Below are 461373 nucleotides of genomic sequence, written 5' to 3'. Positions count from 1 at the left end.
ATCTTATTGTAGGCGATATGGACAGTGTGACGGATCGAGCACTTTCGTGCGGCGCGGAGATCATTGTCCATGCTTACCCGAATGGAACGGCACCGGGAATGGCTCGAATAACTGCATTAGGGTTATTCGCGCATGTACTGCCTTGCTTCGGAACCAGTGAAGATGTTGCGCTTTTACTTGCTTTTGAGCAGCGGGGGGAGTGGCTAGTTACGGTTGGCGCGCATACCCATATGATTGATTTTCTGGAAAAAGGGAGGGAAGGCATGGGAAGCACGCTTCTTGTTCGGATGAAGGTAGGGGCGCGTTTGGTCGATATCAAAAGTATAGGCGCTCTGTATAAGCAGCCATTTCTATGGACGAAAGAGGTAGGCACCACTGTTCTTCTTTCCCTTTTCTTTATTGCTTTAGGGCTTTTTCAGCTTCACTGGATTTTGAAACGAGTTTCTCATGTTGTTTGGAAGCTTGGAGGTGAAGGATGAAGCCATATCTATCCATCATTATTCCAGCTTGGAATGAAGCAAGCAGGATTCCCAGTACACTTCAACATCTGTTGAATCAGGCCGACTTTATTAGGGGAGCGGGGATGAGATTCGAAATTATTGTGGTCGACGATGGCAGCGTCGATAATACCTACGAGGCTGCTTGGCCTTGGGTGGACAAGCTGGTCAAGCATGATCGCCGCCGCGGCAAAGGAGCGGCCATGCAATCTGGTGTCGCCAAGGCGAGCGGAGATCTGCTGCTCTTCCTTGACGCCGACCTTCAGGATACTGCCGGGGAGGCGCTCGTCCTCATCGAACCGCTGCTGCGGTGCGAAGCGGATATGGCGATAGCGAAGCTGCCGCCGTCCAGCGCCAAAGCAGGCTTCGGCTTGGTCAAGGGCTTGGCCCGCCGCGGTATTCACCGGCTCAGCGGCTATAAGACCGAAGCTCCCTTGTCGGGACAGCGCGCGGTGCGTGCTGATCGGCTGCGGGAGCTTGGAGGGTTCGCGCGCGGCTTCGGCGTGGAAGTCGCGCTAACAATCGATGCGGTGCGGCATGGCCTGCGCATCGTGGAGCTGGACGTGCCGATTACGCACCGTGAGACGGGACGGGATTGGCACGGATGTGTGCACCGCGGCAAGCAATTCGTCGCGGTTGGTTTGACGCTGCTGACTCGCTGGAAGGAGAGGAAGCGGGTATGGTTCTCATCGGATCGATCCTCGATCTGATTGTGCTTGGAGCGGCAGGGTGGCGGATGCTGCCGCACGTAAGGCGCTTTCTGGAGGCCCATGGGCAGGTGGGGCCGAACTATCTTGGCCATACCATCCCTCGCGGGATGGGGGTCGTTCTTTGGCTGCTCTTATGGCTTCAGGAGCTGATTCTTCAAGGTGCCGTAAGTTTAGAATCTTCCGGCTTGATGGGCGAAACTACATTGCTGAAAGAACTGAGTTCGCTTGAAGAGAATAATCGGGTATTCACCTTTGCCGCAACATTCATTTTCTTATTAGGTTGGACAGATGATTTAATAGGCAGCAAAGCCGTAAAAGGTTTAAAGGGACACTTCCGGTATTGGATGGAGTCAAAGACTTTGTCGATGGGAGCCGTTAAGGCGTTAGGCACATTAACGATTGCCGTATGGCTTGTTTTAACGGTCGGAAACGATCAAACCCCCATCTGGCAGATGGGGGTTGAGCTGATACTGATAATACTCATGACGAATACCTTGAATTTGCTTGACGTTCGTCCAGGTCGTTCATTAAAAGCATTTTTGGGTAGTTCTTGTGCGGTTTTGCTTGTGGGACTGTATGTTTTGGGCTTGGAAACGAGTGTGTTTTTTCCAATGATCCCGGTATGCATGGGTGGATTGATCCTATATAGCCTTGATATTCGTGGCTTCGGGATGCTTGGAGATGCCGGATCAAATCTACTTGGTTTTACATTAGGTTATGGAATCATCATGATCTTACCTTGGGAGGCACAATGTGTGATTGTTTCAATAATCGGCTTCCTACACAAAAAAGCGGAGGTGAGTTCCATAACGCAAATGATTGAACAGAACCGATTCCTTCATTGGTTAGATCGTTTAGGCCGGACTTGAAGTTCGGTCTATTTGCGGCGGTTAGCTTTAAATCTTGGTGCCACATAATTTCGTTTACGATCACGGAAAAACGTCCATCCCCCAATAAAAGCAACACCTAGAAGAAACAAAATTAACCCTAGGATGAACTTTCCCCACAGGATATGACCGTCTGTATCGAATTGAGCGAAAAAGGCGTCCTTCATGGCAAGGAATCCATAGGTGGCTGTCAAACCGGGAATAACGAGAAGAAGAATAGCAATAAATCGATAAAATGGTGCTCTCATAGCTGCTCCTTACTTTGCATGATACATGTTTTTCTATCATCATACTCTGAATCTGTTAGTGTGTCTAATTCACAAATAAGACTATGATTTGGTGACCAAAAAAGGGTAATATAATAGAGAGAAGTGTATACATATGAGGTAGTAATCGTTTAATAGGGAGGAAATACATAATGAGTGAACATAGATATGATGTCGTAGTTCTAGGTGGTGGTATTGGAGGTTACACCGCGGCTATACGGGCTGCACAATTAGGGAAAACGGTGGCTGTCGTGGAAAGGGACAAGCTTGGGGGTACTTGTTTACACCAAGGCTGTATCCCAAGTAAATCTCTCCTTCGGAGTGCTGAAGTATACGCAACAATGAAGAAAAGTGAGGATTATGGCATTACTGCGGAGTCTATTGAACTGAAGTTTGACAGTGTGCTTAATCGTAAGCAACGTATTGTTGATCAACTGCATCAAGGACTGCAATTCCTGATGAAGAAAAATAAAATCACCGTCCATTACGGCAATGGCCGTATTATTGGACCTTCTATCTTTTCACCACGCAGCGGTGCCGTTTCTGTAGAGAAGGAAGACGGGGATATCGAAACGCTTCTATCGAGTAATTTGATCATTGCTACAGGTTCCAGACCGCGTAGTTTGCCAGGTTTAGAGATCGATGGTACACATATTTTAACGAGTGAAGACGCTTTGCGTATGGAGAATCTTCCGAAGTCAATCATTATTGTCGGTGGCGGTGTGATCGGTGTAGAATGGGCTTCGATGCTGAGCGATTTCGGCGTAGCAGTTACCATAGTTGAGCTGGATAAACGATTAGTGAGCTTAGAAGATGCGGATATTTCCAAAGAACTGGAGCGCTTGTTTAAGAAACGCGGCATTAACCTCGTTACTGGAGCAAAAGTGCTTCCTGATTCCGTGAAGGTGTCGGAAGGCAGTGTTACTTTACAAGCGGACAAGCAAGGGGAGATCGTTGAATTAACAGCAGATAAGGTGCTTGTTTCTGTTGGCCGAGTGGCCAATATTGAGGGAATTGGGCTTGAAAATACCGATATTAAAATAGATAAAGGTATCATTCGTGTGAATCGGTTCATGCAAACAACAGAATCACATATCTATGCGGTTGGCGACGTTATTGGAGGACTTATGCTGGCGCATATGGCTGGTCATGAAGGGATTTTGGCAGCTGAACACCTAGCTGGTCAAACTCCGCATGAGCTGCAAGCGCATCTCGTTTCAAAATGTACGTATACAAGACCTGAGATAGCTAGTGTTGGTTGGACCGAACAACAGGCAGTCGACCAAGGACACAAAGTGAAAATTGGCAAATTTAGCTTCAAAGGGATTGGAAAAGCACTTGTATATGGAGATACAGATGGCTTTGTAAAGGTTATAGCAGATAGCGAAACGAATGACATTCTGGGTGTACACATGATTGGACCGCATGTGACTAACAGCATATCCGAAGCAGCGCTTGCCCAGGTACTGAATGCGACGCCTTGGGAAGTGGGCCAAACCATTCATCCACATCCAACTTTGTCGGAAGCATTAGGAGAAGCGATGCTGGCTGTCGATGGGATTGCAATCAGCGGATAAAAATTGTAATCATAAACATTTGCGTTTATAATAAGCATATAGAGTCAAGTACTAGGACCAGGTAATAAATTTATGTGGTACTAAAATTTCTAAAGGAGGCAACCTCCATGTCTATTGGTCAACTATATAAACATAGAAGTTTAGGTTTGTCTGACGACGAAGCCGTTCGTATGTATACAGTTATGAGTCTTGCTGCTAAATATGATGAGCGAGCTTTCATGCTTCAACGCGCAGGTAAAATACCTTTTCACGTATCTGGAATGGGACAATATGCCGGTCAGGTAGGGATGGCTTTTGCGATGAAAGCGCAAAAAGATTATTTCTTGCCCTATTATCGTGACTATGCGTTTGTACTATCTGTAGGCATGACTGTGAGGGATTTAATGCTTGCGGTTTTTTGCAAAGCAGAAGACGTCAACAGCGGCGGCAGACAAATGGCTGGTCACTTTGGCGATAAGAAAAATCATATAGTCACGGGGTCGTCCCCTGTTACGACCCAAGTACCGCATGCAGCTGGTATCGCGCTTGCAGCCAAAATGAAAAAGCAAGACTTCGTCACATTTGTTTCCTTCGGTGAAGGCTCAAGCAATCAAGGGGATTTCCACGAAGGCTGTAATTTCGCGGGTGTACATAAGCTTCCTGTTATTTTCGTTTGTGAAAATAATCAATACGCGATTTCCGTTCCTCTTCATAAACAAGTGGCTGGAAAAATCGCGGATCGTGCGCTGGGGTATGGGTTCCCAGGTATTCAAGTAGACGGCAGCGATGTATTAGAAATGTATCGGGTTACGAAGGAAGCAAGAGAAAGAGCAGCTCGTGGTGAAGGTCCAACGCTCATCGAAATGATTTCCTATCGACTTATGCCTCATTCAACGTCGGATGATGACATGCTGTACCGGACAAAAGAAGAAGTAGAACAGAACCGTCAAAAAGACGGCATCCTTAAATTCAAAGAATATTTAATGGAATGCGGACTATGGAGTGAAGATCAGGATCGTGACCTTCAGGAACGGCAAAAGCAAGAGATTAATGAAGCTACAAAGTATGCGGATCTCGCGCCTTATCCGAAACCGGAAGATACTCTCCTTCATGTTTACGCGGAAGGAGATGACAACTAAATTATGGCTGTAATTACATATTTGGAAGCAATCCGATCTGCCATGCAAGAGGAAATGCAGCAGGATGATAACGTCTTCGTACTCGGTGAAGATGTTGGTAAAGGTGGTGTCTTGAACACGACCAAAGGGCTGCGTGATTTGTTTGGTGAAGAGCGTGTTCTGGACACGCCTCTAGCGGAGTCTGCTATCGTAGGTGTGGCTATTGGTGCGGCGATGTATGGGATGAAACCGATCGCCGAAATTCAGTTCGCTGATTTCATCTTCCCAGCAACGAATCAAATTCTTAGTGAAGCGGCTAAGATTCGCTATCGTTCTAATAATGACTGGACATGCCCGATCGTCATTCGTGCTCCCTATGGTGCGACCGGAGCAGGTGCCTTATACCATTCCCAATGTCCGGAATCTGTTTTCTTCGGCACGCCGGGTGTTAAGATCGTAGCGCCTTCGAATCCATATGACGCTAAGGGGCTGCTGAAGGCAGCAATCCGAGATGCAGATCCTGTGTTATTCTTCGAGCACAAGAAGTGCTATCTGGCGTTATCTGCGGACGTGCCAGATGACGATTATATCGTGCCAATCGGCAAGGCTGACATCAAGCGTCAGGGTACGGACATTACGGTCATCGCCTACGGCATGGTTGTAAATTATGCATTACAAGCAGCTGAAGAGCTTGCGAAGGAAGGCATTTCCGCACATGTACTCGACCTGCGCTCCCTACAACCACTAGACAAAGAGGCTATTTTGGAAGCTGCTAGGAAAACGGGCAAAGTGCTAATCGCACATGAAGACAACAAAACAGGTGGCGTTGGCGCAGAAGTGTCGGCGATTATCGCCGAAGAAATGCTGTTCGAGCTTGATGCGCCTATCGCAAGACTTTGCGGACCGGATGTTCCGGCTGTGGGCAGCAATCCACCCATGGAGAAATTTTTCCTGCTCAATCCAGATAAGCTGAAGGATGCCATGCACAAGCTTGCTATGTTCTAATTTACATCTCATTTCCTTTAATTGATCAGTTCCTGAACTTAGGAGGTACACCCATGAACCAAACGAACAGCCGACTAACCGAGGTTACGGTACCGCATCTAGCGGAGAGCCTCGTTTCGGCTACAATAGGCAAATGGCTCAAGAAGCCTGGCGATTATATCGAACAATACGATGTGCTTTGTGAGCTTTTCACAGAGAAAGTGAATACGGAAATGCCTTCACCAATTGAAGGTACACTGGTAAAAATTATTGTCGGCGATGGCGAAACAGCTGCTGTTGGCGAAGCCATTTGTTTGATTGAAGAACCGGGTACAGTGTTAGCTAACGGACCAACCGCAGGAACTGCAGTTGCTAGTCATGCTGGAGCCGCGCTAGCGGAAGACTCAGACCAAAGCATGCGGGGTCGTTATTCACCAGCTGTGCACAGGCTTGCGCAAGACAATCGTGTAGATTTGTCTCGTGTTGCAGGGACGGGACTTGGCGGAAGGATTACGCGTAAGGACGTTGAGCAATTCATCGCTTCCGGTGGAGCAAAAGCAGCTCCTGCCGCCGTGCAAACGATTCAACCGGCAGCTGCTTTTGCTCCTCAAACCGCAGCACAAGTGGATTCGCAGCAAGACCACCAGCCTGTTCGCAGCTCCGGCATCCATTTATCCGCCAATCCGCAAACGCCGTTGATTGAAGCGGAAGGACATTCATTAGACGCTGGAAATGAGCATTTCATTGACGTTACGCCAATTCGTAATGCCATTGCTTCTCGTATGAAACAAAGTGTCACTGAAATTCCACATGCGTGGACAATGATAGAGGTGGATGTTACCAATCTCGTTGTGCTGCGGAATAAAGTGAAGGATGAATTTATGCGCAGCGAAGGGATTAACTTGACGTATTTAGCCTTCATGTTGAAGGCTGTTGTTAATGCGATTAAAGATTACCCGATCATTAATTCGGTTTGGGCTGTAGATAAAATTATCGTGAAACGCGATATTAATATCTCATTGTCGGTTGGTACCGAAGATTCGGTTATGACGCCGGTTATCAAAAAAGCGGATCAAAAAAATATCGCAGGACTAGCCAGAGAAATTGATGAATTGACGAAGAAAACACGTGCGGGGAAATTATCGCTGAATGATATGGTTGGCGGGACATTTACTGTAAATAATACAGGCTCCTTCGGTTCGATTCTGTCATATCCGATCATCAATTACCCGCAAGCAGCCATTGTGACCTTCGAATCGATTGTGAAGAAGCCTGTTGTTATTCAAGATATGATTGCGGTTCGTTCAATGGTTAACCTTTGTTTGTCCCTAGATCACCGTATTCTTGATGGTGTCATCTGTGGCAGGTTCCTACAGCGTGTGAAAGAAAATTTAGAAAGTTATAACGCGGATACAAAGATTTATTAGACTATGAATCAAAAAATAATCCCGCAGTAAACAATATGCTTGAGAGCAGCATCGTGATTAGCATTAGGTAAATCACGAGTTTAAACCAACGCTTATTCTGTAACAATGAAGATTCACTCCTTTTCGTCAAAAAGCTTGTTCGGTTTTATTGTAACTCATAGTGTGTATCGGAGGAAAGTGCATGATTCAGCAAAATCGTTTGGTGGAAGAGTTCATCTCCCTTGTGCAAGTAGACAGCGAGACGCGATTTGAGCAAGAGATTTGTGTCGTTCTTAAAGAAAAGTTCAGTCGTTTAGGGTTGCATGTCTTGGAAGATAATTCGATGGCGAAAAGCGGCCACGGATCAGGGAATTTGATCTGTACACTTGAAGCAACAGACAGCAATGCAGCTATTCCGACCATTTTCTTCACTTCTCATATGGATACGGTAGCTCCTGGGAAAGGTATCAAGCCGCAAATTGGTGATGATGGCTATATCCGCAGCGACGGAACGACGATCCTTGGCAGCGACGACAAAGCCGGTATCGCGGCGATGATCGAAGGCATACAAGTGTTAAAAGAGCAAAATATCCCACATGGTCGCATTCAATTCGTTATTACGGCAGGGGAAGAGAGTGGTCTGAAAGGCGCACGCGCCATGGACCGCAGCGTTATGGAAGCTGAGTTCGGCTTCGCACTTGATTCGAACGGAAGCATTGGCGATATCGCAACAGCAGCACCTGGACGTGCAGAAATAGAAATTATTTTCCACGGAAAGTCAGCTCATGCCGGGGTTAATCCTGAAGATGGTATCAGTGCCATCCAAGTAGCGAGTAAAGCGGTTTCGCGTATGTCGCTCGGTCGAATTGACAGCGAAACTACTGCGAATATTGGCAGTTTCTCAGGTGTAGGTCCTTTGAACGTGGTATGCGATAAAGTGAAGATGGAAGCGGAAGCACGCAGTATCGTTCAGCATAAGCTGGAATCGCAAATCGCCGCGATGAAAGAAGCATGCGAATCAGCAGCAGCTGATGCTGGCACCTCTTGTGAGTTTAATGCAGATATTGTGTATGCTTCCTATATGCATGATGACTCTGCTCCGATTGTACAATTGACCTCTAGAGCACTCTCAACACTGGGATTGACGGCTCGAACCTTCCACTCCGGTGGCGGCAGTGATGCGAATATCTTTAACGGAATGGGCATACCGACGGTTAATCTCGCTATTGGTTATCATGAAATTCATACAACAAAAGAACATATTGCCATCAGTGATTTAGTCAAAACAGCTGAATTACTCGTTGCTCTTGTGAAGGAAGCTGCGAGAGTTTAATTCACCTCTTTTCTAGAGAACCGATTAGTCTGCCAATGTCCTGGCATAGCTGGTCGGTTCTTTTTCATTTAATCACCGATAAAATGGGGTAGAACTAAATCAATCCACATATGCTTCGAGTAAGACACGTCCAGAAAGGGGAAACTGGCTTGATGATACGGGATGAGGGTATAGTTGCGGATATTATTTCGGTCAGAGAGGGACTTCAGATTGTTACGATATGGATGCGGAGCGGTGAGCTTGAGCGCGCTGTGCACTATACCGATACTTTGCCTTTGTTAAGTCCAGGGGACGTGGTTGATTTAAATGTAACAGCCATGAAGCTGAGGTTAGGTTCAGGGGGATTTCATATTGTAATATCCATTCGTGACCGAGGTTTGGATCATCATTCAGCATCTACATCATCAAGTGGACATATCATGAAGCTCAAATATACCCCGGTACAGCGAAGGGTGCTGGCTATTGAAGAGCCTGCCAGCTCGTTTCATTCTTCGTTTCAAGGTGACATGAATATAGAGGGGATGCCCGTCTTGCTAGGAGAATTGCACAGTATGCTGCCTGTCGTAATATGCTGGCTCAGATATCGGCATCTACAAAGAAAATCATCTGATCGTGCCTTGGAGGTGGCCTATATCATGACAGATGGGGGGGCTCTTCCACTTGCATGGAGTGAACATGTGGCCATGCTCGAGGAGATGGAATGGCTTAAAACAACCATTACTTATGGTCAAGCTTACGGAGGTAAGGTGGAGGCGGTTAACAAATTTAGCGCATTAGTTGCAGCGAAGCATGTAGTCAAAGCAGATATCTGCCTTGTAACCATGGGGCCAGGCATCGTGGGAACGAATACCCGATACGGTTTTTCAGGTCTTGAGGTTGGTGAACTCGTAAATGCCGTATATGCCCTTGGTGGGATTCCAGTGGTCATTCCGAGAATTTCTTTTGCTGATCCGAGGACTCGCCATCAGGGAATTAGTCATCATACACTTACTGCGCTGCAGCTGGCAGCGAGATGTCCGGCTGTAGTGCCTCTACCACTTTTGGAGGCAAAAGAAAGGGCTATTGTACAGAAACAAGCGCAGAATCTGCAGGTGCACCGAATTGTAGGCATGCCGAGCCCATCGATTGCGGAAATCGCAGAAGCTTTTTCTATGTATCCACAGCCCATTACCTCGATGGGAAGGGGATTATCGCAGGACCCCGCTTATTTCCAAGCGATTTGTGCGGCTGCGGATTGTGCAAGCCAGTTACATAATCCAATAGCGTAATGGTATTACCACCTTGCTGCAGCATGAGCTGTAATTGTCGTTTGATTTCCCAGGCCTTCCCTACAAGTCGAATTTGACGGTCGGTTACATAGCTCTTCATATCCATTTTCCTCTTTTCAGGTAAAATTTTGATATAATGAACGATATGCGTGAATGGGACAAGTTAGACCAACTTTAACAAGGGTGAGGTGTTTGTATGACATTACATAAAAAATTCGAAGAAATAACCATCAAGACCGAACCTATTTTCAAAGGTAAAATCATTTCACTTCAGGTGGATCATGTCCTACTCCCTAATGGGGAATCCGCAACACGAGAAATCGTAAAACACCCTGGAGCTGTAGCAGTGATTCCGCTGCTTGGAGATAAAATGATTGTTGTGGAACAGTATCGGAAACCGCTCGAGAAAAGTCAGGTCGAGATCCCGGCTGGTAAGCTGGATGCAGGTGAAGAGCCGCTTAAGGCAGCTTTACGCGAATTAGAGGAAGAAACAGGCTTTCGGACAGAAAATATCAAGCTGATCAGTTCCTTCTATACCTCGCCAGGTTTCGCGGATGAAATCATTCATCTTTATCTCGCAGAAGATTTGGTGAAGGGCGCTGCGAATCCGGATGAGGATGAATTCCTGGAATGTGAAGCGATTACTTTGGAACAAGCTCAGCAGTACATACGTGAAGGGCGAATTAGCGATGCTAAGACGATTATGGCTGTTTACGCCTGGCAGTTGTACCTTTTGACGGGTCAAATCTAAATGAATGCTTATTATGTTGATCTCCACATTCATATAGGTCGAACAGAGAAGGGACAAGCGGTGAAGATCAGCGCAGCGAATGACCTGACTTTCTTCAATATTGCACAGGAAGCTGCCGTCAGAAAAGGAATGGAGATCATCGGTATTATCGATTGTCACTCGCCTTCCGTCCAGGATGACATCATGACGTACTTGGATCGGGGAGAGATGCTGGAGCTGGAAGGCGGCGGTATCCGGTATCAGGACACGACGATTATGCTGGGCAGTGAAATAGAGGTGCGCGATCCAGGCATGGGCCCGGCCCATTTGCTTGCCTATATGCCTAATCTTACGGCGATGCAGGGGTTCACTCAATGGATGAAGGGTCACATGAAAAATGTGGAGCTAAGCTCTCAGCGCATCTATGTACCTGCTCGCGTACTTCAAGATGAGGTACTTGGCAGGGGGGGCATCCTTATACCCGCGCATATTTTCACTCCGCACAAAAGTGTATACGGAAGTGCGTCTTCTAAAATGGAGTACCTTCTTGATCTTAAGGGCATCTCTGCGGTTGAGCTTGGTCTAAGTGCTGATTCCGATATGGCCGGTTTAATTTCGGAGCTTGATCCGTTCACATTCGTTACCAACTCAGATGCGCATTCCCTTGGTAAAATCGGACGTGAGTACAACGAGATGAAGCTGGCTGCCCCTACGTATGAGGAGCTCGTTAAAGCGCTGCACCGTCAAGAGGAACGCGGTATAATAGCCAACTACGGCCTTAACCCTCGTCTAGGTAAATACCACCGAACCTACTGCAGCTTATGCGAATCCGTTCTGAATGAAAGTGAAACGTCCGCCGGGCGCTGTGCCGACTGTGGCAGCAATAAAATCATCAGAGGAGTCATGGATCGGATTCTGAACTTAGCGGACCGTGAAATGGCTTACCTCCCGCCTTATCGACCTCCGTATCATTTTCAAGTTCCACTAGAATTTATCCCAGGTTTAGGGCCTAAAAAGCTTGATCAACTTCTTCGCCGCTTCGGAACGGAAATGAATGTACTGCATCGCTCGACACCAGATGAGCTTGCAAGTGAAATTGGTGAAGAAATTGCTGCTTATATTGTAAAAGCGCGAGAAGGCACCTTACAGCTTGAAGTTGGTGGCGGGGGTAGGTACGGCAAAGTTAAAAATCGTTCATAGTTTCCAGCACTCACTCATAAGCTTGTCTTTGTAGAGGTTGACACAAGGAAGGAGCTGCGAGATGAATAGGAACCTAACGATGAAACAATATATGAAGGATAATTTACCGCTATTTATATTCGTCTCCGTACTTTTCATCATAGGGGTCGTGTTCGGCGCCGTGATGGTGAATGCACTTTCTTTGGAACAAAAGCAAGAAATGACTCGTCATTTGGGTAGTTTCTTTCATGAAATTAATGAAGGCGCTGAGTTTGACAGCAGGCAATCGTTCGTTCAAGCTTTCGGCATGCATATGAAGTGGATTTTATTGATATGGCTCTTTGGATTGTCTATTGTCGGGCTGCCATTGATTCTCGTTCTGGACTTTCTCAAAGGTGTGCTAATTGGGTTTACGGTTGGATATCTTGTCGGACAAATGTCATGGAAGGGCATGTTATTTGCACTTGTTTCCGTTGCGCCGCAGAATCTGATTGTTATTCCGGCTATCCTATTCTGCAGTGTAGCAGCTATGGCATTCTCGATCTATATGATCAAAAATCGCTTTATGAGCCGTAATGGAAACATATACCAGCCCTTTATGCGTTATACTACGCTTACCCTTCTGATGGGGGTATTCCTTCTTGGAGCAGCGCTTTGGGAAGGATATATGTCGCAATTGATGATGAGATGGGTAACGCCTATGCTTGTTGGTCTATATGGATAACAGATCCACTTATGTTTCTGTTTGACTTTGTCAGTCAGCTCCCCCTATAATAAAAAGAGTGGCTAAAACTGGGCTTGGATGCCCACCTTTCTGAGGGGGAGGCATATGGAAGCAAGGATCGAGAAGATTAAGCAGCAATTGCAATCCCAAGGGTACAAACTAACCCCTCAACGGGAAGCGACAGTACGCGTACTTTTAGAGAATGAACAAGATCATTTAAGTGCTGAAGATGTGTTTATGCTTGTGAAGGACAAGGCCCCAGAGATCGGACTGGCAACAGTTTACCGAACTTTAGAGCTCCTGAGTGAGCTGCATGTCTTGGAAAAAATGAATTTTGGCGACGGTGTCGCTCGTTACGATTTACGTGACGACAGTACACGTCATCATCACCATCACTTAATCTGCGTGCAATGCGGAGCCGTGGATGAAATTATGGAAGATTGGCTCGGACCATTAGAAGAACGGTTAGAGCAAGATTTTCATTTTCAAGTGCTAGATCATCGACTTGATTTTCAAGGTATATGCTATCGCTGTAACGATCGAGGAAAACCGGACTCATTGGACAAATCTAAAATAACAGTTTCTGAATAGAAGCTGTTTATACAATGAAAATGCCTGTAAGCACACCTTGTGCATACAGGCATTTTTGTGTTCTTTTCATATACTAGGTAATAAGAAAGTCGGATATTTACTCACATAATTAGCATTGAAGCATGGCACATTATGTTTAGGATAATAAGGAAGAAGGTAGCAACTATGGCTCAGCAAACGATTGTAGTCGGAGTTCCTAAAGAAATCAAAAACAATGAAAACAGAGTAGCTTTAACCCCTGGAGGAGCGGGTATGCTCTTGACGTCAGGACATCAAGTGCTTGTTGAATCTGGAGCTGGTGTTGGCAGCGGCTTCGGGGATGAGGACTATGTTCGTGAGGGCGCCGTTATTGTCGCGGAAGCTGCAGAGGTATGGTCTCTCAGCGATATGATTATGAAAGTTAAGGAACCATTACCAGCAGAGTATGGTTATTTCCGGGAAGGGCAGATGCTGTTCACTTATTTGCATTTGGCTGCAGCAGGAGATTTGGCTGAACATTTGCTTAGCAAGAAAGTGACGGGGATTGCCTACGAAACGATTCAACTTCCGAATGGCTCACTGCCGCTTTTGACACCGATGAGTGAAGTCGCGGGCCGGATGTCGGTGCAAATCGGCGCCCACTTTCTGGAAAAGTTCTATGGGGGACGCGGAATTTTATTGGGTGGTGTACCTGGTGTGCCGCCAGCTGATGTTATTATTTTAGGCGGAGGAATTGTTGGAACGAATGCGGCCAAAATGGCGCTAGGTCTTGGAGCTAATGTTGTCATTATTGAACGGAGTGCCGATCGGATGAGAGCTCTGGACGATATATTCGGGGGAAGACTGCGAACATTGATGTCTAATCCTCATAATATTGCGAGTGCTGTACAGAAGTCGGATTTATTAATTGGCGCTGTTCTTATTCCGGGAGCCAGAGCTCCAAGATTAGTAACAGAAGCTATGGTTCAAAGCATGAAGCCAGGCGCTGTAATTGTGGATGTTGCCGTGGACCAAGGCGGATCGATTGAAACGATTGACCGTGTGACAACACATAGCAATCCCACCTACGAGAAACATGGTGTTGTTCATTATGCTGTTGCCAATATGCCTGGTGCTGTTCCGAGAACTTCAACACTTGGGTTAACCAATGTAACGATACCTTATGCAATGGAGCTAGCCAATAAAGGTTTTACAGAGGCCGTAGCCTCTAATTACGCTCTACAATTAGGCGTGAATACGTACAAAGGGAGCGTAACGCATCCAGCAGTGGCTGAAGCTTTAGGAGTACCGTATGTGAAGTTGTCCGATCTGTCATAATCAGTGCCCAAGCCTCATATCTTGATCATAAAAAGGGGATAGAAATGAGGACTGGCTATGATATTTTCATATCGAAAACTCGTTGTTCGCTTACGCTTTATTTTACTTTTTATGACTTTGACTGTGATTCTATATCAAGTTATGCTTGTACTAACCGGTTGGATTCAACCTGTGAACAAGTACAGAGCACCAACGGGAAAGTCTGTTAAGGTGTTTGGCCAACATGAGCATGCTTCGGTTTCGGATACAGGTAAAATGAGTGACCGTTTACGTTTATTTTATTGGTATGGGGAATAAAGAAAGCGTAAAATAGAGGAGTTCTCACTGGAATCGTTGAATGCTATTCGGTATAAAGATATGGCATGATAACGAAGGAGTATATCGGCATGATGACGAATGACCTGCAATCCTTCATCCGATTTTTGACAGTTGAACGGGGACTATCACGGAATACACTGGAATCCTATGAAAGAGACCTACAACAATTTGTTGATTATCTACAACAGCAAGGTATCACAGCTTGGAGAGATTCAGGCAAAACTCACATTACAGGATACTTATCGCAGTTGAAAATGCTCGGACGAGCATCAGCAACCTTGTCTCGCAATATGGTTTCCATTCGAGCACTTTATCAATATTTAGTGAAAGAACGGGTAATGGATTCAGATCCAAGTATTTATGTAGATGCCCCCAAGCTGGAAAAAAAGCTTCCAAAAGTGCTGTCGATAAGTGAGGTAGAGAAGCTCCTCGAAGCACCACAACCCGAGCTTGTAAGCGGCGCACGTGATAAGGCTATGCTGGAATTGCTCTATGCGACAGGGATTCGAGTATCAGAGCTCATTTCTCTGAATGTAACGGATATCAATTTGCAGATGGGCTTCATCCGTTGTATGGGGAAAGCGGATAAAGAACGTAATATTCCTATAAGCTCAATCGCCATTCGGTGTTTAACGACCTATATACATAATTATCGGATGAAGTTGTTAAAAAAAACGATGGATGAAGAAGCCTTATTTATCGGCCATTTGGGAACCAGGATGACAAGGCAAGGGTTTTGGAAGATTTTGAAAAAATATGCAAACGAGATGAATATCGCGAATGAGATAACCCCTCATGCCTTGAGGCATTCCTTCGCTGCCCATTTAATTGAAAATGGGGCAGATCTGAGATCGGTTCAAGAAATGCTGGGGCATTCCGATATTTCCTCGACACAAATGTATGTTCAAGTCACCAAGCTCAAAATGAAAGATGTATACAACCTTGCACACCCAAGAGCGAAATTATAACCTCACAGCGGCATTTCCCCTAGGGGGAGGCTGCTGTTTTGCATTCATAGAGTGGAAGTGAGATAATCGAGGGTGGATGACATTAGGAATTGATTTGGAGGGACAAGAGTGCGCTTTGAACGTATATGTTTAATTGTATTGGATAGCGTAGGCATCGGCGAATTACCGGATGCCAAGCAGTTTGGCGACAGTGGCGCTCACACACTAGGACATATTGCAGAGAAAGTAAGCGGATTTGCACTGCCTAATTTACAACGAATGGGACTAGGGAGTATAGCTGATATTAAAGGGATTCCTGCGACAGATTCACCAGAAGGATATTATGGAAAAATGGCTGAGGTGTCTGTTGGAAAAGACACGATGACTGGTCACTGGGAATTGATGGGGCTTCGAATCACTACACCATTCAATGTATTCCCCGATGGATTTCCTGAAAAATTGATTTCTCAATTTGAGCAGGAGACAGGTCGTAAGGTCATTGGAAATAAGCCGGCCTCAGGCACTGAAATTTTAGATGAGCTCGGAGAAGAGCAGATGAAAACAGGGGCTTGGATCGTTTATACATCTGCCGATAGTGTATTTCAATTAGCTGCGCATGAAGACATCATTCCGCTAGAAGAGCTGTATCGGGCATGTAAGATTGCCAGAAGGTTAACCATGCAGGATGAGTTTGCGGTGGGCAGAGTAATTGCAAGACCGTACCTCGGGGAGCCGGGTGCGTTCAAACGTACTCCGAATCGCCATGATTATGCTGTGAAGCCGCCAGCGCCTACGGTGATGAATCATTTGAAGGATGCTGGATTAGATGTGATTGCGATTGGGAAAATCAATGATATTTTTGATGGTGAAGGCGTTACAAAAGCCACATCAACAAAAAGCAATTTAGATGGCATTCAGAAGACAATAGAGGTACTAGGCTCTTCGTTCAAAGGACTGGCTTTTACGAATCTTGTTGATTTTGACTCGCTGTTTGGGCACCGTCGTGATCCTGAGGGCTATGGAAGATCACTGGAAGAATTTGATGCTTATGTGCCTCAGCTCAAAGCCGGTCTAGGACCGAAGGACCTATTAATCCTTACAGCGGACCATGGCAACGATCCCGTGCATCCGGGAACTGACCATACGCGCGAATACGTGCCTATTTTGCTATACAGCCCAAGCTTTCAGTCACCTGCTTCGCTTGGTATCCGTGGAACCTTCGCTGATCTGGGAGCGACCATCGCAGATAATTTTGGCGTAAGTGCAACCGATCAAGGCGAGAGCTTTTTACATCTTTTAAAATAATTCATGAAATATTCACTTTATGTGAACTGAAATCGCTTAGGAGGAATCAATCCATGTCCGATACGTCCATGATTCAAAAGATTCAAGAAGCAGCAGCATTTATTAGCAAGGAAACGAATATTAAACCCAAAATTGGACTGATTCTAGGTTCAGGTCTAGGCGTTCTTGCTGATCTTATTGAGCAACCTATCGTTGTAGACTACTCGAGAATCCCTCATTTCCCTGTATCTACCGTGGAAGGGCATGCCGGAGAACTAGTCGTTGGTACTATCCAAGGCAAGCAAGTACTGGTAATGAAAGGCCGCTTTCATGCTTACGAAGGCTATGGCGCGGAGACGGTTTCTTTTCCAGTAAGAGTCATGAAAGAACTAGGTGTAGATACGTTGATAGTGACGAATGCAGCTGGTGGAATTAATGAATCCTATCAAGTTGGCGATCTTATGGTCATAAGTGATCATCTGAATTTGACATACCGCAATCCGCTTATCGGTCCGAATGATTCTGCTTTAGGTGTTCGCTTTCCGGATATGTCGGAAGCTTACAGCAAACGTCTACGTAAATTAGCGCACGAAGTGGCGGCTTCACAGAACTTCCACTTACAAGAAGGCGTCTATGTGGGACTCCTTGGTCCTAACTATGAAACGCCTGCAGAGATTCGCATGCTCCGCACACTGGGTGGCGATTCCGTTGGTATGTCGACGGTACCTGAAGTGATTGTAGCACGTCATGCAGGAATCGAAGTGCTTGGTTTCTCCTGTATTTCGAATATGGCATCAGGTATATTGGACCAGCCACTCTCCCATGCAGAAGTCATGGAAACGACGGAGAAAGTAAAGCCTAAGTTTTTGAAATTAGTCCTAGGCATTATTGAAGCACTTTAACTAGAAGAGGAGAACAAAATGGAACTGACTTACATAGAGAAAATCAAAGAAGCAGCAAGTTTTATTGAGCAGCGTTTAGGCAGTGTTAAGCCTGTTATCGGATTAGTTTTGGGATCAGGCTTAGGAGATATGGCAAATCAGGTTGAGCAGCCCATAGCCATCGATTACAGCGAGGTTCCTCACTTTCCCGTTTCAACCGTTGAAGGTCATGAAGGTCGCTTTGTTGTAGGTACACTAGAAGGTAAGCAAGTCATCGTTATGCAGGGACGTTTTCATTATTACGAAGGCTACGATATGAAAAAGGTTGTATTTCCTGTTTATGTCATGAAAGCGATTGGCGTTCAGACGGTTGTAATGACGAACGCGGCAGGCGGCATGAATCGAGATTTCAAAGCCGGAGATCTTATGGTCATTAGCGACCATTTGAATATGACAGGAGATAACCCGCTTATCGGACCTAACCATTCTGATCTCGGTGTTCGTTTCCCAGACATGTCGGAAGCTTACAACCGCGAATACCGTAAGCTGGCTCATGAATTGGCACAAACAGTCGTTGGAGAAGATGGCGTGCCGCTGAAGCTGCAAGAAGGGGTCTATGCGGGGATTACAGGACCAACCTACTGTACTCCAGCTGAACTTACGATGTTAGCTCGTATCGGTGGTGACGCGATTGGCATGTCCACGGTGGGAGAAGTTATTGCAGCACGTCATGCAGGTCTTAAGGTTTTAGGGATTTCTTGTATTACTGATATGGCGATAGGTGAAGAACTGGAACCATTGACGCATGAGCAGGTTGTGGCTGTAGCCAATAGGACGAAACCGAAGTTCATTGCACTTGTTAAGGCATTTGTTCGTGAGGTCTGCCTGGGATAATTTGGCTATATTTTTTATAAACTTTTAATGAAAATAAGCTTCTGGGGACCTATGAATTCGGATAAAGTCATGCTAATATATAGTTAATTAGAACTATATTACTGGGTCCCGTAGATACGAATACCCATTCCAGAACAAGGATGTGATGGAGTATGCCAGTCCAACAATTAATGGTCGCTAACTGTCCTAGATGCGGGAAAGTGTTCCAGAAGAATTTGCGAAATCAATGTACAGATTGCAGTAGCAGCATGGATTCCATGCTCACGAGCAGTCTTGAATTTCTACGTAAAAATCATCGCTCAACGAATATACAATTCAGCGAAGCTACAGGTGTTTCACAAGAGCAGGTGCATACTTGGATCAAAGAGGGAAAGCTGCTGCTTTCGGATTATCCGAATTTGAACTATCCCTGCGCTTCATGCTCGAAACCGATTCGTGGGCAAAAGTTATGCCCGGATTGCGCGTACCGAATTAATCGGGATATTAGAGAACTGAAAGAGAAAGACCGATCTTTTCAACCGCTTCTTAGAGAAAAACAAACCGTATCAGCTGGCGGATTCCAAATACGTGGAAGACTTAGTGGTGTGTAATTTATCACAAAATGGGCAATAGTAAAGATGATATCCCCCGCTAAGGGGGATGTTTTTTCGAAAGTCACATTCACAATTTTGTCACAAAATATTCAAGGATTTGCCACTGACCATGTATGGGATTGTCTGAAAATGTTAGGTAGAATAGATGAAGTGAACACATTATGAGGGGGATATGCATGCAAAAGTGGATTTTCTTTGTGTTATTTATACTTGCGGGCGCATTGGGGCTGGGAGTCCTCTTTCAAGATATTTCTGACCGCCAAGTGGCTAAGGAAGCTGAGGCTGCCGCTGGCAAAAGTCAACAGCTTAAAATTGTAGCTTCTAACTGGCAGTTCGATGCAGCAGATTATACGATTAAAAGTGGAGAGCCTACGAAAGTTTCCTTGTCATTAAAAGAAGGCGTTCATTCGATTGAAATTCAAGGGTTGGATATCAAGCTTGATAAAGAAAACCCGTCGAAACAAGTAACTTTTGACAAACCAGGTACATATGAAATTATTTGTACGCTTCCTTGTGGTGAAGGCCATGCAACAATGAAATCCAAATTAGTTGTTTCTTAACCAATAATGGTAGTATCAGAGGGGGCTCTAGCAGCTCCCTTTTTTCGATTTTGAAGTTATGCTTACGATACAAGTTTTCTAACGGAAACTCTTAGGTAATCTTAAGGAGGAATGCACATGAGAATGGTTGATTTAATCCATAAGAAACGTTCTGGTGAAGTGCTTAGTGAGCAAGAAATTACGTATATTGTTAGCGGATATACACGCGGTGATATTCCGGATTATCAAATGTCGGCTTTACTGATGGCTATTTTCTTCAATGGGATGATAAGTGAAGAGATCTCTGCACTGACGTTAGCCATGGCAGGATCAGGAGAAAATGATCGATTTATCGCAGATTGCTGGGATTAAAGTGGATAAACACTCAACAGGCGGGGTTGGGGACAAAATAAGCCTAATCGTTGGACCTATTGTAGCTTCCCTTGGAATCCCTGTTGCCAAAATGTCTGGCAGAGGATTAGGACATACGGGGGGTACGGTAGATAAGCTGGAGTCGATTCCAGGCTTTCAGATTGAATTGACGAAAGAAGATTTTATTCATGCGGTGAATACGAATAAAATTGCCATCGTTGGTCAGAGTGGTAACCTAGCTCCTGCTGACAAAAAGATGTATGCACTTCGCGACGTAACAGCAACGGTAGATTCGATTCCCTTAATCGCGAGTTCAATTATGAGCAAGAAGATTGCTTCCGGAGCAGATGCCATTGTGCTGGACGTGAAAATCGGTTCAGGCGCTTTCATGAAAACAGTGGACGATGCAAGAGCCCTTGCTCGTACGATGGTCGATATCGGAACGCAATTGAAGCGGAATACCATTGCCATGATTACGGACATGGAGCAGCCGCTCGGACGTGAAATCGGAAACGCAAATGAGATTCGTGAATCCATTGAAGTGCTCCGCGGAACCGGCGATAAGGAGTTAACTGAGGTAGCGATCTCCGTTGCTGCCTACATGTCGCTGCTGGGGAAAGTGTTTGAGAGCTTCGAGGAGGCTCAGGTGGCTGTCCGCGATATTGTCATGAATGGAAGGGCGTTAGAGACATTCAAACGCTTCATAGCCAGCCAGGGCGGCGATCCCAATGTGGTAGACCAACCAGAGCTCCTTCCGACGGCCGCTTATCATTTCGAAGTGCTAGCTGAGAAAGATGGCTTTATCAATCAGATCAATGCGGAACAAATTGGTATTGCTGCGATGCTGCTTGGTGCTGGTCGTGCCAAGAAGGAAGATCAGATTGATTATGCAGTAGGTCTTACTTTGAATAAGAAAATCGGTGACGAGGTAAAGGTTGGCGAATCCATTTGTACCATTCATGCGAATCAACAGGATGTGAAGGCAGTCGAGACCATGATTCAAGGAGCCTATCGCATCGAGAACAGCAAGCCTGCTCCCGTTCAATTAATTTATGATGTCATTGTTTAATAGCAAATGTTTGCTCAAGCACTTTCCACATGGAAAGTGCCTTTTTTATTTTCTTCCTGTTGGAATATTTTGTGCGGAAATCGTCAAGACTGATTAGCAGTCATTCAAGCTGCAAGTGTCAGACTTTCACTTCATACATCACAGGAGGGGTACAATTGCTATGCGAAAAAAAGGGCTAATAAGTTTTATCTGTTTACAGCTATGTTTGATGCTGCTCATACCGGCCGCGTTTGCGGAAGAGAAGAAAGCACCTTCGGTTGATTTGACACCGAATGCACAGTCCGCAGTGTTAATGGATGCAGACACGGGCACGGTCATTGCCGAAAAGAATAAGGATGCAAAGCTGCCTCCAGCCAGCATTACGAAAATCATGACGATGCTGCTCATTATGGAAGCTATCGACAAAGGCAACATTAAAATGGATGAGAAGGTCAAGGTCAGTGAGTATGCGGCTTCCATGGGTGGATCGCAAATTTTTCTTGAGCCTGGCGAAGAGATGACAGTTGAGGAAATGCTGAAGGGGATTGCCATGGCTTCCGGTAACGATGCATCTGTAGCAATGGCCGAGAAAATCGCTGGCTCGGAAGAGAATTTTGTACAAATGATGAATGAACGTGCACAGCAGTTAGGTATGAATAACACCCATTTCTCTAACTGCAACGGACTGCCTGTAGCCAATCATTATACAACAGCGAATGATATTGCCGTCATGTCGAGAGAATTGCTCAAGCATGAGGGGATAACTAAATTTACAGGAGCCTATCAAGACTATCTACGAAAAGAAACGGCATCTCCGTTCTGGCTCGTGAATACGAACAAGTTAGTGCGCTTCTACAGCGGTGCGGATGGTCTAAAAACAGGATATACAAGTGAAGCGAAATTTTGCTTATCTGCAACGGCCAAAACGTGAAAATTTACGCGTTGTTGCTGTGGTACTTGGTGAACCGAATACAAAAACTCGAAATGCTGAAGTAACGAAGCTGTTTGATTACGCTTTTGCGCAATATACGAACTATCCTTTGTTTAAGTCAGGCGACAGTCTTGGAAATTTTACGATTAATAAAGGCCAGGTTTCGACAGTGCCGTTAGTCGCGAAGCAAAATTATAGTATTTTAATGAAAAAGGGCACCGTGACTGGGGAGATTCGACATGAACTGAAACTCGATCCAAACATAAAAGCACCGATTTCAATGGGGCAACCTATCGGAAGAATTGTTGTTTACAATGGCGATAGTTTGCTTGCTGAATACCCACTCGAGTCTCCTATTGCCGTAGATAAAGCGTCCTGGTGGAAGCTATTAAAGCGAACCACATCGCATTTGTTCCATACGGATTAATGGTGAGAATTCGCGAATAAGCGCAGTTTTCTTCTAGTTTTAGCAGTTTTCTTCTAGTTTTGTCGGGGTGCAGGAGATTCCATCTCAGCTGTAGAAACTTAAGTTTCATGACTTAATATAGGGACCTTTGAGTGTAACTCAAAGTCTCTCCGCTTTAGGGAACTTTGAGTGTAACTCATAGTTCGCTAAAGGGATCATTGAGCTTTGCTCAAGATCCACGGTAGGGACCTAAGTAAGCTCAAAGTCTCTCAGCTGAGAGGAGTGAACATGTTGAGCCTGCAAATTGAATTCGAGCAAGGCCGAAGAGCGCTGATTGTTAGATTGAAAGGCGAGTTGGATCATCACACAGCCGATGTAGTGAAGGCGAGGATGGAGGAAGCGATTGCCAAAGAGCATACGCGCCATCTAATCCTTAGCCTGAAGGATCTTTCCTTCATGGACAGCTCGGGTCTTGGCGTCATTCTTGGCCGCTATAAGCAGATTACGAGTAAAGGCGGCAAAATGGTCGTTTGTGACGTTGCTCCTGCAGTCTACCGCTTGTTCGAGCTTTCTGGAATGTTCAAGATTGTATCTATACAGGACAACGAACGCAATGCAATGTCCAGTTTGGAGGTTGCATTATGAGTGAACATAACTTTATGACACTTGAGTTTGCCAGTCGCTCGGAGAATGAAGCTTTTGCTCGTGTAGCCGTTGCTGCTTTCGTCTCTCAATTGGATCCTACGCTGAATGAATTGACTGATATTAAGACGGTTGTTTCTGAAGCAGTAACGAATTCGATTATTCATGGCTATAACAATAGAACGGATGGCGTTATCATCATTTCGACGCAAATTGACGACGACGTGGTTCGGATTACGATCGAAGACAAGGGTTCAGGTATTGCGGATTTAGAACAGGCGAAACAGCCGTTATATACATCCAAACCAGAGTTGGAACGCTCTGGCATGGGTTTCACGATTATGGAAAATTTCATGGACGAAGTAGAAGTTGTGACGGCCGTCGGAATCGGAACCAAAATAAACATGTTGAAGCGAATTGAATCTAAAAAAGCTTTATACAATTAGGGGTTTGATCTATGGATGTCGATCTGAAACATGCTTCTCATAGTTATTTAGACGATTCGGAAGTCAAACGGTTAATCGCCCTCAGCCAATCCGGAGATGGACTCGCCAGAGAAACACTTGTCAGCTGCAATATCCGCTTGGTTTGGTCTGTGGTTCAACGTTTTTTGAACCGAGGATACGAAGCCGAAGACTTGTTCCAGATCGGTTGTATCGGACTGCTGAAGTCCGTAGACAAATTCGATCTATCTTATGATGTTAAGTTTTCAACCTATGCAGTACCGATGATTATCGGTGAAATTCAACGTTTCCTTCGCGATGACGGAACACTCAAAGTAAGCCGTTCCCTCAAAGAGTTGGCAAATAAGATTCGCAAGACGAAGGACGAACTTTCGAAGCGGCTTGGCAGATTGCCTACGATCAAAGAGGTCGCAGAGGAGCTTATGATAACGGCAGAGGAAGTTGTTTTCGCGCAAGAGGCGAATAAACCTCTCTCTTCCATCCATGAGACCGTCTTTGAGAACGACGGTGACCCCATTACGCTAATGGATCAAATCTCGGATGAGTCCGGCGAGAAGTGGTTCGAGAAGCTTGCTCTTAATGAAGCCATTGGAACGCTTTCGGAGCGAGAAAGACTCATTGTTTATCTCCGCTATTTTCGGGATCAAACGCAATCCGAGGTCGCAAGTAGGTTAGGAATTTCCCAAGTGCAGGTGTCACGATTGGAAAAGAAAATTTTGCAATCGATTAAAGATCAGATTGCTCAATAACAATTATTTGAGATAAATAACCGTTCCTCCTAGGAGGAACGGTTATTTATCTATGTAGAGACTTAGGCTCGATTTGTGTATAATAAAAACTGCAAATAACGGCCCCGACTTTTCTGAGAGTGAAAAGTCAAAAAAAATTAACTTAGGAGTGTGTACTTTTTGATTTATAGTAAATGGAAGGATTCATGGTTTTTTAATATTCGTAAGGATGTTTTGTCCGGTATAACGGTGGCCTTAGCTTTAATTCCCGAAGCTATCGCGTTCTCCATTCTAGCAGGTGTAGACCCTATGGTTGGCTTGTATGCTTCTTTCATTATTGCCATAGTGATATCATTCACAGGTGGTCGGATGGGAATGATTTCAGCGGCTACAGGTGCGATGGCCTCTCTAATGGGACCTTTAGTTGCAAAATATGGGATTGAATATTTGTTTGCGGCCAGCATTTTGACAGGTGTTATTCAATATGTGATGGGTGTTTTGAAATTTGGCAAATTTATTACGTTTATTCCGAACTCTGTCATTGTTGGGTTTGTTAATGCACTCGCCATTATTATTTTCATGGCTCAACTTACTAATTTCAACGGGGCAAGCTGGCAGATGTATGCCATGGTTGTAGGTACTTTGGCTATTATTTATTTGCTTCCTTTGATTACGAAAGCCATACCTTCTGCGTTGGTTGCCATTATCGTGATGACGATTCTATCTATGAACTTCCACCTAGATTTGCGAACAGTTGGTGATATGGGTGAAATTACACAAACCTTGCCGTTCTTCCATATTCCTGACTTAACGCTATCTCTTCAAGCAATTGGATATATATTTCCTATTTCCTTGGCATTAGCTGTTGTAGGTATGACCGAATCCTTGATGACAGCTACGATTGTAGATGAGATGACCGAAACGAAAAGTGATAAAAATAAAGAGGTGAGAGGGCAGGGCATAGCCAATATGGTGTCTGGCTTTTTCGGTGGGATGGCAGGGTGTGCCATGATTGGTCAAACCGTCATAAACGTGAAATCGGGTGGTCGATCCCGACTATCTACCTTTGTTTCGGGGGTTTTCCTACTGTTCTTAATCATGGTATTAGGCAATGTAGTCAAGCAAATTCCGATGGCTGCGCTAGTTGGTGTAATGTTCATGGTATCTGTAGGGACATTCGATTGGCAGTCGCTTAAAACCTTAGTTAAAATTCCGCGGAGTGACGCGCTAGTCATGATCATTACAGTAGCCATCGTTGTAGCAACTTCCAATTTAGCGATTGGCGTTTTATCAGGCGTTACATTAAGTGCGGTGATATTTGGCTGGAGATCGGCCAAAATTAAGGCACAAATTTCCAATGACAAGAATGGCTCAATCATATATCGCATTTCCGGCCAGCTGTTTTTTGGAACAATGGCACATTTTATTGATTTATTTGATTATAGAAACGACCCAGATACGATTACGATTGATTTTAGCTCGTCACATGTTTGGGATCATTCCGCTGTGACGGCTATTACCAAAACCATTTCGAGATATGAGCAATTGGGTAAAAAAGTCATCTGTATAGGTTTAAACGAGGAAAGTAAATTAATGGTTGAACAAGTCAGATAAGTTCGCACCGCATCAAAAAGAGCCGCTGGTTACCCTAATTCTACACGGGGTAGTTTGCGGCTTTTTCGTTCACGAACATGTTTATCGGGCAGAGTGCCTGTCGTCTGAATAAAATCTCACGCAGTAAATTCCGCATAAGCCCACAATCGTATAAACGATGCGGCTAAGACCGGAAGATTCACGATGAGAATCTCCTCCCAATAAAGCAGAAACTAAATCCCACTCGAAAAGCCCAACCAAGAGCCAATTCAGCGCACCAATAATGACTAGTGTTAACGCGAATTTTGCCATGTTATCACCTTCTTTATATGGAATAAGTTATCGTTATTCAATCTTACTATGCCATATCGGAGATCACTTTATTCCTGGAGAATTTACCATCTTATCAGGTGTTTATGGGAAGGAAAGATTTTGCATACTACTCCTATACATGGATGATTCACCGTAAAGCTTTGAGGGGAGTGAGACCATGGTCCAGGAAGGAAAACCATATCTATACATCCGCCTTCGTCGAAAAGCTAGTGTTCGCAAAGGGAATGTTGTGTGTTTACGTCATATCGCTCAGATTTTCGTGGAGCCTGAATATGAGCAAGCTCTGAACGAATTGATCATTCATCAACCGCAACAAGAGGATGGCAATCGCGTTCTCATTGACATGATGCTGATCGTTCGTAAAGTGAAAGATCTTTATCCACAGCTGCAAATTGAGCATTTCGGAGAACCACATGTGCTTCTCGAGATTATTTCCGATCCTAGAAAGCCTAGTCCCATACTTATCGGTTTGGTTTGGTTGCTTTTGTTCATCGGTTCAGGACTGGCCATCATGAATTTTCATGCGGATGTTTCCATGTTGGAAGTTCACCAACGCATTTATGAATTAATGACAGGGAAAAAGGTGGATCATCCACTCATTTTACAAATCCCTTATTCACTAGGGATTGGTGTTGGAATGGTCATTTTTTTCAACCATCTGTTCAAGAAGAAATTCAATGAAGAACCAAGCCCGCTGGAAGTGGAAATGTTCATGTACCAGGAAAACATAAACCATTATGTGATAACAGAAGAATATATCAAAATTCATGAGGAAGGAGACCGTGCGTGATTACCCAATTTGGGGAAGCCCTCTTGGCGGCTTTTATCGGGTTAGCTGGTGGAATCGCTGTTGGCAGCGGCATGGTCGCTTTTCTCGTGGTGTTGGATATTATTCCAAGACTTGCCCAGATCACACGTTCGTTCTCAAAAATACATGCTTATGAAGCGGCTGTTGTGATGGGTTCACTCTTATTTACATGGGTTGATTTCAGCGATGTTAAGATGCATCTCTTTCCGATGGGAACAGCAGTGGTAGGTATATTTGCCGGTTGTTTTGTTGGCATGCTAGCAGCTGCGCTAACGGAAATCATCAACGTGCTGCCTATCCTCGCCAAGCGTGTTGGCATGGGATCCTATATGATTTTGCTTCTAATGGCGATGATATTCGGTAAAGTATTTGGATCCTTGTTTGAATGGTTGTTTTATTAACGTGTGTTGAAGGAGGCGCGCAAGTGAAGTTTATTGTGAAACAGGGAAATGAGAGCGATAAGAATGACTCTAACGAATCGAAGGAATCACAGGAACAGTCGGAGAAACTGGCGATAGATGAGGAAGGGAATTTATCAGCTTACAATCCAATAACGGACATGACATCTGAGGAGAAGGCACTCAAAATTCAGGAAGATATCCCCAGAAGCATTCGAGAAGTTCAAAGAGTGCTTGAGGAACGCGTAGGACTCAATCGAAGCTTCGATCTCGTACTCAGAGAAATGGTGTTTGGAGCTAAGCGTGTAGGCATCTTCTATTGCAATGGATTTGCCAAAGATACGGTGTTAACCGATATCATTACACGTCTAACTTATGCGGACGAAGAAACAGTCTCACATCATACACTGGAAGCTTTCATTGAGAAACTAATTCCGCACATCCAAGTGAAGTCCTACAAGAAAATGTCTGAAATCGTAGGACAAGTGTTGATGGGCGGGACGGCATTTTTCATTGAAGGAGAGACAGCAGCGATTGCGATCGATGTCAAAAGCTATCCCGTTCGATCGATCGCTGAACCTGACTTGGAGCGGGTTGTCCGAGGTTCACGAGACGGCTTCGTTGAAACCCTTTTATTGAATGTGACATTGGTCAGACGAAGAATCCGTGATGAGAGATTTAAGCTGGAAATTATGCAAATCGGCAAGCGAACCAAGACGGACGTCTGTATAGGCTATATCAATGATATTGCTGACGCGGACTTAGTCCAAGCCGTGAAAGATAAAATAAAGAATGTTGAAATCGACGGCCTTCCTCTTGCTGAAAAACAGCTGGAAGAAGCGATTGTTAATAAGGGTTGGAACCCATATCCGATGGTTCGGTATTCGGAACGGCCGGATGTTGTCTCCGCTCATTTACTTGAAGGTCATGTATGTGTTTTTGTGGACACATCACCGAGCGTCATGATCCTGCCGACAACGTTTTTCCATCATGTGCAGCATGCTGAGGAATATCGGCAAACGCCATTCATCGGCACTTACTTAAGGTGGGTGCGCTTTGTTGGCATTATGGCTTCGATTTTCTTGCTCCCACTTTGGTTTATGATGGTTATGGATCCTTCCTTAAAGCCGGCGGGACTAGAATTCCTCGGTCCGCAGAAGGAAGGAACTCTGCCACTATTAGTTCAGTTCTTACTAGCGGATATAGGGATTGATCTCATGCGAATGGCTGCTGTGCATACACCTACACCGCTTGCAACCGCAATGGGTTTGGTGGCAGCCATTCTGGTTGGAGATATCGCGGTAAAGACAGGGCTCTTTATCAATGAGGTTATCCTGTATTTGGCGCTCGCCTCTATTGGGATGTTTGCGACACCAAGCTATGAGTTGGGTCTAGCTAATCGTATTGTAAGGCTTGCTCTCTTAATCATCGTGGCGATCTTCCAGGTACCTGGTTTTGTCGTTGGTTCAACGTTATGGTTAATTCTGTTAGCCACAAGGAAATCCTTTAATGCACCCTATATGTGGCCCTTTATTCCATTTAACGCCAAAGGTTTCTTTGCCATCTTGGTTCGTCGTCCGGTGTTAGCTGGCAAAACGCGGCTAAGTATTACAAAGCCGATCGACGGCACGCGTCAACCAAAATCCAAGTAACAAAAAAAAGGGCAGGGAATTCTCCTGTCCTTTTTGATTTTATGTCGTAGCGTGTATTGTCAAAAGCGCATGCCATATGGTACTTTTAATAGTAATGTACATTAACCTCTTTGGCGGCATATAGCAAGAAGATGGTTCAGGGAGAGGGGAAAATAAAGCTATGTATTTACATGGTACTAGTAAAATAAACGACCAAGGCCACCTCGAAATCGGCGGTGTCGATGCAACGAAATTGGTTGCAGAATACGGCACTCCTTTATATGTATTTGACGAAGCACTAGTACGTGGACGCTGCCGTGAATTCGTAGAAGCTTTCAAAGCGTCGGGTCTGAAATTCCAAGTGGCTTATGCCAGCAAAGCATTCTGCGTAATGGCGATGTGCCGAATTGTAGATGAAGAGGGAATGTCACTTGACGTTGTTTCCGATGGTGAGCTTTATACAGCGCTGCAAGCAGGTTTCCCAGCGGACCGAATTCATTTCCATGGCAATAACAAAACAATCGCTGAATTGGAAATGGCAATTGATGCCGAAATCGGCTGTTTTGTCGTAGATAACTTTATCGAACTTCAAATGTTGAATGCGATTGCTGAAGAGAAACGCCAAAAGGTGAAGATCTTACTGCGTATTACGCCAGGCGTTGAGGCACATACGCATGAATATATTTCTACAGGCCAGACGGATTCCAAATTCGGTTTCGACATGGGCAATGGCTCGGCATTCCGGGCGGTTCAAGAAGCTTCGCAATTAAGCAACGTAGAGCTATTGGGCGTTCATTCCCATATTGGCTCCCAAATTTTTGAAGTAGAAGGCTTCCGCATGGCAGCTGAGAAAGTGGCTGGCTTCGCGGTTCAAGTTCGTAAAGAAATCGGCGTGACGTTCAAGGTCATTAACCTTGGCGGCGGTTTCGGAATTCGTTATGTGAGCGAAGATAGCCCGCTTCCGGTTGCTGTTTATGTTAAAGCTATAACAGACGCGATTAAAGAGAACTTCGGCAGCAATGATTTTCCAATGCCTGAAATTTGGGTTGAACCAGGCCGCAGCATCGTTGGTGACGCGGGAACAACGCTGTACACTGTAGGTACAACAAAGGATATTCCTGGGGTGCGTAAATATGTAGCTGTAGATGGCGGCATGACGGATAACCCACGTCCTGCTTTGTATGAGGCTGTGTATGAGGCGATGTTGGCTAACCGTGCTACAGAGCAACCGACAGAGGTTGTATCTATTGCAGGGAAATGCTGTGAGAGCGGCGATATGCTGATCTGGGATCTGAACCTGCCAAAAGTTAGTTCAGGAGACGTTCTCGCTGTATCTTGTACAGGTGCATACAATTATGCCATGGCAAGCAATTATAACCGTATCCGCCGTCCTGGCGTTGTCTTCGTGAAAGATGGTCAAAGTGATCTCGTCGTAAAACGCGAAACGTTCGATAACATCGTTGGTAATGACCTCATTCCTGCAAGAATGAAACAAATGAGCGAGACGGTTTAGGTTGTTTTAAATAAAAAGAAGGAAACCTCAAGCTTATACGGGGTTTCCTTCTTTGTGTTTTTTCCATCTCGAGATGGACTGCTCGTCCACTTTAAGCAGCGCAGGAAGCACATTTTCGCAGTCAAACAGGATATGGTCGGGGTAAAATGGTGTTAGAAATATAGCGCAGTTTGTGAAATGGAAGTTTTCATAGTAGAATAAGATATTATTTCCTAAAGGAGTGGACCACAAATGGCCAAACAAGCAAAAATTAAACTAGCAGGTGGCGGCGAAGTTGTCATCGATCTTTTCGAAAACGATGCACCGAATACCGTTGCTAACTTTGAAAAATTAGCAAACTCCGGTTTCTACAACGGACTTGTTTTTCATCGTGTTATTCCAGGATTCGTAGCACAAGGTGGTTGTCCTACAGGAACAGGAACTGGTGGCCCTGGTTACCAAATCAACTGTGAAATCAACCCGAACAAACATGAGCGCGGCTCTTTGGCTATGGCTCATGCAGGCAGAAATACAGGTGGAAGCCAGTTCTATATTGCTTACCAACCGCAACCGCATTTGGATGGACAACATACCGTATTTGGTAAAGTATCCAAAGGCATGGAATTAGTCGATGCTTTCAAAGGTAAAGATTTGATGGAGAAAGTTGAAGTTGTAGAAGTATAATTTGCCTTAATCGAAAAGAAGCCCGTTGATTAATTTCAATGGGTTCTTCCTTAATTTAATTCCGAGTTAATTCATAGAAAAAGTGAGAAATTAATGTGAAAAGGAAAAAAGCACTTGCTTTTTGTAAGTGTGAGTGATAAATTTTTCATTACCAAAGTAATTTTTAGCTAGTTCTTAGTTGTAAGTTACTTTTATATGTATGCAAACCTTCGGGGCGTGGTGAAATTCCACACCGGCGGTGATTCGATAGCATGTACCCGTTACATGATTTCGATAAGTCCGTGACCCGTTTTGAAGCTAGCGGTACCTGTACACAGCTTCGCTACGGTTGATCCGGTGAAATTCCGGAACCGACAGTATAGTCTGGATGGGAGAAGGAAAACGCGAACATTTGATTCGCTATGCATGCTTGTACATTTTTTCACGTAAACAAAAATTCGGCAGGTCTGTCTTTTGAAGCAGATACGTCGTTGTTGTTTGATTTGATCAAAAATGCAGCAAGTATGGATGGATGAAGCTTCTTCGTGTTATCTAGAAAATCTCTGGCCCCTATCCGATACACGGAGGGGCCTTTTTGCATTCAAAATTTGGAATGGACCTGAAAGGCGGTGAACTTCGTGCATGTACTGAATGACGAAGCTTACATGAGACTAGCTCTGCAAATGGCTGAAAGTGCTCTTGGTCAGACGGGAATTAATCCTGTGGTAGGGTGTGTTCTTGTTAAAAATGGGCGCATTGTTGGCATGGGAGCGCACTTAAAGCGCGGACATGGCCATGCCGAGGTTCTCGCCTTGCAAATGGCAGGCGAGGAAGCAAAGGGAAGCACGGCTTATGTGACATTAGAGCCATGCAGTCACTTTGGCAAAACGCCACCCTGCAGCGACCGACTCATTGAGGCCGGTGTGTCACGGGTTGTCGTCGCTGGAACTGATCCGAACCCGCAGGTTGGTGGGACAGGCATCGCTAAACTGCGTGAGCATGGTCTCGACGTAACCGTTGGGCTGCTTGCAGAGGAGGCCGCGGCAATGAACGAGGCCTTCAACAAATACATCGTCACCCGCATGCCTTATGTGACGATGAAGACTGCGAGCACGCTCGACGGCCGCATTGCCTCGAAGACCGGCGACAGCAAATGGATCACGTCGCCAGCGTCTCGTGCCTTCGTTCATACCCTGCGCCATCGGCACCAGGGTATCATGGTCGGCGCCAGCACCATTATCGCCGACGACCCGCTGCTGAGCGCGCGCGGCGACGTACCGGCTGTCCAGCCGGTACGGATCGTCGCGGACTCGCTCCTGCGAGTCCCGCTGGGCGCCCGGGTGCTCACGGAGCAGGATCGTCAGCCGACGATCCTGCTCGCGAGCTCGCAGGCGCCCGCAGAGCGTCGTGCCGCGCTGGAAGCGCGCGGCATCACGATCCTCACCTGCGGGGACGGCCCGCAGGTGGACCTGACGCTCGCCATGCGGAAGCTCGGCGAGCGCGAGATCGGCTCCATCCTCCTAGAGGGTGGAGGGAAGCTCAACGGCGCTATGCTGGAGCAGCGCCTGATCGACAAGCTGGTGCTGATGTTTGCGCCGAAAATCATCGGCGGAGGCTCTGCAGCACCTGTAAACATCAACTTCGATGGAATCGCGAAGATGGATGATGCGATTACGCTCGACCGACTCAAGGTCGAGCAGTTCGGACCGGATATTTGCATAACCGGCTATCCGAATTATAAGAGCTAACGAATGGAGGACTTGCATGTTTACCGGAATTATCGAAGAAATCGGCCACATGCGCCGCATTCATAGTCAAGGGCAAGCCATGGTGTTGACCATTGCTGCCAAGAAAGTGCTTGAAGATGTCCACCTGGGTGACAGTATATCTGTAAATGGCGTCTGTTTGACAGTCATTTCCTTTGATAACGACTCATTTTCAGTGGATGTTATGCCAGAAACATACCGTAAGACGAATCTTCGCAAACTACAAACAGGCACCCGCGTGAATTTGGAGCGAGCGATGGCAGCGAATGGCCGATTCGGGGGGCACATTGTTCAAGGGCATGTGGATGCAACCGCAACGATCCTTTCACGAATACCCGAGGAAAATGCGGTCGTTTACCGGTTCGAACCGGAGAATAAGCACATTTTCCGATATATCATTACTGGGGGTTCCATCACAATTGACGGCATAAGCCTTACCGTTGTTGATGTTAATGATCGTGAAGTGGCGGTTTCCATCATTCCGCATACCCTTGCTCAAACGGTCCTACATGATAAAAAGGCTGGGGATACGGTCAACATAGAATGTGACGTGCTAGGCAAATATATGGAGCGTCTACTAAAGTTCGGTCCATCTGAAACTTCGGATGGAAGCGGGAAAAACCAAAGTACGCTTACTGCGAGCTTTCTTGCCGATAACGGCTTTATGTAGAAACAACGAAGTCAGCTTTGCTAAAGCAAAACTCAGGCTTATGCTTACGAAGATAGTTTTGCTAAAGCAAAACTCTTAGGAGAGGTGAATATGACAAAAATAATCTTCAACACCATAGAAGAAGCGCTAAACGATCTCAAACTCGGTAAAGTCATTATTGCTGTGGACGATGAAGATCGTGAGAATGAGGGCGATTTTATCGCACTTGCCGATAAAACAACGCCAGAGGTCATTAATTTCATGATCAAAGAAGGACGTGGACTTGTTTGTGCACCAATAACGGAAGAACGTGCACAAGAACTTGAACTGCCTCCCATGGTCGCACGGAATACGGATTATCACGGAACAGCGTTTACTGTTTCTGTTGATCATATGGATACTAGCACAGGGATATCTGCGCATGAGCGATCTAGAACGATTATGGGCTTGATTGATCCGACAGCAAAACCTCAGGATTTCCGAAGACCAGGTCACATTTTCCCTTTAATTGCCAAAAAGGGCGGCGTGCTCCGCAGAACTGGGCATACAGAAGCGGCAGTTGATTTGGCTATCATGTGTGAATCTTATCCAGCAGCGGTCATTTGTGAAGTCATCAAGGAAGACGGGACGATGGCGCGTGTACCGGATCTAATGGAAATTGCAGCGAAACATGATCTGTGTATTATCACGATACAGGACTTAATCCAATATCGAAATCAGCAGGAGAAATTGGTTCAACGTGAGGTTGAAATTAAGCTTCCAACCGATTTCGGTATATTCAAGGCTATTGCTTATACGAACCTGCTTGATAACAAAGAGCACGTGGCCCTTGTCAAAGGGACAATTGACTCTTCGAAACCAACGTTGGTACGCGTGCATTCCGAGTGCTTGACTGGGGATGTCTTCCATTCTCATCGCTGCGACTGCGGTCCACAATTGGATGCTGCATTAAAACAGATTGATGAAGAAGGCAATGGTGTATTATTATATATGCGACAGGAAGGTCGGGGAATCGGTTTAATCAACAAATTGAAGGCTTATGCCTTGCAAGAGCAGGGATTAGACACCGTAGAAGCGAATATTAAGCTAGGCTTTGCTCCAGATCTTCGGGATTATGGGATTGGGGCGCAAATTTTGAAAGATCTTGGCATCACGAAGCTTCGACTATTAACGAATAATCCACGCAAAATTAAAGGTTTGGAAGGTTACGGCCTAGAAGTGGTTGAGCGGGTTCCGATTCAAATGGATAGTAAGGCTGATAATCTCAATTATTTACAAACGAAGAAAAACAAGCTAGGCCATATGCTGAGTTTCCATGACTCTGGCAGCGGCATATAAATTAATCTAATCCAAATAACTTGTTCAAATAAGAAAGGGAGAATCTCACTATGGCTAACATTTTTGAAGGGCATTTAATTTCGCAAAACTTGAAATATGGTATCGTTGTAGGTCGTTTTAATGAATTTATTACATCCAAATTGTTGGGTGGCGCACAGGACGCTCTGAAACGTCATGGCGTAAGTGAAGATGAAGTAGATATCGCTTGGGTACCAGGCGCATTTGAACTTCCGCTAATTGCTCAAAAAATGGCTGAAAGCGGAAAGTACGATGCTGTTATTACACTAGGTGCGGTAATTCGAGGATCAACTCCGCATTTTGATTATGTGTGCAGCGAAGTAGCGAAGGGTGTAGCTGCTATTAATCTGAAAACAGGCGTTCCTACAATTTTCGGTGTTTTAACAACAGATTCCATTGAGCAAGCGGTAGAACGTGCGGGTACCAAAGCTGGAAATAAAGGCTGGGAAGCTGCTGTAACAGCGATTGAAATGGCGAATTTGACGAAGCAATTCACTTCGTAATGCTTTCTTATTATCATCTGGAAACACTGCTGCCTAGGTTGCTCGCTTTTCTGATCGCAATGACGCTGCACGACGCAGCTCATGCGGGGGCGGCTTGGCTGCTCGGAGATCGTACAGCCCGAGAAAGCAAACGGTTATCGCTAAACCCCTTGGCACATTTAGATGCCTTGGGGCTAGCTATGATCATCTTCGGACCCTATGGCTGGTCGAAGAAATTACCAGTAGATGAATCACGTTTTAAGAAAAGACCCAGGCTATCCCACACACTTGTTTATTTAGCGGGTCCTTTTACGAATTTGCTGCTCGTTTTGTTCTTCTGGTGGCTCTATTTCTTTCTTCCGGCTATGGTAGGAGGAGGGACTGAGTCCATAACCGTTGAACAGTGGCGAGTCTATTTGCAGTACTGCGTCATCGTCAATTTAATGATTTGTCTTATACATATGCTGCCTCTTTATCCGCTCGACGGATGGTATGTTTTGAAAGGACTTGTTACTTCCCAGAAGCAAGGATGGTTTACACGTAATCAACGCTATGCACTTATTCTAGTTATTGTTTTACTGATTACACCGGTTGGACAATGGGCGCTCGGACATATTTATCCGTTTGCCGCGCAGTTTGTTATGAATCTATTTTCAATATGACAAGGGGGAGAACAAAATGAAAGTAACCTATAAGTTAGAAGCATTTGAAGGCCCCCTTGATCTATTGCTTCATCTTATCGATAAAAATGAACTTGACATTTATAATATTCCGATCAAAGAAATTACAGACCAGTACTTGGGTTATGTTCAAGCAATGCATGAATTGGAGCTGGATATTACGAGTGAATTTCTTGTGATGGCAGCAACACTTCTCTCTATCAAGAGCAAAATGCTATTACCTAAGCCGCCTGTTATTGAATTTGATGAATATTTTGATGATATGGACGACTCTCTAGATCCTCGCGCAGAGCTTGTTGCGAAGCTGATTGAATACCGGAAGTATAAATCGATTGCCGATATGCTTAGGGATAAAGAAGTAGAACGCAGTCTGGTGTATACACGTGAACCTGAGGATTTAACGCCATACCTGCCTGATATCCAGGAGAATCCTGTTGAGGGGCTTGATGTCGCTGACCTCTTATTTGCCTTTCAACGGACTTTACGGAAGCTGGCTAACCGCAATGTCGTTACAAGAATTCGAAGAGATGAAATATCCGTCAAAGACCGCATTAGAGAGGTTGTCGACTTACTAAAAGTTAAAGGTGGCAAGCTGCTTTTCTCGAAGCTATTCGATTACGAAATGACACGTGAAGAAATCGTTGTGACTTTCTTAGCGATACTCGAATTAATGAAAATGAAAAAAGTTATTTGTTATCAGTACAAGCTATTTGAAGACATCGTCATCCAAGCGAAAGAGGAGGTTTCTGACATTGACACTCAATTTTCCACAGATGAAATCAATTATTGAAGGACTGCTCTTTGCCTCTGGCGACGAAGGCTTGGATGCCAAGCAATTAGCTGAAGTCATGGAGCTTGATCTTTATTTGATTCGTGATCTGCTCAAAGATATGAGAACGGAGTTCAAACGAAAGGGGCGTGGCGTTCAGATTGTGGAAGTAGCTGGGGCCTATCAGTTAACAACCTTAGCTGAGCATGCGCCCTATTTTGAACGACTAGCTTATTCACCTTCACGATCATCCCTATCACAAGCCGCGTTAGAGACTTTATCCATCGTTGCTTATAAACAACCAATTACAAGAGTCGAAATTGAGGAGATCCGCGGCGTGAAATGTGATCGGGCCTTAGCAACCTTAACCGGCAAAGACTTGATAACGGAAGTCGGACGCGCCGACGCGGTTGGTAGACCGATATTGTACGGAACCTCCAAGCAATTTCTAGAATATTTCGGGCTTAGTTCGATTACGGAGCTCCCGGATTCGGCAAGCTTCCAAGGGAATTTTGATCTGGAAGAAGAGACGCGTCTATTATTTGACCGATTAGGCGGAGATCAGAAGCAGATTACTCTTGAAGATGTAAGTGATGAAACTGAATGAGTACCCGCCCACATGCATTTCATTTCCTTTTTAGGGTCATACTAACTCCACCTACGAGAAGACTTTTTCTTGCAGGTGGAGTTTTTTGCTAAACGGAGAGACTTTGAGCTACGCTCAAAGATCCCAATGCGGAGAGACTTTGAGCTATGCTCAAAGATCCCAATGCGGAGAGACTTTGAGCTATGCTCAAAGATCCCTATATTAGGAGGGATTCTAAGTTGTTGTGGCTGGGGATTGTTATTCTTTTTATCATTTTTGTGATCATCGTTTTATTATTCAGTTTCATTCATGGCGAATTCAACTTCTCCAGAGTGAAAGACAACGATACGTTATCAGTGGAAATGCGAGCGTTATTCGGGCTTATACGATATCGTTATGTCATTCCAATCATACAATTCAAAGGCCTTACCAAGGGGATTTTGATTAAATCGGAAATCATAACCAAATCCAGTTCCAAACTTAAAGATGAAAGCAAGGGTCAAATCACGAAAGAAAAAATACTCTACGCTTACAATCAAGCAAAGGAAGCAATTGTATATACATTAAATCTTTATGATTGGATGAAGCAAACATTAGCGAAAGTCGAGTGTACCGATTTGAAATGGATAACTCGCATAGGCGTAGGTGATGCACCTGAAACAGCGATAACAACAGGGGCTATTTGGGGAATCAAGTCCTCACTGCTTGGCTTTTCCATTCGCTATGTGAACTTAACGGCGAAACCGCACATCGATGTTATTCCGCAATATAATGAGAAGCAATTTTCTACCGATTTTCGTTTTGCAGGACGGATCCGCGTATGGTTTGTAGTATTTGCAGGAGTACGTTTGATTAGTAGAGCGGCTAAAGTAAAGGGTGGTATTCGTACATGGATTCAAATAGCTCTGAAGACAAGGGCAAGAGTTAAAACGGCTTCTTGAAGTGTACATAACGATATTCCACTCAGGGCACTCTACAAATGAACCATTTTTGCTTTTTGACGTTTGTGCTTCCGATGCCAGTTTATCTGGCTAAAAACTCTAAGGAGGATTACGATCATGTCCGAACACCCGATTCAAGGCCTCATGAAAGTCGCCATGGAAAATATTAAAGAAATGGTCGACGTTAACACGATTGTTGGTGATCCTGTTGAAACACCGGATGGTAGTGTTATTATGCCGATATCCAAAGTAGGTTTTGGTTTTGCCGCAGGCGGCAGCGAATTCGTGACAGATTCCGAAATTGAAATTGAAGGCGGCTCTGCAGGTAAAAGCGATGCGCTGAATGCAAAGGTTGCTCTTCCTTTCGGTGGTGGTAGCGGCGGCGGGGTATCCATTACACCTATTGCTTTCCTCGTCGTAGGCAAGAATGGCGTGAAGGTTGTTCCACTGGACAACCAAACACATATTCTAGAACGTCTCATTGACTCCGCTCCGCAAGTGGTGGACAAAATCCAAAGCATGATCAAAGGCTTAGGAGCTAAGACACCTGCCAGTACTGTCGGCGCGAACGGAACAAATGTAACCAATATCGAGAATCAAAATTTCATTGTGTAGTAGATTGGCCTTCGTCTGAGCTGTCCTTTGTGGGCAGCTTTTTTCATGTCGTAACCCCTTATAACAGATAACGGATGTAGATATAAACATGGGCTAATGCCAGAGACACAAGGGTTATAGGTGCACCCACCTTCATAAATTCCAAATAACTAGCCTTTACCTTCTTTGGCGTCGAGTCCGGCAACGATAACATTAGGCGAAGCGCCAATAATTGTACCATTTCCTCCTAAACAAGCCCCTAAAGCAAGCGACCACCATATGATATTGCTAAGCTCCGAATCAACGGCAAGTCCAGGCCCCCCCTCAGCCATGTCTTTAATTAAGGGGATCATTGTAGCAACGAATGGTATATTATCAATGGTTGCTGATGCAAGACCAGCCCCAGAGAATCAACAATGAAGCGATGGTCATGTCTCTTTCCGTCACATCCAGAGCTTTCATGGCTAGAGCTCTAATCAATCCTACCTTTTCGATATCGTGTTCCTTGAGACCGAAAAGCATGAGCAAAGTTATAATGAGCGTATAAAATTACTATAAAAAAAGTAAGGCAACCCAAGTTAGCATGTTTCCTCCTCGCAGTAAGCTTTAGCTTGACCGACATTTTTGGTGAAAAATAGTTCATTTACCAGAAGAACCAAAAAAACGCAAAAAGAAGCCTGCAGTGGCAGGCTCCTCCGGTGATCTCCATATGAAAGTATTTCTCATTATATGGACTGATTTCTGTTTTGTAAATAAGAAGACTTGGACATATCCCCATTCCATAAGCATATACTTGTACAAAGTTTTGTCTAGTCAAAAAGGTACAAGTTCTTTTGTTTAGGGGGAAAACGATGAAGATAAGAGTCAGGTTGATCCTAGTATGGAGTGCAATCATTAGTTTACTGTGGGCACCATTTGGACAAGTGGAGGCAGCACCGCCTGGCATCCATACGAATGCTGTGGGTGCTTCCCTTATTGATGTGGAGTCAGGCCGTATCCTTTATAGTGAAAAAGGGGACACGCCTATGCGAATAGCCAGCTTGACCAAAATTATGACCGCTATTATTGCGATTGAAGAAGGTAAATTGACGGATAAAGTCAAGGTTAGTAAAAATGCGTTTGGCAAAGAAGGTTCTTCCATTTATCTGAAGCTTGGCGAAGAAATGCGTCTACACGACATGCTGTATGGTCTGATGATGCGCTCCGGAAATGATGCAGCAACCGCGATCGCCGAGCATATAGGAGGAAGTGTAGAAGGCTTCGTCTATTTGATGAATGAGAAGGCGAAGATGCTCGGTATGGAGCATTCGCATTTCACGAATCCCTCGGGCCTCGATGAGGGAGAAGGTCATCGCTCCAGTCCGAACGATATGGCTAAGCTGACGGCTTATGCGCTCAAAAATTCCGTATTTCAAGACATTGTTTCCACGAAAATCAAGAAAGTGCCGAACCCGAATGAAGCTTGGGATTATTCATGGCTTAACAAGAATAAGATGCTGTCTCTCTTTGAAGGTGCTGACGGTGTGAAAACGGGGTATACGAAGCTTGCCAAGCGCTGCTTGGTCTCATCAGCCACCAGAGACGGCCAGCATCTCGCGGTTGTTACGCTCAATGATCCGGATGATTGGGGGGATCATGCTCGGTTGCTTCAATATGGTTTTAAATATTATCCGTTACAAACAATTGTCAAGAAGGGGGATGCCGTGGAGGGCACTCCTTGGGTCGTGGGGAGGACGTTCTCCTATCCATTAGCTGAAGGTGAAGCTGCGCAACTGACTCGGAAAGTAACACTAGTCGATCCTGCATCTATGGAATACCGGTTAGCAGAACGAGGGACGCTGCAGTTTTCACTCAACCAGAAGTCAATTCAAACAGTACCTATCTATGATTCAACAAGTCCGTTACTGCAAACCACCAGTCAATCCACATTCTCCTTTAAAGAAGGTAATGCGTATCAGGAAACATGGCTTTCACACTACGGATACATCTGCAGATTGCTAGTACAGAGCCTGTTTACAGTCTCGGAATCACAATGGGCGGATTAAAATAAACTTATGCTTACGATGCCAGTTTTGCTAAAGCAAAACTCTTAGGAGGCCATTCGAATATGGTGAATTGGATTTGGCTGTTTTTTATTGTCGCTGGGTTCGGCGTGGCGGCATTTAATGGGAATGTGGAAACTGTCACACAAGCAGCTTTCGACGGTGCTAAGAGCGGAGTAACAGTCTGCTTTGGATTAATTAGTGTGCTGGTCTTTTGGATGGGAATGATGCGGATAGCTGAAGACGCTGGTATTCTTAGCAAACTTGCGAGATTATTGCAGCCGGCAGTTCGTTTCTTATTCCCTAGTGTTCCTAAGAATCATCCAGCCATCGGCTACATCATGTCCAACATGAGTGCCAATATCCTTGGTCTTGGGAACGCGGCTACACCAATGGGAATTAAGGCGATGCAAGAGCTGCAGAAGTTGAATCCCGATAAAGACACTGCTAGCACCGCTATGTGTACCCTTTTAGCCCTTAACACATCAAGCATTACACTTATTCCGACGACGTTAATCGCCATTCGTATGAATTACAATTCTTTAAATCCTGCGGAAATCGTTGGCACAACGCTAATTGCCACTGTCATTTCGACGGCCGCGGCTATTTTTGTGGATCGATGGTATCGAAGGTCGCGCTCACCCATCCCTCCTTTGAAAGGATGATTACGAATGTATGCCTTCGTTTCGCTGATTTCTGCATGGGCTATCCCTATCATGATCGTCTTCATTCCTTTATTCGCGGCGTATCGAAAGGTGCCCGTTTACGAATCGTTTGTTGACGGAGCTAAAGAAGGCTTTGATACAGCTATCAAAATCATCCCCCATCTCGTAGGTATGATGGTAGCCATATCTGTCTTCCGTGCCTCCGGTGCGATGGATTTAGTAATCGGCTGGATGCGACCATTCTTTGAAAGTATAGGGGTTCCAACCGAAGTACTGCCATTGGCCATTTTACGTCCGATTACTGGAGCGGGTTCGCTTGCTTTTACCACGGATCTTATCGAGCAGTTTGGCCCAGATTCTATGATTGGCCGCATTGCTTCGACGGTTCAAGGGAGTACGGATACGACTTTATATGTGATTACGGTTTATTTCGGTGCTATCGGCATACGGAAGGCTGGTTATGCGTTAAAAGTTGGGCTTATCTCTGACTTAGTCGGCTTTGTTGCATCCATCATTATCTGCTTTTTGGTATTTGCATAGAATGTCTATTCTATCGTGCCTACATGTCTAAGACGTTATCAAAATGCCTTCGCTCTTGAGATTTACATGGAACTCCGTTATCATTAGCTTGAGGTGAAAGCGGATCATGGAAAGACTGCAAAAAGTATTAGCCGAAGCGGGGATCGCATCCCGTCGGAAATGTGAAGAAATTATCACAGCGGGACGTGTTCAAGTGAACGGTGAAGTCGTCACCACGCTTGGCGTGAAAGTAAACACGGAAGAAGATGAAATTAGAGTTGATGGACGTGCGATTGGTCAACAAAAGAAGATCTATGTGATTTTGAATAAGCCCAAGGGTGTTATTACAAGTGCTACGGACCCAGAGGGACGTAAAGTAGTAACGGACTTCTTACCTGGGATTAGAGAACGCGTTTATCCGGTCGGACGATTGGATTATGATACGGAAGGGTTGCTCCTTCTGACGAACGACGGTGAATTTGCACATTTACTCACGCATCCCAAACATCACGTGCCCAAAACCTATCAAGCCACTGTCAAAGGGGTACCGCACGGAACGTTATTAGACAAGCTAAAAACGGGCATACAGTTAGAGGATGGCATGACGGCCCCGGCCGAGGTTGAATATGCGGATGTGAATATGGATAAGAATGAGTCCATCATTCAAATTACGATCTATGAGGGCAGGAATCGACAAGTTAGACGTATGTTTGAGGCAATCTCCTTTCCAGTGATCAAATTAAAACGAATTAAATTCGGTCCAATCTTTTTAACTGGCCTGCCAAGAGCCAAGTATCGTCACTTGACGCCAAAAGAGGTTGAGGAGCTTAGGAACGAGGCTCTCAAGACACATAACGTTCAAAAAGGCCAATAAGAATTGGCCTTCTTTTCGTTATAATATAAGGTATAAACCTATGTGAAAAAACTAACATTGTCAAAAAGCGAAGGTGATTATACGTGGGTCCAAATAAGAAATGGGTACAGATTGGGATTTTTGCGGTCGTGCTTATTATTGGTGTGTTTACCATTATTACGAATTTGTCAGCTTCTGACAACAAGAAGTACCCCCAGCAAGGAGATAAGGCGACGAATTTCTCCTTAGTCGGATTAGATGGTAAAACGCATGAATTATCGGATTATAAAGGAAAACCGGTTTTGATTAATTTTTGGGGAACCTTTTGTCCGCCGTGCAAAGAAGAAATGCCTGCTCTCCAAAGGCAATATGATAAATGGAGCAAAGAAGGCGTGGTTTTCTTAGAGGTTAACGTTGATAAGAATAAAGTAACGGTTCAAAGCTTCATGGATCAGTATAAGCTGAATATGCCTGTGCTACTGGATGCCAAAGAAGTCGTACGTAAGCAGTATGGCGTCATGGATTATCCGACAACCTACTTTATTGGAGCAGACGGCAAAGTGAGTGTCAAAAAAATCGGTCAGATGACAGAGTCTTTTATCGATGAATCGATCGCTAAGTTGGTTGACAAATCTTAAAATGAACGAATGCTTAAAGTTTTCAGGAGGTCATCATGTTCTACAACACCAAATGCGATTGCGGGCACCAGAATCCCACAGGTACAACGCTTTGTGAATCTTGTGGTAATCCGCTGATTGACACGGAGGGCAGAGATATACTGGAAATGCGATACGATGGTATGGCCCGTCGATCTCAGAAATCGGACCCTTCTTTGCTGGATAAAGTCTGGAATTTCTTTTCCTCGGTTAAAATAGCGGTATGGATCATTATTTGGACGGTCGTCGCATCTGCTGTAGGCACTATTTTTCCACAAGAGAATACGTTCTTAGATATGGATCCTGCCCAGTATTATTCTCAAAACTATGGTACACTGGGAACCATTTATCACTTTCTGGGCTTCTCACACACGTTTAGTTCATGGTGGTTCATCACGCTGCTATTCATGATAGGAACATCTCTAGTCATTTGCAGTTTGGATCGGGTGCTGCCATTATATCGCGCACTATCTAAGCAGCAAATACGAAAGCACTTGAATTTTCTCACGAGACAGAAAGTGACGCTTGTCGCTGAATTGCCTCCGGGAACTGATGAGGAAGCATGGACAAATAAGCTTGGCGATCTTTTGCGTAAAAAAAATTACCGTGTACATACAGATGGAACAGCGCTTCTAGCTGAGAAATACCGTTTTAGCCGCTGGGGTCCCTATATCAATCATATTGGTCTCATTATTTTTCTGATCGGTGTGTTAATGAGAAGCATACCAGGCTGGCATATGGATGAGTACATGGGTATTCTGGAAGGGGAAACCAAGGCAATTCCTCATACTTCCTATTTCATCAAAAATGAAAAGTTCACCTTGGAGCTGTATGACGAGAAAGATGTGCCAGAAAGTATTAAGGCTAAGGGACAAATTGTCCCGAAAACCTATGAAACTCAGGCAGTTTTGTATCATTGTTCTGCGAATTGTGATGATTCATCCAAAGAACCTGTACTTACAGAAGTTCATAAAGATAACATCATCGTGAATCATCCACTTGATTACAAAGGCCTTCAAGCTTATCAATTCGATTATAAATCTACACCAATGCTCATCTCCGTAAAGCCTACACTTAGCAATCCTACAACAGGTGAGTCTTATGGAAGCTTTGATTTGCCGATGAATAATCCTAAGGATGAATATCAAGTAGGTCCTTACAAGCTGACGCTGAAAGGGTATTTCCCTGAGTTTGGTCTTGAAAAGGGACAGCCCATCAGCAAGTCGAATGAGCCCAAGGCACCTGCATTTATATTTAGCATCACAGGTCCCGATCTAGCCGCTAACGGTGTACCTTACCTGTACTTCCCAAGACAAATTGATAAAGAAACCTTCTCGCAAGATACAATTAACGGCCCAATAAGCCAAAAGCTGAAGCTTGCTGTCGGGTCCATGGAAGGTGTTCAATTTGCCAATTATACAACCTATCTGAACATTCGCGTAGACAAGGCTATGCCGTATATCTGGGTAGGATCTGCGATATTCATGATTGGTGTGATTATGGGCTTCTATTGGCAGCATCGCCGCATCTGGATTCGAATTGATAGCGGGAAGCTAACTTTAGGCGGTCATACGAATAAGAACTGGTTTGGACTCCGTAATGAAGTGGCAGCAGCACTCAAGAAGAACAATATGGAAGTTTCAGCGAAATCATTAGATATTGGAGGGGACCAGGGGTGAATGTTAACTCACTGAGCAGCACCTTTTTACTTATAGCTTTTTTCGTTTACCTTGCTGCATTTTTATTGTTTGTCCTCTCGATAACCGGAAGGAAATGGAGCAATAGGGACCCTGAACAACATACGAAGCGATGGGGCTTTGTTGCTTTCCTTGCTTCACTAGTTGGATTTGCGTGTCACGTGACTTTCTTTTTTACCAGATGGGCGGAAGGTAATCATATCCCAACATCGAATATGTACGAATTCATGACCTTTCTAGGTATGATGATCATGTTTGCCTTCTTGATTGTGTATCTCATTTATCGCACACCTGTCCTTGGTGTATTCGCATTGCCCATTGGCTTTATCATCATTGCGTATGCTTCTGTTTTCCCTAGTGAAATACAACCCTTAATTCCTGCGTTGCAAAGTTACTGGCTCAAGATTCATGTAACAACCGCAGCTGCAGGAGAAGCTTTCTTCGGAGTCGGCTTTGCCGGCGGACTGATGTATCTGCTGCGTGCTGTCGATTACAAAGGAACATCCAAAGTGGATAAGCGTGAACAAAGAGGCGTGGAGCTTACACTTTTTTTCATCCTGATGTTAATCGCCTTCATTGCTTCGATCTTTACATTTAATGGTTCTGGCTATAAAGCCGTTTTCTCCAAAGAAGTCATCGTGACCAATACACAAGGTCAACAAGAAACGAGCATTCATAACGAAACTTATGTATTACCTCCAATTGTTAAGCCATATGATACACAGGTTGTGGAGATGAAGCCATTCTTGGGTATGTCAGAGCCTTTATTCACAGCTCCCTCCTGGATGGAAGGTGCAAGCGCAGGTCGTAAGTTGAATACGGTCATTTGGTCGATACTTGGAGGTCTTCTGCTCTATGGACTCGCACGTGTAGTTGCGCGTAAGCCATTAGGAGCAGCGATTGGACCCATCGTCAAAGGAATGGACCCAGAAGATCTGGATGAAATCAGCTATCGTGCCATTGCGATCGGCTATCCGATTTTCACCTTAGGCGCATTGATTTTTGCGATGATATGGGCTCAAGAAGCATGGGGCCGTTTCTGGGGTTGGGATCCCAAAGAAGTTTGGGCTTTAATTACTTGGTTATTTTATGCGGTGTTTTTACATCTTCGTCTCTCCAAGGGCTGGCAAGGTAAGAAATCAGCTTGGTTGACTGTTATTGGATTTATTGTTGTTATGTTTACGTTAGTTGGTGTGAACCTTGTCATTGCAGGTCTTCACTCCTATGCAGGTGTATAAATCATTCGAACATTATTAGATAAGGATGTGAAGCTCCATGGAAATGAAAGCTAGCATACTCGTTGTTGATGATGAGGAACGTATTCGTCGACTACTTAGAATGTATTTGGAAAAAGAGGGCTATATCATTGAAGAAGCAGAAGACGGTGAGACAGCGCTGCGGATGGCAACAGAAACGGACTATGATTTAGTGCTGCTAGATGTGATGCTGCCAGGAATTGATGGGATTGAAGTTTGCGCACGGCTTCGTCAAGTGAAGTCCACGCCTGTTATTATGCTGACAGCCAAAGGCGAAGAGACGAACCGAGTTAGCGGCTTTGAAGTTGGTGCAGATGACTATGTCGTCAAACCTTTTTCACCGCGCGAAGTCATCTACCGGGTTAAAGCGATTCTACGTCGTTCCTCTGCAACAGCCTACTTGTCCAAGGATGCGAGTTCGAGCAACAATATTGTCTTTCCTAACCTAATCATCGAACATGATGCGCATCGGGTAACTGCTGGAGGACAGGAAGTAGCTTTGACTCCGAAAGAGTATGAGCTGCTGCACTATTTGGCCGTATCTCCGGATAAAGTGTTCTCTCGTGAGGAACTGCTTAAGGATGTTTGGAATTATGAATTTTTTGGAGATCTACGTACCGTAGATACCCATGTAAAAAGACTTCGTGAAAAATTAAACAAAGTATCCCCGGATGCGGCGGCAATGATCACGACCGTATGGGGAGTAGGCTATAAGCTAGAGGTGCCCAAATAACGTGTTTATTTTCAGAAGTGTCGTAGGTAAGCTCTGGTTAACAATTATTGGCCTAGTTGGGGTTGTACTGCTCATACTGGGTCTTTTTCTTGTCAATTACATGGAAAATTATTTCGCTCAAGCGAATGATCAGACGAAAAATATGAAGAATATGGCCGTCAAATTCTCGGCAGAAGCTTCGCATCACATGTATGATGAGCAGTTTTATCAATTGAGCAATGAACTGCTAAGCTTCCAAGATGCTAAAATGCTGGTGATCTCCACCGATATGAAGGAAATGGTTATTCCTTCGACACAGGGGAGTGAATTAGCCAGTTTCCATGTAACCGATTTTTTCACGGAAGCGGAGCTCCGACAAGTATTCGTAGGTCAGACAAAAGACAAACATGTCAATAAGTCCGGTACAGGGCGGATTAAAACAGGGACTGAGTACCTCGTTGTTGCCGTACCGTTAAGAAATCTTCAAGGCACCATCGTTGGTGCAACGCTGCTGTATCAATCTCTGCAGTCGTTAGAAGCAACTCAGGCCTACATGTTGAGATTGTTTATCTATGTGTCCATAGTTGGCTTTCTTATGACTACTTTCTTCGCATTTTTCTTGTTCTCTCGAATTACTAGACCGCTTCAGCAATTGAAGAAAGCAGCTGATTTCATCACCATGGGGGAATATGGTACCCGTGTTCCTATTCAATCCAAGGATGAAATTGGCGAGCTGGCCAAAACGTTTAATCACATGGGGGAGAAGATGCAGGAAAGCATCCGAGCCCTCAGTCAGGAAAAAGAGCATTTATCCAGTATTTTACGAAGTATGACTGATGCGGTCATCACGCTCGATGCAAATGGATCTGTCATGCTGACCAATCCGCAAGGTGAGAAGATTGTGCAAGAGTGGAGCAAAATTGAGTGGTCAGAGGATGATGAGGAGACGAGACGTTTCCGCAAACCGGATACGGCGCTCGGAGATTGGGGATTAATGAGCTATAGCAATCCCTACTCGAGTCCGATCCCTGTGCCGCTGATTCCGCTATTTGAAGCGGTCGTGGATGAATCGTCGGAAGCAGCTACGAAGCTTCACGTGCAAAATGGCGTGTGGTCCGTCGCAATGACACCGTTATACACGAGCGATCAAGTACGCGGCGCCGTAGCCGTACTCCGTGATGTCACGGAGGAGGAGCGCCTCGATAAGCTGCGCAAGGATTTTGTGGCGAACGTGTCGCACGAGCTGCGCACGCCGATCTCGATGCTGCAGGGCTACAGCGAAGCCCTGCTGGATGATATCCCCTCCACGCCGGAAGAGCGCGTGGAGCTGGTTCAGGTCATCCACGACGAGTCGCTCCGTATGGGGCGCCTCGTCCGTGACCTGCTCGATCTGGCGCGGATGGAAGCCGGCCATCTCGAACTGGTCTTCAGGGAGGTCGAATTCGACTCCCTGGTCAGACGCATGCACCGCAAATTCGCGGTGATGGCCAAAGAGCGCGGCATCACGCTGAGCGCTACGCTGCCTGAGGAGCCCCTCATCCTTGGACGGGGGGATGAGGACCGGCTTGAGCAGGTGTTAACGAACCTGCTTGACAATGCTTTTCGGCATACGGCCTCTGGGGCATGTATTGCCATTAAGGCAGAGACCGCCGTCTACAAGGATCGGCCGGCGATCCGCATTGAGGTCTCCGACGAGGGGCAGGGGATTCCAGCCGACGACCTGCCGTTCATATTTGAACGCTTCTACAAGGCCGATAAAGCCCGAACACGCGGTTCTTCGGGGGGGACAGGGCTTGGACTTGCCATCGTGAAAAATATCGTAGACGCACATCACGGCAGTGTGACTGTACAAAGTGCTTTGGGACAGGGAACAACCTTTACTTTACTTTTGCCTTGTGAGCTTAAATAAGTGTAAAATAACGAAATTCGACATAAGAAGAGGCGTTTGCTGAGAAAACTCACAGCAAACGCCTTTAATTTTGTAGAATATTCAGACAAAATCTTGTTGTTCGTGAAACACTTTGTTACCTAATCGCTAAAAGTTATACCGTAAGGGCACGAACATTCACGATTTCGGCTTGTGTTGTAAGGTCAGCCAGTACTTCAGCAGGAGCGGATTTATCAATGGTTAGGACCATGATCGCTGAGCCGCCAATGACTTTACGGCCTACTTGCATCGTTGCAATGTTCACATTATTGCTTCCTAGAAGCGTACCAACACGTCCGATAATACCTGGTTTGTCGTTATGAGAAATCAACAACAGGTTACCTTCAGCAGCGAAATCAACTGGATATTGATCGATACGAACGATACGTTCTCCGTAGCCAGCCAGTAAAGTACCAGCAAGTGTTTTCTCTTCTTGCTTCGTTTTTACAGTAACGGTAACTAGATTTGTAAAGCTGCTGGATGTGTTTGACGTTTGAACAACGATATTCACATCACGTGATTTAGCCAAGTGCATGGCATTCACAATATTAATGGATTCTAGTTGGTTCTCAAACACACCTTTTACGATGTAACGTGTTAATGGACTTGTATCTACATCAATCAAATCCCCCGCATAGTTTACGACGATTTCATAAACAGCGCCTTGTGCGATTTGACCAAGAATGGAGCCGATTTTTTCACCGAGTCCAAAGTATGGTTGAAGTTTGTTCAATACATTGGCTGGTACAGGCGGTAAGTTAACGGCATTTTTGAACGGTTCATTACGCAGGATATGAAGAACTTCTTCAGAAACGTCAATCGCTACGTTTTCTTGAGCTTCAATAGTAGATGCGCCAAGATGAGGGGTTACAATGACTTTAGGGTTGTTCAAGAAAGGGTGATCCTTTTGAGGTGGCTCTACTTCGAATACGTCGAAAGCCGCTCCGGCTACAATTCCTTGATCAATTGCTTCAACCATTGCCATTTCATCAATAATACCGCCGCGTGCGCAGTTGATAAGGCGCATACCTTTTTTCATAATTTCGAATTGCGGTTTGGAGATCAGGTGGCGCGTTTCTGGCGTAAGTGGTGTATGAACCGTGATAAAATCTGCTTTTGCAACAATTTCATTGACAGTACCAAGCTTAACGCCAATTTTCTCAGCGCGTTCTTCCGTCAAGAAAGGGTCATACCCGATAACTTCCATGCCGAACACCTTAGCCCGTTTGGCTACTTCGCTTCCGATACGACCCATCCCGAGAATACCGAGCGTTTTGTTACGAAGCTCAACACCGATAAATTTCCGATCCCATTCACCGCCAACTGTTTTCTTGTATGCTTGCGGGATCATACGTGCTGTTGACATCATCATGGCAAATGTAAGCTCACAAGTTGCAATTGTATTTCCGTCCGGTGCGTTGATGACGATAATACCGCGTTTAGTTGCTGCTTCCAAATCAATATTATCTACACCAACACCAGCGCGGCCAATAACCTTAAGCTTCGTTGCGGCATTCATGATTTTCTCTGTAACTTTGGTTTGGCTGCGAACTAGAAGCGCGTCATAATCGCCAATGATGGAAATGAGCTCATCCTCGGATAAACCAGATTGCTTAACCACTTCAACATCGGCTGCATCGTAAAGCATTTGAATTCCCATGTCACTAATTGGATCGGATACTAGAACTTTGTACATCATTCGAACCCTCCTTAGAATATGAACATAAAAAAAACTCCCAACCCTCAGGTACAGACACGTATGTCTGTAGCCAAAGGGACGAGAGATTGCTTTCGTGGTACCACCCTAGTTCGCTGCCCATTCGCACGGGAAGCCTCAATTGGTCTTGCGACCTGGAACTGTAACGTGTTCCTATCCCGATTGCATCTACTTCATTCAATGCAATAACTCTGGAGTGCTCCGCAAAATGTTCGCTACCGATTCGCACCTACCATCGGTTCTCTGAAAGCTACTTTACTTGCTTGGCTCCGTCAACGCTGTACTGTGATATAGAATTTTCATTAGATTAACATGCGTTTGAAATCGTGTCAATACATGTCGAATCAATTTCACATGAAAGTCATAAATGATAGTTGAACGACTGATTTTCCAAAGCTTTTCGTTTATTTTATAGCAAGGACGCTTAGAAAGCAATGCTATTTTACTTGTATTTTAGCCTGATTTTCGCTATTGTACTCGTAAATAGATATTGCTCTTGCAGCAAGTGAGGAAGGAAGTGCCGACATCGACATAACGAGTATTCATCCCAATAAATTCCTAGAAGCATTGAATCAACAGGAACTGAAAGATAGCATCATCATCGACGTAAGGGAACTTCATGAGTGGGAGTATTATCATCTGGAAGAAGCACAGCTTATACCGATGCAGCAAATCCCTCATCGGTTAGGTGAACTGCCAGAGGATCGGGATATTTATCTCGTATGTGCACATGGTGTGCGCAGCTATCGCGTTGCTGAGTATTTGATTGATAACGGATTTGACCGGGTCATTAATGTAGATGGAGGGATGGCAGCGGTCGCCATGCTTCGCGGTTTCCAATATGACTAAATGAAAAGCCGAGCGCATCTGCGCCCGGCTTTTCATTTAATTCACATCTGAGAAAAATGGAAGCTGTGGAAGCAGCTCGTTGGCATACCACTTTGATTTCCCTTTGACAAAGTCTCCTGGACGAACAGCATTTGTACTTAGCAGCAGATCCATCGTTTGATTGACATCATTCACGTTCATTTTCTTAGCTTGACCTGAGGCAATGAATTCATCAATACGTATCGTCAAATCCTGTGGGTAAAAAGGAGCAAATGCTTTATTTTTAAGTAATTTTGCTGTTATGTAATGATTTTTGACGTTAATGTTCATCGCACGCCATTGATCCAAATTAGCATTATTGTTTGGGTCGAAATTTTCAATATCGTTATCGATCGTTCCGTTCCAAGCAACGATGGAATCGAAATAATTTTTCTGAGCCGTCAACGCTTGTGTTTTCGCTTCCAGGAAGTAGGCATCCTTCTGAATGCCATCGAGCAGTTGTGGGCTAGTAAGTCCGTTGGCCTTGTTCTGATAACTTTTTAACGTGTCGGCAAAAAGCTTCAGGCTTTTGAGATAACCTTGGTGAGACTGCACAAGCAGCGGCGATGAAGCCGGCATGCTCTTCTGTTGCAGCTCATTGTACTTCTCATCAGCGAGCTTGTACAACTCTTTAAGAACGGCAGAGGCATCGACTGTAGAATTGCCTAGTTCGATTTGACTCATCAACTCAAACCATTTATTCTGAAATTCCCTAAAGGGTAAAAAGATGGTATGGTAATAAGATACGAGTACTTGTTGGTCGTAGGCTCCAATTTCCTGAACGACAGCCTTGTCGGCGTGTAAGATTTTATCGTATTTTTGATCTGATTTCTCCTGGCCGACTCTTAATCCGTAGAAAAAGGCGCCAAGTATACAAACAAGCATAAAGATAAACATGAGGGCGAATAAATAATCAGTGCGAGTTAGACGTTTATCCATAATTAAAGCTCCTTATTCTCTCTTTTTCTTTTAACTTAGTATAGGGGAAATAGCTATAAAAGGGAATATGTGAGGAAATGAGGCTGCTTCCTTGAAAAAATTCGATTTTAAGAACATTCGCTTAGGAAAAGTTGATGTGAATGAATTGAATGACTGGACATTATTGCTTAATCTTTACATAACCCAACTGCTTACGCTTATTATCGGTATTATCATCTTATTTTTTCAGAGCAATCATAAGATTCTTTCCATGTTCACCATTCATGGGGGCTGGAAGATAATCATATGGGGAAGTTTGTTTGCTCTACTTGTCCTCGGGATCGATGTTTTGATTTCTAGATGGGTGCCCAAGGAAGTGTCAGACGACGGTGGAATTAATCAAATGTTATTCGGTAATCGACCAGTATGGCATATCGCTTTAATTTCTCTCATCGTTGCGATTTGTGAAGAAGTCCTGTTTCGAGGTGCGATTCAGCATGCATGGGGTCCTTATTGGACTAGTATCTTGTTCGCAGCGATCCATATTCGGTATTTGCAGCATTGGTTAATGACAGGTATGGTTTTCAGCATTAGCTATGGTCTGGGATGGATTTACATTCAAACCGGGAGTTTATGGACTCCGATAATCGCTCATTTTATCATTGATTTTGTAATGGGCTGCATACTTCGATATAGCAAGGAGGAAGAACAGGGCACATGAGTGTTGGGGAAAGATCACCTTTACGGTCTGATCGGAGGCCAATAGAGGTACAGGAAGACGATACGTATTTACCGCCGCGTAATGCAGTGCATCCCTCTGAACGAGGAAAGTGGACGCGTATATTCTATCTAACTTTACTGTGGTTATTCATTATTCTTGTGGTTAGTTTAACGGTTTGGGGAATTAAATACTACTCGTAGACGAATAAATATACCAATCAACCTAAGTTGTGTAAAAGAAGTGGAGAAGCTATGATAGATTCATAGTTTCTTTCATTTTTTACCACATAAGAAAGTATAGGTTTTTGGTTCCCGAAAACTGCTTTCTTATTGGCGATAAAACCTACATCTAAACGGGTCGTTCATCTTTGAATGGCCTCGATAGAGGTTTTCTCATCACAGTTTCTTTTTATCAGGAGGGTGCAGCGATTATGTTGGCGAACCACACATCAAGTTGGATTTTTAATGTAAAATTAATTGCTATTATAGTTGTATTATTTTCAAGTATCTTTTGGTCAGCGAAACCGTCATATGCTCTGTCTTATGGAACTTTATCTTATCCGCAAGGCGATGTTGGACTCTTGCGACCAGACATTGGAGTAACGCTTGAGCTTAGTGAAGGAATAACGCCAGAGAGCTATCATTTTTATTTAAACGATAACGAATTAAATGTTAGCTACGATCCTGTTTCCGTTAAATTTGTATATCGTCCTACGGCTGATTTACTGCCTGGGAACTATAATGCTCGTTTAGTACTGTCTTTCAGTGGCTATCAACCTATTACAATTAGTTGGAAATTTACTGTTATTAAAGGTGCGGTTTCGTTAACGTCTGAAACGAGCAAAGAGCAAGAGGATGGACTTCAGGCGATCAATGATTATCGGGCTAAATTGGGGCTGTCGAAAGTCAAATTCAATGATGCTTTGAATACAGCGGCCCAGAAGCATGCGGAGTATTTATCCCGAAATAAAATCGACCCTATTCGGACGTCTGTTTCTTTGCATGATGAGGACCCAGATCTGCCTGGTTATATCGGCAAGTCATTAAGAGAGCGGGTACAATTTATCGGCTACTCGCGTTCAAGCAGTGAGGATGTAGCTTATAATCGGGTTACCTTAGTTGAAGCTATTGATAGTCTGTTTGATGCTCCCTATCATCGTTCACCATTCATGGTGCCAGGACTCGTTGAAATCGGTGTATTTAGAGATGGCGATTATCATGTGATCGAATTTGGTTTTTCGGACGGAATTGCACCAGAACTAGTCGTTTCTCCTGGAAGTAATGATGTGTATGTTCCAACTCTTTTTGATGGTCATGAGACCCCGGATCCTGTCCGCTTACATGCAGGGACTGTATATCCGGTTGGTTATCCGATCATGGCTTCCTTAAACGGGTCTGGAGTCAAGAAGGTGAGCTTGGATGAGACGGAGCTAAAAGACGAGAAAGGTAACTCCGTACCACTACTGAAGAACGAGCCGGGAAATGATGATCATTTGGAAACTGAAGTCATCGTGATGCCTTCTAAACCACTGGAATTAGACACAACCTATAAAGCCAAAATCAAATTGACAGCAATCATGGAAGATGGAAGTACAAGACCTTATTCGAAAGAATGGACATTCCGCACGGAACCTCGGGTTGGTGTTGGTGTCCTTAAACTTCATAAGGATGCTGTTGCTTACACGCTGCAAATGGCTAATTTCGGACTAAACCGCAATCACTTGGTTTCATTTGGATTAAGTGAGGACAAGTATCTACTTGATTCAATCCCGTATCCAATGAAGCAAAAGCCATACATTCAAGAGGGGACTTCGTATCTTTACATTAGAGACCTGGCCGCGGCACTAGGTGCAGCAGTTGAATGGGACGATAACCAGAAAGCTGCTATTTACAAAAAGAAAGACAAAACGATTATCTTTTATACGAGCCGAAATGCGTATAGTTTGAATGGTGTAGAGCATACGACAGAATCCGCTGCTAAACTCATTCATGAAACAACGATGATTCCGGTGCGGCTGCTTTCTGAGACTCTTGGAGCGAAAGTGACCTATGAGGAAAGTACAAGAACAGTGAATATTAGTTATTAAAAAACTAGAGCCCTGCAGCACCGACACCTGAAGTGTGGTAATGCAAGGCTCTTTTATCATTTCATTTCAAGTTCAATGGCATTCGGATCTACGAAAGAATATCCTTGTTCCTCAAGTTGGGTAAGCAGTGTGTCTAAGGCTTTCACTGTCCAAGGCAACTCGTGCATCAAAATATTACTACCGCTATGCAATTGCTTCATCACATTTTCGATCACTTTACCAGAATCGTTGTTTTTATTGGTCATATCCCAATCTAACGAACCGTTGGACCATGTCATATAAAGCATTTTATTGTCTTTCACTTTAGCTTTCAAATAATCATTGCCCGAACCAAAAGGAGGTCGGAAAAATTGAGGCGATTGTCCTGTTAGTTCTTTTACAATTTTTTGGACATCATCAACTTGTTGGTCTATCTTTTCATTCGTCATGCTTTTCAAGTTTTCGTGATCCCAGGCATGGTTACCAATGGGATTACCGCTGTTATGAATGAGTTTGACAAGTTCGGGCTTTTGTTTGATTCGATATCCATTCAAGAAGAAGATTGCCTTGGCATTATGTTTTTTTAGAATGTCGATTAATGCCTGATTCATGGCTTGTTCCTTAGGACCGTCATCAAAGGTTAAAAGAACGATTTTTTTATTTCCATTTGGATCGTTTGGTACAATATCATAGTTTTTGTTCATATGATATTCTTTTTTGACGACTTCTGGAGCTGGTGTTGACGCTGTTGGTACGGAAGTCGGAACGGGTGTTGCTGAAGGTGCAGGACTCGGTGTAATTGAAGCGACAGTTACCGGTGTAGAGCTCGTTGTTGCGATTGGACTTACTTTGGTTTGGTTCGCACTGCAGGCAGCTAATAAGATCATGACACTCATCATTAGTACACTGGCTTTTTTGTTCATTATCCTTCGTTCTCCTCAGGTCTTTATACTTTAGGTCATTTCCTATAGTACCACAATTCTCAAATAACATATCTCCTTTGTTTTCCTCTTGTCTTAACGTATGTCCTCTTAGAAACTCGCACAACCTATGAAGGATTCATACTACTTTACATGGAGGGAGACCCAATGAAGATAGGTACATTTATGCTCGGCGGTATTGCCGGTGCGGCGGCGGTTATATATCTTAATCGTAAAAGTAAATCAATGTTGTTCTCAGCATTCAGCTCGTCCAGTGAATCGATGGGTAAAGTGGTTGATAAAGCAAAGGACTCGTTTGTGAACAAATCATTTCAAGATTCAACAGCCAAAAGTTTCTCGACTTCGAACTCGAATAGCCTGAATCAAGTTGAGAAAATTGTGAAAGAAGATCCTCATTTGAAAGCAACTGTCAATGAAATCATGCGTGAAAATAAAGAAAGTACATCGACTATCCAATGAACATAAGTATTAAGCACAGTCTGGCCTACCCAAGGTGCCGGCTGTGCTTTTCTTTTTATACATAACTTGCGCGTGCAATTGCACGCAATTAATGTTAACATGATAGGTGAAAACGAAAGCAAGATGCATGTCCATTTTCGTTCTCAAGGTTCACCTTTTTCTTTTTTTATCATATTCTGTTTTAATAAGATGACCATGCTTTCGATGCAAGCTTTCCAGTCGGAAGGCTCAAAGGAGGATCCTATCATGAAAATAGAACGCTTAAGTCAGGATAAGATACGGATTTTCCTAACATTCGATGACTTAACTGAACGCGGTATTCAAAAGGACGACATGTGGAGAGAAATTCCCAAAGTACACGAATTATTTAGTGAAATGATGGATCAAGCCTATTCGGAGCTCGGATTTGACCCGTCCGGCCCGCTTGCTGTTGAGGTGTTTGCACTTCCGGCACAAGGAATGGTTGTTATTGTAACCAGAGGCAAGCTTGATTTGTATGCAAACTCAGATGCATATGACGATCACGAAGCTGAAGAAGTGTATGAAATGGAAGTCACGCTTGAACAAAGCGATTTAGTCTCCTATGCTTTCCGTGATTTTGAAGACCTGGTGCGTGTATCCAAAGTAATTAATCCCCTTCTCATGGAAGGCGGTACCCTTTATTCATACAAAGGGAAATATATTTTACAACTCGAGCCTGTTGACCTCGAAGAAACGAAATACCAGGCGTTAATTGCTGTCTTATCTGAATTCGGCGAAGCCGCTTCCGTTACACAAGCTGTGCTTGAAGAGTATGGGAAGACAATCATTGCAGATGATGCAGTTAAGGTACTCTGCCGTCATTTCAAATAAGGTCATCTTCCTTACTTTTTGATGTAGAATGAAACAAGCATTTTCAAAAACGTTTGTTTTTGTGGATGCTTGTTTTGTTAGTTAATCGTGATCATTTATTAACGTAGCGAAGAGATAATGGGGGAAACCTAGATGACTAGCATAGATCGCAAACGACTGGCGCCTACTCTGGCTGCTGTTGATTTGGACGGGTTATTGGCCTATTACCAAAAACAGCTCCGCGAGGAGGCTTATTTTTATTTGCAAAAAAGAGGGATAACGGAAGAAACGGTTATACAGTATTGTATCGGCTTTGAAATTGGCAAGATAGGATTCTATGTTAATCAGAATCAGCTAGGTGATTACTTCGAGCATAGAGTTATTGTTCCTATTCGGAACTACGACGGCGAAATTGTTGACTTAATCGGACGTTCGATAGACAATAGAGAACCGAAATATAAACCCTTGTATGGTTTAGATCAGTATCTATTTAATTATTCAGCACTTGTAGATTCAGATGAAGTTGTTCTTTGCAATGGAATTTTCGATGTCCTAACGTTAACTCAGGCCAAGATGCCAGCTGTTTGTGTACCTGATAACGGTATGTTTAAAGAACAACATATGTCATTATTTGCTGGTAAAAGGGTTTATATTTGCATGGGGAATGATGAGGCCGGAAGAAGGGATTCTACACGTATAGAAGCCTTATTAAGGGAACAGGGTAATGAGACATTTATCATTAATTTGCCCGAAACCATTCGGGATATTAACGATTTGTTCATTAGAGCTCAGAATCCGGTTGAGACTTTTCTTGCACTTGTGAATCAAACCGTAGAGGAAACAAGAATAGCTCCTGTAGCTCCAGATGTCAAAAATAGCACCGTTTATTTAGAAGAATATATGAAACGGTTCCGCGGTCAAGTCGCTAGTATCCGCACTGGCTTTGCTAAGCTGGATCATTTACTTTTCGGCGGGTTTGGAAATGGCTTGTATTTACTTGCAGGTTCAGGCTCCATTGGCAAGAGCATGCTGCTTAAACAAATAGCTGATGAACTTGCTTTTCAGCAGAATCCGGTCATTTTTGTGTCATGGGATATGACGAATTTCGAACTATGGGCACGCAGCATTGCAAGGATTATTGGAATAGCTCCACAGAAAGTACTCGGGGGTAAAGTTGAGCCTGAACAGGTAGCTGAAGCTAACAAGCAGTACGTAAAAATAAGTAAAATGCTTTGGATGCTTGAGTGTACGATGGATACAACGCTCGATCAAGTAGCCGCTTCCATTGAACGGATTGCGGTTGTTGTTGGAAAAGAGCCCGTGATTTTCATTGATCATTTGCAGCGAATTCCTGCTGCTAAAGGAGTAACACCGCTAACTTGGGAGCAACAGCAGGCTGCTATCGCTTATACTCTTAAACAATGGTCTAGAGAATGGAATTGCCCTATTATCGCTGCTACTGCTTTAGAGCTTGGCCAGGATAACGTGCCTGATAATGTGCAAGCTTCAGCGGATGTGGTTATGATTATGCAGCCTAATGAAACAGAAGAGGATCAACAGCAGTCTATATCGCTTGTTTTGAAGAAGAATCGAAATGGTACAACAGGGAATATCCCACTCATTTTCCATAATGATCGTGCGTTGTTCACCGAATAAGACATAGAAAAGTCATTTGAAAATGCTATAATGTTCATATTACGCATGGAATTGCTTCGGGGTTCTACATGGTATTGAACGAAAAGGGGGAGCTGCATTTGCAAATTCTGCCGATTATTATGGCAGCCATAGCACCAGGTCTCTCATTGCTAACGTACTTTTATTTGAAGGACCGATACGAAACGGAACCGATTCATTTAGTTATTCGAATGTTCTTGTTCGGTGTTCTGCTTGTATACCCTACGATGGTACTGCAGAATGCGTTGATTGAAGAGTTTGGAAAGGGAACGTTTATCTCGGCCTTTTTCCTATCTGGTGGCATTGAAGAGTTTCTGAAATGGTTCATCCTTTATCATTTGATCTTTAGGCATGAAGCCTTTGATGAACCGTATGACGGAATTGTGTATGCAGTGGCCGTAAGCTTAGGTTATGCGACATTGGAAAATATTATCTATGCTTTCCTTAATGCGTCGTCTTTCTCTGCGCTGATGATGCGCGCTCTGCTGCCTGTTTCAGCGCATGCTTTGTTTGGTGTCATGATGGGTTACTATTTGGGAAAAGCGAAATTCATTCCACACAAAGCGCAGAGGTATCTATGGATATCTTTGCTGCTGCCTATTTTGTGGCATGGATTGTTTGATTATATTTTGCTTTTGTTCAAAACGAACTGGGTTTGGATCATGATTCCAGTCATGACTTTTCTCTGGATTCGCACGATTTGGCGAGTTGATCATGCCAATGCTCATTCCCCACTACGCATCGCGACAGCAGATGAGAAGATTAAAATGAGTTAAAATAGGTCATAATGGACTGTATAGATGGCGATTCCTGGCTGTAAGCCCGGAACTACCGGGAGGGTGTACATGTCCACGACAAGAGTCAAAGTAAAGATCCGCTGCCGGTTATGCGGTGAAAAGTTTGTGCTGAAAGGCAAGAAAGAAAAAGGGAAAATTGAAACGGGATTCCGTCAGTGCATTTGCAGCAATGAGCAAGACTTTGAAGTAGAGACCGAAGATTAGCGTGAGGCCATTCTTTTAAGAATTGGCCTCTTTTTGTTGTCAATCTTGTATAAACCTGTCTCCCCACGTAAAAACTAAGCGCAAGTTTGGGTACGAAAGGAGCAGTCGCGTGTATAAAAGACTAAGTATAGTCATGTTTCCATTCCTCTTGATTGCCTTGATTGGTGCTTCAGTGTGGGGATACTTGGAACACCAGGAGAAGAATACGATTTTGATCAAAGCAGAGAATCAATATCAACGTGCGTTCCATGATCTTTCTTTCCATGTGGATAAGCTTCATACAGAGCTAGGGAATACGTTGGCTGTTAACGCAACTTCAGAGCCATCTTACCGAAAAGGTCTGGTGAATGTATGGCGGCTAACGAGCCAAGCGCAAAGCGATATTACGCAGCTCCCGCTAACACTGCTGCCATTCAACAAAACGGAAGATTTCTTAGCTAATATGGCTAATTTCTCATACCGAATGTCCGTACGTGACATGACGAAGCAGCCTCTAAATGAGCAAGAAATAAAAACGTTGAACGCTCTTTACGATCATTCCTCCGAGATAACGAAGGAAATACGCAGTGTTCAGGAGAAGGTTTTGTCCAAAAACTTGCGATGGATGGACGTCGAGGTCGCCCTAGCTTCTGAAAAGGAAACACATGATAATGCGATCATTGATGGCTTTTCTACCGTTGACAAAAAAGTTGGAGCCTATGAGGAGCTAAACTGGGGACCTGGAAATTTAAGCATTTTTTCTAAAAATGATGTTAGCGTTTTGTCCGGGAATGACATGACGGCTGATCAAATTAAGCAAAAAGCTGCGCAATTTCTGGGACAGAGTGATACAACCACTATGAAAGTAGTTGAGAATGGTAGCAGTGCGACAGAATATCAAAGCTTTAGCGTTGTGGTTCCAGGCGGAAAAGACAGTGAAAATGATATTCAGATGGATTTCACAAAAAAAGGCGGTCAGCTCATTTATTTTATGAAGCCACGAACCGTAAAGGAATCTAAGTTTGATCTTAGACACGCGCGAGATATTGCTAATGAGTTTTTAGATCAACATGAATATAAAGATATGAGCGCAGTTAGCTATGATCAATATCAAAATATCGCTAACATTATTTTCGCTAAGCGAGAAAAGGATGTTACGATTTATCCTCAGCAAGTGAGTGTTAAAGTAGCTTTAGACACTCTTGAAGTCATTGGCGTACAGGCAACAGACTATATATTTGGTCAGAAACAGCGGACGGTTGGTCAGCCCAAAATGACGGCAGCCGAAGCACGTAAGCAGCTTAGCCCGAAAATGGAATTGACTGGCGAGTCTTTGGCGATTATCAAAAATGAATTAGACGAAGAAGTGCTTTGCCATGAATTTATCGGGAAGATGAACAATAATATTTATCGTATTTATATGAATAGTGAAAATGGGATGGAAGAGAAAATAGAGACCATTCGCCCTGAACAGGCAGAAGCAGCAGCTGAAGCAAAGAAATAATCATAGAGAAGAAGCGGGTTCAATCCTAGCTTCTTTTTTTTGCTATCATAATTAATAGGTCATTGGTATAATTAAGACATATTACGTCTCGGAGGTGCAGAAATTGCTTCCTAAAGTCAACCAGATATTACATATGCAAGTGAATAGCATCGACGATGAAGAGTCCAAAATTGAGTACAAATCGAGAATAGCTGACGTAACGGATAGCGTGATTGCCGTGGAGATCCCGCTGAATGAGAAAACAGGCCGACTCAAGAAGCTTTATCAAGGTGATGAATTAAGCACATTCTATTTAGGTCAAGGTGGCGTAAAGCACTATTTCACAACTTCGGTTACAGGTTTCAGAGAAGATGTGATTCGCTTAGTGGAACTGCGTAAACCAGAGACCGAAGCCATTACGCAAGTTCAACGCAGAAGTTTTCTAAGGGTTTTGGCTGAACTTGAAATTGCCGTTAAATTGTCAGATCAAATTCAATTCATTGGCGTGACAGAAGATGTCGGCGGTGGTGGGATTTCATTTATCTGTGACGGACATATCCCAATCGGAATGAATGCCAATATTTCATGTTGGGTACTTGCGCCCTACAAGAATGGAAATATTGAACATATTCCTTTTACTGGCGAGGTTGTTCGCGTTAAACAGCTCGAGACTGGCAAACAATTGGCAATGATTAGATTTATTGATATATCCGATCGTGAACGTCAGAAATTAATTCGCTTTTGCTTTGAGCGACAAATGGATTTCCGTAAAAGATAATATAGGGATCTTTTGACATAGTCAAAAGTCTCTCTGCAAGTAAGCATGAGATTTCACCTGCATGGGCATACTACCAAGCAATATGTCAATGTGAGCAGGTGGGGCATCTCATGTCAAGGGATCAGGAGCAAAAGTCATACGAGCAGCTGTTTGTCCTCTTTTCTGCGAAGGTAGAAAAGGTGATCATTCGGACAACGCTCGTATTTTTCGTTTTACTTATATGTGTTCAAGCGATGCTTCAAATTCCCTACATACGTAAGCATTTTACCCGTGTTGAACCACTAGAGGGAAAGCCCTATGTATGGCCGCAAAATGGGAAGGGAGAGCGCTCTTAGGCATATCTAAACGTAATCCAATATGCGTCTAAGTTTTGCATATGCCTTTTTAATGTGCTATAATTTCAATTAATTAGCAGGCAGTGCCTGCTTTTTTGTTCGTAAGGTACTGTGAGGTATTGTTAGGAGGAACAGCAGCTTGGAAAAGTTCAATATTGCCATAGATGGTCCTGCTGGAGCCGGTAAAAGTACCATTGCGCGGCTAGTTGCTGGGGCACTTGGTTTCGTTTATGTGGACACAGGAGCCATGTATCGGGCAGTAACGTGGAAAGTACAGCAAGAAGGGCTGCTACCTGATCAAGAACAAGAAGTGGCTGCCTTGGCGAATCGCATGCAGATTGAGCTCATTCCTCGCGAAGAAGGACAACAGGTTATCGTAGATGGCGTCGATGTGACCAAAGAAATCCGTACGACAGCCATAACGGATCATGTCTCCCAAATCGCTAGCTATGGAGCTATACGCCAGCTCCTGGTCACACTTCAGAAGCAAATGGCTATATCCAAAGGCGTAGTCATGGATGGCCGCGACATCGGTACTCATGTTATGCCAGACGCTGAAATCAAAGTTTTTCTGACAGCTAGCGTAAAGGAAAGAGCAGAGCGTCGATTCAAAGAGATGCAAAACAGCGGGACTTGCACCCTAACACTCTCCGAACTGGAGCAGGACATCGCTCGTCGCGATCAACTGGATCAGGATAGAGAGATTTCACCGCTTAGACGAGCTCATGATGCTGTTTTAATGGACAGTACTTCAATGACCATCGAGGAAGTTGTGGACGAAATCCTTGGGCTTTGCAAAGACAAAGTCGGAGGTGGCAAATAAGATGCTTTATCGCATCGGCAGGGCCTTATTTCGTTTTATGTTTACTTTGTTTTTCCGCCTTCGGGCCTTAGGTATGGAGAATGTCCCTACACATGGAGCGGTTGTGCTTTGTGGTAATCATACCAGTCTGTTGGATCCGCCATTGTTAGGAACTCCGCTTAAACGTATGGTTCATTTCATGGCGAAGGCCGAGCTGTTTGATATCCCTGTGTTGGGTTCCATCATTTCTAAAGTCGGTGCTTTCCCTGTCAAACGCGGTGGCGTGAGCAGAGAATCGATCCGACTTGCGGTACAATTGCTTCGCGATGGTAACATGTTGGGTGTTTTCCCAGAAGGATCGCGGAACAACGCCGGGGGGATGGGCAAGAAGGGCGCAGCCAGTCTTGCACTGAAATCTGGAGCTGCCGTCGTTCCTGTGGCTATTATAGGCAATTATTCCTTATTCCGCCGCATGACGATTGTGTATGGAAAACCGATTGACCTAAGTGCATATGCAGGTGCAAGCTCCGAGGATTTGGAGCAGGCAACGGAAGCTATTATGCAAGAAATTCGCCGATTACATACTGCTAATAGCAAAGCTTAACAAGAATGTATGGAATCGAAAGCTTGGAATTATACTATCTTTAAAGCGAATGGTAGTTATTGTTTTGTTTGAAACAGAGTAGAAGCTTACAATACTGCTTTGTGACTTATAAATTATTTTTTGTTGGTTGTAATTAGAGGAGGGTAATCCCATGTCAGATGAAGTAAAAGTTGAAGATCAAACGCAAGAAGTACAAGAAACACAAGAAACAGCCGTATCGCAAGCAGAAGCTGAGCACGCGCTTAACAACGTTGCTGTGCTGAAGAAAGGCGCTACCGTTAAAGGCAAAATCGTTAAGGTAGACGCAGATCAAGCCTTCGTGGATATCGGTTACAAATACGATGGTGTTATCCCAGTTCGTGAACTTTCTACCGATGCAGAAGCAACACTGCTTGGACAAGAAGTTGAATTGAAAGTTGTTTCAATCAATGATGCGAAAGAAACATTGGTTCTTTCCAAACGTGTTGTTGACAACAGCAAAGTATGGGAGTCACTGCAAGGTCAGTTGGATAGCAAAGAAATCATTGAAGCTACTGTATCTGAAGTTGTAAAAGGCGGACTAGTTGTGGATATCGGCGTACGTGGATTCGTACCGGCTTCCATGGTTGAGCGTCAATTCGTTGAAGATTTCTCTTCTTACAAAGGCCGCACATTGCGTCTTCGTGTAAAAGAAATCGACCGCGAGAAAAACAAAGTGATCCTGTCTCAAAAAGATGTTCTAGATGAAGAATTCGAAGCTAACAAAAAGAAAATCATCGAAGGCCTTCAAGTGGGTCAAGTACTAGAGGGTACTGTTCAACGCTTGACTCAATTCGGTGCGTTTATTGATATCGGTGGCATCGACGGTCTTGTGCATATCTCTGAGCTAGCTTGGCACCATGTAGAACAAGCATCCGATGTAGTCAAAGAAGGCGACAAAGTGAAGGTGCAAATCCTTAAGCTTGATCCTTCCAACGATAAAATCAGCTTGAGCATCAAAGCAACTCAAGAAGGCCCTTGGTCCAATGTTGAACGTGAGTTCAAAGCTGGCGATATCGTAACAGGTACAGTAAAACGTCTTGCAGCTTTCGGCGCATTCGTTGAAGTGGCTCCTGGTGTTGAAGGACTTGTGCATATTTCCCAAATTGCTCACCGTCACATCGGTACTCCGCATGAAGTATTGAAAGAAGGCCAAGAAGTTCAAGTGAAAATCTTAGAAATCAATACGGCTGAGAAACGCGTTAGCTTAAGCATTAAAGATACAGAGGAAGCTCCAGAAGCTCCGGCTGGTGCAGCGGCTCCATCTGCTTCTAAACCAGACAGAGAAAGACAACCAAGAGGCGATCGTGACCGCGGAAACAGCGCAAGTCACCAAAAAGAGATTGCTGGTAATGAGAACGTGTCCTTGAGCAATCAAGGTCTGTCCATGACACTTGGCGAGCGTTTTGGCGATAAACTTTCCAAATTCAAAAAGTAAATGATACGACGTTTAGGGGGACCATAAGAATGCGCATCTCACGCAAAATGGAGCATGTCCATTACGCGCTGGAGCTTGGCCAATCTCGGCAGCAAGGGCTGTCGGATATCAAGCTTGTGCATAACTGTCTACCTGAGACTTCGACGGATCAAATAGCATTAACTACGGAAATCGGCGATCTCATTATGAGTTCGCCGATTTTAATTAATGCCATGACGGGCGGCGCTCAGGAGACGGAAAGCATTAATCGCGAATTGGCCATATTGGCAAGGGAAAAGGGCATGGCAATGGCCGTTGGTTCCCAGATGTCAGCAATTAAAAACAGTGAAGTTGCCTCGAGCTATCAAGTCGTTCGCCGCGAAAATCCCAAAGGGATCGTGTTCGCGAATTTGGGCAGCGAGGCAACCACCGAACAAGCGATCCGCGCCATCGATATGATTGAAGCGAATGCGCTTCAAATTCATTTGAATGTTATGCAGGAGCTCATTATGCCGGAAGGAGATCGCAGCTTTGTGGGCATGTTGGGCCGCATTGAGGCTATTGTTCGGCAAGTACAGGTACCCGTCATTGTGAAGGAAGTTGGCTTTGGAATCCTGAAGGATAACGCCAAGCAGCTGCAGGACATCGGCGTCCGCTTTTTGGATGTCGGCGGCTCTGGCGGCACGAATTTTGCTGCCATTGAGAATGCCAGACGTTCAGCGGCTTTGGAGTGGTTGAACGATTGGGGTACTCCAACCAGCATCGCTTTGTTAGAGGCACTCTCGGTTTATCCGCGAGGCGGGGTTATTGCCTCTGGCGGTATTACGAACGCTTTGGAAGCTGCCAAAGCGTTAACCCTTGGTGCTTCAGCGGTAGGCATGGCTGGCGCATTCTTGAGGGTTTTGCGCAGCGAGGGAGTCGATGCGCTGCATCATTTTGCTGATGAGCTTCATCAAGGTCTTATTCTTATTATGACAGCGCTAGGCGCTAATACGATTCAGGCATTGGGAAATTGTCCAGTTGTTATTATGGGCGAAACGGCAGAATGGTGCCGGGCTAGAGGTATTCACTTAACTTCATATGCAGAAAGAGCCAGTCGGAGTAAATAATTGAAATATTGCCATACTAAAGATCAGGCAGTGCTTCCCTCGTCAAGTTGGAGTGGAAGCCCTGAAGATCCGCAGGCAGGTTGGTGGCATTTTGTCACTTGATCGTCTTGCATGGTAGGGTGGTCCGATTATGAACTCCGGTTATTTGTCTTTAATTCTCCTTTGTATCACGTTGATCTTATTCGCTAGTGGATGGAAAGAACTGTACATCAGAAGTATATCGCACAAGGGCATGCTTCTTTTTTTTGTCTCGTGGATTGTCTTTTCCAGGATAACCGTAACAATCCAGCATGTTCAAGTGGGGCTCGTTTATGTCTGGGTTCTGCTCATCGTTCTGGGTATTCTCTATAAGACAAAAGGATTCATACATAAGCTTCATTTACTTTCCATCGGCCTCTTATTAGGTTCCCTTCATTTCTTGTTGCAGCAGCTGCTTGAGATGGACCCCATACTTATCATTCGTAACTCGGAATGGGATACGGCTTTATTACTTGCCGTTGTAGCTCTCGTTTTACAGCGCAGTGCATGGGAGCAGATCGCAGCACTATCGATTGGCTACTTACTAGGAGATATGTATCAAGCGGGAATTCATCCAGTAGATGGCTACCATCATGTCGGTAAGGCGACTTTTCAAGACCAATGGTGGCTATCTGTTTTTGCGGCAAGGACGATGACCATCATCCTTCAATCCGCTTATAACGGCTGCCGAAGTCTCATTCGCAGCTGGATGGACCGAAGAGGAGGCTGGAAGAAGTAATGGATTGGTTCTATTCGCACCGTTATACGATAGGTATCATCGTGGGGGTTATTTTTGGCATTCTGGCACGTCTGAATATGCTAAGAACGGACTACAGGCAATATCCGACTTATCCTCATGGTAAGATTATTCATATTTCCCTTGGTGTTATCGCAGCAGGACTAGGTGCCGTGGCTGTCCCTGCTTTACTGGACAAAAATTATACGGCCGTCACCTTCTTATCGCTAGCCGCTCAACAGTTTCGCGATGTGCGCAATATGGAAAGACAAAGTCTATCCAAGGTTGATGAATTAGAGTTAGTTCCAAGAGGAGCGGCATATATTGAAGGGATAGCGATGGTGTTCGAGGGAAGAAATTATCTTGTTATTTTCTCTGCATTTCTTGCTTCTTTTTTCAGTATCTTGTTTGCATGGTATTGGGGGATCCTTGCAGGGGTTTTGTCCATCTGGATTGCTAACTTTTTTAAATCAGGTAACAAACTTGCGAAAATTGCAGACATCGAACCTGTCGATATTCGTATGGATGGACCGGATCTGTTCGTCGGCTCAGTTTATATGATGAACGTTGGACTCGCAGACAGCCGTGACAAAATACTTGAACACGGGCTAGGATTCTTAATTAAACCCAAAAATCGCAATGCCCGCGTAACGTTAGCTCATTTAGGCCAAAGACAAGCTATTCTTCATGATATTTCAACCTTGTTTGGTGCTTACCGAGATGAAGGAGAGCCTTCATTGCGTCCGATGGCTAAGCTGGATATGAATTCAGGCACATTAGCCATACTGCTCCTCCTGCAGGAGAAAGATGTAGAGAAAACGTATATTGCTCTTCATCGGGTGCCCGTGTTGGAAAGTGCTGTTCGTATGCCATCTGAAGCGGGTGTAAACAAAAAGAAGGAGGCCTAAATCAGGATGTCGAAAATCCTTGCGATTGTAACCTTGACGAAGGAACGAATAGGTGGAGGGGCTCCAATCTTCGTTGTGGATAAGGAAGATGAGCTTCAAAAGGTTTCTTTCTCTCTAGAAAAGATATTGGATGCTAATGCTCACGATTTGAAAAATGGCACGATGATTTTGGTCAAGCATACCTGAAATAGCTGGTGTGCCCGCATGTTTTCTTATGGAGTCTCAAATGAGATTAGCCAAGTTGTGTCTTTTTTGTTATGATGTAAGTTGCGTATTTTTCCATGGCTGATCATGGAATTCGAAGGAGTGAATGAGTAGTGGCTAGACCTGTACTTGCAATTGTTGGCCGACCAAATGTCGGCAAGTCCACCATTTTCAATCGGATCGTAGGCGATCGTCTTGCGATTGTGGAAGATAAACCAGGTGTTACACGTGATCGATTATATGGCGTAGGAGAATGGCTCAATACCGCATTCAGTGTCATTGATACAGGCGGTATTGAAATTGAAGGGGAGGATGCAATCCTCAAATCTGTTCGTATTCAAGCGGAGCTTGCCATTGAAGAAGCAGATGTCATTATTTTCATGGTGGATGCCAAAGCCGGTGTAACACCTTCGGATGAAGAAGTTGCTCAATTGCTATTCCGCTCCAAAAAGCCAATCGTACTTGCTGTTAATAAAGTAGATAACCTCGCGCGACAAGATGATATTTATGAATTTTACTCTCTGGGGTTTGGTGATCCAATCGGAATCTCGGGCTCTCACGGTATCGGAATCGGGGATTTGCTTGAGGCTGTGTGTGCACTTTTCCCTGACAAAAAAGAGGATGAATACGGCGAGGAAGTCGTGAAATTTGCCTTGATCGGTCGCCCGAATGTCGGTAAATCTTCGATGACAAATGCCATTCTGGGAGAAGAGCGGGTCATCGTTAGTGAAGTAGCTGGTACGACGCGCGATGCGATCGATACGCCATTTGAAAGGGATGGACAGAAATTTGTCATAATTGATACAGCTGGTATGCGTAAAAGAGGCAAAGTATACGAAAATACAGAGAAATATAGTGTCATGCGGGCCATGAAGGCAATCGAACGTGCGGATGTTGTACTCGTCGTCATCGACGGACAAGATGGCATTATCGAACAGGACAAGCATATTGCCGGTTATGCGCATGAAGCAGGAAAAGCGATTGTCATTGTCGTAAATAAATGGGATATCGTGGATAAAGACGATAAGACGATGCAGCATTTTACACAAACTATTCGTGATCACTTCTTGTTTTTAAGCTATGCTCCAATTGCGTTTGTTTCAGCCAAAACGACACAGCGCTTGCACAAGCTGTTGCCTGTTATTGTTCAAGTTGCTGAGAATCATGCCTTACGGGTACAGACACATCTTCTTAATGACGTTGTTTCGGATGCAGTAGCCTACAACCCGCCTCCAACGGATAAAGGTAAACGCCTGCGTATTAACTATGTGACACAAGTTGCGGTTAAGCCTCCTGTCTTTGTGCTCTTCGTGAATGAGCCTGAGCTCATGCACTTTTCATATGAGCGGTACTTGGATAACAAGATTCGTGCTGCCTTCGGATTTGAAGGAACCCCGATTCGTATCTTAAGCCGCAGGAAATCATCGGACAAAGAATAGGAGATGTTGTGCATTGCTTTCGATAATAACAATTGTAGCGGGTTATTTATTAGGCTCCATAAGCTTTAGTTATTTATTCGGAAAATGGTTCAAAGGCATTGATATACGCAAACACGGGAGTGGCAATGCGGGGGCGACAAATACGCTCCGTGTTCTGGGTAAGGGACCTGCCATCTTAGTTCTCATGCTTGATGCCTTGAAGGGAGTTGCTGCCGTGTGGATTGGAACATGGGCAGCTCCCGGACCCGATGACATCTGGATTCGTGTATTAAGTGGATTAGCAGCCATCGTCGGACATAATTGGCCCGTTTACTTCGGCTTCCGAGGTGGTAAAGGTATCGCAACCACCATCGGCGTTATGGCCACGCTTTGCTTCATTCCAACGTTAATTGCTGGTTTAACAGCTATCGTCATCATTGCGGTCACCAGATTCGTATCGCTCGGCTCCCTTATTCTAACTGCACTTTTACCTTTTCTTATTTGGGGGATGGACCGACCGTTGCCAATTCTGTGGATTAGCATTTTGTTGTGTGCGTTTGCCTTTATGCGTCATCGTACGAATATTGTGAAGCTCATTCAGGGTAAAGAAAATAAGTTGGGTCAGAAAAGGGCTTAGCTAATCTCACGATGCAAGTTTTCTAAGAAAACTCTGTAATGCTTACGATGCCAGTTTTGCTAAAGCAAAACTCAGCAATGCTTACGAAGTAAGTTTTCTTCGAAATCTTTTAGGAGGGGTAACCTTGTCAAACAAAGTATCGGTCCTAGTAGCTGGAAGTTGGGGGACGGCACTTGCCTCGGTACTGGCGGATAATGGGAAGCAAGTGCTTTTATGGTCTCGTAATGAGGATCAGGTTATAGAAATAAATGAGAAGCATCGTAACAGCCGCTTTCTTCCAGATGTAGAGCTATCGCCGCTAATCGTAGCGACAAACTCGCTGCAGGAAGCGGTAGAGGATGCAGATGCGATTATTATGGTCGTACCTTCATCTGGCATGCGCGAAGTAGCGTCACGGATGCGTCCTTTCTTGAAGAAGGATACTGTAGTGGTTCATGCGACCAAAGGCTTTGAAACGGGCACGCTAAAGCGTATGACCGAGGTTCTTGCCGATGAGCTTCCAGAAATGGACGCGAAGCGGCTCGTCGTCCTTTCTGGTCCAAGTCATGCCGAGGAAGTTATTCGCAAGTGTCCGACGACTGTCGTAGTCGCCGCCCAAGACTTGGAAGCGGCTGAAGCCGCGCAGGATTTGCTGATTAATTCCTACTTCCGTGTCTATACGAATCCGGATGTTGCCGGTGTTGAGGTTGGAGGGGCACTTAAGAATATTATTGCGCTAGGCGCAGGTCTGACCGATGGCTTAGGCTTTGGTGATAATGCAAAGGCTGCTCTAATGACGAGAGGTTTAGCCGAGATTGCTCGACTAGGCACGGCAATGGGAGCCAACCCGCTTACATTTTCCGGCTTAGCAGGGATAGGCGATCTGATCGTGACTTGTACGAGTCAGCATAGCAGGAATTGGCGTGCCGGCAATAAATTAGCCAATGGTATCCCCCTGAACGAGGTTCTTGAAGAGATGGGGATGGTCGTAGAAGGCGTGAAGACAACGAAAGCTGCCTATGAGTTGTCCCGGAGATTTGACGTAACCATGCCGATTACAGATGAGTTACATAACGTTCTCTTCGAGGGGAAGTCGCCTCAGCTAGCTGCACAAGATTTGATGGGGCGCGTCAGAACCCATGAGATTGAAGAGGTAGCTGGCGGCTCAGCAACAAATGTATTGAAGTAGCCTACACCACATCCTATCCGCATTCATACTATACCTTAGAAGACCCAGTCATCCAAGGTATAGGGAGGCGGCACATTTGTCGAATAAGGATATCTCGAAAGACGTATTAAATGTGGTGAAAAAGAAAACGGGTAAATCCGTTACATCTAAAGATATTGAGAAGCTAGCCAGTGGTGTGAAACCTTCTACCCTGCAAAGTGAAGCTCAACTTCGCCAACTCATCAAACAAGTTTCTGGTTTAGTGAACGTGAAGGTATCAGAAGAAACCATCAATGATATCATTCAGGCAGTTAAAAGCAGTAAACTGGATTCCAACAATATGCAGCAATTAATGAACATGATGATGGGCAAGAAATAAAAAGCATGAAGGGGAGATCGTTCCCCTTTATGCTTTTTTTCTCATCCTATGCTATACTTACTGGTGATCAAGTTGAATGTTTCATACATAAGGAGTTAAGATTATGTCAAGTTTAGACAAAATGTGGGCATCATTCGTGGCGATCGGACTCATGGTAGTCGCGTCATTATTAATTTCTTACGCAAGAACTCGAACCAAAGGAGTTCTTCGTGTTGTGTTATCTGTGATTGCTTTTTTCCTATTTATCCCGATTTTACTTTACATGCTGCTATCTTTGTTTTAGCAACCTGGAGGCGAGATATCGATGTTAGAATTGAAAACACGCAAAACGCAGAAAACGATAGAGTCGGTTACCGGATTAACGATTCTGGACCACGCGCTCAAAGAAGATTTGGATTGGGGATTTTCATGTACACGGGGCACTTGCGCTAGATGCCGTTGTTATGTAGCTTCAGGCCGAGAACTGTTGTCATTGCCTTCGGATGAAGAAGAGAGTCGTTTGGAGCCTGAGGAGATCGAGCAGGGCTATCGATTAGCATGCCAGTGTGTAGTGAAGCAATCCGGCCATATTTCCGTTACGCATAAACCTTATTTCTAAAATTTTTGCCTGAAAGGTGTGGGCATCTTGGTCCTGCTGGAGCCGTTACTACCAACGATTATAACCATCCATACACATTTATTGCAAGTTCCAGACGTACGATGGCTCATCGGTGGAAGCTGCGGACTGCTTTTACAAAACGTAGATATTGGAAGAAGTCCAAGAGATCTGGATATCTATGTAGATGATAACGATGTAACTGCTGTACATGCTTCTTTATTAGATTATTCGGTGGATGTGCCGATTCATAGTAAAACCCCGATTTATGCTTCAATCCTTAGTCATTATTTGATCAATGGAAATGCTGTGGAAGTCGTAGGTGATTTCAGGGTTAATGCCCTGCATTCTTCTTACCAGGTGGAAGCTTCGTATCTTTGGGAAAATCATAGCCATTCGGTCACGATCGACGAGCATGAAGTTAGAATAATGCCGTTAGCCCATGAACTCCTCTTTAATTTACTTCGTAATCGTCCTGATCGCTTTGAGGCTATTGCGAAAACCATGAAAGCTTTTCCAGAACTGCATATGCAGGCGCTAAGCGATTTAATGCAAAGAAACCGATGGGGAAGCGAGTTTGAGCGGAAGCTGGAACGGTTGATAGATTCAAGCAAATAGCAGGGAGATAGCCTATCAGAAGGTGGACGCGATGAATGGATCAGAAGTACATTTTTGGCCCGATGACAAAAAAATAAGTGTTCGAACTGGAACGACCTTGCTCGATGCAGGGCGTAAAGCTAAGGTTCACATCCGTACCCGTTGCGGAGCCAAGGCGGCTTGCCTTATGTGTAAGGTAAAGGTTAGTGATCCTAGTGGTCTTGCACCTATGAATGTGAATGAACGGTTAAAGCTTGGGACCCAGGCTGACGAGGGCTTCCGACTTGCTTGTCAGGCCCGTGTAATTGGCTCTGTACAGGTAACGGTGCCAGAAGATCCTCTGAAGGCCGCCATACGTGCCCAACTTGCGAGGCAGGCCGAGGAAGACGATTTATTTTAGAAAAAAAGATAGGATGATTGTGTCGTGAAAATAGCTCGAAACCTTTTACAGGGTAGATGGATAGGGATCACTCTTTGTATAGTCCTGCTGCTCAGTGGCTGTGCTTATCCTAAGGAAATGCGTAAAGAGAATCAAATTAACCCGGCTGAGTTCATTACCGTAGTTCAGCAGGCCGTTGATCTCTACCACGAAAAGAACGGCGTTCTTCCGATCAAGAATAGTGATATGACAACGCCTCTCTATGAGAAATATGTGATCGATTTTGGCAAATTGAAAAAAAACAATCTGTTGAGCACCGTTCCGGCAAACGCGTTCGAAAGCGGCGGCATTTTTATCTACGTGCTGGTCGATGTGGAAACAAAGCCATTGGTTAAGTTGATGGATTTATCTGCTTATCAAAGTGTGGAGGATGTCCAGAAGAAGATCAATGATTATAAGGTGAAGCATGATGGTAACCTGCCTCCGGGCATTGCTATTAATGAAGCTTTTGATTATATTGATTTTGATAAGCTTGGCATGAAATCTCCCGAGATCAAGTCCGTTTACAATCGCAAAAATTTCATAACCTATTTGGTGAACAAGCAAACGGGTGATGTAGCGATTGATTATGCGATGGACATTATGCTGCTAATCCAAAGCAATTCGTTAGGTAGCTCTTTGAAGTCGGATCAGGATTTGCGAGAGATTCTCGTGAATAAATCTTATTTCGTACCAATACGCAGCTACCCGTATGTATGGCAAAACAATCAGCCTATGCCTCAGAATAAACAATAGACGCAACCTCTTACAGAAATCTGTAAGAGGTTTTTTTAGATTTTCAGAATAACCCATACAAGTCAATCATATATTTTTTCAATGTGGTGAGACTTTGATCTAGCGTCAAAGGTCCACTAAATATGGTTCTATAAGGAAAGCCGTATGTGCTTCATAAAATATGAGCGGCAAAAAAAAGATTATACGCATCTATCATATTTCTATCGAAAGTACATATATTTCTTACTAGTCCAAATGAATGTACGAGTAGTCAATTGTTACCGTCACAAGAGTCAGTTGACGACCAAACTGTAGGAGGGATTCTCTTGGAGAAAGTGGATATCTTTAAGGACATTGCAGAACGAACGGGAGGGGACATTTACCTGGGGGTTGTCGGAGCGGTCCGGACAGGAAAATCAACCTTTATTAAGCGTTTTGTGGAATCTGTAGTGCTTCCTAACATTCAAAGTGAAGCGGATAGGATCCGGGCTACCGATGAACTCCCGCAGAGCGCTGCTGGCCGCACGATTATGACAACGGAGCCAAAATTCGTACCGAATACGGCGGTCCAAATTTCGGTGGCCGAAGGGCTGAATGTGAATGTTCGCCTGGTTGATTGTGTAGGTTACGCAGTCGATGGCGCCAAAGGCTATGAAGACGAGAACGGACCGCGGATGATCAATACACCTTGGTTCGATGAACCGATTCCATTCCAGGAAGCAGCTGAAATTGGAACACGTAAGGTCATTCAGGAACATTCGACACTCGGTGTTGTTGTAACTACCGATGGTACGATTTCTGATATTCCGAGGTCTTCGTACGTGTTGGCAGAGGAAAGAGTCATTAATGAGCTGAAGGAAGTAGGCAAACCTTTCATTGTCATCATTAATTCGCAGAAACCGAACAGTGAACCTGCGCTTGAGCTGCGAAGCGAGCTGCAAAGCCGCTACGACGTCCCTGTTGTGACGATGAGTGTAGCGAGTGCAGGAGAAGAAGAAATGGTCTCTGTGCTGCGTGAAGTGCTCTACGAGTTCCCTGTTCATGAAGTGAACGTGAACTTGCCAAGCTGGGTGATGGTTCTGGACGAGAATCATTGGCTGCGGACTCAATTCGAAGCTTCCGTACGTGATACGGTTCAAGATATTAGACGTTTGCGCGACGTTGATCGTGTCGTCAGTCAATTCGCCGAATATGAGTTTATTGATAAAGCCGCTTTGGCTGGACTTAATATGGGGCAAGGTGTAGCGGAGATCGACCTGTTTGCGCCTGATGAATTATATGACCGCATTCTGGTCGAAGTTGTCGGGGTAGAAATTCGCGGCAAAGATCATCTGCTTCAGTTAATGCAGGATTTCACGCATGCAAAACGAGAATATGATCAATTCGCCGAAGCACTTGAAATGGTGAAAACGACAGGCTACGGCATAGCGCCTCCGACGCTCGCTGAGATGGCTTTGGATGAGCCGGAGTTAATCCGTCAAGGATCTAGGTTCGGTGTCCGTTTACGGGCTACAGCGCCGTCTATTCATATGATTCGTGTGGATGTAGAGTCGGAGTTCTCACCGATTATCGGTACGGAGAAGCAAAGTGAAGAACTTGTCCGCTATCTCATGCAGGATTTTGAAGATAATCCGCTTAAAATTTGGGAGTCCGATATATTCGGAAGATCGCTTCATTCGATCGTTCGTGAGGGGATTCAAGGGAAACTTGCCCAAATGCCGGACAATGCCCGTTATAAACTGCAAGAGACACTTGGCCGAATTATTAACGAAGGATCTGGCGGTTTAATTGCAATAATTTTGTAAATATGTAGACAAAAAACACTCAAAAGAGTGTTTTTTGTCGTTTAATAGCCAAAATACCCACATAAATTGGAAAGCGATACTTGAAATTGCTGTCGGAGTGTATTACTATAAATTTATTCGTCTGCTTTCGAAGTTCATTTTTACTAAGAAAATCAACGATTTTTCATTGGATAATGTATATTTTCTGAAGAAACGGTGAAAACAGGAAGTAACGGAAGTGAGAAATCTTGGGGGGAGGTGAATGGCATGAATAAATCTGAATTGATTAACAAGGTTGCTGAAACCTCTGAGCTTTCCAAGAAAGATGCAACTAAAGCAGTTGATGCTGTTTTTGATGCAATTTCCGAAGCGCTGCAAGGCGGAGATAAAGTACAACTAGTTGGATTCGGTAACTTTGAAGTTCGTGAACGTTCTGCTCGTAAAGGACGTAATCCACAGACTGGTGATGAGATCGAAATTCCAGCAAGCAAAATTCCAGCTTTCAAACCTGGTAAAGCACTTAAAGATGGCATTCAATAATCGCGTTTTACATACTATTGAACGTTATATAACAACAAAGCCGTGACCGCTAAAAGCTGTCGCGGCTTTCTTTATTGTTACTAGAAAATGCCTTTACAATTCCAAAATCTCCTACTATAATTACAAAAGTGAATAAGTAAAACTAAGCTACAAACGGGGTATGGCGCAGCCTGGTAGCGCGCACCCTTGGGGTGGGTGAGGTCGCACGTTCGAATCGTGTTACTCCGATTATGAAAAAGACATCGAAGGTCCGATGTCTTTTTCTCATGAAGAGGCTTGTTCCATGACAGATAGAACTTCTTAGAAGATTTAGGGGGAACGGCTTGAATAAGTTGAAACTGAACGCGCTCGTGAAATCGCAAGATTGGACGATGTTTGGCATTATCGCTTCTATTTACTTGGTTTGGCGCATCGGTACGGTCGGGAACTGGAGCAAGGAATGTTGGATCCTGCTGTTAATTTGTTTGCTAGGTGTCCGCAAAGACCAGGTTGATGTGGATTGGGAACGATTCTTCCTATTTGGTATTCCATTACTTGGCGTATTTTATTACTTCTACGGGACGGGAAATGGCTTCTGGTGGAAAGTCGCCAATTGGATGTTTGAGAATAACCGCCATCCGTGGCATTGGGATGATTATATGAACGCAATCCCGTTGAATACGGGCGGATGGGCGAGATGGGTTGCCTCTCCTTTTCTAGATAGAGCGATGGTATGGATTTATAATTACGGCTTTGTTTTATCTTTGTGGATCTGCATTGTGCGGAGCTTCTGGACACGTAGTATCAAAAAGATGCTCTCTTATGCATTATCGGGTCACATGCTGCAATTCCCACTTATTTTGCCCTTTTACAATTTAATTTTGTTACGCGAAGTCTGGTATGTTAATAAGCAGCCTGATTTATTACACCGAGTTTTTGCAGATGAAAACTCTTTACTGGTGGCTACAATGAACTGTTTTCCTAGTATGCATACATCTATCTCTTTTGCTATGCTTCTTCTCGCCCTACGAGAAAAGGACCGTATATTCAAAACGATGATGGTCACATACTGCGCGGCAATTATTTTCTCAACCCTTTACTTACAAATTCATTGGCTGATTGATGTATTCGCTGGAATGCTATTTGCTTACGGCACAGTCAAGCTAGCTGATTTTCTCATTCGTTTAGGATCCAAAAACATGCTGCCAACCACATTTAAGAAGTTTTACCAAAAAGGAACGAACGAAACATCCAATGAACTAACTGTTTAAGGCTGGTTGACTTTCCGATGCTTTTTTTGGCATGATGAAATATAGGATTGTAGTTTAGGGCAAGAACGGAGGATGGAAATGGAACAATCGAATAAATCGAATAATCCGAATACGAACGGCAATGAATATTTCGTTGTTAAAGCGAAGGATAATGGTGTACATGTCATCGGTCTAACTCGCGGTCAAGATACTCGCTTTCATCATACAGAAAAGCTGGACAAGGGCGAAGTTATGATTGCTCAGTTCACAGAGCATACATCGGCAGTAAAGGTTAGAGGCAAGGCGCTTATTATGACCAAGTACGGTACGATTGACACTGAAGAATAATTAATAATTGTTAAAGCAGGCATAGCCTGCTTTTTTTCTTTGTAGAATGGTGTATAGGGCTTGGAACTATCGTAAGCTGACTCAATTCGTTTTGTGCTTGCAAAGTGTGGGAGGTGCTTGTTCAATGAAGTGGTCGATGCGTATTGTGATGACATTAGGTCTATCTATTATTATGGTTGTTTGTTTATCTTTACTTCCAAAGATGGATCGATCCACGGGGTTAGGCTCGCCTTATAATTGGTCAAGCAATCGTGCAGGGGAGCTAACAGATAATAATATGGTAGATTTATTGGTGCAAGTCCCACTTCAGCTGCGGATTCGTAAGGTCGAGCTGAGCAACTCCCGCATGTCCCTTGATTTGAGCTTACCGAAAAACGCGGATTCAGCAGCCGTCTATCGAGATTTGTACACAATTGCACAAACGATGATCACGAAAACGAAAAATGTAAATCAAATATGGGTTCGTGTCATTGATTATTCGGGTGTTACAGATTTAACATCTACACAGCTTGTGCTGGCGATGGTTGCAGAGCGTGAATATGGGAAGGATATGGAGAAGAACGCGAATGAGCTCAGCCTTATTCAACTAGAGCAGCAATTACAAAACCGTTTTCGTATCACATACACCTCGAAATGGCAGCAGAGATATCCCTTATAATTAAATGTGCTTCTATGTACGTGTTATGATATAATGACTTGAATTGAGCATGTTTTGAACATAAATGATTTGGCACACGGTTACGGAGGCTTTTGCATGAATTCTTATCGGATCCCAGAGATCGCTAAGCAATACACAGAGTATGATATGATTCAAATTCACACAGACTTGCCCGATTTTCCGGAGCTTCGCACACGTCTGTTGTTTGCATTCTTGAACGGAAACAGTAAGTTTAGTTCTTCAAGCGAGTTGTATACGCTAGCTACGTCGCTTGTTCAACTAGCGCTCGATACCCATGATTTGGTTACAGCATCCAATGATGTCAAAGAGAAAAAAGCGGCAAGATCAAGGCAGCTAAAAGTTCTTGCAGGGGATTATTTCAGTTCCCGCTTTTATAATCTCCTTGCTCAGGCTGGCCAGATCGAGATGATTAAACAGTTGTCTAATGCAATCTGTGAAGTCAACCGGCTCAAGATGAACATTTACATGAAAATGAAGCAATTGAAATTGACGGCAGAAGATTACATCCACCTAACCGTGGAAATTAAATCTCAGCTGTTTTTGTCTTTCTCTGAATTTATGTCTGAGGTCTATGATCAAGCATGGCCTGATATTCTGAGAAGCTATGCCAAGTGTGAGGTTATATTTGAAGAAATTTTTCGCGTCGAATCTGCGGCGAATTTCAGAGACAGCTGGGGATTCTGGCACATTCTGCAGCATGGTACGAAAGAAGAACGGAAGCAGCTGCATGCGGAAGAGTCCGATCAAGCCAGACTTCGTACACTCATTCATAAATATAATATTACTTCGCAGCTTTATCAGATGCTGGACTCCCACACCAAGCAACTACAGTCCAAAGTGAAGCAGCTCGAATCGGATAAACTAATAAGTGAACTGTTTCACATTGGGGAGCCGTTTCTTCGATTCTCAGCAAAGCAGCCCAAAGTGCTAGAAGAAATTTGAGGTGACATCAAAGATGAATTCGACAAAAACAAATAGCAACACGAAAACAACTAAAGCCAAAGAAGAGTTCGTTCACTCTGTTTTTGAAAGTATTGCACCCAAGTATGATCTTATGAACAGTATCCTAAGCTTCCGTAGGCATAAAGCATGGCGCAAATTCACTATGAAGAAGATGAACGTGAAGCCTGGGGAGACAGCGATTGACCTGTGCTGTGGTACATGCGACTGGACGATCAGTCTTGCTCAGGCGAGTGGAACCGGTAAGATGGTTGGGCTGGATTTTAGCCAAAACATGCTGGATTATGGTGCAGAGAAAATCAAGCAGCTTCACTTGGATCAGCAGATTGAGCTAATTCAAGGTAATGCGATGAGTCTTCCGTTTGACGACAATACGTTTGATTACGCAACAATCGGATTTGCTCTTCGTAATGTTCCCGATTTGGAGCAGGTCATCCGTGAAATGCAGCGTGTCGTTAAGCCAGGAGGGCTAGTTGTGTCTTTAGAGCTCTCTAAGCCAACTTGGCAGCCATTCAAGTCCATTTATTATTTTTATTTTCAACGCGTACTGCCTTTTTTGGGCAAGCTAATTGTAAAGAAGTACGAGCAGTACAAGTGGCTGCCGGAATCTTTAATCCATTTTCCGGATCATAAACAGTTGGCTGCTATTTTTACGAACCAAGGATTGGAACATGTACAGGCGCACCCATTAACAGGTGGGGTTGCAGCTTTGCATATGGGTACCAAGGGGAAAACGAAATCAGGAGTGTAGTCAGCATATGTTTACTAAATTGAAAATATTTTTGGAAATGATTAAATTTGAGCACAGTGTGTTTGCATTGCCATTTGCTTTCATGGGAGCAATTCTAGGCTCAGTCGTATTAAATGGACATTTGCCTAGCTGGGCCCAGATCGGTTGGATAACACTAGCTATGGTTGGAGCGAGAACAGCAGCGATGGCTTTGAATCGTGTGATTGATAAAGCCATTGATAAAAGAAATCCAAGGACGGAGAATCGAGCCATACCCGCGGGGCTTATCTCCATTCAGCAGGTCATTATTTATATTCTAGTTTCGTTTGCAATGCTTTTCTGGGCAACCTCTAATTTAAGCTCTTTATCCATGAAACTGCTGCCTATTGCAGTGTTTTTTCTTGTCTTTTACTCTTACACTAAAAGATTTACATGGACTTGCCACTTTGTCTTAGGTTTGACATTAGGATTAGCTCCTCTTGGGGGCTGGGTTGCTGTAACCGGTCAATTTACATGGTCTTCTATTATTTTTTATTTGACGGTAGTATGTTGGAGCGCAGGTTTCGATCTGATTTATGCCTGTCAAGATGCCGAGTTTGATCGGAATGAAGGTCTGCATTCCTTACCAAGTCGATTCGGGATCAAAACTGCCTTGAATACGGCTCGTGTCCTGCATATTCTCACAGCCGTTGGTTTAGTCACTTTGTTTTTCATGACACATTTGAGTTGGTTCTATTTAATTGGCCTCGTTATCGCTTATATTATTTTGTATAAAGAACATCGACTTGTTTCACCGCAAGACTTGTCCAAATTAAATACAGCGTTTTTCACAATGAACGGTGTATTGAGCTTAGTGATGTTCGTCTTCACGTTACTTGATGTACTAGTGAGTCAGCATTCATGAGCGGTAACTGGGTAGTAGGAATCACCGGAGCAAGTGGTGCTATCTATGGCGTACGGCTCTGCCAAGTCATGCTGGATCAAGGTTTAAGTGTACACCTAATCGTTACGGATGCTGGCTGGAGAGTGCTTCATGATGAATTAGATTGGAACGTAAGCAAACGCCAAGAAATGCTGCAGGAACATTTTGGCGGACGTGCAGGTTCCTTCAACTATCATCCAATTGCTGATATTGGGGCAACCGTTGCCAGTGGATCTTTTCGGACCAAGGGGATGGTTGTTATTCCTTGCTCAATGGGAACTTTATCAGGGATTGCTCATGGTTCATCAGATAATTTAATGGAGCGAACAGCGGATGTGATGCTCAAAGAAGGAAGAAAATTAATCCTAGTTCCAAGGGAAACGCCATTACACGCCATACATTTAGAGAATATGTTAACCTTGTCGAGAATGGGCGTACGCATGCTTCCTGCGATGCCGGCCTTTTATAATCGTCCGCGCTCAATCGATGAGATGGTCGATTTTTTGGTGGGGAAAGTGCTGGATAGCATGGACATTGAACATTCCTTGTACCGAAGATGGGGAGATAACAATGAGCAACCTAGACCCTAAAATACGAATTGGCCGGATTAATTATACAAACGTTTGGCCGATCTACTATTACTTTCCCGAACTTATGAATAGCTCAGAGGTTGACATTATTGAACAAGTCCCAACCTCACTTAATCAAGAAATGGCTGCTGGGAACATCGATATGGGGCCTATTTCTTCCTTTGCTTACGGAGAATCCTTTGAAAATTACGTGCTCTACCCGGATCTTTCAGTTAGCGCCTATGGAGAAGTGAATTCCATTCTGTTGTTCCATGAAAAGCCGTTACGCGAAATTGCGAATGGTCATATTGTGTTGCCCACTACCTCGGCTACGTCGGTGAATTTACTCAAAATCATTCTCCAAAAATTCTATAATGGGAATCCAACTTATGAATATGCGAAACCCAATTTAGAAAAGATGATGGAAAAAGCAGACGGGGCTTTATTGATCGGAGACGATGCAATTAAAGAGAGTTGGCGCAATAAAGCGTATATGATTACGGATCTTGGGCAAGAATGGGCCAAATGGACAGGACAGTGGATGTCATTTGCCGTATGGGCGATTCGTAAAGAGACAACCCAGAAGTATCCGGAATTAGTTGCCACTGCTTTTGAAGCCTTCATGGCTAGTAAAGCCAAGGCCCACCAAAATCCGGAAGAGATGATACACGAAGCACAAAGTACGGTTGGTGGGACATCTCCATATTGGCAACATTACTTTCATACGCTATGTTATGATTTTGCATCGGAACAATGGGAAGGTCTTGCTACGTATTACAAGTACTGTTATGAGCTTGGTTTCCTGCCGAAGCCGGTAAGCATTGGGTTATGGTCAGAGAAAAAGAACGCACGGGTGACGGAATGAAAAATTTAATGGAAATCTATACAAGAAAGAAAAAAGATATAGCTGCAATTGAAAAAGAACTTGAGGAAAGCGTGTACACAGATCATGCGATGCTTCGAGAAACGTCTATGCACTTACTGAAAGCGGGTGGGAAGCGGATCCGCCCCGTCTTTGTTCTGCTTTCAGGCGAGTTTGGGAGCTATCAGCTCCAAACAATAAAGCATGTCGCAGTACCGCTCGAGCTCATTCATATGGCATCGCTTGTTCATGATGATGTGATTGACGATGCAAACACAAGACGCGGACAATTGACGGTCCGATCCAAATGGGATAATCGGATTGCTATGTTCACGGGGGATTATATTTTTGCCAAAGCATTAGGAGTCATAACTCAAATTCATAAGCCTGCAGTCCATCAAATTATGTCTAAAGCTATCGTGGAGATGTCGATTGGGGAAATGGAACAAATTCGTTTCTTTTTCCACTCAGAGCAAACAACTCGAGATTACTTATTAAGAATTAGACGTAAAACAGCACTGCTAATTGCCATTTCATGCCAACTGGGGGCGATGGCGGCAGAAGCACCTGACTGGATAAGCAATAAGTTGTATGCTTTTGGCTATAACGTAGGTATGGCGTTTCAAATACGGGATGATATTCTTGATTTAATTGGTACGGAAAAGCAAATCGGTAAACCGCCGGGCAGTGATGTCAAACAAGGAAACATAACGTTACCTGTTCTGCTCGCTATGCAAGATCCATCCTTGAAGCCGCTCATCTTATCGGAACTAGACCGTATACATAAGCTGGATGGACAAACCGATGTCAGTCGATTCTTGGATATAATCCGTAATAGTGAAGGCATAGATAAAGCAGATTTACTTTCTCAGAAGTATATTGATAAGGCTATAGCTTCTCTGGATAAACTGCCAAATGTGCAAGCCAAGAAAGATCTCATTGAAATTGCCCATTTTATCGGAAATCGTTCTTATTAATGTATTGTACTTCGATTTGAGAAAAGCTGCCAAAAAGTGTAAACTAGTGGAGAATACATAGATTGTACCTGAGTAAGTTTATGCAAAAGTCTTACTATAAGGAGGAAGTCCTTACATGGAAAAAACATTCTTGATGGTTAAACCGGATGGCGTACAACGCGGCCTTGTAGGCGAGATTGTAAAACGCTTTGAACAGAAGGGCTTTCAATTAATCGGCAGCAAGCTAACTGTTATTTCGAGGGAGCAAGCCGAACTTCACTATGCAGAGCATAAAGGTAAAGATTTTTTCGAAAGACTTGTGACGTTTATTACGTCCGGGCCTGTATTTGCGATGGTATGGCAAGGAGATCAAGTCATTCCATTATCCCGCACGATGATTGGGAAAACGAATACTCTTGAAGCGTCACCGGGAACAATACGTGGTGACTTTGCCGTACATACGCATTTAAATCTCATTCATGGTTCGGATTCACCTGAAAGCGCTGAGCGTGAAATTAGCAATTTCTTTAATTCGGACGAGCTTTTTGAATACAATAAAGTCATTCAACAATGGATCTAGTTCACAAAAATCAAAGAACCTGACATCTTAACGGATGCGGGTTCTTTTTTTGTCGTATTATAAAGGATTTTGGTATTTGCTTACAGAATGTATGTTACTAGAAATTGACCAAGGTGGGTGGACAGCATGGAAGATCAAGATTTTTTGTTATTTATTAAAAAAGTAAAAGAATACACGTCCATTGATCTTGCTCTTTATAAAGAAGCGCAAATGAAAAGACGTTTAACAACTCTACGGATGAAGCGTGGTTATAATACGTTCGTCGCTTTTTTTGATGCGATGATGAAGGATAAAGAATTATTCTATGAATTTTTGGATCGTATGACGATTAATGTCTCTGAGTTTTGGAGGAATCCAAATCGTTGGGAGCTCGTTGAGCAGAAATTTGTACCCGAGATGTTGAAGAAAAATAGACGCTTAAAAGTATGGAGTGCAGCTTGTTCAACGGGAGAAGAGCCTTATACGCTAGCGATGATTTTGGCAGAACAGGGAGCGCTTAATGAAGCTCATTTACATGCGACGGATATTGATGATGGCGCCTTGGAAAAAGCACGTAAAGCGATCTACCTCGATCGATCTTTGCGAGATGTTCCCGAAAAGTATGCGAAGAAATATTTCCGACAAGAACAAATGATGTATCATATTACAGACGATCTGAAAAAATCCATTAAATTTCAAAAGCAAAACCTGCTTGTCGATACATTTGATACGGGATATGATCTCATCGTTTGCCGCAATGTGATCATTTATTTTACGGAAGAAGCAAAACATGTCTTGTACCAGAAATTTTCTAAAGCGTTGAAACCAGGTGGATTGTTATTCGTTGGTTCTACAGAGCAAATTTTCTCCCCAGGACAATATGATCTGGAACCAGCAGATACTTTCTTTTATCGCAAAAAGGGTGTATAAGATCTTCCATAAATTCCAATACTAAGATGTAGCAGAAACTTATGCTTATGAGGCAAGTTTTCACGCTACGGAACGCTTACGATGCAAGTTATTGCTAAGGCAATAACTCTTAGGAGGCAATTATGGACAAACGCAAAGTGATTACCGCTTATCGTAGGGGAATGATCTCCATTCAGGAATGTGCGCAGATTTTGGGAGTCGATTCGTCACAAATCGTGGGTCTCATGAATGACCCACAGCTCTCCGAACTCCCAAGAGTCGTCCAAAAGCAGCCTATGCACGGGTAATCTTTGCTCATGACTAGATGTAGACACGCTCTCGCTAAGGGGATTCTCCCTTACGTGCGAAGCGTGTTTTTGCGTTTGTGCTGTTGCCAAACCCGAGTACCTATACTATAATGACAAAAGATAATCGCGCGTCAAAGCGCTAAAGTGTTTTAATAAAAGCAACCCTTCAAAAGCGGATGCTTATGAAGTTAGTATTGCTAAGCAATGCTTTATAGTTAATACTTACGAAGTTAGTATGATTTCGTAATACTCAAAAGTGTATGCTTACGAAGCTAGTGATGCTTCGCAAAACTCATAGGGGGTAACAGATTGTGAGATATTTAACAGCAGGTGAAACGCACGGCCCACAACTCACTGCGATAATTGAAGGGTTTCCAAGTAATGTAACTCTAAACTTTGAAGATTTGAACTTCCAATTACATAGACGTCAAAAAGGCTATGGCCGCGGTCGTCGGATGCAGATTGAGAAAGATACAGCGACCATTGCAGGCGGTGTGCGCCACGGCAAGACAACAGGAGCTCCAATCGCGCTTGTTGTTGTTAATAACGACTGGAAGCATTGGACAACGGTCATGGGGATTGAGCCGGTTGAAGAGGATAATGAAGGCAAGCGTCGTGTTAACCGCCCTCGTCCGGGACATGCGGATTTAAACGGCGGACTCAAATATAATCAAAAAGATTTACGCAACATTCTAGAGCGTTCAAGTGCGCGTGAAACAACGATGCGTGTAGCTACAGGCGCTGTAGCACGCCAATTGTTGGCTGAATTCGGCATTAAAGTAGCAGGACAAGTCATCCGTATCGGTGAGGTTGAAGCAAAGCGTCAAGAGCTTCCACTGGATGAGCTAATTCGAATCACAGAAGAATCACCGGTACGTGTGGTTGATAAAGAGGCTGAAGCTCAAATGATCGCCGCGATTGATGCAGCCAAAGAAGACGGGGATACACTTGGTGGAATCGTTGAAGTTATTATTGAAGGCGTGCCTGTAGGTCTTGGAAGCCATGTGCAATGGGATCGTAAGCTGGATGGTAAAATTGCACAAGCGGTTCTCTCCATTCAAGCCTTCAAAGGTGTTGAATTCGGAATTGGCTTCGAAGCTGCTGAGCGCAGAGGCTCTAATGTTCATGATGAAATTTTATACACAAAAGAAGATGGCTTTAGTCGCAGAACGAATCGCGCTGGGGGATTCGAGGGCGGTATGACAACGGGCGAGCAAATCATCGTGCGTGGTGTAATGAAACCAATTTCGACACTATACAAACCGCTGCAAAGCGTTGATATTGATACGAAGGAAGTATTCACGGCTCAAGTTGAGCGTTCGGACACTTGTGCAGTTCCGGCTGCAGGCGTGATTATGGAGAACGTGATTGCTTGGGAAGTAGCGAATGCTTTCTTGGATAAATTCGGCGGCGACTCCATCGAGGAGATTCGTGCGAACTTAAACAACTTCTTAGCCCAAGTGGAGAGTTACTAATATGAGAGAGCTCACAGTAGAGCTTGGAGAACGGTCTTATCCTATTTATATCGGCCAAGGCATTCTTAATGATATATCAGAGCTGTTTGACCGCGCGAAGCTTAGCCGCAAGTCGCCTTTACTCGTAGTCACCGATGACGCGGTGGCTTCGCTGCACCTGGAGCGCGTCATGACGCTGCTCCGTGAGGGCGGCTTCGCCGCCACGGCCTGCGTCGTGCCCGCAGGCGAAACCTCCAAATCCCTCGCGCAGCTCGAGGGAATTGTCACCGCCGCCCTCCAGGCGGGCCTCGATCGCAGTTCCGCGATCGTAGCCCTTGGAGGAGGCGTGGTCGGTGATCTCGCCGGCTTCGCTGCGGCGAGCTTCATGCGCGGGATCCGCTTCGCGCAGATCCCGACTACGATCCTTGCCCATGACAGTTCCGTCGGCGGCAAGGTCGCGGTCAACCATCCGATGGCGAAGAACATCATCGGGGCGTTCCACCAGCCCGAGCTCGTTCTCTTTGACATCGATTTGCTTCTAACATTGCCGCCCCGCCAAGTGAAGGCGGGCCTCTCGGAAGTGATCAAGCACGGCTTGATCTGGGACGCTGCATTCACGCAGTGGTGCGACGACAATGCGGAGAAGCTGCTGGCCTTAGATCCAGAAGCGCTCAGTTATGCGCTTTACATAGGCTGTAAAGTCAAGTCCATCGTTGTATCCCAAGATGAGCGCGAGAATGATTTACGTGCCATCTTGAATCTTGGCCATACGATTGGTCATGCCTTGGAAGCAGTCGCCGGTTATGGTGAACTGCTGCATGGTGAAGCGATTGCAATCGGCATGGTAGGGGCTGCTAAGTTAGCCCAGCAGTTCGGTTATGCCAAGGACATCCATACGGTGACGAAGGGGTTATTCGTGAAATACGGATTGCCTGTCAGCATTCCGTCACATTTGGATACGGATAGCATCATGAGCGCGATGATGCACGATAAGAAATTCAAAGAAGGCACAATGGTCTACATCATCCCGACGGAAATCGGCAAAGTAGAAATCCGTAAGGATGTTACGGTAGAACAAGTCAGACAAATTGTTGAGCTTTTAAAAGGGGAGAGTTAGCCGATGTTCTTAAGGGGAATTCGTGGAGCGACGACGGTTGAACACAATGAGGCTCAGGAGATTTTAACCGCTACGGGTGAATTGCTCGCTGCAATTGTAGAGGCGAATGATTTTCGTCCTGAAGATATTTGTTCCGTTTTCATTACTGTAACAGAGGATATTACGGCTACATTCCCAGCTCGGGCGATCCGCACGATGATCGGTTGGGAACTAGTCCCGCTAATGTGTTCACTGGAAGTTCCGGTCGAGAACTCATTGCCTAAGTGTATCCGATTAATGGTGCAGGTGAACACAACCAAAAGCCAAGCAGAGATCAATCATATTTACTTGAAGGAAGCTAAGGCACTGCGGCCTGATATTGTTAAATTGACAAATGAAGCAACACGGTAGTATAGTGTGATTAGATGAGTTTAGGTAAGTAGAGAAGCATTTAGTCGAGTAGAGCTTAGTCCAGTTGAGTTGAGTTGAGAAAAGGTAACATAGGTTTGTATGCAGATAAGTGCGACTCTATTCGAGGGCGTCTGTTTGTTCATACATAGCCATGGCTTCTTTTTTCATATTCTTCTTGATCTTCTACTTTAACTAAAGTCAACCTCTACTCCGGTAGAGGTTTTTTTGTTATTCGAATAGAGTTTTGAGCACCACTGAGATCGACGAGTCGCTCACAAGCTGAGAGGGGATGTTTCCATGTATACACCTGAAATTCAAGAAGTTATTCGTTTGGCTAAAGATTACAATCTCATTCCTGTTGTGCGTCATTTATTAGCAGATACTGAAACCCCGATACGTGTATTTCAACATCTTTACCAAGAACCGCGTGCGTTCCTCCTAGAAAGTGTTGAGGGCGGCGTGAAATGGGCCCGATATTCCTTTATCGGCAGCGATCCCTTCTTGATGATTAAAGCGAAGCATGGGAAAACCATGGTTGAAACACAATCCGAGAATAAGGTTTTGGACGAGAAGCCAATCGATGTGTTGAAAGCCTATCTGAGATCCTACTCCAGTCCTCAGCTTGCGGACTTGCCGCGTTTTACAGGCGGTGCCGTCGGATTCTTCGGATACGATCTGCTTCAGTACTATGAGAATCTCCCAGCTCATCAAATTGATGATTTACAAATGAATGACATTCAATTCATGTTCTGTGATCAAGTCATTGTTTTCGATCATTTCAAACAGCAGATCAAAGTGATTGCCAATGTGCACGTACAACCTTTTGCAACGGATGCTGACATTGTAAAAGCGTATCATGCGACTTGTGAGAAAATCGATGCCACAATCGAGAAGATCAAGCGCCCGCTTGGCTCCGAGACGATGACTCACAATCCGATTGTATCGGAACCGGATCTCGGCGATATTCGATCCAACATCACGAAAGAAAAGTATATTGCCAACGTGAATAAAGCGAAGGAATACATTCGAGCTGGTGATATTTTCCAAGTTGTGTTGTCACAGCGTTTTGAAATGGAAACGACCGTCTCGCCTTTGCAAGTGTATCGAGTACTGCGTACGATGAATCCTTCTCCTTATATGTACGTGCTCAAAATGGATGATGAAGTCGTCGTTGGCACCTCGCCGGAGCTGTTGGTTCGCGTTGAAGAAGAGAAGGTAGAGACACGACCAATTGCTGGTACAAGACCTAGAGGGAAGACGCCAGAGGAAGATCTTGCACTGGAAAAAGAATTGCTCGCAGATGAGAAAGAACGCGCTGAACATTTGATGTTGGTTGACTTAGGTCGCAACGACATCGGGCGTGTATCGGAATTCGGAACGGTGAAGTGCGATACATTCATGGACATTGAACGGTATTCACACGTCATGCATATCGTTTCTAACGTTTCTGGTAAAATTGCAAAAGACAAAGATTTCTTCGATGCTTTTCTTTCCTGTATGCCTGCAGGGACGGTGTCTGGAGCGCCGAAGCTGAGAGCTATGGAGATTATTGCTGAGCTGGAGCCAGAATCCCGCGGTGCTTATGCCGGAGCAATTGGTTACCTAGGATTTTCGGGGAATTTGGACACTTGTATTACAATCCGTACGATTATCTTCAAAAATGGCAAAGCCTATGTGCAAGCCGGAGCCGGTATTGTATGGGATTCAGTTCCTGAAAGTGAATACCAAGAAACGGTTAATAAAGCGACAGCTTTGCTTAAATCAATTCGGATGGCAGAGGCCATGTTCAGCCCTGAGCCTAGACCAGTTAGTGATATTAACAAAGATTATTTTGTTAACTCTTAAGGGAGAGAAGGAGAGGAGACTCAAGTCATGAGTGGACTTATTCATATACAGCAAGCGCTCGGGAAAGTCATTAGCGGTAATCATTTGTCGCGTGAGGAAGCGCGCGGCGTCATGTCTGAAATCATGGACGGTGCGGCGACTCCGGCTCAAATCGGCAGCCTGCTTACAGCACTTCGGATCAAAGGAGAGACGCTGGAGGAGATTACGGGATTCGCAGAAGCGATGCGGAGCAAAGCTGTTCAGGTCAACGTACGCCAGAATGATCTACTGGATACATGCGGAACTGGCGGAGATGGCGCAGAGACGTTCAATATCTCCACAACGGCTGCGATTGTCGCATCTGCTGGCGGAATCCGCGTAGCGAAACATGGCAATCGGGCGATGTCGAGCAAAAGCGGAAGCGCAGATGTCCTTGAAGCTCTTGGCGTGAAGATTACGTTAAGCGGTGAACAAGCGGCTAAATGCCTAGACAAAACAGGAATCTGCTTCATGTTTGCCCAAGCGTACCATCAATCCATGAAGCATGTGGCGGCACCTCGGCGCGAGTTAGGCTTTAGAACGGTATTCAACCTGCTTGGGCCGTTGACTAATCCTGCGGGCGCTGACCGTCAAGTGCTTGGTGTATTCGACAGTACGAAAACCGAGCTGATTGCACAAGCGCTGCAAGCTCTTGGACTGAAACGAGCGTTGGTCGTCGCAAGCGAGGATGGATTGGATGAATTCAGCATTTCGGCACCTACGAAAGTAACGGAACTGAAAGCTGACACCATTAGTACTTATATCATTACTCCGGATGATCTTGGTTTACGCGCACATAGCATCAAAGATGTAGCGGGTGGAGATGCGATACTAAACGCTGAAATCATTCGTCATATTTTTGCTGGTGAGAAGGGCCCTTATCGCGATATCGTACTAGCAAACACAGCGGCCTGCTTCTATGTGACGGGGCAAGTCGGAACCCTTCAACAGGGTGTGAAATTAGCGGCTGATGTCATTGATTCAGGTCGTGCGGAACAAAAATTGAACGATTTAATCCAATATACAGGAGAACTATGCCATGTTTCTTGATAAAATTGTTGCCACCAAGCGGGCAGAGGTTGAAGCGATGAGCAGCTTTTCGATCAAGGATGCTGAGAAGTTAATCTCGGACCTGCCTCCTTGTTTAGGCTTTGAACAAGCGTTAACTACACGGAAAAACCGTGTGATGGGTCTTATTGCAGAAGTAAAGAAAGCCTCCCCATCTAAAGGATTGATTCGTGAAGATTTTGATCCAGTTCGTTTAGCGGAAGCCTATGAAAGGGCGGGCGCAGATTGTATCTCCGTTCTGACGGATGTGGACTACTTCCAAGGCAGTAACGAGTACTTGAAAGCCGTTCGTAATGCAGTGAATGTGCCGTTGCTTCGTAAGGATTTCACCATTGATCCGAAGCAAATTTATGAAGCGCGCTTGATTGGCGCCGATGCTATTTTGCTGATTGCTGCCATTTTAACGACAGATCAAATGAAGCAGTATTTGAAGTTGGCTGGTGATCTTGGTCTAGATGCGCTTGTTGAGGTTCATGATCGTGAGGAGCTGGAACGTGCGCTGGAATTGGATACTCAATTGATTGGCATCAACAATCGGAATTTGAAAACATTTGTTACCGACTTAGGTACAACAGAGGAACTGATTCAATTCATTCCAGCAGGGAAAACTGTCGTCAGTGAAAGTGGCATTTCTACTGTCAAAGATATGGCTTATTTACAGCAAGTTGGTGCTCAAGCTGTTTTAATCGGCGAGCATTTCATGCGACAACCTATTGTTGAGCAAGCCGTTCATGATCTGATGGGTACGAAAGTTCAAAGGGCGAAGTAGTTGAAGGAGAAAGAGGCGAATTTGATGGCTGTGGGGACGGTTCCAACGGTAAAAATTTGTGGACTTCAAAGCGTTGAAGTGTTAAAATCAATCGTGCATTTGCCGATAGCACATATCGGTTTTGTTTTTGCACCGAGCAAGCGGCAAGTTACGGCAGAGAAGGCTGGAGAACTGATTTCCTTTTTAAAGTCAGAAGAGACAAAAGGGGTATCTATCCCATTAACTGTAGGGGTATTCGTTAATCCGAGCAAGGAGCAGTTAACCGAGATTCTAACGGTGGCTCCACTTGATGTCGTACAGTTACATAGTCAGGAATCCCCTGATTTTTGCCGATGGGTTCGTGAACATTTTCAGGTGAAAGTGTTCAAATCCGTTTCAATTTCCAAGACAGAAAACAAAATCCTGGGCTTGGAGGATGTAGCCGCGCAGCTTGACCCTTATAAAGGGACTGTCGATGCTGTTTTACTGGATACCTTTGACCCTGTGTATGGTGGAGGATCAGGTAAAACCTTTGCTTGGGATTGCATTCCTGTTTATCAGGAGTGGGCGCGTTCTGCAGGAGTGCCGCTGCTAGTAGCAGGTGGTCTTCAACCTGATAATGTTGATCAATTAGTAACAGCCTATTACCCCGATGGCGTAGATGTTTCCAGCGGCGTCGAGACCGATGGCGTAAAAGATATAGCCAAAATTACAGCATTTGTGGAAAGGGTGACTCGAAAGTGACGCAAGTACCTGACCAGCATGGCAGATTCGGCAAGTTCGGCGGCCGTTATGTTCCTGAGACGTTGATGAATGCTTTAATTGAGCTTGAAGAAGCTTATGAACAATATAAAGATGATCCTGAATTTATTGCCGAGGTGCGCTACTTACAAAAGCAATATTCGGGCCGGCCAACACCGCTTTATTACGCGGAGCGGCTTACGGAGCTTTTAGGCGGAGCCAAAATTTATTTGAAGCGTGAGGATTTGAACCATACGGGTGCTCACAAAATTAATAACACCATTGGACAAGCGGTTCTCGCTAAACGAATGGGGAAGAAGAAGATTATTGCGGAAACTGGAGCTGGTCAGCATGGTGTTGCATCAGCAACGGTAGCTGCTTTAATGGGATTTGAGTGTAAAGTATTCATGGGTGAGGAAGACACGAAGCGTCAGCAGTTAAATGTTTTCCGTATGAAATTGCTTGGATCTGATGTCATTCCCGTTACGTCTGGTACTCGTACGTTGAAAGATGCTTGTAATGAAACGCTTCGTTACTGGGTTAGCAATGTTCAGGATACTTATTATATCCTAGGGTCCGTTACTGGACCGCATCCTTACCCCATGATGGTGCGTGATTTCCAACGTGTCATTGGCGATGAGTCACGTGAGCAAATCCTTGAAACCGAAGGCAGATTGCCTGATGCTGTAATTGCTTGTGTAGGCGGAGGCAGTAACGCCATGGGTATTTTCTATCCGTTCGTCCAAGATGAATCAGTGAAACTTATTGGCGTAGAAGCGGCTGGCCGCGGTATTCATACGGAAGAACATGCAGCTACAATGACCAAGGGAACTCCCGGTGTTTTCCAAGGCTCGCTTAGCTATTTGCTGCAGGATGAGTATGGGCAAGTACTGCCGGCTCATTCCATTTCAGCTGGTTTGGATTACCCCGGTATTGGACCGGAGCATTCCTACCTCAAAGATATTGAACGAGCAACGTATTATCCGATCACGGATCAGGAAGCACTAGATGCACTTCAGCTGCTTAGCCGCACAGAAGGAATAATTCCAGCCTTAGAGAGTGCACATGCCATTGCTCAAACGGTTAAAATAGCTCCTACCATGTCCAAGGATGAAATTATTATCGTAAATCTTTCTGGACGTGGCGATAAAGATGTTGAATCCATTATGAGCTATCTCGGCATGGGGAGGGAATAAACGATGAACCGTATTGATAGTCGATTTGCCGAGCTCAAAGAGCGCGGGGAAACAGCGATGATTCCTTTCTTGACCATCGGAGATCCTTCCCTTGAAGCATCCCTTGAGCTTATTCTGGAAATGGAACGCGCAGGTGCCGACTTGATCGAGCTAGGTGTTCCCTATTCCGACCCTTTAGCCGACGGTCCTGTGATTCAACGTTCCTCTGAACGTGCTTTACAGCGCAAAATTTCAATCTTTGATGTGATGGATGTCGCTCGTCAGGCTAGAAGCAGAGGTTCTAAGCTGCCTTTCATTCTTTTTACTTACTATAATCCAGTTTTACAAATTGGACTGGATCGCATTTTCAAAGCGATGCAGGAGAATGAAATCAGCGGCATTATCATTCCCGATCTTCCGTTGGAAGAAGACAGTGAGACAAGAGCGATTGCTGAAGCTAATGGGATTCATCTTATTCCGTTGGTTGCGCCAACATCCAATGAGCGCGTTAAACGAATTGCAGCAGGAGCTCGTGGATTCGTCTACTGTGTATCATCACTAGGTGTAACAGGAGAGCGTGCCGAATTCTTTGGTGGCATTGAGGATTTCCTTGCAACGGTACGGGAAGCTGCTAATGTTCCGATTGTCGTCGGCTTCGGTATTTCGAATCGCGAACAGGTTAAGCGCTTTGAAAAGCTTTGTGATGGAGTTGTTGTAGGAAGTGCCATCGTACGAACAATTGAGAACGTACTGCCTCATCTAGAGAACGATGCTGCTCACCCGGAAGGACTCTTGCAAATTCGTAACTTTGTGGGACAATTAAAACGTTCGGATAACTAATTGACGAGGTGACTATCATGAAACCGAAACAAACGATTGTACATTTACCTGTCTATCAACCAGGAAAACCTATTGAAGAAGTGAAACGTGAGCTAGGTTTGACAGAAGTGATTAAGCTGGCATCTAACGAGAACCCTTTCGGCTCCTCCCCTAAAGTAAAAGCTGCGATAGAAGCGGAATTATCCAACATCAGTTTGTATCCTGATGGGGGCGCTGTGCAATTGACAGAAGCTGTAGCTGAATCCCTTGGTGTTGCAACGAATCAGCTTATTTTTGGCGCAGGATCCGATGAAGTCATTCTGATGCTGGCGCGGGCTTTCCTTGTTCCAGGTGACGAATCCGTTATGGCTACACATACGTTCCCCCAGTACAAGCATAACTGTGAAATCGAAGGGGCTGTGTCCATTGAGGTACCTTTGAAAGAAGGAACACATGATTTGGATGGCATGCTTGCTGCGATTACGGAACGTACGAAAATCGTTTGGATTTGTAATCCGAACAATCCGACAGGAACGATGAATACCGATGCGGAGATTAAGGCGTTTTTGTCCAAAGTTCCAGATCATGTTTTAATTGTTCTTGATGAAGCTTACTGCGAATACAACACGACGGGGGAATTCCCGGATAGTATAGAACTAATTGGTCAATACCGCAATGTCATAGCATTGCGTACTTTTTCAAAAATTTATGGGTTGGCATCTCTTCGAATTGGTTATGGGATCGGGCATCCCGATGTTATTCGGTCAATTAATCAAGTGCGAGAACCTTTTAACACAACTAGATTTGCGCAAGCTGCTGCGCTTGCCGCAATTAAAGATCAAGATTTTATCCAAAGCTGCCGAGAAGCGAACACGGCTGGCTTACAATACTTAACAGAAGAATTTGGCAAGCTGGGTCTACAGGCATTTCCGGCACATGGTAACTTCATCATGGTCAATGTTGGTCGACCTGCAGCAGATGTATTTAATGGTTTGCTGCGCCAAGGAATTATTATTCGTGGAGGTCATATGTTGGGCTTCCCAACGTCACTTCGGGTTACAATTGGCTCACGCGAACAGAATGAGAAATTCATTACCGCTCTAACACAAGTGCTTGCTGAGGTTGCTGTTCAGGCCTAATTTAAATCATAAAGGTTGATTTCATGACGAAAATTGCGATATTCGGTGTAGGGCTGATCGGTGGATCACTCGCCTTATGCTATAAAGGAAAACCTGGATTTACAGTCGTTGGTCACTCACCGAATCCGAAGTCAGTTGAAAAGCTGCTAAAACGGAATGTTGTCGATACGGCAACAACTAATATGGCTGAAGCTGTTGAAGGAGCGGACTACATTTTTCTATGCGTGCCAGTTGGTATGTTAGAGGAATATGTCCAGCAGCTAGTACAGCTCCCTCTCAAAGACGGTTGTATTATCACAGATGTCGGCAGTACCAAAGCTTCAATCACCGAGAGTGCAGCATCCTTTGTCAAGGAAAACGTCTACTTTATCGGCGGTCATCCAATGGCAGGCTCCGAACGGCATGGGGTGGAGGCAGCTTCCTCGCATCTTTTTGAAAATGCGTTCTATGTTCTGACACCTGCAGAGGGTACACCACAATCTGAGGTTGATCGTCTAACGGAGCTGCTCAAGAAAACGAAGGCTCAAATTGTTCAAGTAGGCGCCCGTGAACATGATGACATCGTAGGAGCGATCAGCCATTTACCGCATATTATCGCGGTTGCATTGGTTAACCAAGTAAGAGGTTATAACGAAACGAATCCGTTGTATCAAAATCTGGCCGCTGGCGGCTTCAGGGATATCACACGTATCGCATCCAGTGAACCGATGATTTGGCGCGATATTCTTGTTAACAACAAAGACGTGCTGCTTAAACTGCTCAAGGATTGGAATCTAGAAATGTCGCGCTTTATTAAGTTGCTGGAGCAAAGTGACGGCGAAGGGATTGCGGAACAATTCCGTATTGCTGGCGAGTTCCGCAGTCAATTGCCTGAACGCAGAAAAGGGATGATTACGTCCTTATTCGATATTTATGTTGATATTCCCGATCATCCTGGTATTATTGGTCAAATTACAACCTTACTCGGCAATGCTAGAATAAATTTAAGCAACATTCAAATTATTGAAAGCCGTGAAGATGTTCCAGGTATACTGCGTCTTTCTTTTCGAAATCAGGAAGACGCCGACCGGGCATCTGAGCTGCTCAGTGGGCCATACACAGTGCATGTATAACGCTCATCGTCGCATGATAAATAAGCTGTTTTCTTTCCTTTTTTGGACAATTCGAAAAGAGGGAAGGGATCAGCTTATTTTATTTTTGTTAATAGATTCTCAAGGAAAAAGCTTCGTGATATAATGACATCTGTTCATATATATATTACATATTATATTGTGGGGCGAACGTGATGAAGATCCAATCGGTAGGGATAAGTATGCTTATTTTGTTAATCGCTTTCATGAATTTTTTACCTTCCCTTGTGCGTGCCAATGATGTCATTTATTCAAACGAAGTTGTCGTACTGGTATATCACCATATCGATGATCAAGTACAGGGCTCTGTGACGATTTCGACAAAGCTGTTCGAAAAGCAGTTGGAAGCTATGCAGCGGAAAGGCTATCATTTCATTAGCATGGATGAGTTTAAAAGCTTCAAGTCAGAGGGAACGGCAATACATGACAATGCGATACTTGTAACGTTTGATGATGGCTACAAAAGCTTCTATACCAATGCTTTTCCGATACTCAAAAAAATGCGAATACCAGCTGTGAACTTCGTTATTACCAAAGATCTGGACAACCCGGCAGGAACACTTTTACCTTCCTTGTCTAGAGAAGAGATTAGGAAAATGAGAAAAGAGTACGCTGGTATCGATTTTCAATGTCATTCAGATGGGCTGCATGCGATGAGCAATGGGAAGCCGTTGTTGACCAACAAAATAACACAAAACGGTGTAACGGAAACAGACGATGAATTCAAAGTAAGAGTTCTGAACGATAGCCGTACGGGTCTTTCTAAGCTGATTGAATTGAATGGCTCAAAGACCGTCGATTCCTATGCATACCCTTTCGGAAGCTATGATGATCAAACGATTACGTATCTGCAGGAAGTCGGCGTTAAGTTTGCCTTTACGACTAAATCAGGTATAACTACGAAGGAAACGGATCCTATGCAAATCCCACGGATCAATGCAGGCAGTCCATTCATTCGAGCACATTCCATCAATAATTTGATTAAACAAGCAAAAAGGCATCAAATACATCCTATTCAATCTTAAAATAATCAGTTAGTAAACGTTTTCAAAATATGTATTGACAGAATGAAACCGTATACATATAATAAAAGTACAGTATGGTTTCTCTCCACTCCTATCCGATAATCGCACCATAAGTGCAACCGCCGATTCGGCGGTTTTTTTTTTGTGCTTATGTACCATATTTTTCTGATTTTATTATATAATGGGAAGGACAGTCTGTTGTTTGCATCAGACACGCAGCAAATTGAACTTTATCCAACAATTTGTCGAATCTAGCAGGAATTTCGCGATGAATCAAGAAGGTTTTATAGGCTCGTATTTTATTTAAACGTAAATTCATAATTCTTTTACAAATAACCGCAACTTTTCACTCCTGCCGCAGTACAACATGTATGAGCAGTTGGAGTGGTACCCCGGATCGCTAGGAGGGCCGCCACGTAATGACCGATTCCCAATTGATCAGAGAAATCAAGGATGGAAATGTTCAACTTTATAATGAACTTATGCGTCGTTACGAGCGTAAAATCCTTGCATTTATATTTCATATGTTAAAGAATACGCAGATGGAAGCCATTGCTGAAGATCTGTGTAACGAGACTTTTTACAAAGCGTATCGCAGTTTGCATTCTTTCCGTGAAATCGAGGCATCCTTTTCAACCTGGTTGTACACTATTGCCCGTAATACGGTTCTGAGTGAGCTGCGCAAAAATAAAAGTGTTCAAGTCTCGCTGGAACAAAGTGGACTGACGCCACATGCATCCTTTGATGCCATGCCAGAGCAAGCTATGCTGCGTAATGAGAAAGTGACTATGGTTCGCGAAGCTATTAATAGTTTACCAGAGAAACAACGGTCGGCTTTGATACTTAGAGAGTACGATCAGATGGATTATCAGGAAATCGCGAACATCTTAGGCCAAACGGTAAGCTCGGTAAAGTCACTCTTGTTTAGAGCAAGGGCATCCGTTAAATTACAACTGGATCCTTATTTCGTTGAACCGATATTCGAAGAATCGAAGGGATGAAAGAGCATGAAGTGTAGTGAGATCCAGGAATTATTTGGAGTATATTGGGATTTGCCGAATGATGACCTGCGTCGTGCCGCGGTGGATGAGCATATAACGACTTGTGCCGAATGTGCAGAAGAATTTCAAATATGGGAAGAAAGTACGGTCCTCATTCGTACTGCGGCGATCGAGAGTGAGCTGCCTGATTACGAGCCAATGGTTTCCGGCAAGGTTATGAATCGAATTTATGAAGATGAGTCATGGCGAATTCCAGTTTCTGAACGTATGTATGCAATCTCTTACACGCTTAGACGGAATCTTACTGCTGTTATTGCTTTTTGTTTAGCCTTATTCGTATTCAGCTTCTTATTTGCAATTGTGTACGATGGTACGCCGCAATCCTCAATAGCAACTGCGGATAATTCCTTGTTTGATCTCCAAGCGCCGCAAGCCTTGAAGACCACAGGAGCTGAATCGATGAATGGCCATAAGATGGGAGACGCGGTAGCGAGCCTGAATCCTAGTTTCATGGAACCTTTACGCTTCCACGTTGGACCTATTCACTCTTATCCGCATTACTTACTGGTCGTTTCGATACTAGGTCTAATTGCTACAATCATTATTATGAATTGGTTATCACGAACAAAAGCATAATGCTCCTGTAGGAGCATTTTTTATTTTATAGAGATGGTGGAGGGGCAAGCAAATGACAACAATCGGATTCATACGACATGGGAGTACAGAGTGGAATCGTCTTGGAAAGCTGCAGGGGCAGCTGGATACGGAATTAACCGGGGAAGGCAGAGAGCAAGCACGGTTACTTGGACTAAGATTAGCACAAGAAACCTGGGATGGCATTATAAGCAGTGACCTGATGAGAGCAAGAGAAACTGCACAAATTGTTTCGGACCTATCTGCGATACCCATTATACGCACGGACAAGAGGCTAAGAGAGCGTAAATATGGACAGGTAGAAGGAACTACCGTTGCGGAAAGAGAAGAGCGCTGGGGGCCGGATTGGAAGCTTCAGGAACTAGGTCAAGAGTCGGATGATGATCTATGGAAACGATGGACAGAGCTAGAAGAAGATTTGATTCAGGCATATCCGAATGGGAAAATATTATTAATTTCTCATGGTGGTTTTATCGTGCAGATTCTTAGGGTTCTTCGCATGGATAGTGAAGATTTTCTACAGAATACATCTCTGACCATTCTACTTCGCCAAGAAGAAGGCTGGGAGCTTCAATTATATAACTGTTTAACTCACTTACAATCTATAACTGAATAATGACTATAAAGTAAAACATGACTTTTTTGAAAGAGTCATGTTTTTTTATTTCGATTGGAATATTTTCGGTGAAAAATCCCATAATGGTTACTAGAAACCTCGGAGCTGAAAGCTTCGCTAAATGGGGGATGTAGGATGGAAATGAACCTAGCGGATATGCTCAGTTATGCCGATATCCATGAATTAGGCCGAATTGCTCATACCTACGAGTGTGAGTGCAATGGTCATTCGAAGAATGAATTGATTCAATCGATTTTGAGCACGGCGCTGCGCAGAGAGATTTTCGAGAAGCATATACAAGGCTTAACCTTGGAGGATATTCGTTTTTTGAATTCGCTGCTTTTCGATCCTCGCAATGCTTTCAGTATTGAAGAACTTGTCGCTAGAGTTCAACAATCACGATTTCAGAAGGAGGATTCAGAGGAATGGAATCCCCGGGATATGATCATTAAATTCAAGAAACTTGGATGGTTGTTTAACGGCTATTCCCAGCAAACGAAGTTTTTATTTCATGTCCCGCAAGATCTGAAGCGTAGATTTAGTGATGTTCTAACCGGTCAGTTCAAACAAAACCTGAAAACAACAGATGAACCCCATGTATATCGTGATGAGCAATTACTTATCGTCGATGACCTCTACCATTTCTTGACGTTCATCTCTCAAGAGCAGGAAATACCACTCACAGTGGAAGGTTCTATGTACAAAAGACAGCTTCAACAAATTCTCAATCGATTATCAGTTCAAGAAGAGATGGTACCCAAAGGGACATGGCGATTCGGCTATGGCCGTATGTTTAAGGAGTACCCGAACCGGTTTTCTTTCATCTATGATTATTGCTATTACAGGCAACTCATTAGTGAGCATTCACAAACACTTCGATTAACAGAAGAGGGAAAAGCGCGGTTGGTAGAAGGCAAGAAAGAAAATATAGCAGAAGTGTATAAGTTCTGGCTGCGGCTTTATAAAAATCCGATTCCGAATGTCCAAAGCATAGTGGCATGGATTGATCGTTTAGGTGGGCAATGGGTGACCATGGCATCACTAGGAGAAGTGCTTTGTAAACTTGTTAAACCTTTCTATTATGATAGTTCTGAATCGATCGTGGAACAACGTATTCTACAAATGATGATGCATTTGGGCCTAATTCGGATCGGGGAAGATCAGGAGAATGGAACTGTAATTCAAGTCACCAAGCTCGGAACGAAAGTGATTCAAGGAACATTTGTAGCTGAAGAAGATAAAGTCGTCCTCTTTCTGGATAAAGAAAGCAAACGGTTCAAAGAAGACGTCAAGTAGATAGGTAAAGACACATTCCTATTGAATCGGGCGATTGAAGGAAGCGCTAATGTACCGAGTGAATATGATGGAGTAGGGGGCATACACAAGGGGTTGGCATACACCAAGAAACAGACTTACATGTTTTTGCGAAAAAGAAGCTCCTGACAAACCGCGGACAACATTTGGAGGTAGGTCTCATGGGAAAAATGAATGTATCTAACGATGCGCTGCTGGCACTTTTCGCGGAAATGGTTTGGGATAATGCCATACGCAAATATAAAGAAGAAAATCTCTATAAAGAGATTGACCGCGCTTTAGCCAAAGGAGATCAAACTACGTTCCTAGCTCTAACATCTGAGCTTAAAACCTTACAATCTTTGGGTTAATTCCTTATTTGGTGGCGGCCATAAACACGTAACAGAAGGGCATGTGAATCTTATTCACGTGTCTTTTTTTGCTGAATTCGGGTGAAAAAAGAACTAATTCGGCGATCCACGCGTCCATTTAAAGAGCATTATATCCAAACATAAGGAGACAACGAATGAAAAAAATGATAAAAAACTCCCGTTTTCGAAAAGTAATGACATCCGTTCTTTTAATCACAGGTCTAATTGTAGGAGCTGCGTCAGTGTATGCATCTTTTCTATATAACAAGTTGAATCAGACGCTGGATCATATTGCTGCGCCTGAAGTCACTACAGTATCAAATTTAAATGAAGAAAGCGTTGTACCTGTTACGCAAGCAACTAATCCCATAGAAAAGCCGCTAACATTCCTTCTAACGGCAATAGATGAACGAGAAGGTAATGAGGGATCGCTGAATACGGATGTCATGATGCTGTTCCGAATTGATCCGAAAACGCATCAAGGTACGGTGGTATCCATTCCAAGGGATCTGGAGATTGAAGCAGATAAGTCAGGATTAAACGGATCTCATAAAGCAAATTATTTCTATGCTTATTATTACAATAAAAATAAAGACACGGCCCTTCATGAAACCAAAAGACTGTTCAGTGATGTTTATCAAGTCCCAATTGATTATATGGCCGTTATTAATTTTGAAGGCTTTCGGAAGCTCATCGATCAATTAGGGGGAATGACCGTCGAAGTTGATATGGATATGCGCTATCAGGATGAAAGTGACGGCACGGATATTCATCTGAATAAAGGAAAACAGCAGTTAAAAGGCAAACAAGTGTTAGATTTTATCCGTTACCGTAAATCCAATTTAGGCACTGCAGAATCCTCTGATATGGAGCGGAATCAAAGAGAACAGCTAGTGCTTAATCAGTTACTCGATCAATTAACTACATTGAATGGTTTGACCGCTTGGGGAGGTGTGCTTGATATCATTGGAGGATCCATTAAAACGGATATTCCAGCCGATCAGCTTCGTACATTGACGAAATCCTACCGTGACTTGAAACCTGCAACCGTTCGCTACATCCAATTAAAAGGCGAATGGGAGAGCCCTTATCTGGTTGTGAAGCAGCAAGATCTGGAGGAAGCGCTTGGAGCGCTGCGTGGTCAACAATCGGGTGAGCAGATTGACAGTCAGATAAGGACGGATTAAAGTACAAGATGAGATTCATGACATTACATAGCCAGCCTACATTTGGCAAACAATAGGGGAGGACGAGTCGTTGAAGTTTAATGATATATCAGCACAGGATTGGCCAGAATTGAAACCTTATTTGGACACCTGTTTACTTCCATTGACGGGGTTGACTGGGTTTGAAGATCCGGCACAAGTGACAATCGCGTTAGAACAGCTTCGAGATGCACTGGAAACGATTGAAATTCCTTATAAGGGCAGAGTAGTAACCTATCCAGCGCTTCACTACATAACGGGTACGGATATGAAAGAACAGTTGAATGCCATCTCACTTCATTTAAAAAGAATGGGGTTCCGCTATGTAATCGGTCTTACCATACATACAGAAGCAGCTCTTTGGAAAGCAGAGCAAACAGATTTGCTGATTATTGTCGATATGAAGCAGTGGACAAGTCAATCGGAACTAATTAAATCAAGTATTTCCAAACAAGTACAAGAACTATGGCAGCAGAACGATTAACTTTAAACGGATAAGCGTATTAATGGAAAAAAAGTTGTGCAGGATAAGGGGAGAAATTAATTTCTATAGCTTCCAAAAAGTTGTGACAATTTCGTTAAAATTTATCTAATGGCCCAGATTTCAAGTGACCAAAAGGAGTTATGGATTCTTGACGACCTAGTAGACGTAGGCTATTATTAGTAATGTCCTAGTTATGTAGTGTAATGTCGAACGACACGTGATAGAGGTAACTGACGTCCGAGAGGGTTCGGACATCGGCCAATGTAGGAGGGTAGACCTGAGAATGAGTGATCATAACAATCACAAAGAAGAGCAGCATGGGAAGAAGCCCGGGACCAAACGCGAAATGTCTCGTCGACAATTTCTTTCTTATACCCTTGGTGGCGCTGGAGGATTCATGGCAGCCGGTATGATGATACCGATGATACGGTTTGCTGTAGATCCTGTCCTTCAAAAGAAGAAAGCATCAGATTGGGTAAAAGTTGTCGAGGAAAGTAAAATTTCAAATGTTCCACAATCGTTTACGTTTCAAGTTCATCAGGTAGATGGCTGGTATGAAAGTGATGTTGAACTGCTTGCTTGGATTTCCAAAGACAGCAAAGGTAATATTCTGGCGCTGAATCCAACTTGTAAACATCTTGGCTGTACGGTGAACTGGAACGATAACCCTGCTTACAAAGATCAGTACTATTGTCCTTGTCATGGTGCGCACTATACGCCTGAAGGTAAGAATCTTGCCGTAGCACCTAAGCCTTTGGATGAGTACACAACCAAAGTAGAGAATGGTTTCGTTTACGTGGGACAACTGCATGCTAACACAAGAGTATAAGGAGGCGTCACGATCAGATGTTTAAAAACGTATACAACTGGATTGACGAACGTCTTGATATTACGCCTATGTGGAGGGATGTAGCAGATCACGAGGTTCCAGAACACGTTAACCCTGCTCATCATTTTTCCGCTTTCGTTTATTGCTTCGGCGGATTGACGTTTTTCATCACAGTTATCCAAATTTTGTCAGGAATGTTTTTAACCATGTACTACACTCCTGATATCATAAACGCGTATGCCAGCGTTGATTACTTACAACATAAAGTAGCTTTCGGTGTTATCGTTAGAGGTATGCACCACTGGGGAGCTAGTTTAGTTATCGTAATGATGTTCTTACATACCCTGCGCGTGTTCTTCACAGGTTCTTATAAAGCACCACGTGAAATGAACTGGGTGGTAGGCATGCTCATTTTCTTCGTTATGTTAGGTCTTGGTTTTACAGGATACCTGCTTCCATGGGATAACAAAGCGTACTTTGCTACGCAAGTAGGTATGAAGATTGCAGCGGAAGTACCTTTCGCAGGACCTTACATCGAAACATTACTACAAGGTGGAGAAATTGTTGGCGCACAAACGTTAACTCGTTTCTTTGCTATTCATGTGTTCTTCCTGCCTGGCGTTCTGCTCGCTTTGCTTGCCGGACACTTCTTCATGATTCGCAAACAAGGTATTTCCGGACCGCTATAAATTAGGGAGGGGCGAATAGCGTGGCGCATGGTCATAAGTCTGACGAAAAAATCGTTTACGTAGGGGATTCCCGCGTAGTTAAGAAAACACAAGAGCAACGACTGATTCCTAAAGATTATTCTGCTTATCCGGGAAAATCGGAAGCATTCGTACCTAACTTCTTGTTGAAAGAATGGATGGTTGGTGTTGTCGTATTGGTCGGTATGCTAGTACTGGTCATGACCGAACCAGCTCCGTTAGGTTATCCTGCGGATCCTAAGAACACTGCTTTCATTCCGATGCCGGATTGGTACTTCTTATTCATGTATCAATTATTAAAATATCCATATACATCTGGTGATTATGTTGTTCTGGGAGCCGTTGTTGTACCTGGTTTACTGTTCGGGGGCCTGCTTCTTGCTCCGTTCTTGGACACAGGTAAAGAGCGTCGCTTCTACAGAAGACCAATCGCTTCAAGCTTGATGATTTTGTCTCTAATCGCTTGTACGTATTTGACGTATACTTCTTGGTCTCATTACCAAGTAGAATTGAAAGAGAAAAACATCATTCCTGAGCACATTAAGCGTGAGGAAGAAATGCACGCGAACAAAGGTGCTGCTGCTGGTGGCGGCGGTGCGAAGGAAACGAAGAAATCTGCAGCAATCGTTGCAGCAGATGATCCTGGTGCAGAACTGTACAAGAAAGCAACATGCTTATCTTGCCACGGTGCTGGACTTAAAGGGATGCCGGCTTCTGGCGTACCAGCCTTGCTAGGTATTGGTGATAAGATGTCCCAAGATGAGATTCTTGGCGTTATCAAAAATGGTAAAGGCAACATGGGTAAACAATATCAAGGTAACATTGATAAAGGCTTAAGCGATGCTGATATTAATAAACTTGCTGAATGGTTATCCAAACAAAAAGCTCAATAAACAAGGAAACCTGATCGCGAGAGCGGTCAGGTTTTTTTAGATAAGTTCGCACAAGAGGAGGAGCTTACTTGCAGCAAGGTTTGTCCGTTTCCTATTTTTGGAGCAAGGATTTTCTGCTCAGCAAAAAGATGTTGTGGGCGTTTTTCATTTCAAACCTTTTAGGAACCGTTTATGGCTATGAGTGGTACTGGGCACAAATGGTCGATACGATTGCTAACTATCCGGTTTGGTACGTATATTTTGTTCCGGACAGCCCAACAGCCAGCTTGTTCTTCACTCTATCAATCGGCTTCCTGCTTATGGACCGTTCTTTGGATCGGCAACCGAATAAGCTTTATCGTGCTATTCGCGGATTTGTTGAAGCATTCGCATTGATTACCTCATTTAAATATGGAATCTGGGCGGTTGCCATGATTTGGACAGGTGCGTGGCAGGGTGTTCCAGTCGGCTGGGATGGTTGGATGCTGACAGGCTCCCATTTGGCAATGGCTGTGGAAGCACTGCTATTTGTTCGATGGTATAGGTACAGGCTAACGGCTATTATCATTGTCGCCATCTGGACATTTTGGAACGATTTCATGGATTATGAAAGAGGGATTTTTCCACGTTTACCTCGAGAACTTCATAACAATCTACTTACGATAGAATGGTTCACAGTAGGGTTAAGTATGACTGGTATATTGATTGCGGTCATATGCCTGCTTATCCGTAAGAAAAGAAGTACATAACCGCATAGCAGCTGGTCTAAATTGGGACAAACCTCCATATGATGATGGTGAAGGAGGGGATGTCCCATGTTTAATTATTCCGGTATGAAATGGTTAACGACCACACTTCTGCTGGCAGCCGTTATAAGTATAAGCTCAGCTTGTGGAGTTAGCACGAGTACAAACGGACAAGCCGCTAAGCCAATAGATCCTGAACAAGTAGAGCGGATAGCCTTTTTGAACCAAATTGCCGATGATATGTATAAACAAACCATGGATGGTCAAGTAACAGAAGCAAGAAATAAACTGATGCAAATGTCTGATCAGATTCCTAAGATTCATTTCGAGGGGATTACATCTGTTGAGGGGTTAAATGCTTTAACGGAGACGATTACGCAAGCAAAAAGGGTCTATAATGCCGCAGCCTATTCACCAGAAGAAGGGCAGATCGCCGTCGCCAAAATTCGTTTAGCCACGGATGCGCTAACACATAAGAACCAGCCCATGTGGCTGCAATACTATAAAGTGCTGCAAAATGATACAAATAGCCTGAATGAGGATGTTAAAGCGAATAAACAGAAGGAGGCGTTGGCGAATTTTGGTAAGCTCTCGCAGCATATTGCCATTATTCATCCATCTTTGCTGATTAGCCGAGATGCCGCTTCCGTCGAAAAGCTTGATTCGCTGCTTGCTTTTATCCGTACGAATTTGAATAGTCAGCCTATGTCTACTCGACAATTGGAATCAGGGCTTGACCATCTAAATCACGTTTTGGATGATTTGTTTCTGAAGAACAAGGATGCGATCGCTTTCGTGCCAATTACAGACCCTAGACAGCCAATCATCTGGTCGTTAGGTATTGGTCTCATTATTGTCAGTGTACTATCTTTCGTTGGATGGAGAATGTACCAATCAGGACGACATATCGTGCCGGTTAAGCAATCAAGAGAAAGCGAAAATAGGTGAAACATAAAAGTGGGTCAAGCAAGCTTCTACAGCTGCTGTACCCACTTTTTTGCGTTACTTTTGTTTGAATCCTTCACCAATAACATCATGCACATCACCAATAATGATGAATGCCCTAGGATCCATTGAATGAATGAGTTCACGAAGCCTTCTGGTTTCATGACGATAGACGACGCAATAAACAACTTCTTTATTATTGCCGGAGTAGGCGCCTCTAGCTGGGAATAAAGTCACTCCCCTGTCTAGTTCCGTCGTAATGGCTTGTGCTAATTGACTTGCTTGATCGCTAATAATGGTAAATGCTTTGGCCGCGTAAGCGCCCTCGGAAATATAATCGATGAGCCGAGAGCTTACGAAGACGGCAACAAGTGAATATAAGACCTTTTCTTTTGGTAAATAGATGAACGAAGAGCCAATGACGATGACGTCAATAATGAGGATGATTTGTCCAACACTCCAACCTCTCTTCTTATTGCCGATATGAGCCAAAATGTCAGAGCCACCCGTAGTGCCTCCGAAACGGAAGACAAGTCCGAGTCCAATCCCGAGTGTAATACCTGCATATAGAGTTGCTAGAAAGTAATCCTGCGTGGTGTGAAATGGGACCAGCCATTCTATTCGGATGAGCAGCTCCATGATCCATAGAAAGAAAGACAGCGAGACGACGCCGAAGATGGTGTATAGCATCTGTCCTCTGCCGAAATTTTTCCAACCGATATAAAACAATGGGATATTAATTACAAGGGTAGATATGGACGGTGGCACGTTTAGTACGTATTTAAGCAGCAATGAAACACCTGTAACCCCGCCCTCCATTAACTCATTGGAAATAACAAAATAGTGCAAACCAAACGCATAAATAGCCGTACCGATCATAATTGCAACAACATTCGTAAATCGATCAGCAAATCGTTCCTTAAATCTCATTCCTGTTCCTCCAAATACTTGATGTTATCGCCAAAAAAATTTGTCAACTTTTCTTCTATAGTTTAACATAGTAATGATAACTCGGTGAAGATGATGGAAAGAAGGGTGAACATGTCCGAACGTACACTTAAAGATATACAACAAGAGGTTGACACTTATATTTCCCAGTTTAAGGAAGGATATTTCAGTCCTTTATCAATGCTGGCAAGAATGTCAGAGGAAGTTGGTGAATTAGCCCGAGAGGTGAATCATACATACGGTGAAAAGCCCAAAAAAAGCACGGAAGAAGACAATTCAATTGAGCTTGAACTCGGTGATATTCTTTTCATAACCATTTGTTTCGCGAACTCTTTGGGCATTGATTTGACGGAAGCTCACGATAAAATCATGCACAAATTCAACACGCGGGATGCGGGGCGATGGACCAAAATTAACACCGAAACTACATAAGCTTCATAAACTATACCATCCCCAATAACGGGAGACTCGATTTCGAGTGGAGGAGGATGGGCAGATGAATGGAGAAATTCAAATACAGAAAGCGTACGAATCCATACTTGGTCATGATTTTGAAAAAGCCATTGAATGGTTTGAAAAAGCGATAGCTGAAGAACCAAACAATGCTGCCTATCACTACAAGCTATCGATTACTTTCGCAAGAAGTAACAAATTGCATAAAGCCATTGAGCATGCTTCTAGGGCATTAGATTTGGTTAAAGATAATGAAGTTTATCGTTATCATCTGCAAGTGCTGCATGCAAGAGAATTAGTTGAAAAAGCACAAAAACAGCTAAGTGCCCAGTCAGAGCATGCGGAACGCGCGATTTTCTTACTGAAAGAAGCGATTACTCTTGATCCTCTGGCTATTGAAGCGTATCTTATTCTAGGAGAAGCATTTGCTTTTCGAAAGGATTATGGGAGAGCCTATCAAACCGTTATGGAAGCGGTTCGTTTGGAGCCTCACCATGAAATTGCGAAACAGCATGCGGCGCTCTACCAACAAAAGATGAAATTATAGGCTTGAAACATACAAAAAGGAGATAGTCTCAAACATGGATCGTAAAATTCGAGTAGCCGTTATTGGTGCAAGTGGAAGAATGGGGCGAGAGGTCGTGAAGACCGTACTCACAGAGTCCGATATGGAATTGGTGGCGGGGGTTAACCGCTCCTCTGGCCCAATTGATTTAGGAAGAATGGTTGGATTTGAAGAATGTGGGGTTACAATGAGCAATGATTTGGAGCAGGCTCTCACAGAATCCAGGCCAGACGTTTTAGTAGATTTTACAGGTCCGCAAACAGCGGTTTCACATACAAACCTGGCTATACGCCTAGGAATTCGCCCAGTAATGGGAACAACGGGATTTACGCCGCAAGCTATTGCTGAATTGGACAAGCAGTGCCAAGAAAGTGGAATTGGCGGAATCATAGCTCCGAATTTCTCAATAGGGGCTATACTTATGATGAAATTTGCTGCTCAAGCGTCTAAATACTTCCCTAATCTAGAAATCATTGAGTATCACGGGGATCAAAAGCTGGACGCTCCTTCTGGAACGGCAGTGAAAACCGCGGAACTTATCTCCGAAGTTAGAGGAGAGCTGCGTCAAGGGAATCCGAATGAAGAAGAAACAATTGAAGGTTCGCGCGGTGGGTATTACAATGGATTTAGAATACATAGTGTTCGACTGCCTGGAATCTTTGCTCAGCAGGAAGTTGTTATGGCGGAGCAAGGCCAAGCGCTCAAAATTAGACATGATTCCTATGATCGTGCAGCCTATATGCCGGGCGTTGCCATTGCAGTACGTAAAGTGATGACATATAGCGGAATGATTTATGGATTCGAGCATTTTATAGATTAAAGAGCCCTAGGGGAGTGGAAGACAAGATGTTAAAGATAGCGTTAATTGCCCATGATCGTAAGAAAGATGAAATGGTGAACTTCGTTATAGCGTATGAACATGTATTCGAGGGTCATAAGTTATATGGAACAGGGACGACAGCACAGCGGATTATGGATGGCACCAAATTAGACGTACATCGATTTATGTCAGGTCCACTTGGGGGAGACCAGCAAATTGGCGCATTGGTAGCACAAAATGAGATGGATTTTATTATTTTCCTTCGAGATCCATTAATGGCTCAACCACATGAACCCGACATTATTGCTCTGCTGCGTCTATGTGACGTTCAGGGGATTCCTTGCGCTACGAATGTAGCAACAGCCGAACTACTCGTCAGAGCGCTTGATCGCGGTGATTTCGGTTGGAGAGAGTTAGTACATAAATATAAGCCAGGTATTGAATAAGATGAGCGAATCTCTTGATATTCTTATATTTGGCGCGCATGCAGATGATGCTGAGATTGGCATGGGGGCCACGATTGCCAAACATACCAAGCGTGGGCTTAAGGTTGGACTTTGTGATTTAACCTATGCCGAAATGTCCTCTAATGGCACAGTGGAAACAAGGATCGAGGAGGCTGAACAAGCTGCGAGTATTCTTGGCGTGAAAGTTCGTACGAATCTGGGACTACCGGATCGAGGGTTATTTGCTACACAGGCAAATATTGAGCGTATTACGCAAGAAATCCGTAAATTTAAGCCGAGAATCGTATTTGCACCCTACTGGCAGGATCGGCATCCAGACCATGTAGCCTGTTCGGGCTTGGTTCAGGAAGCTGTTTTTAACGCTAAGCTTCGCAAGTATCTGCCTGATTCTGAGCCCGTGAACGTGGAACAGATGTACTTTTATTTTATAAATGATGTTTACGAAGCTGATCTCATGGTGGATGTAACCGATTGTTATGATGAAAAAATTGCAGCACTGAGCGCTTATCGCTCACAATTTATAACGGGTCAAGGTACGGTAGCCACGCCTTTAAATCAAGGCTATATCGAACGAGTTGAAGCTAGAGATCGCATATTAGGTCAAAAGCGCATGTTAAGTTATGCAGAAGGTTTCGTATCTAAGCTGCCCTTGGTGGTAGATCAATTCGTTTGATCGGAAAAGAGGTGCATGATGAAAGATAAACTTAAGATTGGAATTACCTGCTACCCGACTTTAGGTGGTTCAGGTGTTGTTGCTACTGAACTTGGCAAGCTGCTTGCCGAAAAAGGACACGAAGTTCATTTTATTACACACAGTATGCCTTTTCGTTTGGGTAAATTTCATAAAAATATTTTTTATCATGAAGTGGAAGTCAGTCAATATTATGTCTTTCGTTATCCGCCTTATGACCTTTCTCTTGCCAGTAAATTAGCGCAAGTCGCCAAGATGGAAGAGTTAGATTTACTACATGTTCATTATGCCATTCCTCATGCCGTCTGTGCACTTCTGGCGAAACAGATGGTTGGCAGTAAGCTGAAGGTTGTTACGACACTCCATGGAACGGATATAACTGTTCTGGGACAGGATCAATCGATATCTGACTTAATTCGCTATGCTATTAATGAAAGCGATGCGGTAACAGCGGTTTCGAAAGATTTAATTAAAGAAACAAGAGAATTATTGGACATCGACCGTGACATCGATCTAACTTACAATTTCGTCGATAAACGGGTGTATTATCCTCGTGATATTACGAAGCTTAGAGGCGAGTTTGCTCGGCCGGAAGAGAAGATTCTTATTCATATTTCTAATTTCAGACCTGTCAAACGTGTGCAGGATGTTATTGATATTTTTGCAAAAGTTAGCAAGCAGATTCCGTCACGTCTTTTGTTCGTGGGAGAAGGTCCTGATTTATCCAAAATGATTTCTAAGGTAAAGGAACTTGGCCTCACAGATAAGGTAACGTTCTGTGGTAAACAGGATGATGTAGCACAGGTGATTTCCCTTGCTGACGTGATGCTGCTTCCTTCGGAAAAAGAGAGCTTCGGTCTGGTGGCCTTAGAAGCGATGGCATGCGGGGTGCCGACGATCGGCTCCAATGCCGGCGGGATTCCCGAGCTCATTACGCACGGTGAAACGGGCTATTTAGCAGATGTTGGGGATACTGATAAAATGGCCGAACATGTCGTAAACTTGCTTAGTAATCAAGTATTGTACGAACAAGTGGCACAGAATTGTTTGACGCGTGCTCGGCATACATTTTGTAATGATATAACTACGGTTCAATATGAGGAAATTTATTATCGCGTGCTGGGAAGAGAGCTTCCAGAATCTCATCGCATTACAGCTTCGTCCTGTCAATAAGAGGATGTTAGCAGGTTAGGAGTACCATGTCGGATGTTGTTAAAATAAAAGTAATAGATCGTGGAGCTTCCTTAGTTCTCTCTAAGCTTACAGAAGCTGGGTATGAGGCTTATCTTGTAGGTGGTTGTGTTCGTGATGCTGTGCTAGGCCGACCGATCAAGGATATCGACATTGCGACGTCTGCATTGCCGGAGCAGGTGATGTCCTGCTTCCCGCGGACGGCGCCGACAGGGCTGCAGCACGGCACCGTAACCGTCATCCTGGCACAGGGAACCTATGAGGTGACGACGTTCCGCAAAGAAACGGAATACGAGGGCTTTCGCCGTCCGGCTTCCGTCGAATACATTTCGGATTTGACGGAGGATTTGAAGCGGCGCGATTTTACGATGAACGCTATGGCGATGGACGCGGCGGGCGTTGTGTTGGATCCTTTTGCAGGGCAAAAGGATCTTGTGGACGGAATGCTCCGCTGCGTTGGGGCTGCTGAGGAGCGTTTTGGAGAAGATGCGCTGCGCATGCTTCGCTGTGTTCGTTTTGCCTCGACCTATGGACTGGAGGTCGAGTCGAGTACGTGGCAAGCGCTGCTTGCGCAAGCTCCGCTGCTGCGCCACATTGCAATGGAGCGCGTGCGCAGCGAGCTGCAGCGCATGGTCGAAGGGCCAGCCCCGGCGCGGGCTGTGCGGTTACTGTTGGCGAGCCGCCTCACGGCTTACCTCAAAAAGCAGCTGCCGCTGCCTTTTGAGCGCTGGCTCGCGTGGGATGACGCGCTGGACGCTGTCAGCGCGCTGGAAGGGCAGCATGACCGCTGGGTGATGCTGCTGATGCTCTTGGAGATGCCGGCGGACACGGTCCGCACGGCGCTCCAGGAGCTGACCTTCTCCCGCGCCGATTGCGAAGCGGTCGTGGCGGTGCTGGCCCTGCGCGAGGCTGTGGCCGCGCAGCTTACTGGCGGCGCTGCGCAGGAAGCCGCGTTAGTGCCGGACCCGGCTCCGCTGGAGCGGGTCTGGAAGCTTGGCGCGGTGCGCCGCGGCGAAGCAGCAGCCCGCGCTCTGCTGCGGCTGCTGCGCGTGCTGCCGCAATGCCCTGAGCAGCGCGGCGAGCTCGCGCGCTTCTTGCAAACCGCCGCGCCGGAGCTACTGCGCCGCGGGGAGGATTGGCTGAAGGAGGTTCCCTGCTTCAGCCTGAAGGAACTCGCCATATCCGGCACGGATTTGGCGGAGGAGCTTGGCCGGCAGCCGGGTCCATGGACGGGCATACTGCTGCAGCAGCTGCTCGAACGAACCGCGCTCGGAGAACTCCCGAACGAGCGAGAATCACTTTTACTTGCCGCGCGTGCTGCGAAGTAGCAGCGCAGCGCGTTTTTTTTATTATTTGAAGGGGCTGCTTTACTCCTACTTACAGCTTTGTTCACATTTGAGGTGCCTTAAATCGGAATCAGACAAGCTACCAGGTCCATAGTCTCGAAAGAATTAGTACCGATTTATCCCCAAATTGTTACACGAACAACAACAATTGCAAAATGACCGGATGAATCGGTCTCAAAATAAATCCCGATAGATCGTGAGTGAAATCGTATGAACGAACGTATATTAGAGCTGTTCCAAGAGTTCCCGGAAGCTTATGTTTCCGGCGAGGAAATCAGCCGCCGACTTAACGTTAGCCGCACCGCGATCTGGAAGCATATTGAAGAGCTTCGATCGGCAGGCTATGAATTTGAAGCTGCGCCTCGTAAAGGCTACCGATTGCTAAGCAAGCCTAATTCATGGCAAGTGAACGAATTGTTGAGTGGATTGAAAACCAAGGTTCTTGGTCAGAAAATCCATGTTTACGGGGAAGTCGAATCTACACAGACGATAGCACATGCCCTCATTGCATCAGGTGCTCCTGAAGGCACGATTGTGCTGGCAGAGGCACAGACAGCGGGAAGAGGCCGAATGGGGCGCACATGGCATTCTCCGGCCGGCAAAGGGATCTGGATGAGTCTGGTGTTAAAGCCGCGCATTCCAGTCTATTTTATGCCTCAATTAACGCTGCTTAGTGCGGTAGCGCTATGTCGCTCGATACAGAAAGTGTGCCAGGTAGACATCGGCATCAAGTGGCCTAATGATCTTCTGATTAAAGGCAAGAAGGTAAGCGGTATCTTGCTAGAGAGCAGTGGGGAAGATGAACGGCTCAAGTATGTGGTTGCAGGGATTGGCATCAGCGTGAATTTGAAGAGGGAGGATTACCCCGAGGAACTTCGGAATATTGCAACCTCACTTGCGATTGAGTCGGGCGCAGACATCCCAAGAGAAAGTTTGGTACAAGCTTTTCTTTTAGAATTTGAAGATCTCTATGCGCTTTATATGGAGAAAGGCTTCGCCCCTATCCGTTTGCTGTGGGAGGCTCTCAGTGTAACTTTGAAGCGTCCAATCCGCACGCATACCCCTGCAGGTGTCATTGAAGGTATTGCTGATTCGTTGGATGATTCCGGGGCATTAACGGTAATCACACAAGCTGGAGAGAAAATAAAGATCTATTCCGGAGATATTGAACTGAAGTAAAGGTATCAAATGGAAGCAACATTTGGTATAATAGCAAGACAAGGCGGTATCCTTAAAGGAACTGCACTTGCAGCTTGACGATTGTAGTTTGTTTACAAAGGAATAGGACTTGAAACAAGATGTTGGATTCTGCTCTGAGCCTTATGGGACCGAGACAGAGGGATCATTGGATTCTTTCTGCATGCGATCCTTTTAGCTCTTAGCTAAAAGGTTTTTTATTTTATATGAGGAAGCTGGGATAACAATGGAACAACGTAAGGCGCTTACGACAGCTAAGATGAGAAAAATGAAGCAAGATGGCGTTCCCATTACAATGGTAACTGCTTATGATTATCCATCAGCCCGCTTAGCGGAAGAGGCTGGCATTGATGTCATCCTAGTAGGTGATTCTCTGGGGAATGTAGTACTAGGCTACGATTCAACCTTGCCTGTCACTATGGATGATATGGTTTACCAGACGCGAGCCGCGGTGCGTGGAGCTTCAAATACGTTCATTGTAGCGGATATGCCTTTCTTGACTTACCATGGCAGCTTGGACACGACATTTCGGGGAGTAGCCCGATTAATGCAAGAGGGCGGAGCAAAAGCGGTTAAGCTGGAAGGCGGAGCTGAGATTGCAGCTACTGTCAAAGCGATTACGGAAGCCGGTGTACCGGTCGTCGGACATTTGGGTTTAACTCCGCAATCCGTACATCAACTTGGTGGATTCCGCGTACAAGGACGCAGCTCCGAACAAGCGGAGAAACTGCTCAGTGATGCTAAAGCTCTTGAGAAAGCGGGAGCTTTCGCGGTGGTCTTAGAGCTGGTGACGGATGAACTGGCTGAATGGGTAACGAAGCAGCTATCGATTCCTACGATTGGAATTGGTTCTGGGATTCATTGCGATGGCCAGGTGCTTGTATATCATGATCTTCTCCAGTATGGTTCTGACAGTGCTGCCAGAAAGTTCGTAAAAGCATACGCGAATATAGGGGAAACTATTCGTGCAGGTATTGGGGAATATGTGAAAGAAGTGAAAGCACGGGCATTCCCTGCGCCAGAGCATACGTTTCATATGGACAACGATGTTGTTGAATACTTATATGGCGATAAGGAGAAGTGAGAAGCATGGAAGCGATCCAAACCATGGATGTGATTCATTCAATTGCTGATTTGCGTTCTCGTATAAAGGACTACCGACGCAAGAACGACCAATCTGTTGGGTTTGTGCCAACAATGGGTTATTTACACGAAGGCCATGCAAGTTTGCTCCGCAAAGCACGTGCTCAAAGTGGACTTGTCGTGTTAAGTATATTTGTTAATCCGCTCCAGTTCGGTCCAGGTGAGGATTTCGAGAGGTACCCGCGCAATACGGAACGGGACTTGCAATTAGCGGAAGCCGCGGGCGTTGACCTGGTGTTTATGCCATCTGTGAGCGAAATGTATCCGACACCGACGCGCACTACGGTCAGTGTGACAGGTCTTACCTCCAGACTTTGCGGAGCATCGCGCCCTGGGCATTTTGATGGGGTCGCAACTGTCGTTAGCAAGTTGTTTCATATTGTACAGCCTGATCAAGCCTTTTTTGGCCTGAAGGATGCCCAACAGGTTGCTGTCATTGAGCAAATGGTGCAAGATCTCAATCTCGGCATCGAGATTGTTCCATGTCCTATTTTGCGTGAAGCAGATGGGCTGGCCATGAGCTCGCGCAATGTGTATCTTTCTGTGGAAGAGCGTAAGCATGCTTTAGTTTTGTCTCAATCCTTACAAAAAGCAAAGGCATTTGTAGAATCACATACAACTTTCACACCACAGGAGCTCGAAAGCTTGGTCAGCCAACATATTGCGACTACACCTTTAGCTCTGATTGACTATGTAGAGGTACTAGCTTATCCGACATTAGAACCTTTTGAAAATAGCCATCATACCCAATCTATTATCATTGCTTTGGCTGTCAAATTCGGCAAAACGCGTTTGATCGATAATTTAATTTTACAAGTAGGGAAGTGACTTCCATGTTTCGAACAATGATGAAAGCTAAAATACACCGGGCAACCGTTACGGAAGCGAATTTGAATTATATCGGAAGCATTACGATTGATGAAGATTTGATCGATTTGGTTGGTATGTTACCGAATGAGAAAGTGCAAATTGTGAACAACAACAATGGTGCACGTCTGGAAACGTATATAATTCCGGGACCTCGCGGCACAGGTGTGATTTGTTTAAATGGGGCTGCAGCTAGGTTGGTTCAGACCGGTGATACGGTTATTATTATTTCTTATGCAATGATGACCGATGAAGAAGCTAGGAAGCATCAACCAACGATTGCCATTATGGGCGAAAACAATAAAGTTGCGCAGCTTCTCAAAGAAGAAGAGCATTCCACCATCCTTTAAGAGGGATCACTTCCATGCATGAAATCGGCTCTGTTTACAAAGAATGAGGGTAAGCTTTCGAAGCAAAGGTGGGATGCCAAATGTTTAAGCATTTATTTTCCACAATGAACGAGGTTTTGGAAGAAATCCAAAAAGAATATCCGAATAGTGACGTGGAAAAAAAGGCGGAGCTCGACGAACAATTGCAGGTGTTGAAAACGATGAGCGATGAGTTCATCGAAGCGTGGCTGCTTTTTGAGGAGAAGTTGGGAAAGTTTTATGGGGCCGTACCGATGAGTACCCAAACCCTTCATGATGAGCTGATGGATCTAGATGTGTCCGGGAAGCAAACGGATGAATTCATGCGGGGCCAGGGATATTACAAGCTGTATATGTACGATCAAGCGATCAAAGAATTCGAAGCGCTGATTCAAAGACAGCCGGATTTCTTACTTGCTAGGGTATATTTAGCGATGGGTCATTTGCGCAAAGGGGAGTTTGGAGAAGCGTATCAACATTTCAAGTTCCTTCTGCCCTTGACCGACAATACCAAGATGAAGGCCATTTCGTATAACGCAATGGGCTGCATACAAGTACAAAATCAGAATATGGAAAAAGCCTTTGAATATTTTCAAAAAGCTTATCACACCGATCCTTCTTGCATGGAGCCGCTGATCAATTTGGACGAATCCTAAATCGGAAGCGGCTAACTGGGTATTCCCTTTTCCTAATAAGATTTGGTATGCTAGGAGAAGTGCAGGACGAAAGGATTGAAGATACACGTCATGAAATTTGCAGTTTTGGATTTTGAAACGACAGGAAGTCAGCCTGCGGATGAAATTATTCAGGTTGGACTCGTCATTATAGATCAATTTCAAATTACTCACAGGTATACTTCTCTGGTCAAACCAGGGATAAGTATACCTTCTTCGATTACAACACTTACAGGGATAACGGAAGACATGGTTGCGGATGCTCCCACGCTTGACCAAGTCATGGCGGATATGTTTCCGCTGTTGTTTGATTGTGTCCTTGTGGCGCACCATGCGGCTTTTGATTTATCCTTTTTGCAAAAAGGACTAACGAAAACGGGATACCCGCCTTTCACAGGACGTGTGCTGGATACGATGGATTTGCTACGCATCTTATTTCCATCTATTTCAAGTCTTCAACTCAGCATGGTGGCCGGCTTATTCGGCATTGATCATGAAAGGCCACACCAAGCGGATAGTGATGCGGAAGTAACAGCGGCCATATGGATTAATTGTATGGAACGGTTGCTGGGTCTGCCGCTTCTTACGGTTCAACGCTTACAACATATTTTCGAAAACGGCAATAGCGATTTAGGATGGTTCCTCGATGAAATATGCGCATACAAAGAATCTATCACCAGCGTGGATATGGATACGAATCGATATTTCCGGCAATTTACGCTTAATGTCACAGATTGGGGCGATGAGGAGGATACGCGCAGTGACTCCGATGCGGACGGTTTAGGTTCATCTTTTACGGATTTCCATCAAGGATTGAAAACAGCTTTGCGTGAAAAATTCGAGATCTTTGAAGATCGTGAATCCCAAGAGCAGATGATCCGAGAAGTTGAAAAGTCACTCGAGCATGATCAGCATTTGATGATTGAAGCGGGAACAGGAACAGGGAAGTCCCTAGGGTATTTAATACCATCCATTTATTATGGCATCAAGTATGAGAAGAAAGTGATCATCTCTACGCACACGATTAACTTACAAGAACAGCTTCGTGAGCGGGACATTCCTCTCTTGAAGGAGATTTTCCCTATCCCTTTCAAAGCTGCTGTGCTCAAAGGGAGAAGTCATTACTTATGTCTGCGTAAATTCGAAACAAAGCTAACAACTCGTGATTACGAGAATGGCAAGGAAGATCCGATAACGGCAGCACAAATGGTTGTATGGCTAAGTGAGACGGAGCATGGAGATGAAGAGGAGCTGCATTTTGGAAATAAAGGTGCCCAGTTCTGGTATTCGGTTGCAAGTGACACAGATTCTTGTTTGAACCGCATGTGCCCTTGGTACAAAAAATGCTTCTATCATCGCGCTCGGAATGATGCCAATACGGCCGATGTGATCATCACGAACCATTCCCTCCTCTTTACGGATATGAAGGCTGAGAACCGCCTTCTACCGTCTTACAAGCACCTTGTCATTGATGAGGCTCATCACTTTGAAGAAGTGGCCAGTAAGCATCTTGGCATTGAGCTGCATTCTTCCGCATTTTATCATTCGTTGCTATGGTTGTATAAAGATAATCGCAGCGGCCAATTACCGATGCTGCGGTTTCGATTACAGAAATCGGATGAGCAGCAGGAACGCGCGGCCGCTTGGAGTCAAACCATTGACGGGCTCTTCCCCAAAATTGTGAAAATCAAAGAGGATTGGGATCGACTCAGCGAAGCGCTCTATGAGCTGCTATCATCTAGGAGTGATCCTTCGCAATCGGAGAACTCACAGTACGTACTGCGGATGAAGCCCGAAACGCTTCCGACTGAATGGCGAGAGCTTCTGATCATGGAAGACAATATTTATTTAAATGCGAATGATTTGCTCCGCACGCTCGATAAATTGTTAAATGAAGTGAAGGACATGCAGGAAGTTTTCGGAGTCCAAGGTTTAGTCACTGATTTAAATGGCACGGTAAAGGAACTGTACAACCATCGAGATGCCCTGCACTTTTTTATGAAAATGGCCGATGAGGGTTATGTCTACTGGATGGAAGCGGGCACCTATGCCAAATCGAAGTCGCTGCAGCTTGTATCCGTGCCTACCGATGTAAGTGGGCTGCTTCAGCAGCATTTCTTTGAGACCAAGGACAGTATTATTCTGACCTCCGCGACTTTGTCTGTTAATAAATCTTTTCAATATTCAGCGGATCAATTAGGGTTAGCTATCCCTCAGGATGAACAATCGGGCAAGCTGAAAACCGTTCAATTACCATCTCCGTTTAATTATAGAGAACAAGCTCTTGTAGTGATTCCTCGGGACTTCCCGACAATCAAAGGTGCCGGTGATCCTGTTTTTATCAACGCACTTATTGAGTCGCTTAGTGATGTTGCGCGAATTACCAAAGGGCGTATGTTGATTTTGTGCACTTCGAATCGTATGCTTAAGCAAATTTATGCCGGCATGAAGGATCTCTTGAAGCCCCATGGGATTACCGTGCTCGGGCAGGGGGTTGACAGCGGCAATCGGAGTAAACTGACCCGGATGTTCCAAGATAACAAAATGTGCGTCCTACTGGGCACCAGCTCGTTCTGGGAGGGTGTCGATATTCCAGGAGATGCGCTAAGTTGTCTTGCTATTATACGTTTGCCGTTTCAACCGCCAAATCATCCTCTTGTTGAGGCGAAATGTGAAAATATTAAAAAACGCAATGAGAATCCATTTATGAAATTTTCTGTGCCGCAGGCTGTCATTCGATTTAAGCAGGGCTTTGGCCGACTTGTTAGACGAGCATCCGATAAAGGCATCGTTATCATCTATGATACTCGTGTTATTGATACGTATTATGGCAAGCACTTCCTTTATTCTTTGCCTGGTCCGAAGATAGAGCATATGACGACCGAGCAAATGTTACCTAGGATTGAAGAGTGGATGGGGGAGGCGTAGAGTTGAAAACACAAAAAATATCGGAAGCCGTCGTCCGGAGGCTGCCCATTTATTTACGCTTTCTGAATGAACTTGCAATGAAAAATGTATCGACGGTATCTTCGCAGGATTTGGGTCAAAAGCTTGATCTGAATCCAGCACAGATTCGCAAGGATTTGGCTTATTTCGGGGAATTCGGCAAAAAAGGAATCGGCTATGATATTGTTTACTTAATTGAGAAGATTAGACAAATCCTGAAGTTGGATCGCCATATTCAAGTAGCTCTTGTTGGGGCGGGTAACCTAGGTCGCGCTTTATGCAATTATAATACTTACTTGCGGAATGATATGAAAATTGTCGCAGTGTTTGATGCAATGCCAAGCAAAGCAGGGGAATCGATCAACAATCTAATCGTTCAACCGATGCATGAGATGAAGAAGGTTTTATCTGAATTAGGTGTTCGCATCGGCATCATTACGGTTCCTGCGAATGAAGCTCAAAATGTAGCCAATCAATTCGTAGACTGCGGGATCGAAGCCATATTGAATTTTGCTCCCGTTATTATTAAGGTTCCTCCGGAAGTGCGTGTGCATCATGCGGATTTTACAACCGAATTGCAAAGTTTAGCGTATTATTTGGATTAGAAAAAGGCACGACCCAATTCCCTTGGGTCGTGCCTTTATTTTTTTAGAAAATAAATCTGAATAGTACGAAGTAGATCGAAAATGCGAGCACGATGCTGATTGGAATCGTAATAAGCCAAGTGATCAGCATACGGCCAACGGTGCCCCATTGAACCTCATGGAAGCGCATGACACTGCCTGTCCCGATAATCGCGGAGGAAATAACATGCGTTGTAGACAATGGTTTACCCCAATGGGTAGAGAACTGAATAACGAGTGATGACGTTAAGTCCGAGGCAAAGCCATTGATGGGCTCGATTTTAACAATCTTCCCGGATACTGTTTTAATAATTCGCCATCCACCGATGGATGTTCCAAGCCCCATGGCAAGAGCGGCAGAAATTTTCACCCAAAGCGGCACATTCAGATCGGTTTGAACACCAGCAGCTACGAGACCGAAAACGATAATACCCATGGCTTTTTGTGCATCGTTTCCACCGTGGGAATAGGATAGTAATCCAGCTGATAGAATTTGCAGGGTACGGAAAATGCGATTAAGCTTCGACCTTGATCTGTTTCCGGACCATATAATGATGTATTTGATCAAAATCATAATCAAGTAACCAAGCGCGAAAGCAATAATCGGCGATAAAACCAAAATGATCATAATTTGGGTAAAACCACTCCAGTTCACCGAGTTGATGCCGGCTCCTGCGATAACTGCACCAGCTAGAGATCCTAGCAAGGTATGAGAAGATGAAGATGGAATCGCAAGATACCAAGTCAACAAGTTCCATATGATAGCAGCAAGTAAAGCAGCGATAACGACTTCAACGCCATTTTCAATTTTAGCCGGGTTGGCAATGCTTCCACCAACGGTTTTGGCGACTTCTGAGGAAACCATGGCACCAACGAAATTAAGAATAGCGGCCATGGCGATGGCTACACGTGGACTTAGCGCACGTGTGGAAATGGAAGTTGCAATCGCATTAGCCGTATCGTGAAATCCATTGATGAAATCAAAAAGTAAAGCAAGCACAACGATAACGATTAAATAAGTTAACATGATTTCCTCCTAAGAGTTTTCCATTTGGAAAACTTTCTTCGTAAACATAGGACACGAATGTGCCTTATGAATAGCGAAGTACAACGCTATCAAGGATATTGGCTACATCTTCACAAGCATCCGTTGTTTCTTCCAAACGCTCATAAATTTCTTTTAGTTTAAAATCTTCGTACACGTCTTTACGTGTAATGAAAATTTGGCGAATCCCTTCGCGCATCAAACGGTCTCCGTCATTCTCAAGGGAATTAATAGCAACCGTATGCTCGGGGATTTGCATGTATTTTTTCTTCGCCAGAAGCTTGAATGCATCCAGCATATGTTGGCAAGAGTCTACAATGACAGCCGAAAACTCTTTCATATAAGAATCTGTATGGGATACAGCAAGATAGTCGAAACGAGCAATTGTAGCTTCAATACCGTCTGTTACATCATCCACTTTGGAGGCTAGAACCATAATGTCTTCACGATCAATCGGTGTAATAAATACTTTGTTTAAACCTTTAAAAATTTCGTGAGTAATGGAATCACCTGCATGCTCTAAATCGTTAATCGCTTTTACATATTCAATAGGCGGTTTATCGCCCATCATAGCTGTGCGAAATAGTTGAGCAGTTTGCAATGCGTTTTCTGCAGCACGGATGAGAAGTTGCAAGAAATCGACTTCGTTCTTTTTCGTGAATAACGTTGTCATATAATCCTCCTATATTTTACTATATGTACTAAGTTTTGATCGAATATGTAAGATAAACAGACCAAATGGTAGAAAAAACTCACAAAGTTAAAAGTATCATAACAATTGCATCTAAAGCAACGAAAATTCCGTGACAATTTACAATTTCTTAACATCACTTGGCTTCCTTGATTTTACAAGCCCGAAGATGTAAAGTTTAAAAAGCAATATCTTTAATAGAATGAGCATAGAGAGGGATTTTTAGTATGAAAAAAACATTAATTATGAACGGTTTTTTTATCTCAAATCATGAAGCGAAATCGTCTATAAAAGGCTGTATGGTTATAGAGGGCAGCCAGATTACATACATCGGTGAGGAAATACCTGAACCTCGAGAAAATTATGACGAAATCATTGACGGCACGAACAAGCTTTATATGCCTGGTCTTGTGAATACGCATGGTCACGCAGCGATGTCGCTTTTACGCGGATACGGTGACGATCTTGCTCTCCAAATTTGGTTAGAAGAGAAAATGTGGCCGATGGAAGCCAAATTCAACGCCCAAGATGTGAAATGGGGGACGCAATTAACGATTCTAGAGATGGTTAAAGGTGGTACGACAACTTTTGTAGATATGTATGACCATATGAACGAAGTTGCTAAGGCCGTTGAAGAATCGGGTATGCGCGGTGTTCTGACCCGAGGTATTATAGGTCTTTGTCCGCCGGAAGTACAAGATGCTAAATTGAAAGAAGCCACCGAGTTCGCAAAAAACTGGCATGGCGGTGCGAATGGAAGAATCACAACAATGATGTCCCCACATGCACCCTATACATGTCCACCAGACTATATAGAACGAATTGTTCAAGTGGCCCATGATCTAAACCTGCCCATCCATACCCACATGTCGGAGACAAGTCGTGAAGTTCAAGGAAATGTTGAGCAATACGGTTTGAGACCCGTTGCACATTTAGAAAAGCATGGCGTGTTCAGCAGACCGACGCTCATCGCGCATGGTGTTCATCTCACAGATGAAGAAATCAGTATCCTTAAGCAATATGATGTTCGTATTTCCCACAACCCTGGAAGCAATCTGAAGCTTGCAAGCGGTGTTGCCCGAGTTCCTGAACTTTTACGTGCTGGCGTTAAGGTTTCGCTTGGAACGGATGGAGCGGCTTCTAATAATAACTTGGATATGTTCGAAGAAATGAGACTCGCCGCGCTGATCCACAAAGGTGTTTCTGGTGATCCTCTAGCTGTGCCTGCGGCAGAAGCACTTCGCATGGGAACACAAATGGGTGCAGAATCCGTATGGTTAGACAATGTAGGCCTACTGCAGGCTGGCATGAAGGCAGACTTCATCGCACTGGATATCGACCAACCTCATTTCCTTCCAAAGACGGACTTCGTGTCTCATATTGTTTACTCTGCATGTGCAAAAGATGTAGTTGATGTGTGTGTTGACGGAAATTGGATTGTCCGCAAAGGTGAATGTTTAACATTGGATGAAGAAAAAATTAAACGTGAGTTTGAACAATGCTTTGATAAGCTCATTGGCTAAGTGAATCCTTGTAAGTTCGTCTGGGGAGGTGAGCGACGTTCATGAATGCGAAGCGAACAAGGATCATAACATTCGGTGTATTTATCATTTTGACACTTGGTGTAGTGCTTAGCCGCTTTTATTTAAATGTTCAGAATGAGCACTGGGACGATAAGCGCAAAGCGGTAGAAACAGCGTATGAGAAAAGTATTATGACAAAAGCAACCAAGGTGGATTTCTTCTATGGAGATGAACCACTTCAAATCGTTTATGGTGAAGACAAGCTGGGTCAAGGCGTTATTGTTTGGGTTTCTGACAAAGAGATACACACCGAGATGACTGCTGAATCGTTCCCCGAAACACAAGTACGAGAAACCGTGCTTAAAAAAGCTCCAGAGATTGAAATAGAACGTGTGCTGCCAGGTAAGCTTGGCAATGATTATGTCTGGGAAGTCTTCTATAAAAAGAAAGAAAATAGCGGTACCCGCTATTTCTATGATTATTACAAATTCAAGGATGGACTCTATATGGATACGTACCGACTCAGCCTGCATTAGGCTGAGTTTTGTTGTTTCCACTCATTTCATAAAGCTAATGTATGCATCGCGTGATATACTCATCGTATAGCAAATCGAAGCAATAAAATACGTATAGAAAGGGGGACGTTGACTGATGAAGCTGCGTCTCTTACCTGTCGTCATGAGTGTTATTATCTCTGCTGGAGTTTTATTCGGTGGTTGGTTCGCTTATACAAGCTTAGCTATGGAGAATCCCTTATCTGATATCATTAGCAAGGTTCCCGGTGTAACGAGCTCAACGATGAAACTGGATAATAACCAAGTTGACATAGAAGTTAGTCTAAGCCAAGATGCCAATTTAAGAAATATTGTCGAAACGATTCATAAAGAAGGTGCATCCATTATCGGAAAGCGTTCTGTGAATATAGATGTGAAGAGCAACCCGTCCGAGAAACTGGATCAGTGGTGGTCCAAAGCCTTATTCGAGGTTGCACAAGCAATGGAGACAAAGCATTATGCAGACATTCCAACAACGCTGCAGAAATATGCTGAGGGTGTTCCAACTATGAAAGTAGATAGCGAAATGGATCAAACCTATGTATATATTCGTTTGACAGATGGTGATGCTACCAAATTCATCATGCTACCTAGAACTTCCCAGATAGGAGTGTGGCCGAATGAGTAAAATATATAAAGAAATTGGGATTGGATTTATACCGGTTCTCTTGATCTTTTTAGCATTTCTAGGTGTGAATGTGATACCTATCTTGTTTGTAAGTGTATTGGGTGTTTCCTTGTTTTACATGATTAAAGGCCGCGGCGGTGCTGGTATATCTGCTGGTGGAGATCGTAAAAGCAAAAATCGTACGCCTTCGTATTTGACGTTTGACGAGATCGGCGGACAAGATCGCGCTAAGAAAGAATTGATGGAAGCTCTTGATTTTCTGATCAAGCATGAAGAAATTAAGAAATTAGGTATTCGTCCACTCAAAGGGATCTTGCTTACTGGCCCTCCTGGAACAGGGAAAACGTTAATGGCCAAAGCGGCTGCGCATTATACGAATTCAGTTTATATGGCTGCTTCAGGTAGTGAATTTGTTGAAATGTACGTCGGTGTTGGTGCAAGTCGTGTACGTGACCTTTTTAAAGAAGCTCGGACACGCGCTGTTAAAGAAGGCAAAGACAATGCGATTATTTTTATTGATGAGATTGATGTTATCGGCGGTAAACGTGATGGCGGTCAACATCGTGAGTACGATCAGACGCTGAACCAGCTATTAACTGAAATGGATGGTATTCATACGAATGATGCTCCCCGTATTTTGATCATTGCAGCAACAAACCGCAAAGAAATTCTCGACAGTGCTTTATTGCGTCCTGGACGTTTCGACCGTCATATTGAAGTGGATTTACCCGATAAGAAAGGGCGTTTATCCATTCTCGATATTCATGTAAAAAATAAACCGTTAGCTGAAGGCGTTTCTTTGGATATGATTGCTGATCAAACCTTTGGTTTCTCTGGCGCGCAGCTAGAGGGCGTTCTGAATGAGGCCGCCATTTATGCCATGCGAGAAGATAAACTGGCTATTGAACAGCACCATCTAGCTTCTGCGATTGATAAAGTGATGATGGGAGAAAGAACGGATAAAGAAACAGCGCAAGAGGAAAAAGAGCGCGTTGCTTATCACGAATTAGGACATGCGATTGTTGCTGAAATTGTTCGCCCTGGCTCAGTTTCTCAGGTTACCGTTAGTCCGCGGGGGAAAGCGCTGGGATATGTGCGTCATAATCCGCCTAAAGATCATTATTTGTACACCAAGGATTATATTGAACAACAAATTATGATTGCTCTCGGCGGCGCCGCGGCTGAAGAAATCTTCTATGGTGGACGTAGTACAGGTTCGCGTAACGATTTCGAACAGTCACTTTCCATGGTTCGAAATATGATGGATTCCGGACTTACGTCTCTTGGTATCATTGACCGTGATATGGTGACGAAGGATCAGCTCATGAAAGAGAACACGATCATTCTTGATGCGCTCATGATTCGTACCAAAGAGTTGTTAGAGCAGCAGCGAAATGTATTCGAACATTCCTTTGCGATTCTGATGAAGGAAGAAGTTCTTTCTGGCGATACATTCCGCAAATTGTTTGATGCTTCTGTTTCGAAGAGTGCATAAGTTGACCGTTGGCCTGTGGCCAGCGGTTTTTTCGTATGTAGGATTTGGAATTGTGTCAAAGCTGAGATAATCTAGCGAATGTTTTGTGTATACTAATGAAATTAAGGAACAAAAATTGTATGATATGATTGGGTTTTCGAGTTGAGGTTGGATTGAGAATTCATTGAGGATGTTAATAAGAAGTTGGCAAGAACGCAGCGTGGGAGAAGGAGAAACATAGCATGGTATTCAAAACAATTGGTGTAATCGGTGGAGGAACGATGGGACAGGGGATTGCTGAAATGCTCGCTGCCCGTGGCTTGGACGTATTACTCGCTGAAAAAACAACCGATAAGCTGGAACGCGCAATTGAACAGATTACGGTCAGCTTAGATAAGCAATTAGAACGGTGGTCATTGACAGAAGCGGAGAAAAAGCTGATTTTAGCCAAAATCAGAAAAGCCGATTCGCTGCAAGACATGGCCGCTTGCGATATGGTTATTGAGACGATTTCGGAAGATTTGAATGCAAAAAAGCATGTATTTTTTCAATTGAATCAAATTTGTTCGCCAACTATTATTTTAGCAACGAATACATCCACCCTTAGCGTGACGGAGATTGCGGCGGTCACCACGAATCCCGAACGTGTGATTGGGCTTCATTTTTTGCATCCCGTTGCGAAAATTGATCTCGTCGAAATTATTCGAGCGATGAAAACGTCGGACGAAACCTTCAATCAAACACGCCGCTTCGTGGACGAGCTCATTTTAAAGAAAAGTATTAAGGTCACGGAGTCGCCTGGATTCATTACAACGAGGCTAATTTGCACATTGATTAATGAGGCGCTGCACACGCTGTCCGAAGGAGTTGCTTCCGCTGAGGATATCGATAACGCCATGCGGATCGGCTATGATTTCAAATATGGTCCTCTGGAAATGTGTGACCGATTCGGGTTAGATTCCGTACATGCAGCACTTGAAGGCATGTTTCGTGATTATGGGGACATGAAGTACCGTCCGTCCTTCCTTTTGAAACAAATGGTGCGAGCGGGGCATCTGGGAGTCAAAACAGGAGAAGGCTTTTTCCGTTATGACAAGGATGGTGACCGTTTGTGAATATTCTCGTTATAAATGCAGGGAGTTCTTCGCTTAAGTACCAACTATACCAAATGGAAGATGAGGCTGTACTTGCCAAAGGTAAGGTAGAGCGAATCGGGATGGAAACAGCTATATTGACGCATGAACCGACGGGAAAAGCCGAAGTTCATGAGGTTAGGGAGATTCTCGAACATACGACAGCCATTCGCAAGGTGCTTGAGTTGCTGGTGCACCCTGAACACGGCGTACTGTCGTCCACCTCAGAAATAGACGCCGTCGGCCATCGAGTCGTTCACGGCGGTGAATCTTTCAAGACCTCCGTCCTCGTTAATGACGAGGTGAAGAAGGAGATTAAGCGGCTCTTCGATTTGGCGCCGCTCCACAATCCGGCGCATATGCTCGGCATCTCAGCGGTGGAGGCGAACATGCCCGGCGTGCCGCAGGCCGTCGTCTTCGACACCGCCTTCCATCAGTCGATGCCGGCGCACGCCTACCTATACCCGGTACCGATGGCCCTGTACCGGAAGCACAAGGTGCGCCGCTATGGCTTCCACGGCACCTCGCACAACTACGTGAGCGAGCGTGCCGCAGCCTTCTTAGGCCGCCCGCTGGAGCAGCTGAAGCTCGTTACCTGTCACATCGGTAACGGAGCTTCCTGCGCCGCCGTGATGGGCGGCAAGTCCGTGGATACGAGCATGGGGATGACCCCGCTCGAAGGGCTGATGATGGGCACGCGCAGCGGCGATCTGGATCCGGCCATCGTGCCCTATGCGATGGGCAAGGAGGATTTGACGCTGGGCGAGATCAGCTCCATGCTGAATAAGCACAGCGGGCTGCAGGCGATCTCGGGGATCTCCAGCGATATGCGGGAGATCGTGGAAGCACTGGAGGCGGGCGATAAGAACGCCGCGCTGGCTTTTGAGATGTATGAGTATCGGCTGCGCAAATACATAGGCGCTTACGCCGCGGCGATGAATGGCATCGATGCGATTGTTTTTACAGCTGGCGTCGGAGAAAATTCCGAGCTGCTGCGTAAAAAGGTCTGCGAACGCCTGACATTCCTCGGTGTGGAATTCGATGAAGAAGCGAACCGCAAGGGGAGAGGTCTGGAGCGACGGATTTCGAAGCAAGGCTCGAAAGTGGAAGTGCTTGTGATCCCAACGAATGAGGAGTGGGTAATCGCTCGAGATACATTTGGCCTCATTCAGTCACAAACGGTCTGATTTGGAATGCCTAGATAGATTTTTCTCATAGAAATAGAAATAGTGTACAATAAAGAAGTGTTCAGTAGGCCGAGGCTTCGGATTTTTATTGAATATGATGACGAAGTAAGATGTTAATGAAAACTTTAAGGAGGTTCAAAAGCAGAATGAAATGTACGATAAGCGAAGTTAAACATCATGTCGGCGAGTCGGTTACCATTGGCTGTTGGCTAAACAAGAAACGTTCAAGTGGTAAAATTCAGTTTTTACAACTAAGAGACGGTTCCGGATATATACAAGGTGTCGTAGTCAAAAGTGATGTAGGAGAAGACGTCTGGGAAGCCGCTTCTAAGCTAACACAGGAAAGCTCACTTTACATAACTGGAAAAGTGAAAGAGGATACGAGGAGTAAAGGCGGCTTTGAGCTAGATGTCCTGGGCATACAAATTATCCAAGTGACGGAAGAATATCCGATAACACCGAAAGAGCATGGCGTTGATTTCTTGATGGATAACCGCCACTTGTGGATTCGAAGTCCACGTCAGCGTGCAGTGCTCGTGATTCGGGCTCAAATTATTCAGGCCGTTCAGCAATTTTTCAATGAGCGTGGCTTCCATTTGGTCGATCCACCGATTTTAACCCCTTCCTCATGTGAAGGAACAACGAATTTATTTCACACCAAATACTTTGATGAGGATGCCTTCCTTACACAAAGCGGACAGCTCTATATGGAGGCAGCCGCGATGGCACTTGGCCGTGTGTACTCTTTCGGTCCAACATTTCGTGCAGAGAAGTCCAAGACACGCAGACACCTTATCGAGTTCTGGATGATTGAACCGGAAATGGCTTTTGTCGATCATGTCGAGAACCTGGAAGTACAGGAGCAATTCGTTTCTTATATCGTTCAAACCGTGCTCAAAAATTGTGGAGCAGAGCTGGAAACATTAGAGAGAGACACAACGAAGTTGGAGAAAATTCAAGGCAGCTTCCCACGAATTACGTATGATGAGGCCGTAGACTTCCTACAAAAGAACGGTCATGAATTCGCATGGGGCGAGGATTTCGGTGCTCCGCATGAAACTGCGATTGCTGCTCAATATGAAACACCGGTTTTCATTACGCATTGGCCGACAGAAATTAAAGCGTTCTATATGAAGCCTGATCCTAGCCGTCCGGAAGTCGTGCTTTGTGCCGATATGATTGCGCCTGAGGGGTATGGAGAAATCATTGGAGGCAGCCAAAGGATTGATGATCCTGAGCTAATGGAGCAGCGCTTCCAGGAGCATGAACTGTCGAAAGAAGCCTATCAATGGTACCTTGATCTTCGGAAATATGGCACCGTGCCGCATTCCGGTTTCGGACTTGGACTGGAACGTACGGTTGCTTGGATTTGTGGTTTGGATCACGTGCGCGAAACGATTCCATTTCCTCGTCTCTTATACCGTCTGTACCCGTAAACGGGTTTATCGACCATGGGTAGAAAGGGGATCGGATGAGTATACAATCTAGTACACAGCTGCAGATAGAAGCTGTCCTTGTGGCCGGCTTTCTGGAAGGAAATGTTGGCGTCCCAAGCCTTCTTCTCAAAAATTACCGCGCCCTTCAGTTGAGCGAAATTGAAGTCATGACACTGATTCATTTGATATCATTTCTGGAAAAGGAAAAGAACGACTTTCCAACCACGGATGAGATTCAATTCCGCATGTCAGCTTCACCAGATCTGGTCATTGCGAGCTTGCAGAAATTGATTCATGAGCAGTTCATCGCGATCGATGAGGATACAGCAGAAATAACGGGGATACGTAGTGAGCGATACAATCTTACGCCGTTATACCAGAAATTAGCCAAACGGGTAGCCGAGCAGCAGATGGCAGAGCTAACTGCGATCCGCGCATCTATTCCATCTGATGAGAATGCCAAAAATATTTATACAACATTCGAAAAAGAATTTGCACGTCCGTTAACTCCTATGGAGCTGGAAACAATCAGCGGTTGGTTGGATAAGGATATGTACAAAGAAGAGCTCATTATGACGGCTCTGAAAGAAGCTGTATTTGCAGGTAAAGTACACTTCCGTTACATTGACAGAATATTACTGGAATGGAGCCGCAATCGAGTGGCGACTGTGGACCAAGCCAAGGAATATTCGCAGCGATTTCGACAATCTAGATAAATAGAAAAACGTCCTAATTTCTCACAGTTCTCAACTGGAGAAGATGGGACGTTTTTTCATTGGGGCTGCCAGTTTTTGTAATGCTTTTTAGCCAGACTATATAAGATCGTGTTCAGAGCAAAGGTTAAGAGATAGACAGGAAAAGAGTAACTAAGTTCCCAACCATTATATTGAAAGATAGAAAAGGTGACAGCAAGAGCTTCAAAGCCAACAGTGGCAATTGCCCAAACCAGTATATGTATAAACTGATTAGGAGCACGAAGTGGATACTTGTCATAAAAATATACATAGAAATAGCCAACTAGAGGAAAAGGAATCGAGTAAAGTAGAAAATCAAACAAATCATAGTGGGGCGTATCCATAATCTCATACACATTATAAGGGTAATCGGTAGACAAGATATTATCGACGGCTCGTCCCAAATAGGAGTTGAAAATCATCATGAGCAGCGCGATAGGAAGTGGAATTCGCTTAGGGAGCATGCAATATAGCAGGATCAATGCCATCATAGTGATCGTAGCAAAGCCTTCGTTCGCATCAAAATAAATCGGTGGAATTAGGATCATACAGGTTGTTTGTCCCTACCTTTCAACCATCGAATTACGTACATTAGTCCTACAGTAGAAACGATAAAAGTTAGCCAAACTACAAAAGACCACCAAAATTTCCAGTGCACGATATATACATAACCGGCAAGCTCCATAATAATATGCATACTTGCTAATATAAGGGTATAAAAACTAATGAGAATTATGCGTAGCCCCTTATGTTTGATTTTTAAATAAAAATGCAGAAACCAAATCATGGACATAGGGAATAATAATAAATAATAGAACATGGTATCCCAAAATATTTGGTAAGTGCGATAAGGCACAATCAGCTTTAAATTCGTTACTACAATTTCAGAAAAATCTTCCCCGAACAGTGAAACCCAGAACCAATAGACTAAGACCTCAAAGAGATTCATGTTTTTTTTAACATATACATAAGAGATGAAAAGAAATAGAAATAAACTTGTATTAATGACTGAGAACATAGGCGTATTTGTATTCCTTTGCTAACTGATTTGACAGCTAGAAGTAGTGTGACCCATCCTGAGCGATTCTATGAGACAAAAAAAGCCAGAACCTCTCCTAAGTTGGAAGAGGACCTGACTTTTAATCATGTAGCTATTAATTGCCTTTTTGAAGCAAGTGCGAGCGGTATATGTATTCGAAAAGGAACTCGAACGCTTCCAGATGGCGCTTAGCTTCAAAAGCATTCGCTCCCCAGGCATAAATACCATGTTTGCGCAGTACGATTCCAGGGATTCGCGGAATAATCGCACCTTCCACCAACTCGGCGATGCGAGGGATTTCAGCATAATTGGGTAAAATAGGAATCTCGATCTGAGCTTCTTCATCCCAAATATTGAAAGCTTTAATAAGCTCAACACCATCTACAGGTATGCTTTTACGTTCCCAATACAATTCAGAGATCAAATTATTGAATATCGTATGTACATGGAAAATGGCGCCTGCACCTGTTAAACGATAGATTTCACTATGAATCAAGGTTTCTGCCGATGGCTTCAGGCTTGTAGCTTCTGTCGGTTGACCTTTCTCATTCACGAGTAGAAAATCCTCAGGTGTTTGCACGGATTTATCTCTGCCGCTTGATGTAATTGCGAATGTGAATGCGTCAGGCTCGAAGCCTCCTACACGAACAGACAGATTACCGCTCGTTGCAGGAAACCATCCTCTGGCCGCTAAATTAGCTTTAATATCACGCAAATCAGCGAATGCACGCTGCTTTTCTTCCAGTAAAATACTCATACTACAGGTTCAGCCTCCAGTTGCTTCATAATATCAAAGAAAGTTTCGAATGGGTGATACGGATAGTCTAGCTGCTTACACATATCGATGAGATGAGAGCGAGCAAAGATCGTATCGACCAGTTTAGCACCCTCGAAATCCGTTATACTATCTCCGATGATAATTCGCTCATATCGATTAGCGTCATAAGAGCGAATAATGCTTGTTTTGCACATTCCACAGTCTGTTGTACAATGCTCGTCACAACGGTTTGGCCACAAAATCTCAATGGTGTTTCCTTCAAATGTGCTGGCATTACAGTAGATATGCTCACTTGGGATTGCAAATGGCTTCAACAGCGGATAGATAAAGAAATCAATGCCGCCGCTCGTAATCAAAAGCTTAATATTGTGTTCTTTGCAATAATCAACGAATTCTTTGAATCCATCACGAATGACTGCGTTACTGATCGCATATTCGACAATCTCATCCTTACGGGAAGTAGGGAGGAGGGCGAACATTTCACCAACACCTTGGCGTATGGATATACTTTTGTCCAAAATTTGTTCCACGATGGCTTCCCAACCAGCTGGGTTGAAATGCTTCATGATGGCAACGATGTTATCGTTCACAGTAATGGTACCGTCAAAGTCACAAAAAATAATGCGTTCCTTACTCATTCGGGAGTCCCCCAAGTATCGATAGCTGATTGTAACTCTGGATGTGTTTGGGCGTAGTCTTGAAGTGTAATTCCTTGCATAGTTGCGTCAATCGCCTGACGGAAGGCTTGCCCGCCAGCAATCGTACCTAGTGGATGTCCATGGATGCCTCCACCTGCATTGACGATGACATCGTTGCCGAAATCACGCAGAATAAGCGGGACAAGTCCAGGGTGAATGCCTGCGGAAGGGACCGGAAAGCTTGAAGCTAGTTTCAGTTGTACATCGGCAGGAGCATTATAGGTGTAATCTTTTCGTAAATCATCCGTTAGAAGCGCATGCTTAATTGCCATGTTCTCTTCTCTAGGCATAACGACAGAGCCATAAGGAGATGGGAACAGCACTAAATCTGCTCCGGCCAAACGCATGAGCTTACCAAGTAGCACAGAAGCGGATATCCCATAGTGCGGTGATGGATAAGTCGCACCTGCCATGGCAGGATGAGCCATGATGGGGATCGTTATTTCCGGGTCCGAGCTTAATTCATGCAGTGTATCGAAACCGTACGCTAATACATTAAATAGTAAAGCATTAGCTCCGGCACCGATTGCTTTCTTGGCTTGAGCTGCAAGCTTGGATGTGGGTCCGGTTAAATTGACAGCATAGAGCAGCTTTTGTCCTGTTTCCTTAGTGGCTTGTGCTGCTGCTTTCAGGCAAGTCTCGATCCGTTTCTCCAATGGTGTTAATAGATTTTCAAACAGAATCTCATCGTCTTTAATGAGATCCACACCGCCGGCTGCTTGCAAATAAAATTGTTCACGCAGAGCTGGAAGCTCATACCCGACAACCGATTTAAAGATACTCATTAATAAGGGGCGATCATGCACACCAAGGAGCTCTCGGATACCTTGCATACCGAATTTGGGACCGGAAAAGCCAGATAAGAAATCAGATGAGAAGGATAAGTCAATTAGCTTTATTTTGCCGTCCATCGACAGCTTTCCGAATACGGTGACCAACAAGGCAGGGATGTCCCTGCTGAAGTTAATATCTGGATATGCAATTGTGATATCGGCATAGCGGTTTGAAATAGGTTCTCCATGAGCGGGCTCATGCACTTCAACCGAAATGACTTTCCCTAAATGCTTCTCCATTTGCGCTTTTTGCGCTTCGGGCAGTTCGGTCCAGCTGCCAACCGTAAGGCCGACAGCGATGCTTGTTGCTTTTTTATGAAAATCGGCTTTCTCATCGAAACTCCGATAGGTGGCTAGACAATATGCGTTCATCGTAAACATTCACCTGCTTTAGATAGAATTAGATCTCATGAAATTAGGAGGATTTCGATACGGGGCTTGGCGCAGCAATTTGTTCGCCCATTTCTTTGGCTCGCTCTGCAGAACGAAATACCGCTTGTGAGATAGCTTCGCTAAACTGAAAGCGATCCAATGCTTCAATAGAAGCTTGCGTTGCCCCATTTGGCGATGTGACCTTGCGACGAAGCTCAGCAGGATTTTCTTGCGTAAGCTGAACCATATGCGCGGCTCCGAGCACTGTTTGAAGTGTTAATTGGTGTGCATCTTCTGCGGAAAGGCCACCATCAATGCCAGCTTTGATCATGGCTTCCATGAAATAGTAGACATAGGCAGGACCGCTGCCGGATACGCCTGTCAGAATTTCTAGTTTCTCTTCCTCCACGATCGTTACAATACCAACGGCCTCAAACATTTGAGTAGCCACTTGTTTGAATGTAGCATTGACCTTGGAGGAGAAGCTCATCCCTGTAGCGCCTAGACCAATTGTGCTGGACGTGTTCGGCATCGTGCGAACAATCGGCATATTGGTTTGCAGTAGAGCTTCTGTTTTCGCGATAGAGAGCCCAGCAATGACCGAAACAAGAAGCTGCTGTTCGTTCAAAAGCGGCTGCAGCTCAGCGAAGGCATTCTCCACATCCTTAGGCTTCATGCAGAGAACGACGACATCGGCAACACGAAGAAAGGTTTCCTTCGTTAACGGGTCTGACGTTGCCTGTAGACCGTATTCCGAACGTAGGAAAGCCAACCTGTCTTGATCCGAACGATTCATCACATATATATTTTGAGGATCAGCGACTTTGGTTTCAATGAGTCCGCGAATGATCGCTTCCGCCATCGAACCAGCGCCGACAAAGGCAATTTTGGTTTGGGATAAAGTAGTGGACATCGTATATTCCTCCTTGAATTTTGAATCGTTATTCGCGTATTTGTCCGCTTCCATAAACGCGGTATTTGGTTGAAGTAAGCGATGGCAGACCCATGGGTCCGCGAGCGTGAAGCTTTTGGGTGGAGATGCCGATTTCCGCTCCGAAGCCGAATTCAAAACCATCGGTGAAGCGAGTCGAAGCATTGTGATAAACAGCCGCCGCATCTACTTCCTGTAAGAATCTTTCGGCATTGGCCGCATCTTCCGTCACGATACATTCAGAGTGCATGGTGCCGTATTCACGAATGTGAGCAAGAGCTTCATCGAGATCCTTCACAACTTTGATGTTAAGTATGTAGTCCCCATATTCGGTTTTCCAATCTTCGATTTCGGCAACTTGCATACTAGGTACTAACTCACGAGCTCGTTCGTTACCTTTGAGCGCAACATGAGCACCTTTGAAAGCCTCTGCTATGGCACCTAAATGCTTATCTGCAATAGACTCATGCACAAGTAATGTTTCCATGCTATTGCAAACAGAAGGACGCTGAGCTTTGGCGTTGATCCCGATGCGAACGGCCATATCGAGCTTTGCACTTTCATCTATAAAAGTATGACATACACCCGCACCTGTTTCAATGACAGGAACAGAGGCGTTATTGACAACATTTTGAATAAGAGAATGCCCGCCCCTTGGAATAAGCACGTCGATGAGTCCATTCAATTTCAGCATTTCATCCACAGAACTGCGGTCTGCGCTTAGAATCAGTTGAAGTGCATCAGCGGGAATGGCAGAACGGCTTAATGCTCCGTGCAAAACTTCAACGATTTTCTCATTGGAAAATAAAGCGGAAGAACCGCCACGCAGAACGACTGCGTTGCCTGTCTTGAGACATAAACCTGCTGCATCAACGGTCACGTTAGGTCTTGCTTCATAAATAATGCCGACCACACCAAGCGGCACACGGATTTTGCGAATGCGCAGACCGTTTGGACGTTCAAATGCTTCCAATGTATCCCCAACAGGATCTGGGAGCTCGGCTATTTGACGCAGACCTTCAGCGATCGCTGCGATGCGGGATTCATTTAGAACTAAACGGTCGAGTAGGGAAGCGCTTGTGCCTAATTCTTTGCCACACTGCAAATCTTTGGCGTTCGCTTCGATAATTGCTTGCTGCTCCGTTACAAGGCTATCTGCCATAAGGAGTAGTGCCGCATTCTTTTGTTCAGTTGTGAGATTACCCATGGTCTGGGCAGCTTGTTTGGCTAATTTAGATTTTTGAACGACTTCACTCATGGGAAGATCGACCTCCTGCTTGGAATAAAGAATGGCAATGCGTAAGTATATGCTCTACAGATCGTTCATATTGACTGCCGGTTCTGCGCTCCTTACATTCTACAACTCGCTCACTTGCTTTCTTGCCGACTGTTATTCGCAGAGGGAAGCCGAGTAGATCCGAATCATTGAACTTAACGCCAGGACGTTCATCCCGATCATCCCATAGGACGGAGTAGCCTGCCCTAACTAACGTTGTATAAATCTCTTCGGATAATTTCATTTGAGCTTCATCCTGAACATGAACGGTCAGAAGATGAATGGAAAATGGCGTAATGGATTCAGGCCATATAATGCCTCGTTCATCATAGTTTTGCTCGATAATGGCAGCTAGCACACGTGAGACACCAATGCCATAGCAGCCCATAATGATGGGCTCGGAAATTCCATTCTCGTCGCTAAACGTTGCACCAAGGGAACTGCTGTATTTGGTGCCGAGCTTAAATACGTGTCCAAGTTCTATCCCTTTCGCAAAAGAGAGCTCGTGCCCACAATGGGAACATAACTCACCTTGGGCGACATTGCGTACGTCATGATAAGATATCGTTCCTAAATCGCGTTCGACTTCCACATGAACCAAATGATAATCGGATTGATTGGCTCCTACGACAGCATCCTTCAAGTCCCTGATAGAGGAATCAGCGATGATTCTCACATTCTGGAGTCCAATTGGACCGATAAAACCGGCAATGGATCCTAGTTTCTCTATGTCTACTTCGGAAAGCATGGAGATTTCAACAGCCCCAATAGCTTGTTTCAGCTTGATCTCATTTAATTCATAATCGCCTCGCAGGAGGACAATAAGGGGAGCTCCATCTGCTTGTAAAGCAACAGATTTAATGATCTGATTGGCATCAATTTGTAGAAATTGACTAAGCTGTTTGATGCTTGTCACTTGCGGCGTGTGAATTTTCACTGGTTGCGAAGTGGGTAAAATGTTATCCAACCGCTCGGATTTCTGTTGTTCTGGTACCGTTCCGATTGCTTTTTCAATATTCGCTGCATACTGGCAGGAGGTGCAGTGGACGATTGTATCCTCACCAACATCAGCAAGGGCCATGAATTCATGGGTATCCGTACCGCCGATAGCGCCGGAATCAGCTTCAACCGCTCGGAACAGTAATCCGCATCGTGTGAAAATGTTAACATAAGCGTTAAACATACTTTGATAGCTGGCATCTAGCCCGCTTTCCGTACGGTCGAAGGAATAGGCATCCTTCATAAGGAACTCTCGTCCGCGGAGCAGACCGAATCGGGGTCTACGTTCATCGCGATACTTCGTTTGAATCTGATATAGCGTGACAGGCAGCTTCTTGTAGGAATGAATCTCGTCCTTCACGACCGTCGTGATGACTTCCTCATGGGTAGCTCCTAGTGCAAACTCTCGACCGTTCCGATCTTCCAGACGCATCAGCTCGGGACCATAGACGTCCCATCTGCCTGAGGCCTTCCACAGTTCAGAAGGGTGGAGAGCTGGCATTAGCATTTCCTGTGCACCGGCTGCATCCATTTCCTCTCGGACAATTTGTTGTATGTTTTGTAAGGCTTTAAGACCTAAGGGTAAATAGGAGTAGATTCCGCTGGAGAGCTGTCGAATTAATCCCGCACGCAGCATCAGTCGATGGCTGGCGGCTTCTGCCTCTCCCGGAACGTCACGTAAGGTAGGGTTAAGCAATCGTTGTTGTCTCATGGTTGGGAGAGCCTCTCTTTCTTCATTAGGTTAAAGGAACCCATTCATCTCGGTGAATGACTTCGATTCGGGCAACTTCCACACGTTTCTGGACCTCATCGGTCGATAGTCCAGCGGCGGCTTGCACCTGCCAAGCCGCGTAATTGACGACGCCGCGTCCTAGCAGCGCGCCTTCGATGCTGATCACCTCGACGACGTCGCCGGGGTGGAAATCCCCTGCAGCGCCTGTGATGCCGGCAGGAAGCAAGCTCTTGCCCCCGCTGAGCAGGGCCGCTTTGGCGCCTTGGTCAACGATGATTTGCCCTTGCGGCAGCGAGTGGAAGCCGACCCATTGTTTCTTCACCGGCAGGTTGTTCAGAGCCGTGTCGAAGTACGTGCCCTTGCCGCTGCCATCCACGGCATGCGGCAAATCACCGGGCTCGAGTACGCGCCCGATGAACACCGGCACGCCCCCGCGCATCGCGATGCGGGCGGCCTCAACCTTCGAGCGCATGCCGCCGGTGCCGACCGCGCTCCCAGCGCCTCCAGCGAAGCTGAACAGCTCATCGCTGATGGCGTCCACGCGATCGATACGCTGCGCGTTTGCGTTTTTGCGGGGATCGTCCGTGTACAGGCCGTCCATATCTGTAATGATGATCAATTTGTTCGCTTTGACCAAATTGCCTACTAAGGCAGACAACGTGTCATTGTCGCCGAATTTCAGTTCATCCACCGCGACGGTGTCGTTCTCGTTAATGATCGGTACGACGCCGCGCTGCAGCAGCTCGTCGACCGTCATCAGCGCGTTCTGCACGCGCTTGCGGTTAGAGAAGTCGTACCTTGTGAGCAAAATTTGCGCCACGCTGATGCCGTGGGACGCAAATGCTTCGTGGTACGCCTGCATGAGAAGCGCTTGACCGACAGCGGCTGCGGCCTGCTTCTCGTGCAATACCTTGGGCCGCGTGCGGTAGCCAAGGGAGGTGAAGCCTGCGGCAACTGCGCCTGAGGTAACCAGCAGGACTTGATGGCCGTCCTGCTTCAATTGCGCCAGCTCCGACGCGAAAAAACGTATTTTATCCGGATTGAGGCCCCCGGTATCTGAAGTTAAAGAGCTGCTGCCGATTTTGACGACGATTCGCTGAGTCATATCGATCCCATCCTTTGATTTACATGTATGTAGATACAAAAAAGACTCCCGTCCTCAACACATAAGGACGAAAGTCTGTAGCTTCCGCGGTACCACCTTAGATTGGCGCACACCGATGGCGGCTGCACCCAACTCTAGATTCCCTAAATAACAGCAGGGCACTGTTCAACTCATCGTTGACTGTTCAGGGGCGGGTTCGGAATCGGTTCACGGCAAGCTCTCTCAGTCTATGGAGCTTACTCTCTGTTTTCGTGCTTAACGGTTCCTACTATTCCCATCATAACGTTGCGATATAGAAGTTTTTGATGACTTCCTTTTTTATTCTATCTAGAATAGCACGCTGTACAAGTGTTTGTAAAGAAGCAGAAGCCTAGGCTGCATAGGCGAGCAAGTGATGGAGCCAATGACGAGCCTCTTAATTATCGGTTTAACCAAATAGATTTAGTTTGCCGATACGTTGTACAGCCTCTTCTAATCTTTCCTCGGTGGATAAGAGTCCAAGCCTTACATAGCCTTCTCCGTGCGTTCCGAAGCCAACGCCTGGTGCGACGACAACCTTCGCTTCTTGTAGAAGCAAATCGGCGAGACTTTGTGAGGTGTGCCCTTTTGGAACAGGAAGCCAAGAGAAGAAAGACCCCTTTGAAGGGCGTGCATGCCAGCCGATATTGGAAAGAGCTGTATAAAGGGCATTGCGTCGGCTCTCGTAAACATCACGCAGCTCAGTAACACAATCCTGCGAGGCTGTGAGAGCAGTTGCGGCTGCCACTTGGATACCGCCGAACAGCGAGCAGTAGTAATGATCCTGCATCAAGTTAATAAGACGGATTACTTCTCGGTTCCCTAGGGCAAAGCCTACACGCCAGCCAGCCATGTTGTACGTTTTGGAGAGGGTATAGAACTCGATACCCACTTCTTTGGCACCTGGTGTCTGCAGGAAGCTGATCGGCTTCTTGCCGTCGAAGCCGATCGCACCATAGGCGAAATCACTTGCGACGACAACACCATGCTTGTGTGCGAATTCGACCGTTTCTTCATAAAAGGAAGCGGGAGCCGTAGCGCCTGTTGGGTTGTTCGGATAATTAATGAACATCAGCTTCGCGCGGTTCAAATCGGATTCTTTGAGCTGTGAGTAGTCAGGCAGAAAGTTGTTTTCTTCTCGCAAGGGCATGAAAGCCATTTCGGCGCCAGCAAGTGCAACTCCTGACCAATAATCCGGGTAACCAGGATCAGGAACCAGACATACATCTCCAGGATTGAGCAAACATTGTGCGATCTCGATCAGTCCTGTTTTACCGCCAAAAAGAATCGCTACTTCCGTTTCAGGATCAAGATCTACGTTGTGATCCTCCTTATACCTTTGAGCAATGGCTTGTTTCAGAAATGGAAATCCGCTGAAGGGCGGATATTTATGATACAACGGGTTAGCAGCCGCTTCTTGTATAGATGACACGATATGCGTAGGCGTAGGGCGGTCTGGATTCCCTTGGCCAAGATTAATGACGTCATGACCCGCAGCAATTTGCTCATTGGCTTTGCGTACTAGTGAAGCAAAAAATTGCGTTGGAAGTCCGTTCATACGTTCAGCAGGCTGTATCGTAAATGGGCTTGTTGTTGGGGATACTCTAGTCATGTTTTAATTCACACTCCGGAGGTCGGGATTTTAATTAATAACCTTAATGTAACATGATTAATCTTTTTTTCATAGTGATGAAAATAATCGATTTTACATCGAGCGGTCAATATCATAAAGTTAGTTCAATAGTTACGGAAAGGTGCTGAAGACCATGTCGGACAACACAAAAGTGGCGCAAGTTTTTTTGCAGGAATCCATACGTGCATTTGTAAATATGAAGAAGCTGGCGGATAAAGCTTTCATGCAAACGGAAGATGCTCATTTTTATTTAACGTTAGATGAGGAGTCGAATTCGTTAGAATTGTTGATTAAGCACATGCACGGGAACATGTTGTCACGATGGACAGATTTCTTAACAACGGATGGCGAAAAGGAAACTCGGCAGCGTGATGGTGAATTTGAAAGCAGCCATTACACGCGGGAAGAGCTTATTTCCTTTTGGGAGGAAGGCTGGAAGGTTCTGTTTGATACTCTGCACGCACTCACTCCGGATGATGTTCTTAGGACCGTTCAAATTCGAGGCGAAGGGCATTCTGTACTGCAAGCCATTAAGCGCCAAGTGTCTCATTATGGTTACCATGTGGGGCAAATCGTTCTGCTCAGCAAACATTGGGCCAATCAAAATTGGGAGACTTTAAGTATATCAAGAGGACAGTCCAAAGCGTTCAAACCTTCATGAGTTCCATTGAGTTCAAACTTAAATTAGACTACTATAGAGAGATATTGGTAATCTGCCGCCTGGAAGGAGTTATCCTAGTATGTCCGAATCACAATTACTACACATTGCACTTATTCAAATGGATATTCAAATCGGTGAACCCGATACGAACTTTGCTCAGTTGGAGAAGCTTCTGCATCAAGCGGTTAATGGAGATCAAAAGCCTGATGTGATCGTATTTCCCGAGATGTGGAATACAGGATACGCTTTAACCGAGATTCAGCAGTTGGCTGATCCTAACGGTGTTAGGACGAAAGCTCTTTTGAGTGATTTTGCCCGGACCCATCGTGTCAACATCATCGGCGGATCCATTGCTGATAAAAGAGACGATCGTGTTCTGAACACGATTTATGCCTTTGATCGCGAAGGCGCGGAAACAGCCGAGTACTCCAAAATCCACTTGTTCCGTCTCATGGACGAGGAAAAGTTTCTACATAGCGGCGATCAGCTTGGCCGATTTGAGCTTGAAGGCGTTCCGGCTGGCGCGATGATCTGCTATGACATTCGTTTCCCTGAGCTTGCGCGCAAATTAGCGCTGGATGGGGCACAAATTTTATTCGTTCCTGCGGAATGGCCGCACCCACGTTTGCATCACTGGCGTACGCTGCTCATGGCCAGAGCCATTGAGAATCAGATGTATGTCGTTTCCTGTAATCGTGTTGGGACTAGTGGTACAACGAATTTCTTTGGTCACTCGATGGTGATTGATCCTTGGGGCGAAGTGCTGGTGGAAGGCGATGAGAGCGAAGCGATTTTACATGCAACCATCGACTTGACGGAAGTTGTGCGTGTTCGCGCTAAAATTCCGGTCTTTGAAGACCGCCGTCCACATTTGTATTAGTCTAAATAAAAATGTACCTGCACCTATTTGATTTTTTGTCGGTTTTTCTGTAAACTAAAGCCAATTGAATGATCAATTGTGGCTGTGAAGGATGAATAGTACTTGAACAACTTCAAGTTCAGCGAGCTGGGGACGGTGAAAGCCCAGATTGAAGCTCAAGGAAAAGGCTATCCGGAGCCAATACGATAAAGGGGATACACTGCTTTATGGGTGTATCAACTAGGGTGGAACCGCGGGTGCATAAGGCTCTCGTCCCTAGGCATTATTTGATGCCTTTGGATGTTGAGCTTTTTTTGCGTCTGCTCATATCCAAAGGGTCGTCAAAGGTCATTGACCTACACACGAGAAGCTGAAGGAGCGAATGAACAATGAGCGTTACTATGGATCAAGTTGTAGCATTAGCGAAGCACAGAGGTTTTGTATTCCCAGGTTCAGAAGTGTATGGCGGTTTAGCTAACACATGGGATTACGGTCCTCTTGGTGTCGAGCTTAAAAACAACATCAAGCGTGCTTGGTGGAAAAAATTTATTCAAGAATCCCCGTATAACGTGGGTCTTGACGCAGCGATTTTGATGAACCCGCAAGCATGGGTAGCATCCGGTCACGTTGGAAATTTCAACGATCCGATGATCGATTGCAAAAGCTGTAAAGCTCGTCACCGTGCAGACAAACTAATTGAAAATAAATTGGCTGAGAAAGATATCGAAATCATCGTTGATGGCATGACGTTTGACGATATGATGAAGCTAATCGTAGAGAACAACATCGTGTGTCCAGATTGCGGCAGCAAGGATTTCACGGATATTCGTCAGTTCAACCTGATGTTCAAAACATTTCAAGGTGTAACGGAAGCTAGCACCAACGTGGTTTACTTACGTCCGGAAACAGCACAAGGGATTTTCGTTAACTTCAAAAACGTTCAACGCACGATGCGCAAAAAGCTGCCATTTGGTATCGGCCAAATCGGCAAAAGCTTCCGTAACGAAATCACACCAGGTAACTTTACGTTCCGTACACGTGAATTCGAACAAATGGAGCTTGAGTTTTTCTGTAAGCCTGGCGAGGACATGAAATGGTTCGAGTACTGGAGAAGCTTCTGCCATAATTGGCTGTTGTCCCTAGGCGCCAAAGCGGATAACCTTAGACTTCGCGATCACAACGAGGATGAGTTGTCCCATTACAGCAATGCGACGACGGATATCGAGTACAAATTCCCGTTCGGCTGGGGCGAGCTCTGGGGTATCGCGGATCGTACAGATTTTGACTTAAAACAGCACATGGAGCACTCTGGTTCGGACTTCAATTATATTGATCCAGAAACAAACGAGCGTTACATTCCTTACTGCATCGAGCCTTCACTGGGCGCGGATCGCGTTACGTTAGCGCTTCTAATCGATGCTTTCGAAGAGCAAAAGCTGGAAGGTGACGACAGCCGTACGGTTCTGCACTTCCATCCCGCGCTGGCGCCGATTAAAGCCGCCATATTCCCACTTTCCAAAAAGTTGAATGAAGGCGCGCAGGCTGTATTTGCCGATCTAGCGAAGCATTTCATGGTGGATTATGATGATACAGGTTCTATTGGTAAAAGATATCGTCGCCACGACGAAATCGGTACACCATTCTGTATCACATATGACTTTGAGTCCGAAACAGATGGTCAAGTAACGGTTCGTGACCGTGATACAATGGAACAAAAACGGATGCCAATTTCCGAATTGAAAGCATTCATTGAGAATTCACTTCAATTTTAATACTCAGCCCCCTGTGAGAACGTCAATTGACGTAATGACAGGGGGCTTTTTTTAGATGACATAATCCAAGATTTCGCTGTATGGTAGGTAGCGTGTTACTCCCTGGAGAGGCGGGCTATATACATGAATGGAAACAGCAGGCTCGTGGAAAGGGTTGCTTAACTGATGAATTTGCTCGCTAGGAGCTTCAAAATATTCACCTGGTCCAATATAGTCATCTGTTTGGGCAACGGGATAACCCTCGGAGTCTAAGCGGTATTTGGTATTGACTAACGTTCCCTCAACTAAACAAGCGGAGCCGATGGACGAGCCATGGTTATGAATCGCCGTTGCCTCTGAAGCAGGTATGTGAATCACAATAACTTCGAGCTCTTTCGTGCTAAAGACGACATTCCGACCATAGGGTAGATGTTTGGGCTCTGTTTTATGAACAGGCACCTCATGAAGTAAGTTGTCTAAGGATTGTAGAGCTGCTTTAAGCTGTTCTAATGAAGGTTCTTGCAATTTACAGAATGTCTGCTCAATTGCTCTTAATAATGTCATGGTTTCCGCCTCCCGGGCTAATGCTATCTTTTTATCATTTTTTATTGGGGAATGGATAAGTTTTATTTATATATCATATGCTTTCGGAGGTCAAAGGGTTAGAGGAATCTGTGGAATTTTAATCAATTTGGTATGTAATCGGTCAGTGGACTGGGATTATTGCCTACTCTAGTGCGATTTCTTTAAGAGGTTGTTATGTCAAAATTAAAAGGTGGAATCGTGTTTTAAAGTGAGGATGAGGTTAATGTTGGTGGATCAATACAAATGTGATTGTCAAAGAAAAAGGCGATTGGAAAATTGCAGTTTTTCACAACTGCCGCATCCAACCGCCGAATTTTATTCAGAAATGGTTTATGAAGTAATTACATTCGAACGGCTTAAACCCGGAACGGAGGCAACCGTCTGCCATCGATATCCGTGAAGCCATACTGTTCCGCTAGGGCACCTACCTCGAGAAGCTGACCTGCCTTTTGACTTACATGAGGATCGGATGCCAAAGCGACGACTGCGCGACCGATATATTCCACAGATTCCGTCGGATGAAGTGCTTCAACTTTCATGAAATCAGGATCACCTGCTTGTAAGCCATAATGCTTATAAACGGCTTCCGTACGCATCCAGCCAGGTGCTAAAGTAAGCGCGGTAACATCAATATGGTTTGCTTTCAGATTTTGAGACATAGCGCGCGTCATATTCGCAACGGCTCGTTTCACCGTGTCATAAAAAACATTGATAGGGTAGTCGCCGCCAATGTCGGAGTAGACGCCTGTGTTAATCAGAAGACCGCGCTTTTGTTCGAGGAAAAAGGTAGACATCGCATATCGGCTTGAAACCATCTGAGCCTTCAGTCCTGCCTCGAACATTTTGTCCCAACGCGACATCGGCTGCTCCCAAAAGGGAACGGAGAAATCGACATCATCATAATCCTCGTATCCGCCCCAAGCATTATTGACCACAATATCGAGCGTCCCTTGTTCTTGTTTAATACGTTCGTACAAAGCTTTGACATCTTCGTCAATAGTATGGTCACAACGAACGGCGATTCCTAATCCACCGCGCTGCGTAACGGCTTCAGCGGTATCTTCAATCGTACCCGTGAGATCTATTCTCGTGGACTTCGCTCTCGTACTGCGTCCTGTCACATAGACAGTGGCCCCAGCCTCTCCAAGTGCTAAGGCAATGCCGCGGCCGCCGCCTCGACTGGAACCGGTAACCAAGGCAACCCGTCCTTGCAAGTTTTTTGTTAGCATTGTTGCGCCTCCTTAAAGTTTTTCGCCAGAAAAATTGGCATCGTAAGCATGAACATAGCATTTTCGCCAGAAAAATAGGCGGCATCATTCGCTTCGTGTGCTCAGTTTTAATGTTACATCGAATCCATGACAAATCTTGTCATAGTATTTACAGTGCTGGAGAGATGTATCGCTCGACTCAAGGAGAGGATGCAGAACTGATGTATTTTGTTCATCTAATTTTTTCGTTTTCGAGGGAATTTCAATTTATTCGTTTATTATGATGTACTTTTGCATCAAAATGTAAGGTGCAACCATTGCAGCGGTTACATTGAATCCAACTTTCAATTCAACTCATTGCCGTATGCATGCTGCATAGCACGAATTTGCTCACGAATCCAATTCACCATTTCCAAGGGCTCTTCGACTAAGGCGTCCGCACCCAAGCTGAGAAAATACTTCGAAAAGTATGATAAATTGCTTCGATGCATGTCTGTCACTAATAGTCCACTGCCATCATCATAATGTTCAATGTTAACGTCCAGTCCATTGCTACGCTCATAGGTTTTAACACCAGCTGGAGTCAGCTTCACCCGGAGCTTCATGGTCATGGGGCCTGCCTCACGCTCTTGGCCTGCTAATAGCCAGTCACCAATCGTGTAGTGTTTGAAACTTTTGCTCGGATGTTCGATTCTGGCTAGTTCCAAGCTACGTATACGATCTGCGCGAAATAAGAGAAATCCATCTTTTTGAAAGCAGTAGGAGGGGAAATACCAGAAGCCATTGGACGCGTAAATACCGATTGGCTGCACGACTCTCTCTGTGGTCCCATCTTTGGACGCGTAGGTTAGACGTAAAGGCCTTTCATCAATAGAAGCTTCCAAAAGCTGTTGCAAGTAGGGGGAACCTTGCGTTCGCGTAGGCGTCCAGAAGGATACTCGATCTTTAAGTGCATCGATTCTTACTTTGGTATCTGTAGGGAGATAGTGGTAGAACTTATTCAGCGCTGAAGTCGATTCCGCAGCAAAAGGGAGCGCTCCATAATATTGGAGCGACTGAAAGGCGAAGAACATCGCAACAGCCTCTTGTTCGGAGAACAGAATCGGAGGGAGCATCCGCTTCTTCAATAGGCGGTATCCCCCATGCGGGCCGAATTCGGTATAAAGCGGCATCCCTAGCTCGCTTAGTTCCTGTAAATCGCGGTGCATCGTGCGTTCCGAGACGCCGAATTCATCGGCCATCTCTTTTGTCGTGAACTGCATTCGTTCGTTTACCGCCATCATCAACTGAATTAACCGTTGCGTTTTGTTCATTGTTGGTTATACCTCCTTGTGCTAACCGATTGTTCGCATAACCTCTTTCATTGTGGAAACGAAAGCCTCGGCCGCTTTAGAGATGTATCTGCCTTTACGATAGGCGATAACGAGTGTGCGAGTAGGTCTGCCTTCAAGGGTGAGGTGAATGGGTGATAATTCGCTGAAGCTTCTTTTTGAAATTAAATAAGGGACGAAACCGATTCCCATGCCTGCAGCGACGAGAGACTGAACCGTTTCCATATTACTGGACTCGAAAACAATATTGGGAGTAATGCCTGCTTTTTGGCATAGTTCAAGTGTTAGCTTGCGAAATCCTTGCCCTTTTTTCAAAGCAATGAAAGCTTCTTTCTCTAATTGTTCGATCCTAATAGGTTCTTTACTTGCTGCTAATCGGTGCAGTGGAGGTACCGCGAGGACGATTTCTTCCTCCAGCAAAGTCTCATAAACGAGAGAATCCTCTCGCAAAGGCAAGGACAGTAATGAGATATCCGTTTGTCCATTCATCGTAAGTGTTTCTAAGTTAGCTGAGGTCTCTTCAACGAGTGTAATTTCAATATCCGGATAAGCCGCTTGGAACACAGGAACAACAAAGGGCAAGATCGTTGAACCCGTTATTGGCATACTGCCTACAACTAGGCGACCCTTTTTCATTTGTGAAATATCTTCCATTTCCTTCTTCAGCTGCTCGACCATGTCGAGGATTTTTTGTGATTTTTCAACAAAAAGAGAACCAGCGTGAGTAAGCTCAACGGAATTGGTGCTGCGCTGAAAAAGAAGGACGCCGATTTCTTTCTCTAGCTTGGATAGCTGTTGGCTTAGGGAAGGCTGTGCAATATGAAGTTTCTCCGCGGCGCGCGAGAAATTGCGTTCGATCGCGATTTGAATCGCATATTGAAGTTGACGTAATTCCATCGTAGGGTTCATCTCCTGATATGTAATAATCTTAGCTTGGTTTATTGATGCAGCCTATAAAGCATAAAGATAATATACCAGATTTTAAGCTTTGATATGAGAAAAACCTTGATTGAGGACTTTCAATAGTTGAGCATCCGTGATTAGAGGTACAAGCAAAAGCAGTCTGCGGACAAAATCCACAGACTGCTGTATGAACTAACATATAGGATCATCTATTAAGTGATGTTAACTGCCTCTTCTACCTGTTACCAAATTGAATACCAAAGATATGACGGCCAAAACGAGCAGAAGATGGATTAAATTCCCTCCGATATCAAACCCGATTCCTAAAGCCCACAAGACAAGAATCACTATAAAAATTGTCCAAAGCATAGTAACACATCCTTTTCAAAATGTCATAATTGCTTATGCAAGATACTAACCACCTTTTTCAAATTCGAATCATCCTATAGGAATAATCTATGAAGCTTATAGTTATTATATCTTGGAGCTATGACGTTTTCCGTGCTAAACTACGTTATGAGGGTAAGACATTAACAATTAGAGCGGATAATGACAAGAGGTGACTGGATATGAGTAAAAAGACAATGTTTCAGAAGATTTGGGATAATCACGTTATTAACCAGGAAGAAGGCAAGCCCAGCGTAATCTATATTGATTTGCAGCTTGTACATGAAGTTACTTCACCGCAAGCTTTTGAAGGCCTTCGTTTATCGGGTCGCAAAGTTCGTAGACCGGATCTTACGTTTGCAACGATGGATCATAACGTGCCTACTAAGGATCGTTTCAACATCACTGATCCTATTTCCAAACAACAAATTGATACACTTTCGCAAAACTGCCGTGACTTCGGCGTTACGTTGTTCGACTTAGACAGCCTTGATCAAGGTGTTGTACACGTTATGGGACCTGAGCTAGGACTTACACATCCAGGTAAAACAATCGTTTGCGGCGATAGCCATACATCGACACACGGCGCATTCGGCGCACTTGCTTTCGGTATTGGAACAAGTGAAGTGGAGCACGTTCTTGCTACACAAACGCTGCAACAATCCAGAGCAAAATCATTGGAAGTACGCATTACAGGCAATCTGAAACCAGGCGTAACTGCGAAAGATTTGATTCTTGGCGTTATTGCGAAATACGGTACAGATTTTGCAACGGGTTATGTTATTGAATATACCGGCGAAGCGATTCGTGGTCTTTCCATGGAAGAGCGTATGACGGTTTGTAACATGTCCATTGAAGGTGGCGCTAGAGCAGGTCTTATTGCACCTGACGAAACAACATTTAACTATTTGCGTGGTCGTGAATACGTTCCACAAGGTACTGACTTTGACGCTGCTGTCGCAGAATGGTCAAACCTTGTTACAGACGAAGGCGCTGAGTATGACTGGGTGCTGGAGTTTGACGCTGATACCTTGATTCCGCAAGTGACCTGGGGAACTAGCCCGGGAATGGGGACGAGCATTACATCACTTGTTCCGGATCCGCAAAGCTTTGAAACAGAAAATGAACGTAAAGCTGCTGAAAAAGCACTTGAATATATGGATTTAACACCAGGAACGCCAATGACAGAACTGAAAGTTGATTATGTTTTCATCGGTTCTTGTACAAATGGTCGTATCGAAGATCTTCGTGCTGCAGCGAAAATTGCACAAGGTTACACCGTAGATCCTAGCGTTACAGCAATCGTTGTACCAGGCTCCGGACGCGTTAAAATTCAAGCTGAAAAAGAAGGCTTGGATAAAATTTTCTCTGACGCTGGCTTCGAATGGCGTGATGCGGGCTGCAGTATGTGTTTGGCCATGAACCCAGACGTTCTGCAACCAGGTCAACGCTGTGCATCGACATCCAACCGTAACTTCGAAGGTCGTCAAGGCCGCGGTGGACGTACGCATCTCGTGTCTCCAGCAATGGCTGTTGCTGCAGCTATCAAAGGTCATTTCTACGACGTTCGTGATTGGGAAATCAAAGAATACCAACAAGCTTAATTTGGGCTTATTAAGGCTACGATGCTAGTTTTGCTAAAGCAAAACTTTAAGGAGAATGAAAACATGGAAGCTTTTAATCAACATACAGGCCTAGTCGGTCCTGTAGATCGCGTGAATGTAGATACAGATGCCATTATTCCTAAGCAATTTCTAAAAAGAATTGAGCGTTCCGGTTTCGGTCAATTCCTCTTCTTCGAATGGAGATGGGATGAAGCGGGCAACGTTATCGAGAACTTCCCATTAAACCAAGAACGTTATCAAGGAGCTTCCGTTCTGCTCTCCCGAGCAAACTTCGGCTGCGGATCTTCCCGTGAGCATGCACCTTGGGCGATTCAAGATTTCGGCTTCCGCGTTATTATCGCGCCGTCTTATGCTGACATTTTCTACAACAACTGCTTCAAAAACAGCATTCTGCCAATCAAGCTATCGGAAGAGCAAGTTGATGAATTGTTCGCTCGTACAGCGAAGCATGAAGGCTACAAGCTGAATGTCGATCTTGAAAACAAGACACTCACTGATGAATACGGCTTGAAAATTCAGTTTGATTTGGATGAGCACCGTCGTCAGTTCCTGCTGCAAGGTTTGGATGACATCGGCCTAACACTTCAACATGAAGAGAAAATCACAGCCTATGAGCAAGCTCACCAAAAACGTTTGGCTTATAAATAAAATGTGATCATAGAAGACGCAATCCAATGAGCTCTTGCATTGGTTGCGTCTTTTTTTGTTCTTGCTGCATGAACTCAGACCTAGCCGTTGGCTAGGTTTTTTTCTTCTTCTTTTTTTGCAACTTTTGGCAGTTTTCTGCGTCTAATAGATTACTAGATTGTCGATTGGACGGAGGTTTTGCTGTCGGGCATATGATTATTTTGATACAACGGACACGTTGCTGCTAGTTTTTAAAAGATAGATATTAAGAGTATGAGTTTACAACCCCAATTCCGACATTACATAGAGGTGAATGATGAAATTTCCTGCATTTTGTTTAATGCTGCTAGTTTGCATGCTGCTTCTCCCAACTTATGCGATGGGAGCCGAATCCCCCAGTGGAATTAAGCTTTATATGAATGAGAAAAAGTTGGTGTCCAACGAAGTCCAGCCCCGTATAGTAAGTGGCAATACGATTGTACCTGTAAGGATTATCGTTGAAGAAATTGGTGCCAAGGTGAGTTGGGATGAACCCACACGCAAGGTAACCATCATCAAAGGCGATATGAACATTCAATTGGTTATCGACAGTAAAACGGCCCTGATTAAAGGCAAGAAGGAAAGTTTGGAAGTAGCGCCAATCATCGAAAAAGGCAACACGATGCTCCCACTTCGTTTCATTGGTCAACTTATGGGTATTGAATTTAAATGGGACTCTTTAACCTCTTCTGTTCATATGTTCAAAAAAGATGATTCCGATTCCAAACCAGTTACAGGACCCATCGATGTTGTAGATGACCACAATCAAGTAACGCCTCCAAAACCGCCGGTACCGGGTACAGGCACAAATCCAGGAACGATTACACCCCGATCCTAATGCCCATTTGTTGACTTCGATTGTGCTATCTGAGAAGGAGTTAGCTGTGTTCGCGAAAGACGGCTCTTTAGTACCGACTATGATGAAATTATCAAACCCGAATCGCATCGTGTTTGACTTCCCTAACACAACTTTAGATCCTTCTCTCCAGAAATTGCTTGTAAATAATGCGGGGGAGCTGCCATCTAAGCATCCTCTTGTTGCGAAAGTGCGCTTTTCTAACTTTGCTGATAACCCGGCTACGGTGAGAATTATTTTGGATTTGAAAGGATTAGCAGACTATCGCGTTCAGCCTTCTAAGCTTACGAATCAATGGACCGCCGCGATAGTAGAGCATCAGTTAACCGTGGTGATCGACGCAGGGCACGGGGATAATGATCCTGGTGCGTTATCCATAACTGGCAAGCATGAGAAGGATTTTACACTCATAACAGCGAAGAAGGTAGAGAAGCTTCTTGTTCAGGACAAACGTGTTAAAGTCCTTATGACTCGCTCTGATGATACGTTCATTCCACTGGATGACCGGGTTTCTTTTGGGAACGACAATCAAACAGATCTTTACCTATCGATTCACGGGAATAGCGCCAAAGCTACGGTTTCGGGAACGGAAACGTATTATAACAGACCGGAAAGCTTAGCTTTTGCGAATGTTATTCATAAAAATGTGGTTGCCGCTGCTGGATTTCCTGATCGCAAGGTACGCCAAGCTGATTTCAGGGTCATCACCAAAACGAATATGCCGGCTGTTCTTCTCGAAGTGGGGTATTTATCCAATAAGAACGATGAATCTGCCATGTACAAGGAAGCTTTTCAAGACAAAATAGCGGCTTCTATCGTTGCTGCCATCAAAGAATACTTGAACCTCAAATAAGTGACGAAAGCCTTTAAGTCTATGCTTTCGAAGTTCGTTTTGCTAGGCAAAACGCTAAGGAGTGAGTGAGATGACCAAAACAAGTCGCCTATTTCATGGGGTGCTTCTTGTAAGTGCCATCACGTTGTCTGTAACCGCCTGCGGTCAGAAAGGTCAACTCGTCGGTGGAGCAACACCGCAAGCTACGATTGCGCCGACGCCTACAACTGTGGTACAAAGTCCTGCACCAACCCCAACACCAGAACCTTTAAAGCAAAAAAAGGTTAAAGTTTTTTACAGTGATCAGGACGAAATGAAACTTATAGAAAAAGAAGTCACAATCAGCTACAAACAAGACGCTGACGTGTATGAAGCTGTACTAAACGCACTCAAAAAGAGTGATGATCCTAAAGCGATTCCTTTATTTGATGATCTTACATTCACAAGCACTTCATTTGATAAAGTTAAGGGTGAATTGAAGATTGATCTCAAATTTGGTCCCAAAACGCAATTAGGCGCTCCGGGTGAGGAGTTGTTTCTACAAGCTTTGAAGAAAACCGTGTTTCAATTTCCAGAAGTGAAGTCTTTATATGTACTGAAAAACGGCAAACAAGTGGATAGCTTAATGGGGCATCTAGAGCTTCCGTATCCAATTAAACGACCTAATTAAATGTAGTAGCAGAGGAGTCTTAATCAACGATGAAAAACAAGAAATTAGCAAGTGCAATTGTTAGCTCTTTAATTATAACTAGCCTGGCAGGGACGCCAGTTTTGGCAGCAGAGTCAGTAAATACGACATCAACAAGTAATGTAAAGCTTTCTTTCCCTGACGTAAAATCGGACTATTGGGGCATTCGACATATATCCAAACTTGCTTTGGAAGGCATTATTGAAGGCTACGAGGATGGTGCTTACCGGGCAGAGAACTCAGTTTCACAGCAGGATGTCCTAATTATGGCTACTCGTATGATGGGCTTGCAAGGCGAAGTAGATGCAATGACAACAGCAACGGTGTTTCCAGATTTCATGCTGGTTGATAACTATGCGCGTAATTATGTAGCTATTGCTCTCCAGAAAGGCTTAATCTCCAACGAGGAAGAGAAAGTTAGAAGCCAAAGCGATAAGTCCAAAGATAAATGGGGCCAGCGAAAGGCAACAAGGGAATGGGTAGCTGAAGTAGTAATTCGCGCTATCGGGAAGGCAACCACCGCACAAAGCTTATCGACAACACCAACGGCTTTCAAAGATAATAATGACATTAGCAGCTCAACATTGGGTTTTGTTAATGCAGCTGTAGCTTTGAAGGTAGTTGATGGCTTTGAAGATGGCACGTTTCAACCTAAAGGGGCAGTCACGCGTGCGCAAATGGCGGCTTTTTTAAGTCGTTCGCAAAAGGAGCTAGCTACATTGCCTTCACGTGCAGTGAAAGGCTACATGACAAGCTTAACAAGTGGCACAATTGGCCTTATGGATAAAGATGGGAATACGAGTACATATAAACTTTCACCGAGCACGGTGTTCTATGGTAATAAAAATGATACGGCGATAGCTGCAAAAACGCTGCAAGAAACGTTTGAAGTTTCGCTCGTTCAAGTAAATGGAACAGCCTACTATGTTGAAATTATTAGCGATGAGCTTCAACTGGATATTCATGAGGGTAAACTGTTGAAATTGAATATGACTAGCCTTAAGGCAACTTTGGATGACTTTGAGAGCTATGATTTAGCGCCGGATGTCGCTGTAACTGATGCGGAAGGACGTGGCTTGAGCCTAGCTTCTATCGTCAATGGCAGTACGATTCAGTTGCGTAAAAGCAAGATCGTTAAAACCGATAAATATACGTCCATCATTGTTAAGCAGGTACCAGTTAATAAAACAGCAGAAGGCGCGATTCAAACGTTAAATAAAGATGCGATGCAAATTACGCTTCTTGACACCGTATCAGGCCAGCCTGAAACGTATGGTTTCTCTAGCAGTTTGATTGCGACTTTACCAGATAACAGCCTCGTAGATATCAATTCACTTCACGTTGGAGATTCGGTTGAGTATACGGTTAAAAATAGTGAAGTTGTGAAGATTGTAATTAAAAAGCAAGCGGATGTTGGTGTAAGTGTTGAGGGGACACTCAAAGATTTGAGTGATGACAAAACATATTTAACTATCACGAAGTCGGCAGGTGCGTCATTAGCAGCCTATTTATTAGCTGACAATGTTCAGGTACGTATCAATGGTTTAACAACAGCGAGCATTTACGATCTTGCACCTGGAGATCAACTTAAGCTGGATGTACTGAATAACAAGGTTACTTTGATTACGGTAACGAATCGTTCCATTGATAATTTATATTTTGCAAAAATTGATAGCTACAATCCAACATCGAAATACTTAACCGTGACCGATAATACAGGTAATCCGCATGTTTATAAAATGACTGATACTGTTTCTATTTCCTATGCTGGAACAACACTTCCCTTTTCGAGTTTCAACAGTACTTTCACAGCAGGTAAATATGTTGATTTATTAGTTTCGAAAAATGCTGTAACGCAAATTAAAATGTCCTCCCAACTTGATGGGGCATTAACACAATTAAATTTACAAACGAATGATATTACACTGAAAACAGACAGTGGTCAAAACTTGACGTTCAAACTTACCTATGCACCGCAGGTTGAGCTTGCAAATAAACCGAACAGCGCACTTTCTGACTTAAAAGTTGGTGATAATGTGAGTTTATTATTAAGCTTTGATCAGAATATTGTCACGAAAATTGTAACGAGTAAAACGGCACTTTATAAAACAATTTTATCTAATGTGAACAGCAAGCAAATTACTGTGACGGATGAGGCGAACACTTCGTATGTCATTTCCCTAGACGGTGTTCCAATCGTCAAAGCGGATCAAAGTGTAGGTTCTATTGCAGACTTTGCTATTGATGATTATGTGAAGCTGACGTTCAAAGGTCTAGCTGTTGTAAAAGCAGAGCTGATCAGTCCTGTACGCGGCAAAGTTACAGCTGTGGATGCGGCAAGCACAAGCTTAACCGTTCAAGATTTTTCAGGTAAAAGTCAAGTGATTAACGCAGGCAGCAATTTTGGCGTTAAACTTAATGGCGGCGTAGCATGGAGTTTCACTTCCATCAAAGTGGGCGATCGTGTTCAAGTGATGAAAGACGCTAATGATAAAATTATGATACAAGTTGCTGTAGGATCTAAACGGGAAGTGGATAACTACAATAACGTCGTGAACCAATTTTACTTCAAAGCGACAAGCTCCGGAGAAAAAACGGCTTATAGTATTTTCCCAAGAGCCTATTTCCATAAAGGAACAGATGTCGTGTCGGCATCATCCTTTGCAGCTGGAGATCAAGTAACTCTTTATGTGTTAGACGATAAAATTGTTGAGATTGAGAAATAAATTTGAACGAAAATTAAGTTCATCCGTCTGTATATTAGGAGCTTGACTTCTAAGGCAGGCGGTTTTTTTTCTAATTTATAAAATAAATATGGCGATTATTTAGAAAATGTTCGCATTTTGACGCTTTCAAGGATTGATTCTAACGCCACAATTCGCTACACTGGAGATTATTACGACCCTAAGGAAGTAAAGACATGACACAGAAGTTAGTAAGGCATATTTTGGATACAATCGGTGAGCTCTTTCCGGATGCACATTGCGAGCTGCGCCACAGTAATCCGTTTGAATTAACGATTGCTGTATTATTATCGGCTCAATGCACCGATGAAACCGTGAATAAGGTGACATTGGATTTATTTCAGAAATATAAGCGTCCTGAAGATTACTTGGCCGTTCCACTTACAGAACTGGAGCAAGACATTCGACGGATTGGATTATTTCGAAATAAAGCAAGCAATATTCAAAAGTTGTGTCAATTGCTGCTGGACAAGTTTGAAGGCGAAATTCCAGAGAAGTACGAACACTTGATCGAACTGCCCGGCGTAGGCCGTAAAACAGCAAATGTCGTCGTATCGAACGCTTTCGGGGTACCTGCTATTGCGGTAGACACCCATGTTGAGCGAGTCTCCAAAAGACTAGGATTAGTTGGCTGGGACGATTCGGTACTTGAAGTTGAAAGGAAGCTGATGAAGAAGGTTCCGCGCGAAGAGTGGACACAAACGCATCATCGACTTATATTCTTCGGTCGGTATCACTGCAAAGCTCAGAACCCGCAATGTACGATATGTCCATTGCTGGACAATTGTCGTGAGGGTAAGAAACGTATGAAACCAAGTGCAACTAGGAAAACTATTACAAACAAATGATATGCAGACAAAGGATGGGATTTGAAATGAAATGCATCGCCGTATACACGAATAGCTTTGAACTGTTCTCCGATATTTATGAGCAAGTGATTAATACACCCCTAGCCGATAATGAGGAAAAAGTCATTGAAGGTGTAACAGTCAGTGAATCCGGTGAAGTTCCTCAGAATTACATAGACAAGATGAAAACGAAATCTGAGGTCGTGGTTATGAAAGTAAAAGACTCCGACATTACGATTTTGCAGCATCGCGATGTCTTTGAGATTTTCTTGCCGGAAAAAGAAAAAGCCGTAATGTCCTAAAACCTAAATCTCCCTTTGGGAGATTTTTTTCTGTTATGTTTGGAGAGAAGAACGGATCATAAGGAGCGGAATGGACGAATGACGCAAATGGTGGATATAAGCATCTCGGTTATGCCGGATGCGATTAAGAACATGCAGGTTAAACTGCAAACAAAAGGGGATTACGACAACGCAAGTAAGCTAGGTCAGCTGCTTGATAAATTAGACGCTGGACGGATGAATATAGCGTTCTGCGGTCATTTCTCAGCGGGAAAATCGACCCTAATTAATCAGCTTTGTGGGCACGCCTTGCTGCCGTCCAGCCCGATTCCAACAAGTGCAAACATCGTGAGTATTCGTAATGGATCACCGGGTGCTCATGTTACGCATCGCTTGAAGGATGGTACATCAAACAATCCGGGCAAACCGAAAACAATTGCGCTTGAAGAATTAGAAGCGTATTGCGTCAATGGTACCGATATTGAAACGGTAGAGATTACGTATCCGATTCCGTTTCTGGGTAGTCAAACGGGACTGCTTGATACGCCTGGTATTGATTCTACGGATGATGCTCATCATCAATCTACGGAGTCGGCTTTACATCTAGCCGATGTAGTTTTCTATGTCATGGATTACAACCATGTTCAATCCGAAGTCAATCTCGCGTTCACGAAGAAGATGAAGGAGTGGGGAAAGCCGCTCTACTTGGTTGTAAATATGATTGATAAGCACAAAGAGTGGGAGCTTCCTTTTGCACAGTATCAGGAGGGGACGAAGCAAGCTTTTCTAAGCTGGGGCATCGAGCCGGATGATTTGCTGTTCGTGACCATGAAGGAGCCGAACCATCCGCATAATGAGTATGCGAAGCTGCAATGGCTCCTAAGTCGTTTGGTTGAGCGCGGTGATGATCTGCGAAGCTTCAGCATCGACGCATCCGCGCGTTATCTTGCAGCAGAGCACGGCAAGTGGTTGGCTGATCAGCATGAGCCGCAGAAAGCGGAGCTTATGGAGCAAATCAGCCAGGACGGTGACGTGCAGGAGGTTCAGGCGCAAGCTGCTGCGAAGCAGGAAGAGCTTGCGGCAGTGAAGGGACGGCCGGAAGCGTTAACGGCGGCCCTCCGTAAGGAAGTTGGCATGATCATCGAGAATGCCAATATAACACCAGCCTTGACCAGGGATCAGGCTCATGCATATTTGGAGAGCCGTAAGCCTGGGTTCAAGGTAGGTTTTTTCTCCAGAGCTGCGCAAACAGCTCTGGAAACGGAGAAACGTCTTGGGACGTTTCAGGCGGATTTGGCTGAGCAGGTAGAAGCGCAGCTGGATTGGCATCTGAGGGATGCTTTGAAGAGGGCTGCGCAGGAGCAAGGGCAGCATGATCCTGTCCTTACAGCGCAAATCGAAGCGCTGAAGGTTGACGTGACGATACATTGGCTTGCAGCACAAGTGAATGCTGGCGCAACCTTTGGCGGCGAATATACACTCAACTACATGAAGCAGGTATCCTCTGATATTAAACAGCAGTACCGCAAACAGGCGTTTGCGGTGATTGATCTGCTCGCGGCTGCAGTCCGCGAAGGGGGCGCGCAATTGGTTGATACGCTTGCGGCAGAGCTGGAAGCGCTGGGCGTACGCCTCAGCGCTTCCAGGGAACTGCAGCGGCTCGAGGAAGCCGAGGCGGAGGCAGAGGCCCAGCTGCTGCGCATGGTCAGCTGGCCTAGACCACCTGCGCCGGCGCTGCCGGCTGCGCAGAAGTACACGGCCATGGAGGAGACGGCAGCAGCCCCGCTGAGCGGGGGACTGCACGTGACCTCCATGGGCACGATCCTGCAGGCCGCTGCCACGGCATCGGGGGCCGCAGGCATTACAGCTGCGTCATCAGTGGAGGCAGCTGCAGTGCCTACCGTGTTCACCTCGGGTGAACACGGTAAGCGCATGGAGCGCAAGGCCGCCGATTTGCAGGCGGCCTCAAGCCTCATCGAGGGCCTGCCGTCGATGAGGTCGATCGCGCGCTCCATGCGCGAGAAATCGGAACGTCTGCGGCAGCGGACGTTCACGATCGCCCTGTTCGGCGCTTTCAGCGCCGGCAAATCCTCTTTCGCCAATGCGTTGATTGGGGAAAGAGTGCTGCCGGTCTCGCCGAACCCAACGACGGCGGCTATCAACAAGATCATGCCGCCGCAGGAAGGTTGGCCGCATGGCACAGCCAAGGTCAAGATGAAGAAGAAGGACGCGATTCTGCAGGACGTTCTCTATTCATTGGACATACTGGGCGTGCAGGCGACTGACATGCTATCTGCCCTCAAACGCATAAGCGCACTTTCTCCTGCGGACGTTACGGCCAAAGGGAAGCCGCATTTTTCCTTCCTGAAGGCAGTGGAGAAAGGTTGGGCCCTAGCCCAAGATCATTTAGGCACCGAACTCAAAATCACCAAAGACGAGTTCCCAAGCTATGTTGCAGACGAATCCAAGTCCTGTTTTGTTGAATTTATCGAATTATATTATTCCAATCCTTTGACGGAACAAGGCATTATATTCGTTGATACGCCAGGAGCCGATTCCATTAATGCCCGCCATACTGGCGTAGCTTTTAACTATATTAAAAATGCGGATGCTATTCTTTTCGTTACTTATTACAATCATGCTTTCTCGCAGGCCGACCGTGAATTTCTTTTGCAGCTAGGTCGTGTGAAGGATAGCTTTGAGATGGATAAAATGTTTTTCATCGTCAATGCGGCTGATCTTGCCGCTAGCTCGGAAGAATTAAATGGCGTAATAAAACATGTGGAAACGAATTTACTGCAGCACGGCATCCGAAATCCGCGTATTTATCCAATATCCAGTTATTTGGCTGCAGAGGGCAAAATAACAGGGAACGAAGCGCTGGTTACCCAATCTGGCATTCAGCCATTTGAGCAAGAATTCGTGAAGTTTACGTTCAATGAGCTTAGCGATGTTGCTATTCATGCTGCTAATTTGGAGCTGAATCGCGCGATTGCGACCATGCAGCAATGGCTGGAGCGTGCGCATTCGGGGGAGGAAGAACGGAAGCTTCAGTTAACCAAGCTCGGTCAAGCGGAGAATGCCGGAACAGAGCTTCTGGCAAATACCCTGTATGACGCGGAGCTCAAAGAATTAAAGAAAGAAATTCAGGAGCTTTTGTACTACGTCAAGCAGCGCACGATGTACCGCTTCGGTGAATTATACAATTACGCGTTTAACCCTTCGACCTTCCGGGATGATACTAGAGATCCGAAGCAAGCTCTGCAATCTGCATGGGGTGAGCTGCTGCGAATGATTGGCTACGATTTATCCCAAGAGGTGTTGGCTACAACGCTCCGGGTTGAAAATCGCATGAATCTGATTAGCAGCAGCCGTGTAAAACGGTGGGAAGTGCAGCTTGGTGAGTTGATGGAAGGATTCGAAAGTGGAACGTATGAATCAAGTAAGTTCGTAACACCTGAAATTACGTCTAAACTAGAAGTTCCTGATGTAAGCTTGAAGCTGCTCCATAGTCATTTCAAAAATGCGAAGCAATTTTTCGAAGGCGATGGCAAAAGCAAGCTCAGAGCAGATTTAGAAAATCGGATGAATACGCCGGTTGCAGAATTTATCGAGCAGCAAACAATGGAGCTTGAACAAGCTTATGCGAATCAGTTGGAAAATTGGCTTGCAACACAGAAAAATCTGATGCTGCAACAGCTGAATGAACATGCAGAAGGGCTTCGCGATGCTCTTGAAATGAAGATTGATTTGAACGAACTTATATCCAAACAGCATCAATTAAAGGCTTTTGTTTAATGATTAAACGAAAGGGTTGGTCGGGTTCCATAGAACTTGGCCAACCCTTTTTTGCGTATTGCCATGTAAGGGCTTACATCGATGGTTATCGGGATGATTTTAAAGAATAGGGGGGATTCCTGCAAGTTTTTGTGAAGTTATGGGCATTTAAGCGTTTAAATCCTCGTATCCTCTGATTGCTCGCTAATAGGGATGGTGTTAAGATTCATTAGGTAATAAAACGCTTTCTAAGCTTTTCCAATTTATCCTTCTTGAGGAGGGGGCCCCAAAGTGGAAGTGTTCAGGCAACTGAAGCCGTATTTTTGGCCAGAGAAAAAATTATTTTTTGGAGCAATTTTATGTTTAGCGGTGGCAACCGCGCTCGGTCTCGTTTATCCGAATTTACTACGGTATTTAATCGACGACGTGATCACGCAGAAACAATTTGAGCTTGTCCCCAGATTAGCACTTGTAGTCGTAGTGGTCGTTTCAATGAAGGGGATGTTTCAATTTCTTCATGGCTTATCCGGAGGTCGTCTGGGTAACCGCGTCGCGTATCATTTGCGAAATGCGCTGTACAACAAGCTTCAGTACTTATCCTTTCAATATTATGATCAAGCGAGAACTGGGGACTTAATGTCTAGATTGACTGCTGATTTGGAAGCCATTCGACAGTTTATCGGCTTCGGATTTGCTCAGCTCTTAAACGTGATGCTGATGTTGGTTTTTGGCATGGGGATGATGTTCTCGATTAACTGGAAGCTGGCTTTACTTACGATGATTACGATGCCTTTTCTGGCATTTACCGCAATTCGTTTTGAAGGCAAAATTCATCCAGCCTTCCGGATGGTGCGTCAATCCCTCAGCACGATGACCACAGCTGTACAAGAAAACATTACAGGGGTTCGAACGGTGAAATCGTTTGCTCGTGAACCTCATGAAGTAACGAAGTTTTCAGCACGCAATGAGGATTATAAGGCCATGAATATCGAAACCTCAGGGATTTGGGCGAAGTATTTTCCAATCATGGAGATTCTGGCGAATTTAAGTGTCGTCACTTTGCTCGGAGTTGGCGGATACATGGTGATTGAGAATACCATTACACTGGGTGAACTCGTTGCTTGCTTCAGTCTCATCTGGTACATCATTGGACCAATGTGGGGTCTGGGCTTCCATATCAATAACTTTACACAAACCAAAGCTTCTGGCGAGAAAATTTTGGAAGTGTTGAATCATTACATGCATGTGAAAGATCAACAAGATGCGATTGTTTTGAAGAGTGAACATGTAAAAGGTCATGTACGTTTTGATCATGTCACATTTTCATATCCGGAAAAACAGCCTGCCCTTTATGATTTCTCAGTTGATGCTCCTCCTGGCTCTGTTATAGGACTCCTAGGCAGCACAGGCTCGGGTAAAACAACAGTAATTTCCTTGCTAATGAGGGCTTATAACGTTAAAGAAGGCAAGGTTATGTTAGATGGTCAAGATATTCGATCTTTACAAGTAGAAAGCTATCGCAATCAAATCGCTACAGTTTTCCAAGAAACATTCTTGTTTTCCTCTTCAATCCGCAACAATATCTCTTATGGTCGTAAAGATGTGACGATGGATGACATAATTCGGGCAGCTAAGCTGTCCAAAGCGCATGATTTCATTATGGAGCTTCCGGAAGGGTATGACACGGTTGTTGGCGAGCGCGGACTAGGCTTGTCTGGCGGTCAAAAGCAGCGGATTGCCATTGCTCGGGCGCTTATCAAGGATCCTAAAATTCTCGTTCTGGACGACGCGACAAGCGCGGTTGATATGGAAACGGAACATGAGATTCAAGCAGGCTTCGGCGAGGTTATGAAAGGACGTACAACATTTATCATTGCTCATCGGATTTCTTCCTTGAAGCATGCGGATGAAATTATTGTTCTGGATAAAGGTCGGATTGTGCAAAGAGGCACACATCAGGACCTGCTGCAGCAGGAAGGTCTTTACCGTCAAACCTATCATATTCAGTATGCGGATGGACCTCAGAAATCGGCTGCAAGCATCCAAGCTGCGGCAACAAAGGATACGGATTTGGATACGTTAAACCATTCTCCATCGCAAGAAAGAAGGTTAGCACATTGAGTACTAATTCGGCGCAAACCGAGGCATCTGCCAAAAGAGAAGATTCCCAAGCGGGGCAACGATTCGTATATCAAGATGATGAACTGATTGAAAAGCCTTTTGATTGGGGTCAGTTAAAACGTTTATTTAGTTATATGAAGCCTTATAAAAAACAAATGCTGCCTATTATCATTATTATGATGTTGGTAGGAGCAATTACGAAGCTGACCATACCACTGCTCATTCGTGAAGCCATTGATAATTCCATCATTCCGAAGGATAAGAATCTACTTTTTCTAATCGTTGGGATCATGCTTGCCGTATATGTCATTCAATGGCTAGCCAATACATTCCGCATTAAATATACGAATATGATTGGTCAGCGCGTCATCTACGATCTACGCCATGATTTATTCAGTCATATTCAAAAGCTGTCGTTTCGGTTTTTCGATACACGTCCGGCAGGCTCGGTGCTCGTTCGAGTAACGAACTATGTGAATTCGTTGCAAGATTTGTTCACGAATGGTGTAGTTAACTTATTAATTGATGTTGTACAGCTTTGTGGCATTATTATTATTTTATTGACGTTTAATTTCAAACTAGGTGCAGCGATAATCGTGACGGTTCCGATTATGTTCCTCATATCGACTCAGCTTCGGAAAAAGATTCGTCGTGCCTGGCAGGATGTGACGATGAAGCAATCCCGTCTGAATGCGCATTTAAATGAATGTATACAAGGCATCAAAGTTACACAAGCCTATACACAAGAAAAAGAAAATATTCAATTTTTTACGAAAATGAATATGGTCAATCGTTTGTCTTGGAACCGAGCTTCGATGCTCAATCAATCGTTTGGTCCTCTCATTGAAATTACGGGAGCTGTTGGCTATTGTATTCTGTTTTGGCTAGGTGCTCATTTAATTCAAACGGAAGAAATATCGGTCGGTTTGTTAGTTGCATTCGCTACTTACATAGGCTATTTCTGGGAACCAATTACGCGGTTAGGACAAATGTATTCCCAACTGCTCATTGCAATGGCTTCAGCGGAGCGGATCTTCGAGTTTATTGATGAGGAACCAACTGTAGCTGAGATCGAGGGTGCTAAAGCTCTATCAAGTATCCAAGGGAATGTGAAGTTTGAGAATCTTGTATTTGAATATGAGCCTGGTAGACCAGCACTCAACGGCATTAATCTGGATGTACAGGCTGGTCAATCCATCGCGCTGGTTGGTCATACAGGATCGGGTAAAAGTACGATTATGAATTTATTATGCCGTTTCTATGACCCAAATGAAGGCAAAATACTTATCGATGGCCAGGATATTCGTCATGTAACCATCCAAAGCTTGCGTTCTCAGATCGGAGTCGTGCTTCAAGATACGTTTATTTTCTCTGGCACGATTCGGGAAAATATCCGCTTCGGTCGTCTAGATGCTACGAATGAAGAGATTGAGCTTGTAGCCAAGGCTGTTCATGCACACGATTTTATCATGAGTTTGCCAGCAGGCTATGATACAGAGGTTCAAGAGCGCGGTAACGTACTCTCGATGGGTCAGCGTCAGTTGATTTCCTTTGCAAGAGCACTACTTGCGAACCCGCGTGTTCTTATCTTGGATGAAGCAACGGCTAGTATTGATACGGATACAGAGCTCAAAATTCAGGAAGCTCTCAAAACGCTGCTTGCTGGTCGAACCTCCTTCATCGTCGCGCACAGACTTTCTACGATTCGGAATGCTGATAAAATCGTAGTGCTCGATCATGGGCGTATGATGGAGATCGGTAATCATGAGGAACTCATGAAAGAACAAAAGATTTACTTTGGACTTATTCAAGCCCAATACAAATTTTTACAGGATGCGGTTTAGAGTTTGAGAAAAAGCTGTTTTAACTGCTGTGGCGGTTAAACGGCTTTTTTCGGTGAATACAGCAAGCTTAGCACGGAAGGCTGTTGCTGGCGTTGATGGGAAATGGCTGGTGAAAGCTCAGATTTCGAGCATATCCGCTTATGCTTCATTTCTGATTCCGCCGAATGCATGGAAAACGGCTTCTCATCCTACATTTTTCCCAACGATTTTCGCTTACAATAGGCTCTGAAACCGAGCCTATTGTAAGCATCGACAAGTGAGAGCTCGGTTTACGAGCTTATTTCATAAGATAAGAATTTATATGTTTTGGGTGACAGAGAGGCAACCCTTTAATACAGGTGAGATAGGCCTGATATCCGTGCTGTGTGTGGCTTGTAACAATTTTTTACATCGTTACAGATGTCTCAGCCGTGGCTGTCTCGTGCTGTAACGATGTTTCTCATCATTGCAGATAAAAAAGCGCTGACATCCGCTCTGCGTGTGGCTTGTAACGATGTTTTACATCGTTACAGATGTCCAAGTAGCTGGGAGGCTGTTAATAGAAGGACCTGGCTAATGGCAGGGTTTTCTTAATATCATCACCAAGCGAAAGCTCGAAAAACGACTTCTCAGCCTACCGATGCCAGCCTAGACAAGGTTCTGGCATATTTAGGCCGTCCCAGCAGCCTATACGCTGTTGAACTGTCAAGAGACATCCGAAATAATCGACTCAGACTGCTGCGGGCCTCCCAAAGCCGTATTTTGTTATAATACAGCCAGCTTTTTTGAAAGCGGCATTCATTTTCAAAATAAATGAAACAGGTAACTCACGATCTCATGTGGGCCCGTTCCGTATTGTAATGTTTGCAAAATTATTCAAGAAGCTATACTCTTAGAGTGAATTATGCCATTTATTCGCAGGAGGGGAATTCCTTGAGATCATCTCGTTTTATGTGGGGTGCAATTGGCCTTACAGCTTCGATATCTACGATTGTTTTCGCAGTAGGCTTTGCTTACGCGGCGAATCAAATATGGTTTCCCAAAGCATCCGGAGACCTCAATCTTGTAACGACTGCGCCTAAGAAAGAAACAATGATTGAGAGTAAAAGTAAGCTGCAGATTGTTGCGCTTGGTGATTCATTAACGGCAGGAACTGGTGATAACACCGGCAAAGGATACGTTGGACGTGTCCGCGAAAAGCTGGAGAAGGAAAGCGGTAAGCCGGTATTCGTGCTCAATAATCTCGCAATTCCAGGCTATAAGAGTGACCAACTTCTCGCTGATTTAGCGCTGAAAAAGACACAAGACGCACTCGCTCAGGCGGATATCATTTTACTCACAATTGGTGGCAATGATATTTTTGCTGGTGGGGATGGGCTTTTTAAAGGAGAAAATCAGACGGAGTTTAACCCGGAGGGTGCGCTTAAACGTGTAGAACCTGCTCTGGCCAAAATGGAGAAGGTAATTCAAGCGATTAATTTGGCCAACCCGAATGCAACTGTGTTATATGTTGGCTTATATCATCCTTTTCTTGATTTAGACCCCAAAAAAGAAGGTTCGCTTATTGTACAGCGATGGAATAACAGTGTCTTTGAAATGATGAATCGTTATCCTCGAATGGTCATTGTCCCAACCTATGATTTGTTTGAACAAAATTTGATCAAATATTTGTCTTCAGCCGATCATTTTCATCCTAACGGGGACGGCTATGAGCGTATTGCCGATCGGATTGTACAAATTCTGAAGTAGGGGAGGCCAAGCTGATGGCTGTAGCAGCAGTTCCAACAACGGTTTTATCTGTGAAAAACTTAAAAAAACGAATTAAAAATAAAGAGATTATTAAAGGGATTTCATTTGATGTATACGCGGGTGAGATCTTTGGTTTCTTAGGACCCAATGGATCGGGCAAAACAACGACGATTCGCATGCTCGTTGATTTAATACGCCCGACTGAAGGGTCTATTCAGATTTGTGGCCACGATGTTCACAAGGAACATAATCAAGCGATGCGGCATGTCGGTTGTATCGTCGAGAATCCCGAGCTATATTCCTACTTGACAGGTTGGGAAAATCTTGAGCATTTTGCAAGAATGCTGCCGAATGTCGATGAGAAACGGATCCAAGAGGTCGTTGAGATCGTCTCCATGGATCAACGTATTCATGATAAGGTACGGACTTACTCCCTTGGTATGCGTCAACGACTCGGTATTGCACAAGCACTGCTTGGACGGCCTAGTTTATTGATATTGGACGAGCCAACGAATGGACTTGATCCACAAGGGATTAAGGAAATGAGGGAGTTCATTCAGCGTTTGGCCGCGGGTGGACTTAGTTTGTTCGTATCCAGTCACTTGCTTAGCGAGATTCAACAAATGTGCCATCGTGTAGCCATCATTAGTCATGGTGAAGTCATACAAGTGGGAGCCGTTGATGATTTGGTCGCTCAAGGAGGCAAAGTCGTGTGGTCCGTGTCTCCGGCCTACAAGGCCGAGGGGCTTTTAGAGGCGTCGCCACTTGTGCTGGCTATTGAGGAAATTTCTCAAGAAAGTCCAATAGGCTTACCATTGACGGTGAAACAAATCGTTACACTTATGGATAAGGAAAACGTCCCGCAGGTAAGTCAGCATTTGATGGAAGCAGGAATAAGCCTCTTTGCTGTAGAAATCAAAAATCCAACACTGGAAGATTTGTTCTTGAGCCTAACCGAAGGTGAAAGAATTGAATAGGAGAAGGTGAAAGAATTGCTTATTTTATATGCCCTTGTTAAGAATGAATGTATTAAAATGATTAAGAAAAAACGCTTTTATGTTATCCTACTTATACTTCTTGCATTAATCCCTATGTTCACTTATGCTCAAATGCGAGTTGCCCAAAATGCACAAAAGCAGTTTGGTACGACGGACTGGAAGGCGGACCAACGGCAGAAAATTGCCGACTGGGAAAAGCGTTTAGGATCAGCTCGAACACCGGATGAGTGGAAACAACAGCTTAGAGTACAAATTCAAATTGCTAACTATTATCTTGAAAAGGATGTAGATCCGAGTACACCGAATGCGGTGACTTTTACACGTGAGTTTGTGAAAAATGCTGTAGGTTTATTCATTCCGCTCATTATTATGGTCATTTCCGCTGACATCGTATCATCTGAGCATTCTACGGGGACTATTAAATTATTGTTGACAAGACCGGTCCGGCGATGGAAAATCCTATTGAGTAAATTAATTACGGTTGTCTTCTTCACTTCGCTCACCGTATTGTCCACTGGTGTCTTAAGTTATTTGATTTCAGGTGTTGTTTTCGGGTATAACGGATGGACGATGCCTGTTTTTACAGGTATCCAGCTAACAGGCACGGAAGTGGATTTCAGTCTTGTACGTGCAGTTGATCAATGGTTCTTTCTTATCATGGAGTTTGGATTGGTTTGGTTCTCAGCATTAGTCGTAGCACTTATGTCACTAATGCTATCCGTTCTCATTCGTTCCACAGCTGCAGGTATGGGGGTCATGCTTGCCGTATTAATATCAGGAACCATACTTTCGAACATGGTGTCGTCTTGGGAAACTGCGAAATATTTGTTTATGGTCAATTTGGACCTAACCAAGTATTTAACGGGAGGCCTTCCACCAATAAAAGGGATGGACTTGACCTTCTCACTTAGCGTTTTAAGTGTGTGGGCGATCGCTTCACTCATTGTTTCATTTACGGTATTTTCACGAAAAGATGTTTTGAATTAACGGTTAACTTAGATAAAGGAGGGCTTCAATGTCCGAGCAGCTAGAATTGGCGAAAGGAATAGCCCCAACATCGAATTATGAGGCTGATGATATACAAGTCCTGGAAGGTCTTGTAGCAGTTCGTAAAAGACCAGGGATGTATATTGGTAGTACAAGTGCATCGGGTCTACATCATCTGATCTGGGAGATCGTGGACAATGCGGTTGACGAGCATCTTGCCAAACATTGTTCCAAGATTAATGTGACGATACATAAGGATCAGTCGATTACGGTTCAGGATAATGGTAGGGGGATTCCAACCGGTATGCATAAGACCGGCGTACCAACTCCACAAGTTGTATTTACTATCCTACATGCCGGCGGCAAATTTGGTGGAACAGGCTATAAGAAGTCTGGCGGACTTCATGGTGTTGGCGCATCGGTAACAAATGCCCTATCCGAATGGCTGGAAGTAGAAATTTACCGAGATAGCAAGGTGCATAAAATGCGCTTTGAATATTGGGTTGACGATGCAGGAATCGAGCATGTTGGTGAACCCGTTACCGGGCTTGAAGTCGTAGGAAATACCAATCGAACAGGAACGAAAGTCACTTTCAAGCCTGACAAACGCGTATTTCAAGGCGGAACGACCATAAACTACGATACTTTAGCTGAACGTCTGCAAGAAATTGCTTTCCTCAATTCAGGACTTCTCGTAAACTTGAAAGACGAACGTTCGGATAAGTTAGATACTTTTCAATATGAGGGTGGCGCAAGTCAATTTGTTGAATTCCTGAATGAGGAGAAAACAGTTCTTCATCCTGTGATTCACTTTGCTTCAGAAAAGGATGAAATCGAAGTGGAAGTGGCCCTGCAATATAATGATGGCTACACGGAAACGATCGCTTCCTTCGTAAACTCAATCCCTACTCGCGGCGGCGGTACGCATGAGACTGGCTTTAAGACGGCTTATACACGCGTCATGAATGAATATGCCCGTAAAGGGGGCATTATCAAAGAAAAAGAAAAAAATCTTGATGGTACCGACCTTCGGGAAGGTATGATGGTTGTTATCAATATCAAGATGGGCGATGTTGAATTCGTTGGTCAAACGAAAGATCAGCTTGGAAGCGCTAATGCAAGAAGCGCAGTGGATGCGGTTGTTTCTGATAAAATGACTGTTTTCTTGGAGGAAAATCCGCAAATCGCGCAAATGATGCTGAAGAAGGCTGTACAAGCTTCCAAAGCACGGGAAGCTGCTCGTAAAGCGCGGGAAGAAATTCGCAGCGGTAAAAAAGGAAAGAGTGAGAGCTCAAACCTGAATGGTAAGCTAACCCCTGCTCAATCGAAGGATTTGCAGCGCAATGAGTTGTTCATTGTCGAAGGAGATTCCGCCGGCGGTTCAGCGAAGCAAGGACGTGATTCCAAGCATCAGGCGATTTTACCGCTCAAAGGAAAACCAATGAATCCCGAGAAATCCAAGCTTCTCGATATTATGAAAAATGATGAATACAAAGCGATCATCGCAGCCATTGGGGCTGGCGTGGGCTCTGAATTCGAATCCGAAGAGATGAATTACGGTAAAATTATTATTATGACAGATGCAGACACGGATGGTGCACACATTCAGGTCCTGCTTTTGACCTTCTTTTATCGCTATATGAAGCCATTGATCGATCAGGGTAAAGTGTTCATCGCACAACCACCGCTTTATAAAGTGACAAGAAAAGGTAAGAATGGTGGATACAAGTACGCCTGGACAGACGATCAGCTGCAGGTAGTTGTCAAAGAACTTGGTAAGAATACCGAGCTTCAGCGTTATAAAGGTCTTGGTGAGATGAATCCTGAGCAGTTATGGGAAACGACGATGAATCCAGAAAGCCGTACTTTGCTGCAGGTACAGATTGAAGATCCTGCTAAAGCGGAACGGCGAGTAACAACATTAATGGGCGATAAGGTAGATCCACGCAAGCGGTGGATTATCGAGAACGTCGATTTTACTGAATATGTAGAGTAGACCAAAAAGAGTGGTGAATGAACGTTGAACATATTAGAAGAGTTTTTACCTGCCTTTCTGGAGGAGATCGTTGGCGATCGTTTCGGGCGTTATTCTAAATATATTATTCAGGATCGCGCGATTCCAGATGTAAGAGATGGTTTGAAGCCAGTACAACGACGTGTCTTGTATGCAATGTACGACTCGGGCAATACTCCTGATAAGCCTTATCGCAAATCGGCCAAAACCGTCGGTGATGTCATGGGGAATTATCATCCGCACGGAGATGCCTCCATTTATGATGGTATGGTTCGTATGGCGCAGCCGTGGAAGATGGGCCACACACTCGTGGATGGCCATGGTAACTGGGGATCACTGGATGATGATCCGCCGGCAGCAATGCGTTACACAGAGGCTAGACTTTCTGAGATCGCGATGGAACTTCTACGTGATATTGAGAAACGTACAGTCATGTTCAAGGATAATTTTGATAATTCCACGAAGGAACCCGTTGTGCTCCCTGCGCGGTATCCGAACTTACTCGTGAATGGTGTCAGCGGGATTTCGGCTGGGTTCGCAACAGAAATTCCACCGCATAATTTACGTGAAATCATTGATGCCTGCACAGCCATGATTGACAAGCCTGATATCACAGTTGAAGAATTGATGACGATCGTCAAAGGGCCGGATTTTCCGACTTCCGGCATTATTATGGGTGAAGAAGGTATTCGCGAAGCTTATCGCACAGGGAAAGGCCGTATTTACATACGTTCCAAAACAGCGATAGAAGATATGCGCGGCGGCAGACAACAAATTGTAATCACGGAGATCCCTTATCAAGTTGTCAAATCTCGTCTGGTTACAGCCATGGAGAACATTCGGCTTGAGAAGAAAATCGAAGGAATTGCCGAAGTGCGCGATGAAAGCGGTCGTAATGGGTTGCGAATTGTCGTGGAGCTTAAGAAAGAAGCCGATGCCAAGGGTATTTTGGCTTACTTACTGAAGAAGACGGACTTGCAAGTAACCTACAATTTCAATATGGTTGCGATTGTGAATAAAGCGCCTCGTCAATTGGGTATTCGTGAAATTCTTGAAGCTTACATTGGGCATCAGAAGGAAGTTGTTACGTTCCGTTCCCAATATGAGCTTGAGAAAGCCGAAGACCGTGCACATGTATTAGAGGGACTTGTCAAAGCCCTTAACATACTGGACGAAGTTATCGCAACGATTAAAGCTTCTAAGAATCGGCAAGATGCGCAAAACAACCTTGTTGAGAAGTTTGGATTCTCAGAGCGTCAAGCAGATGCTATTCTTGTTTTGCAATTATACCGATTAACGAATTTGGAAATCACAACGCTTGATAAAGAGTTGAAAGATGTAGAGAAAACGATTGCTTATTTACGTGGAATTCTTGGCAGCTTGAAGAAGCTGTTAGGTGTAATTAAAGATGAAATGGGCGAAATCCGTAAGAAGTATGGTATCGACCGCCGTTCGGATATCCAAGGTGAAGTAGAGGAACTAAAGGTTAATCTTGAGGTGCTGGTGAACGCGGAAGACGTCTTTGTTACGTTGTCCAATGAAGGTTACTTGAAACGGACGAGCAAGCTTTCGTTCACACGATCAGGCGGAGAACTCGAGAATACAGGACTGAAGGATGGCGATTACTTGCGCTTCCTGCTCGACGTGAATACGATCGAAAGCTTGTTGATCTTCACGAAGAAGGGGCAATATTACTTACTGCCTGTCCATCAAGTGCCGGAGTATAAGTGGAAAGAGAATGGCACCGCGATTGTGAATGTCATTCCTATTGCCAAAGAAGATCGCATTGTAAACGTTATTCCGGTGAAGGGCTTTGAGGATCCAACTAAGTCGCTTGTGTTTGTCACACGCAAAGGACAAGTGAAGCGAACAGAGCTGAAAGAATATATGACGAACCGCTCAAACGGAATCGTTGCTTGTAAGCTCGGCGAGAATGACGAAGTCCTTCATGTACACCTAAGTGACAATACGAAAGAAATATTGCTTGTTACGAAGCAGGGCATGAGTATCCGTTTCCGTGAGGAGGAAGTGAACCCGATGGGCCGTGGGGCCGCGGGTGTGCGCGGCATCCAGCTCAAGGAAGACGATGAAGTCGTCTCGGCCGAGTGGATTTATGGGGATGAGGGAGAAGTGTTGGTCATCTCAGACCTCGGGTATGCGAAGCGTTCCCTAGTTGTGGACTATCCCATCCAAGGACGCGGCGGAAAGGGCATACTTACCTTCGAATTTAAAGAAGGCAAGCGTGTGAGACCTAATGGCTCAGCCTTAATACGCACATTTATTGTGAAAATGGATTATCTCATTACGGCTGTCATGAGTAATGGGGAGAAGCTGCGTTTCTCAACAGAGACAGCACCTCTGGAGGATCGTAAAGCACAAGGTAAACAACTTATACCTGTTTCCAAAACAGATGCGATCGTAGAGATTTTGAGATTCCCTCAATCATAGCTGATTGTAGGTGGATCCAGCTTCTCAATGAGCATAAAAGCTAACTCTAATAGGACCCACAGGGGCATCGGTTCGTCTAATCGATCCAGCCACTGTGGGTCTTTCATTATGCCAGCTTCCAGTGCCTTCTTACCAAGCTCTATTTTCCAAGCTTCCACCTTAAACCACTCCTTTGAGTTTTCTTAAGAAAACTAGCATCGTAAGATAGACTTATTGTGATACTTACGAAGCCATAGTAATTGTTTTCGTTAGTAAAAACAGTGCATACCTGCATCACAGTATATGTAAGAAGTTGGCGAGGTGTTAAAAGAAGTCGAGAAGCTTGGGCAATTTCTTGTTAATCGGACAAAGTAATTGAGGGATCGACAGCAAGCCACAGCATGTCTCAAACGGTGCAGCTTTTGTCTGAAAATATTAATGGCATTAACCTTTAAACCGAAGAAAAGGCATGCTATACTTGCCTTAGGAGATGTTGGAAGCGAGTTGATGAGGATGTATTCCGATGAATTTGGGAAGCTATGGTTGAAATTGTCTAAGGAATTGAAAAACCAGATGGAGGTAGGATTAGCACCTACCATTACCGAAGGACAGCTTAATGTGTTAGAGCTGCTTATGACGAATGAACGGATGAAGCCTTCTGATTTAATCGAATATTTATCCACAACGCCTGCAGCTGTGACAACACTGTTAGATCGGATGGAGAAAAGTGAATTGATCGCAAGGGAGCGGGATGAGAAGGACCGCCGTATCGTTTGGGTCAACGTCACGGAAAAAGGAAAGGCGGAATGCGAAAGAGGTATGAGAATCCGGGAACAACTTTTGGATTCGTACCTGAGCCGCGTTTCCGCCCATAATCAGAAATTGCTTATTTATTTGCTTGGGAAGGTCGCCAATTAATAGCGACCCAAAGGGTTGAGGCGAATTTACAACTCAGGGAGTGTAAATTCGCTCCAGGGCCGCTGCATTGGCGGCAGCGACCGAAAGCGCAGCGTCTCTTTGAGCGTTGGATGCTCAAAGGCAAGAGCCGTGGCCCACAGCGCAAGCTGCTGGCCGGGTTTGTTGACCGCGCTGCCGTAGCGCTGGTCGCCGTAGAGCATGCAGCCGATGGCTGCTAGCTGCACGCGGATTTGATGCGGCCGCCCGGTATGCAGCTTGATCTGGATCAAGCTGAGCCCGTCTTGGCTGCCGAGCAGCTTATAGTCCAGCACAGCCTCCTTGGCGTCCTGCTGGCCTTCTCTGACCACGCTGACGGTATTCGTCAGCGTGTCCTTCCAAAGAAAGTGGCGCAGCGTAGCGGACGGCTGTGGCGGCTTGCCATGCACGACAGCGACGTACGTCTTGTCGAGCTGCCTCGTTCTTACCGCGTCAGATAGTCGGGACGCGGCTTTTGACGTTTTGGCGAATACCATCACGCCGCCAACGGGACGATCCAGCCGGTGTACAAGCCCGAGGTACACATTGCCGGGCTTGTTATGGCGGTGCTTCAGATCTGCCTTCAGCACATTAAGCAGATCAGGATCGCGTGAATCGTCTTCCTGCGTAGGCATATTGACGGGCTTCTCAACCACAAGAATGTGGTTGTCTTCGAACAGTATCGGAATTTGTGATGCTCCCGAGCCATCTCTAGATGCTGCCACCGTTACGCCTCCCAGCGTCCCAGAATGCCGCAAGGGAGCATCAAGCCGGAGTGGGTGATCGGCAGGCCGATTTCGCCACTGGAGATCGTGCCGCCATGCTTGGCTTTCATCGCCATGCTTAAGATGTTCTGGAGCACAGTGGCCGAGATACCCGTTGTATAAGAGTTGATCAACAGGAACAACGGATTGTCCGTCAGAATCGATTGGCAGGTTTCAATGAAAGGGAAGAGGTCATCTTCTAATTTCCAAGTCTCACCGTTGGGTCCGCGTCCGTAGGAAGGAGGATCCATGATAATCGCATCGTATTTGCTTCCGCGGCGCTGTTCTCTTTGTACGAATTTGAATACGTCATCCGTGATAAATCGAACAGGACGGCTGCCCAGGCCGCTCAGATGCAGATTTTCCTTAGCCCATTGAACGACACCTTTGGAGGCATCCACATGGCAAACTTCGGCACCTGCGTAAGCGCAAGCCAGTGAAGCTCCACCAGTATAAGCAAACAGGTTCAATACTTTGATTGGACGTCCAGCTCCTTGGATTTTGTCCATCATCCATTTCCAGTTGATTGCTTGCTCAGGGAATAAGCCCGTATGCTTGAAGCTGGTCGGCTTGATATAGAAGGACAATTTCTGGTCATAGTTAATCGTCCATCTCTCAGGAAGCTCAGCGTGCTGCTCCCATTGTCCGCCGCCACTGGAGCTGCGGTGATAGTGAGCATCAGCTTGACGCCATGACGGCGTTTCTTTTTGTAACGGCCAAATGATTTGTGGGTCTGGTCTTCTCAGGACGATCGTACCCCAACGCTCGAGCTTTTCGCCGCCGCCTGTATCGAGGAGCTCATAATCAACCCAATCTTTTGCATAAAACATGCTGCAATCCATCCTTCAACTTGTATACTTTAACAAACATCCATTGTACACCATTTATTGACCTAAATCGATCTTTTCAATCAAACCATCCAGTTCTTTTTCTGCAAATTGTTGAAATTGCTGTTGTTCAAGCGAAGCTTTCAGCTGTTCTTTCACAGAATCAAAGGATTTAACGGATCTGGCTTCTACTTTAATAACGTGATAACCGAAATCGGTCGCGATGGGATCACCGATCGTTCCGATCGTCTGCTCGATAGCTGCTTTCTTAAACTCAGGCACCCATAAACTTACATCGGCATCCGCATAAAGACCGCCTGCATCTTTGGAGCCTGGGTCATCTGAGAATTCTTTGGCTAGTTTGGCGAAATCTTCACCGTTCTTAAGCTTCTGCTGAACTTCTTTTGCTCGCTGGAGTGCTTCCTCTTTCGTACGAAGAGCTTTGTCCTCCGAGCTTGATGGGTCATTCAATCCAATCAAAATGTGACGCACGGAGGCAATGGTATAAGCATCTTTATCTACTTTGAGTGTTTCATCATATTTGGCTTTTAACTGGGCATCGGAAATACTGGACTTGATGTAATTTTGTGCACCGATGCTGCCTACCAGAAAGTACTGAAGATCCGTTACTGTCGTGTTCGCCTTTTTCAAATCGTCAAGGAACTTCACTTCGCCAAATTGGCTTTTCCAAGCAGCGATTTGTTTAACAGCATCATCTTTGGCAGCGTTCTGGTCAACCTCAGATGCTCTACCGAAAAGAATTCGGTTTTGAATTAGCTGTTTGATCACCTTTTCTTGATAATCTGGCTCATCTTTAGACTCAGTATGGCCTCCATTGAAGAGCGCTTGCAAAGCAAAGAAGGTATCAAATTCACCCTTGGTCACAGTTCCACCTTTGTAAGTTGCAACCACTTGCTTAGGATTGTTGCCGATCCAAATGGTTTCATTTTCTTCGTCCCACTCGACCTTTTTCCCTAGTGCTTCACTTACAAATCTAAGGGGTACATAGGTAGAGCCTTCATAAATAAATCCTTTAGCTTCGGCAGGTGTTTTCTCAACACCGTCAAACATATACTTAAGACTTCGGAATGCTACTTCAATTTGACTGTTTGCTGCAAATGCTACTGTCCCGCTTAATACGGAACCGATCGTTAGACCAACGATAAGTCCCTTTACTTTATCTTTCATTATTTGTGTTCCACCTCTCGATATAATGTCCCTCAATTAATTCACCAAGGGTTGAGTAATTTCCTTTTTTTTTTAAGGTAAAAATGAAGGATTCTTTGGCTGTTTGTTGTATTTGTAACGTAAGGCGATTATAAGTAAAATCCAGTTTTGACGAAATCAGGTTGATATAAGGAGGGATAACGTGGGGGCAAATGTTGGTATACCTAGCTCAGAAGATTTGTTTCTGCTTCATGAAGGATCCCTTTACCACAGTTATCGCATCTTAGGGGCGCATGTAAGCAAAACAAAAGGGCAAGAGGGGGTTCGTTTTGCCGTATGGGCACCTCATGCCAAACAGGTTTACTTGCTTGGTGATTTCAACAGTTGGCAATCTGGGACACATCGTTTAGAGAAGTTCAGTACACTTGGCTTATGGATATTGTTCGTGCCAGAAGCAAGTGAAGGCGATTATTACAAATTTGAAATTCATAGCGAGACGGGCCAGATTTTGTTGAAAGCAGACCCGTATGCCTTTTATTCGGAATTACGTCCGGGTACAGCATCGCGTGTTGTTGACCTAGAAGGTTATGAATGGAAGGATCAGGCATGGCAGCAGCAGAAAAAGGAAAGCCCCGCCTACAATAAGCCACTATCTATTTATGAGGTTCATCTGGGTACGTGGCGTAAAAAGGACCGACATAGTGAAGACTTGTATACCTATGATCAGCTTGCTGAAGAGCTAGTCGATTACGCAGTTGAAATGGGGTATACACACATTGAATTAATGCCGCTGGCTGAGCATCCGTTTGACCGTTCTTGGGGTTATCAAGCAACAGGCTACTTCTCCGTAACTAGCCGTCACGGTTCTCCTAAGGAATTCATGCATTTCGTTGACCGATGCCATCAGAAGGGTATTGGGGTCATTATGGACTGGGTTCCTGGTCATTTCGTTAAGGACAGTCATGGACTCAGGCAGTTTGATGGGAAGCCGCTGTATGAATACCAGGACCCTCGCAAAGCCGAGAAACAGGAGTGGGGTACTCTTACTTTCGATTTTGGCCGACCGGAGGTTCAAAGCTTCTTAATCTCAAATGCTGTATTTTGGATGGACATGTATCATATTGATGGTATTCGAGTGGATGCTGTGGCTTCCATGCTGCATTTGAATTTTGGCAGATGGAGCGAGGAACCAATCAAGAATCAATGGGGTGGGGATGACAATCCCGAAGCGATCGCATTCCTGCGCAAGCTGAATCAGGCCATCTTCTCCTTCTACCCTGATGCGCTGATGATGGCTGAGGATTCTACCGATTGGCCGCTCGTTACTGCGCCTGTCCATGATGGAGGACTCGGATTTAATTATAAGTGGAACATGGGTTGGATGAACGATATGCTGCGGTATATGAAATTAGATCCTATTAACCGCAAGTATCATCACAAGCTGATCACGTTCTCATTCATGTATGCCTTTAGTGAAAATTATGTACTCCCGCTTTCCCACGACGAAGTGGTGCATGGCAAACGCTCACTCCTTCATAAGATGCCAGGCGATTATTGGCAGAAATTTGCTAATCTGCGAGTTCTATATGGGTATATGACGGGTCACCCTGGTAAAAAGCTGCTGTTTATGGGCAGTGAATTCGGGCAATTCGACGAATGGAAAGATCTTGAAGAACTCGATTGGTTTTTGCTTGAAGGATACGAAAAACATAGTCAAATGCATCATTATGTCAAGGCACTTAATCAATTTTATTTGGACCAACCGGCGTTGTGGCAGTTGGATCATCATCAGGAGGGGTTTGAGTGGATCAACCCTCATGACGAGAGCCAAAGCGTTGTGACCTTTATGCGCAAAGGGAAATTGCCTGAGGATGACTTGATTCTCGTTTGTAATTTCACCCCTGTGGTGCACCCGGATTATCGAATTGGCGTTCCGAGGCATGGCGTGTACGAAGTCGTATTTAACAGCGATGCACCCGAGTTTGGCGGTTCTGGTCAAGGTAACTCCGAGCCTATATCCAGTGAAAAGCGATCACTGCATGGGCAACCTAATAGTTTAGCGTTGTGTATTCCGCCGCTTGCGGCTGTTTATATAAAATGTGTGAGTGAATTCCAAACTGTGATTGACGAAGTTGAAGGGGGAAATCAGATATGCGCAGTAAAGAATGTGTTGCCATGCTCCTCGCTGGAGGAGAAGGACGAAGATTAGGCGTTCTGACGAACAATTTAGCCAAGCCAGCCGTTCATTTTGGCGGGAAGTATCGTATCATTGATTTTACCCTCAGCAATTGTACGAATTCAGGGATTGACACTGTTGGTGTCCTAACCCAGTATCAACCTCTCGTACTCAATACTTACATTGGGATTGGAAGTTCGTGGGACCTTGACCGCAAATATGGCGGTGTGACGGTTTTGCCGCCGTTCATGGAACAAAAAGGCGGGGATTGGTATAAAGGAACAGCGAATGCCATTTATCGCAATATCGGCTTTATTGAGCAATATGATCCCGAATATGTTTTGGTCATCTCGGGTGATCACATCTACAAAATGGACTATGATCTAATGCTGTCTTACCACAAAGAAAAGAAGGCCGACGCATCGATTGCTGTCATTGAAGTTAAATGGGAGGAAACGAACCGATTCGGTATCATGAGCGTCAATGACAAACAAGAAATAACTGAATTTGCAGAAAAACCGAAAGAAGCGAACAGTAACTTGGCTTCGATGGGTATTTATATTTTTAATTGGAGCGTATTGAAATCTTATTTGCTCGAGGATGAAGAAAATCCTAACTCCAGCAAAGATTTTGGTAAGGATATTATTCCAATGATGCTGAAAGATGAGGCGAGAATGTTCGCTTATCCTTTTGAAGGCTACTGGAAAGATGTAGGTACGATCGATAGTCTGTGGGAAGCAAACATGGACCTGTTGGACGATAATAATGAGCTTAATTTAAATGATAAGGACTGGCGGGTATACTCCCAAAATCCATACCAGCCGGCTCAGTATGTGGCGCCAACTGCGAATATTAAGCGTTCACTCGTGAATGAAGGCTGCGCGATATTCGGAGATGTCGATCATTCGGTATTGTTCTTCGGTGTACAGGTTGGCGAAGGAAGCCAGATTCGCGACTCCGTCATTATGCCTAATGCCAAAATTGGGAATAACGTAACGATCAACAAAGCGATTATCGGCGAAAACACGGTTGTTGAAGACGGTGCTGTGGTAGATGGCAAAGGGGAAATTGTACTTATTGGTGGCAATGAACGGATATCAGGGAGTGCCAATCAGAAGGGATGATGTCGAGTGAAACATGTGATGGGTGTCATTAATTTAGTGAATGAACCGGATGATTTGGAGGAACTGACCTACTTTCGTTGCCCTGCATCTGTGCCGTTCGGCGGTCGTTATCGATTAATTGATTTTACATTGTCAAATATGGTGAATTCCGACATTGATAATGTTGCTGTATTCACTCAACACAAATATCGTTCGCTCATGGATCATCTGGGATCTGGGAAAGAATGGGATTTGGACCGAAAGCGGGGCGGCTTGTTCGTGCTCCCATCTGTGCTCAATGAACCAACAGGCATTTCACGTGGTGATTTATACCAGTTCTATAGCCATAGAGATTATTTCTATCGTGGTAAAGAAGAGCTTGTCATTATTTCACGAAGCCACATGGTATGCAACCTCGATCTGCGTGACGCTGTGCGTTATCATGAGGATACACAAGCAGACATTACGGTTATCTATAAGCAAACAGATGAGGATATTCAAGGGAAATTCCGTCGGTTAGCGGTCAAGGATAGCGGGCAAGTGACTCTCATGGAGGATCACACAGGAAGATTGCGTACAAACAACATCTCAATGGAAATGTACATCATGAGCAAAGCGCTGCTGCTGGATATGGTTGAGTCTTGCTTAGCGCAAGGTTACGATCATTTGGTTCGTGATGGCATTATGAAAAACATTGATAAGCTTAGTGTGTATGGCTACAAATTTGAAGGTCATGTAGGGATTGTGAATTCAATCCAAGGTTACTACAAGCACAGTATGCAGCTGCTTAATCCATCCATCTGGAGAGAGCTTTTCTTCCAGAAAAACCTGATTTACACGAAGGTTAAAGATGAACCGCCTGCGAAGTACTTGGATACCGCAGCTGCTAAAAATGCGCTCATCGCAAACGGCTGCATCATCGAAGGTAAAGTGGAAAACAGTATCCTGTTCCGTGGTGTGAAGATCCGGAAAGGCGCGTACGTGAAGAACAGCATCATTCTCCAAAACTGTGAGATTGAGGAGAATGTTATCATTGAGAACGCAATTCTGGATAAGGATGTCTTCATTAGTCGTGGACGTGTCTTAACGGGGGATAACAAAGCGCCATTCATTGCTGCGAAAACGAAAGTGATCTAGATCAAATAAATTTGAAAAGTCAGCTTTCAGAAGCCTAGAAGCTTGAACGATTACCTAAGTTCCTGGCATTTGTTCGAGCTTCGACACCGACCAATCATTCTGAATAAGCTTCGTTTTGCAAAAGGTGGCTTTTCAAACATCCATTGGAGGAGTAGGAAGATGAAAGTACTATTTGCAGCATCTGAGGCTGTACCTTTTATTAAAACAGGCGGTCTAGCTGACGTAATTGGCTCGTTACCTAAGGAGCTTACTCGTCAAGGACTTGATGTACGCGTTATTTTACCTAAGTACGGCGATATCCCTGCAGTTTATCGGGAAGCAATGACGAAGGTAATCACATCTGATGTGTACATCGGCTGGAGGAAGCAATACATCGGGATAGAGATGCTTCAGCATGAGGGAGTTACCTTTTACTTCGTGGATAATGAGTATTATTTCAAGCGTCCAGGCATTTATGGTTATGGTGACGAGGCGGAGCGTTTTGGGTTCTTCTGCAGAGGGGTTATTGAGGCGCTCCCGTTACTTGATTTCCAGCCGGATGTGATTCATTGCCATGATTGGCAAACGGGTATGATTCCTGTGCTGCTGAAGGCGCATTATCAACACCTCCCTTTCTATAGCGAGATGAAGACGATGTCTACCGTTCATAACTTGAAATACCAAGGTGTGTTTGATCAATCCCTGTTAAAAGATTTGTTCGGTTTATCAGATGATCATTTCACAGGAACTTCGCTTGAATTGCATGGTGGCGCAAGCTTCCTCAAAGGCGGACTCCTCTATTCGGATCGGATAACAACGGTAAGTCAAACCTATGCGGAGGAAATTCAAACTCCCTTTTATGGTGAATTTTTGGACAGCCTGCTGCGTCATCGCAAAGATCAGTTAACGGGCATCGTGAATGGCATCGATTATGACGTGTTCGATCCAATGACCGATTCGCATCTGGTTGTGAATTATCGAGATTCTTTACCGAAGAAGCAGCAAAATAAGCTAGCTCTGCAGGAGCGCTTGGGTCTGCCTGTGAATGGTGATGTACCGATGATTGCGTTGGTCACTCGCCTGGTACAGCAAAAAGGGCTTGATCTTATCCAGCATGTCATTTCAGAGATTCTCGCTTTGGACATTCAACTTGTTGTTCTCGGTACTGGCGACTATGGGTATGAGCAAATGTTCCGATATGCGGCTCAAACGCATCCACATAAGGTATCTGCTCAAATCTACTTCGATGAATCTCTTGCACATCAAATCTATGCCGCATCTGACTTATTCTTGATGCCGTCACAGTTCGAGCCTTGTGGGATTGGACAGTTGATAGCACTACGTTATCGATCTGTACCCATTGTTAGAGAAACTGGCGGACTGAAAGATACCGTGCAGCCTTATAATGAGTTCACGGGTGAGGGTACCGGATTCACATTTAGCAACTATAATGCGCATGACATGCTGCATATCATTCGCCGTGCTGTGTTTTTCTACAAGAATGATAGAGAGGCATGGCTGAAAATTCAGCAAAATATGAAAAGAGGCGATTTCAGCTGGAAAAAGTCAGCCCAGCAGTATATCGCACTTTATAAAGAAATGGTTACTAACAACGCTTAAAAGGAGACTGGAGGCACTTTGCCTCTAGTCTCTTCTGTCTAGTTCCTCTTCATTTTATCCTTGATAATGTCGATAAAGACATTACCGGGTGAAATTTTTTTAGGAGAGGCAGTTGTTCAGAATGAGCCGGACTGAGGTATGTTTAACTGATGCAGATATGTACCACTGCATGTTATTTCAAACACCTGTAGAGGTGTGGTTTGATGGCGAATTGGAAGACGCAGGTTCATTGATTGAAGCTTATTCGGATGATGTCATTAAAGTAGGCGGCGTTTATTATTTGAGAAAACTGTGCCTAATTAAGAAAATAGCATAAAGGGTAACTTGTTAATGACCTCTTATTCACCTTGTGAATAGGGGGTCTTTTCCTAATTTGTCGAAATTCAGGTATAATAGCGATGAGTTGATATAAATGGTTTGGAGTGGTGTTATGGATTGGATATCGCATGTACTAACTGTCGTCTTTGTGATTAATATTTTACTAGCCATAACGGTTGTGTTCTTAGAACGTCGAAACGTGGCGGCAACATGGTCATGGCTCATGGTGCTTTTATTCATTCCGATTCTCGGTTTCCTGCTCTATGTGATGCTTGGACAAAATTTGAGCCGCAGAAAGCTGTATAAATGGAACCGCCGTATGCTGGAAAGAGTGCAAACCGTCATTTCAGAGCAGCGGGAACAGCTAATTGACGGGACGCTGCCTTATATTGATCCGATGGTAAGTCAATATCGAGATTTGATTTATCTGAATGTCGCAACGAATGATGCGTTCCTCACGCAAGATAATGGTGTACATATTTTCACAGACGGTGTGGCTAAATTTAGTGATTTACTGAAGAAAATTGAAGCCGCTGAGTCCCATATACATATGCAGTATTATATCGTTAAGAATGATTCGTTGGGTCACAAGGTCATGGAAGCTCTGACGAGGAAAGCGGAGCAGGGTGTCCAAGTGAAATTCTTATATGACGATATTGGCTCAAGGTCACTGAAAGAGTCCTTTTTTCGAGATTTCCTAAAGGCAGGCGGACAAAAAGCCGCATTTTTCCCATCGCGCATTCCGTTTCTGAACTATCGGGTAAATTATCGCAATCATCGTAAACTAGTTATTATTGATGGCCTGATTGGGTACATGGGTGGATTCAATGTCGGTAATGAATATCTGGGTTTAGATCCGCGATTTGGTTACTGGCGAGATACGCACCTTCGTTTGACCGGGAGCGTTGTTCGTGCTTTGCAGTCGAGATTTATTCTGGACTGGAACTTAGCATCTGTGCAGCAGATGGAAGTTGAGGCGGAGTATTTTCCTGAAAATATGGAAGCCAATAGCCTGGAAAACGTACCCATGCAAATTGTGGCAAGTGGACCCAATGAAGCCTGGCCGCATTTCGTGTATACATTCCTAAAAATGATTCACATGGCGAAGAGTAGAATCCTCCTACAGACTCCATATTTTATCCCTGAAGAAAGCATGTTGAATGCGCTGCGTATTGCTGCTCTATCGGGCATTGACGTTAGAATCATGATCCCTGAGAAAGCAGATCATTTGTTTGTTCATTGGGCTTCCTTGTATTATGTAGGAGAATTGCTGCGAGCAGGCGTGAAGTGCTACTTATATGATCAAGGCTTTCTTCATGCGAAAACGATCGTCGTCGATGGGCAGGTTGCCTCAGTTGGGACGGCCAACTTCGATATTCGCAGCCTTCGGCTTAATTTCGAAACGAACGCCTTGATGTATCATGCAGAGACGGCGAAGAAGCTGGAAAACACGTTCTGGAAGGATATGGAGGGCTGTATGGAGTTGACGTTGGAGGAATATGATAAGCGTTCCTTACGGATTCGCTTTCTGGAGTCCATCTCGAAATTGGTTTCTCCCATATTGTAAACGAAGGTGTAGTCTAAGTAAAAAAAAGGCTATCCAATCCTTTCTTGAGAAAGAAAGATTGAATATCCTTTTTGTATTGTGAAATGATTAATTAATAAACCGATTCACCATTGTCATAGTTAAACTGCCATTGAATTCCGAATTTGTCTTCTAGGCTGCCGTAGCATTTGCTCCAGAAAGTTTCTTGCAGCTCCATACCCACTTTGCCGCCTTCTTTCAACTTATGAAAGGCTGACTTCACTTCATCAATATCCTTGCTAACTAAGGAAAGGCTAATGTTGTTTCCAGCAACGAAAGGCATTCCTGGGAAAACATCGGAGAACATAACTGTACTTCCAGAAATGCTAAGGCGTGCATGCATAACTAAATTTTTGGCTTCCTCGGGAAGAGGAAAGGATGGGTCTGGTGGTGTATCTCCAAAGGTCATGATTTGTGGCTTGTCTAGTCCAAAAACTTCTGCGTAATACTCAATGACTTCACGAGTGTTTCCGTTAAAATTAAGATATACATCAATAGCCATTAATTTCACTCCTTAATTTTAATTGTCTATCATTTCCATATTGTATCATTTAACTGTTCTAAAACCAATATACCTGCGGATGAACAAATACAAAAATTGTATGAATTTCGGAGATCAAATGAATGATCTTCGACTGCAAAAACAAGCATCAAAATAATTGGATGGAGGCTGTCGAGGAAACGAATCAGTAGCTGTATTTTAACGGGGGGAAATGATGAGGAAAATATTAATAAGGACGTGGAGTCGAGGGATTCCCACGTCTTTTTTTTGAATTTGTGCGGGTTGGAAAAAAGCGGTCGCGTGTGCACTGAAATAAACCTACTCCAATTGAATCGGTGTATGGTAAAATAATCCCAATCCAACTAACTTGATCGGGTTAATCTGTGTCTGGTTGATATGTTTTAAGGAGGGGGTTCGGTATCATGCGTGGAAGTATACTTTGGGGGATTTTCGGGAAAATCCGATCCTTTTTTACCGGAATCCGTATCATGCTTCTCTTCAGTTATTTCGTCATTATTCTTATTTGCATTGTATCGGTAGGGGCTATTTCCTTCTATATTTCTTATCGCTCAGTATCGGAGCGGGTAGAGTCGTCAAGTTTACAAATTGTCCGGCAAATTGAAAAAAATATGGATAATGATTTTCAAAACAAGCGAAATCTACTCCTGGCCCCTTATTACAGTCAGGAATATATAGATGGGATTAATGTGTATGCGACGATGGATGAGCAGGCTCAATTCCTATTCAGGCAAAAGCTTGAAAACTTATTTCTGAAAATCTTCAACATTACACCAATCAGGGATTTTATCCGGTTTCAAATTTATTACAGTAACGGAGAAATGCTGAATGCATCGGATAATCAGAAGTCTTGGACAGCCGATGATGTGCAGCAATCCGATTGGTTCCGCCAGACGGTAGTCAATGATGGTCGTGTGCATTTTACCGGTCCGACGAAGGAAATGATTTCTGGAAGCGAGGAGACCGCTTATTCATCGTCCATATTAATTCGAGATTTTGCTAATCCCGACTATTTTATTGTTGTACGCGCGGAATACAATGCTGAATTGTTTCACCCTTATTGGTCAGAACGATAATCTTTCCACGAACAGCAAATTGATCATTTTAGATCAAAATAATCAACAAGTATACGCCTCCTTTGAGCAGTCTGAGCCTGTTTTCCGTAAAGAAATGCTATCACGTATCTCAAACGGCAGCGGAAAGTTCTGGTATGGCGGTGAGCAGGACAACCTGCTTGTTACATATACACAGTCGGATTATTCCAATTGGAAAGTCGTTCTTGCTATGCCTAAAAATGAAATATTTGGCTCTCTGGATCGAATCAAAACGGCAACACTTCTTACAGCACTGATAGCCTTTTTAGTTACAATTTTTATTTCCTTTTTGTTCGGGCAAAGAATTACCAATCCGATTCTGGACTTATATAAAACGATCAATCGAGTGAAAAGAGGCGACTTCTCGGTTCGAGTCCAAGTTGCGAGAAGCGATGAAATCGGAAGAATCGCGATGAACTTTAACGACATGCAAGTTGAACTTCAAAACTTAATAGAATCCAAATATATTTACCAAATCAAGCTTCAGCAAGTCGAGCTTGCTATGCTCTATTCACAAATTAATCCGCATTTTCTATACAATACGCTAGATAGCATTAAGGCGATGGCGGATTATTACGATGTTGATAAAATCGGAGATATGGCTCAGTCGCTAGCGGATATGTTCCGGTACAATATCAAAAATAAGGATGAAATGGTTACCCTTCGTGAAGAGTTGGAACAAATTGATTCTTATATGAACATTCAGGGAATCCGTTTCGAAGATAAAATTACGTATATTCAGGAAATTGAGGACGATTTGCTCGATTATCCGCTGTTGAAAATGACACTTCAGCCCATTGTGGAGAATGCCGTGTTCCATGGGGTGGAACCGAAGATGGGGAAAAGCACGATCCGATTGATGGCACACAAAGAAGGTGAATCTTTGCTCATTACAGTAAGTGATGATGGGGTCGGCATTTCGGCAGAGAGACTGAAGGCGTTGAGAAACGAGCTGAGAAAGCAGCTTTTGTCAGAAGATATCCCTGTTTCTGCTGCGGGCGGGGGCATTGGCATTCGCAATGTGTACGCCAGGTATGCAATCCGTTTGGGCGAGCAATTCGAATGTGAAATAGAGAGTGAAGCGGGAAAAGGGACCCGTGTAACCCTCATGATTTCGTCATGGAATATGTAAAGGCCGTTTAATCGCCTATCTCTGGGGAAGAAAATGGTAAGAAAATTAAACATTATTAGTCGAAATTGTGGATAGAGTCATGGAAAACGTTTTCATATAATTAACTTGTAAGCGATTCCTAAAGGGGGGTACTACAAAATGAGAAAAATGAAAACAGTTTTGTCCATGTTAACGGTTTGTCTGGCAGCTAGTTCATTTACGGGATGCAGTAGTAACAGTGGCACTATAGGAACGCCAGACGCAGGCAAATCGGCGGTAGCGACGAACCCGCCAACCAGATCAGCAGCTCCGACGAAAGATCCTGTTACCGTTACATTTGTAATTCCCAATACAGTGGACGCTGTTCCATTTAACAAAATATTCGAAGCTTATCAAAAGCAAACCGGCAATAAGGTCGAATTGCAAGCGTTACCCGGCGGTGACTTTGATAATATGATGAAAACCCGGTTTTCAACAGGCGATTTCCCTGATTTATTTTTGATGCAGCCAGGTACGAAGCAAAACGTCAAATTAAGAGCCGAGGAAACTCTCCATGAATGGAGCGCTGATACGGCTGTATGGGATCGTATCATACCATCGATGAAAGAATTCCAAACAACGCCGGACAAAAAGATATATGGAGTTCCATTCGGAGCTACAGGGATGATGGGTGTTTATTATAACAAAGATGTTTTTGGTAAGGTTGGCGTTCAGCCGCCTAAAAACTACGCAGATTTAATTGAGACAGCCAAGAAGATAAAAGCTTCAGGCGTGACACCATTCTATGAAGGAGTGAAGGATGGGTGGCCGGCGCAAATCTTTTATTTGACAGGTTGGGTATCGGGCGTAGATCCGGCAATTGGCGATGAAGGCGTTCAGAAATTGGAGAAAAATCAACTCGGTCTTGCGGATATTCCACAAGTGAAAGATTTATTTGCGAAGCAGAAAGAACTGAAAGATCTCGGCTTATATCAAGATAATTTAATGGCGGGAACGTATGACGAAATGCAAAGCAAGATGGGTGATGGTAAAGTAGCCATGGTGTTTATGCTCGATGGCATTATTCCACAACTGGAGAAAAAATTCAGCAAAGATTTTGTGAAAGATCACATTGGTTTCTTCCCATTCCCTGCGGCGAATGATGCGGGTACAGCGTTGATTACGCCTCCGAACCAATTAATGGTGCCTGAAAAAGCGAAACATTCGAAAGAAGCTATCGATTTGATCAAGTTCATGGTTACTCCGGATATGGTCAATCTATACTATCAAACAGCACCTGGCATTCCGATCTTTAAAGATGCTAAAAGTGAATTGTATCCAGTACAACAAACGGTAAAAGGCTTGATCGATACGGGCAAAGCAAAAATCAACGTCCAAAACCGACTAACGCCAACATTTGCTGATTTCCAAAAAACGCTGCAAAACTTCTTCATCAATGGCAATGTAGATGCGGCAGTGAAGGAATTCGATGCCAACTATAAAAAAGATGGTAAGTCCAAACGTTTAGCAGGATTCGAATAACGCCAACTTGAAGGAGGGGGAGGCATTGGGGAAAAGCAAGTATCCACTCTATTTTTCATTTCCAGCGCTGGCTGTTTTTCTGGTGTTTTTTATAACTCCAACCCTCATCGGGTTTTATTACAGCTTCACCGATTGGAATATCAATGCCAAAGATATTCGGTTCATAGGCTTCCAAAACTATGCGGCGATCTTTCAAGAGCCGAGACTACTAACTGCCTTGTTCAATACGTTAATCTTTGCGGCTGCTGTAACGGTGCTGCAAAACGTATGCGGTCTTGGCTTGGCGCTCATTCTCAATGAAGCTCTTGTGCTGCGCAATGTGCTCCGGATGATATTTTTCCTTCCTTATGTGATCGCTCCGATCGTCATTGGCTATATTTTCCGTGCTATTTATCATCCTGAGCATGGGATTGTGAATCAGATTCTGGAGCAAGTGGGGCTTGCCGCACTTGCGCATGACTGGCTGAACGATCCGAAGTATGCGCTGTTTTCCATTATTGTGACGGACATATGGCGCGTAGCTGGATTTTCAATGGTCGTTTATTTAGCGGGACTTCAGTTCATTCCGAAAGATTTGACGGAAAGCGCTTCAATGGATGGTGCGCAATACTGGAGCCGGTTCCGACATATTGTTTTCCCGCTGCTGGCACCGGCTTTTACCGTAAATGTATTACTTTCCATGATTGGTTCTATGAAAGTGTTTGAAATGGTTATGGTACTAACTGAAGGTGGACCGGGATATACGACAGAAGTGTTTTACACTTATATTCGCAGTATGTTCAGTTCAGGAGAGTTCGGTTATGCGACAACGGTTAACGTCGTGTTGTTCATCTTAGTTACTTGCATCGGTGTGCCAGTGTTGATGAAGATGAAGAAACGGGAGGTGGAGATGTGACACAACGGCGGAACATGCTTATTGTGCTCGAATTGGTGGCTATTTGTTTGGCACTGATGATCCTCATCCCCTTTCTGATGATTCTCGTCAACTCGTTCAAAGATATCCGCGAATCTGCGCTGTTCGGCTTGTCCCTCCCCACAGAGTGGCAGTTCAGCAATTATAAGGATATCTTTGCCCAGGCACATATTGTGCGCGGGTTCATGAACAGCTTCCTGATTTCGGGCTGCGTGGTGCTTAGCGTCAATGTGTTTGCATCTATGGCTGCTTTCATTATTCAACGAAGAGACGACCGCTTTTTGCGTACGGCGTACTATTTATTCATTATGGGCCTAATCGTGCCTGTTTCCATCGTACCCACCATCAAGCTAATGGGTGATTTACACATTCGAGGAACGTACTTCAGCCTTATCATGTACTATACGGCCGTATTGCTCCCTTTTGCCGTATTCCTGCTGGTGGGATTCATGAAATCCATTCCAAGAGAATTGGATGAAGCGGCGCTTCTGGAAGGCTGCGGTTATTTCCGATTGTATGTTCAAATCATTCTTCCGCTTATTATAACTGTGCTTGTAACGGTCGCAATCGTTGTCATGGTATCAGTTTGGAACGATTTTTTCGGGCCTTTCTATTTGATGACAGACAGCACGAAGTGGACGATTGTGCTCCAAATTTTTAATTTTGTCACGATGTACAGTACGAATTGGGGCGTTGTGTTCGCTTTTATGGTGGTCGTCGTTGCTCCGATATTACTTATTTATTTGTTCCTTCAAAGGTATATTATTGATGGATTAACTGCTGGTTCACTGAAGGGATAACCATTGGTGCAATCAAGCATCGGGAGGGTTTGGTCCATGCGAAAAGTAGTCATTGTCGACGATGAAATATGGATCCGAAGGGGGCTTATTCAATCTATACCTTGGGATCGTTTCGGTTTCAGGCTTGTTGGAGAGGCAGGAGACGGGGAAGAGGCACATAGGATCGCGCTTGCCGAGAAACCGGATCTTCTTTTTCTGGATATGCGGATGCCTGGGCTGGATGGCAAACAACTGCTCGGAATGCTGCGTCGTGATTTACCGGATTTATTGACGATCGTCGTAAGTGGGTATTCCGACTATGAATATATGAAAGAAGCGATCCGACAGAAAGCATTTGATTATTTATTGAAACCAGTTAAAAAAGATGAGCTAGTTTCTGTGCTGGAGAGAGCAGTAGAAAAGATGAAACAGCAGGAAACAAAGAAGAGTACAGGGCAGTTTGACAGTAAGGAAGACTGGCTTCAACGAATTTTGTACCATGCAGTAACAGATGTAGAAGCTCGTGAGAAGGAGGGGGAAATTCCTCTTCCTGAAGGTTGGTCTTGCGGCGAAACCTACGTGATGGTCGGGCAGCGCGATACATTTCGAGATGGATGCGAGTCAAGCAATCTTGTTGGGCAACTGCGGGAACTGTTAACCCGTAACCAACCTTTCTTGTTCGGGGGAGAATGGAACTTCGTCGTAACGACTGCGCCAGATGCAAATCGGGAATTCGTTATCGTTATCGTCGGTGAGCGGCTGCAACAGGAAGAAATAAATAAACTTAGCCAAATCGTCCAAAGGACGCTCAAACAAGAGGAAATAGGCAGCTACAGCTTAGGCATTGGCATAAAGAGGGAGGATGCCCAATATTTACGGCGTGCTTATCTGGAGGGGGGGCAAGCACTGAAAAAGAAAAGACTAGGTGTGTTAGGTACCGTCCTTTGGGCTGATAATGACATGAGTAAGCAACGGGTAAATTATCCTCAGGAGAAGGAAAATGCTTTTCTCCGTTCCCTTCAAATGGGCAACAAGGAAGGGGCTCAGCACGAATCAGACATGCTGTTTGCTGCAATTAGTGAGGACTCAATGACTGTAGATCATTTGCAGAGGAGCGCCTTTTTACTTGTCCACTCTATTGAAAAACAGCTTCGAGGAACAGAAAGTCGGCTAGAGGAAGTATGCGGTAAAAATCCGCAAATGTATACAGAGATGATCCAGCATCGGAACGATGCGGCAGCCGTAAAACGGATTTTCGACGAAGAGATTATTCCATCTGTGCTTGCGTACTACAAACGTTCGCGTGAAAAGCAAGGCAAAAAGATTGTCCGTCTCATTCAGAATATGATAGAAAATAACTATGATCAGCCGCTTTCCCTTCAACAGATTGCTGAAAGTCATTACATGAACACGGATTATGTAAGCCGTTTATTTAAAAAGTCGACAGGTCACAATTTTGTAGATTATATGACTAATTTCCGAATTAATAAATCGAAAGAACTAATGAAATTGTCCGCTTATAAAAATTACGAGATTGCGCAAATGGTTGGCTACGAGGACTATCGATATTTTAGTCAAATCTTTAAGAAAAAAACAGGCATGACCATTGGTGAATACCGGGTTGCCGCCGAAACTGTCAATCATTGAAGACTAAGGAGTGAATGTGAAATGGAAAGACGACTTATTCCCGATACACTGATGCTAGAAGAACGAGCAGGTCATGCTATTAATGCTATGGTGGGGATGGCGGACAAGGATCACAATTATATTCCGTTTTTTAATGCGGATCTGTTGCACAAGCCGGCCTTTATGACACATGGTGATTGGGATTACGGCTCTTCGCATGGCAGAATGATCGATGGCTTAATTCTTGCAAGGCATATGTCAGGGGAAACATTCGGTAAGGATGTAGAGGAGCATTACCGTGCTAACCTACTCTCCTTCTTTAAAGAGGATGGGATGAGCTACCGTCAAATCAATCCCACCCGTAATTGGGAGCCAAACGCTAACCTGATCGATCAACGGGCCGTTATATTATCTTTGACAACATGGTTTATGGAAACAGGCGATCCAAAAGTAAAGGAAGCAGCTGACCGTCATGTGGCAGCGCTAAAAAGAATTGCTATCAAAGAGCGCGATGTGTGGTACTATCCGGCATCCGAATACAAAGAAACGGGTTGGCCTTCCGCTAATGGTGTACAGCTGCGGCTCGCCCCAGATCCGGCTGCGTTCTGCGGCCGATTAGTCATGCCACTCTTGAAATATCACGAACTGACTGGAAATCAGGATGCTTATGATTTGTGTCAGTTTTTCACGGCTCTGATCATAGAGCGCAGCGGCGTTTTTCATCCAGATGGCAGCTTTAACGATTCGTTAGCCTATCGCAGCGGACATTTCCATACGCGTCTAGGTACACTCGATGCAATTGCCCGATTCGGCGCCTTCACAGGCGATGCGGCAATGATCAGCTGGGTGAAGAAGTGCTACGATTGGGCGCTAACTAAGTGTACGTCATTTGGTTGGACGCCAGGGGATTTGCATGAACAAGCTTATGAACATGAAACTTGTTCCCTTGTGGATCTAATTGCAACAGGAATAACCCTGGCTAAGAGCGGTTACGTGGAGTACTGGGGAACGGTTAGAGCGTTTCCTGCGGAACCATTTGACAGAATCACAGCTTCTGGATCTGGATTGGGTTGAACAGACAGATGATAAATCGAATGACATCCCTGCTAACAAATCATTTTACAAAGTTGCTGAGCGCACACGGGGATCTTTTGCCGGCTATTCAGCTCCTAACGATTTCATAAGCGATGTGAATGAAGGCCGGGGACATACGAGCGATTTGCAATTATGTTGTCTCGGTTCAGGCACGCGCGGACTGTTCATGGGCTGGAGCAACAGCATCACCGAGAAAAATGGGGCAATCAGCATCAACTTCCTACTGAACCGAGGCTCCAAATGGCTTGATGTCAGCAGTTATTTGCCACATGAGGGCAAAGTTGTTATTGATGTTCATGTGGATGTGCCACGACTTCAGATTCGGATTCCGGAATGGGCTGGTTTTACGAAAATCCGCTTTACACGCGAGCTTCATGGTCAAGTTACGGAAGGAAGAGGCAGCGAGGAGAGCAGATGGGTCAATAAGCATTTCCTACTGCTTGGTCCAGCAACCGCCGGGGAAAAAATTGCCGTAACTTTCCCGCTCAGCTTCCGCAAAACATTGGAAAACGCCGTAGGCCAGACGTTCGAAGCGGAATGGCGGGGTGATGATGTCGTGAATATTACGCCAAAAGGCGATAAGAAGCCACTTTACAGCGGGCGTAAAGTATACAATGAGGCGCCGATGCGTGAAGGTGATTACCGCAGGCTGGATAAAGAATTTGTGTGGTAGAGGTTTTATATGATGAGGAGGATGAATGATGAAGACTGTTGTTGCTGTCTATACCGGTCAAGGTTTAGCCGATCCGCTCAAAGCGGTGTTTAAGGAACTGCTCCCGGATTGCAGGCTTGTGAATATTATCGATGATAGCCTGATTGGCGATGTGGTGCAAGCTGGGCAAGTTCCGCCGGGAGTGGCACGAAGGTTAATCCAGTATTTTCATCATGGGGAAGAGATAGGTGCCGATGTGATCTTGAATACATGTTCCTCCGTAGGCGAGGTGGTTGATGATGCGCGCCGACTCATCGGTGTGCCCATTGTGAAAATTGATGAATCCATGGCAGCAGCTGCTGTTAGCTATGATCGCATCGCGGTGCTGGCGACGCTTCCATCGACACTTGCGCCTACGATGCGACTTATACAAAAGCAAGCAGAGGCAGCTGGCCGACAGGTGACACTAGTTAACGGACTTGCTGAAGGCGCATTCGATGCGCTTGTTGGTGGTAAACCGGAGGAACACGACCGCATTTTGTTGGAGACGGCAAAGCGGATTGCAGATAAGGCTGACGTTCTTGTACTCGCACAGGGTTCGATGGCACGCATGGAACCGAAACTCAAAGAAACAACCGGCAAGCCGGTGCTTTCTTCTCCGCGAATGGGCGTTGAAGCGGTCAAAGCTTTGTTGGAAAAAGCGGAACAGAAACAAGCATAGCAGAAGGGAGAGGCAGGATGAATCAAGAACGTGTTAGAGCTATCTATCTGGTAGAAACGCCATATTCTTTAGAGCGCGCAGCGGCGACAATTGCTGGGGAGCAATCAACAGGTACCTTTATATCTGTCCCAGGGGAAACGGATGAATTAAAAGAGAAGTTCGGTGCAACCGTCGAACATATTGAACTGCTTGCAGAAGTAGATACACCTTCCTTACCGGGAGCGAAGCCGCCTGCTGGGCATGACGGCAAGTACCGTCAAGGGCGCGTAACGGTCTCATTTCCGCTGCATAATTTTGGCCCTTCGATTCCTAACTTGCTTTCTGCGGTAGCTGGAAATCTGTACGAACTCCAGGAACTCTCGGGACTGCGTCTTTTGGATCTGGATCTGCCGGAATCTTTTGCGACCCGTTATCCCGGACCAAAGTTTGGCATTTCAGGCACAAGAAAGCTGACTGGGGTGTATGATCGACCCATACTAGGCACCATTATTAAGCCCAGTATTGGGTTATCTACGGAACAATTGTCAGAGCTAGTGAAAAAGCTTGCTCTAGCTGGGATGGATTTTATTAAAGATGACGAGTTGAATGCGAATCCGCCGTGTGCTCCCTTGGAGCACAAAGTAAAGGCAGTTATGGAAGCCGTCGAACGAGCTGCGGATGCAACCGGTAAGAAGCTGATGTATGCTTTTAATATTACAGGCGATATTGACGAGCTTCGCCGGAATCATGATCTCGTCGTGAAATCAGGTGGTACATGCGTTATGGTCAGCGTATTGAGTGTAGGATTGAGCGGCCTGGCTTACTTGAACCAGTATAGTGAAGTGCCGATTCATGGTCATCGCAATCAGTGGGGGATGCTGACAAGAAGTCCCCTGCTCGGCATTGAATTTACCGCATATCAGAAGTTATGCCGTTTGGCAGGTGCCGATCATCTTCATGTCAATGGCTTTAACAGCAAGTTCTATGAAAGTAACGAATCTGTCCTTCGTTCCATTCAAGCATGCACATCGCCGTTACTAGGCGGGTATCATTCGATGCCTGTCATTTCGTCCATGCAGTGGGCGGGGACAGCTCCTGTCACCTATGAAGCTACACGTTCCGTTGATGTGATGCACTTGGCTGGTGGCGGCATGTTGGCGCATCCAGACGGTCCAGCAGCAGGATTTGAAAGCATGAAGCTCGGCTGGGAGGCCGCTGTACAAGGGATTTCTCTTGACAGTTACGCTAAGCTGCATCCACCGCTTCAACGTGCAATAGAGAAATACGGGAGAGGTTGAAGCGCCTATGAACGCGATGAAGCTATCCAACGATCATGATCAGGTCAAGCGATTGTTATGTTTTTACGGAGATGATTTTACCGGGTCAACCGATGTACTCGAAGCTTTGTTTCAGGCAGGGCTGAAAACGATCTTGTTTCTGGAGCCACCCACACTAGAGATGCTGCGGGAGCAGTTTCGAAACTTGGATTGTTATGGGGTGGCGGGTGTGGGTCGGTCCTTGTCACCCGAGGATATGGAGAGAGAACTGCGCCCGCTGCTTACGACAATGAAGAAAGCCGGAGCGGCTGTGGTGCATTATAAGATTTGCTCCACGTTTGATTCTTCACCTGAGATAGGCAGCATCGGAAAAGCGATGGAGATAGGTCGGGATTTGTTCGGTGGACGTTATGTACCTTTATTAGTTGGCGTGCCCTATTTACGAAGGTATACACTCTTTGGCAATCATTTTGCGGCAGCGGGAGAACGCATTCACAGGCTCGACCGACATCCCACGATGTCGCAGCATCCCGTGACGCCGATGGTGGAGGCGGATTTACGGGAGCATTTGCAAAAGCAGACGAAAATGCAAACTTCATTGTTTGATATTATAGCGCTTGAAGGATCCGATAAAGAGGTGCACGGGAAAATAGAGCAATTAATTGAAACCGAACAGCCTGAAGTCATCTTATTCGATGTTCTGGATGAGTCTCGACTTGAAAAAGCAGGGCGTTTGATCTGGCAGGAAGCGAATGATGGCGAGGGACTGTTTGTAGTCGGCTCATCTGGTGTTGAATATGCGCTCAATGCTTGCTGGAAAGCAGATGGTATCTTACCACCCACAGAGCGGAAAGTAGTTGCGGTTGAATCTGTCGATCGCCTATTAGTGGTGTCTGGGAGCTGCTCACCGGTAACTGAGAAACAAATTCAGCGTGCTTTGGAGGCAGGATTCATCGGAATTCGGGTTCCAATGAATGAATTGATCCAACCGGAGCTGGCACAGGAAGCGCAGTTACGTTTGCAGCAAGAGGTGCGATCGGCGCTGGAGAACGGTCAAAGTGTGGTGCTGTATACGGCCTCTGGACCACAGGACCAAACGATTGCTCTCATTCGTGAAACGCTTGCTGCACAAGGGCTTAAGACCGAAGACAGCGGACGTTTGTTTGGTCAGGCCCTTGGTAGGCTGACCCGAGAATTAGTGGCAGAGACGGGTCTGTCACGCATTCTTATCGCTGGCGGGGATACATCTGGTTATATAACACGTGAGTTGGGTATCTATGCACTAGCCTGTAAGGCTGCGCTGGAGCCTGGTGGACCTTTATGCCGTGCATATTCAACAGAGCCGCAGTTTGACGGTCTGGAGCTTGTACTGAAAGGCGGACAAGTCGGCGGTGAGAATTTTTTTGATAAGGTAAGAGTTGGCACGACATTGTAAAATAGTACATGGCTATGCGGTATGACGTTCGGGTGGCGAAGGTCGTGGGTATTGCATAAATGCTTAGGAGGTATTCATGGATAAGATTTGGTATCGACAGCCGGCTGCCGAATGGAACGAAGCACTGCCAATTGGGAACGGCAGGCTGGGTGGCATGATTTTTGGCAAGGCTGCCAAGGAAAAGATCCAGCTCAACGAGGATTCGGTCTGGTACGGGGGACCGAAGGAACGCAACAATCCGGATGCCCTTCAGCATCTTCCGCAAATCCGCCAGTGGATAGCGGAAGGGCGAATCCGCGATGCGGAGAAGCTTGCAGTGATGGCATTATCCGGCGTGCCGGAGGGACAGCGCCATTATATGCCGCTCGCCGATATGACGTTGGCGTTTGCAGATCACGAAGGTGAGATCGAAGATTACCGGAGGGAGCTTGACTTAAGTACCGGAATCGCATCCGTAACGTACCGGACGGGCGGCGTTCGTTATATACGCGAGATACTGTCCAGCCACGTCGATCAGGTATTAACGGTTAGGCTGGAGGCAGATATGCCTGGCGCCTTATCGTTGACCGCGCGTCTTATGCGGGGCGAGAAAAACAAGTATGCGGAACAAATAGGCAAGCTGTCCGATCGCAGTATTGCGATTCGCGGCAATTGCGGCGGCGGTGGTTCCGAATTCTGTGCCGTGCTGCATGCGGAGGCTCACGGAGGCGCCGTCAGCGTTATCGGTGAGCATTTGATTGTGGATCGAGTCGACAGCTTGACACTTTACTTAGCGGCAGCCACTACATTCCGCTACGACGAACCGGAGGCTGAATGCCTCAGACGGGTGGAGGAAGCGGTAGCGAAAACGTACTCTCGGTTGAAGGACGACCATCAGGAAGACTTCGGAAGACTGTATGACCGAGTTTCCTTTAAGCTGAATTCCCCTTCAGATGATATCGCAGAGTTACCGACAGACAAGCGGCTTGAGCGGATTCGCGAGGGTGGGGAAGATGCCGGGATTATCCCGCTTTATTTTCAATATGGCCGGTATTTGCTCATATCCAGCAGCCGTCCAGGCTCCTTGCCTGCCAACTTGCAGGGTATTTGGAACGATAAAATTGAGCCGCCGTGGGACAGCAAATATACGATCAATATTAATGCTCAGATGAATTATTGGCCTGCGGAAACATGTAATTTGTCAGAGTGCCACGAGCCGCTGTTCGACCTGATCGAGCGGATGCGCGAGCGCGGACGGAAGACCGCACAAATCATGTACGGCTGCCGAGGGTTTGTTGCGCATCACAATACGGATATTTGGGGCGATACTTCTCCGCAAGACATCTACATTCCGGCAACATACTGGCCGATGGGCGCTGCATGGCTTTGTTTGCACCTGTGGGAGCATTTCGAATTTGGCGGCGATCACGAATTTTTACTGCGCGCTTATGAAACGATGAAAGAATCGGCATTGTTCTTTCTTGACTATTTAATAGAAACACCGGACGGCAAGCTGGTGACCTGCCCGTCCGTATCGCCGGAAAATACCTTTGTACTGCCAAATGGGGAAAGAGGCTGCCTTACAATGGGACCAGCGATGGATAATCAAATCCTGCACGCTTTGTTCACAGGGTGTATTCGGGCGAGCGAATTGTTGGAAGCGGACGAAACGCTGCGAGAAGAGTGGATTCTTGTCCGCAGCAGACTTCCAGAGCCGCAGATCGGCCGTTACGGCCAACTGCAGGAATGGCTTGAGGATTACGAAGAGAAGAAGGCCGGACACCGGCATATTTCCCATCTGTTCGGGCTTCATCCCGGCAACCAAATTACCGTTCGGGAAACACCGCTATTAGCCGAAGCAGCGCGCAAAACGCTTGAACGCAGACTAGCACACGGAGGCGGGCATACGGGTTGGAGCCGAGCGTGGATCATCAATTTCTGGGCTCGTCTGGAAGACGGAGAGGCCGCTTATGAGAACGTCATGGCTCTGCTAAGCAAGTCGACGCTGCCGAACCTGCTTGATAACCACCCTCCGTTTCAAATTGATGGTAACTTCGGGGGGACTGCGGGTATTGCCGAAATGCTGCTGCAAAGCCATACCGGAGAACTTCACTTGCTGCCAGCGCTGCCAATGGCATGGTCGGACGGAGAAGTGAAGGGACTGAGGGCACGAGGGGGTTTTGACGTAGATATCAAATGGAGGAGCGGAAAACTCGAAAAGGCTGAGGTACGATCGCAGCTCGGAGGTATTTGCCGTCTTCGAACGAGTGTCGAAGTTCGGATACTTAGAGCTGACACATTGAAAGATTATTCAATATCGGATCAAGTGTTGGAGTTTAACACAACCCCGGGTATGGTGTATAAGATCGAGTCGGTCTAAATCGTAACCCTATGAAAGTAGAAAAAGAGCTGTCCACCTTGTAGTCCATACAATGGTCGAAAGCTCTTTTTTTGTTTTTTGAAGTTTCCCAAAGCAAAACAACGGTTGAAACTGCCCAATTTGAAGCGAAATCGACCGCACCATTGTACATTCGAGACTTATTGCATGATGAGGGCAGATTTGTGAAATGAGTGAGGCTGTAAGGTTGTATTTCATCGTTCCAGAGGCTAGGGAAAGCGGAAGTGCGTCTATAACGATGTTTTTCAATCTTACAGACGATAAAAGGGCGGATTTGTGCGTTGAGCGAGGCTGTAAGGTTGTATTTCATCGTTCCAGAGGCTAGGGAAAGCGGAAGCGCGTCTATAATAATGTTTTTCAATCTTACAGACGGGAAGAGGGCGGATTTGTGCGTTGAGTGAGGCTCAAAAGGGTATAAAACGTGCTTAACAGCATGGTTGACGTTTGGAAGGAACAATACGAATCAATCCGGGATAACCGGTCTCCCGCCGAGCGTGCAGGAGTTGGTAAGCGGAAATTTTTCCACACGGTAGCCTTCGGGATTTGGAGCGGTGTGCCACGTACAGTTAGATAAGTGTCCGAGCGGCACCCCTCCGTCCGAATAGAGCTCAGGAAACGTTTGTATTCCGGTTGCGTCGATGGTAAAACCATAAATATTGTTATCAACTGTTTGCAAAGAAAACTATCAAAGTCGGAAATAAGGTTTTATATTTCGCTGACAAAATAGTATTGTCCCGAAGAAACGCGAAGAACGGCATACCCGGCTTCATAGCCGATGATTTCGATGCACGGAGCTTCCTCAATCATAGATCCGTTTTCTGTAATCACATCCATAGATAATGCTGGGACGTATACATCTCCCATACAGTTTGTAGGAATAATTACGTTTAACGTCAACTGCGTTTGATTGCTGCGTTTCCATTCGACGCGCATACATCCGACTGGTAACTGGTGTTCAACCTTGATTTCATCCAAACCTTCAGGCATAGCCGGTTTAATCGTGACCTTATAACTTTCAAAGTCTGGGTCATATCGATAATCGATTCCAGCCAAACCTGAGTATAACCATTCCTCCAAATGTCCGAGCATAAAATGGTTTTGTGATTTGCCCACGGTCGGACCGTCCCAGGCTTCCGTCAACGTCGTTGCACCGTGAACGATTTGATAACCGTAGCTAGGATGATCGGTTTTTTGAGTCATTTTGTAAATAATGTCCGAGCGTCCATTCAGCGCGAGTGCAAGCAGTACATAACGATGACCGACATCACCTGCAGTCGTATGATAACCATGCAGTCGAATGTCTTCTATTAAATGGGCAAGTACTGATTCTCTGTACGAATCATCGACTATTCCCAATACAAGCGGCATGGCGTTCGAGGTTTGACTGCCTGTGGCATAACTGGCTGTTTCCCGGTTGAAAAATGTGCCGTTAAACGCCGATTTAATCTTCTCCCGCAAGTTTGCATAGTTGAAGGCGTCCTGGCTGTTGTTTAACAAGCTTGCGATTTGTGCAAACACATCGACGATATGGAAGTACATCGCAGTTTCCGTGTGAGGAACAGGTGTGTTTTGTACGAACCCGGGTCCATTTTCCCCGACATCATACCAATCTCCAAGCCCTTGATTGACGATAAAATGATCGGTGTCTTCGGTCACATAATCGACGTACGCTTTCATCCCCTCGTAATGCTCGGCCAAAATTCGAGTATTGCCGTACATACGAAATAGGTTCCAGCCTGTCAACACATACGCACCGCCCCACGATACAGAATCGCGGAAGCAGCGCCATTTATCGGAGAACACAACATATTCGGGTGCCGTCGTGGGCACCATCCCGCTGGGCAGTTGGGCATCTCTGATGTCTTCCATCGTTTTCATTAACAAGGGTTCAATCTGATAATTGAATGCAACGGATGGGCCCATCAGATGGATTTGTTCCAACCATCCGAGTTTTTCTCGATGCGGACAATCCGTAAACAGGCTTTTCATGTTGCTAAGAATCGCTTGATTAATAATCTCGTGCGTCCGGTTCAGCATAACATCTGAGCTTTCGAACCTTCCTGAAACTCTCGTATCTGGATAGATCATTTGTCCTTCCATGTGGACAAGAACGGGAAAATCCATAGGGGACCTGATCGAATCGGTCGAATCGGCGGGAATCGCGCCTTCGATTTGTACATAACGAAAACCGTAGTAGCTGAATCGAGGCGACCAGATTTCCTCTCCGTCTCCTTTTAGGATGTAAGAAAACCTGTATGGGGAACCGGTCCATTTTTGATTGGCCGTACCTTCATCCTTCAACAATTCCGCAGGGGATAGAGTGACCTTTGAACCTTCGTGGCCAATGACGGATATTTCAACCCATCCCGAGAAGTTTTGCCCAAAATCGGCGACATACACACCAGGTTTCGGCTGCAAAATGCTCACAGGTTTGAATGTCTTCATCACTTTCAAAGGAGAAAGCGCTTGCGATTTCAGCTTTCCAACAGGTGAGGCAACCTCGGCTGCGTATCCCCAGTCTTCGCTTTCCATGAAACCTGGCTGATCCCAACCAGCATGAATAAGGCGTGCGTCAAAATCTTCGCCCCCATATATGCATGAAAAGGTGATGGGGCTGGCAGAGGTCTGCCAGTCTTGATTACTGGCAATCGTGACCGTCGTACCGTCGGTATACGTAATTTCAAGCTGGACCAAACATCTCGGGGTACCGAAGGAACGTTTGAATTTGCTGTAACGGCCACCCGTTACGTTGAAAAATCCGTTCCCGAGCATAACGCCCACCGCGTTGGCACCTTCGTTCATTTCGTCGGTCACATCGTAAACACAGTAGAGACAAGTTTTGTCATAGTTTGTCCACCCGGGTGAAAGCACATCATCGCCGACCTTGTTTCCGTTTAACCGAAGCTCGTATTGACCCAATCCGCATATGTAAGCTCTTGCTCTTTCCACAGATTTATCTAGGTTGAATTCATATCGGAACAAAGGAAGCGAAGTACGTTCCTGCGGCTCTCCGTCAGCTTCTCCAATCCAGCGGGCTGCCCAATCGTTCTCGTTTAAAAGTCCCATTTCCCACCACGATACCGGACTTTCTGTCATCTGATCGTTTTGATCCCAAATCTGAAGCTTCCAATAATAGCGTAAGCGGGACTGAAGCGGAGGGCCTTCAAATAAAACATGCACGTTTTTCCTGCTAAGCATTTTCCCGCTATCCCATATTAAACGTTTCTTACATTCCTCATCGGTCGACACCATGATCCGGTAGGCTGTTTGCATTTGCGCACGATTGAAACTGGATTTGTAGCTCCAGCCGAAAGAGGGGTGTGTGACATCGACTCCAATAGGGCAAATTTTGCTTTCAACAAACATTTCATCCAGTTGCATCGGTTTGAGTCTCCTTTTAAACATCCTCTGATAGATAGTTACTGTCCAAAGATATCTTGTGAGGCAGCCACACTTATTGTTCGGAACTCTTTACCATAATTTTTTGTTGGATCGCCATCCTTATAGGGTCTGCAGGAGCAATAGAAGTGATATAACACATCATTATACGTAATGACGGAAGGCTTATGGGCAAAGATAGAGTCGATGGTTCCCTCTTCTCCAACACCAATGATCGGATCGGGATATTTATCCCAATGTAAAAGATCCTTCGAAAGTGCAATTCCTTCTTGTGCTTGCTTGTAATTATAGCCAAAGAAATACATGACCCATTGGTCTTTATCCTGTAATACACAAGGGTCGCTGACAAAACCGGAATCCCATCTTTCCGGAGAGACACGAAGTATGGGGTTTTGCTCGTATCTCTGCCATTGGACGAGATCAGTAGAGCGAGCAACGCCCGTTTGTTCAATCCACTTCCCCTTATTCGTGTTTTTGGCATTATAAAACAAATAGAAAGTGCCTTCATGTTCAACCAGGCATTCCTTGTATAAACCGCCTTTTTCCCATTCCGCACCTGACTCAGGGGTTAGAATCGGATCAGGACATCTGTGCCACTCCAGCAGCTGTTCATCTTCCGTCCATGCGATTCCGATTTTTGCCGAACCTTCTTCGTACCCGAACTCAGGATAGGCGTGATAGAGCAGCCAGTATTTGTTGTTCCATTTCTTAAGCACGGGAGGAGCATCGATCCGATTTTCCTTCAAGATCCATGTGCCTGCTATATTTTTCGAATCCCAGCTTGAACCTTCATCTCGTCTTAAAATAACACTTAGGTGATCCCAGTCTAACAGGTCTTTGCTTGTGGCTAGGGCTGTTTGATAACCCGTACCGTCAAACCCTACATACATCATGTAAAATGTATCGTTATGTTGAAAGACAAAGGGGCAATCAACGGCACGTTCATCAAAACGACCTGTAATTCCGGATCCAACTAGCACCGGTCTACCTAATTTATAAGGTGTTGCATACGGCTCAATATTCATCGTTTTCACACTCCTCAACTGTAGTTAGAACATGCGATAGATGTAACCTATTTTAAGATTACAATCATACCTCTTCCTACTATGGGGGGGATTGAATCCGATATATAGGTCGATTGCATCTTAAGATTACGGCTGCATTGACTTCGCCCGTAAGCGGGCGTAGGATGAGGGGAAATTGTGGAAGTTTTGTTCGGAAGGGGGAGCACAGTGAAAGCCAATAATTCATCCAATCCGTACATGTTTCAGACTGCTGGCAGTATTATCGCCGGCCGAAACACCATCGCCCATCTGGTTCCGCGAGTCCATTTGCTTGGTGAGTTTCGGCATGTAGTGATCATTACACAGCCTTCTATAGTAGCGCTGGGGGTTATCGAGCAAATCGTCGTCGAGCTAAAGCAAGCGGGTATATCCAGCCGTTGTATAACGGAAGTGAAACCGGAACCGACGGTTGATAATATACGCGCAGTATTTGCTAATATCTCCGCAGAACCTGTTGATTTGCTGATAGGTATTGGTGGAGGAAGCGTTCTTGACGCTACGAAATTGTTTTCCGTTTTGCTGACGAATCCGGTTGATTTACAGAGCATGATCGGTACCGATCTCGTTTCTCAACCGGGCATCCCGACAGTTCTTGTGCCGACGACTTCAGGCACCGGTTCCGAAGTGACGCCAAATGCGATTGTAACCGTTCCCGAAGAAGAGTTGAAGGTTGGTGTAATCAGCAGGCACTTGCTGCCCAAGCTGGTCATTATCGATCCTGTATTAACGGTAAGCCTGCCGCAACCGATTACGGCTGCAACGGGAATGGACGCTTTTACGCATGCCTTAGAATCATATATATCCAATAAGGCCAACCCGATAAGCGACATGTTTGCTTTGGAATCAATACGATTGATTGCAGAAAGTCTGGTTCATGCTTATCATACCGGCTCGGATCTCGAAGCGAGGGAGAAGATGCTGCTCGGGTCGATGTACGGCGGTATGGCGTTAAGTGCGGCTGGAACAGCGGCTGTGCATGCGCTCGCTTATCCGCTCGGAGGCAAGTTCAACATTTCGCACGGAGTCGCCAATTCGATGCTGCTTCCGCATGTCATGGCCTATAATATGGATGCCATATCAGGGCGGCTGGACAACGTTGCCCAAGCCATGGGGCTGCAGATGGAGAAAAGGGGAGGAAAGGACTCCTCCGATCTAGTGATCGAGCAAATTTTCGAGTGGACTTCAGACATGCATATCCCGCAAAATTTGCGTGAATTCGGCATTACGGAAAGGGATGTCGATGATCTGGCAGTCGCCGCATCAAAGGTCACCAGGCTTTTAAATAATAATCCGAAGCCGTTGGACTTGGAATCGATCAAGTCTGTTTACCGGAAACTGTTTCCTTGACCTATGGGTATGGAGTGATACTGCTTGATGGTGTTTTCTTAGACGAAGACGGATCTTCTCAACTCAAAAGTCGAGAAAATAAGCGAAATGGCGAGGGTCGTGAAGTGCAGCTGCTACATCGATCAAATCAAATGGAATTTCTCCCGTTAATTTCGGTCATTTTCTTAGAACTCACCAAAAAAGGTTATTTTTGCGGTAGGTTTTCCATCTGAAATGCGTTTTTAAATGGTGAGAGCATGATTAGAAGCAGATCTTCCAGTTAAATTGTGTCAACCATTCCCATGGAAAACCATTTAGCTGGACACTCACAATAATGTGGTGAACTGCGTTGGTCAGGATAAGAACTGTATACATTAACGGCCGCATGAGATAAGTAGATAAGCGGATGAGCCATCGTTCTGTAAATAAGAGCTTCCAGAGACTTCTATTTCTTCGGTATTAGATCGAATTCTTAAAATAGCAGTCTCCAAAGGCTTTTATCTGTTTGATTTTCACCGAAATAAGGAGAAACCTGAAAAATAACAGCTTCTAGGGACTCCTATTTCCATTAAAAGCGATAAAAATGGCAAATTAACAGCCTCTAAAGACTCTTATTTAAAGAATGCCCCTCACCAAATAAAATCTGATTAGCGCTCGTACTGAATACCGACTGCCGTTCCCTTGATGCCGAATTGGCATACCAGAGAGCTGCTGAGGCATCGAGGTGCGCTCAAGCTTTCGGAGCGCTGACTTTGCCGGTATAGGTAAAGCGGATGAAAGAAGTATGTTGGGAGCGATCCGCTCTGCTGTTGAGCCTGCGTCCAAACGGATTGACAACCTTTCGCAAAATATATAACCGATTCATTCTACCATCCGATCCATACAAGGAGAGATACGATGTTAAAGCCCGCCGGCATCATTCCCGCTATGATTACCCCTTTTGACGAATCTCAAAATCTCAACGAGTCCGCATTGCGACAATTAGTCCGCAGGTTCATCGACGCAAACGTTCACGGTCTGTTTTGCCTAGGTACCAATGGGGAGTTCTTTACTTTGACTATGGAGGAAAAGCTGCTAGTTGCCGAGATCGTCATAGAGGAAGCGCAAGGACGGCTTCCGATTTATGTGGGCGCTGGGTGCGTCGGAACAAAGGAAACGGTTCAGTTGGCCGTACGCCTAGAACAAATGGGAGCCGATGCGTTATCGATAATCACTCCTTATTTTTTGACGTTTACACAGCAGGAGCTGATAGGGCATTTCCGTTCGGTTGCAGAAGCGACAGCGCTGCCTATTATTTTGTATAACATTCCTGCGCGTACCGGCAACTCTCTTTTACCTCGTACGGTCATGGAGTTAAGTAAAGTGCCTAACATTGTTGGAATTAAAGACAGCAGCGGAAACTTCGATAACATTTTGCAAGTTCTAGAGCTGTGCGAGCCGGATTTTGCCGTATTGGCAGGGACAGACTCGCTCATATTGCCGACACTAATGGCTGGCGGACACGGAGCCATCGCAGCAACAGCCAATGTATTCCCGGAGGTCGTCAGCTCCATTTACGATTTATGGATGCAGGGTAAACCGGAAGAAGCTGAATTGTCGCAGCGAAAGCTGCGCGCTCTTCGCAGTGCGTTCTCACTGGGTACCTTGCCGTCCGTTCTGAAGGAAGTGATGAACATGATCGGTTTGCCTGCGGGAGAACCGCGACTGCCGGTTCAATCTCTCACTTCGTCTGCCAAAGGGGAACTGAGAATAATGATGGATCGATATATGGGTGAAGGTGTCATAAAATGATCAGGATGAGGTGTTGAAGATGAAGGATGTAAACATTCCGAATGGGGTTTGGCCAACGATGCTGACCCCGTTCACGAATTCCAACGAAGTGGACTATGGCGCATTAGGGCAGCTAGTGGAATGGTATATTGCCCAAGGCGTTCACGGGCTTTTCGCAGTCTGCCAATCGAGTGAAATGTTTTACTTGTCTTTGGAGGAGAGGGTAGGGATCGCGCGGTTCGTTAAGGAAAAGGCTGCTGGCCGTGTGCCTGTGATTGCTTCTGGTCATATATCAGACGGATTCGATGAACAGGTGGAAGAGCTTCAGTGCATGGCGGATACGGGAGTTGATGCGGTCGTGTTGGTCAGCAACCGGTTTGCCGGACCGGAAGAGTCGGACGAGGTGTGGTTGAACCGTGCCATGCAGCTGCTGGATCGAGTGCCGAATGTACTTTTTGGTATTTACGAATGCCCATATCCTTACAAAAGGCTGATGACCCCAAAACTGCTCAAATGGTGCGCGGATACGGGCAGGTTTGGGTTTCTTAAGGACACGAGCTGCGATCTTACGCATATTGCCGAGAAGATCGATGCGGTGAAAGGGAGTCCATTGAAAATATTCAATGCGAATTCCGCAACATTGCTCGAATCGTTACGTTTGGGCGCGGCCGGCTTCAGCGGCGTGATGGCCAATTTTCACCCCGATCTGTATGTGCGTCTTACGGAGTGCTGGGATTTAGAGACATATACGGCAGAAATGATTCAATCGTTTGTCGGACCTGCGTCCTTAATCGAACTGCAGATGTATCCCGTCAATGCAAAATATCATTTACAAAAAATAGGTCTACCCCTAGCGATGCACTGCCGTACCAGAGAATCTAGTGCTTTCAGAGAAAATCAAAGGTTTGAAGTGGAGCAGCTCGATACACTGTATCATCTATTCAAGAAGCAGTTTATGACAAAACAAAATGTAAACGTTTGAGCAGAAAGCTGACCCTCTAGGGAATTCGATGCTGCTGCATGTTTGCTTCAAGGCCGTCGATTAGGGAGTGAAAATACGAGGAGGCGTAATAGTGCCGTTTAAAGCTAAGGACAAAATCGTATTTATTGGTGACAGTATAACAGACAAAGGAAGAAAAAAGGACCCCTTGAAGCTGGGCTCGGGATATGTACGGCTGCTGCATGATTATCTCACTGCGGTATACCCGGAGCTGTCTTTGAAAATAATCAACGAAGGTGTATCCGGAAACCGCGTTATTGATTTGGAGAGAAGATGGAGAATCGACGTACTGGATCACCAACCGCAGTGGATTTCGATTTCTATCGGCATCAATGACGTATGGCGGCAATTGGATTCGCCGGATGCGGAACAAGTGTATCCCGACAAGTTCGAAGCGGTGTATCGCAGCCTGCTGGATCAAACGAAACAATTACCCAATTGTCGTGCGATTCTCATGCAGCCTACGGTGATCAAGGAGTATCCTGATTCAACAGGGACCCAGTTACTGAAGCCTTACGTGGACATTGTTAACCGTCTGACGGAAGAATATAGTGGCATCCTTGTGCCGACGCATGAAGCATTCATCGATTTCTTACAGTGTGAAACAGGTCAGGATTTAACAACCGACGGCGTACACATGAATACGCTTGGAGATATGCTGATGGCCACAACTTGGCTGAAGGCGGTTACAGGTACCCCCAACAAAGATTAGTTCTAGCTAGTATTAAGACTGCATGCCATTCACCATGGATGCAGTCTTTTTCATGACTTTTTTCAAGAGATTCAGGGAGAGGTGGAAGGCGTCGCCTATAAAATAGGTGAATTTGCCCTATAAACGAAAGATGAATTTTAGATACACTTGACTCAAGTATCCCGGTAAAGGGAGTCTGTCCATAGGAGGAGAGGACTATGAAAGTTTCTGAGCTAAAAACGGAATACATCGAGAATCCGTTAGGCATTGTTACGACCGTTCCCCGCTTAAGCTGGATGATGGAATCGGAAGAAAACGGTCAGGTCCAGTCGGCCTATCACGTATTGGTAGCATCTCGTCCTGAACTGTTGAATGAGAATAAGGGCGATCTATGGGACAGCGGAAAGGTTCAGTCCGACCAATCAATCCATGTCTCTTATGAGGGAACACCTCTAGAATCAAAACGGGTTTATTATTGGCAGGTCAGGGTTTGGGATAAACGAGATATAGTGTCTGAGTGGAGCAGGTCAGCTCATTGGTCGATGGGCATTCTAAACCAAGACGAATGGCAAGCACGCTGGATTGGCAGAACAAAACCTCAGAACACGGAGCTTTTGCCATCTCCCTATATGAGGAAAACATTTCGAATCGAAAAGCCGGTCCGCCAGGCTTTCATTTATGCAAGTGCATTAGGGTTGTACGAACTGCACATCAACGGTGAAAGGGTAGGCAGAGATTATTTTGCCCCTGGATGGACAGATTACAACATCAGGGTACAGGTTCAGACCTATGATGTAACGTCGTATCTGAGTACCGGAAGTATGGCTTTAGGAGCGATCATAGGCACAGGATGGTATGCTGGTCACGTGGGTATGTTCGGTCCGAACAGATACGGAGACAATCCTTATTTGCTCCTTGAGCTGCATATCGAATATGAGGACGGTTCCAATCAAATTGTAGTGACCGACGAATCATGGAAAGCGTTTGCGGGACCAATCCTGTACTCGGATTTACTAAAAGGCGAAAGTTTTGATGCCCGTCTGGAACCGAAAGGATGGAGCTTGCCGGGCTTTGACGATGACACTTGGGAGACGCCTGTTGTTTTGGAACGCTACGTTGGGGTCTTGACCGCACAAGTAGATCCTCCTGTTCAAGTCATGAAGGAACTGCTGCCGATCAGCATGAAAAAAACACCTCGTGGCTCTTACTTATTTGACATGGGACAAAATATGGTTGGCTGGGTTCGTCTTCAAATTGAAGACGGGCAAGAAGGTCAAGAAGTTACCGTCAGCTGTGCGGAAATGTTGAATGACGACAATACGTTATACACCATAAATCTTCGTGAAGCTGTTCAGCAGGAGATATACATCTTAAGAGGTGAAAGGGAGGAATGTCTGGAACCTCACTTTACTTTTCACGGATTCCGGTATGTAGAAGTAATGGGATTGACGAATTCCCCCACACTGCAAACGGTCATTGGTAGAGTTGTTCATTCGGCAACGCCGCAAACGGGTTGGTTAGAAACATCCGACGTCATGCTGAATAAGCTTCTAAGCAATATCGAGTGGGGACAACGCGGCAATTTTCTCAGCGTTCCGACGGATTGTCCGCAGCGTGATGAACGGCTAGGTTGGACGGGAGATGCGCAAATTTTTGCTCGTACGGCCAGTTTTAATATGGATGTCGGACGCTTTTTCAATAAGTATATGATCGATGTGATCGATGCCCAGCGTCCCTCCGGAGCTTTTCCCGATGTGGCGCCGGATTCCGGCTGGGAAGAGTTTAAGCATAATCATACGGAATTGAACTGGCATGCTCCTGACAATGGTGGATGGGGTGATGCGGGGGTTGTTATTCCTTGGACCGTTTACCAGGTGTATGGCGATCATAGAAATTTGGAAGAATGCTATCCGGCGATGATCAGATGGGTGGAGTATTTAGAAGCGAACACGGTGAACTTGATCCGACCGGGTTACTCGAATTATGGTGATTGGCTCTCCATCCACGCGGACACACCAAAAGACGTGCTCGATACCGCTTATTTCGCATACAGCACCTTACTGTTGTCCAAATCTGCGAAAGCGCTAGGCAAGGAAGAAGATACGCGCAAATACGCGGATTTGTTTGAAAGGATCAAACAAGCTTTTTCAGAAGCGTTTGTGGATGAGGCCGGACGAATCAAAGGAGATACGCAGACCGTATACGTACTCGCACTGAAGATGAACCTGCTGACAGAAGAGCAGCGCAACCATGCGGTTCGATATTTGGCGGGAAATATTCAGCTCCACGGCAATCATTTGACGACAGGTTTTCTGGGCGTCGGGTATCTGCTTCCCGCTTTAACCGAAGGAGGGAGAGAAGATCTTGCTTACACCTTGCTTAATCAAGGTACTTTCCCTTCCTGGCTTTATTCCATCAAGCATGGAGCTACGACCATTTGGGAGCGATGGGACGCCTGGACAGAAACAAACGGATTCCAAAATCCGGGTATGAATTCGTTTAATCATTACTCATTGGGTTCAGTCGGCGAGTGGATGTATCAAAATATCATGGGGATCAACACAGACGAAGACAGTCCGGGTTACAAGCATATCGTGATCCATCCCCGTCCGGGAGGCGGGCTCGATTTCGCCAAGGGTGAATTTCATTCCGTATATGGCAGGATCCGAGTAGAGTGGAAACTAGAACGGTCTTTGTTTGTTTTGAAAGTCCAAATTCCTGTGAACACAACTGCCACGATTTATGTGCCGGGTGCCGTCATGAATGAGGATGGGCACGTAACCGAGGGAGTGCATTATGTAGGGACAGAAAACAACAAGTCCGTTTACAGCGCCGGTTCAGGAAGTTACACATTCATTTCGCGGTGGACAGATGTCGGATTGAGTCTGGGAGCGGAGACAAGTGTCACACATGAGATTGGAGCGTAAAGTAGCTGTTGTTACCGGAGCGGCATCAGGTATCGGAGAAGCTGTCGCACGGCGATTTGCCGAAGAGGGAGCCTGCGTGATCGTCAATGACATTTCCGAAGAGGGAGTGCGGGTCGTCGAAGAGATCGTAGAGGCAGGTGGGAACGCCTTGTTTGTCCGAGCTGACATTCGCGCCGAAAACAGCGTGATTGCATTGATGGAAGCCGCCAAAATACATTTCGGCGCCCTGCATATTCTCATTAACAACGCAGGCGTTACATGCAGTACGAACGTCGTGACGGCTGACGAAGCAGCTTGGGATCACGTGATGAATTTGAATTTGAAAAGCGCGTGGTACTGCTGCAAGCACGCCATTCCGTTCATGATGGAACAGGGTGGAGGCAGCATAGTCAACATCGGCTCGACGCATGTTATCCGTACGCAGCGAAACCATTTCCCTTATCACTCTTCCAAAGCAGGCATGCTTGCGATGGCCCAAGGGATTTGTGTTGATTTCGGTGGTCAGGGAATCCGTGCGAATACCATCATCCCGGGTTATATTGAAACACCGCTTGCCGAGACCTACATGCAGTCCTTTTCGAACAGAGAACAGAAGCGCAATGCCATGCTGGCAACACACCCTGTCGGTCGATTCGGTAAACCGGAAGACGTGGCGAATGCGGCCGTTTTTCTTGCTTCTGATGAAGCTGGGTTCATTGCGGGAGCGAATCTCGTTGTGGACGGAGGCAGGTCCGTTCTGCAGGTTTTCGATTAAAGATCGAACGGTTAATCATAACAAGGGAGAGAGACTATGACATTCGAAGTTGAGAAAACCGCAGGAGATAGTGAATGGTTTACACATGACCGATTCGGAATGTTTATCCATTGGGGACTATATTCTCTTGCAGCTAGGCATGAATGGCTGCAGTCCCGGGAAAAATTGAGTGGGGAAAAGTATAGCAATAAATACTTTAAACGATTTGATCCTGATTTGTACGATCCCGATCTTTGGGCACAGCTTGCTTCCGACGCGGGCATGAAGTACTTCGTGGTGACGACGAAGCACCATGAGGGCTTTTGCTTATGGGACAGCAAGCTCACCGATTACAAAGCGCCGAATTCGCCGGCAGGGCGCGATGTGTTAAGGCCGATGGTAGACGCGTTTCGCAAACGCGACATGAAAGTCGGGTTTTATTATTCGCTGCTCGACTGGCATCACCCCCATTATACAGTTGATCCGAAGCATCCGCTTCGCTTCGATCCCGATCATATCGCTGGGAACACCACGCTGGACTTCGCCAATTACCGGAACTATTTGTCCGGACAAACGAAGGAATTGCTAACGGATTTCGGTCAGGTGGATCTGATGTTCTATGATTTTTCATTCCCTGAAGAAAACGGGTTGGCGGGGAAAGGCAAGGAAGATTGGGGCAGTGAAGAACTGGTTCAAATGATCCGGACCTTACAGCCAAATATTTTATTGAACGATCGCTTACAGGTTGGAGGCGATATTACAACTCCTGAACAGTATATGCCGACAAAATGGGTCCAGGTAAACGGTAAGCGCGTCGTATGGGAAACATGCCATACCTTCAGCGGTTCGTGGGGCTATCACCGTGAAGAAGAGTCATGGAAAAGCGTCGAAGTGCTTATCAAGATGATGATTGATACTATCAGCAAGGGAGGCAATCTTCTGCTGAATGTCGGTCCCACCGGACGCGGTGAATTCGACGAGCGTGCAGTAGACCGATTGAAGGGAATGGGGGATTGGATGAAGCGGCACAACCGCTCCATCTATGGATGCACACAGGCTCCGGAAACGTTCGAGTGCCCCGAGGATTGTCGATTAACCTACAATCCGCAGATGAATCGCATGTATTTGCATGTATACAGTTGGCCGTTTAAAAATATCCATCTTCACGGATTCGCAGGTAAAGTGGAATATGCTCAATTTCTAAACGACGCATCGGAAATCAGATTTAAGGAAGGTTTTGTGCCAAGCGGTATTGATAACGGAGCTTTCAAGGAAGGGCGAGATGAGCATACAGTGACCTTATCGCTTCCTGTCAAGAAACCGAATGTTACGGTACCGGTCATCGAACTATTTTTAAAATAAACCAATAAAGAATGGAGGTTGGGTAAAAACGATGAAAGCCGTCACTCTTGGATACGCACCCAATCTAGCCCCGCGGGTGGAAAATGGCATCCGGCTGCTGAAACTAGCGCTGCTGAACTGCGGATATGATGTGAAAGTTGAAGAAGTGTCCTGGACGTGGGACTGTTATCGGTCAGAAACGGGAAGAAAAATCTTTGTGGGAAACCCGCAATGAATCTGAATTGCTGCGGCAGTTGGAAGAACGTGACGTACTCCTGTATCACACAGAAGCTCCAGAGGGAGAAGGGTTTTATATCGCCACTTGCCCGGGGAATCTGATGACAGTTTCTGGGGGCAGCGATTCCGGAATACTGTACGGCTGCATGGAGCTTGCGCAGCGTGTCCGTGCTGCAGGGCATCTGCCCGAAGATATGGCCTATGGGGATGCTCCGCGCTTTGCGCTGAGGGGGCCGGCGATCGGACTGCAGAAAACAACCGTCGAACCGCCACGCCAGACATATGAATATCCGATTACCCCCACACGCTTTCCCTGGTTTTACGACCGGGCATTGTGGCAGGAATTTCTCGACATGCTGCTGGAACAGCGGTGCAACATCGTCTATTTGTGGGCTGGCCATCCCTTCTCCTCGTTAGTGAGATTGGAGGATTACCCGGAGGCGCTTGAAGTTACAGAAGAAGAGTTTGCACTGAACGTTGAAACATTCCGTTGGGTGGCGCAAGAAGCAGACCGGCGAGGCATATGGCTCGTATTGAAGTTCTATAACATACATATTCCGCTGCCATTCGCGGAGAAGCACGGGTTGAAGCTGCATCAGCCGAAGCCGCTGCCTATAACAAGCGATTACTATAAGAAATCGATCGCCTCTTTTGTCCGATCATTCCCTAACGTAGGAATGATGGTCTGCCTCGGGGAAGCGCTGCAAGGACAAATATACGGAGTGGAATGGTTTAACGAAACGATTCTTGCAGGTTTGTTGGAAGGACTTAAGGATTCAAATGTGAAGGAAAAGCCGCCGATCATTCTGCGTTCACACGCGATCGAGCCGCAAAAAGTCATTGAGGCGGCGCTGCCTCTGTATCCGAATCTGTATACGGAGGCCAAATATAACGGCGAGTCGTTAACCACTTATACACCACGGGGTAAATGGCAGGACATTCACAACCGTCTCGGCTCACTGAAGACGATTCATATCGTCAATGTACATATACTTGCTAACCTGGAGCCTTTCCGTTACGGGGCGCCTTCGTTTATCCAAAAATGTATGCAGGCGGCCAAATATCGGCTGAAAGCGAACGGGCTTCATCTGTATCCGTTGTTTTTCTGGGATTGGCCGTTTTCGCCTGATTTGGCACAGCCTAGGCTGAAACAATTGGACCGCGATTGGATTTGGTTCGCAGCTTGGTTCCGTTACGCTTGGAACCCGGATCGCGATCCAGCAGCTGAACGGCATTACTGGATCGAATTGCTCGGCCACAGATACGGCAGCCCGGAAGCAGGCGAAGCGATACTGGACGCATATGAAGCGTCCGGAGAATGTGCGCCCAAATTGCTGCGGCGATTCGGGATCACCGAAGGCAACCGCCAAACGATGAGCTTGGGAATGACCATGAGCCAATTGACGAATCCGGAACGGCACATGCCGTGGCCAGATTTATGGGAATCCCAGTCGCCTCAGGGTGAACGGCTGGAGGAATATGTGATCCGGGAGTTGAAAGGCGAACCGCATGTCGGAGAGACGCCGCCGGAAATTATCGCTGATGCCAGTCGGCATGCGGAAGATGCGGTGCAAGCAATCGAACGGGCGTGTAGTTTAGTAACACGGAACCGGGAAGAATTCGATCGCTTGTTCGGTGATATGCATGCAATTCACCATATGGTGCAGGTTTATGCGTATAAAGTTCGGGCAGCATTACTAATTTTGACCTACAAGTTTAGGGTTCAAGGGGAGTATTTCACGCAGTTGGAATGGTTGGAAGAAGCTGCTGAGCACCTTGGGAGAGGCCTGAATAGTTACCGGGAGCTGACGGCTTTGACGGAAAAGACTTATTTATTCGCCAACAGTATGCAGACACCGCAGCGGAAAGTACCGATTCGTAATGGTCTCGAATTTAAACATTGGACGGAGTGTTTGCCCGTCTATGAGTTAGAGCTGGAACGCTTCCAATTCCATTTGAATGAATTAAAGTCAGGCACTATGCCTGAGGCACTGAAGAACATGAAAGAACCGATTGTTCCATACAGGGAGGTACCATTCACTTTGATTTCCGGCAACGCGGAAACCTACCAGATTGAGAAGGAAGCACAAGTGTTTGTGGATGGGGATATTCACATTGTCGGTTGTGCGGAAGAACTGGATGGTTTGACGGGAATCCGATTCAGTCAAATGGAATCGGGTCTGAACGGAGTGACGATCGATATCGAATTGCAGCAACCATCAAAGGTGTTGATCGGATATTTCAATTCGAAGGATGAGCAGTGGCTTCAAGTCCCGAGCTTGGAGGAAAACACACACGCGGACGACTTGGGCGGGTATGCTCCGGTATTGCAAAAAGGATTGCGTTTGTACGCGTATCCTTCTGTCAATGTCCATACGTTTCGTTACGAAGCAGGAAGGCATTCGCTAGATTTCGGCAAGGGAGCTTACTTGATTCTAGGCGTCGTATCTGCTGATCTAGACATTCGACCAAGGAATGTCGAGCACAAAAACGATGGCATTAACACATTGGATTGGCTGTACGAGTAAGTAATCGACAGATTGGGAGAGAGTCTATGTCAGATAAGAGATCCACACTCTGGTATGGCCAGCCTGCTAAGGATTGGTTCGAAGCGCTACCTATCGGCAACGGCCGATTTGGCGGGATGGTGTATGGCAGCACGAACCGGGAACACATTCAGTTGAACGAGGACACCCTTTGGTCGGGGGAACCCCGGGAGACGGTCCGCTATGATGCGGAGCGGTATTTGGACCCTGTGCGTGAATTGATATTTTCGAAGAAGTACGAAGAAGCGGAGCAGATGATCGAACAATACATGGAAGGGCCGGATATTGAGTCCTACATGCCGCTCGGGGATTTGGAACTTATCTACGACGAAGATGGTGAAATATCGGATTATCACAGGGAATTAGATTTGGATGATGGGGTTGTACGGGTGCGTTACTGTCAAAATGGCGCTATGTTCACCCGTGAAGTGTTCGTATCTGCCGTTGATCAAGTGATGGCGATACGTTTGCATAGCGAGAAAAAAACTAGTTTTACCGCCGTGCTTCACAGCCCGCTGCAGTTTTCTGTGCGTAAAACTGCAGCGGATCGGATCACACTCTCCGGCAGCAGTCCTTATCATGTTTTGCCCAACACGATCAAGTCATCCGACCCCGTTCACTATGCCGAAGGCAAAGGAATGAGCTTCGAAATCCACCTTCAGGTGATTTCGGAGGACGGCAAGGTGGAAGTCAGCGGCGGACGGATTCGCGTCAGCGGGAAAGGAACCGTTACTTTGCTGCTTGCCGCTGCTACCAGCTATAACGGCTTCGATAAAGATCCTTTCGTAATGGGCAAAAATCCAGCGAACTTGTGTGTTGCATGGCTTACGAATGCTGTACGGCTGGGGTACGACCGGTTGAAAGAGCAGCATAAGAGCGAATACGCATCACTATTCGACAGGGTTTCTATCGAGATTGGCGACAGCGAGGATGACAAAAGCAGTTTACCTACGGATGTCCGCATCCAAGCGGTTAAAAATGGGAATGACGACCCTGGTCTTGCTGCACTATTCTTTCAGTTTGGGAGATATTTGCTAATATCCAGCTCCCGTCCCGGTACGCAGCCAGCGAATCTGCAAGGTATTTGGAACGATAAGACCCAACCACCGTGGTGCAGCAGCTGGACAACAAACATTAATACTGAAATGAACTATTGGCCGGTGGAAGTGGGCAATCTTGCGGAATGCCACCGACCGCTGTTTGATCTGATCGAAGACTTGCGGATCACAGGCCGGAAAGTGGCCAGTATCCATTACCGCAGTAGGGGATGGACCGCTCACCATAACATTGATTTGTGGCGTACCGCGACGCCGGTGGGCGGATCGCCCAGTTGGGCATTTTGGCCGATGGCCGGCGCTTGGTTATGCCAACACATGTGGGAGCATTATGCTTTCAGCCAGGATGAACAATTTCTCAAACAAGCGTATCCGGTAATGAAAGAAGCCGCGCTGTTTTGTCTGGACTTTCTTATCGAGGATCCGAATGGTTATTTGGTCACCTGCCCGTCCACTTCCCCTGAAAATTTCTTCATTTCCACAGACGGTCAGCGAAGCAGCGTAACAAAAGGAACGACGATGGATTTGGCGCTAATCAAGGGCTTGTTTGCCCACTGCATGGAGGCCAGCCGCATTCTAAACCTAGACTTCACGTTTAGGGGAGAACTGGAAAAGGCATTGAGCCGAATGCCCCCGTTCCGAATCGGGAAATACGGCCAGCTGCAGGAATGGGACGAAGACTTCGATGAGTTGGAACCGGGACACCGACACATTGGACATTTGGTCGCTCTTCATCCACTAGATCAAGTAACACGTCATGGACAACCCGAATTGTTCGAAGCCTGCAAGAAAACACTCGAACGCCGTCTTGCGCATGGCGGAGCGCACACGGGCTGGAGCTGCGCTTGGACGATTAACTTTTGGGCGCGGTTGGGTGAACCGACAGAGGCCTGCCGATTCTTAAACGACTTGCTGGCTGGTTTACACCCGAATATGATGAATGCTCACCGGCATCCGAAGGTGAAGATGAATATTTTCCAAATTGACGGTAATTTTGCCGGTATGTCAGGCATTGCGGAAATGCTGCTGCAAAGCCACGGTGGAATGATTCAGCTCCTGCCGGCATTACCGGCCCAGTGGAGGCGCGGTAGCGTGAAGGGATTGAGGGCTCGCGGTGGATTTGAAATCGATATGGACTGGGAAGATGGAAAATTATCACGCGCCTTCATCAAGTCGATTGCCGGCAAGAAGTGCCGGCTATGGATCGCTCAGCCAGTTCAAATCGTTCTGAATGGGCAAATCTACCGTTCGTCTAATGACAAGTCGGTGTTTGAAACGGGCAAGGGATTCTGTTACGAAATCGTTCCTGTATCGGAGGTTACAAGATGAGATATGTCAATACCGTTAAGGAATTCATTTTTGAGGAGGACAGACCCTTCCTCAGCTGTCACGCATCCACTTTGGAACTGCTGCCCGGGGGTGATGTGATTGCCGCATGGTTTGGCGGAACACGAGAGAAAGCCGGGGATGTTGCAATTTGGATATCACGCAGGGGAGACGAGGGATGGACACCACCCGTGAAAGTGGCGGATCAGGAGGATATTCCTCATTGGAATCCCGTCCTTTTTCGATCGAATGACGGCGTCCTTTTTCTATATTATAAAGTTGGAACCAGTATTGCTGAATGGGAAACAATGGTTATTCGCTCTACGGATAACGGATACACATGGACGCCTCCGGTTCCCTTGGTTGAGGGGGATAAGGGAGGAAGGGGACCTGTCAAAAATAAGCCGATTGTACTGCAAGACGGAACGATTGCAGCCCCAGCTTCACTGGAACCTGCCTGGGATGCATTTGTCGACCTCTCGTTCGACGGAGGCGAAACCTGGACTCGCAGTGAAATCGTCCCTTTGGAACACAGCCGTATGAAAGGAAAAGGCATTATTCAGCCGTCTTTATGGGAATCTGCCCCTGGAATTGTACATATGCTCACCCGTAGCACCGAAGGAACTATATATCGCAGCGATTCAACAGACGGGGGAAGAACGTGGTGTCATGCGTATCCCACCGAATTACCCAACAATAACAGCGGAATTGATCTAGTTCAGCTTAATAACGGCACAATTGCACTGGTCTACAATCCTACTCGACCGGAAAACGGGAAGAATAAGGGACCGAGAACGCCGCTCGTCATTCGGCTTTCTGAGGACAACGGCCTTACCTGGGAAAATGAAATTGTGCTGGACGAAGGAGAGAAACAGTATTCCTATCCGGCTATAGTTGCAAGCGGCTTTGACCTATATGTGACCTATACTTGGAAGCGTGAACGCATTGCCTTCTGGAAAATCACACTTGCAGATTTGGCATGATTGACCTATAGTTTGAGCAGATAACCACCATCAATCTCTCAGATGTATTCGATATAATAGACATGGTAGTATAATACACCCATAAGTCGTTATGGGATGGGAGGTCATCCATGCCAGCTGGCAGCCGATTGGACGAAAAATTGCGTGCGGGAAAAAAAGCGCTTCGTACGCTTCCCGGTGCACTCTTGCTCGGTTCGACCGGGGCGCGGTTGTGGGCCGATTATTTGGATCCCGTGCCTGGTTTTTCCGGAAGGTTCGATTTTATTCACAAAGTCAATATTCCTTTGTTGTTTAAGATAACGAACAATTTGGAAGAAAGCTTTGAGCCATGCCAGACCGAATGGTTTCCGAGTCACTTGCACATGGCATATACAGGTAACCGTCTTTCAATGGTTGAACGCAAGTTCATCTCCTGGAATGACTGTGCAGTTTCCTGTCAAACTTGGACGAATCGAAGCAGCGAGGAACTCGTACTACGATTAGAGACGTATGGTGATGCGTTCTTGGAACGCAAAGGGAATTATCTATATGGATTGTTTAACATTGAGCATTATAGCTTTGACGTCGCAGGTGTGATTGCCGTCAGCGATCCCGCATTGCTCGAAGAAGTGCGTTTGAAACCAGGAGAATCCAAAGTGATTATCGTCTCGGCAGCGTTCGGAATTTCCGGACAGGATGACAATGGCTTGCTAAAGGAACGGGCTTCGGCGTATGCGGAAAGCGTCTCCACAATCGATCAGGTTATAGAAAATCAGAGTAACGAGTATCAAGAATGGTTTGAAAAAACACCGACATTTACCAGCAGCGACCCTGTGTTAAACAAGACTTGGACCTATCGTTGGTTTCTGCTTCGGCACAATTTGGCCGATCCACAGTACGGTCACCTGTCCTATCCATTGTTTTACGAGGGAAGATCTCATAAAAAAAGTAAAAAGCCTTTCAGCAAAGGGGGGTGGGAGTTCAGCAAGCTGATCAATCTGTCCGTTCCTCTGCATATTATGGACGCCAGATGGTATCACGATCCGGTATATGGCGAAGGTCCGTTCCGAAACATGAAGAATGCTCCAGGTGAAGACGGCATGTTCAGCTGCTTGACGGTAGATACCATCATGCATTCGTTTGCTAACTTCTCTTGCTGGGCCGCTTACCAGCTGTATCTCGTGCATCGAAACACCGAAATGATAAACGACATACTGCCAGCCATGAAATTGAATGTTTCGGCATGGAACCGTGTAAACGGCAACGATCAGGATCATTTAATGATCGAATACAAACATACACGGACGGGAAAAGAATATCAGCCAAGTTATTGGTATTTCCACCAATTTCCGAAGAATCCGAAGGACAAGGAAACCTACACTCATCTCAAGAGGGTTGATCGCACCGTCTATCACTACTTGAACACGCTCGGCGTTGCTAAATTATGCGAGGTTACTGGCGATCCAGAAGCGGAAGAATTTTATCGACAAGCATACAATATCAAGCAGGACATTCTTGACAAAATGTGGAATGAAGATACAAAGTTCTTCTACGATCTTCATTATCAAACAGACGAGAAAGCGTTTGTCAAAAATATTGTCGGGTTTTATCCTGGTTGGGCGGAGATCCTTGACGATCGTTTCAATGGGATGATCGAGCATCTGTTCAATGAGCAGGAATTTCATACGAAGTGTCCATTCCCGTCTGTTTCCGCCGATTGTCCTGCCTATTCGCAAGAAGGAGGCTGGATGGGCCATTTCGTCAAAGGAAGGAACGGCTGCGTCTGGGACGGTCCGACCTGGCCTTACACCAATTCGATCGCGCTCGACGCGCTCGCAAAGGAAAGTAAGCGGAGAAATCATCAATTCGATCGTCAGTTTGCCTATTATCTACGCGAATATTCGTTTCTCCATTTTATGCAAAGAGATTTAAACCAGCCTGGTCTTGTTGAGCATTACAATAGTGCAACGGGTGAACCGTTAAGTGACGAACAGGAATACAATCACTCGTATTATATCGATCTGATAATTTCACATGTGGCGGGATTGACTATTGAAAAAGAGGGAATTGTCCTAGATCCTCTAAGTACGGGATTGGATTATTTTTGTTTGGACCGCGTGAAGGTAGCTGGCACGGAAATACGGATCACTTACCGGAAACCGAATGTGTCATCAGATATTCCGAATATCGAGGAAGGCTATTGTTTGTATGTAAAAGATAAACTTGTTTTCTCAAATCAAACGCTTTGTCGAACAGAGCTATCTTGGAAGGAAATGAACTTATAGTGAAATGGTTTACCATGCGGACAAGGAGTGTGTTTTAATGAAACGTTTCAATGGAGTTGTCGTACAGTCGGAGACGGATCCGCATCTGCGTGAAGCTTACCTTCCTATTCCATATCCGAATGACAACCATGCCGCTAATTTACTGGAACTAGGCAACGGCGACCTGCTCTGCGTCTGGTTTTCGGGAAGTGGAGAAGGCAATCCCGATACAAATGTATGGATGGCGAGACTTCCTTCTGGATCCAATCAGTGGACTTCTCCTGTGCAGCTTTCGGGTGATCCTGAACGATCCGAGCAAAATCCGATCCTTCATCAAGCACCGGATGGCAAACTATGGCTTTTCCATACGTCCAACGAGCCCCATAATCAAAAAACATCGAGGATTGCTTACCGCATATCGGAAGACCAGGGTTTTACTTGGAGCCCTACCGAGGTTTTGTTTGACGGCCTGGGCATATTTCTGAGGCATCCTCTGCTCGTGCTCAAAAATGGCGATTGGCTTCTCCCGACGTATTACTGTAAACTTGACGGGCACTACAGTGTTGTGCAAATTAGCTCGGATCAAGGGAAAACATGGAAGGAATTCGAAGTGCAGGGAAGCACTCATCGGGTTCAAATGAATGTTGTTGAATTGAACGATGGTACGCTCTATGCGATGTTCCGAAGCCGTCAGGCGGACCGTATCTATACAAGTGTTTCTAGTGACAACGGGAAAAGCTGGACGGTTCCCGTCAAGAGCGAACTGCCGAACAACAATTCCTCGATGCAGTTCGTCAAGCTGCAGAACGGCCATTTGGCCTTGATCTACAACAACTCAACGATGGAGCGGGACCAATTCCGGTGGGTACAAAGGAAAGGCGAATTCCGGAAAAAACCGCTGCGTACACCACTTACGTTAGCTATTTCGGAAGATGAAGGAAAAACATGGCCTTTTTTCAGAAACGTACAGATGGCGGATTTGGAGTACAAAGAAAGCGAAATCGGGTATTCCTACCCTTCGATTATCTCCACGCGTGATGGAAAGATTCATATTGCTTTTTCATACTTACGTAAAGGAATCAAACATGTTTGTCTAGCGGAAGAATGGGTAAAAGAGGGTTGAAATCATGTGCCGGAGGTGATGGTCATGAATGGTAGAATCGGTCATTTAAGTGGAGAATTGTTTTTCGACGAAAAGATGGATATTTTCATAAATCGTGAATTGGAATCGTTTACAACTTCCCAGCATACCCATGATTTCGTTGAAATCAGTTATGTGGGGGAAGGAAGCGGTTATCACTACATTGAAGATCAAGTGATTCCCATTAAACAGGGAGATCTGTTTGTGATTCCAATCGGAACATCACATGTGTTTCGGCCGTCCTCTCCGACGCAGGATAAAATGCTCGTCATTTATAACTGCATTTTTCGAGTGGGGCTATTAGAGAACTGGATGCATCTACTTCAGGAAGAATCCCACACCTACAATTCCATCACGTTTCCTTGCAAGTGTCCCGAGCGGTGGCTGCATTTTCAAGATAAGCATGATACGTTTTCAACGATCGTTGACAATATGTATCGGGAATATTTGAAGCGAAGCACCGGCTTTGAGACCATTCTGACCGCTTTACTGATCCAAATGCTGGTGATGCTGCAGCGTTTTGAATTGAAAAATGAAACAGAAGCTGTTCCTTTTCGAATGTTGGAGGAAGTCGTACATTTCATCAAATCCCATTACACGCAAAACCTTACCGTTCAGCATGTGGCGGATAACTTTTTTTTAAGTGCCAGCCATTTTCAACGTTTGTTTAAAAAATCAACGGGCTTGTCGTTCACGCAATACTTACAAAACGTACGCATTCAAAAATGCTGCGAGCTGCTGAAATCTTCCGATATCCCGATTTACCAAATTGCCAATCAAGTCGGTTATCAGGACATGAAGTTTTTCCATGCCCTATTCCGTAAAAAAACGGGCGTTACGCCTCGACAATATCGACAAAACTTCCAAGAGTTCGAAGATAAAGCTATAACGTATTAATATGAATGGGGCTGACCATAGCAATGGAACAGCTTTTTTTTTTACTTTTAGAAGTGGAGGAATAACTAATGTTGAATCCGGATGATTATTTGGAGCATTTATACAATAACCTGAACGAAGAGACCATCCAAGCGCTCAAAAAACCATGGAATGATAGAAAAGTCGATGTGCGGTCAAAATTGCTTGAATGTTTGGGGGATTTCCCCAAAAGGTCATGTGAATTGAACCCGATTGTATGTGAGAGGGTAGATAAAGGAGATCATTATCTAGAGCGTGTCATTTATCAAACAGAAATAAACCTTCAGGTTGCTGCATTTGTACTGATTCCGAAACGGCTCATGGGTAGGGCGCCAACCGTGCTTGCCTGGCACGGACACGGATACGGGAGCAGGGAGATCGTGGGATTGCAGCCAGACGGAAACACGGATGATGCGGCTCCTGGCATCCATCAGCATTTTGCTTTGAAACTTGTACAAAGAGGTATGATCGTCGTAGCGCCCGAAATCATCGGGTTCGGTGATCGTAGGCTGTCGGTGGACAAAGAGAAGGATCCAAAGAAAAACAGTTCCTGCTTTTCGCTAGCCTCCCGCTTGCTGCTTTATGGAAAAACATTAGCAGGCCTGCGGATTTATGAAGCAATCAGATCGCTTGATTATTTGTTAACACGGGAGGATGTCGATCCGGAACGGATCGGATGCATGGGTTTTTCCGGAGGCGGTTTGATTGCTTCACTCGCTTCTGCTTTGGACGAACGCATTAAGGCTACCGTTATTTGTGCGTTTACAAGCACGTTTAGAGGAAGTTTATTAGCAATGAATCATTGCATTGACAATTATATGCCTTCGATTCTTCCTTACGCGGATCTTCCTGAATTGATTGGACTGATCGCACCGAGGGCTCTGTTTGTCGAATCGGGAATCGAAGACCCGCTATTTCCGATTGCTTCCGTAAAGGACGCTATTGTCAAACTCAAAGAGATTTATCATGCCGAGGGAACAGAAGGAAAGTTTGAAGTTGATCTTTTTCCAGGGAAGCATGAAGTATCCGGGAGAAAATCATACGATTGGTTAGCTGGGCAGTTGAAAGCATGATTCACCTATAGAGTAAGCCATCATCACCTATAAGTTAAAAAGTCGATGGATGTATAATGAACTGAAACCGTTATCATTAGGGAAGATTGAAACAGACTATAGGAGGTGCCGCTATGGGGCGCATTCTTTTGAATCACGTGGAAAAACGTTATGGCAAAGATGGCGGATATGCCGTCAAAGATTTCCATTTGGAAATACACGACGGAGAATTTCTTGTCATGGTAGGTCCGTCCGGCTGCGGGAAATCAACGACACTCAGGATGATCGCCGGCTTGGAGGATATAACATCAGGGGAACTTTATATCGGAGATCAATTGGTCAACGATTTGCCGCCGAAGGACAGGGATATTGCGATGGTATTTCAAAATTACGCCTTATACCCGAACATGAGTGTGTACGAAAATATCGCGTTCGGTTTACGCCTGCGTAAAATGCCCAAACACGAGATCGATCTAGCAGTTAAGAAATCGTCGAGAATACTGGAAATCGAACCTTTTCTGGATAGGAAGCCAAGGCAACTCTCTGGCGGTCAGCGCCAACGTGTAGCCCTCGGCCGGGCCATTGTCCGTGATCCCCAAGTGTTCTTAATGGATGAGCCTCTATCCAATTTGGATGCTAAACTGAGAGTCCAAATGAGAACGGAGATCATTAAGTTACATAAGCAGCTTGGCGTGACGATGGTATACGTGACGCATGATCAGGTGGAAGCGATGACAATGGGACATCGCATCGTCGTCATGAAGGACGGCATTATCCAGCAGGTAGATACGCCTCAGAAGATTTACAATAATCCGAGAAATATGTTTGTTGCCGGATTTATCGGAACGCCGCCTATCAATTTAATCGAGGGGAAAATTACGGAAAGCTCAGACGGCAAGCTGGAGTTCCATACCAACCGGTATTATTTGGAAATCCCCTTAAATCAATCGAACATTTTAAAGCAAAAAAATAAAGTGAACAGAACGGTTGTTTTAGGAATCCGCTGTGAGAATATCCATGTAAACCTGGAAGTGAATGATGCTAACATTCATTCCCATTCTCGAATTAGCGGGGTTCAAAAGATCAACGAATTGATGGGGGCGGACATGTATTTGTACATGGATATCGGCATGCCCAATCTGCTGATTGTTCGAACACGTGCTGATCATAACTTTGAGGAAAATGAGAAGCTTGTTCTTTCTCTCGATATGCAGAAAGCGCTATTTTTCGATAAGGAGTCAAAGGACAATCTATTGTACTAAATATACAGCGGAGGGATGGAGTTGAAGGTGTTTTTTCGAACCCGGGTATGGATTTCAATGATGCTGGCACTCGTATGTATGTTCAGTCAAACGCTTCCCGGTTTAGCGGATACAAGCCTTTCATCGGGGACAGATGATTCGAAGACAACGAGCATAGAAAACCAGGCGAATTCATCCAAGCAACTGGATCCTTATTATTTTGAAAAGCTTGATCAATGGAAAAAGGAAGGCGCTTCGACCGATCATAATGGGAAGATTACAATACTCGGATCGAAGCTCGCCGGTCAGTCAGCCGACGCCAATGTTTCTATAGGGCCTTATAATGAAAAAAATGGCGTTTTGATCTGGAGTGCCCTAAGGGATGAATGGATCGAATATGAAGTGGATGTGGCGCAAGGCGGATTGTATACGATTGAAATATCGTACAATCCTTTCATCGGTACGAAATACCGTAAGCCGCTTGCGTTGAACTTGACTTTGGACGGCTCCAATCATTTTCTGGAATCTAAATCCGTGCAATTATACAGACATTGGAAGGATAAGCTTCCGATTCGTAAAGATGAAAGAGGCGATGAAATTCGTCCGACAGCCGAGGACGTGTCCGGATGGTTAACGTGGGAATTGCGCGACTTAGCCGGGGCATACGAAGATCCGCTGCAGTGGTACTTAAAGCCTGGGAAGCACAGAATCCGTTTGGCGGGCAGTGACCCAATGGCGCTTGAATCGATTACGTTCAAAGCAGCGGGCAAAACGGCGGATTATAAAACCGTAAAAAGCGGACTGCCATCGGGAACCACTCCTGTGCAGGCGGATCCGATCGTTGTCGAAGCGGAACAGGTACAATGGAAAAACGATTCATCCATACCGCTCGCTTATGATAACGATATTGCCTCTATGCCCTATGTACGGGGTCACATTACTTACAATGTGATTGATGGACAACGGTGGGCATCGAATAATCAAGAGATCAGTTGGAACTTTGACGTACCGGAGACCGGTTACTACAAAATTGCCATGCGCGCGGATCAATCGTTCGTGTCCAACCGATCATCGTTCCGACAGATCATGATTAACGGTAAAGTGCCGTTTTCTGAACTGAAAGCGTACCGGTTTTTATATGCGTCAGGATGGAAAGAAATTGCGCTTGCCGACGATCAGGGCAAGCCCTATGAGTTTTATTTGCAAAAAGGTACCAATGAAATCTCGATGCGCGTCACACATGCTCCCTTGAAACCGATTGCTTACGATCTTGAAAATGTAATTTCCGATTTGAGAAAGCTATCCCGCGATTTATTAACGCTGACAGGCGGGGTGGACGATAAATATCGGACATGGGATATTAATAAAGATCTTCCGGGATTTATTGAGCAGTTTAACGATTTAAACAAAAATTTGAACGGAATTCAAACACGCCTGGAAACGATCAACGATCGTTCGGATGCCGTTTCACAAGCCTTGTTAACGGTCAGGAAAGATATCGAATCGTTGCTGAAAGATCCAGATGAAATTCCATATAATACAGGCAAAATGATTACGCTGCAAGGCAAGTTGGCTGACCAGATCAAGCAGCTCAGCTTTCAACCACTCCAGTTGGATCGCCTTTATGTCGTTCCGGTTGAGAAACCGTTTCCAACCATGGTAGCGTCTTTTTACGAAAAAATGGAAGGTGCGGTCGTGAACTTTTTCAATTCTTTTAAAGCAAAGGGAAGTAAGAAAACAGATGATAAAGTACTCGATGTTTGGATGTTGCGCGGACGGGATTACGTCAATATGCTGCAAAGTTTGGCGGATGAAATGTTTACAACGCAAACAGGAATCAAGGTCAGGGTGAACCTGCTTAAAGATGAGAAGCTGCTCGTATTGATGAACGCAGCAGGAATTGCGCCTGACGTCGCGTTAGGCTTGCAGCAAGATATTCCGTTCGATTATGCAATTCGTAATGGTATATATGATCTGAAGCAATTCCCGGACTTCGAAACGTTCTATCAGCGTTTTGCCCCGGGTTCGTGGACGCCATTCCAATATAACGGAGGCTTCTACGGTGTACCTGAAACGCAAACGTTCCAAGTGATGTACTACCGGAAAGATATTTTGCAAGGTTTGGGCTTGCAAGTTCCCGACACGTGGGATGAACTTTACAAGATGCTGCCTGTGCTTCAACAGAACGGTATGAACTTCACACCAGTCGAACATAGTGTTTTCATGCAGATGCATGGAGCGGAATACTATCAGCAAGACGGTACGAAATCGGGTTTGAGCTCGGAAAAAGGATTCGAAGCGTTCAAGAAATGGAGCGAATTGCAAAACAAATTTGCGATTGATCAAAGGATGGATAGTTTCTACCAGCACTTCCGGAGTGGAACGTATCCGATCGGCGTTGCCGATTTGAATACGTACCTTCAATTGACCGTGGCAGCACCCGAACTTAATGGTTTGTGGGGGGTCGCTCCGATTCCCGGAGTTCGGCAGGATGACGGGACGGTAGTTCGATGGTCGGGCGGAAACATGCAGGCTTCGACCATTATGAAAAACGGGAAGAATCCGCAGGAAAGCTGGGAATTTTTGAAATGGTGGACGTCTGCAGAAGTGCAGGAGAGGTTTGGAACAGATTTGGAAACGCTCAATGGTGTTACGTTCCGCTGGAACACATCCAATATTGATGCGTTCGTGCAGCTTCCGTGGAAAGAAGATGATCTCAAAGCCATATTGGAGCAATGGAAATGGTTTAGGGAAATTCCTAACGTACCCGGCAGCTACTTCATGGAACGTGAGCTGCTAAATGCGTGGAACCGGACCGTGGTCGACGGGATGAACTATCGAACTTCACTGGAAATCGGAATGAAAGAAGTGGACCAAGAAATCCAAAGAAAACTGCAAGAGTTCAAATTTATCGATACAAACGGTAAAGTAATACGGTCGTTGAAACTGCCAGTTATTACGAAGCCTTGGGAAGGGGTGGATAAGTATGTTGAAAAGTGATTCGCAAGTGCTTCCTGGTCTGCATACTTCCACAAACAGGGTGAAGAAAAAGAATCCTTCTTTTTTGCAAACGATTTGGTCATACCGGACGTCATATTTATTCGTAACACCTTTTATGATCTGTTTCACTCTCTTTATTTTTCTTCCGGTTATTTCCGCTATTTTACTTAGCTTTACGCATTATAATTCAATTGAACCTCCCGAATTCGCCGGTTGGGACAATTTCCGGCGCATGCTTTCCCAGGATCTAATATTGATCAAACACGCTTTGCCGAACACCATCACGTTTGCATTAATTGTCGGACCGGGTGGATATATCGCCGCTTTTATGTTGGCGTGGTTAATTTCGATCTTGCCTGGTGTTTACCGTAAATGGTTTACGCTCGCCATGTATACACCATCCTTGGCGGGCATGGTTGCCATGAGCATTATTTGGACTCCGATGTTGTCCAGTGATCGGATCGGTTATTTGAATAGTGTTCTTCTTAATTTTGGCTTCATTAGCGAACCGATATTATGGGTTAACAGCAAAGAATATTTGATGGGCTCCATGATTTTCGTCACGCTTTGGAAAAGCATGGGGATTGGTTTTCTAGCCATGCTGGCCGGTATTTTGAATGTGAATTCGGAACTGTACGAGGCTGGAAGGCTTGACGGTATTCGAAGCAGATTGGAAGAAATTTGGTACATTACAATTCCTGCGACAAAGCCGCAAATGCTTTTCGGCGCAGTCATGGCCGTCGTCGGGGCGATTCAATCCGGAGGAATAGGAACTGCGCTTTCAGGAATGAATCCGACACCTCAGTATTCCGGTCATGTGATCGTTACCCATATTGACGACTACGGCTTCACACGTTTTGAGCTCGGCTATTCGACTGCGTTATCCGTTCTCCTACTTATATTTATTTATTTCGCCAATAAGCTATGTAATAAGTTATTCGGCACAAAGGAGGACGAATAAAATGAATAACGTGGTAGCTCTCCGAAAATTCAATTCGTGGCGAAAACGCAAACGACTGCGCAAGTTCAGCCCTACAGAAAAAGTTTCGATGGTTATACTCGTTTTGATGAGTATCTTCTTGCTGCTGCCATTGATCTATATTTTTAATCATGCGTTCAAACCGTATCATGAGCTGTTTATTTATCCGCCGAACATATTCGTAAGGGAGCCCTCTTTTCAAAATTTTTTGGAATTGGTTTCAATCACGAAGAGCACGGCAGTTCCGATAACCCGTTATCTTTTTAACAGCTTTGTCGTAACCGGACTAGCTGTCGTTGCAATCACCATCGTAAGCGCCATGTGTGCTTATCCGATTTCTAAACACAAATTTCCTGGGCACAAAATTATGTTCGCGACGATCCTTTTGACGCTTCTGTTCGTGCCTGAGGTCGTTGCAATTCCCCGGTACTTGATCGTCAGCAATTTGGGCATTTTTAATACGTATTGGGGGCACGTCCTGCCGCTCGTAGCCGTACCGACCGGCGTGTTTCTCATGAAACAGTTCATCGATCAGCTACCGGATGAATTGCTCGATTCCGCTAGAATTGATGGAGCTAAAGAGTTTACGCTTTTTATAAAAATTGTCATACCGGTTGTTATGCCCGCTATTGCGACCATCGGGATCATAGCATTCAATTCCGCATGGGGGAATACGGAAACATCAGCGATGTTCATGCAGGATGAAGAAATGAGAACATTCCCGTTCTACATGGAGACGTTGACCAGCGGTTTGGCGAACAGTGTGGCAAGGCAAGGCGCTGCGGCTGCGGCTGCGATGCTCCTGTTTTTACCGAATTTTATCATGTTTTTGGCGTTCCAAAGTAAGGTCATCGCTACAATGGCACATTCTGGTATCAAGTAATAATAATGAAGGATTGAGGGGGATAACGAACCGATGGGCATTCAACAGAATGGGCGAGAAGTGGATAAATGGGAACGGTTCGAGCTTATGTTAAAGGGACCTTCTGGAGGAAATCCGTTTCAAGAAGTTCAGCTATCCGCCCGATTTCAATACAAGAACCTCATTGTTGAGCCAGAAGGCTTTTACGACGGAGACGGAACGTACCGGATCCGCTTCATGCCTGATCGAACTGGCGTTTGGCGCTATGTTACCCGAAGCAACAGAAGTGAATTAGATGGTCATTCCGGCGAGTTCGTATGTGTGGAGCCATCTTCCGGGAACCACGGTCCCGTAAGGGTAAAGGATCAGTATTTGTTCGCTTATGAGGATGGTACGCCTTATATGCCGTTCGGCACTACGTGCTATCACTGGACTCACTACAATGAACAGCTGGAGGAGCTTACTTTACAAACGTTGAAAGGGTCTCCTTTCAATAAAGTAAGGATGTGTCTTTTGCCTACGCAGGATATGCGTCCCCCTTTGCGGTTGCTTTTCGTAGGAACAAATCCGGAAGATATTGACAAAACGCAATTCAATACCGATTTTTTTGCCCATTTGGAAAAGCGGATCGACGATTTGATGCAGCTTGGCATAGAAGCCGATCTCGTCTTATTCCACCCGTACGATAAGGGGTATTGGGGTGTCGATAACATGGATGCGGAAGCTGATCTTTTTTACTTGCGTTACGTGATTGCGCGCTTATCCGCTTACCGCAACGTCTGGTGGTCTCTATGCAATGAATACGACTTTAATAAATTTAAAACGGTGGACGACTGGGATCGACTTATCCAATTCGTGCAGCATCGCGACCCTTATCAACATCTTCGTTCGATCCATAACGGCACAAAGATGTATAAATCCTCTTGGCTGTACGATTATTCCAAGCCTTGGATTACTCATCAAAGCATCCAACATTGGGATGCGGAGCTTACGACAAGCTGGCGGGAAGCGACTCCGAAACCGATCGTCATTGACGAAATATCCTATGAAGGCAATAGCTCTCGACGTTGGGGCAATATTTCCGGAGAGGAAATGACCCACCGATTTTGGGAAGCCATATGCCGAGGCGGGTTTGTCGGGCATGGTGAATCATTCATCGAGCGGGAGACAAGGGCATGGATATCCTCCGGGGGTAAACTGTACGGAGAAAGTACGGAGAGAATCGCTTTTTTGCGAAAAATCATGGAAGAGGGTCCAGCTGATTGGATGAAGGCATGGCAACTAGGAACTTATGGGCTCTTGTATTTCGGTCATCATCAGCATGCTTATAAAAACGTTGAATTACCTGAAAATGCTTCCTATCACATCGAGATCATCGATACTTGGAAAATGACCATTACACCGGTTAAAGGCACGTTTCGCGGAAGAAGCAGGGTTGACCTTCCAGGGAAATCGAATATCGCTTTACGCATATTGAAGGTAAGTGAAGCAAACTCGGCAGGAGGAGATCAGTCTGAAGTTAACTAAGGAAGTGGAACGCTGGGGAGTGTTTGAGTTGACCTTGGAAGGTCCCTCCGAAGGGAACCCGTTTAATGATATACAGCTTGGCGCTCAATTCAAGAAGGGTTTACTCTATGCTGAAGCGGATGGATTTTACGATGGGAATGGGAAATACCGCATACGGTTTATGCCGAAGGAAGAAGGCGTTTGGGCTTTTACAACGTCAAGCAATTGCTCGGATCTGAACGGGATTGTGGGAGAGTTTACCTGCACAATTTCTGAGGACGGCAATCATGGACCCGTCCAAGTAAAGAATGCTGTTCATTTTCAATATGCGGATGGTACACGGTTTATCCCGGTTGGCACGACTTGTTATGTATGGCATCTGCAAAGCGAACAACTTCAAGAGCAAACGCTGCGTACTCTGCAGCAATCGCCATTTAACAAAATCCGCATGTGTGTTTTCCCAAAAAGTTACGTGTTTAATAACGCTGAGCCGGATGCCTATCCTTTTGAAGGTTCGCCGGAACAAGGTTTCGATTTCTCCCGCTTTTGCCCGGAATATTTTGCCCATTTAGAACGAAGGGTAAAGGATTTGGCAGATTTGGGCATAGAGGCGGATCTTATACTGTTTCATCCGTATGACGAAGGACGGTGGGGCTTCGATGAGATGTCACCCGATGAGGATGAGCATTACCTACGCTATGTGATCGCACGTCTCGGCGCTTACCGCAACGTGTGGTGGTCGCTTGCCAATGAATACGACTTAATGAAGCATAAAAAGACCGAGGATTGGACGCGCTTGTTTCGTATTGTTCAGGAATACGATTATGGCGGACACTTGCGCTCGATCCATAATTGTCGAACATGGTATGATTTTGGCGTTCCATGGGTGACGCATGCGAGTATCCAACATAACGACGTGAGAGTTGCATCGGAAGCCACCAAACAATACGGAAAACCGGTCATTATTGACGAGTGTGGGTACGAGGGTAATCTCGATACTCGCTGGGGAAGTTTGACACCTGAAGAGTTAGTTTGCCGGATTTGGGAAGGAAATTGCCGCGGGGGCTATGTAACTCATGGAGAATCGTATTTGAATGCAGAGCAAGTGCTTTGGTGGTCGCATGGAGGGGAACTTCATGGACGAAGCGTTCGGAGAATCGATTTTATGCGTGGTATTCTTCAAGATGCGCCTGGTCAAATGACATACAGCAGCGATCGGCTTGATGCCGCCACGTTGGAGGTAAGGGGCGAATATTATTTGCAGTACTTTGGCCCTCATCGTTTTGCATTCCGCGAATTTTCGCTGCCTGATGGTAAATATGAAGTAGATCTGATCGATACATGGAACATGACCATCACGCCACTAACTGGGTCGTATGAAGGACGATTCCGAATCGATTTGCCTGGGAAGCTTTATTACGCTTTGAGAATTCGAAAAATGACTGATTCGTCTAAAAAATAGCTTAATCAGGGAGAGATGTCATTGGAACATTTGCGGAAATCAACTGGAAGTACAAAGTTATGGTATGAAAAACCGGCAAAAACGTGGAATGAGGCATTGCCGATCGGCAACGGACGTCTGGGTGCGATGATATTCGGAAAAGTAAATCAAGAACGCCTGCAATTGAACGAAGACTCGGTTTGGTACGGCGGACCGGTGAACGGAGACAATCCGGATGGTCGGCGATATTTTCCGGAAGTAAGGCGTTTATTAAGTAAAGGGAAACAAATTGAGGCAGAAGAGCTGGCGCAAATGGGGTTAATGTCCAATCCCAAATCCATGCGTCCTTATCAACCGTTGGGTGATTTGCATTTCTACCACGACGGGGAAAAAAAGATGATTTCCAATTATTACAGGGATTTGGACATTGAGCAGGGTATCGCCCATGTCAGCTATTGCCTAAACGACGTTCTCCATGTAAGGGAATTGTTCAGTAGTGCGGTCGATCAGGTGATGGTTATCAGGATCACGTGCAATCGGCCTGCAACATTGAATCTCAGGATGCATTTGAGCCGTAGACCCTTTGACGAAGGTACGCAAAGGATAGCCCATGATACTTTGATGATGAGCGGAGAAAACGGAAAAGATGGTGTGACGTACTGCACGGCAGTGAAAGCTATTCCAGAAGGTGGAACGGTGGATGCAATCGGTGATTTCCTCACGGTTCATCAGGCGGAAGCTGTTACCATTTATCTTTCGGCTGCAACCACATTTCGACATGAGGATCCTCAAGCCGAGTGCATTCAACAGCTGGTTCATGCAGCAAGCAAGGGATATGAGCGGGTTAAGAAGGATCACGTATCGGATCATGCCTCTAAATTTGGGCGTGTAAAGCTGGAGCTGGGCAGTCCCAAAGATGCCGGTGAAACTGAAATACTACCTACCGATGCTAGGTTGCAACGATACAAAGAAGGCGGGGAAGATCCCGGGCTTATTTCGCTGTTTTTCCAATATGGGCGTTATTTGCTAATGGCCAGTTCCCGCCCTGGTTCAAATCCTGCGAATTTGCAGGGCATTTGGAACGAAAGCTTTACTCCGCCGTGGGAGTCCAAATATACGATTAATATTAACACGGAGATGAATTACTGGCCTGCGGAAATTTGTAATTTGTCCGAATGTCATGAACCTTTGTTCGATTTGATCGATCGCATGCGTCCTCATGGCAGGAAAACAGCACAAAAAGTGTACGGCTGCGGAGGGTTCGTCGCTCATCATAATACCGACATGTGGGGATCAACTCAAATTGAAGGGAATCATATACCAGGTTCGATTTGGCCGATGGGTGCCGCTTGGTTGTCTCTTCATCTCTGGGAACACTACCGGTTCGGCTTGGATGACCAATTTCTTCGTGAACGGGCGTACCCTGTGATGAAGGAAGCGTCCGAATTTTTCCTGGATTACTTATTTGAAGACGAAAAGGGACGTCTCGTTACGGGCCCCTCTACCTCTCCCGAAAATAAATTCATCGGTCCCGACGGAAGCGTGGGTTGTCTGACTATAGGTCCTTCCATGGATACTCAAATCATCTATACATTGTTCAGCGCTTGTATGGAGGCTTCCAACATTCTTCAAACGGATGAAACAATACGGGAGAAATGGGAAACTACACTTCGCAAGCTGCCGCAACCGCAAATTGGCAAACACGGGCAGCTGCAGGAATGGGTGGAGGATTGGAACGAAGTACATCCTGGTCACCGCCACATCTCCCACTTGTTCGCGCTCCATCCTGGAGAAATCATTCATGTGAGGCATACACCGGAATGGGCGCAAGCGGCTAAACGTACGCTGGAACGCCGGTTGGAGAACGGGGGCGGCCAAACGGGATGGAGCCGAGCGTGGATCATTAATTTTTTTGCTCGCTTGGAAGATGGGGAACAATCTTATGAACATCTTCGCTTGCTGCTTTCCCTCTCGACATTACCGAATTTGTTCGACAATCATCCACCGTTTCAGATTGACGGAAATTTCGGCGGAACTGCGGGAATTGCTGAGATGCTCCTGCAATCGCACCGTGGGGAGATTGCGCTGCTTCCGGCCTTGCCGAAGGCTTGGCAGCGCGGTAGAATCAGCGGTTTTCGCGCTCGTGGCGGTTTCGAGATCGAGATGGAATGGGAGAAGGGCGAGCTTACCCACTGTGTCATAAAAGCGACGAAAAGCCAATTATGCACCGTAACATGCAGACGCCCGCAATCGGCTCTTATTGTGGAAACAGATGGGAAACCGGTTGAAACCATTACTTCGGAGTATTTGACCAAGTTCGACGCTGTTGAGGGTAAGACGTACGTGCTCACAGCAAGGAAGCAGACTCAGCTTGAAGAAGCGAAGATGGTAACCAACATATAGCGTTGGAAATAGGATCATGTACAAGGCCACCGTTATCGGTGGCCTTGTTTGTCGTCGTACAGCCTATCCTCAGTCATCCTCGGCGACTTTTTGCACAGCCACTTTTGCTGCAATGATGTTTTTCATCGTTAGATTCAAGTTGAGGTAGCATTGCGATTCCTGCAACGATGTTTTACATCGTTATGAGTGGGATTGGGAGTATGACGGTACATAAAAGATTGATGTAACGATGTTTTACATTGTTGCAAGGGATCTCAATCTTCGTTTCTGTGCTGTAACGATACTTTTCATCATTACGTCACAGGTCAGCAAATTCTGCTGTTATGGAATGTGATAAGAGATAGACGTACATTCGTTGCTTACCGCGTGCACCGTAGCCGTCGATTACGATTGCCAACCGGACGTACCCACGAATGAACGCAAAGTCGATAAATCGTGTGCCGTCGCGAAAGTCCTGGATTTCATACTCAGGTACCAGATTGTCAAAGTTTGAGAAGGCGGGCCACCATACCTCCTTAGGAAAAAATAAAGCCGCTCCCCAGTCAGGATAACCTGAAACTGAGCAGCGGCGTGTGTTTCACAACCGTATATCTATTGAAATATTATAGCACAAAGCTGAAAGCTACTGCTACTTTGAAAATTGTCTATCTTTGGAATAGATAAAGACAAGGCTCCTGAACCCTGTGTCCAAAGGCACACATTACACCATCAAAATGATTCAATCATTGTGGTCGAATGATCCCTAAAAAAAGCATGAACAGCCTATAAATGTTTTTTCGTTGTGATGTAATGTAGTAATTAAGAGGTGATACCATGGAATTTATTAGACCTGAGAATTATTTGCCAAGAAAGCAAAATATACCGGACTTAAAGAAATACGGAATCGGCTTGATCGGCTGCGGGAGCATTGCGAATACGGCGCATTTACCCGCCTATCGTAAATATGGATTGCATATTGCGGCTGTCTGCGACGTCAATGAGGAAGCGGCTCGCGCAACAGCGCAAAAATTTGATATTCCGTTCTGGACGACCAATGTCAATGAACTATTGGAAAATGATGAAGTAGGCATTATAGATTTGGCGATCCATCCTGAACCGAGACTGGAAGTGCTGAAACTGATTGGCAAGGCACCTCGGCCGGTATTATGCCAAAAGCCGTTAGCGCTGGATTTGGAGCATGCTCAGGTGCTTAGACAAGAGGCGAATCGGTTAGGTATCGTGCTTGGCGTGAACCAACAGGCTCGCTGGGCTCCAGCTCACAAAGCGCTGAAGATGGTACTTGAGCAGGATCTCATAGGTGAGGTATACAGCATTCACCATGATATGCGTTCCTTCCAAGACCAAGCTGGCTGGTGGTGGACGAAAATGAACAATTTCAATATTGTCGATCACGGAGTCCACTATGTGGATTTGTGCCGATATTTTAATCCTAATCCCGAAGAAGAGTGGTCCCGGGTTCACTGCACGACAGCGCAGTTGAAGCAGCAGAACGCGATTGACCCGCTGATCTATTCGGCTAACGTCGAGTTTGGTCCGAAAGGCGGACGAAACCCGCTCATGGCTTCGCTTCATTTTAACAATATTGCAAAAGCAAGCCGTTCCCACAGCAACACATGGTGGATTGACGGGACGGAAGGTAGCCTCTGGTGTACGCAAGAAACTCTCTATATGGCGCTGAACAAGCATAAAAACGTCGTGCACGAGATCAAGCTGAAAGGAACTTGGTTCCCTGACGCCTTTGCAGGCTCCATGATCGCATTCATGACTGCCATGGAGGACGGCAAGCGCCCGCCAGTCACTCCGGAAGATAACATACAGACCGTGGCCATGACGACTGCAATGGTTATTTCCAGTCAAGAAGGATGCGTGGTGGAAAGAACGGATGTGTTGAAAGGAAGCGATCAATCATGAACAAACTCGGTATTATGAGTTACATATATCTTGGCTGGAGCGCGGAAGCAATCGCCGAAGACGCGAGCAAACACGGGTTAGCTTATGTGCAGATCGACCCGAAGCAAGCTATGCAGGTGATGGACGATGAGCCGTTTTCTCTGACTCGTGCTGAAAAAATCCGTACCATCTTTGAGAATAAAGGGATTTCCGTCGTAGGCTTGTCGGGATACACCAATTTGCTGAACCCTAACCTACAGAAAAGGGAAGACAAATTAAAACAGCTCGAGAAGATGATCGACCTATGTTCAGCTTACGGTACACGGTATATCGCGACAGAAACAGGAAGCCTACACCCTACCAACGCTTGGCGCGATTTTGAAGGAAACCGGACCCCTGAAGCATGGGATGAGCTGTTGAAAATGGTTGACCGTTTGCGGAACCGGGCTGTGAAGAACAGTGCCGTATTGTTGATCGAAGGATTCGCGCTCAATGTGCTGGCGACTCCGGAACAGGGTGTCCGCTTGATGGAACAGCTCGGAACCGAAGGGTTGGCGCTCATTATGGATCCTTTCAATTATTTGACGCAAGAAGATTTGAGCCGACAGGAAGAGGCTATGGCAAACATATTCGACTGCATTGCCCCTTATTCTCCGATTGCGCATGCCAAAGACGCACTTTACGGAGACGGAGGATTTACAACACCTCGGGTTGGGGCGGGACAGGCGGATTGGAGCGTGTATGCAGCGCTGCTCGCCAGTCGATTGCCGGATGTTCCGTTGATTCTGGAGCATGCAAAGCCGGAAGAAGTAGCGGAATGTTTGGATTTGATCCGAAAATCCTTTGAAAGTGCAGTTAGGATGTGAAGGATTTCTATGACGCATAAACCGAGATTGGGTATACAGGGTCCTGTCGTCGCATGGCAGGACTCATGGGCAGGCGAAGCTTCAGAGCTTATTATGCGGACGGGAACGGGAAGTATTTGTCCATCTCAAGACCGAAAGCCTGAGCCTGAAGAATTTCTACACGCCTTGCACGAGTTGAAAGCGGACTTTTATGTTCATCACGTGATTCCAGAAATGAAAGGGTATTCAGAGCTCTTGGCAGATATCGCGGAAGCGGGATTAGACATTTGCCTCGGCAACGAATACGGAAATATAAACGGGCCCTGGACGGAAGGAACGAACCGGTACGACGTGCCCGATGAGACGATCATGCAAGCAGCGCGCTCGGGTCGGTGTATCGGACTGCTGTACGATGAACCGGAGCATCTGCAAATTAACGCAGGACAGTATCGGCATGACGGGTGGTTCCCACATTGGGGCAGCACCGATGATAGGAAATTAGAAGAGTCGCGCGCCAAAGTTGAGCAGTCGGTTCAATCCCATGTCCAGCATGTACAGAGCGTTGTGGAGCAAGCCGGATCACCCCGCACAACCATGCCATTAATTGCGGAGCATGTGTTTCCTACCATGTTCCACACGTTTGCCAGAGCGGGAATGGACATCTGTCCCAAAATTATGAAGGAATCTTTTCAATCCTTGCAGCTATCCACCGCATTAGGAGCGGCCAAACAATATGATAGATCGCTTTGGATTTGCGCCGATTTATGGGGTCCGGATACGGGAAGGTGGTTCACCCGTTTTCAAGGATTTCCCGGCCACTCTCCGCAAGAATTTGAGTCTGCTTTGAAAATGGGCTACTTGATGGGACCGTCCCATCTGTTCGTGGAAAATATCGATGTCCTCTTCAGACATACCTCTACCGGATTTGAAACAACTGAATTCGGTGAAGTATGGAAAGAGTTCGTCCGTAAATTTATCCCTGACCATGCGTTGACCTGGCACCATTCGCAGGCGAATCCAGATATCGCAATCATTCATTCGGATGACGGTAATTACGGACAAAATGAAAGGTTGTTCGGCAATAGGACACTGGTTGATTTGGGCGGTTCCCAAAGCGTGTTTCACATCTGGCATTTGCTTAGCCGAGGAACGATACCTGCTCACGGCAGCTGCATGCATATCCCAGGCTACGACTTTCCAAGACACGAATTGAAAAGAGACGTAGCTTACGAACAATTTCCGTTAGAACAAGGGTATGTTTCAAGTGATGGAAGAAGGGTGCACCCGTTATTTTATCCGGTTCAAAATGTCCTTGCTTTTGACAATCAAGTCAGCGCAGAACAGCTGGGCCGACCGAAATTGATTATGGTTGGAGGGTCGTCTCTTTCCGCCGAAACACTGTTTGCTGTCATTAAAAGGGCAGAAGATGGGGGAGTCGTCGTGATCGCAGAATGGCTGCTCCCTCCTGATTGTTCGGAAAAGCTAAGGAAGAGTGGAAAAATGGGCTTTGGAAAGTGGATCGTCACGAACGATTTTTTGGATGAACGCGTGAAAGAAATCGTTGAACCCTTTTTGGGGGAGGAACGCTGCTGGACGCAGCGTTTTGGCACGACAGAAGTAAGGATGTACCCAAAGGACAGGGACGGGTATACACTCGATTTTGAGATCGCAGCTGTATGAATCGAATCCAAGCGGTACGGTTTCGGTAGAGGGGGAGATAAGTTTGGAGCAAATCAAACATCAGGATCCGTTTGCGGAGATTGCCTTCCGCGAACATCCCGGAAATAAAGACGAATTGCGGGAGATTCCTCCTGTAGCTTATGAAAAAAAATATTTCACGCCGGGATCGGAAAAAGCGACGAACGTATCTCTTTACACCTACGAGGAACAAATCGCATTTTTCCATGAAGAGTTGAAGCTGCTGCGTGAGAAGTACAGCCCGTTTATGAGAAATTTGGCTTCCTCCTCTACAATGCGCCGTAACCGACAGGCATGTAAGGAGTTTCAATTTCGGTATCAATCGTCTGAGGACGCCAACTTTACGAATGTGTTGGAAGGAGCAGGGGATTGGGAATCAGTAATGGTTCCTGATTTCCGCGGACCGACGGGAGAAAACGGCAAATGGACTGGATTTTACCGAAGTGAATTTCCCTATGCTCCCGTTCCCGAAGGAAAGAGAGTCTACCTCGTATTTAAAGGGGTTGACTATAAAGCGACGGTATACCTCAATCGCAAGTGCATTGGCAGCCATGAGGGGTTCTTTGCTCCTTTTGAATTTGACGTAACTGATTTGCTGCAGGACCTCAACACGCTGGTCGTTGAAGTGTATAACGATTATCCGATGATGGGGGTAGGCGGTACGAAGCTGGATGGAGATAAAATGTACGCGGCGACTGGCCCGGGATGGGACGATGCATACAGCGGCTGGAGCCACTGTCCACCAGGTGCCGGCATATACAATTCAGTCTATTTGGAAGAGCGGTCTACGTTGTTTATTCAAGATATTTTTGTGCGGCCGAATATCGATGACGGCTTCGTAGAAGTATGGATTGATGTGGTTAATACGACGAATAATCTGAAGGAAAACTTCGAATTGATTCTTGATATCATGCCGAAAAACTTCACCGGTCAGGGAATCGGACCCATCTCGTTTCAAGCGGCCTACGCCGGTCCGGGTCTCAATTATTACCGCTACAAGGTGGATTTCCCGTCTTTCCGGATGTGGGAGCCGGAAACTCCTTTTTTATATATAGCTCGCGCTCAAGTGAAAAACAAGACAGAATATTTGGATACCCAAGACCGCACCTTCGGCATGCGAAAATTTCATATGGATGAAAAGGACAGCCCGAAAGGTACATTGTATCTCAATAACCAACCGATTATTTTAAGAGGCGCCAATGAAATGGGGCATTTGCAGCAATGTGTTATGAACAACGATTTCGAGCAGTTAATTGACGATATTCTGATCGCGAAACTTGCTCATATGAACTTTTACCGCATCACACAGCGTCCTGTTCAGGAAGAAATATATGACTATTTCGATATGCTCGGCATGATGCATCAATGCGATCTTCCAACGTTCGGATTTATCCGCCGCAACCAATTTGTTGAGGGGGTCCGGCAGGCGGCGGAGATGGAGAGACTGATCCGCAGTCACCCGTCTTCGGTCATGGTATCGCTGATTAATGAGCCTTCACGTACTGAAAAGAGGCGAAAAGGCCACCGCCATTTGCATCGTAACGAACTGGAAGCCTTCTTCGTTGCCGCCAGACAGGCGATTTTCATTGAAAATCCGGATCGTGTAGTCAAAAACGCGGACGGGGATTACAATCCTCCTACCCACGAAGGACTGCCCGATTTTCATTGTTATAACATGTGGTATACGAACAATACGATCTCTGTAGGTAAAATGTATAAAGGTTTTCTTCCCTCGATTAGGACGGGATGGAAGGCGGGATGCGGGGAATATGGCACGGAAGGTTTGGATAATGTCCAGTTGATGATGAACCGTTATCCGAAAGAATGGCTTCCCTCTTCTGAGAAGGAGCATTGGCTGCCAAACCAAATTAAAGGCGCTCAAACCTACGGTTTGCATGGGGATTGGTATGCCGAACAGCATACGATTCGCGAGTGGGTCGAGGCGAGCCAGAGGCACCAATGTTTGGCGACGAAGCTGATGACAGATGCATGGCGAAGGAGGGCTGATTTGGTGGTTTCCACCGCCATTCACCTGCTCATTGATGCATGGCCAGCCGGCTGGATGAAAGCTCTCGTTGGTGTTGACAGGATTCCGAAACCGGCGTACTTCACGTATAAGGAATGTCTGGAACCGGTACGCATCCATCTAAGAAGCGACAGGTGGAAGGTGTATGAAGGGGAAACACTTGAAATAGAAGCCTGGCTCTTGAACGATACGGCGAAGGAATATGACCGGTGCCGTGTCGTCGCTACGCTTCGGGATGATAACCGGGATTACGGCAATTATGAAATGACAGGCACTGTTCTTAAGGCGACGTCCCGATATGCAGGCACGATCAGCTTTTCGGTTCCATCGATTATAGATAGACAGACCTTGTACATGGATGCCTGCTTATTGGATGAAAACGGGGAATTGATAAATAAGGAAAGATTTTCTTTCGAGGCATTTGCGAAAATGAGACATCCGAAATCGCAGAAGATCACTTTTCTAGATACGGAATCAGAACTCCTCTGCTCCTTGCTAAACATAGAAGGTCAATCTTATGACGGAGATACACAAAAAGAGGGCACGCTTGTCGTTTCTTCTAAGGAAGTATTTGATCGCCATCAAGTATCCATTCTCGAGAAAGTCCGTAACGGTGCGGTAGCCGTTATGATTCTACGGGGCCCAGAAAGTGACACTTGGGATATCGAGAATACGACGGTCCGAACAGTCAAATTACGTGGGATGTATACCTTAGCCGTTCAAACCGATGACCCGCACTTGCAGTGGATGAAAGCGGACGATTTCTCCTATTTTTATCATTTGACGAACGATAGGATAGATGGGATAACCAATTGTTACCTGCAAGGAGAAGGGATCGAACCTATTGTGTTCGCATACCACCCTCAAGGCGAGCCCGATGGCAAACCAAAGCTGCCTGTCGTGGGAGTGAAACGGCTCGGAGAAGGGCAAGTCTACTTCGTATGCTTACCATTATCGGGTAGAGTGGGATTCAATCCAACGCTGGACCGATTCTTAATTTCCTTATTAAAGGAGAGAGGAGTGGATGAGAATTGTACGCCATTATTAGCCGAGATAAGCAAAAACGGGCAGAAATAGCGGGCACTAGTAAAGGAATACAGCTCACTCTGCGAAGCAATGGCGAGCAATCCCCTCATTTCACGGGACATTTAGATGAGATGCTCATCTGTTCCTTCGGAAGACCGTGGCGTTCAGATTTTGTGTGGTTAGAGGATGTACAGATCATCTCCGAGTCGGATTTGATACGAATATGCGGGAAAATGGAAGCGTTAACCTTCACAATGGAGCTTGCCTTCGACGAGCATCATTTATTAAAAATAAACGCGACTTGGGAAAATCAGACGGACCGCACGCTGCATGATGTCGCTGCGGGATTCCTATTCGTACTGCCAAGGTGGAGCAAGGAAATAATTACGATTCCCCACATGATCTACAATAACAATCCTTCCGCTGATCCGAGCCGGGTTGTTCCTCGACTTGGGCTAGGTCCTGACAAAGGATTTATTTGTGAAGAACACCGATTACCGATCCCCTGTGTGAATGTGGAGTGGACGGAAGCTGCCGAGGCTCGCTTCATCTCCTTGTTTTCGGTGCCTGCGTACATGGAATCAGCGGATGGAGTCGTGCACTACGGCTCGCTTGGAGCGATCCAAGAGGAAGACCGAATTATGCTGGCAGCGATGAGCGGAGTCTTGATGTTTAATGGCGAGAAGGATATGTATTATGTGGGTAAAAACAAAACGGGACCTTATAACAATGGTTATGTGGACATCACACCCGGTTTTTCATTAACCAAACAATACGCTTTGGATTGGGGAGTTGTTGATCATCCCGGGCAGGGCTTCCGCGAAATTGTTCGCAAAGGCATGGAGCTGTTTGCACCGGTAGGGGCAAAACCGCTCGCACTCGAAGAGATGATCCGACTGAAGAAGAACGCTCTGGACGATAGATGGAGAACTGGCGAAAATGGGGCCGCTGGCTATGTGAAATTTTCCGATTCAAATGAGTTCGGCAACGTCTCTAAACGTCCGCTGCACTATATGTACGGGTGGACGGGACAATGCTTGAAGCTGGCATGGTGCGATGCCAAATTAGGGTTTACCCACGGCCAGGAAGAACGGATCTCCCATTGCGAACAGGCCGTTGATTTTTATTTGCGCAAAAGCCGTACTAACGTTCCCGGTATTAGACACAGCTCTTACCGTCTAGTGGAGGGACAATGGGATGGCTTCAACTGGAATAAGCAGGCTGTCGTTTCCAGCCGTGCTCTCGGGGAAACCATAGCCGATTTGGCGGAAATCATCCTTTTGTTCCGAGATATGGGCAGGGAAGTTCCGGCTTACTGGGTGGAGGCTCTTAGCGAATCGACTGATTTCTTCCTCGCCGGTGCCCTACCGTCAGGCATTTATCCGGCAGCATGGCTGTTGGATGGCAGTTCAACGGAAGATAGGATTACAGCAGCTGGTCTTCCTTGCCTGATCGCTGTTGTTAAGTCTTACCGGGTTACAGGTGAAAAGCGGTATTTGGATGCTGCCGAAACAATGATGCAGCGTTACTATGAGCTTCATGTTAAGACATTCGAACGGCCGTTTGCATGCTCAACGCTCGATGCGAACTGCGAGGATAAGGAAGCTGGTATGTACTTCTTCCTGGCTGCTTATGAATTGTATGTCTTAACAGAAAATGAGCGCTACAGTGAATGGGCCGAAATATCGGGGGATTGGCTCCTTACTTATGTTTATATGTGGAATCCGGTGTTTGATCGGGGGTCACAGTTCAGGAACGCTGGGTTCACCGCTACCGGATGGCCAGGAGTCAGTGTGCAAAACCATCATCTTGACGTGTTTTTTCCGACATACGAATTTTGGCATTTCGGTCGATTAACTGGCAAAACGCAATATGAGCGTCTAGGTCGAATGGTGTTCGATGCCTTGGGGCAGGGAATATGTACGAAACCTGGAGAATGGAATTTCACCGTGGTTGGTGAACAGGGAGAAGGCTTTTTCCAAACGCATTGGCATCACCGGGGACATAGTAACAAATGGAATCCATCCTGGGTGACAGCGCTTGTTCTACATAATGCCTTGCGATTCCTAGATGCTGCTGAGTGATAATGAAGAATGGGGGACAATCACGTGAACGATAGAGCCATACCGGATTGGGAAAATCTTGAGATTCTGGGGCGGAATATGGAGCCTCCGCATGCCGGATTCATTCCGTACGGCGATGTAGAAACAGCACTCGACAACGAACGGGCTGCGTCGCCTTATTTCCAATCATTGAACGGCAGTTGGAAATTTTATTATTCTGAGAGCCCATTCCAGGCTCCTGAACGTTTTTACGATTCGTCCTTCTCATCAGATGACTGGAATACGATACCTGTGCCGGGCAATTGGCAGATGCATGGATATGGTCGTCCGCATTACTCCAGCAGCTATTATCCTTTTCCAATTGACCCACCTTATGTACCGAACGATAACCCGGTAGGGTGCTACCGCAGAAGTTTTATCATTCCCGATTCGTGGGATGACCGGCAAGTATTTCTTGTTTTCGAAGGAGTCGACTCGGCCTTTCATGTATGGGTGAACGGACAATTCGCGGGGTATGGACAGGGTAGTCACATGCATTCGGAATTTCGGGTCACCTCGCTGCTGCATCCGGGAGAAAACATAGTTGCTGTGCAGGTATACCAATGGAGCGACGGCAGTTATTTGGAGGATCAGGACAAGTGGCGGTTGAGCGGCATCTTCAGAGACGTTTATGTCAAAGCTACCCCTCAAGTCCATATCCGTGATATTGCGGTGCAAACCCGTTTCTGTGAAAATCTCTTAGATGCCGTGCTCGGGCTTCGGCTTAACGTGAAAAATTATACGGACTTAGATTCCGGTAAACATACATTACGAATATTGCTTTTGGACGAAAGTCGACAATCCGTTAACGAAGAAACCGTCAGAGCTTCCCTACTGTTGAGAGCGAACGAGGTGAACGTGCTTGATTTGGAAATTGCCGTCTCAGCTCCACGTAAATGGTCGGCTGAAGAGCCGAATTTATACGCTCTCTTGTTAAAACTGGAGGATGATCAGGGGAATTTGCTGGAGGTTGGGAGGGTGTCTGTAGGGTTTCGATACATCGTCATCCAGGACGGTCAGCTTTTCATCAACGGCAATACCGTGATTTTGAAGGGGGTCAACCGCAACGAATTCCATCCTGAATTCGGGTTTGCCATTCCCTATGAATCCATGATCGAAGATATACGCTTGATGAAACAACACAATATGAACGCAGTTCGCTCCTCCCACTATCCAAACGATACGCGATGGCTCGATCTGTGCGACCGTTATGGATTGTATGTGATTGACGAAGCGGACTTGGAGACCCACGGCTGCCATTTTATCGACAACGAAAGCCATTTGGCCGAGGACCCTAAGTGGAATAAGCCGTTCCTCGATCGCGCCGTACGGATGGTGGAAAGGGATAAAAATCACCCTTCCATCATCATTTGGTCGCTCGGGAACGAGTCAGGCTATGGACCAAATCATGATACCATGGCCGAATGGGTGCGTCTGGCCGATCCCACACGACCTATTCATTATGAACGAGCTAAGGATGCTCCGGTCGTCGATATTGTTAGCTGCATGTATCCCTCCTTGGAAGCTTTGATTTCAGAGGGGGAAAAATCCGATCCTAGGCCTTTCTTAATGTGCGAATTCGCTCATGCTATGGGTAATTCCGTCGGCAATTTGAAGGAATATTGGGACGCCATTTACAAATATCCGCGATTGCTTGGCGGCCTGATCTGGGAATGGGCGGATCTCGGAATCAGGCAAAAGCTCGATTCGGGGGAAGAATGGTACGCATACGGCGGTGATTTCAATGATCATCCGAACAGCGGACATTTTTGTATAGACGGATTGTTATTCCCTGACAGGAAAATCAAGGCGTCGATCCTTGAGTTTAAAAAGGTAATCGAACCGGTGAAAGTAGAGCCAGTCGATGTACTGGGCGGAATCGTGAACATCCAAAATCGATATGACTTTATTTCCCTTGATCATCTTGTCGGATCTTGGTCGCTTCTGTGCGATGGAGAAATTGTGGAACAGGGGGAACTGCCTGAACTTGAAGTACCGGCAAGAGGAGAGGCTACCGTCTTTATCCCTTGGAAAACGACATTCGGACAATTAAATGGTGAGTACTGGCTCCATATCCGGTTTACTTTGCGGGAAGCTTCGCGATGGGCACCGCAAGGGCATGAAATTGCTTGGGCCGATCTGCCGATTCCAGCCAAACCGATTGACCCTTCATTCATCAAGTTGGAGTCGATGCCTAGCCTCCATGCTTCCGAAACAGAAACACTGATTCGGGTAGATGGAAACGATTTTAACATGGAATGGAGCAAAGCTCGCGGTGAACTATCCGCGTTTGAATATAACGGCATACCTCTTTTATCCGCTGGTCCGAAAGTTCAAATTTGGCGGGCGACGATCGATAACGACTCCCGACAGTCGAAAGAGTGGAAGAAGGCGGGATTTGATCAATTAAATCATCGCGTGAACGATATGTCGTTTCAGCTCCAAAAGCACGCTGCGCAAATTACGGTGAAGTCGACGATTGGCGCGGCTGGTCTGGGAAACTGCTTTACAACATGGATGACCTATACGATCTATGGATCTGGTGATGTCATCATCCAGACCCGTCTCGTACCACGGGAAGGACTTCCCCCGCTGCCGCGGTTGGGATTACAAATGGCTATGCCTGACGGTTTCGATCAATTTTCGTGGTTTGGCCTAGGTCCACAAGAGTGTTATATCGACCGGAAAGAGAGCGGGCGTCTCGGCGTTTACAGAGGTTCGGTACAGGATCAATTCGTCCCGTATATTAAGCCGCAGGAAAACGGTAATAAAGCGGATGTGCGTTGGGCTGCAGTAACGAACGCTCTGGGAACTGGTCTGTTTATTGGCGGTTTGCCGATGCTGGATGTCAGCGTGAGTCATTATTCCACTGACAATTTGACCAAAGCGAAGCATACTTTCGATTTAGTTCGTCTGAACGAAACGATTGTCAATATGGATTATCAGCAAGCACCGCTTGGCAATCACAGCTGCGGGGAAGCTCCTCCGCTCGATGAGTATTTAATTCATCCGGTGGACACTATGTTCTCATTACGGCTGAAGCCTTTTTCCACAAGAGATCAGTCTCCGATGAAACTGAGCAAACAACAACCTGGGCCTTTTCAAGTGAAAGACAGTGAGCAGTCTGTACCGATTTCGAAACAGGAGGTGAAACTATGATCAGCCGCAAGTTTCCGAAAATTTTATTTGGCGGTGATTATAACCCTGAGCAGTTCCCGAAGGAAATATGGGAAGAAGATATGCGGCTGTTTCAATTTGCTGGTATCGATATTGCAACGCTCAATGTCTTTTCTTGGTCTTTGAATCAGCCGGATGAGGAGACTTACAGATTCGATTGGCTGGATGAAGTGATGGATAAGCTGCATAAAAACGGAGCCCACGTATGTATGGGTACGAGTACAGCTGCGCATCCGGCGTGGATGGCGAGGAAATATCCAGATATTCTGACTGTTACCTCCGATGGTAAAAAAAGAAAATACGGTAGAAGACATAACTCTTGTCCAAATAGTCCGACCTTCCGCCGTTATGCGGGGCTCATGGCGGGGAAGTTAGCTGAACGGTACAAGAACCACCCGGCTTTACTTCTATGGCACGTAAACAACGAAATCGGGATTCGCTGCTATTGCGACAATTGCGAGAAAGCGTTTCGCGTTTGGCTGAAGAAGCGTTACGGTACGCTGGACCAGTTGAATCAGGCATGGTATACACGTTTCTGGGGACATACGTTTTACGATTGGGATGAAATTGTAATCCCCAGCGCGTTAAGCGAAGGTTTGTCGGGCGGAAATTCCGATCAAACGGCTTTTCAAGGCATCACACTCGATTTTTATCGATTTAATTCCGACAGCTGGCTGGACTGTTATCTCATTGAATACAACGCGATTAAAAAGGAAATACCTGATGCGATTGTCACGACTAACTTTCAAGGGAATGGGACTTACAAACCACTGGATTATTTCAAATGGGCACCTCACTTAGACATTGCGGCACTGGACATTTATACCGAGAACCATACACCGGAAAGCTATATGGCGCTCCGATTCGACCTCATGCGCGGCTTGAAAGACGGTGCTCCCTTCATGTTAATGGAGCAAAGCCCGAGCGTGATTAACTGGAAAACAGTGAATCCTGTGAAAAGGCCTGGCGTCATGCGGCTCAGGAGCTATCAGGCGGTTGCCCGCGGTGCGGAGTCGGTGATGTTCTTTCAACTGCGTCGCTCCCTTGGCGCTTATGAGAAATTCCATGGAGCCGTCATAGATCACGCGGGTCACGAGAACACGCGAGTCTTTAGGGAATGTGCGGAGCTCGGCAAGGAATTGCAGCAGTTGGGTGATCGTCTGTTGGACTCTCGTGTGAAGAGCAGAATCGGCATCCTGTTTGACTGGGACAATTGGTGGGCTGTTGAGCTGGGGGGCGGACCCTCAACCTATATCAAGTATTTGGATCAAATCCAAAAATATTATGACGCGTTTTACGAGAATCATATCCCAGTCGATTTTATTCATGTCGATACGGACTTAAGTCAATACGAGCTTGTGCTGGCCCCACTTTTGTATATGGTGAAACCTGGTTATGCCGAAAAGTTAGAGCGGTTTGTTGCGAATGGCGGGACGTTTGTGACCACGTTTTACAGCGGGATAGCGAACGAGAATGATCTGGTTACACCTGGCGGTTATCCGGGTGAGCTGCGTAAGCTTCTGGGCATCTGGGTGGAGGAGATTGACGCTCTTTATCCAGACCAAAAGAACCTTATGGTCATGAAGCAAGAGCTTGGACACCTTCAAGGATCGTATGAATGCGGTTTAGTATGCGAAGTTATTCATCTAGAGGGAGCGGAATCGCTCGCAGAATTTGGTAGAGATTTTTATAGTGGATCGCCGGCCTTGACCTATCATCGCTTCGGCAATGGTGAGGCATGGTATGCAGCCACTGATCCAAGTCGGGAATTCATGCAGCAATGGATAAAGGCTTTATGCGAACGCAAAGGGATTTCCCTTTTGTACGAAGCGCCGCCGGGAGTTGAGGTTACGCAGCGCGAGAAAGACGGAGTTCGGTTTACTTTTGTGATGAACCACAGCGATCAAATTCAAAAAATGAATGTAGGGAAGAACGTGCAGAAGGAACTGCTGCGCGATCAAAACGTCAGTGGTGACATCGAGCTTGAACCAAAGAGTATCATGATCCTGCAGGCGTAAAAATGTTTAGATGGCGGCCTATGGTACGGAAGCTGGTTTCAGAGAAGGAGGCGGATGCCGATGGAAGTAAGCGAACAATTACGCAAAAAATTCGACCATCCATCGGTCGAATATAGGTCTTTGCCATTCTGGGCATGGAATGATGAATTGCAAGAAGACGAGCTTATCCGTCAAGTGAATCAAATGAAGGAACAGGGGATGGGCGGATTTTTCATCCATTCCCGCGATGGATTAGAAACCGTTTACATGGGTCGCGAGTGGATGGCATACACACGGAAGACCGTGGAAACAGCCAAAGAGATCGGCATGCAAGTGTGGTTGTACGACGAGGACCGTTGGCCATCTGGGTTTGCTGGCGGACTTGTGCAAGATAGAGGCGGGGACGCATTCCGCGCCAAAGGTTTGACGATGGAGGTACGTCAGGAAATCGGTTCGGACGATTTGACAGATAGCGTGGTGCTGTTTAAGGCTGTCATCGACGAAAGAAACTTGGTCCGCTGCGAGAAACTGCATGATGGCAAATTTATCGCGTTGAATGAAGACGAAGTGCTGCTGGTCTTTCGCGTAGAAATTTCCGAGCGAAGTGCTTGGTTCAACAATGAAGCGCCGCCTGATAATTTAAATCCGGAGACGGTGCAGGCCTTTATCGACATCACTTATGAAGCCTACAAGCAAGAGGTGGGGGAACACTTCGGACATACCATCCGCGGCGTTTTCACGGACGAACCTAGCGTACACGACAGCCACTGCAAGTTTACTGCTGGCCGCGGTTGGCTTCCGTGGAGTTGGTCATTTCCTGACTTTTTTCAAGAAAGACGGGGATACGATCTCTTGGATCTCATACCCTACATGTACTTCAATGGCGAGTATTCAACACAAGTCCGTCATGATTACTGGTGGACGCTCACCGAAAGGTTCAGCGAGTCGTATTCCAAGCAGCTTGGTGAATGGTGCGAGAAAAATGGTATCGACTTCACCGGACATTATCTCTGGGAAAATAATATGGGCACCGCCACCCGCGTTTGTGGAGCCGTTATGCCTAACTACCGGTATCAGCAGCTTCCGGGAATCGATATGTTAAACGAGCAGACGAACGAATATATCACGGTCAAGCAATGCACCAGCGTAGCGAACCAATACGGTAGAAAGTTCGTTCTCTCCGAAACGTATGGATGCACTGGCTGGGCGTTCACTTTCGAGGGACAAAAGTGGATGGGAGATTTTCAATATGTGCTAGGTGTCAATTTGAGGTCGCAGCATTTGGCGCTTTATTCGATCAAAGGGTGCCGGAAGAGGGACTATCCCCCTGTGTTTAACTACAACACGAGCTGGTGGAAATACAACCATGTGATGGAAGATTATTTTGCCAGACTGTCGTCGGTTTTCACGGAAGGAAGGCCGATCCGCGATGTACTCGTCCTGCATCCTTCTTCCACCGCCTGGAGCATGGTCGGTACGGGGCCGTACGGTTTCCCTGCTCGAGGGAAGGATAGGGACGTTTCTGCAACCAATACGTTTGGCCATGAATTTAATGCGTTTCTTGGCAAACTGCTCAGGGCGCATTACGATTTCGATCTCGGCGATGAGATCATCTTGGCGGAAACAGGGGAAATACGCGGGGGTAATCTTGCTGTGAATCTGGTGGAATATCCTATCGTAGTCATTCCGGTCATCCAAACGATGTTGAGCAGCACCTTTCGGCTGCTGTCAGACTTTCTGGAGGCAGGGGGAAAAGTGATTGCCGTCGGACAGCGTCCAACGATGATCGAGGGCAGACAGTCGGACCTGCTGTCCAAACTTTACGATCACGCGAACATGACCGTCGTAGTGGACATTGAAGATACGGTAACAGCTCTGGAACGCATACAGCCTCGGCGAGTCAGCTTGACGAACACGCAATCAATAGAAGCGAACGAAATGTTGTATATGCTGAGAGAAATAGGCGATTGTCGCGTATTATTTGTCGTGAATAACGATCGAAAGGGTACACATCGGATAAGCATAACCATGGAAGGCACCGGCAGTGTGGAAGAATGGAATGCTCTGACAGGAGAAGCGAAGGACGTGGAGATCGTCGTCCGTGACGGGTACGTTCATTTCGAGGACGTGTTCGGCCCAGCGGATTCCAAGCTATATATCATGAATGCAAATAAATCTGTAGAAAACCACCCGGTACTTGGTAGGAGTAGTGCGGATGAAACTTCCGTGACGGTTGTGGAGCTTGGTCCGGTTTGCCGGTTCACGCGCTCGATGCCTAACGTATTGACCCTTGATACCTGCTCATATCGGTTAGGGGATGACAGCTGGTCGGAAGAAACTGGCGTATGGCAAGCTCAAAGAGCAGTCCGGGACGCCTTGGGCATGAGACAGGTTTATTACAACGGGCTTGAGCAAAGGTATAAATGGATTGACGAGCCACATCCGGAGAACGGCACATCGGCAGTATTCAGATTCACATTCCAAGTATCGGTCATGCCATCGGATGACGTTTATCTCATCGTGGAGTCCGCGGAATATTACGACATTCAGCTTAATGGCGAAATGATTTCGAACCTACCTGTTGGTTGGTTTCTCGATCGAACGTTTGATAAGGTGCTTCTCCACGGACTAAGAGAAGGTGCGAATGAGCTGCTTTTATCTTGCAAGTACCATAACCGCATGGAAGTAGAGGATATTTACCTGATCGGCGATTTCGGGGTCGATGCCGACAGAGCGGTTGTGGCAGAGCCTGAAACATTGAAGTTCGGTGACTGGTGCTTGCAAGGTTATTTCCATTACTGCGGCAGCATGATCTACCATTTCGACGTTATCGTGGAGAACAATGCGAAGAACCGGATGGTGCTTGAGCTCGGTGAGTATTCCGCGGTAACAGTTGAAGTGCGGGTAAACGGCAGAACAGCGGGGCACGTGCCTTGGCGGGCTGCGAACCAACTCGACTTGACGGAGCATCTTAACGATGGAGCTAACCAGATTGAAATCGAAGTCATGGGAAGTCCTCGCAACATGCTCGGCCCTTTTTCATCATACGGCTGGTGATACGTCGACGACCAACTGGGCATCTTTCCGCAAAGAAGGCGACGATTACACGCCGGAATATAAGCTGCGCTCATACGGTTTGTTTGACCAAATCAAACTGTACCGTATCTGATTGAATGAAGAGACAGAAATGGAGGTTTGAGCATGAAAATAAGATGCCATAGGTGGAGGCTTTTCCTTTCCTTGATCATCTTGTGCACCGCGCTGTTGCCTGCAACTACGCACGCCGAAGTGAAATATTCTACCTACACAAAGGATAGTTATAATAATCAGATATGGCTTCAACCGGCTTACTTTCCACTGGGTGTAATCGGAGAGGATCTGTATACAACGGATCCTAAGCAGCCAACCATTAAAACGCCCTCACCATTGCGAAATCCAAAAGACATCTTTATAGATGTAAAGAACGAAGTCTACATCGTTGATACGGGCAACAACCGGATAGTCCATATGACGGAAACGGGACAACTGCTGCGCTATATTACATTTCCAGAAAGTCCGTTAAACAAACCCGAAGGTATATTTGTCACCAAAGAAGGAGACATCTATATCGCAGATACGGGTAACAAAAGAGTGCTTAAGCTGGATAAAGATGGAAAGATGCAAATTGAATTCAAACGACCGGAATCCAGATACATCCCAGCGACATTTGTCTTCGATCCGGCAAAGGTGATGGTAGACGAACGGGGGTTTCTGTATATTGCGGTGCATGGCGGTTACGAAGGGATCGTGCTGCTTGACCCGAAAGGTAAATTCCAGGGCTTTTTCGGCGCAAACAAAACGACGCTATCTCCGTTAGATGCTTTAAAGCGCATGTTGTACCCCAAGAAAATGTATGCCAATGAGGTCGCAAAGAGACCGGAGACGATTAACAGTGTCGCTACGGATAAGAACGGTTATATTTATACGGTCACTGGTGGTATGGCCAAAAGCGACCAATTAAAGAAATTAAATATTAAAGGGAATAATTTACTCCGCAGCTCCAACAAAACATTCGGGGAAGTCGTTAATGGGGATGTTCCGATAGGGCCAATAACCTCAGGTCCGCAGTTGATTGATGTGGCCGTTGACCAAAGCGGTAACATGATCGTGGTGGACCAGCAATTTAAATATATCAGTCATTATGATGCTTCTGGTAATTTGTTGTACTTTTGGGGTGGTGCTTCAGCGGTCGGATCGTCTCAAGTGGGTCTCTTGAAGAGCCCTGTGGCGCTCGATGTGAATGCAAGGAATGAATTGTTCGTTTTGGACGATCAGGAAAATATCGTTCAAGTGTTCCGTTTATCGGAGTTTGGCCAAAAGGTGGACCAAGCGAACCAACAGACTCTTGCGGGTTATTATGAGGCCAGTGAAAAATTGTGGCAGGATGTGCTCCGTATGAATGCCCAATTTACTCCGGCCATTATGGGATTGGCTGCAGCGGCTTTTACAAAGGAACAGTATCCAGAAGCGAAAAAACTGTTTAAAGAGGCAGGGAACCAGGAAGGGTACTCTGACGCCTTTTGGCAAATCAGAATGAAGTGGCTGCAACATAACTTCTCCTGGATTGCGAGCCTTATTTTATTCAGCGGAATTTTATACATGTTGATGAATAAATGGACCTCAAAAAGTCGGTTTCGAGAAAAATGGCGCAATAGACAGCGAACACGAAACAACTTTCTACTGAATTGCAAACATGTACTTTACATGATGAAGCATCCAATCGATGGGTTTATAGCCATCCGTTATGAGGGTAGAGGCAGCTATTTAAGTGCGATTCTCATCTTACTCGGCGTGTATGCTTCTCTGGTGATCAAAGGACTTGTCACTAGCTTTTCCTTTAACGCATCGACGAGTGTAGATATATATTCGATATTTACGCAGTTTTTCATCGTATGGATTGCGTGGGTCATTGCGAATTATCTCGTGAGCTCCATCTATCGAGGAGAGGGCAGGTTTAGAGATATTTTTATCGGAAGTGCCTATGCGCTCGTACCGTATCTGGTTATTGGCATTCCTCTTGCCTTCATTTCGAACGTCATGACGATGTCTGAGTCAAGCATTTACCATTATGTGGCACAAGGGATGATTATATGGATCGGTTTATTGATATTCTGGAAAATTCAGTGTATTCATAATTACAGTGTAGGAGAAACCGCATTGAACATCATTTTTACGCTTTGTACCATGTTGGTCATTGGCGTTCTCCTCTTTATTACAGCCGGACTATCTAGTGATTTGGTTTCATTAATCTATGAAATGTATCAGGAGGTGATCTTGAGATGATAAGGATAAACAAACAAGGTAAAATCACAGCAGTCGTTACCATCCTGCTCTTGGTCGCCGTTTACTTGGTAGTGGCTAATGTCAAAATTGAGTTCAAAGCTCCGGAAAATCGTGTGGCTTTACCGGCGGCGGTACAAGGTTCTACAGCTTCTGTGAAGAACGTTGACTCCCAAATACCTAAAGAGAATGACTTTAAAAAAGTCGCCGAAACCGAGGCACTGCGTTTAAAAATGGATGAAAACACCGGTCATTTTACGGTGGAAGACAAACGGAACGGAAACGTCTACCGTTCTTTTCCAAATCCGGAATCTTGGGCTAAAGAAAAGATCTCCGAGACTTGGAAAAAGCATTTGGTCTCGCCGTTGATGGTTCAATACGTTGATTTCTCGAAAAACATCCTGCAAGCAAAAGAAACAAACTTAGCTGCGGATGGAGGACGGATCAAAGAGGTACAAATGATTCCCGGCGGCTTCTCATTGGTTTATGAACTGCCTGCCACAGGCTTTACCATCCCCATACAGGTTAAAATCGAAAACGATTATGTAGAGACGAAGATTATACGCGAAGGTATCAAGGAAGCAAACATGGGTCTGGTCTGGGTCAGGCTGTTTCCATTCTTCGGAGCCGAATATACCGCCGCCGGGCAGGACGGATATATGTTCATACCGGACGGCGCTGGCGCGTTGGTGCGGTTTAAAGATAATCAACTGAACGTCAACAAGATATATGATGAAGCTGTGTACGGTCAAGATCATACCTTCGCGGGACTTAGCAACAATCGCAACAAGATTGTTATGCCGGTATTCGGTATGAAGACGGGTTCCAAAGGTTTTGTAGCCATCGTTCACGACGGAGACGAATACACGAACATCGTTGCTGCTCCCGCAGGAGTACTCAGTGACTATAATTGGGTTACCGCACAAATGAATTTCCGTTCGAGCTTCTTGCAGTTTACAACCAGAAATACGAATGTCCCTGATTCATGGGGGTTTATCGATTATAACAGAGACGAATTGTTCGGCAGCGACCGTGTCGTACGTTACTACATGTTAGAAAGTCAAAAATCGGATTATGTAGGAATGGCTCAAACATACCGTCAATATCTGATGAAGGAAAAGGGGGTTAAGCCCGTCACTGTCAGTAATCCCAATATACCCATGCACGTAAACTTCATCGGGGCGGATCAGGAAGACGGCTTGGTCACCTCACGATACCTCAATTTGACCACGACGGACGACGCCATTCAAATGGTCAATTCTTTACATGACAAAGGTATAACCAACATGTCGCTTACGTTTAAAGGGTGGCAGAAGGGTGGCATCAGCGCCTTTGGGAACACGTTTCCGGTTGATTCCCGTATCGGTGGCGATAAAGGAATGAAAGCGTTCATTGATAATGCCCACAATTACGGTTTACCAGTTTATTTAGAGGCTGAATATGCCTTGAACAACACGGGGGGGGCAGGTTTTGATGAGAAATATCATGCCATCGTCAATTTGGCCGGGCGTAATCAAAAGGTCAGTGCTTTATATAACAGAGAACGAACGCCAGCGGTCAGCTATAAATTTGCAGAAGAGATGGTTAAGAAAGACCTGAATCAATATAAAGCGATGGGTGTTGACGGAATTGCTGTCAACATACTCGGACAAAAATTGTTCAGTGACTATAATTCGGGGTTCGGTTCGACAAGAGATGAAGCTCGGGATGTACAGGAGCGTATTTTAAAAACGATAAAAGAATCATTAGGTGGCGTAGAAGGGAAATATTCAAATCTTTATGCACTGCCTCATATGAATTATATTCAAACGCTGGTTTACGATCATTCCTACGATTTATTTACAGATGAAGCCGTTCCTTTTGTTCAGATTGCTACCCACGGTTTAGTCTCCTACTCATCGGAATTTGTAAATAACCGGCAAGAAGACGTACACGACTTTTTGCGTGATATTGAATACGGCGCGGAGCCATCTTTTATTTTCACAAGGGAGGAATCGAAAAAATACGTGAATTCTTTCGGCATACGATACTATAACACGTATTATCCCTATTGGGAGACTTTTGCCGTAGAGCAGTATAAGCGATACAACGAAGCGCTTGGTAATGTACAGGATCAGTTTATTGCCGATCACAAGACGCTAGCCCCCAACGTAAAGGAAACAACCTACGAAAATGGTACACGGGTCATTGTCAACTATAATTTAGAGCCGTACCGCAGCGGAGATCTTGCCGTTCCAGCACAAAACTTCGTTGTGATTCGAGGAGGGGCAAGCCGATGAAACGTAAGAGGAGACTAAGCTCGTCACTAGTCGAATATTTGGAAGGTACGCTCTTTATTGCCCCTTGGTTTATTGGTTTTATCGTATTTATGGCATTCCCAATAGGCTTCTCTTTGTTTATGAGCTTTCAAAAAGTGACGATAACGGCAACGAAAACAACAACCGAGTACGTTGCATGGACCAATTACCGATATATCCTTTTTGAGAATGGCAAACTCTTGTACGACGATTTATTGCCGTTTCTTAGGCAAGCGTTGTTTATGATCCCTATTATCGTCATATTTGCTTTGATGATTGCCATCATTCTGAACCAAAAATTTGTTGGTCGAACATTTTTCCGCGCGATATTCTTTCTTCCTGTCATTTTAGCGACAGGTCAAGTTGTAGCGGAATTTCTGACACAAGGTGAGGGTAACCTGGGCTTTATGTCGAAGTACAATGTTTCAGGCCTCATAAGTGCCAATCTATCGTCGACATGGTCAGATCCACTAATCAAGATTCTCGACTCGTTCGTATTGATCTTGTGGTATTCAGGGGTACAAATTTTAATCTTCCTGGGAGGTAGGCAGACCATTTCGAATTCGGCCTATGAAGCGGCGCGAATTGACGGCGCCGGTCCTTGGGAAACGTTCTGGAAAATTACTCTGCCAGCTATGATACCATTTATTTTCCTTAATACGATCTACACAGTAGTTGACTTATTTACTTTCCCGACTAACCCCATATTGGCAAAGGTTAGAGAAAGTGAGTATGGCCAGCAAAGCGCGCTTGTATGGATTTATTTCCTTATTATCAGCTTCTTCCTGGCGATTATTTTCATCCTCTTCAGCAGGGTTACAAAGTCCCAAAGAGAGACTGTTTAAAATTTAAATAACAAAAAACTTATTGTAGAGGTGAAGCTATGATCGGATTAAAAATCAAGAAAGAGCAATCGCAATCGTTTCTGCTTTGGTTAAATAAAGCCCGCTATACGATTATAGGCAGAGAAGCGGATAAAGGGATGTTATTTAAATTTTTTATTTATTTAATATTGCTGGATACGGCTTACATTTATCTGAAGCCTATCCTCCATATGATAACCACTATGGTCAAAAACGCAGATGATTTGCTAGATCCTTCCGTTAACTGGTTTCCACGGACGCTGTACCTTGGAAACCTGCAGGAAGCTTGGGCTTGGTTGAAATATCCGAAAGCTTTCGGCATCAGCTTGACGCTCTCTCTTTCAGTGGCCATATTGCAAACGTTATCCTGTGCTGTGACCGGTTATGCCTTTGCAAGATTGAAATTCCCTTTTAAGAGGTTGATGTTTTTTTTATTGCTGCTGACATTTATTGTACCGATTCAGGTTACCATCTTGCCGAACATCATTTATGCGAGAGAACTAGGACTTTTGAATACGATTTACCCCATTATTGTGCCTGCATTTTTCGGCCTCGGTTTAAAGGGTGCGCTGTTCGTCATCATTTATCGTCAATTTTTCTCCACTCAACCGAAGGAGCTGGAGGAAGCCGCCAGAATTGATGGGGCCAATGTTTTTAAAATATTTTACAAAGTGATGATGCCGCTTGCCAAACCTGCCATTCTCGTCGTATTTTTGTTTTCCTTCGTTTGGACCTGGAACGATTTCTATTTGCCAAGCATGTATTTGTCCGATATCGAAACTGCGCCTCTCTCAATGGGGATATCACGCATTGCCTCTGCGCTGAGACAGCAAGCAGAAGTATACGGGCCGTCGGTTAATGACGAAGCGATTAGAATGGCTACAACATTCATGATGATCATACCGCCGATGCTTTTGTATACATTTACGCAACGCTGGTTCGTTGAGGGCGTGGAAAGAACTGGATTGGTGGAATAGGACCATTTCAGAATTGGAGGATAATGGAAATGAAACGACTTCTTGCTTTTTTTATTGTTGCCGTCATGGTGGTTTCCCTTATTGCGTGTTCATCAACGGATTCGGCAAATTCACAGGTGACATCGGAAAATGCCAAAAAAGTGCTTGTTGTAAGGGCTAAGGAAGGAGGCGGAGAGAATTTTATCATCAATCGTTTAAAAAAGCAGGGATACACAGTCTTTGATATTGTTGACGCTCACTTCACCGTGGAAAAAGCGAACGGATATGGAGTAATCTATATAAGCTCTGCTGTAAACTCTTCCAATATCGACAGTAAGCTGAAACAGTCTACTGTGCCTGTTGTCTCATCCAAAACTCAAGTAGCGGGCATGATCGGTATGGGAGGGGCTTCAAATTTTGGCGAAACATCAGAAGTAAGAACTAATTTAATCATAGACAGCAAGCATCCAATTGCGGCTGGATTAAAGGATACCTTCGCAATTTATAAAGCAGACGGGAAATTATCATACAGCCAAAGTCCGAGTAAAGAAGCTACGATTATCGCTGAGAATCCGGTCAATGGCAACAATAAACAATACACCTTATTCGCCTATGAGAAGGGCGCGAAAAACATATTGGGCGATCCCGTACCCGCGCGGCAGGTGTTTTTCTCCTTGCCGGTCGGTCAAGAGCCCAATTTGACCGATAATGGGTGGAAGCTATTTGACGCCGCCATTCAATGGGCCTCACAAAATGGAAAGAAGTAATTTTTGAGCATTACTACTATTTTGGTAAAGGGGATTTGGTCTATGAAACGTTTACTGAACATGATCGTTATCTTCATGCTGTTTTTAGCACTAATGGCTTGTACATCAGCACCGGTTAATATGGATTCCGTGTCCAATCAACAGACAGCTCCGAACAAATCGCAGAGCAATGGGAAAAAAGTTCTATTTGTCGGAAGAGACAGCGGTGGAGATGCTATCGTTTCCAAACGCTTAAAAGAAGTGCATGGCTTAGAAGTCACGGTAATATCGGACAAAGAAGTTTCTCCTGAAAAAGCGAATGGATATACGCTAATCTATGTAAGCGAATCCGTAAATTCCGGTAAAATCCGTGACAATTTTGTAAAGGCTGCCGTACCCGTTATTTATGCCGAGCCTCAATCAACCTCGGATACAGGAATGACGATTACCGATGGATACGGTAAATTGGATGCAGGGAACGTGGCAAAGATGATTCAAATCAAAGACAGTAAGCATCAACTTGCAGCAGGGCTTCAGAACCAGGTGGACGTCTATAAAGATAACGGGAAAATGGGATATGCTACCCCTGGCTCCGAGGCGATTGTTGTGGCTACGGTACCGAACGATGATCAAAAAGCGACCATTTTTGCCTATGAAAAAGGCGTGAAAAATGCAAAGGACCAACCTGTACTCGCGCGCGAAGTGTTCTTCTATTTGTTCAATGGTGAAGAGATTAATCAAACTGAAAGTGGCTGGAAACTTTTCGATGCAGCCGTTCGTTGGACCGTTGGGAAAAAATAGCATGTACTGCTAAGGAGGATATTTCATGAAGCGATTTTTGAGCCTTCTCATTATTGCGATGATCATGATTTTCGCTACGGCTTGCACAGCAACAACACAGGGTAATCCTGATGCGAGTCAGGGTGGGAATACTCCGAAAGTATCTGGAAAAAGTAAGAAAGCGCTCTTTGTCGGTAGGGAGAGCGGTGGAGATGCCATTACAATTAAACATTTGAAAGCACTCGGATTTGAAGTTGCAGTGACTTCGGACAAAGAGCTTACTGCCGCCGAAGCGCTGAAATATGCTTTGGTATTTGTCAGTTCAACTGTCAACTCCGGTCGAGTTAGCAACAAGTTAATTGCTTCACCGATACCCGTCATATATGCTGAATCTCAAAATATAGGTGATGTGGCTTTGTCGGGTAAATCGACGGACACGGATAATGGCGATTTCTCCGGTAAAACGGTTACGATTAAAGCCGGCAATCATCCGATGGCAGCTGGGTTAAAAGGCAATGTGGATGTCTATAAGCTAGACGGGAAGATCGGTTTCGTCGTGCCAAGCACGGAGGGAGTCATTGTTGCCTCAGCTCCCGATGATGACCAAAGAGCCGTCATTTGCGCGTTTGAGAAGGGCGTCAAAAACTTAAATAACGAATCTGTACCGGCACGTCAAGTGTACTTTTATTTGGTAAATGGAGAAGAAATCAACCAGACCGACGATGGCTGGAAGCTCTTCGATGCAGCCGTAAAATGGGCAATCGGAAGCAAGTGATACTCCTTTAACGAAAAGGAACAAATTCTTTAGGCTTCTCCGTTCAGGAGGGCCTTTTCGTTGGTGCGCTTTACAGTCGCAAATCTGATGGAGGTCGTATAACTATGAACATCAAGTTCCGCTTCAAATACTTAGCAACCATTGCCTTGTCTGCCACATTGGCTTTGGGAGCCATCACACCTGTTTGGGCAGATGGCAGTCCAATCGTAATTTCGTTGGCGGTAGGTAAGGTACCGATAACTGGAAGCAGTTATTTTGAGTTGAAACAGATTCATGTTTTACCTAATCAAAGTGGGAATCTAGCGACATTTACCATTACCATTCACAACGAAGGAAGCAGCGAGTTGCAATTTATTGATTATTGGGCTCGGTTGAATAGCAAATCCGGTAATCTATTTACAGCGCGTTTACTGCCTGCTGATAAAGATAAGAACCGGGTTGCTCCTGGTTCAACAACAGATTTAACATTCTATGCGACTGTTAACCCCAGCACGAAATTGCAAGATCTCGTTGTCCAATTTATCAAATGGGATTTTGGTCAATCAAATTTTGAAAGGGTACTTGGAGAAATCGCGGTACCAGATGACTATACAGATGTTACGCCTCCAGATGGCGCTGCAGCCATTTCAGTAGGCGGTGTCCAAGTAAATGCTTCTATTAAGAAATTTGTCAGCAATAAGAACGAAAAATATCACGTTCCAAATGTGTATGTGACTTTAGAAAATGCTGGCAGTCAAACAGTTGCCATTCCTGCGTACCTCTTCTCGATTCGCACGCCAGAGGGGCTGCTTTATCCGCTTGAAGCTAAGGGACTGAAAGAGTTAAAGATCAATCCGAAGGAGAGCAAGGAGATTCAGCTCTCTGGTTCCATTCCGGTGACGATTGCCGCGGATTCTTGGCAGTTATCCGTAGCGGAAACCATTTCAGACCTGAAGTTAAATGTATCCGTCGCGAATTTTGGGCTGCCAGCAGTTACGTCTCAGGAAGGCGGATCAATTGGAAAAGAGTATTCCTTCACAAGTAAATCGGGTGTTTATACCACTCAACTGGGTGGACTTTATCGACTGCCTTGGGAAGATCAAGACATATTGACGGCCGATTTGACACTAAGTAATAAAGTTGAAGAGTCATTGCCTATCCCGAAGTTATCCGGATATTTCCTGCTTGATGATGCTGTCAAAATCGATGCTAAGCTTATTCAGACAGCTAAAGTGATTGGATTGGGAGCAGGAGCAAGCGTCAATCTGCAAATTGCGGGCAAAGTGCCGTATACGTATGAGTTTTCTCACGTGAAGTTAGTTCTGCAAGAAAATGATGCTGAAGCGCCAACTTCAGAAACGGATAACGGCGGTGCCACAGCTACGGATGTTTTGGAATTCTCCACACAGTCAGAGCTTCAGGCGATTCCTTTCATCGGTTTGGGCCAGTCTTACTCAGTCAATGATGTAGGGCGTAAGGCAAAGTATGTGATTCACAGTGTGTCCACCTATGAGGACAAAACGAATATCATGTACTCGGCCATGGTTGAGGTAACGAATTTGGAGAAGCGATTCACTAATGTTTCCAAGCTATTCGCCAATTTTCGTTCACCTGACGGTACGGTATTCCCGGCCTCGGTTGCAGAAGTGAAGAATAAGATTAGTCCATCAGGAAAAGCACTGCTAAATGTATGGGCTTCAGTACCAAGAGGCTACTCTACTTCAAATATGAACTTACTTCTTGGAGAAGCAGTCACCGAAGGCAAGCTATCGGAAGGTGAGAAAGCCGTTGCTGATTCCTATGTGAACCCAGTTGCTTACTGGCTGCCGGCTGAGAAGACTAACGTAGCCACAACGCTTAAGAATGTCGAATTATTCCCGTATACGATAACGGTTGATAAAATTGGTACGAAGATTGAGGATAAAGTATTTACTTTAAAGTTCAACTACGAGTTAACAAAGGAAAAACTAACAGAAATTAATACCGAAGGCCATAACTTGCTGCTTGTTTTTGAAGATGGCGGCGGGATGAAACGCTTTGAGAAAAAATTTGATTTCAAAGACTTTGACGTTATAAATGGAGACTCCACAGCGGATGAAGATACGAAGATTCGACTTGGCAAGAGAGAGAATTTTCAAATCACGATCCCAGACCCGGGACTCATTTATAACACTAAATTCCTCGAGAAATATACGCTCAGTATTTATGACGAGTTCCAAGGTCAAAGAAAGCTGCTGGCGTCACAGAAAGCTGATTGGTTTATTACAACGGACTAGTTTATTTATCGAAGCGAAGGCACTCAGCCTTCGCTTTTTTTGCAAAACACCGTATGACGGGAATATATGGCAAGATGCAACAAACAACCTATAAAAAGAAACTATCCCCTAATGAAAGCACAATTCATTTTTAATAAAGTTATTTAGAAAGCGCTTCCGTGTAAAGCGAAAATCATAAAGGAGGTTTAATGAAGAATGAAAAAGTATCTTTTGTCATCCTTATTGATTGCGTTGGCATGTTTAGTCATGGCGGGTTGCGAGTCAGAGTCTGTAAGTTCTGAGCAAACTCCGGCAGTCGCCAAAACAACGGAATCACCGGAAAACGAATTGTTCATCTACACGGCCTGGCCTGCGTTTTACGTCAAGGAAGAAATATTCGAAAAGCAGATTGGTCAATATATCAAAAAGAAGTTCCCGGATCTTAAAGTCAAGCATATTCATTGGGATAATCCAGGCAGAAGGTATGAGGACTTGGTTGCAGCGGGCACTATCCCCGACATTGTATTTGATGAAGTACGCCGCAACACGTACAGACAGGTTCGAAGATTTGATATGCAATATGACATGACCGATCTGATCAAAAAATACAATTTTGATACCAACAAACTGAACCCGGCAGACATGCAGCATTCCATTAATACATCGGACGGAAAACTGTATTCGCTGCCCTTTAATTCGAACGAGTGGGTGCTGTTTTATAACAAAGATATATTTGACAAGTTTGGTGTGGAATATCCGAAGGATGGCATGACTTGGGATGAAACTTATGAGATGGCCAAAAAGTTGACGCGTCAAGAGGGAGAAATCACCTATAAAGGTTTCCAGATGAATCCTGCCCATTATTTGAAGTTTAACCAGCTATCGGAACCTGGACTCGACCCCAACGAAGACAAGGCTTCCATGGTATCAGATAAATGGGTGAAGAGTGTAGACAATATTAGGAGATTCTATGATATTCCCGGCAATCAGTTAGTCAAAACGAATGCCTTTTCTAAGGGCAATATTGCGATGATTGTGGACTCCTTGGAAAATGCGGTGAGATTGGTTAACGAGAACAAAAGCTTAAACTTCGATGTTTCTTCCGTTCCAGTTTTTCTGGAGGCGCCTAAGTCCAAATTTCAGCCCAACACGAACGGCATGTTTATAACGAATCAATCCAAAAAGAAGGATCTGGCGTTTCAGGTCATTGCTTATCTTCTGTCGACAGAGATTCAAATTGAACAATCCAAACAGGGAATCATTTCTCCTCTAATAGACCCTGCGGTTCAACAGGTATTCGGGCAAGGTATTCAGGAGTGGAAAGGAAAGCATCTCCAGTCGCTCTTTTATTTAAATAGTGCTAAGCCTGCTCTTCGTAAACCTGGTTTGACCTTCATAGACTCGAATACGGATATGGTGTGGAATTTAATTGCGGAAGAATCCAAAGATAGCCAAACGGCACTGCGTATGACCAATGATGCCATGAACAAAGCAATAGAAGAAACGAAAGTGATTCAGAAGGATGGCGGAACTAGTCAACATCAATAGAGTTTACCACGGTACGGAAAGATGCAACAAACAACCTATAAAATAGAACTACCCCCCTAATGTAAGCGCAATAAATTAGTAATAAAGTAAGGATATAAAAGAGTGCCAAACGAAGTTGCCGGTACTCGCTTCATTTTTTAATAAAAATAGAAGCGTTTACATGGCGAATAATGGAGGCGAGCTATGAAGAAGAATCTCTTGTTAATTGCGACAAATCACCGTTATTGCAGGCTGCGAATCAGAACCTATGTAGAAGAGCTATCAGCAGCATCCAGGTTTGTATATGAGAAAGCCGCCAAGTGAAAATCACCTTCCAAAGCGAATGTATCAAGATCAAGAATTTAGGGGGAATTAGTTCAATGAAACGTTTTCTCATCCTGCTCGTCATCGCTTTGATGACAATGACCATGATCGCCTGCTCGTCATCCAAAGAAAATCCTGATGCGAGCGTCTCGCCAAAAGTCACCGAATCGGTCGCGCCCACGATGTCACCAGTGCCTACGGTAACGGCAGCGCCTACGGAATCTTCCAAGGCTTCTGCACTGCCTACAGCTTCATCTATGGCTTCGGTAACGCCTGCACCTACGGAATCTTCTAAAGCATCAGTAACGCCTGCAGCTACAGATTCATCCAAGGCTTCGGCAACGACTGTACCTAAGGATTCTCCGAAAGCTACAGTGGCGCCTTCACCAGCTGCGGCCAAACCCGAGCCAACGCCGCAGCCCGAAATATCACCTAAAGGGAAAAAAGTGCTCTTTGTTGGGCGGGAACAAGTTCCTGTGCCTGCGGAAGATGTTGCAATAGCCGATCGTTTGAAGGGTATGGGCTTCATTGTTACTAAGCTTGGCGATAAAGATTTTACTGCCGATGAAACCAAAGGTTATGATTTGCTCTATTTCAGTCAAACGGTGAACTCTAAGTTTTTGAAGGGTGGCGTCATGAAAGATGTCGCGATTCCAACCGTCTATGTGAAAAGCCACGGTATGTTCTATCTGGGCCTATCCTCGCTCGAGGAAGGAGCTACGGTTAAAAAAATAAAATCGATCGACATCGTTGATAGCAAGCATAAAGTTGCCGGTGGATTATCAGGCACAGTGGACGTGTTTAAAGAAGCTGACACGGGTTACGGTGTTAGTTTCGGAATAGTGGGGAAGGAAGCGAAAGTGATTGCAACGATCCCGGGAGATAAGACGAAAGCTGCACTCTATTATTACGATAAAGGCTCGAAAGCCGATAACGGATACACGACTAAAGCTCGGTTATCGTTCTACTATTGGAGCAATGGAATGCAGGATAATTCAACTGACGCAGGGTGGAAGCTTTGGGACAATATCGTTCTATGGACTTTGCAAAACGGCTAATAGTTGTAGAAGCAATCGAATAGGACAATTATTCTTCATTGGAGGTACTAAACACCGTGAAAAAATATGTAAAGAGTACTTTTTTTATCGTTTCATTGCTCACACTGTTGGCAGGATGCGAGAAAGGTCCAGACTCCGCTCCTGTTGCTGAAGCCAACAAACCGATAAACAAGTCACCTGAAAATGAATTGTTTATTTACACGGTTTGGCCATCTTTTTATGCAAAAGAAGAAAATTTCGACAAACAAATCGGCCAATTTCTTAAAAAGAAATTTCCAGATATGACGATTAAGCATGTGCACTGGGATAATCCGGGCAGACAATATCAGGACTTGATTGCGGCCGGCACGATCCCGGACATTATCCTTGATAACACCCGTATGAATGCGAATAGATATATTATCGATAACGATCTTCAGTATGACATCAGCGATTTGATCAAAAAGTATAACTTCGATACAAACCAATTAAATCCGGCCCACATGGCTCAGATGAGAAATATGACGCCGGATGGGAAGATATACGGTTTGCCATTCAATAATAACGATTTCGTTCTATTCTATAACAAAGACATTTTTGACAAATTCGGCGTCGACTATCCGAAGGATGGCATGACCTACGACGAAGCATACGAGATGGCCAAAAGGCTGACCCGTGTGGAAGGTGAAATCACATATAAAGGGTTTTCTCAAAACCCAGGCCATTATATGAACTACAATCAGCTTTCTGTTTCGCCGCTTAGCCAAACGGAAGATAAGGCAAGCTTGAACACGCCGGAGTGGAAAAAGATTGTCGACAACTTGAGACGTTTCTATGATATTCCCGCCAATCAGTTTGATACCGTCGAAACTTTTGCTACAAAAGGAAATATTGCCATGGCTGTGGCAACGGTGGACCATATTGTTTCGTTTCATGAACAAAACAAAAACTTGAACTTCGATGTCGTGTCGGTACCTTCATTTAGCGATGTTCCGGATACGAGGTATCAACCAAACCTATATGCCATGTACATTACGAAACAATCGACGAAAAAGGATCAAGCTTTTCAGGTTATGGCCGCAATTCTCTCCGAAGAGCATCAAGTCGATTTGGCAAAAGAAGGTGTAATCGTGCCTTTGGAAAGCAAAGCTGTCCAAGAAGCGTTCGGACAAAATTTAACTCAAATGCGAGGTAAGAACACGAAAGCTATTTTCCATGGCAAAACTGCTATGCCTCCGGCAGCACGCGCAGCAGGTTTAGCCTGGTATGACGTTCCGATGCAGAATGTATTCGGACCCTTGATTTTCAAAGAGTCCAAAGACTCTGTAACGGCACTGCGCATGATTGAAGAACAATCGACGAAAGGAATCGAAACGAAGAAAGCTGAAAAGGCTGCACTCGATAAAGCTGTAAAGAAATAATCAAACCTATTAAAGACCTATAAACATGAGTAAAAGCCCCTATAATAGATTCATCTTTTCGTATTAATGTTAGGATAGTGCAACGATGCCTTTGCTGAGGAGGTGTATATGTTAGTCGTGTAAAATAATACCTGATTTTTTCTTAACTGACTGCAAGCTCGTCTCTTTGCAAATCTAAAATTGGAAGGTGATCTGTATGAAACGTATAACAATGCTATTCATGGTTCTTCTCTTGTCATTATCTTTACTTCCGCTTGCTTTTGCAGCCGATACCGCTTCGGATAATCAAGCTTCTACTACTAAATCCGTGGATGATTTCAAGGATTTGAAGGATCTGCCGCAAGATGTGAAGGACAAATTTGATTCGCTGATTAAAGGCGGCGTTTTTAACGGATTGACGGAAGATACTTTCGGTTTGGATGCCGAAATGAATCGCGCGCAGTTCGCCAAAGTGGCTGGCATTATTTTTAAATTAACAATTGATGAAACGCTTACAAGCTCTACATTTACCGATGTTCGCTCTGACGATCCGGCAAATTCCTATGCACTTCCCTATATTGAGGCGCTCAAGAAAGCAGGGCTAACAAACGGGTATGATGCAGAAGGGAAAACTTACAAACCATCCGGTGCAGTGTCTCGGCAAGAGCTTGCCGCATTCCTCATAAGGGGTCTTGGTTTGGAGGAAGACGCTAAACAAGCTACGCCTGTTACGGACAACACTGTGGACGCTTGGGCAAAAGGATATGTCGCGCTTGCGCTTGAAAAGAATCTCATGACGAACCAAGATGATGATAAATTTGGCGGTACGAAATCGGCTACAAGAAAAATGTTAGCGCTCGCAAGCTTTGAAGCGAAGAATCTCTTCGATGGGGATGGCACGACAGAGCCGGGCACACCGACTACTGATCCAGAAACTCCGACTACCCCTGCAGGTGAAGTTTCTGCAGAAGGAAAGAAAGTACTATTTGTAGGAAGGGACGCAGCTAGCATTCCTGAGGAGGACGTTTTAGTTCAAGATCGTTTGAAGGCTCTTGGTTTTAGGGTGACCAATATTGTCGATAGAAAATTCACTGCAGAAAAAACGGAAGGATATGATTTGATCTATATCAGTAATACCGTGAACGGCAAGTATCTTAAGGGTGGAGTTATGAAAGATGTTGCAATTCCAACCGTATATACAAAAAACCATGGCATGTACTATCTCGGTCTTTCGTCAATCGAAGAAAACGCGGAATTTGCAAATGGGAAATCCATTAGTATTGTAGACAGTAAGCATAAGGTAGCAAGCGAATTATCCGGTAATGTGGACGTATTTAAAGAGGCTGACCCCAAAAGATCATACGGTTACGGTCTTATGGGCAAGGAAGCAAAAGTGATTGCCACCGTTCCAGGCGATAAGACTAAGGGGACTATCTATTACTATGATAAAGGCACGAAAGCCGATAATGGATATGCTGTAAAAGCACGAATTTCGTACTTCTTTTACAGTGGGGACCATGAATCGGTCACTGACAATGCATGGAAGCTTCTGGATGCTCTCGTTTTATGGACGCTGCAAAACGGTTAATATCCTTTCACAGAATGAAAACTCCAGTTTATGGACTGGAGTTTTTTCCTAACATCTACATGAAATCTCGGGGAGTGATTAAAATGAAACAGATAAAGCTTATTAGCATGCTGTCCGTTATCTGCTTATTGTTTTTCTTAACACAACCGGCAATTGCGCAAACGCCTCCAAATTTACAATGGACTACAACCATTACAAGCAGTGATTCTCATTATAATCATTGTTATTCCTCGGCTAATATCGGTGACGGCAGCTTAACTTTAGCTGGTTACAGTGATAAAGAAAATTGTTCGGGTGTATCCAAAAGTGAAATTAACGTTGAGAATATTTCCCGGATTTCCTTTGGTTGGTCGTACTATGTGGAAAGAGACGCTAATATCACGGTAACGGTGTCCACGTATGAAGGGGAATTGTTCAACATTTCGAAAAATGACAGCAGTGATTATGATTATGAATCGATCATCGACCTGCCGGGCGGATACTCTGGCCCGCTTTATTTCTATGTCGATGTCAGTGCTTGGGATTATGGTTACGGTGAAGCGAAAATTGAGAATATTGCATTTCAATAATCGAATATTTGAAAACGTTCGCAAAGAGGAAACAACCCTGTTTCCTCTTTATTTTGGACACAACTGCGATTTAGGAGTGTGACTATCCATGATGATCGAGCAAAAACAGCAAAGCGCCACAGTTCTAATGCAGGCGGAAGGTATTACCAGGGTGTTCGGACGCGGCTCAACCGCCGTTCACGCTCTTAAAGGAGCCAACCTATCGATCGCCTCACATCAATTAGTTGCTCTCAAAGGGCGGTCTGGATCAGGTAAAACGACGTTAATGAATATGCTGGGTGCTCTTGACAGGCCTACGGAAGGCAAAGTGTACTTTCAAAATGCCGAAATCAGTGGATTCTCAGAAAAGAAACGCAACGAGCTAAGACGTGTTCACATGGGATTGATTTTCCAATCCTTTGCGCTGGTTCCACTGATGACGGCTTACGAAAATGTAGAATTCGGTTTGCGAATTGCAGGCATTCCGTCCGTACTTTATAAAGAGTATACGGAAAGGGCACTCGAATTCGTAGGGTTGAAAGCTAGAATGAAACATCGACCCTTTGAAATGTCCGGTGGAGAGCAGCAGCGGGTAGCTATTGCTAGAGCGATTGCTCATAAGCCTTTATTGATTTTGGCGGACGAGCCGACAGCGGAACTGGACAGTAAGATGGGACTTCAAGTGATGAAAGTATTCAAGGATTTGGTTCAACACGAGGGGATGACCATCATTATGACGACTCATGATCCCTCAATAATGAGCGTAGCCGATCATGTATACACATTGGAGGATGGTCAAATTGTCGAAGAAGCTTAGCAAAATCCTGTTCCCGATGCTTGGAATATGGTGTATGGCTGGTACCTTGGCAGGCTGCTCTTTGCTGCCGATTGAAGAACCAGAATTGAAACCGCCGCTTGTTCAACCTCTCACAGAATCCTTAACGCTTTTTGAGGTGAAAAACGCCAATATCGCCAAGCAAATTACGGGAGTCGCGACATTTGCATCGGATCAAATGGATTACTTGTTTTATAAAGAATCTGGCGGCAGATTGACGTCAATGAATGTGAAATTGGGAGATAAAGTACATGCAGGTGATGTGGTAGCTTCAACGGAAACGGGCGATCTTGAAATGAAAATTCGTTTGCAAGAAATTACGCTCGAAAAGATTAAAATTTCAATGGCACAAGAAATAGCCGATAAGGGTGGCGATGATCCTGCGGTTCGTTTGAAAATGCTCGATTACGAAAGCGCTCAAATTCAGTTGAAATCGCTGCGGAGCCAATTGGAGAGAACAACTCTCGTGGCAACGGTCGACGGCATTGTAACATATATTGAACCGATGAAACTGGGGGATCAAGTATCGGCTTATAAACAGCTGGTGACGATCTCAGACCCGAATAAGATGAAATTAGTTTATACGGCCTCTAGTCAAAACGATTTAGTTGGTGTGGAAATAAACATGGATGTCAATGTGAAAATAAAAGACAAGACGTATGTAGGGAAGGTTGTTCAAACGCCAATGACCGCTCCGATCAGCGATAATAAAACGGTACAGGATAGGAATTCGAAGTCACTCTTTATCAACGTGCAGGGACTGCCGGCAGAAGTGACGATTGGTTCCCAAGCAGATATCACCATTGTGACGGAAAAGAGAGAGAATGTGCTGGTCATCCCTAGAGCCGGGCTGCGCAGCTACATGGGGCGCGACTATGTACAGGTTATGGAAGGAGAAAGCAGAAAAGAGATCGATGTGGAGAAAGGGATCGTTGCGGCAAGGGAAGTGGAAATACGGAAAGGTATTACCGAAGGGCAGAAGATTATTTTGAATAATTAGGAGGTTAAGAGATTGGCATTATTTATCATGATCTTGCGCAAAATGATCAATAATAAATGGCTGGAGCTTAGCCTGCTATTCGGATTGGTGTTATCTGTGGCTCTAACGAGCACGATGCCGATATATACAAACGCGATCTTGCAAAGATTACTGATTCAGGAGCTGCAGCAATTGCAAACCTCTAGCAGTCAGTATCCCGGCATCTATTGGTTATCAGCAAATTTGGTTCCAGAAGATAAGCAAAAGAACGAAAAAATTTCTGAAACCGATGAATTTCTGAACAAAGCCAGCCATAGCTTTGGCCTCCCTGTCCAGCAACTCGTCCGTGAGAGGTCAACGCAACGGTACGGACTTGCTCCGGCCGAACCAGACAAAGTCGATATCAACAGACAGCGGTCGGCGGATTTGTCTGCCATTGATGGCATGGAGGGACACATCCGGCTATTAGACGGGCGTCTGCCTGAGAAAGAACCTATTAATGGGGTATATGAAGCGCTTGTAGTAAAAGAAGCTTTGACAGAACTTGGCATGGTGTTGAATACCGTTTTTACAATCCAAGATGAGAATATGAAGCAACCGGTTTACGTCAAGCCAGTAGGTGTATTCGATCGTAAGGATTACACGGATCTATTCTGGTATAACATCCCAAGCAGCTATAAAAACAGCTTTCTGATCCATTTTGATTTGTTTGAAAAAGAGTTCACTGCAGGCAGCAAGCTAAATATTCAGTCTAGCTATTGGTATTTGGCCCTTGATTATAGCAAAATGTCGCTGGTATCCACGAACGATTTCATTGATGCTCATCGCACGATCACGGCCCATATGGATAAACGTTATGAAACTCACAATATGAATGCTCCTGCCTTACAAACTCTGGGCGCCTATTACGTTAAAGAAGCCAATCTAAGGCTCATGCTTTGGTCGTTAAATGTGCCTGTTATGCTCATGCTCGCCTTTTACTTGTACATGGTTGCAAACTTGATCACGGAACGCCAGAAAACGGAAATCGCCGTATTACGCAGTCGTGGAGCTAGCCGTTTGCAAATCATTTTCAGTTATGTTGTGGAGGGCTTAGTACTCGGTGCAATTGCTTTCTTCATCGGACCGTATTTCGGTGCCTTTTTGACTAAAATATTGGGTGCGTCTAGCGGGTTTCTTGAATTCGTCCAGCGGGCTAAGCTTGAGGTTGAACTGAATCGGGATGCTTTCCTGTATGGGTTAATTGCTGTCGCAAGTTCACTTGTGATGACGCTGATTCCGGTTTTTCTTGCTATGAGGGTTACGATTGTCGGGCAAAAACAGCAGTCGGCAAGACAGGAGAAAAGCTCTTTTTGGCATAAATATTTCATCGATGTGATATTGATTGGGGTAGCCCTTTACGGCTTGAATAATTATAAAACTCGAATTAAAGAGCTCCTGTCGCTTGGCTTAAAATCCGGCGATTTAAAGGTAGATCCGCTGCTGTTTCTCATTCCTGCACTTTTTATATTGGGTATGGGTCTGCTCATTCTTCGATTTTACCCTTGGTTTATGCGTTTGGTGTTTAAAGTTGGCAGACGCTGGTGGCCACCTTCCCTGTATAGCACATTAATTCAAGTCAGCCGTTCGACCATTCAATACCAATTTATTATGGTTTTTCTGATTATTACAATTGCCACAGGCTTATTCAGTGCCAGTGCAACCCGTACCATCAACAAGAATACGGCCGATAAAATCCTATACTCCGCGGGCGCCGATATCACGACGCAAATCCGTTGGGAGAATGACGCTCCTCCGGCTATCTTGACTGGTTTAATGGAAGAGTCTGAAGAGGGAGATTCTGATTCCCAAGCTGATTCCGATGCTCCACAAAAGACACAATATACAGAGCCGTCATTCCTGCCTTTTACGCAGCTGCATGGTGTGGAACACGCTGCAAAAGTGTTTAATAAAAAGGATGCGATTTACATTCGGGGAAAGACAACTGAGAATATACAACTTATGGGAATAGAAAGTAAACAATTTGGTGAAACCGCTTGGATGCGCGATAGATTACTTGACCATCATATCAATGAATACTTAAACTTGATCGCACGCAATCCATCTGCTGTTTTAATATCGAAATCGATGGCCGAAGAATATAGTCTGAAACCTGGCGACACGATGACTGTAGGCTGGGAAGGTGTAGAAGGAGCACAATTTACTGTGTATGGGGTGATTGATTATTGGCCGTCTTGGAATCCAAACCCAGGGGTCAATGATACAGTGGTAACCACAACGAAGCAGGGTTCCACTACGAAAATAAAGAAGCCAAATCTTGTGATCGGCCAACTACCATATATTCAAAACAATCTTGCGCTGGAGCCGTATGAGGTTTGGTTGAAGCTGAAACCAGAGGCAAGCAGTCAAGCGGTTTATCAAGCAATCGTCGATCATGGCTATGAGATAGAGTCTTTGAGGGATGCCAAACAGGAACAGATTAAGTCGATCAAGGATCCCTTCCAGATGGCCATTAATGGTGTGATGACGCTTGGTTTTCTGATATCGATCTTCATTTGCTTTTTTGGCTTCCTGTTATATTGGGTTCTATCCATATTCGCTCGAACGCTTCAGTTCGGCATTTTGAGAGCGATGGGCATTTCCTTTTTCCAGTTGATACTGATGCTTGTTGGTGAGCAAATCTTGATCTCCGGTGCGGCCATCTTTATTGGAATTCTGACGGGAAACGTGACGAGTCATTTGTTCGTACCCTTATTTGAATTGTCATTCGATCCGAAAACACAGGTACCGCCATTCGAAGTAACATTTGATCCTCGTGATCAAGTTCGGCTGTATTGGATCGTCACGATGATGATCGCGATCGGATTAGGAGTACTTGGGTCTTTCGTATCCCGTATTCGAATTCATCAAGCTGTTAAGTTGGGGGAGGATTAGTATGATCCATTGTGATAATCTGGTCAAAATTTATAAAATTGCCGATCTGGAGGTAGTCGCCTTACAAGGATTGGATTTGCACGTGGAGGCTGGTGAATTAATGGCCATTATTGGCAACAGCGGAAGCGGTAAGTCGACACTGCTTAATATGCTTGGGGGGCTTGACCGCCCCTCGGCTGGCAGTTTAAGGGTGGATGGCAAAGATTTGCTGGGCATGTCGGAGAAAGACATCGTGAGTTACAAACGGGAGACCGTAGGCTTCGTATGGCAGAATAATGCACGGAATTTAATTCCTTACTTAACAGCACTGGAAAATGTGGAGCTGCCCATCTTACTTCAGGGCAAGCGCAAGCGAGAACGGGCCATGGAATTGTTGGAAGCCGTAGGCCTTAGCCACCGGCTGAAAAACAGATTGAACCAACTCTCAGGCGGTGAACAGCAGCGTGTTGCCATCGCTATAGCGCTGGCTAACCATCCGAAGCTCTTGCTTGCTGATGAACCAACAGGCTCTGTGGATACGAAGATGGCTAATCAAATTCTTGATTTGTTCCGGCATTTGACCCGGAGTTTGGGGTTAACAGTCGTTATTGTTACGCACGATCCGCTGCTTGCCAAAAAAGTGGATCGCGTAGTGGCCATTCGGGACGGGAAAACGTCGTCGGAAATATTGCGCCGTAAGTCATTCGATCAAGAGCTGCTTGAACTGGATCAGGGTATAGAAGAGCAAGAACTAGAGTCTCACATCGAATATGCGGTGCTGGACCAAGCGGGCCGGTTGCAAATTCCTCCAAACTACTTGGAATCAATCGGAGTGAATAACACGAATAAAGTTCAAGTTACGTTGGAAGAGGGGAGAATCGTACTTCTGCCTCCAGTAATGATGAAATAAACAACCTATAAAGATGCATAAAAGCCCCTATGAAAAGTTCGCATTTTTGCCATATAGTTAGGTCATGCAAGTAAACTGAGACTGGAGAGTGGGTTGATGTGATCAGAGAAATAACAGTGTTTCATACAAAATGTAAGCGTTTTATTACGAGGCGTATTCGCTTCTCGGGAGGTGCAGGCATCAAATGAATAAAAAAATTGCGCTATTTTTATCGTTCTTACTGTTGTGTTACTGTTTAGCTCCTTTGGCCTATGCGGAGGATACCGCTTCGCAAACATCGCAGACGACAGTCGCGCCGTCAAATTCGACTACACCATCTGCGACACCTGAGGCAACTACAAAAGCAAAAACGCCATCATCGTCTGTAACTTCAGACACGTATCTGGCCGACCAGTTCGGCGATTTGAAAAGTGTTTCGAAGGACGACAAGAAAAAGATTAATGCTTTATTGAAAATGGACGTGATCGACACGGCGTCGGTAGATTTCTTCGGTTTAGACCAAGAGATTACTCGCGCCCAATTAGCGAAAACGGTCGCTATCGTTTTAGGACTGCGCATTGATAAAATGGTTACAGCATCGAGCTTCTCCGACGTCAAATCGGATGACCCTGCGCGTCTTTATATCGAAGCTTTGAAGAACTCGGCTCTTTCGTACGATGTGGTAGATAAGTTCAATCCAACCGGGCAAGTGACCCGCCAAGAACTCGCCATGCTGCTGATCAAGGGACTCGGTTTGGATGAGAAGGCGAAAGATGAGACGCCTAGCAAGGATGAAACCGTAGACAATACATTCAAGAGCTATGTTGCCTACGCGCTTAAGCAAAAAATCATGACTAACGAAGTTGATGGCAAATTCGGAGGTAATGTCTCTGTTACAAGAAAAGCGTTTGCACTGGCTGCTTATACAGCGATGCAGCTGCATACAACAACAGCGAAGCCTGAAAAAGCTTCTATTGCCGAAGTCACATTAACGGGGACAGGCAAAATATCCGTAAGACTTAATCGGGATGTCGACATCGACAAGGCCATATTGAACATTACGAAATACGGTTCGGATACGGAGATGCCTTCCAGCACCGAATGGGCGGATGACAATAGGAACGCCACGCTCGAAATGGATACGTTAACGTATGGCAAATATACTGTTGAATTATCAGGGTTGGATGCCGGGAGTATGGATAAGAGTAAAATCGAGTTCATCTCTGAAGTTGGAAAGATCAAAAATTTGGAGATTGTTACTTCTGCGGAAAAGCTTGCTAAATCCAAAGTAAGAATCGAATTCAAAGCGACAAATCAGTATGGTGAGGATGAGATCTTATCGGCAAGCGATTTGAATATCATGATTGGAGCTCAGAATCGCAAAGTAGACTTTTATCCCGGTGAAAATGCTTTTACTATCGATTTGAGCAAAGAATTAATGGATAGCAAAGTGATGGTTTCGTTATTAGAAAAACGCAGCTTTAAGACAGCAAGTAAAACGTTTATCGTTGGTGACATTCCTATTGTGTCGAAGATCGAAATCGGAGAACTGAAGATCCCCGGAGGACAGTTGATCTTTAAGGCTGGTGTCAGAGCCTACCTCCAATTCAAAGCCTATGATCAGAACGGGTATCCCGTCGTTGATTCCGAGATTATGAACATGGGAATCCATAAGTCTTTTACTGCAACTGGGAACGTCATTAATCAAACAGGTGGAAATGATTTCGTCGATTTTGACAATGACGGTTTTCCGGAAATGCAAATGGAAGCCAATACGGATATAGATGGAGATAAGGAAGTCATTGTCAATTTGTTTAGTGCTGGTGAGCCGGTATCTACGACGATTAATGTAACAGCCTTAAAGACACCTGCAACCGTCGTAATAAAACCCTTAGCGGAACCGGCGGCAGAAGGTGACGGAGAGAAGTTTTTCGGTTTGGTCATTAAAGATTCAACGGGTTACGAGTTTAGTACATCCGAGATTGTGGAAGCAGAAACAACAGGTAGAATATCAGTTTATTCCACTGGTGGTATCGTATTGGAGGCCGATACACTAACACGTGGTGGTAGACAAGTAGCAATTAGGTCCACGGATGGGCAAATTCGCGTTAAATCGTTTGTTGCAGCGGGACCAGCGACCATTAATGTTCGAATGAATGCGCTTAATGAATTGGTAACACTGCCCATCAATATAGAGAAACCTCGCAAGCCTAACTCAATAAAGCTAGATGCCGACAGTACGGTGAGCGTTACATTATTTGATGGGATAAGGCCATCAACGACCTTCAGAATTTATGATCAATATGGCATTGAATACAGTACGAACCAGATCGATTATAAAGTTGAAATGAAACTTGAAAAAATCAGTGGAGACAAAGGGGCGATTGCCTCCACGTCAGGAGGCGTCTCTCTCTCCGAGACAGTTCCGATGTTACTGAGAGAGGTTAATCAAATACATGGTAGATCCATCACCGTCACTCCGCATACAACATTGAAAGGAAGCTACCGATTGACCGCTTCGTTGGTTCAAGTCGATACAAGTTTGAAAACCTTAGAAACTTTGGACACCCTGTCAGTATTGCTGAATGTGGTCGACATCAAAAAAGCGGATCTGGTCTATTCGTTAGACATTGGCGATGGCTTGAGTGCGGCTGGAAAATTATTTTATGATTGGGGAAATACAAAAAGCGTTACGGATGCGACCTATTTATTCGACAACGCTGGCTATAATGTACCTGGCAAAGATGTCGTAGTAGTAGCTAAAGATAGCTCAGGTTATAAAGTCGCTTATAGCCCCAAGGTCAAGTGGGTAGCCGTTAGCGATCCGACTATCATCGCCTTTAACAAAGACGCTTTTAACAAAGGCAATGGTACCGTGAAACCTAGATTCATCGGTATCAACGGTGGAAAAACCACCTTGAAGGTTTTCTTCGACACTCCGCTCGGACAGAAAGATCTCAGCATGGAATATCCGATCGCTGCTGATCCTATGGATGTGTCTGATCTTAAATTTGCTAATACCTCTCCAAAAGAGGTTTCAGGCGGCGCTGCATTGTCTTTGAACGGTCTCTTTGTTTGGGACACTAGACTGATGGGCCAAATTCAGGCCCAAACCAATTACAATAATTTCGTGAATCAAAATTGTACGGTTAATGCTACTACTTGTCTCACAGGGTATCAAGATCAAATCACACCAGTTAATAATATTCTTCAAACCAATATGTGGATCAGCGATATTGTTTACACAGAAACTGATGTGAATAAGCAGGATACAATCTCTATCGGCTCTGATTTCAAAATTTTATACGTCCGAAAAGGTGATGCGACTAGTAATAACATTAAGCAATTTACTATTAATTTTGCTTCACAGGACCAGTACAAAACATTTATAGCTGTACTTCAAAAGTAGCTTGTCGTCCTTGCCTGGTTTCAGGCAAGGACTTCTTTTTTTCTTCGACAGGATTGACCTATATTCAAGATCGTATTTACTAATTCTTTGCGCTCCGCTAATTTGTATACTTAACCTAAGATTGGAGGGCGAATACTTTGGCAAGAAAAAGATATGTCATCTGCGGAGTTAGTACGAGAGCGAACGGCATGTTTATCAAGAACATGCTGGAAACTTTTCAATCGCATTGTGAAATTGTTGGATTGCTGGATGCGGATCCCGGACGATTTACGAATTGTTTCAAGAAATTCCCGACGTTGAGCGGGCTGCCTGTTTACCTTCCCGATCAATTCGAACAAATGATCATGGAGACGAAACCCGACGTCGTTATTGTCGCAGGTGCGGATCATACCCATGCGGATTACATTGTTAAAGGATTGGAGCACCATCTTGAAGTCATATCGGAAAAACCGATGGTCACGAACGGCACAGATTGCAAGCGTGTTCTGGATGCACAGAACAACAGTACGGGAAAGCTGTATGTGACATTTAATTACCGCTACTCACCGATTCACACAAAAATCAAGGAATTGATCCTTGAAGGCAGAATTGGGAGGGTTACTTCGGTTGATTTGAATTGGTATCTCGATACGTATCATGGCGCAAGCTATTTTAAAAGATGGAACCGTAAAAGAAGCAATTCCGGCGGATTGTCGGTGCATAAAAGCACCCACCATATTGATCTTGTCAATTGGTGGATCGATCAAAAGCCGGTGGAGGCTTTTGCCTACGGTGCACTGAATTATTTCGGTCCAGAAGGCGAACTCAACCCTGTCAAGGAAGACGGCAGGCACTGCGGAACATGCCAAGTCAAGCAGAATTGCGCCTATTTCATGCGATGGTCTACTCGGAGCAAGGAGGTTGTGCCTGAAGACGATCATTTGACGAATATGGTTGCGCAAACAGGCAGCGCAACCGGGTACCGAGCTGATGGTTGTATCTTTGATTCGGAAATCGATATTGAGGATACTTACGTTGCAGCCATTAAGTATAACAAAGGTGCCATGATGAGTTATTCTGTTAACTTTTCGCTGCCTTACGAAGGATATCGACTGGCTATTAACGGGACAAAAGGGAGAATCGAAACCCAAGAAGTGATGTCTAAGCGGACAACGCATCAGGTAGTCGAGCAAACCATTGAATATTTCCCTTTGTTCGGCGGCAAAGAAACGATTCATGTGGTCCCGCGTCCCGGAGGGCATGGAGGAGGAGACCCTCTCATTTTGGAAGATTTGTTCTTAGGACCAGATCCGATTCGTCCCTATGAGATTATGGCAGGAGCGGAAGCGGGAGCTGACTCGGTGTTGACAGGGGAAGCGATATGGAAGTCTGTACAAACAGGCATGCCTGTTCGCATAGCCGACCTGTTGGTTTCATCGAACTGATTGATAGGAAAGAAGGGGGACATAACTGCTGTGTATGAGAATCTAGAGAATGTGGGAATCGCCCACTTTGATGTAAAAAGCCAGCTTCCACGTTGGGTTTACGAATCAGCTATACGTGCAGCCGAGAAGGGCGAACAAGCGCGTTTAGCCATTAAGGACAAGACAGAGCTTAAGCTAAGGCAACAGGATATCCGCAAAGGGCTGGAACGCTGCATCGGCGGCATGCCTTCTTCGGATACACCATTAAATCCGAGAGTTACAGGTTCGGTCGAAGGGAATGGTTTCCGAGTTGAAAAAGTCATTTTCGAACCGAGGCCTCATGTATATGCGACTGCGAATTTGTATATACCCAACGGGATAATTGAGCCCCGTGGAGCCGTGCTGCTTCTATGCGGACATCGTGAACAGGCTAAACATTGTGATGAGTATCAAACGGTTTGCCATTATATGGTCCATTCCGGTCTTGTCGTGATGTCGCTTGATCCAGTCGGTCAGGGGGAAAGGTTCGGATTTTACGATCCTGAATCGAAACAGGCTCCGATGACTAGCGTTACTGAGCATGAAAATGTCGGGCGGCAGTGTATGCCGTTAGGGGATAGTTTAGCCCGTTACATGCTTCATGACGCCGTACGCGCGATAGATTATTTATGCACTCGACCGGAAGTCGACCCGAACCGTATAGGAGTGACAGGGCATTCAGGCGGTGGAACGCAGACTTCGCTGGTTATGATGTACGATCAGCGCATTGCCGCAGCTGCACCAGGCGGATTTATTATGAATCGGCCGTACTTTCTGCTTACCGGCAAAGCCCAAGATGCCGAACAGAAATGGCCGGGTTTCTCCGCGCTAGGTTTCGACCATGAAGACATTGTAATGGCCATGGCTCCACGGCCTGTGCGCATTCTTGCTACCACGTATGATTCCGTCCCGATTGAAGGTCCCAGGCATACGGTAGCTGTAAACCGCAGATTTTGGGAGATGCATGGCCGAGGTGAAGATCTGGACATTTTCGAAGATGAAAATGTTCATCGATTTACGATTCCATTGGCACGTGCGGCGGCACAGTTTTTTTCTAAGCATTTGCTCGGAGGTACGGTTGTACAATCAAGTGAAGAAATAAAGCTGATCCCAGCCCAGCAGCTATGGTGCACACAAAGTGGGCAGGTTATCGGCGAGCTTGAGCATGCCCAAAGTACGCACGTTGAAAATATGGAACGGCTAGCGATATTTGAGAGGTCACGTCAAGCATTGCCAGAAGACGAACGAAAAAAGCGCGCGATCGAATGGCTTCAAAAGCGTGTATTTTCGGGCAGACAGCTTTGCGACCTTAACCAGCGTCCTTCTGGTGGAGGAGAAGTTGCGAATATGTGGGTGATCCGCAAGATCTGGTGGAGTCAAACTGGATTGTTAAACCATTGTTTACAATTTTTCGATTCGAAGCTTGCGGGGAATAAACTTCCTGTGACCATTGGCATTTGGGACGGCGGATCGAGCCAACTTGAAGTGCATGCCAAGTGGATTGAAGAAACTTGCGCTTCCGGACGGATTGCCATGGTGCTCAATCCAACAGGAATCGGTCCGCTTCTTCCGCATTTGAATTCTCCTACGGATAAACCATTCAAACGATTCGGGATGATGGACAGATATACCGACGAAATGATGTGGCTGGGCGACAGTATGGCTGCAATACGAACATACGATGTATTGCGGGCAGTGGAGCTTGCAACTGGATCATCCAATATCGATCCCTCAGACATTAGACTATATGGTAGCGGACGATATGCCATATATGCCGGATTAGCGGCTTTGCTTGATGACCGCGTTCAGAATGTTTGGATGGAGAACCGCATGAACAGTATCTCCGATTGGATCAAGGAACCGTTTTACGATGAAACGGATTCCTTAAGCTTTATTTTACCCGAAATGCTCCGATATTTTGATCTTCCTGATATGGATAGATGGCTTGCCGAGAAAGGCAAGCTTTACGATTCTACGCTTGTTAGGAGCGATTTTGTGAGCTGAGGGAGGAGATGAGGTTGCAAATTCATAGAAATCCCCAACTTGTACGACGCTATATAAAGTTTTTGAAACCTTACCGGTTTTATATTTTGACGATTATCGTCCTAGGTATCCTTCAATTTGCAGCTCCTTTGACTGTACCCTGGATGACGAAGATTATGGTCGACGAAGTGCTTCCGCAAAAAGACAGCTTATGGTCCCTGCAAAAGGTGATCATGATTTTGGCTTGCGTCTACCTGTTTAGTATAGTGACCAACTTCTTACGCCAATATGTAACGGCAAAAATGGGTAATTCCATGATCATAGATATTCGGTTTCAGTTATATCAACACATGCAAAAGCTATCCCAGCGATATTATGACAGCCGTCAAGTTGGGAGCATTCTGTCCCGCATACTTAATGATGTGAACGGTGCACAAAACTTGGTCGGCGGCGGGGTTATCAACTTGTTGATAGACCTGTTTCTTGTCCTCTTCGCGGGTTTTATGCTTTTCAGTATGGATTGGAAACTTGCATTGCTATCCTTATGGCTTCTGCCATTCTACTACTTAACGTTTACGAACCTTAATGTACGGATTCGTTTTGCTTGGCGATCTGTACATCGTCAGATGGAGCGAATCTCCGGTGTATTGGTGGAACGAATCTCAGCAATGAAGGTCGTGCAGGCGTTTAATCGAGAAAAGATGGAACTTAGTCGATTTAAGAAGCAGGCCACTGCTCACTACTCCTATACGATGTCTGCTCACCTTTTGTCAAATGCACTAGGCCGTATCAGCCAAACTTTCCAAGACGCAGGGGGACTGATTATATGGTTTGTAGGGGGGAGTATGGTGATCGGCGGAAGGATGTCGGTAGGAGAATTGATCGCGTTCCAAGCCTATTTGTCCCAGCTATATGGGCCCATTCAACGTTTCTCCGATGTTAACGTCACGATTCAAAATTCGCTGACGAACGTTGAAAGAATTTTTGAAGTTTTTGACATTCAACCTGACATTCGAAATAAGGAGAACCCTGTTCCTTTGAAAGTTTGCCACGGCGAGATTGAATTCGATCAAGTCAGCTTCGAGTATGTCATTGAAAGACATGGACAGCAAGCCGAATCTCACCAGAGGGATCAAGATAAGATGACGAACATAAAGCCTGGCAAACGTTTTTATTGGATTCCGCCTAAAATGAAGCCTGATCCGCTTCCAATGGTTCTTGAGAAAAGAAAGGCTCTAAGGCGGATTAGCTTCCATGCGAGGAGCGGGGATGTCGTAGCGCTTGTTGGCCCAAGTGGCGGTGGGAAGTCTACCATTATTCATTTAATTCCTCGTTTTTATGATCCGGACAAAGGTAAGGTTTTGTTGGATGGGGTGGATTTGCGAGATTACGATTTAGAAGATGTACGCAGCCATATCGCTCTTGTGCTCCAGGACAATATTCTGTTCTCAGGAACGGTTTATGAGAATATTGCCTATAGTAACCCTAAGGCTACCAGGGACGAAGTATACACGGCAGCAAAGGCAGCTAATGCCCATGAATTTATCGAAGAGTGGGAACTGCAGTATGATACTGTCATCGGGGAACGCGGGGTCCGACTCTCTGGTGGGCAAAAACAGCGGATCGCAATTGCCAGGGCACTTCTAAAAAATCCTCGAATCCTGATTTTGGATGAGGCGACATCAGCATTGGATGCGGAGTCGGAGTACTTGGTTACAGAAGCTTTGGAAAGATTGATGGAAAACAGAACGACGTTTGTAATAGCGCATCGTCTGGCTACGGTTGTTCGAGCAGATCAAATACTTGTTGTCGACCGGGGACGAATTGTGGAGCAAGGCAACCACCAAGAGCTGCTTGCTCAAAATGGTTTATATCGCGAGTTATACGAAAAGCAGTTGATGGCAATGAGACCTGAAGAACTGAATTTAGCACTGAAGTTGAAAGTATGATGGACCTATATAAATGAAATACTGCCCAATGAAAGCGTTGCAATTTCGTAATAAAGTAAGATTAAATAAATGATTAAGCAAAAATCTAAGGAGGTTCAAAGAAGTATGAAAAAGTATCTGAAATCATCCTTGTTGATTGCGATAGCAATCACCGCTATTGCAGGCTGTGAGGCAGAACCTACAGCACAAAGTCCAGACGTCCCAAAAACTACGAAGGCACCGGATAATGAATTGTTCATTTATACGGTGTACCCTGCTTTTTATGCGAAAGAAGAAAATTATGAGAAGCAAATCGGGCAATACCTGAAGAAAAAGTTTCCCGATATCTCCTTTAAACATGTTCATTGGGACAATCCGGGTCGACAGTATAAGGATCTGATCGCGGCCGGCACGATTCCCGACATCATCATCGAGAATTCGAGCGGCAATTATGAAAAGAGTATTATTAAAAACGATCTCCAATACGATATGACCGAATTGATCAAAAAATATAATTTTGACACCAGCAAATTAAATCCAGCAGCTATGGCGAAGATGAAAAACAAGACTCCGGAAGGGAAAATATACGGATTACCTTACCAATTAAGCGATTTCGTGCTTTTCTACAACAAGGATATCTTTGATAAATTCGGGGTCGATTATCCCAAAGATGGCATGACATACGATGAAGTTTACGAATTGGCCAAAAAGTTGACTCGTGTAGAAGGAGAAAATACATATAAAGGCTATCAACAGCATCCCGGTTTGTATATGACTTATAATCAACTAGGGCTATCGCCGTTCAGTTTGACGGAGGACAAGGCAGTACTAGCAACGGACGGATGGAAGAAGCTTGTTGACAACTTAAGGCGGTTCTATGAAATTCCGGCTAACCAGTTTACTTCGGTTGACCATTTCCCCCAAGGGAAAATGGCGATGAGTGTCCATGTTTCAGAGAAAATCGTTCAATGGTATGAGCAAAATAAAAACCTGAATTTCGATATCGCTGCCATGCCCTCCTTCTCCGATGCTCCTAATACGAAAGCGCAGCCTAATATGTACGCAGCTTTTATTACGAACCAATCCACGAAGAAGGACCAGGCGTTCCAAGTTATCCAATATATGCTTTCTGAAGAGATGCAAGTCAATTTAGCCAAAGAAGGCATTATCGGCTCGCTGCAGACCCCTGCGGTTCAAGAGGCGTTTGGGAAAAACTTGCCGCAAATGCAGGGTAAGCATGTTCAGTCGATATTCTACGGCCAAAATGCGATGCCTCCGGCTGCTCGGGCAGCAGGCTTAACCTATATTGATGTACCGCTGCATAATGTTTTCTCTCCTTTGATTTTTGGTGAATCCAAAGATTCCATGACCGCACTGCGGATGATCCAAGAACAATCGACCAAAGGTATTGAAACAGAAAAAGCCGCCAAATAACTTTTTTCGTCGAAACTCCAGTTTAAGGACTGGAGTTTTTTCTCGAAGCTGGGGAGGAAGAGGAACAAATGAACTTAATGCAACTGCAAAAAAAATTTGCTCATGCAGATCCGCGTTTCGGACCAGTCCCCTTTTGGTGGTGGAGTGCTGAAGAGGTAACGGCGGAACGAATTCGCTGGCAAATGAAAAAGTTTCGAGACGGAGGGCTGCGCAACATCGGTATTATTAATTTGGCCCCTACAGGACCGCAGTACGGTTCCGTGAGCGATCGTCCCGTTTATGCCAGCGAAGATTGGTGGTGTATGTTCGAGGTTGCTTTGCGCGAAGCGGAGCGACTGGGTATGTATCTTTGGTTTTACGACCAAATTGGTTTTTCCGGGTCCAACATGCCGTCTCGTATCGTCACAGAGCATCCGGAAATGACTGGGTATCAATTACGCCGTTTCACGCACGGCGAGGAGATGCCCAAATCCTCGGAAGTCCTTTATGAAACAAACGATTATGTTTATGCTTCGGTACGTCAGGGGTTCAATTGGCTCGACCCTAAGGCAACGGGACAATTGATTGACCGGATTCATGGTGAAATGGAGCGCCGCTTCCCTTATGATCTCGGCAAGACGATTGCGGGAAGCTTCCAGGACGAACTTCCACCGCTTCCTCTGTGGACACCTGAATTGACGGCTCGTTACAAAGAAAGGTTTAAGGAGGAACTAACGCCTCTTCTACCCGCCTTGTACGATCCTCTTCCTGGCTATGAACAAGTGCGTCGCCGAGTATACCGTCTTGCTGCTGAGCTTGCCGAACAATCGTTCTTTATTCCACTCGGCAATTGGCACCGACAGCGCGGAATGCTCATTTGCTGCGATCAAGCCGGACCAGCGCGAAGAGCGGATCCTAACGGGGCGCAGCGGCTTTATTTGGATTATTTTCGGACACATCGATGGTATAACGCATCGGGAAGCGACATGGATGGCGAGATTAAGCCACATTCGTCCATGGCGCATTTACACGGCGGCTCACGCGTGTTCTTAGAAGCATTCCATTCCAGTGGTTGGGGCGGGACATTGGAGGAAACGATGCATTGGTTGATTCCCTGGTTTCAAGCGGGAGCAACCGTATACAGTCCCCATGCCGTTTACTATAGCACCCGTGGCGGTTGGTGGGAGTGGGCTCCGCCCGATACGGGATGGCGTCAGCCTTATTTCGAGCATTATCCAGTCTTTGCCGACACGATTAGCCGTGTTTGTTATTTATTAAGTGAGGGGACGCACGTTTGCGACGTTGCTGTCCATTACCCGTCTTATGCGGTATGCGGATACTTGTCTTTGGCGGATGGGAAAATAAATGAGCACCCGATGGGAGTCTCGAATCGTGAGCATAACAATCAAGTAGCTCATATCCAAAACGTATATAAGAAAATAACAGGCAGTTGGAGCCGCAGAGATCACAAGCAGCCTGGTGCGCTAAGGAAAGCACAGCTAGATTTCGATATTGCAGACGATAGTGCCTTGCAAAAGGCGAAGTCAGATAAGGGCAAACTTAAAATAGCGGATGAGCGTTTTTCCGTTTTACTTTTGTGCGGAACAACCGTTATGGATGATGAAGCACGCACACGAACCGAAGCTTGGTTGAAAGAAGGCGGTTTTGTGATTGCCGTAGATGTGCCAGAGGCGGAGCGGGATTTGGCTGGTGCCGTATATGTAGATACAGCGGAAGAGGCTGTAGTACTGGTGGAATCCCGTATTCCGAAAAGGGTGGAGGGACCAGGTGAATCCTTGCACCGCAAAATCGAGGATGCTGACATCTTCTTGCTGCTTCCAGAGAACGGAGCTTTGTTAAACATGCATCAACCTGCGTGTCCGGATACCGTTTTACCGGGGTCATCTGTTTACCGGATAAGAACAGATCGTGAGCCCCAGCTTTGGGATCCAGTCAACGGATCTATGGAGCCGATTCCGTATAAACGGGAAGGCGAATGGATTGAAGTACAAGCTCCATTCACATCCTGGCCTGCTTCGTTGATCGTGTGCGCAGAGACGAATACAGCTAATTCGGCTGCAGAATATAATCGTGAAGACTTCACAATTCGTCCCTTTCCTGCTCAAATTGGTCAATTGGAAGCGAGTGGGAAAAGGCTGGAGTTGGCATCTAACGACTGGCGAATCCAAGTGGAGCCCACTTTGGACAACCGGTATGGGGACTTTGATTTGCATGGAGAGCTTAACGGCTTTCTGCCGACCGAACGCCGCATGATGCATGTGCGCTTAGAGAGGGAACAGTCGGAGGGAGAAAAGGCTGGCTGGCAAAAACCTGGTTTGGATGAATCCAATTGGCTGACGAGATTGTGGAGTGAATCCGCTTATTGGCATGTATGCCATGGAGAAGAGTTCGACGAATTACGTTCTGTTCAGAAAGTGTACAGCAACGTGTTTGGAGATCTTGCCATGCGTTCTTGGGCGGGCCGGATGGGTCGTGTTCCTCGTCGATTTCTCAATCTTGGTGAATTGAAAAAAAGAGAATTCGTTTGGGCAAAAACATTTGTGATCGCACCTTCGGGTGGACGCTACTGGATCCGGTCGGAAAGTAACGCCAACATTACTGGACGTATCAATGGCAAGGAGATTGCATGGAGCGGAGGACCCGAGGAACAAACGGCATGGATCGAGTTGCAGGAAGGGAGCAATGAGCTGCTACTCAGGGCTGAAGCTATCGGCAACGGTGTAATAAGAGCTGGTATCGAAGTGAACACGATCGCGCGTCCGCCCCTTCCAAAATGGCTATTTACCCAGCATCCTAATTTACAATCCAGCTTGATGAACCAAGTCGAAAGCAGACGAGATCACCCATTTCAGCGGGTTCGAATCGTGTTTGCCGCTCGTGGGAGAGCCATACTTTATGTGAACGGTGTCAATGTGACTGAACATGGGGATTTCAACCCTTATATCCGGCAAGGTCAGGAAGAAGTTGATGTTACGGATCTTTGGCAATACGGCATGAACGAAGTCAGAGTTGCTTTACCCGAAGGGAAAGGCGAAGTGTTTGTAGACGGAGTCATTGAGCTGCAGAATGGTGAAACCATTACTTTCTTCTCTGGGGAACATTGGTCCGACGAACAAGGGAATGCTCCGGGTATCCATCATTTCTCCGTTCTCCAATTTGCGGAAACGGAGTCGTTATGGATTTCCGCCAGGCCGCATCCACTTCCAATGGTGGGCTGGCTTATGCCTGAATCTGTTCCCGAGCCGAAGCCGCTCTCTTTCTCTGCTGATCCCTCCTGCAATGGAAGACCCGTTTGGCTGCGCTTTCCGCTACCCATAGGAGCGATGAGAATGCGTATCGAAAGCGCAGGGGAGATGCGCGTTTGGATTAACGGCTCAGAAATCGCAGCAAGTGACGGCAATATGGAATTTGAGCCACAGCCAGCCGGAACCTTAGCGGCAGTTAGAATAACTCCTGATGGATCGTCTACGGAAGCTGCCGTTCTTCTTGCACCGATTCGCTTCGAGACGATACCTGTACAAGGCTCGTTGGGCGATTGGCGGACCTCACTTTGTTTGCCCCATCATAGCGGTGCTGTGGAGTACGAAACAGTATTTGAGACTTCTTCTCACGTTGGTACCGAACTTGAATTGGGGCACGTCAGGGGGACTGCGGAAGTGTGGGTAGACGGTATGCCTTTAGGCGTGAGGCTATGGAGACCGTATCGGTTCACGCTGCCCAAATTGCCCGAAGGCATGCATCGGCTTCGGATCCGGGTGACTAACACGCTCGGCACACACTACGAAGTCGGCAAGCCAACAAGTCTGGTGGGAGGAAATCCAGAAGTAACCTATTGGAACCGAGACCGAAATGATGATGAACTTGGTTGGCAGGAATGGTTCCCCACCGGCGGTTTATATGGACCTGTCGTGATCGTTACAGATGAGGTTTAAGTAAATTTTTGAGGTTATTCGAGCATAAATGGGCTAGGACGACAAAGCCGGTACTTCATAAGCGAAGATATACCGGCTTTGTTCTATTTTAAAAAATAGATGGATTAAACAACCTATAATCATGGAACTTTTGCCCTATGATGCTGCACTTATTCTATTATACATTTTAGTCAAAGCATCGAGACATCGGATATGTGAACCAAAGATTCGCAAGTAATTGCAAGCGTTATCAAAAACGAAATCCATTGTAGGAAAGGAGGGATCATTGGATTTTTTGTAGATCATTGTTTAGACAAAAACTCACTATATTGCATCTGGAGGTGTATAAATTTGCGTATTCAAATTCAACGAGTACTATGCTTCGCATTGTTGTTTAATGTTTTGCTAGGAGTTGGAATGCTGGGGCAACCTCCTGCAGCTGCCGCAGATTCAGTTGTCGAACCAACTACTTTGCTGGACAAAGATTTTTCTAGTGCCATAGAGGGACAGTCGGCCTCGCAGCTTGGTTTTGATTATTCCACACTTCCTTCAGGCGCCACAAGCAGCGCAGTAGTTGAGGTTGATCCGGTAGCTAAACAAAAAGCACTGCATCTTACTGTTAACGGTGCGGGTACCAGCCAGTTCTTGATCAATAAAACCTTCAGCGAGACAAAAACCGGTACTGTAACGGCAGAGATAACTTTTATGCAGCCGGGTACTTCCAAAGCCAAGGACCAGATTATTTACCTCACGAATGCTGCAGGGACAAAATCGCTGGTGATTGCGGGTTTGGATTCGTCGAAGGGTGTAGTTTATTGGCCTGATACAGCACCAGTCGATCTCAAAACACCCTATCAATTGAACAAATGGCACACGATAAAAGTTGAACTAAATACACTGACGAAGAGATTTAATATGTGGTTCGACGGTACACTTATCTCTGCCAGAAAAAATACAAACGATGCCATTGATGTGAAAAAGATATCCATCGGCACCCCGTCGGGCAATGGCGAACTTTACGTCCGCAGCATAAAAGTTACGCATACTCCCCCGAATTATAAGCCAGCAAAGCCTGAAATCGCTTACTGGGTAGGGCGTGATAAATCGATTGCAATGTGGGTGGTACCGAATGCATGGGCTTCAAAATACAGTATAAAAATAAAAGAGAAAGCGGAAGATCCTTGGTACACAGCAACCACATATACATCAGTTCCTACGTCAATTCCGCCTTATGCATCTCCTTCGGCCAGCAGAATTTGGGATCCTGTAACCAATACGGCTGTTGCTTTAACGAATGGAAAGACATACATAGTAGGTGTAGCCGTAATTACCAGGGATGAAACAGCAAAAATAGATTATGAGGGTGAAATTGCGGAATTTACAGCCACCCCCTATGCTGTCACACCGATCGAAACTCCTGAAACCAACGTGATCGGAACCGTTACGGCATATAACAATTACAATGCGAACAGATGGTCAATCAATTCCGGTCTCCAAGTTGGTGATGAACCATTTGCAGACAGAACGTCTGCACTCAAGATTACAGCTTTTCCTGATAAGTATAGCCGTATGGACTGGATCAAAACGCATGCAGATACAATGAGATATACCGGAAGCACTACGGGCATGCAGATTGCTACCTTCCCGGTCCGGGATAAGGCAACGATTTATGTAGCAATGGATCAAAGGGAAATTCCTCCTGCATGGCTATCGTCTTCCTCTGGATGGGCAGATACGGGTGATACCGTACAGTTGGCCGACACTGCACTTACTTATTCATTTAAAATTTACAAAAAGCTATTTGCCTCTGGAGAGACGGTTACAATGGGCCTCAATAACGTAACCGATTATAATGCAGGCAAAAACGCCGGTTACTTCGTCATGGCTGAGCGGGTTCCGACTGGTTTGAAAGCGGATTCATTTGTGCCTTGGACGAATAAATCCACTTACACATTGAAGGGTTCCTTAGATGAAACTAGTGTAATCTTGGCCGTCTATAACAATCAAACTCTTGTCTATGACAGCAGACTAGAGCAAAATCAATTTTCTGTGGATGTCGAGTTGGTTCCTGGCATAAATAACATTGAGTTAATAGCAAGAAGAAATGGCAGCACTTACTCGGATAAAATCTCTGGAGTTGTTCATTTCGATCCGGTTGCACCCGTTCTTCATATGACTGTACCACCAACTTCCGTGAAAGACTTTCATTACAACGTGCAAGGAACTGTAGATGAGGAATCAAAAGTAACGATCAAGAACAATGGCGTATCGGTTGCAGAATCCGTATACACATCGAGTAACGTTCCTTTCTCTTATCCGGTGCAGTTGTCAGAAGGAATGAATCAAATTGAGATTTCCGCAATTGACGCTGCGGGTAACGAAAGTTCGAAAAGCTTTTCGATCGATTACACGTTCTGGGCAGGAAAGCCGAATTTTTATGATTTAAATGAAACAGAGATGAATTCGCTAGTTTCATCAGGTGATCTGATTGCGCAGAAGCAAATAACCAACACTACATCGAATGCAAAGCAAATTACGCTGTTGGTTGTGTTATTTGATGCGAACATGAAAATGGTGGATTTTTCGACGCTTATTGAAGAATTTGCCCAAGGAGAAACAAAAACGTTGAGCACCGGATTTATGCTGCCTGCACAGGTGAATGGCTATCATGTAAAAGCGTTTATTTGGGACAGTTTGGACGGGATGAAGCCGCTATCCGAGGAATCGATTATTGAGTAGCATACGCTTACGATGTAAGTTTTCTTACGAAAACTCAGCATATGGCGCTCTGCGGTGAAGAAAGTTTTGCTAAAGCAAAACTCTAAGGAGGATAAAACATGAAGAAAGCCCTAAGCATAGGGATGTGTCTATTGCTTGGATTAAGCGTATTCCCGTTCACCATGAATGCAGAAGCTTCAACGACGACTACTACGGCACAGACAACATCTGTACTCACGAATCCGACAGGATTGACAGCGATTTCAGGCGATAATCTAGTGACTTTATCCTGGCATTCCGTATCGGGTGCCGTATCGTACAAGGTGAAACGAAGCGCGATCAACGGTGGTCCGTATGAAACGATCACAAGCAACATCTCGACACCATCTTTTACGGATACCACTGCTTCAAACGGCATGATTTACTACTACGTGGTATCTGCAGTTAGCTCAACAATGGAGAGCATGATCTCGAATCAGGCTAAAGCTGCACCGTATACTCCAATTTCGGGGGCTCCTGTGATTCCTGATGATTTCTCGGCCACAGCAAACGACGGCAGCGTAGAATTATCTTGGACGGCAGTTCCTGGAGCAGCTTCTTATTCTTTGAAAAGAGGCGGTACGAGCGGTGGCCCGTATACGGTCATTGACAGTAGTCTAACTTCAACGACTTACAAGGATACTACGGTTACAAACGGAAAGCAGTACTACTATGTCGTTTCCGCTATAAATTCTAGCGGTGAAAGCCAACATACAGATGAGCTTATTGTTTCACCTGCTAGGGTTGTTACTGTAGCACAGGATGGAAGCGGCGATTTCACAAACGTGACTAATGCTCTCGCAACCATTCCCGCTAACAATAATGTCCGTACGGTCATTTATTTGAAAAAGGGTACATATCGAGAAAGATCTCTCGTAACCGCTCCTTATGTGAGCCTTATGGGCGCTGGTCGGGATGATACGAAAATTGTTTATGACCTTTCAAACGCAGATATGCCTAACCAAGCTGTAAATGGCGCAACCGTAGCTGTAAGTGGAGATTATTTTACTGCAGCTAATTTAACGATTGAAAATGATTCCAAACCGAGCGATGGTCAGGCTCTGGCCCTATCCGTTAACGCGGACCAAGCTGTGTTTGAGAATGTGAAGCTTGTCGGTTATCAGGATACGCTGTACGCGGGTATTCGAGCGACTAGCCCGAGAATCGGCAGACAGTATTATCGCAACAGTGTGATTATGGGCCGTACAGACTTTATTTATGGTCCGGCCAGCGCGGCCGTATTTGATCATGTCGATGCAGTCAGTATTAATGCAGCGGACTCGGGTGGTTATGTTACGGCAGCTGCAACAAAAAATGAAACCGACCCTGGCCTTGTGTTCATCAATTCAAGGCTATTGAAAGACAATTCCACAAAGGGCCTTCATTATTTAGGTCGCCCATGGCAGGATAAACCTTCTACGCGTTACATAAATACCTGGATGGATAGTCATATACAGCCTGAAGGATGGACGACCATGCAAGTTCCGCCTTTCTTCTATGGAGAATATAACAGCACGGGTCCGGGAGCAAGTCCAGATACTCGGATCATGAGTACTCAAATGTCAGCCGAGGAGGCAAGCGCATTAACGATTCCTCGCATGTTTGATGGATGGGATCCGAGTAAAGCTGTCATTATTCCTATGATGTTTCCAAAACTTACTCCTGCTGTTTCACCGGCGTTGCCAGATGGGCAAAATGGCGCTTATACAAAACCAGTGGTCGTTTATATGGAAGAGAACGGGGCGCTTCCTGAGGATAATCGGGTTCAGTATCGAATAAATGGCGGAAATTGGGCTCCCTATACGGCTGAATTCGAGGTCGGCCAAACAGGTACGAACGTGATCGACTATCGTTTTGTCAACAAAGCAGGCAACGCGAGTGTAGTAAAAACATTAACAATCAAGATCGATCCAACTGCAACAACAAGAGTTCCGGCTTTCCCAGGGGCTGAAGGAGCCGCCATGTATGCAAAAGGTGGCCGTGGGGGCCAGGTTTATGAAGTAACGACCCTCCAGGATTATGACACAACGAAAGGCGAAGCCGCTATTCCGGGTTCTTTGCGAGATGCTGTGAGTACGGGAAATCGGACAGTTGTGTTTAGAATGTCCGGTACGATTAACCTGAAGAGGGAGCTGGATATTACTTCCGGCAACTTGACGATAGCAGGGCAAACTGCACCTGGTGACGGTATAGCTGTTAGCGGGTATATGGTTAAGTTCGGAAATAACGACGTAGGAACAGATTTAATCATTCGATATATTCGTTTTAGAAATGGCATTAACGTGTTAAGCGATACGGCTGACATTACTGGCAACAATATTATTGTTGATCACTGTTCCTTTAGCTGGAGCTCGGACGAGACGTTCACCGTGAAAAATCGTAAAAACTTTACCGTCCAGTGGAGCATCATTAGCGACAGCTTGAATCAGTCCATTCACGGTAAAGGAGCGCATGGTTACGGGGGGATATGGGGTGGAACGAATGCGAGCTATCACCATAATCTGATCGCAAATCATAACAATAGAAACCCGCGTTTTGACCGACAAACAGATCCGGATAATTATCCGACCAAAATCGACTATCGCAATAACGTTGTTTATAACTGGGGTACAAACTCAGCGTACGGTGGCGAGCAGGCAACGGGCATCAACATGATCAACAACTACTATAAGCCGGGTCCAAGTACCTTTGATCATGTAAAAAACCGGATTGTCTCGCCATCCAGCGCAATTTTCAGCGGCACATGGTATATCGACGGCAATTATATGGAAGGATCACCTGATGTTTCGGCAGATAACTGGGTTACAAACAGCAATGGATCATGGAAAGCAATCATCCCTGAAGGACCACTAGTTCGCAAGTATAAGCCGATGGTTATTCCAGACGCATCGGATCCTATCGGTGGTTCCGTTACTACGGACACGGCGCAAGTCGCCTATGAGAAAGTGCTGCAAAGTGCGGGCGCCTCTTTGCCTAAGCGGGATTCTCTGGATGCTAGGATTATGAATGATGTTAGGAAGGGTTCAGGGAGAATTATCAATTCAATCCAGAGCGACGGAGGATTGCCCGAATTAAATTCGGTACCTGCACCTCAGGACAACGATCACGATGGAATCGCAGATACTTGGGAATCTGAAAATGGTCTTAATCCGAGTTTAAATACGGACGGAGTTTCGATCGCTAGCAATGGATACACGAACTTGGAAAACTATATCAATTCTCTGGTAGTTTCGGTCTCCGAAAATCCGACAATCACGACATCAAGTCCTAAGCACCAAACATCGTTTCAAGTTGGTAGTCCCATCACGATTGCTGCTGATGCAGTAGATAGTGAGGGAATTGCTAAGGTTAAGTATTATTCGGGTGATCAAGAGCTTGGTGAGGATAATACGGCACCGTATTCCTTCACTTGGGAACATGCGCCGGAGGGCGAGCATTACATTTACACGAAGGCGATTGACAACGCAGGATATATGACTTTGTCCGCCGTAAGCATTATTTATGTGAACGGGCCTAATAACGTAGCCCCTTGGACATCACAAGATATTGGACAAATACCAATTTCTGGCAGCGCCAGCTTGGAAGGAACAACATACACGGTGAAAGGATCCGGAGAGTTGAGAAGCAGCTCGGATTCGTTCCACTATGTGTACCAGCCAGTTCAAGGAAACTTTGAGATGCTCGCGTATGTAAACTTTGATTCCGAAATTGATGATATCGCAAAGGCCGGATTGATGATTCGCAGCAGCCTTGCAGCCGATTCTCCCGCTACGGCTATCGTATTAACACCGGAAACGAACGAATCCATCGATACGAGCGGAAGAAAAGCACTCTTTATGAACCGGAGCAAAGCAGGGGGAAGCTATAGCACAAATAGTGTAACATCAAGTACGCTTAAAGCACCTTTCTGGTTAAAAATCGTAAGAAATGAAAATGTTATTTCCGGTTATGTGTCTACGGACAAAAATAGCTGGGCGCTGGTTGACTCTGCAAATGTGAATTTGCCAGAACAGGTCTATGTCGGGATGGCTGTTGACGCAGCTAAAGCGACAAGCAACTCTGATTATTTAACGGCCGCCACATTTTCTGATGTGAGTTTTAATCGATCTGCAGGATTTACCATTAGCAATGCAGTCAGCGAAACAGTTAATATTCCAATTTACACGATAAAAGGGAATATGATTGATAGTGCTAAATTGACGGTTGCAAATAATGGAACAACGGTAGTCGACGCCGTATATACAGAAGCTGGATCGGACTTTGAACATCAAATTCAGCTCGTTGATGGAGTAAACACGATCACAATTTCTGCGAAGAGCGATCTGCTCGGCGACGTGGTTAATACCAAAACCATCACGGTAACGTACAACAAATCTGCCGTTGTGATTACAAGTGAAATACCTGCGACCGTAAACACTGCTAACTTTAACTTATCGGCTAGTGTTAGCAGAAATTCGAGTGTGACGGTTAAAATAAACGGAAATACGGTGCTAGATAAAGCTATCCAGTTGGCAAACGAACCGTTTAACGTTCCGTTAAGTTTGCAGGAAGGTCCGAACGAGATCGTCATTTATGCTGTTGACGAGTACGGCATCGATTCAACGAATACGTACTCAATAACCTATGTTCAAGATTGGGGCAGCGGACTGTTTACTTTTTCGGGGATGATCTTAAGCGATTTGACTGGAAACGAACTTTCAGGCTTAAGCGGTTCACAGGATACAATGGTGACTGCGACCGTTCATAACAATTCCGAAGTCGCTCAAAGTGGTGTATTTGTCATTGCTCTTTATGACCAACAGGACCGGAAGGTCAAATATTCCTTCATAACTCAAACGGTTCCTGGCCAAGGGGATAAACAGATCAAGGCGGTTGTGAATGTGCCGAAGGATGTCACCGGATACAAAGTGAAGGCGTTTGCACTTAAAAAAATGTCCGATCATACACCGATTTCCAACACGGTCATTAGTCCTTAAGCAGAGAGACTTTGAGCTGCGCTCAAAGATCCCTATATTAGGAGGAGGAATACGATTGAAAAGATGGTCAATAATCATACTATCGCTCCTATTGTGCTTCGGTATGATGGCTCCGCTCGCGATGGCTGCAACCTTGACGGTAAGCGCATCGTTTGATAACGTCACCCGAATCGCAACGATTTCAGGCCATTTAGGTTCAGAGGAAGGGCAAATCGTCAGCATACAAGTAAGAAGCCCTTTGAATCAGTTGGATTATTTGAATCAAAGTAGGAGTGGTCCAAGCGGAGCTTTTCAGTTTACTTATAAGATCAGCCAAGAAGTTCAGGGAACGTATCTCGTAACCGTCGGTGGCCAAAACGCTGAGGCGATTGCCACTGCCACATTTAATGTTGAACCTGTCATCGTGGAGCTTGAAGCAAAAACGTCACCAGAACTTCCTGACGGACAAAATGATTGGTACTTGCACCCGGTTGACGTTACCATCGAGGCTGTAAATGGCATTCCCGAAGACAATAAGATCGAATACCGCATAAATCAGGGGGATTGGACAACATACAGTTCAGCGATTAACGTTAATACGGATGGTACTCATACGGTTGAATACCGAAGTGTTGATGAAGAAGGAATTCCTGGCAAAGTCAAGTCAACGACCATTAAATTAGACACACAGTCACCGGTTACCACCGCTACCGCAAGTCCAATTGATGGAAAGAACGGCTGGTATATCTCGAGTCCGACGGTTACGCTTGCAGCAACGGATAACATCTCGGTCACCCAAACGGTATATCGTATCGACGGAGCTGAGTGGTCTACCTATTCTCAGCCAGTTACATGGTCCGTTTACGGCGTCCATTCGCTTGAATACAAGAGTATCGATCAAGCTGGAAATGAAGAAGCAGTAAAATCGATATCGCTGAAGGTTGATAAAGCAGCCCCAACGCTTAGTATCGCATTGGATAAGACCGCTTTGTGGCCTGCGAATAAAAAGATGGTAACAGTTACCGCCAATGTTTACGCACTAGATGATATGTCCCAAATCGACACCATTATTCTGACTTCTATTACAAGCAACGAGAAGGTAGAACCAGACGATATTCAAGATGCACACTATGGCACGTTTGATACATCCTTTAAACTTCGCGCAGAAAGAACAGGTAAAGGAACGGAGCGGGTATATACTATCATGTATATAGCTACAGACCTAGCGGGGAATAAAGCTATTGCAACGGCAACGATTAAGGTACCTCATGACCAAGGCCATAACAATAACGAAGAAAGAACCGATTAACGGGGAGGACAAGAACATATATCTAGATCCGCGCCTAGCGCGGTTTTTTTTTTGTATTGTTAAGGTATCAATAATTTGGGAATACTGTTTCGAAAGTGCAGATAAGGGTGAGACCTTGGATAATTTTACAAACACGAATAAAAATCGACGTTACAAAGCTCATGTAAATATCTTCGGGACAACACAACTACATTTAAAAAGTCCTTACATTGTTGCTTTTTGGTCTGTGGTTTTCCCAGGATTCGGGCACCTGCTTTTATCCAAATATATTCGAGGAATGCTCTTGTTTCTATGGGAACTATTTATTAATCAAATAACACATCTAAATTCAGCTATGGTTTATTCGTTTATGGGGGATATTGAATCAGCAAAAGCAGTTCTAGATGTAAAGATGATGCATTTATATATTCCTGTTTATATTTTTGCTATCTGGGACAGTTATCGCTCAACGGTGGATTTAAATAAAATTTATCTTCTTGCTGAACGAGAAAACGCTCCATTTAATACATTTAGTATTGGTGCACTAGAAATCAATTATCTTGACAAAAAGAACCCTTTACTCGCTTTTTTATGCTCACTGACAATACCCAGTGTGGGACAATTATATATCAACAGATTCGTCCTCGGTTTCTTCAATCTCGTGATGACCGTAATCATTGTTTATTATTCACATTTTCTTGAAGCGTTTCATTATTTGCTCTTAGGGAATATTTCGAAATCCACAAGTGTATTAAATGCACAATGGCTTTTATATTTACCATCTTTTTATTTTTTTACAATTTATGATTCTTATACAAACGCAGTAGAAAACAACAAATTATTCGAACAAGAACAAAAGAATTACTTGAAGAAAAATTATCAACCATCAGGTTTTATGATAATGAAAGGAAATAAGGTGAAATAAGTGCAAATTTATTCCACATTTGAACATTCCAGTTACATTGAATTAGCTATAACAAAATTAGAGGAAAAAGGTATTAAAGATATATTTGCCGTTCCGTTAGATAATCGCTCGGTAGAACGTAAATTATTTGATACCATCCATCAGTCCGACGGAGTTTCTTTTGTTGGAAAAGGTATGGGACTTGCGGTCATATTTTCAGTAATAGGTGCCAGTAGAGGGTTTGTTCTTGAGTGGGGGCCAATCTATTGGGGATTGATTGGAGCGGTCACAGGGTTTGTCCTTGGTGTTTTAATTGATTTATACATATACAAATTTTATAAAAGGAAGAAAAGAGTGTTAAAAGGGAAAAACTCAGAAGTAATCCTGATTATCAACTGCGATGAGAGTCAGGGAGAATTAGTTGAAGGAGTTCTTTGGGAGCACTTAGCTTTAGGATTAGCAAAAATAAAATAACCCAATGAAATTAATTTCATTTGTGTAAAAAGCCTTAGTCATTTGGGTTACCTGTTTGCATACAATAGCCTAGCTGTCATAGCGGGGCTTTTCTTTTTATTGGGGTATGTTAAAGTCTTACATAACAAAAAAACCGGAAAAATTTACAAAACCTTTACCTACAGCAAAATCGCCACGAATATAAATTCCATATAATGTAGTTGGACAAGATCAACTATTATGGAGGCGAAACTGTACATGAGAAAAACAAAGCTATGGATGGCAAGCGCACTCGCCATGTTTGTGACCGTTTCCTCGGTTTACACAGTAGGTGCAGCCGAACCGGGTACTCCGTCTGTACCTGCAAATGGAACAACGAATCCAGCAGCAACCAGCAGTACGAAAAAAATTACTCTCTTTCACACCAATGACACGCATTCCCGAATTGAAGCTACGGCAGAAGGAATAGGTTTTGCAAAAATGAGCGCGTTGATTAAGAATTACAAGGAATCGACTCCAAATTCTCTCATTCTTGATGCGGGAGATACGTTCCACGGTCAGCCGATCGCCAATCTGGTGCGCGGGGAAAGCATTGTGGATATTATGAACGCGGTAGGCTATAACGCTATGGCGGCTGGGAATCATGATTTCAACTACGGTTATCAGCGTCTAATCGAGCTATCCAAGCGGGCCAAATTCCCCGTTCTAAGCGCTAATACGAAAAAAGCAGACGGAATACGAATTCTGGAGCCTTATGTCATCAAAGAAGTAGATGGCGTTAAACTTGGTATATTCGGTTTGACTACACCGGAAACTGCCTATAAAACACATCCGAACAATGTGGAGGGGCTTACTTTCACAGATCCGGCTGAAGAAGCCAAGAAAATTGTCTCCGAGCTCAAAGGTAAAGTTGATGCCATCATTGCCTTAACCCATCTCGGCATCGATGAGTCCAGCATTGAAACAAGTAAAAAGGTAGCGGCAGCTGCTCCAGAAATTGATGTCATCATCGACGGACACAGCCATACGACGCTTAACACAGGTCTGCTGGTTGGGAATGTGCTAATTGCGCAAACGGGAGAGTATCTCAAAAACCTGGGCCGCGTAGATTTGACCTTTGAGAACGGTAAGCTGACAGGTAAAACCTCAAGCCTGATTACCAAGAAAACGGCCGATGAAGATAAAAGCACGGGAGACCATGCCGTACTCGACATTATTGCCAATGTGAAAAAAGAACAAGATAAGGTGCTGCAGGAAATTGTCGGTTCTTCGAAGGTTGATTTAGTCGGAGAACGGGAAGTCGTGCGCAAAGGTGAGTCCAATTTGGGCAATTTAATTGCGGACGCCATGCTCAGCGAAACAGGCGCCGATGTATCCATTACGAACGGAGGCGGTATCCGCGCTTCGATCAAAGCGGGTTCAATTACTAAGGGGCAGATAGTAACCGTATTGCCATTCGGTAACTATATCCAAACGAAGAAAGTGAAGGGCTCCGACATTAAAGCGGCGTTAGAACTAGGTCTCTCTGCTTATCCGGAGTCATTGGGAGGCTTCCCACATGTTGGCGGTATGACCGTTTCGTTTGATCCATCCCAGCCAAAAGGAAGCCGTGTGACGTCTATTCACGTAAAAGGGTATCCGATTGATCTAGGGGCATCCTATTTGCTTGCAACGAATGACTTTATGGCCGCAGGCGGAGGCCAATACGCCATGTTCAAGGCTTATCCTCTTGACAATGATTTCGCATCCTTGGAAGAAGCATTAATCACATATATGCGTAAAAGCGGAGCGGTAGAGGCTAAAGTCGAAGGTCGCATCAACGCTAAGGAGACACAGACTACTCCTACTCCTACTCCTACTCCTACTCCTACTCCTACTCCTACTCCTTCACAGGAACCGGATCCTGGAGCAGCTAGCAATATCTATGTTGTTAAACCCGGTGATTCACTATGGAAAATCAGCAGGTCTTATCAAACAACATGGGAACTCCTTCAGCAGTTGAACAAATTTAAAAACCCTAATCTCATTTACCCAGGACAAGAGATTAAGGTACCTTAGAGCAGGGTAGTTCAAGATTCACTCATCATAAGAAAGCATCATCTCATAAAGTCACCTTCGGGTGGCTTTTTTATTTTGTGCAGTTGATTACCGAAGCGTTCAAGCAGAACTGATGTAATCCTTTTTTCTATCCGTTTTATCTATTCATCGAATCTTGGTTGGACATAAAGGAATACTATGGTTATATTTTATTTATTCCGACTGTACGGTATAAAAAAACATTATTGAAACGAGGAGGAGAAAAATGCCCAAAATAGGAATGGAGCTAAAGCGTCGAGCAGACGTAATTAACGCCACACTAATTTGTATCAGCAGTCACGGGATTGATGGCATGACGCTGGATAAGGTCGCTGAGTATGCGGACTGCTCAAAGGGCGTTGTCACTTATTATTTTAAGAATAAAGATAACTTGATCATAGAAGCTTTCGAGTCGTTCTTAGCCTATTATGGTTTAAAGATCCAATCAGAAATCCAGAAAACAATGACAGCAGAGGAAATGATTGAAGTCACGCTGAAGCACATCCTCCCGCTATATAGCGATGATAGGCAAAAGACGGTCAATGTTTCGGAACTTGATGGGATAGAGAGAATGTTTATCCCGCATGAAGATCAAGCAAAGCTTTTTCTTCAGTTCTTCTCCAAAGCTGTATTGGATCGTAAATTACAAGAGGTAGTTTCCAAGAACTATTTGGATGATCTTCACGGCATTGCTAGGATCTTTGATTACGGTAACATGTCGGGGCAAATGAGGGTGGACGATTCCAAAAGTGCCGCTTACGGCCTTTTGGCGATGGTGGTTGGACTAAGCTTCTTTAGAGTAGCCGTCGTTGAAAGCAACGAAATATTGATAACTGATATTCAGTCGGCTTTAGATCTAATGGCAACTGTACAATTTGAAGCAGGATGTGATCGTATAATTTTAAATCGATCTGCATTAAGTGAGGACTTTTTCGATTTAAAAACACGGCTTGCAGGAGAAATATTACAAAAATTTATAAATTATCGAGTGAAAGTTGCAATAGTTGGTGATTTTTCTGTCTTTTCAAGTCAAAGCTTGAAGGATTTCATCTATGAGTGTAACAAAGGGAAGGATATCTTTTTCTTGTCAAACGAAGAACAAGCTATTGATAAATTGAGTAGCGGTTAACACATGATAGACTAGGAGGAAGATGGAGTGTCAAATGTCTTACAGAGTCTTGCTGATTATCCGATGGTAAAAGTTCCAGGTGGAGAAATAGATTTAAGGGACGATCGAACATCATCAAAATGGAAGGTTGACATACAACCGTTTTTTCTTGCCCGGTACCCTGTTACTAAGGAACTTTATTTTGCCATTTCACAAAAATCGTCTATTTCTTATGACGGAGATCAAAATCCGGTTGTGAATATATCTTGGAATGATGCCATTTCTTTTTGTAATCTACTTTCTCAGAAAGTTGGTTTGACGGAGTGTTATTCGATGAGTAACGATGGTGAAAATATCATCTGTGATTGGGAATCAGACGGGTATCGCCTCCCATCCGAAGCAGAATGGCAGTACGCGTGTAAAGCAGGAACTACAGGATATAGATACGGAGAGCTTGATAAAATAGCTTGGTATAATGAAAATTCAGCTGGCACGATCCATGAAGTAGGAAGAAAGGAACCGAATGCATGGGGTCTGTATGATATGTTAGGGAATGTTTGGGAATGGTGCTGGGATTTATACGATCAGAACGTATACGGCTCCTACCGAATTTTTCGCGGTGGCAGCTGGGCTGAAGAGGCAAGAGGTTGTGGGGCTTCGTGTCGTCGTCGCAGTCACCCGTCATTTAGCATTGATGACCTTGGATTTCGACTTGCGAAGTCTGTATAAGTGGTGACAAGTGCTAGTCTCGTTTATCGACAAGAATATCCTAAAAACAAGGAGGTGATGTTTCATGACAACGAATAACATAACCAATAGATTAATCACTGAGAAATCGCCATACTTACTTCAACATGCTCACAATCCAGTGGAATGGTTTCCTTGGGGTGAAGAAGCATTTGAAACGGCAAAGCGAGAAAATAAGCCTGTTTTTCTTAGTATCGGTTATTCAACTTGTCATTGGTGCCACGTCATGGCTCACGAATCATTCGAAGACCAAACCGTTGCAGACATGCTGAATAAAGATTTCATTTCGATTAAAGTGGACCGTGAAGAGCGTCCAGACGTTGATCATATTTACATGGCTGTTTGTCAAGCGATGACAGGGCAAGGGGGTTGGCCGCTTACGGTGTTTCTGACACCGGAGAAGAAGCCTTTCTTCGCTGGAACCTATTTCCCTCGTAGTCGAAAATACAATCGTGCAGGGATGGTTGAGATTATTGCACAGATTGCTGGTAAGTGGAAAGAAGACGCTGATCGTATTCGTGAGGTTGGCGAACAGGTCATTCAAGAGACGACGAGCCGCTTACTAGAGCATCGCACGGGTGGCCAGGTGTCGGAGGAAACGCTACATGAAGCATTCCGGTTATATGATCAGATGTTTGATCCAGAACATGGCGGATTTGGCAGCTCTCCGAAGTTTCCGACATCACACAATCTATCTTTCCTGCTGAGATACTATCAAAAAACGGGCAATGAACGTGCGCTTGAGATTGTGGAAAAAACGCTTGATGCTATGTATCGTGGCGGCATGTATGACCACATTGGATTCGGATTCTCTCGTTATTCCGTAGATGAAAAATGGTTGGTGCCGCATTTCGAGAAGATGCTTTACGACAATGCGCTGTTAATTTTGACGTACATAGAAGCTTTTCAGGTGACCGGTAAAGCCAAGTATGCAGAAGTTGCTGAGCAGATCATTACATATGTTCTTCGAGATATGACGGACGAGGGCGGAGCCTTCTATTCAGCGGAGGATGCCGACTCGGAAGGGGAGGAAGGCAAGTTCTACGTCTGGACGCCGGATGAAGTCGAGGACATATTAGGGATTGAAGAAGGCGATCTATATTCAGAGCTGTACAACATTACGGAGTCGGGCAATTTTGAGGGGCACAATATCCCGAATTTAATTGGAACGACGATGGAATCTTTTGCGAAGCGTAAGCAAATCCCACTGGATGAGCTGAAGCAGCGGATTGAGGCTGCCCGCGTCAAGCTGTTTGCGCATCGCGAGCAGCGCATCCATCCGGGCAAGGATGATAAGATTCTGACCGCGTGGAACGGTCTGATGATTGCTGCGCTGTCCAAGGCGGCACGTGCCTTGGATAAGCCCGAATACGCGGAGGCAGCCGCGAAGGCCGCGGAATTCCTCCTGCGCGAGCTGCGCCGGGAGGACGGGCGATTGCTCGCCCGCTACCGCGATGGCGAAGCAGCTTTCCTCGGCTACGTGGACGACTATGCGTTCCTCGTCTGGGGCCTCATCGAGCTGTACGAAACCACGTTCGAGCTGCGCTATCTCCGTGAAGCTGTCCAGCTGAATGCAGAGATGCTTCGTCTCTTCAGAGACGAAGAGAAAGGCGGGCTCTTCTTCTACGGCAGCGATGCCGAGCAGCTGCTTACCCGCCCCAAAGAGATCTACGACGGCGCGATGCCGTCGGGGAACGGCGCAGCCGCGCTGAACCTGCTGCGGCTGTCCAGGCTGACCTACGACGCGAAGCTGTCGCAGGAAGCAGATGTGCAGCTCCAGGCTTTCGCCGGAGCTGTGGCGTCCTACCCGCCGGGCCACGCGCTCACGCTGGCCGCGCTCGACTTCGCTTATGGCGAAGCCAGCGAAATCGTCATCGCCGGCGACCCGGCGAAGCCGGAGACGCAGCACATGCTGCGCACGGTCCAGCGGCAGTATCTGCCGAATGCGCTGCTGATTCTTCATCCGCCGGGAGCGGCGGGCGAAGAAGTCCGCAAGCTCATTCCGCTGGTGCAAGACAAGCTGCCGCTTGGAGGGCAGGCAACGGCCTACGTGTGCCAGCACTTTGCCTGCCAAGCGCCAACACAGGATCTAGAGGAGCTCGAAAATCTCTCCTCTAATCACTGATAATAATTATCATTATTGGTTACAATGAGAATAAGGGCAAGGAAAAAGAGAAGAGGCCCCCCGACAGGGCCTCTTTTTACGCTCTGGATTTTCGCTCTAACTAAATCTTAGACTCAAACGTTTTACAATCCGTTTCCTCGGAATTACGCGCTTGATTACTGCCGCGGTGACTCACGACATAAATCGAGCTTGCATTGCATTTGTTTTCGGTTGCCCAATATTTGCAAGAATTCACTTCACAAAGCACATCTTTAGCCATGCCTCTTCACCTCCTCTATATAATATAGGGATCTTTGTTCGGAGAACAAAGTCTCTCCTTTTTGGGATCTTTGTTCGGAGAACAAAGTCTCACTTATTTAGGGTGGGCGAAAGAGGCCTGTTTTTATACATAGCTGGAAGGGTTTATTATTCACCTTAGCAGTGACTGCCCTCATATACATGAAGTAGCTACAAACTTCAAGGGGTTGAACTTATGGCTGAGGATGAGCTGCAGACCTGTGTCAGGTGTAAATATGTCGCAGATAAAGAAGATAACTACTGTATTCGTTGTGGAGCGCCGCTTAAGAATAAGTGTACCAAAGAGAAAACCTTACTGCACAAAGGGTGCTATAAAGTTAACAAGCCAGATGCCAAGTACTGTTCGGGCTGCGGTACGGAAACCATTTTTAGCGAATGGGGTCTTATCTGATCTGCATAAAAAAGTAGACCCCAGCAGTTTCGAACTGTTGTGGTCTACTTTTTTATGGTTTATTTCTGCTGGTCTTCCTCTTTATTATTTATTCTGCAAAATCAATTTCCATAAGTCCGCTTGATCATAACCAAGCCGCCATGCTGCGACACCAGCGATGTCGTACTTTTTCGCCATGTCCAGACGAGCTTTGACCGTAGCCTCATCTTCCAACCAGAACACATAAGTGAAGCCGCCCTCTTGGTACTCGATCCGATATTGTTCGAAGGTTTTGTCCCACGTTTGTTTGGTTGATTTGGAAGCCAATAAAGCAGGGATGTCTTTCATCAGCAAGGTTCGATTACCCTGCAAGGCGCCGGCTGCATCCAGCTTCCATTCACGCACATAGTAGGGGATACCTAGAATGATTTTGTCCCGCGGAATGCCATAGGAAAGGAATTCTTGAATACCGCCATCCGTCCAAGGAAGTCCAGCTACGGACCCCGCAGACGTACTGCCACGCCAGAACTGATCGTAGGCCATGATAACGACGTAATCAACCAAACTCCCCAGCTTCTCATGATCGAATGCAGAAAGATGGTTCCATTTGACACTCCCACGCGGCAGATCAATGGATACAACTAGGTTGTTCAAGTGAGCATAGGAGGTTAATTTGGCAATGAAGGCTGTAAAAGCATTACGATCCGAACCAGCCAGGCTTTCGAAATCAACATTGATTCCCGGAACTCCAAGCTGCACAGAGCGGTCTACCAAGGCCTTAACGAATTTGTCTTGGGCAGCGCTATCCGCAAGGAATTGAGTCGTCAATGTAGCGTTAAATTGGTTGCTGACTAGCGGATACACGGTGTATCCATTCTTTTGTAGCCATTTGACGGTTTCCGCATTGGATTGATCCTTCAAGTTACCTGCTGCATCCGCAAGCTCGAAATAGCTTGGAGAATCAACGTCAAGTCCGACCGTATTATTCACATGCGCTTTAATCGCATCACCACCGGCCATGCCGTTCCAGCCCCATACCTGCAGCTTTTTGAAGTTATCCCAAAGGAAGCGATGATCGAGTGTTTGAACAGAAGAATTGCTATACTGCACACTGTAACTTAATGCTTCGGGAATCGTCTTAAACTCGCCAATAAGAGCTTTATTCTGAAACACTTGATAAGAAGCGTAGTTGTTCCAAATTTTACGGCCATCCATGAAGATGGAGCTATGTCCCCATAGGCGTGCGTAGTCTGCCGCTTCATTCAAGGAAGCAAAGTCCTGCAAAAACGTGTCATTCTGAAATACTTTATAAACTTTAAGATTGCTGTACACGGTTTTTTTCGTATGTTTATTGACTACGGTTGAATTTCCCCATTTGAGAGCTTCATGAATGGCGTCCTCTAAGGATGCAAACTCCCAATTGTCTGCTGAAAATGTACCTTGATACACTTTGTAAGTAAGCTCGCCAGTGCGAAGCGCTTTCTTATCCTCGTTAGAAATATTGTCCCAAATCCACTTCTTACTGTTTAAATCAATAATATGGGCGCCGCCCCATTTCTTCGCTTCGGCAACGGCTTCGTTCAGGGTTAGAAACTTCCATGAATCCATTGTGATCTCATTTTGATAAACTTGGAAATTAGGGTAGTTGTTCCACACCCAACCTGTGGATTGCAGGTCTCGAACACTTGCGTAGCTCCATTTCTTTGCTTCAGCAATAGCCGCGTCTAATGTGGCAAATTGCCACTCAGGCAATGATACATCCAACTGAAAAACTTGATAGCGCGGAAAATTGTTCCACAGCCATTTACGAGTGCTAATTTCTTCGACATGACTATTCGTAAAGCCTTTCGCAAATGCTTCTGCTTGCCCATAAGCTGCAAATTCCATGAGTACATGATTGTACTGATAGACGCGGTATTTCGTTGTTTTGTCCGGACTTGATTGAACTGTACCTGCTGCATGAACAGCATTGGGTACGCTCATTGATAATAACAGGGTGCCTGTAAGCATCCATTTTCCAATTTTCATCCATCACGCCTCTTTCTAGTAAACTACTTAATTGGACGTAGGAAATGATAGTTTGGTTGCGTTGGAAAATGTATGAATATTAGTAGTCCTTTGTTGATGTTGGACGATGGCACAACTTTCGAGTAACATGAGAAGTAATTAGGCAATACCGTGATCACAACAAGGTGAGGGGAACGATTCATGAAGCCGTATCCGGAGGCATATATCGATTATTTACTTTATTTTCATGCACAAAGGGATTATTTTGAATGCCATGAAGTGATGGAGGAGTTCTGGAAGGAGCATCCTGGGGATTCACGCAGCAGAACCTATGTCGCTCTTATTCAAATTGCTGTAGGTATGTATCATATTCGCAGAGGTAACCGCAATGGTGCTGTGAAGATGCTGCAAAGCGCAGGAAGGAATGCGGAAGCTCCTCATGTCCTTTCTTTGGGACTTAACCCCGACAAGCTGCAAGAGCTCCTTAATCAGGTTTGGTCTTCTATAGAGCAAGATGAATTTCTATATGAAGATATTAATTTGCCTATTACTGACCCGGAACTTATAGATTTTTGCTTAAAAGAATGCGACAGAAGAGGGCTGATATGGCAGGCACCAAGCCCGATGACGGATGAGCTGCTCATCCAAAAACATACACGAAGAGATCGTTCAGAGGTCATCAATGAAAGAGCAAGGCAGCAGCAGATCCGCAAGGAAAAGGGTGGCGCTAGATGAGTTCGGAAGGCAAAGTTCTAGTTGTAGATGACGAACCGAATATTGCTGAAGTCGTCAGACTGTATTTGGAGCACTCAAACTTTGAGGCGATTATATTGCCGCGAGGTCAGGAAGTACTTCGAACGATAATAAACGAGAAACCAAACTTGGTTCTTCTGGATATCATGCTGCCTGATATATCCGGCTACGAGTTATGTGAGCAAATCCGAAGAATGGAAGCCCCCTTTCATCAAACGCCAATTATATTCCTCACGGCAAAAGGGGAGTCCATCGATAAGCTGAGAGGGTTTAATCTGGGGGTTGACGATTATTTGGTCAAGCCTTTCGACCCGAATGAGCTCATTGCCCGTATTAAGGCCGTGCTGCGCCGTACGATACAAGTGCCTTTGGAACTGTCTCAAACCCAGAATGCATCCCGTAAATGGCTGGAGATCGGCAATATTGTTATCGATCTTGAGCAGTACCGGGTCACGGTCGGTGGGAAACGGATTGATCTTACGCCGAAGGAGATAGAACTGTTATATTTCCTGACTAGCCATCCAAGCCGTGTATTTACACGAGAGGATCTTCTTGGTTATGTGTGGAATTTTGATTTTACAGGCGGTACACGCACGGTTGATGCCCATGTGAAAAACTTACGTAAAAAACTAGGACAGCATGACATGTGGTGCATCCAGACCCTGTGGGGAATTGGTTACTCCTTTGAGGTGGTTCAGCATGTTTAAACGTTGGTTGACAGGAAAGAGCAACAGCTTATATTTGAAAATTTTCCTGTCTTTTCTTGCGACTTGTGTGCTTTTTTTTGCAGGTCTTTTCCTGTTCTGGAACTACTATTTTACGGATTTATTTTATAAAGATAAGATCGAACTGATGGAAAAGCGTAATGTGGAAGTTACGCGCTTAATGAATTCTTTGCAGGATGGGACGATCTCAACCCGAGAGCTAAAATATACGGTACGTATTTTGGCTAGAAGCATTAATGGACAAGTTTGGCTAGTTGACGACAAGGGCAACATTCTAAATGGCTCTTCGGATAGTGAAGGGAGAGCTATTCCTAAACAGATGGATACGCTTTTTATCGATGGCCTTCAGGGTCATACCGGCTATGGAATGGTTGGTTTAACGACACCTGATGGACGGAACATAAATCTGTTTACATATCACGCCCCTTATCAATTAAATGGACAACCTATGGTCATCATTCTACATTTTCCAGCTGGAGATATCAGTGAAGCCATTTCTGCAGTTCGCGTTAACATTCTGGTGCCCCTATTATTTTCACTGGTAGCTGTTGGTTTCATCCTGTTTATCATTTCTCGCAAACTCGCAGGCCCGCTTCAACAGATGAATCGAGCCGCACTTGAGCTCGCGCATGGTGATTTCACTACAAGGGTTCCGGTCACCTCACAGGATGAGGTAGGGCAGCTTGCTGCTAGTTTCAACTTCATGGTCGAACAGCTGGAGGAATGGGAAGGAACAAGGCAGGAGTTTTTGACGAATGTGTCCCATGAGCTTCGTTCTCCGTTAACGACACTTCGCGGTTTTATTGTGGCCATGAATGATAAGGTCATTCCGGAAGAGAAATATTCACATTACTTACGTATCTGTGATCAGGAAGTTCAGCGGCTGCAGCGTCTTGTGACCGATCTATTAGATTTGGCGCAGATTCAAAATGGGGTCGATGTGTTCCGGCTTAGACCTGTATCCATCGCAGAAACACTTGAAGAATCGTTGGAACTGCTGAAAGCACCGATAGCAGCAAAGGAGATAAACTTTCACCTCATTCTTCCTGAGCCGGATAAGATGCCCTCCCAGGTTCACTTAGACCCAGATCGATTTGCCCAAATTGTACAGAATTTAATCTATAATTCATTGAAATTCACACCGCAGGGCGGAACGCTAACGGTAGCTCTAGAAGAGCAGGAGCGCGAGGTCCATATGTATGTTCGTGATACAGGGGAAGGAATGACAGATGCCGAGTTAGAACGCATTTGGGATCGTTTCTACAAAGCAGATGAAGCAAGAACTTCGCGGTCCGACGTTAAGACAGGAACGGGTCTTGGACTTACGATTGTGAAGCACTTGGTTACTGGTATGAATGGAACGATACATGTACGCAGTCGGGTAGGCGAAGGGACCGAATTTCGCGTTACTTTTCCTCGTATTTCGTAGATAATTCACAATAATTTTACATCTAAAGCAAACTTAATTCATCATTATTTCGTATCCTGTTGCTGTTGGACAGGATTTTTTGTTTTGGAGGTGTATGTAAGGTGAAGTACACACGGAAATTGGTGCTGCGTTTAACGCTCACTTCCTTCCTGCTAAGCGGTTGCAGTGGGCACATGCCTTTGCTTGACAGCACTTCGGCATTGGTATTGCCTTCTCCATCACCTGGGAAAACTCCGCAGGAAGACACCCCCGCTGAAGTTGTCCAAAACCTTAAAGAGATGCAACTCGTTATGCTGTTTCAGGGATTAATTCGAATGGATCGGCTTGACTCCCTAACCATCACGTCTAAGCAGGCTGAGGCTATTCTGCCTTTTGTTCGCAAAAGTATGGATGAAGGAAGCATTACCGAGTCCGAACAAAAACAAGTCATCACTGGCTTGACGCTCCCCCAGCGAACATTTCTGGATGATCAATCCAAGCAAATGAAACAACGTATGGCGGAGCGGATGGACAATCTGGGTGAAGCGGTATCCTCAGAAGAACGGGAAAAGCGAATCCATGCGTTTATTCAAAAAAGAAAGGCGGAGCGCCAGATTGAAGCAGGCATGACGGACCGTGGAAATGGTGAATTTCAGCTTTTTGACCAAAGAAGTGTGGGGATCAGTGTAGAACAGCAGTTAATAGAGCTGCTTACGTCTAAACATGATTAAAATTAAGCAATATGATTTCGAAGCCAGTTTTCTGGCGAAAACTCTAAGGGGGAAGTCACTTCATGAAATGGTATCGCAGTAAGTGGTTCATTGTGATTGTCGCAGTAAGCGTTTGTGCCGGTGGTTCGTACGCTTACTTCGGCGGTAAAGGGAAGAAAACAAAAGCTGCTGCCGTTAAAGAGGTAACGGTCGATGCCAAAAAAGGAAATATCCGCTTCTCCGTCTCCGGTACGGCACAGTTCGAGCCCAAAGATACACAAACGATTTCATCCACAGAAAACGCAAATATTAAGTCGATCAATTTAACACGAAACCAAGCGGTTAAAGCTGGTGATGTGCTTATAGAACTAACGAGTACGAGCTTGGAAAGCGATTTGCAAGATGCCCAGCTAACCTATGAGCAGCTTGAGAAAGATCTGAATTCCTTACAGCAGCAGGAAGGATTAATGGGTGTTAAAGCACCTATGTCCGGTAAACTTACATACGCGAATAATATTGATTTAGGATCTACAATCAATAAATCAACTAAAATTGCCACGATTGGTGATTTAAGTACTTTAACCGTAACACTTCCTTTCTTTGTGGAAGATGCTTCGCAGCTTCATAAGGGAGATCCGGTGGATATTACGTTAGATGGATTTATGATCACTAAAACAGGATCGATTCAAAGTATCTCCAAAGATCCAAAATCGGATGGAAAAGGCGGAAAACTGATCGACATCGAAGTTGCTGTCCCGAATGACAACTCCATGGATGCAGGAACGAATGTGTCGGGTTCAGTTACCATCGGTGGGCGAACCGTCGATTCACAAGGCAAGAATACCCTGCAGTATCTGAAGGTGACGACGATTTTGGCTGGGACGACGGGGAATATATCCACATTGCCATTCAAAACAGGGGACATGATACATCAAGGCGATACGATCGCAACCTTCGTGAATGATACACTGGACGATGATATTCTGACGAAACAATCTGCTCTTGAACGGCAGAAGCTTAAAGTGGACTCAGCTAAGGACAAGGTGGATGCCCTCAAAATCGTAGCTCCCTTTGACGGCGTATTTTCAACCGACTTTGTGAATAAGAAAAATGATATTTTGAGTAATTTCAGGGTCGGCAGTAAGGTAACCAATGGCACGCAGTTCGGAGCTGTTGCGAGTTTAGCGAAAATGCAGCTGCCTGTGCAAGTGGACGAGCTGGATTTACCCAATATTAAGACAGGGATGAAAGCTGAAATCAAGGTTGATTCTTACCCAGGACGCATATTCCCGGCTGAAGTGACGCAAATCTCTTCTGTGGGAACGACAACGAATGGCGTAACCTTCTATGATGTGGTCCTAGCAGCAGAAAATAAAGACAATATGTTGAAATATGGGATGACGGCAACGGGCGAAATTTTAATTCAAGATAAAAAAGACGTTATTTATTTACCGCCAGAAGTGCTGCAATTGCAAAAAGGGAAGCGTGTTGTTTCTTTGAAAAAAGCCGATGGTACGGTTGATAATGAACACGAGGTTAAAATTGGTATTCGCTCCAAGACACAAATCGAAATCACTGAAGGTCTTAAAGAAGGCGATAAAGTCGTTCTGCCTGTCGTGAAGAGACAGCAGAATTTAAGCCAGGATGAAATTAATCGATTGAGACAGCAGTTCCAGCAAAACGGTGGCGCAGGAGGCGCTGGTGGAGCTGGATTCCAAGGCGGAGCTGGAGGAGCAGGTGCAGGCGGTAACGGTGGTGCTGGAGGAAATGGCAATACGGGGGCTATTCGGACTAACGGCGGTGGCGGTACCAGATAATGCGGCGGGGAAAGGAGTTATTGCGGTATGAATATCATTGAACTGAAAGAGATTACCAAAACATATAAACGCGGAGAAGAAGATCTTCATGTTCTGCGCAGCATATCGCTTTCCGTTGCCGAGGGGGATTTTGTCGCCATTATCGGACCGAGTGGATCAGGGAAATCGACGCTCATGAACACGATCGGCTTATTGGATGTGCCTACGAGAGGCAGTTATACGCTGGATGGTGTAGTGACCGAGAATATGGGTGATAATGCCCTTGCTGAATTGCGAAACCAGAAAATCGGCTTCATTTTCCAACAATTTAATTTATTGCCTCGTTTGTCAGCTATGGAAAATGTGGAGCTTCCGATGATCTATGCTGGTATACCAAGGAAGGAACGGCGGGAGCGGGCTAACAACATGTTGAAGATGCTAGGGATGGGGGAACGTGGTCATCATAAGCCGAGTGAACTATCAGGCGGGCAGCAGCAGCGTGTGGCCATTGCACGGGCTCTTGCGATATCACCTTCGCTCATCTTAGCGGATGAACCAACCGGTGCACTGGACTCCAGAACGGGTGAAGAAGTATTGGAGTTAATCCTGCAGCTGAATGCGCAAGGAAATACCATCGTATTGATTACACATGATCATCACATTGCCGACAATGCCAAGCGTGTCGTTTCCCTTAAGGATGGTGTCATTATTGATGACTTCCGGAATAACATTCAGTTGAGCGCACAGCATGAGGTGAGCGTATGAAGCTAAGTGAACTCATTCGAATGTCGCTTCGTACGATCATATCGAGTCCGCTGCGAACATTTTTGACCATGCTGGGCGTCATTATTGGCGTGAGCTCAGTCGTAACCTTGGTGTCGATAGGTCAAGGAACTTCAGAGCAAATCGCCAAGCAATACGAGAACATGGGGACGAATCTGCTTGTTGTCACCGCGACTGGGAACGGGCGTGCAACGCAATTGAATTATGATGAGCTGATGAATTTCGAAAATTTTCCGGAGTTCCAGTCGATTGCGCCAACGATGACGAAGAACGGATCCAACGTTAAATATGATCGTACGCAGGAGAAATACAACGTTATTGGAACGAACGATCGCTATTTTAACATTATCAAAGCAAGTATTGACAAGGGGAGGAATCTCGCTCCAGCTGATCTTGAGTTTCGCTCGAACGTCGTCATATTGGGTAGTGAAGTGGCTAAAACGTTCTTTGGCCAATTAAACCCAGTAGGAGAAGATATCAATATCGACGGTGTCGTGTTCAATGTTATTGGAACTCTGAAAGAGAAGGGCTCTAATATTGGCGGGGCTTCAGTCGATAGTGCAGTGATTATGCCTTTGGAAACAGCAAGACGACAATTCAAGCTTGGGCAAATTCGCACAACCTACGTCGAAGCGCCGACGAAGGACGATATTTATACCGCTCAAGAAACAATGAAGCAGTATTTGACTTACAAATTCAAAAGCGATACGGGCTTCGTCTTAACGAATCAGGATGAGCTGCTTAAAGCACGAACTGAAGCAACGGATACCCTAACGAATCAATTAGTGGCTGTTGCGCTAATCTCTCTGCTCGTCGGTGGTATAGGAATCATGAATATTATGCTGGTTACGGTGAGTGAACGAACGCGTGAAATCGGGATCCGCAAATCGATTGGCGCCAAGCGAAGAAATATTTTGCTGCAATTTCTCGTCGAAGCCGTCGTCATCAGCGGTATGGGCGGATTAATCGGACTAGCGCTTGGAATCGGACTATCCTATGCGTTGCCTTATTTTAGCCCGAAACAGACAACCAGTTTATCTTTTGATATTAGTTTTTATGCCTTTTTATTTTCGGTGCTTGTCGGTGTTGTTTTCGGCTTGTATCCGGCAAATAAAGCATCCAAATTGCGTCCAATTGACGCTTTGCGGTCTGATTGATTTGAGAAATTCAATACTATGCTACGATGTAAGTTTTCTACGAAAACTCTAAGGAGGACTACCTGTGAACCAACAACGAAAGATGAAACGTTTGCTCAGTCGTTCGGCTTTAATGCTAACCGCAGCAAGCTTCCTAACATTCCCCTTTGCAACATCGGCTTTTGCTGGGAAGGAAGGCGTGTTTCTCAGTGATTCCGTCTACTTTACATTGGACAAAGTTACTTTGTCTGCGGGGGCTGAGGATGGCTCACTTCGCTTCTCATTAGGCTTGAACAATAACAGCAGCTCTCCTGTCGATTTCAATAACTATGGGGTCAAAGTCATAGATACGAACGGTGTGTCTTACACGGCGAAGCTGAGTGAGAAAGTAACGGCGCGTGTGAAAGCGGGAGAAACCGGCACGTTCAAATTTACTTCTGAAATTCCTGCGAACTTGACTCCGTCCCAGTTAAAGGTTGATATTTTCGAATGGAACTATAATGCGATGGAAGATATTGGTGCTTTGTCTGTAGAGGCTGCATTAGCGGAGTCGGGTCAATCAGTACTTCAAGCGGTTCTTAATTTGAAAGAACTGGACTCTACACTTGCTGATGATGCGTTAGTAACGGCTCAATTAGGCAATAGCTATAAAGTATATAAAGACGGTGCATGGATGGTATATACCGACTTACTGCTTGAAAATTTAAGTAGTTCAACTCTTAAGCTGCCAGAAGGACTTGAATACAATTTCCAGGATAGTAAAGGGCTGACATACAGTGCCCAGTTTGCCAAAGTAGAAGGGGAATCCTTGCTTCCTCAGCAGCCTGTTAAAGCTACCTTGCAAGCTGCGGTTCCAGCAGCACTTGAGACCAAAGATTTGTCATTGCTATTCTCTCCAAAAGGTAAAGTGAAGACAACCTTTTTGGGTTCCTTGCATGTAGCGAAGTCTTTTTCTATAGGAAAAATTGGTGACAAGACGGAGTACCCAAACTTGGATGTTAAGGGCCTAGCGATTTCAACTTCATGGGCAGCGGCAAGTAAGCAATCGGATGGTTTGCATTTGCAAGCCAACGTGACCTTAACGAATCAAAGCGATGGAATTGTGACCATACCTACCTTATCGGCAGAGTTCCAAGCTCTTCGAGGCAGCGTAGCAGTTACTTCTAGTGATAATGCTGTACGCACGACGTATTTATCTCCGAATGAGTCTACGACATTCCGTTTCTCTGGTATTTTGCCAGCAGGGCTGAACACCGATGCGCTGCAGTTGGTTGTGCTTGAGAAGCAGATAGCTGCTTCAACTACGACACAGCCAAGTGAAGGAACTGGCAATGCGGACACAAACAGCAGTAAGCAAGTGGCAACTTTACCGGTTTCGGTTACGACGCTTGCCGGAGCAGGAAGCGGAGGAGAGGTCTCCTCTTACGCAGCTGCACAAGCATATACCCTAGGCACACCATTCAAGCTTACTGCAAGTAATCTCATTGATTCGAATGTCGATGTATCCCTTGTGGAGTTTGGGATGAGTGAGAATTCAGATTTCGGGTTTAAGACGGTAGTTGCGAAGTATAAGCTGACGAATAAAGGAACAGCGTCATTGACCGTTCCGGATTTCCAAACGGATTTGACAAGCTCTGAGGGCTACACATACTCTGGCGTTCGACAGTCAGCGATAGCGAAGACCATCCCGCCCAATACTAGCTACGTGATGAGTTATTCTTACATGCTGCCTGCCAGTGAGAAAGCCGACCAGCTTGCACTAAATGTTTATGATGCCAATCGCCTAGCGGTAGGGTCATACAAAACAGCCATTCAACCAATACCAAGTACAGGTGCAATCTCCTTGTATCCATTCACTATCGACCTGAAGGATTACTCTGTGAGCGCTACATATAGCAAAGATTCATCCTATGCTTACAGGTTACGATTGGATTTGGATGTGAAGAGGCAGGAGCAGGTAATTACAGATGCGAACTTCTCAACACTTGCTTTTGAAGTAGTTGACTCGGAAGGGCGGCTGTTAAGCTCCAAGACGATGACCTTCACAGGACAGCAGAAGATCATGTCCGGCGTTCAGTTCATTGATTTCGGCAGTATCAAATCCGAACAATTGAGTTCCGATGTCAGCATCAACGTGTATGAAGTGGTTGCAACACCTAACGGCGACGCTAAACGCTTAGTGAAAACGATACAAATGTAATAAGGTCTGAATTAAGGCGCTTATCCCGTTAAGGGGTTGAGCGCCTTTTTTGGCACTGGAGCGAAGATGAATAAGCTCAGAAACCGAGCTTTCGGCAAGTGGTAACGGAGATAGACTCGGGAACGAAGCTTAAGTGGAGCGAGAGCCGCAGTAAAATGCATTTAAAGCCAATCCCACTTCAAGTACTAAAGTCAAAGAAAAAGAAGCCCTCAACTCCACGTTAAAAGTGGGTTGAAAGGCTTCTTTGTTTGGATTTTAGGGCTAGCTCATTCTACTTATTAAGTAACAGATCCTTCTGTCTTATACCCGTCTTCAATCAAATCGAGTCGACCTGTTTCTGGATCCATGATGAGGCCGTGGACAGGTAAATTTTTTGGAAGCAAGGGATGATTTCGAATGATGTTAACGCTTTTCTCGATGCCTTCGCGCACATGATTAAAGCCCGTTAACCAGCGAGATAAGTCGATGCCTGAATGTCCAAGTGTCTCAATGACATCATCGGAGATACCTCTATTTTTCGCTTTTGCAATCACACTCTCTGAATTTAGTCCCGTCATACCGCAGTCGTAATGTCCAATAACGAATATTTCATCCGCTTCTAACTGGTAAACAGCGACGATAATACTCCGCATAACACTTCCGAAGGGATGAGAGACAATCGCTCCGGCATTCTTAATGATTTTGGCGTCACCATTTTGGAGACTCATGGCTTTGGGCAGCAGTTCGACTAGCCGCGTATCCATACAGGTAAGTACAACCATTCGTTTGTCTGGAAATTTCGTAGTCAGAAACTCTTGATACTGTTTCGTTTCTACGAATTCCTTATTGTAGTTCAAGATTTCGTTAATCAAAGACATGGTTTCCCTCCAGGTAAGTTGATGTGCTGCTTGTCTCTATTTTTAGCAGCTTTATCTTTTGTCGACTAAGCTCATACCCGCGTTATAAATTTGATTATTACTCTTAAGTATATAGGATTTATTTCGTTCATGGTAGTCGATTTTCATATTTTCTTCAAAAAATATCTCATCCTTGGCTTTATAAATGAGCTTGAAAGTCTCGGTTTCAGCCGCAAGATCATCAGTATTTGCTTGGGAAACTAGCCAAAGGGTAGGTACTCCGTTCACGGAACAGCCGCAATCTTCTGTATCAAAAACTAGCTTTAAGATAGCTTCTTTCTTCCCTACAAATGGTGTCAATCTATGAATAGCTGTATCGGTAAACGTGATTTTCATAAGAGTCATCTCCTTCGAATGTTTGCACAGTTAGGTTTCTTGCCTAAGCTTGTCATTATTCTATCATACCCCAGCATAAATTTGATTCTGAGTAGGGGACGAAGTATGATAAAATAAGTAACTTTTGGGAGGAGATTAGAGCATGAGTGTGCAAGCAGCCCCAGCAAAGCTGGAATCTTTCAAGGCCTATGTCCGCAAAATGAAGCAGTACGAGGAGGCCATCGCCTTAATTTATTGGGATATGCGTACCGGCGCTCCAAAAAAAGGACTTGAAACTCGTTCTGAAGTCGTCGGAGAGCTATCCACCGAAGTTTTTCGTATGTCTACATCCGATGAGATGGGAAGTTATTTGGACTTCTTCATGCAGCCTTCTGAACTAGAGAAACTAGATGCCATTTCCAAAAAAATGGTCGTAGAATGCAAAAAAGAATATGATCGCAGTAAAAAAATACCGGCCGAGAAATATCAGGCCTATGTCGTCCTTACTTCGCAAGCAGAATCCGCATGGGAAGATGCAAAGCATAACTCTGATTGGGTTTCGTTCCAACCATATTTGGAGAAAATCGTAGCTACTACTCAAGAATTTATCGAGCTGTGGGGCTACGAAGGCAATAAATACAACACCTTGCTGGATATGTATGAACCTGGGATGACTGTTGAGAAATTAGACGAAGTATTCGGTGCGCTGCGTGAAAAAGCGGTTCCCTTACTTCAGCGTATTCAAGCTTCAGCCAATCAGCCTAATCGATCGTTTTTGGATCAACAATTTGAAATTAGCAAACAGAAGAAGTTCTCACTTTCCATTTTGAAGCAAATGCAGTATGACTTTGAAGCGGGCCGGCTAGATGAAACGGTGCATCCTTTCGCGACGGCGCTGAACCCAGGTGATGTTCGGATCACAACACGTTATTTGCCAAATGACATCACATCCGCTTTGTTCGGAACGATTCATGAGGGTGGACATGCGCTGTATGAGCAAAACATTTCAAAAGACTTAGTTGGCACGAATCTGTGCACAGGCACATCGATGGGGATCCACGAGTCACAGTCCCGCTTCTGGGAAAATGTGATAGGCCGCAGTAAAGAATTCTGGGAACGTTACTATGGCGAGCTGCAAACGACGTTTAGCGGACAAATTGATGATGTGGACGTAGAATCCTTCTATCGTGCTATTAACCATATTGAGCCTTCATTAATCCGCATTGAAGCAGATGAATTGACTTACAACTTACATATTATGATTCGCTATGAGCTGGAAAAAGGGTTATTCAACGGTACGATTGCCGTGGCTGACCTGCCTAAAGCTTGGAATGCCAAGTACGAAGAATATTTGGGCGTGGTTCCTGCAAATGACGGCGAGGGTGTACTGCAGGATGTGCACTGGTCTGGTGGCGCATTTGGGTATTTCCCGTCCTATGCACTCGGTAATATGTACGCGGCGCAATTCACACATACGCTACGTAAAGAGCTTCCGAATTTCGATAGCTTGATTGCAGATGGCAATCTGGTGCCGATCAAGGAATGGCTAACGGATAAAGTGTACCAGCATGGCAAGCTTTTGACGCCGAATGAAATCATTCGCGAAGTGACTGGTGAAGAGTTGAATCCCGAGTACTTGGTTCAATACTTGGAAGAGAAATACCAAACGGTTTACGGTATTTAAATGGATCAAAGCAGCATTTTGAGGCAGGAATTTTGCCTTAGGGTGCTGTTTTTTTATATGGATCGAACATCAATTGCCCCTATGAGTCTAAATTAACTGCACAATTTGCAGGTTATGCTCACCAAAGCACGTTCGCACATAAATTTGATGAACAATTTACATATAGTGTGGAATCAGAAAAACAATATTAACCGACTTCTGGGCTCCTGCATAGGATACAGTACTACTTTTATCGGAGGGACGTCTATGAACAATCGGAAAAGATGGGGATTCACATTATCCGCCGTCCTACTGCTCAGTGTAATCGTTTCGGCGTGCGGAACGAAAAGCGAAGAAATAACAAAGGTTCGTATTGGTGAAGTCACGCGATCCATCTTTTATGCACCGCAGTATGTGGCTTTATCGCAAGGGTTTTTCAAGGATGAAGGGCTTGATGTTGAATTGACCACCACACCAGGTGGCGACAAGACGATGACAGCCTTGCTATCAAACTCTATTGATGTAGCGTTAGTAGGATCGGAAACTTCGATCTATGTATCTCAACAAGGCTCGGATGATCCGGTTATTAACTTTGCTCAGCTGACACAGACGGATGGTACCTTCCTAGTTGCTCGGAAGAAAGTGGATAAATTCGACTGGAACTCGCTCAAAGGTTCTGTTTTCCTCGGTCAACGAAAAGGCGGCATGCCTCAGATGGCAGGCGAATTCACGTTGAAGAAGCACAATATCAACCCGCAAAAGGATCTCCAGCTCATTCAGAATATCGAATTTGCTAATATCGCATCCGCTTATGCATCGGGAACAGGGGAATATGTACAGCTCTTCGAGCCGCAAGCTTCCATTATTGAGAAAGAAGGAAAGGGCTTCGTTTTGGCTTCCTTCGGTGTGGAAAGCGGACATCTGCCTTACACGGTATTTATGACCAAGCAAAGCTTCATAAAATCAAATGCAAGTACAGTTCAGAAGTTTACCAATGCGGTACAACGTGCGCAGCTTTGGGTTGCAGCGAAAAGTGTGGATGAAATCACGAATGCGGTTCTGCCTTATTTTAAAGATATCGATGTCGAAATTGTAAAAAGTGTTGTCAAGCGCTATAAGGATCAAGGATCATTTGCGACAGATGGCATTGTTGATGAACAAGAATGGAACAATTTGCTAGATGTGATGACTTCCGCAGGTGAGTTAAAAGAAAAGGTAGCTTGGAAAAAGCTAGTGAACAATTCCTTTGCAGAGAAAGCGAAATCGAACGTAAAACCCTAGGAATCAGCATTAGGCATGTCGATGAATCGAACAAGAGGGGAGTACGAACATGGATATAGCTGTGACTGTAAAAGACGTGACGCAAGTTTATGTGACCGAGGAGCGAGCAACACTTGCTGTAGAGCAAATCAATTTTGCTATCCAGCGGGGTGAATTCGTTAGTTTGATCGGCCCAAGTGGCTGTGGGAAGACAACTCTCTTGTCGATCATTGCCGGGCTCATTCGTCCGACAGTGGGCACTGTGACTGTTGCGGGAGGGATCGTGAACGGTCCATCGACAAGGGTGGGTTATATGCTTCAGCAGGATTATTTATTCCCGTGGCGGACGATCGAAGATAATGCTTGTATGGGTTTAGAAATCACAGGAACGTTAAGCAAAGAGAAGAAACAGGGTGTGCTTCATTTATTGAATGAGATGGGGCTGCTCGGCTTCAAAGATTATTATCCCGCTCAGCTATCCGGGGGCATGCGTCAGCGAGTCGCATTAGTACGAACATTAGCCACAGAGCCTGAACTGCTTCTGCTGGATGAACCGTTCTCTGCGCTCGATTATCAAACCAAGCTACAATTGGAGGATTTGGTTGTAGAGACTCTACGTGCGAAGAAGAAGACTGCACTCCTCGTGACACATGATATCTCTGAAGCAATAGCGATGAGTGATCGTATTATTGTGCTGAATCCTAATCCGGGACGAATTCGCAAAGAATTTATAATTCCGCAGGATATTCGGTCTTCCGTGCCTTTCGCAGCACGGGAACTGCCCGATTTCCATGTACTATTTCGAATGATTTGGCAGGAGTTTGGGGGCGTGCATCATGAGTGATGATCAGCAGCAGGCGCGTCTCAACGAAAACGCGGACGACAAGCTAACTCAGCATGTTCATCAGCAATTTTTGGCTGTAAGGAAAAAGAAAACGAACTATGTAAGGCTTGTTCAACTAGCCATCCTACTGTTGTTTTTTTTCTTCTGGGAAATGGCGGCCCGTTTAAAGTGGATCGACGTGCTGCTTTTTAGTTATCCAACGAAAGTTTTCAAGCTGCTCTGGGATAAACTCCTTGATGGCAGCCTCCTTCCGCATGTGGGCGTAACGGTTGTTGAGACCATTATCGGCTTTGTGTTAGGCACTTTGTTCGGTACGGCGTTAGCTGTTGTGATTTGGTGGTCGCCGTTTCTCTCCCGCGTGCTTGATCCTTATATTGTCGTGCTGAATAGTATGCCAAAAGTAGCGCTTGGACCGTTATTTATTGTAGGTTTGGGTCCTGGCTTGCTTTCGATTATTGCAACTACACTTTCGATAACAGTTATTATCACAACCCTAGTCGTTTACGGGAGCTTCAAAGAGGTGGATACCAACTATGTGAAGGTCGTCACTTTATTGGGGGGTAATCAGCGCAAAGTGTTCTTAAAAGCTATTTTACCCGCTTCATTCCCCGCCATCGTCTCGACGTTGAAAGTGAATGTAGGCCTCGCATGGATCGGTGTGATCGTAGGCGAATTTCTCGTATCGCAAATGGGTCTTGGGTATTTGATTATATACGGTTTTCAAGTGTTTAATTTTACACTAGTTATCTCTACGTTGTTCGTCATTGCCATTGTGGCTACAGTTATGTATCAAATTGTGTCCAATTTGGAAAAAAGAATGACAAAATATCGATAAGTCTTGCCACATTTTGCCCAAAATGAAATAATGAGCCCATAGTTAAAACCAGCAAAGAGGTGAAAAAGCTATGGGCTTTCGTGTGCTCAAAACAGCGCTAGCGGTCGTTATAGCGATGTATCTAGCGCACGTATTCGAGATACAATCGCCAGCGGCAGCGGGGCTTCTCGCTATTCTGGGTATAGAAGTAACGAAGAAAAAAGGGATTCAAAGCGCACTTCAACGGATCGCAGCTTCCATGCTCGCACTTCTCACAGGCTCTCTTCTTTTTATGGTATTGGGGTTCCATGTGTGGGTTGTCAGTATATTCATCCTCGTCGTGTTTCCCGTCCTGCATCGGCTGCGGATTACGGAGGGTGCGGTGACCGGGGCAGTTGTCATGCTGCATCTCTTCGCCTATGAATCTGCCGGATGGACGGCGGTTCTGAATGAAATATATCTTCTGCTCATTGGATTGGGTACAGCGACACTCATCAATATCGCCTATATGCCAAAGACGGATAAAGCGATCGAAGGGCATAAGCAAAGAATCGAGGCGCTATTCTCAGATATTTTCATAAACATGGCTAAGCATTTGAGAGACAATACCGTTGTCTGGGATGGCAAAGAGCTTTTGGAAGTAAGTGAAGAGATTGATCAAGGGGCAGGGCTGGCTAAACGTACGATGGAGAATACACTCATTTTCGGAGGGGACCCCTACTTGCAGGTATATTTCTTTATGAGGGGTGAGCAATTGGAGTCGATCCACCGGATGATCGATTTAGTTGCCCAGGTGTATCAAACTTTGCCGCAGGGAGAGTGGGTGGCAGCGATTCTTGAAGATATTAGTCAATCAGTCAAGGAAGACTATTATACTGGTGATGCCGAGAAAGAATTACAAGCATTGGATGCTCGATATAAACAGCTGCCTTTGCCAGAAAGCCGAGGAGAATTCGAGGTGCGATCTGCCATTTTACAGCTTAACAGGGAGCTTATGCAGTACTTATCTATCGCCAAAAAGCAAAAAAAACAGCGCCCAGAGGCGGGTTGACTCTTAAAGATATGAGTATTTTTATATCGTAAAAATAATATAAAATAATTGTCACTCTAGACTACTGTCCTGCATACACTTGTAATGAATGATTGTATGGAGGAGGTTGAAAGGATGTCATTAGATAAAGATTTGCAATGCAGAGAGATCATTACAAAGGCTGTCTGCGGTAAAGGTCGCAAATTTTCGCATGTAAGTCATACCGTGACTCCGCCCTTTTCTCCGACCAGTATATTGGGCGCTTGGATTATTAATAATCAATTCGAGGCGATCCAATCCGGAGAGGGCGTAGAGGTAGTTGGTACTTACGATATCAACATCTGGTATTCTTACGATCGTAACACCAAAACAGACGTAGCAAAAGAAACCGTTTCTTATGTAGAAATCGTTGGGCTAAGCTATCTGGACAAAAAACATAAGCCGACGACAGCCGAAGTTTCTGCTGTCGCGACGCAAGAGCCTAACTGTGTGGAAGCTAGTATCTCTTCAAGTGGCGACAGCGTCATCATTCGGGTAGAACGCGAGTTCTCAGTCGAGCTAATTGCCGAAACGAAAGTCTGTGTAGTCGTTTGCACCAACGGCTGCAATGACTTCGACGACAAGCATGTAGATTTCGATGACAGCGGCGATGGAGATTTCGAGGATCTGGACGCCGATCTGCTTGAGGACGAATTGGATTAAGGAATCTTATACGCCAGTGTATGCGGGTGAAAGAGGTTCGGCAGAGGGCATTTGCCCTCTTTTTTGTTTTATTTCAATAAATGGGCGGTTCTATCAGATGCAGGGACTGTGAGGATGGAATGAGAACGGAGAAGGGGCAAAATGGATGGAAACATTCTTACTGCACGCACAGGAAAAAGAAGCGCTGGAGTTAGCGAATCTCATTCGCATACCCAGTGGATCAAGGCTTCCGGTCGATTGGCGAGGTCAGGTCGTCATTCATTGGGGAGCTGCTCATGATGAGTGGCCGCAGAAGCCGGCGCTGCAGCCCATCAGGGCGACTCTTAGGGCACAGACGCGTTCGAAGCGGGAAGAACTGCTTCATTTGCACGGCATCAAGACGGTAGCTTGGCTGAATGGCCGAAGTGCCAAGGAAGAAAGGTTGATATTTACACATAAATATAAGGTAGCTGTATTTCATCTACAGACATTGGTTGTTTATGAGAAGAAGGAGACGCTTCTGTTATCAGAGAAAGCTCTCTATGATCAAAGACAATTAAATGCCAGCTCAGCTTACATAGAAGTTACACCAGATCGAGCGAATTTTCACGTCCGTAGGGCCTGCCGTGAGTCTGTAAAAGCTGTCTATGCGCTCGGCCTAGACTATGGCCTTGTCACCATAGGTGTGCTGCCTAGCGGGCACACCTTGGTATTGGATGTGGATCCCGTTCCTAAGCTGAACGGGAAGCTGGCGCAGTTATTCGCGCAGGCGATCGATCGCTATGAGATCGCCATCGCGAAGGAACTGGGGCGCAAGGAGCGGGCGATGCTCGGCAGCGACCCGGAGTTCCTGCTGCTCAGCCCGCAGGGCAAAGTCGTCTTCGCCGACCGCTTCCTGACGCGGGACGGCGAAGTCGGCTGCGATGCCGTCGTGCTCAGCGGGCATCGCTTGATCTTGCCGCTGGCGGAGCTTCGGCCGCAGCCAAGCACAGACCCGCGCGAGCTGGCGAGGAACCTGCGGTCTACGATGCAGCTCGCCGCGCGGAAAATCGACGACGAGAGCCTCTCGTGGCTCTCAGGCGGCATGCCGGTGGGGGGCTACCCCCTCGGCGGACATATCCACTTCAGCCGCTGCTGGCTGAATGGGCATTTACTGCGCGCGCTCGATAACTACCTCGCGCTGCCCTTGATCTTGATCGAGGGCGAGACGACACGGGAGCGACGCCCTCGGTACGGCTTCCTTGGCGACTTCCGCAAGAAGTCGCATGGGGGCTTCGAGTACCGCACCCTGCCGAGCTGGATGCAGTCGCCTGATATTACGCGCGGTGTGTTCGCGCTAGCCTCGCTCATTGCTGACAATTACTGGTTGCTGCCTCGGCAGCCCTTGCAGGAACCGGATATTCAAGCAGCCTACTATCGTGGGGATAAGCAACGGCTTCAAGCCATAGTCGCGAAGCTTTGGCAGGATCTTGAGCAGCTGAAGGGCTATGACCTTTTCGCCGCGGTTTTGGAACGTCTCCGAGAAAGAATCACCTCAATGGAGCCATGGAACGAAAGAGCTGATTTTCGCAAAGCTTGGAAAATTGCACCCTACCATCGTAAAGAAGCTTTTGAAGAACAAATCATGTTATAATAGTGTATCTATAAGAGATTTGAAATGGTTGTAGTCTTTGCATTGGGATTCCCATTTTGATGCTGCATTTACAGTTAGATAAGAGCCTCCAGAAGCTGCTATTTTACATATAAGTGATGCAAGTTTGATGGATAGCAGTCTTTAGAGGCTCTTATTTCCGGTATTCATTAGAAAATCAAGCGTATTTGATTAAATAAGAGCCTCCAGAAGCTTCTATTTTGGTTAAAAGCGATAAAAGTGGATGGATAGCAGTCTTTAGGGGCTCTTAACCGACTCGGAACAAACTTACTTAATTAGTCAAAGCTCAATAACTCTCCTCATCCAATTAGAGTAAGCATCAGGCTTAAACTTGTCTTTTCTCTTTGAAGAAGGCTGGGTTATTGAAGCCTCTGACATTCTTTTTTGTCCACATATGAAAATGAAGTTTGGTAATTTCATAGATTTTGATAATGAATATAGTGATTGGTTGGAGGAACGCAAGGTGGCCCAATATACGCCGATGATTCAGCAATACTTGACCGTGAAGGCGCAAGTCCCGGATGCTTTTTTGTTTTTTCGTCTGGGTGATTTCTATGAAATGTTTTTTGATGATGCGATCAATGCTTCACGAGAGTTGGAGATTACGTTAACAGGTAGAGAAGGCGGCGGCGACGAGAAAATCCCTATGTGCGGTGTCCCTCATCACGCGGCGGACAATTACATGTCTCGGTTAATCGAGAAAGGGTATAAAGTCGCGATATGTGAGCAAGTTGAAGACCCTGCTGAAGCCAAAGGTGTGGTGCGACGTGAGATTGTTCGTATCGTTACGCCGGGGACCGTTATGGATAGCAAGCTTCTAGGCGAATCGAGCAACAATTACATCGTTTCCCTAGTGAGTCAGGAACACGGTTATGCCTTTACAGCATGCGATATTTCAACGGGGGAGCTATATACAACACGGCTTTCTAACTCATGGGAACTCGTCGTTGATGAGCTCAATGTATACAACCCTTCGGAGATTATTACGAATAATGCCTTGTTAACGACAATTCGGGAAACAGGCCTCACTTGGGGACGCAGTACGGTGCTAACAGAGTGGACGCAAGTGGATGAAAAGCTGCTGGATGAGCATTTTGCTGAGGATGCCGCACTGCCTGCTTTATCCGCTCTGAACCGTCAAGGCGTTGCCTTGCTGCTTGCTTATTTGAAAGAAACGCAAAAACGAGCATTGACCCACGTGAAGCATATACGAGTATATGAGCCTGATCAATTCATGACGATGGACCCTTTTACGCGTAGAAATCTTGAACTCGTTGAAACGGTACGTGAACGCGCCAAAAAAGGTTCCTTGCTTTGGCTGCTCGACAAAACCGTAACAGCGATGGGCGCTCGGATGCTGCGCCGTTGGATCGAAAAGCCGCTAATGAGCGTATCACGCATAGAAGAGCGTCTAGAAGCTGTTAATCTGCTCTATAATCAGCTCATTATCAGAGAAGATGTGAAGCAAGCGTTGAAGGAAGTCTACGATTTGGAGCGTTTAGTTGCGCGTATTTCCTACGGGAATGCCAACGCCCGCGATATGATCGCCCTCAAGCACTCCTTGCAGCAGGTTCCGCTGCTTCAAGAAGTATGTGCAGCTTCCGGTTCCGAAACGCTTCGTAAACTCGTCGAAAATATGGATGCCTGTGAAGATGTTATGTCATGGATTGCTAGTGCCATTGAGGACGAGCCTCCTGTATCCATTCGGGATGGCGGAATGATCCGCGAAGGCTACCAGCCATACTTAGATCAACTCCGGGAAGCAAGTAAGAACGGGAAGCAGTGGATCGCGGAGCTCGAGCGTCAGGAGCGGGAGGCGACGGGCATCAAGTCGCTTAAAATCGGCTACAACAAAGTGTTCGGTTACTTTATTGAGGTCACCAAGGCGAACATGTCCGCACTGCAGGAAGGCCGCTACGAGCGCAAGCAGACGCTTGCGAATGCCGAGCGCTACGTAACGCCAGAGCTCAAAGAGAAAGAAGCGCTCATTCTGGAAGCGCAGGATAAAATGATCGATCTGGAGTATGAGCTGTTCACGGAGCTTCGCGACCGGATCTCCGAGCATATCTCCAGATTACAGAAGCTGGCGGAAGTGATTGCTACCGCCGACGTTTATCAGTCGCTGGCCACGGTCAGCGCGGCGCATCACTACCGCAAGCCGGAGATCGGCGAAGGCTTCGATCTCGAGATTGAAGAAGGCCGCCACCCTGTAGTGGAGGCGGTCATTCAAGACGGCTCGTTCATCGCGAACGAAACGAGCCTGCTGCTGGATGAGGGCCGCATACTGCTTATTACCGGACCGAACATGGCCGGTAAGAGTACATATATGCGGCAAGTGGCCGTGATCTGTCTGATGGCGCAGATTGGCTGTTTCGTACCTGCCAGATCTGCGCGCATTCCGGTCACCGACCGCATCTTTACGCGGATCGGTGCTGCCGATGATCTGATCGGCGGTCAGAGTACGTTCATGGTCGAGATGATGGACATCCAAGTGATGACTGAGAAAGCGACCAGCAAGAGCCTCGTCATCATCGATGAGCTCGGCCGCGGCACCTCGACCGGGGAAGGGATGGCGATCGCGCAGGCGGTCATCGAGTTCCTGCATGACCGGATCGGCTGCAAGACGCTCGTTTCGACGCATTTCCACGAGCTTGCGCATCTGGAAGAAAGCCTCGGGCATCTGCGCAATCACTGCATGGCCGTGAAAGAGAGCGGCAGGCAGGTGACCTTCCTGCGCAAGCTTATTCCCGGGGCAGCGAGTACGAGTTACGGCATCTACTGTGCCGAAATCGCGGGGCTGCCCAATGCCATCATTCAGCGCTCCTATGAGCTGCTGAATGGGTTTGAAGAGCGGGCGGCGGGTGCTGCGCAGATCGCTGCAGCGACAGCTGCCGTCCCGCAAGCGGCAGCTCCCATACAGCAGCTGTCCCTCTTCGCTGAGGACAGCACGGCAAACACGGCTGTCAAGAAGAAGCAGCCGGACAGCAAATCTCAGCTGGTGCTCGACCAGCTGAAAGGGATCGATTTAATCAATATGACGCCGTTGCAGGCGCTTAATTTAGTATACGAATGGAAGCAAAAGCTGCAATAAGCTTGCTTCCCTACTATATATTCGAGGAGAGTCGCACATGAAAGATCAACCAAGAATGAAAACTATGAAGGTTACCCTAGCACTGGCGTCGGCTCTTATAACGATTCTACCCTTGAATGCTTCGGCACAAGAAGATTTACAAACACAGCAAGTCAGAGAAATCATTGGCAAGCTGCATGTGAGTGGTATAACAGAAGAAGCGCTAGCCAATCAAAGCATTAAGCAAATGGTAGAAGGTCTGAAGGACCCATATACCGTCTTTTTCAGCCAAGAAGAGTACGGTCAGTTCTCCAGCTCCTTAGAAAATAATTATGTTGGTATGGGCGCTCGAATCGGAATTGATGACAAAGGCGTGTATTTATCCGAGGTGTTTGCAGGTTCATCTGCCGAATCAGCGGGCTTGCAGCGCGATGACTATGTCCGTGCCGTGGATGGCGCTCCTGCTTCTACGACCTCTATTGATGAAGTCAGAAACAAAATCGTTGGTGTAGCGGGGACGAAGGTTAATGTTACGGTTCAACGCGGTGATAAAGAATTAACCGTCGAGATTACGCGTAAAGGGATCAATGTACCTGAAGTGTATAGCAAGAGCTTCACGAATGGTGTTGGTTACATTCAAATAACGGATTTCTCAAGCGATGCGGACGAGGATTTTGGTAAACAGCTTACGGATCTGCAGGCAAATGGTTTGAAATCTTTGATTCTAGATGTTCGTAATAATCCAGGAGGTCTTGTGGATACGGCTCAGAACATTGCCAAGCATTTTGTCAAAGAAGGCGTTCTGATTCATACAAGAGACCGCAATGGTGTGGATGATCCAGTGTTAATCACGGGCGGAACGGAATTGTCTATTCCTGTTTACATTTTAGCCAATGAGTATAGCGCAAGCGCTTCGGAAGTGCTGTCAGGCGCTCTGCAGGACTACAATGTTGCCAAAGTGATCGGTATGCAAACGTACGGCAAAGGAAGTGTACAACAACTTTATCAATTGGATAAAGACAGTGCGCTGAAAGTGACGGTTGAAGAGTACTTAACGCCGAATAAGCGTAAAGTGAACAAAGTCGGGATCACACCGGACATCAAAGTGGACGGGACTTCTGCTCAATTGATTACCGCATTACAGACAGTAGGGATCACAGATATTAACGTCGAGATTTCCAAGCACAAAGTAACCTATAACGGCGTAGAAATAGGAAGTGGATTCGGGAATTTCCATGAAAATGGAAAATTATACGCATCAACACGCGGCCTAGCGGCACTTGTTGGAGCTTCGATTACATGGAACGAGGCGACTCGCACGGTCGATATTTCTGATACTAAAGGAACGCATGCCATTCCTGTAGAGGCGGACAAGCTAATCATTGAAAATGGGACTAGCTACGTCAATGTTGATCTTTTCGATGATTATTTTCCACAGCTCCAAGTGAAGGATCAAGGGGAGAATGTTTCCATCCGTGCTGTAAAGGGGAACTAAGAATTATGGGTAAAATCCAGCTCTTAAGCGAACATATTGCGAACCAAATCGCCGCAGGGGAAGTCGTTGAACGACCTTCTTCTGTGGTGAAAGAACTCGTCGAGAACTCGGTGGATGCCGGCAGTACTCGGATTGATGTGACGATTGAAGAGGGCGGTCTTCAGCTGATTCGGGTGTCCGATAACGGCTCTGGAATGGCTTTGGAAGATTGCGAATTAGCTTTTCAGCGTCATGCCACAAGTAAAATTGCGACAAGCAAAGATTTATTCTCGATACGAACATTAGGCTTCCGTGGCGAGGCTTTGCCGAGTATAGCGTCCGTGTCTAGGCTTGAGTGCGTAACTAGCTCTACGAACGATGGATTAGGTCGGAAAATTTCCATTGAAGGCGGCACGATTCGCAGTGTCGAAGAAACGGCAGCTTCACGTGGGACCGAAGTGTCAGTGAGGGAATTATTTTATAACACACCGGCACGGTTGAAATATATGAAAACGATCCAGACCGAGCTTGGCCATATCTCTGATTATTTGTATAGATTAGCGTTGGCTCACCCGGGCATCGCCTTCTCGTTGAAACATAATAGCAATCTCCTGCTTCAAACGTTGGGCAACGGAGACTTGCTACAGGTCATCGCCGGCATTTACGGCACGGCTATCGGCAAACAAATGCTTCCTATCCAAGTGGAAAGCTTGGATTATACGATCTCGGGCTTCGTGGCGAAGCCCGAAATGACCCGCGCGAACCGTGGCGGCATCTCGACCATTGTGAATGGTCGTTACGTGCGCAACTTCGCGCTGAATCAAGCGCTGCTGCAGGGATATCATACCCTGCTGCCGATCAACCGCTATCCCGTAGCTGTGCTGCACATCGGGATGGATCCTGCCTTAGTGGATGTGAATGTGCATCCATCTAAGCTTGAGGTCCGCTTCAGTAAAGAAGCGGAGCTAACCGCGTTAATCGAAGCCGAAGTGAAGCGGCTATTTGGAAGGCAGGTGCTGATCCCGCAAGGGATGAAGCCAGCAGCCCCGAAAGGCGCATACGTACAAGAGCAGCTTGAGCTTACAAGAACGGTTGAGCCAGGAGCTGGATTAAGCTCATCAACGCCGGCAGCTTCAGCTGCGATACCTACATCGCTTCCTGATTCTACGATACAACGTGTATCCGTGGATTTGGACAGCATGCTTTTGCCGCAAGTGAAGGAGGCCGTTACATCGTATCGACCAGAATCGGTGTCAACTTCCCGGCCACCTGCTGCAGAACCGCAAAGAAGCTCCACAGCTTCAGGAGCTTCGGGAGCTTCCTATTCGAGCCGTCCGTCATCGTCATCAAACAACAGCTACTCATCTCCTGCTGTAAGCAATGCCAGAAGTACGTCCATCCAGCAGCAGCGCCGGACGAACGAAGCGTTCATGGACCTACTTCCTTCAAAACAGGAAGGCGAGGCTCCTATGCTTCCCGCTTTTCCAAGATTGGACCCGATCGGTCAAATGCATGGCACTTATTTGGTCGCCCAAAACGAAGAAGGCCTGTTCCTGATTGATCAGCATGCTGCGCATGAGCGAATTAATTATGAATATTATTACGAGCGTTTTGGCAATCCTGCTGAGGCGAGCCAAGAATTACTCGTCCCTATTACTTTAGAGTTTACACCATCAGAAGCAGGTATTATTGCCGAGAAGCTGTCGCTTTTTGAGCAGGCAGGCGTGTATATGGAGGCTTTCGGAGGGAATACATTTCTGGTCCGTGCGCATCCACACTGGTTTCCGTCAGGAGAAGAGAAGGGGATCGTCGAAGAAATGTGTGAGTGGGTCCTCAGCGAAAAAAAGGCTGTGGACATCGCCAAACTAAGAGAAAAGGCGGCTATTATGTGCTCTTGCAAAGCATCGATCAAAGCGAATCAAGGATTAAGTGTTCTTGAGATGGAAACGCTGATCGACCGGCTGTCAGGGTGCCGTAACCCTTACACATGCCCGCATGGACGGCCAATCGTCGTCAGCTTTACGACTTATGAACTGGAAAAAATGTTTAAGAGAGTGATGTAAACCCGTGTTAGTGACAACTTCGTATAATCCGTCCAGTGATTTATTGGACAAAGCAGTGCGATTGGCTGCTGCGTATGGCGGCCGAGTCGTGTCCCGAAGGAAGTATTCTTTGGAACATCTTAGGAATAATTATAAGGATGATTCCGTTCTGCTTGTGACCAGAGATGAGATCAGGTACTATGGAGATGACCAACCTGCGTACTTTTTTCATCCCAGTATGGCCCTTGTTCGTGTCAAACGTATGCAGCGAGGCGAGGCCGACTTATTAATCGAGGCTTCCGGTACAGGAATTGGCGATCATATCGTGGATTGTACAGCAGGATTAGCGTCGGATTCTATCGTGTTCTCCTTTGCTGTTGGCCCACTGGGAAGCGTCACGGCACTTGAAAGCGAAAAGATTCCAGCTATGTTGATTCAAGAAGGTTTAGCCGTTTATGAATCGGAAATTCCCGAGCTTAACGAGGCAATGAGGCGCATCACGGTTAGAAAGACACATCACCTCGCGTATTTGCAGCAACTGGCACCGCAAAGCGTAGATGTTGTCTATTTTGATCCGATGTTTCGCAGTCCGATTGAGGAATCTCAAGCGATCTCTCATCTTAGACGCAATGCGAACGATGAAGCTGTCAGTATGGCATCTATCGAAGAGGCTAAAAGAGTTGCACGCAAGAGCATTGTGCTCAAAGAAAACAGAGATAGTAAAGAATTTGCCCGGCTCGGGTTCGAGCATGTATTGCGATCGACGACCAAAACAACGTATGGAGTGATTCGACTGTGTTAGCCCCATCAGCCAAGCCGAAATTACTCGTGCTACTAGGTCCCACGGCAGTTGGTAAGACCAAGCTAAGCTTAGAAATTGCGCAGAAGTTTGGCTGCGAAATTATTTCCGGAGATTCCATGCAGGTGTATCGAGGTATGGATATTGGAACAGCCAAAGCGAGTGAAGCGGAGCAGAAGCTTGTCCCGCATCATTTGATTGATATTCATGATCCTTCTTATCCCTTTTCGGCGGCGGAGTTTCAAGAGCGTGTAAAGGCTTTGATACTGGACATTCATTCGCGTGGGAAGCTTCCATTTATTGTTGGAGGTACAGGCCTTTATATCGAGTCTGTGTGTTATGATTATCAATTCACGGAAGTCAGTATGGATGAAGCGTTCCGCCAAGAGCAGGAAGCGTTCGCCACTGAGCATGGGGACGAGGCGCTGCATCAGAAGCTGCGTGAAATTGATCCTGAGAGCGCTAATCGACTTCATGCCAACGATCGTAGACGCGTAATACGAGCTCTTGAGATTTATTATATCTCTGGTGAAACGATGACAACCCATTTGGCGTCCCAGAAAAAAGAGTCTCCCTACGAACTATGTATCATTGGATTGACGATGGATCGTTCACGGCTGTACAAGCGTATTGAGGAACGTATCGATGCGATGATGCAGGAGGGGCTTATCGAGGAAGTTCAATCGATTCTAGCCGCAGGCTGTCCAAAACAGGCGATTTCCATGCAAGCACTCGGTTACAAAGAAATCGTCAGCTATTTGGAAGGTGAATTGAGTTTAGAGGAAGCGGTAACGCTGCTCAAGCGTGACACGCGCCGATTTGCTAAGCGCCAATTGTCATGGTTTCGGCATATGAAAGACATTCATTGGGTGGATGTGACGGAATCAGCAAATTTTTCTGCCCATTTCCAAATTATTAATGATATACTAGCAGGAAAGTTTGTACATAAAATTGAATATAATTAACAAATACACCAATAGAAAATAGCGCCTTCTGGCGATAGTTTCATTCCATTAAGGGGGACCACTGATGAACAGATCCATTAATATCCAGGACAATTTTCTTAATCAACTACGTAAAGAAAGCATTCCCGTTACCGTATATTTAACCAATGGGTTTCAAATCAGAGGACTAATTCGCGCTTTTGACAACTTCACGATCATCATTGACAGTGAAGGCCGTCAACAAATGGTTTACAAACATGCTATCTCTACCTTCACTCCACAACGCGCTGTTTCTTTAATGGCTGCTGCTGAAGCAGCAGAGTAATCCGCTCTTCGTTTCTCAATTTTGCAACTTTTTAATGGACTGAATCGTCTAACTGAATAGAAACTTGTGGGAGCAACCTTGTTTAAGGTTGTTCTTTTGTTGGTTACAACATAGAGAAATGAACAACGAGGGAGTCGATGGATTTGGAGAAACCTACGAAAAGGCAAACAACTGCGAATACAAAGACGAAGCCGCAAGGAAGCAGCAAGGGCTCAAAGAAAAAGGGATTTAATGTTCGCCAATTTATTATGGGTTCAATTATTGCAGCCATTCTGGCTATTATCTGTGCAATGGCTATTTATATCGTCGTTATTATGAGCGGCTTCAGAATTCTCGATAACAACATTGATAAGATTGATACGGCCAGTGAATCGACGCTTATTTATGCGCAAGAAGAAGGCAAAGATAAGCCTGCAACGGAAATTGGTAAAATCTATAAAGGTGAAAATCGAGAAAGTGTGAACATCAAGGATGTTCCAGAGCGATTAAAGCAAGCGTTCATTGCAACGGAAGATCGTCGGTTTAACGAGCATGCGGGTGTTGATTTAAGAGCCATTGGCAGAGCACTTGTCACAGATATTATTCATATGAGTGCTGTAGAGGGCGGGAGTACAATTACCCAGCAACTCGCTAAGAACGTATTTCTGAGTTCCGAGAAAACCGCTTTCCGTAAAGCGACGGAGATGTCAATTGCTTTTGCTTTGGATGAACGGTTTAGTAAGGATGAAATTCTTGAAAAATATTTAAATCGTATTTTCTTTGGTAGTAACGCTTACGGCATTAAAGCGGCAGCCAAGGTTTATTTCGGGAAATCCAACTTGAATGAATTAAAAGTATGGGAAATGGCTACACTCGCAGCTTTACCGAAGGCTCCGTCGAGATACTCGCCGCTTGCTCATCCTGACTTATCGAAGGAACGTCGTGCTGTCGTTCTTAGGCTGATGACCGACCAAGGCTATATTACAGAGGCCGAGCGTGCGGAAGCCGCAGCAGTGGATTATGTTCCGCCAGCAGCAGCTAGTCAAGGCACGAAGGATTACGCGTCTTTCTTGGACTATGTTGTGGATGAAGCTGAAAATATGTATGGCATCGATGAAGATGAATTGCTGACCAAAGGCTACCGCATCTATACGACTATGAATCCGAAAGCGCAAAAAGTGATGGAGCAGACTTATGCAAATCCAAGCTTTTTCCAGAAGGATGCTTCTGATGGTCAAAAGATTCAGAGTGCCATGGTTATTGTGGATAACAAAACAGGCGGTTTGATGGCGCTGATAGGCGGCCGGGATTACAAACAAAGAGGCTTCAGTCGCGTGTATTCCAAAAGACAGCCAGGCTCTTCGTATAAGCCGATAGCGGCTTACGGTCCAGCGTTGGAGAGCGGGAAGTATACGCCGTATTCCATCATGGATGATACGCAGACGTCTTTCGGTAACGGGACTTACTCCCCCCGTAACTATGACCGTGTGACGCATGGGCATGTAACGATGTTTGAGGCAGTCAAAAAGTCCTATAATTTGGCTCCTGTTTGGTTATTAGATCAAATTAAAGTGAACTCAGCAATTGATTTTGCCAAAAAAATCGGGGCTCCTCTCAATGAACAGAAGGACAAGAATTTGTCCATTGCGTTGGGCGGACTTACGGATGGCGTTTCTCCATTGCAAATGGCAACGGCATACACAGCTTTTGCTAACCAAGGATTGCAAAATAAAACGCATGCCATTCTACGCATTACGGATGCGCAAGGTAAGGAAATCGCCGCTTATAAGCCAGAGAAGAAACAGGTTATTCAACCTAAAACAGCATATTACATGACGCTGCTGCTTCAGGGCGTTGTTGAACCAGGCGGTACGGGGACCAAAGCGAAATTCAATCGTCCTGTTGCCGGCAAAACGGGTACAACTGGACTGGACATCAAGGGCATTGAACAATATGATCGTGATGTTTGGTTTGTCGGTTATACGCCTGAATGGACAGCAGCCGTTTGGGAAGGCTTCGATAAAGTGGATGCGAAGCACTATGTCACAATCGGCAGCGGAAGCCCGTCGGCTATCTTTAAAGAAGTGATGTCGAAGTCCTTAGAAGGCCGACCTGTGACGAATTTCGTGAAGCCTGATGGCGTGCCTAATCTAACGGAACCGCCAAAAGGGATTACGGATTTAACTGCTGTGTATGCACCTGAAACGAAGGCTGTTAAATTAGTTTGGACCTCACTAGGAGAGAAGATCGCTTATCAGCTGTTCCGGAAAGGTACCAAAGACACAGAGCCGAAGATGCTGATTCAATCGGCAACACCTGAGGTGAATGATACGACTGTTAGCAGCGAAGAGACGTATCAATATTACGTTGTCCCGATTAATTTGGACTCAAATTTGGAAGGTGCCAAGTCGAATGTAGTTTCCGTCGAAATACCGAAGGATGGTACACTTCCTGACGGAAGCCAGCCGTCACCTTCGGTCTCGCCGTCTACATCTCCTGGTAAGGATCCTCTAGAGCCAACGCTGTCACCGGGTACGAAGCCTACGCCATCGCCCGGAAGCACCATTAAGCCTGGCGCTAGTCCGACTCCAAGTTCCAGCATCAGTCCAATTCCTAGTCCTACTCCGTCACCGGCTAACAAGCCGGTTGATGGTACCGAGGAAAAGCCGAAGGATGGCAAGCAAAACGGGGGACAGATTATTGTGCCGAAGTTATAGTAACTTGTTACTTATATGGAGAAACAGCAACTATTTTAGTTTTAACTGTAACTTGCTATATAATAAAACTAGACCCGCAATTCGCGGGTCCCACACTAAACCTACATACTATTGACGGAGGAATTTTCAATGAACGTGCCTTTCAACATCCTTAAACCTACTAAGCTTCTCCCGCTTACGTTGATCGCGTTAACTTTAATCGCGTCGGCCTGCGGCAACAAACCTACTGAAACTGCCGGCGGCACAGCAACGCCTAAGAGCGGTGCAACGGCACCTGCTGCTTCTTCTGCAGCATCACCAGCGGCATCGCCAACTGCAGCTCCTAAGCAATGGAGCAAAGCGCCAGATATGACGATCGATCCGAACAAAACGTATCAAGCTGAAGTAACAACGTCTAAGGGAACATTTACCATTGATCTGTTTGCTAAGGAAGCTCCGAAGACCGTTAACAATTTTGTGTTCCTGTCCAAAGAAGGCTTTTATAACAATGTGACGTTTCACCGCATTATTAAATCGTTCATGATTCAAACAGGAGATCCGCTTGGAACAGGCAGAGGCGGCCCCGGCTACAAGTTTGCAGATGAGCTGAAAACTTCGCATAAATATGAACCCGGCATTGTCGCGATGGCGAATTCCGGTCCTAATACGAATGGCAGTCAGTTTTTCATTTGTTCGGGAGAAGATTGTGCAAAAAGTTTAAATCAACAACCTAACTATTCAATTTTCGGTAAAGTAACACCAGAGGGTATGGCAACCATAGCTAAAATTGCCGAAACACCTGTTGAGATGGGTGGCGAATCCTCACCAAGCAAGCCAAAAGAAAAAGTAACGATTAACGCGATCGCCATTAAAGAAAAATAGAATATCATATTCTAAACATTGAAGGATGGATAGGAGAGAGAACCGCGTGAAAAAACCATGTTTATTATTCCATGGATTCACCGGTGGACCTTATGAGGTTGAGCCGTTAGCTCGGTATTTACGTGAACGCGGGCAGCTTTGTGAGGTTCCGAGACTCCCATGGAACGGAGAATCCCATCAACAATTAAGAGCATCGCATTGGGAAGATTGGGTACGCGAAGCTGAAGAGCATGCGGAGAGAATGACGATCCAGTATGGGACATTTGATATGGTAGGCTTCTCGATGGGGGGGCTGCTGGCCGCTTATTTATCTGTTCGATATCCAGTTCGTAGACTGATCCTTTTGAACACGGCAGTCATTTACGTCAGTCCTAGAAGAATGCTGGATGTCATTCGAGATGAGTGGAAGTATCAAAGGAAAATCAACTTTATGAAAGCGAAATCCACGCCGCTACGAGCTACCTGGCAGTTTACGCGACTTGTTCGGCATTTGAAACCAGAACTAAGTCAGGTAAGCATACCAACACTCATCGCTCAGTCTGAAAAAGATCAGGTAATTCATCCGCAAAGTGCGCGATACATCTATAGTAAGCTTAAAGGACAGCGCGAGCTTCATTGGCATTCCAGATCTAATCATTTGATATGTCTGAGTGAGGATGCAGGCACGTTGTTTCGTCAAGTTAGTGCATTTTTGGATAAGGAGTAGCAAGGATGACTGTACAGCCAAGCATGAATAAGAAACAAAGAGCCATCACTCCAACACCAAAAAAACGCCGACGAACTGAGCGAAAATCTACGTTCAACCGTATGCTTGTGAAAGTGTTCCGAATCGTAGTTACCGTGTTCCTCTTGCTTGTCGCTTGGATCGTCTACATCCAGTGGAAGGTTCAGATCGCTCCCGATCAAACGTTGCCAAAACAAGTTGACGTTGGTATTGTTCTTGGCGCTTCCTTGCGCAAAGATATCCCGAGTCCTGGTCTCCAGGAGCGTCTAGATTTGGCTGTTGATCTTTATAAAGAGGGGCGGTTCAAACAATTAATCGTCTCCGGAGGTCTAGATCATAACGGCTCCAAACTAACGGAGGCGGAGGGAATGCGTAATTATTTGGTTAAAAAAGGGCTTCCTGCCAAAAGCATTTTGATAGAGCCGCGGGCGACAAGTACCTATGAGAATTTGCTTTACAGCAAGCAAATTATGGACGAGCAGGGTCTTGAGAGTTCGATTATTATGACCCATCAATTTCATGGATCTCGTTCGCTTGATATCGCGGAAACGATCGGCTTGAAGCAGCCTCTCATTTCATCAACGAAGTCTGAGGTGCTCTTCATGCCTTACCACGAAGCGAGAGAAACGCTAGCTTATACGAAGTGGTATTTGACAAAGCTGTTGTTGTTGGCTGGCATCTGAGATAGCAAAGAAGCATGACCTGTAAGCGGGAAATACCCACTTGCTGGTCATGCTTTTTTATTTTGCCTTGGTTATCCGTTTACAATGGCTCCACCGTTCACATGTAAGATTTGACCAGCCATATAGGATGAATCCTCACTTGCGAGGAAAACGTAGCTGGCAGCGAGCTCGCCTGGCTGACCGGCACGTTTCATTGGTGTAGTCGAGCCGAACGTGGCTACTTCCTCTGCGGTGAACGTAGAAGGAATGAGAGGCGTCCAAATCGGACCTGGAGCTACGCCATTAACACGAATGCCTTTTGCATTCAGCTGAAGAGATAGGGAGCGCGTGAAGGTGACAATAGCCCCTTTCGTAGCGGAGTAATCGAGCAGCTGTTCATGACCGTGATAGGCGGTAATAGAAGCGGTGTTGATAATTGCGCTTCCGGTTTTAAGGTGGGGAAGTGCAGCCTTGGTCAAATAAAAGAAAGAGAAGATATTGGTTCGAAACGTCCGCTCCAGCTGCTCCGAAGTGATATTCTCGATGCTAGGCTGAGGATGCTGTTCTGCTGCATTGTTTACTAAGATATCGAGTTTGCCAAACTTCCCGATAGCTTGCTCAATGATTTGCTTGCAGAAATTCTCGTCGCCAATGTCTCCCGCGACATGCAGACATTTTCGTCCTGCCTTTTCGACATGACGCTGTGTCTCTTCCGCATCCGTATGTTCGTTCAAATATACCAATACAACATCTGCACCCTCTTTGGCATAGGCAATCGCGACCGCACGGCCAATTCCGCTATCGCCTCCTGTAATCAGGGCGACTTTATCCTTTAGCTTGCCGGCTGCTTTATACCCAGATTGCTCAAAGACAGGAGGAGGATTCATCTGTGATTCAATGCCTGGCTGCTGATTCTGATGCTGGGACGGGAATGCTGGTTTCTTTTCTGTTGCTGTTGCCATGTGTATGGCTCCTTTCATCCTAGACAAATTCTTTGTTAGGATGATACAAGGGGCTGCAAATCATACTTAATTCGATAATGATAGCCATATCTGGCTTGGTAATCGAGCTTTTCATACAAGGTTACAGCGGGTTTATTGGAAGTAACAACCTGCAAATATTGGTTGGTTGCACCGTTCTCTAAACTCCATTCCGTCAGTGCGTGCATGAGGACGTACCCAAGTCCTTTGCCTCGATGGCCTTCATGGATAACGACATTTACAAAACCTGCCCATTCGTCCTCTACAATAGCCGTACCTAACGCGATGATTTGGTCATTTAGTTTCAGCTTGAGAAACCCTTTCGGAGAGGGCATCCGCTCAAATAGACCGCTATAGAAACCTCTGCGCTCTTCGGGAAACTGTTCAAGCATGAGGAAAGCGTCAAGCCACTCTACATCTGCTGCTTCTGCCCATTCCATTTGAATGGACGACTTATTAGGCATCATCTTATTGTTTGCGTTATCGGAAACTTGCCGACTGGCTGCAGTCATCATCAGACATGGTGTTTCTAGCACATATCCTTTTGTATGAAGAATTTCATCCAGACCTTCAGGAGAAGCGTCGCTAATATGAAAAATTGCAGGTAAACCAAGTTCTTGATAGAATTGCTCTATTTTCGCAAGCCAATTAGGATCGTTTGGATATTCGCCAATGGCAAGCACACTGTTGGCACGTTTAGTGACACCTTGGGAAGCCCGTAGGAGCCAATTGTCAATGGAAATGGATGATTCAGCAGGCCACGTGTTTGAAGCCACTGTATCGATGGCGATATAAAAGTCAATTTTTTCGTTCATTTCTAGCGATCCCCTTCTCAAGTAAGTTTCCAATATTATAAATAAATTTATAGAGTTATGTATATACATAATCGCACTCCGTCAAAGTGGAAAAATATCATCCTTTGATGTAAGCTATGAAACAACAGGAGGTGGATTTTTCTTGGAACTCATCATTCGTACCGCACAATTAGAAGATTATGAGGCCGTAAATGCCATCATTCGAGTAGGACAAGAAGAACATGCGGATGCATTGCCTGAGCGTTTTGCCAGGTTGGATCACGTTGTTGCTATGGGCTGGTACCGAAGTTTTTCAGACCAACAGAACAAAGTGATTTTAGTCGCGGAGAAAGAGGGCTTGGTCATTGGTGTAGCTATGCTGGAGATGAAGAAATCTCCTACCTATGAAGCGCTAGTTCCTCGAACCTTTGCGTATTTAAATGAACTAGCGGTCTCACCAGACTATCTGCGTCAGGGCATTGGTACAAAGCTTTATAAAGCTTCTATTGCCTGGGCTAGGGAACGCTCAGCTGCTTCACTAGAATTAAACGTATGGGAATTTAATGAGCGTGCCATTGCTTTTTATAAATCCTTAGGGATGTTTACCTTAAATCGCACTATGACGACCACGATAGGATAATAACTGAAGGGGCATGATTATGCTATTTATCGATAATGAAGGCATCACAGATCCTCGGATTAATTTAGCTATTGAGGAATATGCCCTGAGACAACTCCCAAATGAGGAGAGTTACTTACTATTTTATATCAACGAACCCTCCATTATTATTGGCAAAAATCAAAATACACTCGAAGAAATCAATCTCGAATATGTCAAAGAAAATAACCTTCATGTGGTTCGGAGATTATCAGGTGGCGGAGCCGTGTATCATGATTTGGGCAATCTGAATTTCAGCTTCATTACCCGGGATGATGGGAATTCTTTTCACAATTTTCAAAAGTTTACTGAACCCGTTGTTGAAGCACTCCGTAAGCTTGGGGTTGAAGCGGCTTTAACAGGCCGAAATGATATCCAAGTTGGTGAGCGCAAAATTTCGGGCAATGCACAATTTGCAACGAAGGGCAGGATGTTCAGTCACGGAACACTACTCTTCGATTCAGAGATCGAAAACGTTGTATCTGCCCTTAAGGTTAATCTGGATAAGATTCAGTCCAAGGGTATTAAGTCGATTCGCAGCCGGGTCGCTAACATAATAGAGTTCCTAAGCGAGCCTATTACGATGGAGGAATTTCGAAATAAGCTGCTGGCTTCTATTTTTAGTTCCGAGGAGTCGGAAGTTCCCATGTACAAGCTCTCTGAGGAGGACTGGGTCCGGATTCACGAACTATCTGAGGAACGCTATCAAAACTGGGACTGGAACTACGGGAAATCACCCAAAAGTACAGTGCAAAACTCCAAACGCTTCGAAGGCGTCGGAACAATAGATGTGCGTTTAGATATTGAACAAGGTCATATTCATGATATAAAAATATATGGAGACTTCTTCGGAGCTAGCGATGTAGCAGAACTAGAGGAAACGCTGCGTGGTTCGCGGTATGAAGAGTCTGCCGTACGAGAACAGCTGTCAGGCGTGGGATTGCAGCGTTACTTTGGTGCGCTGGATTTGGAGTCTTTTGTGGCTTTAATGATGTTTAATTAGTGCGTGAATGGGGGAATGCTGCCGATGACAAAGCTTTATTTAATCCGACATGGGGAAACGATGTGGAATGTGGAGCGCCGAATGCAAGGTCACTTGGATTCACCACTTTCAACTTTAGGAGAGCAGCAAGCCTCCTGGTTGTCAACTGCTTTGAAGGAGGTTCACTTTGATGTTCTATGTGCGAGCAGCAGCGGTCGTACTTTGCAAACGGCGAATATCGTGAAAGGTTCACGTGAATTGGCGATACATACCTCGGATGAATGGAAAGAAATGAATCTGGGTGCATGGGAAGGACGGATTTCGGCAGAAATTGCAAATTTGGATCCTGACAACTTCCATGCATTCTGGAATGCGCCTGATCTGTATAGACCAACGCAAGGTGAATCCTATGCTGATTTACAAGCTCGCGTCATACCTGCAATTGTGCAGCTGTTAGAGGAACATGCAGGAAAAACAATTGGCTTAATTTCACACACAGTCACATTGAAAATTATCATGGCTTACTTCGAGCGAAGAGCTCTAGCAGACTTGTGGAACCCGCCTTATTTTCACCCTACATGCTTAAGTCTTGTCGAAATGATGGATAAAGAACCTCATATCCGGCTTCATGGAGATACATCCCATTTTCAAGAGGAAGCATTCGGTTTCTAAACTACAATATCAATAGGAGGAATTATCTGTAAACGTGTATCAAGGATAGCAATAAATACTTGCTGCTCGTTCACTGGGAAACACTAGAGGATCACACCGAAGGCTTCCGTGGTTCTGAAGAGTATCAAGAATGACGGTAGCTACTCCACCATTTCTATGACCCATTTCCGGTGGTCGAACATTATTCGCTGTCTCAAAAGTATCATTAACGGCTGCTGCGGTCTAAAATGCATCAAACGAGCGTAGGATGGATTGATACGACCATCAAACCATCCTGTAAACGAGGTGATCCTCATGAGTGGTCGAAGCTTGCCATCCAGACAGATCAACATCGTCTTACGGCAGCCAGAGCCTGGCATGCATAGGCGAGCCGTTGATGGAGCAGGCAGCCAGACTCACGCTTCGCCGCTAGCCGATGCCGAGCCGCAGCTCACAGGAAAGAAGACGCCGCTAGAGGGTCCGCTTTCGGATGTTTTCAAAGAGCTGAATCAACTGATTGGCCTTGATAATGTCAAAGAGCTGGTGCATGAAATCTATGCACTCTTACAAATTTCGCAATTTCGCGCAGAAGCCGGTCTGCTCAGCAATGCGCACGTCTACCATATGATTTTCAAAGGAAGCCCCGGAACTGGTAAAACGACAGTGGCTAGACTGATGGGCCGCATGTTTCATGCTATGGGTGTTCTGAGCAAGGGTCATTTTATTGAGGTGGAACGTGCAGATCTGGTGGGAGAATACATTGGACATACGGCTCTTAAGACTCGTGAGTTGATGAAGAAGGCGATGGGCGGCATTCTTTTTATTGATGAAGCTTATAGTCTGGCACGTGGAGGAGATAAGGATTTCGGCAAAGAATCCATTGATGCTCTGGTCAAAGGTATGGAGGATAAGAAGAATGAGTTCATCCTGATTCTTGCAGGGTATAGCGACGAAATGGAGCAATTTCTGGCTACGAATCCAGGGCTTCCTTCAAGATTTCCCATTCAAATCGATTTCGAGGACTATCCGATTGAACAATTGATTCAAATTACTGAGCTTATGGCAAAAGAGAGAGAATATGTTCTTCTTCCGCAAACGTTGGTGAAGCTAAAGCAGCATTTAACCGATGAGAAAGCCGCTACATGGCGTGCGTTTAGTAATGCGAGGTATGTTCGAAACATTCTGGAGAAAGCGATGCGGCATCAAGCGGTAAGGTTACTAAGTCAATATGTAAACGCGCCTTCCAAATTGGAATTGATGTCAATAAGGCCTGAAGATATGAAATTTAAATGAAATTAATAAAGCGATTTAACTTAACTAAGTTATATAGGACAAAGTTTATTTACTTAAAATAGGTGGAAAGCTACCGAGAGGCCTAAGGTCTTTCGGTTTTTTGTTTCTTCAGATGCGAACGCACGGGTATAATCGAATTCTCCGTTCCTGCAAATTGACTTTCCCAAGCATTTCCTACACAATGATGAGGAATACGCCCACTGGGGGCTATTTCGTTCGTTTGAATGCAGCGTAAAGGAGACACTTATGAAAACAACTTCACATATGGTTGAGAAGGAAATCGATGACCGCGCAGTGCTCGTTAGTCTAGTCACTCAGAAACAGAAGAAAAATGAGTTATTAGCGGAATACTCGCTGCAAGAGCTGGTCAAGTTAGCGGAAACAGCAGGTGTGCTTGTTTTGGAGACGATGACACAGAACAAAGAAACGAAGGATTCCAAATGGTTTATTGGCAAAGGGAAAGTTGAAGAGCTAAAAGTTCGTTTGGAAGAGCTTGGCGGGAATACGGCTATCTTTGATCAAGAGCTATCGGGTGCTCAAGTACGTAACCTGGAAGCTGCCTTAGATGTGAAAATTATCGACCGTACGCAATTGATTTTGGATATTTTTGCCCAGCGTGCCAAAACACGTGAAGGTATTATTCAAGTTGAGTTGGCGCAGCTTAGCTACCTGCTTCCAAGGCTATCGGGACAAGGTAAGAACTTGTCACGTCTGGGTGGCGGTATCGGGACGAGAGGACCGGGGGAATCGAAGCTGGAGACCGATCGTCGGCACATTCGCGGCCGTATTGACGAGCTGAAGGCGCAGTTAGAAGAAGTTGTCCGCCATCGGACTTTGCATCGTGAACGCCGTAAGAAGACGGGTGTGTTTCAAGTTGCCCTTGTTGGCTACACGAATGCAGGGAAATCAACATTATTGAAACAATTGACTCAAGCGGACGTCTATATTGAGAATCAGTTGTTTGCAACACTGGATCCCACTTCGCGGACGATGGAATTGCCAAGCGGCAAAGAGATCGTTCTAACGGATACCGTTGGCTTCATTCAGAACCTGCCGCATGATCTTGTTGCATCGTTCCGTGCTACGCTGGAAGAGGCCAATGAGGCTGATTTGATCCTTCATGTCGTGGATAGTTCAACCGATATGAGAAATGAGCAAATGCGCGTTGTCGCAGAGGTTTTGGAAGAACTGGGTGCCCATCAGAAGGAACAGCTGACTGTTTTCAATAAAATTGATCTTTGCTCGCAAAAAGATGTGGAAATGCTTTCGACCGAAGGTGAATTTCTGAAAATCAGTGCTTACAACTCTGATGATTTGGAACACCTGCGAGTCGCCATTCAAGAGAAGCTGATGGGTGAGAGTAAAGAGTTCCGCATTCCGGCTGATAAGGGAGACATCATTTCCCTTATGTACCGAATTGGTGATGTCCTGGAGACAGATGTGGACGGGGAAGATATGCTGTTCAAAGTCCGTGTGAACAAAGATGACTATGTCAAATTGGCCTATCAATTGGTGGCTTATGATCAACATGCTCAGCAAGAGGTTCAAGATGGTGAGGGAGAGATTTACTAATTATGCAATTCGGGGATAAAGTTATGGCATTAATGGAGAGCGCTGAACGCCAGGTAGAGAGCGCTTTTCGCCAGATAGAGAAAACGATTGATCTTAATCAGTGGAAAGTGATTAGCGCTTTCCAAAAACATAAGGTAAGTGATTACCACTTTGCTTCATCGACAGGCTATGGCTACAATGATCGTGGCAGAGAGGTGCTCGATCTTGTTTATGCGGATGCAATGGGAGCAGAAGCAGCACTCGTACGTCCTCACTTTGTCTCAGGTACGCATACGATTGGCACAGCTTTGTTCGGTGTTCTGCGACCAGGCGAACATCTACTTTACATAACAGGTAAGCCTTATGATACGTTGCATAAGGTCATTGGCAAGCCTGGCGACGGTATGGGATCGCTGCAGGACTTTGGCATCGCATACAGCGAGGTTGCGCTGACGGAGGAAGGCGCTCCAGACTGGTCGGCCATCGCGGCTGCCATTCAGCCGAACACGAAGGTGATCGGCATACAGCGATCGCGCGGCTACTCGTGGCGGCCTTCGTTCACGGTAGAGCAAATCGGAGAAATGGTCCGATTCGTCAAGGAAGTGAACCCGGCCCTGATCGTCTTCGTCGATAATTGCTACGGCGAGTTTACCGAGCTGCAGGAGCCGACGCAGATTGGCGTCGATCTCATGGCCGGCTCGCTTATCAAGAACCCCGGCGGCGGTATCGCCCCATCCGGAGGCTACATTGCCGGGCGGCGCGACCTTGTGGAGCTCGCCGCATACAGACTGACCGCCCCCGGTATTGGGGGCGAGGTCGGTGCCATGCTCGGCGCTACGCGAGCGATGTTTCAAGGGCTTTTCCTTGCCCCTCACTTGGTGGGGCAAGCCGTCAAGGGCTCGGTCTTCGCCGCCGCGGTGTTCGAAGAGCTGGGCTTCGAGAGCCATCCGCGCCCGCAGACGCCGCGAACGGATCTGATTCAAGCGATCCGCTTCACGTCGGCGGATCACTTGATCACGTTCGTGCAGGGCATCCAGAAGGCGGCTGCCGTGGATTCGCACGTTGTGCCGGAGCCGTGGGATATGCCCGGCTATGAGCACCCCGTCATTATGGCAGCCGGGACGTTCATCCAAGGCGGCAGTCTGGAGCTATCCGCAGATGCGCCGATTCGTGAGCCCTACATCGCGTATTTGCAGGGCGGACTCACCTACTCACACTGTAAGTTAGGGGTACTTACAGCAATCCAACATATGGAAGACAAGGGATTGTTGTGAAAAATAAGACTGTGAACAAACCTGACACTCCTTGACACATTCTTGTTACAAAGGTACAATAAGATTGAGGTATTTACTGACCAGGAGTGATTAGCATGAGTGATGAGATACGTAGAAATATGGCGTTATTCCCGATCGGGATCGTCATGAAGCTGACAGATTTAACTGCAAGACAAATTCGTTACTATGAGCAGCATGAACTTATTATTCCAGCTAGAACAGCTGGTAATCAACGTCTGTATTCGTTTAATGATGTAGAACGTCTTCTAGAAATTAAAGATTTAATTGAAAAAGGTGTGAACATCGCTGGGATCAAGCAGGTTCTTATCCCTGTCGACAAGGATTCAGAAGATGCAACAATACTGAATGAGCACACAGAAGTTAAACGTAAAGAATTAACCGACTCCCAACTGCACAAAATGCTTAAGCAGCAGTTGATTGGCGGAGGTAAACGCCCAGATCAGGTTTCCCTGATTCAAGGTCAGCTTTCCCGATTTTATAAATAGCATTTCTTAATCGCTTGTAAATTGAGAGGAGACTGCACACGTGAGCTACAACAACAATTTTTCCAAAGAAGACATCTTACGCATTGCCAAAGAAGAAAATGTTCGGTTCATTCGTTTGCAATTTACAGACTTGATGGGAAGCATCAAGAACGTAGAAATTCCTTACAGCCAACTCGAAAAAGCGCTCGACAACAAGATGATGTTCGATGGTTCTTCCATTGAGGGTTATGTGCGTATTGAAGAGTCTGATATGTATTTGTATCCTGATCTGGATACATGGGTTATTTTCCCATGGGTAACAGAGAGCAAAGTAGCACGTTTAATCTGTGATATTTATATGCCAGATGGCAGACCGTTCGCGGGAGACCCACGTGCAATTTTGAAAAATGCGCTGAAACAAGCCGAAGAAATGGGCTTTACGGCTATGAACGTAGGTCCAGAACCAGAATTTTTCTTGTTCAAAACGGATGAAAAAGGCAATCCAACTACGGAACTGAATGACCAAGGTGGTTATTTCGATTTGGCTCCGATGGATTTGGGCGAAAACTGCCGCCGCGATATCGTGTTGACGCTTGAAGAGATGGGCTTTGAAATTGAAGCATCCCACCACGAAGTAGCGCCAGGTCAACATGAAATCGACTTTAAATACGCAGATGCGATTAAAGCGGCTGACCAAATTCAAACCTTCAAGCTAGTCGTCAAAACCGTTGCTAGACAGCATGGTCTGCATGCGACCTTTATGCCTAAACCTTTGTTCGGCATGAACGGTTCTGGTATGCACTGTCACCAATCCTTATTTAAAGGTGATGTGAATGCTTTTTATGAAGAAAACGATAAATTAGGCTTAAGTAATGTGGCTAGACAATATATGGCGGGTGTACTTCGTCATGCACGTTCTTTTGCTGCGATTACGAACCCTACTGTTAACTCATACAAACGTCTCGTGCCTGGTTATGAAGCGCCTGTATATGTAGCATGGTCGGCAAGTAACCGTAGTCCGATGATCCGTATTCCAGCATCCCGCGGTTTAAGCACTCGCGTTGAAGTTCGTAACCCGGATCCGGCTGCTAATCCTTACTTGGCACTTGCTGTTATGCTTGCTGCCGGACTGGATGGCATTAAGAACAAAATGCAGCTTCCTCCTCCTACTGATCGTAACATCTATGTGATGACTGAAGAGGAAAGAGAGAGCGATGGCATTCCTACTTTGCCATTGAACTTGAAACAAGCATTGGACGAGCTGCTTCGCAATGACGTGATTTGCGATACACTTGGCGAACACGCGTTGGCTCATTTCTATGAGCTTAAAGAAATCGAGTGGGATATGTATCGCACACAAGTTCACCAATGGGAAAGAGATCAATATCTGTCCCTTTATTAATCGCTTAGCACGTTGATATTGATGCTACAATTAGATACGACAAGCCCGTCAGCCTTCAGGAACGTTTCTGAACTGATGGGCTTTTTCACGCGAAGGAGATCATGAGAATGTTGGACAACTTTCAAACTAATTTGGAAAAGTATGCTGAACTTGTAGTCAAAGTAGGGGTTAACCTCCACAAAGGGCAGGATCTGATGATAGAGTCGCCGATAGAATCCCTAGAATTGACTAGACTTATCGTAAAGAAAGCCTATGAGGCAGGGGCGAATTTTGTCCAAGTGCACTGGCAGGATGATATGATTACTCGCAGTAGATTCGAATATGCCAATGTGGAAGCTCTCGATTACTATCCAGAGTGGTATACGAGTATGTTAGAACGTTTTGTAGAAAACGGTGGAGCATTGCTGAATATCAAAGTTCCGGATCCTGATTTGTACGCGGGTATTGATGCAAGTATGATTTCTAGAGCATCCAAATCTATGGCTACAGCTAGAGCAAAGTATCAGCACTATGTGAGAACAAGTAAGTTCAGCTGGTGTTTAATCAAAGCGCCTACGGTGGCGTGGGCATCCAAAGTCTACTCTGATTTGCCTGAAGAACAGCGGATCGATGCAATGTGGGAGGCAATTTTCCGGATAAATCGCGTTTATGAAGATGATCCGGTTGCGGCTTGGCGAGTTCATATGGAGCAATTGAAGCGCGTTCGCACCGTGTTAAATGAGAAGCAATACGAGGCGCTTCAATATCGAGCGGCAGGAACAGATTTGCGAGTCGAACTGCCGGAGGGCCACATTTGGCTTGGCGGTGATACGGAGAACGCAAGTGGAATACGTTTCGTGGCGAATATGCCGACTGAGGAAGTTTTTACAATGCCTATGCGAACAGGTGTTCATGGGACTGTGTCGAGCACCAAACCATTAAATGTGAATGGGGCGCTCGTGGATCGGTTTTCGTTCAAGTTCGAGGACGGGAAAGTTGTGGATTATCAGGCAGAAGTCGGCTATGAGCATCTAGCTAAGTTGCTCGATATGGATGAGGGCGCACGGTATTTGGGAGAAGTTGCGCTCGTACCTTTTGATTCGCCGATCTCAAATCTAGATCGCATTTTCTACAACACAGGCATTGACGAGAATGCATCCTGCCACCTGGCCTTAGGAAGCTGCTACCCGATCAACTTGCAGGATGGAGTATCTTTATCAAGTGAAGAGCTGAAAACTCGAGGTGGGAACACCAGTTTGATTCATGTGGATTTTATGATCGGGACCGCTGATCTTGAGATCGATGGTGTCCGTGGTGATGGTACCGTTGAACCGATTTTCCGTCATGGAAATTGGGCGCTTGCATTTTAGTTGAAATTTTAGATTAATTTCTAAGTTGGAAGTACTTCTGGTTTTATTTAAGGGGATAGTGAGCAGATAGAAGAAGGAAGACGGAAGATAGAAGTCTCTAGAGACTTCTAATCCGTCCAAAAGTGTGATGTGTATAGGAAGGATGCTTTCCGTTCTGAATATCGATTCGAATGTCCCAGAAGGTCTATAGGGCTTAAGGGGCTGTCCAAGAGTAGATTTACTTTTGGGACAGCCCCATTTCTTTATATTGAAGCAACTAGAGGATTATGTCTAAGTGTAGTCTATAGGAGCTTCTATTTAGGTAAAATGCGATCTAAAAGACGTAATAGAAGTCTATTAAGACTCTTATCTGAATCCGCTTCGGCCTTCTTGGTTAAGTAGGGAACAAGGTTCATATGATAAACTTTTGATAATCCATATTTGGATCTGTTGCTCCTCTACGTTATTGAGTTGATCCATCTGATCATTGCTTCATACGACAAAGGCTGTTTACATAGAAAAGGACCGAGGGACTATTGTCCTCTCGGTCCTTTCTCATTGGTATTGTATGTAGAATAAGGGCTGTAGGGCTATTACATATCCCGGAACAAACCAATGACACGGCCTAGTATCGTAACATGTTTCAAGAGGATAGGCTGCAAAGCAGAGTTCTCCGGTTGAAGACGAATATGATCCTTTTCCTTGTAAAAGCGTTTCACCGTTGCTTCATCATCTTCCGTCATTGCAACAACAATGTCTCCGTTATTAGCGGTTTGCTGCTGCTTTACGATGACATAATCGCCGTTATGAATACCGGCTTCGATCATACTGTCACCCATGACGCTAAGCATGAACACATTATTGTCTCCTACCATGCTGACAGGAAGTGGAAAGTAGTCTTCAATGTTCTCTGTTGCTGTAATAGGCACACCGGCAGTTACTTTACCAACGAGAGGTACGCGAGCTACAGAAACCGCAAAATGCGTTTCAGCACCATCAAGACCTAGAATTTCAATAGCACGAGGCTTAGTAGGATCTCGACGAATCATACCTTTCTTCTCAAGACGCTCCAAATGTCCATGTACAGTTGAACTAGAAGCTAGTCCGACTGCCTCGCCGATTTCTCTAACGGAAGGCGGGTACCCCTTATCTTTCACTTCATTCTTAATGAATTCCAATATAGCTTGTTGACGCTGCGAAATCTTACTCAATAGTTATCACTCCAATACTGGGAATCATTACCCAAAGTATAACATAGAACCCGAGTTCGTACAAACATAAGTTCGAGAAAAAGGGTTGACTCAAACATGTGTTCGTGTTATTCTAATACCAGAACAAATGTTTGGGAGATGATCATTCATGTATATGGCTTATTCAAACACTAACACAACACACGCACCTCATAGATCTGCTAGCACATCCAAAGGGATGACATTTAATTCTAGTTATACAAAAGCGATTGTACGCTTCATTCTATTAGCAGTTATTCTTGGTACTGTGTTTTCATTTGGTGCTATGGTTCAAGCCTATGCAGGGGAAGGGGCTGCAAACGCAACAACCCCAGTTTCCGTGACGCCTTTTAACATTTCTCCGAAAGCAGTCGTACAAGATCAAGTCGTTATTCAACGAGGAGACACACTATGGGATATTGCTTCTGCACATAAAAAAAGTGATGAGAACGTGCGTTCCTATATGCATGAATTAAAGACAATCAATCATTTAACCACCAGCTCCCTGAAAGAAGGACAGGTTTTATTGCTTCCGTAATTTCACTTTACTATTTTTAATAGACTCTAAATATGATGAGGCTTGGACTTGTTCCTATGCCTCTTTTTGTTGTCTCTTGACATTCCTTAATAGGGATGGCAAAGTAGTACTCATATTGAATTTTTGACTGGGAGGATCATTATGAGTGACAACATGGAACAGAATATCGAACGTATTAATGAGCTTGCTCGTAAAGCGAAAACAGTTGGCTTAACAGATGCGGAAATCGATGAACGTAACGAACTCAGAAAGAAGTATATTGAAGCATTCCGTGGCAATCTCAAAGTTCAACTTGATTCCATCAAGTTTACGGACGAAGAGTAATTGCTGCTCATATAGATACAACATTCAAAAGGGGAAATGAATGATGACGTTGAAAGCCGTACTTTTTGATTTAGATGATACGCTTCTTTGGGATGATCGCAGTGTGCAGGAAGCTTTCGAAGCGACATGTGCTGAAGCTGCAAAGCATGTAGCCGTGAATCCCGAGGAATTGGAAGCTTCTGTTCGCAAAGAAGCGCGTTCTTTATATGAATCTTTTGAAACCTTTGCATTTACGAAAATGATTGGGATTAATCCCTTCGAAGGCTTATGGGCAAATTTCACACAAGGTGAGAATGAGAACTTTCGTAAGCTTGAGAAACTAGCTCCAGGATATCGTACGGAATCTTGGACAAGAGGGCTTACGGCGTTGGGGATAGAGGATCGTGAGCTCGGGTATAAGCTTGGAGAACTATTTCCAGCAGAACGTCGACGCCGTCCTTACGTCTATGAGGAAACGTTCCGAGTATTAGATGCTTTGAAAGGCAGCTATCAATTGTTGTTATTAACGAATGGCTCGCCCGATTTGCAAAAGGAAAAATTAGCAGGTGTCCCAAATATCGCAGCCTACTTTGATCATATTGTGATCTCCGGTGAATTTGGTGTAGGTAAGCCAGCGACATCTATTTTCAACTATGCAATGGGACTACTTGGGATAGAAGCAGAGGAAGGAATCATGATCGGAGATAAATTGACAACCGATATCCTTGGTTCTGGCCGTGTAGGAATGCGCAATATTTGGATTAATCATCATGGGCTTCAAAGTGGAGATGAGATCGTTCCTGTGTATGAGGTTTCCCGTCTTCATGATATTTTGCCGATTATTTCGAACGGATAACAGTGAATAAACAAAAACCCAACGGCTGTAGGACAATAAGTCCAGCGCTGTTGGGTTTATTTTTCATATAATAGAATTAAGCTTTAGTAAATTCGGGATCATCAATGTTATAAGCAACCCAGCCATCTTTTTCGATGAAGAGACGAACTGCAACGATTTCACGATTATCCATAAGTGTGAAGAAATGGTTCGTGTTCTCAGGAACTGAGATCACATCGCCTGGTTCAAGTTCAACATCAAAATAGCCAACTTCGCTTTCGGATTTGATAATGAAAATCCCTCGGCCAGAAACGATTGCGCGAATTTCATCTTCCGTATGAGTGTGCACCTGTTCGAATTTCTTTAGGAGCTCTTCGATGTTAGGCGTTGAATCGGAAAGCGCGATGACATCCCAAATTTCATAACCGCGTCTAGCAGCCAAATCACGAATTTCTTCTTCATAAGTACTAATAATTTGAGCTTTCTCTTCATCACTTAGAATGAATTTCTCACGCAGTGTTTCCGGAAGTTTGTTAGCGTCCCAATGTTCATAAACAACATTTTGACTATCCAAGAAGGCTTTGACCTGCTCATCGCCTTCAATACGTTCATTCGTATTGCGTATTCTTATTTGTGCCACGCAGCATCCCTCTTTCTAAAGTAAATATACTTGTATTATAGTGGAAATACAGTTAGCTGTCGATGGTTGTACATAAGAATTTCCGATAAAGCCTATAGGAAATTATGATAATTCAAATTCTTTTCATAGAAGCCGGATTCTGTTACACTAAATCTTAACATAAATTGTCGTTTTTTTTATTCTCTATAGCTTTAGGATAAGTTGAAAGGGAGTCATGCAATGACCAAACCACCGATTCAAGAGCAGCTTAAGAAAAAGATCATGATCCTAGATGGTGCCATGGGTACAATGATTCAGCAAGAGAACTTAACCGCTGATGATTTCGGAAGCGATGATCTAGACGGATGTAATGAGATTCTTTGTGTTACACGGCCAGATGTTATCCGCAAAATTCATGAAGCTTACTTCGCCGCGGGCGCTGATATGATAGAAACCAATACTTTCGGGACCACGAGTGTGGTACTAGCGGAATATGATTTGCAAGACCGACATCGCGAGTTAAATCTTGCTGCAGCTAAAATTGCTATCGAGGCAGCGAATAAATATTCGACACCAGAGTGGCCTCGTTATGTTATTGGTGCCATGGGTCCTACAACAAAGACGTTGTCGGTAACCGGTGGAGTAACATTCGCTGAACTAGAGGAGAGCTATTACGAGCAAGCTTTAGCTCTTGTTGAAGCGGGCGTGGATGCACTTCTTTTGGAAACTTCCCAAGATACTCTGAACGTCAAAGCAGGCAGTATCGGAATTCGCAGAGCATATGAAACATTGGGTGTTGAACTTCCGATTATGATCTCGGGTACCATTGAACCGATGGGCACAACATTAGCCGGTCAAAATATTGAATCCTTCTATATTTCCTTGGAGCATTTGAAGCCTATTTCAATGGGTCTGAACTGTGCTACAGGTCCTGAATTTATGAGGGATCATATCCGAACGTTGTCTGATATTGCTGAAACAGCGATTAGTTGTTATCCGAATGCCGGTTTGCCGGATGAGAACGGACATTACCACGAGTCTCCTGAATCATTGGCTAAAAAGATGGCTGGTTTTGCAGAGCAAGGCTGGCTCAATATTGCCGGTGGGTGCTGTGGGACAACGCCGGATCACATTCGTGCAATGGCAGAGACACTATCTCAGTATAAGCCAAGAACGCAATATGGTTCGCATTTACCTGCTGTCTCAGGGATTGAAACGTTATTTATCGAGCCAGAAAACCGTCCGATCATGGTTGGCGAACGGACCAATATTTCAGGTTCACGAAAATTCAAACGTCTTATTAAAGAAGGTAAGTTTGAAGAAGGCTCTGAGATTGCACGTAATCAAGTTAAGAACGGCGCTCACGTTATAGATATTAACTTGCAAGATACAGACATTGACGAAGCTTATGCCGTTGAAGAGTTTATGCAGCAGGTTGTGAAGAAAGTCAAGGTTCCGTTAATGATTGACTCGACATATGACCACATCATTGAGCTTGGACTTAGGTACTCCCAAGGCAAGGCGATCATTAACTCCATTAACTTGGAGGATGGTGAAACGAAGTTCGAAGGCATTTTACCTTTAATCAAACGTTACGGGGCTGCCGTTGTTTGTATTCTCATTGATGAACGAGGCCAAGCGGTTTCGCGTGAAGCGAAGATCGAAGTCGCGACGCGGTCTTACGAGCTTTTGACTCAGAAGTATGGCATGAATCCCGAGGATATCATATTTGATCCTAATATGTTCCCAGTAGGCTCTGGAGATCCGCAGTATATCGGTTCCGCCGTAGAGACGATTGAGGGCATCAAGCTGATTAAAGAAAAGTATCCTAAAGCCAAAACAATTCTAGGGTTAAGTAATATCTCCTTCGGTTTACCGGATGCTGGGCGTGAAGTGCTGAATTCCGTCTATCTGTATCATTGTACGAAGGCAGGCTTAGATTATGCCATTGTGAATACAGAAAAGCTGGAGCGTTATGCTTCCATCCCGGATACAGAACGTCAATTAGCTGAAGAGCTTATTTACAATACGAATGATGAGACACTGGCGCAATTCGTTGCCCATTTCCGTGAGAAAAAAGTGGAGAAGAAAGAGAAGATTTCGAATCTGTCTCTGGAAGAAAGACTCGGCTCTTATGTCGTGGAGGGGACCAAGGAAGGACTGATCCCTGATTTGGAAATTGCTTTACAGACTTATTCGCCGCTTGAAGTCATCAACGGGCCGCTCATGAAGGGGATGGAGGAAGTTGGACGCCTCTTTAATGGGAATGAACTGATTGTGGCTGAGGTTTTACAAAGTGCGGAAGTAATGAAGGCTTCAGTTAATTACTTGGAACCATTCATGGAGAAATCCGAAACAGCGGTTAAGGGGAAAATTATTCTAGCAACCGTCAAAGGTGATGTACACGATATCGGTAAAAATCTCGTCGAAATCATCCTTTCGAATAATGGCTACAAAATTATTAATCTCGGGATCAAAGTACCACCAGATCAAATCATCGAAGCCTATCGAAGAGAGCTGCCGGACGCGATTGGTTTATCTGGATTACTTGTGAAATCGGCTCAGCAAATGGTGATTACGGCTCAAGATTTACGCACAGCAGGTGTGGATGTGCCGATTTTGGTTGGTGGTGCTGCACTAACACGTAAATTCACCAAAACGCGTATTCAGCCTGAATATGAGGGTGTTGTTCTGTACGCGAAGGATGCGATGGACGGTTTAGATATCGCCAACCGGTTAAGTGATCCTGAGCAGCGCAAGCGACTCATTCAGGAGCTGAGAGAGAGCCTGGAGTCCGATGTGATGGATACCAGTAAGAAGGAAGAGAAACTGCCGCAGCTCACACGTGTGAGTTCGTCTGCTGTATCCAAGGATCTACCTGTTCAAGTGCCGCAGGATACTGAGCGACATATCATGAGAGAGTACCCGATTAGCCATTTGATGCCTTATGTCAACATGCAGATGCTGCTTGGACATCATCTTGGTTTGAAAGGTAAAGTAGAGCAGCTGCTTAGCGACAAAGATTCGAAAGCCCTTCAGCTGAAGGATACAGTGGATTCAATTCTATATGCTGCACAGCATAATGGGATTATCAAAGCCCACGGGATGTACCGTTTCTTCCCAGCACAGTCCAGCGGTAACGATGTTATCGTGTATGACCCGCAGGATCACAGTAAAGTGCTTGAAACCTTCACTTTCCCGCGTCAAGATAAAGAACCATATCTTTGCTTATCCGACTACCTTAAGTCAGTAGAAAGCGGGCAAATGGATTACGTCGGTTTCTTACTGGTTACGGCAGGGCATGATATTAATGAATTGGCTAAAGAATGGCGGGATAAAGGGGATTATTTGAAATCCCATGCCCTTCAGGCTACGGCACTGGAAATGGCAGAAGGATTTGCCGAGCGGATTCATCACATCATGCGAGATGTATGGGGGATAGCCGATCGCGTAGATATGACAATGCAGGAGAGATTTGGGGCCAAATATGTCGGGCAACGGTTCTCCTTCGGTTACCCGGCATGTCCGAATCTCGAGGACCAAGCGAAATTGTTCAACCTATTGAAGCCAGAGGATATTGGCGTGGAGTTAACGGAGTCGTTCATGATGGAGCCTGAGGCGTCGGTTTCAGCGATCGTATTTGCCCATAAGGAAGCTCGTTACTTCAACGTAGGATAGAAAGTTTATGTATAAAGCGAGGCACTTGTGCGAACTAAACATGGTTCGTCGGCGTCCTCGCTTTCCATTTTGGCATCGTGATTTTAGATAGAATGGAGTTTAGATCGTGGACTTGTATTTTTTGGGTACGGGGGCGGGAATGCCTTCCAAACAACGAAATGTTACCTCAATAGCTTTAAACCTGCTGGATGAACGTGGAACCTACTGGCTGTTCGACTGTGGAGAAGGGACGCAACAGCAGATTCTGAACTCTCCAGTGAAATTGGGGCGAACGGAGATGCTTTTCATCACGCATCTGCATGGGGATCATTTGTATGGTCTGCCTGGTTTGTTAACGAGTCGTTCCTATCTAGGAGGAGATACACCTCTTACGCTATATGGACCCCGGGGTCTTAAGAGTTTTGTTGAGACAGCCCTCTCAGTAAGCGGGGCTCACTTAACGTATATGCTGCAGATCGTGGAAATCGAGGAAGAAGGTCTGATTTTCGAAGATGAAAGCTTCCAAGTCGAGACGGCACGACTAGAGCATCGTATCGAATGCTTTGGTTTCAGGATCGTAGAGAAGGATCAACCTGGCAAGCTTATGCAGGAAAAACTAACGGAACTCGGCATACCGGCAGGTCCGATTTATGGTAAATTGAAGCAAGGTCAATCCGTCCAGTTGGAGGATGGTCGTACGCTTCATGGAACTGATTATCTAGGTGCGCCGATACCCGGACGCATCGTTGTAATTCTTGGTGATACGCGTTATTGCAACGGGGCTCAGCACTTAGCACGCGGCGCTGATGTGCTTGTGCACGAGGCTACATTCGCCATGGATAAGCAGGAGCTTGCGTATTCGTTTGATCATGCCACTTCAATTGACGCGGCACGAACTGCTCAGGAAGCGGGAGCGAATACGCTGATCATGACACATATTAGCTCGCGCTATCAGGGGGATGCCGTAATGGAGCTTTTGCAGGAGGCTCAGGAGATTCACAGTAATAGCTACATAGCTAAGGATTTCTGGAGCTTTGAAGTACCGCGCAAAGGGTAAAGAAAAAAAGCCTCATCCAATTATGGAAGGGGCTTCTCACTTTTCTTATCTGTTCGATTCGTCTTTTTTCTCCTCGATGAAGCCGCTGATGCTTTCTTTGCGGCGTTCATTCTTGGATTCGATGCTTTGTTTTTCCTCGGCAGTTATTTCATCAGCATGTTCGTCCAAGTAGTCCTCAGCTTCGTGCAGATTGGCTATCGTATGATCGATGGCGTTCTGCAAACGAGCTGGATTATCTTCGCGATTGTCTGGCTTTGCCATAGTATTTCTTCCCTCCCTCTGAGGCGATAGATTGACATCCTGTTATACAATTCCACAAGGTCAATCAGATTATTCACTGAAATCATTACAGAGACTCAGGATAGTGCTGCTCGCAGCTGGAATGGAGAATTTTTATGCTCGGTTTTGCTATATTACTAGGCTTTAATTTTTTAGGTTATGTGATTCAGTTGAGCCTACACCTGCCGCTACCAGGCAACGTGATCGGGCTCATTCTTTTTACCGCAGCTTTGTTCACTAAACTTGTAAAGCTGTCTTGGGTGGAAGTAGCGGCTTCACTGTTGACGAGGCATATGATGCTCTTTTTTATTCCTTTTACGGTTGGCGTTCTTGCCTATATTCCGATCATAGGAGCTAATTGGCTTGCTATTTGCGGCGGGACTCTAGGTGCAACGCTAGCTGTTCTTGTAGTAACGGGTTGGGTATCGTCAAAGTTAGGACAGGAGAGTACCAAATATGGGAAATAGCATACTGCAGAATCCATTGTTTGGTCTTACTCTAAGTGTGATTAGCTATGCGTTAGCCAATTTGTTGTACCAACGATGGCGGTTTATGCATCCTCTTTTTAGTTGTACGGGGTTCATTATCATTGTACTAGTCAGTTTTCGTATTCCTTATGAGGACTTTAAACGAGGTGCTGACGTGCTAACGCTTTTATTAGGGCCTGCAACCGTTGCGTTAGGCGTACCTCTTTACAAATACAGAGAATTAATACGTAGAAATTTGGCGCGTGTCTTGATAAGTGTTTTAGCGGGTTCAATTACGGGCATTGCAGCAAGTGCCGCTATTGTGGGGTTATTAGGAGGAAGTCATTCCATTATCCTAAGTATGCTTCCCAAATCGGTAAGCTCGGCGATCTCAATCGAAATAGCCGCGCGATTAGGCGCGATTCCTGAATTAACAGCGGTATTAACTACTTTAACTGGGCTGCTGGGCAGTATGTTTGGTACTCGGATCTTGAGTTGGTTTAGAATTAGAGATGATATCTCGATAGGCATAGCAATTGGAACAGCCGCTCATGGTATTGGAACAGCCAAAGTATTCAAGGATTCTGAACAGCAGGGAGGATTTGCTGGATTATCCATGGGGATTTGTGGGATTATGACTTCGATATTATTTATACCCATTTATATGTGGTTAAAATAGTGCCGTGCATATGGAGGAACAGAGCTCGTTATAAGAGCTCTGTTCTTTTTTTACACCCTAAATATGCTGATTGTTCGTCAGTAAGGAGGGGGCATCCTACTTTTATTAGGCTGCTTTACCACATAAGTAAGACTATCTGCTTGGAGTATAACAGGAACCTCATGTCTTGTAATATCCAGACGCATCGGTGTGTCTGAGAGATGAAGCTGTTCCCAGCCCTCGTAATTCGCTTGAAGGATCGCCAGGGCATTCTCTTTCGGCATGACAACTTCGATTAGCGTTTCACGCTTTCTGCCCGTTTGACGGTTGAATTCTTCAATATTCGTATTCATCAAGATAAAGTTAATGCCACCTGGCTTGGTGCCCTCGGCCATCCTTCGGAGCACTTGTTTAAAAGCAGTGTCGGATTTTACGTGCTCCAGGCTAGAGGCAGCAAGGATATAATCGTAGCTATTTGGCGGGATCTTATACGTGCTAATATCTGCTTGTTCGGTACTGATCAAATGCTCTACGCGAAACTCTTTGCTATAGGTGTGCAGTTTCTCTAAAGCCAAATCAAGCAAATCTACACCATGAACATGGCCCAAAGATGACTTGAGCCATTGCGCCAGAGGAATACTATTGCGCCCTACCCCGCAGCCCAAGTCCAGAATGGAAAGCGGGTGCTTATGGTCAATCAGCTTTACAAGCTCCATGATCAGCGGAATGGGCTTGTCCAGCCATGATCCCTTGTTATAAAGGCGATGCTGCTCGAAGCAATCTTCATGATATTGCTTTTCTTCTTCACGAATACGTTGTAATCGAGCTGTGTTCATGAGGATACCTCCGCTTCTGAAATAGAAAGTTCTGTATACGTTTATATACCTCAAGTCATCGATATCTAAACAAGGATAATGACGTTTTTTTGGTGCGTCATTCACGAAATATTACAAATTCTTAATAACACGAAAACGAACACTTAATAATCCTCTGCTAACCTTGAGTTATTAGACTCCAGTTGAAAGGCGTGAGGAAGATGAGTGGACCACTTCTGAATACGGCGCCCCAGCATGCCAAGCTGTCGGTTAAGCTTGCAAGCAGCGCACAAGAGATTGAGCAGGCTATGCGACTTAGGTATCAAGTGTTCGTTGAGGAAGAGAAAAACATGAGGATGCTGAATGAGCAGGGGCTTGAGCAAGACGTCTACGATGCTTACTGTGACCATCTCATTGTGAAAGACATCGAAACCGAGCAAGTGATCGGTACTTATCGGTTGCTTCCTGGGGATCGAGCTTTGAACGGGATCGGGTTCTATTCCGAAACTGAATTTGATCTTACGGCCTATTCAGATTTGAAAAGTCAAACGCTGGAGCTTGGACGGAGCTGTATTGCTCCCGAATATCGTGGTGGAAAAGCGATTCAACTCCTTTGGGAAGGAATTGCTGGTTATATTAGCGAGCGAAATTATACGCATTTAATTGGTTGTGCGAGTCTGCATGTGGGCAATTTGGAGGAACTAAATTTGATCTACTCGATGCTGAGCCAAAAGCAGGTGATAACGGATCGCTTCGGTATTGAACCGCTTGCCACACATCGAATCCCTGGCCTTGCTCGGTTAGACATAGATTGCAATGAAAAAGAGCTTTTCCGTAAGCTGCCGCCTCTGATGAAAGGCTATCAATGGCTTGGAGCGGAGATTGGCGGAGACCCGGCATACGATGAGTTGTTTGAGACTGTTGATTTCTTTATTATTTTACAAAAAGATCGAGTTACACGCCGTTATAAACGCCATTTTCTGACTACTTAAGAAGGTAAGGAGGACTTACCTTGTATGAATGGATTTCCAAGCTGACATTGAATGAACGTAGATTACTTCGCATCGAGAGAGTGCTCCGCGTTTTTCCCATTTGGATGATGTCGGCTGCTTGTTGTATGTTAGCGTTTGTGCTTTATCGGGCATTCCGAAAAGGTTTTTTAAAGCGAGTGGAACACAATCTCTTAGACTTACTAGGCGCAGTGCCTCTGACTTCATTAAAGGCTATCTCCAAGCATTATGTTCAAAATGTCGTGTATACGCTTTATGAAATTCTTTTTCTTTCTGTTCGGTTGAAAAAGCTTCATGCGAGTCACTTTGACGTGCAGGGTGAGGAACATCTACAAGAAGCGCAGCGTCAAGCGATGGGGAAGGGATTCATTGTCTATGCACCCCATGTTGGGAATTTTTTCAACTATTATTTGTATTTGACTCAGAAATTCGATTGCTTAACGGTGGCTTCAGCGGGAAGTCCCGAACTTAAACCTCTGTATATGAAGTTCGCCGCTATGGGTTGTAATGGCTTAGATTACGATAGTGTCCCCCCGTTGGAGCTATATCGAACATTGAAAAAGCATGTGCAGAGCGGCGGGGTTATTTTCATCCTCGGTGACTTCTGGAGACCGACATTTCCTTTATCCAGGCTATTTGGCCGACTAACTCGTACACCTGAAGGTGCAGCCATGTTAGCGCTTGAGCATCAAGTGCCAGTTGTACCGTTCTATGGGTATCGTGTCAAAGGGTTTAAACATCGCTTAGTTTTTAGTCCCCCTGTGAATTTGCACGAACAATTTGAGCACTCAGGACGTTCAGAACGTGCGGAGGCTAACTTGCTTTTGAATGCGTTCATGGAGCGGGTTATACGTGATCAGCCTTCGGCATGGTTTTATTGGTTTAATGTCCATGAACGGTGGGAGAAGATATCAACATTGGCTCCCGATAACACAACTAACGATGTGATCGGGAGTATAGATTTGACCACGGAAGCAGCAGGATGACTTAAACAACGACCAAAAGGATTGGTGATCGACTCATGGACACAGGAAGCCACTTATTGTTCGGCGTCACGTTAGCGGGATTGGCATGTTTGGAACCGGCTGTCGCACAGGAACCAGCGCTTGCCCATGCCATTCTTGCAGGAACACTCATTGGTTCGCATGCCCCTGATTTTGACACTTTTGCACGTCTGAGGGGATATGCGAACTATGTTCGCGTTCATCGAGGGATCACACATTCGTTGCCTGCTTTGTTCATTTGGCCCATCCTTCTAAGTCTGCCGCTCGCTGCCATGTTTGGTGTATGGGAGCATCTGATAAGCTTATATCTATGGACTTTTGCAGCTGTTGTGTTCCATGTATTTCTAGATTTGTTCAATGTGTATGGCGTCCAGTGCTTTCGTCCATTTTCGCAGAAATGGTTCCATCTCGACACCCTCTGTCTCTATGAACCCTTCTTATTTGGTCTTCATGGCCTTGGGGTCCTGCTATGGTTGTCCATCTGGCATGGAAATGGTGGCAGCCATATCGGAGAGATGTTCGCTTTGATCTATGCGGCAACCTTCCTCTATATTGCTATAAGAGCCTCGCAGCGCAATCGATTCGTTAAGCTCGTAAAAAGGGAATTGAACCTCGCAGATGGCATCTGTCATCTCATTCCGACCCTAAGTTGGTTTCAATGGCAGTTTGTTCTTGAGGGTGACACATGTTTCTATCTAGGAGAAATCCGACATGGTCGCCTATTCATTCAAGAAGAATACAGTAAAGCAGATTACAATCAGAATGACTCACATCCTATTATTCAGGCTACCATGGCTACGGATGGCGTTCGCGCCTTTTTACACTTCGCGCAACGGATTCACGTGTGTTGGAAAGAGAAGAACGATGGTTATGAGGTGCAGTGGCGCGATGTGCGCTTCTGGCACAAACGCAAGCTGCCTTTCGGCGTCAATGTGCTGCTGGACCGGGATATGAACGTGGTCAGTGACACGCTTGGTTGGGATAAGAAGGCGTGGGATCCGCCGTATGTTTGATAGATTTGAATTGAATTGAATGGATAAAGTTGAATATTCATATAAAAAGAAAGAACACCTCATGACACGATCTCACTCGTGATGAAGTGTTCTTTTTTGCATAAACTTAAAGCGTCTGACCAAATTCTCCACCGTATAAAAGCTCGCTCAACTCTCGTCTGCCTGATGGGATTTCGCGTTCTTGGAACTTCTCATCGAGTGCGTTGACGGGGCCGCGGTAACCAATGGCGATCACAGCATGAATATCGTACTCTTCAGGGATCTGAAGGGCTTCACGGGCTTGATTCCGATCGAATCCGCCCATAGCGTGAGTGATTAGACCTTGATTGTTGGCTTCTAGAGCGAGGTAGCCCCAAGCTGTACCAGCATCGAACGCGTGACTTGGGTTATCGCCGCCTTTTGGCGTTTTGGTATGTGAAATGACAAGGGTGAGGACGGGAGCTTTTTCGCACCATTCTCGGTTGCCCGGCATAATGAAGTTATGGAATTTGGCTCTTTGCTCGGGTGTACGGGCAATAATGAAGCGCCATGGCTGCAAGTTGCTACTGGAAGGTGCCCACCTAGCGGCTTCAAAAAGACTAAGGAGAACATCTTCTGTCACTTCTTGATCGGTAAAGGAGCGTGGCGACCAACGTGTTAGGAATTGAGGGTTGATTTCGTGGTCAGGTTGACGATTGGATTCGACTTCAGCAGGTAAAGAAGTTGTCATTATGAATTCCTCCTTATTTTGTAATCTTCCTAATATTACCTGATTTCAAAGTGGATTACGAGTTTCTGGAACTCCCCTTGAATTGTATGGTTTTTCATGATTATGGTAAAACTAGTTGTTATGAAATGAAGGACCAAGAAGAGGTGCGAGAAACCGTGAATTTTACTAGTCATGATGTCATTATTATTGAAAGAGCACTAAGAACAGCAATGAAACATGATAGGGAAGAGCACCGTTCAAGAGATTATCAAGAAGTTTTGCTGAAAATGCAGGAAAATGTAAAGCAGGCACTCACTGCCAATGCTCAGCTAGTAACCATAGAACATGAAGGAATTCGGTATGATTATGATGATTCATCCGATCTCATGTAGACATACGAACGTATATTCTGCAAGGCTGCGGGTGGAAACCGAAGCAAAAAAATGAATAGTAGGTTACAAAAAGAGGCCCTAGTAAATAAATGGGGCTTTTTTATTTTGTGTGAGACGTTTATAATAGGGGAACAATCGTTCTATGCGGAGTGGTGAAAATATGATAAGAAAAAAATCCCTATCGGATTTAATACAAGGATTAAAAAGTAATGAAAATATAGTAAATTGGCATGAAGTTGAACCGCAAGAAGCAAAGACCCGTTCAATGCCTGAAAGCGTAGACCTAAGAATAAAGGCCGCATTAGCTCAAAGAGGAATAGAACAGTTATACACTCACCAGCACACAGCTTATGAAACTGTACGTAAAGGTGAAAATATTGTTGCTGTTACCCCAACTGCTTCGGGTAAAACACTTTGTTATAACCTTCCTGTATTACAGGCAGTAGCCGAAGACGACGGAAGCCGCGCGCTTTATTTATTCCCAACGAAAGCCCTGGCGCAAGACCAAAAAAGCGAATTAAACGAAATCATTACGGAAATGGGCATTGATATAAAAAGCTTCACATATGACGGTGATACTTCCCCAGCAATTAGGCAGCTTGTTAGAACTGTAGGGCATATTGTAATTACTAACCCAGATATGTTACATGCTGCAATCCTTCCCCATCATACGAAATGGGTAAGTTTATTTAGTAATCTTAAATACATTGTCATTGATGAACTACATACGTACAGGGGCGTTTTCGGCAGCCATGTAGCGAATGTTATTCGTAGATTACAACGAATCTGCAAATTTTACGGCAGCAATCCTCTTTTCATTTGCACGTCTGCGACAATAGCAAATCCAAAGGAACTAGCGGAACAGCTTACAGGAAAGCCTATGCGGCTAATTGACGATAACGGCGCCCCAAGGGGAAGGAAGCATTTTGTTTTTTATAACCCGCCAATTGTTAATAAGGCGTTAAACATTCGGAAAAGCGCAACAGTAGAAGTAAACCATTTAGCCAGGGAGTTCTTAGCAAATAAAGTACAGACTATTGTTTTTGCCCGAAGCCGGGTACGAGTAGAGATCATCTTAAGCCACATACAAGAACTGGTTAAGAATGAATTAGGGGCAAAATCTATAAGGGGTTACAGGGGCGGCTACTTACCAAGTCAGCGGAGGGAAATTGAAAGAGGGTTAAGGAACGGTGAAATTTTAGGCGTAGTGAGCACGAACGCCTTAGAATTGGGCGTAGACATAGGTCAACTGCAAGTCTGCATTATGAGTGGCTACCCTGGAAGTGTAGCAAGTACATGGCAGCAAGCAGGCCGGGCTGGTAGACGGCATGGGGAAGCTCTGGTCCTAATGGTAGCCAGCAATACACCCATAGACCAGTACATAGTCCAAAATCCTGAATATTTTTTCGACCGTTCCCCGGAATCAGCGAGAATTAACCCGGAAAATTTAATTATTCTTGTTGATCATTTACGCTGCGCTGCGTATGAACTTCCATTGAAAAAGGGGGAAGAATTCGGGCCTTTAGAGATAGCCGACATTCTGGAATACCTGGTAGAAGAAAGGGTACTGCACCAGGCAGGGGATTCTTTTTTCTGGGCGAATCAGTCTTTCCCAGCAAGCGAAGTAAGTCTGCGTTCGGCAGCCCAAGAAAATGTAGTAATAATCGACCAGTCGGACGTAGCGAATGTAAAAATTATTGGGGAAATGGACAGATTTAGCGCTATGACCTTGTTACATGATGAAGCTATTTATCTTCATGAAGGGGTACAGTTTCAAGTTGAGAAGCTGGACTGGGAGCATAAGAAGGCCTACGTACGGGAAGTCGATGTAGAATATTACACGGACGCAAACCTGGCGGTAAAGCTTATAGTATTAGAAGTTGACCGGACGGAAAACAGACAAACTACGTCACTTCATTATGGCGATGTTCGAGTAAACGCCATGCCAACGCTGTTTAAGAAAATACGCTTAACCAGTTTCGAAAATATCGGATACGGTCCAATTAACCTACCCGAAGAAGAACTGCATACCAGCGCGACCTGGATAGAGTTAAAAGAGGTAGATCCGACATTAGGGGCGAAAACGCTGGAACAACTGCTTTTAGGAATTTCCAATGTACTGAGGCATATAGTACCAATTCATGTAATGTGCGACCGAAGCGATATACACGTAGTTTCACAAATAAGGGCCGAACATACGCAGCTGCCTACGATTTTCATATATGACCATTACCCCGGCGGTATTGGACTTGCCGAAGACGTTTATAGGCGTTTTGACGATATAAAAGCTGCGGCAAGAAATTTAATACGAAAATGTCCCTGTGAAGACGGCTGCCCTTCATGTATTGGTACGGAAATAGAGGGACTTAACGCAAAACAAAAAAGTATAGAATTGTTGGGGGTAATATGAAAATACGTGGTTCTGTACCCTACTACACTAAAATTCGTTTGAGATCACACAAGAACATAGGTTCTAGTGCTATTCGGTTACCCAAAGAAGAGCTGCATACGAGATCTTATTGGTTTACCTTCAACGAGGAGATGTCGGCGGGGTGTTCGGCCAATGATATGCAGCATGCGCTGCTCGGCATTACGCACGTCCTGTCGCATCTGGCTCCGCTTTGTTTGAAGCGCGATCCGATGAACATTCGGGTCGTTCCGCAGCTTAAAGGCGGTGCCCGATGAGCGGGCTCCGCGAGAGGCTGGGCCGCCTGCGGGGACCTTCGGCGGCTCAGGTTGCACCGCCGACCCTGCCTGTGGCAGACGGCGAGTGGGCGCAGCTCGGCGCCCATGTAGAAACGAGCCCAGCCGGCTCGTTCGTCATGCGGCGCCGTGTGTACGGTGCGGACAGCGTGCACGGCAAGTATCGGCTGCGTGAGCTAGCCGATGTTGCGCAGCAGCTGTCCTGCTTTCACGACCGTGACGCCGTCGTCCGGCTCGAAGAGCTGCTCTTCTTCGACACCGAAACGACCGGACTCGGCATAGGTAGCGGCAACGTGCCGTTCATGGTCGGCATCGGCTTTTATACCGGTGAGTTGTTCACGGTAGAACAGCTCTTGATTCGCAACCCAGCGGAAGAGCATGCTATGCTTGTTTATTTGCAAGAACTGCTCGAGCGCTTCACGCATATCATTTCCTACAATGGCCGAACATTCGATTGGCCTATTCTAAAAAATCGTTATGTTCTTAATCGACTCCAATTGGACGATACGAAGCTGCTTCAGCTTGATCTTCTTTACCCCTCGAGAAGCCTGTGGCGAAACACGCTGCCATCTTGTCGTCTCAGTAAAGTTGAAGAGAGCCGCCTCGGTTTTGAACGTGTAGATGATGTGCCGGGATCCATGGCACCCGCTTTATATTTTCAATATCTGGCCGAGAAAAATCCATCTATACTCGAAGGTGTTTTCGTTCATAATGAGCACGATATCGTTACTTTAGCAGCACTTGCCATACATTTCGGCAAACTGCTGAGTGAAAAAATCGAAATCGAACCCGAAATCGAACTAGAAGAACTGTTTCGAACAGGACTGTGGCTAGACAAAATGGGTCGTTCTACAATAGCAGAGACATATTTCGAAGAATTGTTTGCTAGGTTAATGAATGATCTGGAATCATCTAATCCAGCTGATCAAGAATCAGCCATTCTTCTGTTAGCAGCTTTTTATAAGAAAAATGGTGAGCATCTTCGCGCAGTTGAACTATGGAAACGATGGATTGTCATCAAAAACGTGAGCATTGCGCTTCATTTGGAGCCTTATTTGGAGCTAGCGATGTATTACGAACATCGAGAGAAGAACTTTGCTCAGGCGATATTTTACGCTGAGGAGGCTTGGGCGAAGCTCTGGCGCCGCCGTTCACTTCACCGTGGAGATAAACGTCAAAACGAAGTCGAGGAAGCACTGGAGAAACGTATCCATCGATTGAAAGGTAAGTTGAGGAAAGCTGAAAGTCATCCGTTTGAGATGAAATCACTTGCTGTGAAGGGTAAGAACACATCGAAAGAGATAACCAAGACACGCAAAATAAAGCCGATTTACGTTAGTGAAGGCCTAATTTAATGGGGATGGACGCCAATTCTAGTTATTTAACACATTGATAAGAGCTTCTAGAGACTGCTAAATTTCATTTTTCATCAATGAACAAGAAATAGAAGCTCCTAGAGGCTCCTAATTTAAGCATTTTCACCAGTTTTGATAGCATTCCATAGCAATAGAAGTCCCTAAAGACTGCTATTGCTCATTTTCATACGATTAAGATTGAAATAAGAGTCTCTAGGGGCTCTTATTTTTGAATTCATGTCGAAGGCAGCATCTATGTTTTGTCAAAAGAGAAATCAGGGGAGCGCCTAGTTTAAAGCAAGAAGCATTAAGAAGAGCTAAGCAGCACTACGAGCACAAAGAAACACCAAAAGCACCAAGAATTCTCCAACACCATCCAGAAGGTTGTGTAAGGTAGTTCCGTTTACTTTCCCAGTCATTTGGTTATACAAGGAAGAAAAAGGCAAGGAGAGTTCACCATGCCCGAACTTCCAGAGATGGAAACGTATCGTCAGCAGTTGACGCGATTGATCCAAGGCGCGCCAATCACTGGGGCGGAAGTTACGCGTCCGAAATCATTGAATGTGGAGCCGGATAGTTTCATTCGGAAGCTAACTGGAAACCGTATTGTACGGATAGATCGCAGAGCTAAACATTTGCTGTTTCACTTGGTATCAGGTGAAGTTTTGTTATTGCATTTAATGCTTGGTGGTTGGATGTTCTATGGAACGGAGGATGAGAAGCCGGACCGGACAACGCAAGTTGTGATCCATTTTGGCACGAAGCACTTATATTTCATTGGATTGCGGTTAGGATATTTGCACATGCATACACGGCCTGAGGTTGATCTGCTTTTAGGCAAGCTTGGGCCTGAGCCACTGGATTCCAGCTTTACTTTTCCACAGTTCCAGCAGGTGTTGAAAAGTAAGAAAAGCAACTTGAAATTATCCTTTGTTGACCAATCGTTTCTCTCAGGGATCGGGAACTGCTATTCCGATGAGATATGCTTTTATGCGGGTATTCTCCCACTTCGTAAACTGTCCTCACTGACAGAAGAAGAGCAAAATCGCTTATTTCAGGCCATGCGCTCGGTTCTTCTCGAAGCTATTCAATTCGGGGGATATATAGACGAGCCTCTGTTTGTTGGGGACCGTTTGACAGGGCAATTTGATGCTAAGTGTCGCGTATATGATCGAGAAGGGGAGCCTTGTTTGCGCTGCGGACATCCACTAATAAAGACAGAAGTTTCGAGCCGCAAATGCTTCTACTGTGCTAATTGTCAAGCGTGAAAGGGCTGATTCCTGATGTTTATTGGCGCTCATGTTAGTACGCGTGGCGGCTATTTAGGTGCGGCCAAAACCGCTCTGTCTATAGGGGCAAATGCATTTCAATACTTTCCCATGAACCCGCGCAGTCTTTCTACCAAATTAGTTAATCAAAGAGATACAAGCGCATGCGCGCAATTTTGCCAAGAACACGGCATGTTGTCGATTGGGCACGCTCCGTATCCCTTGAACCCAGCGGCTGATGAGGCTGAACGCGAACATATGATAAAGCTTTTGAGGAATGGTTTGGAAATTACGGATGCCTGCGGTTCGGTAGGATTAGTGGTGCACTTTGGAAAATATATTGGAAAAGACCCGTTACAAGGTTATAAAAATATAATACAATGTTTGAATAGCGCTGCTCAGGGATATGAGGGTTCTTCATTGATTTTGCTTGAGAATCAAGCTGGGGAAGGTGCTCAGCTTGGGCTAACCATGGAAGAAATGGTTCAAGTGCGCAAACTTAGCGGAGTTCCAGAAAAGATTGGATTTTGCTTGGATACGTGTCATGCATTTGCAAGTGGTTTATGGCAAGGGCATAATTGGTTAGAGCTTGAGACCAAGGGGAAACAGCTTGACTATTTTCCGCATCTGAAGGCTGTTCATTTGAATGACTCTGTCCATCCTTATGGTTCCCGCCGAGACCGCCATGCAAATATTGGGGCTGGCTATATTGGCCGTGAGAATTTTCAGCAAATGCTAGGCTCTTCCTATTTGAAACAAATTCCCATCGTTCTTGAAACAGGTTCAGGAAGTGACGGTACACATGCTCAGGAAATTGCACTGGTGAAATCTTTGGTATACTAGTACTTCATTCATTTCATCATGAATAGGAAAGGAAATCCGATCATGATTCATGTATACTTAGATGACTTGCGACCTTGTCCCCAAGGATTTACTTTAGCCAAAGATGTCAAAGAATGCATTTTACTGCTCCAGGAGTTTGATGTTGATATTTTATCGTTAGATCATGATTTGGGTTGGTCTACGATGGAGACTGGCATGGACGTCGTCATTTGGTTAACGCAACAGCGCAAATTTCCCAAAACAATTTATATTCATACTTCCAGTCCCTCGGCTTGTACGGCAATGTATCAAATGCTTTACACGGCCAAACCCGAAGGGATGAGTCTATACCCTCACCGAATTCCTGACGATTTGCTCATGCAGATTGCACAAGGTACATATACGAGTGAGCCGTAGTCAGAAAGGAATCGACCGCAAATGATCCATTTATCCGGTATTCATTTTATTAGAGGAGAACGTCATATTTTACAGGATGTGAATGTACACATTCAGCCAGGTGAACACTGGGTATTGTTAGGCCGTAATGGTTCAGGTAAGACAACATTGCTTGAAATGATGAATGGATACGAGTTCCCAAGTCGGGGAACGGTAGACGTGCTGGGTAACCGGTATGGTCAATGTGATGTGAGGGAAGTTCGCAAGAAAATCGGCTATATTTCACAGTCTTTGTTCGAAAAATTGAACCTAAATGACCCCGTTCTCGAAGTTGTCGCTACGGGTGAATATGCCTACCTACGGTTTTATCAGGAAATACCGCAAGAGGTGAAAGATCGTGCTCTAGTCATGTTGGAGCGTGTCCGCATTCCTCATTTAGCTCATCAGCCTTTAGGAAGTCTTTCGCAAGGAGAACGTAAAAAAGTCATGCTTGCCAGATCGCTCATGATGAAGCCTTCCATTCTCATTATGGACGAACCAGCGGCTGGATTAGATTTATACGAGAGAGAACGTTTTCTTACAGATGTCAACGACCTCAGCAAGCAAAACATTACGGTCGTCTACGTGACGCATCATATCGAAGAAATAATCCCTTTATTTACGCATGTTGCTATTATTGAACAAGGTGAAATCATTGCGGCGGGGCGCAAAGAAGAAGTACTGACTCCAGAAAATATTCATCGAGCCTTTGGAATCGATATCACGTTGGAGTGGTTCCAAGAACGACCATGGCTTAAGGTTATTGAATCAAGATAGTACATTACATAAAGGATGCGGCTATGACACACTTAACGACATACATTGGTACCTCGAATCACGGGTTCGCTCAATATGCACAAGATGAAATTCGTAAATTATTTCCCTTAACTAAGTTTACTTTGTTGGTGCCGACTGAGGTGTTTATATTCGAAGTGCCCGAGGGTACAGAAGATATGATCACAACGCTTAAAGAGCAGGAGCCTATGTTTCTTAGGCACGTTCAGCCTGTGAGTCAAGACTGGGACCTGAGCCGTACGGATGCGGATATCGAACATCTCAAGTCTTGGTTAAGAGATGCCATTTCTTCAGGGATTATTGGTTCAGGCGAGAAAATAGCCACCCAAGTGCGCAAAGAAGAGCGGGCGGATGTACCTTATGCACCTTTCACCGTCAAGGCAGCTTTAGATGAAATATTGGTTTCTGAGATTCAGGCTGAGCCCGTAGTTCGGTATGCGGATCAAATCATTTCCGTGTATATTAGCGCCAAGAAGCTATTCGTGGGGCTGTCCAAGCCTACCGACAATTTGTCTGATTGGTCAGGCGGTGCGATCCGATTTATGAAGGAAGAGGATCAAATCTCGCGTGCTAAATTCAAGCTTTTGGAAGCGGAACAACGATTCGGTATTGATTTCAGCATTGCCCGTACGGCACTAGATATTGGCGCTGCTCCTGGTGGATGGACATCGTTACTTTTGGAGCGCGGCTTGCGTGTTACGGCTATTGACCCTGCATCCATGAGTCCCAGACTTCAGGGCAACCCACTTCTCGCGATTCTTAAGAAAAATGCTGGCGATGTAAAGCTGAGGGAAAATGAGTTTGATTTGCTCGTCTGTGATATGAGCTGGGATCCACGTCAAATGGGGCGTTTAGTCGCTGATTTGCTCTATTCCTTACAAAGTGGGGGAACGGCAATCATTACGGTCAAGCTCATGCATAAAAAACCGTTCCAAACGGTTCGTGATGTTTTGAAGATTTTGGAGCCGACGCTATTTCTGCTAAAAGCCAAACAATTGTTTCACAATCGGGAAGAATTGACACTTTATTTGCAAAAGACGTAGAATGTGGAAAAAAATGTAGATTTATAAAGAAGACCCTCTTATAATCAAGGTAAATCTTACCTGATAAGGGGGTCATTTATTTATTGATGAATAAACAAAACTGGATTGGAACATGTATAGGGGGAAGATATCGAATTGAAGCCTTGCTCGGTCAAGGTGGAATGAGTCATGTTTATTTAGCAGAAGATTTGAAGCTAAAAGGGAAGAAATGGGCAGTGAAAGAATGTTTGCCTTTCGAAGCCGATGATATGACATTCTTCCTGGAAGAAGCGGAAATGCTCGCTAGGCTTCAACATCCCCAGCTGCCGCAGTTAGTTGATTATTTTACAACCGAGGATGGAAAAGGCTTCTTGGTTATGGATTATATTCAAGGGCCAACGTTGCAAGATTTATTCGAAGATAGGGGTCGCGAGTTACCCATAGCGAAAATTGTTCATGTTGCCTTTCAGCTATGCGATTTACTTCACTATTTGCACACGTTTCAGCCTCGTCCGATTATTTACCGCGATCTCAAGCCTTCCAATGTGATGTTAAATGAGCAGAACCAAGTTCGATTAATCGATTTTGGTGTTGCCAGACAATTCAAACACGGTAAACAATCTGATACCATGCAAATGGGTACGATTGGCTTTGCGGCTCCCGAGCAGTTTTTAGGCTTACAGACCGATGCGCGCACTGATTTATTTACGCTCGGTTCCATGCTGTATTACTTATTATCGGGCGGCCAATATGCGTATATCACTCAAAAGCCGTTGGAACAGATACGAACAGATTTACCAGATGTCTTAACCTCCACTGTACGATTACTCCTGCAAGAGCACCCGCAAAACCGCTGTCAATCTGCCATGGAAGTAAAAATGAGACTTCGTTCCATCTATTCCGAATCAACTATGACCCCAGATACGTTGACTCCGCACACGCCATTCATCACTTCAACAACTGATAAATTAATTGTTATTGGCGGTTTATTTGCAGGGGTAGGTGCGACATTCATGGCAATTACATTGGCAAGAATTCTTCATTCTTTGCACATTCCAAACGCGCTAGTTGAGCAGCCAACAATTGAACCTGATTTGTATATGCTCCTTTACGGCGATCGCAAGGCTCCTAAGGATTACTCCTTCGTGTCGAATCTCATAAGTGACCAAACGTCAGTAGCGATTTCAGCATGGACCAACGGGTTTACGACATGGGTACCCCTTCATCCTGAGGGGTTTCAAAGCTCATGGCATCCTTCGGATTCCTTCAAACTTCTACATACGATAAAAAAACCGATCGTCATCTGGGACGTATCCACGCATTGGGAAGATCCTTCTGTTCAAGAACTTTGTCACAGTGCGGATGAGATCATTGTAGTTGTAGACGCCTCTCCCGGAAAGTGTAATCGCCCAAGTTCGCGAGCACATTTCAATCGATTTGATACGTATCAGCAGCGTGGCAAAAAGGTGCATTATGTGGCGAACGGTACGATGCCGGGACACTTCCGGAATGAATGGGTAGATTCGCTTCCTACGGCACCGTTATGCACCTTGCCTGAAATACCGCGTGCTGAGGTTATGCGTGCTGTTTGGAAAGGGGAATGTATTCAAGATCAGACTGAAGTATTGGAAACGTTGAAAGATGCACTGAGCCCTTTGCTTAGAGAAATTCTGCCGAATGAGACAGTTAGAAAAAGTAGTCTGAAGGGGAGTAAATCATTATTCTCACGATTCAAAAAGCTTAGTTAGCCCCTTTAATAAATTGCAAATCGATTCTCAAGTTATAACCAAATGACCTTAATTGTGTTATGATGAGTCATATTTCATTTAGAAGCAGATAGAGGGGGCTATACATATGGAACAACGCTTTGCTAGAGAGTCCAGATGTTTCAAGACGTCACGAATTTTTCCGACCGATGTAAATAATCACAACACGCTATTTGGTGGTAAGCTGATGTCCTATATTGATGATATCGCATCGATTGCCGCACATAAACATTGCCGGAGGTCTGTTGTGACAGCCTCAACGGATTCTGTTGACTTTTTGTCGCCTATACATACGTCAGACTCGGTTTGCTTGGAGTCATTCGTGACATGGACAGGCAAAAGTTCGATGGAGGTTTTCGTCAAAGTTGTAACTGAAGATTTGAAAACAGGGGCAAGAAAAATAGCAGCAACCTCCTTCCTGACATTCGTTGCACTCGATGATAACAAAGTTCCTGTTGAAGTTCCAGATGTGGTTCCAGAGACGGAAGAAGAGAAAAAGCTGCATGAATCAGCGCCACATCGAGCAGAAATGAGACGTCTACGAAGAGTTGAAAGTAAGAAGCTGGCGAGCTTCTTCACAATGAAATACCCTTGGGAATAAAAGGGATTGATTTTCTTTTAAAATGTGGTACAATTTGGATAAATTAAATCGGACAAGCGGAAGCACCGCTGATCGTGGAGATCGTAGATCTCCTCAATCGGCGCGTGCTTTTTTTGTTTTCTCCGAATCACGAAGGAGGCTGATGCATGAAGGTTGAGACGACCCTTCGCATTGCCATTGTGCTCACCGTTATTAGCTTTGTTCTAATTGCCAGTGGTGTGTATGCCAAGGTTTCATAACTGATATAAAGGAGGTAGGAATGAAAAAATTTCAACTTTACGTCTTAGATGATGACATCGTTTACGCAGAGCGACTTGCTGCCTTCATACGGTCTTCTGAGTTTGCGGAGAGAATACAAGTTAAGCTTTTTTCGAAATTAGAATTGGTCCTAGAGGTGCTTGAGAATCAGCAATTAGAAGGTGTTTTGCTACTATCCGAGGCATATTACCCCTATTTGATGAATCGGAGTACATCCTTATGCAAAATGATTTTGAGTGAAACGATTGCAAATTCCAAAGAAGCGGAGACGAAGATTCCGTTCTTATATCGTTTTCAATCACTGCACCAATTAATATCGCACCTTCAGGCCTTTTATACGGAAAAGCATAGATTTGATGCGGGTCATGGGACGAAAAAAACTAGAGTGCTATCTGTGTACAGCAGCAGCGGAAATAGTGGGAAAACGATGACCGCCGTTCATTTGGCGAAGCAGTTATCTTTTCGCGGTGAACAGGTTTTTTATCTCAGCCTGGAGTTGGTTAGTTCAGCCTCTCAGTGGCTGCAGGGGGATTTAGGACGGTTTTCACAGCTTTTATACTACATGAAAAGCACGCCTGACTTGTTGGGACCTAAGCTGCAGCTGCTCAAATCCCACGACTCTAGGCTGCGTATCGATTATCTGACTCCCAAAGATCAAATCAGGGAGATGCAAGAAATGAGCGGCGAGCATGTCCGTCTTCTTATTGAATCATTGATCTCGTTGAACGAATATGACTTCATCATTGTTGATTTAGATGCCACTGTGCATCAGAGAATTGTAAAAAGTTTGGATGTCAGTGACCATATCATCTGGATTGTGCGGGACGATTTAAATGATTTATATAAAACAGAGGCGCTCCAGAGGCAAATGGGCTCCTTGCAGAATGTACATTTCGTTATCAATAAATATACAGGCAAAGAAACGAATGATTTCTCGGGTTTGGGTAAGGAAATAACGTATAGGCTTCCGTATATCCCCGAGTGGAAAATTTTAAGCGCCCCAGAACAGATCTGGCAATCCGGCTTGTTTTCAGAACAGACGTATGACATGTTCACTGCTATTCACATAGGAAAAGGACATTCTTCTTCGGATAGGAAAGGGGCTGCTGCTTCATGAATCATGATTTGTTTCTCACTTTGAAACAGCAGATTAAAGAGAGGATTGATCTTTCCAGCACGGTCAGCGATGTCACATTAATTGAGCTTATTGAGGAGACCGTTTTCAGCGCAGCAGGAGAACACGGTTGGACTTCAAGCGAGATGCAGGCTTTGGTAAAGCGAGTTTTTGATTCATTCAGGGGCTTGGATATTCTTCAACCGTTGATCGATGATCCATCCGTGACAGAGATCATGGTAAATGGGCATGAGTGCATCTTTTTCGAAAGGAAGGGCGCCGTTGAGCGATATCCGTATCCTTTGGAAAGTGCAGAGAAGCTTGAGGATCTCATTCAGATGATTGTGTCTAAAGTGAACAGGATCGTCAATCAAGCAACACCAATTGTCGATGCGCGTCTGCCTGACGGGTCGAGGGTCAACATCGTACTTCCGCCGGCCTCTTTGAGTGGTCCCACTTTAACGATTCGTAAATTTCCGGAAAAGCCCCTGCTAATGGCAGATTTGATTCGTATGGGAAGTATCTCGGGGGAGGCAGCAGAACTTCTACAAGTAATGGTTGAATCAGGCTTTAATATCTTTATTGGTGGCGGAACAGGTTCTGGGAAGACGACATTTCTAAATGCACTTAGTGCTTGGATTCCCCCACACGAACGCATCATTACGATTGAAGATTCTGCTGAGCTTCAGATACAGACTGTACCTAATTTGGTGAGAATGGAAACTAGAAATGCCAATACCGAAGGGAAAGGAGAAATCACGATTCGAGAGCTTATTCGTTCTTCGCTGCGAATGCGTCCCAATCGGATTATTGTTGGGGAGGTTCGCGGAGCGGAAGCACTCGACATGCTAGCTGCGATGAATACTGGGCATGACGGAAGTTTAAGCACAGGACATGCGAATACATCTGTTGACATGCTCAGCCGACTAGAGACGATGGTGCTAAGTGGAGCCCAACTTCCAGTAGACGTCATTCGTAAGCAAATTGCCTCAGCGCTGGATGTTATGGTTCATGTAAGCAGAATTCGTGATCGTACTCGTAGAGTCACAGAAATTCATGAGGTGCTAGGTGTGAAGGATGGTGAGGTTCAACTGCATCCACTTTTCCTATTTGATGAAAAAGGGGAAACGGTGGATCGTAAGGTCATTGGTGAGCTCGCTTATACCGGAAACCGACTGCACCATATGCACAAAATTCGAATGGCTGGAAAGAAGCTGCCAGATTGGTTTAAACAGGTTCAGGAAGAACGTGATACAGGATGAAGATTTTGTTGCTTCTCCTCATTATTGGAGCGTTCAGCTGGTTTTTTCTTTTGTATTTGGAACGAAGAAAAGGAACATCTAAGAGAGCTGAATCTCAGCCCATCCAGCACCCGTCTGCAATTAACCATTTAATTGACTATAACCACTATCAACTAACCTCCAAGGAAAAAGTAAGTGCTATCCTGATGCTTGCCATACCAGCGTTCATTGTAGGCTACATTTTCTACAAAAGCTTCGTTCTTGCTGCAGTATTGGCTGCGGTAGGCTTCGCATTTCCCCGAATACGTAAGCAACAATTAATTCAATTACGTAAAAACAAATTGTATGTACAGTTTAAACAAGCACTAAGCTGCCTATCCTCCTCCATGACGGTTGGTAAGTCGATTGAAACAGCATTTAGAGAGGCACTAGGAGATTTGAAGATGCTGTATCCAGATCCCGCTTGCCTGATCGTCGTTGAATTTAGTATTATCTGCCGAAAAGTAGAGAATGGGGAGCCCATTGAAACAGCTCTGAAAAATTTAGCGGATCGCAGTCATCTAGAAGATGTAAGAAGCTTCACAGACGTTTTCTTAACTTGTAAGCGGACGGGTGGCAACTTGGTGGAGGTTATGAAACGAACTGCTGCGGTGATTGGCGAAAAGCTTGAAATTTCACAGGATATCTCCGTAATGATTGCACAGAAACGTTTTGAATCAAGGGTACTGCTCTTTGCGCCGATCGTTATTGTTGCCGTGCTTGCGTTCTCTTCTCCAGAGTATATGGATCCTCTTTATACAGGCAGTGGTGTACTTATCATGTCTGCAAGCTTGTTGCTGCTTGGTTCTTGCTATGTACTCACTCAAAAAATCATGAATATCAAGGTGTAGCATGTGGATCACGATTGTGTTTATAACTCAGATTGCCGTTTGTATCCTATTATTCCTTTGGGGGCGAGTCCAGTATGCTGAGATTATCAAAGCTCACCCTTATCCGTTCCAGATAAAGCTGCTGTTACCTTACAGTTACTTGCTCATAGACAAGCTTAATTTGATGGAAAAATTACCCGATTTTACGGCAAAAGTACATCATAAATTAATTACACTGCATGGGAGAAGCTTCGCTGCACATGGCAGTAAATGGTTTCTTGCAGAGCTTATCTCGGTTTCGACTTTATGCTTAGTAATTCTAACTCTGCTATCCATTCTTGCCGGTGGAGATAGTTCTCTGTTTGGATTTGGTTTGCTAACCGCGGCTATCGTTCCCATGATCATGGTGCGTGATTTAGATGCGAAAATCCGCAAGAAACAGCAGCTGATGATCCTTGAATTGCCTGAAATATTGAGTGCGATCGTGCTGCTCGTAAACGCAGGAGAGACTGTAAATCGGGCATGGATTCGTTGTGTAGAGGCCCGGCCGCATAAAGCACAAACACCACTTTACAAAGAACTTGCACAAGCTGTTCATGAACTGGAGATGAATGTATCCTTTGCAAAAGTAATGGAGGATTTCAGCAAACGCTGTGCCCTTCATGAAGTGTCAGTGTTTACTTCTACTCTTTTGCTGAACTATAAGCGAGGTGGTAGCGATTTTGTTGTAGCGCTTCATGCACTTTCGTTGGATCTTTGGCAAAGAAGGAAGTCGGTGTCACGAACATTAGGTGAAGAAGCATCATCGAAGCTTGTATTTCCCATGGTCCTCATTTTCGTTGTCGTGATGGTCATCGTAGCGGCCCCAGCTTTACTTATGATGAAACAATAATGGAGGTATGTAGAGATGAAAACGGCGTTAGATTGGCTGAAACAGTTTTGGGAAGATGAAGAAGGATTAGGCACTTTGGAGATTTTATTGATTGTTGCTGTGCTTGTAGCTATAGCAATTATATTCAGAAAATGGATCGTCTCGTGGTTCCAGAAGCTAATTGGGGATGCCAACTCTGATTTAAAAGACAACAGCGCGGTTGTTCCTTGTGCGCCTAGTCCAACAACTAGCTGTGCGCCATAGGCGTTTACTGAGTCTCCGTGTAAATGAGGAAGGAAGCTTTACTTTAGAAGCTTCTCTTGTATTTCCGCTGATTCTACTTTGTACGGTTACGCTTCTTTTTGTGGGCATGTATGCGTATCAGAGCGTATTTGTTCAGCAGCTTGCGAGGACTGCGGCAGAGCGTCTTGCCTTTACGTGGAATAACAGCCACAAAGATTTGGTGACAGGAAACTATAACCCCAGTGAAACAGATGGTCTTTATTGGCGACTTACACATGATAGTGTGTCAGATTTATTCGGAATGCTGAGTGGGAGTGGCGCAACAGAAGTCATTATTCCCTCGAGCAGTGCGAGTGGTCACGTGGAGAGCAAACTTGCCAAAACCTCAGCTTTACTGCCGCAAGGTGTGACGGGAACTGCAAAATACGCCAACTATCTTTTTGACCATCAGGTAGAAGTGAAATTGCAAAAGTCATTTCTTATGCCGACGCAGCTAAAGAGATGGTTGGATTCTGAGCAAACAACTGGCAGGGCCGTTTCACATGTTGTGGAGCCTGTTGAACTCATTCGATTAACGGATATTACACGTACGTATTTCAAAGCGATTAAAGGCCGAATTTCCCCTCAAAAGGCGAGAGAGGCTCTCGTAGAGCCCATTCAAGGTGGATTATCAGGCCCCAGTGTGTCCATACAATCAGAGCGCCAAGCCGCGGCCTATTTGAAGGCACTGGTTGGAGGTACAGAGGTTATTTTGACCACAACATCAGGAAAAAGCAGAACAGTAGATGCGTTGGATGCTCGAGGTATTGGTCATCAAGCTTTTTACAATATGACGGAGTTTCAGCTTCGCACCGAGCAAATGCCTAAGGATATAGAGCTTCTCAATGAAAGGACACAAGTGAAGGGCATCGTATGGCACTTTTTCAAAAAAGATACCAGCGGTAAAGGAATGCCCTCTCATTCATTTCGCAAGGAGCTGGAGCGTAAAGGGATAGTTGTTGTCATCCACAATTAGGAAGGGGGGAGTTTTTGAGGAAATTTATTCGGTCAGAGAAAGGTGCAGTTTCTGTCTATCTGATTCTCATTATTGTGCCAATTTTCTTATTTCAAGCTGTACTCATTGACTTCGCAAGAATTAAACTGGCGGAAAAAGAGACGGAATCAGCGGTCAAGGCCGCAGCGCGATCGGTTATGTCAGCTTACGATACAGAGCTGCAAGCGATGGGGCTCTATGGTCTTGGCATTTCGCAGGATGAATCAGAGGCGTTATTTCGCAAGGTTTTTGCAAGTAATTTGTCAAATCAAGTGTCGCCAGGCGCATTTCATTATGTGGATACAAGACCCGTAGCGAATGGCATGCGTGTTACCCCTGTGTACACATTGGCAAGTCATACGATTTTTGAGCGGCAGGTACTGGAGGATATGAAGATCAAGGCTCCCATCGAGTTTACACTTGAAATTACCGATAAGTTTCGGAAAAGCGGGACGAAAGCCCCTTTTCAGCTTGGGTCCCAGTTTTCTAAAGAAGCGGCGGTGCTTGAAAAACTCATTGATCAAAGAGAAAGTGCGTTAGATGAAGCTTGGCAGAGCAGCGAAGAGCTGATTGAAGAAATATCGAAGTATCATGCTTATTATCAAAAACGCATCACCGAATTAGACGAATTAGCTGCCCAAATCGGCATTCATACAGCAGATGAAGTGAGAAGCGAAATTCTAGAAGTGAAAAATCAGCTGAAATCTATTCAAGATTCCATGAGAGATCTGGATATGTCAATAGCAGCGCTAAGCCAAGCTGGACCTGGCGCTGTGGCTGGCATACAATCCCTCGCAGCTTCTAAACAAATATTAGGGTCTCAGGCACAGGTCTTCGCCCAGAAGTTGAATGAGCTAGAAGCGTTGTTGCAACTGATCATTAAATACGCAGCACTCCTAGCTGCTACGAAGCTGGAGGTGCCGGCTAACGGAAGAGAAATCCAACTATTACAGCAAACCATTGAACCAGCTCTACGATTAGCAAAGCAGCGAAATGACGAGATACGTACGAAATTAAATGAGATAGCTCAAAGTTCGGGAAGTGGAGCACAAGGTGGAGCCTCTGGTGCCTATGAAGTGTTTCAACATGTTCCTGTTATGGGTGATGATTATTTCTACAGATATCAGACAGCCATAGCCAGCATTAGTGCGTTATTTACTGCGTTCCAAGAAGTTGTTACCTCCGTATATCTATACACATCTGATAATACAAGTAGAGCAAACCTAGCGAATAATGCTTATTTTTCTGAATCTAGTGAATTTAATAAACAGCAAAGTGTTTTGGAAAAGACAAGAATGGACAAAAATGAGGCAATGGCAACGAATAAGCTTCTGCAAAAAAACAAGATTCAAGCCATTTTGGATCAAGCGAAACAATCAATCGGTTCTTGCAGCTTGCCGAATACTCAAAGTACTGACACTGAACTGTACAACCGCCTTCAGGGGGATGCCGGACAAGTAGAAGAGGATAAAGGATTGTACCAAAAGTATAGGGAAGCAAATGCTCAAGATACGATGGTTGGCAGCGAGATTGCTTATGATTTAGAGAAACCAGAACCCGTAAGCCTAAAAGCGATGGGGATGCTTGAGGCGTTTAATAACGCAGCGGAATCGATGAGAAATGAGCTTTATGTGAATGAATTTGCGCTTACGAAATTTAATTACCGCACATATGGATTGGAAAAAGACTCTGCGGGTCAGCCCAAATTATCCAATGAGCTGGTGGATCCAGGTTCGCATAAGTTGGCAAATCAAGAGGTGGAATATCTGTTATATGGATTTTCCTCTTGCGTTGCTAATATTTCGTCCGCCTATGCGGAAATGTTTGCATTCCGTATGGCGATCCGCACAGTAGAGGCACTTCTAGATCCGAAAAAAGAGCTGCTCGGTATAGGCTCACCTTTACTCGTGCTCTTGGCGGCTGCCGCGGAAGGCGCGCTGGAAGCTTTTCAAGACATGAATAAATTAACAAAAGGTGAAGCGGTAGAGTTATCTGCGAAAATCACAACATCAGCTTTAAGTTTGACCTACAAAGACTATTTACGCATTTTTCTACTTTTACACAGTAATAATACGAAACTTATGGCTAGAATGCAGGCACTTATAGAACTGGATACTGGTAAGTATTTGGTTCAAGAAACGACTTATATTCAGGGAAACGGAGCAAGCGAAGTGAGGTTGTGGTTTATCCCCCAAATCATGAAGATGCTGGATGGAACTGGGTTACTAGGGTGTAAAGTGCAAGGGAATCGGTGCCAGTTCAGCAGTACTTCAGCTGTAGCTTATTGAAGAAAGGGGGCTGTTTATGCTTCGAAAGTTTCACCATGAGCAGAATGGCGGCGTGGTGTTGGAGGCTTCTTTGGTGCTGCCGTTCTTTTTAGCCTTTGTGATTGGTCTTATCATATGTATTCAGATTGCCGTATTAGAAATGGAGCTGCAAGCCGGGGTATCGGAGGCAACAAAGTCGGTTGCCGGTCAATTATACCCTGTACGGCTTCTTGTCCAAGAAGCCAAATCGAAATTCGATCAGAGCCACGCAGGTGAAATGATGAGTTCAGTTGTAGATCGTGTACAAACGGCTCGAGATCAAGTGAAGAACACTGAGAATCTGGCTGATGAATATGCCGCTTACATCCCGAATTCACTCCTAGAGCTTGTTAAATGGGAAAAAGAAAAGCGTGAATTAGGAGAGGGGAAGGCTCAAGAAGAACTGGATGAGCTTTACGAGAGTCAAGTTAAGCCGCGTATTCATGCGGCCTTCACACCGATTGTTTATGCATTTTGCAATCAAACCATCATGAAGAAAGAGAAATTTAAGGTCATTTCTGTGACTCTCCCGGGTATGGAAAGCGGTGGCGATGCTTTTTTTGGTATAGAAGCTCAAATAACCTACAAGCTTCCTCTGCCGTTCATAAGTCACACGATCATATTAAAGAAGAAGGCTTTTGAGCGGGCATGGATAGGCGCCTAAGACCTTTAGAAACTTTTAGGAGGGACCTTTTTCCTTGATTCATTGGATCTTATTTATACTAATAGCCATTGCATTTGTGATTGACGTACGTCAATCACGGATCCCAAACAAGATTACTTTCTGTGGAACAATGATTGGCTTCATATTCCACGCATGTACGGAAGGTTGGAGCGGAGTGTTTTTTGCTGTGATTGGTGCAATTACTGGTTTTACGGCTCTTCTTTTGCTTTATTTTTTTGGTGCTCTTGGTGCAGGTGATGTAAAGCTATTTGCTGCCATTGGGGCGATGATGGGTTTTACATTCGTCCTTCAATCGATGCTTTATGCCATTTTATGTGCAGGTGTTATCGGACTTATTTTGCTCTTTATCCGCAAACAGATGATAAAAACAGGTCATAAAATTGCCACATGGCTGGTTTCAATTGTTGTATGTCAAGACATGGGTAGTCTGCTAGGAATGAAGCATCAAAAAAACATGAAATTTCCGTTTATGTACGCAGTTGTACCGGGCGTTGCACTGACTTGGTATTATTCGTTTTTATGAGAGAGGTGAATCCATGACGCAAGAAGTATTTGGACTTCGTTATGAATTTGTATATCGACATGGTCATTATATGGTGTTGTATAAGGAAGATGGTTTGGATTCGAAAACGCTCTCGACTTTGCAGGTCAGGATGCTTGAAGCTAACGATGTACCGAACCTTCTACAGCTCGAAATACAAGAGGTGGATTTCCGCATCAGTTTACTGTATAACTTGTCAGCTAAACGAATGCTGTCCCATGTTCTGAAAGTGGAGGGGCTGTCTAAACAGCATTTTGCAAAGCTTATGTATGCAATTGTTTGTGCACTAGGAGAAAGTAAAAATTACATGCTTTTTGAATCTGGATACGTTTTGAGGGATAATTTCATCTTCATTGGCAGTGATTGGTCGGATGTATTTCTGACTTATGTGCCGCTTGAACCTACCGCTGATGAAGAATCCGTATCCAAATCACTTGAGTCTTTGATGAAACAACTCTCACATAAATTGAACAATGAGGAGAGGACCGTGGTAGTTTCGTGGATGGAGTCATTATCGCGGAATCGGAGCTTGCAAGGATATAAGGAGAATCTGCTCGCTCTGATGGACGAACATCTACCCGTGCAAGAAGCTTATCAGGCATCTAATCATGATAACGAGCAAGTGCCAGAAATTCGTCCTAATACGCAAATGCCTCCTGTAAAAGTAAACGGCTTGCCTAAGCCACTATGGAATCGGAATGAATTACATCAGCCAGTTATTCTAAACAACTCAATTGAGGAGCTTCAACCCAAAAAAGAGGCGAGTATGAAAGAAAGAAGTGAGGGACTTCCGGTCTCCTTTACCTCTTTATCGGGGCGGTCACGAACGATAGTCCTTGCTGTTGTTATTCTGCTAATAGCGTTTCTATGGCAGAATTATTTTACATACCCATCTACAAGTACTTTGCAAATAACCTCAGGAATCTCAATTTTACTCATGAATGTTTGGTTTGTTATTCGATTTTTAGGATTACCTCGCTTTCAACGATACACGAAAGAAAGCAGTGGTGTTAACCTGCCCATCTTCCCGGTTGTAGAAAGGCAACTGGATCAAAAGCTAGAAGCACCATCACCTGAACCGACCAATATACAAAATTATTATCAAAATTTACATATGCATACGACCTTGCTCAGTCAAAAAAAGCCAAACGCTACCGTTTTCCTTGGCAGGCTAATGAATCAACCGTTAGGAGCAAGAATTGAATGGCAAATCGAAGGCACTACTAAAACGTTTCCTCTGAATAACGATCATTTTACAATGGGCAGAGGCGATGCCAGTTTGAAGGTCGATTATGTTTTGGAGGAAGCGGGAGCTTCCAGAATACATGCTGAAATAATTAAGATTGAAGAAGGTTATGTGATTAAAGATACAGGATCAACGAATGGAACCTATTTAAATGGCGAACCATTAGTTACTTATCAGTCCTACCCGTTGAAAGATGGGGACGAGATTCGAATTGTGCGGCAGGAGATTAGATTTCGGTTGTGAGATTAAGGCAATATCACGATCATTTGGCATTAACTGCGACGTCCCAATGGGGGCGTTTTTCTGCATAGTTTTGTATAAAAGCGAATGAATACGCTTCCCAGATGAATTTACCTATTCCTGTCTTGCATGAGCAGTGTTATAATAAGAAGTCGCGAGTATGTGCGATTATCTTCGAAATAGACAGGAGTTTGGAATTAAGAGATGAGTCTTTTGACAATTGAAGATTTAAGCCATAGCTTTGGAGATCGTACGTTATTTAAAAATGTATCATTCCGTCTGCTCGCTGGCGAGCGTGTCGGTATTGTTGGAGCTAATGGCGTGGGGAAATCCACGTTAATGAATATATTAACCGGAAAAGTTCTTAAAGATACAGGTAAGGTTGAATGGACGCCGCGCGTACATTACGGATATTTGGACCAGCATTCCGTGTTAGAACCAGGCAAAACCATTCGTGATATTCTGCGCGATGCTTTTCTTCCTCTCTTTGAAGCGGAGAAGGAGATGATGGCGATTACCGAAAAAATGGGTGATGCCACACCGGAAGAGCTTGAGGTTCTTCTGGAGCAAATGGGCGAAATTCAAGAGCGTTTGGATATCGGCGGTTTCTATATGCTGGATGTGAAAATCGAAGAAATGGGTAACGGTCTTGGGCTTAATGCCATTGGTCTAGACCGTGATGTTACTTCTCTTAGTGGTGGACAGCGTACGAAAGTTCTTTTGGCTAAATTGCTCCTAGAGAAACCGACTGTTCTTCTCTTAGATGAGCCGACCAACTATTTGGACGTTGAGCATATTGAATGGTTGAAAATGTATCTCAAAGATTACCCGTTTGCCTTTATGCTGATATCCCATGACACGGAATTCATGAATGAAGTCGTTAACGTGGTATACCACTTGGAATTCACGAAGCTGACACGTTATACAGCGAATTATGAGAAATTCCTTGATATGGCTGAAATGAACAAAACACAGCATATTGACGCTTACGAAAAGCAGCAAGAGTACATTAAAAAACAAGAAGATTTCATCGCGCGTAATAAAGCGCGGGCGTCAACTTCAACCCGTGCCAAGAGCCGGGAGAAACAACTTGATAAAATTGACCGAATTGAGCGTCCAGAGACGGCTATGAAGCCGACTTTTGTGTTCAAGGAATCACGTTCAAGCAGCAGAGTGGTTTTTGAGGCGGAAAACTTGGAAATCGGTTATGATCGTCCTCTTTTACCGAAGATGAATGTAACGATTGAGCGCGGCGAGAAAATTGCTATTGTCGGATGCAACGGTGTTGGTAAATCTACACTTCTCAAAACGATTCTTGGTAAGCTTGAGCCGTTTAACGGCAAAACATTCCGTGGAGATTACTTGAGTCCTGCCTATTTCGAACAAGAAATTAAAGCACCGAACATGACTCCGATCGATGACGTATGGAACGAGTTCTCTTCGATGACTCAAAATGAGGTCAGAGGGGCACTTGCAAGGGTAGGGCTCAAAAATGAGCACATCACACGTGCTATGAGTAAGCTTAGCGGTGGTGAACAATCAAAAGTAAGGCTTTGTAAACTTCTTATGAGAGAAAGCAACTGGTTGTTGTTCGATGAGCCGACGAACCATTTGGACGTCGTTGCCAAAGAAGAGCTTCAGAGGGCTTTGAAAGAATATAAAGGTACCGTTCTACTTGTTTGTCACGAACCTGAATTTTATGAAGGTTGGGTAACAAGAGTGTGGGATGTTGAAGAGTGGTCTGCAAAAGTAACCAATTAGGGGGAAATCATTCATGTTAACTCACGTTGTGTTTTTTAAGCTCAAAGATCGCAGTCCGGAAGCGGTTGAAGTAACAAAGGCTATACTTACGAACATGGAAGGTAAAATCCCGGTCCTGCGGCATATCGAAGTTGGAACCGACATTTTGCATCTGGAACGCTCGTATGATATTGCTTTGATTACCAAATTTGATTCCTTAGAGGATCTCAAGGTCTATGACACTCATCCCGTTCATGAAGAAGTGAAGGCCCATATGAAGACAGTCCTTGATGGAACGTCCATTTGCGTTGATTATGTAAGCTAATCTAGTTTGAAAAACATAGGGGAACAGTGTAGTATCACTAGAAGAGACTTGTTTGTGACCTATGTCATTAACTTGCTTATGAAACCTAGGCTGCACTGTTTTTTACCACATAAGAAAGTATAAGTTTTCGGATCACGAAAACCGCTTTCTTATTGGCGATAAAACCTACCTCTAAACGCGGTCGCTCATCTTTGAATGGCCTCGATAGAGGTTTTCTCATGTCTTTAGAGGAAATCTAATAAATAGAAAAGGGAGGAATCCCGATTGAAAACGAACTTAAATAAAGCTTATATGACAGAAATTCTAGAGCTGCTTCTGCGGACTCCAAGCCCAACTGGTTACACGCACCACATTATGCAAAAAGTTGAACAAGAAGTGAATAAGCTCGGATTTGAGCTTACATATACGAATAAGGGCTGCGGCATTGTGACGATTCCTGGTACCAATCAAAACCGTGTCATTGGCATTTCTGCACACGTGGATACACTCGGCGCTATGGTGCGTTCGATCAAAGATAATGGCACTTTGAAAATCACTTCATTAGGCGGATTTATGATGGGCGCTATTGAAAATGAATATGTTCAAATTCATACGCGCGATGAACGTGTTTATGATGGGACTATCCTGACTTCGAGGCCATCTGTGCATGTGTATGAAGACGCAAGAGAGTATAAACGGGATGAAGCCAACATGGAAGTGCGTATTGATGAGCTTGTAAAGTCCAAGAAAGAGGTACAAGATCTAGGCATTCGAGTGGGGGATTATATTTCGTTCGATCCGCGCGTACAAGTGAAGGAAAATGGCTTCGTGAAGTCGCGTCATTTGGATGATAAAGCGAGTGTTGCTTCCTTATTTGGGCTTTTAAAGCTAATCAAAGATGAGGGCCTGAAGCCTGAATATACGATCAAGCTGTTCTTCTCCAATTATGAAGAGGTTGGTCATGGATCTTCCTTTATCCCTGATGATATTACAGATTTTATTGCTGTAGATATGGGTGCTCTTGGTGATGATTTGAGCGGAAGCGAGCGTGATGTATCGATTTGCGCGAAGGATTCCTCAGGACCCTATGATTATCAGATGACTTCGAAAATGATTGAGTTGGCCGAGAAGCTGGAAATCGGTTATGCCGTTGATATTTATCCGCGATACGGTTCAGATGCATCTGCCGCGCTTAGAGGCGGACGCGATATTCGTGCTGCGTTGATAGGACCAGGTGTTCATGCGTCACATAGCATGGAAAGAACGCATATGGATGCTGTAGTGAATACAGCAGCTCTTCTTGTGGCCTATATCATGGAGCCGGCCCACGCATGAATATACTTAGTGCAGTCAATATAACCAAAACATTCGGCGACAAGGTGCTGTTCGATGATATTTCATTCACGGTGAACGAGAAGCAGCGCATCGGTCTCATTGGCGTGAACGGAACAGGCAAGTCCACGCTGCTGAAACTGCTGGCGGGGCTGGAAACAGCGGATCGCGGCAAGCTCGTGCACGCAAACCATTTCCGCGTGGAATACTTGCCGCAGAACCCGGAGTTCGATCCGAACTCCACGGTTCTGGAGCAAGTATTCCACGGCGATACGCCGCTCATGAAGACGCTGCGCGATTATGAGCTTGCGCTTGCTGAATTGGAGTTGGACGCCTCCAATGAAAAGAAACAAACGCGACTGTTCAGCGCCCAGTCGCGCATGGATGAGCAAGGTGCCTGGGAAGCCAGCACCTTGGCCAAAACCGTGCTGATGAAGCTAGGCATCAGCGAGTTCGACAAGCCCGTCGGCCAGCTGTCCGGCGGTCAGCGCAAACGCATTGCCATGGCGCGTGTTCTCATTCAGCCCGCTGACCTGCTCATTCTCGATGAGCCGACGAACCATATTGATAACGAGACGGCCATCTGGCTCGAGGAATTCCTTAGCAAATGGCGCGGCGCCTTGCTGCTCGTTACCCATGACCGGTACTTCCTAGAGCGGGTAACCACCCGCATTCTAGAGCTGGACCGGGGGAAGATCTACAGCTACGAGGGGAACTACGAGTGGTTCCTCGAGAAGAAGTCGGAGCGGATGGAGTCCGAAGCATCCAGCGAAGATAAGCGGCAGAATCTTTTGCGCCGCGAGTTGGCTTGGCTTCGTCGCGGCGCGAAGGCGCGCACGACCAAACAAAAGGCGCGCATTGGGCGCGCCGAGGAATTACGGGACCGCAAGGTGGACGGTCCCGGGGAGAAGCTTGACATGGCGCTGGCTGGCAGCCGCCTTGGCAAGAAGGTGATGGAGCTGGAAGACGTCACCAAAGCTTTCGAGAGCGGGAAGCCGCTGCTGAGCGGCTTCAGCTACATCGTGATGCCGAGGGATCGCCTCGGTATCATCGGTCCGAATGGCAGCGGCAAATCGACACTGCTGAACATGCTCGCCGGGCGTATTCAACCCGACAGCGGGACGATCGAGACCGGCACGACGGTGAAGCTTGCTTACTACACGCAAGAGAACGTCGAGATGGATGAGAAGATGCGCGTCATCGAGTACATCAAAGAGGCTGCTGAGCAGATCCGCACAGCTGATGGTGAGACGATTTCGGCGTCGCAAATGCTCGAACGCTTCCTCTTTTCGCCAACCCTTCAGTGGTCGCCAATCGGAAAGCTCTCCGGAGGTGAACGGCGCAGACTTTATTTGCTTCGTACACTTATGGGAGAACCCAACGTACTGCTTCTAGATGAGCCGACCAACGACTTGGATATCCAAACTTTGACCATACTGGAAGATTATCTGGATCAATTTCTTGGAGCCGTTATAACGGTTTCCCATGATCGATACTTTTTGGATCGTACGGTTTCGCATCTATTTGCTTTTGATGGCAAAGGTCAGATCGAGCCTTACATTGGTAACTACTCCGATTACTTGGAAGAGAAGCAGGAGCAGGCAGAAGCTGATCAGAATCGGAAAGAGTTGATACGTCATGAAAGCTCTTCCAAGTCTAATGGCGGTTCCAACAAAGCTTCAGCAGCCGTTATTAGTAGTCCTGCTGCAGCAGGGGGCACATCGAATGCGAACCGTCCCAAGAAGCTAACTTTCAAAGAACAGAAGGAATGGGACGAAATTGAGAGTACGATAGCTTCTCTGGAAGACAAAGCGGCTAGCTTGAAAAAGCAAATTGAAGCGGCAGGCAGCGACTTTGACCGTGTTCGCGAACTGTATGAGCAAGAGCAGCAAACGGCAGTGGATTTGGAAGCGGCGATGGAAAGATGGACTTATTTATCTGAGTTGCTAGAGGAAATAGAACGAAACAAGTAGGAGAGACTTCGATCTCCGATCAGGGATCCCAAAAAGGAGAGACTTTAATCTTCGATTAAAGATCCCTATATATGATATGATAGAACAAACTACTATAAAGGCAGGTATGTACTAAACATGATTAATGTTAATAACGTGACGCTTCGTTACGGCAAGAGAGCCTTATTCGAGGATGCCAATATCAAATTCACACCGGGTAACTGCTACGGACTAATCGGAGCAAATGGTGCCGGTAAATCAACTTTTCTGAAAATTCTTTCCGGAGAGATTGAACCTAACACAGGCGAAGTCAACATAACACCTGGCGAGAGAATGGCTGTTTTGAAACAAAATCATTACGAGTTTGACGAAATCGAAGTTTTGAAAACCGTCATGATGGGTCATGCTCGCTTGTTTAAAATTATGGAAGAGAAAGACGCTTTGTATGCCAAAGCTGATTTTACAGAAGAAGATGGCATGAAAGCCGCTGAACTCGAAGGTGAATTCCAGGATCTAGATGGCTGGCAGGCGGAATCGGATGCAGCTGAGCTTCTCATCGGTCTAGGTATCCCGACTTCCATTCATGACACGAAAATGAAAGACCTCGATGGCAATGAGAAAGTACGAGTCCTCTTAGCGCAAGCCTTGTTCGGCAATCCGAATATTTTGCTGCTGGATGAGCCTACCAACCATTTGAACTTAGAGTCCATTCGTTGGCTGGAGAACTTCCTTTCCCGCTTTGAAGGCACTGTTATCGTTGTATCCCATGATCGTCACTTCCTGAACCAAGTATGTACGCATATTGCGGATATTGATTTTGGTAAAATTCAAATGTACGTTGGTAACTACGACTGGTGGTATGAGTCCAGCCAACTGGCACTTCGTTTGACGAGAGACGCGAACAAGAAAACCGAAGAAAAACGTAAAGAGTTGGAAGCCTTTATCGCACGTTTTAGCGCGAATGCGTCCAAATCGAAGCAAGCTACATCCCGTAAAAAACAACTCGAGAAGCTTACTCTTGAAGATATTAGACCATCCAGCCGTAAATATCCGTTCATTCACTTCAAAGGTGAGCGTGAAGCGGGTAAGCAGCTGTTGGCTGTTGAGAAATTGTCCAAAACGATAGATGGCGTAAAAGTGTTAGACAACATCTCGTTTACTATCAATAAAGGGGATAAAGTTGCCTTTGTTGGCCCGGACGGCATCGCCAAAACGACGCTCTTCAAAATCCTGATGGGTGAAATGGAAGCGGATGAGGGTACGTATACATGGGGGATTACAACTTCCCAAGCTTACTTCCCTAAAGACAGCCAAGATTATTTCAACTCTGATTTAACTTTGGTGGATTGGCTTCGTCAATACTCCAAAGACCAAGATGAATCTTTCTTACGCGGCTTCCTAGGCCGTATGCTGTTCTCAGGCGAAGAAGCGCTGAAGAAAGCAAACGTGCTATCGGGTGGAGAGAAAGTACGCTGCATGTTCTCCAAAATGATGCTAAGCGGATCCAATGTCCTCATTCTTGATGAGCCTACGAACCATTTGGATTTGGAATCCATTACAGCACTTAACAATGGTCTTGTTGACTTCGACGGAACGATTCTATTCGTCTCCCATGACCATCAGTTCATCCAAACGATTGCTACACGCATTATGGAAATCACGCCTAAAGGACTCATCGATAAAATGTTCACTTATGATGAATACCTAGAAAGCGAAGATGTGCAAAAACAACGCGAAGCGCAATACGCGTAATGATAAATGAGAAGCGCCCTGACGTATTACTCTCAGGGCGCTTTTGCCTACGCAAAGCGACGTTTAGCTGCCGCCGGTACGACGGCGTTGATTGTTTACTTTTTTAGTCATTTGACTTTTGCCGCTTTGATTATTGTTTCCAGCTTGTTTCGGGTTTGCGCGTGCAGCGGCTTGATCCGCTTTCTTCTGGGCAAGTTTCTGCTTAATGGCATCAGCTAAACTAACTTTCTTGAGGCCTTGTTCTTCACCCAATTGATCTTCAGGCTTGTCTGACATAGGAACACCTTCTTTACGTGGTATGCTTTTAGTATAATCGAATCTAAGAAAAGATGAAAGAAGGTGTACGGGATGTTTGATCCAACGATCTATGACAATATTAAGGTTGTGCTTGAGGGAGCTGTCTATGACTTGGATTTGGACGGTAAAATTATCATCACGCGGCGGCAAGATCAAGTCGATCTATCCTCGATGTCACGCACTTATGCGATTGAATTTGCCCGAAAGATCGATAAACCCAGCAAAGCTGAAATTAACCTGCATGTTCATTTGAGTGATTTAGCAGCTGAAATTTTAGAAAATCCATCAGCCAAGCCAGGCTGTACATTGACCATTAAGCTTTTTACCAAAGTTAAAGACCCAGATATCGAGTGCCCCTATATCGAAGAGCAACTAGGTGCTATTTGGGAGCAGCGTCCCCAAGTCATTCAGCTGCTTTCTTATGAATATGGCCTAGATCCAATTTCCTATCATAATCAAATCACATTATCCTTCGGACGCAAAGTAGATGAAAGTCATATAGATGATTTCCCTCATCTCATTTCTTATGCCGTAGATAGTTTAGCTTGGTTGGATGAAAGATGGAGTTAGTATGCAGGAATTAACTGGGCAGGAGCTGTTAGAGCGACTAGATAGAACGCAAGAGGGTTCTTTTGCTGTTTTTCTGTACACACCTTTTTGCGGTACATGCAAAGTGACGGAACGGATGTTAGACATTATCATGACAATGCTGCCTTCCTTACCGCTTGTAAAGAGTAATATTAACTTTCTTCCTCAAATTACTCGTGAATGGCAAATTAGTAGTGTACCGTGTATAGTCATCATAGAACAGGGAAAAGAGAAAGAATTTATATACCGCATGCAATCGGTGGATGAGCTGTATCGTAAACTGCTGCCTCTTAACCGCATGTGAATTTGAGAAGAATGGAGTTGTTGACGAATGAGTAGTTTTCAAATAGGAGATCGCGTAACTGCGGAGTATAAAACAGGCGCTTATTTTGGTGAGGTTGTAGAGATAAGCAATTCGATGAAAGCGGCAGTCCGCATTCTGGCTGTAAAAGAGCACCCAACACAGGGGGATTTACATAACCCGATGGATCCAAGTGTAGCTTTTTTTCATCAACGACGGGCGTTGTCTTATCAAGAAATTGCACTAATGCCTATTACGACAATACGTCCTTATGCAGGTCAGATTCCAGATTACCAAGATTCTCTGAAGAGAGCGCTACTCACGCAAATCAGTAAGCTGTCGGAAATGGAAGCGTGGGCCCGACGCTCTCTGCAGGAGCTTGATCAGTTACAGAAAGAATATTTTCCAACGAAAGATTAAGAAACTTCCAGATACAATTTCGTGCCGTCGTTATATTTGAAAATGGCGACATCACCAATGATCTCGATCATCGAGATCATTTTTAATTTTTTGCGAAATTCAAAATTCAGCTCAAGTTCCTTGAGTTTACTGGACAACAGTTCCATATGTGATCGTTTATGTGTGAAATTAAGCACGGGGATGGATTTGTTTTTGAATCTAATGGTTAATGCTTGCATGTTAAGCCCTCCTTCGAGTTTTCCTTTGGGAAAACTAACTTCATACGCTTTCATTATGTCTGGTCTACTCATTAAGGATACATTTCAAATGTTAGATATGTTAGGGTCAAACTATTAAAAAAGTTTTAGCAATTTATTATATGTAAAAAATAGCTCTAGTGGGCCAGTTCCTCAAAGATTAATTTGAGCACAAGAGATTGGCTGTTGCGGGGAAGGATAACCACAATTATAATAAGAAAGATTGAAATCTAAACACGTTCTGGAGGATATAGAAATGACAGCTGGAAAGCCCAATTCGTATAGGTATAATAGGTTCCGGAAATATCGGAAATGTACATATGGAAGTGCTGAAGAAAGTGCCGGAGGCTGAAATCACCGCCGTTACGGATGTATTTTTGCCACTTGCTGAAGCTAGAGCAAAAGAACATAACATTGAACGTGTTTATGAAAGTACGGACAAGCTGCTCTCGGACCCATCTATAGATGCGGTAATCATTGCTGTGTCTAATGAATGGCATGCACCTATCGCGGTACAAGCGCTAGAGGCCGGTAAGCACGTCATGCTCGAGAAACCCATGGCATTAAATCTTGCTTCGGCTAAACAAATTGTTGAAGCGGAGCGCAAAGCGGGTAAAGTTCTGATGATTCCGCACCAACTGCGTTGGGATGCCTTATCACTAGCTGTGAAGCAGCAGGTTGAGAAAGGTGCGCTTGGACACATTTATCATGCAAAAGCAGGCTGGTTGAGACGCAAAGGGATTCCTGGCTGGGGAACTTGGTTTACCCAAATGGGGAAATCTGGCGGAGGACCTCTGATTGATCTTGGTGTGCATATGTTGGATTTATCTTTGTATCTGATGGGGAATCCGAAACCTGTATCGGTCTATGGAGCGACCTACGCTGAATTCGGTCCGCGTAAAAAAGGGATTGGATCATGGGGGGCGCCCAACTGGGATGGTCAATATGATGTGGAGGATTTGGCAACGGCTCTGATTAAATTTGACAATGGCGCTACCTTATCTCTGGATGTAAGTTGGGCAGCTCTCATTGAAACAGATAACCAGCCTTATGTTCAGCTGCTTGGAAGTGAAGGCGGTGCCTCGATTCGTGGAACGAAAGGGAAGCTGTTCGCAGAAATGTTCGACCGCGAAGCTGACATTGACCTTACGGTGCCTGAATTCGATGAAGGACCTCGTGTTCGGATGGCGAGACATTTCTTGTCATGTATCGAGAGTGGCTTACAGCCGTTGACATCCGTCATGACGGGCTATACGAATAACTTGATCTTGGATGCGATCTACCGTTCGTCGCAAACGGGTAATGAAGTGAAATTGGACTGGGACATCGAGTAGACAGGGGCTGCAGGAAGTGAATTGGGAGTTATTTAGTATCATCGGAACGATTGCATTCGCGGTGAGTGGTGCCATAGTTGCGATGGAAGAAGAATATGATATATTAGGCGTCTATGTACTCGGACTTGTTACAGCTTTCGGCGGCGGAGTCATACGAAACTTACTGATCGGCAAACCGATTGTCCTGCTATGGGAGCAAGGACTATATTTTCAAATTGCCTTGTTTGCAATGACACTTGTGTTCTGTATGCCAGTTCGATACATCCGAGTATGGAAAACTTGGGAAGCTTTCTTTGATGCGATTGGTTTGGCTGCTTTTTCCATTCAAGGTGCGCTGTATGCAACGAATATGGGACATCCGCTTAGTGCCATTATTGTTGCTGCTGTTCTGACTGGAATTGGCGGAGGGATGGTTCGGGATGTATTAGCGGGACGAAAGCCGCTCGTACTCAAGGATGAAATTTATGCTGTCTGGGGCATGCTGGCTGGCGCGCTAGTCGGACTTGGTTGGACACAAGGCGCTTGGCAATTAGCTGTTCTATTTGTGCTAATCGTGGTTCTTAGAATGTTATCGGTCTTTTATAAATGGAAACTGCCCAAACGATCCTTGCGGGGTGCCATTGGTGAGGCAACACGCAGATCCGATTCGTAGCATAGAGCTATCTAAAGTTCGAAAGGAGGATGGTTAAAATGGAAACATCATTGTTACACCAGCAAAAGATTTCGGCAGAGACGATTGCATCGCGGATTATTTCGGTGAAAGAATTGCTGCAAACGGAGCTTGACATGTATGAGGTGTCTAAGGATGTAGAAACGGGTGAGCATTATCTTCATTATGCTTACATGCATCGAGATTTTACGAACACCGGTGAGCCGGAATCCTTTCATTATTTGCTGCCCATTGACAGTGATGATGTGCTAGGTTTGATATTTGGGGAACAGGGTTATGCCTATCCAGAGCATTGGCACAAATCATTTTTGCGAAATGGTCCAGAGGGATTTTACATTTGGTTTGACCCGTCACATGAATTGCAGCAATCCGAGGATGATGCGATTGCACAGGACCTATTAAATAAGCTGAGAGAATTTCGTGAAAATGGGAATGTAGATCCGGAAGCAGTTCGTAAGTTGCTTGAAGAACTGGATGAAACACGTAATAAAAAGGAATAGCCATGATTGAATGCATTCATATATGTTTTACAGGAGCCAGCTTGCCGATGATTCGGCGGCGGGCTTTTTTTGTTTAGTAAAAATCAGGATAAATGTCCATATTAACTCTAATGGCTTTTGCTTAGGAGAGGAGGGAGAATCATGGATACAGAGTCCTACCATTTTGCTAACTTTGGCACACGTGAAGATTTGCTGGAAGATCTGCGCAGCCTCGAGTCCCGCATGAAGGATGAACTGGGGTATGAAGTCGCCCTGATTGCTTACACGCAAGAAGATGATGAGAGTAAGAAAAGTAAAGTATGAGCTACTAGAAGGGGGGACTATATGAAAAAAACGATGTTCAAAATCGTGGTGACCGCTATACTCGTCTGCCTATCAGCAGGCTGTGCGAGTCCAAAAAATCAAGCAGGCGCAAGTTCTTCTAACCCGAATGCTGGCAGTTGGGATACAGGATTAAGAAACAATGAAAATCCTTCGATGGGTGCAAAGAGTGTTAATCAATCACCGCAGCCTACGATACTTCAACCTACAATAGATAATGTGAAAGCACATATCAACACGCACTTGCAGCTGAATCGGGATTTAGCGGATCAGCTTATTCAAGCAGCACACCTAGGATCTACAGCTGTTGCCGTAACGGATAACAACATTTATGTCGCCGTTGATACGGGAGGCATGCAAGCGATGGGCGCCAATGATGGTGTTAAGATGTTAAGTAAAAATAATGACCCGGAAAATGAAGCAGGCTTATTCGGCTCGGGGGTAGGCGCACAGATGGATTGGCTCTCGGCCAAACCGCTTCCAGCGGAAAGTTCCAATGCCATTCGACATTTGTTAACTCGTATTTATCCGGAAACGAATATTTTCATCTCGTCGAATCCATATTTCGTGAATCGGATGTTGTACTATGATACGCAGCAGCGAAATAATAAACGAATGGATACGTATTTGAATGAATTTAACACGATGGTCCAATATGCGTTCCCAACCTATTCCTCAGGACAAAGAAACGAGTTACCTTAAGGATACTTAAAAAAGCAAAATGCGTAACTATTCCATAGTTGCCCTATAGTCGCTCTCCCTCAGCTGTCTGCTGGGGGTTTTGTCGTATTTATTTGGGTTCTTGAGATGTTTTAATGACTTTATAAAAGGAGTACGACGATGTTAACACATTCCGAGTATTTGAATGCTTGCCACGCGTCTATTAGGATGAATGAGTAATCGGTATAAGGTCCGTGCTTATTGTAGTTCGCGAGAGTGTGATTATGTTCATAAGGATGATGTGATCCAAGCGATTAACTTTGAAACCGCATACGGTTTGGCGCTGTATTATAATGATATCCCTTCCAAACCGAATTGTCCGAAATGCGGAGAATCGATGGCTTTTTATTCTCACTCGATTATTGATGAACCGTGGCTGCCCTGAAAAGCTTGACAATCTAAGCTTTCCTGATAAATAGTAAGAGGACAAAGGGATCAGGAAAGGACCATAAAATCATGATGACAGACACATTACCACAAGAAATACGTGAGCATATAGAGCAGAATAAGCAGCAAAGACAGACAGAACATTCAGCAGAAGAACATAAACTCATTGGAACGGCAGCTTTCGAAGCCCCTAGTAAAGACATATTAACGGATGCCATAATTGCTCTTTACTTGGGCAAAAATGTCTTGTTGAAGGGTCCAACCGGGTCAGGAAAGACGAAGCTGGCTGAGCATGTTTCAGCGTTCTTTGATCAGCCCATGCATGCCGTCAACTGTTCAACTGATCTCGATGCTGAAGCCTTGCTAGGATTCAAAACGCTATCGCACGATGAGCAGGGTCGTACTCAGATTGCCTTCATACCCGGTCCGATCATGAAAGCCATGACGAAGGGACATTTTCTATACATAGACGAAATTAATATGGCCAAGCCGGAAACTTTACCTTTGATCAATGGTGTTTTGGATTATCGTAGATCGATTACGAACCCTTTTACAGGGGACGTCATTACAGCGCATCCGGACTTCCGAGTTGTTGCAGCAATTAATGAAGGCTATATTGGTACAGTACCGCTCAACGAAGCCTTGAAAAACCGCTTTGTAACGATTGATGTTCCCTATTTGCAAGGGGAGACACTGTTTCAACTGCTAAAGAGCAAATCTGTTTTACGGAATGAAAAGCAGCTAAGAACATTCGTACAGTTATCTGCCGATTTACTATCCCTTATTGAAATGGGGCAGCTGCCCGATGAAGCAGGATCGATCCGAGCTCTACTGGATGCTTGCGATTTGACGGCTTATATTCCTCCCATGCGGGCAGTTGCGCGAGCTATTGCTGATAAATTGGAGGATGAAAGGGAGCGTGCAGCCGTGATGAATGCGGCCGAGACGTTATTCTGAGCCAATGTTTGTAGGAAAGCTAAGCTTATTAGAGGATAAAATCGATGCGATGCTCCAAATGCAGCTTGTAGATTTAGGCCGGATGTTCACCAAGCGCAAAGAACTTGAGGTGGAAGCGGCGTTCCATGCTGACTATGAGGAAGCTTCCGCTCGTATAACTGTGAGTCAGTTTTGGCGGGATTATCCTGCGGTTGATAAAACGGCAGGGATGAAGAGTGATGTTTACCTGCGCGGTATCGGTAGTGCTTGGTTTACAGGGGCAGACGCCGTAAAGTCATATCTACACTTTTGCCAAAGTGCGAGTCTCCCGAAGCTGGCTAACACGATCTTTGCTCTATGTGAGGATATGCGGTTAGAGCGTATTTGTCGAGCTCGCAGACCGGGGACTGCCCGCGTATTCGCACATCGGCATCGCATATATAGGGTCTATTTTCAACATAAGCTGCGTACACACCTGAGCAAAGGTGAGTTGGCAGACGCTGTTCTTTTATTGGTATATGGTTGGTTTACAGGGTTGGAATGGCACGCTAGCTTGGAGGATGCTGGTGCTGGTGCTGGACTTTCTGGCCGGTTAGCTCAGCTGTATCCGATTTTGGAGCAGATTGAGGATGCAGCACATACTGCGGAGGTTGCCGCTTGCTGCGAGACGATGATGGACTCGCTGTCTTATTGGCTAGACGGAGATGCGACAGCTGCCTATTTCTGGATGCAGCCGGGCAGCGGAGTGGCGGAGCCGCTGCCTGCAAGGTATAAGGGCGAGCTGAAGCGTGCGAAGCGGCTCGCAAATGATGATGTGCTCCCCGAGCAAGAGGGGGAGCGTCAGATGCCGGGCCAGGAGCGCATGCCGACCTGGCACCGTGAGAGCAGCGACCGCAGCCCGGGGCTGCTACGGTTTGAGTTGGAGCGCGGCTCGCGCACAGCCGCGCAGGGGTCTGCGCCCCGCGAGGGCGACGCGTCCGACCAGGTGCTCGCCATCGCCCAAGGGCGCTCGATGCGCGCGGGGCGCACTGGCGCCGCCTCCGGCGAGCGGCGCGAGAGTGCTGCCGTGCCCGCTGCCGCGGGGCACGGGGAGGGCGCTGTCGCCGCGTATGCGACGGCGACGTGGCTGGCGCCTGAACGGCCGACTGCTGCGCAGGAGGCCGGGTACAGGCGCCTGAGCGAGCGCGCAGCGCCGCTCGCGAAGCCATTGCAGCGTGCCATTCGGCGCACGCTGGAGCAGAAGCGGATCGCCCCACGCGGCGATCGGTTGTTCGGGCGGCTCGACAAGCGGCTAACGCGAGCCGTGACGCAAGAGATGCCGCGCCTCTTTTATAAGAAGCGCGCGCCGGTACCTCAGCTCGACGCGGCGTTCGCGCTGCTCGTCGACTGCTCGGCGTCCATGTATGACAAAATGGACGAAACCAAGCTCGGTCTCGTGCTCTTCCACGAGACCCTCCGATCCTTACGAATCCCGCACGAAATCGTGGGATTCTGGGAGGACGCGGATCGCGTCACGGAGAAGGAAGCGCCGAACCTGTTCCAGGTTGCGGTCGACTTCGGCTCCTCCTTAGCATCCGGAAGCGGCGCGGCTCTGCTGCAGCTTGAGCCTCAGCAAGATAACCGCGACGGCTTCGCGATTCGTCGCATGACGGAACGGCTGCTGCGGCGCACAGAACGGCAGCGCATCCTCTTGGTGTTCTCGGATGGCGAGCCTTCGGCAGCCAATTACAATGATGTCGGTATCCTCGACACCTATGAAGCCGTGCTGCACGCTCGGCGACAAGGTATTGAGGTCATCAGCGTTTTTCTGGCCAGTGGCGCCGTCCACGAAACGGAGAGGATTGCCATGCGCAACATGTATGGGCGCAGTAGTATTGTCGTCCCCAATATAGAGGAGCTCGCCGAGCAGTTGGTGCCCATTTTGCGCAAACTTCTGCTCAAATCTATCTTTTAATGTCGAAATCCTTTACAATAGATCAGGGTATTTTATGTTCATGCCAGATGGAATGCCCTGCTTATCTCCATTTTCTTTTTCTTTACTTACATACATATCAAACCATTATTTGCTTATTTCGACATAACATAAGGGGGATTTCATTTCATGTACGGAGCACCATTATCGAACAAAGCCAAGAAAATTATGCTGCTTGGATCCGGGGAGCTTGGGAAAGAAGTTGTCATCGAAGCGCAGCGTCTAGGGATTGAAACAATCGCTGTTGACCGTTACGCAAATGCACCAGCCATGCAAGTAGCACATCGCAGCCATGTCATTAATATGCTCGATGGGGAGCAGCTTAGAGCTTTGATTGAGCAAGAGCGTCCTGATCTTATCGTACCTGAAATTGAAGCCATTGCTACGCCTGTTCTTGTGGAGCTTGAGAAGGAGGGCTATCGTGTCATTCCTACGGCTACAGCTTCCCGTTTGACCATGGACCGCGAGGGGATTCGCCGCCTTGCTTCAGAGACACTAGAGCTGCGAACAGCAAAGTATGCTTTCGCAAATAGTCTCGAAGAATTACATGCTGCCGTTGCGGAAATTGGAACACCTTGTGTCATTAAGCCGATTATGAGCTCCTCGGGTAAAGGTCAAAGTGTATGCCGAACACCTGAGAATGTGGAACAATCCTGGAACATCGCCATGGAAGGCGGCCGCGCGAAAAACGCTCGTGTGATTGTGGAAGAATTCATTCATTTTGAATCTGAAATTACGTTGTTGACTGTTCGTTCAATCTCAGGTACTACGTATTGTGAGCCGATTGGACACATTCAAAAGGATGGGGATTACATCGAATCGTGGCAGCCTCATGTAATGACGGAACAGCAAATTTCAGACGCCCAGCACATGGCCAAAACCATTACGGACGCGCTCGGAGGCTTCGGGCTTTATGGGGTTGAGCTGTTCCTGACCAAGGAAGGCGTTTATTTCAGTGAAGTCTCGCCTCGTCCACATGACACGGGTATGGTCACGATGGCAACGCAGGATTTGAGCGAATTTGCCTTGCATGCTAGAGCGATTCTGGGACTGCCTATAACTGGTATTCGTCTTTTGACGCCAGGTGCTAGTTATACCCTTAAAGCGGATCGTGAACAGGTAGAGTATTCAATTAGCGGGTTAGAGCAAGCTTTATCCGTACCCAATACGCAGGTTCGCGTCTTCGGTAAGCCGGAGACAAAAGTGGGACGCCGCATGGCTGTTGCGCTGAGTAGTGCAGATACGGTAGAGGAAGCACGAAGCCTTGCGAAGCAAGCGGCTGGATTGCTTAAACTAAACTACGAATAAGATAGGTTACCCAAGTCAAGTCATCATCAGGAGGCAAGCACAATGGAAGCTAAACCAGCAAGACTCTCCCGAACCGTTTTGACAGAAATTATTTTGCCGGCAGACACGAATTATCACAATACCGTGTTTGGCGGTCGCGTGATGCAATATATAGATAAGGTAGCAACGATTGCCTCGATGCGTCATTCGCGAAGAGGTGTCGTTACAGCATCTAGTGATAGCTTAGACTTCTTCGCCCCTGTCAAACTTGGAGAGGCTATTCAGTTGGAGGCCTTTGTTACGTGGACGCATCGAAGTTCGATGGAGGTTTATGTGAAAATCGAGTCGGAGAACCTTCTGACAGGCGAAAAGAAGCGTACTGCGACGGCCTACCTAACCTTCGTGGCGCTGGATGAATATGGACAACCGTGTCCGGTGCCGGAAATCATCCCTGAAACGGATGAAGAAAAACGCCTGTTCGAAACAGCCGAAACTCGATTTGCCGCGCGCAAGCTTCGCAAAGAAGAGCGGAATTTGAACATGTAGTCTTTTTGATTGAAAATACAATTTGCCCTGAAGCGTTGGGCAGTTCCTTACTAGGAACTGTCCTTTTTGTATATTTGGAGGAAATAACTTCGACTACCTTAGCCGTCACTTGATATTATGGTATAATATGCCATAAACAATGATTTGAAGGAGTGAGGACGATAGAACACTATTTGTTCAAACAGCTGGCTTTCGTGAGGGGCCAAACCTTAAAATTGATGGATGGAGTTACCGAAGAAACAGCCGACCGAATTCCCGATGGCTTTCGAAATAATATCCGTTGGCAGCTGGGGCACATTTATGTCGTGCTTGAACGTTTCGCATTTCAATATGTGGGTCTTCCACTTCGTTTGCCAGAAGGGTTCAAGGAGCAGTTTGAGTATGGTACTACGCCTTTAAACTGGCCCAATTCCGCTGCCGTTCCTACCTTGCAAGAGTTGGAGAACTTGCTGAAAGATCAGCAAGAGCGGATACGTGATGTGCTCGGTCATCGCTTAGAGGAGAAAATTGTTCCACCTTACACGACTTCAGCAGGAATGACCTTGGAGACGCCTGAGCAGTTTCTTAGTTTTAATTTGTACCATGAAGGCATGCATATAAGTGTCATTAAACTTTATAAAATTTTATTGCGAGATTCATAGTCATCAGTATAAGCGAACCGATGGCATCAGGACAGATACTCCAAGGGGTGCTGTCCCTTTTTGTTTTGACTTTGTAAAAATAGAGGAATAATTTGTGATTTATTGAATTAAAGAAGGAGTGATAAATCCGTATTTTTTTAATGAAAGAGTTCCTCTGTCTATCAAAAAACTTACGAAGGAGAGGATATACATGGATAAAGTGATTAATTATTATAATAGATTTGACGAATGGGGCCGACTTGATAGAGAACCTATTGAATTTATAGTTAACTGGCACCATATAAGGAGTTTGCTACCGCAGAAAGGGCACATCTTAGATAACGGTGCTGGACCAGGTAAATACTCAGTTGAATTAGCGAAATGCGGTTATGAGGTTACACTAACGGATCTTACCCCGAGATTAGTGGAAATAGCTGGTGAGAAGGCAGTCGAATTGAAGTTAGAGGAGTTTTTCAAAGGTTTTCATATTGTTGATGCAAGAAATTTAGACATTTTCAATGATGAACAATTTGATGCATCATTGATGTTGGGGCCTTTATATCATTTACAGACACCATCGGATCGGGATTCTGCCATACAAGAATTGCATCGAGTTACTAAGCGGGATGGTCTTGTATTTGTGGCATTCATGACTAGGATACGGCATCTAACGACTTCCTTATTATTTCCTCAACACTGGAAACCGAATGATAACATAGAGGATATAAACTCATTTTTAGAAACCGGTATATTTAATCATAAGGACGAAGGAAGATTCACAGGGGCGTATTATTTTAACATAGAAGATATTAATCCTTTCATGGAATCTCATGGATTTGAAAGCCTCAAATTGATTGGGTCATCTAGTATAGCTGGTTCATTTAAGTCAGAGCAATTTGACTATTGGCGTTCTCGTGGCGAAGAAGAATTTCAAGAAGTAATGAATTTGATTTACAAAGAATCTGAGAATCCTCACATATTAGGAGTGTCTTCACATTTATTGTATATCGGTCGAAGAAAGGCGTGATATAACTATGGGTTACATTATGGATTTAAGAAAGATGGTTGGAACAAGACCTTTAATTATGGCCGGTGCTTGTGTCGTTGTTATTCATAATAACTCCATTTTATTAGAGAGAAGAACTGATAATGGCATGTGGGGATTACCAGGAGGATCCTTAGAGCCTGGGGAAACAATGGAACAGGTAGCAAGAAGAGAGTTATTTGAAGAAACCGGTTTACAAGCCAAGAAGCTTGAATTATTAGATGTATTTTCAGGTCAAGAACTGTATTACAAATATCCACACGATGATGAGGTCTATAACGTAGTTGCTGCTTATATATGTGAAGAATTCGATGGAGTTATCAATCAAGATGAGTCAGAAGTAGCAGAAATTAGATTTTTTGCAATTGATGAGATACCTGACAATATTAGTCCTCCAGACAAACCAATACTACATACTTTTTTAACGAGATAGTAAATCTAGAACAAAGATTAGGAGCTTAAATGTCCGAATATTACTGGGATAATAAGATTGAATATTTAAGAAATACGCGAGGGCTGTATTACAATGATGATTATTTGGAATTTTTAGTGAAGACTGTTTGGAAGATTATAAAACCGGTGAACATCATCGATTATGGTTGTGGTTTTGGATATTTGGGGCTTAAACTGTTACCGCTTTTACCCGAAGGATCAACCTATACGGGAATTGACAAGGGAAATGAACTTATTAATACGGCGAAGGAAGTCTTTCAAAATCAGTCTTTCCCATCAGAATTTTACGTGAGTGACATCGAAGAAGTTACAATAGACAGAAAGTATGACATAGCTATGTGCCATGCTTTTTTATTACATATGTCTGATTCAAAGAAAGTACTTCAGAAGATGATTGATTGTGTTTTAGATGATGGAATGGTCATTTGCTTTGAACCACATTGGATTGCTAATATGTCAAACTACTGTCTTGACGAACTGGAGCAGTCTAAAATGGTTAAATTGGGTATTTTGCAAAAATTGTACGAGGGAGATTTTAATCAAAAGGGTAAGGACGGAAATATAGGGATCAAACTACCTATCTATCTCAGTCAATTAGGTTTGAAGAACGTTGAGTGTAGAGTAAGTGATAAGGTTAATTTCTTGGATCAGAATATGGACTTGCTAAGTAAGCAAAGTCTTTATAACTCTTTGAGGGAAGAAGGATTAGGGGAGTTACCTGGAGAGAAAGAGGAATTTCTTCATAATTTAGTGAATCGTGGATTATTGCTTAATGATGCAATGAATCAATATGAGGCTGAGATACTATTTTCAAAGGAATTCGATGATAATTCTTACTTAACATATGCACCAAACATGAAAATTACATTTGGCACTGTGAAGAGATAGAGGAATTAAAGGATATATAAAACAAACTAAACAATCAAAGGAGTCAATATCATGATCAGATTGTGTGAATATCTAGATAAAGATGTAATCTATCAGATTATCAATGATGCCGCTCAAGCATACGAAGGGGTTATTCCTTATGATATGTATCATGAACCGTACAAGACAATGGAAGAGTTAAATCATGAAATGAATGAAGGAGTTATGTTTTGGGGGCTAGAGGAAAACAATGAATTACTTGGAGTCATGGGAATACAAGATAAAGGGGAAGTATCCTTAATCAGACATGCTTATGTTAAAACGAATCAACGTAAAGGTGGTATAGGGACCAAGCTTCTGAATCATTTAATTAATTTAACAGATAAACCTATACTAATCGGGACCTGGGAATCTGCTGAATGGGCTATTAATTTTTATCTAAAGAATGGATTTAAGTTAATTTCACAAGAAGAGAAGGGGGAATTACTACATAGATTTTGGAATGTATCTGAAAGACAAATCGAGACATCCGTAGTTCTATGTGATAGTAAATGGAAATCTAATGAATAGAATTCTACCTCGTATTAATTGAACTAAATAATAAGGTAATAGAGTATAAGATCACTCGTTAGCAAGTTTGAAGGAAAAGGAGGTAGTCCAAATTGCACTTAGGAATGCCAACTTTAATAGAATTCAAAACACTTGAACAGAATATTAATCTGTGTAAAGAATTAGGTCTTGATTTCATTGAACTAAATATGAATCTTCCGATATGTTTACCCGAGAATTTAAGCCATCAGGAAATAAGGCATATGAAGAAAGAATATGGCATTGAATTTACTGTTCATTTACCAGAAGAAATTGATTTATCATCGTTTCATCCTTCAATAAGGCTGGGACATTTACAGAGATGTAAAGAAACAATTGAATGGGCTAGTAGGGCAGGGATACAAACGCTGAATATGCATTTAAATAATGGCATTTACTTTACGCTGCCCCATGAGAGAATGTGGATTAATAAACAATACGAAACTGAATTTAATAAATTACTATATGAGTCATATTCTCAACTCTATCAGCTTGCTAATTCTTTAGATGTTGTTTTATCGATTGAAAATACATGCAATTTTCATATTCCATTCATCAGAAGGGCTCTCGAGATGTTAGCGAAGTTCGAAAATTTTCACCTTACATGGGATGTAGGACACGATGCTAAAGTTAACTTTAAGGAAGAGGTTGTATTCCGCGAATTTACTGATCGAATTAAGCATATGCATCTCCATGATTGCAATGATAAATCAGACCATCAACCCCTATATAACGGTAATGTCCCGATTAATGATCGACTTCTTTTTGCCGAAAATTATGGCTTGTCCGTTGTGATTGAAGTGAAAACAAGTACATCTTTAAGAGAATCCGTAGAACAATTAAAGAAAAATTATAAGTGATGAGGTTTCCTGAAACCAACCCACAAGTACATCGTATAACATCTAAAATGGCTTAATTTACGTTGACAATGTCCTTATGGAATAATAAATAGGAGGTAAGAATTTAATGAACGCACATGAAATTGATTATCGTATTTTAGGAAATGAAATGCAATATGTGGAAATTGAGTTGGATCCGGGAGAAAGTGTCGTAGCTGAAGCCGGTAGTATGATGATGATGGATCAAAACATCCAAATGGAGACTGTCTTTGGAGACGGCAGCAGTGATAATAAAGGATTCATGGGCAAACTGCTAGGAGCTGGTAAACGATTACTAACGGGTGAAAGCTTGTTCATGACGGTTTTTACGAATCACAGCTCACACGGGAAAGAACAGGTTAATTTTGCTGCGCCTTATCCTGGGAAAATCATAGCGATGGATTTGCAAGATCTAGGTGGTAAATTGGTTTGTCAAAAAGATTCCTTCTTATGTGCAGCGAAAGGTGTTTCGGTAGGTATTGCTTTTCAGCGTAAGCTAGGGGCTGGTTTCTTTGGCGGTGAGGGCTTTATCATGCAGAAGATTGAAGGCGATGGATTGGCCTTTGTTCATGCGGGTGGCTCCATATGTGAACGTGTACTTCGTCCAGGAGAAGTAATTCGCGTGGATACGGGTTGTCTCGTGGCTATGACACAAGAGGTTGATTACGACATTGAGATGGTCAAAGGCGTTAAAACAGCGTTATTTGGCGGTGAAGGCTTATTCTTCGCTACGTTACGCGGACCTGGGCGCGTCTGGATTCAATCTCTTCCTTTCAGCAGGCTGGCTGACCGTATGGCTTCAGCATCAAGAGCGGGAGGAAGGAAAGAAGAGGGAAGCATCTTAGGCGGTCTTGGTAATTTGCTTGATGGAGACGGAAAATAAGGATTGCACACATAACGTATAACAAAAAAGAAAGCCCGGAAGCGAATTGTACATTCGCACCGGGCTTTTCCTATGTTCTTACTTGGCTCCACCTTCTGCAAGGATGGTTTCCCAGATTGCGCCTTTGCCATAAAGCTCTTTGTTCACTTTATCCCAACCGCCGAGGTATTCAATGTTGAATAAGCCGGCAGGCGTTGTATAGTTTTTCTCATATTCCTTAGCAACCTCAGGAAGAACGGAACGGAAGCCTTTTTCTGCGAATACTTTTTGTGCTTCAGGTGTATATAAGAAGTCTAGGAAGGCTTGCGCTACTTCACGATTACCATGTTTGTCAACGTATTTATCAATAAGGGCAACTGGATTCTCAATGGATGTTGTGTATTGTGGAATGATTTCAACATACTTTTTACCGGATTGAATACGAGCCAGAAGCTCATTTTCATAAGTAACGATCGCATCACCAACACCTTTATCAAAGGTAGTAAGGGAATCGGCTCCACTTTTATCCAATACTTTAATGTTTTTGTATACTTTACTCACGAGATCTTTTGCTGCAGCAGGGTCTTTTTTACCTGCAGCCTCGGAAGCTTTCAAGCCTGCGCCGTAGATGGCATTAATATCCCATTTGGCTCCGCCGGAAGTGCTCGGATTAGGAATCAGAACTTCAACACCCGGCTTCGTCAAATCAGCCCAGTCTTTAATTCCTTTAGGATTACCTTCACGAACACCAATTGCAGCAATTGAAGCTGTGATATTACCTTTGTAAGGATTGTTTTTCCAGTCGTGCGTAATTAACCCCTTCTCAGCGATCTTTTGAATATCCCCTTCCAAAGACAGTGGAGCGATGTCAGCTTCAAAACCTTGGATAATGGCAGTAGCTTGAGCACCAGAAGCCACATAAGATTCTTGGAATTCAACAGTTTGACCTGTTTTCTTTTTCCAATGATCTTTAAATTTCGGAATAATGAGATCGAAGGATTCTTTGACGACCGAGTAAGCTCCGAGTGTAATCGTCACTTTTTCAGCCTTTGGCGAAGCGCTTGCCGCGGTTGTTGCAGCAGCTGTTGATGCCGCAGGTGTACTTGCAGATTTCGTGCCAGTACCACAAGCTGTAAGTGCGATACTTGCAGTGAATAGTGTTGCTGTGATTAAGCCAAGCGTTTTGAAATTTTTCATGGTTTACAACTCCCCTTCTAAATGTATACACAATTTTTATATAAAAACAGGCAGCGGATCTTGTTTGGCCTGATTCTCAATCAACTTATTGTCCGTTTTCGTAAATACGGATATGTGATGGATGAGGATATTTACCTCATCTCCAGGTTGGTAAATCTTTTCCTTCACGGACTGGTATGCAAATAGCTTGATAGCTCCTGTATCAATCTCCAAATACCAGGAGTCCCCACGGAAATGAGCATGTGTGACTTTGCCTTTTTCCCCGGCTGTAGCGAGATGAGACACGTCATGGGGGCGAACTTCAATCGATTCTGGTCGAATCAATACGTTCACATCAGGAAGCCATTTGCCATCATTCTGCAATTCTTCTAAGTAAGGAAACCCGATTAGTGGGGTATATTGCGAAATGATATTGGATTCTCCTATGAACGAGGCCACAAAAGAGGACGCAGGCTTCGTGTATATCTCCCAAGGACTTCCTTGCTGCTCAATTTTACCGCCTTGAACAAGAATGATTTCGTCCGCAACCTCGATGGCTTCATCCTGATCATGTGTGACAAATAGGGTTGTAACTTTAAATTCATCGATGAGGTTTCTTAGCCAGACACGCAGCTCTTTACGAATTTTAGCATCAATGGCTGCAAAAGGTTCATCAAGCAAGAGCAGTTGAGGCTCAGGAGCTAATGCTCTTGCGAAAGCAACCCGTTGGCGTTGACCGCCAGAGAGTTGATGAGGGTACTTGCGCTCACTACCGGCAAGCCCCATCAAACCTAGAAGGTAAGTAACACGGTCTTGAATGAAATCCTTTGGCTTTTTCAGAACCTTTAAGCCATAGGCCACATTTTCAAAAACGGTCATATGCTTGAAGAGGGCATAGCTTTGAAACACGAAGCCAATTCCTCTTTCTTGTACCGGAAGATGAGTCGCCAGTTTCCCGTCGAAGTAAATATCGCCAGAGGTGGGACTTTCTAATCCCGACAACATTCGAAGAATGGACGTTTTACCGCCTCCGCTTGGCCCGATTAAACCTACCAGATGACCTCTCGTAATGCTGAAATTAACGTCCTTGATGGCATGAAACTGCCCGAAATGTTTATTTAGGTTTTTGACTTCGATATGCATGCTGGGGCTCCTCCTTAATGGCTTCTCAATTTTTCACTTCTTCTTTTCAACCACTCAAGTGCTAATAAAATAGAAATCGATACGAGTCCTAAGACGAGAGCAACGCTGTTCGCTGCCACGAGGTGGAATTGTTCGGCATCTTGATAAACAAGGGTTGTAGCTGTTTGCGTTTGATTAATGATATTGCCAGACACGACTAGGATTGATCCAAACTCACCAAGTGATCTTGCGATCGTTAAGATGAGACCGTATAGCACGCCCCAGCGAATACCTGGCCATGTGATTTGAATGAATGTACGCCAGGGGCCAGCCCCTAAAGTAGCAGAAGCTTCTTCCGACTGTGTACCAATCTCTTCAAGTAAAGGCACCACTTCACGCACCATCAGAGGGAACGTGATGAACATCGTTGCTAAGACCATGCCGGGTACAGCATAGACAATTTTCATATTATGATCTTCCATGAAGGTGCCAAATGCCGTGTTTGGACCAAAGATCAAAATAACCATTAAACCAACAATGATTGGAGATACAGCAAATGGTAGATCAATAAGTGCATTGATGACAGGTTTCAACCAGCGAGAGATCCAAGAACCTCTGACAATTTCTAAGGAAACGTAAATGCCGACTATGGCATTAAGAATGGTTACAATCACTACGATAATTAAAGAAATTTTCATGGCATGCAGGGCTTCAGGTCGTACGAGAGCGTCGAAAAAAGCTTGCGGGCCTTCTTCAAAAGCACCAAAGGTAATACCAAGAAAAGGTAACATTATAAGTAAGAAAATAACGGAAAACGAAATACTGATCAATACTTTTCTCATGCTATGCGCCCCTTTCCGCGTGTTAGTACATTGATAATCCAAAGAATAAGGACGGACAATGTAAGGAGCACGAGAGAGATAGCTGCTGCGCCTTCGGGATTAAAGTTCTGTGTTTCACCATATATATAGACCGATGCCACCATCGTTTTACCAGGCAAATTGCCTGATATAAGGGAGATGGCTCCAAATTCGGCAAGTGATCGAGAAAAGGCGAGCATACTGCCGGCTATGATACCTGGGAAGATGGCTGGGAAAACGATTCTACAGAAGGTGTAAAATCTACCCGCACCAAGTGTAAAGCTAGCTTGTTCTTCTGCTGGATCGATTTGTTCAAGTAAGGGTTGAACAGTTCGGATAACAAAAGGAAAGGTAACAAACACCAGGCCAATCACGATAGCAGTTTGATTATAAAGCAGCTTAATTCCCAAATGGTCGAGCCAGACACCTAGTGGACTTGAAGGTCCTAATAGAGTAAGAAACATTAAACCAGCTACGGATGTCGGAAGCGAGAAGGGAAGATCTACCATGCTGTTTAAAATGCTTTTGCCGCGGAAGGTATATCGGACAAGGACATAAGCAATGATGGTACCAACAATCGCTTGAATAATAGTTGAGACAATGCTGAGCTTAATAGTTAGCAAAATGGACTTCCAGGCTAATGGACCTGTAACCTCTTTCCAAAATGGTTCCCATCCTAAGGAAAATCCTTTCAAATAGATGGAACCTATTGGGATGACAAGAAGTACTAACAAATAGCCGATAAGCACAGATCGAACCGTAGCTTTAAATACTTTATTTCGCACATTACACCACCTAATTTCATTAATCATAGCCGTTTACTCGGAATAATAAACTGACTATACCAACGGATGGTCTTATTTGTCAATACACCTAACCTTATTTTTATGCAAGAAAGATGAAATATTTTTCTAATAAGTAATTCACAAGGAAATTGCATGATTTACATGAGTAAAATAAGGTTTTAGCATTTGGTTTTCGGATGTTAAAAGGCAAGCTTATTAATGAAAGAATATTTCAGAAGGAATAATCGTTATCTGAAAATAACTATTCTTAGTGGAATAGTTATTTTTATGTAGAAAAAATCGTTGACGCAGCCTAAAGCTGGTGATAGTATAGTAAACATATTAAATCCAAGTAAACAGGTGTGAATTATAAATTAAATAAAAGAGTCGACCAGATGACTGGAGACTCCCATTCTTGCTTAGCATTTTGAGGCATGAATCGGGAGTCTTTTCCGTTTTCTAACGCCACTTTACTTGAGGAGAAGAAAGAGGGATTCACATGCTAGCTAATCGCACTTCACCATTAACGGAATCTAAGTTTTGGCAGCCTTGGGTCATACCGATCCTCATTTTGCTTCTCTGGCAAGTTCTTGGACTATCCGGTTGGTTATCTGAGCGCATTCTGCCAACGCCTTGGGAGGTTTTAACTGCGTTATACGGTGTAATTAAAGATGGAACTATTTTCGAATACGTAGCCGTGAGCACGAAGCGGGCTTTTCTGGGGTTCCTGATCGGCGGGAGCATTGCATTCGTCATTGGTTTGCTAAATGGGGTATTCCCAATAGCCGAACGATACATTGATTCTTCTGTCCAAATGGTTCGAACGATTCCCCACCTAGCGATGATTCCTCTCGTTATTATGTGGTTTGGTATCGGTGAGACATCAAAGCTGTTCCTCGTTTCATTGGGAGTTGCTTTCCCTATATACCTCAATACGTTTCATGGGATTCGATCCGTCGATCCAGGTTTAGTAGAAATGGGTAAAGTGTATGGCCTCAAAGGATTCGCATTATTTGCGAAAGTGATCTTACCAGGGGCATTAGCGAACATTTTACTTGGCATCCGATTTTCGTTAGGCATCATGTGGCTCAGTTTAATTGTAGCCGAAACGATTGCTGCGGATTCCGGAATTGGTTATATGGCTACACATGCCAGAGAGTTTATGCAAATGGATGTTGTAGTGTTATGTGTGATTTTGTACGCCTTATTGGGGAAATTATCTGATTTAATTGCCAAGTATTTTGAAAATCGGTGGCTGAAGTGGCATCACAACTACTTGAATAAAGCCTAGAGAAGGGGGAATAGTCATGAGCATGAAAAGCGGAGGCACTCAGCTGCACATTCGGAATGTAAACAAAGCATTTGGTCAAACACATGTGTTATCTGGGATTGATTTATCGATTAAACAGGGAGAGTTTGTAGCGATAGTGGGTCGCAGTGGATGTGGTAAAAGTACATTGCTTCGTTTAATTGCAGGACTCGATGAAGCTTCAAGCGGTGCCATCTTATTAGATGCTCAAGCGATCAATGGTATTCATGAAGATACGAGGGTACTGTTTCAGGAACATCGTTTGCTGCCATGGAAAAAGAATATCGATAATGTGCGGATCGGTGTTAAATCCGGAGACAAAGAAATCGCCTTTAAAGCACTTCAGCAAGTTGGGCTTGAACATAAACGGGATGATTGGCCTGCCGTTCTCTCCGGTGGTCAAAGGCAGCGGGTAGCCTTGGCAAGAGCGCTGGCCGGTAATCCACGTCTGCTGCTTTTAGATGAACCGTTAGGCGCTTTGGATGCTTTAACTCGGATTGAAATGCAGCGGCTTATTGAGCAGCTATGGTTAGAGAAGCAATTCACGGTCCTGTTGGTCACACATGATGTTAGTGAAGCTGTAGCTTTAGCTGATAGGGTCATCATAATCGAAGATGGGAAAATAGGGTTGGATTTAAAGATCTCACTTTCTCGACCTAGAGAGCATGATAGTGGATTTGCTTACTATGAGAAGACCATTTTGGATAGGCTTCTTGTGAAGCAATCGTATGAGCAGGTAAGAATTGCGGCCGATGCATTCTCGATTTAATGAATAGAAGAACGAAAATAAAGGAGGACATAGGAATGACTCAATTTGATTTGCAGCTTCAAGCTGATGTACTAGTTATTGGTGGGGGACCTTCTGGCGCATGGGCGGCCATCACAGCGGCGAAAGAAGGAGCGAAAGTTATTCTGGTTGATAAAGGGTATTGCGGAACGAGCGGTGCTACGGCACCATCTGGAACAGGCTTATGGTACGTGAATCCCAATGCGGATGAACGTGAAGAAGCTATGAAGAGCAGAGAGGCGCTTGGCGGTTATTTAGCTGATCGCGGTTGGATGAAGAAAGTTCTAGACCAAACGTATACCAATACGAACCAAATTGCTGCTTGGGGATATCCATTCCCGCTCGACGAAACTGGAACTTCTCATCGGAAGAGCTTGCAAGGGCCTGAATACATGAAGCTTATGCGTAAGCAAGTGCAGAAAGCAGGAGTTCGTATCCTGGACCACAGCCCGGCGCTCGAACTGCTAGCTGATGTGCATGGTGTAGCTGGGGCAACTGGGGTGAATAACCAAACGAAAGATACATGGCGTGTGGATGCGACCTCAGTCGTGATTGCAACGGGTGGTTGTGCTTTCCTTAGCAAGGCTCTGGGGACGAATGTTTTGACAGGTGATGGGTACTTGCTAGCTGCTGAAGCGGGAGCTAACTTATCAGGCATGGAATTCTCCACCGCGTATTCCTTAGCGCCAGCCTTTTCTCCGGTAACGAAGTCTGCCTTCTATACATGGGCAACATTTTACTATGAAGAATGGGAACGTGATAGAAGGTGCGGGCTCGCAAAAGGGGCGTTCAGTGATTGCTCGAACGCTGCTGACTCAGCAAGTTTTCGCCAGAATTGATAAGGCGGATGATATTGTCAAAAAAGCGATGCGTCAGGCGCAGCCTAACTTCTTTCTATCATTCGATCGTCTAGGTATTGATCCGTTCACACAAAAGTTTCCTGTCACCCTGCGGTTTGAAGGGACGGTAAGAGGCACTGGCGGTATTCATATCATTGACGAAACGTGCGCGACGGAAGTGCCTGGTCTTTATGCAGCTGGAGATGCAGCGACAAGAGAGCTGATATGCGGTGGATTTACAGGCGGCGGAAGTCACAACGCAGCTTGGGCTATGTCCTCAGGGTATTTCTCAGGTGAGGCTTCGGCTAAATATGCACTGAAACTGGGTGCAGGAGCTTCAAATAGGAAGGCCAAAGGATTGTCCGAGGCAACAGGTGTACCCAAACAAGCAACGACAAGATCTGATGCTCCTGATACGCAAGAAATTATCAAAGCCGTTCAAGCCGAAGTATTCCCGTATGACCGTAATTGGTTCCGCACAGGTGAAGGCTTGCAAGATTCGCTGGGGCGCTTGAATCATCTCTGGGATGAGCTGAAGCAGGGCATTCAAGCTAGTGATGGAAATGTTGTTCGAGTCCGTGAAGCGGCAGCTATGACGGCAACAGCTAGATGGATGTACACCAGTGGTTTGGAACGCACGGAAACACGTGGTATGCATCGCCGAGAGGATTTCCCTCGAGTTGATCAAGACCAGCAATATCGCATCCTTAGTGGTGGTTTGGATACGACATGGGCAAAGCCCTTGATTGAACCGTCCTTTTCAAGCGTCAAAAAGGAGGCTGTTGTGTAATGATTGAACTACTCAGTAAGGATCGCTGCATTAGCTGCAATCAGTGTGTATCCGTATGCCCAACGAATGTGTTCGAATCCGTAGCGGGAGATATTCCGATCATCGCCAGACAATCGGACTGCCAAAGCTGCTTCATGTGCGAGCTATACTGCCCAACGGATGCTCTTTATGTTTCTCCAGTAGCGGAGCAAACGATAGCTGTCGACGAAGGGGAGTTAGTTCAAGAAGGTTTATTAGGAAGTTATAAAGAGAACATAGGCTGGGGGAAAGGCAGAGAATCAACAGCCTCCTCAGATGGTTCATATATCATTTTCCAACGTATGCGGGCATCGCATTAATTCGTTCATTATCTATTCCACATTACGATCAGGGGGTCCAAAGACATATGACACAGAGATCACTGAAATTACTTAGTATAGCTCTTATTTTAACTTTATTTACAGTATTCTTAGCGGCTTGCGGTGCAAAATCGACGAAAACAACGGCTCCAGCAACGATAACAGCAGCATCAGAAGCAAAAATTACACTGCCTGAAACACTTCGTATCGGTTTTATTTCGGCGAATAATAATAAAACTATTACAGGACCGGAAGGCTGGGCGCAATCCAAAGGTTACTTGGAAAGCGAACTCAAGAAATACGGCGTTAAGGAGTTCAAATATTTTAACTTCCCGAATGGTCCTAACTTGAACGAGGCGATTACCGCGGGAACACTGGATGTTGGGATTTACGGCGATACACCTGCTATTAATGGGAAAGCAGCCGGTCTGAAGACACGTTTGATTAACCAAACGCAATTCAATATGAATGCTTGGCTGGTAGCTAAAGCAGACGGACCTAAGACGTTAGCTGATCTCAAAGGTAAAAAGGTTGCTACTTCCCAAGGCTCCTATATGAGCCGATATCTAATTAGCTTGCTTAAGGAGCAAGGGCTTGATAAAGACGTGAAGATCCTGCATTTATTACCTGCTGATGGCGAAGCTGCTCTATCCCGCGGTGACATTGCAGCCTACGCCTATCCGACTGGATTCGGTCCTTTACTTCTGAAAAAAGGATATGTTACCATTGATGAAGCGGCTAAACATCCGGATCTTCAAGGCTCGAGTCTAACGGTGGTTACGGAAGATTACTTGGCTAAGAACCCTCAATTTCCTAAGCTCTGGAACAATCTTCGGACTAGGGCCGTTAAAGAAATTCGTGAGAATAGTGAGGAGTATTTCAAGCTCTATGCCGAAGTTTCTGGCTATCCATTAGACGTTGTGAAAGCATCCTTCAAGATCGAGCAGTGGCCCGTAGAATCAAGCACACCGGATGGTTTGAAGCTAATCGAAGAAACGAAGAAATTTCTTGTGGAGCAAGGATTGGCGAAGAAAGATTTTGTTATTACGGACTGGTTAACGGAATAGGATTGACCAAGGGGGGATGAGGGTGAAGGAAGTTCCAATTTCCTATGTAAAGGCCAATCAAACGGGTATCGTTGTCTTTGTCCTACTAGCATTTGCGTTTCAATGGACTTGGCTAGTTGCTTTGCTTTGGGTGATTCAGTTGCTTGGCCTAGTAGGTGGTGGGAAATGGAATCTGTTCGTGGCGGTGTCTAAACGTTTTCTATCTCGAAGCGGTACGGAAACACAAGCCGCAGAGTTGACGAGGTTTAACAATGCTTTGGCTGTTTTATTTCTTTCCTTATCACTTGCTTCTTTTGCCATCGGCTGGAGTATGGTGGGGTATATCTTCACTGGCTTTTTACTCTTAGCTGCAGGTGCAGCCTTGCTGGGCTATTGCATCGGATGTACGATTTATTATCAGTATAAGCAGTTCATCCTCAGACGGCGAGTGAAACGCGGTTAATGAAAGGTAAATATGGAAAGACTCTCACTAGAGTAAGGTGGGAGTCTTTTCTATCCACATACTAAAGGTAAAAACGTCTCAATAGGACCAATCATAATGGCTGGAAATATGTTGAAAATAGATTGACACCTCTAGTAGGTGATGCTAATATTGGTTTATACCTAATCCGCACTAAACTTATCGGAATTATATGAAAATGCGAAAGGGAGTTAACATCATGGAGCATGCTATCACAATTCAAAGCGACGACGTCGAATTGGCCGCAACGTTACATTACCCGACAAATCAATCAGGAGCTGCGCAAGTTGATTGTCAACGTTGGCCGCTAATTATCATCTGTCACGGATTTATTGGCAGCCGGATAGGGGTGGATCGGCTATTTGTGAAAGCAGCTCGTGAGTTTAGCTCGCAAGGATACCTGGTTCTCCGTTTCGATTACGGTGGTTGTGGTGAGAGTACTGGCGACTATGGCGCTGGCGGACTGGATGTTCTGATTGAACAAACGCGAAGTGTCATTGATTATGCATCCACGATTCATTGTGTAGATCTTAGTCGTGTGATCTTGGTGGGTCATAGTTTAGGCGGTGCGGCTGCCGTTTTAACAGCAGCGAGAGATAATCGCATAAAAACACTCGTATTATGGTCAGCTGTCGCTCATCCACACAATGATATTGTAAGAATAGTAAGCAAGTCTGAATACGAGAAACTTCCTATTGGTGGAGCAATCGATCATCACGGCTATGTATTGACAAGTCAATTTTTTGATTCTTTATCCCAGCATCAACCGTTTGAACAACTGCGTAAATTTAACGGTGATGTCCTCGTTATTCACGGTACTGCAGACGATACGATACCAGTCGATTATGCGCCATTATACCAGAAGATGTTCTGGATGCGATCAGAGGGGCAATGCGAACTCGAGCTTGTTTATCAAGCAGATCATACTTATTCAACAACAGGTTCTGCGAAAGAACTTTTTGAGAAAACAGGGAACTGGTTAACCTTTATTCAAAAGCAGAAAAAAGATTGGAACGATTGGACAATTTAATGGAAGCGGAGGAAATAGAATGGCGAAACCACTAGAGTTAGACGATGTTTGGGTGGATAGAATTAAACAAATGTTAAACGGCTTGGAATACGGTTCCGTTCAAATCGTCGTTCATGATGGTAAAATTGCTCAAATCGATAAAACAGAAAGAAAACGATTCGATGCCTCTTCTCAACCGCAATCCCAATTGCAAGCAGTAAAATCAGTTAAACAAACGAGTAAAGGTTAGTTAAAAAGCGGTTAGCATATAAGTGGTCTACAAGCCCTCTTTCTTCGGAAAGGGGGCTGTTTTCATGAATCAGAAGCTTTATAATGATGAAGAACAGGTGTAACATTTTGGAGTGAAATGGAAAGTTAATGGAGGGATCTTATGCAGACGCAGCATTTTATATGGAAAGACTCTAACCATATTAATAACTATGTATATGAATGGCTCCCTGATGAGACCAATGAAATAAAAGCGATTGTGCAAATCGCTCATGGTATGTCCGAGACGGCTGTTAGGTACGAGAGGCTAGCTGCTTTATTAACAAGCCAAGGTTATGCTGTCTTTGCAAACGATCATTTGGGGCATGGACGAACAGCAGGAACACCTGAAGCCGTAGGTAAATTTGGCAAAGATTGCTTTCATGGCATGGTTGAAAATATGGGGCAGATCACTAGTGAGATCCGTAAAAAGTATCCAAAGCCTATTCCTTTATTTATGATGGGCCATAGTATGGGCTCGTTCTTAACGCAGCACTACATGGTATCGTACCTGACAAAGCATCCGGACCACGTTCAAGGAATTATATTGTCAGGCTCCAATGGCAAACAAGGTGCAGCTTTACAAGCAGCAATCGCTATTGCTGCAACAGAAGCAGCTATTCGTGGAGATCATCACCGGAGTAAGCTTGTTACGTCACTTTCATTTGGAGCTTTTAATAAAAGATTCGCACCGAACCGAACGCTATTTGATTGGTTGAGTAATGATGTTAGCGAAGTTGATAAGTATGTAGACGATCCTTATTGCGGCGTTACGTTTACATCGGGTTATTTCAGAGATTTCTTTAGAGGACTTAAGGAGATTCATCAAGCTAAGCATGTCAACCAAATCCGTAAAGATTTGCCTATTTACGTATTCGCAGGTGAAGATGATCCGGTTGGTGGTGGTAAAGGGGTACGCAAGCTGCTTAGCATGTACGAGGAACTTGGGCTTAAGAACGTTAGCAGCAAGCTTTATCCCCGCGGCAGACATGAAATGTTGAATGAAGTGAATAGAGCTGAAGTCATGGATGACATTGCAGCATGGCTGAATGAGCAGGCTGCATCTAGGGGTTAAAATAACGAAGTGAATAAAAGATAGAAGGCTGCAATTCCCCCTCCTGCCTGTTTGGTTGGAAGGGGGTTTCTTTGTTCAATCATAGCCTGCATTCTTCTAAATGTGCATGATTCTCCTAATTGAGTATTGACTTGTCTAACCGTAACGTTGTACTTTGTACGAATAAAGGGGATGTTGACATGAGGAAGAAGTGGAGAAATCGCCTTGTATTTGCTTATCTGCCTGTTTTCATTCTCGTTATTATTGTGCTGCTGTGGATATTTTTTGTCACTATGAGTGAATTGTCCAAGAAGCAGGCGCTGAAGGCGAACGAGATCTACGCAGAAAATACCATGCAATATATCGATTCCAAGCTGCGAACGGTCGAACAATATATCGTGCAGACATTTCTCGATGACCAATCTGTCATCGATTTTTACAGTTCATCTCCGTTATCTCAGAACCGATATCTTAACGACCGCGACGTATATAAGAAACTAATTTTGCTGCGAGACAGCTTCAGCGAGATCGATTCGGTGTATTTGTATCGCACTCGTGACCAAATGGTCTTAAGTGACACGTCGATGATGGGGCTCGATCAATTCTCCAACAGCCAATATTTGAATACGCTAATTGCCGCTCCCCCTGCTAATCGCTGGAGTATAAGTCGCCAGTATATCGACAACGCCGGAGTGATAACGCCCGTCGTATCTCTAGTCATGCGGATGCCGTTGCCGTTGGGAACGGATGGGGTTCTTGTTGCAAATATAAAATTACATACGATCGCTAAACTTGTCAACAATGTGTCCAGTTCTAAATTCAGTTATCTTCACTTACTTGATGCCAATGGCGATTATATCCTCGGTGATGACACGATCGACGGAGAAGCTAGCCTAGATCGGGAAGATTTTACCGTAATGAAATCGGACTACACAGGTTGGACGATCCGCAGCGGATTCATCGATGGCGTCTTTTTTCGCTTTCTGTCAAACCTCAATGCGTTCTGGCTTGTGATTGGTATCATCACGGTTCTCGGGGGTGCACTATGGATCGTATACGCGAGTCGGCAGAACTACAAGCCGATTCAGTCACTTCTGGAGCGGCTCTCATCCGTTCCGCTGCAGAGACCGCATATACTAGGACAAGTTAAGCACGATGAATTCAAAATTATTGACAATCTCCTTGATCATTTGCTCGAGCAATTTGGCAAGTATCGGCTAGAGAACGACGAGAATTTCAGCTACCGTCGGAGATACTTGTTCGAAGAATTACTGTCTGGGACGCAGCTTCAGCTGGAAGAGGGATGGGAAAAGGAGTTATCGCGTTTCGGATTTCAAGAGACATACGATCAATATATTGTGGCCATTCTCGAGATCGACAAGTATTCGAATTTTACCTCCACTTATAGTAATAAGGATCAATATTTGATTAAATTTATCATTGATAACGTCGTTCAAGAACTGAATCAGAATGCGGGGATCCTAATCTGTCCAGAATGGATCGAAAAACATCGGTTATGCGTAGTCTGTCAATTGCCGAATGTGACTGGAGCTGATGATCCGTTCCTAGAGATCATGCGCAAAACGGTGGATTGGATCTACAAAAATGTGGCGATTACAGTCACCTGTGGACTTGGAACGAAAGTGTCGGGCATTCATAGTGTATCTAGCTCCTATGAAGAAGCTTTAGAAGCACTCAGCTATAAGACTACCTTCGGAGTCAGCAGCGTCATTGAATTCAAGGATATCACTAATAAGTCGGGCGAAGAAATATTCCGATCTCTTCCTTATATTCGTGAACTGGTCCATTTTTACAGGATCGGCGAAGTGGAATGGGAACGCCATTATAGCGCCTTGTTTACGGAAATTCGCATACAGCTTTGTTCACGGGAACAAGTTGTTAATCTAATGAATTATTTATTGTTTCACTTCTATAAGGAAATGTCAGGGTTGTCTGTAGAATATCTGGAATGTTGGCGAGAGTATGCCATGAATCCAATTAACGAATGGATTGCGGCCTTCGACACGGTAGATGAATTGGAGAAAGAACTGCATGATATTCTGGAGGATGCCTCCCAGAGGTTGGATATCCTTCGTGAACAGCGAAGCCAGCACGATCTGATTGACCAAGTGAAAGTGTATATCGAAAACGAGTATAACAATCCAGATTTCTCGCTCGTCATGCTGAGTGAGAAATTTAAGTTGACACCGAATTATTTAAGCCGCTTATTTAAAGAAGAATTCGGTGAGAAATTCATTGATTATTTGGCTGGCCTACGAATCGAACAGGCTAAATATTTGCTGGTCACAACATCCGTTGCGATCCAGGAAATCGCAGTGAAGGTCGGGTATACACATACCTTTTCGTTTATTCGTGTATTTAAGAAACTCGTGGGCCGGACACCTGGCGATTACCGCAAGGAGTTTCAACAATTATAATCAGGAAGTATCGAAAACGATCGATTCAGGGAAAGATTAACAAAGTCCCTGAATGGGTCGTTTTTTGTTTATTGAAGGCTGATAAGCCGTTTATCCCCAATATCCAAGTGAATTGTAGATACGGAGTCTTGTGTGAAAACTGTGCATGTGATACCACCAAGCGTGGCTGCATACCTTTTAAACCCCTATCTGCTGCGGATTATTGAAGTTGTGCATCACATCTAAATGTGTGAATTGCCGAGCTAAGGGAATTCCATGTAGTGTTGAGTTGTGAGCGGATAGCAACGATCACAAACCATGCGATACACGCTCGGCAGGGCGACATAGGAGGTAAAGTCACATGCAAGTTTCTTCGCAGCACACAGCTATGGAAATGAAAAAAACGGTTCGATCCAGAGATACGAAGAAGCGGGAAAGCAAGTATCTGAAGCGAAATATTCCGCTGTATATCATGCTCACTCCAGCCATTATTTGTTTTCTCCTATTCAAGTATGCGCCGATGGGCGGGATCGTCCTTGCATTCAAGGATTATAACTTTTGGGATGGGATCTGGGGGAGTCCATGGGTTGGTTTAAAGCATTTTGATTATTTGTTTAACAATCCACAAGGATGGAAGATCATTCGCAATACGTTCATGCTGAGCTTATTAAGCTTTATTGGGTTTCCATTTCCGATAGTAGTTGCTTTACTGCTGAACGAGGTTCGGAAAATGTGGTTCAAGAAAATCGTGCAAACACTGTTGTATTTGCCCCATTTCCTTTCCTGGGTTATTGTCGGCGGCATCTTTATCACCTTGTTTTCTCAGGATTCCGGGATGGTGAACGACATACTGGAAAAGCTTGGCGGTGAAAGGTATGCCTTCCTTTATCAACCGTTCTCATGGATTGCCGTGTTTTTGAGTGCAGGCATTTGGAAAGAAGCTGGCTTTTCGGCGATCATTTATTTAGCGGCGCTTACGACGATCGATCCGAGCTTGTACGAGTCGACTGCAATGGACGGCGCTGGCAAATGGCGTCAGATGTGGCATGTGTCGCTTCCTGGCATTCGACCCACGATCATTTTGATGCTGATCCTTGGTGTAGGACGCGTCATGGAGGTTGGTTTCGACCACATCTATGTGATGCAGAATCGGGTAGTCGCCGATATTTCGGAAGTCATCAGCACGTACACGTTCAAGACGGGAATTCAGGGAGGCGAATTCGGCGTTCCCGCTGCAATGGGGTTATTCGAATCATTAGTAGGCTTCACACTTGTGTTAACTGCAAATCGTATTGCCCGTAAATTCAACCAGAGCCTATGGTAATCGGACTTGAAAGGAAGTGAAAACGTGAGAGAAAATTACGCTGGAAAATGGTTTAATGCTACGGTTCATACTATTCTGCTGCTGGCTGCCGTCAGCTGCCTCATTCCACTGCTTAATATTATCGCTGTATCGTTCAGCGACTCAGCGGCCATCGATTCCGGGTTCGTCTGGCTTTGGCCGATTCATTTCAATTTGGAAGCGTATAAAACCCTATTTATCGGATCAAGAGTCATTCCATCTTTTCTGAATAGCTTGTACATTACAATTGTTGGAACGGGGTTAAGCTTGCTCTGCACGACTCTTGCCGCTTATGCGTTGTCCCGTAATTACTGCTATGGGCGCAAATTTATTACTCTGGCCATGGTGTTTACGATGATGTTCAGTGGTGGGCTGATTCCCTTCTTTCTTCTGATGAAAAGTCTTGGGCTCATCAATACCTACTGGTCCCTATGGCTCCCAGGGTTGGTTGGCGCCTATAATTTGCTGCTCATGCGTACCTATTTCGAAGGCATTCCAGCAGAGATCGAGGAGTCTGCACGCATCGACGGCTGTGGGGAGTGGCGGCTTCTTGTACAAATATTTCTGCCTTTATCCTTACCTGTTATCGCGACGGTTTGTCTATTTTTAGCTGTTGGTTACTGGAACTCCTTTATAAGCGTCCTCATATTCATCAATGATGCGGAGAAGATGAATTTGACCGTATTCGTTCAGCAAATGGTGCAAAGTCAGAGCATGCTGATTCAGACGATCGCCTTGCAGCCGGAAGATTTGGAGAATATGTCGCCTGAGGCTGTGAAAGCCGGTGGCATTGTGATCATGACACTACCCATGCTGATCGTATATCCGATTCTGCAAAAGTATTTTGTGAAAGGCGTGATGCTTGGAGCCATTAAAGGATAAACCGAAAGATGACGACACGACCGAACGGATTCGATAGCAGTCAATGAATTTGTAAAGGGGATGAAAGAAATGGAAGACAAAATGAAGAAAAGTACGTTAATGGCAGTGGTGACTTTGTTGGCAGCAGGGACGGTACTTGCGGCTTGCAGTAAATCAAAAGAAGAGGGTAGTGGAACCTCAGTATCACCAGCAAAATCGGGAACATCGTCATCAACACCAGAGAAGCGAGGCAAGATCAAAATGTCCCTCTACGATCGTGGTAACACGCCGGCGGCGGAAGGATCGATTACGAACAATCGCTGGACGAAATGGATTAACGAAAACGGGCCAGCGGATGTCGAATTTGTCGCCGTTCCGAGATTTGAATCGAAGCAGAAGTTTAATACGTTGTTTGCTTCCGGAGAAGCTCCTGACGTAATCAATGAATTTGATACGGGCTATCGGGATCAACTCTATACCCAGAAGCAGCTGCTGCCGCTGGATGATTTGGTCAAACAATACGCGCCAAACTACACCAAGATGCTGGAAAAGTATCCCATTATGCGCAAGATCGGAACAAAGCCAGACGGCAAATTGTACGAAATCGGGCGAGTTATCCCTAGCACCGTACAAATAGCCGTATTCATCCGTACCGACTGGCTAAAAAAGCTCTCACTGCCAATACCGCAGACGCCGGAAGATCTGTTAAAAGTTGCGAAAGCGTTCACCGAACAAGACCCGGACGGCAATGGGAAGAAGGACACCTACGGCTATTCACTCGCGTATTTAGGGGATGAGGCCATTGATGCCATGCATGGCAATTCGATGTTTATTAAAGATGATAAGCTGATCGAAGAGGAAGCGAGGATGAAAGCGGCTGTATCCTTCAAGAAACGACAGTTCGACGAAGGCGTTGTTGATCGTGATTATTTGACGGACAAGAACGGTGAGAAGGCGAAGAAAGACTTTTTGTCGGGCAAGCTCGGAATCTATGTGGCTGACAACGCTAACGTTGATTTTTTAACGACGCTCCGCAGCACAAATCGTGATGCAACGATCTCACCTATGCTGATGCCTAAAACAGAGTTTGGGCAATACACGATCAGAATGTTAAATCCGCTTCAGATGACAACAGTGGTTTATGCGGGCTCGAAGGATCCAGCCGCCGCAATGAAAACGATTGATTTCATGCTAGCTGAAACAACATGGAAAATGCTCAAATTCGGCACGGAAAACGTACATTGGAAAAATGATGAGCTCGGATGTCCGAGAGCGATTAATCCTGATTTACGTAAAATTGAAATAGGCTATAATACCGATTTGTATATGTCAGCGACAACCATTGATTCCAAAGAGGTATGCAACATTCCTGTTATTAACAAGGATATTCCTAACGCTGAGGAATGGAGCAAAATCAGAAATGCAACACGTGACCTGTACGAGAATCCAGCAGTTCCGCTGTACACGTTAACACATAATGAGCATATGCCTACGCTTCCGGCTGATTTGTTGAAAATCAATAACGATTGGATCCAACAAAGCAAGGATCTTATTGCTAAGACAGTAGTTAGTGGAAACGGTTATTCGGTTGATCAAGCGATGAACGACCTTAAGAGCTTGAAGCAGAAGATTGGACAAAATCAGACGCTGGATTGGTATGCGAAGTGGTATGAGCAAAATAAAAAGAATGCATTCCTGACGAAGGATATTTACCAATTCCTTGCTAAAAAATGAAAATTGACGAATTAGGTGAGATAGAAATGGATTTCATACCATTGTCCGACGATGCAGAATCTCTGGCAAGCAAGGCCATGATTAGCTTCGAAGAAAGAAGCGCCTATTTGCTCGATAAGCAAATTCAGAAGGATTTGTCCAAGGATTTATATGGGGGTATGGCCATTGCAAACCTAAGTAAAGCCATGTATGTGGAGGCAAGTAATCAGAGTTTGGTGAGATCGGCTGAGTGGTTTGAGCATCCCCATCCTTACGGCAGGGATCCGCAAGGAGAATCGGATTTTGCCGCCATAAAGCTTATACGCGCTCTTTACCAATTTGAGGATACTGGACTTTTGCAGGTGGCGACTATTAGCACCATACGAAACTTCTATATGAGTCATAATTTTGAAAGCAAATACAAGTCAGAAAACCACATGCTGCTTTTTCATACTTCCCGATATCTGGCTGCTCAGAAATATCCGCAAGAGTGCTTCAAGGCATATGGTAAGAAAGGAGGGGAACTTCTGGAGGAGGAAGGAAAACTTCTCCGGGAATACCTTGTTTTTCGTGCCAAGCGGGGATGGGCAGAGTTTGATTCATCCAGCTATATGCCTGAGGTCATGGAGTGTCTGCTGTGTCTTTATGATTTTGCCTCCGATTTGGAACTGGTTAAGCTTGCAGAGATGATGCTGGATTTGCTGCTGCTGGACATGGTATGCGATAGCCTCGACGGTTTATACGGAGGGGCCCATGGCCGCATCTATGCTCAAGTAGCGTTGGATCATGCCCGAAGCGGTACCTTTCCTCTATACTATCTGTATTTCGGGCATGGCTATCGGGGGGAAATCCAGGGTCCCTGCCTCATTGCTGCCATTTGTTCGGGCTATCGGCCCCGTAAGCAGATTTACGAGATTGCACTAGGGCGAACGCAGCCCTATGTTCACCAGGAAAGCAAGCACTTACATTGCATAACTTGTGAAACGCCTCACAAAAAGCTGCCGCAGGAGGAAGGAAGTATCAATAAGTATACGTATTTCACTCCCCGGTATATCATAGGAGCCGTGAATTTCCAAGATTCATACCGTCTAGGAAGTGAAGCGGGCTGGTATGCCCATCATCAGCAGCACCAATGGGATCTGAGCCTTGTAGAGGACACCACTTTGAAAATATTCAGTCATCATCCTGGGCATCAAGGCACAGAGGGAAGCGAACATGGCTACTGGACGGGAGATTTGGGTTGCGGTTGCGGGCACTTTTTTGGCGAAAAAAATGTGGTATTGACCATGTATCAGATTCCCCAGGGGCAAGAGCTGCATTGGATTCATGTCCATGTTCCAAGGGTTGCCTTTGATGAAGTTGAGGAAGAAGGGAATTACCTTTTTCTACGAAAGTCCGAGGTTTATATCTCCTTATTTATCCACAATGGGTATGACTGGACAGAAGATGGAGAGTACGCAAGAAGGGAAATTAGAAGTCAGGGTAGGTGCAATGCGGTCATTTGCGAAGTAGGCGATGACATGAGCATTCCGGATTTTGCAACGTTTCGCAGGACGATTTTGCAGAACCGTGTTGTTTTCGATCCTGTAAATATGCAGTTATCGTATCGCTCATCCTCGGTGGGGGAACTATCGATGGACAAATCTAAGCGAACCGTAAATGGAGAAAAGGTGACCTTTCCTTATCCTACCTATAACGGGCCCTATATGTTTTCAGCTTTTAACAGTGGAATTATTGAAGTAAGGTCTAACGAAAAAAAATCAACCTACGATTTTAATCAGATAACAGACAGGCAAGAGTAACCGGAGGTGTGAAAAGTGAATGGAATTATGGAAAAAGTAGCACGAGCAACCATGCAGATGGATTTTAATGTAGACAAGAAAGGCGATTGGGACTGGGGGGCAGGCGTCGCTTTGTACGGATTGCGGAAAGTGTATGAGACAACCGGAAACCAGGAGATTTATAACTTCATCAAAACGTTTATCGACGCTAACTTGGCGAAAAGCCAGAAGATTTCTTATAACATCAATACCACAGCGCCGTTGCTCTCGGTTTTGCTGCTCTATCGAGAAACGGGAGAACCTCATTACCTTGCTTTTGCTGAAAAGTTTGCCAGTTGGATCATGAAGGAAGCTCCACGTTTATCAAACGGGGCTCTTGAGCATACGGTCATTAACGATAAGTTTGCCGGAGAAATGTGGGTAGATACCGTATTTATGGCTGGTGTGTTCTTAACGGAATTGGGACAGATGTTGAATAACTCAGCTTATATTGAAGAAGGGCTGCTGCAGGCAAGGCTTCATATCGAATTCCTTCAAAAGGAGGGAGATGGATTGCTTTACCATGGCTACAGTCTGGCGGGTAATCATCATCTTAGCGGCTGTCTCTGGGCTAGAGGAAACAGCTGGGTAACGATCAGCATACCGGAAATATTCGCAACATTGATAGGTTATGAAAAGGAGAAGAGATGGTTTTTTGATAGAATCCATCTTCAAGTTGAGGCACTGGCGGCAGTTCAAAAGGAAAATGGTATGTGGCCTACCATTTTAAGTGATGCCTCCTCCTATGAGGAAACCTCTGCCACGGCGGGCTTTGTCTACGGCATATCTAAAAATGTGCGTTTGGGCTATTTGGATAAAAAATACTTGCTCTGTGCGGAGAAAGGGTATGAGGCTGTACTTCGGCATATTACGGAAGAGGGTACGGTGCTGGATGTTTCGGCTGGAACGGGTATTCAAAATAGTATACAGGAGTATAACACGATTCCCCGACAGTCTATCATGCCATGGGGTCAAGGAATTACATTGTTGATGCTGTGCCAAGAGGCGCATGAAACAACTTAACTCATGAAGGGGGTAAGTGATATGGAGACAAGGCGCAAGCTGTTTGCGATTCTTATGATGGTATGCATGTTGGCCACTTTAACTGTAAATCCATGGGAAACATCCACGGTTTATGCAGAAACAACAACTGCTCCGGACAAAGCGGAATACCTGTTGGATGAAGATTTTTCTAACCTTGCCACTTCCTACGAACCGAGTGACATCGTACCCAGCGGATGGGATGTGAGAAGAGCTGGAGGATCGATTTCCTACAGTTTTAACAATTGGTTTAAAATCAGTGACACAAGTGATGTACTTCCCGTATCCATGAATAAAAAAATGCGATCTCAGAATACGGGAACCCTTACCCTGGAATACCGTTTTAAGATGCCAACGGTCGTAAACGGCGTAAAGTGGCAGCTTCGAAGCGGAGGAACCGAAGGGGTCAGCCTTGGGGTAAAGAATGGAAGTTTAATTCTGGAAACAGGTGATGCCAGTCACAACCTCCAGACTATCAACGCTAATGTCGAATACGGAGTCAAAGTAATCGTTAATCTGGATGCAAAAAAAGTTCAGGTTTATGTAAACGGTATCGTAAAAGCATCGGAGAAGAGTTTTACGAACGATGTGGCATTGATAGATAACTTTCTCGTTATTACGGGTGATGTAACAACGGGAGACCTATTTTTTGCTCCGGTAAAGATTCACAAAGGGTATGCCATTAATGAGAAATTGATATCCACGGTTCAAGGCCCTTTACCTGAAGATTGGCAGTCCCAGACGAACGGCGGTGTGATTGCTGTGGAGAAAATGGATAATTCAAAGCCGCCGGATGTGTTTAGTCTGAAGATGAACGCGACGAATGCGACTGGCGAGATGAGTATGGAGAAATCCCTTCCTTCCCAGGAAGGAAGCTTGATTTATGAGTACAAAGTATTGATTCCCGTTAAAATGGATGGTTTCTCAGCAACGCTAAAAAATGAAAATTCGACAGTCTTCCAATGGCTTACAGCAGACGGGAAATTTGCTTATAAGAACGCAAGCGGCCAAAATGTGGCCTTCTACGACTACATTCCAAACCTCTGGTATCATGTAAAAATCAAATTAAATACAGTGACCGGCAAAGCGGATCTCTATCTCAACGGCAAATTGAAAGTGGAGCAAATCGACATCCCGTTTAGCGGTGTTAATCGCGTTAACTTTTCAATCGGAAGCTCAAATAAGGGAAGCATGTCGCTGGATGATATCTTCTTGTATCACGAGGAGGCAGAGCCTCTGGATTATGTGCCCGCACCTATTCCCGCTAACTCGGATGATGAGCTGGTAGGAGCTCAGGCTTGTTCTTTGTGGAGAGAAGGGCAGCACCTTGGATGGGATCGGATCAATCCATATCCAGAAAGGAAGCCTTATCTTGGTTATTATGATGAAGGCAACCCGGAAGTAGCAGACTGGGAAATCAAATGGATGGCGGAGCATGGCATTGACTTCCAGATGTATTGTTGGTACAGACCGACAGGGTCAGAAGGAAAGCCGATTAAGGAGCCTCGCCTGGGTGCGGCGCTTCATGATGGTTATTTCAATGCCAAGTACAGCGACAAAGCCGATTTTATGATCATGTGGGAGGCTTCATCCTCCAAAGTTAGTGGAAGCCAGGATTTCAGAAATAATGTAGTGCCTTATTGGATGGAATACTATTTTAAAGATCCCAGGTATGTCGTTGTTGACAATAAGCCTATCATTGGGATTTTTAGTTACTCTGGCTTGAAACGGAATTTTGGAGGCACTGCGGCAGGTGTTAAGGCAGAAGTGGAATATGTAAGACAGGCAGCCAGAGATGCCGGTTTCGATGATGTTATTATTCTAATATCCAATTCAAGTTCTGACGCTTCCTTGATACAAGAAATGAAGAATGATGCCGGACTAGATGCGATGTTTGCCTACTCATGGGGAGCTTTTGCTGGGAAAGAAGAATTGCAAAAGACAAAGCTGGAGCAGCAACGAGATGCCGGTTCCATGGATGTGGTTCCCGTTGTCAGCATGGGAAGGGACGATCGTGCCTGGGATGGCCCAGCCGGATATTATGCGACGCCTGAGGAGTTCCAGTCAACGGGCCAATGGGTGAAGGACACTTTTGTGCCATCTTTGCCAGCAAATAGTGTGGGCCGGAAAATGGTTCTTCTGGACAACTGGAATGAATATGGAGAAGGCCACTTTATCATGCCTGCCGGATTAAACGGGTTCGAGTATCTGAACGCGATTCGTAATGTGTTTACGGAGGGCGGAGAACATTCGGATATGGTACCTACAGAGGCGCAGAAGGAGAGAGTCCGAGGTTTATATCCCCAAGGGCGGATTGTTCCTCCAAAAACAGTGGACGTACCTCCCATAACGGATATTAGTTCAATTACGTACAGCAAGTTATGGGATTTCAACACAGATGGGGACAGTGAAGGCTGGACGGTAGCGAAGCAAGTCTCTCAGGTAAGCATAGCAGGAGGACACTATTTAGGATCATCAACGGGAAGTGATCCAGGTCTTCATTCACCGACTGCCTTAGGGATATCAGCAGAAGAAAACCCCTATATCCATATCCGGATGAAAAATAGTTCCAGTGATACGGCAGGACAAATTTATTTCATTACGGAAACGGATCAAACATGGAATGAAGCCAAAGGAATCGGTTTATTTGTAAAGCCGAATGACAGCGGTTACACGGACTATTATGTTCCCATGTGGAGCAACAAGAAGTGGACGGGAAATATCCAAGCAATCCGTTTCGATCCCATTACGACCACGGGTGATTTCAGCATTGACCAGATTGGATTGGTGAAGGTTCCTATTGCGGGAGTGAAAATATACCTGAATGGACAACCGATAAAAACCGTAACTCCGCTGGAAATGATCGACGGCAGCGTCATGCTGCCGCTGGCTGAAGTTCTGGCGAAGGACGGGATTATGACGGAACGAGATGATACCGGAGCTATCCTAGCGATAAAGAATGGCCACGTTATTCGGGTCGTACCTGGACAGCTTACAGCTTATAAAGGAAATACAACTGTAACCTTACAGCATGTTCCTGTGACGACGAGCTATGATCTGTTGGTGTCACCTGATGATTTAAACGAACTATTTGGTTACAACGTTGCTTGGGAAGCGCTAGAAGAGACCTTGTATGTTTCCGGCCCATTTAAGATAGCAGGAGATAATATATTAATAGACCCAGGGATGGAAATGAGTACTCTGCCATACTCGGGTGAAAGAGTCGCTGCTGAGCTAAATACCACGGAGTACCATTCCGGACATCAGTCAGTAAAAGTAACCAAGGAGTATGCTTATGGAAAAATTCTTTTCCCCGGTGTCGAAAATGGTAAAGAATACTATTATTCGGCTTGGGGTAAGCTGGCTGCTGGCTCCACAGCGGGGGAGAAGCTGCGGATTTGTCTGCAGTACAAAGTGAATGGAGAGACCAAACAGGTGGTGATGGTAACAGGGCCTGCGATGGATGCCTCTACTTGGAAAAAGGCAGAAGGGTATTTCAAGCTAAATGAAACCGGCGCTATTACCAATTTGACCATGTATATCTATACGGATTTTCCAGCAGCGGCAGATAGCTACTATCTGGACGACGTGGAGATTCGGCCGGTGACTTATGCCAATGATCCTATCCCTGCTAGAGTCTCGGGAATTAGTCTGAATAAAACGGCTATGGAAATTAATCCTGGAACAACAGCGAGGTTGAGGGCTATCATTGAGCCTCTGAATGCGGTAGAAAGGACAGTTTCTTGGAGCTCGGACAATCCTGAGGTGGCTATAGTGGACGTGAATGGCGCTGTTTACGGGAAAAAGGAGGGAATCGCTCATATCACGGTTACAACAGTGGATGGCGGCAAAACGGCTGCTTCATCTGTAACAGTCCGAGAAGGAGTTTACGAAACAGTCACCTTGACAGTGAAGCCTGATGGAACCGGCGATTATATCTCTCCGAAATTGGCTAATGATAGCATACAGGATAGCAGCTCTGCCAAGCAGTATGTCATTCTGATCTATCCGGGCGTGTACACGGAGAAAAATTGGGTGGTAAAGCCGTTTACTACACTTCGAGGAACGCATAGGGAACAAGTTATCCTAAAGGGAGAGAATGCTGCATCGGCCACGAACAGTGAAATTACCAATCAATCGACCGTATGGTTGAAGGCAACAGCAAATCTGGAGAATCTCACCGTCACCGCCAAAAACATGAGATATCCGATTCACAGTGAAGACAATGGCAATAATAAGGATGCTATCCATATCGTGAAAAATTCCCATATTGAGCATTACGGCAATCTGGAAGCTGTCGTGTATCGCCAGAATTGGATGGCAGCGCATCCGGGGGTTACTCCACCCGCAGACCTAGACCCGGCCAAGGTATGGGGAGGGATCAGCGGGGTAGGTTCTCATGCTTGGGGTTATGGTTCAGCCAGCGGCGTAACGGAGATTGTGTATGGCAGCACATTTGTATCCAAAGCTGATGGCTGGTATGTGCATAATCGGGAGGATTTCACCAAACCCCAGATCAATATCATTAACGACAGCAAAATTGTTTCTACGGAGACATTGAAACCAATCATCATACAATCGCTAGGCAGTGGGACCAAAGATGAGGTTATTTTCAACAACACAGAGATTATTGGGACTTACATGGTTCAGGACGATTCGCCTTGGATTACACAAAAACCAGAAAACCAATATGCGAATCATGCGGATTATAAGGTTACCTTTAATAACAGTACACCTATTGGCTATTCGGATGAGCACAGGGGAAGGGCACTAGCCTTGTTCAGTAAATCCACAGGCAGTAATTCGAGTGTAAGGGTCAGCGGTGATGCAGTACCAGCTATTCTAGGTCAGTATGAAACTCGAGACGGAGGAGGTGGCCAGAGCGGTTATCTATACGGCTATTGGGACATATCCGGCATCAAAGTAGGTCTGAATTCTAACATTGAAGTCAATAATACGCTCGGAAGAAGGCTGGGGGACTGTACCATCATTAATAAGACACTTCAAGTGATCTTTGAAGATGGAACAACCAAAACGATCATTTTTAATGAAAATTATACAAATCAGTCCAATACGTACATTTTGGCAAAAATGAATGGCATGCTAGGTGCTTCAGGGAGAGCGGCGGAGTATAACGTTACAGGTACGGAATACTATCCTCAGGTGATAGATAAGCAGTTAACCTTACAAAATAATACCCAGGTTGGCATTCCTCGATTTGCCGCTGTGCGTTTTGATTCCGACAATACCACGCTGCGGCTCATGAGCGCTGCTGATTCACCTAGGAGTTTCGTAGGCATCGCGCTAGAGCGGATTATACCAGGTGAGTCGGGAAGAGTCTTGACGGAAGGGATCTTGAAAAAAAGTCAATTGAATGGATTTACAGGAAGCTTAATGAAAGGAACCCGGATTTCCATTGGAACCCAAGCTGGGAGTTTGATTGAAAACGCCAGCGCACCTGCATTGCTAGTAGGAATCCAGACGGATTGGGCTTATTTTAAGGGGGATATGGAAGCTCCTGTAAGCAGTGCCTCCTTAAGTACGGTTACTCCAAACGGCAGCAACGGATGGTATACATCTGAAGTAACGGTAAGCATAGCCGTGTATGACCATTTATCTGGTGTAGCAAAAACAGAATATCAAGTAAATAACGGGGCTTGGATAACCTATACCGGTTCCATTCCTGCCTTTGTTGAAGGAACTTATAAGGTCAGTTATCGCAGCACGGATCACGCAGGCAATGTCGAACAGGTCAAAACAATGGAGTTTAAAATTGACCAAACAGCACCATTACTCACTGTTCAGTTAGATAAAACGTCAATATGGCCGCCGAATCATGAGATGGTGACGGTTCATGCTGCGGTGTACGCGAGTGATGCTTGGTCAGGTGTCGCTTCCGTAGTGTTAACCTCCATTACAAGTAATGAACCGGATAGTGGTCAGGGTGACATTGAGGCTAACATAGGCATGCCCGTTACTTCATTTCAGTTACGGGCGGAAAGATTAGGTAATGGAACGGAGCGAATATACACGATTACTTACACGATAACCGACAATGCAGGTAATCAAGCAACATCGATAAGCACAGTTCGCGTGCCACATAACAAATAAACAATGGGAAAACAGAAGTGACTTAAGCATTTCTTTGGAGCTGCAGGCGGATGCCTTCACGATCGATTTGAATCCAATATTCTACGATACGTTGGTTTTCGATGCGATAAACAGCGCTGGCGATCTCTATAACAGTTTGGCCAGTTGGCGGAAAGCCGTCAACTTCTCCAATATGAGTGCCGGTCTGTTTCCAGCGTACGTAAACACGATCATCCTGTGCAATAAGTTCTTGTACCTCCAAGTGGAAATCACCGTAGGCTGCGATCATTTCCCTAACGTGATCCGCATAATTAGCTGGTGTTCGGCGAACGGTGGTTTCGTTTTCTGCGGTCATTTGATGAGCAAGCACCTGCTCGGCCATGTAGAGATTAGCTGTATCCGGCGCAAGACCGGAGCGAATTTTTTCAAAAAATTGGCGTACGATTTCTGATGGTAATGTGGTCATAGGGCACCTCTTCACAAAATTGATTTATGCATATATTGTACATGAAAACGAAACCTCACTGATTAATTTCAGAGAGATTTTCGTTTTTTTTACTAGGATACAAAAATATCTTGCTCTACTAGAAAAATATGGGTATTATTTTACCTAACGGTAAGTAAAAACAAGGAGGAAACGATGCAGACCTACGACCTAATTCTAAATGAAGCCTATCGCCTATTTGCCCGAAATGGGTTTGAGAAAACGAGCTTATCCATGATTGCAAAGGAAGTTGGCATAACAAAACCAGCATTGTATTACCACTTTTCCTCGAAAGAGGCTCTGTTTCATTCGCTGCTTCAAGAGGTGTGCAAGGAGATTCGGTTTGATTCCTTTTTCCCGATAAAGGAATTTACGACCGACAACTTCAAAGAGCATTTCATTACATGCGGCCTGAAAATGATTCAAGAGCAGCGTAACGATCCTCATTATTCATTGATAATGAAAGAATTTATGATTCAAAGCACTAGAGATGAGAGGATTCTCGAAGCTGTTAAAGCTGTCATTGATACGTATGTTCAAGGCTTTACTGCTTTATTCATGCACGGAGTGAATCTTGGCGTAATTAGTGGGGAAAATCTAAGTGTAAAAGCCGAGATGCTGACACTAGTGATCGACCAAATCGACAACTATATGACGCTTGGACTCGCTTTTGATTACGAACGATTGTGGCAATATAGTGTGGAGCAAGTGTGGAATAGGAGATAAATACGTGAGCGGAGAACGAATAACAGGGCTTGACTTGGCAAGAGCAATTTCCATACTGGGTATGATGTTTGTCAATTTCAAAATCGCAATGGGGGCAGAGGGCAGTGGCCCTGCGTGGCTATCTTGGTTCGCCAGTTTATTCGAGGGAAGGGCTTCTGCCGTTTTTGTTGTGTTAGCAGGGATTGGTTTTACGATTATGACACGAAAGGCAAGAGTAGGAGATACGGGATTACTGCGTAAGCAAAGAGTTATCGTCTGGAAAAGATCGTTATACCTACTTCTCTTAGGTTTTATATTGATCCTTTTTGGATGGAGCGCTGACATTTTGCATTATTATGCTTTGTTTTTGTTTATAGCCTCCTTTCTGATACGTGCTTTTGGTAAAATGCTGCTGGGTGCAGCTGTTATTATTTGGTTAAGTGCACAGTGGTTCCTATTGAAATACGACTATACAGCAGGCTGGGACTCATCTTTTCATACTTATTTGGATTTCTGGACTGTGAATGGGTTTTTACGGAATACATGGTTCAATGGTTTTCACCCAGCGATACCCTGGTTTTGCTTCTTTCTAGTCGGGATGTGGTTCGGTAGGCTAAAATTTTCGGAAGCAAGCGTTAGGAAAAAGTGGCTTATCATCTCGCTGATTGCATGGGTGGGGAGTGAGATAATTTCCTTAGCTGCTTTGAAAATAGGAGGTACTTATCTCGGGACGGAAATAGCCGTGTATCTATTTCAAACAAAGCCGATGCCGCCGAATATGCTTTACATGTCCTCAGCAACGAGTTCGGCAATTCTAGTTATCTTATTATGCATTTATCTTGCTGAAAGAAAATATGCTCGCAGTATCGTCCATGCGCTCATCGAGACAGGGCAGATGACATTGACACACTATGTCACGCATGTCATTGTGGGGCTAGGTATTCTTGAAATATTCGGTATTCTAGAAAATGGTTCCTTAATCTTCTCGATGCTGTATGCTGTGACCTATTTCGTTGTCGCAATTGTATTCTCACTAATCTGGAAACGTAAATTTAAGCGAGGACCGCTGGAATTGGTGATGCGGAAATTCTAGGATAGAAAAAACAGCCTGGTTGCAGATCTTAAATGATCTGTAATCAGGCTGTTTTCGTAAAAGCTACTGGAGTAAACGGCGGAATTCTTCGGTCAGCAGCGGCACGACCTCGAACAGATCGCCGACGATGCCGTAGTCGGCGACTTTAAAGATCGGCGCCTCAGCATCCTTGTTGATCGCGATGATCACGCGCGAAGAGCTCATCCCGGCAAGATGCTGGATGGCGCCGCTAATGCCGCACGCGATGTAGATCTCCGGCGTCACGACCTTGCCGGTCTGGCCGATTTGCATCGCGTATTCGCAGTAGCCCGCGTCGCAGGCTCCGCGGGAAGCCCCAACAGCGCCGCCTAAGACGGCAGCCAGCTCTTCGAGCGGCTGGAAGCCATCGGCGCTGCGCACGCCCCGTCCGCCGGAGACAACGATCTTGGCTTCTGCCAAGTCGATGGTGCCGGACGTTTTCTTGACGACCTCCCTTATGATGCTGCGCAGGGAGGGAGCGGGGTAAGCAACATCGATGACCTCAGCTTGACGACTCAAAGTGTCAGGCTCGGATGCAGCGATGTTGTTCGGTCTTATCGTGACGACCCATGTGCCATTCGGGTCGGTAAACGCTTTCTTTTCGACGGCTTTGCCAGCGTAAAGCGGTCGCGTGAACTGCACGCTATCCCCGCTGCGCGAGATAGCCGTTACGTCAGAGAGCTGGCCAGCTGCGAGCTTCGCCGCGACCAGCGGTGCGAGATCTCGGCCTGCTGCTGTGTGGCCGAAATAGAGCGCGCCTGGCCGGGCGATGTCCGTGACAGCCAGCAAAGCGCTCGAATAGGCTTCCGAGCTGTAGCTGTCCAGCTGGTTGTCTTCGACGACATAGATGGTGTCTGCGCCATAAGCTGCAAGCTCACCAGCAAGCGCTTTGCTTCCAGCGCCACCAATCAATACTGCGGCGATGGCATCGCCTTCAGCAGCGGAAAGCTGCGCTGCGCGTAACGCTTCAAAAGATACTTGCCGCAGCTTGCCGCCGCGTGCTTCTGCAACAACGAGAAATGTTTTGCTCATAAATGTAGCCTCCCCTTATTTAGATCACTTTGGATTCGTTGCGTAATGCTTGCACGAGTTCGGTAACTTGCTGTGGAAGGTCGCCCTTTAGAATGCGGCCTGCCTTGCGTTCAGGTGGCAGGGTTAATTCCAATCGTTCTGTTTTGGCGACTGCAGATTCAGCGCCCTCTATATCATCAAGCGATAAGTGCTGGAACGGTTTTTTCTTTGCTTTCATAATCCCAGGAAGTGAAGGATAGCGAGGTTCGTTCAAGCCTTGCTGTGCTGTGAACAGAGCAGGGAGAGGTACCTCGATCACTTCGATGTCGCCTTCTGCATCGCGGTGGGCAACCGCTTTTCCTCCGGAAATTTCCAACTTCGTAATAGAGGCAACATGAGGTAAGCCTAGCAGGGAGGAGAGTCGGATAGCGACTTGCCCAGCCCCATTGTCGACAGAGAAATTACCGCCCAATAGAAGATCGACGGACTGCCCACGCAAATAGTTGGCCAAAATTTCAGCCACTTCGAACTCATCGCCCTTAATGCGCTCATCGGAGATAAGAACGGCTTCATCAGCCCCCATCGCCAGAGCAGTACGTAGTGCTTCAGCGGTACGTTCGGGACCAACGGAGAGCAGAGTAACCTTGCCGCCGAGCTCATCTCGAATTTGAATCGCTTGCTCAACCGCATATTCATCATAAGGATTGATAACGAATTTCACGCCATCTTCTTGAACGGCCCCATTATGCAGGACGATTTTTTCCTCCGTATCAAACGTTTGCTTCAACAATACAAAAATGTCCATAGTCAAGCCCCTTCCTGAATATACATGTTATACAGACCTTAAGACTCGATGCCTTTCATGAAAAAATCAATGGTAGGCCCAACTTGAGCGGTTAAGGAATACTTCTGCCCGGAAATGAGCCAAGAAGTAACGACTTCATCCATGCCGCCAAAAATGAGAAGCCTCACAAGCTTCACTTCAAAATCAGGACGGAAACTGCCGTCTTTCTTACCTTTTTCTAATATATTTTCAATGAGGATAATATATCTCTTTAGTGCAAGACCAATCTCTTTGCGTAGCTCGAGATCACTCTGTCTGAGCTCGATTTGGGTGAGGTAAGCAAGATGAATATTCCCTTCCAGTACACTGAAATGAATCTCACATACTTTGTCTAGTGCTTCTCTAGCTGTCATTTGTTCGTTCAGCCCATGATTGAGCTTCTCTACAAGCTCGCCTAATTTCTCCTGAAACAGGCTGGTCAAGATATCCTCCTTCTTCTTGAAATAAAGATAGATGGTGCCATCGGCTACTCCAGCTTCCTTGGCGATTCGGGATACTTGGGATTTGTGAAAGCCATGCTCAGCAAACACTTTCAGAGCGCCTTCGAGTATTGCGTAATACTTGTCTGGTTTTTTGCCACTTGTCAAGGAGATCACCTCGGTGTTAGAATACAAATATCGGTGAATGAATACTCATTCATTTTCGTAATCTCATCATAAAATACGCAGTACGCCTTGTCAACGACTTATTCAGCTGATTAAGCAAGTAGGAAGATTTGCCAGCTTACACTTCACAATGAAGCATTTTTCAACTCTGGAAATAGGGTCAAATGGAACTTGCTTTTTTACGATAGTTGAATGTAAGCGGTTACTTTTTGAGGTGAGTGAGGCTCCGGATTTCAGTAGGTGGATAGAGGTTTTTGCTCATTATTGTTTGGATTCGCGCAGGATGGTTTGATTCATGTGGAATAAGAGTCCCTAGAGACTCCTAAATCTGTAGAAGTCAAAGAAAATGAGGAAATAGCAGTCTCCAGAGGCTCTTATTATCTGGATTTCGAGCAAGATGGTGTGATTCATGTGGAATAAGAGTCCCTAAAGACTCCTATATCTGTAGAAGTCAAAGAAAATGTGGAAATAGCAGTCTCTAAAGGCTCTTATTTATCTGAATGACGAGCGAGATGGTGTGATTCAAGTGGAATAAGAGTCCCTAAAGACTCCTATATCTGTAGAAGTCAAAGGAAATGAGGAAATAACAGTCTCCAAAGGCTTTTATTTACTTGGATTTCGAACAAGATGGTGTGATTCATGTGGAATAAGAGTCCCTAGACACTCCTATATCTGTAGAAGTCAAAGGAAATGAGGAAATAACAGTCTCCAAAGGCTTTTATTTACTTGGATTTCGAACAAGATGGTGTGATTCATGTGGAATAAGAGTCCCTAAAGACTCCTATATCTGTAGAAGTCAAAGAAAATGAGGAAATAGCAGTCTCCAGAGGCTCTTATTTACTTGGATTTCGAGCAAGAAGGTGTGATTCGCTCGATTCTTATTATCTGGTTCGCTCAAAACAATCGAGTTTTCTTCGACTTTAAATGGATTAGAAAGGGAACTTACTAATGGAACTTGCTACGCTTTTTCTTACGAAATCTTACGAAATCATACGAAGTCTTACGAAAACGCAGAACACGCTTATGAAGAAAGTTTTGCTAAAGCAAAACGCTAAGGAGGGTCCTCAATGACCGGTTCACTCATTCAGTTTCTATTATTTCTGGCGGTTACGGGGTTTGCGGTGTATTTGTTTGGCCGTGTTGTCTATCATCGTTATTTGTACATTAGACTCGGTAAGTCAGTGAATTTGAAAACGGAAGCGAAGGCGCGTCTGAAGGAGTTTGCGATTCAAGTATTTGGCCAGACCAAGCTTTTGAAGGATAAGAAGAGCGGCATCATGCACATTGTGATCTTTTATGGATTCATTATATTGCAGCTTGGGGCGCTGGATCTCATTCTGAAGGGATTAATTGGCCATGGGTTACCAATGCCAGGTTACGATTATTTCACATTGATGCAGGAAGTGACGGTAGCGCTGATTCTACTGGCCATGGGATATGCGACTTATCGCCGTTATGTAGAAAAGCTAAAACGGCTGAAACGCGGTTGGAAGCCTAGTATCGTTATATTCTTCATTTTTTTCTTGATGCTATCTGTCGTCGTCAGCGGTGGGTTTGAACAAATAAAAGAAGGGATGGAGACATCTGCATTTGCACCAATTTCATCTCTGTTCGCAGCAGCTTTTAGCGGTATGTCGCATACAGCGGCTACGGTTGGTTTCTATATAAGCTGGTGGATGCATTTGCTGATCCTACTCTCATTTCTAATCTATGTACCGCAGTCGAAGCATTTTCACATTATTACAGCACCAATCAATATCTTGCTGCGCCGCACGGAACCTACTGGTAAATTGGCTTCACTTGATCTAGAGGATGAAGAGGCGGAGTCGTTCGGTGTAGGCAAAATCGAGGATTTCACGCAGAAACAGATGCTTGATTTCTACTCCTGTGTGGAATGCGGTCGCTGCACGAATGTTTGTCCCGCGAATACAACAGGCAAGATGCTGTCGCCGATGCATTTGATTACGAAGCTTCGTGATCATCTGACGGAAAAAGGCGCCGCCATTACCTCGAAGTCACCATGGGTTCCAGCTTTTGCTTTCGCTAGTCCAAGTACCCATAACCCGCTTGAAGTTGAGCTCATTGGCGGCGTTATAACAGAAGAAGAACTGTGGGCTTGTACAACTTGCCGCAATTGTGAGGATCAATGTCCCGTTGGGAATGAGCATGTGGATAAGATTATCGATCTGCGCCGACATCTTGTACTGACGCAAGGCATCATGCCTCATGATGGTCAGCGTGCTCTGCAAAACATCGAGAGACAAGGAAACCCTTGGGGTATTAGCCGGAATGATCGTGTGAAATGGGTCAAAGAAGTAGATCCGGATGATGAACTCGGTGTGCGTACAGTGAAGGAAAATCCTGAATTCGAGTACTTGTTTTTCTTGGGTTCCATGGGCGCTTACGATAATCGCAGCCGCAAGATCACGCATTCTTTTGTGAAATTGATGAAGGAAGCTGGTGTCACCTTTGCCATTTTGGGCAATGAGGAGAAGAATTCCGGGGACACACCTCGCCGGATGGGCAATGAATTTCTATTCCAACAGCTGTGTGCGGACAATATTGCGACTTTTCAAAAGTATAAGGTTCAGAAAATCGTAACGACGTGCCCGCATACGTATCATACATTCAAAAATGAATATCCCGAATTTGGCCTTACGGCAGACGTATTCCATCACACCGAGCTGTTGGATCTGTGGGTGAAAGAGGGGCGTCTTAAGCCGCAACATGAAGTTAGAGAGCGTATTACGTACCATGATTCTTGCTATTTAGGCCGCTACAACGAAGTGTATGAAGAGCCGCGCAATGTACTACGAGCGATTCCAGGGGTTGAGTTGGTTGAGCAAGCACGTTCTCGCGAAAACAGTATGTGCTGCGGTGCCGGAGGCGGCATGATGTGGATGGAAGAAACCGCAGGAACGCGCGTTAACGTAGCACGCACTGAACAGCTTTTAAGTGTGAAACCCACTGTTATCAGTTCTGCTTGTCCGTATTGCTTAACGATGGTGGAGGATGGAACGAAGCTTAAGGAGGTCGAGGAACAGGTTAAAGCGAGAGACATCGCTGAAATTCTTGCCTTGTCTGTGTTTGGAACGCCTTAGGATTAACGACTTCGCAGCCCAAAGGGCGAGCGTTTTTGTCAAGGTTGATGCGAAAACTGAAAAAATCATGTAGGAGGAAATTTCCATATGACAAAGATTCGTACAGCGGCCGTTATCGGCTCCGGTGTGATGGGCTCCGGTATCGCTGCCCATTTGGCAAATGTAGGCATTCCTGTGTTATTGCTCGATATGGTGCCTGCCCAGCTGCAGCCGCAAGAAGAAGCTGCCGGCCTTTCGTTAGATCATCCTAAGGTGCGTAATCGATTTGCTCTTAATGCGATGGATAAGCTCAAGAAGACGAACCCAGCTCCCCTATACAGTGAAGCTTTCGCTGAACGCATTACACCAGGTAATCTGGAGGATGATTTAGCGAAGCTTGGAAGCGTGGATTGGATTATTGAAGTTATTGTGGAAAATTTGCAGGCGAAGCAGCAGCTCATCAGCCGTATTGAAAATGTATGGAAGCCGGGAACGATTGTTTCCTCGAATACATCGGGCATTTCAATCAACGCCATGGTCCAAAGCGCCAGCCCTGAATTTAAAAAGCATTTCCTTGGCACTCATTTTTTTAATCCGCCTCGCTACATGAAATTATTGGAAGTGATTCCAAATGAACAGACAGACCCTGCAGTTGTTGCTTTTATGACCGATTTTTGTGAGAGGAAGCTTGGAAAAGGTGTTGTTCAAGCGAAAGATACGCCGAATTTTATCGGCAACCGAATTGGCACTTATGGGCTTTTGGTTACTTTGCGTGAAATGCTTGCAAATGGATACACCGTCGAAGAAGTGGATGCTGTAACCGGTCCGGCAATGGGCCGTCCTAAGAGCGCGACGTTCCGTACGCTGGACTTGGTGGGTCTGGATACATTCGTCCATGTGGCCAATAACGTGTTTGATCTTGTGACTGACCCTGCGGAGAAGGAAGTTTTCAATACACCGGCCATTTTAAGAACAATGGTAGAAAAAGGCTGGATCGGAGAGAAGCAAGGCCAAGGGTTTTATAAAAAAGTGAAGTCCGAAGCTGGCAAAGAAATTCAATCCCTAGATTTAAATACCATGGAATATTCGGCAAGCCGCAAAATCAGTTCAGGCTCTTTGGAAGCTTCGAAGCAGGCCAAAGGTACGGTAGGGAAGATAAAGGCCTTGCTCGGTGCCAAAGATCGCTATTCGGATCTGGCGTGGAACATTTTGAAGCCAGTGCTCCTCTATTCCGCAGAGAAATTAGATGAGATTGCAGATTCAATTGTCGAGATTGATAATGCGCTCAAATGGGGCTTTAACTGGGATCTCGGTCCTTTCGAAACGTGGGATGCCATTGGATTGAAACGTTCTGTGGAACGAATGGAAGCGGAAGGCAGTAAGGTGCCTGATTGGGTAAAATCTTGGATTGCCGCGGGTCATGACAGCTTTTATGAGAGCAGGGAAGGCCAAACTTTTTACTATCTGAAAAATGAGTTTTCCGGCGTTGAAACAAGGCCAGAACTCATTTCACTTGCCTCTTTAAAACAGCAAAATAAAGTCATCCGCTCCAATAGCGGAGCGAGCTTGATTGACATTGGTGACGGGGTTGCTTGCTTAGAGTTTCACTCGCCGAACAATGCCATTGGTGCCGATATTCTCACGATGATTCAGCAAAGCGTGGACGAAGTACGCAGCAACTATCGCGGAATGGTTGTCGCTAACGAAGGTAAAAACTTCTGTGTCGGCGCCAATGTGATGCTGTTGTTAATGGAAGCGCAGGATGGTGAGTGGGATGAAGTGGACGGCATCATTCGTTTATTCCAAAACTCCATGCTGAAGCTCAAAAGGCTGGAAAAGCCAGTTGTTGCTGCTCCGCACAAGATGACGCTTGGTGGCGGAGTTGAGGCTTGCATGCCGGCAGACCAAATCATTTTCTCAGCTGAAACGTATTATGGACTCGTTGAGGTGGGAGTTGGCTTAATTCCTGCCGGTGGCGGTTGTAAGGAGTTAGCACTTCTAGCAAGTCAACAGGTTCGTGATCCTGAGGTCGATCTTCAGCCGTGGATTAATGCGATTTTTGAAACGGTGGCAATGGCAAAGGTGTCGACGAGCGGTCATGACACGAAACGTCTTGGCTATATGCGTGCTGGGGATACGGTCGTTGTGAATCCGGATCATCGTATTTATGAAGCGAAGCAAGCGGTTCTTCGCATGGAAGCAGCGGGATATATACCTCCTGCCCAAGAGAAAATCCGTGTCGTTGGCGAGAATGGCAAAGCGGTGATGCAAATTGCTGCCTATACGATGCGCCAAGGCGGATATATCAGTGAGCACGATCAATTGATCGCGAATAAGCTTGCGCACGTACTTGCAGGAGGGAATGTGCCAGCAGGAACGTTAGTCACAGAGCAATATATGCTCGATTTAGAGCGTGAAGCTTTCCTTAGTCTTTGTGGAGAGCTGAAAACACAGCAGCGTATGCAATACATGCTTTCCAAAGGGAAAGCACTGCGGAACTAAGAGAGAAGAACTTGCCTATCTAATTAGAAAGCCCCGAATGGTGTATGCCTATTACTCATAATGAGGTGAAATCGATGAAAGAAGCAGTCATTGTATCGATAACGCGCACGGCAGTCGGTCGCGCGAAGAAAGGCAGTTTCGCTCAAACCAGAGCGGAGGATCTGGGGAAAGCCGTATTAGAAGAAGCGGTGCGGCGTGCTCCTGGGCTCGACAAAGGTGATGTCGAGGACATCATTATCGGGTGCGCGATGCCCGAAGGCGAGCAAGGGCTGAACTTCGCCCGCACGATGTCGCTGTATGCGGGCTTCCCGGTGACCGTGCCGGCGATCACGGTCAATCGCTTTTGCTCCTCCGGGCTGCAAGCCATCGCTTATGCGGCGGAGCGCATTATGCTCGGCCACGCGGAGGTGATTGTCGCCGGAGGCGTTGAGAGCATGAGCCACGTCCCGATGACGGGCTTCAAGCTCTCGCCGCATCCGGGGCTGGTTGAAAGCATGCCCGAGGTGTATATGGGCATGGGCCACACGGCCGAAGAAGTCGCGCAGCGCTTCGGCATCTCGCGCGAAGCGCAGGATGGCTTCGCAACGCGGAGCCACAGATTAGCTGCCGCAGCGATAGCAGCCGGCAAGTTCGTAGACGAAATCGTGCCGGTGAGCACGAGTGTGAAGGGCGTTGACGAACGCGGCAAAGCGTTCGAGCGGAAGTTCGTGTTTGCCATGGATGAGGGCGTTCGCCCCGATACATCCGTGGAAGGGCTTGCCAAGCTGAAGCCTGCGTTCAGCTTGGGCGGTTCTGTGACGGCGGGCAACGCATCACAAACGTCGGACGGCGCAGCGGCGGCCGTGCTGATGAGCCGCGAGCGCGCGGAAGCACTCGGGTTGAAGCCGCTGGCGACGTTCAAGGCCTTCGCGCTTTCCGGCGTGGAGCCGGAAATTATGGGCGTCGGGCCTGTGAAGGCGATTCCGAAGGCTTTGCAGATGGCAGGTATCACGCAAGACCAAGTGAATCTGTTTGAAATCAACGAAGCGTTCGCTTCGCAATGTGTTCATATTATTCGCGAGTTAGGCTTAAATGAAGATTTGGTGAATGTGAATGGTGGCGCCATCGCCCTCGGGCATCCACTCGGGTGCACGGGCGCGAAGCTGACAACGAGCTTAATTCATGAGCTGCAGCGTCGTGGCGGCGGTTATGGTGTAGTTTCCATGTGTATCGGCGGCGGGATGGGAGCTGCCGGAGTATTTGAAGTGCATCCCGTTTAATTGAAGCAGATAAATGGAAAAAGAACGGATTCATGCGAGTCTATCTAGGCCCTCATGAATCCTAATATTTACCCTTGTACAATTAATTTAGAGGAGAGATGAACCATGGCGGAGAAAGTCGTAGGCGGTAGTTTTGTTATTTCAGATACGGATTTTCATGATATTGTGACCCCGGAGGATTTTACCGAAGAGCATCGCATGATTGCGGAAACAACGCGTGATTTTGTGTCAGGGGAAGTCATGCCGAATGATGAGCATTTGGAAAAGCTCGATTATGATTTAACGGTAAAGCTGATGCGCAGCGCGGGTGATCTCGGATTACTTGGCTCTGATGTGCCCGAGATTTATGGTGGACTAGGGTTGGATAAAGTAAGCTCAACTGTGATTAGTGAAAATCTCGCCCGTGCTTCTTCCTTTGCCTTGTCCATTGGGGCGCATGTCGGGATTGGCACGCTGCCGATTGTATTTTTTGGCACCACGGAACAGAAGAAGAAGTATTTACCCGACCTTGCGACAGGCGCGAAAATCGCGGCCTATTGTTTAACGGAACCAACATCCGGCTCGGATGCTTTGGGGGCAAAAACGACAGCTCGTTTGTCTGAAGATGGAAAGTATTACCTTTTAAACGGATCCAAATTATATATCACAAATGCCGGATTTGCTGATATTTTCATCGTTTATGCCAAAATCAATGGAACTGATTTCACGGCCTTTATCGTGGAGAAAGGTGATCCTGGCTTTACGATGGGACCGGAAGAGAAGAAGATGGGGATCAAAGGCTCGTCGACGCGTCCGCTTTATTTTGAAGATGTCCGTGTGCCGGTCGAGAACTTATTGGGTGAAATTGGTAAGGGGCACCTGATTGCTTTTAACATTCTGAATATTGGCCGTTACAAATTGGCTACCGGTTGTCTAGGTGCTTCCAAGGAGACGATTGAATTAGCTTCGAAATATGCGAATACTCGTCAACAGTTTAATACACCTATCTCACGTTTTCCTTTGATTGGTAAAAAGCTGGCAGAAATGAATATTCAAACGTATATGTTGGAGAGCATGGTGTATAGAACGACTGGATTGTTCGATACCATTCTCAAAGATATTGATCATACGAGCCCTGATGCCGGTAAACATTCATCAAAAGGGATTTCTGAATATGCGCTGGAATGCTCCATTAATAAGGTGTTCGCGTCTGAAGTGTTGGATTTTGTTGCGGATGAGGGCTTGCAAATTCATGGCGGTTACGGTTTTATCCAAGAGTATAAAGTGGAGCGTATTTATCGGGATTCACGGATTAACCGAATTTTTGAAGGTACGAATGAAATCAATCGGCTGCTCATTCCAGGTACATTAGTGAAGAAAGCGATGAAAGGCGAACTGCCTTTGCTGCAAAAAGCACAAGCGCTGCAGGCGGAACTGCTTTCTATCGTTCCTGGCCAAACGTTCGAAGGCACGCTAGCCGAAGAGGTGCATCTGGTTTCGATGGCGAAGAAGGTATTCCTTATGGTCGGTGGACTTGCGGTGCAGAAGTATGGCATGGCACTTGAAAAAAATCAGGAAGTTTTAAGTAATTTAGCTGATATCATGATCCAAATTTTCGCTGCTGAAAGCGGTCTTCTTCGTACGCAAAAGATGATTGAAAAAGCGGGGGAAGAAAAGGCGAAAAATGTTATCCAAATCACGACAGTATTTGTTCATGAAGCATTTGACAAAATAGAGGCATATGCGAAGGAAGCACTCAGTACGATGGAAGAAGGAGATGTTCTTCGGACTCAATTGTCAATTTTGAAAAAGCTGTCCAGACGCAGCAGTGTCAATACGGTTGGTCTGAAGCGCGACATCGCCGCACGTGTTATTCAGGGTGAGAAATTCATCGTATAGTCATCGATGTCAAGAACCTGAAGGGGATGGTTTTGTATGAATGAGGCAAAGCCTTGGCTGCGCCATTATCCGTCTGAAGTGGCGCCGACTTACGAGTACCCGAAGCATAATCTTGCACGTTTGTTGGTAGATTCCGCGCATAAGTTTCCGGACCGACCTGCCTTGTATTTCTTGGGGAAAACGCTGCGTTATCGGGAGGTATTGGAAGCGTCCTATCGTTTTGCCAATGCATTAAAAGAACTGGGCGTTAGCCCGGGGGATCGGGTATCGATTATGCTGCCGAATTGCCCTTCGGCTATCATTGCCTACTTCGGAACCCTGATGATGGGCGGGATCGTCGTCATGACGAATCCGCTTTATGTGGAGCGAGAGCTGGTTCACCAGCTCTCGGATTCCGGAGCAACCGTTATTGTAACGTTGGATTTGTTGTTTGATCGTGTGCAAAAGGCGAAAGGGAAAACACCGATTCGACATGTTATTGTGACTTCGATTAAGGATTATTTACCCTTTCCCAAAAATGTGTTATATCCGATTAAAATGAAAAAAGATGGTGCAAACCTTGCTGTCACTTACGGAGATGGTGTTTATTCTTATAAAAAAATGCTCCGAGAAGCTTCTCGCGCCCCGATTTGTGTAGATGTGAAGGCTGACGAGGATATCGCTCTTCTTCAATACACGGGAGGGACAACGGGGATATCCAAAGGTGTCATGCTGACTCACACCAATTTGATTGCGAATACGTACCAAACAAGTCATTGGTGCTATCGTATTCGGTTAGGTGAAGAAAGATTCTTGGGGGCTATCCCTTGCTTCCATGTCTTTGGCTTGACCGTACTGTTGAATCAATCTATGTATCGGGCGGGGATGCTGATCCTCATTCCAAAGTTTGATATCAATATGATTTTAGACACGATTCATACGCTGAAGCCAACGATTTTCCCGGGTGCGCCAACCATGTACATTGCCTTAATCAATCATAAGCGCGTGAAGGAAGTGGATATTTCTTCTATTAATGTTTGTGTAAGCGGTTCAGCGCCTCTCCCGTTAGAGGTACAAGAGCGCTTCGAGGCATTGACAGGAGGTAGATTAATCGAAGGTTATGGGTTGACGGAAGCATCCCCTGTTACGCATGCGAATCCCATTTGGGGTTTTCGGAAAATAGGCTCCATTGGTATCCCTTTTCCAGATACAGATACGAAGGTTATTGATTCGGACTCAGGTCAGGAACTGCCGATTGGGGAAATTGGCGAAATTATCATTAAAGGGCCACAAGTGATGAAAGGGTATTGGCAGCGCGAGCACGAAACGGCCATGACGATCAGAGATGGTTGGCTTTATACGGGCGACATGGGGCGCATCGACGAGGATGGTTTCTTCTCGATTGTGGATCGCAAGAAGGATTTAATCATCGCCGGAGGCTACAACATTTATCCACGTGACATTGAGGAGGTTCTCTTCGAGCATCCGGCCATAATGGAGGCTGCTGTTGCAGGTGTACCGGATGAATATCGGGGAGAAACGGTGAAAGCATTTGTCGTGCTGAGACCGGGAATGACGCTAACGGAAAAGGAGTTAGAATTGTGGTGCCGTGAGCGTTTGGCTGCTTACAAAGTGCCTAGGAAAGTCGAATTTCGTCAGTCTCTGCCGAAGACGATGATTGGAAAGGTGCTGCGCAGGCAATTACTAGAGGAAGAGAAGAAGGCTTGAGGCCCTCTTCCTGTTTAACAATTAGGGGGAAGCCCTTTACAAGAAGAGTGGAGGGAATCCTATGGATGATTCTAACGAACAAATGAATAAGAGACTGCAGCAATTAGCAGCATCAGCGGAGCCAACGTTTTGGGGCTTTCTAGGCTGTGAATTTGTGAGTATGAAGAACAACATCATCACGATTGCTTTGGAAGCAAAAACGCATCACTTGAACCCGATAGGGATCGTACATGGCGGTGTACTTTCTTCCTTGCTGGACAATGCGATGGGGATTGTTGTGATGATGGCGAGGCCGGAGGATAAGGTTGTAACGACGAATCTTAATGTTCATTTCGTAGCTCCGCTTTATGAGGGGCGCTTGTTGGTGACGGCCGAGCTTGTTCATCAATCCCGTAAGATGATAACTACGCAAGGTCGTGTTGTTGACCGTGAAGGTAATTTGGGGACGATTGGAACGGGAACGTTTCGAGTGATTTGAGGGTTGATTCATTGGGGGGCATGTGCTAAGCATGTCTCTCTTTGTTGTGAAGGTTAGATTCCACTAGCCATGTCATATAACCTTACATACAAAACGCAATAAGTCATAAAACATTCATAAAATTCATAAACATGTCATATAAGTTAACACAAATCCATTGACTGAAATGGCAAGATCATCCTATAATCATTTAAAAGGCATTAAGGGGGAAGCACAATGCATCTTACCATTCGTGAGGCATTATCCATATATCCTTTAACGGAAGCGAAGTTAGTAGCAGGCAAGCAAGGTGATTCCCGCATTGTCAAATCAGTCAATGTGATGGACGCTCCTGATATTGCGGATTGGACGAAATCAGGTGAGATGCTCTTCACCACGGCTTTCGTGATGAAGGATAGTCCGCAAGAAACGGTTAATTTACTTCGCAAATTAAATGATCGCGGAGCTGCGGGGTTAGGGATCAAGCTGGGGCGTTTTTGGTCGGAGCTGCCGCAGATTGTTGCAGATGAAGCAGATCGGCTGCACTTTCCGATTATCGAGATGCCCTTCCAATTCACGTTCTCTGATCAAATGAATGCTCTGTTTAACGCAGAATACCGTCGCAATACACAGCTGCTGCAATCTGTTCTTGAGAAACAGAAGAAGCTGATGCAATTCGGATTGAAACAGGATAATATGCTTTCCATGTTCCAATTAATAAGCGATATTCTTGGTTATCCGATGGCGGTAGTAGGAGCTAGAGGACAAATTTTATATAACACAAGCGCATGGAGTCCCGATCAACTATCCCAGAATTGGCCGTGGAAACGGAAATCAGGCTGGGTGTATGCAGGTAAAGAACGCGCTTATCGTGTAGGACTGCATCAGCAAGACGATGAGCCTCTTGGACATTTGTTGATTATACCGGATGCGGTTCTACTCGCAAACGTGGAGGAAGGCTTATTCCAGCAAGCTGCAGATATCCTGACTTTCCATATGTGTTATACATTCCGATCGCATGTTGAAGCATCCGCACAGCGCGATTTACAAAACAATCTCTTGCGCTACTTGGAAAAAGGAACCTCACTAGAGGAGTTCCTTGAACAAGCGGAAGTTAGAGGATTATCGATCTTTACCGGAGCTTATCAATGTGTGATTGGCAAAAATAAGCCGGAAAAACTGGTGGAAGAGCAGCCCCAAGGAAAGTTCAAAAATCTAAAACAATATATGGAATCACATCCCAAATCAAGCAGTCTGGCAGGGCACCATTTTGTGTTCAAGGATATGATGTTCTCGATCTATTCAACGAATCAAACAGACGGGTTTCCAGAGGAAGAGCTGTCACAGCTTCTGACCAAGTATGCAGGTGATTCAGGATGTATCGAAGAAGCCGGTGAAATGGCTTTTTACACCAGCTCTATGAAATTAAAGCCAACAGCATTAAGGGAAGCCTATATGGAATGTTTGGAAACGCAGCGTATGGCGTCCAAGCTTGGACTGCCGGATCGTGTCCTTCATTATGAAACCATCGAATTCGCGCATCTCTTCCAGAACGTGTCTTCCAACATGATGGAAGATTACTGTGCCAAAATTCTACGTCCTTTACTCGAAAAAGATGCCGAGTACTCGCAAGAAATGATTCGTACTTTAGAGGTGTTCATTCGTAATGATGGTCAAGTAAGCGAGGCGGCAAAGCAATTATTTATTCATAGGAATACAGTCACGTACCGCTTGGAGAAGATTAGTGATCTCTTACAGGTTGATTTCAAAAAAGTGAACGATTTATTAAAATTGAAGGCTGTCTTCTTGTTTCGTCAATTTTTACACGTTAGATAGTAAACATAAAACCCTGAGACGCTTTAGGCGCTCAGGGTTTTCGTTTTTCCAAAGTAATTACGGTAATCTCCGGCCTGCACAAAAGACGAAAAGGGAGTGTTGTTGTTCCAATACCGCGATTGGTGTAAACAAGCATCTTCGATTTAGGCACTTCACTAAGTCCCATGACATAATTTCTACCTCGCGGT

405 protein-coding genes, 1 tRNA gene, 6 pseudogenes, 1 riboswitch and 1 other annotated feature (2 of these 414 cut by a window edge) are annotated in these 461373 nt (G+C 45.2%); of the genes and pseudogenes, 357 read left to right on the top strand and 55 right to left on the bottom strand.

Features of this window, described 5'->3' with window-relative positions; all coding sequences use genetic code 11:
* The 3 genes in view from steA to QFZ78_RS09720 are tightly spaced (each overlapping or abutting the next) and all read left to right on the top strand, a layout consistent with a single transcriptional unit that may run on beyond the window.
* Positions 1–479 carry the 3' portion of a putative cytokinetic ring protein SteA gene (steA, locus tag QFZ78_RS09730; protein ID WP_307547045.1) on the top strand. 676 nt of this gene lie to the left of the window's left edge, so the window shows 479 of its 1155 coding nt (coding positions 677–1155); its start codon lies beyond the left edge, outside the window; it ends in the stop codon at positions 477–479.
* On the top strand, positions 476–1207 hold the full coding sequence (locus QFZ78_RS09725) for a glycosyltransferase family 2 protein (protein ID WP_307547043.1): 732 nt from the start codon (positions 476–478) through the stop codon (positions 1205–1207). Before steA ends, QFZ78_RS09725 begins: the two co-directional genes overlap by 4 nt.
* A complete protein-coding gene (locus tag QFZ78_RS09720; protein ID WP_307547041.1) occupies positions 1102–2076 on the top strand; it encodes a hypothetical protein in 975 nt (324 codons plus the stop codon). The genes QFZ78_RS09725 and QFZ78_RS09720 overlap by 106 nt, the downstream gene beginning before the upstream one ends.
* Before the next feature lie 8 nt (positions 2077–2084).
* Here QFZ78_RS09720 and QFZ78_RS09715 read toward each other — a convergent pair whose 3' ends face one another.
* Positions 2085–2342, bottom strand: coding sequence for a DUF2627 domain-containing protein (locus QFZ78_RS09715; RefSeq protein ID WP_307547039.1), 258 nt, complete (start codon positions 2340–2342; stop codon positions 2085–2087).
* Positions 2343–2512: 170 nt separating this feature from the next.
* Between QFZ78_RS09715 and lpdA the strand changes: the two genes are divergently transcribed.
* The 4 genes from lpdA (at position 2513) to QFZ78_RS09695 (ending at position 7445) form a co-directional block, all read left to right on the top strand.
* Positions 2513–3937, top strand: a complete 1425-nt coding sequence (gene lpdA / locus QFZ78_RS09710) for a dihydrolipoyl dehydrogenase (protein WP_307547037.1) — start codon at positions 2513–2515, stop codon at positions 3935–3937.
* 107 nt (positions 3938–4044) lie between these two features.
* On the top strand, positions 4045–5055 hold the full coding sequence (locus QFZ78_RS09705; protein WP_307547034.1) for a thiamine pyrophosphate-dependent dehydrogenase E1 component subunit alpha: 1011 nt from the start codon (positions 4045–4047) through the stop codon (positions 5053–5055).
* Between the two features lie 3 nt (positions 5056–5058).
* On the top strand, positions 5059–6039 hold the full coding sequence (locus tag QFZ78_RS09700) for an alpha-ketoacid dehydrogenase subunit beta (protein WP_307547032.1): 981 nt from the start codon (positions 5059–5061) through the stop codon (positions 6037–6039).
* A 53-nt stretch (positions 6040–6092) separates the two neighbouring features.
* Positions 6093–7445 (top strand): dihydrolipoamide acetyltransferase family protein, encoded by a 1353-nt coding sequence (locus QFZ78_RS09695; protein WP_307547030.1) that lies wholly within the window; start codon positions 6093–6095, stop codon positions 7443–7445.
* Between the two features lies 1 nt (position 7446).
* Here QFZ78_RS09695 and prli42 read toward each other — a convergent pair whose 3' ends face one another.
* A complete protein-coding gene (gene prli42 / locus QFZ78_RS09690) occupies positions 7447–7551 on the bottom strand; it encodes a stressosome-associated protein Prli42 (RefSeq protein WP_307547028.1) in 105 nt (34 codons plus the stop codon).
* Positions 7552–7626: 75 nt separating this feature from the next.
* Here prli42 and QFZ78_RS09685 point away from each other — a divergent pair, with 75 nt between their 5' ends.
* Positions 7627–8757 (top strand): M20/M25/M40 family metallo-hydrolase, encoded by a 1131-nt coding sequence (locus QFZ78_RS09685; RefSeq protein WP_307547026.1) that lies wholly within the window; start codon positions 7627–7629, stop codon positions 8755–8757.
* Positions 8758–8909: 152 nt separating this feature from the next.
* On the top strand, positions 8910–10025 hold the full coding sequence (locus QFZ78_RS09680; RefSeq protein ID WP_307555594.1) for a DUF3866 family protein: 1116 nt from the start codon (positions 8910–8912) through the stop codon (positions 10023–10025).
* Here QFZ78_RS09680 and mciZ read toward each other — a convergent pair.
* Positions 9925–10131 carry a Z-ring formation inhibitor MciZ gene (gene mciZ / locus QFZ78_RS38480; RefSeq protein WP_373460045.1) on the bottom strand — a complete coding sequence of 69 codons (207 nt, stop codon included), beginning with the start codon at positions 10129–10131 and terminating at the stop codon, positions 9925–9927. The two genes, QFZ78_RS09680 and mciZ, sit on opposite strands and share 101 nt — an antisense overlap.
* A 90-nt stretch (positions 10132–10221) precedes the next feature.
* On the opposite strand from mciZ, the gene QFZ78_RS09675 reads away from it, so the two are divergent.
* The 18 genes and pseudogenes from QFZ78_RS09675 to QFZ78_RS09590 all read left to right on the top strand — a co-directional run bounded on the left by QFZ78_RS09675 (position 10222) and on the right by QFZ78_RS09590 (position 26206).
* Positions 10222–10776: an NUDIX hydrolase gene (locus QFZ78_RS09675; RefSeq protein WP_307547024.1), complete on the top strand. Its 555-nt coding sequence runs from the start codon at positions 10222–10224 to the stop codon at positions 10774–10776.
* Positions 10777–11955, top strand: coding sequence for an endonuclease Q family protein (locus QFZ78_RS09670; RefSeq protein ID WP_307547022.1), 1179 nt, complete (start codon positions 10777–10779; stop codon positions 11953–11955).
* A gap of 61 nt (positions 11956–12016) precedes the next feature.
* On the top strand, positions 12017–12658 hold the full coding sequence (spoIIM, locus tag QFZ78_RS09665) for a stage II sporulation protein M (RefSeq protein WP_307441682.1): 642 nt from the start codon (positions 12017–12019) through the stop codon (positions 12656–12658).
* 105 nt (positions 12659–12763) lie between these two features.
* Entirely contained in the window at positions 12764–13249 is a 486-nt protein-coding gene (gene fur, locus QFZ78_RS09660) for a ferric iron uptake transcriptional regulator (RefSeq protein WP_057306375.1), read from the top strand.
* 180 nt (positions 13250–13429) lie between these two features.
* Complete coding sequence (ald, locus tag QFZ78_RS09655; RefSeq protein WP_307555592.1) at positions 13430–14545, top strand: alanine dehydrogenase; 1116 nt, start codon at positions 13430–13432, stop codon at positions 14543–14545.
* A 57-nt stretch (positions 14546–14602) separates the two neighbouring features.
* The gene (locus QFZ78_RS09650) at positions 14603–14842 is read left to right on the top strand and encodes a DUF4227 family protein (protein ID WP_307547021.1); all 240 of its coding nucleotides are present in this window, start codon (positions 14603–14605) and stop codon (positions 14840–14842) included.
* 92 nt (positions 14843–14934) lie between these two features.
* The gene (gene xerD, locus QFZ78_RS09645) at positions 14935–15831 is read left to right on the top strand and encodes a site-specific tyrosine recombinase XerD (protein ID WP_307555590.1); all 897 of its coding nucleotides are present in this window, start codon (positions 14935–14937) and stop codon (positions 15829–15831) included.
* A gap of 108 nt (positions 15832–15939) precedes the next feature.
* The gene (deoB, locus tag QFZ78_RS09640) at positions 15940–17115 is read left to right on the top strand and encodes a phosphopentomutase (RefSeq protein WP_307547020.1); all 1176 of its coding nucleotides are present in this window, start codon (positions 15940–15942) and stop codon (positions 17113–17115) included.
* Positions 17116–17168: 53 nt separating this feature from the next.
* The gene (locus tag QFZ78_RS09635) at positions 17169–17996 is read left to right on the top strand and encodes a purine-nucleoside phosphorylase (RefSeq protein ID WP_307547018.1); all 828 of its coding nucleotides are present in this window, start codon (positions 17169–17171) and stop codon (positions 17994–17996) included.
* A gap of 18 nt (positions 17997–18014) precedes the next feature.
* Positions 18015–18869, top strand: coding sequence for a purine-nucleoside phosphorylase (locus tag QFZ78_RS09630; protein WP_307547016.1), 855 nt, complete (start codon positions 18015–18017; stop codon positions 18867–18869).
* Between the two features lie 152 nt (positions 18870–19021).
* A complete protein-coding gene (locus QFZ78_RS09625; protein ID WP_307547014.1) occupies positions 19022–19459 on the top strand; it encodes a flagellar protein in 438 nt (145 codons plus the stop codon).
* 179 nt (positions 19460–19638) lie between these two features.
* Positions 19639–20022: a cupredoxin domain-containing protein gene (locus QFZ78_RS09620; protein WP_307547012.1), complete on the top strand. Its 384-nt coding sequence runs from the start codon at positions 19639–19641 to the stop codon at positions 20020–20022.
* Between the two features lie 117 nt (positions 20023–20139).
* Positions 20140–21442, top strand: a pseudogene (locus QFZ78_RS09615) (pyrimidine-nucleoside phosphorylase).
* A 160-nt stretch (positions 21443–21602) separates the two neighbouring features.
* Positions 21603–22779, top strand: a pseudogene (locus tag QFZ78_RS09610) (D-alanyl-D-alanine carboxypeptidase family protein).
* A gap of 270 nt (positions 22780–23049) precedes the next feature.
* Positions 23050–23403: an anti-sigma F factor antagonist gene (gene spoIIAA / locus QFZ78_RS09605; RefSeq protein ID WP_047674049.1), complete on the top strand. Its 354-nt coding sequence runs from the start codon at positions 23050–23052 to the stop codon at positions 23401–23403.
* Positions 23400–23846 (top strand): anti-sigma F factor, encoded by a 447-nt coding sequence (gene spoIIAB, locus QFZ78_RS09600; RefSeq protein WP_029192951.1) that lies wholly within the window; start codon positions 23400–23402, stop codon positions 23844–23846. Before spoIIAA ends, spoIIAB begins: the two co-directional genes overlap by 4 nt.
* Positions 23847–23857: 11 nt before the next feature.
* Entirely contained in the window at positions 23858–24613 is a 756-nt protein-coding gene (gene sigF, locus QFZ78_RS09595; protein WP_029192952.1) for an RNA polymerase sporulation sigma factor SigF, read from the top strand.
* A 162-nt stretch (positions 24614–24775) separates the two neighbouring features.
* Positions 24776–26206 (top strand): SulP family inorganic anion transporter, encoded by a 1431-nt coding sequence (locus tag QFZ78_RS09590; protein ID WP_307555588.1) that lies wholly within the window; start codon positions 24776–24778, stop codon positions 26204–26206.
* A gap of 81 nt (positions 26207–26287) precedes the next feature.
* Here QFZ78_RS09590 and QFZ78_RS09585 read toward each other — a convergent pair whose 3' ends face one another.
* Complete coding sequence (locus QFZ78_RS09585) at positions 26288–26497, bottom strand: DUF378 domain-containing protein (RefSeq protein WP_261301166.1); 210 nt, start codon at positions 26495–26497, stop codon at positions 26288–26290.
* A 178-nt stretch (positions 26498–26675) separates the two neighbouring features.
* Here QFZ78_RS09585 and QFZ78_RS09580 point away from each other — a divergent pair, with 178 nt between their 5' ends.
* From QFZ78_RS09580 to ytfJ, 14 genes are all read left to right on the top strand, one after another.
* Positions 26676–27308, top strand: a complete 633-nt coding sequence (locus QFZ78_RS09580) for a stage V sporulation protein AA (RefSeq protein WP_307547009.1) — start codon at positions 26676–26678, stop codon at positions 27306–27308.
* The gene (locus QFZ78_RS09575; RefSeq protein WP_373460046.1) at positions 27305–27727 is read left to right on the top strand and encodes a stage V sporulation protein AB; all 423 of its coding nucleotides are present in this window, start codon (positions 27305–27307) and stop codon (positions 27725–27727) included. The genes QFZ78_RS09580 and QFZ78_RS09575 overlap by 4 nt, the downstream gene beginning before the upstream one ends.
* Before the next feature lie 158 nt (positions 27728–27885).
* The gene (locus QFZ78_RS09570; RefSeq protein ID WP_373461109.1) at positions 27886–29376 is read left to right on the top strand and encodes a spore germination protein; all 1491 of its coding nucleotides are present in this window, start codon (positions 27886–27888) and stop codon (positions 29374–29376) included.
* A 160-nt stretch (positions 29377–29536) separates the two neighbouring features.
* A complete protein-coding gene (gene lysA, locus QFZ78_RS09565) occupies positions 29537–30868 on the top strand; it encodes a diaminopimelate decarboxylase (RefSeq protein WP_307547005.1) in 1332 nt (443 codons plus the stop codon).
* A gap of 231 nt (positions 30869–31099) precedes the next feature.
* The gene (locus QFZ78_RS09560; RefSeq protein ID WP_047674065.1) at positions 31100–31531 is read left to right on the top strand and encodes a peptidylprolyl isomerase; all 432 of its coding nucleotides are present in this window, start codon (positions 31100–31102) and stop codon (positions 31529–31531) included.
* A 201-nt stretch (positions 31532–31732) separates the two neighbouring features.
* A riboswitch (FMN riboswitch) is annotated at positions 31733–31914 on the top strand.
* A 234-nt stretch (positions 31915–32148) separates the two neighbouring features.
* On the top strand, positions 32149–33258 hold the full coding sequence (gene ribD, locus QFZ78_RS09555; protein WP_307547003.1) for a bifunctional diaminohydroxyphosphoribosylaminopyrimidine deaminase/5-amino-6-(5-phosphoribosylamino)uracil reductase RibD: 1110 nt from the start codon (positions 32149–32151) through the stop codon (positions 33256–33258).
* A gap of 16 nt (positions 33259–33274) precedes the next feature.
* Positions 33275–33946, top strand: coding sequence for a riboflavin synthase (gene ribE, locus QFZ78_RS09550; RefSeq protein WP_307547001.1), 672 nt, complete (start codon positions 33275–33277; stop codon positions 33944–33946).
* 90 nt (positions 33947–34036) lie between these two features.
* Positions 34037–35263, top strand: coding sequence for a bifunctional 3,4-dihydroxy-2-butanone-4-phosphate synthase/GTP cyclohydrolase II (locus QFZ78_RS09545; protein ID WP_307546999.1), 1227 nt, complete (start codon positions 34037–34039; stop codon positions 35261–35263).
* A 50-nt stretch (positions 35264–35313) separates the two neighbouring features.
* Entirely contained in the window at positions 35314–35784 is a 471-nt protein-coding gene (gene ribH / locus QFZ78_RS09540) for a 6,7-dimethyl-8-ribityllumazine synthase (RefSeq protein WP_307546997.1), read from the top strand.
* Positions 35784–36425 (top strand): site-2 protease family protein, encoded by a 642-nt coding sequence (locus QFZ78_RS09535; protein WP_307546996.1) that lies wholly within the window; start codon positions 35784–35786, stop codon positions 36423–36425. Before ribH ends, QFZ78_RS09535 begins: the two co-directional genes overlap by 1 nt.
* A gap of 16 nt (positions 36426–36441) precedes the next feature.
* Positions 36442–37233: a segregation and condensation protein A gene (locus QFZ78_RS09530; RefSeq protein WP_307546994.1), complete on the top strand. Its 792-nt coding sequence runs from the start codon at positions 36442–36444 to the stop codon at positions 37231–37233.
* A complete protein-coding gene (gene scpB / locus QFZ78_RS09525; RefSeq protein ID WP_307555582.1) occupies positions 37217–37819 on the top strand; it encodes an SMC-Scp complex subunit ScpB in 603 nt (200 codons plus the stop codon). The genes QFZ78_RS09530 and scpB overlap by 17 nt, the downstream gene beginning before the upstream one ends.
* Positions 37820–38037: 218 nt before the next feature.
* Positions 38038–38739, top strand: a complete 702-nt coding sequence (locus tag QFZ78_RS09520; protein ID WP_307546992.1) for a DUF2953 domain-containing protein — start codon at positions 38038–38040, stop codon at positions 38737–38739.
* 117 nt (positions 38740–38856) lie between these two features.
* Positions 38857–39354 carry a GerW family sporulation protein gene (gene ytfJ / locus QFZ78_RS09515; RefSeq protein ID WP_307546990.1) on the top strand — a complete coding sequence of 166 codons (498 nt, stop codon included), beginning with the start codon at positions 38857–38859 and terminating at the stop codon, positions 39352–39354.
* Positions 39355–39412: 58 nt separating this feature from the next.
* Here ytfJ and QFZ78_RS09510 read toward each other — a convergent pair.
* Positions 39413–39864, bottom strand: a pseudogene (locus QFZ78_RS09510) (SLC13 family permease); the annotation flags it as partial.
* Positions 39865–40184: 320 nt separating this feature from the next.
* On the opposite strand from QFZ78_RS09510, the gene QFZ78_RS09505 reads away from it, so the two are divergent.
* The 9 genes from QFZ78_RS09505 (at position 40185) to QFZ78_RS09465 (ending at position 49642) form a co-directional block, all read left to right on the top strand.
* Positions 40185–41378, top strand: a complete 1194-nt coding sequence (locus QFZ78_RS09505; RefSeq protein ID WP_307546988.1) for a D-alanyl-D-alanine carboxypeptidase family protein — start codon at positions 40185–40187, stop codon at positions 41376–41378.
* Between the two features lie 62 nt (positions 41379–41440).
* Positions 41441–42040: a nucleoside recognition domain-containing protein gene (locus tag QFZ78_RS09500; RefSeq protein ID WP_307546986.1), complete on the top strand. Its 600-nt coding sequence runs from the start codon at positions 41441–41443 to the stop codon at positions 42038–42040.
* 6 nt (positions 42041–42046) lie between these two features.
* Complete coding sequence (locus QFZ78_RS09495) at positions 42047–42580, top strand: spore maturation protein (RefSeq protein ID WP_307546984.1); 534 nt, start codon at positions 42047–42049, stop codon at positions 42578–42580.
* A gap of 106 nt (positions 42581–42686) precedes the next feature.
* The gene (locus tag QFZ78_RS09490) at positions 42687–43433 is read left to right on the top strand and encodes a pseudouridine synthase (RefSeq protein ID WP_307546982.1); all 747 of its coding nucleotides are present in this window, start codon (positions 42687–42689) and stop codon (positions 43431–43433) included.
* 83 nt (positions 43434–43516) lie between these two features.
* Positions 43517–44050 carry a redoxin domain-containing protein gene (locus tag QFZ78_RS09485; RefSeq protein ID WP_307546980.1) on the top strand — a complete coding sequence of 178 codons (534 nt, stop codon included), beginning with the start codon at positions 43517–43519 and terminating at the stop codon, positions 44048–44050.
* Positions 44051–44085: 35 nt separating this feature from the next.
* Positions 44086–45747 carry a cytochrome c biogenesis protein ResB gene (resB, locus tag QFZ78_RS09480; RefSeq protein WP_307546978.1) on the top strand — a complete coding sequence of 554 codons (1662 nt, stop codon included), beginning with the start codon at positions 44086–44088 and terminating at the stop codon, positions 45745–45747.
* A complete protein-coding gene (ccsA, locus tag QFZ78_RS09475) occupies positions 45744–47003 on the top strand; it encodes a cytochrome c biogenesis protein CcsA (RefSeq protein ID WP_307546977.1) in 1260 nt (419 codons plus the stop codon). The genes resB and ccsA overlap by 4 nt, the downstream gene beginning before the upstream one ends.
* A 37-nt stretch (positions 47004–47040) precedes the next feature.
* On the top strand, positions 47041–47754 hold the full coding sequence (locus tag QFZ78_RS09470; protein ID WP_029192975.1) for a response regulator transcription factor: 714 nt from the start codon (positions 47041–47043) through the stop codon (positions 47752–47754).
* Between the two features lies 1 nt (position 47755).
* Entirely contained in the window at positions 47756–49642 is a 1887-nt protein-coding gene (locus QFZ78_RS09465; RefSeq protein WP_307546976.1) for an ATP-binding protein, read from the top strand.
* Positions 49643–49775: 133 nt separating this feature from the next.
* Here the strand turns inward: QFZ78_RS09465 and serA are convergent, their stop codons facing one another.
* The gene (gene serA / locus QFZ78_RS09460; RefSeq protein WP_307555580.1) at positions 49776–51356 is read right to left on the bottom strand and encodes a phosphoglycerate dehydrogenase; all 1581 of its coding nucleotides are present in this window, start codon (positions 51354–51356) and stop codon (positions 49776–49778) included.
* A gap of 74 nt (positions 51357–51430) precedes the next feature.
* Positions 51431–51662, bottom strand: a binding site (T-box leader).
* A 282-nt stretch (positions 51663–51944) separates the two neighbouring features.
* On the opposite strand from serA, the gene QFZ78_RS09455 reads away from it, so the two are divergent.
* A complete protein-coding gene (locus QFZ78_RS09455; protein ID WP_373460047.1) occupies positions 51945–52226 on the top strand; it encodes a rhodanese-like domain-containing protein in 282 nt (93 codons plus the stop codon).
* A gap of 36 nt (positions 52227–52262) precedes the next feature.
* On the opposite strand, the gene QFZ78_RS09450 is transcribed toward QFZ78_RS09455, so the two are convergent.
* Positions 52263–53183 carry a hypothetical protein gene (locus QFZ78_RS09450; protein WP_307546974.1) on the bottom strand — a complete coding sequence of 307 codons (921 nt, stop codon included), beginning with the start codon at positions 53181–53183 and terminating at the stop codon, positions 52263–52265.
* 91 nt (positions 53184–53274) lie between these two features.
* Between QFZ78_RS09450 and QFZ78_RS09445 the strand changes: the two genes are divergently transcribed.
* Complete coding sequence (locus QFZ78_RS09445; RefSeq protein WP_307546972.1) at positions 53275–53883, top strand: CPBP family intramembrane glutamic endopeptidase; 609 nt, start codon at positions 53275–53277, stop codon at positions 53881–53883.
* 430 nt (positions 53884–54313) lie between these two features.
* Positions 54314–55969: a stalk domain-containing protein gene (locus tag QFZ78_RS09440; protein ID WP_307546971.1), complete on the top strand. Its 1656-nt coding sequence runs from the start codon at positions 54314–54316 to the stop codon at positions 55967–55969.
* A 56-nt stretch (positions 55970–56025) separates the two neighbouring features.
* Here QFZ78_RS09440 and QFZ78_RS09435 read toward each other — a convergent pair whose 3' ends face one another.
* A complete protein-coding gene (locus QFZ78_RS09435; RefSeq protein WP_307546970.1) occupies positions 56026–56652 on the bottom strand; it encodes a polysaccharide deacetylase family protein in 627 nt (208 codons plus the stop codon).
* A gap of 13 nt (positions 56653–56665) precedes the next feature.
* Between QFZ78_RS09435 and QFZ78_RS09430 the strand changes: the two genes are divergently transcribed.
* The 64 genes from QFZ78_RS09430 (at position 56666) to QFZ78_RS09115 (ending at position 108921) form a co-directional block, all read left to right on the top strand.
* Positions 56666–56905, top strand: a complete 240-nt coding sequence (locus QFZ78_RS09430) for a hypothetical protein (protein WP_307546969.1) — start codon at positions 56666–56668, stop codon at positions 56903–56905.
* Positions 56906–57036: 131 nt separating this feature from the next.
* The gene (locus QFZ78_RS09425) at positions 57037–57348 is read left to right on the top strand and encodes a hypothetical protein (protein WP_307546968.1); all 312 of its coding nucleotides are present in this window, start codon (positions 57037–57039) and stop codon (positions 57346–57348) included.
* Positions 57349–57594: 246 nt separating this feature from the next.
* Entirely contained in the window at positions 57595–58200 is a 606-nt protein-coding gene (locus QFZ78_RS09420) for a genetic competence negative regulator (RefSeq protein WP_029192986.1), read from the top strand.
* Positions 58201–58332: 132 nt separating this feature from the next.
* Complete coding sequence (locus tag QFZ78_RS09415; protein WP_307546967.1) at positions 58333–59835, top strand: DnaB-like helicase C-terminal domain-containing protein; 1503 nt, start codon at positions 58333–58335, stop codon at positions 59833–59835.
* Positions 59836–59933: 98 nt separating this feature from the next.
* Positions 59934–60629, top strand: coding sequence for a glutamic-type intramembrane protease PrsW (gene prsW, locus QFZ78_RS09410; protein WP_373460392.1), 696 nt, complete (start codon positions 59934–59936; stop codon positions 60627–60629).
* A gap of 69 nt (positions 60630–60698) precedes the next feature.
* A complete protein-coding gene (locus QFZ78_RS09405) occupies positions 60699–60854 on the top strand; it encodes a hypothetical protein (RefSeq protein ID WP_162257309.1) in 156 nt (51 codons plus the stop codon).
* A 109-nt stretch (positions 60855–60963) separates the two neighbouring features.
* Positions 60964–62337 carry a germination protein YpeB gene (gene ypeB, locus QFZ78_RS09400; protein WP_307546964.1) on the top strand — a complete coding sequence of 458 codons (1374 nt, stop codon included), beginning with the start codon at positions 60964–60966 and terminating at the stop codon, positions 62335–62337.
* A 94-nt stretch (positions 62338–62431) separates the two neighbouring features.
* Complete coding sequence (locus QFZ78_RS09395; protein ID WP_307546962.1) at positions 62432–63094, top strand: flagellar brake protein; 663 nt, start codon at positions 62432–62434, stop codon at positions 63092–63094.
* A 110-nt stretch (positions 63095–63204) separates the two neighbouring features.
* A complete protein-coding gene (locus QFZ78_RS09390; protein ID WP_307546960.1) occupies positions 63205–63429 on the top strand; it encodes a hypothetical protein in 225 nt (74 codons plus the stop codon).
* 139 nt (positions 63430–63568) lie between these two features.
* Positions 63569–64252 (top strand): (d)CMP kinase, encoded by a 684-nt coding sequence (cmk, locus tag QFZ78_RS09385; RefSeq protein WP_171643404.1) that lies wholly within the window; start codon positions 63569–63571, stop codon positions 64250–64252.
* Between the two features lies 1 nt (position 64253).
* Positions 64254–64835 carry a lysophospholipid acyltransferase family protein gene (locus QFZ78_RS09380; protein ID WP_307546958.1) on the top strand — a complete coding sequence of 194 codons (582 nt, stop codon included), beginning with the start codon at positions 64254–64256 and terminating at the stop codon, positions 64833–64835.
* Positions 64836–64986: 151 nt separating this feature from the next.
* Positions 64987–66291, top strand: coding sequence for a 30S ribosomal protein S1 (gene rpsA / locus QFZ78_RS09375; protein WP_307546956.1), 1305 nt, complete (start codon positions 64987–64989; stop codon positions 66289–66291).
* Between the two features lie 29 nt (positions 66292–66320).
* Positions 66321–67379: a type 2 isopentenyl-diphosphate Delta-isomerase gene (gene fni / locus QFZ78_RS09370; RefSeq protein WP_307546954.1), complete on the top strand. Its 1059-nt coding sequence runs from the start codon at positions 66321–66323 to the stop codon at positions 67377–67379.
* A 130-nt stretch (positions 67380–67509) separates the two neighbouring features.
* Complete coding sequence (locus QFZ78_RS09365; RefSeq protein WP_307546952.1) at positions 67510–68136, top strand: YphA family membrane protein; 627 nt, start codon at positions 67510–67512, stop codon at positions 68134–68136.
* Complete coding sequence (locus tag QFZ78_RS09360; RefSeq protein ID WP_307546950.1) at positions 68136–69041, top strand: YIEGIA family protein; 906 nt, start codon at positions 68136–68138, stop codon at positions 69039–69041. Before QFZ78_RS09365 ends, QFZ78_RS09360 begins: the two co-directional genes overlap by 1 nt.
* Positions 69042–69047: 6 nt before the next feature.
* A complete protein-coding gene (locus QFZ78_RS09355; RefSeq protein WP_307546948.1) occupies positions 69048–69227 on the top strand; it encodes a capping complex subunit for YIEGIA in 180 nt (59 codons plus the stop codon).
* A gap of 131 nt (positions 69228–69358) precedes the next feature.
* Positions 69359–70684: a ribosome biogenesis GTPase Der gene (gene der / locus QFZ78_RS09350; RefSeq protein WP_307546946.1), complete on the top strand. Its 1326-nt coding sequence runs from the start codon at positions 69359–69361 to the stop codon at positions 70682–70684.
* 13 nt (positions 70685–70697) lie between these two features.
* Positions 70698–71300, top strand: a complete 603-nt coding sequence (plsY, locus tag QFZ78_RS09345; protein WP_307546944.1) for a glycerol-3-phosphate 1-O-acyltransferase PlsY — start codon at positions 70698–70700, stop codon at positions 71298–71300.
* Positions 71301–71424: 124 nt separating this feature from the next.
* On the top strand, positions 71425–72468 hold the full coding sequence (locus QFZ78_RS09340) for an NAD(P)H-dependent glycerol-3-phosphate dehydrogenase (RefSeq protein WP_307546942.1): 1044 nt from the start codon (positions 71425–71427) through the stop codon (positions 72466–72468).
* A gap of 76 nt (positions 72469–72544) precedes the next feature.
* On the top strand, positions 72545–72826 hold the full coding sequence (locus tag QFZ78_RS09335) for a stage VI sporulation protein F (RefSeq protein WP_307546940.1): 282 nt from the start codon (positions 72545–72547) through the stop codon (positions 72824–72826).
* A 103-nt stretch (positions 72827–72929) separates the two neighbouring features.
* Positions 72930–73109 carry a DUF2768 family protein gene (locus tag QFZ78_RS09330; RefSeq protein ID WP_307546938.1) on the top strand — a complete coding sequence of 60 codons (180 nt, stop codon included), beginning with the start codon at positions 72930–72932 and terminating at the stop codon, positions 73107–73109.
* A 21-nt stretch (positions 73110–73130) separates the two neighbouring features.
* Positions 73131–73424, top strand: a complete 294-nt coding sequence (locus tag QFZ78_RS09325; RefSeq protein ID WP_307546936.1) for a 2Fe-2S iron-sulfur cluster-binding protein — start codon at positions 73131–73133, stop codon at positions 73422–73424.
* Positions 73425–73451: 27 nt separating this feature from the next.
* A complete protein-coding gene (locus QFZ78_RS09320; protein WP_307546934.1) occupies positions 73452–74039 on the top strand; it encodes a nucleotidyltransferase family protein in 588 nt (195 codons plus the stop codon).
* A 31-nt stretch (positions 74040–74070) separates the two neighbouring features.
* The gene (locus QFZ78_RS09315; protein WP_307546932.1) at positions 74071–74418 is read left to right on the top strand and encodes a 2Fe-2S iron-sulfur cluster-binding protein; all 348 of its coding nucleotides are present in this window, start codon (positions 74071–74073) and stop codon (positions 74416–74418) included.
* Positions 74419–74442: 24 nt separating this feature from the next.
* Positions 74443–75192 (top strand): hypothetical protein, encoded by a 750-nt coding sequence (locus QFZ78_RS09310; protein WP_307546930.1) that lies wholly within the window; start codon positions 74443–74445, stop codon positions 75190–75192.
* A 305-nt stretch (positions 75193–75497) separates the two neighbouring features.
* Positions 75498–76976 carry a stage IV sporulation protein A gene (gene spoIVA / locus QFZ78_RS09305; protein WP_056614411.1) on the top strand — a complete coding sequence of 493 codons (1479 nt, stop codon included), beginning with the start codon at positions 75498–75500 and terminating at the stop codon, positions 76974–76976.
* A gap of 246 nt (positions 76977–77222) precedes the next feature.
* Positions 77223–77495, top strand: coding sequence for an HU family DNA-binding protein (locus tag QFZ78_RS09300; RefSeq protein WP_029193008.1), 273 nt, complete (start codon positions 77223–77225; stop codon positions 77493–77495).
* A gap of 154 nt (positions 77496–77649) precedes the next feature.
* Positions 77650–77723: transfer RNA gene (locus QFZ78_RS09295), tRNA-Pro, on the top strand.
* 95 nt (positions 77724–77818) lie between these two features.
* Complete coding sequence (locus QFZ78_RS09290) at positions 77819–78745, top strand: phosphatase PAP2 family protein (RefSeq protein ID WP_307546924.1); 927 nt, start codon at positions 77819–77821, stop codon at positions 78743–78745.
* 78 nt (positions 78746–78823) lie between these two features.
* Positions 78824–79072 (top strand): trp RNA-binding attenuation protein MtrB, encoded by a 249-nt coding sequence (gene mtrB / locus QFZ78_RS09285; protein WP_171643390.1) that lies wholly within the window; start codon positions 78824–78826, stop codon positions 79070–79072.
* A 124-nt stretch (positions 79073–79196) separates the two neighbouring features.
* The gene (locus QFZ78_RS09280) at positions 79197–79730 is read left to right on the top strand and encodes a hypothetical protein (RefSeq protein WP_307546923.1); all 534 of its coding nucleotides are present in this window, start codon (positions 79197–79199) and stop codon (positions 79728–79730) included.
* 96 nt (positions 79731–79826) lie between these two features.
* On the top strand, positions 79827–80693 hold the full coding sequence (locus tag QFZ78_RS09275) for a heptaprenyl diphosphate synthase component 1 (RefSeq protein ID WP_307546921.1): 867 nt from the start codon (positions 79827–79829) through the stop codon (positions 80691–80693).
* A 13-nt stretch (positions 80694–80706) separates the two neighbouring features.
* Positions 80707–81462, top strand: coding sequence for a demethylmenaquinone methyltransferase (locus tag QFZ78_RS09270; protein WP_307546919.1), 756 nt, complete (start codon positions 80707–80709; stop codon positions 81460–81462).
* A 7-nt stretch (positions 81463–81469) separates the two neighbouring features.
* Entirely contained in the window at positions 81470–82345 is an 876-nt protein-coding gene (locus tag QFZ78_RS09265) for a UbiA-like polyprenyltransferase (RefSeq protein WP_307546917.1), read from the top strand.
* Positions 82342–82953, top strand: a complete 612-nt coding sequence (locus tag QFZ78_RS09260; RefSeq protein WP_307546916.1) for a UbiX family flavin prenyltransferase — start codon at positions 82342–82344, stop codon at positions 82951–82953. The genes QFZ78_RS09265 and QFZ78_RS09260 overlap by 4 nt, the downstream gene beginning before the upstream one ends.
* Positions 82934–83797 (top strand): menaquinone biosynthetic enzyme MqnA/MqnD family protein, encoded by an 864-nt coding sequence (locus tag QFZ78_RS09255; RefSeq protein ID WP_307546915.1) that lies wholly within the window; start codon positions 82934–82936, stop codon positions 83795–83797. The genes QFZ78_RS09260 and QFZ78_RS09255 overlap by 20 nt, the downstream gene beginning before the upstream one ends.
* The gene (locus QFZ78_RS09250) at positions 83794–84771 is read left to right on the top strand and encodes a polyprenyl synthetase family protein (RefSeq protein WP_307546914.1); all 978 of its coding nucleotides are present in this window, start codon (positions 83794–83796) and stop codon (positions 84769–84771) included. Before QFZ78_RS09255 ends, QFZ78_RS09250 begins: the two co-directional genes overlap by 4 nt.
* A 115-nt stretch (positions 84772–84886) precedes the next feature.
* Positions 84887–85330 (top strand): nucleoside-diphosphate kinase, encoded by a 444-nt coding sequence (gene ndk / locus QFZ78_RS09245; protein WP_307546912.1) that lies wholly within the window; start codon positions 84887–84889, stop codon positions 85328–85330.
* A gap of 126 nt (positions 85331–85456) precedes the next feature.
* Positions 85457–86239: a CheR family methyltransferase gene (locus QFZ78_RS09240; RefSeq protein ID WP_307546910.1), complete on the top strand. Its 783-nt coding sequence runs from the start codon at positions 85457–85459 to the stop codon at positions 86237–86239.
* A 122-nt stretch (positions 86240–86361) separates the two neighbouring features.
* Positions 86362–86526, top strand: a complete 165-nt coding sequence (locus QFZ78_RS09235; RefSeq protein WP_164826741.1) for a hypothetical protein — start codon at positions 86362–86364, stop codon at positions 86524–86526.
* A gap of 311 nt (positions 86527–86837) precedes the next feature.
* On the top strand, positions 86838–88001 hold the full coding sequence (gene aroC / locus QFZ78_RS09230) for a chorismate synthase (RefSeq protein ID WP_307546908.1): 1164 nt from the start codon (positions 86838–86840) through the stop codon (positions 87999–88001).
* A 1-nt stretch (position 88002) separates the two neighbouring features.
* On the top strand, positions 88003–89097 hold the full coding sequence (gene aroB / locus QFZ78_RS09225) for a 3-dehydroquinate synthase (RefSeq protein WP_307546906.1): 1095 nt from the start codon (positions 88003–88005) through the stop codon (positions 89095–89097).
* A gap of 3 nt (positions 89098–89100) precedes the next feature.
* Entirely contained in the window at positions 89101–89487 is a 387-nt protein-coding gene (gene aroH, locus QFZ78_RS09220; protein ID WP_047674202.1) for a chorismate mutase, read from the top strand.
* A gap of 297 nt (positions 89488–89784) precedes the next feature.
* A complete protein-coding gene (gene trpE, locus QFZ78_RS09215; protein WP_307546904.1) occupies positions 89785–91332 on the top strand; it encodes an anthranilate synthase component I in 1548 nt (515 codons plus the stop codon).
* Between the two features lie 27 nt (positions 91333–91359).
* Entirely contained in the window at positions 91360–92400 is a 1041-nt protein-coding gene (trpD, locus tag QFZ78_RS09210) for an anthranilate phosphoribosyltransferase (protein WP_307546902.1), read from the top strand.
* On the top strand, positions 92390–93187 hold the full coding sequence (gene trpC / locus QFZ78_RS09205) for an indole-3-glycerol phosphate synthase TrpC (RefSeq protein WP_307546901.1): 798 nt from the start codon (positions 92390–92392) through the stop codon (positions 93185–93187). Before trpD ends, trpC begins: the two co-directional genes overlap by 11 nt.
* 24 nt (positions 93188–93211) lie before the next feature.
* Entirely contained in the window at positions 93212–93910 is a 699-nt protein-coding gene (locus tag QFZ78_RS09200; protein ID WP_307555575.1) for a phosphoribosylanthranilate isomerase, read from the top strand.
* Positions 93907–95103 (top strand): tryptophan synthase subunit beta, encoded by a 1197-nt coding sequence (gene trpB / locus QFZ78_RS09195; RefSeq protein ID WP_307546900.1) that lies wholly within the window; start codon positions 93907–93909, stop codon positions 95101–95103. Before QFZ78_RS09200 ends, trpB begins: the two co-directional genes overlap by 4 nt.
* Before the next feature lie 3 nt (positions 95104–95106).
* Complete coding sequence (trpA, locus tag QFZ78_RS09190; protein WP_307546899.1) at positions 95107–95922, top strand: tryptophan synthase subunit alpha; 816 nt, start codon at positions 95107–95109, stop codon at positions 95920–95922.
* Between the two features lie 17 nt (positions 95923–95939).
* The gene (gene hisC / locus QFZ78_RS09185) at positions 95940–97040 is read left to right on the top strand and encodes a histidinol-phosphate transaminase (protein ID WP_307546898.1); all 1101 of its coding nucleotides are present in this window, start codon (positions 95940–95942) and stop codon (positions 97038–97040) included.
* Positions 97041–97063: 23 nt separating this feature from the next.
* On the top strand, positions 97064–98152 hold the full coding sequence (locus QFZ78_RS09180) for a prephenate dehydrogenase (RefSeq protein ID WP_307546897.1): 1089 nt from the start codon (positions 97064–97066) through the stop codon (positions 98150–98152).
* Positions 98153–98325: 173 nt separating this feature from the next.
* Positions 98326–99195, top strand: coding sequence for a polysaccharide deacetylase family protein (locus QFZ78_RS09175; protein WP_307546896.1), 870 nt, complete (start codon positions 98326–98328; stop codon positions 99193–99195).
* A 419-nt stretch (positions 99196–99614) separates the two neighbouring features.
* Complete coding sequence (locus QFZ78_RS09170; RefSeq protein WP_307546895.1) at positions 99615–100196, top strand: RNA polymerase sigma factor; 582 nt, start codon at positions 99615–99617, stop codon at positions 100194–100196.
* A 6-nt stretch (positions 100197–100202) separates the two neighbouring features.
* Positions 100203–100832 (top strand): anti-sigma factor family protein, encoded by a 630-nt coding sequence (locus QFZ78_RS09165; protein ID WP_307546894.1) that lies wholly within the window; start codon positions 100203–100205, stop codon positions 100830–100832.
* Between the two features lie 52 nt (positions 100833–100884).
* Complete coding sequence (locus QFZ78_RS09160; RefSeq protein WP_307546893.1) at positions 100885–101466, top strand: histidine phosphatase family protein; 582 nt, start codon at positions 100885–100887, stop codon at positions 101464–101466.
* A gap of 141 nt (positions 101467–101607) precedes the next feature.
* Positions 101608–102762, top strand: a complete 1155-nt coding sequence (locus QFZ78_RS09155) for a hypothetical protein (protein WP_307555573.1) — start codon at positions 101608–101610, stop codon at positions 102760–102762.
* Between the two features lie 179 nt (positions 102763–102941).
* On the top strand, positions 102942–103130 hold the full coding sequence (locus tag QFZ78_RS09150; protein WP_047674234.1) for an IDEAL domain-containing protein: 189 nt from the start codon (positions 102942–102944) through the stop codon (positions 103128–103130).
* Between the two features lie 155 nt (positions 103131–103285).
* Positions 103286–104317: an LCP family protein gene (locus QFZ78_RS09145; protein ID WP_307546891.1), complete on the top strand. Its 1032-nt coding sequence runs from the start codon at positions 103286–103288 to the stop codon at positions 104315–104317.
* 70 nt (positions 104318–104387) lie between these two features.
* Positions 104388–104819: a DUF2487 family protein gene (locus QFZ78_RS09140; protein WP_307546889.1), complete on the top strand. Its 432-nt coding sequence runs from the start codon at positions 104388–104390 to the stop codon at positions 104817–104819.
* Between the two features lie 283 nt (positions 104820–105102).
* Positions 105103–105648 carry a QcrA and Rieske domain-containing protein gene (locus QFZ78_RS09135; protein WP_307546887.1) on the top strand — a complete coding sequence of 182 codons (546 nt, stop codon included), beginning with the start codon at positions 105103–105105 and terminating at the stop codon, positions 105646–105648.
* Positions 105649–105665: 17 nt separating this feature from the next.
* Positions 105666–106337: a menaquinol-cytochrome c reductase cytochrome b subunit gene (gene qcrB, locus QFZ78_RS09130; RefSeq protein ID WP_307546885.1), complete on the top strand. Its 672-nt coding sequence runs from the start codon at positions 105666–105668 to the stop codon at positions 106335–106337.
* A gap of 20 nt (positions 106338–106357) precedes the next feature.
* Positions 106358–107248 (top strand): menaquinol-cytochrome c reductase cytochrome b/c subunit, encoded by an 891-nt coding sequence (locus QFZ78_RS09125; RefSeq protein WP_307546884.1) that lies wholly within the window; start codon positions 106358–106360, stop codon positions 107246–107248.
* 68 nt (positions 107249–107316) lie between these two features.
* Complete coding sequence (locus QFZ78_RS09120; RefSeq protein WP_307546883.1) at positions 107317–107976, top strand: DUF1405 domain-containing protein; 660 nt, start codon at positions 107317–107319, stop codon at positions 107974–107976.
* Between the two features lie 66 nt (positions 107977–108042).
* Positions 108043–108921: a sporulation protein YpjB gene (locus QFZ78_RS09115; protein ID WP_307546881.1), complete on the top strand. Its 879-nt coding sequence runs from the start codon at positions 108043–108045 to the stop codon at positions 108919–108921.
* 54 nt (positions 108922–108975) lie between these two features.
* Here the strand turns inward: QFZ78_RS09115 and QFZ78_RS09110 are convergent, their stop codons facing one another.
* Positions 108976–109848, bottom strand: a complete 873-nt coding sequence (locus QFZ78_RS09110; protein ID WP_307546879.1) for a YitT family protein — start codon at positions 109846–109848, stop codon at positions 108976–108978.
* Between the two features lie 111 nt (positions 109849–109959).
* Between QFZ78_RS09110 and QFZ78_RS09105 the strand changes: the two genes are divergently transcribed.
* The 14 genes from QFZ78_RS09105 (at position 109960) to QFZ78_RS09040 (ending at position 123199) form a co-directional block, all read left to right on the top strand.
* The gene (locus QFZ78_RS09105) at positions 109960–110298 is read left to right on the top strand and encodes a nucleotide pyrophosphohydrolase (protein ID WP_307546877.1); all 339 of its coding nucleotides are present in this window, start codon (positions 109960–109962) and stop codon (positions 110296–110298) included.
* A 64-nt stretch (positions 110299–110362) separates the two neighbouring features.
* Positions 110363–110866: a tetratricopeptide repeat protein gene (locus QFZ78_RS09100; protein WP_307546875.1), complete on the top strand. Its 504-nt coding sequence runs from the start codon at positions 110363–110365 to the stop codon at positions 110864–110866.
* A 34-nt stretch (positions 110867–110900) separates the two neighbouring features.
* On the top strand, positions 110901–111704 hold the full coding sequence (gene dapB / locus QFZ78_RS09095) for a 4-hydroxy-tetrahydrodipicolinate reductase (protein WP_307546873.1): 804 nt from the start codon (positions 110901–110903) through the stop codon (positions 111702–111704).
* A gap of 26 nt (positions 111705–111730) precedes the next feature.
* Positions 111731–112150 (top strand): methylglyoxal synthase, encoded by a 420-nt coding sequence (locus tag QFZ78_RS09090; protein WP_307546871.1) that lies wholly within the window; start codon positions 111731–111733, stop codon positions 112148–112150.
* 1 nt (position 112151) lies between these two features.
* Positions 112152–112844 (top strand): bacillithiol biosynthesis deacetylase BshB1, encoded by a 693-nt coding sequence (gene bshB1, locus QFZ78_RS09085; protein WP_307546869.1) that lies wholly within the window; start codon positions 112152–112154, stop codon positions 112842–112844.
* 18 nt (positions 112845–112862) lie between these two features.
* Positions 112863–114035 (top strand): N-acetyl-alpha-D-glucosaminyl L-malate synthase BshA, encoded by a 1173-nt coding sequence (gene bshA, locus QFZ78_RS09080; RefSeq protein ID WP_307555571.1) that lies wholly within the window; start codon positions 112863–112865, stop codon positions 114033–114035.
* Positions 114036–114061: 26 nt separating this feature from the next.
* Positions 114062–115381 carry a CCA tRNA nucleotidyltransferase gene (locus QFZ78_RS09075; protein ID WP_307546867.1) on the top strand — a complete coding sequence of 440 codons (1320 nt, stop codon included), beginning with the start codon at positions 114062–114064 and terminating at the stop codon, positions 115379–115381.
* A 228-nt stretch (positions 115382–115609) separates the two neighbouring features.
* On the top strand, positions 115610–116578 hold the full coding sequence (locus tag QFZ78_RS09070; RefSeq protein ID WP_307546866.1) for a biotin--[acetyl-CoA-carboxylase] ligase: 969 nt from the start codon (positions 115610–115612) through the stop codon (positions 116576–116578).
* Positions 116579–116822: 244 nt separating this feature from the next.
* Entirely contained in the window at positions 116823–117680 is an 858-nt protein-coding gene (gene panB, locus QFZ78_RS09065) for a 3-methyl-2-oxobutanoate hydroxymethyltransferase (protein ID WP_307546865.1), read from the top strand.
* A gap of 23 nt (positions 117681–117703) precedes the next feature.
* The gene (gene panC / locus QFZ78_RS09060) at positions 117704–118567 is read left to right on the top strand and encodes a pantoate--beta-alanine ligase (RefSeq protein WP_307555569.1); all 864 of its coding nucleotides are present in this window, start codon (positions 117704–117706) and stop codon (positions 118565–118567) included.
* 5 nt (positions 118568–118572) lie between these two features.
* Complete coding sequence (gene panD, locus QFZ78_RS09055) at positions 118573–118956, top strand: aspartate 1-decarboxylase (RefSeq protein WP_307546864.1); 384 nt, start codon at positions 118573–118575, stop codon at positions 118954–118956.
* An 80-nt stretch (positions 118957–119036) separates the two neighbouring features.
* Positions 119037–119630 carry a tetratricopeptide repeat protein gene (locus QFZ78_RS09050; protein ID WP_307546862.1) on the top strand — a complete coding sequence of 198 codons (594 nt, stop codon included), beginning with the start codon at positions 119037–119039 and terminating at the stop codon, positions 119628–119630.
* A 90-nt stretch (positions 119631–119720) separates the two neighbouring features.
* The gene (gene dinG, locus QFZ78_RS09045) at positions 119721–122576 is read left to right on the top strand and encodes an ATP-dependent DNA helicase DinG (protein ID WP_307546860.1); all 2856 of its coding nucleotides are present in this window, start codon (positions 119721–119723) and stop codon (positions 122574–122576) included.
* A 2-nt stretch (positions 122577–122578) separates the two neighbouring features.
* Positions 122579–123199, top strand: a complete 621-nt coding sequence (locus QFZ78_RS09040; protein WP_307546858.1) for a redox-sensing transcriptional repressor Rex — start codon at positions 122579–122581, stop codon at positions 123197–123199.
* A gap of 43 nt (positions 123200–123242) precedes the next feature.
* Here QFZ78_RS09040 and QFZ78_RS09035 read toward each other — a convergent pair whose 3' ends face one another.
* Complete coding sequence (locus QFZ78_RS09035) at positions 123243–124244, bottom strand: inorganic phosphate transporter (protein WP_307546857.1); 1002 nt, start codon at positions 124242–124244, stop codon at positions 123243–123245.
* A 64-nt stretch (positions 124245–124308) separates the two neighbouring features.
* Positions 124309–124935, bottom strand: coding sequence for a DUF47 domain-containing protein (locus tag QFZ78_RS09030; RefSeq protein ID WP_307441834.1), 627 nt, complete (start codon positions 124933–124935; stop codon positions 124309–124311).
* A 245-nt stretch (positions 124936–125180) separates the two neighbouring features.
* Here QFZ78_RS09030 and QFZ78_RS09025 point away from each other — a divergent pair, with 245 nt between their 5' ends.
* The 8 genes from QFZ78_RS09025 (at position 125181) to QFZ78_RS08990 (ending at position 133604) form a co-directional block, all read left to right on the top strand.
* Entirely contained in the window at positions 125181–126476 is a 1296-nt protein-coding gene (locus tag QFZ78_RS09025; RefSeq protein ID WP_307546855.1) for an amidohydrolase, read from the top strand.
* Between the two features lie 41 nt (positions 126477–126517).
* On the top strand, positions 126518–127012 hold the full coding sequence (locus QFZ78_RS09020; RefSeq protein WP_307546853.1) for a cell wall elongation regulator TseB-like domain-containing protein: 495 nt from the start codon (positions 126518–126520) through the stop codon (positions 127010–127012).
* Between the two features lie 115 nt (positions 127013–127127).
* Positions 127128–127658 carry a cation transporter gene (locus QFZ78_RS09015; RefSeq protein ID WP_307546850.1) on the top strand — a complete coding sequence of 177 codons (531 nt, stop codon included), beginning with the start codon at positions 127128–127130 and terminating at the stop codon, positions 127656–127658.
* Positions 127651–129153 carry an AAA family ATPase gene (locus QFZ78_RS09010; protein WP_307546848.1) on the top strand — a complete coding sequence of 501 codons (1503 nt, stop codon included), beginning with the start codon at positions 127651–127653 and terminating at the stop codon, positions 129151–129153. Before QFZ78_RS09015 ends, QFZ78_RS09010 begins: the two co-directional genes overlap by 8 nt.
* Before the next feature lie 221 nt (positions 129154–129374).
* On the top strand, positions 129375–130247 hold the full coding sequence (locus QFZ78_RS09005; RefSeq protein ID WP_307546846.1) for a 3-hydroxyacyl-CoA dehydrogenase family protein: 873 nt from the start codon (positions 129375–129377) through the stop codon (positions 130245–130247).
* Positions 130244–131452, top strand: coding sequence for an acetate/propionate family kinase (locus QFZ78_RS09000; protein ID WP_307546843.1), 1209 nt, complete (start codon positions 130244–130246; stop codon positions 131450–131452). The genes QFZ78_RS09005 and QFZ78_RS09000 overlap by 4 nt, the downstream gene beginning before the upstream one ends.
* A gap of 146 nt (positions 131453–131598) precedes the next feature.
* Positions 131599–132888, top strand: coding sequence for an asparagine--tRNA ligase (asnS, locus tag QFZ78_RS08995; RefSeq protein WP_307546841.1), 1290 nt, complete (start codon positions 131599–131601; stop codon positions 132886–132888).
* 35 nt (positions 132889–132923) lie between these two features.
* The gene (locus tag QFZ78_RS08990; protein WP_307546839.1) at positions 132924–133604 is read left to right on the top strand and encodes a DnaD domain-containing protein; all 681 of its coding nucleotides are present in this window, start codon (positions 132924–132926) and stop codon (positions 133602–133604) included.
* A gap of 56 nt (positions 133605–133660) precedes the next feature.
* Here the strand turns inward: QFZ78_RS08990 and QFZ78_RS08985 are convergent, their stop codons facing one another.
* From QFZ78_RS08985 to QFZ78_RS08945, 9 genes are all read right to left on the bottom strand, one after another.
* Entirely contained in the window at positions 133661–134170 is a 510-nt protein-coding gene (locus QFZ78_RS08985) for a hypothetical protein (protein ID WP_307546837.1), read from the bottom strand.
* 606 nt (positions 134171–134776) lie between these two features.
* Positions 134777–135418: a methylthioribulose 1-phosphate dehydratase gene (mtnB, locus tag QFZ78_RS08980; RefSeq protein ID WP_307546834.1), complete on the bottom strand. Its 642-nt coding sequence runs from the start codon at positions 135416–135418 to the stop codon at positions 134777–134779.
* Positions 135415–136077 carry a 2-hydroxy-3-keto-5-methylthiopentenyl-1-phosphate phosphatase gene (locus QFZ78_RS08975; protein WP_307546832.1) on the bottom strand — a complete coding sequence of 221 codons (663 nt, stop codon included), beginning with the start codon at positions 136075–136077 and terminating at the stop codon, positions 135415–135417. The genes mtnB and QFZ78_RS08975 overlap by 4 nt, the downstream gene beginning before the upstream one ends.
* Complete coding sequence (locus tag QFZ78_RS08970; protein WP_307546830.1) at positions 136074–137342, bottom strand: 2,3-diketo-5-methylthiopentyl-1-phosphate enolase; 1269 nt, start codon at positions 137340–137342, stop codon at positions 136074–136076. Before QFZ78_RS08970 ends, QFZ78_RS08975 begins: the two co-directional genes overlap by 4 nt.
* A 43-nt stretch (positions 137343–137385) precedes the next feature.
* Positions 137386–138255, bottom strand: coding sequence for a pyrroline-5-carboxylate reductase (gene proC / locus QFZ78_RS08965; RefSeq protein WP_307546828.1), 870 nt, complete (start codon positions 138253–138255; stop codon positions 137386–137388).
* A gap of 28 nt (positions 138256–138283) precedes the next feature.
* Positions 138284–139531 carry a glutamate-5-semialdehyde dehydrogenase gene (locus tag QFZ78_RS08960; protein ID WP_307546826.1) on the bottom strand — a complete coding sequence of 416 codons (1248 nt, stop codon included), beginning with the start codon at positions 139529–139531 and terminating at the stop codon, positions 138284–138286.
* Entirely contained in the window at positions 139524–141260 is a 1737-nt protein-coding gene (locus QFZ78_RS08955) for a proline--tRNA ligase (RefSeq protein ID WP_307546825.1), read from the bottom strand. Before QFZ78_RS08955 ends, QFZ78_RS08960 begins: the two co-directional genes overlap by 8 nt.
* A 25-nt stretch (positions 141261–141285) precedes the next feature.
* A complete protein-coding gene (gene proB, locus QFZ78_RS08950) occupies positions 141286–142386 on the bottom strand; it encodes a glutamate 5-kinase (protein ID WP_307546823.1) in 1101 nt (366 codons plus the stop codon).
* Between the two features lie 427 nt (positions 142387–142813).
* The gene (locus QFZ78_RS08945; RefSeq protein WP_307546821.1) at positions 142814–144016 is read right to left on the bottom strand and encodes a pyridoxal phosphate-dependent aminotransferase; all 1203 of its coding nucleotides are present in this window, start codon (positions 144014–144016) and stop codon (positions 142814–142816) included.
* A gap of 154 nt (positions 144017–144170) precedes the next feature.
* Between QFZ78_RS08945 and QFZ78_RS08940 the strand changes: the two genes are divergently transcribed.
* From QFZ78_RS08940 to QFZ78_RS08930, 3 genes are all read left to right on the top strand, one after another.
* A complete protein-coding gene (locus QFZ78_RS08940) occupies positions 144171–144698 on the top strand; it encodes a DUF1572 family protein (RefSeq protein WP_307546819.1) in 528 nt (175 codons plus the stop codon).
* 79 nt (positions 144699–144777) lie between these two features.
* A complete protein-coding gene (locus tag QFZ78_RS08935; RefSeq protein WP_307546816.1) occupies positions 144778–145578 on the top strand; it encodes a carbon-nitrogen family hydrolase in 801 nt (266 codons plus the stop codon).
* 368 nt (positions 145579–145946) lie between these two features.
* Positions 145947–147329 (top strand): glycine--tRNA ligase, encoded by a 1383-nt coding sequence (locus QFZ78_RS08930; RefSeq protein ID WP_307546814.1) that lies wholly within the window; start codon positions 145947–145949, stop codon positions 147327–147329.
* 51 nt (positions 147330–147380) lie between these two features.
* Here QFZ78_RS08930 and QFZ78_RS08925 read toward each other — a convergent pair whose 3' ends face one another.
* The 5 genes from QFZ78_RS08925 to QFZ78_RS08905 all read right to left on the bottom strand — a co-directional run bounded on the left by QFZ78_RS08925 (position 147381) and on the right by QFZ78_RS08905 (position 151704).
* Positions 147381–147872 carry a cysteine dioxygenase gene (locus tag QFZ78_RS08925; protein ID WP_307546812.1) on the bottom strand — a complete coding sequence of 164 codons (492 nt, stop codon included), beginning with the start codon at positions 147870–147872 and terminating at the stop codon, positions 147381–147383.
* A gap of 377 nt (positions 147873–148249) precedes the next feature.
* Complete coding sequence (locus QFZ78_RS08920) at positions 148250–149122, bottom strand: SDR family NAD(P)-dependent oxidoreductase (protein ID WP_307546810.1); 873 nt, start codon at positions 149120–149122, stop codon at positions 148250–148252.
* Between the two features lie 323 nt (positions 149123–149445).
* Positions 149446–150414, bottom strand: coding sequence for a helix-turn-helix transcriptional regulator (locus tag QFZ78_RS08915; protein WP_307546808.1), 969 nt, complete (start codon positions 150412–150414; stop codon positions 149446–149448).
* A gap of 21 nt (positions 150415–150435) precedes the next feature.
* Positions 150436–151329 carry a LysR family transcriptional regulator gene (locus QFZ78_RS08910; RefSeq protein WP_307546806.1) on the bottom strand — a complete coding sequence of 298 codons (894 nt, stop codon included), beginning with the start codon at positions 151327–151329 and terminating at the stop codon, positions 150436–150438.
* Positions 151330–151557: 228 nt separating this feature from the next.
* The gene (locus QFZ78_RS08905) at positions 151558–151704 is read right to left on the bottom strand and encodes a lmo0937 family membrane protein (protein WP_307546804.1); all 147 of its coding nucleotides are present in this window, start codon (positions 151702–151704) and stop codon (positions 151558–151560) included.
* Positions 151705–151904: 200 nt separating this feature from the next.
* Here QFZ78_RS08905 and leuC point away from each other — a divergent pair, with 200 nt between their 5' ends.
* The 16 genes from leuC (at position 151905) to gyrA (ending at position 176179) form a co-directional block, all read left to right on the top strand.
* Complete coding sequence (gene leuC, locus QFZ78_RS08900) at positions 151905–153326, top strand: 3-isopropylmalate dehydratase large subunit (RefSeq protein WP_307546802.1); 1422 nt, start codon at positions 151905–151907, stop codon at positions 153324–153326.
* A 63-nt stretch (positions 153327–153389) separates the two neighbouring features.
* Positions 153390–153995 carry a 3-isopropylmalate dehydratase small subunit gene (leuD, locus tag QFZ78_RS08895; RefSeq protein WP_307546800.1) on the top strand — a complete coding sequence of 202 codons (606 nt, stop codon included), beginning with the start codon at positions 153390–153392 and terminating at the stop codon, positions 153993–153995.
* Positions 153996–154287: 292 nt separating this feature from the next.
* Positions 154288–154851, top strand: coding sequence for a copper amine oxidase N-terminal domain-containing protein (locus tag QFZ78_RS08890; RefSeq protein ID WP_307546798.1), 564 nt, complete (start codon positions 154288–154290; stop codon positions 154849–154851).
* A gap of 46 nt (positions 154852–154897) precedes the next feature.
* Positions 154898–155722 carry an N-acetylmuramoyl-L-alanine amidase gene (locus QFZ78_RS08885; protein WP_307546796.1) on the top strand — a complete coding sequence of 275 codons (825 nt, stop codon included), beginning with the start codon at positions 154898–154900 and terminating at the stop codon, positions 155720–155722.
* A 70-nt stretch (positions 155723–155792) separates the two neighbouring features.
* The gene (locus tag QFZ78_RS08880) at positions 155793–156371 is read left to right on the top strand and encodes a GerMN domain-containing protein (RefSeq protein ID WP_307546793.1); all 579 of its coding nucleotides are present in this window, start codon (positions 155793–155795) and stop codon (positions 156369–156371) included.
* 29 nt (positions 156372–156400) lie between these two features.
* Positions 156401–159115: an S-layer homology domain-containing protein gene (locus QFZ78_RS08875; RefSeq protein WP_307546791.1), complete on the top strand. Its 2715-nt coding sequence runs from the start codon at positions 156401–156403 to the stop codon at positions 159113–159115.
* Positions 159116–159309: 194 nt separating this feature from the next.
* Positions 159310–159981, top strand: coding sequence for an endonuclease III (gene nth / locus QFZ78_RS08870; protein ID WP_307546789.1), 672 nt, complete (start codon positions 159310–159312; stop codon positions 159979–159981).
* Between the two features lie 26 nt (positions 159982–160007).
* Positions 160008–160283 (top strand): hypothetical protein, encoded by a 276-nt coding sequence (locus QFZ78_RS08865; protein ID WP_029193089.1) that lies wholly within the window; start codon positions 160008–160010, stop codon positions 160281–160283.
* A gap of 78 nt (positions 160284–160361) precedes the next feature.
* Positions 160362–164060, top strand: a complete 3699-nt coding sequence (locus tag QFZ78_RS08860; protein ID WP_307546786.1) for a dynamin family protein — start codon at positions 160362–160364, stop codon at positions 164058–164060.
* Between the two features lie 270 nt (positions 164061–164330).
* Positions 164331–166160, top strand: coding sequence for an ABC transporter ATP-binding protein (locus QFZ78_RS08855; protein ID WP_307546784.1), 1830 nt, complete (start codon positions 164331–164333; stop codon positions 166158–166160).
* Positions 166157–168004 (top strand): ABC transporter ATP-binding protein, encoded by a 1848-nt coding sequence (locus QFZ78_RS08850; RefSeq protein WP_307546782.1) that lies wholly within the window; start codon positions 166157–166159, stop codon positions 168002–168004. Before QFZ78_RS08855 ends, QFZ78_RS08850 begins: the two co-directional genes overlap by 4 nt.
* Before the next feature lie 912 nt (positions 168005–168916).
* The gene (locus tag QFZ78_RS08845; RefSeq protein WP_307546780.1) at positions 168917–169732 is read left to right on the top strand and encodes a GDSL-type esterase/lipase family protein; all 816 of its coding nucleotides are present in this window, start codon (positions 168917–168919) and stop codon (positions 169730–169732) included.
* Between the two features lie 14 nt (positions 169733–169746).
* On the top strand, positions 169747–170709 hold the full coding sequence (locus QFZ78_RS08840) for an ABC transporter ATP-binding protein (RefSeq protein WP_307546778.1): 963 nt from the start codon (positions 169747–169749) through the stop codon (positions 170707–170709).
* 15 nt (positions 170710–170724) lie between these two features.
* Positions 170725–171717 carry an ABC transporter permease gene (locus QFZ78_RS08835; RefSeq protein ID WP_307555567.1) on the top strand — a complete coding sequence of 331 codons (993 nt, stop codon included), beginning with the start codon at positions 170725–170727 and terminating at the stop codon, positions 171715–171717.
* 28 nt (positions 171718–171745) lie between these two features.
* Positions 171746–173713, top strand: a complete 1968-nt coding sequence (gene parE / locus QFZ78_RS08830) for a DNA topoisomerase IV subunit B (RefSeq protein WP_307546777.1) — start codon at positions 171746–171748, stop codon at positions 173711–173713.
* Between the two features lie 24 nt (positions 173714–173737).
* Positions 173738–176179 carry a DNA gyrase subunit A gene (gyrA, locus tag QFZ78_RS08825; RefSeq protein WP_307546776.1) on the top strand — a complete coding sequence of 814 codons (2442 nt, stop codon included), beginning with the start codon at positions 173738–173740 and terminating at the stop codon, positions 176177–176179.
* Here the strand turns inward: gyrA and QFZ78_RS08820 are convergent.
* Complete coding sequence (locus tag QFZ78_RS08820) at positions 176170–176337, bottom strand: hypothetical protein (protein ID WP_154669521.1); 168 nt, start codon at positions 176335–176337, stop codon at positions 176170–176172. The two genes, gyrA and QFZ78_RS08820, sit on opposite strands and share 10 nt — an antisense overlap.
* Before the next feature lie 334 nt (positions 176338–176671).
* On the opposite strand from QFZ78_RS08820, the gene QFZ78_RS08815 reads away from it, so the two are divergent.
* Positions 176672–177076, top strand: coding sequence for a MarR family winged helix-turn-helix transcriptional regulator (locus QFZ78_RS08815; RefSeq protein ID WP_057301854.1), 405 nt, complete (start codon positions 176672–176674; stop codon positions 177074–177076).
* A 26-nt stretch (positions 177077–177102) separates the two neighbouring features.
* On the opposite strand, the gene QFZ78_RS08810 is transcribed toward QFZ78_RS08815, so the two are convergent.
* Genes QFZ78_RS08810 through QFZ78_RS08800 form a run of 3 tightly spaced genes read right to left on the bottom strand, consistent with a single transcriptional unit; the run spans position 177103 to position 179870 of the window.
* On the bottom strand, positions 177103–177816 hold the full coding sequence (locus QFZ78_RS08810) for an RluA family pseudouridine synthase (protein WP_307546773.1): 714 nt from the start codon (positions 177814–177816) through the stop codon (positions 177103–177105).
* Between the two features lie 2 nt (positions 177817–177818).
* Complete coding sequence (locus QFZ78_RS08805; RefSeq protein WP_307546771.1) at positions 177819–178685, bottom strand: class I SAM-dependent methyltransferase; 867 nt, start codon at positions 178683–178685, stop codon at positions 177819–177821.
* Positions 178686–178739: 54 nt separating this feature from the next.
* Positions 178740–179870, bottom strand: a complete 1131-nt coding sequence (locus QFZ78_RS08800) for a peptidylprolyl isomerase (RefSeq protein ID WP_307546769.1) — start codon at positions 179868–179870, stop codon at positions 178740–178742.
* A gap of 181 nt (positions 179871–180051) precedes the next feature.
* Between QFZ78_RS08800 and glgB the strand changes: the two genes are divergently transcribed.
* The 6 genes from glgB to cls all read left to right on the top strand — a co-directional run bounded on the left by glgB (position 180052) and on the right by cls (position 187749).
* Positions 180052–182058 (top strand): 1,4-alpha-glucan branching protein GlgB, encoded by a 2007-nt coding sequence (gene glgB / locus QFZ78_RS08795; RefSeq protein ID WP_307546766.1) that lies wholly within the window; start codon positions 180052–180054, stop codon positions 182056–182058.
* The gene (locus tag QFZ78_RS08790) at positions 182001–183149 is read left to right on the top strand and encodes a glucose-1-phosphate adenylyltransferase (RefSeq protein ID WP_307546764.1); all 1149 of its coding nucleotides are present in this window, start codon (positions 182001–182003) and stop codon (positions 183147–183149) included. Before glgB ends, QFZ78_RS08790 begins: the two co-directional genes overlap by 58 nt.
* Positions 183150–183155: 6 nt before the next feature.
* On the top strand, positions 183156–184265 hold the full coding sequence (glgD, locus tag QFZ78_RS08785) for a glucose-1-phosphate adenylyltransferase subunit GlgD (RefSeq protein WP_307546761.1): 1110 nt from the start codon (positions 183156–183158) through the stop codon (positions 184263–184265).
* Positions 184266–184424: 159 nt separating this feature from the next.
* Positions 184425–185864, top strand: a complete 1440-nt coding sequence (glgA, locus tag QFZ78_RS08780) for a glycogen synthase GlgA (RefSeq protein ID WP_307546759.1) — start codon at positions 184425–184427, stop codon at positions 185862–185864.
* Between the two features lie 121 nt (positions 185865–185985).
* Complete coding sequence (locus QFZ78_RS08775) at positions 185986–186180, top strand: hypothetical protein (protein WP_171692658.1); 195 nt, start codon at positions 185986–185988, stop codon at positions 186178–186180.
* A 114-nt stretch (positions 186181–186294) separates the two neighbouring features.
* Positions 186295–187749 carry a cardiolipin synthase gene (gene cls / locus QFZ78_RS08770; protein WP_307546757.1) on the top strand — a complete coding sequence of 485 codons (1455 nt, stop codon included), beginning with the start codon at positions 186295–186297 and terminating at the stop codon, positions 187747–187749.
* A gap of 91 nt (positions 187750–187840) precedes the next feature.
* Here the strand turns inward: cls and QFZ78_RS08765 are convergent, their stop codons facing one another.
* Positions 187841–188269 carry a VOC family protein gene (locus tag QFZ78_RS08765; RefSeq protein ID WP_307441916.1) on the bottom strand — a complete coding sequence of 143 codons (429 nt, stop codon included), beginning with the start codon at positions 188267–188269 and terminating at the stop codon, positions 187841–187843.
* Positions 188270–188691: 422 nt separating this feature from the next.
* Here QFZ78_RS08765 and QFZ78_RS08760 point away from each other — a divergent pair, with 422 nt between their 5' ends.
* From QFZ78_RS08760 to QFZ78_RS08705, 12 genes are all read left to right on the top strand, one after another.
* Positions 188692–189363, top strand: a complete 672-nt coding sequence (locus QFZ78_RS08760) for a hypothetical protein (protein ID WP_307546755.1) — start codon at positions 188692–188694, stop codon at positions 189361–189363.
* On the top strand, positions 189326–190513 hold the full coding sequence (locus QFZ78_RS08755) for a sensor histidine kinase (protein WP_307546753.1): 1188 nt from the start codon (positions 189326–189328) through the stop codon (positions 190511–190513). Before QFZ78_RS08760 ends, QFZ78_RS08755 begins: the two co-directional genes overlap by 38 nt.
* Positions 190514–190651: 138 nt before the next feature.
* Positions 190652–192013 (top strand): ABC transporter substrate-binding protein, encoded by a 1362-nt coding sequence (locus QFZ78_RS08750; RefSeq protein ID WP_307546752.1) that lies wholly within the window; start codon positions 190652–190654, stop codon positions 192011–192013.
* A 25-nt stretch (positions 192014–192038) separates the two neighbouring features.
* Entirely contained in the window at positions 192039–192908 is an 870-nt protein-coding gene (locus tag QFZ78_RS08745; RefSeq protein ID WP_307546751.1) for a carbohydrate ABC transporter permease, read from the top strand.
* Positions 192905–193726, top strand: a complete 822-nt coding sequence (locus tag QFZ78_RS08740; protein ID WP_307546750.1) for a carbohydrate ABC transporter permease — start codon at positions 192905–192907, stop codon at positions 193724–193726. The genes QFZ78_RS08745 and QFZ78_RS08740 overlap by 4 nt, the downstream gene beginning before the upstream one ends.
* A gap of 36 nt (positions 193727–193762) precedes the next feature.
* A complete protein-coding gene (locus QFZ78_RS08735) occupies positions 193763–195352 on the top strand; it encodes a response regulator (RefSeq protein WP_307546749.1) in 1590 nt (529 codons plus the stop codon).
* A 21-nt stretch (positions 195353–195373) separates the two neighbouring features.
* The gene (locus tag QFZ78_RS08730) at positions 195374–196405 is read left to right on the top strand and encodes a hypothetical protein (RefSeq protein WP_307546748.1); all 1032 of its coding nucleotides are present in this window, start codon (positions 195374–195376) and stop codon (positions 196403–196405) included.
* Positions 196368–197099: a hypothetical protein gene (locus tag QFZ78_RS08725; protein ID WP_307546747.1), complete on the top strand. Its 732-nt coding sequence runs from the start codon at positions 196368–196370 to the stop codon at positions 197097–197099. The genes QFZ78_RS08730 and QFZ78_RS08725 overlap by 38 nt, the downstream gene beginning before the upstream one ends.
* A gap of 25 nt (positions 197100–197124) precedes the next feature.
* On the top strand, positions 197125–197799 hold the full coding sequence (locus tag QFZ78_RS08720; protein WP_307546746.1) for an aspartate/glutamate racemase family protein: 675 nt from the start codon (positions 197125–197127) through the stop codon (positions 197797–197799).
* Positions 197800–197816: 17 nt separating this feature from the next.
* Positions 197817–199076 (top strand): ribulose-bisphosphate carboxylase large subunit family protein, encoded by a 1260-nt coding sequence (locus QFZ78_RS08715; protein WP_307546745.1) that lies wholly within the window; start codon positions 197817–197819, stop codon positions 199074–199076.
* Positions 199077–199083: 7 nt separating this feature from the next.
* Positions 199084–200490, top strand: coding sequence for a four-carbon acid sugar kinase family protein (locus tag QFZ78_RS08710; RefSeq protein WP_307546744.1), 1407 nt, complete (start codon positions 199084–199086; stop codon positions 200488–200490).
* 76 nt (positions 200491–200566) lie between these two features.
* Positions 200567–202849, top strand: a complete 2283-nt coding sequence (locus QFZ78_RS08705; protein WP_307546742.1) for a glycoside hydrolase family 95 protein — start codon at positions 200567–200569, stop codon at positions 202847–202849.
* A gap of 723 nt (positions 202850–203572) precedes the next feature.
* Here QFZ78_RS08705 and QFZ78_RS08700 read toward each other — a convergent pair.
* Together QFZ78_RS08700 and QFZ78_RS08695 are read right to left on the bottom strand one after the other, a co-directional pair.
* Positions 203573–206248 carry an alpha-L-rhamnosidase gene (locus tag QFZ78_RS08700; RefSeq protein WP_307546740.1) on the bottom strand — a complete coding sequence of 892 codons (2676 nt, stop codon included), beginning with the start codon at positions 206246–206248 and terminating at the stop codon, positions 203573–203575.
* Positions 206249–206286: 38 nt separating this feature from the next.
* Positions 206287–207291 carry a glycoside hydrolase family protein gene (locus QFZ78_RS08695; RefSeq protein WP_307546739.1) on the bottom strand — a complete coding sequence of 335 codons (1005 nt, stop codon included), beginning with the start codon at positions 207289–207291 and terminating at the stop codon, positions 206287–206289.
* 237 nt (positions 207292–207528) lie between these two features.
* Here QFZ78_RS08695 and QFZ78_RS08690 point away from each other — a divergent pair, with 237 nt between their 5' ends.
* From QFZ78_RS08690 to QFZ78_RS08380, 63 genes and pseudogenes are all read left to right on the top strand, one after another.
* Positions 207529–208677: an iron-containing alcohol dehydrogenase gene (locus QFZ78_RS08690; protein WP_307555564.1), complete on the top strand. Its 1149-nt coding sequence runs from the start codon at positions 207529–207531 to the stop codon at positions 208675–208677.
* Between the two features lie 876 nt (positions 208678–209553).
* Entirely contained in the window at positions 209554–210447 is an 894-nt protein-coding gene (gene dapA / locus QFZ78_RS08685) for a 4-hydroxy-tetrahydrodipicolinate synthase (RefSeq protein ID WP_307546737.1), read from the top strand.
* Between the two features lie 19 nt (positions 210448–210466).
* The gene (locus QFZ78_RS08680; protein ID WP_307546735.1) at positions 210467–211408 is read left to right on the top strand and encodes a dihydrodipicolinate synthase family protein; all 942 of its coding nucleotides are present in this window, start codon (positions 210467–210469) and stop codon (positions 211406–211408) included.
* A gap of 91 nt (positions 211409–211499) precedes the next feature.
* A complete protein-coding gene (locus QFZ78_RS08675) occupies positions 211500–212138 on the top strand; it encodes an SGNH/GDSL hydrolase family protein (RefSeq protein ID WP_307546733.1) in 639 nt (212 codons plus the stop codon).
* A 197-nt stretch (positions 212139–212335) separates the two neighbouring features.
* On the top strand, positions 212336–215044 hold the full coding sequence (locus tag QFZ78_RS08670) for a glycoside hydrolase family 78 protein (RefSeq protein WP_307546731.1): 2709 nt from the start codon (positions 212336–212338) through the stop codon (positions 215042–215044).
* On the top strand, positions 215028–215798 hold the full coding sequence (locus QFZ78_RS08665) for an SDR family NAD(P)-dependent oxidoreductase (protein WP_307555562.1): 771 nt from the start codon (positions 215028–215030) through the stop codon (positions 215796–215798). The genes QFZ78_RS08670 and QFZ78_RS08665 overlap by 17 nt, the downstream gene beginning before the upstream one ends.
* A gap of 36 nt (positions 215799–215834) precedes the next feature.
* Positions 215835–217139, top strand: coding sequence for an alpha-L-fucosidase (locus QFZ78_RS08660; protein ID WP_307546729.1), 1305 nt, complete (start codon positions 215835–215837; stop codon positions 217137–217139).
* A gap of 31 nt (positions 217140–217170) precedes the next feature.
* A complete protein-coding gene (locus QFZ78_RS08655) occupies positions 217171–217353 on the top strand; it encodes a hypothetical protein (RefSeq protein WP_307546727.1) in 183 nt (60 codons plus the stop codon).
* Positions 217334–219883: a hypothetical protein gene (locus tag QFZ78_RS08650; RefSeq protein WP_307546724.1), complete on the top strand. Its 2550-nt coding sequence runs from the start codon at positions 217334–217336 to the stop codon at positions 219881–219883. Before QFZ78_RS08655 ends, QFZ78_RS08650 begins: the two co-directional genes overlap by 20 nt.
* A 26-nt stretch (positions 219884–219909) precedes the next feature.
* Positions 219910–222285, top strand: coding sequence for a glycosyl hydrolase family 95 catalytic domain-containing protein (locus QFZ78_RS08645; RefSeq protein ID WP_307546722.1), 2376 nt, complete (start codon positions 219910–219912; stop codon positions 222283–222285).
* Complete coding sequence (locus tag QFZ78_RS08640) at positions 222282–223265, top strand: sialidase family protein (protein WP_307546719.1); 984 nt, start codon at positions 222282–222284, stop codon at positions 223263–223265. The genes QFZ78_RS08645 and QFZ78_RS08640 overlap by 4 nt, the downstream gene beginning before the upstream one ends.
* A 110-nt stretch (positions 223266–223375) precedes the next feature.
* Positions 223376–225529 (top strand): MGH1-like glycoside hydrolase domain-containing protein, encoded by a 2154-nt coding sequence (locus QFZ78_RS08635; protein ID WP_307546717.1) that lies wholly within the window; start codon positions 223376–223378, stop codon positions 225527–225529.
* 37 nt (positions 225530–225566) lie between these two features.
* Positions 225567–226631 carry a sialidase family protein gene (locus QFZ78_RS08630; protein WP_307546715.1) on the top strand — a complete coding sequence of 355 codons (1065 nt, stop codon included), beginning with the start codon at positions 225567–225569 and terminating at the stop codon, positions 226629–226631.
* Between the two features lie 24 nt (positions 226632–226655).
* Complete coding sequence (locus QFZ78_RS08625; protein WP_307546714.1) at positions 226656–227546, top strand: AraC family transcriptional regulator; 891 nt, start codon at positions 226656–226658, stop codon at positions 227544–227546.
* A 68-nt stretch (positions 227547–227614) separates the two neighbouring features.
* Complete coding sequence (locus QFZ78_RS08620) at positions 227615–228637, top strand: alpha/beta hydrolase family protein (protein WP_307546712.1); 1023 nt, start codon at positions 227615–227617, stop codon at positions 228635–228637.
* Between the two features lie 113 nt (positions 228638–228750).
* On the top strand, positions 228751–229878 hold the full coding sequence (locus tag QFZ78_RS08615) for an ABC transporter ATP-binding protein (RefSeq protein ID WP_307546709.1): 1128 nt from the start codon (positions 228751–228753) through the stop codon (positions 229876–229878).
* A 15-nt stretch (positions 229879–229893) separates the two neighbouring features.
* Positions 229894–232857: an extracellular solute-binding protein gene (locus tag QFZ78_RS08610; RefSeq protein WP_307546707.1), complete on the top strand. Its 2964-nt coding sequence runs from the start codon at positions 229894–229896 to the stop codon at positions 232855–232857.
* Positions 232844–233818, top strand: a complete 975-nt coding sequence (locus QFZ78_RS08605) for a carbohydrate ABC transporter permease (protein ID WP_307546705.1) — start codon at positions 232844–232846, stop codon at positions 233816–233818. The genes QFZ78_RS08610 and QFZ78_RS08605 overlap by 14 nt, the downstream gene beginning before the upstream one ends.
* Before the next feature lies 1 nt (position 233819).
* Positions 233820–234719, top strand: a complete 900-nt coding sequence (locus tag QFZ78_RS08600) for a carbohydrate ABC transporter permease (RefSeq protein WP_307546703.1) — start codon at positions 233820–233822, stop codon at positions 234717–234719.
* 33 nt (positions 234720–234752) lie between these two features.
* Positions 234753–236225, top strand: coding sequence for a DUF5060 domain-containing protein (locus QFZ78_RS08595; RefSeq protein WP_307546701.1), 1473 nt, complete (start codon positions 234753–234755; stop codon positions 236223–236225).
* Complete coding sequence (locus QFZ78_RS08590; RefSeq protein ID WP_307546699.1) at positions 236182–237666, top strand: DUF5605 domain-containing protein; 1485 nt, start codon at positions 236182–236184, stop codon at positions 237664–237666. The genes QFZ78_RS08595 and QFZ78_RS08590 overlap by 44 nt, the downstream gene beginning before the upstream one ends.
* 21 nt (positions 237667–237687) lie before the next feature.
* Positions 237688–240048, top strand: a complete 2361-nt coding sequence (locus tag QFZ78_RS08585; RefSeq protein ID WP_307546696.1) for a glycoside hydrolase family 95 protein — start codon at positions 237688–237690, stop codon at positions 240046–240048.
* A gap of 813 nt (positions 240049–240861) precedes the next feature.
* Positions 240862–241959 (top strand): Gfo/Idh/MocA family protein, encoded by a 1098-nt coding sequence (locus tag QFZ78_RS08580; RefSeq protein WP_307546694.1) that lies wholly within the window; start codon positions 240862–240864, stop codon positions 241957–241959.
* Positions 241956–242804 (top strand): sugar phosphate isomerase/epimerase family protein, encoded by an 849-nt coding sequence (locus QFZ78_RS08575; RefSeq protein ID WP_307546692.1) that lies wholly within the window; start codon positions 241956–241958, stop codon positions 242802–242804. Before QFZ78_RS08580 ends, QFZ78_RS08575 begins: the two co-directional genes overlap by 4 nt.
* Positions 242805–242813: 9 nt before the next feature.
* Positions 242814–244463 carry a hypothetical protein gene (locus QFZ78_RS08570; protein ID WP_307546690.1) on the top strand — a complete coding sequence of 550 codons (1650 nt, stop codon included), beginning with the start codon at positions 242814–242816 and terminating at the stop codon, positions 244461–244463.
* A gap of 43 nt (positions 244464–244506) precedes the next feature.
* Complete coding sequence (locus QFZ78_RS08565; protein ID WP_307546688.1) at positions 244507–247584, top strand: glycosyl hydrolase 2 galactose-binding domain-containing protein; 3078 nt, start codon at positions 244507–244509, stop codon at positions 247582–247584.
* The gene (locus tag QFZ78_RS08560; protein WP_307546685.1) at positions 247539–249617 is read left to right on the top strand and encodes a hypothetical protein; all 2079 of its coding nucleotides are present in this window, start codon (positions 247539–247541) and stop codon (positions 249615–249617) included. The genes QFZ78_RS08565 and QFZ78_RS08560 overlap by 46 nt, the downstream gene beginning before the upstream one ends.
* A gap of 24 nt (positions 249618–249641) precedes the next feature.
* Entirely contained in the window at positions 249642–252794 is a 3153-nt protein-coding gene (gene lacZ / locus QFZ78_RS08555; protein ID WP_307546682.1) for a beta-galactosidase, LacZ type, read from the top strand.
* The gene (locus QFZ78_RS08550) at positions 252791–254830 is read left to right on the top strand and encodes a beta-galactosidase (RefSeq protein ID WP_307546680.1); all 2040 of its coding nucleotides are present in this window, start codon (positions 252791–252793) and stop codon (positions 254828–254830) included. Before lacZ ends, QFZ78_RS08550 begins: the two co-directional genes overlap by 4 nt.
* 60 nt (positions 254831–254890) lie before the next feature.
* Positions 254891–257866, top strand: coding sequence for a glycosyl hydrolase (locus tag QFZ78_RS08545; RefSeq protein WP_307546678.1), 2976 nt, complete (start codon positions 254891–254893; stop codon positions 257864–257866).
* 144 nt (positions 257867–258010) lie between these two features.
* Positions 258011–260131: a YIP1 family protein gene (locus QFZ78_RS08540; protein WP_307546676.1), complete on the top strand. Its 2121-nt coding sequence runs from the start codon at positions 258011–258013 to the stop codon at positions 260129–260131.
* Entirely contained in the window at positions 260128–262407 is a 2280-nt protein-coding gene (locus QFZ78_RS08535) for a DUF5696 domain-containing protein (protein ID WP_307546673.1), read from the top strand. Before QFZ78_RS08540 ends, QFZ78_RS08535 begins: the two co-directional genes overlap by 4 nt.
* The gene (locus QFZ78_RS08530) at positions 262404–263270 is read left to right on the top strand and encodes a carbohydrate ABC transporter permease (protein ID WP_307546671.1); all 867 of its coding nucleotides are present in this window, start codon (positions 262404–262406) and stop codon (positions 263268–263270) included. Before QFZ78_RS08535 ends, QFZ78_RS08530 begins: the two co-directional genes overlap by 4 nt.
* Positions 263271–263308: 38 nt before the next feature.
* On the top strand, positions 263309–264265 hold the full coding sequence (locus QFZ78_RS08525; RefSeq protein ID WP_307546668.1) for a carbohydrate ABC transporter permease: 957 nt from the start codon (positions 263309–263311) through the stop codon (positions 264263–264265).
* 29 nt (positions 264266–264294) lie between these two features.
* Positions 264295–265011 carry a hypothetical protein gene (locus tag QFZ78_RS08520; RefSeq protein ID WP_307546666.1) on the top strand — a complete coding sequence of 239 codons (717 nt, stop codon included), beginning with the start codon at positions 264295–264297 and terminating at the stop codon, positions 265009–265011.
* Between the two features lie 42 nt (positions 265012–265053).
* A complete protein-coding gene (locus QFZ78_RS08515) occupies positions 265054–265791 on the top strand; it encodes a hypothetical protein (RefSeq protein WP_307546663.1) in 738 nt (245 codons plus the stop codon).
* A gap of 25 nt (positions 265792–265816) precedes the next feature.
* Positions 265817–266545, top strand: a complete 729-nt coding sequence (locus QFZ78_RS08510; RefSeq protein WP_307546661.1) for a hypothetical protein — start codon at positions 265817–265819, stop codon at positions 266543–266545.
* 104 nt (positions 266546–266649) lie between these two features.
* The gene (locus QFZ78_RS08505; protein ID WP_307546659.1) at positions 266650–268800 is read left to right on the top strand and encodes a COG1470 family protein; all 2151 of its coding nucleotides are present in this window, start codon (positions 266650–266652) and stop codon (positions 268798–268800) included.
* A 195-nt stretch (positions 268801–268995) separates the two neighbouring features.
* Positions 268996–270327, top strand: coding sequence for an ABC transporter substrate-binding protein (locus tag QFZ78_RS08500; protein WP_307546657.1), 1332 nt, complete (start codon positions 268996–268998; stop codon positions 270325–270327).
* 359 nt (positions 270328–270686) lie between these two features.
* Positions 270687–271688: a hypothetical protein gene (locus tag QFZ78_RS08495; protein ID WP_307546655.1), complete on the top strand. Its 1002-nt coding sequence runs from the start codon at positions 270687–270689 to the stop codon at positions 271686–271688.
* Positions 271689–271744: 56 nt separating this feature from the next.
* Positions 271745–273088: an ABC transporter substrate-binding protein gene (locus QFZ78_RS08490; RefSeq protein ID WP_307546653.1), complete on the top strand. Its 1344-nt coding sequence runs from the start codon at positions 271745–271747 to the stop codon at positions 273086–273088.
* Between the two features lie 196 nt (positions 273089–273284).
* Positions 273285–274655: an S-layer homology domain-containing protein gene (locus QFZ78_RS08485; RefSeq protein ID WP_307546651.1), complete on the top strand. Its 1371-nt coding sequence runs from the start codon at positions 273285–273287 to the stop codon at positions 274653–274655.
* Between the two features lie 83 nt (positions 274656–274738).
* Positions 274739–275224: a hypothetical protein gene (locus QFZ78_RS08480; protein ID WP_307546650.1), complete on the top strand. Its 486-nt coding sequence runs from the start codon at positions 274739–274741 to the stop codon at positions 275222–275224.
* Positions 275225–275312: 88 nt separating this feature from the next.
* Positions 275313–276020 (top strand): ABC transporter ATP-binding protein, encoded by a 708-nt coding sequence (locus QFZ78_RS08475; RefSeq protein ID WP_307546648.1) that lies wholly within the window; start codon positions 275313–275315, stop codon positions 276018–276020.
* Positions 276004–277038 (top strand): efflux RND transporter periplasmic adaptor subunit, encoded by a 1035-nt coding sequence (locus tag QFZ78_RS08470; RefSeq protein ID WP_307546646.1) that lies wholly within the window; start codon positions 276004–276006, stop codon positions 277036–277038. Before QFZ78_RS08475 ends, QFZ78_RS08470 begins: the two co-directional genes overlap by 17 nt.
* Positions 277039–277050: 12 nt before the next feature.
* The gene (locus QFZ78_RS08465) at positions 277051–279951 is read left to right on the top strand and encodes an ABC transporter permease (RefSeq protein WP_307546644.1); all 2901 of its coding nucleotides are present in this window, start codon (positions 277051–277053) and stop codon (positions 279949–279951) included.
* 1 nt (position 279952) lies between these two features.
* Positions 279953–280840, top strand: coding sequence for an ABC transporter ATP-binding protein (locus QFZ78_RS08460; protein ID WP_307546642.1), 888 nt, complete (start codon positions 279953–279955; stop codon positions 280838–280840).
* Positions 280841–281024: 184 nt separating this feature from the next.
* The gene (locus tag QFZ78_RS08455; protein WP_307546640.1) at positions 281025–284228 is read left to right on the top strand and encodes an S-layer homology domain-containing protein; all 3204 of its coding nucleotides are present in this window, start codon (positions 281025–281027) and stop codon (positions 284226–284228) included.
* A gap of 137 nt (positions 284229–284365) precedes the next feature.
* Positions 284366–285652 carry a Gfo/Idh/MocA family oxidoreductase gene (locus tag QFZ78_RS08450; RefSeq protein ID WP_307546638.1) on the top strand — a complete coding sequence of 429 codons (1287 nt, stop codon included), beginning with the start codon at positions 284366–284368 and terminating at the stop codon, positions 285650–285652.
* Positions 285653–285682: 30 nt separating this feature from the next.
* Positions 285683–287674: an alpha/beta hydrolase family protein gene (locus QFZ78_RS08445; RefSeq protein ID WP_307546636.1), complete on the top strand. Its 1992-nt coding sequence runs from the start codon at positions 285683–285685 to the stop codon at positions 287672–287674.
* A 14-nt stretch (positions 287675–287688) separates the two neighbouring features.
* A complete protein-coding gene (locus QFZ78_RS08440) occupies positions 287689–289602 on the top strand; it encodes an ABC transporter ATP-binding protein (protein ID WP_307546634.1) in 1914 nt (637 codons plus the stop codon).
* A 105-nt stretch (positions 289603–289707) separates the two neighbouring features.
* Positions 289708–291015: an ABC transporter substrate-binding protein gene (locus tag QFZ78_RS08435; RefSeq protein WP_307546632.1), complete on the top strand. Its 1308-nt coding sequence runs from the start codon at positions 289708–289710 to the stop codon at positions 291013–291015.
* A 68-nt stretch (positions 291016–291083) separates the two neighbouring features.
* Positions 291084–294947 (top strand): hypothetical protein, encoded by a 3864-nt coding sequence (locus QFZ78_RS08430; RefSeq protein WP_307546630.1) that lies wholly within the window; start codon positions 291084–291086, stop codon positions 294945–294947.
* 330 nt (positions 294948–295277) lie between these two features.
* A complete protein-coding gene (locus QFZ78_RS08425; protein ID WP_307546628.1) occupies positions 295278–297665 on the top strand; it encodes a hypothetical protein in 2388 nt (795 codons plus the stop codon).
* Between the two features lie 98 nt (positions 297666–297763).
* A complete protein-coding gene (locus tag QFZ78_RS08420; protein ID WP_307546626.1) occupies positions 297764–302659 on the top strand; it encodes a pectinesterase family protein in 4896 nt (1631 codons plus the stop codon).
* A 55-nt stretch (positions 302660–302714) separates the two neighbouring features.
* Complete coding sequence (locus QFZ78_RS08415; RefSeq protein ID WP_307546624.1) at positions 302715–303947, top strand: OmpL47-type beta-barrel domain-containing protein; 1233 nt, start codon at positions 302715–302717, stop codon at positions 303945–303947.
* Between the two features lie 115 nt (positions 303948–304062).
* Positions 304063–304851, top strand: a complete 789-nt coding sequence (locus tag QFZ78_RS08410; RefSeq protein ID WP_307546622.1) for a hypothetical protein — start codon at positions 304063–304065, stop codon at positions 304849–304851.
* Positions 304852–305304 carry a hypothetical protein gene (locus tag QFZ78_RS08405; protein WP_307546620.1) on the top strand — a complete coding sequence of 151 codons (453 nt, stop codon included), beginning with the start codon at positions 304852–304854 and terminating at the stop codon, positions 305302–305304.
* 237 nt (positions 305305–305541) lie between these two features.
* Positions 305542–307341, top strand: coding sequence for a 5'-nucleotidase C-terminal domain-containing protein (locus tag QFZ78_RS08400; protein ID WP_307546617.1), 1800 nt, complete (start codon positions 305542–305544; stop codon positions 307339–307341).
* A 244-nt stretch (positions 307342–307585) separates the two neighbouring features.
* A pseudogene (locus tag QFZ78_RS08395) lies at positions 307586–307750 on the top strand (TetR/AcrR family transcriptional regulator); the annotation flags it as partial.
* A 381-nt stretch (positions 307751–308131) separates the two neighbouring features.
* Positions 308132–308488, top strand: a complete 357-nt coding sequence (locus tag QFZ78_RS08390) for a DUF4180 domain-containing protein (protein ID WP_307555560.1) — start codon at positions 308132–308134, stop codon at positions 308486–308488.
* A gap of 63 nt (positions 308489–308551) precedes the next feature.
* The gene (locus QFZ78_RS08385) at positions 308552–309196 is read left to right on the top strand and encodes a formylglycine-generating enzyme family protein (protein ID WP_307555558.1); all 645 of its coding nucleotides are present in this window, start codon (positions 308552–308554) and stop codon (positions 309194–309196) included.
* A 64-nt stretch (positions 309197–309260) separates the two neighbouring features.
* Positions 309261–311339, top strand: coding sequence for a thioredoxin domain-containing protein (locus QFZ78_RS08380; protein WP_307546615.1), 2079 nt, complete (start codon positions 309261–309263; stop codon positions 311337–311339).
* Positions 311340–311439: 100 nt separating this feature from the next.
* Here QFZ78_RS08380 and QFZ78_RS08375 read toward each other — a convergent pair whose 3' ends face one another.
* A complete protein-coding gene (locus QFZ78_RS08375) occupies positions 311440–311598 on the bottom strand; it encodes a DUF1540 domain-containing protein (RefSeq protein ID WP_084159967.1) in 159 nt (52 codons plus the stop codon).
* Positions 311599–311811: 213 nt separating this feature from the next.
* On the opposite strand from QFZ78_RS08375, the gene QFZ78_RS08370 reads away from it, so the two are divergent.
* The gene (locus QFZ78_RS08370; RefSeq protein WP_307546612.1) at positions 311812–312027 is read left to right on the top strand and encodes a hypothetical protein; all 216 of its coding nucleotides are present in this window, start codon (positions 311812–311814) and stop codon (positions 312025–312027) included.
* Positions 312028–312111: 84 nt separating this feature from the next.
* Here QFZ78_RS08370 and QFZ78_RS08365 read toward each other — a convergent pair whose 3' ends face one another.
* Positions 312112–314034: a glycosyl hydrolase family 18 protein gene (locus QFZ78_RS08365; RefSeq protein WP_307546610.1), complete on the bottom strand. Its 1923-nt coding sequence runs from the start codon at positions 314032–314034 to the stop codon at positions 312112–312114.
* Between the two features lie 180 nt (positions 314035–314214).
* Between QFZ78_RS08365 and QFZ78_RS08360 the strand changes: the two genes are divergently transcribed.
* The 8 genes from QFZ78_RS08360 (at position 314215) to QFZ78_RS08325 (ending at position 323524) form a co-directional block, all read left to right on the top strand.
* Positions 314215–314748, top strand: coding sequence for a DUF309 domain-containing protein (locus QFZ78_RS08360; RefSeq protein ID WP_307546608.1), 534 nt, complete (start codon positions 314215–314217; stop codon positions 314746–314748).
* Positions 314745–315473, top strand: a complete 729-nt coding sequence (locus QFZ78_RS08355) for a response regulator transcription factor (RefSeq protein WP_307546606.1) — start codon at positions 314745–314747, stop codon at positions 315471–315473. Before QFZ78_RS08360 ends, QFZ78_RS08355 begins: the two co-directional genes overlap by 4 nt.
* Complete coding sequence (locus tag QFZ78_RS08350; protein WP_307546604.1) at positions 315466–316920, top strand: sensor histidine kinase; 1455 nt, start codon at positions 315466–315468, stop codon at positions 316918–316920. The genes QFZ78_RS08355 and QFZ78_RS08350 overlap by 8 nt, the downstream gene beginning before the upstream one ends.
* A 101-nt stretch (positions 316921–317021) precedes the next feature.
* On the top strand, positions 317022–317630 hold the full coding sequence (locus QFZ78_RS08345) for a hypothetical protein (protein ID WP_307546602.1): 609 nt from the start codon (positions 317022–317024) through the stop codon (positions 317628–317630).
* Between the two features lie 62 nt (positions 317631–317692).
* Positions 317693–319426 carry an efflux RND transporter periplasmic adaptor subunit gene (locus QFZ78_RS08340; RefSeq protein WP_307546600.1) on the top strand — a complete coding sequence of 578 codons (1734 nt, stop codon included), beginning with the start codon at positions 317693–317695 and terminating at the stop codon, positions 319424–319426.
* Between the two features lie 27 nt (positions 319427–319453).
* Positions 319454–320170: an ABC transporter ATP-binding protein gene (locus tag QFZ78_RS08335; protein ID WP_307546598.1), complete on the top strand. Its 717-nt coding sequence runs from the start codon at positions 319454–319456 to the stop codon at positions 320168–320170.
* Positions 320167–321345: an ABC transporter permease gene (locus QFZ78_RS08330; protein ID WP_307546596.1), complete on the top strand. Its 1179-nt coding sequence runs from the start codon at positions 320167–320169 to the stop codon at positions 321343–321345. Before QFZ78_RS08335 ends, QFZ78_RS08330 begins: the two co-directional genes overlap by 4 nt.
* A 64-nt stretch (positions 321346–321409) precedes the next feature.
* Entirely contained in the window at positions 321410–323524 is a 2115-nt protein-coding gene (locus QFZ78_RS08325) for a hypothetical protein (RefSeq protein ID WP_307546594.1), read from the top strand.
* A 278-nt stretch (positions 323525–323802) separates the two neighbouring features.
* Here QFZ78_RS08325 and QFZ78_RS08320 read toward each other — a convergent pair whose 3' ends face one another.
* Together QFZ78_RS08320 and QFZ78_RS08315 are read right to left on the bottom strand one after the other, a co-directional pair.
* Positions 323803–324381, bottom strand: coding sequence for a beta-class carbonic anhydrase (locus QFZ78_RS08320; RefSeq protein ID WP_307546592.1), 579 nt, complete (start codon positions 324379–324381; stop codon positions 323803–323805).
* A gap of 51 nt (positions 324382–324432) precedes the next feature.
* On the bottom strand, positions 324433–324756 hold the full coding sequence (locus QFZ78_RS08315) for an iron-sulfur cluster biosynthesis family protein (protein WP_307546590.1): 324 nt from the start codon (positions 324754–324756) through the stop codon (positions 324433–324435).
* A 142-nt stretch (positions 324757–324898) separates the two neighbouring features.
* Between QFZ78_RS08315 and QFZ78_RS08310 the strand changes: the two genes are divergently transcribed.
* The 17 genes from QFZ78_RS08310 to QFZ78_RS08230 all read left to right on the top strand — a co-directional run bounded on the left by QFZ78_RS08310 (position 324899) and on the right by QFZ78_RS08230 (position 346296).
* Entirely contained in the window at positions 324899–326419 is a 1521-nt protein-coding gene (locus QFZ78_RS08310) for a carboxypeptidase M32 (RefSeq protein ID WP_307546588.1), read from the top strand.
* A gap of 246 nt (positions 326420–326665) precedes the next feature.
* Complete coding sequence (locus QFZ78_RS08305; protein WP_307546586.1) at positions 326666–327679, top strand: ABC transporter substrate-binding protein; 1014 nt, start codon at positions 326666–326668, stop codon at positions 327677–327679.
* 49 nt (positions 327680–327728) lie between these two features.
* Complete coding sequence (locus QFZ78_RS08300; protein WP_307546584.1) at positions 327729–328502, top strand: ABC transporter ATP-binding protein; 774 nt, start codon at positions 327729–327731, stop codon at positions 328500–328502.
* The gene (locus QFZ78_RS08295) at positions 328495–329337 is read left to right on the top strand and encodes an ABC transporter permease (protein WP_307546582.1); all 843 of its coding nucleotides are present in this window, start codon (positions 328495–328497) and stop codon (positions 329335–329337) included. The genes QFZ78_RS08300 and QFZ78_RS08295 overlap by 8 nt, the downstream gene beginning before the upstream one ends.
* A gap of 70 nt (positions 329338–329407) precedes the next feature.
* Positions 329408–330367, top strand: a complete 960-nt coding sequence (locus QFZ78_RS08290; protein ID WP_307546580.1) for an aromatic acid exporter family protein — start codon at positions 329408–329410, stop codon at positions 330365–330367.
* Positions 330368–330481: 114 nt separating this feature from the next.
* Entirely contained in the window at positions 330482–331048 is a 567-nt protein-coding gene (locus QFZ78_RS08285) for an outer spore coat protein CotE (protein WP_307546578.1), read from the top strand.
* Positions 331049–331193: 145 nt separating this feature from the next.
* Positions 331194–332660 (top strand): putative amidoligase domain-containing protein, encoded by a 1467-nt coding sequence (locus QFZ78_RS08280; RefSeq protein ID WP_307546575.1) that lies wholly within the window; start codon positions 331194–331196, stop codon positions 332658–332660.
* A 481-nt stretch (positions 332661–333141) separates the two neighbouring features.
* Complete coding sequence (mutS, locus tag QFZ78_RS08275; RefSeq protein WP_307546573.1) at positions 333142–335769, top strand: DNA mismatch repair protein MutS; 2628 nt, start codon at positions 333142–333144, stop codon at positions 335767–335769.
* 37 nt (positions 335770–335806) lie between these two features.
* Positions 335807–337243 carry a S41 family peptidase gene (locus tag QFZ78_RS08270; RefSeq protein WP_307546571.1) on the top strand — a complete coding sequence of 479 codons (1437 nt, stop codon included), beginning with the start codon at positions 335807–335809 and terminating at the stop codon, positions 337241–337243.
* 5 nt (positions 337244–337248) lie between these two features.
* Positions 337249–339285, top strand: coding sequence for a DNA mismatch repair endonuclease MutL (gene mutL / locus QFZ78_RS08265; protein ID WP_307546569.1), 2037 nt, complete (start codon positions 337249–337251; stop codon positions 339283–339285).
* Between the two features lie 4 nt (positions 339286–339289).
* Entirely contained in the window at positions 339290–340066 is a 777-nt protein-coding gene (locus QFZ78_RS08260) for a class I SAM-dependent methyltransferase (RefSeq protein WP_307546568.1), read from the top strand.
* On the top strand, positions 340060–341028 hold the full coding sequence (miaA, locus tag QFZ78_RS08255) for a tRNA (adenosine(37)-N6)-dimethylallyltransferase MiaA (protein WP_307546566.1): 969 nt from the start codon (positions 340060–340062) through the stop codon (positions 341026–341028). Before QFZ78_RS08260 ends, miaA begins: the two co-directional genes overlap by 7 nt.
* Before the next feature lie 64 nt (positions 341029–341092).
* Positions 341093–341332 carry an RNA chaperone Hfq gene (gene hfq, locus QFZ78_RS08250; protein WP_307546563.1) on the top strand — a complete coding sequence of 80 codons (240 nt, stop codon included), beginning with the start codon at positions 341093–341095 and terminating at the stop codon, positions 341330–341332.
* 143 nt (positions 341333–341475) lie between these two features.
* The gene (locus QFZ78_RS08245; protein ID WP_307546561.1) at positions 341476–344028 is read left to right on the top strand and encodes a transglycosylase domain-containing protein; all 2553 of its coding nucleotides are present in this window, start codon (positions 341476–341478) and stop codon (positions 344026–344028) included.
* Between the two features lie 129 nt (positions 344029–344157).
* A complete protein-coding gene (locus QFZ78_RS08240; RefSeq protein WP_307546559.1) occupies positions 344158–344889 on the top strand; it encodes a peptidylprolyl isomerase in 732 nt (243 codons plus the stop codon).
* Between the two features lie 46 nt (positions 344890–344935).
* Complete coding sequence (locus QFZ78_RS08235; protein ID WP_307546557.1) at positions 344936–345595, top strand: alpha/beta hydrolase; 660 nt, start codon at positions 344936–344938, stop codon at positions 345593–345595.
* A 5-nt stretch (positions 345596–345600) separates the two neighbouring features.
* Entirely contained in the window at positions 345601–346296 is a 696-nt protein-coding gene (locus QFZ78_RS08230; RefSeq protein WP_307546555.1) for a YdcF family protein, read from the top strand.
* Between the two features lie 71 nt (positions 346297–346367).
* Here the strand turns inward: QFZ78_RS08230 and QFZ78_RS08225 are convergent, their stop codons facing one another.
* Both QFZ78_RS08225 and QFZ78_RS08220 read right to left on the bottom strand, forming a co-directional pair.
* Positions 346368–347237, bottom strand: a complete 870-nt coding sequence (locus QFZ78_RS08225) for an SDR family oxidoreductase (RefSeq protein WP_307546553.1) — start codon at positions 347235–347237, stop codon at positions 346368–346370.
* A gap of 35 nt (positions 347238–347272) precedes the next feature.
* Positions 347273–348070 (bottom strand): GNAT family N-acetyltransferase, encoded by a 798-nt coding sequence (locus tag QFZ78_RS08220; RefSeq protein ID WP_307546551.1) that lies wholly within the window; start codon positions 348068–348070, stop codon positions 347273–347275.
* Positions 348071–348212: 142 nt separating this feature from the next.
* On the opposite strand from QFZ78_RS08220, the gene QFZ78_RS08215 reads away from it, so the two are divergent.
* The 10 genes and pseudogenes from QFZ78_RS08215 to QFZ78_RS08170 all read left to right on the top strand — a co-directional run bounded on the left by QFZ78_RS08215 (position 348213) and on the right by QFZ78_RS08170 (position 357694).
* The gene (locus tag QFZ78_RS08215; RefSeq protein ID WP_307546549.1) at positions 348213–348689 is read left to right on the top strand and encodes a GNAT family N-acetyltransferase; all 477 of its coding nucleotides are present in this window, start codon (positions 348213–348215) and stop codon (positions 348687–348689) included.
* Positions 348690–348708: 19 nt separating this feature from the next.
* On the top strand, positions 348709–349710 hold the full coding sequence (gene lplA, locus QFZ78_RS08210) for a lipoate--protein ligase (RefSeq protein WP_307546547.1): 1002 nt from the start codon (positions 348709–348711) through the stop codon (positions 349708–349710).
* A gap of 24 nt (positions 349711–349734) precedes the next feature.
* Entirely contained in the window at positions 349735–350361 is a 627-nt protein-coding gene (locus tag QFZ78_RS08205; RefSeq protein WP_373461010.1) for a histidine phosphatase family protein, read from the top strand.
* A 50-nt stretch (positions 350362–350411) separates the two neighbouring features.
* Positions 350412–350492 (top strand): annotated as a pseudogene (locus QFZ78_RS38475) (antibiotic biosynthesis monooxygenase family protein); the annotation flags it as partial.
* 163 nt (positions 350493–350655) lie between these two features.
* Positions 350656–351633, top strand: a complete 978-nt coding sequence (locus QFZ78_RS08195; protein WP_307546543.1) for an AAA family ATPase — start codon at positions 350656–350658, stop codon at positions 351631–351633.
* Positions 351634–351879: 246 nt separating this feature from the next.
* Positions 351880–353205, top strand: a complete 1326-nt coding sequence (hflX, locus tag QFZ78_RS08190; protein ID WP_307546541.1) for a GTPase HflX — start codon at positions 351880–351882, stop codon at positions 353203–353205.
* A gap of 32 nt (positions 353206–353237) precedes the next feature.
* The gene (locus QFZ78_RS08185) at positions 353238–354458 is read left to right on the top strand and encodes a methionine gamma-lyase family protein (protein ID WP_373461108.1); all 1221 of its coding nucleotides are present in this window, start codon (positions 353238–353240) and stop codon (positions 354456–354458) included.
* Between the two features lie 95 nt (positions 354459–354553).
* Positions 354554–354964 carry a MerR family transcriptional regulator gene (locus tag QFZ78_RS08180; protein WP_047676992.1) on the top strand — a complete coding sequence of 137 codons (411 nt, stop codon included), beginning with the start codon at positions 354554–354556 and terminating at the stop codon, positions 354962–354964.
* Positions 354965–355004: 40 nt separating this feature from the next.
* On the top strand, positions 355005–356345 hold the full coding sequence (glnA, locus tag QFZ78_RS08175; RefSeq protein ID WP_307546536.1) for a type I glutamate--ammonia ligase: 1341 nt from the start codon (positions 355005–355007) through the stop codon (positions 356343–356345).
* A 110-nt stretch (positions 356346–356455) separates the two neighbouring features.
* Complete coding sequence (locus QFZ78_RS08170; protein ID WP_307555556.1) at positions 356456–357694, top strand: aminopeptidase; 1239 nt, start codon at positions 356456–356458, stop codon at positions 357692–357694.
* Positions 357695–358266: 572 nt separating this feature from the next.
* Here the strand turns inward: QFZ78_RS08170 and lexA are convergent.
* A complete protein-coding gene (gene lexA / locus QFZ78_RS08165) occupies positions 358267–358884 on the bottom strand; it encodes a transcriptional repressor LexA (RefSeq protein WP_047676998.1) in 618 nt (205 codons plus the stop codon).
* Between the two features lie 148 nt (positions 358885–359032).
* On the opposite strand from lexA, the gene QFZ78_RS08160 reads away from it, so the two are divergent.
* The 3 genes from QFZ78_RS08160 (at position 359033) to QFZ78_RS08150 (ending at position 360599) form a co-directional block, all read left to right on the top strand.
* Complete coding sequence (locus tag QFZ78_RS08160) at positions 359033–359440, top strand: LysM peptidoglycan-binding domain-containing protein (protein WP_307546534.1); 408 nt, start codon at positions 359033–359035, stop codon at positions 359438–359440.
* A gap of 141 nt (positions 359441–359581) precedes the next feature.
* Positions 359582–359764: a DUF896 domain-containing protein gene (locus QFZ78_RS08155; protein ID WP_047677001.1), complete on the top strand. Its 183-nt coding sequence runs from the start codon at positions 359582–359584 to the stop codon at positions 359762–359764.
* 43 nt (positions 359765–359807) lie between these two features.
* Positions 359808–360599 (top strand): HAD family hydrolase, encoded by a 792-nt coding sequence (locus QFZ78_RS08150; protein WP_307555554.1) that lies wholly within the window; start codon positions 359808–359810, stop codon positions 360597–360599.
* Positions 360600–360675: 76 nt separating this feature from the next.
* Here QFZ78_RS08150 and QFZ78_RS08145 read toward each other — a convergent pair whose 3' ends face one another.
* Positions 360676–361218 carry a 1,2-dihydroxy-3-keto-5-methylthiopentene dioxygenase gene (locus QFZ78_RS08145; RefSeq protein ID WP_307546531.1) on the bottom strand — a complete coding sequence of 181 codons (543 nt, stop codon included), beginning with the start codon at positions 361216–361218 and terminating at the stop codon, positions 360676–360678.
* Between the two features lie 219 nt (positions 361219–361437).
* On the opposite strand from QFZ78_RS08145, the gene metH reads away from it, so the two are divergent.
* Both metH and rnz read left to right on the top strand, forming a co-directional pair.
* On the top strand, positions 361438–364875 hold the full coding sequence (metH, locus tag QFZ78_RS08140; protein WP_307546530.1) for a methionine synthase: 3438 nt from the start codon (positions 361438–361440) through the stop codon (positions 364873–364875).
* A gap of 106 nt (positions 364876–364981) precedes the next feature.
* Positions 364982–365911 carry a ribonuclease Z gene (gene rnz / locus QFZ78_RS08135; RefSeq protein ID WP_307546529.1) on the top strand — a complete coding sequence of 310 codons (930 nt, stop codon included), beginning with the start codon at positions 364982–364984 and terminating at the stop codon, positions 365909–365911.
* Positions 365912–365956: 45 nt separating this feature from the next.
* Here rnz and tlp read toward each other — a convergent pair whose 3' ends face one another.
* Positions 365957–366172, bottom strand: a complete 216-nt coding sequence (gene tlp / locus QFZ78_RS08130) for a small acid-soluble spore protein Tlp (protein ID WP_057302361.1) — start codon at positions 366170–366172, stop codon at positions 365957–365959.
* A 134-nt stretch (positions 366173–366306) separates the two neighbouring features.
* On the opposite strand from tlp, the gene QFZ78_RS08125 reads away from it, so the two are divergent.
* Positions 366307–366657 carry a CidA/LrgA family protein gene (locus QFZ78_RS08125; protein WP_307546526.1) on the top strand — a complete coding sequence of 117 codons (351 nt, stop codon included), beginning with the start codon at positions 366307–366309 and terminating at the stop codon, positions 366655–366657.
* Positions 366647–367336, top strand: a complete 690-nt coding sequence (locus QFZ78_RS08120; RefSeq protein ID WP_307546524.1) for an LrgB family protein — start codon at positions 366647–366649, stop codon at positions 367334–367336. The genes QFZ78_RS08125 and QFZ78_RS08120 overlap by 11 nt, the downstream gene beginning before the upstream one ends.
* A 77-nt stretch (positions 367337–367413) precedes the next feature.
* Here QFZ78_RS08120 and QFZ78_RS08115 read toward each other — a convergent pair whose 3' ends face one another.
* Positions 367414–368151 (bottom strand): class I SAM-dependent methyltransferase, encoded by a 738-nt coding sequence (locus tag QFZ78_RS08115; RefSeq protein WP_307546522.1) that lies wholly within the window; start codon positions 368149–368151, stop codon positions 367414–367416.
* Between the two features lie 200 nt (positions 368152–368351).
* Here QFZ78_RS08115 and QFZ78_RS08110 point away from each other — a divergent pair, with 200 nt between their 5' ends.
* The 3 genes from QFZ78_RS08110 to QFZ78_RS08100 are packed head-to-tail and all read left to right on the top strand — an operon-like array spanning position 368352 to position 371157.
* A complete protein-coding gene (locus tag QFZ78_RS08110; protein WP_307546520.1) occupies positions 368352–369122 on the top strand; it encodes a GNAT family N-acetyltransferase in 771 nt (256 codons plus the stop codon).
* A 20-nt stretch (positions 369123–369142) separates the two neighbouring features.
* Entirely contained in the window at positions 369143–370126 is a 984-nt protein-coding gene (locus tag QFZ78_RS08105) for a lysophospholipid acyltransferase family protein (RefSeq protein ID WP_307546518.1), read from the top strand.
* A 35-nt stretch (positions 370127–370161) separates the two neighbouring features.
* Positions 370162–371157, top strand: coding sequence for a metal-dependent hydrolase (locus QFZ78_RS08100; RefSeq protein WP_307546516.1), 996 nt, complete (start codon positions 370162–370164; stop codon positions 371155–371157).
* A 106-nt stretch (positions 371158–371263) separates the two neighbouring features.
* On the opposite strand, the gene QFZ78_RS08095 is transcribed toward QFZ78_RS08100, so the two are convergent.
* Positions 371264–371866, bottom strand: coding sequence for a nitroreductase family protein (locus tag QFZ78_RS08095; RefSeq protein ID WP_307546514.1), 603 nt, complete (start codon positions 371864–371866; stop codon positions 371264–371266).
* A 125-nt stretch (positions 371867–371991) separates the two neighbouring features.
* Between QFZ78_RS08095 and QFZ78_RS08090 the strand changes: the two genes are divergently transcribed.
* The 26 genes from QFZ78_RS08090 (at position 371992) to QFZ78_RS07965 (ending at position 400731) form a co-directional block, all read left to right on the top strand.
* Positions 371992–372237, top strand: coding sequence for a hypothetical protein (locus tag QFZ78_RS08090; protein WP_307546512.1), 246 nt, complete (start codon positions 371992–371994; stop codon positions 372235–372237).
* A 163-nt stretch (positions 372238–372400) separates the two neighbouring features.
* Complete coding sequence (locus tag QFZ78_RS08085; protein ID WP_307555551.1) at positions 372401–374647, top strand: DEAD/DEAH box helicase; 2247 nt, start codon at positions 372401–372403, stop codon at positions 374645–374647.
* On the top strand, positions 374644–374922 hold the full coding sequence (locus QFZ78_RS08080) for a hypothetical protein (protein WP_307546510.1): 279 nt from the start codon (positions 374644–374646) through the stop codon (positions 374920–374922). Before QFZ78_RS08085 ends, QFZ78_RS08080 begins: the two co-directional genes overlap by 4 nt.
* Positions 374919–376295 carry a ribonuclease H-like domain-containing protein gene (locus QFZ78_RS08075; RefSeq protein ID WP_307546508.1) on the top strand — a complete coding sequence of 459 codons (1377 nt, stop codon included), beginning with the start codon at positions 374919–374921 and terminating at the stop codon, positions 376293–376295. The genes QFZ78_RS08080 and QFZ78_RS08075 overlap by 4 nt, the downstream gene beginning before the upstream one ends.
* Before the next feature lie 458 nt (positions 376296–376753).
* A complete protein-coding gene (locus tag QFZ78_RS08070; protein WP_307546506.1) occupies positions 376754–377563 on the top strand; it encodes an Fpg/Nei family DNA glycosylase in 810 nt (269 codons plus the stop codon).
* A 15-nt stretch (positions 377564–377578) separates the two neighbouring features.
* The gene (locus tag QFZ78_RS08065; protein WP_307546504.1) at positions 377579–378406 is read left to right on the top strand and encodes a deoxyribonuclease IV; all 828 of its coding nucleotides are present in this window, start codon (positions 377579–377581) and stop codon (positions 378404–378406) included.
* Positions 378407–378448: 42 nt separating this feature from the next.
* Entirely contained in the window at positions 378449–378802 is a 354-nt protein-coding gene (locus QFZ78_RS08060; RefSeq protein ID WP_307546502.1) for a cyclic-phosphate processing receiver domain-containing protein, read from the top strand.
* A gap of 21 nt (positions 378803–378823) precedes the next feature.
* The gene (locus QFZ78_RS08055) at positions 378824–379597 is read left to right on the top strand and encodes an ABC transporter ATP-binding protein (RefSeq protein ID WP_307546500.1); all 774 of its coding nucleotides are present in this window, start codon (positions 378824–378826) and stop codon (positions 379595–379597) included.
* A gap of 23 nt (positions 379598–379620) precedes the next feature.
* The gene (locus QFZ78_RS08050; protein ID WP_307546498.1) at positions 379621–380658 is read left to right on the top strand and encodes an SAM-dependent methyltransferase; all 1038 of its coding nucleotides are present in this window, start codon (positions 379621–379623) and stop codon (positions 380656–380658) included.
* Between the two features lie 86 nt (positions 380659–380744).
* Positions 380745–382385 (top strand): serine/threonine protein kinase, encoded by a 1641-nt coding sequence (locus QFZ78_RS08045; protein ID WP_307555549.1) that lies wholly within the window; start codon positions 380745–380747, stop codon positions 382383–382385.
* 106 nt (positions 382386–382491) lie between these two features.
* On the top strand, positions 382492–383004 hold the full coding sequence (locus QFZ78_RS08040; protein ID WP_057302375.1) for an acyl-CoA thioesterase: 513 nt from the start codon (positions 382492–382494) through the stop codon (positions 383002–383004).
* Between the two features lie 259 nt (positions 383005–383263).
* Positions 383264–384379: a nucleotide-binding protein gene (locus QFZ78_RS08035; RefSeq protein WP_307546496.1), complete on the top strand. Its 1116-nt coding sequence runs from the start codon at positions 383264–383266 to the stop codon at positions 384377–384379.
* Positions 384376–385638 carry a TadA family conjugal transfer-associated ATPase gene (locus QFZ78_RS08030; protein ID WP_307546494.1) on the top strand — a complete coding sequence of 421 codons (1263 nt, stop codon included), beginning with the start codon at positions 384376–384378 and terminating at the stop codon, positions 385636–385638. Before QFZ78_RS08035 ends, QFZ78_RS08030 begins: the two co-directional genes overlap by 4 nt.
* Complete coding sequence (locus QFZ78_RS08025) at positions 385635–386507, top strand: type II secretion system F family protein (protein ID WP_307546492.1); 873 nt, start codon at positions 385635–385637, stop codon at positions 386505–386507. The genes QFZ78_RS08030 and QFZ78_RS08025 overlap by 4 nt, the downstream gene beginning before the upstream one ends.
* A 16-nt stretch (positions 386508–386523) precedes the next feature.
* Complete coding sequence (locus QFZ78_RS08020; protein ID WP_307546490.1) at positions 386524–387378, top strand: type II secretion system F family protein; 855 nt, start codon at positions 386524–386526, stop codon at positions 387376–387378.
* Between the two features lie 15 nt (positions 387379–387393).
* Positions 387394–387621: a Flp1 family type IVb pilin gene (locus QFZ78_RS08015; protein ID WP_171647036.1), complete on the top strand. Its 228-nt coding sequence runs from the start codon at positions 387394–387396 to the stop codon at positions 387619–387621.
* Positions 387587–388615 (top strand): TadE family protein, encoded by a 1029-nt coding sequence (locus tag QFZ78_RS08010; RefSeq protein WP_307546488.1) that lies wholly within the window; start codon positions 387587–387589, stop codon positions 388613–388615. Before QFZ78_RS08015 ends, QFZ78_RS08010 begins: the two co-directional genes overlap by 35 nt.
* Before the next feature lie 14 nt (positions 388616–388629).
* Positions 388630–390921, top strand: a complete 2292-nt coding sequence (locus QFZ78_RS08005; protein ID WP_307546486.1) for a hypothetical protein — start codon at positions 388630–388632, stop codon at positions 390919–390921.
* Positions 390922–390937: 16 nt separating this feature from the next.
* Entirely contained in the window at positions 390938–391603 is a 666-nt protein-coding gene (locus QFZ78_RS08000; protein ID WP_307546484.1) for a TadE/TadG family type IV pilus assembly protein, read from the top strand.
* A 34-nt stretch (positions 391604–391637) separates the two neighbouring features.
* Positions 391638–392147, top strand: coding sequence for an A24 family peptidase (locus tag QFZ78_RS07995; RefSeq protein WP_307546482.1), 510 nt, complete (start codon positions 391638–391640; stop codon positions 392145–392147).
* A 13-nt stretch (positions 392148–392160) separates the two neighbouring features.
* Positions 392161–393654, top strand: coding sequence for a DUF6382 domain-containing protein (locus QFZ78_RS07990; RefSeq protein ID WP_307546480.1), 1494 nt, complete (start codon positions 392161–392163; stop codon positions 393652–393654).
* Between the two features lie 201 nt (positions 393655–393855).
* Entirely contained in the window at positions 393856–395412 is a 1557-nt protein-coding gene (locus QFZ78_RS07985) for an ABC-F family ATP-binding cassette domain-containing protein (protein ID WP_307546479.1), read from the top strand.
* A 13-nt stretch (positions 395413–395425) separates the two neighbouring features.
* A complete protein-coding gene (locus QFZ78_RS07980) occupies positions 395426–395716 on the top strand; it encodes a Dabb family protein (RefSeq protein WP_307546478.1) in 291 nt (96 codons plus the stop codon).
* A 264-nt stretch (positions 395717–395980) separates the two neighbouring features.
* On the top strand, positions 395981–397030 hold the full coding sequence (locus QFZ78_RS07975) for a M42 family metallopeptidase (RefSeq protein ID WP_307546477.1): 1050 nt from the start codon (positions 395981–395983) through the stop codon (positions 397028–397030).
* The gene (locus QFZ78_RS07970) at positions 397027–399000 is read left to right on the top strand and encodes an ABC transporter ATP-binding protein (protein WP_307546476.1); all 1974 of its coding nucleotides are present in this window, start codon (positions 397027–397029) and stop codon (positions 398998–399000) included. Before QFZ78_RS07975 ends, QFZ78_RS07970 begins: the two co-directional genes overlap by 4 nt.
* 117 nt (positions 399001–399117) lie before the next feature.
* Positions 399118–400731, top strand: a complete 1614-nt coding sequence (locus QFZ78_RS07965) for an ABC-F family ATP-binding cassette domain-containing protein (RefSeq protein ID WP_307442170.1) — start codon at positions 399118–399120, stop codon at positions 400729–400731.
* A gap of 63 nt (positions 400732–400794) precedes the next feature.
* Here QFZ78_RS07965 and QFZ78_RS07960 read toward each other — a convergent pair whose 3' ends face one another.
* Positions 400795–401007 (bottom strand): hypothetical protein, encoded by a 213-nt coding sequence (locus QFZ78_RS07960; protein WP_307546475.1) that lies wholly within the window; start codon positions 401005–401007, stop codon positions 400795–400797.
* A 72-nt stretch (positions 401008–401079) separates the two neighbouring features.
* On the opposite strand from QFZ78_RS07960, the gene QFZ78_RS07955 reads away from it, so the two are divergent.
* The 3 genes from QFZ78_RS07955 to kapB are packed head-to-tail and all read left to right on the top strand — an operon-like array spanning position 401080 to position 402337.
* Positions 401080–401598: a hypothetical protein gene (locus QFZ78_RS07955; protein WP_307546474.1), complete on the top strand. Its 519-nt coding sequence runs from the start codon at positions 401080–401082 to the stop codon at positions 401596–401598.
* Between the two features lies 1 nt (position 401599).
* Complete coding sequence (locus QFZ78_RS07950; RefSeq protein WP_307546473.1) at positions 401600–401920, top strand: thioredoxin family protein; 321 nt, start codon at positions 401600–401602, stop codon at positions 401918–401920.
* A gap of 27 nt (positions 401921–401947) precedes the next feature.
* Complete coding sequence (gene kapB, locus QFZ78_RS07945) at positions 401948–402337, top strand: kinase-associated lipoprotein KapB (protein WP_307546471.1); 390 nt, start codon at positions 401948–401950, stop codon at positions 402335–402337.
* On the opposite strand, the gene QFZ78_RS07940 is transcribed toward kapB, so the two are convergent.
* Complete coding sequence (locus tag QFZ78_RS07940; protein ID WP_171647013.1) at positions 402334–402555, bottom strand: hypothetical protein; 222 nt, start codon at positions 402553–402555, stop codon at positions 402334–402336. The genes kapB and QFZ78_RS07940 overlap by 4 nt on opposite strands.
* Positions 402556–402836: 281 nt before the next feature.
* On the opposite strand from QFZ78_RS07940, the gene QFZ78_RS07935 reads away from it, so the two are divergent.
* The 7 genes from QFZ78_RS07935 (at position 402837) to QFZ78_RS07905 (ending at position 407462) form a co-directional block, all read left to right on the top strand.
* Entirely contained in the window at positions 402837–403907 is a 1071-nt protein-coding gene (locus QFZ78_RS07935) for a Gfo/Idh/MocA family protein (protein ID WP_307555547.1), read from the top strand.
* 16 nt (positions 403908–403923) lie between these two features.
* Positions 403924–404559, top strand: coding sequence for a trimeric intracellular cation channel family protein (locus tag QFZ78_RS07930; protein WP_307546470.1), 636 nt, complete (start codon positions 403924–403926; stop codon positions 404557–404559).
* 38 nt (positions 404560–404597) lie between these two features.
* Positions 404598–405077, top strand: a complete 480-nt coding sequence (locus tag QFZ78_RS07925) for a hypothetical protein (protein ID WP_307546469.1) — start codon at positions 404598–404600, stop codon at positions 405075–405077.
* Positions 405078–405218: 141 nt separating this feature from the next.
* Positions 405219–405380: a hypothetical protein gene (locus tag QFZ78_RS07920; RefSeq protein WP_307546468.1), complete on the top strand. Its 162-nt coding sequence runs from the start codon at positions 405219–405221 to the stop codon at positions 405378–405380.
* A 21-nt stretch (positions 405381–405401) separates the two neighbouring features.
* The gene (locus tag QFZ78_RS07915; protein WP_307546467.1) at positions 405402–406100 is read left to right on the top strand and encodes a hypothetical protein; all 699 of its coding nucleotides are present in this window, start codon (positions 405402–405404) and stop codon (positions 406098–406100) included.
* 190 nt (positions 406101–406290) lie between these two features.
* Positions 406291–406503: a hypothetical protein gene (locus QFZ78_RS07910; RefSeq protein WP_307546466.1), complete on the top strand. Its 213-nt coding sequence runs from the start codon at positions 406291–406293 to the stop codon at positions 406501–406503.
* A gap of 71 nt (positions 406504–406574) precedes the next feature.
* Positions 406575–407462 carry an ATP-binding protein gene (locus QFZ78_RS07905; RefSeq protein ID WP_307546465.1) on the top strand — a complete coding sequence of 296 codons (888 nt, stop codon included), beginning with the start codon at positions 406575–406577 and terminating at the stop codon, positions 407460–407462.
* 527 nt (positions 407463–407989) lie between these two features.
* On the opposite strand, the gene QFZ78_RS07900 is transcribed toward QFZ78_RS07905, so the two are convergent.
* A complete protein-coding gene (locus tag QFZ78_RS07900; protein ID WP_307546464.1) occupies positions 407990–408247 on the bottom strand; it encodes a hypothetical protein in 258 nt (85 codons plus the stop codon).
* Positions 408248–408285: 38 nt separating this feature from the next.
* Here QFZ78_RS07900 and QFZ78_RS07895 point away from each other — a divergent pair, with 38 nt between their 5' ends.
* From QFZ78_RS07895 to QFZ78_RS07850, 10 genes are all read left to right on the top strand, one after another.
* Entirely contained in the window at positions 408286–409395 is a 1110-nt protein-coding gene (locus tag QFZ78_RS07895) for a nitric oxide reductase activation protein NorD (protein ID WP_307546463.1), read from the top strand.
* 147 nt (positions 409396–409542) lie between these two features.
* Positions 409543–410721: a formate-dependent phosphoribosylglycinamide formyltransferase gene (gene purT, locus QFZ78_RS07890; RefSeq protein WP_307546462.1), complete on the top strand. Its 1179-nt coding sequence runs from the start codon at positions 409543–409545 to the stop codon at positions 410719–410721.
* A 42-nt stretch (positions 410722–410763) separates the two neighbouring features.
* Positions 410764–411246: an acyl-CoA thioesterase gene (locus QFZ78_RS07885; RefSeq protein WP_307546461.1), complete on the top strand. Its 483-nt coding sequence runs from the start codon at positions 410764–410766 to the stop codon at positions 411244–411246.
* Between the two features lie 152 nt (positions 411247–411398).
* Positions 411399–411887 carry a DinB family protein gene (locus tag QFZ78_RS07880; RefSeq protein WP_307546460.1) on the top strand — a complete coding sequence of 163 codons (489 nt, stop codon included), beginning with the start codon at positions 411399–411401 and terminating at the stop codon, positions 411885–411887.
* A 190-nt stretch (positions 411888–412077) separates the two neighbouring features.
* Complete coding sequence (locus tag QFZ78_RS07875; RefSeq protein WP_307546459.1) at positions 412078–412893, top strand: class I SAM-dependent methyltransferase; 816 nt, start codon at positions 412078–412080, stop codon at positions 412891–412893.
* 7 nt (positions 412894–412900) lie between these two features.
* A complete protein-coding gene (locus QFZ78_RS07870) occupies positions 412901–413344 on the top strand; it encodes an NUDIX hydrolase (protein WP_307546458.1) in 444 nt (147 codons plus the stop codon).
* Positions 413345–413373: 29 nt separating this feature from the next.
* On the top strand, positions 413374–414252 hold the full coding sequence (locus QFZ78_RS07865) for a methyltransferase domain-containing protein (protein WP_307546457.1): 879 nt from the start codon (positions 413374–413376) through the stop codon (positions 414250–414252).
* Between the two features lie 51 nt (positions 414253–414303).
* On the top strand, positions 414304–414801 hold the full coding sequence (locus QFZ78_RS07860; RefSeq protein ID WP_307546456.1) for a GNAT family N-acetyltransferase: 498 nt from the start codon (positions 414304–414306) through the stop codon (positions 414799–414801).
* Positions 414802–414893: 92 nt separating this feature from the next.
* Positions 414894–415679: a sugar phosphate isomerase/epimerase family protein gene (locus tag QFZ78_RS07855; protein ID WP_307546455.1), complete on the top strand. Its 786-nt coding sequence runs from the start codon at positions 414894–414896 to the stop codon at positions 415677–415679.
* 106 nt (positions 415680–415785) lie between these two features.
* Positions 415786–416580 carry a TIGR00266 family protein gene (locus QFZ78_RS07850; protein ID WP_307546454.1) on the top strand — a complete coding sequence of 265 codons (795 nt, stop codon included), beginning with the start codon at positions 415786–415788 and terminating at the stop codon, positions 416578–416580.
* 78 nt (positions 416581–416658) lie between these two features.
* Here QFZ78_RS07850 and QFZ78_RS07845 read toward each other — a convergent pair whose 3' ends face one another.
* The 4 genes from QFZ78_RS07845 to cysT are packed head-to-tail and all read right to left on the bottom strand — an operon-like array spanning position 416659 to position 420502.
* Positions 416659–417756, bottom strand: a complete 1098-nt coding sequence (locus QFZ78_RS07845; protein ID WP_307546453.1) for a sulfate ABC transporter substrate-binding protein — start codon at positions 417754–417756, stop codon at positions 416659–416661.
* A gap of 36 nt (positions 417757–417792) precedes the next feature.
* On the bottom strand, positions 417793–418878 hold the full coding sequence (locus QFZ78_RS07840; protein ID WP_307546452.1) for an ABC transporter ATP-binding protein: 1086 nt from the start codon (positions 418876–418878) through the stop codon (positions 417793–417795).
* A gap of 14 nt (positions 418879–418892) precedes the next feature.
* Entirely contained in the window at positions 418893–419699 is an 807-nt protein-coding gene (locus QFZ78_RS07835; RefSeq protein ID WP_307546451.1) for a sulfate ABC transporter permease subunit, read from the bottom strand.
* On the bottom strand, positions 419696–420502 hold the full coding sequence (gene cysT / locus QFZ78_RS07830; protein WP_307546450.1) for a sulfate ABC transporter permease subunit CysT: 807 nt from the start codon (positions 420500–420502) through the stop codon (positions 419696–419698). Before cysT ends, QFZ78_RS07835 begins: the two co-directional genes overlap by 4 nt.
* Positions 420503–421001: 499 nt before the next feature.
* Between cysT and QFZ78_RS07825 the strand changes: the two genes are divergently transcribed.
* The 16 genes and pseudogenes from QFZ78_RS07825 to QFZ78_RS07750 all read left to right on the top strand — a co-directional run bounded on the left by QFZ78_RS07825 (position 421002) and on the right by QFZ78_RS07750 (position 443727).
* The gene (locus tag QFZ78_RS07825; protein WP_307546449.1) at positions 421002–421793 is read left to right on the top strand and encodes an ABC transporter permease subunit; all 792 of its coding nucleotides are present in this window, start codon (positions 421002–421004) and stop codon (positions 421791–421793) included.
* 16 nt (positions 421794–421809) lie between these two features.
* The gene (locus tag QFZ78_RS07820) at positions 421810–422580 is read left to right on the top strand and encodes an ATP-binding cassette domain-containing protein (protein WP_307546448.1); all 771 of its coding nucleotides are present in this window, start codon (positions 421810–421812) and stop codon (positions 422578–422580) included.
* 35 nt (positions 422581–422615) lie between these two features.
* Positions 422616–424227, top strand: a pseudogene (locus tag QFZ78_RS07815) (FAD-dependent oxidoreductase).
* A complete protein-coding gene (locus QFZ78_RS07810) occupies positions 424227–424565 on the top strand; it encodes a 4Fe-4S binding protein (protein WP_307546447.1) in 339 nt (112 codons plus the stop codon). Before QFZ78_RS07815 ends, QFZ78_RS07810 begins: the two are co-directional and overlap by 1 nt.
* Positions 424566–424612: 47 nt before the next feature.
* Entirely contained in the window at positions 424613–425632 is a 1020-nt protein-coding gene (locus QFZ78_RS07805) for an ABC transporter substrate-binding protein (RefSeq protein WP_307546446.1), read from the top strand.
* Positions 425633–425654: 22 nt separating this feature from the next.
* Complete coding sequence (locus tag QFZ78_RS07800; RefSeq protein ID WP_307546445.1) at positions 425655–426074, top strand: DUF4395 domain-containing protein; 420 nt, start codon at positions 425655–425657, stop codon at positions 426072–426074.
* Positions 426075–426291: 217 nt separating this feature from the next.
* On the top strand, positions 426292–427122 hold the full coding sequence (locus QFZ78_RS07795; RefSeq protein ID WP_307546444.1) for an alpha/beta hydrolase family protein: 831 nt from the start codon (positions 426292–426294) through the stop codon (positions 427120–427122).
* A 19-nt stretch (positions 427123–427141) separates the two neighbouring features.
* Complete coding sequence (locus tag QFZ78_RS07790) at positions 427142–427351, top strand: YezD family protein (protein ID WP_057302418.1); 210 nt, start codon at positions 427142–427144, stop codon at positions 427349–427351.
* Positions 427352–427492: 141 nt separating this feature from the next.
* Positions 427493–428443, top strand: a complete 951-nt coding sequence (locus QFZ78_RS07785) for an alpha/beta fold hydrolase (protein ID WP_307546443.1) — start codon at positions 427493–427495, stop codon at positions 428441–428443.
* Between the two features lie 179 nt (positions 428444–428622).
* The gene (locus QFZ78_RS07780) at positions 428623–430860 is read left to right on the top strand and encodes a helix-turn-helix domain-containing protein (protein WP_307546442.1); all 2238 of its coding nucleotides are present in this window, start codon (positions 428623–428625) and stop codon (positions 430858–430860) included.
* A 367-nt stretch (positions 430861–431227) separates the two neighbouring features.
* On the top strand, positions 431228–432163 hold the full coding sequence (locus QFZ78_RS07775; protein ID WP_373461107.1) for an ABC transporter permease: 936 nt from the start codon (positions 431228–431230) through the stop codon (positions 432161–432163).
* A 24-nt stretch (positions 432164–432187) separates the two neighbouring features.
* On the top strand, positions 432188–433063 hold the full coding sequence (locus tag QFZ78_RS07770) for a carbohydrate ABC transporter permease (protein WP_307546441.1): 876 nt from the start codon (positions 432188–432190) through the stop codon (positions 433061–433063).
* A 69-nt stretch (positions 433064–433132) separates the two neighbouring features.
* Positions 433133–434776, top strand: coding sequence for an extracellular solute-binding protein (locus tag QFZ78_RS07765; RefSeq protein WP_307546440.1), 1644 nt, complete (start codon positions 433133–433135; stop codon positions 434774–434776).
* Between the two features lie 26 nt (positions 434777–434802).
* Positions 434803–436557, top strand: coding sequence for a hypothetical protein (locus tag QFZ78_RS07760; protein ID WP_307546439.1), 1755 nt, complete (start codon positions 434803–434805; stop codon positions 436555–436557).
* A gap of 15 nt (positions 436558–436572) precedes the next feature.
* Positions 436573–437598, top strand: coding sequence for a glycoside hydrolase family 88/105 protein (locus tag QFZ78_RS07755; protein ID WP_307546438.1), 1026 nt, complete (start codon positions 436573–436575; stop codon positions 437596–437598).
* A 21-nt stretch (positions 437599–437619) separates the two neighbouring features.
* Positions 437620–443727: an OmpL47-type beta-barrel domain-containing protein gene (locus QFZ78_RS07750; RefSeq protein ID WP_307546437.1), complete on the top strand. Its 6108-nt coding sequence runs from the start codon at positions 437620–437622 to the stop codon at positions 443725–443727.
* A 22-nt stretch (positions 443728–443749) separates the two neighbouring features.
* Here the strand turns inward: QFZ78_RS07750 and QFZ78_RS07745 are convergent, their stop codons facing one another.
* Positions 443750–444172, bottom strand: coding sequence for an ester cyclase (locus tag QFZ78_RS07745; RefSeq protein ID WP_307546436.1), 423 nt, complete (start codon positions 444170–444172; stop codon positions 443750–443752).
* Between the two features lie 174 nt (positions 444173–444346).
* Here QFZ78_RS07745 and QFZ78_RS07740 point away from each other — a divergent pair, with 174 nt between their 5' ends.
* A complete protein-coding gene (locus tag QFZ78_RS07740; protein ID WP_307546435.1) occupies positions 444347–444916 on the top strand; it encodes a TetR/AcrR family transcriptional regulator in 570 nt (189 codons plus the stop codon).
* A gap of 4 nt (positions 444917–444920) precedes the next feature.
* On the top strand, positions 444921–445988 hold the full coding sequence (locus tag QFZ78_RS07735; RefSeq protein ID WP_307546434.1) for a DUF418 domain-containing protein: 1068 nt from the start codon (positions 444921–444923) through the stop codon (positions 445986–445988).
* A 63-nt stretch (positions 445989–446051) separates the two neighbouring features.
* Here QFZ78_RS07735 and QFZ78_RS07730 read toward each other — a convergent pair whose 3' ends face one another.
* The 3 genes from QFZ78_RS07730 to QFZ78_RS07720 are packed head-to-tail and all read right to left on the bottom strand — an operon-like array spanning position 446052 to position 448448.
* Positions 446052–447038: an electron transfer flavoprotein subunit alpha/FixB family protein gene (locus tag QFZ78_RS07730; RefSeq protein WP_307546433.1), complete on the bottom strand. Its 987-nt coding sequence runs from the start codon at positions 447036–447038 to the stop codon at positions 446052–446054.
* A gap of 19 nt (positions 447039–447057) precedes the next feature.
* Positions 447058–447822: an electron transfer flavoprotein subunit beta/FixA family protein gene (locus tag QFZ78_RS07725; RefSeq protein WP_307546432.1), complete on the bottom strand. Its 765-nt coding sequence runs from the start codon at positions 447820–447822 to the stop codon at positions 447058–447060.
* A 38-nt stretch (positions 447823–447860) separates the two neighbouring features.
* The gene (locus tag QFZ78_RS07720) at positions 447861–448448 is read right to left on the bottom strand and encodes a fatty acid metabolism transcriptional regulator FadR (RefSeq protein ID WP_307546431.1); all 588 of its coding nucleotides are present in this window, start codon (positions 448446–448448) and stop codon (positions 447861–447863) included.
* 1085 nt (positions 448449–449533) lie between these two features.
* Between QFZ78_RS07720 and QFZ78_RS07715 the strand changes: the two genes are divergently transcribed.
* From QFZ78_RS07715 to QFZ78_RS07685, 7 genes are all read left to right on the top strand, one after another.
* Positions 449534–451567: a (Fe-S)-binding protein gene (locus QFZ78_RS07715; protein ID WP_307546430.1), complete on the top strand. Its 2034-nt coding sequence runs from the start codon at positions 449534–449536 to the stop codon at positions 451565–451567.
* An 87-nt stretch (positions 451568–451654) separates the two neighbouring features.
* Positions 451655–454048 (top strand): 3-hydroxyacyl-CoA dehydrogenase/enoyl-CoA hydratase family protein, encoded by a 2394-nt coding sequence (locus QFZ78_RS07710; RefSeq protein ID WP_307546429.1) that lies wholly within the window; start codon positions 451655–451657, stop codon positions 454046–454048.
* Positions 454049–454122: 74 nt separating this feature from the next.
* Positions 454123–455307, top strand: coding sequence for an acetyl-CoA C-acyltransferase (locus QFZ78_RS07705; protein WP_307546428.1), 1185 nt, complete (start codon positions 454123–454125; stop codon positions 455305–455307).
* 105 nt (positions 455308–455412) lie between these two features.
* The gene (locus tag QFZ78_RS07700; RefSeq protein WP_307546427.1) at positions 455413–457185 is read left to right on the top strand and encodes an acyl-CoA dehydrogenase family protein; all 1773 of its coding nucleotides are present in this window, start codon (positions 455413–455415) and stop codon (positions 457183–457185) included.
* A 36-nt stretch (positions 457186–457221) separates the two neighbouring features.
* Positions 457222–458892, top strand: a complete 1671-nt coding sequence (locus QFZ78_RS07695) for a long-chain-fatty-acid--CoA ligase (RefSeq protein ID WP_307546426.1) — start codon at positions 457222–457224, stop codon at positions 458890–458892.
* A gap of 61 nt (positions 458893–458953) precedes the next feature.
* A complete protein-coding gene (locus QFZ78_RS07690; protein WP_307546425.1) occupies positions 458954–459370 on the top strand; it encodes a PaaI family thioesterase in 417 nt (138 codons plus the stop codon).
* 216 nt (positions 459371–459586) lie between these two features.
* On the top strand, positions 459587–461185 hold the full coding sequence (locus tag QFZ78_RS07685; RefSeq protein ID WP_307546424.1) for a PucR family transcriptional regulator: 1599 nt from the start codon (positions 459587–459589) through the stop codon (positions 461183–461185).
* Between the two features lie 31 nt (positions 461186–461216).
* Here the strand turns inward: QFZ78_RS07685 and QFZ78_RS07680 are convergent, their stop codons facing one another.
* Positions 461217–461373: the end of a metallophosphoesterase gene (locus QFZ78_RS07680; protein ID WP_307546423.1), read on the bottom strand. Its footprint extends 713 nt past the window's final position; only the last 157 of its 870 coding nucleotides appear in the window; the start codon falls outside the window, past its right edge; the stop codon is at positions 461217–461219.

The organism is Paenibacillus sp. V4I5 (assembly GCF_030817255.1).
Classification (GTDB): Bacteria; Bacillota; Bacilli; order Paenibacillales; family NBRC-103111; genus Paenibacillus_E.
This window is presented reverse-complemented; position numbering and strand designations above follow the sequence as displayed.

What these genes read in the sequence shown, in the direction of transcription:
- QFZ78_RS09725 (WP_307547043.1), top strand. Translation starts at nt 476, where the DNA reads ATGAAGCCATATCTATCCATCATTATTCCAGCTTGGAATGAAGCAAGC.
- QFZ78_RS09720 (WP_307547041.1), top strand. Translation starts at nt 1,102, where the DNA reads ATGTGTGCACCGCGGCAAGCAATTCGTCGCGGTTGGTTTGACGCTGCT.
- QFZ78_RS09715 (WP_307547039.1), bottom strand. Translation starts at nt 2,342, where the DNA reads ATGAGAGCACCATTTTATCGATTTATTGCTATTCTTCTTCTCGTTATT.
- lpdA (WP_307547037.1), top strand. Translation starts at nt 2,513, where the DNA reads ATGAGTGAACATAGATATGATGTCGTAGTTCTAGGTGGTGGTATTGGA.
- QFZ78_RS09705 (WP_307547034.1), top strand. Translation starts at nt 4,045, where the DNA reads ATGTCTATTGGTCAACTATATAAACATAGAAGTTTAGGTTTGTCTGAC.
- QFZ78_RS09700 (WP_307547032.1), top strand. Translation starts at nt 5,059, where the DNA reads ATGGCTGTAATTACATATTTGGAAGCAATCCGATCTGCCATGCAAGAG.
- QFZ78_RS09695 (WP_307547030.1), top strand. Translation starts at nt 6,093, where the DNA reads ATGAACCAAACGAACAGCCGACTAACCGAGGTTACGGTACCGCATCTA.
- QFZ78_RS09685 (WP_307547026.1), top strand. Translation starts at nt 7,627, where the DNA reads ATGATTCAGCAAAATCGTTTGGTGGAAGAGTTCATCTCCCTTGTGCAA.
- QFZ78_RS09680 (WP_307555594.1), top strand. Translation starts at nt 8,910, where the DNA reads ATGATACGGGATGAGGGTATAGTTGCGGATATTATTTCGGTCAGAGAG.
- mciZ (WP_373460045.1), bottom strand. Translation starts at nt 10,131, where the DNA reads ATGGATATGAAGAGCTATGTAACCGACCGTCAAATTCGACTTGTAGGG.
- QFZ78_RS09675 (WP_307547024.1), top strand. Translation starts at nt 10,222, where the DNA reads ATGACATTACATAAAAAATTCGAAGAAATAACCATCAAGACCGAACCT.
- QFZ78_RS09670 (WP_307547022.1), top strand. Translation starts at nt 10,777, where the DNA reads ATGAATGCTTATTATGTTGATCTCCACATTCATATAGGTCGAACAGAG.
- spoIIM (WP_307441682.1), top strand. Translation starts at nt 12,017, where the DNA reads ATGAATAGGAACCTAACGATGAAACAATATATGAAGGATAATTTACCG.
- fur (WP_057306375.1), top strand. Translation starts at nt 12,764, where the DNA reads ATGGAAGCAAGGATCGAGAAGATTAAGCAGCAATTGCAATCCCAAGGG.
- QFZ78_RS09650 (WP_307547021.1), top strand. Translation starts at nt 14,603, where the DNA reads ATGATATTTTCATATCGAAAACTCGTTGTTCGCTTACGCTTTATTTTA.
- xerD (WP_307555590.1), top strand. Translation starts at nt 14,935, where the DNA reads ATGACGAATGACCTGCAATCCTTCATCCGATTTTTGACAGTTGAACGG.
- QFZ78_RS09635 (WP_307547018.1), top strand. Translation starts at nt 17,169, where the DNA reads ATGTCCGATACGTCCATGATTCAAAAGATTCAAGAAGCAGCAGCATTT.
- QFZ78_RS09630 (WP_307547016.1), top strand. Translation starts at nt 18,015, where the DNA reads ATGGAACTGACTTACATAGAGAAAATCAAAGAAGCAGCAAGTTTTATT.
- QFZ78_RS09625 (WP_307547014.1), top strand. Translation starts at nt 19,022, where the DNA reads ATGCCAGTCCAACAATTAATGGTCGCTAACTGTCCTAGATGCGGGAAA.
- QFZ78_RS09620 (WP_307547012.1), top strand. Translation starts at nt 19,639, where the DNA reads ATGCAAAAGTGGATTTTCTTTGTGTTATTTATACTTGCGGGCGCATTG.
- spoIIAB (WP_029192951.1), top strand. Translation starts at nt 23,400, where the DNA reads ATGAGTGAACATAACTTTATGACACTTGAGTTTGCCAGTCGCTCGGAG.
- sigF (WP_029192952.1), top strand. Translation starts at nt 23,858, where the DNA reads ATGGATGTCGATCTGAAACATGCTTCTCATAGTTATTTAGACGATTCG.
- QFZ78_RS09585 (WP_261301166.1), bottom strand. Translation starts at nt 26,497, where the DNA reads ATGGCAAAATTCGCGTTAACACTAGTCATTATTGGTGCGCTGAATTGG.
- QFZ78_RS09580 (WP_307547009.1), top strand. Translation starts at nt 26,676, where the DNA reads ATGGTCCAGGAAGGAAAACCATATCTATACATCCGCCTTCGTCGAAAA.
- QFZ78_RS09570 (WP_373461109.1), top strand. Translation starts at nt 27,886, where the DNA reads ATGACATCTGAGGAGAAGGCACTCAAAATTCAGGAAGATATCCCCAGA.
- lysA (WP_307547005.1), top strand. Translation starts at nt 29,537, where the DNA reads ATGTATTTACATGGTACTAGTAAAATAAACGACCAAGGCCACCTCGAA.
- QFZ78_RS09560 (WP_047674065.1), top strand. Translation starts at nt 31,100, where the DNA reads ATGGCCAAACAAGCAAAAATTAAACTAGCAGGTGGCGGCGAAGTTGTC.
- ribE (WP_307547001.1), top strand. Translation starts at nt 33,275, where the DNA reads ATGTTTACCGGAATTATCGAAGAAATCGGCCACATGCGCCGCATTCAT.
- QFZ78_RS09545 (WP_307546999.1), top strand. Translation starts at nt 34,037, where the DNA reads ATGACAAAAATAATCTTCAACACCATAGAAGAAGCGCTAAACGATCTC.
- ribH (WP_307546997.1), top strand. Translation starts at nt 35,314, where the DNA reads ATGGCTAACATTTTTGAAGGGCATTTAATTTCGCAAAACTTGAAATAT.
- QFZ78_RS09535 (WP_307546996.1), top strand. Translation starts at nt 35,784, where the DNA reads ATGCTTTCTTATTATCATCTGGAAACACTGCTGCCTAGGTTGCTCGCT.
- QFZ78_RS09530 (WP_307546994.1), top strand. Translation starts at nt 36,442, where the DNA reads ATGAAAGTAACCTATAAGTTAGAAGCATTTGAAGGCCCCCTTGATCTA.
- scpB (WP_307555582.1), top strand. Translation starts at nt 37,217, where the DNA reads ATGAAATCAATTATTGAAGGACTGCTCTTTGCCTCTGGCGACGAAGGC.
- ytfJ (WP_307546990.1), top strand. Translation starts at nt 38,857, where the DNA reads ATGTCCGAACACCCGATTCAAGGCCTCATGAAAGTCGCCATGGAAAAT.
- QFZ78_RS09505 (WP_307546988.1), top strand. Translation starts at nt 40,185, where the DNA reads ATGAAGATAAGAGTCAGGTTGATCCTAGTATGGAGTGCAATCATTAGT.
- QFZ78_RS09500 (WP_307546986.1), top strand. Translation starts at nt 41,441, where the DNA reads ATGGTGAATTGGATTTGGCTGTTTTTTATTGTCGCTGGGTTCGGCGTG.
- QFZ78_RS09495 (WP_307546984.1), top strand. Translation starts at nt 42,047, where the DNA reads ATGTATGCCTTCGTTTCGCTGATTTCTGCATGGGCTATCCCTATCATG.
- QFZ78_RS09490 (WP_307546982.1), top strand. Translation starts at nt 42,687, where the DNA reads ATGGAAAGACTGCAAAAAGTATTAGCCGAAGCGGGGATCGCATCCCGT.
- resB (WP_307546978.1), top strand. Translation starts at nt 44,086, where the DNA reads ATGTTCTACAACACCAAATGCGATTGCGGGCACCAGAATCCCACAGGT.
- QFZ78_RS09470 (WP_029192975.1), top strand. Translation starts at nt 47,041, where the DNA reads ATGGAAATGAAAGCTAGCATACTCGTTGTTGATGATGAGGAACGTATT.
- serA (WP_307555580.1), bottom strand. Translation starts at nt 51,356, where the DNA reads ATGTACAAAGTTCTAGTATCCGATCCAATTAGTGACATGGGAATTCAA.
- QFZ78_RS09450 (WP_307546974.1), bottom strand. Translation starts at nt 53,183, where the DNA reads ATGGATAAACGTCTAACTCGCACTGATTATTTATTCGCCCTCATGTTT.
- QFZ78_RS09440 (WP_307546971.1), top strand. Translation starts at nt 54,314, where the DNA reads ATGTTGGCGAACCACACATCAAGTTGGATTTTTAATGTAAAATTAATT.
- QFZ78_RS09435 (WP_307546970.1), bottom strand. Translation starts at nt 56,652, where the DNA reads ATGAACAAAAACTATGATATTGTACCAAACGATCCAAATGGAAATAAA.
- QFZ78_RS09425 (WP_307546968.1), top strand. Translation starts at nt 57,037, where the DNA reads ATGAAGATAGGTACATTTATGCTCGGCGGTATTGCCGGTGCGGCGGCG.
- QFZ78_RS09420 (WP_029192986.1), top strand. Translation starts at nt 57,595, where the DNA reads ATGAAAATAGAACGCTTAAGTCAGGATAAGATACGGATTTTCCTAACA.
- QFZ78_RS09415 (WP_307546967.1), top strand. Translation starts at nt 58,333, where the DNA reads ATGACTAGCATAGATCGCAAACGACTGGCGCCTACTCTGGCTGCTGTT.
- QFZ78_RS09405 (WP_162257309.1), top strand. Translation starts at nt 60,699, where the DNA reads ATGTCCACGACAAGAGTCAAAGTAAAGATCCGCTGCCGGTTATGCGGT.
- QFZ78_RS09390 (WP_307546960.1), top strand. Translation starts at nt 63,205, where the DNA reads ATGTCAAGGGATCAGGAGCAAAAGTCATACGAGCAGCTGTTTGTCCTC.
- QFZ78_RS09380 (WP_307546958.1), top strand. Translation starts at nt 64,254, where the DNA reads ATGCTTTATCGCATCGGCAGGGCCTTATTTCGTTTTATGTTTACTTTG.
- rpsA (WP_307546956.1), top strand. Translation starts at nt 64,987, where the DNA reads ATGTCAGATGAAGTAAAAGTTGAAGATCAAACGCAAGAAGTACAAGAA.
- fni (WP_307546954.1), top strand. Translation starts at nt 66,321, where the DNA reads ATGCGCATCTCACGCAAAATGGAGCATGTCCATTACGCGCTGGAGCTT.
- QFZ78_RS09365 (WP_307546952.1), top strand. Translation starts at nt 67,510, where the DNA reads ATGAACTCCGGTTATTTGTCTTTAATTCTCCTTTGTATCACGTTGATC.
- QFZ78_RS09360 (WP_307546950.1), top strand. Translation starts at nt 68,136, where the DNA reads ATGGATTGGTTCTATTCGCACCGTTATACGATAGGTATCATCGTGGGG.
- QFZ78_RS09355 (WP_307546948.1), top strand. Translation starts at nt 69,048, where the DNA reads ATGTCGAAAATCCTTGCGATTGTAACCTTGACGAAGGAACGAATAGGT.
- QFZ78_RS09330 (WP_307546938.1), top strand. Translation starts at nt 72,930, where the DNA reads ATGTCAAGTTTAGACAAAATGTGGGCATCATTCGTGGCGATCGGACTC.
- QFZ78_RS09325 (WP_307546936.1), top strand. Translation starts at nt 73,131, where the DNA reads ATGTTAGAATTGAAAACACGCAAAACGCAGAAAACGATAGAGTCGGTT.
- QFZ78_RS09315 (WP_307546932.1), top strand. Translation starts at nt 74,071, where the DNA reads ATGAATGGATCAGAAGTACATTTTTGGCCCGATGACAAAAAAATAAGT.
- QFZ78_RS09300 (WP_029193008.1), top strand. Translation starts at nt 77,223, where the DNA reads ATGAATAAATCTGAATTGATTAACAAGGTTGCTGAAACCTCTGAGCTT.
- mtrB (WP_171643390.1), top strand. Translation starts at nt 78,824, where the DNA reads ATGGAACAATCGAATAAATCGAATAATCCGAATACGAACGGCAATGAA.
- QFZ78_RS09280 (WP_307546923.1), top strand. Translation starts at nt 79,197, where the DNA reads ATGAAGTGGTCGATGCGTATTGTGATGACATTAGGTCTATCTATTATT.
- QFZ78_RS09275 (WP_307546921.1), top strand. Translation starts at nt 79,827, where the DNA reads ATGAATTCTTATCGGATCCCAGAGATCGCTAAGCAATACACAGAGTAT.
- QFZ78_RS09270 (WP_307546919.1), top strand. Translation starts at nt 80,707, where the DNA reads ATGAATTCGACAAAAACAAATAGCAACACGAAAACAACTAAAGCCAAA.
- QFZ78_RS09265 (WP_307546917.1), top strand. Translation starts at nt 81,470, where the DNA reads ATGTTTACTAAATTGAAAATATTTTTGGAAATGATTAAATTTGAGCAC.
- QFZ78_RS09260 (WP_307546916.1), top strand. Translation starts at nt 82,342, where the DNA reads ATGAGCGGTAACTGGGTAGTAGGAATCACCGGAGCAAGTGGTGCTATC.
- QFZ78_RS09255 (WP_307546915.1), top strand. Translation starts at nt 82,934, where the DNA reads ATGAGCAACCTAGACCCTAAAATACGAATTGGCCGGATTAATTATACA.
- QFZ78_RS09250 (WP_307546914.1), top strand. Translation starts at nt 83,794, where the DNA reads ATGAAAAATTTAATGGAAATCTATACAAGAAAGAAAAAAGATATAGCT.
- ndk (WP_307546912.1), top strand. Translation starts at nt 84,887, where the DNA reads ATGGAAAAAACATTCTTGATGGTTAAACCGGATGGCGTACAACGCGGC.
- QFZ78_RS09240 (WP_307546910.1), top strand. Translation starts at nt 85,457, where the DNA reads ATGGAAGATCAAGATTTTTTGTTATTTATTAAAAAAGTAAAAGAATAC.
- QFZ78_RS09235 (WP_164826741.1), top strand. Translation starts at nt 86,362, where the DNA reads ATGGACAAACGCAAAGTGATTACCGCTTATCGTAGGGGAATGATCTCC.
- aroB (WP_307546906.1), top strand. Translation starts at nt 88,003, where the DNA reads ATGAGAGAGCTCACAGTAGAGCTTGGAGAACGGTCTTATCCTATTTAT.
- aroH (WP_047674202.1), top strand. Translation starts at nt 89,101, where the DNA reads ATGTTCTTAAGGGGAATTCGTGGAGCGACGACGGTTGAACACAATGAG.
- trpE (WP_307546904.1), top strand. Translation starts at nt 89,785, where the DNA reads ATGTATACACCTGAAATTCAAGAAGTTATTCGTTTGGCTAAAGATTAC.
- trpD (WP_307546902.1), top strand. Translation starts at nt 91,360, where the DNA reads ATGAGTGGACTTATTCATATACAGCAAGCGCTCGGGAAAGTCATTAGC.
- trpC (WP_307546901.1), top strand. Translation starts at nt 92,390, where the DNA reads ATGTTTCTTGATAAAATTGTTGCCACCAAGCGGGCAGAGGTTGAAGCG.
- QFZ78_RS09200 (WP_307555575.1), top strand. Translation starts at nt 93,212, where the DNA reads ATGGCTGTGGGGACGGTTCCAACGGTAAAAATTTGTGGACTTCAAAGC.
- trpA (WP_307546899.1), top strand. Translation starts at nt 95,107, where the DNA reads ATGAACCGTATTGATAGTCGATTTGCCGAGCTCAAAGAGCGCGGGGAA.
- hisC (WP_307546898.1), top strand. Translation starts at nt 95,940, where the DNA reads ATGAAACCGAAACAAACGATTGTACATTTACCTGTCTATCAACCAGGA.
- QFZ78_RS09180 (WP_307546897.1), top strand. Translation starts at nt 97,064, where the DNA reads ATGACGAAAATTGCGATATTCGGTGTAGGGCTGATCGGTGGATCACTC.
- QFZ78_RS09175 (WP_307546896.1), top strand. Translation starts at nt 98,326, where the DNA reads ATGAAGATCCAATCGGTAGGGATAAGTATGCTTATTTTGTTAATCGCT.
- QFZ78_RS09170 (WP_307546895.1), top strand. Translation starts at nt 99,615, where the DNA reads ATGACCGATTCCCAATTGATCAGAGAAATCAAGGATGGAAATGTTCAA.
- QFZ78_RS09165 (WP_307546894.1), top strand. Translation starts at nt 100,203, where the DNA reads ATGAAGTGTAGTGAGATCCAGGAATTATTTGGAGTATATTGGGATTTG.
- QFZ78_RS09160 (WP_307546893.1), top strand. Translation starts at nt 100,885, where the DNA reads ATGACAACAATCGGATTCATACGACATGGGAGTACAGAGTGGAATCGT.
- QFZ78_RS09155 (WP_307555573.1), top strand. Translation starts at nt 101,608, where the DNA reads ATGAACCTAGCGGATATGCTCAGTTATGCCGATATCCATGAATTAGGC.
- QFZ78_RS09150 (WP_047674234.1), top strand. Translation starts at nt 102,942, where the DNA reads ATGGGAAAAATGAATGTATCTAACGATGCGCTGCTGGCACTTTTCGCG.
- QFZ78_RS09145 (WP_307546891.1), top strand. Translation starts at nt 103,286, where the DNA reads ATGAAAAAAATGATAAAAAACTCCCGTTTTCGAAAAGTAATGACATCC.
- QFZ78_RS09135 (WP_307546887.1), top strand. Translation starts at nt 105,103, where the DNA reads ATGAGTGATCATAACAATCACAAAGAAGAGCAGCATGGGAAGAAGCCC.
- qcrB (WP_307546885.1), top strand. Translation starts at nt 105,666, where the DNA reads ATGTTTAAAAACGTATACAACTGGATTGACGAACGTCTTGATATTACG.
- QFZ78_RS09115 (WP_307546881.1), top strand. Translation starts at nt 108,043, where the DNA reads ATGTTTAATTATTCCGGTATGAAATGGTTAACGACCACACTTCTGCTG.
- QFZ78_RS09110 (WP_307546879.1), bottom strand. Translation starts at nt 109,848, where the DNA reads ATGAGATTTAAGGAACGATTTGCTGATCGATTTACGAATGTTGTTGCA.
- QFZ78_RS09105 (WP_307546877.1), top strand. Translation starts at nt 109,960, where the DNA reads ATGTCCGAACGTACACTTAAAGATATACAACAAGAGGTTGACACTTAT.
- QFZ78_RS09100 (WP_307546875.1), top strand. Translation starts at nt 110,363, where the DNA reads ATGAATGGAGAAATTCAAATACAGAAAGCGTACGAATCCATACTTGGT.
- dapB (WP_307546873.1), top strand. Translation starts at nt 110,901, where the DNA reads ATGGATCGTAAAATTCGAGTAGCCGTTATTGGTGCAAGTGGAAGAATG.
- QFZ78_RS09090 (WP_307546871.1), top strand. Translation starts at nt 111,731, where the DNA reads ATGTTAAAGATAGCGTTAATTGCCCATGATCGTAAGAAAGATGAAATG.
- bshB1 (WP_307546869.1), top strand. Translation starts at nt 112,152, where the DNA reads ATGAGCGAATCTCTTGATATTCTTATATTTGGCGCGCATGCAGATGAT.
- bshA (WP_307555571.1), top strand. Translation starts at nt 112,863, where the DNA reads ATGAAAGATAAACTTAAGATTGGAATTACCTGCTACCCGACTTTAGGT.
- QFZ78_RS09075 (WP_307546867.1), top strand. Translation starts at nt 114,062, where the DNA reads ATGTCGGATGTTGTTAAAATAAAAGTAATAGATCGTGGAGCTTCCTTA.
- QFZ78_RS09070 (WP_307546866.1), top strand. Translation starts at nt 115,610, where the DNA reads ATGAACGAACGTATATTAGAGCTGTTCCAAGAGTTCCCGGAAGCTTAT.
- panB (WP_307546865.1), top strand. Translation starts at nt 116,823, where the DNA reads ATGGAACAACGTAAGGCGCTTACGACAGCTAAGATGAGAAAAATGAAG.
- panC (WP_307555569.1), top strand. Translation starts at nt 117,704, where the DNA reads ATGGATGTGATTCATTCAATTGCTGATTTGCGTTCTCGTATAAAGGAC.
- panD (WP_307546864.1), top strand. Translation starts at nt 118,573, where the DNA reads ATGTTTCGAACAATGATGAAAGCTAAAATACACCGGGCAACCGTTACG.
- QFZ78_RS09050 (WP_307546862.1), top strand. Translation starts at nt 119,037, where the DNA reads ATGTTTAAGCATTTATTTTCCACAATGAACGAGGTTTTGGAAGAAATC.
- dinG (WP_307546860.1), top strand. Translation starts at nt 119,721, where the DNA reads ATGAAATTTGCAGTTTTGGATTTTGAAACGACAGGAAGTCAGCCTGCG.
- QFZ78_RS09035 (WP_307546857.1), bottom strand. Translation starts at nt 124,244, where the DNA reads ATGTTAACTTATTTAATCGTTATCGTTGTGCTTGCTTTACTTTTTGAT.
- QFZ78_RS09030 (WP_307441834.1), bottom strand. Translation starts at nt 124,935, where the DNA reads ATGACAACGTTATTCACGAAAAAGAACGAAGTCGATTTCTTGCAACTT.
- QFZ78_RS09025 (WP_307546855.1), top strand. Translation starts at nt 125,181, where the DNA reads ATGAAAAAAACATTAATTATGAACGGTTTTTTTATCTCAAATCATGAA.
- QFZ78_RS09020 (WP_307546853.1), top strand. Translation starts at nt 126,518, where the DNA reads ATGAATGCGAAGCGAACAAGGATCATAACATTCGGTGTATTTATCATT.
- QFZ78_RS09015 (WP_307546850.1), top strand. Translation starts at nt 127,128, where the DNA reads ATGAAGCTGCGTCTCTTACCTGTCGTCATGAGTGTTATTATCTCTGCT.
- QFZ78_RS09010 (WP_307546848.1), top strand. Translation starts at nt 127,651, where the DNA reads ATGAGTAAAATATATAAAGAAATTGGGATTGGATTTATACCGGTTCTC.
- QFZ78_RS09005 (WP_307546846.1), top strand. Translation starts at nt 129,375, where the DNA reads ATGGTATTCAAAACAATTGGTGTAATCGGTGGAGGAACGATGGGACAG.
- asnS (WP_307546841.1), top strand. Translation starts at nt 131,599, where the DNA reads ATGAAATGTACGATAAGCGAAGTTAAACATCATGTCGGCGAGTCGGTT.
- QFZ78_RS08990 (WP_307546839.1), top strand. Translation starts at nt 132,924, where the DNA reads ATGAGTATACAATCTAGTACACAGCTGCAGATAGAAGCTGTCCTTGTG.
- QFZ78_RS08985 (WP_307546837.1), bottom strand. Translation starts at nt 134,170, where the DNA reads ATGATCCTAATTCCACCGATTTATTTTGATGCGAACGAAGGCTTTGCT.
- mtnB (WP_307546834.1), bottom strand. Translation starts at nt 135,418, where the DNA reads ATGAGTATTTTACTGGAAGAAAAGCAGCGTGCATTCGCTGATTTGCGT.
- QFZ78_RS08975 (WP_307546832.1), bottom strand. Translation starts at nt 136,077, where the DNA reads ATGAGTAAGGAACGCATTATTTTTTGTGACTTTGACGGTACCATTACT.
- QFZ78_RS08970 (WP_307546830.1), bottom strand. Translation starts at nt 137,342, where the DNA reads ATGAACGCATATTGTCTAGCCACCTATCGGAGTTTCGATGAGAAAGCC.
- proC (WP_307546828.1), bottom strand. Translation starts at nt 138,255, where the DNA reads ATGTCCACTACTTTATCCCAAACCAAAATTGCCTTTGTCGGCGCTGGT.
- QFZ78_RS08960 (WP_307546826.1), bottom strand. Translation starts at nt 139,531, where the DNA reads ATGAGTGAAGTCGTTCAAAAATCTAAATTAGCCAAACAAGCTGCCCAG.
- QFZ78_RS08955 (WP_307546825.1), bottom strand. Translation starts at nt 141,260, where the DNA reads ATGAGACAACAACGATTGCTTAACCCTACCTTACGTGACGTTCCGGGA.
- proB (WP_307546823.1), bottom strand. Translation starts at nt 142,386, where the DNA reads ATGACTCAGCGAATCGTCGTCAAAATCGGCAGCAGCTCTTTAACTTCA.
- QFZ78_RS08945 (WP_307546821.1), bottom strand. Translation starts at nt 144,016, where the DNA reads ATGACTAGAGTATCCCCAACAACAAGCCCATTTACGATACAGCCTGCT.
- QFZ78_RS08940 (WP_307546819.1), top strand. Translation starts at nt 144,171, where the DNA reads ATGTCGGACAACACAAAAGTGGCGCAAGTTTTTTTGCAGGAATCCATA.
- QFZ78_RS08935 (WP_307546816.1), top strand. Translation starts at nt 144,778, where the DNA reads ATGTCCGAATCACAATTACTACACATTGCACTTATTCAAATGGATATT.
- QFZ78_RS08930 (WP_307546814.1), top strand. Translation starts at nt 145,947, where the DNA reads ATGAGCGTTACTATGGATCAAGTTGTAGCATTAGCGAAGCACAGAGGT.
- QFZ78_RS08925 (WP_307546812.1), bottom strand. Translation starts at nt 147,872, where the DNA reads ATGACATTATTAAGAGCAATTGAGCAGACATTCTGTAAATTGCAAGAA.
- QFZ78_RS08920 (WP_307546810.1), bottom strand. Translation starts at nt 149,122, where the DNA reads ATGCTAACAAAAAACTTGCAAGGACGGGTTGCCTTGGTTACCGGTTCC.
- QFZ78_RS08915 (WP_307546808.1), bottom strand. Translation starts at nt 150,414, where the DNA reads ATGAACAAAACGCAACGGTTAATTCAGTTGATGATGGCGGTAAACGAA.
- QFZ78_RS08910 (WP_307546806.1), bottom strand. Translation starts at nt 151,329, where the DNA reads ATGGAATTACGTCAACTTCAATATGCGATTCAAATCGCGATCGAACGC.
- QFZ78_RS08905 (WP_307546804.1), bottom strand. Translation starts at nt 151,704, where the DNA reads ATGCTTTGGACAATTTTTATAGTGATTCTTGTCTTGTGGGCTTTAGGA.
- leuC (WP_307546802.1), top strand. Translation starts at nt 151,905, where the DNA reads ATGAGTAAAAAGACAATGTTTCAGAAGATTTGGGATAATCACGTTATT.
- leuD (WP_307546800.1), top strand. Translation starts at nt 153,390, where the DNA reads ATGGAAGCTTTTAATCAACATACAGGCCTAGTCGGTCCTGTAGATCGC.
- QFZ78_RS08890 (WP_307546798.1), top strand. Translation starts at nt 154,288, where the DNA reads ATGATGAAATTTCCTGCATTTTGTTTAATGCTGCTAGTTTGCATGCTG.
- QFZ78_RS08880 (WP_307546793.1), top strand. Translation starts at nt 155,793, where the DNA reads ATGACCAAAACAAGTCGCCTATTTCATGGGGTGCTTCTTGTAAGTGCC.
- QFZ78_RS08875 (WP_307546791.1), top strand. Translation starts at nt 156,401, where the DNA reads ATGAAAAACAAGAAATTAGCAAGTGCAATTGTTAGCTCTTTAATTATA.
- nth (WP_307546789.1), top strand. Translation starts at nt 159,310, where the DNA reads ATGACACAGAAGTTAGTAAGGCATATTTTGGATACAATCGGTGAGCTC.
- QFZ78_RS08865 (WP_029193089.1), top strand. Translation starts at nt 160,008, where the DNA reads ATGAAATGCATCGCCGTATACACGAATAGCTTTGAACTGTTCTCCGAT.
- QFZ78_RS08860 (WP_307546786.1), top strand. Translation starts at nt 160,362, where the DNA reads ATGACGCAAATGGTGGATATAAGCATCTCGGTTATGCCGGATGCGATT.
- QFZ78_RS08840 (WP_307546778.1), top strand. Translation starts at nt 169,747, where the DNA reads ATGGCTGTAGCAGCAGTTCCAACAACGGTTTTATCTGTGAAAAACTTA.
- parE (WP_307546777.1), top strand. Translation starts at nt 171,746, where the DNA reads ATGTCCGAGCAGCTAGAATTGGCGAAAGGAATAGCCCCAACATCGAAT.
- QFZ78_RS08815 (WP_057301854.1), top strand. Translation starts at nt 176,672, where the DNA reads ATGTATTCCGATGAATTTGGGAAGCTATGGTTGAAATTGTCTAAGGAA.
- QFZ78_RS08805 (WP_307546771.1), bottom strand. Translation starts at nt 178,685, where the DNA reads ATGTTTTATGCAAAAGATTGGGTTGATTATGAGCTCCTCGATACAGGC.
- QFZ78_RS08800 (WP_307546769.1), bottom strand. Translation starts at nt 179,870, where the DNA reads ATGAAAGATAAAGTAAAGGGACTTATCGTTGGTCTAACGATCGGTTCC.
- QFZ78_RS08790 (WP_307546764.1), top strand. Translation starts at nt 182,001, where the DNA reads ATGCGCAGTAAAGAATGTGTTGCCATGCTCCTCGCTGGAGGAGAAGGA.
- glgA (WP_307546759.1), top strand. Translation starts at nt 184,425, where the DNA reads ATGAAAGTACTATTTGCAGCATCTGAGGCTGTACCTTTTATTAAAACA.
- QFZ78_RS08775 (WP_171692658.1), top strand. Translation starts at nt 185,986, where the DNA reads ATGAGCCGGACTGAGGTATGTTTAACTGATGCAGATATGTACCACTGC.
- cls (WP_307546757.1), top strand. Translation starts at nt 186,295, where the DNA reads ATGGATTGGATATCGCATGTACTAACTGTCGTCTTTGTGATTAATATT.
- QFZ78_RS08765 (WP_307441916.1), bottom strand. Translation starts at nt 188,269, where the DNA reads ATGGCTATTGATGTATATCTTAATTTTAACGGAAACACTCGTGAAGTC.
- QFZ78_RS08760 (WP_307546755.1), top strand. Translation starts at nt 188,692, where the DNA reads ATGCGTGGAAGTATACTTTGGGGGATTTTCGGGAAAATCCGATCCTTT.
- QFZ78_RS08755 (WP_307546753.1), top strand. Translation starts at nt 189,326, where the DNA reads ATGCTGAATTGTTTCACCCTTATTGGTCAGAACGATAATCTTTCCACG.
- QFZ78_RS08750 (WP_307546752.1), top strand. Translation starts at nt 190,652, where the DNA reads ATGAGAAAAATGAAAACAGTTTTGTCCATGTTAACGGTTTGTCTGGCA.
- QFZ78_RS08735 (WP_307546749.1), top strand. Translation starts at nt 193,763, where the DNA reads ATGCGAAAAGTAGTCATTGTCGACGATGAAATATGGATCCGAAGGGGG.
- QFZ78_RS08730 (WP_307546748.1), top strand. Translation starts at nt 195,374, where the DNA reads ATGGAAAGACGACTTATTCCCGATACACTGATGCTAGAAGAACGAGCA.
- QFZ78_RS08720 (WP_307546746.1), top strand. Translation starts at nt 197,125, where the DNA reads ATGATGAAGACTGTTGTTGCTGTCTATACCGGTCAAGGTTTAGCCGAT.
- QFZ78_RS08715 (WP_307546745.1), top strand. Translation starts at nt 197,817, where the DNA reads ATGAATCAAGAACGTGTTAGAGCTATCTATCTGGTAGAAACGCCATAT.
- QFZ78_RS08710 (WP_307546744.1), top strand. Translation starts at nt 199,084, where the DNA reads ATGAACGCGATGAAGCTATCCAACGATCATGATCAGGTCAAGCGATTG.
- QFZ78_RS08705 (WP_307546742.1), top strand. Translation starts at nt 200,567, where the DNA reads ATGGATAAGATTTGGTATCGACAGCCGGCTGCCGAATGGAACGAAGCA.
- QFZ78_RS08700 (WP_307546740.1), bottom strand. Translation starts at nt 206,248, where the DNA reads ATGCAACTGGATGAAATGTTTGTTGAAAGCAAAATTTGCCCTATTGGA.
- QFZ78_RS08695 (WP_307546739.1), bottom strand. Translation starts at nt 207,291, where the DNA reads ATGAATATTGAGCCGTATGCAACACCTTATAAATTAGGTAGACCGGTG.
- QFZ78_RS08690 (WP_307555564.1), top strand. Translation starts at nt 207,529, where the DNA reads ATGTTTCAGACTGCTGGCAGTATTATCGCCGGCCGAAACACCATCGCC.
- dapA (WP_307546737.1), top strand. Translation starts at nt 209,554, where the DNA reads ATGTTAAAGCCCGCCGGCATCATTCCCGCTATGATTACCCCTTTTGAC.
- QFZ78_RS08680 (WP_307546735.1), top strand. Translation starts at nt 210,467, where the DNA reads ATGAAGGATGTAAACATTCCGAATGGGGTTTGGCCAACGATGCTGACC.
- QFZ78_RS08670 (WP_307546731.1), top strand. Translation starts at nt 212,336, where the DNA reads ATGAAAGTTTCTGAGCTAAAAACGGAATACATCGAGAATCCGTTAGGC.
- QFZ78_RS08665 (WP_307555562.1), top strand. Translation starts at nt 215,028, where the DNA reads ATGAGATTGGAGCGTAAAGTAGCTGTTGTTACCGGAGCGGCATCAGGT.
- QFZ78_RS08660 (WP_307546729.1), top strand. Translation starts at nt 215,835, where the DNA reads ATGACATTCGAAGTTGAGAAAACCGCAGGAGATAGTGAATGGTTTACA.
- QFZ78_RS08655 (WP_307546727.1), top strand. Translation starts at nt 217,171, where the DNA reads ATGAAAGCCGTCACTCTTGGATACGCACCCAATCTAGCCCCGCGGGTG.
- QFZ78_RS08645 (WP_307546722.1), top strand. Translation starts at nt 219,910, where the DNA reads ATGTCAGATAAGAGATCCACACTCTGGTATGGCCAGCCTGCTAAGGAT.
- QFZ78_RS08640 (WP_307546719.1), top strand. Translation starts at nt 222,282, where the DNA reads ATGAGATATGTCAATACCGTTAAGGAATTCATTTTTGAGGAGGACAGA.
- QFZ78_RS08635 (WP_307546717.1), top strand. Translation starts at nt 223,376, where the DNA reads ATGCCAGCTGGCAGCCGATTGGACGAAAAATTGCGTGCGGGAAAAAAA.
- QFZ78_RS08630 (WP_307546715.1), top strand. Translation starts at nt 225,567, where the DNA reads ATGAAACGTTTCAATGGAGTTGTCGTACAGTCGGAGACGGATCCGCAT.
- QFZ78_RS08625 (WP_307546714.1), top strand. Translation starts at nt 226,656, where the DNA reads ATGAATGGTAGAATCGGTCATTTAAGTGGAGAATTGTTTTTCGACGAA.
- QFZ78_RS08620 (WP_307546712.1), top strand. Translation starts at nt 227,615, where the DNA reads ATGTTGAATCCGGATGATTATTTGGAGCATTTATACAATAACCTGAAC.
- QFZ78_RS08615 (WP_307546709.1), top strand. Translation starts at nt 228,751, where the DNA reads ATGGGGCGCATTCTTTTGAATCACGTGGAAAAACGTTATGGCAAAGAT.
- QFZ78_RS08610 (WP_307546707.1), top strand. Translation starts at nt 229,894, where the DNA reads ATGGAGTTGAAGGTGTTTTTTCGAACCCGGGTATGGATTTCAATGATG.
- QFZ78_RS08605 (WP_307546705.1), top strand. Translation starts at nt 232,844, where the DNA reads ATGTTGAAAAGTGATTCGCAAGTGCTTCCTGGTCTGCATACTTCCACA.
- QFZ78_RS08600 (WP_307546703.1), top strand. Translation starts at nt 233,820, where the DNA reads ATGAATAACGTGGTAGCTCTCCGAAAATTCAATTCGTGGCGAAAACGC.
- QFZ78_RS08595 (WP_307546701.1), top strand. Translation starts at nt 234,753, where the DNA reads ATGGGCATTCAACAGAATGGGCGAGAAGTGGATAAATGGGAACGGTTC.
- QFZ78_RS08580 (WP_307546694.1), top strand. Translation starts at nt 240,862, where the DNA reads ATGGAATTTATTAGACCTGAGAATTATTTGCCAAGAAAGCAAAATATA.
- QFZ78_RS08575 (WP_307546692.1), top strand. Translation starts at nt 241,956, where the DNA reads ATGAACAAACTCGGTATTATGAGTTACATATATCTTGGCTGGAGCGCG.
- QFZ78_RS08570 (WP_307546690.1), top strand. Translation starts at nt 242,814, where the DNA reads ATGACGCATAAACCGAGATTGGGTATACAGGGTCCTGTCGTCGCATGG.
- QFZ78_RS08550 (WP_307546680.1), top strand. Translation starts at nt 252,791, where the DNA reads ATGATCAGCCGCAAGTTTCCGAAAATTTTATTTGGCGGTGATTATAAC.
- QFZ78_RS08545 (WP_307546678.1), top strand. Translation starts at nt 254,891, where the DNA reads ATGGAAGTAAGCGAACAATTACGCAAAAAATTCGACCATCCATCGGTC.
- QFZ78_RS08540 (WP_307546676.1), top strand. Translation starts at nt 258,011, where the DNA reads ATGAAAATAAGATGCCATAGGTGGAGGCTTTTCCTTTCCTTGATCATC.
- QFZ78_RS08535 (WP_307546673.1), top strand. Translation starts at nt 260,128, where the DNA reads ATGATAAGGATAAACAAACAAGGTAAAATCACAGCAGTCGTTACCATC.
- QFZ78_RS08530 (WP_307546671.1), top strand. Translation starts at nt 262,404, where the DNA reads ATGAAACGTAAGAGGAGACTAAGCTCGTCACTAGTCGAATATTTGGAA.
- QFZ78_RS08525 (WP_307546668.1), top strand. Translation starts at nt 263,309, where the DNA reads ATGATCGGATTAAAAATCAAGAAAGAGCAATCGCAATCGTTTCTGCTT.
- QFZ78_RS08520 (WP_307546666.1), top strand. Translation starts at nt 264,295, where the DNA reads ATGAAACGACTTCTTGCTTTTTTTATTGTTGCCGTCATGGTGGTTTCC.
- QFZ78_RS08515 (WP_307546663.1), top strand. Translation starts at nt 265,054, where the DNA reads ATGAAACGTTTACTGAACATGATCGTTATCTTCATGCTGTTTTTAGCA.
- QFZ78_RS08510 (WP_307546661.1), top strand. Translation starts at nt 265,817, where the DNA reads ATGAAGCGATTTTTGAGCCTTCTCATTATTGCGATGATCATGATTTTC.
- QFZ78_RS08505 (WP_307546659.1), top strand. Translation starts at nt 266,650, where the DNA reads ATGAACATCAAGTTCCGCTTCAAATACTTAGCAACCATTGCCTTGTCT.
- QFZ78_RS08500 (WP_307546657.1), top strand. Translation starts at nt 268,996, where the DNA reads ATGAAAAAGTATCTTTTGTCATCCTTATTGATTGCGTTGGCATGTTTA.
- QFZ78_RS08495 (WP_307546655.1), top strand. Translation starts at nt 270,687, where the DNA reads ATGAAACGTTTTCTCATCCTGCTCGTCATCGCTTTGATGACAATGACC.
- QFZ78_RS08485 (WP_307546651.1), top strand. Translation starts at nt 273,285, where the DNA reads ATGAAACGTATAACAATGCTATTCATGGTTCTTCTCTTGTCATTATCT.
- QFZ78_RS08480 (WP_307546650.1), top strand. Translation starts at nt 274,739, where the DNA reads ATGAAACAGATAAAGCTTATTAGCATGCTGTCCGTTATCTGCTTATTG.
- QFZ78_RS08475 (WP_307546648.1), top strand. Translation starts at nt 275,313, where the DNA reads ATGATGATCGAGCAAAAACAGCAAAGCGCCACAGTTCTAATGCAGGCG.
- QFZ78_RS08460 (WP_307546642.1), top strand. Translation starts at nt 279,953, where the DNA reads ATGATCCATTGTGATAATCTGGTCAAAATTTATAAAATTGCCGATCTG.
- QFZ78_RS08455 (WP_307546640.1), top strand. Translation starts at nt 281,025, where the DNA reads ATGAATAAAAAAATTGCGCTATTTTTATCGTTCTTACTGTTGTGTTAC.
- QFZ78_RS08435 (WP_307546632.1), top strand. Translation starts at nt 289,708, where the DNA reads ATGAAAAAGTATCTGAAATCATCCTTGTTGATTGCGATAGCAATCACC.
- QFZ78_RS08430 (WP_307546630.1), top strand. Translation starts at nt 291,084, where the DNA reads ATGAACTTAATGCAACTGCAAAAAAAATTTGCTCATGCAGATCCGCGT.
- QFZ78_RS08420 (WP_307546626.1), top strand. Translation starts at nt 297,764, where the DNA reads ATGAAGAAAGCCCTAAGCATAGGGATGTGTCTATTGCTTGGATTAAGC.
- QFZ78_RS08400 (WP_307546617.1), top strand. Translation starts at nt 305,542, where the DNA reads ATGAGAAAAACAAAGCTATGGATGGCAAGCGCACTCGCCATGTTTGTG.
- QFZ78_RS08390 (WP_307555560.1), top strand. Translation starts at nt 308,132, where the DNA reads ATGGTGGTTGGACTAAGCTTCTTTAGAGTAGCCGTCGTTGAAAGCAAC.
- QFZ78_RS08385 (WP_307555558.1), top strand. Translation starts at nt 308,552, where the DNA reads ATGGTAAAAGTTCCAGGTGGAGAAATAGATTTAAGGGACGATCGAACA.
- QFZ78_RS08380 (WP_307546615.1), top strand. Translation starts at nt 309,261, where the DNA reads ATGACAACGAATAACATAACCAATAGATTAATCACTGAGAAATCGCCA.
- QFZ78_RS08375 (WP_084159967.1), bottom strand. Translation starts at nt 311,598, where the DNA reads ATGGCTAAAGATGTGCTTTGTGAAGTGAATTCTTGCAAATATTGGGCA.
- QFZ78_RS08370 (WP_307546612.1), top strand. Translation starts at nt 311,812, where the DNA reads ATGGCTGAGGATGAGCTGCAGACCTGTGTCAGGTGTAAATATGTCGCA.
- QFZ78_RS08365 (WP_307546610.1), bottom strand. Translation starts at nt 314,034, where the DNA reads ATGAAAATTGGAAAATGGATGCTTACAGGCACCCTGTTATTATCAATG.
- QFZ78_RS08360 (WP_307546608.1), top strand. Translation starts at nt 314,215, where the DNA reads ATGAAGCCGTATCCGGAGGCATATATCGATTATTTACTTTATTTTCAT.
- QFZ78_RS08355 (WP_307546606.1), top strand. Translation starts at nt 314,745, where the DNA reads ATGAGTTCGGAAGGCAAAGTTCTAGTTGTAGATGACGAACCGAATATT.
- QFZ78_RS08350 (WP_307546604.1), top strand. Translation starts at nt 315,466, where the DNA reads ATGTTTAAACGTTGGTTGACAGGAAAGAGCAACAGCTTATATTTGAAA.
- QFZ78_RS08340 (WP_307546600.1), top strand. Translation starts at nt 317,693, where the DNA reads ATGAAATGGTATCGCAGTAAGTGGTTCATTGTGATTGTCGCAGTAAGC.
- QFZ78_RS08335 (WP_307546598.1), top strand. Translation starts at nt 319,454, where the DNA reads ATGAATATCATTGAACTGAAAGAGATTACCAAAACATATAAACGCGGA.
- QFZ78_RS08330 (WP_307546596.1), top strand. Translation starts at nt 320,167, where the DNA reads ATGAAGCTAAGTGAACTCATTCGAATGTCGCTTCGTACGATCATATCG.
- QFZ78_RS08320 (WP_307546592.1), bottom strand. Translation starts at nt 324,381, where the DNA reads ATGTCTTTGATTAACGAAATCTTGAACTACAATAAGGAATTCGTAGAA.
- QFZ78_RS08315 (WP_307546590.1), bottom strand. Translation starts at nt 324,756, where the DNA reads ATGAAAATCACGTTTACCGATACAGCTATTCATAGATTGACACCATTT.
- QFZ78_RS08310 (WP_307546588.1), top strand. Translation starts at nt 324,899, where the DNA reads ATGAGTGTGCAAGCAGCCCCAGCAAAGCTGGAATCTTTCAAGGCCTAT.
- QFZ78_RS08305 (WP_307546586.1), top strand. Translation starts at nt 326,666, where the DNA reads ATGAACAATCGGAAAAGATGGGGATTCACATTATCCGCCGTCCTACTG.
- QFZ78_RS08300 (WP_307546584.1), top strand. Translation starts at nt 327,729, where the DNA reads ATGGATATAGCTGTGACTGTAAAAGACGTGACGCAAGTTTATGTGACC.
- QFZ78_RS08295 (WP_307546582.1), top strand. Translation starts at nt 328,495, where the DNA reads ATGAGTGATGATCAGCAGCAGGCGCGTCTCAACGAAAACGCGGACGAC.
- QFZ78_RS08290 (WP_307546580.1), top strand. Translation starts at nt 329,408, where the DNA reads ATGGGCTTTCGTGTGCTCAAAACAGCGCTAGCGGTCGTTATAGCGATG.
- QFZ78_RS08285 (WP_307546578.1), top strand. Translation starts at nt 330,482, where the DNA reads ATGTCATTAGATAAAGATTTGCAATGCAGAGAGATCATTACAAAGGCT.
- QFZ78_RS08280 (WP_307546575.1), top strand. Translation starts at nt 331,194, where the DNA reads ATGGAAACATTCTTACTGCACGCACAGGAAAAAGAAGCGCTGGAGTTA.
- QFZ78_RS08270 (WP_307546571.1), top strand. Translation starts at nt 335,807, where the DNA reads ATGAAAGATCAACCAAGAATGAAAACTATGAAGGTTACCCTAGCACTG.
- mutL (WP_307546569.1), top strand. Translation starts at nt 337,249, where the DNA reads ATGGGTAAAATCCAGCTCTTAAGCGAACATATTGCGAACCAAATCGCC.
- hfq (WP_307546563.1), top strand. Translation starts at nt 341,093, where the DNA reads ATGAACAGATCCATTAATATCCAGGACAATTTTCTTAATCAACTACGT.
- QFZ78_RS08240 (WP_307546559.1), top strand. Translation starts at nt 344,158, where the DNA reads ATGAACGTGCCTTTCAACATCCTTAAACCTACTAAGCTTCTCCCGCTT.
- QFZ78_RS08230 (WP_307546555.1), top strand. Translation starts at nt 345,601, where the DNA reads ATGACTGTACAGCCAAGCATGAATAAGAAACAAAGAGCCATCACTCCA.
- QFZ78_RS08225 (WP_307546553.1), bottom strand. Translation starts at nt 347,237, where the DNA reads ATGGCAACAGCAACAGAAAAGAAACCAGCATTCCCGTCCCAGCATCAG.
- QFZ78_RS08220 (WP_307546551.1), bottom strand. Translation starts at nt 348,070, where the DNA reads ATGAACGAAAAAATTGACTTTTATATCGCCATCGATACAGTGGCTTCA.
- lplA (WP_307546547.1), top strand. Translation starts at nt 348,709, where the DNA reads ATGCTATTTATCGATAATGAAGGCATCACAGATCCTCGGATTAATTTA.
- QFZ78_RS08205 (WP_373461010.1), top strand. Translation starts at nt 349,735, where the DNA reads ATGACAAAGCTTTATTTAATCCGACATGGGGAAACGATGTGGAATGTG.
- QFZ78_RS08195 (WP_307546543.1), top strand. Translation starts at nt 350,656, where the DNA reads ATGAGTGGTCGAAGCTTGCCATCCAGACAGATCAACATCGTCTTACGG.
- hflX (WP_307546541.1), top strand. Translation starts at nt 351,880, where the DNA reads ATGAAAACAACTTCACATATGGTTGAGAAGGAAATCGATGACCGCGCA.
- QFZ78_RS08185 (WP_373461108.1), top strand. Translation starts at nt 353,238, where the DNA reads ATGGAGAGCGCTGAACGCCAGGTAGAGAGCGCTTTTCGCCAGATAGAG.
- QFZ78_RS08180 (WP_047676992.1), top strand. Translation starts at nt 354,554, where the DNA reads ATGAGTGATGAGATACGTAGAAATATGGCGTTATTCCCGATCGGGATC.
- QFZ78_RS08160 (WP_307546534.1), top strand. Translation starts at nt 359,033, where the DNA reads ATGTATATGGCTTATTCAAACACTAACACAACACACGCACCTCATAGA.
- QFZ78_RS08155 (WP_047677001.1), top strand. Translation starts at nt 359,582, where the DNA reads ATGAGTGACAACATGGAACAGAATATCGAACGTATTAATGAGCTTGCT.
- QFZ78_RS08150 (WP_307555554.1), top strand. Translation starts at nt 359,808, where the DNA reads ATGACGTTGAAAGCCGTACTTTTTGATTTAGATGATACGCTTCTTTGG.
- metH (WP_307546530.1), top strand. Translation starts at nt 361,438, where the DNA reads ATGACCAAACCACCGATTCAAGAGCAGCTTAAGAAAAAGATCATGATC.
- tlp (WP_057302361.1), bottom strand. Translation starts at nt 366,172, where the DNA reads ATGGCAAAGCCAGACAATCGCGAAGATAATCCAGCTCGTTTGCAGAAC.
- QFZ78_RS08125 (WP_307546526.1), top strand. Translation starts at nt 366,307, where the DNA reads ATGCTCGGTTTTGCTATATTACTAGGCTTTAATTTTTTAGGTTATGTG.
- QFZ78_RS08120 (WP_307546524.1), top strand. Translation starts at nt 366,647, where the DNA reads ATGGGAAATAGCATACTGCAGAATCCATTGTTTGGTCTTACTCTAAGT.
- QFZ78_RS08115 (WP_307546522.1), bottom strand. Translation starts at nt 368,151, where the DNA reads ATGAACACAGCTCGATTACAACGTATTCGTGAAGAAGAAAAGCAATAT.
- QFZ78_RS08110 (WP_307546520.1), top strand. Translation starts at nt 368,352, where the DNA reads ATGAGTGGACCACTTCTGAATACGGCGCCCCAGCATGCCAAGCTGTCG.
- QFZ78_RS08100 (WP_307546516.1), top strand. Translation starts at nt 370,162, where the DNA reads ATGGACACAGGAAGCCACTTATTGTTCGGCGTCACGTTAGCGGGATTG.
- QFZ78_RS08095 (WP_307546514.1), bottom strand. Translation starts at nt 371,866, where the DNA reads ATGACAACTTCTTTACCTGCTGAAGTCGAATCCAATCGTCAACCTGAC.
- QFZ78_RS08090 (WP_307546512.1), top strand. Translation starts at nt 371,992, where the DNA reads ATGAAGGACCAAGAAGAGGTGCGAGAAACCGTGAATTTTACTAGTCAT.
- QFZ78_RS08080 (WP_307546510.1), top strand. Translation starts at nt 374,644, where the DNA reads ATGAAAATACGTGGTTCTGTACCCTACTACACTAAAATTCGTTTGAGA.
- QFZ78_RS08075 (WP_307546508.1), top strand. Translation starts at nt 374,919, where the DNA reads ATGAGCGGGCTCCGCGAGAGGCTGGGCCGCCTGCGGGGACCTTCGGCG.
- QFZ78_RS08070 (WP_307546506.1), top strand. Translation starts at nt 376,754, where the DNA reads ATGCCCGAACTTCCAGAGATGGAAACGTATCGTCAGCAGTTGACGCGA.
- QFZ78_RS08065 (WP_307546504.1), top strand. Translation starts at nt 377,579, where the DNA reads ATGTTTATTGGCGCTCATGTTAGTACGCGTGGCGGCTATTTAGGTGCG.
- QFZ78_RS08060 (WP_307546502.1), top strand. Translation starts at nt 378,449, where the DNA reads ATGATTCATGTATACTTAGATGACTTGCGACCTTGTCCCCAAGGATTT.
- QFZ78_RS08055 (WP_307546500.1), top strand. Translation starts at nt 378,824, where the DNA reads ATGATCCATTTATCCGGTATTCATTTTATTAGAGGAGAACGTCATATT.
- QFZ78_RS08050 (WP_307546498.1), top strand. Translation starts at nt 379,621, where the DNA reads ATGACACACTTAACGACATACATTGGTACCTCGAATCACGGGTTCGCT.
- QFZ78_RS08045 (WP_307555549.1), top strand. Translation starts at nt 380,745, where the DNA reads ATGAATAAACAAAACTGGATTGGAACATGTATAGGGGGAAGATATCGA.
- QFZ78_RS08040 (WP_057302375.1), top strand. Translation starts at nt 382,492, where the DNA reads ATGGAACAACGCTTTGCTAGAGAGTCCAGATGTTTCAAGACGTCACGA.
- QFZ78_RS08035 (WP_307546496.1), top strand. Translation starts at nt 383,264, where the DNA reads ATGAAAAAATTTCAACTTTACGTCTTAGATGATGACATCGTTTACGCA.
- QFZ78_RS08030 (WP_307546494.1), top strand. Translation starts at nt 384,376, where the DNA reads ATGAATCATGATTTGTTTCTCACTTTGAAACAGCAGATTAAAGAGAGG.
- QFZ78_RS08025 (WP_307546492.1), top strand. Translation starts at nt 385,635, where the DNA reads ATGAAGATTTTGTTGCTTCTCCTCATTATTGGAGCGTTCAGCTGGTTT.
- QFZ78_RS08015 (WP_171647036.1), top strand. Translation starts at nt 387,394, where the DNA reads ATGAAAACGGCGTTAGATTGGCTGAAACAGTTTTGGGAAGATGAAGAA.
- QFZ78_RS08000 (WP_307546484.1), top strand. Translation starts at nt 390,938, where the DNA reads ATGCTTCGAAAGTTTCACCATGAGCAGAATGGCGGCGTGGTGTTGGAG.
- QFZ78_RS07990 (WP_307546480.1), top strand. Translation starts at nt 392,161, where the DNA reads ATGACGCAAGAAGTATTTGGACTTCGTTATGAATTTGTATATCGACAT.
- QFZ78_RS07985 (WP_307546479.1), top strand. Translation starts at nt 393,856, where the DNA reads ATGAGTCTTTTGACAATTGAAGATTTAAGCCATAGCTTTGGAGATCGT.
- QFZ78_RS07980 (WP_307546478.1), top strand. Translation starts at nt 395,426, where the DNA reads ATGTTAACTCACGTTGTGTTTTTTAAGCTCAAAGATCGCAGTCCGGAA.
- QFZ78_RS07970 (WP_307546476.1), top strand. Translation starts at nt 397,027, where the DNA reads ATGAATATACTTAGTGCAGTCAATATAACCAAAACATTCGGCGACAAG.
- QFZ78_RS07965 (WP_307442170.1), top strand. Translation starts at nt 399,118, where the DNA reads ATGATTAATGTTAATAACGTGACGCTTCGTTACGGCAAGAGAGCCTTA.
- QFZ78_RS07960 (WP_307546475.1), bottom strand. Translation starts at nt 401,007, where the DNA reads ATGTCAGACAAGCCTGAAGATCAATTGGGTGAAGAACAAGGCCTCAAG.
- QFZ78_RS07955 (WP_307546474.1), top strand. Translation starts at nt 401,080, where the DNA reads ATGTTTGATCCAACGATCTATGACAATATTAAGGTTGTGCTTGAGGGA.
- QFZ78_RS07950 (WP_307546473.1), top strand. Translation starts at nt 401,600, where the DNA reads ATGCAGGAATTAACTGGGCAGGAGCTGTTAGAGCGACTAGATAGAACG.
- kapB (WP_307546471.1), top strand. Translation starts at nt 401,948, where the DNA reads ATGAGTAGTTTTCAAATAGGAGATCGCGTAACTGCGGAGTATAAAACA.
- QFZ78_RS07940 (WP_171647013.1), bottom strand. Translation starts at nt 402,555, where the DNA reads ATGCAAGCATTAACCATTAGATTCAAAAACAAATCCATCCCCGTGCTT.
- QFZ78_RS07925 (WP_307546469.1), top strand. Translation starts at nt 404,598, where the DNA reads ATGGAAACATCATTGTTACACCAGCAAAAGATTTCGGCAGAGACGATT.
- QFZ78_RS07920 (WP_307546468.1), top strand. Translation starts at nt 405,219, where the DNA reads ATGGATACAGAGTCCTACCATTTTGCTAACTTTGGCACACGTGAAGAT.
- QFZ78_RS07915 (WP_307546467.1), top strand. Translation starts at nt 405,402, where the DNA reads ATGAAAAAAACGATGTTCAAAATCGTGGTGACCGCTATACTCGTCTGC.
- QFZ78_RS07910 (WP_307546466.1), top strand. Translation starts at nt 406,291, where the DNA reads ATGAGTAATCGGTATAAGGTCCGTGCTTATTGTAGTTCGCGAGAGTGT.
- QFZ78_RS07905 (WP_307546465.1), top strand. Translation starts at nt 406,575, where the DNA reads ATGATGACAGACACATTACCACAAGAAATACGTGAGCATATAGAGCAG.
- QFZ78_RS07895 (WP_307546463.1), top strand. Translation starts at nt 408,286, where the DNA reads ATGCCGGGCCAGGAGCGCATGCCGACCTGGCACCGTGAGAGCAGCGAC.
- purT (WP_307546462.1), top strand. Translation starts at nt 409,543, where the DNA reads ATGTACGGAGCACCATTATCGAACAAAGCCAAGAAAATTATGCTGCTT.
- QFZ78_RS07885 (WP_307546461.1), top strand. Translation starts at nt 410,764, where the DNA reads ATGGAAGCTAAACCAGCAAGACTCTCCCGAACCGTTTTGACAGAAATT.
- QFZ78_RS07875 (WP_307546459.1), top strand. Translation starts at nt 412,078, where the DNA reads ATGGATAAAGTGATTAATTATTATAATAGATTTGACGAATGGGGCCGA.
- QFZ78_RS07870 (WP_307546458.1), top strand. Translation starts at nt 412,901, where the DNA reads ATGGGTTACATTATGGATTTAAGAAAGATGGTTGGAACAAGACCTTTA.
- QFZ78_RS07865 (WP_307546457.1), top strand. Translation starts at nt 413,374, where the DNA reads ATGTCCGAATATTACTGGGATAATAAGATTGAATATTTAAGAAATACG.
- QFZ78_RS07860 (WP_307546456.1), top strand. Translation starts at nt 414,304, where the DNA reads ATGATCAGATTGTGTGAATATCTAGATAAAGATGTAATCTATCAGATT.
- QFZ78_RS07850 (WP_307546454.1), top strand. Translation starts at nt 415,786, where the DNA reads ATGAACGCACATGAAATTGATTATCGTATTTTAGGAAATGAAATGCAA.
- QFZ78_RS07845 (WP_307546453.1), bottom strand. Translation starts at nt 417,756, where the DNA reads ATGAAAAATTTCAAAACGCTTGGCTTAATCACAGCAACACTATTCACT.
- QFZ78_RS07840 (WP_307546452.1), bottom strand. Translation starts at nt 418,878, where the DNA reads ATGCATATCGAAGTCAAAAACCTAAATAAACATTTCGGGCAGTTTCAT.
- QFZ78_RS07835 (WP_307546451.1), bottom strand. Translation starts at nt 419,699, where the DNA reads ATGAGAAAAGTATTGATCAGTATTTCGTTTTCCGTTATTTTCTTACTT.
- QFZ78_RS07825 (WP_307546449.1), top strand. Translation starts at nt 421,002, where the DNA reads ATGCTAGCTAATCGCACTTCACCATTAACGGAATCTAAGTTTTGGCAG.
- QFZ78_RS07820 (WP_307546448.1), top strand. Translation starts at nt 421,810, where the DNA reads ATGAGCATGAAAAGCGGAGGCACTCAGCTGCACATTCGGAATGTAAAC.
- QFZ78_RS07810 (WP_307546447.1), top strand. Translation starts at nt 424,227, where the DNA reads ATGATTGAACTACTCAGTAAGGATCGCTGCATTAGCTGCAATCAGTGT.
- QFZ78_RS07805 (WP_307546446.1), top strand. Translation starts at nt 424,613, where the DNA reads ATGACACAGAGATCACTGAAATTACTTAGTATAGCTCTTATTTTAACT.
- QFZ78_RS07795 (WP_307546444.1), top strand. Translation starts at nt 426,292, where the DNA reads ATGGAGCATGCTATCACAATTCAAAGCGACGACGTCGAATTGGCCGCA.
- QFZ78_RS07790 (WP_057302418.1), top strand. Translation starts at nt 427,142, where the DNA reads ATGGCGAAACCACTAGAGTTAGACGATGTTTGGGTGGATAGAATTAAA.
- QFZ78_RS07785 (WP_307546443.1), top strand. Translation starts at nt 427,493, where the DNA reads ATGCAGACGCAGCATTTTATATGGAAAGACTCTAACCATATTAATAAC.
- QFZ78_RS07780 (WP_307546442.1), top strand. Translation starts at nt 428,623, where the DNA reads ATGAGGAAGAAGTGGAGAAATCGCCTTGTATTTGCTTATCTGCCTGTT.
- QFZ78_RS07775 (WP_373461107.1), top strand. Translation starts at nt 431,228, where the DNA reads ATGGAAATGAAAAAAACGGTTCGATCCAGAGATACGAAGAAGCGGGAA.
- QFZ78_RS07765 (WP_307546440.1), top strand. Translation starts at nt 433,133, where the DNA reads ATGGAAGACAAAATGAAGAAAAGTACGTTAATGGCAGTGGTGACTTTG.
- QFZ78_RS07760 (WP_307546439.1), top strand. Translation starts at nt 434,803, where the DNA reads ATGGATTTCATACCATTGTCCGACGATGCAGAATCTCTGGCAAGCAAG.
- QFZ78_RS07750 (WP_307546437.1), top strand. Translation starts at nt 437,620, where the DNA reads ATGGAGACAAGGCGCAAGCTGTTTGCGATTCTTATGATGGTATGCATG.
- QFZ78_RS07745 (WP_307546436.1), bottom strand. Translation starts at nt 444,172, where the DNA reads ATGACCACATTACCATCAGAAATCGTACGCCAATTTTTTGAAAAAATT.
- QFZ78_RS07740 (WP_307546435.1), top strand. Translation starts at nt 444,347, where the DNA reads ATGCAGACCTACGACCTAATTCTAAATGAAGCCTATCGCCTATTTGCC.
- QFZ78_RS07730 (WP_307546433.1), bottom strand. Translation starts at nt 447,038, where the DNA reads ATGAGCAAAACATTTCTCGTTGTTGCAGAAGCACGCGGCGGCAAGCTG.
- QFZ78_RS07725 (WP_307546432.1), bottom strand. Translation starts at nt 447,822, where the DNA reads ATGGACATTTTTGTATTGTTGAAGCAAACGTTTGATACGGAGGAAAAA.
- QFZ78_RS07715 (WP_307546430.1), top strand. Translation starts at nt 449,534, where the DNA reads ATGACCGGTTCACTCATTCAGTTTCTATTATTTCTGGCGGTTACGGGG.
- QFZ78_RS07710 (WP_307546429.1), top strand. Translation starts at nt 451,655, where the DNA reads ATGACAAAGATTCGTACAGCGGCCGTTATCGGCTCCGGTGTGATGGGC.
- QFZ78_RS07705 (WP_307546428.1), top strand. Translation starts at nt 454,123, where the DNA reads ATGAAAGAAGCAGTCATTGTATCGATAACGCGCACGGCAGTCGGTCGC.
- QFZ78_RS07700 (WP_307546427.1), top strand. Translation starts at nt 455,413, where the DNA reads ATGGCGGAGAAAGTCGTAGGCGGTAGTTTTGTTATTTCAGATACGGAT.
- QFZ78_RS07695 (WP_307546426.1), top strand. Translation starts at nt 457,222, where the DNA reads ATGAATGAGGCAAAGCCTTGGCTGCGCCATTATCCGTCTGAAGTGGCG.
- QFZ78_RS07690 (WP_307546425.1), top strand. Translation starts at nt 458,954, where the DNA reads ATGGATGATTCTAACGAACAAATGAATAAGAGACTGCAGCAATTAGCA.
- QFZ78_RS07685 (WP_307546424.1), top strand. Translation starts at nt 459,587, where the DNA reads ATGCATCTTACCATTCGTGAGGCATTATCCATATATCCTTTAACGGAA.